The sequence below is a fragment of the Cytobacillus sp. GQ23 genome (genome assembly GCF_059758675.1).
In genome coordinates, this window is record NZ_JCAXER010000001.1 from 1 (window position 1) to 341327 (window position 341327).

General features: G+C 42.2%; 335 protein-coding genes, 2 other RNA genes, 5 pseudogenes and 1 other annotated feature. Of the genes and pseudogenes, 257 read left to right on the forward strand and 85 right to left on the reverse strand.

The window, feature by feature from the left end; all coding sequences use genetic code 11:
• Positions 1-178 precede the first annotated feature (178 nt).
• The 6 genes from AC6CHU_RS00005 to AC6CHU_RS00030 all read left to right on the forward strand — a co-directional run bounded on the left by AC6CHU_RS00005 (position 179) and on the right by AC6CHU_RS00030 (position 4466).
• Positions 179-808, forward strand: coding sequence for a TetR/AcrR family transcriptional regulator (locus tag AC6CHU_RS00005; protein WP_251284607.1), 630 nt, complete (start codon positions 179-181; stop codon positions 806-808).
• A 21-nt stretch (positions 809-829) separates the two neighbouring features.
• Positions 830-1003, forward strand: a complete 174-nt coding sequence (locus tag AC6CHU_RS00010) for a hypothetical protein (protein WP_019383338.1) — start codon at positions 830-832, stop codon at positions 1001-1003.
• A gap of 71 nt (positions 1004-1074) precedes the next feature.
• Positions 1075-1182 carry an HAD hydrolase family protein gene (locus AC6CHU_RS00015; protein WP_311315960.1) on the forward strand — a complete coding sequence of 36 codons (108 nt, stop codon included), beginning with the start codon at positions 1075-1077 and terminating at the stop codon, positions 1180-1182.
• 311 nt (positions 1183-1493) lie between these two features.
• Entirely contained in the window at positions 1494-2177 is a 684-nt protein-coding gene (locus tag AC6CHU_RS00020; RefSeq protein ID WP_251284608.1) for a hypothetical protein, read from the forward strand.
• 155 nt (positions 2178-2332) lie between these two features.
• Positions 2333-3232 carry a PhzF family phenazine biosynthesis protein gene (locus AC6CHU_RS00025; RefSeq protein WP_251284609.1) on the forward strand — a complete coding sequence of 300 codons (900 nt, stop codon included), beginning with the start codon at positions 2333-2335 and terminating at the stop codon, positions 3230-3232.
• Positions 3233-3434: 202 nt separating this feature from the next.
• Positions 3435-4466: a S66 family peptidase gene (locus AC6CHU_RS00030; RefSeq protein WP_251284610.1), complete on the forward strand. Its 1032-nt coding sequence runs from the start codon at positions 3435-3437 to the stop codon at positions 4464-4466.
• Positions 4467-4813: 347 nt separating this feature from the next.
• Here AC6CHU_RS00030 and catA read toward each other — a convergent pair.
• Positions 4814-5565 (reverse strand): annotated as a pseudogene (gene catA, locus AC6CHU_RS00035) (type A chloramphenicol O-acetyltransferase).
• A 232-nt stretch (positions 5566-5797) separates the two neighbouring features.
• On the opposite strand from catA, the gene AC6CHU_RS00040 reads away from it, so the two are divergent.
• The 9 genes and pseudogenes from AC6CHU_RS00040 (at position 5798) to AC6CHU_RS00080 (ending at position 11612) form a co-directional block, all read left to right on the forward strand.
• Positions 5798-6220 (forward strand): VOC family protein, encoded by a 423-nt coding sequence (locus AC6CHU_RS00040; protein WP_159865503.1) that lies wholly within the window; start codon positions 5798-5800, stop codon positions 6218-6220.
• Positions 6221-6352: 132 nt separating this feature from the next.
• Positions 6353-6535 (forward strand): annotated as a pseudogene (locus AC6CHU_RS00045) (SRPBCC family protein); the annotation flags it as partial.
• A 133-nt stretch (positions 6536-6668) separates the two neighbouring features.
• Complete coding sequence (locus AC6CHU_RS00050) at positions 6669-6914, forward strand: hypothetical protein (protein ID WP_159865506.1); 246 nt, start codon at positions 6669-6671, stop codon at positions 6912-6914.
• A gap of 76 nt (positions 6915-6990) precedes the next feature.
• Positions 6991-7293 (forward strand): hypothetical protein, encoded by a 303-nt coding sequence (locus tag AC6CHU_RS00055; RefSeq protein WP_159865509.1) that lies wholly within the window; start codon positions 6991-6993, stop codon positions 7291-7293.
• 388 nt (positions 7294-7681) lie between these two features.
• Positions 7682-8374 (forward strand): response regulator transcription factor, encoded by a 693-nt coding sequence (locus AC6CHU_RS00060; protein WP_498119504.1) that lies wholly within the window; start codon positions 7682-7684, stop codon positions 8372-8374.
• 80 nt (positions 8375-8454) lie between these two features.
• A complete protein-coding gene (locus AC6CHU_RS00065; RefSeq protein ID WP_498119505.1) occupies positions 8455-9378 on the forward strand; it encodes an ABC transporter ATP-binding protein in 924 nt (307 codons plus the stop codon).
• The gene (locus tag AC6CHU_RS00070; protein ID WP_159865518.1) at positions 9371-10123 is read left to right on the forward strand and encodes an ABC transporter permease; all 753 of its coding nucleotides are present in this window, start codon (positions 9371-9373) and stop codon (positions 10121-10123) included. Before AC6CHU_RS00065 ends, AC6CHU_RS00070 begins: the two co-directional genes overlap by 8 nt.
• Before the next feature lie 12 nt (positions 10124-10135).
• Positions 10136-11044, forward strand: coding sequence for a sensor histidine kinase (locus tag AC6CHU_RS00075; RefSeq protein ID WP_498119507.1), 909 nt, complete (start codon positions 10136-10138; stop codon positions 11042-11044).
• A gap of 28 nt (positions 11045-11072) precedes the next feature.
• Positions 11073-11612 carry a VanZ family protein gene (locus AC6CHU_RS00080; RefSeq protein WP_498119509.1) on the forward strand — a complete coding sequence of 180 codons (540 nt, stop codon included), beginning with the start codon at positions 11073-11075 and terminating at the stop codon, positions 11610-11612.
• Between the two features lie 311 nt (positions 11613-11923).
• Here the strand turns inward: AC6CHU_RS00080 and AC6CHU_RS00085 are convergent, their stop codons facing one another.
• Entirely contained in the window at positions 11924-13042 is a 1119-nt protein-coding gene (locus tag AC6CHU_RS00085) for a GerAB/ArcD/ProY family transporter (protein WP_498119832.1), read from the reverse strand.
• On the opposite strand from AC6CHU_RS00085, the gene AC6CHU_RS00090 reads away from it, so the two are divergent.
• The 12 genes from AC6CHU_RS00090 to AC6CHU_RS00145 all read left to right on the forward strand — a co-directional run bounded on the left by AC6CHU_RS00090 (position 13000) and on the right by AC6CHU_RS00145 (position 21040).
• The gene (locus AC6CHU_RS00090; RefSeq protein WP_251284658.1) at positions 13000-13152 is read left to right on the forward strand and encodes a hypothetical protein; all 153 of its coding nucleotides are present in this window, start codon (positions 13000-13002) and stop codon (positions 13150-13152) included. The two genes, AC6CHU_RS00085 and AC6CHU_RS00090, sit on opposite strands and share 43 nt — an antisense overlap.
• 601 nt (positions 13153-13753) lie before the next feature.
• Positions 13754-13990: a DUF896 domain-containing protein gene (locus AC6CHU_RS00095; protein ID WP_498119511.1), complete on the forward strand. Its 237-nt coding sequence runs from the start codon at positions 13754-13756 to the stop codon at positions 13988-13990.
• Positions 13991-14155: 165 nt separating this feature from the next.
• Positions 14156-14554 (forward strand): DoxX family protein, encoded by a 399-nt coding sequence (locus tag AC6CHU_RS00100; RefSeq protein WP_159865527.1) that lies wholly within the window; start codon positions 14156-14158, stop codon positions 14552-14554.
• A gap of 336 nt (positions 14555-14890) precedes the next feature.
• Complete coding sequence (locus AC6CHU_RS00105; RefSeq protein ID WP_498119513.1) at positions 14891-15829, forward strand: ring-cleaving dioxygenase; 939 nt, start codon at positions 14891-14893, stop codon at positions 15827-15829.
• Positions 15830-15844: 15 nt separating this feature from the next.
• On the forward strand, positions 15845-16453 hold the full coding sequence (locus AC6CHU_RS00110) for a flavin reductase family protein (protein WP_498119515.1): 609 nt from the start codon (positions 15845-15847) through the stop codon (positions 16451-16453).
• A 30-nt stretch (positions 16454-16483) separates the two neighbouring features.
• Complete coding sequence (locus AC6CHU_RS00115; protein ID WP_498119517.1) at positions 16484-17434, forward strand: ring-cleaving dioxygenase; 951 nt, start codon at positions 16484-16486, stop codon at positions 17432-17434.
• Positions 17435-17660: 226 nt separating this feature from the next.
• Complete coding sequence (locus AC6CHU_RS00120) at positions 17661-17810, forward strand: hypothetical protein (RefSeq protein WP_498119519.1); 150 nt, start codon at positions 17661-17663, stop codon at positions 17808-17810.
• A gap of 152 nt (positions 17811-17962) precedes the next feature.
• On the forward strand, positions 17963-18664 hold the full coding sequence (locus AC6CHU_RS00125) for a hypothetical protein (RefSeq protein ID WP_498119521.1): 702 nt from the start codon (positions 17963-17965) through the stop codon (positions 18662-18664).
• Between the two features lie 214 nt (positions 18665-18878).
• Positions 18879-19085: a DUF6366 family protein gene (locus tag AC6CHU_RS00130; RefSeq protein ID WP_498119523.1), complete on the forward strand. Its 207-nt coding sequence runs from the start codon at positions 18879-18881 to the stop codon at positions 19083-19085.
• Positions 19086-19367: 282 nt separating this feature from the next.
• Positions 19368-19865: a DinB family protein gene (locus AC6CHU_RS00135; RefSeq protein WP_498119525.1), complete on the forward strand. Its 498-nt coding sequence runs from the start codon at positions 19368-19370 to the stop codon at positions 19863-19865.
• 124 nt (positions 19866-19989) lie between these two features.
• A complete protein-coding gene (locus AC6CHU_RS00140; RefSeq protein ID WP_201306543.1) occupies positions 19990-20328 on the forward strand; it encodes a hypothetical protein in 339 nt (112 codons plus the stop codon).
• 187 nt (positions 20329-20515) lie between these two features.
• Entirely contained in the window at positions 20516-21040 is a 525-nt protein-coding gene (locus AC6CHU_RS00145) for a phosphoribosylanthranilate isomerase (protein WP_159865545.1), read from the forward strand.
• Positions 21041-21197: 157 nt separating this feature from the next.
• On the opposite strand, the gene AC6CHU_RS00150 is transcribed toward AC6CHU_RS00145, so the two are convergent.
• Both AC6CHU_RS00150 and AC6CHU_RS00155 read right to left on the reverse strand, forming a co-directional pair.
• The gene (locus AC6CHU_RS00150; protein WP_159865548.1) at positions 21198-21632 is read right to left on the reverse strand and encodes a DoxX family protein; all 435 of its coding nucleotides are present in this window, start codon (positions 21630-21632) and stop codon (positions 21198-21200) included.
• Positions 21633-21665: 33 nt separating this feature from the next.
• Positions 21666-22316: a Vat family streptogramin A O-acetyltransferase gene (locus AC6CHU_RS00155; RefSeq protein WP_159865551.1), complete on the reverse strand. Its 651-nt coding sequence runs from the start codon at positions 22314-22316 to the stop codon at positions 21666-21668.
• Positions 22317-22563: 247 nt separating this feature from the next.
• On the opposite strand from AC6CHU_RS00155, the gene AC6CHU_RS00160 reads away from it, so the two are divergent.
• The 3 genes from AC6CHU_RS00160 (at position 22564) to AC6CHU_RS00170 (ending at position 24700) form a co-directional block, all read left to right on the forward strand.
• Positions 22564-23238, forward strand: coding sequence for a MerR family DNA-binding transcriptional regulator (locus tag AC6CHU_RS00160; RefSeq protein WP_236566228.1), 675 nt, complete (start codon positions 22564-22566; stop codon positions 23236-23238).
• Positions 23239-23402: 164 nt separating this feature from the next.
• Positions 23403-23825 carry a DUF1801 domain-containing protein gene (locus tag AC6CHU_RS00165; protein ID WP_159865557.1) on the forward strand — a complete coding sequence of 141 codons (423 nt, stop codon included), beginning with the start codon at positions 23403-23405 and terminating at the stop codon, positions 23823-23825.
• Positions 23826-23947: 122 nt separating this feature from the next.
• A complete protein-coding gene (locus tag AC6CHU_RS00170; protein ID WP_498119528.1) occupies positions 23948-24700 on the forward strand; it encodes a zeta toxin family protein in 753 nt (250 codons plus the stop codon).
• Here the strand turns inward: AC6CHU_RS00170 and AC6CHU_RS00175 are convergent.
• Complete coding sequence (locus AC6CHU_RS00175) at positions 24687-25487, reverse strand: DUF3990 domain-containing protein (RefSeq protein WP_498119530.1); 801 nt, start codon at positions 25485-25487, stop codon at positions 24687-24689. The genes AC6CHU_RS00170 and AC6CHU_RS00175 overlap by 14 nt on opposite strands.
• A gap of 1125 nt (positions 25488-26612) precedes the next feature.
• On the opposite strand from AC6CHU_RS00175, the gene AC6CHU_RS00180 reads away from it, so the two are divergent.
• Positions 26613-27107: a CBO0543 family protein gene (locus AC6CHU_RS00180; RefSeq protein WP_159865566.1), complete on the forward strand. Its 495-nt coding sequence runs from the start codon at positions 26613-26615 to the stop codon at positions 27105-27107.
• A 73-nt stretch (positions 27108-27180) separates the two neighbouring features.
• Here AC6CHU_RS00180 and AC6CHU_RS00185 read toward each other — a convergent pair whose 3' ends face one another.
• Positions 27181-27765 carry a hypothetical protein gene (locus AC6CHU_RS00185; RefSeq protein WP_498119532.1) on the reverse strand — a complete coding sequence of 195 codons (585 nt, stop codon included), beginning with the start codon at positions 27763-27765 and terminating at the stop codon, positions 27181-27183.
• Positions 27766-27992: 227 nt separating this feature from the next.
• On the opposite strand from AC6CHU_RS00185, the gene AC6CHU_RS00190 reads away from it, so the two are divergent.
• Positions 27993-28700, forward strand: a complete 708-nt coding sequence (locus AC6CHU_RS00190) for a lysoplasmalogenase (protein ID WP_498119534.1) — start codon at positions 27993-27995, stop codon at positions 28698-28700.
• A 21-nt stretch (positions 28701-28721) separates the two neighbouring features.
• Here the strand turns inward: AC6CHU_RS00190 and AC6CHU_RS00195 are convergent, their stop codons facing one another.
• On the reverse strand, positions 28722-29279 hold the full coding sequence (locus tag AC6CHU_RS00195) for a CBO0543 family protein (protein WP_498119536.1): 558 nt from the start codon (positions 29277-29279) through the stop codon (positions 28722-28724).
• A gap of 117 nt (positions 29280-29396) precedes the next feature.
• Between AC6CHU_RS00195 and AC6CHU_RS00200 the strand changes: the two genes are divergently transcribed.
• The 4 genes from AC6CHU_RS00200 (at position 29397) to AC6CHU_RS00215 (ending at position 31694) form a co-directional block, all read left to right on the forward strand.
• On the forward strand, positions 29397-29951 hold the full coding sequence (locus AC6CHU_RS00200) for a DUF3231 family protein (RefSeq protein WP_159865578.1): 555 nt from the start codon (positions 29397-29399) through the stop codon (positions 29949-29951).
• A gap of 179 nt (positions 29952-30130) precedes the next feature.
• Positions 30131-30613 (forward strand): DUF2975 domain-containing protein, encoded by a 483-nt coding sequence (locus AC6CHU_RS00205; protein ID WP_159865581.1) that lies wholly within the window; start codon positions 30131-30133, stop codon positions 30611-30613.
• Positions 30614-30622: 9 nt separating this feature from the next.
• Positions 30623-30832 carry a helix-turn-helix domain-containing protein gene (locus AC6CHU_RS00210; RefSeq protein ID WP_159865584.1) on the forward strand — a complete coding sequence of 70 codons (210 nt, stop codon included), beginning with the start codon at positions 30623-30625 and terminating at the stop codon, positions 30830-30832.
• A 91-nt stretch (positions 30833-30923) separates the two neighbouring features.
• On the forward strand, positions 30924-31694 hold the full coding sequence (locus AC6CHU_RS00215; RefSeq protein WP_201306546.1) for a DUF817 domain-containing protein: 771 nt from the start codon (positions 30924-30926) through the stop codon (positions 31692-31694).
• A gap of 38 nt (positions 31695-31732) precedes the next feature.
• On the opposite strand, the gene AC6CHU_RS00220 is transcribed toward AC6CHU_RS00215, so the two are convergent.
• From AC6CHU_RS00220 to AC6CHU_RS00230, 3 genes are all read right to left on the reverse strand, one after another.
• Positions 31733-32224 (reverse strand): CBO0543 family protein, encoded by a 492-nt coding sequence (locus tag AC6CHU_RS00220; RefSeq protein WP_498119539.1) that lies wholly within the window; start codon positions 32222-32224, stop codon positions 31733-31735.
• 118 nt (positions 32225-32342) lie between these two features.
• Positions 32343-33110, reverse strand: coding sequence for a YibE/F family protein (locus AC6CHU_RS00225; RefSeq protein ID WP_159865593.1), 768 nt, complete (start codon positions 33108-33110; stop codon positions 32343-32345).
• Positions 33107-34219: a YibE/F family protein gene (locus AC6CHU_RS00230; protein ID WP_498119835.1), complete on the reverse strand. Its 1113-nt coding sequence runs from the start codon at positions 34217-34219 to the stop codon at positions 33107-33109. The genes AC6CHU_RS00225 and AC6CHU_RS00230 overlap by 4 nt, the downstream gene beginning before the upstream one ends.
• 155 nt (positions 34220-34374) lie before the next feature.
• On the opposite strand from AC6CHU_RS00230, the gene AC6CHU_RS00235 reads away from it, so the two are divergent.
• The 12 genes from AC6CHU_RS00235 to AC6CHU_RS00290 all read left to right on the forward strand — a co-directional run bounded on the left by AC6CHU_RS00235 (position 34375) and on the right by AC6CHU_RS00290 (position 48288).
• Positions 34375-35124, forward strand: a complete 750-nt coding sequence (locus AC6CHU_RS00235) for an aminoglycoside phosphotransferase family protein (RefSeq protein ID WP_498119541.1) — start codon at positions 34375-34377, stop codon at positions 35122-35124.
• A gap of 337 nt (positions 35125-35461) precedes the next feature.
• Positions 35462-36064, forward strand: coding sequence for a TetR/AcrR family transcriptional regulator (locus AC6CHU_RS00240; protein ID WP_498119543.1), 603 nt, complete (start codon positions 35462-35464; stop codon positions 36062-36064).
• 2 nt (positions 36065-36066) lie between these two features.
• Positions 36067-36969 (forward strand): ABC transporter ATP-binding protein, encoded by a 903-nt coding sequence (locus AC6CHU_RS00245; protein ID WP_159865602.1) that lies wholly within the window; start codon positions 36067-36069, stop codon positions 36967-36969.
• A complete protein-coding gene (locus AC6CHU_RS00250; RefSeq protein WP_251284635.1) occupies positions 36969-38567 on the forward strand; it encodes an ABC transporter permease in 1599 nt (532 codons plus the stop codon). The genes AC6CHU_RS00245 and AC6CHU_RS00250 overlap by 1 nt, the downstream gene beginning before the upstream one ends.
• A 477-nt stretch (positions 38568-39044) precedes the next feature.
• Positions 39045-40571 (forward strand): spore germination protein, encoded by a 1527-nt coding sequence (locus AC6CHU_RS00255; RefSeq protein ID WP_159865608.1) that lies wholly within the window; start codon positions 39045-39047, stop codon positions 40569-40571.
• 35 nt (positions 40572-40606) lie between these two features.
• Positions 40607-41695 (forward strand): GerAB/ArcD/ProY family transporter, encoded by a 1089-nt coding sequence (locus AC6CHU_RS00260; protein ID WP_498119545.1) that lies wholly within the window; start codon positions 40607-40609, stop codon positions 41693-41695.
• Positions 41692-42774, forward strand: coding sequence for a Ger(x)C family spore germination protein (locus tag AC6CHU_RS00265; RefSeq protein WP_498119547.1), 1083 nt, complete (start codon positions 41692-41694; stop codon positions 42772-42774). The genes AC6CHU_RS00260 and AC6CHU_RS00265 overlap by 4 nt, the downstream gene beginning before the upstream one ends.
• A gap of 175 nt (positions 42775-42949) precedes the next feature.
• Positions 42950-43813, forward strand: a complete 864-nt coding sequence (locus tag AC6CHU_RS00270; RefSeq protein ID WP_498119549.1) for a MurR/RpiR family transcriptional regulator — start codon at positions 42950-42952, stop codon at positions 43811-43813.
• Complete coding sequence (locus AC6CHU_RS00275) at positions 43810-44937, forward strand: M20 peptidase aminoacylase family protein (protein WP_498119551.1); 1128 nt, start codon at positions 43810-43812, stop codon at positions 44935-44937. Before AC6CHU_RS00270 ends, AC6CHU_RS00275 begins: the two co-directional genes overlap by 4 nt.
• Positions 44938-44939: 2 nt before the next feature.
• Positions 44940-45758, forward strand: coding sequence for a GNAT family N-acetyltransferase (locus tag AC6CHU_RS00280; protein ID WP_498119553.1), 819 nt, complete (start codon positions 44940-44942; stop codon positions 45756-45758).
• Between the two features lie 21 nt (positions 45759-45779).
• A complete protein-coding gene (gene menC / locus AC6CHU_RS00285) occupies positions 45780-46904 on the forward strand; it encodes an o-succinylbenzoate synthase (protein WP_498119555.1) in 1125 nt (374 codons plus the stop codon).
• A gap of 298 nt (positions 46905-47202) precedes the next feature.
• Positions 47203-48288 carry a YkvI family membrane protein gene (locus AC6CHU_RS00290; RefSeq protein ID WP_498119557.1) on the forward strand — a complete coding sequence of 362 codons (1086 nt, stop codon included), beginning with the start codon at positions 47203-47205 and terminating at the stop codon, positions 48286-48288.
• A gap of 56 nt (positions 48289-48344) precedes the next feature.
• Here the strand turns inward: AC6CHU_RS00290 and AC6CHU_RS00295 are convergent, their stop codons facing one another.
• A complete protein-coding gene (locus AC6CHU_RS00295) occupies positions 48345-49685 on the reverse strand; it encodes an aminotransferase-like domain-containing protein (RefSeq protein ID WP_498119559.1) in 1341 nt (446 codons plus the stop codon).
• A gap of 145 nt (positions 49686-49830) precedes the next feature.
• On the opposite strand from AC6CHU_RS00295, the gene blaOXA reads away from it, so the two are divergent.
• The gene (gene blaOXA, locus AC6CHU_RS00300) at positions 49831-50628 is read left to right on the forward strand and encodes a class D beta-lactamase (RefSeq protein ID WP_251284644.1); all 798 of its coding nucleotides are present in this window, start codon (positions 49831-49833) and stop codon (positions 50626-50628) included.
• 38 nt (positions 50629-50666) lie between these two features.
• Here blaOXA and AC6CHU_RS00305 read toward each other — a convergent pair whose 3' ends face one another.
• Positions 50667-51128, reverse strand: a complete 462-nt coding sequence (locus tag AC6CHU_RS00305) for a hypothetical protein (protein WP_498119561.1) — start codon at positions 51126-51128, stop codon at positions 50667-50669.
• A gap of 111 nt (positions 51129-51239) precedes the next feature.
• Between AC6CHU_RS00305 and AC6CHU_RS00310 the strand changes: the two genes are divergently transcribed.
• A complete protein-coding gene (locus AC6CHU_RS00310) occupies positions 51240-51644 on the forward strand; it encodes a RidA family protein (RefSeq protein ID WP_498119563.1) in 405 nt (134 codons plus the stop codon).
• An 80-nt stretch (positions 51645-51724) separates the two neighbouring features.
• Positions 51725-52549, forward strand: coding sequence for a hypothetical protein (locus tag AC6CHU_RS00315; protein WP_159865641.1), 825 nt, complete (start codon positions 51725-51727; stop codon positions 52547-52549).
• Positions 52550-53132: 583 nt separating this feature from the next.
• Here AC6CHU_RS00315 and AC6CHU_RS00320 read toward each other — a convergent pair.
• From AC6CHU_RS00320 to AC6CHU_RS00330, 3 genes are all read right to left on the reverse strand, one after another.
• On the reverse strand, positions 53133-54599 hold the full coding sequence (locus tag AC6CHU_RS00320; protein WP_498119565.1) for an Msr family ABC-F type ribosomal protection protein: 1467 nt from the start codon (positions 54597-54599) through the stop codon (positions 53133-53135).
• The gene (locus AC6CHU_RS00325; RefSeq protein WP_159865647.1) at positions 54599-55468 is read right to left on the reverse strand and encodes a putative RNA methyltransferase; all 870 of its coding nucleotides are present in this window, start codon (positions 55466-55468) and stop codon (positions 54599-54601) included. Before AC6CHU_RS00325 ends, AC6CHU_RS00320 begins: the two co-directional genes overlap by 1 nt.
• Positions 55469-55789: 321 nt before the next feature.
• Complete coding sequence (locus AC6CHU_RS00330; protein ID WP_142301762.1) at positions 55790-55834, reverse strand: erythromycin resistance leader peptide; 45 nt, start codon at positions 55832-55834, stop codon at positions 55790-55792.
• 112 nt (positions 55835-55946) lie between these two features.
• Between AC6CHU_RS00330 and AC6CHU_RS00335 the strand changes: the two genes are divergently transcribed.
• Positions 55947-56462, forward strand: coding sequence for a YoqH family protein (locus AC6CHU_RS00335; protein ID WP_498119567.1), 516 nt, complete (start codon positions 55947-55949; stop codon positions 56460-56462).
• Positions 56463-56881: 419 nt separating this feature from the next.
• Here AC6CHU_RS00335 and AC6CHU_RS00340 read toward each other — a convergent pair whose 3' ends face one another.
• Positions 56882-57751, reverse strand: a complete 870-nt coding sequence (locus tag AC6CHU_RS00340; RefSeq protein ID WP_251284651.1) for an EamA family transporter — start codon at positions 57749-57751, stop codon at positions 56882-56884.
• 118 nt (positions 57752-57869) lie between these two features.
• On the opposite strand from AC6CHU_RS00340, the gene AC6CHU_RS00345 reads away from it, so the two are divergent.
• Positions 57870-58103 (forward strand): hypothetical protein, encoded by a 234-nt coding sequence (locus AC6CHU_RS00345; RefSeq protein WP_159865656.1) that lies wholly within the window; start codon positions 57870-57872, stop codon positions 58101-58103.
• Positions 58104-58149: 46 nt separating this feature from the next.
• Here the strand turns inward: AC6CHU_RS00345 and AC6CHU_RS00350 are convergent, their stop codons facing one another.
• On the reverse strand, positions 58150-58521 hold the full coding sequence (locus tag AC6CHU_RS00350) for a VOC family protein (RefSeq protein WP_498119569.1): 372 nt from the start codon (positions 58519-58521) through the stop codon (positions 58150-58152).
• Positions 58522-58629: 108 nt separating this feature from the next.
• Complete coding sequence (locus tag AC6CHU_RS00355) at positions 58630-58923, reverse strand: phospholipase A2 family protein (RefSeq protein ID WP_159865662.1); 294 nt, start codon at positions 58921-58923, stop codon at positions 58630-58632.
• A 196-nt stretch (positions 58924-59119) separates the two neighbouring features.
• On the opposite strand from AC6CHU_RS00355, the gene ymaG reads away from it, so the two are divergent.
• Together ymaG and AC6CHU_RS00365 are read left to right on the forward strand one after the other, a co-directional pair.
• Complete coding sequence (ymaG, locus tag AC6CHU_RS00360; RefSeq protein WP_396399546.1) at positions 59120-59374, forward strand: inner spore coat protein YmaG; 255 nt, start codon at positions 59120-59122, stop codon at positions 59372-59374.
• 923 nt (positions 59375-60297) lie between these two features.
• Entirely contained in the window at positions 60298-61416 is a 1119-nt protein-coding gene (locus tag AC6CHU_RS00365) for a cysteine desulfurase family protein (RefSeq protein ID WP_498119571.1), read from the forward strand.
• A 1-nt stretch (position 61417) separates the two neighbouring features.
• On the opposite strand, the gene AC6CHU_RS00370 is transcribed toward AC6CHU_RS00365, so the two are convergent.
• Positions 61418-61960: a hypothetical protein gene (locus AC6CHU_RS00370; RefSeq protein WP_251284891.1), complete on the reverse strand. Its 543-nt coding sequence runs from the start codon at positions 61958-61960 to the stop codon at positions 61418-61420.
• A gap of 101 nt (positions 61961-62061) precedes the next feature.
• Here AC6CHU_RS00370 and AC6CHU_RS00375 point away from each other — a divergent pair, with 101 nt between their 5' ends.
• The 26 genes from AC6CHU_RS00375 (at position 62062) to AC6CHU_RS00500 (ending at position 89302) form a co-directional block, all read left to right on the forward strand.
• Positions 62062-63069 (forward strand): DUF3231 family protein, encoded by a 1008-nt coding sequence (locus AC6CHU_RS00375; protein ID WP_159865825.1) that lies wholly within the window; start codon positions 62062-62064, stop codon positions 63067-63069.
• Positions 63070-63607: 538 nt separating this feature from the next.
• The gene (locus tag AC6CHU_RS00380) at positions 63608-64261 is read left to right on the forward strand and encodes a DsbA family oxidoreductase (protein ID WP_498119837.1); all 654 of its coding nucleotides are present in this window, start codon (positions 63608-63610) and stop codon (positions 64259-64261) included.
• Between the two features lie 133 nt (positions 64262-64394).
• The gene (locus AC6CHU_RS00385) at positions 64395-65294 is read left to right on the forward strand and encodes a cupin domain-containing protein (protein ID WP_236566224.1); all 900 of its coding nucleotides are present in this window, start codon (positions 64395-64397) and stop codon (positions 65292-65294) included.
• A 117-nt stretch (positions 65295-65411) separates the two neighbouring features.
• The gene (locus AC6CHU_RS00390; RefSeq protein WP_159865677.1) at positions 65412-65855 is read left to right on the forward strand and encodes a DUF2243 domain-containing protein; all 444 of its coding nucleotides are present in this window, start codon (positions 65412-65414) and stop codon (positions 65853-65855) included.
• The gene (locus AC6CHU_RS00395; protein WP_498119574.1) at positions 65852-66316 is read left to right on the forward strand and encodes a hypothetical protein; all 465 of its coding nucleotides are present in this window, start codon (positions 65852-65854) and stop codon (positions 66314-66316) included. The genes AC6CHU_RS00390 and AC6CHU_RS00395 overlap by 4 nt, the downstream gene beginning before the upstream one ends.
• 118 nt (positions 66317-66434) lie before the next feature.
• Positions 66435-68348 (forward strand): PTS mannitol transporter subunit IICBA, encoded by a 1914-nt coding sequence (locus AC6CHU_RS00400; RefSeq protein WP_498119576.1) that lies wholly within the window; start codon positions 66435-66437, stop codon positions 68346-68348.
• Positions 68349-68428: 80 nt separating this feature from the next.
• Positions 68429-70522, forward strand: coding sequence for a BglG family transcription antiterminator (locus AC6CHU_RS00405; protein WP_498119578.1), 2094 nt, complete (start codon positions 68429-68431; stop codon positions 70520-70522).
• A 12-nt stretch (positions 70523-70534) separates the two neighbouring features.
• On the forward strand, positions 70535-71671 hold the full coding sequence (locus AC6CHU_RS00410; protein ID WP_251284885.1) for a mannitol-1-phosphate 5-dehydrogenase: 1137 nt from the start codon (positions 70535-70537) through the stop codon (positions 71669-71671).
• 216 nt (positions 71672-71887) lie between these two features.
• Complete coding sequence (locus AC6CHU_RS00415) at positions 71888-72679, forward strand: alpha/beta hydrolase (protein ID WP_498119580.1); 792 nt, start codon at positions 71888-71890, stop codon at positions 72677-72679.
• Between the two features lie 448 nt (positions 72680-73127).
• Positions 73128-73847, forward strand: coding sequence for a GntR family transcriptional regulator (locus AC6CHU_RS00420; RefSeq protein WP_498119582.1), 720 nt, complete (start codon positions 73128-73130; stop codon positions 73845-73847).
• 222 nt (positions 73848-74069) lie between these two features.
• Complete coding sequence (locus AC6CHU_RS00425; RefSeq protein WP_498119839.1) at positions 74070-75134, forward strand: ABC transporter substrate-binding protein; 1065 nt, start codon at positions 74070-74072, stop codon at positions 75132-75134.
• Positions 75135-75150: 16 nt separating this feature from the next.
• Positions 75151-76227, forward strand: a complete 1077-nt coding sequence (locus AC6CHU_RS00430) for an ABC transporter ATP-binding protein (protein WP_159865701.1) — start codon at positions 75151-75153, stop codon at positions 76225-76227.
• A gap of 5 nt (positions 76228-76232) precedes the next feature.
• Positions 76233-77150, forward strand: a complete 918-nt coding sequence (locus AC6CHU_RS00435; RefSeq protein ID WP_498119584.1) for an ABC transporter permease — start codon at positions 76233-76235, stop codon at positions 77148-77150.
• A complete protein-coding gene (locus AC6CHU_RS00440; RefSeq protein ID WP_159865707.1) occupies positions 77147-77947 on the forward strand; it encodes an ABC transporter permease in 801 nt (266 codons plus the stop codon). Before AC6CHU_RS00435 ends, AC6CHU_RS00440 begins: the two co-directional genes overlap by 4 nt.
• Positions 77948-77962: 15 nt before the next feature.
• Complete coding sequence (locus AC6CHU_RS00445; protein ID WP_251284881.1) at positions 77963-78286, forward strand: (2Fe-2S)-binding protein; 324 nt, start codon at positions 77963-77965, stop codon at positions 78284-78286.
• A complete protein-coding gene (locus tag AC6CHU_RS00450) occupies positions 78276-79355 on the forward strand; it encodes an NAD(P)/FAD-dependent oxidoreductase (protein WP_251284880.1) in 1080 nt (359 codons plus the stop codon). Before AC6CHU_RS00445 ends, AC6CHU_RS00450 begins: the two co-directional genes overlap by 11 nt.
• A gap of 20 nt (positions 79356-79375) precedes the next feature.
• Complete coding sequence (locus tag AC6CHU_RS00455; protein ID WP_251284879.1) at positions 79376-79714, forward strand: (2Fe-2S)-binding protein; 339 nt, start codon at positions 79376-79378, stop codon at positions 79712-79714.
• The gene (locus tag AC6CHU_RS00460) at positions 79715-80788 is read left to right on the forward strand and encodes an NAD(P)/FAD-dependent oxidoreductase (protein WP_251284878.1); all 1074 of its coding nucleotides are present in this window, start codon (positions 79715-79717) and stop codon (positions 80786-80788) included.
• Between the two features lie 81 nt (positions 80789-80869).
• Entirely contained in the window at positions 80870-81205 is a 336-nt protein-coding gene (locus tag AC6CHU_RS00465) for a DUF1904 family protein (RefSeq protein WP_498119587.1), read from the forward strand.
• 74 nt (positions 81206-81279) lie between these two features.
• Complete coding sequence (locus AC6CHU_RS00470; RefSeq protein WP_159865724.1) at positions 81280-82623, forward strand: M20 family metallopeptidase; 1344 nt, start codon at positions 81280-81282, stop codon at positions 82621-82623.
• Positions 82624-82665: 42 nt separating this feature from the next.
• Positions 82666-84222, forward strand: a complete 1557-nt coding sequence (locus AC6CHU_RS00475) for an ABC transporter substrate-binding protein (RefSeq protein WP_159865727.1) — start codon at positions 82666-82668, stop codon at positions 84220-84222.
• 63 nt (positions 84223-84285) lie between these two features.
• Positions 84286-85203, forward strand: a complete 918-nt coding sequence (locus tag AC6CHU_RS00480; RefSeq protein ID WP_159865730.1) for an ABC transporter permease — start codon at positions 84286-84288, stop codon at positions 85201-85203.
• Positions 85204-85215: 12 nt separating this feature from the next.
• The gene (locus tag AC6CHU_RS00485; RefSeq protein WP_159865733.1) at positions 85216-86133 is read left to right on the forward strand and encodes an ABC transporter permease; all 918 of its coding nucleotides are present in this window, start codon (positions 85216-85218) and stop codon (positions 86131-86133) included.
• 13 nt (positions 86134-86146) lie between these two features.
• Positions 86147-87139: an ABC transporter ATP-binding protein gene (locus AC6CHU_RS00490; RefSeq protein ID WP_159865736.1), complete on the forward strand. Its 993-nt coding sequence runs from the start codon at positions 86147-86149 to the stop codon at positions 87137-87139.
• Positions 87136-88146: an ABC transporter ATP-binding protein gene (locus AC6CHU_RS00495; RefSeq protein WP_159865739.1), complete on the forward strand. Its 1011-nt coding sequence runs from the start codon at positions 87136-87138 to the stop codon at positions 88144-88146. Before AC6CHU_RS00490 ends, AC6CHU_RS00495 begins: the two co-directional genes overlap by 4 nt.
• A gap of 28 nt (positions 88147-88174) precedes the next feature.
• The gene (locus AC6CHU_RS00500; RefSeq protein WP_498119590.1) at positions 88175-89302 is read left to right on the forward strand and encodes an NAD(P)/FAD-dependent oxidoreductase; all 1128 of its coding nucleotides are present in this window, start codon (positions 88175-88177) and stop codon (positions 89300-89302) included.
• 50 nt (positions 89303-89352) lie between these two features.
• Here the strand turns inward: AC6CHU_RS00500 and AC6CHU_RS00505 are convergent, their stop codons facing one another.
• The 5 genes from AC6CHU_RS00505 to AC6CHU_RS00525 form a co-directional block, all read right to left on the reverse strand.
• On the reverse strand, positions 89353-89490 hold the full coding sequence (locus AC6CHU_RS00505; RefSeq protein ID WP_019380521.1) for a YvrJ family protein: 138 nt from the start codon (positions 89488-89490) through the stop codon (positions 89353-89355).
• A gap of 67 nt (positions 89491-89557) precedes the next feature.
• Complete coding sequence (locus AC6CHU_RS00510) at positions 89558-89776, reverse strand: DUF2922 domain-containing protein (RefSeq protein ID WP_159865745.1); 219 nt, start codon at positions 89774-89776, stop codon at positions 89558-89560.
• A gap of 46 nt (positions 89777-89822) precedes the next feature.
• On the reverse strand, positions 89823-90041 hold the full coding sequence (locus tag AC6CHU_RS00515) for a DUF1659 domain-containing protein (RefSeq protein WP_159865748.1): 219 nt from the start codon (positions 90039-90041) through the stop codon (positions 89823-89825).
• A gap of 61 nt (positions 90042-90102) precedes the next feature.
• The gene (locus AC6CHU_RS00520; protein WP_498119593.1) at positions 90103-90591 is read right to left on the reverse strand and encodes a sigma-70 family RNA polymerase sigma factor; all 489 of its coding nucleotides are present in this window, start codon (positions 90589-90591) and stop codon (positions 90103-90105) included.
• A gap of 192 nt (positions 90592-90783) precedes the next feature.
• Positions 90784-91596, reverse strand: coding sequence for a hypothetical protein (locus tag AC6CHU_RS00525; RefSeq protein WP_498119595.1), 813 nt, complete (start codon positions 91594-91596; stop codon positions 90784-90786).
• Positions 91597-92861: 1265 nt separating this feature from the next.
• On the opposite strand from AC6CHU_RS00525, the gene AC6CHU_RS00530 reads away from it, so the two are divergent.
• The 16 genes from AC6CHU_RS00530 to AC6CHU_RS00605 all read left to right on the forward strand — a co-directional run bounded on the left by AC6CHU_RS00530 (position 92862) and on the right by AC6CHU_RS00605 (position 109120).
• Positions 92862-93257, forward strand: coding sequence for a hypothetical protein (locus AC6CHU_RS00530; protein ID WP_498119597.1), 396 nt, complete (start codon positions 92862-92864; stop codon positions 93255-93257).
• A gap of 179 nt (positions 93258-93436) precedes the next feature.
• Entirely contained in the window at positions 93437-93904 is a 468-nt protein-coding gene (locus AC6CHU_RS00535) for a flavodoxin (protein ID WP_498119599.1), read from the forward strand.
• The gene (locus AC6CHU_RS00540) at positions 93897-94784 is read left to right on the forward strand and encodes a hypothetical protein (protein ID WP_159865766.1); all 888 of its coding nucleotides are present in this window, start codon (positions 93897-93899) and stop codon (positions 94782-94784) included. Before AC6CHU_RS00535 ends, AC6CHU_RS00540 begins: the two co-directional genes overlap by 8 nt.
• A 15-nt stretch (positions 94785-94799) precedes the next feature.
• Complete coding sequence (locus AC6CHU_RS00545; protein WP_498119601.1) at positions 94800-95249, forward strand: flavodoxin; 450 nt, start codon at positions 94800-94802, stop codon at positions 95247-95249.
• Positions 95250-95282: 33 nt separating this feature from the next.
• Entirely contained in the window at positions 95283-95420 is a 138-nt protein-coding gene (locus AC6CHU_RS00550) for an FbpB family small basic protein (RefSeq protein WP_251284870.1), read from the forward strand.
• A 700-nt stretch (positions 95421-96120) separates the two neighbouring features.
• On the forward strand, positions 96121-98361 hold the full coding sequence (locus AC6CHU_RS00555; protein WP_159865774.1) for an ATP-binding cassette domain-containing protein: 2241 nt from the start codon (positions 96121-96123) through the stop codon (positions 98359-98361).
• Positions 98362-98732: 371 nt separating this feature from the next.
• Positions 98733-99908 (forward strand): LL-diaminopimelate aminotransferase, encoded by a 1176-nt coding sequence (locus AC6CHU_RS00560; RefSeq protein WP_159865777.1) that lies wholly within the window; start codon positions 98733-98735, stop codon positions 99906-99908.
• Between the two features lie 29 nt (positions 99909-99937).
• Positions 99938-101419, forward strand: a complete 1482-nt coding sequence (locus tag AC6CHU_RS00565; RefSeq protein WP_498119604.1) for an aldehyde dehydrogenase family protein — start codon at positions 99938-99940, stop codon at positions 101417-101419.
• 122 nt (positions 101420-101541) lie between these two features.
• On the forward strand, positions 101542-102390 hold the full coding sequence (locus AC6CHU_RS00570) for a 3-hydroxyacyl-CoA dehydrogenase (RefSeq protein WP_159865783.1): 849 nt from the start codon (positions 101542-101544) through the stop codon (positions 102388-102390).
• A 27-nt stretch (positions 102391-102417) separates the two neighbouring features.
• Positions 102418-103149: a CoA transferase subunit A gene (locus AC6CHU_RS00575; protein WP_498119606.1), complete on the forward strand. Its 732-nt coding sequence runs from the start codon at positions 102418-102420 to the stop codon at positions 103147-103149.
• Positions 103112-103792, forward strand: coding sequence for a 3-oxoacid CoA-transferase subunit B (locus tag AC6CHU_RS00580; RefSeq protein WP_498119608.1), 681 nt, complete (start codon positions 103112-103114; stop codon positions 103790-103792). Before AC6CHU_RS00575 ends, AC6CHU_RS00580 begins: the two co-directional genes overlap by 38 nt.
• 16 nt (positions 103793-103808) lie before the next feature.
• Complete coding sequence (locus AC6CHU_RS00585; protein ID WP_498119609.1) at positions 103809-104585, forward strand: enoyl-CoA hydratase/isomerase family protein; 777 nt, start codon at positions 103809-103811, stop codon at positions 104583-104585.
• A gap of 28 nt (positions 104586-104613) precedes the next feature.
• On the forward strand, positions 104614-105786 hold the full coding sequence (locus AC6CHU_RS00590; RefSeq protein WP_251284276.1) for an acyl-CoA dehydrogenase family protein: 1173 nt from the start codon (positions 104614-104616) through the stop codon (positions 105784-105786).
• Positions 105787-105820: 34 nt separating this feature from the next.
• Positions 105821-107014, forward strand: a complete 1194-nt coding sequence (locus AC6CHU_RS00595; RefSeq protein ID WP_498119612.1) for a thiolase family protein — start codon at positions 105821-105823, stop codon at positions 107012-107014.
• 20 nt (positions 107015-107034) lie between these two features.
• The gene (locus tag AC6CHU_RS00600) at positions 107035-108030 is read left to right on the forward strand and encodes a hydroxyacid dehydrogenase (protein ID WP_498119614.1); all 996 of its coding nucleotides are present in this window, start codon (positions 107035-107037) and stop codon (positions 108028-108030) included.
• 10 nt (positions 108031-108040) lie between these two features.
• On the forward strand, positions 108041-109120 hold the full coding sequence (locus tag AC6CHU_RS00605) for a tartrate dehydrogenase (RefSeq protein WP_498119616.1): 1080 nt from the start codon (positions 108041-108043) through the stop codon (positions 109118-109120).
• A gap of 82 nt (positions 109121-109202) precedes the next feature.
• On the opposite strand, the gene AC6CHU_RS00610 is transcribed toward AC6CHU_RS00605, so the two are convergent.
• Entirely contained in the window at positions 109203-110483 is a 1281-nt protein-coding gene (locus AC6CHU_RS00610; protein WP_498119618.1) for a CdaR family transcriptional regulator, read from the reverse strand.
• 185 nt (positions 110484-110668) lie between these two features.
• On the opposite strand from AC6CHU_RS00610, the gene AC6CHU_RS00615 reads away from it, so the two are divergent.
• The gene (locus AC6CHU_RS00615; protein ID WP_498119620.1) at positions 110669-111835 is read left to right on the forward strand and encodes an NAD(P)/FAD-dependent oxidoreductase; all 1167 of its coding nucleotides are present in this window, start codon (positions 110669-110671) and stop codon (positions 111833-111835) included.
• Between the two features lie 54 nt (positions 111836-111889).
• On the opposite strand, the gene AC6CHU_RS00620 is transcribed toward AC6CHU_RS00615, so the two are convergent.
• Entirely contained in the window at positions 111890-113089 is a 1200-nt protein-coding gene (locus AC6CHU_RS00620) for a CdaR family transcriptional regulator (RefSeq protein WP_498119622.1), read from the reverse strand.
• 478 nt (positions 113090-113567) lie between these two features.
• Here AC6CHU_RS00620 and AC6CHU_RS00625 point away from each other — a divergent pair, with 478 nt between their 5' ends.
• The 4 genes from AC6CHU_RS00625 to AC6CHU_RS00640 all read left to right on the forward strand — a co-directional run bounded on the left by AC6CHU_RS00625 (position 113568) and on the right by AC6CHU_RS00640 (position 117982).
• A complete protein-coding gene (locus AC6CHU_RS00625; protein WP_498119624.1) occupies positions 113568-113744 on the forward strand; it encodes a hypothetical protein in 177 nt (58 codons plus the stop codon).
• A 270-nt stretch (positions 113745-114014) separates the two neighbouring features.
• Entirely contained in the window at positions 114015-115106 is a 1092-nt protein-coding gene (locus AC6CHU_RS00630) for an aromatic ring-hydroxylating oxygenase subunit alpha (protein WP_159870978.1), read from the forward strand.
• A gap of 96 nt (positions 115107-115202) precedes the next feature.
• Complete coding sequence (locus tag AC6CHU_RS00635) at positions 115203-116591, forward strand: amino acid permease (protein WP_159871035.1); 1389 nt, start codon at positions 115203-115205, stop codon at positions 116589-116591.
• Between the two features lie 71 nt (positions 116592-116662).
• The gene (locus AC6CHU_RS00640) at positions 116663-117982 is read left to right on the forward strand and encodes a flavin monoamine oxidase family protein (RefSeq protein ID WP_251284235.1); all 1320 of its coding nucleotides are present in this window, start codon (positions 116663-116665) and stop codon (positions 117980-117982) included.
• A 207-nt stretch (positions 117983-118189) separates the two neighbouring features.
• Here AC6CHU_RS00640 and AC6CHU_RS00645 read toward each other — a convergent pair whose 3' ends face one another.
• Positions 118190-118297 (reverse strand): MetS family NSS transporter small subunit, encoded by a 108-nt coding sequence (locus tag AC6CHU_RS00645; protein ID WP_159870984.1) that lies wholly within the window; start codon positions 118295-118297, stop codon positions 118190-118192.
• Positions 118297-119814 (reverse strand): sodium-dependent transporter, encoded by a 1518-nt coding sequence (locus AC6CHU_RS00650; protein ID WP_498119626.1) that lies wholly within the window; start codon positions 119812-119814, stop codon positions 118297-118299. Before AC6CHU_RS00650 ends, AC6CHU_RS00645 begins: the two co-directional genes overlap by 1 nt.
• A 403-nt stretch (positions 119815-120217) precedes the next feature.
• Here AC6CHU_RS00650 and AC6CHU_RS00655 point away from each other — a divergent pair, with 403 nt between their 5' ends.
• On the forward strand, positions 120218-121501 hold the full coding sequence (locus AC6CHU_RS00655; RefSeq protein WP_159870990.1) for an NAD(P)/FAD-dependent oxidoreductase: 1284 nt from the start codon (positions 120218-120220) through the stop codon (positions 121499-121501).
• Positions 121502-121578: 77 nt separating this feature from the next.
• Positions 121579-122568 carry an ornithine cyclodeaminase family protein gene (locus tag AC6CHU_RS00660; RefSeq protein WP_159870993.1) on the forward strand — a complete coding sequence of 330 codons (990 nt, stop codon included), beginning with the start codon at positions 121579-121581 and terminating at the stop codon, positions 122566-122568.
• A gap of 139 nt (positions 122569-122707) precedes the next feature.
• On the opposite strand, the gene AC6CHU_RS00665 is transcribed toward AC6CHU_RS00660, so the two are convergent.
• Complete coding sequence (locus tag AC6CHU_RS00665; protein WP_159870996.1) at positions 122708-123877, reverse strand: ROK family transcriptional regulator; 1170 nt, start codon at positions 123875-123877, stop codon at positions 122708-122710.
• Between the two features lie 183 nt (positions 123878-124060).
• Between AC6CHU_RS00665 and xylA the strand changes: the two genes are divergently transcribed.
• The 4 genes from xylA to xylE all read left to right on the forward strand — a co-directional run bounded on the left by xylA (position 124061) and on the right by xylE (position 129545).
• Complete coding sequence (gene xylA / locus AC6CHU_RS00670; protein ID WP_159870999.1) at positions 124061-125392, forward strand: xylose isomerase; 1332 nt, start codon at positions 124061-124063, stop codon at positions 125390-125392.
• Positions 125393-125497: 105 nt separating this feature from the next.
• Positions 125498-127000 (forward strand): xylulokinase, encoded by a 1503-nt coding sequence (xylB, locus tag AC6CHU_RS00675; protein ID WP_159871002.1) that lies wholly within the window; start codon positions 125498-125500, stop codon positions 126998-127000.
• 21 nt (positions 127001-127021) lie between these two features.
• On the forward strand, positions 127022-128059 hold the full coding sequence (locus tag AC6CHU_RS00680; RefSeq protein ID WP_159871005.1) for an aldose epimerase family protein: 1038 nt from the start codon (positions 127022-127024) through the stop codon (positions 128057-128059).
• 85 nt (positions 128060-128144) lie between these two features.
• Positions 128145-129545: a D-xylose transporter XylE gene (gene xylE, locus AC6CHU_RS00685; RefSeq protein WP_159871008.1), complete on the forward strand. Its 1401-nt coding sequence runs from the start codon at positions 128145-128147 to the stop codon at positions 129543-129545.
• A gap of 36 nt (positions 129546-129581) precedes the next feature.
• Here the strand turns inward: xylE and AC6CHU_RS00690 are convergent, their stop codons facing one another.
• From AC6CHU_RS00690 to AC6CHU_RS00705, 4 genes are read right to left on the reverse strand one after another with little or no spacing between them, the layout of a single operon-like run.
• Positions 129582-129956 (reverse strand): metal-dependent transcriptional regulator, encoded by a 375-nt coding sequence (locus AC6CHU_RS00690; RefSeq protein ID WP_236566340.1) that lies wholly within the window; start codon positions 129954-129956, stop codon positions 129582-129584.
• A gap of 22 nt (positions 129957-129978) precedes the next feature.
• Positions 129979-130917: a metal ABC transporter substrate-binding protein gene (locus tag AC6CHU_RS00695; protein WP_498119629.1), complete on the reverse strand. Its 939-nt coding sequence runs from the start codon at positions 130915-130917 to the stop codon at positions 129979-129981.
• A gap of 25 nt (positions 130918-130942) precedes the next feature.
• Positions 130943-131800, reverse strand: coding sequence for a metal ABC transporter permease (locus tag AC6CHU_RS00700; protein ID WP_498119631.1), 858 nt, complete (start codon positions 131798-131800; stop codon positions 130943-130945).
• Positions 131800-132546: a metal ABC transporter ATP-binding protein gene (locus AC6CHU_RS00705; RefSeq protein ID WP_159871020.1), complete on the reverse strand. Its 747-nt coding sequence runs from the start codon at positions 132544-132546 to the stop codon at positions 131800-131802. The genes AC6CHU_RS00700 and AC6CHU_RS00705 overlap by 1 nt, the downstream gene beginning before the upstream one ends.
• Positions 132547-132882: 336 nt before the next feature.
• On the opposite strand from AC6CHU_RS00705, the gene AC6CHU_RS00710 reads away from it, so the two are divergent.
• The 5 genes from AC6CHU_RS00710 (at position 132883) to AC6CHU_RS00730 (ending at position 138808) form a co-directional block, all read left to right on the forward strand.
• Entirely contained in the window at positions 132883-133461 is a 579-nt protein-coding gene (locus AC6CHU_RS00710; protein ID WP_159871023.1) for a glycerol-3-phosphate acyltransferase, read from the forward strand.
• A gap of 3 nt (positions 133462-133464) precedes the next feature.
• Complete coding sequence (locus tag AC6CHU_RS00715) at positions 133465-135063, forward strand: aminotransferase class V-fold PLP-dependent enzyme (protein ID WP_159871026.1); 1599 nt, start codon at positions 133465-133467, stop codon at positions 135061-135063.
• Positions 135050-136882: an LTA synthase family protein gene (locus AC6CHU_RS00720; RefSeq protein ID WP_159871029.1), complete on the forward strand. Its 1833-nt coding sequence runs from the start codon at positions 135050-135052 to the stop codon at positions 136880-136882. The genes AC6CHU_RS00715 and AC6CHU_RS00720 overlap by 14 nt, the downstream gene beginning before the upstream one ends.
• 16 nt (positions 136883-136898) lie before the next feature.
• Complete coding sequence (locus tag AC6CHU_RS00725) at positions 136899-137204, forward strand: hypothetical protein (RefSeq protein WP_159871032.1); 306 nt, start codon at positions 136899-136901, stop codon at positions 137202-137204.
• 1016 nt (positions 137205-138220) lie between these two features.
• Positions 138221-138808, forward strand: a complete 588-nt coding sequence (locus AC6CHU_RS00730) for a hypothetical protein (protein WP_159867545.1) — start codon at positions 138221-138223, stop codon at positions 138806-138808.
• A gap of 2 nt (positions 138809-138810) precedes the next feature.
• Here AC6CHU_RS00730 and AC6CHU_RS00735 read toward each other — a convergent pair whose 3' ends face one another.
• The gene (locus AC6CHU_RS00735; protein WP_498119634.1) at positions 138811-139689 is read right to left on the reverse strand and encodes an AraC family transcriptional regulator; all 879 of its coding nucleotides are present in this window, start codon (positions 139687-139689) and stop codon (positions 138811-138813) included.
• Between the two features lie 105 nt (positions 139690-139794).
• Here AC6CHU_RS00735 and AC6CHU_RS00740 point away from each other — a divergent pair, with 105 nt between their 5' ends.
• The 5 genes from AC6CHU_RS00740 (at position 139795) to AC6CHU_RS00760 (ending at position 146077) form a co-directional block, all read left to right on the forward strand.
• The gene (locus AC6CHU_RS00740) at positions 139795-140748 is read left to right on the forward strand and encodes a DMT family transporter (protein WP_159867551.1); all 954 of its coding nucleotides are present in this window, start codon (positions 139795-139797) and stop codon (positions 140746-140748) included.
• A gap of 198 nt (positions 140749-140946) precedes the next feature.
• Positions 140947-141948, forward strand: a complete 1002-nt coding sequence (locus AC6CHU_RS00745; RefSeq protein ID WP_251284249.1) for an LLM class flavin-dependent oxidoreductase — start codon at positions 140947-140949, stop codon at positions 141946-141948.
• Between the two features lie 398 nt (positions 141949-142346).
• Positions 142347-143903 (forward strand): spore germination protein, encoded by a 1557-nt coding sequence (locus tag AC6CHU_RS00750; RefSeq protein ID WP_498119842.1) that lies wholly within the window; start codon positions 142347-142349, stop codon positions 143901-143903.
• Between the two features lie 24 nt (positions 143904-143927).
• Positions 143928-145019, forward strand: coding sequence for a spore germination protein (locus AC6CHU_RS00755; RefSeq protein WP_498119636.1), 1092 nt, complete (start codon positions 143928-143930; stop codon positions 145017-145019).
• The gene (locus AC6CHU_RS00760) at positions 145016-146077 is read left to right on the forward strand and encodes a Ger(x)C family spore germination protein (protein ID WP_498119638.1); all 1062 of its coding nucleotides are present in this window, start codon (positions 145016-145018) and stop codon (positions 146075-146077) included. Before AC6CHU_RS00755 ends, AC6CHU_RS00760 begins: the two co-directional genes overlap by 4 nt.
• Positions 146078-146208: 131 nt before the next feature.
• Here AC6CHU_RS00760 and AC6CHU_RS00765 read toward each other — a convergent pair whose 3' ends face one another.
• Positions 146209-146937: a hypothetical protein gene (locus AC6CHU_RS00765; protein ID WP_201306569.1), complete on the reverse strand. Its 729-nt coding sequence runs from the start codon at positions 146935-146937 to the stop codon at positions 146209-146211.
• Between the two features lie 254 nt (positions 146938-147191).
• Here AC6CHU_RS00765 and AC6CHU_RS00770 point away from each other — a divergent pair, with 254 nt between their 5' ends.
• Positions 147192-148073: a LysM peptidoglycan-binding domain-containing protein gene (locus AC6CHU_RS00770; RefSeq protein WP_498119844.1), complete on the forward strand. Its 882-nt coding sequence runs from the start codon at positions 147192-147194 to the stop codon at positions 148071-148073.
• A 32-nt stretch (positions 148074-148105) separates the two neighbouring features.
• Here the strand turns inward: AC6CHU_RS00770 and AC6CHU_RS00775 are convergent, their stop codons facing one another.
• Complete coding sequence (locus tag AC6CHU_RS00775) at positions 148106-148330, reverse strand: hypothetical protein (protein ID WP_159867563.1); 225 nt, start codon at positions 148328-148330, stop codon at positions 148106-148108.
• A 184-nt stretch (positions 148331-148514) separates the two neighbouring features.
• Between AC6CHU_RS00775 and AC6CHU_RS00780 the strand changes: the two genes are divergently transcribed.
• Positions 148515-148940 carry a VOC family protein gene (locus tag AC6CHU_RS00780; RefSeq protein ID WP_159867566.1) on the forward strand — a complete coding sequence of 142 codons (426 nt, stop codon included), beginning with the start codon at positions 148515-148517 and terminating at the stop codon, positions 148938-148940.
• 109 nt (positions 148941-149049) lie between these two features.
• Here the strand turns inward: AC6CHU_RS00780 and AC6CHU_RS00785 are convergent.
• Together AC6CHU_RS00785 and AC6CHU_RS00790 are read right to left on the reverse strand one after the other, a co-directional pair.
• Positions 149050-149852, reverse strand: a pseudogene (locus tag AC6CHU_RS00785) (alpha/beta fold hydrolase).
• A gap of 125 nt (positions 149853-149977) precedes the next feature.
• Positions 149978-150541 carry a TetR/AcrR family transcriptional regulator gene (locus tag AC6CHU_RS00790; RefSeq protein ID WP_498119640.1) on the reverse strand — a complete coding sequence of 188 codons (564 nt, stop codon included), beginning with the start codon at positions 150539-150541 and terminating at the stop codon, positions 149978-149980.
• A gap of 656 nt (positions 150542-151197) precedes the next feature.
• On the opposite strand from AC6CHU_RS00790, the pseudogene AC6CHU_RS00795 reads away from it, so the two are divergent.
• Together AC6CHU_RS00795 and AC6CHU_RS00800 are read left to right on the forward strand one after the other, a co-directional pair.
• A pseudogene (locus AC6CHU_RS00795) lies at positions 151198-151782 on the forward strand (DUF6944 family repetitive protein); the annotation flags it as partial.
• 105 nt (positions 151783-151887) lie between these two features.
• Positions 151888-152463 carry a DUF6944 family repetitive protein gene (locus AC6CHU_RS00800; RefSeq protein WP_251284251.1) on the forward strand — a complete coding sequence of 192 codons (576 nt, stop codon included), beginning with the start codon at positions 151888-151890 and terminating at the stop codon, positions 152461-152463.
• A 165-nt stretch (positions 152464-152628) separates the two neighbouring features.
• Here AC6CHU_RS00800 and AC6CHU_RS00805 read toward each other — a convergent pair whose 3' ends face one another.
• Genes AC6CHU_RS00805 through AC6CHU_RS00815 form a run of 3 tightly spaced genes read right to left on the reverse strand, consistent with a single transcriptional unit; the run spans position 152629 to position 155767 of the window.
• On the reverse strand, positions 152629-153723 hold the full coding sequence (locus AC6CHU_RS00805; RefSeq protein WP_251284278.1) for an acetyl-CoA C-acyltransferase: 1095 nt from the start codon (positions 153721-153723) through the stop codon (positions 152629-152631).
• A complete protein-coding gene (locus tag AC6CHU_RS00810) occupies positions 153719-155170 on the reverse strand; it encodes an AMP-binding protein (RefSeq protein ID WP_251284252.1) in 1452 nt (483 codons plus the stop codon). Before AC6CHU_RS00810 ends, AC6CHU_RS00805 begins: the two co-directional genes overlap by 5 nt.
• A gap of 33 nt (positions 155171-155203) precedes the next feature.
• Positions 155204-155767 carry a biotin transporter BioY gene (locus AC6CHU_RS00815; RefSeq protein ID WP_159867585.1) on the reverse strand — a complete coding sequence of 188 codons (564 nt, stop codon included), beginning with the start codon at positions 155765-155767 and terminating at the stop codon, positions 155204-155206.
• A 206-nt stretch (positions 155768-155973) separates the two neighbouring features.
• Here AC6CHU_RS00815 and AC6CHU_RS00820 point away from each other — a divergent pair, with 206 nt between their 5' ends.
• The 18 genes from AC6CHU_RS00820 (at position 155974) to AC6CHU_RS00905 (ending at position 174711) form a co-directional block, all read left to right on the forward strand.
• A complete protein-coding gene (locus AC6CHU_RS00820; protein ID WP_201306571.1) occupies positions 155974-156114 on the forward strand; it encodes a hypothetical protein in 141 nt (46 codons plus the stop codon).
• Positions 156115-156316: 202 nt separating this feature from the next.
• Positions 156317-157135, forward strand: a complete 819-nt coding sequence (locus tag AC6CHU_RS00825; protein WP_159867588.1) for an alpha/beta fold hydrolase — start codon at positions 156317-156319, stop codon at positions 157133-157135.
• Between the two features lie 65 nt (positions 157136-157200).
• Positions 157201-157983 carry an IclR family transcriptional regulator gene (locus tag AC6CHU_RS00830; protein WP_159867591.1) on the forward strand — a complete coding sequence of 261 codons (783 nt, stop codon included), beginning with the start codon at positions 157201-157203 and terminating at the stop codon, positions 157981-157983.
• A gap of 275 nt (positions 157984-158258) precedes the next feature.
• Positions 158259-159536: an MFS transporter gene (locus AC6CHU_RS00835; protein WP_498119643.1), complete on the forward strand. Its 1278-nt coding sequence runs from the start codon at positions 158259-158261 to the stop codon at positions 159534-159536.
• Between the two features lie 145 nt (positions 159537-159681).
• On the forward strand, positions 159682-160218 hold the full coding sequence (locus AC6CHU_RS00840) for a cupin domain-containing protein (RefSeq protein ID WP_159867597.1): 537 nt from the start codon (positions 159682-159684) through the stop codon (positions 160216-160218).
• Positions 160219-160345: 127 nt separating this feature from the next.
• Positions 160346-161260: a VOC family protein gene (locus AC6CHU_RS00845; RefSeq protein ID WP_498119645.1), complete on the forward strand. Its 915-nt coding sequence runs from the start codon at positions 160346-160348 to the stop codon at positions 161258-161260.
• Between the two features lie 23 nt (positions 161261-161283).
• Positions 161284-162075, forward strand: coding sequence for an SDR family oxidoreductase (locus AC6CHU_RS00850; protein ID WP_498119647.1), 792 nt, complete (start codon positions 161284-161286; stop codon positions 162073-162075).
• A gap of 27 nt (positions 162076-162102) precedes the next feature.
• On the forward strand, positions 162103-163824 hold the full coding sequence (locus AC6CHU_RS00855; protein WP_498119649.1) for a thiamine pyrophosphate-binding protein: 1722 nt from the start codon (positions 162103-162105) through the stop codon (positions 163822-163824).
• Positions 163825-163838: 14 nt separating this feature from the next.
• The gene (locus AC6CHU_RS00860) at positions 163839-165284 is read left to right on the forward strand and encodes an aldehyde dehydrogenase family protein (protein ID WP_498119651.1); all 1446 of its coding nucleotides are present in this window, start codon (positions 163839-163841) and stop codon (positions 165282-165284) included.
• 12 nt (positions 165285-165296) lie between these two features.
• The gene (gene nadX / locus AC6CHU_RS00865; RefSeq protein ID WP_251284257.1) at positions 165297-166079 is read left to right on the forward strand and encodes an aspartate dehydrogenase; all 783 of its coding nucleotides are present in this window, start codon (positions 165297-165299) and stop codon (positions 166077-166079) included.
• Positions 166080-166173: 94 nt separating this feature from the next.
• Complete coding sequence (locus AC6CHU_RS00870; protein WP_498119653.1) at positions 166174-167481, forward strand: aromatic ring-hydroxylating dioxygenase subunit alpha; 1308 nt, start codon at positions 166174-166176, stop codon at positions 167479-167481.
• A 37-nt stretch (positions 167482-167518) separates the two neighbouring features.
• Positions 167519-168028 carry an aromatic-ring-hydroxylating dioxygenase subunit beta gene (locus AC6CHU_RS00875; protein WP_498119655.1) on the forward strand — a complete coding sequence of 170 codons (510 nt, stop codon included), beginning with the start codon at positions 167519-167521 and terminating at the stop codon, positions 168026-168028.
• A 15-nt stretch (positions 168029-168043) separates the two neighbouring features.
• Positions 168044-168829, forward strand: a complete 786-nt coding sequence (locus AC6CHU_RS00880; RefSeq protein ID WP_498119657.1) for an SDR family NAD(P)-dependent oxidoreductase — start codon at positions 168044-168046, stop codon at positions 168827-168829.
• Between the two features lie 29 nt (positions 168830-168858).
• Positions 168859-169821 (forward strand): VOC family protein, encoded by a 963-nt coding sequence (locus tag AC6CHU_RS00885; RefSeq protein WP_159867620.1) that lies wholly within the window; start codon positions 168859-168861, stop codon positions 169819-169821.
• A gap of 327 nt (positions 169822-170148) precedes the next feature.
• Positions 170149-170913, forward strand: coding sequence for an alpha/beta hydrolase (locus tag AC6CHU_RS00890; protein WP_159867622.1), 765 nt, complete (start codon positions 170149-170151; stop codon positions 170911-170913).
• A gap of 116 nt (positions 170914-171029) precedes the next feature.
• Entirely contained in the window at positions 171030-172646 is a 1617-nt protein-coding gene (locus AC6CHU_RS00895) for an ABC1 kinase family protein (RefSeq protein WP_498119659.1), read from the forward strand.
• Positions 172647-172747: 101 nt separating this feature from the next.
• Positions 172748-173716 carry a bile acid:sodium symporter family protein gene (locus tag AC6CHU_RS00900; RefSeq protein ID WP_498119846.1) on the forward strand — a complete coding sequence of 323 codons (969 nt, stop codon included), beginning with the start codon at positions 172748-172750 and terminating at the stop codon, positions 173714-173716.
• Positions 173717-174258: 542 nt separating this feature from the next.
• Positions 174259-174711, forward strand: a complete 453-nt coding sequence (locus tag AC6CHU_RS00905; protein ID WP_159867626.1) for a S1 domain-containing RNA-binding protein — start codon at positions 174259-174261, stop codon at positions 174709-174711.
• Between the two features lie 95 nt (positions 174712-174806).
• Here the strand turns inward: AC6CHU_RS00905 and AC6CHU_RS00910 are convergent, their stop codons facing one another.
• Positions 174807-176480 carry a ribonuclease J gene (locus AC6CHU_RS00910; RefSeq protein WP_251284262.1) on the reverse strand — a complete coding sequence of 558 codons (1674 nt, stop codon included), beginning with the start codon at positions 176478-176480 and terminating at the stop codon, positions 174807-174809.
• 359 nt (positions 176481-176839) lie between these two features.
• On the opposite strand from AC6CHU_RS00910, the gene AC6CHU_RS00915 reads away from it, so the two are divergent.
• From AC6CHU_RS00915 to AC6CHU_RS00965, 11 genes are all read left to right on the forward strand, one after another.
• Positions 176840-178174, forward strand: coding sequence for an aspartate aminotransferase family protein (locus AC6CHU_RS00915; RefSeq protein ID WP_498119661.1), 1335 nt, complete (start codon positions 176840-176842; stop codon positions 178172-178174).
• Entirely contained in the window at positions 178171-179643 is a 1473-nt protein-coding gene (locus AC6CHU_RS00920; protein WP_498119663.1) for a pyridoxal phosphate-dependent decarboxylase family protein, read from the forward strand. Before AC6CHU_RS00915 ends, AC6CHU_RS00920 begins: the two co-directional genes overlap by 4 nt.
• Positions 179640-181418, forward strand: a complete 1779-nt coding sequence (locus tag AC6CHU_RS00925; protein ID WP_498119665.1) for an IucA/IucC family protein — start codon at positions 179640-179642, stop codon at positions 181416-181418. Before AC6CHU_RS00920 ends, AC6CHU_RS00925 begins: the two co-directional genes overlap by 4 nt.
• The gene (locus AC6CHU_RS00930; protein ID WP_498119667.1) at positions 181402-181986 is read left to right on the forward strand and encodes a GNAT family N-acetyltransferase; all 585 of its coding nucleotides are present in this window, start codon (positions 181402-181404) and stop codon (positions 181984-181986) included. The genes AC6CHU_RS00925 and AC6CHU_RS00930 overlap by 17 nt, the downstream gene beginning before the upstream one ends.
• Complete coding sequence (locus tag AC6CHU_RS00935; protein ID WP_251284266.1) at positions 181961-183286, forward strand: lysine N(6)-hydroxylase/L-ornithine N(5)-oxygenase family protein; 1326 nt, start codon at positions 181961-181963, stop codon at positions 183284-183286. Before AC6CHU_RS00930 ends, AC6CHU_RS00935 begins: the two co-directional genes overlap by 26 nt.
• A 12-nt stretch (positions 183287-183298) precedes the next feature.
• Positions 183299-185098 (forward strand): IucA/IucC family protein, encoded by a 1800-nt coding sequence (locus tag AC6CHU_RS00940; RefSeq protein ID WP_159867639.1) that lies wholly within the window; start codon positions 183299-183301, stop codon positions 185096-185098.
• A gap of 331 nt (positions 185099-185429) precedes the next feature.
• Positions 185430-185653: a binding site (T-box leader), on the forward strand.
• 78 nt (positions 185654-185731) lie between these two features.
• A complete protein-coding gene (proB, locus tag AC6CHU_RS00945) occupies positions 185732-186862 on the forward strand; it encodes a glutamate 5-kinase (RefSeq protein WP_159867642.1) in 1131 nt (376 codons plus the stop codon).
• A complete protein-coding gene (locus AC6CHU_RS00950) occupies positions 186853-188085 on the forward strand; it encodes a glutamate-5-semialdehyde dehydrogenase (RefSeq protein ID WP_159867645.1) in 1233 nt (410 codons plus the stop codon). The genes proB and AC6CHU_RS00950 overlap by 10 nt, the downstream gene beginning before the upstream one ends.
• A gap of 124 nt (positions 188086-188209) precedes the next feature.
• Positions 188210-189469: an ATP-binding protein gene (locus AC6CHU_RS00955; RefSeq protein ID WP_498119670.1), complete on the forward strand. Its 1260-nt coding sequence runs from the start codon at positions 188210-188212 to the stop codon at positions 189467-189469.
• Between the two features lie 99 nt (positions 189470-189568).
• The gene (locus AC6CHU_RS00960; protein WP_498119672.1) at positions 189569-190648 is read left to right on the forward strand and encodes a TDT family transporter; all 1080 of its coding nucleotides are present in this window, start codon (positions 189569-189571) and stop codon (positions 190646-190648) included.
• Positions 190649-190924: 276 nt separating this feature from the next.
• A complete protein-coding gene (locus AC6CHU_RS00965) occupies positions 190925-191017 on the forward strand; it encodes a putative holin-like toxin (RefSeq protein WP_396399097.1) in 93 nt (30 codons plus the stop codon).
• 22 nt (positions 191018-191039) lie between these two features.
• Here AC6CHU_RS00965 and AC6CHU_RS00970 read toward each other — a convergent pair whose 3' ends face one another.
• From AC6CHU_RS00970 to AC6CHU_RS00980, 3 genes are all read right to left on the reverse strand, one after another.
• On the reverse strand, positions 191040-191357 hold the full coding sequence (locus AC6CHU_RS00970) for a redoxin domain-containing protein (RefSeq protein ID WP_498119848.1): 318 nt from the start codon (positions 191355-191357) through the stop codon (positions 191040-191042).
• An 18-nt stretch (positions 191358-191375) separates the two neighbouring features.
• Positions 191376-191543: a hypothetical protein gene (locus AC6CHU_RS00975; protein ID WP_498119674.1), complete on the reverse strand. Its 168-nt coding sequence runs from the start codon at positions 191541-191543 to the stop codon at positions 191376-191378.
• A 147-nt stretch (positions 191544-191690) separates the two neighbouring features.
• A complete protein-coding gene (locus AC6CHU_RS00980; protein WP_159867654.1) occupies positions 191691-191864 on the reverse strand; it encodes an aspartyl-phosphate phosphatase Spo0E family protein in 174 nt (57 codons plus the stop codon).
• A gap of 445 nt (positions 191865-192309) precedes the next feature.
• Between AC6CHU_RS00980 and AC6CHU_RS00985 the strand changes: the two genes are divergently transcribed.
• The 3 genes from AC6CHU_RS00985 to AC6CHU_RS00995 all read left to right on the forward strand — a co-directional run bounded on the left by AC6CHU_RS00985 (position 192310) and on the right by AC6CHU_RS00995 (position 197502).
• Positions 192310-193572, forward strand: coding sequence for an L-lactate MFS transporter (locus AC6CHU_RS00985; protein WP_498119676.1), 1263 nt, complete (start codon positions 192310-192312; stop codon positions 193570-193572).
• A 267-nt stretch (positions 193573-193839) separates the two neighbouring features.
• Positions 193840-196200 (forward strand): FdhF/YdeP family oxidoreductase, encoded by a 2361-nt coding sequence (locus AC6CHU_RS00990; protein ID WP_498119678.1) that lies wholly within the window; start codon positions 193840-193842, stop codon positions 196198-196200.
• A gap of 429 nt (positions 196201-196629) precedes the next feature.
• Entirely contained in the window at positions 196630-197502 is an 873-nt protein-coding gene (locus AC6CHU_RS00995; RefSeq protein ID WP_498119680.1) for a LysM peptidoglycan-binding domain-containing protein, read from the forward strand.
• A 34-nt stretch (positions 197503-197536) separates the two neighbouring features.
• Here the strand turns inward: AC6CHU_RS00995 and AC6CHU_RS01000 are convergent, their stop codons facing one another.
• The 4 genes from AC6CHU_RS01000 to AC6CHU_RS01015 are packed head-to-tail and all read right to left on the reverse strand — an operon-like array spanning position 197537 to position 199803.
• Entirely contained in the window at positions 197537-198028 is a 492-nt protein-coding gene (locus AC6CHU_RS01000; protein ID WP_159867663.1) for a CBO0543 family protein, read from the reverse strand.
• A 32-nt stretch (positions 198029-198060) separates the two neighbouring features.
• On the reverse strand, positions 198061-199197 hold the full coding sequence (locus AC6CHU_RS01005; RefSeq protein WP_251284272.1) for a zinc-dependent alcohol dehydrogenase: 1137 nt from the start codon (positions 199195-199197) through the stop codon (positions 198061-198063).
• Between the two features lie 19 nt (positions 199198-199216).
• Positions 199217-199579, reverse strand: coding sequence for a spore coat protein (locus AC6CHU_RS01010; RefSeq protein WP_498119682.1), 363 nt, complete (start codon positions 199577-199579; stop codon positions 199217-199219).
• Positions 199580-199593: 14 nt separating this feature from the next.
• On the reverse strand, positions 199594-199803 hold the full coding sequence (locus AC6CHU_RS01015; protein WP_251284274.1) for a spore coat protein: 210 nt from the start codon (positions 199801-199803) through the stop codon (positions 199594-199596).
• Between the two features lie 145 nt (positions 199804-199948).
• On the opposite strand from AC6CHU_RS01015, the gene AC6CHU_RS01020 reads away from it, so the two are divergent.
• From AC6CHU_RS01020 to AC6CHU_RS01035, 4 genes are all read left to right on the forward strand, one after another.
• On the forward strand, positions 199949-200158 hold the full coding sequence (locus AC6CHU_RS01020; protein ID WP_159867672.1) for a hypothetical protein: 210 nt from the start codon (positions 199949-199951) through the stop codon (positions 200156-200158).
• Positions 200151-200453, forward strand: coding sequence for a spore coat protein (locus AC6CHU_RS01025; protein WP_159867674.1), 303 nt, complete (start codon positions 200151-200153; stop codon positions 200451-200453). The genes AC6CHU_RS01020 and AC6CHU_RS01025 overlap by 8 nt, the downstream gene beginning before the upstream one ends.
• Before the next feature lie 51 nt (positions 200454-200504).
• A non-coding RNA gene (gene ssrS / locus AC6CHU_RS01030) (6S RNA) lies at positions 200505-200700 on the forward strand.
• 91 nt (positions 200701-200791) lie between these two features.
• The gene (locus tag AC6CHU_RS01035; RefSeq protein WP_251284275.1) at positions 200792-201493 is read left to right on the forward strand and encodes a polysaccharide deacetylase family protein; all 702 of its coding nucleotides are present in this window, start codon (positions 200792-200794) and stop codon (positions 201491-201493) included.
• A gap of 16 nt (positions 201494-201509) precedes the next feature.
• Here AC6CHU_RS01035 and AC6CHU_RS01040 read toward each other — a convergent pair whose 3' ends face one another.
• A complete protein-coding gene (locus AC6CHU_RS01040; protein WP_159867678.1) occupies positions 201510-201785 on the reverse strand; it encodes a YqhV family protein in 276 nt (91 codons plus the stop codon).
• Between the two features lie 346 nt (positions 201786-202131).
• On the opposite strand from AC6CHU_RS01040, the gene AC6CHU_RS01045 reads away from it, so the two are divergent.
• On the forward strand, positions 202132-202830 hold the full coding sequence (locus AC6CHU_RS01045) for a class I SAM-dependent methyltransferase (protein WP_159867680.1): 699 nt from the start codon (positions 202132-202134) through the stop codon (positions 202828-202830).
• A gap of 15 nt (positions 202831-202845) precedes the next feature.
• Positions 202846-203382: a GrpB family protein gene (locus tag AC6CHU_RS01050; protein WP_159867682.1), complete on the forward strand. Its 537-nt coding sequence runs from the start codon at positions 202846-202848 to the stop codon at positions 203380-203382.
• 1127 nt (positions 203383-204509) lie between these two features.
• Here AC6CHU_RS01050 and AC6CHU_RS01055 read toward each other — a convergent pair.
• Positions 204510-205241, reverse strand: a complete 732-nt coding sequence (locus AC6CHU_RS01055) for a GntR family transcriptional regulator (protein WP_159867684.1) — start codon at positions 205239-205241, stop codon at positions 204510-204512.
• A 283-nt stretch (positions 205242-205524) separates the two neighbouring features.
• On the opposite strand from AC6CHU_RS01055, the gene AC6CHU_RS01060 reads away from it, so the two are divergent.
• The 5 genes from AC6CHU_RS01060 (at position 205525) to chbG (ending at position 209591) form a co-directional block, all read left to right on the forward strand.
• Positions 205525-205830, forward strand: a complete 306-nt coding sequence (locus tag AC6CHU_RS01060; RefSeq protein WP_159867687.1) for a PTS sugar transporter subunit IIB — start codon at positions 205525-205527, stop codon at positions 205828-205830.
• Positions 205831-205832: 2 nt separating this feature from the next.
• Positions 205833-207167, forward strand: coding sequence for a PTS sugar transporter subunit IIC (locus AC6CHU_RS01065; protein WP_159867690.1), 1335 nt, complete (start codon positions 205833-205835; stop codon positions 207165-207167).
• A gap of 12 nt (positions 207168-207179) precedes the next feature.
• Positions 207180-207494, forward strand: coding sequence for a PTS sugar transporter subunit IIA (locus tag AC6CHU_RS01070; protein ID WP_159867693.1), 315 nt, complete (start codon positions 207180-207182; stop codon positions 207492-207494).
• A 13-nt stretch (positions 207495-207507) separates the two neighbouring features.
• On the forward strand, positions 207508-208830 hold the full coding sequence (locus tag AC6CHU_RS01075) for a 6-phospho-beta-glucosidase (RefSeq protein WP_159867696.1): 1323 nt from the start codon (positions 207508-207510) through the stop codon (positions 208828-208830).
• Positions 208831-208892: 62 nt separating this feature from the next.
• The gene (gene chbG / locus AC6CHU_RS01080) at positions 208893-209591 is read left to right on the forward strand and encodes a chitin disaccharide deacetylase (RefSeq protein ID WP_159867699.1); all 699 of its coding nucleotides are present in this window, start codon (positions 208893-208895) and stop codon (positions 209589-209591) included.
• 36 nt (positions 209592-209627) lie between these two features.
• Here the strand turns inward: chbG and nagE are convergent, their stop codons facing one another.
• Positions 209628-211004 (reverse strand): N-acetylglucosamine-specific PTS transporter subunit IIBC, encoded by a 1377-nt coding sequence (gene nagE, locus AC6CHU_RS01085; protein WP_159867702.1) that lies wholly within the window; start codon positions 211002-211004, stop codon positions 209628-209630.
• A 275-nt stretch (positions 211005-211279) separates the two neighbouring features.
• Here nagE and nagB point away from each other — a divergent pair, with 275 nt between their 5' ends.
• From nagB to AC6CHU_RS01100, 3 genes are read left to right on the forward strand one after another with little or no spacing between them, the layout of a single operon-like run.
• On the forward strand, positions 211280-212017 hold the full coding sequence (gene nagB / locus AC6CHU_RS01090; protein ID WP_498119689.1) for a glucosamine-6-phosphate deaminase: 738 nt from the start codon (positions 211280-211282) through the stop codon (positions 212015-212017).
• Between the two features lie 14 nt (positions 212018-212031).
• The gene (locus AC6CHU_RS01095) at positions 212032-212769 is read left to right on the forward strand and encodes an SIS domain-containing protein (RefSeq protein ID WP_498119691.1); all 738 of its coding nucleotides are present in this window, start codon (positions 212032-212034) and stop codon (positions 212767-212769) included.
• A gap of 3 nt (positions 212770-212772) precedes the next feature.
• Positions 212773-212934, forward strand: coding sequence for an aspartyl-phosphate phosphatase Spo0E family protein (locus tag AC6CHU_RS01100; RefSeq protein ID WP_251282923.1), 162 nt, complete (start codon positions 212773-212775; stop codon positions 212932-212934).
• A gap of 82 nt (positions 212935-213016) precedes the next feature.
• Here the strand turns inward: AC6CHU_RS01100 and AC6CHU_RS01105 are convergent, their stop codons facing one another.
• From AC6CHU_RS01105 to AC6CHU_RS01125, 5 genes are all read right to left on the reverse strand, one after another.
• On the reverse strand, positions 213017-214957 hold the full coding sequence (locus AC6CHU_RS01105) for an ABC transporter permease (protein WP_498119693.1): 1941 nt from the start codon (positions 214955-214957) through the stop codon (positions 213017-213019).
• A complete protein-coding gene (locus AC6CHU_RS01110; protein WP_498119695.1) occupies positions 214947-215708 on the reverse strand; it encodes an ABC transporter ATP-binding protein in 762 nt (253 codons plus the stop codon). The genes AC6CHU_RS01105 and AC6CHU_RS01110 overlap by 11 nt, the downstream gene beginning before the upstream one ends.
• A gap of 99 nt (positions 215709-215807) precedes the next feature.
• Complete coding sequence (locus tag AC6CHU_RS01115) at positions 215808-216812, reverse strand: sensor histidine kinase (protein WP_498119697.1); 1005 nt, start codon at positions 216810-216812, stop codon at positions 215808-215810.
• Positions 216805-217500, reverse strand: a complete 696-nt coding sequence (locus AC6CHU_RS01120; protein ID WP_159867717.1) for a response regulator transcription factor — start codon at positions 217498-217500, stop codon at positions 216805-216807. Before AC6CHU_RS01120 ends, AC6CHU_RS01115 begins: the two co-directional genes overlap by 8 nt.
• Positions 217501-217698: 198 nt before the next feature.
• Positions 217699-218943, reverse strand: a complete 1245-nt coding sequence (locus AC6CHU_RS01125) for a helix-turn-helix domain-containing protein (protein WP_498119699.1) — start codon at positions 218941-218943, stop codon at positions 217699-217701.
• A 386-nt stretch (positions 218944-219329) separates the two neighbouring features.
• Here AC6CHU_RS01125 and AC6CHU_RS01130 point away from each other — a divergent pair, with 386 nt between their 5' ends.
• Together AC6CHU_RS01130 and AC6CHU_RS01135 are read left to right on the forward strand one after the other, a co-directional pair.
• Positions 219330-222842 (forward strand): S8 family serine peptidase, encoded by a 3513-nt coding sequence (locus tag AC6CHU_RS01130; RefSeq protein ID WP_498119701.1) that lies wholly within the window; start codon positions 219330-219332, stop codon positions 222840-222842.
• Between the two features lie 60 nt (positions 222843-222902).
• Complete coding sequence (locus AC6CHU_RS01135; protein WP_251282925.1) at positions 222903-223187, forward strand: hypothetical protein; 285 nt, start codon at positions 222903-222905, stop codon at positions 223185-223187.
• 414 nt (positions 223188-223601) lie between these two features.
• Here the strand turns inward: AC6CHU_RS01135 and AC6CHU_RS01140 are convergent, their stop codons facing one another.
• The 6 genes from AC6CHU_RS01140 to AC6CHU_RS01165 all read right to left on the reverse strand — a co-directional run bounded on the left by AC6CHU_RS01140 (position 223602) and on the right by AC6CHU_RS01165 (position 229354).
• Complete coding sequence (locus AC6CHU_RS01140) at positions 223602-224765, reverse strand: Ger(x)C family spore germination protein (RefSeq protein WP_159867726.1); 1164 nt, start codon at positions 224763-224765, stop codon at positions 223602-223604.
• A 2-nt stretch (positions 224766-224767) separates the two neighbouring features.
• On the reverse strand, positions 224768-226285 hold the full coding sequence (locus AC6CHU_RS01145; protein ID WP_159867729.1) for a spore germination protein: 1518 nt from the start codon (positions 226283-226285) through the stop codon (positions 224768-224770).
• 20 nt (positions 226286-226305) lie between these two features.
• Positions 226306-227364, reverse strand: coding sequence for a GerAB/ArcD/ProY family transporter (locus AC6CHU_RS01150; protein WP_159867732.1), 1059 nt, complete (start codon positions 227362-227364; stop codon positions 226306-226308).
• 72 nt (positions 227365-227436) lie between these two features.
• A complete protein-coding gene (locus AC6CHU_RS01155) occupies positions 227437-227610 on the reverse strand; it encodes a hypothetical protein (RefSeq protein WP_251282926.1) in 174 nt (57 codons plus the stop codon).
• A gap of 111 nt (positions 227611-227721) precedes the next feature.
• Positions 227722-228924 carry an MFS transporter gene (locus AC6CHU_RS01160; RefSeq protein ID WP_498119704.1) on the reverse strand — a complete coding sequence of 401 codons (1203 nt, stop codon included), beginning with the start codon at positions 228922-228924 and terminating at the stop codon, positions 227722-227724.
• 1 nt (position 228925) lies between these two features.
• Positions 228926-229354, reverse strand: coding sequence for a MarR family winged helix-turn-helix transcriptional regulator (locus AC6CHU_RS01165; protein ID WP_498119706.1), 429 nt, complete (start codon positions 229352-229354; stop codon positions 228926-228928).
• 650 nt (positions 229355-230004) lie between these two features.
• Here AC6CHU_RS01165 and AC6CHU_RS01170 point away from each other — a divergent pair.
• The 4 genes from AC6CHU_RS01170 (at position 230005) to AC6CHU_RS01185 (ending at position 233177) form a co-directional block, all read left to right on the forward strand.
• A complete protein-coding gene (locus tag AC6CHU_RS01170) occupies positions 230005-230727 on the forward strand; it encodes a GTP pyrophosphokinase (RefSeq protein ID WP_251282928.1) in 723 nt (240 codons plus the stop codon).
• A gap of 14 nt (positions 230728-230741) precedes the next feature.
• Positions 230742-231167 carry a DUF5392 family protein gene (locus AC6CHU_RS01175; RefSeq protein WP_159867743.1) on the forward strand — a complete coding sequence of 142 codons (426 nt, stop codon included), beginning with the start codon at positions 230742-230744 and terminating at the stop codon, positions 231165-231167.
• Positions 231168-231180: 13 nt separating this feature from the next.
• On the forward strand, positions 231181-231789 hold the full coding sequence (locus AC6CHU_RS01180) for a TetR/AcrR family transcriptional regulator (RefSeq protein ID WP_251282929.1): 609 nt from the start codon (positions 231181-231183) through the stop codon (positions 231787-231789).
• Between the two features lie 122 nt (positions 231790-231911).
• A complete protein-coding gene (locus AC6CHU_RS01185) occupies positions 231912-233177 on the forward strand; it encodes an L-lactate MFS transporter (RefSeq protein WP_159867749.1) in 1266 nt (421 codons plus the stop codon).
• A 37-nt stretch (positions 233178-233214) separates the two neighbouring features.
• Here the strand turns inward: AC6CHU_RS01185 and AC6CHU_RS01190 are convergent, their stop codons facing one another.
• The 5 genes from AC6CHU_RS01190 to AC6CHU_RS01210 form a co-directional block, all read right to left on the reverse strand.
• Positions 233215-233343: a hypothetical protein gene (locus AC6CHU_RS01190; protein WP_285868467.1), complete on the reverse strand. Its 129-nt coding sequence runs from the start codon at positions 233341-233343 to the stop codon at positions 233215-233217.
• Positions 233344-233358: 15 nt separating this feature from the next.
• Complete coding sequence (locus AC6CHU_RS01195) at positions 233359-233571, reverse strand: heavy-metal-associated domain-containing protein (protein WP_251282931.1); 213 nt, start codon at positions 233569-233571, stop codon at positions 233359-233361.
• A gap of 6 nt (positions 233572-233577) precedes the next feature.
• Entirely contained in the window at positions 233578-234084 is a 507-nt protein-coding gene (locus AC6CHU_RS01200) for a helical membrane plugin domain-containing protein (RefSeq protein WP_251282932.1), read from the reverse strand.
• A complete protein-coding gene (gene fdhF, locus AC6CHU_RS01205; protein ID WP_251283044.1) occupies positions 234059-237049 on the reverse strand; it encodes a formate dehydrogenase subunit alpha in 2991 nt (996 codons plus the stop codon). Before fdhF ends, AC6CHU_RS01200 begins: the two co-directional genes overlap by 26 nt.
• A 921-nt stretch (positions 237050-237970) precedes the next feature.
• Positions 237971-238387, reverse strand: a complete 417-nt coding sequence (locus AC6CHU_RS01210; protein ID WP_498119711.1) for a YhfM domain-containing protein — start codon at positions 238385-238387, stop codon at positions 237971-237973.
• 126 nt (positions 238388-238513) lie between these two features.
• Between AC6CHU_RS01210 and ssrS (AC6CHU_RS01215) the strand changes: the two genes are divergently transcribed.
• The 4 genes from ssrS (AC6CHU_RS01215) to AC6CHU_RS01230 all read left to right on the forward strand — a co-directional run bounded on the left by ssrS (AC6CHU_RS01215) (position 238514) and on the right by AC6CHU_RS01230 (position 241391).
• Positions 238514-238710: non-coding RNA, 6S RNA (gene ssrS, locus AC6CHU_RS01215), on the forward strand.
• Between the two features lie 104 nt (positions 238711-238814).
• The gene (locus AC6CHU_RS01220; protein WP_251282934.1) at positions 238815-238955 is read left to right on the forward strand and encodes a hypothetical protein; all 141 of its coding nucleotides are present in this window, start codon (positions 238815-238817) and stop codon (positions 238953-238955) included.
• A gap of 105 nt (positions 238956-239060) precedes the next feature.
• Complete coding sequence (locus AC6CHU_RS01225) at positions 239061-240038, forward strand: ring-cleaving dioxygenase (RefSeq protein WP_251282935.1); 978 nt, start codon at positions 239061-239063, stop codon at positions 240036-240038.
• A gap of 108 nt (positions 240039-240146) precedes the next feature.
• A complete protein-coding gene (locus tag AC6CHU_RS01230; protein WP_251282936.1) occupies positions 240147-241391 on the forward strand; it encodes an MFS transporter in 1245 nt (414 codons plus the stop codon).
• 79 nt (positions 241392-241470) lie between these two features.
• On the opposite strand, the gene AC6CHU_RS01235 is transcribed toward AC6CHU_RS01230, so the two are convergent.
• The 4 genes and pseudogenes from AC6CHU_RS01235 to AC6CHU_RS01250 form a co-directional block, all read right to left on the reverse strand.
• Positions 241471-242636, reverse strand: a protein-coding gene (locus tag AC6CHU_RS01235; protein WP_498119714.1) for an IS3 family transposase whose coding sequence is annotated in 2 segments (ribosomal slippage) — positions 241471-242360 and positions 242360-242636 — 1167 coding nt in all. Because the reading frame shifts where the segments join, the coding sequence is not laid out codon by codon here.
• A gap of 110 nt (positions 242637-242746) precedes the next feature.
• Positions 242747-243160, reverse strand: coding sequence for a GNAT family N-acetyltransferase (locus AC6CHU_RS01240; RefSeq protein WP_251283045.1), 414 nt, complete (start codon positions 243158-243160; stop codon positions 242747-242749).
• A gap of 301 nt (positions 243161-243461) precedes the next feature.
• Positions 243462-244341: pseudogene (locus AC6CHU_RS01245) on the reverse strand (AraC family transcriptional regulator).
• A 212-nt stretch (positions 244342-244553) separates the two neighbouring features.
• On the reverse strand, positions 244554-246203 hold the full coding sequence (locus AC6CHU_RS01250) for a M14 family metallopeptidase (protein ID WP_498119716.1): 1650 nt from the start codon (positions 246201-246203) through the stop codon (positions 244554-244556).
• Positions 246204-246546: 343 nt separating this feature from the next.
• Here AC6CHU_RS01250 and AC6CHU_RS01255 point away from each other — a divergent pair, with 343 nt between their 5' ends.
• The 11 genes from AC6CHU_RS01255 (at position 246547) to AC6CHU_RS01305 (ending at position 257746) form a co-directional block, all read left to right on the forward strand.
• A complete protein-coding gene (locus AC6CHU_RS01255) occupies positions 246547-247755 on the forward strand; it encodes an acyl-CoA dehydrogenase (protein WP_498119718.1) in 1209 nt (402 codons plus the stop codon).
• A 13-nt stretch (positions 247756-247768) separates the two neighbouring features.
• On the forward strand, positions 247769-248542 hold the full coding sequence (locus AC6CHU_RS01260) for an SDR family oxidoreductase (protein ID WP_498119720.1): 774 nt from the start codon (positions 247769-247771) through the stop codon (positions 248540-248542).
• 27 nt (positions 248543-248569) lie between these two features.
• Positions 248570-250183: a long-chain-fatty-acid--CoA ligase gene (locus AC6CHU_RS01265; protein ID WP_498119722.1), complete on the forward strand. Its 1614-nt coding sequence runs from the start codon at positions 248570-248572 to the stop codon at positions 250181-250183.
• Between the two features lie 52 nt (positions 250184-250235).
• Positions 250236-250799, forward strand: a complete 564-nt coding sequence (locus tag AC6CHU_RS01270) for a TetR/AcrR family transcriptional regulator (protein ID WP_159866265.1) — start codon at positions 250236-250238, stop codon at positions 250797-250799.
• A gap of 74 nt (positions 250800-250873) precedes the next feature.
• Positions 250874-251758 (forward strand): 3-hydroxyacyl-CoA dehydrogenase family protein, encoded by an 885-nt coding sequence (locus AC6CHU_RS01275; protein WP_159866268.1) that lies wholly within the window; start codon positions 250874-250876, stop codon positions 251756-251758.
• An 11-nt stretch (positions 251759-251769) separates the two neighbouring features.
• Positions 251770-252171 carry an acyl-CoA thioesterase gene (locus AC6CHU_RS01280; protein ID WP_159866271.1) on the forward strand — a complete coding sequence of 134 codons (402 nt, stop codon included), beginning with the start codon at positions 251770-251772 and terminating at the stop codon, positions 252169-252171.
• Between the two features lie 35 nt (positions 252172-252206).
• Positions 252207-253280 (forward strand): phosphotransferase family protein, encoded by a 1074-nt coding sequence (locus AC6CHU_RS01285; RefSeq protein WP_498119725.1) that lies wholly within the window; start codon positions 252207-252209, stop codon positions 253278-253280.
• A gap of 20 nt (positions 253281-253300) precedes the next feature.
• Positions 253301-255076, forward strand: coding sequence for an acyl-CoA dehydrogenase FadE (locus AC6CHU_RS01290; RefSeq protein ID WP_498119727.1), 1776 nt, complete (start codon positions 253301-253303; stop codon positions 255074-255076).
• Between the two features lie 18 nt (positions 255077-255094).
• Positions 255095-256072, forward strand: coding sequence for a quinone oxidoreductase family protein (locus AC6CHU_RS01295; protein ID WP_159866280.1), 978 nt, complete (start codon positions 255095-255097; stop codon positions 256070-256072).
• Positions 256073-256174: 102 nt separating this feature from the next.
• The gene (locus AC6CHU_RS01300) at positions 256175-256948 is read left to right on the forward strand and encodes a class I SAM-dependent methyltransferase (protein WP_498119729.1); all 774 of its coding nucleotides are present in this window, start codon (positions 256175-256177) and stop codon (positions 256946-256948) included.
• 12 nt (positions 256949-256960) lie between these two features.
• Positions 256961-257746 carry an SDR family oxidoreductase gene (locus AC6CHU_RS01305; RefSeq protein WP_251282946.1) on the forward strand — a complete coding sequence of 262 codons (786 nt, stop codon included), beginning with the start codon at positions 256961-256963 and terminating at the stop codon, positions 257744-257746.
• A gap of 1029 nt (positions 257747-258775) precedes the next feature.
• On the opposite strand, the gene AC6CHU_RS01310 is transcribed toward AC6CHU_RS01305, so the two are convergent.
• On the reverse strand, positions 258776-259960 hold the full coding sequence (locus AC6CHU_RS01310) for an MFS transporter (protein ID WP_251282947.1): 1185 nt from the start codon (positions 259958-259960) through the stop codon (positions 258776-258778).
• 100 nt (positions 259961-260060) lie between these two features.
• Here AC6CHU_RS01310 and AC6CHU_RS01315 point away from each other — a divergent pair, with 100 nt between their 5' ends.
• The 20 genes from AC6CHU_RS01315 to AC6CHU_RS01410 all read left to right on the forward strand — a co-directional run bounded on the left by AC6CHU_RS01315 (position 260061) and on the right by AC6CHU_RS01410 (position 277951).
• Complete coding sequence (locus tag AC6CHU_RS01315; protein WP_251282948.1) at positions 260061-261095, forward strand: DmpA family aminopeptidase; 1035 nt, start codon at positions 260061-260063, stop codon at positions 261093-261095.
• Between the two features lie 214 nt (positions 261096-261309).
• Positions 261310-262668 carry an ethanolamine ammonia-lyase subunit EutB gene (locus AC6CHU_RS01320; protein ID WP_251283046.1) on the forward strand — a complete coding sequence of 453 codons (1359 nt, stop codon included), beginning with the start codon at positions 261310-261312 and terminating at the stop codon, positions 262666-262668.
• A 17-nt stretch (positions 262669-262685) separates the two neighbouring features.
• Positions 262686-263555 (forward strand): ethanolamine ammonia-lyase subunit EutC, encoded by an 870-nt coding sequence (gene eutC / locus AC6CHU_RS01325; protein ID WP_159866295.1) that lies wholly within the window; start codon positions 262686-262688, stop codon positions 263553-263555.
• A 181-nt stretch (positions 263556-263736) separates the two neighbouring features.
• Positions 263737-265161: a GAF domain-containing sensor histidine kinase gene (locus tag AC6CHU_RS01330; protein ID WP_159866298.1), complete on the forward strand. Its 1425-nt coding sequence runs from the start codon at positions 263737-263739 to the stop codon at positions 265159-265161.
• Between the two features lie 2 nt (positions 265162-265163).
• A complete protein-coding gene (locus AC6CHU_RS01335) occupies positions 265164-265736 on the forward strand; it encodes an ANTAR domain-containing response regulator (protein ID WP_159866301.1) in 573 nt (190 codons plus the stop codon).
• Between the two features lie 181 nt (positions 265737-265917).
• On the forward strand, positions 265918-267177 hold the full coding sequence (gene eutH, locus AC6CHU_RS01340) for an ethanolamine utilization protein EutH (protein ID WP_159866645.1): 1260 nt from the start codon (positions 265918-265920) through the stop codon (positions 267175-267177).
• Positions 267178-267205: 28 nt separating this feature from the next.
• Positions 267206-267547: an ethanolamine utilization microcompartment protein EutS gene (gene eutS / locus AC6CHU_RS01345; RefSeq protein WP_048011266.1), complete on the forward strand. Its 342-nt coding sequence runs from the start codon at positions 267206-267208 to the stop codon at positions 267545-267547.
• Positions 267548-267560: 13 nt separating this feature from the next.
• Complete coding sequence (locus AC6CHU_RS01350) at positions 267561-268061, forward strand: EutP/PduV family microcompartment system protein (protein ID WP_498119734.1); 501 nt, start codon at positions 267561-267563, stop codon at positions 268059-268061.
• 150 nt (positions 268062-268211) lie between these two features.
• Positions 268212-269660: an ethanolamine ammonia-lyase reactivating factor EutA gene (locus AC6CHU_RS01355; RefSeq protein WP_159866307.1), complete on the forward strand. Its 1449-nt coding sequence runs from the start codon at positions 268212-268214 to the stop codon at positions 269658-269660.
• A 17-nt stretch (positions 269661-269677) separates the two neighbouring features.
• Entirely contained in the window at positions 269678-271042 is a 1365-nt protein-coding gene (locus tag AC6CHU_RS01360; RefSeq protein ID WP_498119736.1) for an ethanolamine ammonia-lyase subunit EutB, read from the forward strand.
• Positions 271043-271054: 12 nt separating this feature from the next.
• Positions 271055-272059: an ethanolamine ammonia-lyase subunit EutC gene (gene eutC / locus AC6CHU_RS01365; RefSeq protein ID WP_159866313.1), complete on the forward strand. Its 1005-nt coding sequence runs from the start codon at positions 271055-271057 to the stop codon at positions 272057-272059.
• 12 nt (positions 272060-272071) lie between these two features.
• The gene (eutL, locus tag AC6CHU_RS01370) at positions 272072-272725 is read left to right on the forward strand and encodes an ethanolamine utilization microcompartment protein EutL (protein ID WP_159866316.1); all 654 of its coding nucleotides are present in this window, start codon (positions 272072-272074) and stop codon (positions 272723-272725) included.
• A gap of 33 nt (positions 272726-272758) precedes the next feature.
• Positions 272759-274288 (forward strand): acetaldehyde dehydrogenase (acetylating), encoded by a 1530-nt coding sequence (locus AC6CHU_RS01375; RefSeq protein WP_498119739.1) that lies wholly within the window; start codon positions 272759-272761, stop codon positions 274286-274288.
• A gap of 16 nt (positions 274289-274304) precedes the next feature.
• Positions 274305-274598 (forward strand): BMC domain-containing protein, encoded by a 294-nt coding sequence (locus AC6CHU_RS01380; RefSeq protein ID WP_159866322.1) that lies wholly within the window; start codon positions 274305-274307, stop codon positions 274596-274598.
• Positions 274599-274628: 30 nt separating this feature from the next.
• On the forward strand, positions 274629-275282 hold the full coding sequence (locus AC6CHU_RS01385) for a phosphate propanoyltransferase (RefSeq protein ID WP_498119741.1): 654 nt from the start codon (positions 274629-274631) through the stop codon (positions 275280-275282).
• Positions 275279-275953 carry a hypothetical protein gene (locus tag AC6CHU_RS01390; RefSeq protein WP_498119743.1) on the forward strand — a complete coding sequence of 225 codons (675 nt, stop codon included), beginning with the start codon at positions 275279-275281 and terminating at the stop codon, positions 275951-275953. The genes AC6CHU_RS01385 and AC6CHU_RS01390 overlap by 4 nt, the downstream gene beginning before the upstream one ends.
• The gene (locus AC6CHU_RS01395; protein ID WP_159866331.1) at positions 275935-276207 is read left to right on the forward strand and encodes a EutN/CcmL family microcompartment protein; all 273 of its coding nucleotides are present in this window, start codon (positions 275935-275937) and stop codon (positions 276205-276207) included. Before AC6CHU_RS01390 ends, AC6CHU_RS01395 begins: the two co-directional genes overlap by 19 nt.
• A 1-nt stretch (position 276208) precedes the next feature.
• The gene (locus AC6CHU_RS01400) at positions 276209-276583 is read left to right on the forward strand and encodes a BMC domain-containing protein (RefSeq protein WP_159866334.1); all 375 of its coding nucleotides are present in this window, start codon (positions 276209-276211) and stop codon (positions 276581-276583) included.
• A 36-nt stretch (positions 276584-276619) separates the two neighbouring features.
• On the forward strand, positions 276620-277570 hold the full coding sequence (gene mdh, locus AC6CHU_RS01405) for a malate dehydrogenase (RefSeq protein ID WP_159866337.1): 951 nt from the start codon (positions 276620-276622) through the stop codon (positions 277568-277570).
• Positions 277571-277759: 189 nt separating this feature from the next.
• A complete protein-coding gene (locus AC6CHU_RS01410) occupies positions 277760-277951 on the forward strand; it encodes an IDEAL domain-containing protein (protein WP_159866340.1) in 192 nt (63 codons plus the stop codon).
• 298 nt (positions 277952-278249) lie between these two features.
• On the opposite strand, the gene AC6CHU_RS01415 is transcribed toward AC6CHU_RS01410, so the two are convergent.
• Entirely contained in the window at positions 278250-278498 is a 249-nt protein-coding gene (locus AC6CHU_RS01415) for a hypothetical protein (RefSeq protein WP_498119746.1), read from the reverse strand.
• Between the two features lie 100 nt (positions 278499-278598).
• A complete protein-coding gene (locus AC6CHU_RS01420; protein WP_498119748.1) occupies positions 278599-279018 on the reverse strand; it encodes a hypothetical protein in 420 nt (139 codons plus the stop codon).
• Positions 279019-279681: 663 nt separating this feature from the next.
• Here AC6CHU_RS01420 and AC6CHU_RS01425 point away from each other — a divergent pair.
• The 28 genes from AC6CHU_RS01425 (at position 279682) to AC6CHU_RS01560 (ending at position 310244) form a co-directional block, all read left to right on the forward strand.
• Positions 279682-280848, forward strand: a complete 1167-nt coding sequence (locus AC6CHU_RS01425) for a pyridoxal-phosphate-dependent aminotransferase family protein (protein ID WP_498119750.1) — start codon at positions 279682-279684, stop codon at positions 280846-280848.
• Between the two features lie 30 nt (positions 280849-280878).
• On the forward strand, positions 280879-281562 hold the full coding sequence (locus AC6CHU_RS01430) for a hypothetical protein (protein ID WP_498119752.1): 684 nt from the start codon (positions 280879-280881) through the stop codon (positions 281560-281562).
• Between the two features lie 112 nt (positions 281563-281674).
• Complete coding sequence (locus AC6CHU_RS01435) at positions 281675-283570, forward strand: sigma 54-interacting transcriptional regulator (protein WP_498119754.1); 1896 nt, start codon at positions 281675-281677, stop codon at positions 283568-283570.
• A gap of 15 nt (positions 283571-283585) precedes the next feature.
• Positions 283586-285022 (forward strand): FAD-binding oxidoreductase, encoded by a 1437-nt coding sequence (locus tag AC6CHU_RS01440; RefSeq protein WP_159866358.1) that lies wholly within the window; start codon positions 283586-283588, stop codon positions 285020-285022.
• An 18-nt stretch (positions 285023-285040) separates the two neighbouring features.
• Positions 285041-286396: a (Fe-S)-binding protein gene (locus AC6CHU_RS01445; RefSeq protein ID WP_498119756.1), complete on the forward strand. Its 1356-nt coding sequence runs from the start codon at positions 285041-285043 to the stop codon at positions 286394-286396.
• Positions 286397-286763: 367 nt separating this feature from the next.
• Positions 286764-287756, forward strand: a complete 993-nt coding sequence (locus AC6CHU_RS01450) for a tripartite tricarboxylate transporter substrate binding protein (protein WP_498119758.1) — start codon at positions 286764-286766, stop codon at positions 287754-287756.
• Between the two features lie 252 nt (positions 287757-288008).
• Positions 288009-288662, forward strand: a complete 654-nt coding sequence (locus AC6CHU_RS01455; RefSeq protein ID WP_159866367.1) for a GntR family transcriptional regulator — start codon at positions 288009-288011, stop codon at positions 288660-288662.
• Between the two features lie 165 nt (positions 288663-288827).
• Complete coding sequence (locus AC6CHU_RS01460) at positions 288828-290075, forward strand: CaiB/BaiF CoA transferase family protein (protein ID WP_498119760.1); 1248 nt, start codon at positions 288828-288830, stop codon at positions 290073-290075.
• A complete protein-coding gene (locus AC6CHU_RS01465) occupies positions 290068-290889 on the forward strand; it encodes an enoyl-CoA hydratase-related protein (protein WP_498119762.1) in 822 nt (273 codons plus the stop codon). The genes AC6CHU_RS01460 and AC6CHU_RS01465 overlap by 8 nt, the downstream gene beginning before the upstream one ends.
• Before the next feature lie 60 nt (positions 290890-290949).
• Positions 290950-291987: a tripartite tricarboxylate transporter substrate binding protein gene (locus AC6CHU_RS01470; protein ID WP_498119764.1), complete on the forward strand. Its 1038-nt coding sequence runs from the start codon at positions 290950-290952 to the stop codon at positions 291985-291987.
• 65 nt (positions 291988-292052) lie between these two features.
• Positions 292053-292553: a tripartite tricarboxylate transporter TctB family protein gene (locus AC6CHU_RS01475; RefSeq protein WP_498119766.1), complete on the forward strand. Its 501-nt coding sequence runs from the start codon at positions 292053-292055 to the stop codon at positions 292551-292553.
• A 30-nt stretch (positions 292554-292583) separates the two neighbouring features.
• Complete coding sequence (locus AC6CHU_RS01480; RefSeq protein WP_159866378.1) at positions 292584-294095, forward strand: tripartite tricarboxylate transporter permease; 1512 nt, start codon at positions 292584-292586, stop codon at positions 294093-294095.
• Positions 294096-294117: 22 nt separating this feature from the next.
• Positions 294118-294654, forward strand: coding sequence for a gamma carbonic anhydrase family protein (locus tag AC6CHU_RS01485; RefSeq protein WP_251282974.1), 537 nt, complete (start codon positions 294118-294120; stop codon positions 294652-294654).
• Between the two features lie 146 nt (positions 294655-294800).
• The gene (locus tag AC6CHU_RS01490) at positions 294801-295640 is read left to right on the forward strand and encodes an ABC transporter ATP-binding protein (RefSeq protein ID WP_251282975.1); all 840 of its coding nucleotides are present in this window, start codon (positions 294801-294803) and stop codon (positions 295638-295640) included.
• 14 nt (positions 295641-295654) lie between these two features.
• On the forward strand, positions 295655-296929 hold the full coding sequence (gene larA / locus AC6CHU_RS01495) for a nickel-dependent lactate racemase (protein ID WP_251282976.1): 1275 nt from the start codon (positions 295655-295657) through the stop codon (positions 296927-296929).
• A 156-nt stretch (positions 296930-297085) separates the two neighbouring features.
• Positions 297086-298072, forward strand: coding sequence for a Gfo/Idh/MocA family protein (locus AC6CHU_RS01500; RefSeq protein WP_159866387.1), 987 nt, complete (start codon positions 297086-297088; stop codon positions 298070-298072).
• A 263-nt stretch (positions 298073-298335) separates the two neighbouring features.
• On the forward strand, positions 298336-299400 hold the full coding sequence (locus AC6CHU_RS01505) for a M14 family zinc carboxypeptidase (RefSeq protein WP_498119770.1): 1065 nt from the start codon (positions 298336-298338) through the stop codon (positions 299398-299400).
• Positions 299401-299948: 548 nt separating this feature from the next.
• A complete protein-coding gene (locus AC6CHU_RS01510; protein WP_268891662.1) occupies positions 299949-300107 on the forward strand; it encodes a YezD family protein in 159 nt (52 codons plus the stop codon).
• Between the two features lie 105 nt (positions 300108-300212).
• Positions 300213-300929: a phosphoadenylyl-sulfate reductase gene (locus AC6CHU_RS01515; RefSeq protein WP_498119772.1), complete on the forward strand. Its 717-nt coding sequence runs from the start codon at positions 300213-300215 to the stop codon at positions 300927-300929.
• A 15-nt stretch (positions 300930-300944) separates the two neighbouring features.
• A complete protein-coding gene (cysP, locus tag AC6CHU_RS01520) occupies positions 300945-302009 on the forward strand; it encodes a sulfate permease (RefSeq protein WP_159866395.1) in 1065 nt (354 codons plus the stop codon).
• Positions 302010-302035: 26 nt separating this feature from the next.
• Complete coding sequence (gene sat, locus AC6CHU_RS01525) at positions 302036-303181, forward strand: sulfate adenylyltransferase (protein WP_159866398.1); 1146 nt, start codon at positions 302036-302038, stop codon at positions 303179-303181.
• Between the two features lie 12 nt (positions 303182-303193).
• Positions 303194-303793, forward strand: coding sequence for an adenylyl-sulfate kinase (gene cysC, locus AC6CHU_RS01530; protein ID WP_498119775.1), 600 nt, complete (start codon positions 303194-303196; stop codon positions 303791-303793).
• 306 nt (positions 303794-304099) lie between these two features.
• Positions 304100-304876, forward strand: a complete 777-nt coding sequence (cobA, locus tag AC6CHU_RS01535) for a uroporphyrinogen-III C-methyltransferase (RefSeq protein WP_159866404.1) — start codon at positions 304100-304102, stop codon at positions 304874-304876.
• A 31-nt stretch (positions 304877-304907) separates the two neighbouring features.
• Complete coding sequence (locus AC6CHU_RS01540) at positions 304908-305660, forward strand: sirohydrochlorin chelatase (RefSeq protein WP_498119777.1); 753 nt, start codon at positions 304908-304910, stop codon at positions 305658-305660.
• On the forward strand, positions 305641-306249 hold the full coding sequence (locus tag AC6CHU_RS01545) for a precorrin-2 dehydrogenase/sirohydrochlorin ferrochelatase family protein (RefSeq protein WP_498119779.1): 609 nt from the start codon (positions 305641-305643) through the stop codon (positions 306247-306249). The genes AC6CHU_RS01540 and AC6CHU_RS01545 overlap by 20 nt, the downstream gene beginning before the upstream one ends.
• 94 nt (positions 306250-306343) lie before the next feature.
• Positions 306344-307444, forward strand: a complete 1101-nt coding sequence (locus AC6CHU_RS01550) for a sugar diacid recognition domain-containing protein (RefSeq protein ID WP_498119781.1) — start codon at positions 306344-306346, stop codon at positions 307442-307444.
• A gap of 124 nt (positions 307445-307568) precedes the next feature.
• Positions 307569-308837, forward strand: coding sequence for a GntP family permease (locus AC6CHU_RS01555; RefSeq protein WP_159866413.1), 1269 nt, complete (start codon positions 307569-307571; stop codon positions 308835-308837).
• 264 nt (positions 308838-309101) lie between these two features.
• Positions 309102-310244, forward strand: coding sequence for a glycerate kinase (locus AC6CHU_RS01560; RefSeq protein ID WP_498119784.1), 1143 nt, complete (start codon positions 309102-309104; stop codon positions 310242-310244).
• Positions 310245-310334: 90 nt separating this feature from the next.
• On the opposite strand, the gene AC6CHU_RS01565 is transcribed toward AC6CHU_RS01560, so the two are convergent.
• Together AC6CHU_RS01565 and AC6CHU_RS01570 are read right to left on the reverse strand one after the other, a co-directional pair.
• Positions 310335-311360 (reverse strand): DUF1646 family protein, encoded by a 1026-nt coding sequence (locus AC6CHU_RS01565; protein ID WP_159866419.1) that lies wholly within the window; start codon positions 311358-311360, stop codon positions 310335-310337.
• A gap of 121 nt (positions 311361-311481) precedes the next feature.
• Positions 311482-311646, reverse strand: a complete 165-nt coding sequence (locus AC6CHU_RS01570) for a hypothetical protein (protein WP_201306555.1) — start codon at positions 311644-311646, stop codon at positions 311482-311484.
• 247 nt (positions 311647-311893) lie between these two features.
• Here AC6CHU_RS01570 and AC6CHU_RS01575 point away from each other — a divergent pair, with 247 nt between their 5' ends.
• Positions 311894-313054 (forward strand): MFS transporter, encoded by a 1161-nt coding sequence (locus AC6CHU_RS01575; protein ID WP_498119787.1) that lies wholly within the window; start codon positions 311894-311896, stop codon positions 313052-313054.
• A gap of 208 nt (positions 313055-313262) precedes the next feature.
• Positions 313263-314516 (forward strand): methyl-accepting chemotaxis protein, encoded by a 1254-nt coding sequence (locus AC6CHU_RS01580; protein WP_498119789.1) that lies wholly within the window; start codon positions 313263-313265, stop codon positions 314514-314516.
• A gap of 73 nt (positions 314517-314589) precedes the next feature.
• On the opposite strand, the gene AC6CHU_RS01585 is transcribed toward AC6CHU_RS01580, so the two are convergent.
• Together AC6CHU_RS01585 and AC6CHU_RS01590 are read right to left on the reverse strand one after the other, a co-directional pair.
• The gene (locus AC6CHU_RS01585) at positions 314590-315474 is read right to left on the reverse strand and encodes a hydroxymethylglutaryl-CoA lyase (RefSeq protein ID WP_498119791.1); all 885 of its coding nucleotides are present in this window, start codon (positions 315472-315474) and stop codon (positions 314590-314592) included.
• Positions 315471-316142, reverse strand: a complete 672-nt coding sequence (locus tag AC6CHU_RS01590) for a GntR family transcriptional regulator (RefSeq protein WP_498119793.1) — start codon at positions 316140-316142, stop codon at positions 315471-315473. Before AC6CHU_RS01590 ends, AC6CHU_RS01585 begins: the two co-directional genes overlap by 4 nt.
• A 218-nt stretch (positions 316143-316360) precedes the next feature.
• Between AC6CHU_RS01590 and AC6CHU_RS01595 the strand changes: the two genes are divergently transcribed.
• From AC6CHU_RS01595 to AC6CHU_RS01630, 8 genes are all read left to right on the forward strand, one after another.
• On the forward strand, positions 316361-317563 hold the full coding sequence (locus AC6CHU_RS01595; RefSeq protein ID WP_498119795.1) for a CaiB/BaiF CoA transferase family protein: 1203 nt from the start codon (positions 316361-316363) through the stop codon (positions 317561-317563).
• A 12-nt stretch (positions 317564-317575) separates the two neighbouring features.
• The gene (leuC, locus tag AC6CHU_RS01600; protein ID WP_498119797.1) at positions 317576-319003 is read left to right on the forward strand and encodes a 3-isopropylmalate dehydratase large subunit; all 1428 of its coding nucleotides are present in this window, start codon (positions 317576-317578) and stop codon (positions 319001-319003) included.
• Complete coding sequence (leuD, locus tag AC6CHU_RS01605) at positions 319000-319605, forward strand: 3-isopropylmalate dehydratase small subunit (RefSeq protein ID WP_251282984.1); 606 nt, start codon at positions 319000-319002, stop codon at positions 319603-319605. The genes leuC and leuD overlap by 4 nt, the downstream gene beginning before the upstream one ends.
• A gap of 25 nt (positions 319606-319630) precedes the next feature.
• Positions 319631-319891, forward strand: coding sequence for a hypothetical protein (locus AC6CHU_RS01610; protein WP_159866443.1), 261 nt, complete (start codon positions 319631-319633; stop codon positions 319889-319891).
• Positions 319888-321396, forward strand: coding sequence for a sodium:solute symporter family protein (locus AC6CHU_RS01615; protein WP_498119800.1), 1509 nt, complete (start codon positions 319888-319890; stop codon positions 321394-321396). Before AC6CHU_RS01610 ends, AC6CHU_RS01615 begins: the two co-directional genes overlap by 4 nt.
• A gap of 24 nt (positions 321397-321420) precedes the next feature.
• A complete protein-coding gene (locus tag AC6CHU_RS01620; protein WP_498119802.1) occupies positions 321421-322668 on the forward strand; it encodes an MFS transporter in 1248 nt (415 codons plus the stop codon).
• Positions 322669-322690: 22 nt separating this feature from the next.
• The gene (locus tag AC6CHU_RS01625; RefSeq protein WP_159866452.1) at positions 322691-323287 is read left to right on the forward strand and encodes a flavin reductase family protein; all 597 of its coding nucleotides are present in this window, start codon (positions 322691-322693) and stop codon (positions 323285-323287) included.
• 344 nt (positions 323288-323631) lie between these two features.
• On the forward strand, positions 323632-325002 hold the full coding sequence (locus AC6CHU_RS01630) for an aldehyde dehydrogenase (protein ID WP_159866455.1): 1371 nt from the start codon (positions 323632-323634) through the stop codon (positions 325000-325002).
• Positions 325003-325263: 261 nt separating this feature from the next.
• Here the strand turns inward: AC6CHU_RS01630 and AC6CHU_RS01635 are convergent, their stop codons facing one another.
• Together AC6CHU_RS01635 and AC6CHU_RS01640 are read right to left on the reverse strand one after the other, a co-directional pair.
• The gene (locus AC6CHU_RS01635) at positions 325264-325443 is read right to left on the reverse strand and encodes a type II toxin-antitoxin system SpoIISB family antitoxin (protein ID WP_159866458.1); all 180 of its coding nucleotides are present in this window, start codon (positions 325441-325443) and stop codon (positions 325264-325266) included.
• The gene (locus tag AC6CHU_RS01640; RefSeq protein WP_159866461.1) at positions 325424-326188 is read right to left on the reverse strand and encodes a type II toxin-antitoxin system SpoIISA family toxin; all 765 of its coding nucleotides are present in this window, start codon (positions 326186-326188) and stop codon (positions 325424-325426) included. Before AC6CHU_RS01640 ends, AC6CHU_RS01635 begins: the two co-directional genes overlap by 20 nt.
• A 419-nt stretch (positions 326189-326607) precedes the next feature.
• Between AC6CHU_RS01640 and AC6CHU_RS01645 the strand changes: the two genes are divergently transcribed.
• Positions 326608-328344: a phospho-sugar mutase gene (locus tag AC6CHU_RS01645; RefSeq protein WP_498119805.1), complete on the forward strand. Its 1737-nt coding sequence runs from the start codon at positions 326608-326610 to the stop codon at positions 328342-328344.
• Complete coding sequence (locus AC6CHU_RS01650) at positions 328341-329135, forward strand: PHP domain-containing protein (protein ID WP_498119807.1); 795 nt, start codon at positions 328341-328343, stop codon at positions 329133-329135. Before AC6CHU_RS01645 ends, AC6CHU_RS01650 begins: the two co-directional genes overlap by 4 nt.
• 31 nt (positions 329136-329166) lie before the next feature.
• Here AC6CHU_RS01650 and sat (AC6CHU_RS01655) read toward each other — a convergent pair whose 3' ends face one another.
• The 3 genes from sat (AC6CHU_RS01655) to AC6CHU_RS01665 are packed head-to-tail and all read right to left on the reverse strand — an operon-like array spanning position 329167 to position 332672.
• On the reverse strand, positions 329167-330306 hold the full coding sequence (gene sat / locus AC6CHU_RS01655) for a sulfate adenylyltransferase (RefSeq protein ID WP_498119809.1): 1140 nt from the start codon (positions 330304-330306) through the stop codon (positions 329167-329169).
• The gene (cysC, locus tag AC6CHU_RS01660; protein ID WP_498119811.1) at positions 330303-330926 is read right to left on the reverse strand and encodes an adenylyl-sulfate kinase; all 624 of its coding nucleotides are present in this window, start codon (positions 330924-330926) and stop codon (positions 330303-330305) included. Before cysC (AC6CHU_RS01660) ends, sat (AC6CHU_RS01655) begins: the two co-directional genes overlap by 4 nt.
• A gap of 21 nt (positions 330927-330947) precedes the next feature.
• The gene (locus tag AC6CHU_RS01665) at positions 330948-332672 is read right to left on the reverse strand and encodes an SLC13 family permease (protein WP_498119813.1); all 1725 of its coding nucleotides are present in this window, start codon (positions 332670-332672) and stop codon (positions 330948-330950) included.
• A gap of 240 nt (positions 332673-332912) precedes the next feature.
• Between AC6CHU_RS01665 and AC6CHU_RS01670 the strand changes: the two genes are divergently transcribed.
• The 8 genes from AC6CHU_RS01670 to AC6CHU_RS01705 all read left to right on the forward strand — a co-directional run bounded on the left by AC6CHU_RS01670 (position 332913) and on the right by AC6CHU_RS01705 (position 340362).
• Entirely contained in the window at positions 332913-333893 is a 981-nt protein-coding gene (locus AC6CHU_RS01670; RefSeq protein WP_498119815.1) for a sulfotransferase domain-containing protein, read from the forward strand.
• Positions 333894-334017: 124 nt separating this feature from the next.
• On the forward strand, positions 334018-334764 hold the full coding sequence (locus AC6CHU_RS01675) for a sugar phosphate nucleotidyltransferase (RefSeq protein ID WP_498119817.1): 747 nt from the start codon (positions 334018-334020) through the stop codon (positions 334762-334764).
• On the forward strand, positions 334761-335711 hold the full coding sequence (gene rfbB, locus AC6CHU_RS01680; RefSeq protein WP_498119819.1) for a dTDP-glucose 4,6-dehydratase: 951 nt from the start codon (positions 334761-334763) through the stop codon (positions 335709-335711). Before AC6CHU_RS01675 ends, rfbB begins: the two co-directional genes overlap by 4 nt.
• Positions 335712-335727: 16 nt before the next feature.
• On the forward strand, positions 335728-336570 hold the full coding sequence (gene rfbD, locus AC6CHU_RS01685) for a dTDP-4-dehydrorhamnose reductase (protein WP_498119821.1): 843 nt from the start codon (positions 335728-335730) through the stop codon (positions 336568-336570).
• Positions 336567-337025: a dTDP-4-dehydrorhamnose 3,5-epimerase family protein gene (locus AC6CHU_RS01690; protein WP_498119823.1), complete on the forward strand. Its 459-nt coding sequence runs from the start codon at positions 336567-336569 to the stop codon at positions 337023-337025. The genes rfbD and AC6CHU_RS01690 overlap by 4 nt, the downstream gene beginning before the upstream one ends.
• A 305-nt stretch (positions 337026-337330) precedes the next feature.
• Positions 337331-338290 carry a GDP-mannose 4,6-dehydratase gene (gene gmd, locus AC6CHU_RS01695; RefSeq protein ID WP_498119824.1) on the forward strand — a complete coding sequence of 320 codons (960 nt, stop codon included), beginning with the start codon at positions 337331-337333 and terminating at the stop codon, positions 338288-338290.
• A gap of 2 nt (positions 338291-338292) precedes the next feature.
• Positions 338293-339219 (forward strand): GDP-mannose 4,6-dehydratase, encoded by a 927-nt coding sequence (locus AC6CHU_RS01700; RefSeq protein ID WP_498119826.1) that lies wholly within the window; start codon positions 338293-338295, stop codon positions 339217-339219.
• A gap of 114 nt (positions 339220-339333) precedes the next feature.
• Positions 339334-340362 carry a mannose-1-phosphate guanylyltransferase gene (locus AC6CHU_RS01705; protein ID WP_498119828.1) on the forward strand — a complete coding sequence of 343 codons (1029 nt, stop codon included), beginning with the start codon at positions 339334-339336 and terminating at the stop codon, positions 340360-340362.
• A gap of 98 nt (positions 340363-340460) precedes the next feature.
• Here the strand turns inward: AC6CHU_RS01705 and AC6CHU_RS01710 are convergent, their stop codons facing one another.
• Positions 340461-341219, reverse strand: a complete 759-nt coding sequence (locus tag AC6CHU_RS01710) for a sulfotransferase family 2 domain-containing protein (protein ID WP_498119830.1) — start codon at positions 341217-341219, stop codon at positions 340461-340463.
• Positions 341220-341327: the final 108 nt, after the last annotated feature.

Sequence of the window (341327 nt, forward strand, 5' to 3'; positions counted from 1 at the left end):
CGGGGCAGTTTAGTTGAAGATCGATGTTCAACTTGTGTTCAACAATCGGGCCATATTATGGACTAAGGTATTATTGAACTAATGGTCCAGGATATTTGCATAAAACCATTTAGATAATCTTCAACTAAATGGTTTTTTTTTGTTTGAACTGTTTGTACGACTGTACTAAAATTAGTGCATGAGTAAAAAAAACAAACCAACTAACCAAAAAGAATTATCATTCATCGAAAAAGCCCGCAGAGCTCAAATTGTGGAATGTGCGATTGAAACAATCGCAGAAGTAGGTTACGCTCAAGCCTCTATAGGACAAATTGCAAAGCGTGCAAATATCAGTAAGGGGGTTATTTCTTATCACTTTGCAAATAAAGAGGACTTATTGGAGCAAATACCTATCGAATACTATTTGGCTTGGCAAGCCTATATTGCTCCAAGAATAGAAGCTCAAAAATCTCCTAAAGACATGCTTCGGGTGTATATTGAATCCAACCTTACATTTATAGATGAAAATCGCCAGCATGTTTTCGCTGTTATTGAAACGGTTTCTAATAAGAGAACTGCTGATGGTAAACTTCAGTTTGCAGCAGACCATGATGAAGCTATTCTACTTCCGATTGAAAATATTCTTACCCTAGGGATGCAAGAAGGAGTTTTCAGAGAATTTACCAAATCATCAGCAAGAGTGATGGCGTTAACAATAAGAAGTGCCATTGACGGGTTCACCCTTGAATTAACGAGAAAGCCTAATTTAGATGTTAAGGATTACACTAGAGAACTGGTTACAATCTTCGATAAATCAACTAAAAAGTAATGTGTCGCTTAGGAGGATCTAATGATTTACTATGAGGTACTTTGTTATAGTTGTAAAAGGATATTCAGAGTATACGAAGGTTCACTAAATTATAAACAATTTAAGGAAAATAAGGCTAAGATTTTTTGTTGCGAGGATTGTAGTCATAAGATACGTATGGATGCAATTAAAAATTTCTTTAGATACTTAAACTAACGGGGTGCGTTCGTATTATAGAGTTAACCAGTTTTTACTGGTTGCTCTTTTTTTATAGGACCTATTAAACTATTACAAGCCATGAAGATGGCAGCATTCCATACTCGGCTATTGAAGCTATTAAATCATTGAAAAACAAAGGAATAAATGTTGTTGCTGCAACAGGAAGAACATTATAAATGTGTAAGGACTTAAAAGAATTAGGCATCGAATCCTACAAAGGGGCTTAAGCAAGTGTAAGCTTCTTTAAGGGATCGAATAAAGTTTCTTCTTTAACTAAAGAGTGCAAGACTTGAATATCCAGTTAGGTCCAGCAGACCTTTTTCTTATTCGACTAACGGTGCAGGTTAGTTAAAGAAGGAATACTATCTGTTCTTGTGTAAATATAACTCTTAGAAGGTTTTAAGGAATAGAGGAAGCTGGAGAATTTGATTGTAACATTTGTAAGTATCAAAGAAAATCAGACTTTAATAAATACTGAGGAGTAAATATGGCGGAAATATGGATTGTAGAAGAACCAGTTTCAAACGAGTTTCTCGATAATTTAGGACATTATATAAGATTGGATGGAAAATTGGATTCTGCCTATTTTGTCGGTGCTGATGGGGAAAATTATGTGGATGAAAATAAAAACTTTTTACTGGATTTTTTATTTCAGCAAAATAGGTATCCATTATTTATTACCTTTATTGTTTATGAGGAACAAGCTGAAGAATATATCACTTTTTTAAAACAGAATAATATCGATTTTAGGTTAAACATCCTTAAAGAAAAGCGATTTTATTATGATTTCTCTGGGAAACACCAATATCACCCACCTTGCTTTACTACTAAGATTGATGATTCGGATTCTTTAGCTCAATTAATAAATGAAACATATTGGCTTCCAACTCAAAATGAGTTTTATTCAATTTCCTTTTCCGACAATTTAAAGTTCAAAGCTGAGGAAGTTATTGAGTGGTTTAGAAAAAGGAAACGGTCCATTCCGACCTTCAAAATAGAAGCAGAAACTAGTTTTATTACTGTTTTTCACGATGGAGCTGGTTTTTATTTATTTTCCAACGAGGAAAAATATTTTCCACTTGATCAATTTATTGCGAACTTACCAAAAGGAACTGTCATAACGCAAATAAATGATACGTTGGTTGATGGTGATGACATTGAAGAAGAATAATGCTTATTAAGCTAACTGTTGCATATATTTAGAACAGCTGCCAAACTAGGCGGCTTTTTCTTATTTAACAAAAGGGACAGGGTAGTTGAACAAGAAATTAAAAAGTAATGGTAAAATAATGAAAAAGACTTTATTTGAATTTAGGGGGATGGGTTATGAAATCTATAACAGTTTATCATTATGATGCGTTTAGTAAAGAACCTAATAAGGGAAATCCTGCTGGAGTAGTGTTAAATGGAGCTGAATTATCAGAAACAGAAATGCAAGAGATAGCTTTTAAAGTTGGCTTTAATGAGACTGCTTTTCCAATTAAATCGGATGTAGCTGACCATAGAATTCGGTTTTTCACACCAGGTCATGAAATGAATTTATGTGGTCATGCCACAATTGCGACTGTTTATGCATTAAAAAGTAAAGGGATATTGGGGGATAAAACAGAGTTAACAATCGAAACAAACGCTGGCATTCTACCAATTAAAATTAACGAATCTATTGATGGCGAAATACTTATAACGATGAAACAGGCTCCTCCACAATTCAAAGACTTTACAGGTTCAAAAGAAGATTTAGCAAAATCAATAGGAATAAATGAATCAGACCTTCATGATGATTTACCAATACTTTATGGAAGTACGGGTACCTGGACTCTACTAATACCGATAAAACAACTTGATGCTTTTCAAAAAATGGAACCAAATAATAAGCAGTTTCCTAAAATTTTAAAGGAAATGCCAAAATCATCTGTTCATCCTTTTTGTCTTGAAACGTATGATTCTAATGCTGATATGCACGCTCGACACTTCTCTTCACCATATTCAGGAACAATTGAAGATGCAGTAACTGGTACAGCTTCTGGGGTAATGGGAGCTTATTATGCAAAATACATAAAAACCAATTTAATAGAACCTTTAAATCTAATAGTTGAACAAGGTCATGAAATTGAAAAAGATGGTCGGATTGTAGTACAAGTTGCCAAAAATAAGGAATCATTTGATGTTCAAATTACTGGAAATGCAGTTTATGTTAAAGATTTTCAAGTTTTGTTAGAAAGTTAAGTGTTTGTGAGTTTTTACACTTAAACGAACGGATGCAAGAGTTAAAGAGGGAGGGGTGCTGCGGCAATCCATTTTCTTATTCGACTAACGGGGCAGTTAGTTCAAAAAGTTATTTCCACAATATGGATTCAGTGGTACCATCAGATTATATAAAATAATTCCATACGTAAATTATCCAGTTATTTAAAGGGTGGGAGTTAATGTGTTAATTAAGCCAAAAAAATTGCAACCGGGAGATTATGTTGCAACAGTAAGTCCTTCTTGGGGAGGAGCAGGTGAACCAACACTTAGATGGAGATATGAACAAGGTGTAAAGAGATTAGAAGATATGTTTGGACTAAAAGTTATTCCAATGCCAAATAGTTTGAAAGGGGGAGACTATCTTTACAAAAGTCCACAAGCGCGTGCTGAAGATTTGATGAACGCTTTTAAGGATGAGAGTATAAAAGGAATCATTGCAAATATTGGTGGAGAAGATAGTATTCGCTTACTTCCCTATATTGATTTTGATGTTATACGTGAAAACCCGAAAATATTTATGGGCTACTCTGATGTGACCATTTCACATTTATTTTGTCTTAAAGCCGGAATTTCTTCTTATTATGGTCCAGCAATTTTAACCGATTTTGCTGAAAATGTGGAGATGGATCCATATACGATTGAAATGGTGAATCGAACACTCTTTTCAAATGAGGTAATTGGTGAAATTCAACCAGCTATTGAATGGACCAGTGAGCGGTTAGAATGGATAGAAGAGCTTAAGAACCAGAGACGAACAATGCAGGCAAATTTAGGGTACGAGGTACTGCAAGGTTCAGGTGTAGCACAAGGAAATTTGATTGGTGGTTGTATCGAGGTACTAGAGTTTGCAAAAGGAACAGAACTTTGGCCTGAAATAAAATATTGGGAGAATAGCATACTATTCTTTGAAACATCGGAAGAAAAACCAGAACCAGATCATATTAAGTATTGGCTGAGAAATTACGCTGTACAAGGCATTCTACAAAAAGCAAATGGAATCATTTTCGGTAAACCACAAGATGAGAAGTATTATGAGGAATATAAAGAAATAATTCAAAAAGTAATGAATGAATTTGATTTGGAGGATTTGCCGATTCTTTATAACTTGAATTTTGGCCATACTGAACCTAAGTTCATACTGCCATATGGAGCATTGGCAGAAATTAATTGTGAAAAGAGGACTTTTAGGATTTTGGAAAGTGGAGTGGAATAAATTTCTTATAAAAAATTCACCCAGTTATGGTTTAGTATCCTTTTTCTTTTAGGAGTTTCTAATCCATTCAAATATTGGAGCAACAAATTAAAAGGAATGGAGTTATATTAAGAATGGATGACTTAAACAATAGGGGGCTTTTGTTCAAGATCAGCTGCTAAATCAGGCGGCTTTTTTTGTTCAACTAAAGGGGCGGTTAGTTAAGAAAGTAAAAATGTTAATTTCTTGTATGCTACCACTTAAAAGATTGTGAAGAATTCCACTTAAACTATCGGGGGCTTTAGTTTAAGAAGAATCGAAATTCATTACAAAGAAAACTCGCCCGGTTTTGGGGCGAGTTTTGCTTTTTATATGTCATTTAAGATGTCAAGAGAACTAATATTTCGATGCGGAATTTTAGAAAAGCACCTCAAAAAACGGAATCCTTTTTTAAAAAAGCCGGTCTTTTTTCTTCTATTTAATCCAGTCATCTGGGCAATCAGCTAATTCCTGAATCGCATTCATAAACATTGCTGCATGGTAACCATCACAAACGGAATGGTGGATCTGCAGAGACAGCGGTAAAAAAATGGAATCATCTTTGTTAATAAATTTCCCTGCTGTGATAATCGGGAGAAGGTAATTACTATTATTATTGATATTTAAGTTGAACCCGGTAAATGAGGTCCAAGGTACCATCGAAATACTAAACGTGTTTTCTGGAATAGGGGTTTTCGGAAACAGTTTTCCTGTACCATTAAATTGGTCTACATCAGCAAGGTACATATCATGAAATACTTCAAAGCTATTCGCTATTGGCGTCCAAATACCAGAGAATGATTCAGATTCACGATTAAAAATCGTATATAGGGGATCTATCTTTTCCCAATAACCTAAATCTCCATCACTATTGTAAGCCATTCTAAATGCTGCATTTGAATTTACGACAGTTGCTGCTAAGAAAATAAATGTTGGGTAGAAATCCCTTTTGTTTTATGTGGCGGAATAAATTGCTTATATCAATTTCTGTGGTCATGCTAAAAGTTGTTTGCTGGTTCAAGAAATGATTAAATATCTCTTTTCTTTTCCAGTTGTCTAAATCAATTTTATGAAAGTTCATTATACATGCCTCCTAAACTTTTTATATTAACGTAAATTTAGGAGGCTTGGTTGTCTGCTTTCTTCATTCGAATCATTCCTTTTATAGAATCTATTTGATTGTATCAAATTTGTATATAGATTTGAAATAGCTAAACATTTATAATTTTCAGAATCTTAGTGTCTTTTTTATGCGTGTTGGTTATAATATTACTTGGAGTGCTTACTTCTAATATGATAGAGGAGCTGACAGAATGAAATTTATTCCTTATTTACAGCTGAACGGAAATGCAAAAGAAGCAATTGGATTTTACGAAAAGGTATTTGGTGCCGAGAATTTAGGAGTGATTACGTTCGGTGAAATGCCTGCTGACCCGAATTTTCCTTTACCAGAGGATGCAAAGGACCTTGTAGCACACGGTACAATAAGGGTTGGAGAATCAGCGATTATGTTTTCAGATACATTCCCAGGACATCCAGCTCAAGAGGGAAACCTGGTGACTATTTGTATTACGTTTGACAATGCGGACAAAGCGCGACAAGTTTCTGAAGCCTTACAGGATGGCGGACAAGTTCTAATGCCGATATCAGAAACTAGTTTTAGTCCTGCTTACGGGGTCATTAAAGATAAATTCGATGTAACCTTCCAAATTTATACTGAAGGACATCACGGTTAATACATACAATAGGAGAAAAACGGCTTTGTGAAACTGTCAAAGCCGTTTTTTTTGGCTCGTTTATATATGAAAATATATATAAGAATAGGATAATCTTGTTATTATTTGAAAGGATATAAAGGAGTAAACATAATGACAAACCTAAACGAGGTATCATTTTCAAAAGTAGAAATGCTTATCAGAAAACCTGTTCATGAGGTCTTTGAAGCTTTTATCGATCCTTCGATTACTACTAAATTCTGGTTTACCAAAAGCAGCGGAAGATTAGAAGAGGGAAAACGGTTCCGCTGGGATTGGAAGATGTATGGAGTTTCTAAACGATTGAGATTGGCTATGAATTGCTTAATGAAATAACAAGATTAGAGAACTGACTGAATGAAGAAACGTTAAAGTTTAGCCATTATTTAAGATTTGCAGCAAAAGAATTTAAAGAGGCGGATAAGCTGGTATGATGGATGAAAAAAATATATCTCAATACCTAAATGACATTCAAAATCATAGTGTTGCTGAAAGTGAGCTTGATACTTTCGTAGGAAAACTTAGAGAGACTCAGCTTAATACAGGGATAGCATGGAACAGCTATATAGCTGGAAAGCAGGAGAAGCAAAAGAACGGGCAAGTCAATGGTCGGCAGATTTCTTCCTGGAGCTCTCTTAAAAGATTCATCGTTTGGAAGACAAACGGTATGATATAATCCAGACTAGAAAGAGGCTGGATTCGCTCATGCGGGCTGAGATTAATTCCGGTCCGAAGTGGTAGGGGGAATGGAGATGTTAAAGAGAATCCTGTTATTGATTATGGCAGCATTAATTTTGCAGGGGTGTAGTGATATGTCTAAGGAAGAAGAAGAAAGAATCATAGAGAAGTCTACTGAATCCGCAGTTCAGTATTTCAACGAGAAAAAGGGGATGAATGTCGTTATAAATGAGCATGAGTTTACTACTCGCACAAATGGCACCGAAATCTTTCTCTTTGGATACGAAAAGGGGAATGAGGACAACAGGATTCATGCTATGGTCAGTTTTGAGGATGATAAGTTCGAAGTGCAATTAATAGGCTTTGACGAAGAATAATAATGTTTTCGACATCTTTAACAGCTGCCGGTTTTGATCTATGAAAGTAAGGTTGGATTAAATATATACCTGAAGCATTTTTTTTCGAGATTTTTGAGCTTGAAGGAGTGGAACTATTTAGTCCTGGCAAGCCGTAAAGTACTTGAATGAATAAGATTATCTCCAGCAATTCCTCTTTATTGAGGCTTAAGCGTACTCATATTAAGCGATAGTCGCTATCACATATTCCACGACAATTCTTTTGGTTAGTTGCCTGATAATTTTTACTCATGTTTTAATTTGAGTACGGTCGTTCAAAAAAAAATCAATCTCATATTATTAAAATGGCGATTCACACGGTAGTGGTATAAAATAGGAGTCGCTAAATTAATTGTAAGGTGTCGATCATATGGAAAATGAAATAAACATCTTAGTTGTAGAAGATGATAATGATATCAATACATTGTTATGTAACATTATACGAAATAGCGGATATAGGCCACAGCCTGCATTCTCTGGAACCGAAGCAATGCTGTACTTGGAAAAACGCAGCTGGGATATGGTCCTGCTGGATTTAATGCTCCCTGGAATGTCAGGAGAAGAGCTGCTTGAAAAAATAAGTGAGCAGTTACCTGTTCCGGTAATGATCATATCGGCGAAAAGTGAGCAGCAAACCAAAATAGAGGCATTGCGAACAGGAGCAGATGACTATATAACGAAACCGTTTGATATAGAAGAAGTATCGGCGAGGATTGATTCCCATCTGCGCAGATATCGGCGCATGAATCAGACATTACATATTAAAGAGCTGACCTATAAAGATATTAGAATCAATACAGAATCACAAATAGTAGTTGTCAATGAAAAAGAGATTCTTTTCACAGCACGGGAATATGCCATTTTAACGTTACTCCTGTCGTCTCCAAAGAAAGTCTTCACGAAAGCCAATTTGTTCGAGAGTGTGTGGAATGAGAAATACTATGGAGATGACAACACCATCAGCGTTCATTTGAGTAATCTCAGGAGTAAACTATCGAAAGCGAATCCGCATGAAGAATATATTGAGACTGTCTGGGGAGTAGGATATAAATTAAAAACTTAAGACTTTCTTAAGACTTTTCTTAACTCTTTTTTATGATTTCCTTTCTAAACTAAAAGCATCACATAAAGGAGGGAAACGATTTGGAGGAATTCGTGCTTCGAACGAATAACTTAACCAAGCAATATAAAAACCAATTGGCCCTTAATAAAGTAAATCTTACAATAAACAAAGGGTCCATTTATGGCTTTATCGGGCAAAACGGTGCAGGTAAATCAACACTAATTCGATTAGTAACAGGACTCTCTTTTCCAACAACAGGGAAGATTGAGTTGTTCGGGCAAAGTAATAAAACAGAGCTGATTGAGGCCAGAAGAAGAATTGGGACGATAATAGAGGGTCCAGCATTGTACCCGCATTTGAGTGCAGCTGATAATCTGGAAGCGCACAGACTGTTAAAGGGGATTCCCGGGAAGGAATGTATTCAAAAAACACTTGAGATTGTTGGGCTCCAGGATACAGGAAAAAAGAAAGCAAAGAATTTTTCATTGGGTATGAAACAAAGGCTTGGGATCGGAATTGCTTTGTTAGGTGAACCGGAATTCCTGATTCTCGATGAACCCATTAATGGACTTGATCCAATGGGTGTTGTGGAAATAAGAGAATTATTGAAGAAGCTCAATCAGGAATATGGAATTACAATATTAATTTCGAGTCATATTTTAAGTGAACTTCATTTACTCGCCACCCACTACGGAATCATTCATAAAGGGGAATTGCTGGAGCAATTAACGGCAAGCGAGCTGAATGGAAAATGTCAGCAGTATATTCAAATAAAGGTGGATAATCCAGACAGAGCAGCCACTATCATTGAGACCGTTCTCGGGACCACTCATTATGAAGTTCTGCCTGATGGGACCATTAAGCTTTACAGCCACCTTGAAGCACCAAGTAATGTTTCAAAAGCACTTACAGACAATGCGTTGCTGATCGAGCAATTTATGCCGATGGGTGAGGACCTGGAAACCTATTTTACCAATCGGATCGGTGGTGTTCAGCATGGGTAATCTATTGAAATTTGAGTTGTTTAAGCTGAGGAAGGACCGGGCATTTTGGACATTGGTGTTTGGGCTTATCGCAGCTGCTGTATTTTATCCAATGCTAATCTTCTTTGATGAAGCATTTGGAACAGATCCGGTTTCGGTGAAAGATCTTTACACGTCTACAGCTCTTGGAGGAAATAATTATATTGTACGATTAGTTCCTTGTATTCTCGCAGGCTTCTTTATTTCCAGCGAATATTCAATTGGTACAATGAAAAGCATGGGTGCTTCCGGGAATAGCAGGTTTCGTCTCTTTTCTGCTAAATTATTTGTCTTTTCATTAGGAGCGGCCATTATTTCAGTGATATTCCCTGTTGTGATGACTGGTCTTACAGCGATATTATCTGGATTTCATGACATGCCGGATTTAGGTTTTTTTCTTCGAACATTGGGATTAACAATTCTATATGCAGCAGCATTCTCATCTATAATGGCATTGGCTGCAAGCATATTTACGGATGCAGGAAAGACAATTGGGTTTCTAATCTTGTTTTTTATTTTGATTGACAGTATTTTATACATGCTGGGCCAGGAGTTTTCGTTATTTGAAACCATCTATAATCATTCTGCGTTTAAGCTTTATCTGGATATTTCAGAACCTGAATTTGGGTCTGGAGAATTCCTTAAGATGTTGCTGGTCCCATTGATAACCTATGTTGCTGCTGGGCTAATCGGCAGTTTTATATTTTTAAAGAAGGAAATTAAGTAAGCAGGAAAGCGGGTGGGAATCATCGTTTATTTGGCTGTCACTTTAATCATCATAACTGTATTTATTCTCACTCGTCTTTATTTGCTGAAAAAAGAAATAAAAAGAGCTGGAAAGCAATTGCACGAGTTAAATAATGGTGTAACAGAGAAAAAACTCGATCTTGCTTTTTTTGACAAGGATATCGAAAACCTTGTGAAAGAAATCAACCAGCAAATTGATGTAACCAAACAGGCAAATGCAGAAAAACGCCGTAAAGAAAATGAATTGAAGCAGGCGATTGCGAATATATCACATGATATCCGCACGCCTATGACGTCTATTTTAGGGTATATTCAATTTTTGGAATCAGACGAATTATCCTCAGAGAAAAAAGCAGAGTATACTTCTGTTGTAAAAGGGGGGGCCTTACGTTTAAAGGCTTTGTTGGAAGATTTTTTCGAGCTGTCCATTATTGAATCTGCTGATTATCCTTTAAAGCCTGAAAAAATGGTGCTGAACCATCTTCTTTTAGAAGTCCTGGTAGGGTTTTATGAGCAATTCAATCAGCAGGGCGTTGAGCCTGCTCTTCAAATCCCGGAAAAAGAGATATCGATCATCGGGGACGTCTCTGCCGTGAAACGAGTGATCGAAAACTTAGTGGTCAATGCCATTAAACATTCAAAGGGGAACATTTCCATCCGCCTTAAAAAACTGCCTGCAGCTGTCCAACTGATCATAAGCAACCAGGTTGATCAGCTGAATGAACAAGATATCCATTATCTTTTTGACCGGTTTTACAAAGGGGACAAAACAAGAACGGAAAAAAGCACAGGATTGGGATTGGCGATCGCTAAAAGTCTCATGACCAAGATGCGAGGCAATCTTACTGCACATTTAAAAGAGAATGAGTTGTCAATGGTTTGTGAATGGAAAATACGTTAAGTACCGTATAGAGGAGATAAGGGGATCAATGGAAAGTATGAAACACAATCAAACTAAAATAACGGCTGTCCTGCTGGCCATCTATTTATTGGTGTTAATATGGATCATTCCCTTCAAAATGCAGTCTTCAATCCAAGATTTGCGTCATTTCACGGATTTTAGGGAAATCAACTTGATTCCTTTTGCAGGTTCGGCTAATGCTGAAGGGCGAATCGATAGTAATGAAATCATCTTAAATGTACTTGCGTTTATACCATTTGGCATTTATATCAGCATGCTGAAGCCAAATTGGTCGTTCTTGAAAAAGGTAGTGCCTGTAGCCGGTGCCAGCTTGTTATTTGAAGTACTGCAATTCATCTTTGCGATAGGAGGCAGTGACATAACTGACCTTCTGGGGAATACATTAGGCGGAATTATTGGAGTTGGGATTTATATTGTATTGCGCAGGCTATTTAGTACAAATGCCAATACAATCCTTAATGTTTTAGCTGCTATCGGCACGATAGTTATTTTTGCGTTAATGCTGTTAATGGTCTCTGGTGTTGTCCGGTATGGTAATTATAGCTGATAGACGACCAAGGGCAATATGACTGGCTGTATCTTGGAGAGGAGAAATCCTTTCTCTCTTTTTGCTGCTATAATTATTATGCTAAAGATGCAGCATCCTGTAATGCGGGGGATTAGAATAAAAAAATTGCCTCCTGAAAGAATGAGACGGTCCTGAAGCCATGCATAAGAACGCAAAATCACTCATATGTCAGGAGGCTTTAAAATGCTCTTTTCATATAAATAGTTGTTATAATTATTAACGCGGGCGGGCTTTGAGCCTCCTTGGCGCTTAGCCGCTGCGGATTCTACGTTCCACTGCTTACATCCCCATTATCCTTTTCCCTTCTTTTTCTTTTTCCCTTTCTTTTTTACCTTCTTGGCAATCATGATGGCGACAAAGAACAAGGGGATATAAATGAATGTAAATCCAAACCCTGCCCTTCCAAAATAGTCATTAAGCACACTAATCTTTTCACGTGAATCAACAAAGATAATCAGAATTAATAAAGCACCGACAATAAAAAACACACCGATTTTTTGCTTAATATTAAAAATCCTTTTAATTAGCCTGGAACAAATCCAAATGGCTATACACACATTCGGAAGCATAATTAAATTCCAGTTTGCAATTCCGATATATTCAAAACGTTCTACAAATGGCATTTCAACGATTTTCCACATGGTCAAAGTGGGCCAAACCTGTTTAGCAAGCTGTTCTTCCGAATAATAGGCAAAGGTAATGACTGCCAGCACTGTATAGATTAAGGTAGTGGTGAAAACAGCAAGGTGGGCCCACTTTTTGGATTTCTTAGGTTCCTTTATAAAAGGATAAGTGAACAGAACAATCTCAAATCCAATGAAGGTAAGTGACATTTTATAGGAACTGACGAGAAGGTCCTTCACTGAATGATCCCAAATTGGGAGAAGCTCATAGAAGTTTGAGAATTTAACAGCAAAGCCAAAGGTGAGGAGGAGATAAGCAGGCAATACCAGGCCGAAAAAGGCTATCCCTACTACCGTTCTGAACCCGCCAAAAATGATGTAAACACAAAGTATCATGAAGGCACAAGAGTACCAGAAAGTACTCAAATCCGGAAACATCCACACTTGAATGACATCGATAAAGGTTCGTAATATAGCTAATACATACAAAAAAAAGTACCCTATGAAAATGGAACTGATTGCTTTGCCGATGAAATTGCCAAAAAGGTAGGTATGGGCTGTCACAAAATCCCCTTCAACCGTTTCGGCAATTTTATATATCATCCAAACTAGAACATGTATGCATCCCCCGGCAAACAGAATGGAAATCCAGGCATCAAAGCCTGCATTCTCTGCGATATTTCTCTGATAGCCGAGAACTCCAATGCCAATTTGCATAGAAATAATTAAATAAAAAACCAAAAATGGAGATATTTTCAATCTGTCTGGTAGTGGCTGCTCCTGAATCTGGCTCACCTCCGTTTCGTGATTGGTCACTGGCTGCGGTAAAGCTATTTCTTGCTAAGCTGAAAAGGATCCCTGATCCGCAGCAAGAGCGGCATGCTTTTCAAATGTGAGCTAAATCGCTTCAGTCAAAACTGCAGCCTTTGGCAGATAATATCGCTTAAGTGCAGTTTTTTCATCAGAAAGATACAGCATTGGGGCGTACTAACCAGCATACCAGGTTCCAATTTAATGTCCCTGATTTCCCATTCGGAGAAATTCCTTTAAAGCGACTTTGAAAGAAAGCCCAAAGAGCACTATTGTTTATGTGTCGTATTTCGCTTATTGTTTCCGGTTTTGGAAAAAATTATGAACGGATGGCGATATAAAAGGAGGTGCGGTTTATGATGTTAACGATAACAGGAATCGTCCGCGATCATGCGGAAGGTTCATAGACTTATGGAGCCGTTTTGAGTGAATATCATTATCCTCGTCAAATAATCCAAGTGTCTGAACTCTGCTTTAAAAACATCAGATCATCACAAAGAATAACAAAACGTGTTGGTAAAGAACTGCAAACCTTTGGGCTATTATCATTCCAGAGGCGAAAAACAATGATAAATTGCATAATTAGGAGAGGAGTGTTGACAAATTTAATAAAATAAATTATCTTTAATTCAAGATATCTGATTTCGAGATATTTGATCGAATTATTGCTGGAAAGGAGTAATTCTTATGCATGAAATGTTAATACGAATAAACGAACTTTCAGGCAAAAGAAAAAAGGAAGGCTTAACACAAGTTGAAAATGATGAATTAGTCATTTTGCGCAGTCAATATATTCAAAAATTCCGAGGATCTATGGAAGAACTGCTATTAAACACAACCGTCATTGATCCTATAGGAGATGATGTAACTCCAGAAAAATTAAAGAGTGCTCAAAGAAAACAAAATGTTAAACCTATTTGGTAAATCATTTTATCCAGATAGCGGAAATCGGTTCCAAAAAGAAACAAAAAATTCACTTAGTTAATTTAATTGTGGCAATAGCCAGCTTACGGAAAAGAAAGTAGAAGGTCACTAAATTTTTGTCGTATATCTTGAATTCGAGATAAATAACATTAGGAGGAATTTAATATGATGGACTTAGGCTTATTCATTATTAGACTTGTAATTGGCGTATTATTCATTGGTCACGGAGCTCAAAAATTATTTGGCTGGTTTGGGGGCCATGGATTAAAGGGAACCGGAGGCTGGTTTGATTCCATTGGAATGAAGCCAGGAGTATTAATGGCCCTTTTTGCAGGGCTAGCAGAACTAATCGGGGGAATTTTGTTTACTTTAGGATTTTTAACACCATTGGCATCGCTAATGATTGCGGGAACTATGTTAATGGCAATCGTAAAGGTGCATGGTTCAAATGGGTTATGGGCAACATCTAATGGATATGAATATAACTTAACTTTAATCTCTGTAGCCATAGGTATCGCATTAATTGGCCCTGGCCGATATGCATTGGATTTCCTTTTATTCTAAAAGACCTCGAATTAAAATTATTAAGAGTATGCTTTTCGGTTGTTAATCTTTGTTCCTTTTCAGCTTGTATAAAACATTGTATTACTGAATTGATAGCAGGTTAGGCATCTGACTAATCGTTTGAGAATCGGGGATCCCTGCACGCAATAGGAGCCCTCTTATTCATCATGGAACATTCTGCTTACAGCCGACAAGATTATAAGTTAACCAACAAGAATTCTTGTGTTTGTTCGATTGTTCTAGAGTCTGAGGAAGATGATAAGTATATAGCTAAAATAAAGCGAACATGTCAGGGAGAACATTTACCGGGGTGATTGTAGGAGGAGTGTGAAAATTATGAGTAAAAAAACAATGGGGATTCATCATATAACGGCAATAGTTGGCCATCCTCAAGAGAATGCAGATTTCTATGCAGGAGTTTTAGGATTGCGTTTAGTCAAGCAAACGGTCAATTTTGATGATCCAGGCACCTATCACCTTTACTTTGGAAATGAGGGCGGCAAACCAGGAACAATCATTACATTCTTTCCTTGGGGAGGTGCGCGTCAAGGGATTATTGGCGACGGCCAGGCAGGAGTCACTTCGTATGTCATTCCACCAGGTGCCATGAAGTTCTGGGAAGAAAGGCTTGAAAAATTTAATGTTCCTTATACAAAAATGGAACGATTTGATGAGCAATATCTGGAATTTGATGATCCTCATGGACTTCATTTGGAGATGGTTGAAAGAGAAGAAGGGGAAGGAAATTCCTGGACTTTCGGAGAGGTTACACCTGAAACAGCAATAAAAGGATTTGGCGGTGCAGTTCTCTTTTCAACACAGCCAGCGAAGACCGCTGATCTGCTGGAAAACATTATGGGACTTGAAGTTGCAGGTCAGGAAGGGGATTTTCTCCGTTACCGGTCTTCTGCTGATATTGGAAACATCATCGATCTTAAATTAACTCCAGTTGGACGGGGGCGATTGGGTGTGGGAACGGTCCATCATATCGCCTGGAGGGCAGTGGATAATCAGGATCAATTGGATTGGCAAAAGTATGTTGCCGAAAATGGATATGAAGTTACACCAGTTCGAGACCGCAATTATTTTAATGCTATTTATTTTAGGGAATATGGGAATATTTTATTTGAAATTGCTACTGATCCTCTAGGGTTTGCCCTTGATGAAACCCAGGAAACAATGGGCAGGAAATTAATGCTTCCTGAACAATATGAGATGCAAAGGGAAAAGATTGAAAGTCTTTTGCTTCCGTTAACAGTCAGGGAATTGGATTGAGAGGTGATGCCTGTTTTGATTTCAATTGACCCATCAGACAATAGTGAAAGAGTAAATTACAAATTTTTAATAGGAAGCATCATACCAAGGCCTATTGCTTTTGTAACCACTGTATCCAATGAAGGTATATTCAATGGGGCACCATTCAGTTATTTCAACATCGTAACATCCAATCCCCCCATGATATCCTTGGCGATTCAACGGAATGAAGGAACCCAGAAGGATACGGCAAGAAATATTATCAGCACAAAGGAATTTGTTGTTCATATTGTCGATAAAGAGAATGTAGAAAAAATAAATAAAACAGCAGCAGCTTTGCCTCCAGAACAAAGTGAAATAGAATTAGCGCAATTGACTCCTGCAGAAAGTACGAAAATATCCGTACCTGGAGTGATGGAAGCGAAAATCCGTATGGAGTGTACCCTGGAACAATCGCTTCGAATAGGGGGTGTGGATACCCCTGGCTGTGATCTTATCATTGGAAAAGTTGTTCAATTTCATATTGATGAAAACATCTATGAAAAAGGAAGAATTGATCCAGGAGGGCTCGCTGCAGTAAGCCGTTTGGCTGGCAATCAATATGCAAAAATAGGAGATATATTTTCTATCGAAAGACCAAAGTAAATTTTAAATCACGCATAAAGCAGGGGAGGGATGAATGTGCAAATCACTTCAGGTATCCATCACATTACAGCCATGGTGAACGATGCCCAGCGAAATATCGACTTTTATGCAGGGGTACTCGGACTTAGGCTAGTAAAAAAAACAATTAATTTTGACCGTCCGGAAGTCTATCATCTTTATTTTGGAAATGAGAATGGTGATCCTGGAACGATAATGACCTTCTTCCCGTGGGAGAAGCAGCTAAAAGGACGGATTGGAACGGGCCAGGTCGGGGTGACCAGTTATGTGATCCCTGAACATTCAATTGAACACTGGAAAAAACGGCTGAATCAATTTGGCGTTAAGTTTATACAAACGGTCCGCTACGGTGAGACCTACCTGCAATTCCAGGATCCCGACGGCCTTGAGATCGAACTGGTAGAGCGGTCTGAGGGGCCTTTGAACACATGGTCTTTTAAAGACGTGCCTCCAGAGGCAGCCATTAAAGGATTTGGAGGAGCAACCCTGATTTCGGCAAAACCAAACAAAACGGCTGAAGTACTTGAGAATGTATTAGGGCTGGAATGCCTCGGTCAGGAAGAGGGATTCTTAAGATTTAAATCAGAAGCTGAACTTGGAAATACAATCGATATAAAACTTACCCCCTCTGTTCGAGGTTTGATGGGGGCAGGTACAGTTCATCATATTGCCTGGAGAGCTAAAGACGAAGAGGATCATGAAAAGTGGAGAAGCCTTCTTCAGGAGAAGGGCTATTATCCAACAGAGATTTTGGATCGCAATTACTTCAATGCCCTTTACTTTCATGAAGAAGGAGGCATTTTGTTCGAAATCGCTACAGACCCTCCAGGATTTACGGTTGACGAACCACTAAAGGAGCTTGGCAGCAGGCTTATGCTGCCATCTTGGCTGGAATCCAAAAGAGAAGAATTCGAAGAGTTCCTGCCTGCTTTAGAGGTCCCTATTTTAAGAGGGGATAAATAATAAAGCATAGATTTTATAGAGGGAAAAGCCAAATAAGCCGTTCAGACCAAATCCCATTGGCGATTTGGTCTTTTTGGCCATAAAAAATCACCCCCTATATTGCCCGACTGTTGGTTTTTCAATATCTGTTATAAGGGGTAAGTCTTTATCCAGGGGACTTTCTTTTTGTACAAAAGGGGAGCCATGTCAGGGTAAGAAGGATGACCCAGAAAGTTAACCAGATAGAATGAAAATTGGTGGATTTGATATTACATTGGAAGAAGAGTATGCAATACTTATTTTTCTTGAACAACGGGGCAGTCTATTGGAAAAAGAACACAGCATTAAATTGATACATATATTAGATCCCAATGAAGAAAAATATAACAAATTCTAAATGGAAGCTGGACTAATATGAGAAGCAGAAGACGAGTAAATAAGTATCCATATATTATTTTGGGAAGTATCCATTTAGTTATGCTTGTTATAACCCTGGTTAAAAGCAGAAACCGCAAGAGAGACATGGTCCTTTTCCTTAATTACGCCGGAATGGCCTATATTTTTGAATATATTGTTGTAGCCCTTTTTGATGGATATGTTTACAAGCCCAAATTTATAAAACAAAGAAATTTAGATAATATTTTCGGGGCCATTTGGTCACAGTTTTTTTATGTTCCTGTAACGGCCTTATTTATCACCGTTTTAAACCTGGGCTGGAGGGTGAAGGTATTATTTAGCTTGTATTTTGTTCTAATCGAAAAGCTATTTATATTTTTGGGTGTTTTCAAAAACAAGTGGTGGAAAACGAGATATACATTTTGTTTCATTTTAATTTCTTTTTACTGCAATGATTATTGGAATGAACAGCTCAAGAAAAAAAGACCTCTCATTATGTTTATCTCTTTATTTAACATTATCCAGGTAACATGGATGAACACGGTTTATTTATTTGCTTTACTCAGAAAGGTTCGGTATGGATTCCCTGAATTTTTATCGTGGAAAGAACATTTTATCGTCGGCCCTTTCTTTGGTTTTTTACTTTCCTTAGCAACTGCTTTCTGGACTAAAAAAGCAACCTTTACTTCACTCTTATTAAATTTTCTTACTATGTCGATGGTTGATCTATTTTTAATTAGAAAGCATTTAGAGAAAATAAAAAATCCATTGAATTTACCTCTTATTTACTCCATTATCATAATGGCTTCTCATTTTTATAGAAAATTGATATATAAACAATTAGAAAATGAATGAACTTCAGGTGAATCAGGATAATCCAACCGGGCGCATTTCTTTAAGAAGGCGTCTTTTTTGTATTCTCAAAAGTGGTGTGAGTGTCACACTTAGCTGCCTGCTCAAATCAGGCAGCCTTTGTTAATGAGAAAATCGGCAGGCTTGGAATAAAAGGTATAAGCGCTTAAATACAGAATATATTCACATTAGAAACAGCTCGCAGGGGGTGTTTGTTATGAATAATCGAGATGAAACACCGGAGGAAAAAAGAGAACGACTAAAACAAAGTGAATTAAAAACAACTTCTGCGCTAAACGATTCACTAAATAGAGGAAGCAATGGGAGTTTAACGGATTTAACTGGCGGTTTGGGGTGGAAGGGTACAGCGGTACTGATCGTTGTATTAATCGTTGGGTTTGTATTATATAAGCTGATTTTTTAGAAGTTAATAGAAGCCTAACTTGCAGCTTTTTCTTCTTAATCAGACACTGCAAAAATTTTAAGTTGTTCATGGTTCCTATTTGAAGCAAGCTATGCTTTTTAAGAAAACCATCTTCAACTATCTGTGGTGATAAAATCAAAAAAATTAATGTCCTTATGAAGGAATAAAAGCAAACTGAGCCGAATAAGTCATAGGGGTAAGCATGGAAAAAAGTGATTTCCAGAGGCTTACCCTATTTTTGGACCGACTTTGTGATTACACTTAACAGTGAGGAGTGGTTGTATGCAAGTTGTAACTAACATGTTTGAAGAACAACTCGACATTCATTGGCACGAGAATGAATGGTTTGCATCTATAGATCAGGCGCTGCATGAAGTCACTGCAGCTGAGGCAGCTTGGACAAGTTCAGGAAACAGCAATTCGATTTGGCAGATTGTTAATCACTTGATATTTTGGAATGAGGACGTAATCCATCGAATTAAGGGTACTGAGAATCCGCGTAAGGCAGAAGACAATGAAGTAACCTTTGGAAATCCGGGGGATCCAGAAGACGAATTTGGATGGACGCAGACAGTGCAGCGTCTTAATGAAGTTATGAGTAATTTAAAAGGAGTCATTGCAGAACTTAATGATGAAAAGTTAAAAGCTCCGTATGCAGCCAACAGTAACTCTATGGAGCGACTACTCAGCAATATCATGATGCACGATACCTATCATGTCGGCCAAATTGTTCTTTTGCGAAAGCTGCAATCCTCATGGGCTGGGGTGGATTGGTCTTAAAGCAGCACAGTTCTGCTGCTCCTTGTCTGGACAATGAAGCAGAATTGACAGTAGAGAGAGGGAAATAGCTATTATATTAAAGAGAAAAATATTAACTGCTATTCTTAGCAGTTTCTTATTTGCATTGTTTTTTTCAATCCTTGGCGGGTTTGAAGAGAACCGATTTGTAAATTTATTTTTAAATTTATATTATTTAAACGTAATGCTTGCCATTACGTACGGAGTTATAGCTTCCTTCTTCAGTGACTGGCTCAGCAGAGTGATAGCTAAAAAAACTCTTGCTCGTGAGATAGCCTCCTTCATCATTCATTGCTGCTGCGGAGCCGTATTACAAGTTTTTGGACTTGGTTCTGCTATCTTATTCTTTATCATTGATCGTTTGTTAAGCAGGATGAAGATTGGCTGGCTGTCAGTGATCATAGCAATATTAATGGTAGTACTAGTATTTTTTATTATAATTTAAAAGATTTTAGAGGGGCGCAATGGGGAAAGCGCCCTTTTTGATATTTAACCAGGATTCTGAATTAAGTGCGATGGATCGGGTGAAAGGGAACGGCGCCTTAGAAGGAAGGCTCTTGTCGTAAAGATTGAGGCTTTTGTATAAGACAATATATAGCCGTACAGCTAAACGCAGAAAAATGGAGGGTTAAATGGAAAATCACAAGTTTAATGAGTTTATTAAAGTCGCTAGGAAACTCAATGACATTGAAATTATACCATTGTTAATGGGATCAGTTGGGTTAGAGATTGTTACAGGAAAGAGTTGGAATGCACAAGATTTAGATATTCATATCCCTGGGGATAAAAGAGGATGGGAAGTGCCACCCGAATTAAATATACATAACTGGAATGATGTCGTGAGCATTATGAATTCACTGGGATATCGTTTGATAGATTTGCATGAACACGAGTTTTCGAAAGAGGGATTATCTGTTGAGTTTGGTATTATTGATACCTTACCAAGTTTCGCGGGAGTCCAGTTAGAGCATTTAGAGATGCATCACCATGTAGAGGCAGAGTATTATTTACTAAATCCAAAACAATATTTACGCGTTTACGAATCTTCATCCAAGGATAGTTATCGAGCTTATAACAACAATCATAAAGATGTTGCCAAAATAGATTATTTAAATAGAATGATATTTGACAACCTGAAATCTAACTCAGAAAGTTAACCGTAATGGTATTTGATTTTTTATAGCATTGCTGGAGAGGTTAAATCAATAGTGGTACACCATGAAACTTATAAAGCCAATCTTTTATAAATAGCAAAAATTTGTGCGAAAAGAGCCGAAAGAAAAATCCGCCAAAAGCTGGCGGATGTTTTTACTGCTATATAAGAAGAATAACAGCTGTAATAAATATAATTTGTATTATCGTTCGAGGGAAAAGCGAAGTAATTGGTTTTCCGCCCATGCTGCTCCCTTTTCGAGCAGCGTAAATGTTGGCCGGAAACATAGCAATAAGCAATAAAGCCAATCCTGCTGCAGCAAGGCTTGAAGTAATTGGAATCAACAGTCCTATTGCACCGATAATTTCGAGTATTCCAGTTATAGTAACGATGAGACCTGGTTTTGGAAAAGCAGGGGGCACCATTTTGATAAGATCGGGTCGCCGCTTTCCCCAATGCGCTGATGCCGCAAATAAGAACATAAGAACAACAGCGATTCGCAAGGAAGGTTCCCAGCCATCCAAATAAGCAAAACCCAATAATCCAATTAAGCGAAAAAACAGGAATGAACCAATCAATACAATAAATGGAGCCATTGATATTCCTCCCTATTAAAACTATTAACCTTCTTATTTAGTATTTTTTAAACTTCTTAGTTTTTCTAAATCACCATTTACAATCACATCAATATGAGCAGAAATTATCTCAATATCTAAATCCCACCATTTCAATTCCATCAATTCAGCAATCATTTCCTCTGAAAAACGCTTCCTAATTTTCTTTGCAGGATTTCCCCCAACAATCGTGTAAGGTTCCACATCTTGCGTTATCACCGATTTGGCGGCAATAATGGCTCCATCTCCGATCTTAATCCCCGGCATAATAACTGTATCCATTCCAATCCAAACATCATTCCCGATGATGGTATCCCCTTTAAATGGCAGCTGATCCAAAGTCGGTGTATACTTCTCCCAGCCGTTTTTGAAAATATTGAAAGGGTAGGTTGAGAAGCCATCCATTCGATGGTTGGCTCCATTCATAATAAATGTAACACCGGGTGCTATCGCACAAAATTTCCCTATAATAAGCTGGTCTCCGAAAAACTCATAATGATATAACACCTGATCTTCAAAGGTTTCGCCATTTCTGGTATCGTAATAGGAGTATTCACCTGCACGAATGTTAGGTTTTGTAATTGTATTTTTAATAAATTGCACCTTCTGATTTCCTTTAATTGGATATATATCGTCCAGATTTGGACCATGCAGATTATTTGCCATAAAAATCGCCATCCTTTCAAAGCTATTCTTTTCCAATAAATTTATGCATGCCCTCAGAGATTGTTTTTTGCGGCTGAGTATGTCATGGCCAAATAACTCCCTCTATTTTTGTCTTATACATCAATTTTACAACATTAAAGCCAATTCTAAAGTTTCTGAAAATATAACGCGGAATTTCAAGTATCTTTCTATTAAACTTTATAAAGGAGTACAGTTATCAAATATAGGGGTGTGCTCAGTGAAAAATATGAGACCGATAGATATCGCGAAAAAATTAAATATTAGCACCAGCACTCTAAGAAGCTATGAGAAGAGGGGATTGGTGCCAAAACCATCACGTTCACCTGCTGGGTATAGGATATATACTGAGAAACACTTGGCCTATTTTGAATGTATTGTAGCCATGTCACCTGGGTTTGGAATAGATACTACTGCAGCTGTACTAAAAGCCCTGCAGCGAAAAAAATTGGATGCGGCTCTTTGGATCATCAATAGTGCGCAAAAAGCTGCTAATGAGGACAAAGCTCTCATTGAACAAGTGAAGGAACACCTGCAGCATCTAGATTCTGAAAAACTCCTTCCGATTAAAGATGTTTCATTAAACACAAGTATACCAGCTTCAACTCTTAGGTACTGGGAAAAGGAAGGGTATATACAATCGAAGAGGGGAACTAATCATTATCGCTGCTTTAATTCGTACCAGGTTATGAAGGTTTTGTTAATGAAAGTGGCCCAAGGTGCTGTATATTCAAACAAAGTGGTTCAATTAAAGAGAAATATCAGAAATCTGGAGGATTACAATGTTGAAGGGGTAAAGGATATAATCGAGGAGTGCCAGGTGCTTTTAAATAAACGCAATCAAAAACAGTTAAGCGGTTTATATTATTTCTACCGCTTATGTTCCAAGTTAGGATTACTATAATATCTTTCCATGAATCAGCTGCCGAATGTAGCGGTTTTTTATTTGACAAAAAGGGAGGTATAGTGAAATAAGGTAGGAGAATGGAGTATATCTAACGAATATATTAGTGAAAAATGAAGAAGGATTAGAAAATACACTTACTCAGTGAATAGGAGAGCGAATAAATGTCAGAACCGAAGATGAAAGAAACCAATAAAAGTGTAATTGAATTTATTGAAAGTGTGGAAAATGAGAAGAAGAAGGCAGATGCCTATCAGCTGTTAGAAATTTTCGAGGAGGTAACTGGGTACGAAGCAAAAATGTGGGGACCCAGTATTATAGGCTTTGGCAAGTACCACTATAAGTATGCATCAGGGCGCGAAGGGGATGCACCTTTAGCGGGGTTTTCACCAAGAAAGGCGAAAATAAGTCTATATTTGTCCTATGAAAGTGAGGAGCGAGAAAAATTATTAGAGGGCTTCGGTAAGTACACGAAGAGCAAGGCCTGTATATATGTAAATAAATTAGCTGATATCAATACTGATGTACTTAAGGATTTAATAAAACTTACAGTAGAAACCTATCAGGAACTTTATCCGACCGAATGAATGCGAGGCGCTTTTTCTTTATGAGAAAGCGTCTTTTTTATTTAGTGCAGTTCTACTGCATATACATTCTTGGTGCATACATAAGCTTTTCTGAGGTGATTGATTTGCTATTTCGCAACTGGATGGGAAAAATCTTTTACAAGGATGCAAGGGGCGGGAAAAGCTCAAATATAAAAGATACGAAGACACTTTTTTCAAAAGCGGACGGAGCTTATCTTTCAGGTAGAAGGGCTTTGCATCAGAAAATTTTAGCCGAACTTCAAAAGAACACTTTTCAGGGCAGTGAGATTAATCCACAGGCATTCTTTTTTGGAGGCGGGAGCGGCACAGGAAAATCCGTTCTTAGAGAAACCATCGTAAAAGAAAACCAGCACCTCATGTCTCGTGCCGTGCAGGTGGATCCTGATGAGATAAAGCTATATATTCCTGAATATCAAATCTATAAAGAAACGTATCCTCAGAAGGCGGCTCTTTTGGTTCATAAAGAGTCTTGTGATATTCGTGATGAACTGGTCAATCAGCTGATTCAGAAAAGGAGGAGTTTTGTTTATGAAAGCACAATGGCGAAGCCGAAAAAATATAAAAGCCTGTTTACTAAACTGAAAAAGGCTGGGTATGGCATTCATTTATACATTGCAGATGCTTCACTTTCAATAGCCAGGAAACGCGCTGCTGAGCGGGCGCGGAAGGATGGAAGGGCTGTTCCCGATAAAGTCATCGCGAATACACATAAGCTGGTTCCAAAAACGTTTATCCAGGTCCGGGACCTCGCTGATAATTATTATATTTTTAATACTGAAAAAGGAAAGAAGCTTGTCACGTCCTGTACAGTGAAAGATTGTAAGCTGTTTGAGGAATTTCTTAAAAAGAAATAGAGGTATTTCTTTTTTGCAAAAGCCAGGATTCATACTGATCGTGCCATAAAGAGTTTGTTCCATTTAATAGGCTAAAAGCCCAATAATAAGGTGATTCGCTCCTGAGCATGCTGGGGTGGATGGAAGAAATCCAGGAATCTGATAGTGAGCGAATCATGAGTAATCCGTCTGGCTGTATTTCCAGGCAAGCCATTTGAATTCTTCTCCATAGTTCCGGTTCGTGCTTCCTGTAATCTTGTTCAACCAGGACGGGGATGATTTTCATGTTTGATAGACATTGTATGGCCTGTTCACAATGGAGGGATAATTGATCTTTCGTTTTTGATACTGTCAGCTTTTCTTCTTGCTCAAAATGTCCGCCTGCCACTGGGCCATAAACGAAATCATAACTATGAGAATGTCCTTTGCGGCATTTAAGGACTAGGGCCTCCCAGATCGCTTTTTCCTTTTTCCATGAGGGCTGATCAGGAAAGGGGAAAATCCTCCCGTTCAACTGAGTCAATTTTTCTAAATCAATTTCCCAGCTTATGATGGTAGGGATCCTTGCTGCAGGATGATGAAGGTATTCCTTTTTCTCGATGCCGAGCTTTTTCAATAACTCCGCAGATACCTGCAGGTTCCTTGCACGGACACTTGCCCATCTGCCTGCCTGCTTGAAGTTGAATGTAAGATACAGCCCTTTTCCGAAATCCGTCAGCAATCTTTGTGCTTCCAGACTGACACCATACTGTTGAACAAGTGCAGCGGCAAATAAATTGGTTCCGTGGAAAACTTTGTATACTGTCACAGATGTGCCCCTCCCATAGTTAGCTCTGGACTATTTTATGAAAAGTGGGGGAGGATGGGAACAGGGTTAGTTGTATTTATGGCATTGGCGCGGCTTTTCTGGCTGAGACCTGCCCTTAGAAGCCGAACAGCTTACGAGTGTCTGTTTTGACAGGGACAGGATTAGGTAGCTTCGGACATCAAAGGATGGGAATAGTGAGTTAGAGTCGCAACTTAGGTTAACTTCAGACACAAAAAGCGAGAAACCGTCAGCTTGAGTCGGTGTCTGATCTAGCTTCTTACACAAAAGGGGGAAAATCGCGGGTAAGAGTCAGAAGCAGAGCAACCTTCTGACACAACAAGCGAGAAATCGGCAGCTCGAGTCCGAACCTGGTTCAACTTCTGACACGAAAAGTGAGACACCACTAGCTAGAGTCGGAACCTGGTCCAACTTCTGACACAACAAGCGAGAAACCAGCAGTAAGAGTCGGAACCTGGTTCAACTTCTGACACAAAAAGCGAGAAACCAGCAGTTAGAGTCGGAACCTGGTCCAACTTCTGACACAACAAGCGAGAAACCAGCAGTTAGAGTCGGAACCAGGTCCAACTTCTGACATAAAAAGCGAGAAACCAGCAGTTAGAGTCGGAACCTGGTCTACCTTCTGACATAAAAAGCGAGAAACCAGTAGTTAGAGTCGGAACCTGGTCCAACTTCTGACATAAAAAGCGAGAAACCAGCAGTTAGAGTCGGAACCTTGCCTACCTTCTGACACAAAAGGGGGAAAATCGCGGGTAAGAGTCAGAAGCAGAGCAACCTTCTGACACAACAAGCGCGAAACCGGCAGCTCGAGTCCGAACTTGGTTCAACTTCTGACACGAAAAGTGAGACACCACTAGCTAGAGTCGGAACCTGGTCCAACTTCTGACATAAAAAGCGAGAAACCGGCAGTTAGAGTCGGAACCTGGTCTACCTTCTGACACAAAAGGCGGAATAACCCTAGTTAGAGTCCGAACCCTGACCACTCCCATGAAAAAATCAATCAGGAGCAATATTTGCTTACAAACAGACACAAATACCAGGTCCAGGAATAAATGAATTCATAATGGGTGAATTTATTAATATCTGCAATAGGAAAGGCTGATCTTAATGGAGAAAAAATTATTAAACCTGCTTCTTGGATTATGCATTGTGTCAGTTCCTTTTATGTTTAAAGGGAAGAAAATGAGAGAGACTTTACTTGTATTCTTCTCGAAAGGTGTTTTGGCCACTTTGGTTGATGCCTATGTTGTTGGAACGAAAAGGGTTGAATATCCGGTCCGTCCTTTTCCAAAGATTTTCAAGACTAACCTGGTTTATGATATTTTATTTTTCCCGCTTTTAAGTGTGATTTGGGTTAAGATCTCTTACCATGACAAGTTAAGAAATATCCTGCTCAAAAGCTTAATTTTCAGTGTTCCAATGAGCATTGCCCAATGGTACATGGAGAAAAACACCAGACTGTTCAAGTGGAAAAAATGGTCTATTTTCCACACCTTTGGCAGTGTGAATTTCACCTTGTTCACTATTAGAGGGTTTGTTGGATTTATAAAAATTGTGGATCGATTGAAAGGAAATCAAAACTTACCTGAGCTGGAAGGCTAATAAGCCGCCTGGTTATATACATAAAAAAATGCTGCCCATTTACGGCAGCTTTTTTTATGGTAATCCTTCATGGTTATTTTACATGACCATGGTGATTAAATTTACGCTCTGTCCATAAAAAAACGTTCATAATCACCTTAGCTAATATAATTACGACGAGGTAACATACAAAAAGATATAAATAATTCGTGCTCCCATATAGCTTGAAAAGACCGATACCCGTAAGAAGGGGCTTAAAAGCAAAGGCTAAAACAGCAGAGGTCAGCCCAGTATAAACATAGTAATTTTTTTTATGCTTCAATGTCCATTGGTAAACCAGCATAAAGGTGACAGGAACAAAACTTGAGTCAAGGGATAAACCTGGAACCATTGGAATCATAGGAAATGGATAATTCAGCAGCCCGTAATTTTTATTGAACAAGTCGATATAGCCAAATAGCATATGAATGCTATAACCATAGAATCCCATGAAAAACAGTTTACTTTTATCAATTTTGAAATATAACACTATGAGAGGGACTAAAAATAGCATAATCATAAACCAGTATTCAAAAGAAGTGTAAATGCTGTGTTCCACCCAGTAATCATTTAGAGCTTCTTGTCCCTTTTTACCCATTTGGACTATATGATCGAAATCTTTTATCCTGTTTTCCTCCATGGCAAATGAACCCCTTTTAACTGCATGTTATGTCTATATTTCCTAATTATTTACTTTAATATGAGTGTTTTTTATAAGTATTTCGAGAAAAGAAAGATTTTTTATCTTTGATCAATGTCAAACATAGAGAGAAGGACTCCTTAATTCTTTATCGAATAAAATAAGAGCATACCAATTGCGCTTTTCTAAAGCGCGGGTTCCATTCAAACACAGGGAGATGGATATCATTGAAAAAATTGCTTATTCCTTTCTTAATTGGACTGATGGCATTCTTATATATTTTCATCGTTCCTCATGAGCCATTGGCAGTCAAAATTACCTTTAAGCTGATTCCTATGGCACTCATCATTATTTATGCATTCCGTCATCTCCCGCACAGCCCAACGCCTGCCATGCGTTTAGTGATGACGGGCTTATTTTTCTGCATGCTCGGGGATGGGTTCATTGCCGTCTCATTTGCTGCCGGACTTGGGGCCTTTCTGGTTGGCCATCTTTTTTATTTATCTGGGTTTTTGAAATTGGCTCAGACGACAAAGCGGCGTCTTGCAGCCATTATACCGATCGGTTTGTATTCTTTGATCATTGGCAGCGGGCTTTTAGCTTCTTTAAATGAGAAAGGGGAACATGCATTAGTTGGTCCGGTGATTGCTTATATGCTCGTTATTTCCATAATGGCTTTATCAGCTATCCTAACTGGAAACAGGCAGGCTATTGCGGGAAGCTTATTGTTTGTAATTTCTGATTCCATCCTCTCTTGGAATATGTTTGTCACAGATATTGTTTATTCAGATGTGCTGATCATGACTACTTACTATGGTGCACAATTTCTGATTGCCTCAAGCCTTGCTTCATTCGGGAAATTGGCAGGGGGGCCTGCAGTCACAACGGATGCTGTACCGCGGAATATCAATAAAAAAAAAGACTTTCTGATCTGAAGGAAAGTCTTTTTCAGCTTCTTATTTCAGCTCTTGAAAATTCTCGATTCTCGTTATCCAGTACCCGCAGTAATATAATGTGAGAAAGATGAAAAAGTCATATAAAGTGGACCAGCTTTTGGGATTATAAAAATCAAGGGCATTAAATAAATTCATTCCTCCGAAAGCCCCCATGGCAGAGAAGATGATCCCTTTTAAGAATGTATTCATTTGCGGCTTTATCTGCAGGGCTGCCATTACACCTACCGGGGCCAATGAAAAGTGATACGGCAAAAATAGAAAAGGTGCCAGGGGAATAATGGTCATCGGGTAGGTCCATAACCCTAATGATAGTGCTGCCAGGTCTATGGTCAGGGATAGGATGATGATCAACAATCCAGCCAGGAGAAGACGTCCGGTGCTGTCTTTCTTTCGATATTTGAACCAAATCAGCCAGGGAACGATAAACAAGGCAAGTCCGAGCCACCATTGCCATGTAAAGAGAAATTCGTCCTTCACGATATTCGCGAAGTAGGAGCTTATTCTTGAGTATTGTTCATATGCCTGTTCAGATTGGTCCAGTCCTTTTTCAAACCCCATGACTAATCTCCCTCACTATAAGATTCTTCTTTTCCAAAGGCTTTGCTTGAATCTAACGGAAGTTATGAATTTTTTCTAATCCTATACACAACCTATACAGGATAGGAGGTAAAGAAAATGGCAAATCCTTTAGAAGCAATTTTTAATATGCTCAGAGTTGCCCTGGATAATACAAACGAACCTAAATCTCCCTTGCATGTATTAGAAGTTGGGGATATATGGTCGTATTTAACCTTAGTGGAAGAATTTTTACGGTACGAAGAAATTGGATTTAATACGACGACAGATGATGAAGTGATAGAAATGCTTAACGATGTAGTAAAAATATGTGAGTCCCAGGTCAAAAAAATAAGTGCCTTTATGAGAAAAGAAGGAATTCCATTGCCAGATACAGCATCGGCAAAACCGCATACTTCTCCAAATGAGGTTCCATTAGGAGTAAAGCTTACGGATGATGAAATTACTAATGGCGTCGCATTTAAATTGGTGACGTGTTCCACAGCGTGTGCCAAAGGACAATCAGACTCTGTCCGAAATGATGTAGGCAATATGTGGACTGAATTTTTTTTAGAATGGACGGTATTTGGCGGCACATTAAAAACACTGATGAAAAAGCGGGGATGGCTGAAGGTGCCGCCGTATTACTATGCTCCAGGTACTCCAAATAAGTAAAACCCAATTCAAACTTTTGAATTTGGTTTTTTATGTGTATAAATAATAAAAAATCATCCTAAAAGGGGTGATGTTTTTTATTTATCAACAAAATAATAATAAGAAACGTTAAAAATTTATTGAAAAACGATAAATTATAGTTTAAAATCAAATTGAAAATAAGAAATGAGGTGTTTTATATGGAAAAGGTTACAACGCTTTTTTTAAAAATAGCCGTTATTCTTTTAGGAGTTCCAATTCTCTTACTGTGTATTTTTCTTGTGCCAGAACTGGGAAAAGAGGCAGGGAAAATGCTGCCGGAGTTTGCATTTTTTCAATATTGGGTTTACATCGTGTTCTATGGGTCGACGATCCCTTTTTATTATGCGCTTTACCAGGCTTTCAAGCTTTTGCGCTACATTGATAAAAATAAAGCTTTCTCTGATTTATCTGTCGCCGCATTAAAGAAAATTAAATATTGTGCCATCCTGATTGCCTGTTTGCATGTGCTGGTGCTGCCGCTCTTCTATATTTTTGCAGAACTAGACGACGCCCCAGGGGTCATCTTCGTCGGATTGGTTGTTCCTTTTGCTTCAATGGTGATTGCCGTTTTTGCAGCTGTTCTGCAGAAACTCCTGAAAGAGGCAATAGATATCAAATCAGAAAATGATTTAACGGTCTGAGGTGAGAACATGACAATCATAATTAATTTAGATGTGATGCTGGCAAAAAGGAAAATGAGTGTAACGGAACTTTCAGAGAATGTAGGAATCACCATGGCCAATCTTTCTATCTTGAAAAATGGAAAGGCGAAGGCGATCAGATTTTCCACTTTGGAGGCCATTTGCAAAGCACTGGACTGCCAGCCTGGCGATATCCTGGAATACCGCAGTGACGATTAAATGGTATGGCGGATTGTCTTAAAAGGCGTGGGACTGGGTAAAAGGAGTGAGTAACATGCATTTAACTATTCGTAAAATGGAAGCTCAGCCGGTGAGACTCTTAAAGCAGCTCTTTCGTTTCGGCTGGGAGCAGGCATTGTCCTGCTGGTTTCCTGTTGTCATTTTTGCTTCTTTAGCTTTAACGAAATTTCTGCCGATGCCTATTTTACCGCGGTATGACTGGCTTTTGATCATCTGTCTGCTGATGCAGTGGGCGATGGTAAAATCGGGGCTTGAAACAAAGGATGAATTAAAGGTTATCACGCTGTTCCACATTATTGGCCTTGCACTGGAATTATTTAAGGTGCATATGGGCTCATGGGCTTATCCGGAGGAGGGGTATTCCAAAGTGTTTGGAGTTCCTTTGTACAGCGGATTCATGTATGCGAGTGTAGCGAGTTATCTGTGCCAGGCGTGGAGGAGGCTGAAGGTTGATCTGGTCAATTGGCCGCCATTTTTGGCAGTAGTGCCTCTTGCCGCTGCGATTTATTTGAATTTTTTCACCCATCATTATTGGATCGATATCCGCTGGTGGCTATCCGGAATGGTCCTGATTGTTTTTTGGAAATCCTGGGTCAGCTACGAGGTAGGCGGAAGTCAATACAGAATGCCGCTTGCTCTATCTTTTGTGCTAATCGGATTTTTCATATGGATAGCGGAAAATATAGCGACATTCTTTAGTGCCTGGGAATACCCCAATCAAGCGGATGCATGGAGTCTTGTTCATCTGGGAAAGGTGAGCTCCTGGCTTTTGCTCGTGATAGTCAGCTTCTTGATCGTGGCGACCCTTAAGCAGGTTAAGGGGAAAACGGCAGGTAAATAACTTCTAATTAAGCTAATCAAGCTCAAACCGCATGTACTCTATAGAAAATCAAACATGAACAAATAAAAGGCAGCAATCGGAACAGAAAGAATCAGTGCCCTTAATTTGTGGAGATAGTGTAATCGGATCATCGGAAACATAATGGCGACAAATTGGAAAGACCACCAGATATTCCACCCATTATGGTAGCTGATGAAGTGAAAGCGGGACGCCAGCCATTCAGCCGCCCAAAATAAAACCATCCACCGTGCATAATACCAGATTTTACTTTTCGGTTTATTAGGATAATTTGATAAAAACACAAAGCCGATTAGCGGATTAATCACGATATTATGCACCAGGTGGGTGCCCATCAGATCCAATATCCCTTCTTCAAGCTCCCATAAATGAAAATGGCTGTGGGAAATAAATTCGTATATGAAAGAGGCCACGGAAATATATAGCATGGTCGGATAATATCTCTCCCAATTTTTCCAGTCGCCTTTTATATAAGAAAGAATGACAACCAATAATACAAGGATGCAGTGCATAGGTTCACCTCATTTTACTCTTTCCTAGTATGGACGATATTCCTTATCAAATACCATTATCTGTAAGAAATAGGCAATTCATCCTTGTATTAATGGCCCCGCACCCCAACATTTCATGCTATTCAGCAGAATTTCCTCTTTTCACTAAATACATGGCGGTAATCCAGGAAGTAATTGGAATCACCATGGTAACACCAATCCCGGCACAGAAAATGGTGATCATCTCGCCGCTGAAAATCTTAGAATTGATAATTTCACCTGGTGTATAGGATAAGTCTTTAAACCAGATCAGCAGTGCCAAATATCCGCCGAAAAAGGCAAAAAATAACGTGTTGGTGCTTGTTCCGAGTATATCCTTGCCGATTCCGATGCCTGCTTGGAATAAGTCTTTTCTGCTAATATCCGGGTGGTGATAATGTATTTCCCTCATGGGGGAAGAAATGGCCATAGCTGCATCCGTAATGGCGCCAATTGTACTCATAATGATGACCGACGCAGCCACCTTCACAAAATCAACTCCGATATAAAGGGAAAAAATGCTTAACTCTTCGATTTCCTCTTCGCCAAATCCCTGAATCATCGCCTTTTCTGCCATGATGACAATGAATGCAATGAGAACGACCGTCGTGATGATGGAAGAGAGAAATGCGGTTATTGTCTTGATGTTTACTTCATTAATAAAAAATAAATTGACACAGCTAATGAAGGCACAGGCTATTAAAGTAACGGCGATCGGATTGATGTTTGGATCATTCATGAAGAAAAGGACGAAAATGATCACCCCGAAGTTAAGGAAAATCGCCAAAAAGGACCGGGCTCCTTTTTGGCCGCCGATAAGGGTCATCAGAATAAATAAGATCGCAGCCAGCACCAGTATTGTATTCATATTTGTGCCCTCTTTCTGTTAATAAAATAAATGGCCGTATACAAGCCAATCGGAATGGTCATTACAATGCCTATTCCTCCGGCCAGTGCCCGTGCTAATTCCAGTGAAAGATTCATCGATAGACTGAACCCGAGGGGCGAATCATTTTTAATATAAAGAATAAGCATAGGAAGGGAGCCGCTGATATAGGCGAAAAACAGAATGTTCGTCATGGTGCCCATAATATCTTTGCCCACTTCCATTCCAGAACGTTTAAGGGCCTGCACGGGAATGCTGTTGTTTTTTTCATATAAGCTGAACAGTGAAGATGACATCGTAATGGCCACATCCATAACCGCCCCCAGCGAGCCGATAAATAATCCGGCTAAGAAAACCATCTGATAAGGCCTGGTGATAAACTGGAGCTCTTCGTATCTTAGCCCCTTCCCGCCAGTTAGCCATATGACCAGATAGGTGATCAATATCGATAAGAATGTTGCTGCAAGTGTTGCGATAATGGCTGCATAGGTTTTTTCGTTAAATCCATTTGCAAGCAGAAGGGAGGTGACGGTAAATAGGATCACAGCCGCACTGCCTATCAGCAGCAGGCTTATTTCCGGATTCTTCAGATAGATATCCAGCGCATAGGAAAGCAGCACGGCATTAATGATTAGGCTGATGATCGAAAAAAGACCTTGCTTTTTCCCGACAAATAGCAGGATCAGAATAAAGATCCATCCTGTCAACAGTATGTAATGGTCTCGTTTCAGATCAAGCATATCTCCGCTTAAATGGTCAGCACCCTCATCTTTAATAGACACAAATAATTTTTGCCCTGACTGAATTTCATAGTCATAAGCTTTGGATTTTGAATACTGATTGGTTAAGAGAATCTCCTGTCCTTTTGCCTTTCCATTTGTAATTTCTGCCGTGATCCGCTGTTCATATAGACGGTCCTCGTTATCATAAATATCTGTTGTTTTTTCAGACTGAACAACCTGAACTTCCTTCACTTTCGCGATCGTGCGTTCATAAAAAGAATCATTATTTTGTACAAACAGCACCGAGGCTGCTATACATATGGCCAAAATGATATAAAAATAGATGTTTCCAGAAATGTTTTTCAAAATAACCCTCCAAAATACAGGACATTTACAACGGACTTAGGATATCAGGAAGTTTTTCGGGTAGTCAAGTTTCAGCGCATGCATCTCTTTGCAGGGAGGATTCAGATCAAGTCAGATCGAATCATCTTAACAGACTATTAAACAAGGGGAGAAAACAGGTGAACTTGGGCAAACCAATCGCTGTTGGAAATACAGCTGAAATCTATCAAGTTGAGGATAAGGTTATGAAAGTATTTAAAGAGCATTTACCTCCTTTAGAACATATACACGAAGCAAACAAGCAGGAATATGCGTTTTCATCCGGGCTTCCTGTTCCCAAGGTGTTTAACGTAACCAAAATTGAGGGCAGACAGGCCATAATAATGGAGTATGTAAGAGGGAAAACAGCAGGTGAACTCATACTGAATAATATGGAATCAGCAGACCTTTATTTAACTGAATGTGCACAAACGCAGCTAAAAATCCATGCTATGCCGGCTGATCCATCTGTAATAGGGTCTATGACTGACAAACTGCACAAACAGATTCAAATAGCAGAAACATTGAATCAGGCTCAGAAAAGAAATCTGCTGAAAAAACTGGATTCAATCATGTTTCAACCAGGATTATGCCATGGAGATTTTCATCCTTTTAATATCATTATAGGTGAAAGTACTGTCACTGTTATTGATTGGGTTGATTCGAGCTCTGGCGATGTCCGTGCGGATGTCATCCGTACTTATCTATTGATATCGGAAGCCTCCGTCAAGCTGGCAGAAAGGTATGTTCATATTTATTGCAGTCTTACCGGTATATCAAGAAACGAAATCTTTCAGTGGATGCCTATTATAGCGGCAGCAAGGTTATGGGAAAATGTATCAGATGCAGAACATAAGAGGCTTTTGGAAATCATTAGAGAAACCATTTAGTATATGGGCAAAAAAAATCATCCAAAAAGGATGAAGAGATGCAGGGGATCTTACTTCTTTTTAGCATTAAGAAGTTCTTGCTGCTGTTGTTCTTTTTTCTGATTTTCAGCATCCTTTTTGAAAGCCTCCATCGCTTTGTAATAAATGATTGTCACTTTTTTCACCTCCTATTATTAACTGTATCCCCGTGTAAATATGAATAAAACTAAAAATAATAAGTTGATAAAATTTGTTAATTTGAGATTGACCAAAGTGGTCATTTTTTATATCATGATATTGACCACTTTGGTCATCTTTCTGAAAGGGGTGCAATATAATTAATACTACTTTTTACAGCTTGAAACCCGAAAAACAGGAACGGATCATCAATGCGTCCATGAAGGAGTTTGTGAAAAGCGGGTTCGAGAAAGCATCTACAAATGAAATCGTAAAGGATGCCCAAATAAGCAAAGGCTCATTGTTTAACTATTTCACTAATAAAAAGGATTTGTATTTCTTTTTGATTCAGCAGTCAGTGAATACGATTGAACAAATTTATGAAGAAATAGACCTGAATGAACGAGACATTTTTGAGAGAATCAGCCAAATTGGATCCATTAAATTTAAGATCCAAAGGAAATATCCGATTGTATTTGATTTCTTAAAATCGCTGGTCGCTGAAGAGTCTCCGGAAGTAAGGTCCGAAATAAGCCAAATGATTTCCAGCATCCAAAAAGACGGCTGGCAAAGAATTTATGAAAATATCGACTGGTCAAAGCTTCAGGACGGGATCGAACCTGAAAAAGCGATGAACATCCTGAATTGGACCATGTCCGGCTTTGGGGAAATGCAAATCGCAAAGGTCAAGTCATTTGAGGGTGTCGGTGTCGAGCTTCTTAACGAATGGGACAGCTATAAGGAGATACTTAAGCGCTGTTTTTATAAAAACGGGGAGGAATGAGCATGAGCCTTTTAAAAGTAACCGGCCTGACAAAGAAATTCGGCAAATTTACGGCATTGAATGGGGTAAATCTAGAGTTAAATGCAGGTGAGGTACTGGGGTTTATCGGCCCAAATGGGGCAGGAAAGTCCACCACCATCCGCGTGTTATTAGGAATTTTAAAGGCAACAGATGGAGAAGTGAAGCTTTTTGATATGGATGCCTGGCAGGATGCCGTTGATATCCATAAAAGGGTTGCCTATGTGCCTGGGGACGTGAACTTATGGCCGAACTTAACAGGGGGAGAGGTCATTGATTTATTTATTAAGTTAAATGGCAGGGCGAATAAGGCGAAACGGGAGGAGTTAATTGCTAAATTTGATTTGGATCCATCCAAGAAGTGCAGAACCTATTCCAAGGGAAACAGGCAAAAGGTGGCTCTGATTGCAGCCTTCTCCTCTGATGCTGACCTGTTCATTCTGGATGAGCCGACATCAGGGCTGGATCCGCTGATGGAAAAGGTTTTTCAGGAATGTGTAATGGAAGTGAAAAGACAAGGAAAGAGCGTTCTTTTGTCCAGCCATATTTTATCAGAGGTAGAAAAGCTGTGCGACCGGGTCAGCATTATCCGTCAAGGGAGGATTATTGAGTCTGGGACATTAAGTGAACTTCGCCATTTAACCCGGACTCAAATGCTTGTTGATACGAAGCTGCCGATTACAGGTTTACATGAACTAAAAGGCATCCATGACATTGAAGAAAGCGAGCATGGGGTGACATTCCAGGTCGATACGACAGAAATGGATGATGTAATCAAGCATATCTCCCCATTTGGCATCATCAGGCTGGAAAGTGCTCCGCCAACCTTAGAGGACTTATTTATGCGCCATTATGAAGGGGAGAAGGATACGGGAGGTGTGCGCTGATGGCAGGCAACCACTTGGCCAAGACCGCTTTCCTTTCAAAATTTATTTTCCGTTTGGACCGGCTGCGGATTCCGATTTGGGTACTGGCACTTACTTTTTTTACTATAATGGTTCCAGCAGCTCTTGAAGGACTATATAGTTCCCAGCAGGAAAGGGATGGTATGGCACAGACGATGGCCAACCCGGCGATGACGGCCATGACTGGTCCCGCGGATTTAAGCAACTATACCATTGGGGTCATGACAGCCCATCAAATGCTTCTTATGACAGCTGTTGTGACAGGTTTAATGAGCATCATGCTGGTAACTCGGCATACCCGGGCAGATGAAGAGGAGGGGCGCCTGGAAATGCTGCGTTCTCTGCCAGTAGGGCGCCTATCCTATTTAAATGCTTCACTTCTTGTTGTTTCGGCAGCCTGCATCGGGCTGGCTCTGATTAATGGATTCGGCCTTTATGCCCTTGGAATTGAAAGCATGGATCTTGAAGGATCATTGCTTTATGGCGCAGCACTAGGGGCGACTGGTTTATTTTTCGCAGGTGTAACAGCCGTATTGGCTCAAGCATCAGATAGTTCACGGGGAACGATCGGATATTCGATCAGCATTCTTCTATTATCTTATCTTTTTAGAGCCATTACAGACATCAGCAATGAATCCTTGTCCTGGCTTTCTCCGCTCGCTTGGGTAACCAAAGCTGAAGTCTATGATTCTAATAATTGGTGGCCTATTATTCTAATGATTGCTGCAGCCATGATTCTATTTGCTGCTGCGAACTACTTGAACGCTATCAGGGATCTGGACCGCGGATTTTTGCCATCAAGGCCCGGAAAAAAATATGCATCACGCATTTTGCAGAGTCCAATCGGCCTTGCGCTGAGATTGCAGCGGACCGGAATTATATCATGGGCAATTGGCATGTTCGTGCTGGGGGCTTCCTACGGTTCTGTATTAGGGGATCTGGAATCATTTTTCGCAGATAATGATGCCATGAAACAGCTCCTAAAGCCAACAGAAGGGCTGACATTAGTGGAACAATTCATCCCCATGCTGATGATTGTTATTTCACTGCTGGCAACGGTTCCCCCAGTGATGGCCATGAATAAACTTCGAGGTGAAGAGAAGAAGGAACGAGTGGTTCATCTTTTGAGCAGAGCGGTCTCACGGAGCAGGCTGTTAGGCAGTTATTTCGTCATTTCTGTCTTAAATGGATTACTCATGATTTCGCTGGCTGCACTCGGGCTATGGTCTGCCGGGGATGCTGTGGTTGAAGGCGGGTTATCCTTCGGTATGATCTTTGAGGCAGCCTTGTCCTATTATCCAGCCATGCTGGTCATGATCAGTCTGGCCGTATTCTTAATTGGCTTCCTGCCAAGGTTCACAGGGTTCATTTGGCTTTATGTCTTATATTCTTTTGTTGTCCTGTATTTAGGCGGCTTATTCCAATTCTCTGACTGGGTGGGCAGTATTTCTCCTTTTGGCCATGTGCCGCAAACACCGATAGAGGAATTTTCAGTTATCCCGCTGCTTCTATTGTGTTTAATTGCCGGGGGATTGGCGATCGCGGGATTAATTGGATTTAATCGGCGGGATATAGAGTAAGGATCTGTTAGGTAGGAACGCAATCCATATAGGGATTGCGTTTTTTTTAATACTCGCGGCAACGTGCAAAACAATTTAGGAAGAGATATAACATTGAAGAGCAAGTGAGGATTCTCCCTTGGCAAGAGGCAAGATGAAAGATATGGATTCACATCTTAGGGAAATGATCAAAAGATAGATTGTAAAGTCACTGCTTCCTAAGCAAAAGCAGGTTTATGAATTGTAATTGGTCGGAGAGAGGAGCTAGCTCAACTGCTGAAGAATTTATGGCTTTACTCGTGAAGCATTCACCTCATAGGAGTGTGAGCACATAAACAATTCGCAGCAGAAAGTGAAAAGGTCAATGGTTTCTTAAATGGTAAAATGGATTACTTACACTCTAAAAATAAAACTTGAGCATCCAAATTGAAAAAGAATAATAAAAACCTGTCAGCACATACTAAAACGATGATTTGTTAAGTTTTGGAGGAGTGTCCGGTGGGTTTTTTTAAATCGAAATTAAAAAGGTTTAATAGGGACAATAATCAAAAGAAAACCGGAAATATTGAGCATGAATTAAGGATTGATGAACTCCTTCATCGCTGTAAAGAATCTGCTGATTTTGTTTCCTACAGATTTTCGGAATCCAGCCCATTTTATATCCATTATTACCAGACTATTGTAGACGTCAACATCTTGCATCAATATGTCTTGCCCTATATCAATGAAAGTGAGAGCAAAACCCTTTTTGATCTCCAGCAGGCTATTCCCATAGATAATACTGAAATTATCGATAATGTTCATGAAATAAGGGATAAGCTGCTGACAGGCTGTGTTGTCATAGAAGTCAAAGGGTCTCTGCAGGAGGCTCTGGTCATTTCTGCTGTAACGCGTGAGAAGAGGCCCGTCAGTATGCCGGAAGTCGAGTACAGTGTGGTGGGGCCCAAGGAGGCTTTTGTCGAATCGATTGATGCTAACATCAATCTGGTCAGGAAGAGGCTGCCTATTCCAGATCTTATCGTGGAAGAAGTAAAGATAGGCAGTCTGACGAAAACAAGGGTGGCTGTTCTTTATATTGAAGGAATTTCAGACAAAGAAAACGTGAATACCATTTTGCAGAGGCTGAATGAGATTCAATTTGATCAGATCGTGGACAGCTCTTTTATTAACCAGATCATTTCTGATAACCATAATTCGCCATTTCCCCATTTAATTGACACGGAAAGGCCTGATAGGGTGGCGAGTGTGCTCTCGGAAGGGAAAATTACGATCATTGTAGATGGCTCACCTCATGCCCTCACCGGCCCTACAACTCTCGTAGAGTTTTTTTCAGCTTTTGAAGATTACTTTTTATCATGGCATATAGCCTCCATTTTTCGGCTTGTCCGCTTGTTTGCCGTATTCTTTTCCGTATTGTCGACTTCTCTTTATGTCGCGGTGCTAACCTATCATTACGAAATGATTCCGGAAAACCTGCTTAATCCGCTTATTGCTTCAAGGAGCGGGATTCCGTTCCCGCCTATACTGGAAGCGATTATTCTGGAATTGACCATTGAACTATTGCGTGAGGCTGGAGCAAGGCTTCCGACCAAAATTGGCCAGACGATTGGTATCGTAGGCGGTATTGTAATCGGGACTGCGGCTGTACAGGCCGGGCTGACCAGTAATGTGCTGCTGATCATCGTGGCTCTTGCGGCCCTGGCATCATTTACTACACCTGTTTATCAAATGGGCAATACAATCCGCTTAATCCGCTTTCCTTTTTTAATCACTGCCCAGTTTTGGGGGCTTCTGGGAGTAACCTTTTGCTTTTCATACATTTTGAGCCATTTGCTTAAAATGACGTCCCTTGGTCGCCCCTATTTGGCACCTGTCTATCCTTTACGGCTGAATGACTTAAGAGATTCCCTCTTCCGCCTCCCGTTTTTCATGCAAACGAAGCGGCCAATGCAGGTGAGATCACCTGTAAGAACTCGCTTTCAGTCTAAAAAGCACGAGAAATCGAGAAGAGATATAGAAGATTAATGGGAGTATTTATTTTTCGATAAGGAGGCTAGCCGATGTTTCCATTGCCTAAAGAGGATAAAAAGGTATCTCCCTATTTTGTATTTTATTTAATCCATTCGATGCAGATAGGTGTAGGGATCCTGGGCTTCGAAAGGACAATTGTCCAGTCGGCCGGCTACAGTGCCTGGATTGCGATCTTAACATCCGGCGCCAGCATTATCGGATTGGTATGGGTTTCCTATCGAATCTTGAATAAGGGGAACAACGACATTGTAGCCATCCACGCTGAAATTATGGGGAAATGGATTGGCGGATTTTTCAGTTTACTATTCTCGTTATACTTGTTTGCTTTTGCATTGGTTGTACTTAGATCATATGTGGAAGTGCTCCAGGTTTGGGTATTTCCTGAAGTCTCTGAATGGATATTCATACTGATCATCACTTTTTTAGCCTATTCCTATGTCACGGGGGGTTTTCGGGTCATAACAGGGGTAAGCTATTTAGGTGTTTTATACGGCTTGCCGCTATTGCTGGTGAAGATTTATCCCTTACAATATGCCGATTATGGAAATCTATTGCCAATCCTGAATGCTACACCCGCGGAATTATTTAAAGCTTCAAAAGATATGACCCTTAATTTTCTCGGATTCGAGGCGCTTTTTATGTTTTATCCTTTTATAAAAGATGGGCCGAAATCGGAAAAGTGGGCTTATTTCGGGGTGCTGTTCAGCATATTTATGTACCTGCTCACTGCTTTAGTTACATTTGTCTACTTCAACCTGGAACAGTTAAAGGGCACCATTTGGGCTACACTTACACTATGGAAAATTGTGGACTTAATCATTGTGGAAAGGTTCGAATACATAGGAATCTCCGTATGGTTCTTTACCATTCTTCCGAATATTTGCATCGGCCTCTGGTGTGCAAGCAGGGGAATGAACCGTCTGTTTCCCGTCTCTCAGAGAAGTGCCTTGAGAGTTTTTTGCCTATTGCTTTTTTTCATCAGTATTCTTTTAACGGATAGACAGCAAATTGATTTGCTGCAGAAAGTTGTCTCCCAAATCGGGTTATATACCATCTATTTTTACTTGCCAGTCTTGCTGGTTTTACAATTTATCATCATGAAGGTGAAAAAAGTATGAATGTTAAATACTGTTTATGCTGCTGCAGCTTGATTCCAATCCTCCTGGCAGGCTGTACTCCAAGTCCAAAGATTTTGGAGGATATCCAATTAGTGCAGATATTTGGCTATGACTATGTCAATAGTGAGGAATTTGAGGGAACTGCAGGCTCCTCCAATATACCCCCAGGTGAACAGTCGATGCCTGTAAATGAGGTATTTTCAGCAACTGGGAAGACCAGTAAACGGATCAGGCAGAAGATTCAGGCTGAAGCTGCAAGGCCTATAGTTGTTGGCAGGGTTGGACTGGTCATTTTCAATCAGGAACTCGCAGAGCATGGAATTGAAAATCAAATAGATAATCTGCAGAGAAACCCCAGTATTGGCCGGAAATTGCTGCTGGTTGTATCGAAGGAGAAGGCGAAAGACATCATTGATTCAACTTACTCGCAAAGTGATTCTGTATCACAATATTTAATCGATGTGGTAGAACAGAATCTGGAACAGACTATTCCTAATGTGAATTTGCACCGATTTCTTGTTCACTTTTATAGCAAAGATGCAGATCCCTTTTTACCTTTAATCGAAAAAAAGGGTAAACATTTAAAAGTAAGCGGACTGGCAATTTTTAAAGATGATAAGCTTGTTGATACAATCAGCTTTGGTGACGCCTATATCTTTAAGATACTATATGAAAAATTCCGGCGGGGACAATTTGAAGTGGAACTTAGCGGCGGAGAAGATGTAAGTCTCGAAACCCTGTCATCAAAATCAAAAATAATGGTGGACAAGAAGAATGGGAAATATACAGCCACTTTTAAAGTGAAAGTAAACGGCAGAGCGATGGAAGGGGTTGATTTAGATCTTACAGACAAGAAAACGATTGAGAGAATTGAAAAAGCAGTCGAAAAGGAAATAACGGAGAGAGCCGAAAAAATGGTCAAGAGGTTTCAGGAATTGAACACAGATCCCCTTCGCATCGGCGAAAAGGCTAGGCAGCGCTCAGATTTTAATAGGCAACAATGGAAAGAGCAGTATAGTCAAATGGAAATTAAGATTGAAGCAGACGTGCATGCTGTTCAATCTGGGATTATAGAATAGTCCTGTAGATGATAGGAGTAAGTGGCATCCGAAAAGGGTGTCATTTTTATTTGTTAAATTTTCAGAATAATTATTGTTTTCTGGATGAATATATGATAATTTAGTTAAAACGAAGCCCAGACTTCATAAATTACGAGAATACAGCGCAAACTTCAAACTCATAAGGTGATCTTATATGATATTAAAAGAGACAATAGAAAAAGAGTTTCATAATCTCTCCAAAGGCCAGCAGAAAGCCGCTAAATATTTGCTGGATCACCCGAAGGATTTCGCCGTGAAGTCAGCGGGTGAGATTGGAAAAAGGATCGGGGTCAGTGAAACGACAGTCATCCGTTTTTGTTATTCCATCCAGCTCTCCGGCTATTCTGAGCTGCAGAAGATGGTAAGGGAACAGTTACTGAAGGCAAACAGCACACTGGACCAATATTTTACGAGCAAGGTGGAATTGGCTGAAAAGCCGGAGTTTCTGGCAAGTGTGATGGAGAAGGATTGTCTCCATATCAGGGAAACGATTCAGAATATAAGTCAGGAGGATTTCGATAGCCTGGTTGCACGGCTGATCGAATCGAAAAAAATATATGTGACAGGGCTGAGGTCATCATTCTCGGCAGCGAGCTGGCTTTCTTTTACCCTTGGTGTGGTCAGGGGAAATGCGAAGCTGATCCGGCCGGATACGGATGATCTGCTGCTCACGGTTACCGAAATGGATAGAACTTCTACATTCATTGCCATTTCATTCGACCGGTATATGAAGGATACGATCAAAATGGCGGAATTGGCGAAAAAGCAGGGAGCCTTTGTGATGGGCATCACCGATTCACCGATCGCGCCCATTAAGGAGCATGCTGATTTGCTCTTTCAAATCCATTCATCCGAAAAATCGACGATTGATGCAGCACCCGCACTTTTTTCCTTTCTGAATGCGGTGATTGCGGGCGTGTCCATACACGATCAGGAACGATTTCAAACAAGGAAAGAACAATATGAAAAGCTGGAAAGTGAACATTTTTTTATTCAGCCAGGAGGGAAATTGGATTGAAGAATTTAATAGACGAGCTGAAACCAACGTTAGAGAAGGTATTTGCGCATTTGCATGATAATCCGGAGGTAAGCTGGAAGGAATATAAGACTACCGAGTACCTCCAGAAATTCCTGGAATGCCGGGGGTTTTACGTTCAGCTGTTTGGGGATTGCCCCGGTTTAGTTGTTGAAATAGGGGATGGGAGTCCGTGTGTCGCGCTTAGAGCGGATATGGACGCACTTTGGCAGGAAGTGAACGGCAAGCTTCAGGCGAATCACTCATGCGGCCATGATGCCCATATGACAATGGGAGTCGGGGCGATGCTGCTGCTTCAAAAGGCTGGCTACCCTAGAAAAGGCAAATTGAAATTCATCTTTCAGCCGGCTGAAGAAAAGGGAACTGGTGCTCTGAAAATGATTGAGCAAGGCGTGCTGGATGATGTGGATTACCTCTACGGCGTCCATCTGAGGCCCATTCAGGAGATAAGGGATGGAGAAGCTTCAGCAGCCATTTTCCATGGTGCTGCCCGATTTCTGACCGGGGAAATTATCGGGGAAGACGCACATGGGGCGCGTCCTCATCTGGGCCAGAATGCCATTGAAATTGGCGCTTCTTTTATACATGAAATCAAAAACATTCATTTGGATCCGATGGTCCCTTATACCGCTAAGATGACCAAGTTCCATGCAGGCAGCGATTCAGGCAATATCATACCTGGAAAAGCTTCCTTCAGTTTAGACCTGAGAGCACAAACAAATGAAGTAATTAACGCACTGTCCGAAAAAATTGAAACGATCACAGAGTATTTATCCAAGCTCTACGGAGTCAGGATTACGGTGGAGACGAAAGCGAATGTGGCAGCTGCCCAAGTAGATGAAGAAGCGCAGTTTTTTATGGAAAAGGCCATCATCGATGTACTCGGAGCCGGCCAATTGCGGGAGCCAATCGTGACATCAGGCGGGGAAGACTTCCATTTTTATACCTTGAAGAAGCCGAATATTAAGGCCACAATGCTCGGATTGGGCTGTGATTTGCAGCCGGGGCTTCATCATCCTGACATGACGTTCAACCGCGAAGCCATCTATTCAGGAGTTGAAATACTGGCCAGGGCGGTCATGGTTACTTTAGAAAAGGAGGAGTAAGGATGGCTGCTGTGACAATGGATTTGCGGATATTAAAGTCAGCATCCGATATGAATCTTATACAGAAGCTCGAGGAAATCATCTGGAACATGGCTCCCCTGCCGGTTCATCAAACCATCACAGCTGCCCAGAACGGCGGCCTGCTTCTCGGGGCTTTTATAGAAGATGAACTTGTGGGATTCAGCTACGGATTTCCCGGCTTCCATCAGGGAAAAGGGTATTTATGCTCTCATATGCTCGGCATTCACCCCCATCACCAGGATAAGGGACTTGGAGCGTTATTAAAGCAGAAGCAAAAGGAACTGGCCGCTGAGATGGGTTATGACCTGATTACCTGGACGTTTGATCCGCTTGAGAGCCGCAATGCTTACTTGAATCTTAACAAGCTGAATGCAGTTTGCTCCACATATGTGGAAAATTGCTACGGAGATATGGATGATAATTTGAATCATGGACTGCCCACTGACCGTTTAAAGGTGGAATGGTGGATTACCAGTTCACATGTTAAGGAGCCATTGGTTATTGAGACTGCAGACGCATGCAATCCTTACGTTTGGGGAATATCGGAGGACGACTTTCCTGTTTTATTAAATCCGGAGTGGGAAGATGCTGAGAGAACTGTGATTGTTCCGATCCCGGCAAACTTTCAAGCTATTAAAAATCAAAATTTTGAACTCGCGATGGATTGGCGCTTCAAAACCAGAGCCATTTTTCAAAAGTTATTTTCAAAAGGGTACGCCATGGCAGATTTTCAAAAAGGTCAGGAAGGCCTTGTGCATTACTATGTTTTGGTTCAGAAGGATCAGCTTAAACTCAACTAACGTGAAAAGGCGGGAATATAGATGAAGGTGACAGAAGTTGTTTTGCGGCATATGAAAATGAGAATGAAGGCACCATTTACAACAAGCTTTGGGACATTTCAGGATAAAGAGTTTCTTCTATTGGAAGCGAAGGATGAGAACGGTGTGAGCGGCTGGGGGGAATCCGTTGCCTTTCATTCCCCATGGTATAACGAAGAGACGCTGAAAACGAACTGGCATATGCTCGAAGACTTTATTATTCCGAGTCTATTAAACAAAGAAATACAGCATCCGGATGAAGTGTCCGAAAGCTTGTCCTATATACGGAAAAACAATATGGCGAAATCGGCTTTTGAAGGGGCGGTTTGGGACCTGTATTCCAAGCAAAAAGGAATTCCGCTTGCAAAGGCGCTTGGCGGTAAAGTGAATGAAATTGAAGTTGGCATCAGCATCGGGATTCAGGATTCTGTGGAAGACCTGCTGAACCTCATTGGTGAATATGCAGAGGAAGGCTATAAGCGCATCAAAGTGAAAATTAAGCCGGGCTGGGACGTGGATGTCATAAGGGAAGTGAGAAAGCATTTCCCGGATATAGCGCTTATGGCAGATGCAAACTCGGCCTACACTCTTGACGATATTGAGCTGCTAAAACAGCTGGATGAATTCGATCTCATGATGATCGAGCAGCCGCTGGCATCTGATGATATTATTGACCATGCTGTCCTTCAGAAGGAACTGAAAACACCTGTCTGCCTTGATGAAAGCATCCATTCCTGTGAGGATGCGCGCAAGGCGCTTGATCTGGGAAGCTGCAAAATTATTAATATCAAAATCGGCCGGGTCGGCGGCTTGACAGAATCCAAGAAAATTCATGACCTCTGCCAGGAACGCGGCATCCCGGTATGGTGCGGCGGCATGCTGGAAGCCGGCATCGGGAGGGCACACAATATTGCGTTAACTACTCTATCAAACTTTATTATGCCAGGGGACACAGCCGCATCATCCCGCTATTGGGAAAAGGATCTGATTGAACCCGAAGTAACCGTTGAAGATGGAATGATTATGGTTCCGGAAAAATCGGGGCTTGGATATGAGCCGAATTATGAAACGATTAGGGAGTTTACTGTTTTTGAGAAGAGATTTGAGGTGGAGAAGGTTAGTAGATAAGCGCTAGTTGCCCTTAACGGCGGGGATAGTGCCGCTCGGGTGGCAAAAGTAAGACTGAGAGGAACTAATCGGTAGGAATAGAGCCTCTCAAGCGAAAAAATCAAACGCGAGCGGCCCATAACAGGTGGAATCATACCGCTCATACCGAATCACTGAGCACGAATTGGCACTCAACGCCAAGAATAGTGCCACTCAAATCAAACGATCAAGCTCCAATGGCCTTCAAAGAGAGAGGATTCTCTCTTTCTCTTTTAAATAAAGTTGTCAAAAAATTCAAATATCAGAAGGGGGATTCAGTATGAAAAAGAGCATTCAGATTGCCGGGGCCTTTATTGGAGTCATTGTCGGAGCGGGTTTTGCTTCCGGGCAGGAGATTTTGCAGTTTTTTACCGGCTTTGGCTGGATGGGGTTAGCCGGAGGCGTGCTGGCGACTATTTTCTTTGCTTTTCTTGGCATGAATTTAACGCAGCTTGGAAGCCGGCTGCAGACAGATTCGCATAAAGATGTGATTTACCATATTTGCGGCAAATATCTTGGGGTGGCTGTGGACTTTATCATTACATTTTTCCTTTTTGGAGTGGCTGTCGTTATGCTTGCCGGATCTGGATCTATCTTCGAAGAGCAGTTCGGCATCCCGAGCATGGCCGGGAACATCATTATGGCAGTGTTAACGATCCTGACCGTTTGTCTCAATATCCAAAAAGTCATTTCAATAATCAGCCTGGTCACTCCATTTCTCCTGCTTATGGTGGTCATCATTATCGGCTATGCTCTAAGCACGATGGGGCTGGATTTCTCGGAAATTCAGAACTTGGCGGAAAGCCAAACGCCAGCTGCGTCCAATTGGTTTATGGGCGGATTACTATATGTTTCTTACAATATTGCAGCAGGTGCAGCGATGCTTGCTGTCATGGGCGGCACTACAAAGGATGAAAATCAGGCAGGGATGGGCGGCATTCTGGGAGGAGTGGGACTGGGTATCCTGATTTTACTGATTAATCTAGCCATGCTCGTTAAAATGGATGTGGTGGAAGGATCTCCAATGCCGATACTCGCACTCGCCAATGAGATCTCGCCTGCATTTGGAATGTTAATGTTCGCAGTCCTGCTCGGCATGATCTACAATACTGCTGTTGGTATGCTGTATGCTTTTACGGCAAGGGTTGTGAAAAGAGAGAATCCTAAATTCAATGTCTTTGTTGTATTATTCGGTGCTGGCGCTTTTGGCGCCAGTTTCATGGGCTTCATTAATTTGGTTGGAACGGTTTATCCGCTAATGGGGTACTTAGGGTTTACACTTATTGCGGCAATTGTGTTTGCTTGGGTCAGAGGGAAGAGGAAGACTGCTGGAAGTTTTATTAATCGAGTTGCTGTAAAACAGTGAAAGCTTGGAAAGCTCAGTTCTGCTGAGCTTTCTTTTCTTTATGGCTATTCGCCATCTTAAGAATGGATTAGCTTTCGAATCCCTTCTCCAATCTTTCTCACCCCAACATCTATTTTCCTGTCATCCACCTGTGACACGCTTAACCGAATACGATTTTCCTCCCTATATTCAGGAAGGTACATTCCTGATGCATCCTGAACCAGTACATTTTTCTTTTCGAGATATTCCACAAGACGCTTAGCTTTCATTCTGCGAGGAAGCTCTACGGTCGAATAAAACCCGGAATCCCCTCCAGTAAAATCAGCATCGGAAGGCAAATACTCCAGGTATGCCTTTTTGAGGATGGTGCCTTTCTTTTTGTATTGCCGCCTTAATTTTTCAATATGAGCTTTAAACATACCGCTGCTTAAATAGATTTCAAGAGCCCCTTGCGTGAGGACTGGTGTATGGATGTCCGCTGCAAATTTAGCCTGTGTGAAACTTTTCATTAGCTCTTCCGGAAGAACAGCCAATCCCAATCGCAGCCTAGGCAGCAAAACCTTTGAAAAGCTTTTTGTGTAAATGACTCTTCCGGAATGGTCATAGGCAAACATGGGATCTGCCTTTTTCCTAGTATCAAGATCTCCCATATAGTCATCCTCCACAATATAGATATCATATTTCTGAGCGAGTTCGACCATGTGCTTTTTTTCCTTATTGGAATAGCTGCAGCCTGTCGGGTTCTGAAATCTGGAAACTGTGTAGAAAAACTTGATGCTTCGTTCTCTGAATACCTTTTCTAAGTAATTAAGATCTATTCCTTTCTGGTTTCTCTCAATGCCGATAGGCTTCAAGCCGCGAGAGGTAATAGAATCTATGAAACTGAAATGGGTAGGCTGTTCGACGCAAATCTCTTTTTTATGATTGGGAAAAGGCAGTGAGATTAAGAGATCCAAAGCCTGCTGGGAACCTGATACAACGGCAATTCTTTCAGTCGGGGCGAAAACCTGCAGGTCCTGAAGCTGAGTTGAAAGCTGATGCCGAAGACTCGCCAAGCCGAGGGGATGGGAATACTGAAACATATCTTCCTTATAAAGTTCAATTGCCTGATTCATGCAATGCTGATAATCACGGTAGGGCATCCTGCTTTTATCCGGTCCTGCTGAAACAAAGTCTATTTTCAGTTGAGTTTGTTTTTTGGGTTTATCTGTCCCTACTGCAAAATAGCCGCTTTTGGGCACAGAGTAAATCAGATGTGCCTTTTCCAATTCACTGTATGCTCTTAGTACAGTATTGATGCTGCAGCTGAATTCTTTGGCAACCCTGCGGACGGAAGGGAGCTTTTCTCCGGACTTCAACCGTTCATCATCCATTCTGGATTGGATTTCTCCTATGATTTCATCATATTTAGTGCTCATGAATTCACACCTTGCTGAAGATTTGTATGGGTACAGACGGCCCAAACGCTTCTTTTCTATATCCATCATGATGTTTATAGTATAAGGGACAAATAAAGGGCTGACATCATGACGGAAATCCTATTTTATAAAGGAGGAAGAAAAGATGAAAATGATGAGGAGAGCCGGAATAGCCGTACTTGCCTTATTATTGCTGCTGACAGGAACAGGTGCTGATGTATTAGGCGGAAAAGAAAATACGAAAGAGCTGCGCATTGAAGAGGCTTTTGCTGGTAAAGAGGGCACGATGGTCCTAAAAAACCTTAATAATGACAAGGTGTATGTTTATAACAAGGAGCGGAGCAAAGAGAGACTGACGCCAGAATCGACCTTTAAAGTCGCCAATGCTCTAGTTGGGCTGGGAACAGCTGCTGTCAGAGATGAATACGAAGTGAAACGGTGGGATGGAGTGGAAAGGGAATTCGAAAGCTGGAACCGGGATCACTCACTTGCTTCTGCCATGAGGGAATCGGCTATCTGGTTTTATCAGGACCTGGCAAGGACAATTGGTGAAAAGAAAATGAAGAATTACGTAGCCAAAATAAGGTATGGGAACCAAGACATATCTGGCGGAATTGATAGATTCTGGCTGAATAGCAGTCTGAGAATATCTGCAGCAGAACAAGCAGCTTTTATCGAAAAGTTAGTAGAAGAGGACTTGCCATTCTCAAAACAGAACCAAAAAACAGTCAAACGAATAATGATTCAGGATGAACAGGATCACTTCATTTTACATGGGAAAACAGGGACAAGACTCTCTGATATGGGACTTGGCTGGTATGTTGGTTTTGTTGAAACGGAGAAGGGCACATGGGTGTTTGCTGTGAATATTGATGGAACAGGCACTGAGGCCAGGAATATTGCTTTAGAAGTATTGAAGGAGAGAAAAATTATTAAGCAGTAAGCTGGATCAAGGGAAACCATGTCCTGGTTTCCCTGTTATTACTGAACTTCCGCCACAAATGTAAAAGAGATTTCACCGTTTTGCCATTCTGCTAAAACTTCATAAATATATATTCCTTTATCTGCAGGCATGTTAATTTGATTATCCTCCAGCTTGATTTCACTTTCTATTCCCGTTTCATTCCATAAATACACCTTCATAACTGGATTATCTTCAATTTTCACTTTGACTTTCTGGTCCGGTTTTACAAGAATAGGTTTAAGCTGTACTGCCATCTGATTCGGGGATGCATGATCAGTTTGGATTGATTCCGTTTCAAGGCCTTTTTTTCTGACCCACTGAAAGTTTCCTTTTTCCATTCGATATTCTGTTCCATTCACTACAGCAGTTGCCTTCTTCTCTGGCGGGAATTCCCCTTGATCCACCGATTTATCTGAACAGCCAAACAGTAAGCTGACAGAGGCAATTACGATTATACTTACTAATCTTAAACTCCGCATTATGCCACCCGCCTTTTATGATGGTTATTAAAAATAGTTTACCTGAAAAAGGAAATCTTATATATAGCTAGAATTACATTAGTAAAATGCTAAAGGAAAGGAATTTAAGAAATGAAGAAAATCTCACTCATACATTCTAAGGTTTTACCTGCTGTTGACTATGCTTACGCCTCCCATGTCCCTTCTGGAATGGACCTTTATTTTATGGCGGGTGCCTGTCCTCTTGATCAAGAGGGGAGAGTGCCTGAGGGAATCAGGATTGAAGAACAGGCTAAGCTTTGTGTTGAAAACCTGAAAGCAGCCTTACAGGAATGTGGTGCTGAATTAAAGGATGTGGCTTATACAAGAGTTCTTGTTGCATCCGCTGATCAGGCAGATTTGGTGGCTGCATGGCAGGCAGTCAGAGAAGAATTCGGCTCCCATGATGTTCCAAGCACATTGTCCGGTGTCACCGTTTTGGGGTATAGCGGCCAATTAGTAGAGATAGAAGCGGCTGCTGCAGTAGCTAAAGAATAATTCATTTTTATTTAACTAAATTAAATAAGCTGATGACTAATATGTTAAAATTTTCGAGGATAAAAAAAGGGGATTTTAACATGAATACTTTAAAAAATTCTATTTCTTATTTACTAATGATTCCTGCTATCTTAATAGGAACTTGTGCAATGGCTGCAAATGGTCTGAGTCCCGGAATATCGCTTCAAAACATCTTAATCTGGTTTGTGGGAGCTGTTTTGTGTTCTTATTGTTTAGTTCCTAATAAGGAAAAAAGATTAATTAAAGGCGATCTTCTTCTAACCTGCATTGCAGTAGCCTTATTAGTTCTTCCATTTCTGTTTGATGGTTCAGGCGGTGTTCATCGCTGGCTAACTTTAGGACCGGTTAACATATATGCAGCAAGCATTATTTTGCCAATTATTATTATTCAGCTATGGAAACTAAACAATCCTGCTAGCTACGGAATCGCACTGTATTTTATAACCTTATTAATCCTGCTATTCCATCCAGATGCAGGTCAATTAACTTCATTTGCTTGTGCAGCTTCTCTTATTTTGTGGAAGAAGATTGGTAATTGGAAGTTAAAGTTGATTAGCTCTATGCTTTGCGCTGTCACAGTTATCCTTTCATGGATTTTTATCGATGATTTAGCACCAGTTCCTTATGTAGAAGATATTATCTTTTTGGTTGCAGATCTTGGTATTGTCTGGCTGATTTTAGGTATTTTGTCGCTGCTGTTATTATTAAGTCCATTCTTTTATTACGGCAGAAGTAATATTATATCGTTATCTTTAGGGGTTTATTTCTTAATTACTATGATTGTAACTCTATTTGGTCATTTTCCAATGCCAATCATGGGGTATGGAATCTCACCCATGATTGGTTATTTTATTGCCGTCAGCTGGATTAGAATGAATAATTGAAAATGGAGAACGAAATGTCTATTATCCTTGCAATTATCGTCCTTTTTGGTTTAATTATTTTTAGGAATCAGGTTATGGAAGACGAGCAGAATAGTGTCACTGCTCTTTATACTGCCTGTATTAGCAATATTCCTTTTTGTTGGATAAGTGTTTTGTAACACTTGGTATCATACTGCACCTGATTCATTGAATTTTACTGTCCAATAGGAAAATCAATCATATACAGTGACAGGCGTTTGGAAGAAACCATTAGATGCTTATAGATTTCCACGGATGTTAAGCGAAATAGATCGAAGGATTATGAAAAAATGGATAGCCGTTACTTTGAAGATTCGGTTCAAGAATGAATAAAAAATAAGCATCCTTCAGAATTAGATCCTCAAATATTTGATATAGAGACATCCAGGGAGTTTAGTTTTTCGTTTGCACTCACGGAGAACATAAAACCAACCGAAGCAAAAATCTATTATGTTCATACGAGAGATGAACCAATGGAGGCCTTAAAATTTTGGTTTAAGGAGTTTGATTTGAAATAAAATCCACAAAAAATGGACCCTGCTGCAATAGCAGCCGGGTCCATTTTTTAGTTCTTTTTAAGAACCAGCATCTGATCTTCTATCACATACACGTAATCAGCTGCCCGTTGAATAAATACCGTATCATGTGAAACAAGCAGGACGGTTCCTTTATAGGCTTTTAAAAATCGTTCAAGCGCTTCGATGCAATAAATATCCAGAAAATTTGTGGGTTCATCTAATATCAGTACATTGTATCTGCCCAGGAAAAGCTGGCATAGCACGAGACGGATCGCTTCTCCGCCGCTCAAACTGCGCACATCCTTTTTCAGGTCATTTCCTGTAAAACTCATGGAGTGCAGCACCGAACGAATTTTACTATCATCATAATCGCTTTTATCTTTCATATAATCCAGCACCGTTTTGCTTTTATCGAATTGGTAATCCATCTGTTCATAGGCGCCAATTACCGCTTTAGGAGAGAGGGTTATTCTTTCGCCGCGGTTCAGGATATAGTTGAGCAGTGTTGTTTTTCCTGATCCGTTTTTTCCAGTAATGGCTATGGTTTTGCCAAGGGGGAATTGGAAGCTCGCTTCGTCCAGAAGTGTTCTTCCTCCGGCTTTTAATGTTACCCGGTCGCCCATGATGGGAAATTTATTGTGCATTTCCAGTGCAGGATGCTGGTGGAAACGAATCGTCATTTCTTCCTTTGGCGCATCCACATTCTCGAGCATCTGTACCCGCTGTTCAATGGCTTTGGCGGCGCGCTGGACCGCTTTTTGGCTTGTATCCTTGGATTTTGTCATAAACATTTTATTGGCTTTGGCCTTTGTTTCCTTTTTGGAGATATGGCCGTTGGCTTGAGTAATTTTCTCCGCCTTTTTCATTTTTTCATCTGCCGCTTTTAATAAGCGGGATTTCTCTTTCACATATTTTTCATGCTGTTGGAGCTGCTGTTTTCGCTTCAGCTCTTTTTGTTCCATGTAATCAGTATAGTTACCGGTATATTCTGTCACAGAGCCGTCTTCAATTTCCCAGATTTTTGTAACGAGCTGGTCAAGTACATACCGGTCATGGCTGACGAGCACAAGTGCACCATAATAATAGGTCAGCTCATCAATAAGGAATTGGATTCCTTCCTTATCGAGGTGGGTGGTTGGCTCATCAATTAACAACCCTTCATAATAGCTGGAAAACATGTGCGCCAATTTTCTCCTCGTTCTTTCCCCGCCGCTTAAGTTTTCAACTTCCGTGTCTGGAATCGCTAGCTTCTCCGCCAGTTTATAGTCTATTTCACCCGCTTCCGGCGCTGACAGCTGATCGAAGTAGGCAAAATCAGCAAAGCTGTTAACAAGTCCTTTTTCCGGCTTTATCTGTCCAGCCATTAGTTTCAGAAGAGTGCTTTTCCCAGCTCCGTTTTTGCCGACAATTCCAATCCGGTCAAACTGATGAACAGCCAGCCGGGGAATGTTTAATACCACTCTATCTAAATAGGAAACTTCTATATTCTTTAATTCAAAAAGGACATTTTCCATTACGATAACCTCGTTTCATTTTGGTTTAATCCAATTAATATATCCGCGTCGATTGTGATATGGCCGCTTTGGGTGACGAATGCCTGCAAAGCTGTCTCATTGGCATCCCAGGCAAGGGGAGACATCAGCACTAAATGTGTCCGTTCACTTTCATTCAACTCTCTTGCATCAGACACGGTAATAACGTCAGCGAGTGTAAAGTGCTTATTAAAAAGTGAGATGGTTTCATCATTCCTGTAAGTGCTATTTTCATTGGCTCCATGTATGGCATTCCGAAGCTCTTTTAAATGTGCAGCACGCGGAACCACCTTAATGATGAGCCCGCCTGGAACTAAAATCCGTTTAAACTCCTTGTAATTAGAAGGAGAAAAGATATTTAAAATCATATTCACAGAGTGATCAGCCAGAGGAGATTTTGCCAGATCCCCGACAAGCCAAATTGAATTTTTATACCTTTTTGCAGCCTGGGCGATACCTGCTTTAGAAATATCCAGGCCAATTCCTGTCACTGTTCCGTTCCTGGAATTGCCCAAAACCTTCTCCAGATGTGACCCTTCACCGCAGCCTGCGTCAAGCAATAAGGCATCAAAATTGGCGGAAAAGGAGTCAATGACGGCTGATATTTTCTCATGAAGGAGTGTAAACAGTTCACTCTCCATAATGATTTTCTTCCTGGCTTCAAATAAGACTTTATTGTACCGGCTCTTCGGTGAATGGCTGAGCATGTTCACATAGCCATGGTGTGAAATATCAAAGGTATGCCTGTTCGGGCAAAGCAGGCTTTTCGATTGGAAAACCTGCAGTGAATCCTCACATAGCGGGCATCTAAGGGCATTTACATAATTTTTATATTTAGCGTGACTATCCATTTTCTTCTTCCTTTCAATAAAAAAATCACAGGCATCTGCCTGTGATTCAGAGTAAAGGGAAGAGGACCCATCCTAATTCGGTTAGGGGCTGATCAGGAGCCGTCAGCAAATAAACCTTCCTTTTGCTGTCTATGGGAAGGCTCATAGACATAAAAAAAGAAAGGCAGAAAAATCCGCCTTTCCATTCATAATAAAATTGCCACGGCAATTTAGGAAATAGCACTAATAGGGGCTATTTCATATGAAATGAAGATTATTAAAAAAGGACAGACTAATCCCGTTTACTCTGTTCACACAAACAGAGCCTTTGAACGTATTAAATTACTGGTTCAAAGTTGGGAATCGAAGTCTCATCGCGTGTGTCATTTTTTAATAATCCTCCTAAAATAATTTGATACAGGGACCATTATATGTTCATCTATTCAAAATGTCAAAGGTTCCTCCGAATTTTACTGCGGAATGGAGGGCAAATTAGTCTTTGAAACGGAGGGAACCAGATGAAACGGATTCTAATGATTTTGATTGTGTTTTTTTAATTCCATTATTTGAAGCACATGCAGAATTTCTTTCCTATCCCTGCAGCATTTTGCTGGAGCCTGTAAAAGATATACCGAATATGCAGGGAACAGCTCTTATAACCAAAGTGAAGAAGCCCTATACAGATGAGCCGGACAGTCCTGTCAGGGAACGGACAGCGATTGGAATCTATGCTGACTGGGTGCCCCAGCCTTCCGAATTTGGCGATTATGACCAATACGAAGGGTACGCACAAATACCTGGTGTAATCAGCTGGAGATTCAAAATGTACCCAGTTAAAGAAGATCAGCCAAGTATCTTTGGCGGCATCCCATGGGTTGGCAAGTTTGACGAAATATCAGCTGAGTTTTCTCCTGATGCAATTGTGCAATTGCGCCTTTCCAATTCACGTTCCGGTACACTAGGGCCGGCTATTTTGCAAAATACAGTTAAGGGTTGTGTAAGGCAGGGGGGATAATGCTTTTAGCGCACATAAATAATTTTATCCGCACATAAAAAAGGGCTATCCGCACATAAAATATTTTATCCGCACATAAACTTGGCCTATCCGCACATAAATGCTATTTTGGCTTTAAAAAGCAGCTGTGCGTAGTCCAATCATATTGAAAATCAAAAATACGGCCCAAATTAGGCCTTTTTTTGTATTTATCGCCTAAATAATCAGCAAAGCGGTCCCCATCATCTGTTTTCTGGTGCCAATAGTCCAAATTTACTTTCGGATAAAATACTTTCACATAGCCCTTTTCGGCTATAACGATTTATTTGCGCATAGTGAAATTCTCAGCTTCTTTACTAAAAATGAGCGGGTACCATTTTGATACAAAGTCCGAATCAAGAAAACGGCCCCAATCAGGCCGTTATTAATGTGTTTGTCGTTTAAATAATCAGCAAAGCGGTCCCAATTGTAATCAAAATGGCACCCGCTATGATATTCATTGTTGGCTTTTCTTTTAAAATAATGAAGCTTAAAATCATTGTCAGCACGATGCTGAACTTGTCAATGGGGTTCACGACACTAACCTTGCCGATGGCGAGGGCACCGAAATAGCACAGCCAGGATAGCCCCGTTGCGGCACCGGAAAGGATAAGAAATAGATAAGATTTCCTGGAGACTTTTTTTAGATCCTTGTAGGTCCCCTGAAAGAACACAATTCCCCAGGCGAAAAGAATGATGACCACCGTCCGGATAAATGTAGCGACATTAGAGTCCACATCTTCGATTCCGATTTTGGCTAAAATATTGGTCGCCGCAGCAAAAACAGCTGAAAGGACTGCCAGAAAAATATATGACTTTGTATTAAATACTTTCTTCTTACGGTTCTTTTTCCTGTCTCGGCCGATCAGCACAAAGGTCCCAACAGAAATAATGATTCCGCCTGAAACAACCCAAAGGGTGGCGGGTTCCCTGAGAATAATAAATGACAAGACGATGGTTAAGACGACGCTGGACTTATCAATGGGAACAACCTTTGATACATCTCCAATTTGAATGGCTTTAAAAAAACAGATCCATGACAGGCCGGTTGTCAGGCCTGATAGAATGAGAAATATGTACGATTTTACCGAAATGGTCAAGATGCTTTCCGTTTCGCCAGTAATGACGACCATCAGGAAGGCCATGATTACTACTACAACAGTCCGTACTGCGGTAGCCAGATTGGAATCAACTTTTTCAATGCCGATCTTTGCAAGGATGGCGGTGAAGGACGCAAATAATGCGGCCAGCAGGGCTAAAATTATGCTCATAAACATGATCTCCGCTTCTTCAATGGAATATATACATTATAGAATATTCCTTTTATTGAAAAATACTCTTGTTGAATATTCTAAATTATAGTTTGATTTAAGCAGGGGAGGCGGAATTATGAATCAAATTGATAAAAGGAACCGCTTGGATGAAGAACCATTTAGTTATCGGGTAAATAAAAATAGTACAGTGTTTTTGGATTATCAAGGCAAGCAAGTGAAGATCCTTAAAGGAAAAGAGGCAGAGAAGTTTTTAAAAAGAATGAATGATGCTGAAGACGAGAAGAGCAGGCAATTAATAATGGCGAAGATAACAGGGAACTTTAAACGGGGCAATGAGCGGCTGAGTTAAAACAGCAGTGCCGGCTGCACTGCTGTCTTTTTTATGTATGCAGACCTTACCGGTGCTGGTCGATTAGAATGGCGTTGCCATCCGGATCCTCGAGGGTGAAACTAGCAGGGCCGGAGCCTGACTCATCTGCTTCCGTCATGAGTGGAAGTCCTTGTTCCTTCAGATACTTTTGTATGTCCCGAATATCCGTGAAATCCTCTAAATTTTCTGCGTTCTGGTTCCAGCCAGGGTTAAATGTCAGGATGTTGTTCTCAAACATGCCTTGGAACAGACCGATGACACAGTTTTCATTCTTCAGGATCAGCCAATTTTGCTCAATATTTCCGCCAAGGGTCTGAAAACCAAGTGTCTCGTAAAATTCTTTTGATTTGTTAATGTCTTTTACGCTTAAACTTACTGAAAATGCTCCTAGTTTCATAGTTCCTCCTTTTAGTATTCGTATTATTCCAATAACATCTTGAGTTTAATCCAAGCAATTTTATAAAGCAATAGGGCTTGGAATAAAAAAAGCGACTAGCGCCGCTTTTTAATAGTGATTTCTCCTCCGAAACCGGCTGCAGGTAAAATCAGTTTGAATCTTCATGTAAATATAGATGATTGTTGCAATGGTGCCTTCTTCGCCATGCAGGTTTGTTTTTGGCTTCAGACATCTCAGAAATTCCCGGTCACAGCTGCATTTTGATCTGCCGCTTGCCCAGCAATGATCGTGTGCCCTGCAGCAGGAGTCCACACCATTAATAGGGGCATCCGGCCCGCTGCATCCGGGGCCGCACCATCTGTATCCGGGGAAAAGGCAAGGAATTTGTTTTCTTCTAGTCAATAGAATCCCTCTTTTTTAATATCAATTTAACTATAGATATGACAGAACGCTGATAGAGGTGTGGTTACTTATCTATTAATTGAAGATTGTTTTCGGTTTAAGGGCAGGGGCCCAAACCCTATAGGCAACTGCCGCATATCCTTTACTGTAGACAAATACAGAGGAGGAGTTCTGTTTGAATTACCAATATCCGTACATGCCGGTGAATCAGGAGTATGTTCCGCACAATGGCATGTATGTTACTGACTATCGAGTGCGTCCCGGCTTTGGAATTGGAAGAAGGCCTGGATTTGGATTCGGCCGGCCAGGGTTTCCTGGTCTTGGACTCGGGCTTGGATTTTTAGGTGGCCTTGCGACAGGAGCGTTGCTTACACCTGGACCAGGCTTTGGATACCCTTACTATTATCCATACCCTCCATATCCACCATATCCGCCTTATTACTATTATTAAGGGAAAAGAGCTTTGTCCTTGGGCAGGGCTCTTTTTTTGGTAAAGCTGGGTCACCTTTTGACATAAAAAGCGGAGGGTTGAGTCGGAGCTTGAGGAAACTTCTGACACAAAAAGCGGAAAAGCAAAGGAACCCGGGGCACCTTCTGACACAAAAAGCAAAAAAACAGAGGTTAGAGTCAGAACCTGGTGCAACTTCGGACACAAAAAGGGAAAAAGGAGAGGTTGGAGTCAGAACCTGGTTCACCTTCTGACATAGAAAGCGAAAAGGCAGAGGTTAGAGTCAGAACCTGGTGCACCTTCTGACACAAAAAGCGAAAAGGCAGAGGTTAGAGTCAGAACCTGGTGCAACTTTGGACACAAAAAGGGAAAAAGGAGTGGATAGAGTCAGAACCTGGTGCACCTTCTGACACAAAAAGCGAAAAGGCAGAGGTTAGAGTCAGAACCTGGTGCACCTTCAGACACAAAAAGCGGAAAAGGAGAGGTTAGAGTCAGAACCTGGTGCACCTTCTGACACAAAAAGCGAAAAAACAGAGGTTAGAGTCAGAACCTGGTGCACCTTCTGACATAGAAAGCGAAAAGGCAGAGGTTAGAGTCAGAACCTGGTGCACCTTCAGACACAAAAAGGGAAAAAGCAGAGGTTAGAGTCAGAACCTGGCACCTTCGGACACAGAAAGCGAAAAAGAAGAGGGGTGAGTCTAAATCTCTAAGATTACGGGAAAAGCGTACAAAACACAGTCAGGACCACTAACCTAAACAGTTTTTCAAGCATGCTCCCGCCCCCTTTCGCTAACTAAGCATATTTTCATTCTAAACCTTCTTTATTAAAGCAGGATAAAAGGTCTGTAAATTAATTGTTAAATGTTTAAGAGAGTGGTGCGGGTGCATCCCTTTTTTTGATATTCTTTAAGAAGGGGGGAAGGGAAATGAATAAAGTAGTATATCTCGATTACAACGCAAGTACACCTTTGGCACCAGAGGTTGCAGATAATATGAATCCTTTTCTGACAGACTTTTACGGAAATCCTTCTGCGATGCACTGGGCCGGGCAGCCGGTAAAAGATAAATTGAATGGTGCGAGAAAACAGGTATCTGACCTTCTGTCATGCTCACCTGAAGAGATTATTTTTACCAGTGGCGGAAGCGAAGCCAATAACTTGGCCTTAAAGGGCTATTTTTTCAAGCATCTGAATAGGGGCAAGCACATTATTACATCAAAAATAGAGCATCCTGCCGTTATCGAGCCTTTACGATTCCTGGAGCGTTTAGGTGCTGAGATTACGATGGTAGATGTGAATGAGTACGGAATGGTTTCTCCCGGTGATATCGAAAAGGCCATACGGGAAGACACCATCCTGATCACTGTTATGCATTCAAACAATGAAGTAGGGACGCTTCAGCCAATAGAAGAAATAGGGGAAATCGCTAGGGAACATAAGATCACATTCCATACCGATGCCTCCCAATCCCTAGGGAAGGTGCCTGTTGATGTCAATCGGCTGAAGGTGGATCTGCTCACCATTGCCGGCCATAAATTGTATGCGCCGAAAGGGATTGGGGCTTTATTTATCAGAAAAGGCACAGAGCTTGAACCGCTGATCCATGGGGCAGGACATGAGTTCGGAATGCGTGCAGGAACAGAGAACACATTACTTGCAGCCGGGCTTGGCAAAGCATGTGAGTTAGCTGGTGAGCATGCTGCGGACGGCAGACTTGCAGACTTAACGAATTATTTTTGGGGAGAATTGAAAGAGGCTTTTGGAGATCAAGTTGTTCTGAATGGACATGAAGAAAAACGGCTCCCTAATACCTTGAATGTCAGTTTTGTTAACCGAATTGGCCAGGACATTTTATCCGCCATACCTCAGCTTGCAGCCTCTACAGGGTCTGCCTGTCATGCAGGAAAAGTGGAATTATCTCCTGTTCTGAGGGAAATGGGGATTCCGGGGCACATAGGAATGGGTGCTGTTAGATTCAGTTTGGGGAGAAATACGACAAAAGAAGAGCTTGATCAAGTGATTTTCTGGCTGAAGAAAGTGATTTAGACTACTCAAATGAAAAGACATCAGCAATTTGCATTATATCACCTGATAAAATGCAATACATATCCTCCGGGCCGGTTTCAATAGCCATCTCCCGAATGAGGATGCCATCGAAGCCCTGCTTCATAAGACTTTTGCGGAAACCAGCATTAGCTTCATCTTTATTCAAAAGGATCGCCTTATCTTTCCAGCTGAGGGGTCTTTTTTTTGCGCTTGCGTAGTCACAATAAGGATCCCTTTCATTCATGAAAAGTTCATAGGAATCATACTCCTTTAAGCTTGGTTCATCCATATACACTTTATAAATGAAACCGCGGATGGCCTTATCGTATTGGACCACTTTCGGTGTTCCATCTTCCCAGAACTCCGTATCTGATTTTTCGCAGACTGATTCTGTCCCAGTGGCAAATGGCCGGGCAGACTCCAAATCCGATGTACACCAGATCCCAAGTGTATCAAACTCCTGTATTGATGTTTGACCTGCAGGCTCTATTTGAAAGCGATCCAATTTCTTGATGGAACCGTAATAAACGATCAAAACAAACACCTCCCTTTGTTAGGATGTGCAATATTTAATCATTTCATAAATCTGATTGTTTTTCTTTCTCCTTTTGGAAATGCTATAAGAAAAAGGAGGGACGTGTAGTGATGAATGCTAATCAGAACTCTGCATTATCTTCGGCTGAGATAGCGCAGTTATGGTCGGGATATTTGAACAGCAGCATGAGTAAATGTATTTTCTTATATTTTTCATATACAGTTGAAGACCAGAAACTACAGTCCATGCTTCAGGAAGGTATTCAAATATCAGATGCACATTTACAGAAGCTGACTGGATTTTTTGAAAATGAGGGAATTTCCGTTCCATATGGATTCAAGGCTGAAGAGGATGTGAATACTGCTGCCCCAAAACTGTTCTCAGAGAATTTCTCTCTGCATTTCCTTTATAATTATGTCATGTTTGCAGTGAGTTTTTATGCATTGGCCAAAACATTCGCGGTTCGGCCAGATGTCGTTGAATATTTCAACAATTGCTTAAGACAAGTGAATGAGTATGAAACTAAACTCAAGAATATGCTGTTAGACAAACACCTGTATATAAGATCCCCTCATATCATCCCGGTGAAAGGCCCTAGCTTTGTCGAAAGCAAAAAATTCATGGGTGGTATGTTCGGTGATAAAAGGCCGCTAAATGTCATTGAAATTACAAATATACATTCCAATCTGAAGAGAAATGCATTGGGAAATTCGATCATGATCGGGTTTAGCCAGGTTGCCCGATCCAAGGAAGTTGGCCAGTTCATGGTAAGGGGAAGGGATATAGCCGCAAAGCATACAAAGGTATTTTCTCAAATGCTCGAGGAAAGCTATTTGCCTGCCAGCATGTCCTGGGATATGGAAGTAACAGATTCCACAACCCCTCCCTTTTCAGATAAGTTGATGATGTTTATGACAACCTCGCTCATTGCCTTAAGTGCAGGGATTTATGCAACAAGTGCTGCATCAAGTGCACGAAAAGATATATCGATTACCTTCATCCGCTTGTCAGCAGAAATCGCCAGCTATGCTGAGGACGGTGCAAAGATTCTGATTAAGAATGGCTGGTTCGAGGAGCCGCCGCATCCGGCAGACCATGATGAACTGGCGAATAAATGAGAGTCTTGCAGGAGAATGGCAGCCCGCCTGGCGTACAGATAAATGAGAGGAATAGGGACCAAATGGTGTGGGCTCGCGAAATGGTAGTTAATTGAGCGGAAAAATGCCCAAAACTACGGGTAGCCATACGAAATGGTAGTTAATCGAGGGGAATAATGCCGAAAACGACGGGTCGCTAAGCGAAATGGTAGTTAATCGATGGGAATAACGCCGAAAACGTCGGGTAGACAAGTGAAATGGTAGTTAATTGAGTGGAATAAAGCCCAAAACCACGGATCCCCGAGCGAAATGGGAATTAATCAAGCGGAATAACGCCGAAAAGGGCAGCCACCCAAAAGAATCGTTCATTTTCCGCGCTCATACCTGCCATCAGCCCGCACGGGGAACGCCAAAATCCATAGTCAGCAACCCCCTAACTCTGAGCTTTTTCCGTGTAAAAAAATATCCCCCCAACTATACTAAAGAAGAAATAACTATATGGGAGGAATCAGGTATGCATATTGAAATGTGGACTGACTTCGCTTGACCGTTTTGCTATATTGGCAAAAGGCATCTGGAGGATGCCATTAAACAGATTAACCATCCAATCGAAGTGACTTACAGGTGCTTTGAGCTGGATCCGACGGCAGAGCGGGATATTCAGGATAACATGTATGAAAAATTGGCGAAGAAATATGGGATGACGATTGAGCAGGCGAAGGCCAACTCGAAAAACGTGGTGCAGATGGCGAAAAACGCCGGGCTGGAATTCAACATGGATACCATCATCCTTACTAACACGTTTGACGCGCATCGTCTGACGATGTTTGCCAAAACAAAAGGATTAATGAAGGAAATGACAGAGCGGCTGCTGCGTGCTTATTTTACTGATTCCAGACATATTGGAGATCCTTCGACTTTAGCCAAGTTAGCAGAAGAAGCTGGCCTGAACCGGGAAGAAGCTGAACAAGTGCTTGCTGGCAGCGATTTTGCAGATGAAGTCCGCGCTGACGAGCAATTGGCTCAGCAGTACCGCATTACAGGGGTGCCGTTCTTTCTTATTAATAAGAAGTACGCACTGAGCGGAGCACAGCCACCTGATATGATCGTACAAGCGCTTCAGAAGATTATTGCTGAGGATGAGATAACGGTATTAAATGACAGCGGCGGGATGAGCTGTGATGATGACGGCTGTGAGATTCCGAAAAAATAATTGGATTATAGAGAACCAGTCTGGAATGAGGCTGGTTCTTTTGCGTACAGAAGCCCAACTTAATAAAACAACGTACCTTCTATTCTCATAGGCATATGATGTGGTGATAATTCTGTGAAGGGAATGACAAGTATTGTATCATCCTTATGCGTTTTCCTATCCTTATTACCCGCAGCCTCATTCACCTGTGTATACTGATGAAATGTTAAGAAGCAATCAGGATCATTTTCAGCAGCTTTGTGAAACGGTTCTAGAAGGAGTCAAAAGGGAAGCTTCTGCACTTGAGCTGTACACGCAGCTGGCAGAGCATGCCCCGAATGAAGAGCACAAACAGAATATTATTCAGGTTATAGAAGGAAAGAAAGTTCATCTGAACCATTTTTGCAATCTTTATTACAATTTAACAGGAAAAAAGCCCGAGTATCAGGTCGACTATGTAGCCATTGACCATTACCGCGACGGTTTGCAGAGAGCGTATCAAATCGAAATGAAAGGGTACGAGGAGAACCAGAGGGGTTCCGTGCTTACTCAGCTTCCCCAGGTTCAAAATGTATTCTTATGGGCTATGAGCGGAGAACAGGATAATGCCGCTCGATTGGTTTCACTGAATAATCGGGTGACAGATTTTGGTCCGCAGCCATTTGTTGTGGATATTGAGGAAGCAACCAAGAAAAATAACACCTTTCGGACAGCGCTTTGGACCGGGCAGCATTTGCAGCTGACCTTAATGAGCATCAATGTTGGCGAGGATATTGGCCTTGAAATCCACCCGGAGCTTGATCAGTTCCTTAGAGTAGAAGATGGGGAAGGAATGGTCCAGATGGGGGACAGTCCTGACCGATTGGATTTTCAGCGGAAAGTAGCGGATGATTTTGCCATTTTCGTTCCGGCAGGCAAATATCACAATGTCATCAATACAGGCAACAAGCCGCTCAAGTTATATTCCATCTATGCGCCTCCGCAGCATCCTTTTGGAACAGTGCATAAAACAAAGGCAGAGGCCATGGCTGCCGAAAAAGAGCATCATCAATAATAAAAAAAAGGAAAAGACGAGATTCGGCTTTTCCTTTTTTTTATGAAAAATAGAATAAATTGACCATGTTTTGGGCACTAATCGAGGTATGACGATTTTTTCAGGATGGTGCGTAAAGTGAAAAAAGAAAATAAAAACCTCTTTATAGCAGGCATAATACTCGGGCTGGGGTTTGTAGGGGCAATTGATGGCATCTTATTTCATCAGCTGCTGCAATGGCATCATATGATTCTCAGCCCGAATATCAAACTCGAAATTTTTACAGATGGCTTATTTACGGCTTTATTTTCGGCGAAGCTGATTTGGGGCGGGATGAAGATTTTTCAGGATGCCCGCAAAAATGAATTGGGTACCAGCTGGAAGATATTCGCTGGCGGTATATTCATAGGGGGAGGAGCCTTTAATCTTGTTGAAGGCATTGTGGATCATCATATCCTTCAGGTTCACCGTGTCAGGCCATTGGCGGAAAATCCTTTATTGTATGATATGGCCTTTTTAGCTATTGGATTATTGCTAGTTATAATCGGATTGATGATAAAGAGGATGGAGAAGGAAGCATGATGAAAAAGGCTGGAAGCTTGATCAGTTTTATCCTTCTATTCTTAGGCTTTTTCTATTTTTATACCAGTCAGAATCCTCATAATCAGACCGGTGCAGCAAATCACATGGCACATGGATTTGTGGAAATTCCAAAAGATATGGAGATTCCTGAGGTAAACTTAAGTGTAGCCCCGGATGGTCCTGATACATGGCTTTTAAAGCTGGATCTTCTTCATTTTGCCTTTGCTCCTGAAAAAGCGGGCGAGATGAAGCCAAGCTATAACGAGGGACATGCCCACTTATACATAAATGGCAAAAAAATCAGCCGCCTTTACGGAGAGTACTATCATTTAGGCAAACTGAAGGAAGGCAAAAATGAAATTACTGTAACTCTTAATTCTAATAATCACGGGGCCCTAATGGCCGGGGGACAACCGGTTGGGGCAACCTCGGTTATTGAAGTGAATAAGAAGGAAGATTAGGAGAAACCATAGTTTTGTCATGTGATGCGCGACAAAGTTGAGTTTCTCCTTTGTTGAGTTCGGCGGTTATGTACTTTACCATTAGTAATAAAGTACTTATTTGAAAGGATGAGTGTAAATGGCTCAATCTAATCTAAAAGTTGCTGTACAGAAGTTCGGTAATTTTCTGAGCTCGATGGTTATGCCGAATATCTCTGCTTTTATAGCATGGGGTCTGATTACAGCTTTATTTATACCTACTGGCTTCATTCCAAATGAAAGCCTTGCCAATATGGTAGGGCCAATGGTGACATACTTGCTTCCATTGTTAATCGGTTACACCGGAGGTAAGCTTGTTCATGATCAGCGGGGAGCCGTTGTTGGTGCCATCGCGACAATGGGGGTTATTGCCGGGGCGGAAATCCCGATGTTCCTGGGCGCCATGGTGATTGGTCCTCTGGGCGGCTATGTTATTAAGAAATTTGACCAAATGATTGAAGGCCGAGTGCGTGCAGGCTTTGAAATGCTCGTGAACAACTTCTCAGCAGGAATTCTTGGAGCCGTTCTGGCCATCCTTGCATTCCTCGGAATAGGGCCTGCAGTGGATGAATTCACAAGCTGGCTTGTAGCCGGTGTTGACTGGCTGATTGGCACAGGTCTTCTGCCGCTGACAAGCATTCTAATTGAACCGGCGAAAGTGTTATTTCTGAACAATGCCATTAACCATGGTGTTCTGTCGCCAATCGGTGTGGAACAGGTTAAATCAACAGGTCAGTCCATCCTGTTCCTGCTAGAAGCAAACCCTGGACCCGGTCTTGGAGTTTTACTTGCTTATATTTTCTTTGGAAAAGGCAATGCTAAAAAATCTGCTCCAGGTGCCGGAATTATTCACTTCTTCGGCGGGATCCATGAAATTTACTTCCCGTACATTTTAATGCGTCCTATGCTGATGATTGCGGTAATTCTTGGAGGAATGAGCGGTGTGTTCACACTGGTTCTATTAGGCGGCGGATTGTTCGCTCCTTCATCACCGGGAAGCATCATTGCCATTACTGCAGTTACACCTCATCATGCAAGTGCATATATTGCGAACTTCGCAGCTGTGCTTGTGGCTGCTGCTGTATCATTCTTCGTGTCTGCCTTTATTATGAAAACAGGCAAGCAGGGTGAAGATGACATTGAAGAAGCGTCGAAAAAGATGCAGGAAATGAAAGGCAAGAAAAGCTCTGTTTCAAATGTATTTGAAGGCGGAAATGCTGCAATGCCTGATAACGTATCAAAAATCTATTTTGCCTGTGATGCGGGCATGGGCTCAAGTGCCATGGGTGCATCCCTGCTGCGCAAAAAGGTGAAGGAAGCAGGCATGGACATAGCTGTTACAAATACAGCGATCTCTAATCTTCCTGGAGATGCCCAAATCGTCATTACACAGGATGAATTGACACCAAGGGCACGTCAGAAAGTGCCGAATGCATTTCATGTATCAGTTGATAACTTCCTATCAAGCCCGGAGTATGACAAACTGATCGATGCACTGCAGTTCCCGGCTAACTCGGAGCTGCACGAAATCGTTGAAGATGCAGAGGAAAATGTTCCTGATGCAACGGATGAGGAAATGGCGCATGAAGACGATTTATTGCGTCCGGAAAATATATTCCTGAACAAAGAGTTTGCGGATAAGGATGAAGCCATCCGATTTGCCGGAAGAGTGCTTGTGGATTCCGGATATGTGGAAGAAAGCTATATTGAAGCGATGATTGAACGTGATAATATCACTTCCACCTATATGGGGAATGATGTAGCGATCCCTCATGGAACGGAAGAGGCGAAAAAGGCAGTTATTAAATCAGGCTTTACGGTTATCCAGGTACCAAATGGCGTTGATTTTGATGGCCAAAAGGTTCGTCTGATCTTCGGAATTGCAGGAAAAGACGGCACACATCTTGAAATCTTATCAGGCATAGCGGTAACATGTTCGGATATGGATAATATCGAGAAGCTGGCTTCAGCCGAATCTGTTGAGACCATCATGGATATTATCGGCAAGAAATAAACCTTAGGAATAGAAAAGCGTCCTTATGCGCTTTTCTTTTCCTCGTTTATCGTCACTAATTTTAGAAATGAGCTGATCTCATGTATATTACATCGAGGGAAAAAGCCATTATTGAATTGATTATTAAAACATCGGGGAAACATACGGCATTGTCGATTGCTTCTTCCTTGAATTTCAGTGCAAGAACGATTCAGAGGGACTTAAAGGCAGTTGAGAAAATTGTCAATGAGTTCGGACTGACCTTAACCCGGAATATGAATCAGGGACTTGTCATTGAAGGGAAAAACGAGCAGATTTTCAGGCTGATCCAGCATTTGACCAATAGTGAACCAATCGATGAGCCTCCACAGGAAAAAAAGCTGCGCCTTCTTTTGGCCATTCTTGCAGAAGATGTCTACAAAACCCAGGTACTTGCCGGCTATCTTGGCATCAGCACGGCAACCTTGACAGCATATCTGGACGAACTGGCCGAATGGCTGTCCCTTTTCCGGGTGAAACTGACGAGAAAGCGGGGAGTAGGCGTAGAACTTCATGGAACGGAAGCAGATAAGCGCCGCGTGCTTGCCCAATTTCTCCTTCACTACTTTCATGAAGAATTAATCGAGAAATTGTTTTTGCTTGAAAAAGGGAAGCTTGGGGAAGAGAGGATTCTTCACTACTTTGACGCTGGAGGCCTTCGCCATGTGAACAGCATCCTTCAATCTGTATTTACTGGTGCACCTGCCCGGTTTGCGGATAGCGGCTACCTGGAGATTGTGCTGCATACCTGCATAACAGTGAAAAGGGCACTCAGCGGTTTTCCTGTTGAACGGACGGAGCTTCTGGACACAGAGGTTACGGTTGAATACGGATTGATTCAGGAAATCACAAACAGGCTCGGACAAACATTTGCCTGTGATTTTTCCGAAGGGGATATCCTTTACCTGTCGCGTATACTTAAAGGCACCAAATGGAGCGGTACGGAGGCTTTTCCGTATGACAGCATTGTACTCGCCCAAATGATCAGGAACGTGATTAAATCTGTGTCTGAGCAGCTGCATGTGGATTTGAACAAGGATTATTCCTTATTTCAGGGACTGCTCGCCCATATGGAGCCATCTTTATATCGGATTAAACAGAATATGGAGTCCTACAACCCGCTTAAAGAGGAAATCAAGCGTAAATATCCGGTTCTGTTCATGGCTGTGAAAAACAGTCTTGAAGAGGTGTTCACTGATATTGATCAATTTTCCGATGACGAAATTGCGTTTATCGTCCTTCATTTCGGTTCGGCACTTGTCATGCAGGAAGAGAACCTTTCAATAAAGGCGCTTCTCATTTGCCCGACAGGCATCGGCACATCCAAGATGCTGAAAAGCAGGCTGAAAAAAGAAGTGGCTGAGATTGATCTCATTGAAATCAAATCGATTAAGGAAATGTCGGAGGGTGCGAATATGAAGGAATATGATTTAATCCTTTCTACTGTCAGGCTTCCTTTTATACATGCCGAGTATATATTGGTGAACCCGCTTTTAAGTGAAGAAAATATTCTCACGATAAAAAACTACCTGAAGAACAATATTGAAAGGCTCACTAAAGGAAAACAGTATCAGGAAGTGGCGGAGGATAGGCACCACAAGACAGAGCAGAGCAACGTCTCTTTAGACTCTATGCTTGAGGAGATGAGAGATATTCACGAGAGCATTCAGTCTCTTATTCAGAACTTCCGGTTTTACCGAATGGATGGGAAAGCAAGCCAGGAGCAGATTCTCGCAAAAATGGTGAAGAATGCAGAAGGAGATCATCTGCTGATAAATCCGGAAGATGTTCTGCAATCCTTAAGGGGTCGGGAACAAAAAGGCGGTCTTGGAATTCCTGAAACGAATATGGCTCTCTTTCATGCGCGCAACCCAAACGTCCGAACACTTATTTTCCAAATCGCCCATCTGCCAGAGCCTTGTCTCGTAAAGGGAATGGACGGAAAAGAAGTGGTCATGAAAAACCTGCTGCTCATGCTCGCGCCAGACGAACTAAGCAGAAGAGAGCAGGAAATCTTAAGCTTAATCAGCACGAATATCATTGAGACAGAGGAAGCAATATTACTATTTTCTTCCGCAAACGAAGATATGATCTTCAGGAAGCTGGAAGCGATTTTCACAGAATACCTCCAGTCTCATTTTAAAATAAACCGGTAAAGGAATGATTCGATGAAACAGGCAGTACACTTTGGAGCAGGGAACATTGGAAGAGGATTTATCGGAGCACTATTTTCACAGTCAGGCTACCATGTGACATTTGTGGATATTGCTGATGAGATTATTAATCAGTTAAACGAAGAAAAACAATACAAAGTGATTCTGGCTGCAGATGAACAGGAAAGCTTGACCATTACGAATGTGTCAGGATTGAACAATCTGAAGCAGGAGGCTGAAGTGATTGAGGCCATTAAACAGGCTGAGTTCTTAACAACAGCTATAGGGCCAAATATCCTTCCCCGCATTGCGCCGTTAATGGCAAAAGGCTTGGCTGCCAGAGCAGAAGCTGGTATTACGGAAAAGCTTTATGTCATCGCATGTGAAAATCAGATCTCGGCAACTGACTTATTAAAGGGCTATATTCTGGAGAACTTGGAGAGCGGCATTAATCTTGAGAATGTCTCCTTCTTAAACTCCGCTGTAGACCGGATTGTTCCTATTCAAAATAACCAGGGATCACTTGATGTCCTGGTGGAACCGTACCATGAATGGGTTGTCGAAACGACCGAAGACATTCCTCATATTGAAGGAATGAAGATTGTTCCAGAGCTTGCGCCGTTTATCGAAAGAAAGCTGTTTACAGTTAACACAGGACATGCGGTAATTGCGTATTTCGGTTACCTGGCAGGCAAAGAAACCATCGACCAGACACTTGCTGATAAAGATATTTACCAGCAGGTGAAGGCAACACTTGGCGAAACAGGTGCCTATTTAATTCATCGCTATGGCCTGAATCCGGACGAGCATCAGAAATATATCGATAAAATCATTGGCCGTTTTGAGAATGCCCGCCTGAATGACGGTGTCACACGGGTTGGCCGTTCACCATTAAGGAAGCTCGGACCTGAAGACAGGCTCGTTCGCCCGGCACTGCAGGCCCAGAAGGCAGGCATATCTTACACGAACCTGGCAAAAGCCATCGCTGCAGCCCTATTGTTTGATAACAGGGAAGATGAAGAAGCAGTTAAGCTGCAGGCCATGATCCAGGAAAACGGAGTGGCCTATGTACTGAAAGAAGTATGCGGACTTGAAGAATCAGGTGAGCTCGCAGGAGAAATACTGAAGCAATATGAAGCTTTGAAAAAATAAAGTGAAACTTTAATCAGTGGGGTGGCCTCACTGATTGTTAGTTGAACCAATCGGGCCATTACTGCCCGTTAGACTGTGTTAAATGGAATGAAGACTGCTGAGAATGATCGGCAGTCTTTTTTTGAGCTTTTTTCGGAGGACCGATGTACAATATTTTACAAGTGCTAGAGTGCGGTTTTTGCAGAAAGAGGCTGAGCCAGAAACAAAACTGGTTAATTGAATAATGATTATGAGGTGCAAGCCATGCTTGAAGTGTTAACTGTGTCCATTTTTAATGGGGTAAGAAAAGTTCGGATTTACCTGCCGGAGGGGTATGGCACCAGCAATAAACGTTATCCGGTCCTATACATGCATGACGGGCAAAATGTCTTTGGCGCAGAGGAAGCAATTGGCGGAGTGTCCCTGGAGCTGCACAAATATCTGGATCAAACTAATTCAGAGTTGATTGTGGCAGCAATCGACCAAAATACACAAGGCGAAGAACGGCTCAATGAATATTGCCCATGGAAAAATGGGGATTTCAGCGAGCAGGTATTAGGGTACAAAAGCAGCTTAGGCGGTAAGGGCAGAGAGTATGCTGACTTTATTGTGAATGAGCTGAAGCCGTTAATAGATGACAAATATAGGACGATGGCTGCCAAAAACTATATGGCGGGCATCTCATTGGGCGGATTGAACTCTGTTTATGCCGGCTGCCAATATCCTGATACCTTTAGAAAAATCGCAGGAGTGTCATCCGCCTTCTACCCGAATCAGGAGGAAATAGAAAAACTGGCAGCTATCACACCTCCATCAGGGAAAATATATCTGGATTGCGGCACTGCAGAGGCAGGGGAAAATAGGAAAATGAGTGAACTATTTTTGGCGTCTAACAACGCGGTTTATGAAAGGCTAAAGAGCAGCGGTTGTGAGGTTGAGTTTCGCATCATTGAGGGGGCGGGGCATAATTATACTGGCTTTAAGGATCGGATTGGTGCTGTGATGGAGTTTTTTGGGGGTAAGGGCTAGGTGGGAAGATGGCGGTGGTATGTGTGGGCAGGTAATATGGGGAATAGTGACCAAAAGAGGCAGAGCGAGAGTGAAATGGTAGATAATCAGGGGAATTAGTGACCAAAAGGGGCGGAGTGAGAGAGAAATGTAGTTAATCAGGAGGAATAGTGCCCAAAAAGGGCGTAGCGAGAATAAAATGGTAGTTAATTAGGAGGAATAGCGACCAAAAAAACATCAGCGTCAATGAAGTAATCAAAAGGAATAAAAAGCACCCCCGAGCCAGCCATACTTAAAAGAGTTAAACAGCTGCAGCAGCGCAGAAACTAGGAAACTAATAAATAGAGATCCCAATTGGGTTGCTTTAAATATTTAATTTTCAAAAAATATTGACAACTACCCAAAAAACAGATAAATTATAAAATAATATAAAGTTATAACATTATATTCTTTCAAGGGAGATACATAAATGCAGATTGATAAGAGTTCACATATACCCCTATATAGACAAGTAGAGCAGATTCTCGAAGAAAAAATCATTTCCGGCCAATGGGAGGTAGGGAGCCAGCTGCCGACTGAGCAGGAGCTATCCGGTCGATTCGATGTCAGCACCATAACGGTTAAAAGGGCTGTAATTGAACTTGTGAATAAAGGCTATCTCTTCAGACAGCGAGGAAAAGGAACATTTGTATCCGGGGCTGCCAAAGAGCAGGATCTTAATTCAATCTTATCGCTTTCCACCGGTTCGGAACAGGAACACCCTCATGATCTACTAAACTTTCAATATGAGAAAGCAGGTTCTGAAATCGCCCAGAAGTTAAGGATTGATCCAGAGGATGGCGTGATCAGAATTGAGAGATTAAAAGTGGAAAATAATGACCCTCTCGCATTGGAATATACTTATCTTCCAGCGGAAAAGTGTCAGGGGCTTACACCTGAAATGATCAATAACGACTTAATTTTTAACATTTTAAAAAGCAGATTTCATATAGCGCTAAACAGGGCTAAGGTATTTATCCGGCCCTATATTCTTCCTGATCACCAGGCTAAGCTGCTTCAGGTGGAACCGGGAACCCCTGTATTTGAGTGGGAGCGTACGACTTACACAAAGCAAGAAGATATTATTGAGTTTTCTAAGTTCTATATCCGCAGTGATAAAGCGGTTTACTATACAGAAGTTCAATTGTAAAAAAATTGGTGAAATCCTATTGGAGCATTTATAAATTTAAAAGATATAAAGTTATAATATTATATCTTTATATTTTATATAAAAATCAATCTCTTTCAATAGATTGATCTAAAGCAAAAAGGAGGTATCTTTTTAGCATTTCTTCATCTTAGAACAGCTCCTTAAGTTCACAAAAGCAAAACAAAACGAGGGGGAAATGAGTTGAAAAAGAAAGCTTTTTTAATGGTATTGCTTTGTTTATTGCTTGTAACGGCAGCAGGATGCAGCGGCCAAACAGGAAGTTCTGCAGATGAAGGGTCAGGAAAAAGTGATGGAAAGACTCTAGTTTTAGCGGCATATGGAGGAAGCTATGAGCAAAAGATGAAGGAGGACTTGATTCCAAAGTTCGAAAAAGAGCATGGCGTAAAGGTGAAATATATTACGGGAAGCTCTGTTGATACTTTATCCAAGCTTCAGGCCCAAAAGGATAATCCGCAAATCGATGTGGCTTTCCTTGATGATGGTCCTCAGGCTCAGGCAAAGGCATTTGGATTGCTGGCACCATTGGATGAGAGTGTTGTTACAAACCTGGCGAATGTCTATGATATTGCAAAAGACAAGGATAATGTGGGCGTTGGTTTCGGGATCATTTCAACGGGCTTGGCTTATAACAAGGATGTCTTCGAACAGAATGGCTGGGAACCACCAGCATCCTGGAATGACTTGGCCGATCCAAAGTTTAAAGGAAAACTCGTACTGCCTTCCATTGCCAATACGTATGGAGTTCACTTTCTGCTCATGACTGCGATTGCCAATGGAGGAGATGCAGAAAACATTGAACCGGGCTTTGAAAAAATGAAGGAAATTGCCAAAAACGCAATCACTTTTGATAAAACAGCAGACGTATCCAACTACTTCCTGCAAGGGCAGACCGTTGCCAGTGCATGGGGAAGCAGCCGGGTATTTACACTGCAGGATAGCGGATTCCCGATTGAGTATGTCATTCCTGAAGAAGGGGCTCCAGCTTTGATGGCAACTGTCAGTGTGGTGAAGGATGCTCCAAATGAAGATCTTGCACAGAAATTTGTCAATTTTGTCCTGGATGAAGACGCACAGCTTCTATTTGCCAACTCCTTATTTGATGGACCGGTTAATAAGAATGTGAAGCTTGAAGGTGACATCGTCAATAAAGTGGCCTATGGGGAAGAAGAGATTGCCAAATTGATCAAAGTCGACTGGGAAACTGTCAATGCAAAACGGGCAGAGTGGACAGAACGGGCTAATAAAGAAATTGAAGTAGCCCATTAAAAGAGAGGGGAAGCGAATGAGTTACTTAAGCCTGGAAAACGTGGTCAAGACATTTAATAAAACAGAAGTGGTTAAAAAACTCAGCCTTGACATCCAAAAAGGGGAACTCGTCTCCTTTTTGGGGCCTTCGGGCTGCGGAAAAACGACGACACTTAATATGATTGCCGGATTTCTGGAAGTGGATGGCGGGAAGATTGAGGTGGATGGGAAGCCCGTTCACCTGCTTCCTCCCAATAAAAGAGAAATGGGCATGGTGTTCCAAAATTATGCTTTGTTTCCGCATATGACGGTTTTTGATAATGTTGCCTACGGACTTAAGCTTCGAAAGGTGCCAAAAAATGAAATCAGCAAAAGGGTGCTTGAAGCATTGGAAATGGTACGTCTGGCTGGCTATGAAAAACGCTATCCAAAGGAACTTTCCGGAGGACAGCAGCAGCGTGTCTCCCTGGCGAGGGCCCTGGTCATTAAACCAAAGGTGCTTCTTCTTGATGAACCGCTGAGCAATCTGGATGCCAAGCTGCGCCAGGAAATGCGTGAAGAGATCGTTGATATACAAAAGCAGGTAGGGATTACCACCATTTTTGTCACACATGACCAGGAAGAAGCATTGGCAATTTCGGACCGGATCGCAGTCATGTATGAGGGACGGATTGAACAGGTTGATGATCCGGCTTCCATATATAATCATCCAAAGACTGACTTCGTGTCCCAGTTTATAGGGGAAGTGAACCACATACAGGGAAAAGTCCTGGAAACCTATGAGAATAAGAAATGCAAAATGCACTTCTTTGGGAATGAACAGATCGTTTCAGTTCCATCTGTGAAGAATTCCGAGGTTCATTTTTTCATCCGGCCGGAAAAAGTCCAAATTGCCTTAGCCGGATCACCTGAAAGAAATGAGGCTTTTCAGACCAAGGTGGAAAGGAAAATGTTTCTTGGAGCAAAGACCAGATACATCCTGAAGGTGCATGATCGGCATCTGATTGCGGATATTTCCAATACTGTTCTGAATCCCACCGAAATTAAAGAAGGAAACAGTGTCTATACTTATTGGAACCCTGAAGACCTGCTCCCTTCGAGAATGGCGAGGTGACTCATATGCAAGCCGGAATCGGAACGGAACATGACCTATTGCTTCAGCAAAAGAAAAAGAATTTGAATAAAAAACGGCTTGATACATGGCTGCTTTTACTGCCGACGCTGGGTATCTTCCTTTTCTTCTTTTTGCTGCCATTGTTCTTCTTATTTATGACAAGCTTTAAAAATTTTGATGCAAGCACTGGAGTGGGAAATGAATGGACGCTCCAAAACTATATCAAGTTCATGTCAGATCCTTTTTATCTTGGAGTGGTCTGGCGCACAGTAAAAATCGCTCTATTAACCACTTTGATTACGATTCTTATATCTTACCCGGTAGCTTTTCAGATTTCCAGATCAAAAGGAAGAACCAGGAATTATTTAACCCTTCTGGTGCTTTCCCCGCTGCTGATCAGCATGGTTATCCGCTGCTATGGCTGGGTGATTCTTTTATCCAACAATGGTGTAGTTAACAATGCGCTCTTAAAAATGGGCTGGATAGATCAGCCTTTAACCCTCTTATACACTGAATTGAGTGTGGTCATCGGGATGGTGCATGTTCTTTTCCCTTACATGGTGCTGAGCATCATGGGCTCACTCGAAAAAATAGACCCTTCTGTCATCAGAGCCTCGCAGAATCTTGGGGCCAGCTCCTTCAGAACTTTTTTTTCCATTTTGCTTCCGTTAACCTTGCCAGGTATTTTCGCCGGATCGGTTATGGTGTTCAGCTTAAGCGTCAGCTCATTTGTTACCCCGGCCATTCTTGGCGGACCGCAGGTGAAGGTTATGTCCTATCTGACGTATGAACAGGTAGCTGTCATGCTGAACTGGCCGTATGGAGGCGCAATAGGCTTCCTGTTAATCCTGATTGCCACCATAACCATCATCGCCTACAGCAAAATCCTTGCCAAGTCTGAGAAAGGAGTGGCCATACAATGAGCAGGAAGCTGCCCAAGTATTTCTTTAACTTTGTTTGTTTACTCGTTTATATTTTCCTGCTGGCGCCAATCGTCGTTGTATTGCTTTCTTCCTTAACAACTACCGAATACATTGTTTTTCCGCCAAAAGGCCTGACTCTCAGATGGTACACAGAGTTAATTGAGCATCCGGAATTTATGCAGTCCTTTACACTGAGCATTATTGTGGCGTTCGGAACCGCCATTATTGCTACTGCCATTGGCACATTGGCTTCGCTTGCAGTCGTGCGCCGTCAATTTAAGGGGAAGGGTGCAATTGTTCAATTAGTCGGTTCGCCTCTTTTGATTCCATCTGTTGTGTTTGGTGTAGCACTATTGCAGTTTTACTCATGGATTGGCTTAGCTGCGAGCCCGCTTGCGTTAATTTTAGGCCATATCATTTTAACGGTTCCATTTGTAATGCGCCTGGTGGTTGCAAGCCTTGTCGGGTTCGACCGTTCTATCGAACAAGCGGCCCTGAACCTTGGAGCATCACAGATGAAGGTTTTCTTTCAAATCACTCTGCCGATCATTAAATCAGGTGTGATAGCCGGCGCCATTTTTGCCTTTATTACTTCATTTGATGATTTAACTGTGGCCTTATTTATTGTCAGCACAGACGTTGTGACACTGCCTGTACGTATCTACACCTACATGCAATATCAATATGATCCCATTATTACATCCGTATCAAGCATCATGATTCTCTTCACAATTGTATTAATGCTCGTTATTGAAAGAGTGCTTGGTGTAGGAAAAGTGTTTTCCTCGAAAAATTAGATAGGAGAGGTTTGTATGCATATTGAAAATCATCCCGTTCTTGGCAGGCAGCTTCACAGGCCTGTAACCATTTACTTCGATGATCAGCCCTATCAGGCTTACACGCAGCAATCAGTTGCTGCCGCCTTAATGGCAAATGGAATTAAGAAGTTGGGTGTCAGCCGAAAATTGGTCCAATCAAGAGGATTATTCTGCTCGCGCGGGAGATGCTGCAGCTGCTATATGACCATTGACGGTGAGGATCATGTTCGGAGCTGCATGACAGAGGTTGAAGATGGCATGCGAATATACCCGAACATGGATGACCCTGAGGTAAGGAGGGAGATTGATGGAGACTGATGTACTGATCATCGGAGGCGGTCCTGCAGGACTATCAGCTGCCATTGAGACGGCATCTAGGGGACTGGATGTAACCATTGTTGACGAAGCTTCCAAGCTTGGGGGGCAGCTTAACCAGCAGACTCAAGCGCTACGTTCGCTTCCTTCTGTATATGAACCGATGCGTGGGTTTGAATTGGCAAATAAACTAATCGGGCAGATAAAGGATTTGAATGTAAGGCCGCTCCTGAATCACCGAGTGGTTGGATTTTACGAGGATGGAAGCGCCGGAATTACCGATGAAGAAAATGTTTTCCCTATTAAAGCAAAAAAGGTGATTGTGGCTACCGGAGCAGCTGAGAAGGCAGTACCTTTTCCAAAATGGACATTGCCTGGAATCATGACAATCGGTGCTGCACAGACATTGATCAATCGTGATTTTGTGAAGCCTGGGAGAGAAGCTGTGATTGTGGGCTCCAGTGACTTTGCCATGGAAACAGCGTTGCAGCTGATGGATGTGGGCATTCAGTTAAAAGGAATTATAGAAAAACGATCCACCGCTGTAGCCAAAGAGCAGGAAAAAGTGAGCGAACTATCACGTAAGGGGGTTCCTTTCTATTTTAATAGTTTTATAAGGGAAGCAAGAGGTAATGGGCAGGTGGAACAGGTTGATATCGAGCTGGATGGTGAAATCATCACCCTGGATGTGGATCTCGTTTGCCTGGATGGAGGCAGGGCACCCATATTGGATGTTTTTTACCAGCTGGGCTGCTCCTTTGGGTTTCAAGAGATACTTGGCGGCTGGGTTCCGCAATATAGTCATACATTTCAAACTGACAGGAAAGAGGTATTCATAGCTGGGAATGCGGCTGGCATAACGACTCACGGTCCGCTTCTCCTGACAGGGATGATTGCCGGCATCAGTGTAAGTGAAGAACTGCAGGCAATCAGCGCTCCAGAGGCAAAAGAGATAAGAGAGACTCTTTGGAAAGAACTCGGAATACTGGAGTACAAAGAAGTATACAGCGAAAGAGTCAAGCATCTCGAGAACTTTACAAGCCCAATACTGAAGGATGTATTTGTCTCCTAGACAGGAAAAGAGAGAAGAAGGTGAATAAGTTGGATAAAACGACGATCATCTGCAGGTGTGAAGAAATCAGCTGTGAGGAAGTGGAAGAGGTTATCAGCAATGGAGGAAGGACATTTGATGATGTTAAGAGGATTACCCGCTGTGGAATGGGACCTTGCCAGGCTAAAATCTGCACCAGCATGGTGGCAGAAATTATTCAGCAGCAGACTGGGCTGTCACCTTCAGAGATTCCGCTGCCGAGAATGAGGATGCCGCTATCCCCTATTAAACTTGAAACACTGGCAACGAACAGTACATCCTTTAATGCTGTCAAGTCTGTCCTTGATGAGGTGGAATTGGAAGAAGGGAAGGTGAAGTAATTGGAAACAGATTATGAAACAATTGTGATCGGCGGAGGAGTAGTGGGCAGCGGTATTGCTTACCATCTTTCTGAGCGATACAAAGAAGGCGTGCTTGTGCTGGATAAAAAATATCCCATGTCAGGTACCTCAGGATCCACCCAGGCATGGGTATGGGTACATAATAAAACGCCTTCCTGGTATGCGGAATTTAATATGTACAGTGCCGAACTCTATCCATATCTGTCTAAAAAGATCGGGGACGTCGAATACAAGCGGACAGGGGGGCTTTCACCTTTTTTCCATGAAAGTGACCGTGAAAAGGCACAAAAGCTCGCAGAATCTTACCGGAAAATCGGCATCAAAATCAAGGTGTTATCCAGAGAAGAAGTTCTCGAAAAAGAGCCCTATATGAATCCGGAAGTTGCGGGGGCAACCTACAGCTCCATTGATGGCAATGTCAATCCATTCCGCCTGATTGATATGTATATGAGGGCAGCTAAAAGAAATGGCGTACGGTATTCTGCTTACAATAAAGTAACAGAGATTAAAAAGCATAATGGAAAATACTTGGTTGTGTCAGATAAGGGTGCTTTTGAATGTAAAAACCTTATCCTCGCTGGGGGAACCTGGTCGAGAGAAATCGGAGAAATGCTTGGAATTAAGATTCCCGTTAATCAATTGAGAGGGCAGATTCTGGTGTCAGAACCATTAAAGCCTTTCTTAAATTTTACAATCAGCGGGTTAAGGCAGGCAAATAATGGTGAAGTACTGATGGGCTATTCAATGGAGGAAGCAGGGTTTAATCGGGCAACAACGCTTGATGTCATTCAGGAAACAGCCAATATGGCAGTCCAATATGTACCTGGCTTAAGAAAGGCTAAAATTGTCCGCGCCTTTTCCGGAATCCGGGCCATGCCGGAGGATGGTTTTCCCATTCTTGGTGAGGTACCGGGGTTTGAAAACCTTTATGTGGCAGCCACCCATAGCGGAGTGACACTTTCTCCTTTAATTGGCACCTTAATAACAGAATTGATCATGGATGGGGAAACTTCGATTCCGATCGACAGGTATTCTTTAAGCAGGTTTGGTTAAATGAATCATATTTAGTTATAATATTATAACTTTTCTTGGTTGCCAGGAAAAATATTATGTAAACAGGATAGGAGAAATAGGATGCCACATTTGTTTATTAGGGGTATTACAGTCAACCAGACAAAGGAAATCAGCACGCAGCTGGTGAAAGACCTGGCTCTGCTCTGTGATAGCGGTGAAGATAACTTTACATTGGAAGTTTTGAATTCAACTTTTGTGTTTGATCAAAAAGAAGTTCCAGCTTATCCGTTTATAGAAGTAAAGTGGTTTGACAGAGGTAAAGAAGTTCAAAGCCAATTTGCCGGGATAGTTTCGAGTCATGTTCATTCGCTTGGAGTTCCGGAGGTTGAGGTGGCATTTACTGCATATAATGAGGCTGATTATTATTTGAATGGGAAGAGTTTTGCGGAAGAGTAAGCAATGAAGCAAAAATTATAATGTTATATTTTCATACTTTTTTGATTCCTTAAGTGCGGAAGGGGAACTTGAGAATGAATAAAGTCTATCAATTTATTGAGGAAAACTCTGATATGTATATTGAATGGCTGATTGAAGCATGTAATCAGCCTAGTGTTTCAGCCCAAAGTCGAGGAATGCTTGAAATGAAAGAGCTTGTAAAAGCTTTTTTGCAAAGAGTGGATGCAAGTGCAGAAGAGATTGTAACTGATGGTTTTCCAATTATATATGCACATCTTGATAGTAAAAAAGAAAAGACACTAACCTTCTACAATCACTATGATGTGCAGCCTGAGGACCCTGTTGACCAATGGCATAGTGAACCCTTCAAGGCAGATATCAGAAATGACCAAATCTTTGCACGTGGTGTTGCGGATAACAAGGGTAATCTTATAGCCAGAATTTGTGCAGTACATGCATACCAGCAGGTGTATGGAAATCTGCCAATAAATATCAAGTTTATATTTGAGGGAGAGGAAGAAGTAGGAAGCCCTCATTTGGAATACTTTGCAAACCAATTTCCTGATAAGTTGGAAACTGATGGCATTATCTGGGAGGGTGGAACCCGAGGAGTAAAGGATCGCAGACCACACGTCGGTTTAGGAGTTAAGGGAATTTGCTATGTTGAGTTAATATGCAAAGGAGCCAAATATGATCTTCATTCCTCAGAGGCCGCAATAATAGAAAACCCTGCATGGAGATTAGTATGGGCACTGAACTCACTGAAAGATGAACAGGAAAACATTTTAATTGAGGGTTTTTATGACGATGTGATTTCACTTAGTGAAAAAGACAGGACCTTCATTCAATCGATGGATTTCAATGAGGAAGAAATAAAGGAACTATATGGCATTAAAAGCTTTCTAAAAAATGTAACTGGAGATGAATTAAAAGAAACTCTAACTGCAGAACCAACCTGCACTATTTGCGGTATAAATTCGGGATATACAGGTGAAGGCTCTAAAACAGTCCTGCCATCGACTGCAATGGTTAAACTTGATTTTCGCCTGGTACCAAATCAGACACCTGAAAAAATAGCAGATTTATTAAGGAAGCATTTAGATAAGAACGGGTTTCAAGATATAGAAATAAGGCAATCTCACGGGATTCATCCGTTTAACACCGATCCATCTAACCGTTTTGTTGAAGTTGTGCTTGAAAGTGTGGAGCAAGTTTATGCTGAGCCTCCAGTTATTCTGCGTAACTTAGCAGGTTCAAGCCCTATGTTTAAAATGCTGAGTAATACAGGCATTCCTGCGGTGCAAATTGGTGTAGCTAATTTGCAATCTAACTATCACGCGCCTAATGAAAATATTTTTATCGATGATTTCATTCAAGGTATAAAAGTAACTGCAGCAGTTATGAAGAATTTTAGCTAGTAGTCTGGAATTTTAAATAATATTCAATAGGGGGAAGTGTAAATGAAAAAAACATTTAATTATCTATTTGTTTTTGTGCTAATTACAGCAATATTTATTTCAGGCTGCAGCAGTAATACGACATCCACCGGTGATAATGCGAATGGGAAAGAAGGCAGTAAGAAAACAAGTCTGGTAATTGCGCAAAGTGCTGATATTACTACTTTAGATCCCCAGAATTCATTAAGCACTAATGGAGATCGTGTTTTCAGAAATATGTTCAGCAGATTGTTTAATCGCGATAGTAACATGGAAATTCAACCGGAACTTGTTGAAAAATATGAAAATATCGATGATGTTACTTGGCACTTTCAATTAAAAGAAGGTGTTACTTTCCATAATGGAGACCCACTAACAGCCGAAGATGTTAAGTTTAGCCTTGAAAGAGTCATGAATGATGAGTCTCTAAAGGAGTATCCTTATTTCACTCAAATTAAGGAAGTAAATGCCATTGAGGAATTAACTGTTGAAATTGTAACAGATGGACCTATGCCAACGTTATTAAGGCTATTGGCAAAAAGTGGTGCGGATGTAATTCCAAAAAAATACTTCGAGGAAGTGGGACTTGAGGAATTTCAAAAGAATCCAATTGGTTCAGGACCATACAAATATGTGGATTGGAAACGGGATGATAGAGTCGTCCTCAAACCGTATGATAATTACTTTGGTGAAAAACCGAAATGGAAAGAAGTGGTTGTCAGGGCAATACCAGAAAGCTCTACCCGTGTAGGAGAATTACTGACTGGAGGAGTAGATGTTGCAACCGACATTCCTCCTAATGAATGGGATCGGGTAAATGGAGAAAGTGGAATTTCTCTTGTAAATGGGGATACAACTCGTGTCATGCTTTTAATGCTTCGTCATACAGAGGGTACTGTAACCGCAGACCCAAAAGTTCGGGAAGCCATTGATCTTGCAATTAATGAGCAGGCTATTGTTGATTCTGTTTTAAAGGGAACTGCTGTACCAGTTCGATCACGTGTGCCGGAAGGCGTATTAGGATCAAATCCAGATTTGTATAATTCTTATGTATATGATTTGGAAAAAGCGAAGAGCCTTTTAGCAGAGGCAGGGTATAAAGATGGGCTGGAACTGACATTTACAGCTCCGAAGGGCAGATATCCGCTGGATGGTGAAGTAGCCCAATTGGTTGCGAGCATGCTTGAAGAAGCAGGGATTAAAGTGAATTTACAGCTTCTTGAGTCCAGCGCCTTCCTGGATATATATAACTCCAACTCTAATAAAGAATTAATCATGATAGGATTGGCGGATGGCCTCCTTGATGCATCCTACTCGTTAGTTCATTACACAAAAGAACGTGCTGCCGGGCAAACGGATTATACTAACGAAGAAGTTGAGAAGCTTTTCCATGATGCAGGCCGTAATCTTAATGAAGATGAAAGAGTAAAACAATATCAAAAAATACAAGAGATTGTTGCTGAAGAAAGACCTCATATCTTTCTTTTCCAGCAGGGAGCCAATTATGGTGTTAGTGATAATGTACAATTTGAACCGAGGCTGGATGAAGTCATAAACTTCTCAGATATTACTTTAAAATAATACAATTTGCGGGGCTGGAAGGTTGAAAGGTCCAGTCCTGTTTCACAATAAGGAGGTCTGGCCTTGAAAAAGTATCTTTTAAGAAGATTTCTGCAAATTATACCAGTCCTGTTCATCATCACTTTTGTTGTATTTGTATTGGTATATTTGGCAGGCGACCCAGTCTCATTAATGCTGCCGGAAGATGCGTCTGATGCAGATAGAGAGGCTTTAAGAGAAGCATTAGGTTTAAATGAGCCTTTTGTATATCAGTATTTTCATTTTATTGGAGATTTGATCACTGGAAATTTTGGGACATCTTTCAGATATAATCAGGAGGCATTGCCCTTGGTATTAGAGAGGCTTCCAGCAACATTTGAATTAGCTGCAGCTTCGATGCTGGTAGCTATTATTATCGCAATACCCTTAGGAATATATTCAGCGAAAAAGAGAAATAGCTTCATTGACTTGTTTATTACCGGTGGATCCGTGCTGGGAAAAGCCATGCCGAATTTCTGGCTTGGAATCATGCTGATATTATTATTGGCCGTAAATTATCAGCTATTCCCCGTATCCGGAAGAGGATCAATTATGCATATGGTGTTACCTGCTATAACATTGGGAACTGGTATCGCTGCAGAAATGACAAGGTTAATAAGGTCAAGTATGTTAGAAATTTTAAACCAAGATTATATTCGTACAGCTAAAAGTAAAGGTGCAAGTGAAATGAGCGTAGTCTTAAAGCATGCCTTCCGAAATTCATTAATCCCCGTAGTAACCATAATGGGCTTGCAAGTATCACACCTTGTCAGTGGAGCCCTAATAACTGAAACTGTCTTTTCGTGGCCAGGGTTGGGTCTGCTTTTGGTTCAAGCAGTTAACGGAAGAGATATGGCTGTCGTCCAAGCTGCCGTTTTTGTGATTGCCATATTAGTTATTGTTGTCAACCTGCTTACAGATATCGTATATCGAGTTTTGGATCCAAGAATTAATTATTCCTAGGAGGTGTATCTCATGGAATCAGAAATCAAAATGAGTTCCGAAACTGCCATAAGCACCGTCCAGAGAAGAAAGCCATGGGTGAGATGGATAAAGCTGCTGCTTCAAAGCAAAACAGGAACAGTGGGGTTTTTAATTGTCTCTTCAGTAATTTTTGTTGCTATATTCGCTGACATTTTGGCTCCGCATAATCCTGCATCGAATAATTTGAATGATATGCTAAAGCCTCCTATGTGGCTGGATGGAGGATCACAAAATTATATTCTGGGTACAGATAATTTAGGGAGAGATATATTGAGCCGTATTATTTATGGCTCGCGTGTTTCTTTGCTTGTTGGAGTTTTTTCGGTTATTTTAGCCGGTTTAATAGGGATAATAGCCGGATTAATAGCAGGCTATTATGGCGGAGTTATAGATAATGTATTAATGAGATTAGTAGATTCATTCTTGGCGATTCCGAGCATTCTATTCATCCTTGTCGTGCTTGCCGTCTTTGATCCCAGTATTTTGGTACTGATTGTTGTAATTGGATTAACTAATTGGGTTACATATGCCAGAGTTGTCAGGGGAGAGGTTTTAAGTATTAAAGAAAGGGAGTTTGTAAAGGCATCAAAGTCAATAGGTACAAATAGTCTAACCATTATGCTGCAGCATATCCTGCCTAACATCCTTTCCTCATTTATTGTGATATCAACATTAAGCGTTGCTACGACTATAGTTTTAGAAGCATCGCTAAGTTTTCTTGGGTTAGGGATACAGCCTCCAGATGTGTCCTGGGGAGGAATGTTAACAGATGGAAGAAACTATCTGGCAACTAATTGGTGGCTTGCTACGTTTCCTGGCATTGCCATTACAGTTACAGTACTCGGAATTATCTTTTTGGGGGACTGGCTGAGAGATGTACTTGATCCACGAACACAGGTAAAAAAATAGGAGGGAAGGTCTCTTGGGTGTAACTGATACGTTATTAGAAGTGAAAGATTTGAAAACGCACTTTTTTACAGAGGACGGTGTAATTCCCTCGGTAAATGGAGTATCTTTTTCTGTAGAGAAAGGGGAAACGATTGGCATAGTTGGTGAATCAGGGTGCGGAAAAAGCGTTACTTCACTTTCAATTCTTCAATTGGTAAGTCAGCCAGGGAGAATTGTAGAAGGACAAATTTTATTGAATGGGACTGACTTAACCAAAAATTCAAATAAACAAATGAGGAAAATCAGAGGAAATCAAATATCGATGATTTTTCAAGAACCACTGACATCCCTAAACCCTGTCTTTACGATTGGCAGTCAAATATCGGAATCAATTAGACTTCACCAAAAGATTGATAGAAGAAAAGCGAAAGAACTGGCAATTGATATGCTATCAAAGGTGGGTATATCTAATGGAGAGAATATATACAACTCATATCCCCATCAATTAAGCGGGGGAATGAGACAAAGGGTCATGATTGCAATGGCTTTATCGTGCAGACCTCAATTATTGATTGCCGATGAACCTACTACTGCTTTAGATGTTACCATTCAGGCACAAATACTTAAACTCATGAAAAGGCTAAAGGATGAATATAATACCTCCATAATAATGATCACTCATGACTTAGGAGTAGTGGCAGAAATGGCAGATCGTGTGATTGTTATGTATGCTGGTCAAATTGTAGAACAAAACAATGTCTTTGAACTTTTCAAAAACCCAAAACACCCATATACTCAGGGTCTTTTAAACAGTACCCCAAAAATTCATCAGTTAAGGGACCAATTAGAATCAATCGAGGGGAACGTTCCCACTCCATCCAACTTGCCAAAGGGATGTAAATTTCATCCAAGATGTCCGTTTGCAATGGAGAAGTGCAGTCAGCAAGATCCACCTTTACTTCAAGTGAATTCAGAATCTTCAGTTAGATGCTGGCTTCATGAAGGCAAGGAGGTGATAGGGCTATGAATAGCATGCTAGATGAAAATATTGATAATCAGGAGTGCATATTAAAAATTGAAGGACTGAAAAAGTATTATGAAACTTCTTCTGATTTTTTTGGAAGAAAAAAGAATTTCGTTAAAGCGGTTGATGGTATTAGCCTGTATGTCAATAAAGGCGAGACATTAGGCATAGTTGGGGAATCAGGCTGCGGTAAATCTACAACTGGCACTACTATTTTAAGAATGCAGGAGCCCACTGAAGGGAAGATTTATTTTGAAGGAACAGAGTTAACATCTCTGAATCACAATGAGATGCAAAAAATTAGAAAAGACATACAAATGGTTTTTCAAGATCCATTTTCATCATTAAATCCAAGAATGAGAGTCTTTGATATTATCGCAGAGCCCCTGAGAACCCATAAAGTTGCTAAAGGGAAAGAGCTTGAAAACATAATCTATGAGCTCATGGAAACTGTTGGCCTGGATCGTTCCTTCTCCAAACGGTATCCACATGAATTTAGTGGAGGACAGCGACAACGTATCGGTATTGCTAGAGCCCTAGCTCTAAAACCAAAATTAATTGTTTGTGATGAGCCTGTATCGGCACTTGATGTTTCAATTCAGGCGCAGATATTAAATTTGCTTATAGATTTACAGAGGAAATTCAATCTAACGTACGTATTTATTGCGCATGGAATACCTGCTGTTAAATATATTAGCGACCGAATTGCGGTCATGTATATGGGTGAAGTTGTCGAAATGGCTTTAAAAGAAGATTTATTTAATGAGACCATGCATCCATATACAAAAGGATTAATTTCAGCAGTTCCGGTACCTGATCCAACGTTAAGGGACAAAAAGGACAAAGTATATATTCACGGCGACGATCTTCCAAAACAGGTGGGGGATGCAACTGGATGCAAATTTTACTCCAGATGCCCATTCAGGCAGCAAGAATGTAAAGACGAAAGACCAAAACTGAAACAAGTAAGTCAGGATCATTTTGTTTCGTGTCATTATCCATTACAATAAAATTTTTTTGAAAGGGATGTTAAATTATATGAAAATAGCAGTTATAGGCTCCGGAATCGTCGGTGCAAGTGCAGCCTATCACCTCGCAAAGGAAGGGGCAGAGGTAGTCATTGTTGATAAGGAACATCAGGGACAGGCAACTGCAGCAGGCGCAGGAATCATTTGCCCGTGGATTTCCAGAGTAGATCATAAAGACTGGTACGCCATTGCAAAACGAGGAGCGCTTTACTATCCATCTTTAATAGAAAATCTTAAACAGGATGGTGAAGGGGATTTTGGATATAGAATGGTAGGAGCTCTGTCAGTCAGCAGCAATTCTGATGAGCTGAATGCGATCGAGGAAAGTGTCCGTCAAAAAAAAGCTGAAACCCCTGAGGTTGGGGAGATTACGAGATTAACAGCAGCGGAAGCCAGGGAACTTTATCCGCCGCTCCGTGAGGATCTGGAGGCTGTCCATGTTACGGGTGCAGCCAGATTGGATGGCAGGCTGTTAAGAGACGCTATGCTAAATGGCGCAAAAAGACATGGTGTTGTCATTCTTAATGGTGAAGGTGACCTTGTATCCCAAAATAATAAGGTTACAGGAGTAGAAGTGGACGGGAATGTCATTGCTGCCGATGCTGTTATCGTTACAGCAGGTGCTTGGGCTAAGGACCTGCTTGCACCGTTGGGCATTGATCTTAAAATCGAGCCCCAGCGCGGGCAAATTGCCCATTTGGAAGTGAATGGTGAGGACACTTCCAATTGGCCGGTTGTTCTTCCGGAGAGCACTCATTACTTAGTTGCTTTCGACCATTCTAAAGTGGTGGTTGGAGCTACCAGGGAAACGGGATCCGGGTTTGATTATAGACTAACGGCGGCAGGTGTGAAAGAAGTGCTGGATGAAGCATTATCGGTTGCACCAGGATTAGCTGAAGGCACGCTAAAAGAAGTAAGAATTGGCTTCCGTCCGGCTGGACCTGATATTTTGCCGCTGCTTGGTACGGTTCCTGCTGCAGAGGGACTGGTTATCGCAACCGGATTAGGGGCATCGGGGCTTACAATGGGCCCATACGTGGGCAACCTGGCTGCAGATCTTGCTTTGAAAAGGGAATTGGAACTGGATCTGTCACCTTATGATCCATTAAGAAAAGGCCTGGAAGCAGGCATAAAGTGATTTATTCAGATAAAGCTGCCATACTGTTTAATGGCAGCTTATTGGTTTTCTTATTCCTTAAGGCGATCCGGCAATCCTTGAATGGACGACACAACAACATCGAGTTTGGCTTCAATTCGGTTCAGCAGAAAAAGGGTGACGACAATTGGAAAGCCGAGCTCGCTGATCAAAGTGACCATCTGTTCCATGGCAGCTGCTCCTTTCTGGCGTGTATTGTAAAAATGACCGGGTTCCAAGGAATCCGGCCACTCATGATTATACTAATTCGTAATCAGTTACATTTCGCTCTACTAACCTGGCACTTTCCGCTAAAACCAAATCACCGCCGTTGCCATCAAAGGCATTGGCAGCAATGATTTGCTCCATGGCAGCTTTTACCGCAGCAGGATCAATTGGTTCAATCGGGTTATCAACGGATAGTTTTGTTGTCTTGCCCAGTTCAGTGACGAAAGTCATTTCTAATGATTTAGCCATTTACTATTCCCTCCTTATGTTTTCCGGTTTTTTTAATAGATTGTGATTAACCTAAGATATTGTAGCTGTCATTTCTATTAATCTCAGTCAATGGGTATTTGCTTAGGCCTGCGATCGCTTGTCCAACTGTAAAAAGCTGGTCTGCTGTGGCAGAATGCTTGATGTTGCTGTAGGTTTTTGACTTAAGAACCGGCTTGCCCTGCCCGTTAAGGCCTGTTTCATATACCATTCGAAGTTTGGAATCAGTCTTATTTGCTTGTGCCATGTTTATCACCTCCTTTCACCCTTTATATATAGCTTTGAGGGCGAAAAAGACAGGGTGAATTTTAATTATTTTTCAATATGTTTTTCAGCTTTTCACGGGCACCCTGCCGCCAGTTTTTGACTGCAGACAAGGAGACTCGTTCTTTTTCTGCAATTTCCCTGACAGACAGCTGATCACATAAAGTATATTGGAGCCATTTCAATTGATTTTCAGATAACATGCTGCATTTTTTATAAAGCTCTTGTGTTATCTCTGAGCTGGGGCTTGAAGAGGTGTCTTCGATGAATTCCCAGAAGGCTGCTTCCGGATAGACATATCGATCCATCTGCTTAGTTTGTTTGGTTAATTCAATCATCATATGTCCTTTTACCATACTGTAAGCATATGATAGGAAGTTCCCTTTTTCTTCGTTATGATTTTTCCACGCCTGCCATAGTGCAATTAAACCAAGCTGATGGAATTCCTCATAGTTTTTATAGATGTTCAGCCTATGGATGATGTCATAAATCATAGGGTCATATTTTGCTGCAAGCTGTTCAAAACTCTCCATGAAAGTTCCTTTCAGGAAAGCGCGCTCTCTGTGAATTCCCGGGTAGCTCAACAATAGCCTGACCGCAAATTTTTTGCGAATTGAGTAAATGCAGGAAAACAGCCAGTTAACCCCCTTAATTCCGGAGTTAAGGGGTCTAATTCAGAAGTTAGGGGGTGTAACTCCCAAATTAGGGGCATTTAGCATGTTTTTTTATTTTTTGTAAAAAAAGTTTAGCGAGACGTCCTTTTCCTCAGCCGAAAACCCCATTTCATGCAATTCCTGAAAGTATTTTTCTTCAAATTTCTTATTCAGGATTCCATAGAAATATGCGATGGGCTTAGCAATGACGCGGGTTTTCATTTTCCGGATCAGCTGCTTAAAGGAAAGGATGGCTGTTTCTAGAATAGTGTTCAAGTTTTGTTCACAATTGTTTTTATATGCTGCAAGTGATGCCATTCTCCAAAACTCCTCAATCTGATTGGCTTCTGAAAAAAAGTACTTTACAGTGCTGATAAATGATTGTGGCACACGGTCACTTGTAAAAGAGTAATCGAGGCCGTTTTCGCTACGTTTAGTAATCTTTTGATTTTTATTAGTTTTAGAAAGATTGATAGTTTTATTAGGGTGGTCCAATATTTCCTGCTTAGGTGGTTCACTCTTGGGAAAACGATTGAAAACATACAGGTTGCTGGATTGGGAACCGTTTTTTCTCTCTGTTTCATGAACCGTAAAAATACCGATTTTTGCTGCCTTGGCAATCATTCTTTTAAAAGTAGAGCGGGAAATGCCATTTCCGTTATATTCTTCGTGAATTGCTTTCAAAACAGTGCCAATCTTGGCGTTGGATACCCCCGGAATTTTTGCAGCAAAACGAACCAGCCTCTTTAATCCGGCAAGTTCGCCCTTAGAAAACGAGTCCTTATGAGCCGCTAGCCACATTTCTAAATGGGTATTAAACTCCTGGAGATTCTTAAACTGAGAAAACTGCTTGAACTGATCTAGATTGCCTGATTTCAAATTCATGAAAATGCACCACCCTTTCTCCTTCTATATATTGAGCAAGGGAGGATTTGGTCATGGTAGTTATGGGGAGGGTGTGACGGATTTGTGAACTGGGGGTTTGGGCGGAAGAGGTGGGATTAGATGGAGTTTGGTTTACATAATACTATTATGGTAGAGGAGATACATCTCCCCATCCAGGTAGGTGGTTCAGGCTGCCCTATGAAAGTGAAAACTAAGGAGTTCATGGTCCCTAAAAGTTAAGAGCGGTGGAAAACTGTGCCAATAGAGGGATTATGACGACCTAAAAGAGGAGGCCTAGGTAAAACGGTCGCCATAGAAGGTTCATGACGCCGAAAAAGAGAAGGCACCATTAAAAATGGTCGCCATAGAAGGTTCGTGACGCCGAAAAAGAGAAGGCACCATTAAAAATGGTCGCCATAGAAGGTTCATGACGCCGAAAAAGAGAAGGCACCATTAAAAATGGTCGCCATAGAAAGCTCATGACGCCGAAAAAGAGGAGGCACCATTAAAAACGGTCGCCATAGAAGGTTCATGACGCCGAAAAAGAGAAGGCACCATTAAAAACGGTCGCCATAGAAGATTCATGACGCCGAAAAAGAGAAGGCACCATTAAAAACGGTCGCCATAGAAAGCTCAAGACGCCGAAAAAGAGAAGGGACCATTAAAAATGGTCGCCATAGAAGGTTCATGACGCCGAAAAGGAGGAGGCCGGAAAAAAAATGGTCGCCATAGAGAGTTCGTGACGCCAAAAAAGAGAAGGGATCAATAAAAACGGTCGCCATAGAAGGGCTATGACGCCGAAAAGGAGAAGGCACCATTAAAAACGGTCGCCATAGAAGGGCTATGACGCCGAAAAAAAGGAGGTACCAGTAAAAACGGTCGCTATAAAAGGTCTTGACGCTGAAAAAGAGAAGGCTCCAGTAAAGCGGTCGCTATAAGACTTCCATTGAAAATAGGAGCCGAGGAAAAGCAGCTGTTTCCATGCCTGAAACTTGGCGCGAATAATAACATCCACATTTACTTGACATTGATAATCATTTTCATCTAAAATAGGGTTTATCAATGATAATCATTATCAATAAAGTCGAAAATTACATAGGAAATCCACTAAAAAGGAGGGAGCTACGTCGATTGAACAATCTATTTGCGGCTGGTGTGGGTATTTAGCGGATATGGAAGCGGATGAATGTAATGAAGACAGCTGCCCTTGCTGTGGTTTGGATCTTATCGGAGCAGCTGAATTTGATGTATGGGAGAGTTGAATTATGAGTGAACTGTATATTGCAATCGAGCCATTTGAACATCAAGTAGATTGCTTTTGTCCCGATGCTGATCATGTGAATATACTCCATTTTAAAAAGGGAGATTTAATGGAGGTTACGCCTGACCGGAAATATACCTTTATGGGCTGGTATGCGCTTGTGGTAATCAATGGACAGCAGGCGTTTTACATGGCGCTGGAGGATATAGAGAGATATTTTTTGGAGGAACAGATATCATCACAGCTAGATATAGACCTGAAAATTAATTACCTGCATTATAAAATTGATCAGGATCTGGAAGCGGGGGACAAAGTCTCTTTTGCTGAGAATAGCCGAAAGCTTAGAGAAACCTGCAGCCTGAAAGAGGAATTAGACTATTACATAGCCAAGGCAATTTAAACTGAATAATCACGATAGGGCTAGCGTGAGCGCGTTAGCTTTATTTGGCTTGTTCACGGTTTATCCTTCAACTGGGAAAATTGTCTCAAAAGTAATTTAATAATTGACACTGATAATCATTTTCAATTATCATCAGTGTAACAATAATTGAAAATCGTTATCAATTAGGAGTCGATGATATGAAAGTGTTTATTGGGTATTTAAGTATGTCAGGAAATACCGAAGATATGGCTTCCATTCTGAAAAATGTTCTTGAATTTAAAGGGTGTGATATAGATATGGGATGCCTGGATGAGACAGAGGTAGACAATATCCTGGCTTATGACTGTATTTTCATTGGAGCTTATACATGGGGGGATGGTGATCTTCCTTATGAAGCTGAGGATTTTTTTGAGGACTTGGATGTTCATGATTTAAGTGGCATACAGGCTGCATGTTTTGGTTCTGGCGATCATGCTTATCCAAAATTTTGTGCAGCGGTGGATGAGCTTGCTGACAAATTGAGTGAAAGAGGAGCCAATGTATTTCAGCAGAGGTTAAAGATAGAACTTAACCCTGAAACAGAGGAGCAAATTCTGGAGTGTCAGCAATTTGCCGAATCAGCCTATGAATGGGCAGTCAGAAATAAGGAGATGGAACATGTTTGATAAGGGTTCTACGGCAGTGCTGTCAACTCCGGATCTGCCATTCATTGTTGCAGTTAAGCAGTCTGGCATTTATTCCTTTGAGGATGGAGACTGGTTCCTGGAGTACGGGCTGTCACAAAATATATATAAGCTTGTGAAGCTGGGCCATTTTATCTTCGGAATCGGAGACCATGGCACAATTATCCGATATGATCTGCATCTTAAAAAATGGAATCAAACCTCATTCCCGACTGCCCAGCGGCTGTGGGATATTACTGGAAACCGTCAGGGATTAATCGTGACACATGGCGGCAGCTGCCTATACATATCAACGAATTTCGGGTCAGATTGGTCTGTTATTAAACCGTTTCAAGATTTACAGCAAAGGCCCCTGATTCGGTCGCTGCTCTATCATCAGGGAAGCATCTATATTGGCACGCAAATCAATGAACAGTATGGAGGTTTATGGAGATATCATGTTGAAAGCGGGGAGTTAAAGCATATAAAAAAAGAAAAGCATTCGATGGTTTCCTCCATTTATCGGGACGAAAATGATCTTCTCTTCATTGCTAAAGGAAACGCCCGCTCTGGTGTGGGAACGATTGAAGTGCTGAATCCTTTTTCAAATTGCTGGGATATATGCCAGCAGCCTATTGCAGAGAGAGCGTTCCTGGATATCTTTGAAGCAAATGAAAAGATCTATGCGACAACAAGCCAGGATGAAAATGGCTTTTCAAGAATCTACGAAATTGATAAAAACAGCTTGTCCCTGATTCCGATTGAAACCGTAACTGGCCATGGATTCAGAGGTGCAGGCTTTGAAGACCAGCTTTTTATTTGTTCACATAGAGAAAGTAAATGGATCACTCACAGATTTAACACATCAGCATTCATTCATTGATAGGAGTGGAGAGGAATGAAAATAGGGGTATTTTATGCCAGTATGTCCGGTAACACGGAATCAATTGCAGATATTATCGCGGAGGAGCTGAAAGAACAGAATCATGAAGTGGTAGTGGAAGATTTCATGAGTGTTCAAACTGCTTCCGACCTGCTAAACTATGATCTTACTTTTATAGGCATGTATACATGGGGAGAGGGCGATTATCCGGATGAATGCCTCGACATCATTGAAGAAATCGAACAGCTGGAACTCGACAGTCAGCCCTTTGCCATCTTTGGATCCGGGGATACGTCCTATCCTGAATTTTGCGGCGCACTGGATCAGCTTCAGAGGCTGATTGAAGAACAGGGAGGAACAGTAATAGGGAATCCCTTAAGGATAGAGTTCAATCCGGAGCCGGAAGATGAAGAAGGGATCAAAAAGTTTGTTGCGGAAGCATTGTTGTTAAAGGCAACGTGCTGAGTGTACGATTAAGCTTAGAACGGAGGGCTATTTATGAAAAAGAAAACATTTCATAAACTCATAGAAGAAAACATGAAAAATATCCTAAAAGATAAAGAACAATTGGAAGAAATCTATCGGAGAATCGATGAAAATATTTTGCTGAAGACTAAAAAATCAAGAATAAATTAAAAGGAAAAGTTAATGCGTATCTGCAATTTGCAGGGACGCATTTTTTTGTGTGAGGCCCGGTTCTCAAAATACCAAAAAAAAATCCCCAATGGGGAGAGAAGAAATAACGCATTATTTTGTTTTTTTCTCATCCGGCTTTTCCTTTTGAAGCTTCTCTTGCTCCAGACGTTCCGCATCCCTCTTAAATGCCTCCATCGCTTTGTAAAAAATGATGGTCATCGCTAAATCTCACCTCCTTACTCTTCTATTTCGGTTATTTTTTACAGTTTCCTTTGAAATTTGAAAAATTGTTAACATTTGGCAGGTAATAACGTTTCTTAAGTGAATTCATTGTTAAGGAGATCAAAACAGAAGGTGATGAACTTGAGCCATCATTCACGGAGAGAATGCTTTGAATAATGAAGTGTGCAGAAATATAAGCCAGCTTGTCAGATTGTAAAATAGTCCATCCTCTCAACTGCTAATTGGCTGTCTGAAAGAAAGATCAGGGGGCATCGGGGGAGAATTGGAGGTGCAGGGCCCATCGAGTTTTATAAAAAAGCGTGTAGAGCACTTGTGATTCCATCAATATAGAGAGCTTTTCATAAAAATTTTAAAATAAATAAAGAATATTATTGCAATTTACTTTCAACTATTGGTATGATAATTCTCCGCGCAAATGACATACATACGAAAAATGAACGTAAAGGGAGCTGATTGTGTGAAGCAGGAATTCATTGAAATTGTTAATGCGAGAGTAAACAACCTGAAGAATATCAATCTTCAAATTCCAAAGGGAAAGATCACAATATTCACAGGAGTGTCCGGTTCCGGCAAATCATCCATCGTGTTTGATACGATTGCCCAGGAGGCTGGCCGGCAGTTAAATGAGACGTACAGCAGTTTTCAGCGGCTGTTTCTTCCGAGATATAGCCGTCCGGAAGCAGATGAAATCAACAATCTTTCTACAGCTGTTGTCGTCGATCAGAAACGGCTCGGCGGAAATGCCCGGTCCACACTTGGAACTGCTACAGATATTAATCCTCTTCTTCGCCTGTTATTCTCCCGGTTTGCAGAGCCTCAAATAGGGTACAGCAATGCTTATTCCTTTAATGATCCGAGCGGCATGTGCCCGAAATGTGAAGGGATTGGGAGAATTATCACCCTCAACTTGGATGCTGCTCTTGATAAAGAAAAAAGCTTAAATGAAGGTGCTATTCTGCTTCCGGGCTTTGGACCTGGAACATGGCAATGGAAAGCGTATGCGGAATCCGGATTCTTCGATCGTGATAAGAAAATTAAGGATTATACAGATGAAGAGTTTAATAAGCTTGTCTTTGCTGAACCGGAAAAAGTGACTGTCAGTTATATGAATAATGATATGAATGCCACCTATGAGGGTCTGGCCGTCAAATTTATGCGCCAGCATGTGAAAAGGGACAAGGAGACGTCTAAAACGGGCGAGAAGCTCCTGAAGACCTTCAGCACTATGACTGTTTGCCCTTCCTGCGGAGGTAAGCGGTACAACGAAAAGGTGCTTTCATCTCAGATCAAAGGCTACTCCATTTATGATCTGACATCCATGCAATTGGATCAGCTTATTCATACTCTTCCAAAAATCATTTCACCGGAAGCAAAGCCAATTGCTGACGGGGTCATGGAACGTCTGCAAAATCTGTGTGATATTGGTCTGGGCTATATGGATCTGACAAGGGAAACGCCAACCTTATCGGGCGGTGAATCCCAAAGGGTGAAAATGGTTAAATATTTATCCAGTAACTTAACAGGCCTTATGTACATATTTGATGAACCCAGCACCGGACTGCATCCGCGGGATGTCCACCGGTTAAATGAATTGCTGGTGCGCTTAAGGGACAGAGGCAATACCGTTTTAGTTGTGGAGCATGATCCGGATGTCATCCATATTGCTGACCATATCGTTGATGTGGGGCCGCATGCGGGGACAAACGGGGGAGAGATCATGTATACAGGCAGTTACGGGGAATTCTTATTTTCTGATACATTGACTGCCAATTATTTAAACCGCAGTGCAGAGCTGAACACAAATCCGCGCCCGGTCTCTGATTTTATGGAAAGCAGGAAAAGCATGCTGCACAATTTAAAGGATGTGAGTCTTTCTGTTCCAAAAGGGGTATTTACGGTGATTACCGGGGTAGCAGGTTCCGGAAAAAGCACACTGGTGAATGAAGTGTTTGCAAAAGATTTTCCGGAGGCTATCAGAATCGACCAAAGTCCGGTTCATGCCAACATACGGTCCAATCCGGCCACTTTTACCGGCATTATGAACTCGATCCGTAAGTCATTCTCTGATGCAAATGGAGTGGAAAGCGGATTATTCAGCTATAATTCAACCGGCGGATGTCCGACATGCGGAGGCACCGGGACTGTTGAAATCAACTTATCCTTTATGGATACAATGGAAGTCGAATGCAGTGAATGTCATGGAAGCCGTTTTAGGCAGGACGTGCTCCAATACTTATATAAAGGCAAGAATATTGTTGAAATCATGGAGATGTCTATTGCGGACGCTGCGGAATTTTTTGATGCAAAAGACATCCAGAGAAAACTCAAAGCTCTTAACACAGTCGGTCTTGGCTATTTGTCACTGGGACAGCCGCTGACCACTTTGTCAGGAGGCGAATGTCAAAGGCTTAAGCTGGCAAAGGAACTGAATACAAAAGGCAATATTTATATACTGGATGAACCGACAACAGGACTGCATATGTCCGATGTCGCCAATATCCTGGAAATCATTAATAAATTGGTGGAAAAGGGCAATACCGTTATTGTCATTGAACATAATCTCGATGTCATCCGGAAAAGTGATTGGATCGTCGATTTAGGTCCGGATGGAGGCGCAGGAGGCGGAGAAATCCTGTACGAGGGACCGCCGGCAGGAATATTGGAGTGTGAGCGCTCGGTTACGGCACAGCATTTGTAAAGGAATCACTATACGAAAGAAAACGGCCATGGAATGTTTTTCGATGGCCATTTTCTTTATAGGTTATTTAGGGGGATTACTAGTTACTTGGCTTTATAAGTCGAATCATTCGATTACTTATGGCTACAGGCCATTAGTGGGTTTTAACTAGTAACATATAAAGAAAGAATGTCCTTGCATGCAGGGACATTCTTTTTTCTATTCATTCTAAAGTCTATTCTTTGTAAAAAACGTACGGAATCTATTGGAAAATAAGATGAATTTTTGTACAAAACAACCATAGTGATTTAGTATTCAATCATTTAAATTAATAGTATGAACGATTAATTTTCAGAATTTACGAAAATTTATTTGGTCAGGATGGTGAGCCTTTGAACTTTACATCAGACAGAGTGGGGCAAATACCTCCCTATTTATTTGCAGAAATCAATAAAAAGAAAGAAGCTATGAAAAAAGCGGGTATCGATGTCATTGATTTAGGGATTGGAGATCCGGATTTGCCTACTCCAAGCCACATTATTGAGAAATTTGTACAAGAGTCTCAGAATCCCGCCAATTTGAAGTATCCCAGTTTTACAGGATGTATGGAGTTCAAGCAAGCGGTGGCTGATTTCTATTGGAGGGAGTATCAAGTAAGGCTGGATCCTGAAACAGAAGTTCTTGCCTTAATCGGTTCCAAAGAAGGGATAGCTCATTTGGTTCCAACTCTAGTGGATCCCGGTGAATATGTGCTTATTCCGGATCCAAGTTATCCGGTTTATCGTATGGCAACGCTGCTGGCAAATGGAAGGTATCATAACATGCCGATGTCCAGGGAGAATGATTTCAAGCCAGATCTGACTGCTATCCCTGATGATATTCTGAAGCAGGCAAGGCTTATGTTTTTAAATTATCCCGGAAACCCGACATCCGCCACAGTGGATATTGAATTCTTTGAGGAAGCGGTTGAATTTGCGCATAATTGCCAAATTCCGATAGCGCATGATTCAGCCTATAACATGGTTACTTTTGATTCTTACAAAGCACCGAGCATTCTTCAAGCGGAAGGAGCCAAAGACATTGCTGTAGAGTTTGGCTCCTTATCGAAAACTTATAATATGACAGGCTTTAGAATAGGCTATGCGGTTGGAAACAAAAAGATAATTAAAGCGCTTTCTGTATATAAGAGCAATACAGATACGGGTCAGCTGACTTCCATCCAGAAGGCAGCAGCCTTTGCATTAAACAGTGATCAAATATGTATTGCAAAGCATAACGCTATCTACAAAGAGCGGATGAATGCGATGCTTGACGGTCTGAGCCGTATTGGGATTGAAGTTAATCCCCCAAAAGGAAGTTTCTTCATATGGGCTCCAGTGCCTAATGGCTACACTTCTGCCGAATTTGTTTCGAGCGTTATGGAGCAGACTGGTGTTATTCTAACTCCGGGCAATGCTTTTGGGCCTTCTGGAGAAGGGTATTTCCGAGTTTCCCTGTCTGTGCCGAATGAGCGATTGTATGAAGCAGTTAATCGAATAAAAGAGAAATTAAAAATTGTAATAGGATAATCACTAACTTAACTATTGGAGGTTTTTTTATGAAAAAAGTATTAAATTTTATTAATGGTGAATGGTGTAATTCGTCAGCCGGCAAAACTGCTTCTGTTTTAAATCCTGCAACAGGTGAGGTTCTTGCTGAAGTAACACAGTCAGCAAAAGAAGATGTTGATAGAGCTGTAGAAGCTGCAAAAACTGCTCAGAAATCCTGGCGATTAGTACCGGCCCCAGAGCGTGCTGAAATTCTTTATCAAGTTGCTTTTTTACTAAAAGAAAGAAAAGAAGACTTGGCTCAAATTCTTACAAGTGAAATGGGAAAAGTGATTGATGAAGGCCGAGGAGAAGTACAGGAAGCGATTGATATGGCGTACTACATGGCAGGCGAAGGACGCAGAATGTTTGGAGATACCGTTCCGTCTGAGCTTCGCAATAAATTTGCCATGAGTGTCAGGGTGCCTGTTGGCGTGGCAGGGTTGATCACTCCATGGAATTTCCCAATTGCGATTGCTTCATGGAAGTCACTGCCTGCTCTTGTTACCGGTAATGCAATTGTATGGAAGCCGGCAACTGAAACGCCAATCCTTGCAGCTGAATTTGTGAAAATTTATGAGGAGGCTGGTCTGCCAAAAGGGTTAATTAACCTTGTTCATGGGTCGGGAAGTGTGGTTGGAAATGCAATGGTTGAACATCCGGATATCGATTTAATTTCTTTTACAGGATCGAACGAAGTCGGCAGAGAGATCAATGGCAAAGCAGGAGCTTTATTAAAGCGAACTTCTCTTGAAATGGGCGGCAAGAATGCCATTACTGTGCTGGAGGATGCAGATCTTGATCTTGCTGTAGAAGGAATCCTTTGGGGAGCTTTTGGAACAAGCGGTCAAAGATGCACCGCTACTAGCCGTGTTTTGGTGCACAAAAATGTAAAAGAAGAACTTGAAGGGAAGCTGCTGGATCGCATTGGAGAATTGAAGCTTGGCAATGGGCTGGACGAAACAGTTAAGGTTGGTCCAGTGATTAATCGCTCTTCCCTTGAAAGAATCGATGAGTATGTAAAAATAGGCCAGGAAGAAGGAGCAAAGCTGCTTGCAGGCGGTAGAATTGCCACTGGTGATGGTTTGGACAAAGGAAATTTCTACTTACCGACTATTTTCACAGATGTAAAACCAAATATGAGAATCGCAATGGAAGAAATCTTTGGGCCAGTCGTTTCAATAATACCAATTCAAAGTATGGAAGAAGCCATTGAAATTAATAATATGGTAGAATTCGGTCTTTCCAGCGCCATTTATACCCAGAATGTCAATCAGGCTTTCGAAGCTATGAGAGATTTGGATACTGGTATTGTTTATGTGAATGCAGGAACAACCGGAGCAGAAATTCACCTTCCATTCGGCGGAACGAAAGGAACTGGCAATGGCCATAGGGATTCCGGTGTAGCTTCACTGGATGTCTATACAGAATGGAAATCCATTTACGTGGATTACAGCGGGAAGCTGCAGAGAGCGCAGATTGATAACTATTAATTTTGTAATGAGATAGTGATGACACATGAGGAGTTTAAGAAGTTTTTAAACTCCTTTTTTTATATAAAACATAAAGATTAATGAGGGAAACCACCATCATTTCGCAAAAGGAGCAATTTAGTATGGAAACTTTAACAGTTGTCGGTTCTGGTGTGATGGGCAGAGGAATTGCTTATACAGCAGCACTCGGAGGCTTTCATGTTTTTTTACATGACGTGAACGAAGTGAATCTGGAAAAAGCAAAAAATTATATTGAAACAGAAATGAGAAAAAGTGCAGAAAAAGGCTACCTGAACCATGATCAAGTTACAGCTGCTCTCAGCAATTTAGAATATACAACAGATTTAAAATCGGCTGCTGAAAATGCAGATGCAGTTATAGAAGCTGTTTTCGAAATGATGGAGCTAAAAATTGATATTTTTAAACAGCTTGATCAATATTGTCCGGAACATACGATACTCGCAACCAACACTTCCACCATGAGCCCCACAGAAATTGCCGCACAAACATCCAGACCGGAAAAATGCATTGCCATGCACTTCTTTAATCCTGTTCACAAAATGAAGCTTATTGAAATTATTAGAGGTCTGCAGACATCAGATGAGACCGTTGAAAAAGCCAAAGAAATAGGCAGTTTGCTTAACAAGGAGACAGTCGAGGTAAACGAGTTCCCTGGATTTGTTACCAGCCGGATGAACTGTCTGATCGGCAATGAGGCGATGAATCTTCTTATGGAGGGTGTTGCCTCTGCAAAGGATATTGATAAAGCTATGAAGCTTGGCTTGAATCATCCAATGGGGCCATTGGCTCTCGCTGATTTGGTTGGGTTGGATACCAGACTGAGAAACATGGAGTATTTGCATAAGACCCTGGGTGAAAAATATCGTCCTTGTCCGCTCCTGATTAAATATGTTAAAGCCGGAAGACTCGGGCGCAAATCAGGACGCGGATTTTACGAATATGAAGTCTAGTATAGTCCATGATTGGAGGCCGGTAGTATGAACAACACTAACAACTGTGAAAAACTTGCCACAGCAGAAGAAGCCGTACAGTTTATTCAGCAGGGAGACAGTGTATTGGTAGGGGGGTTCGGTCTTTGCGGTACTCCGTTTACACTAATAGACACAATTACAGAAACAGATCATGCCCGCGAATTAACGATTATCAGCAATAATTTAGGGGAAGCAGGCAAAGGCTTAGGAAAACTACTAATCTCTAAACATGTAAGAAAAGCAGTTGGTTCGTATTTTACATCGAATCGTGATGCAGTAAAAGCATGGAAAAACGGCGAACTGGAGATTGAACTTATTCCTCAGGGTACTCTTGCAGAGGCGATTCGTGCAGGTGGTGCGGGGATAGCCGGATTTTATACAAAAACAGCTGTTGGAACTAAGCTGGCAGATGGAAAGGAAGAACGCACTTTTGATGGGGAAAGGTATATCTTCATAAGAGGCATAAAAACAAACGTGGCTCTTATAAAAGCTGAAAAAGCGGATACACTTGGGAATCTTATCTATTCAAAAACTGCCCGGAATTTCAACCCGATGATGGCAACGGCTGCCAAACTGGTTATTGCCGAAGTGGATGAGATAGTTGAAGCAGGTACGCTTGATCCTGAAAAGATAGTTACACCCCATTCCTTTGTTGATATGGTCGTTATGAATGATCGCTATGAAAAAATAGGTGGTGAGTATGTTGAGCGTTGCCGGCAAGAAATTGGATACAGATAAAGTAAGGGTTGCAAAAAGAATTGCCATGGAGCTCCCGCAAGGCTCTGTTGTCAATCTTGGTGTAGGTATACCTACCTTAATTCAGAACTATTTAAGGCCTGAAAGCAAAGTTTACCTGCAATCAGAAAACGGTCTGCTGGGAATGGGGCCTACTCCTCCAGAGGAGGAGATAGATATGGATTTGATCAGTGCCAGCAAACACCCGATTTCATTGGGATTAGGCGCCAGCATTTTTTCAAGTTCTGACTCATTTGTCATGATTCGCGGCGGGCATATTGATGTGGCCGTTTTAGGTGCACTTCAAGTAAGCGGATCAGGAGAAATAGCGAACTGGGCAGTTCCGGGTCAGGATATTTTGGGAGTTGGCGGTGCCATGGATTTAGTAGCGAGTGCAAAAAAAATTATAATTGCAATTACCCATGTAACTAAAGACAATCTCCCGAAAATTGTGAGTACCCTAACTTATCCTTCAAGTGGAATTCGTAAGGCGGAAATGATTGTGACAGAAAAAGCTGTATTTAAAGTGTACAATGGAGAGCTGTTTCTTGAGGAAATATCTAATAACACCACTATTGAGGAAATAAGAAGTATGACAGATGCAGCTTTTATCATATCAGAAAATCTTAAGAAAATGCCTGTTTAATAGAAAGGTGCTAAAAATGGATCTAAATAATATTCTGGTTCGTGAAGAAGAAAGTATTGGTTTTATCATTATTAACCGTCCTGAATTAAGAAATGCCTTAAATCTTGATACCCTGCTGGAAGTAGAAAAAGCACTGGATGTATTGAGGGAAAATGAAAACATCCGTGTCATCATTTTTACGGGTGCTGGCGAAAAATCTTTTGCCGCTGGTGCAGACATAAACCAGCTAAGCAAAAGGACCATGATTGATGCCCTTAAGCCAAATATGACAGCAACTTACCGGAAAATAGAAGACTATGAGAAGCCGACCATAGCTGCAATTAATGGATATGCTTTAGGAGGGGGATTGGAGCTTGCACTTGCCTGTGATATCCGTATAGCTTCTTTAAATGCAAAGGTGGGGCTTCCAGAAGTAGGCTTAGGGATTATGCCTGGAGCCGGCGGTACACAGCGCCTTTCCAGAATTATAGGAAAGGGCAAAGCAATGGAACTCATTCTAACTGGTGATGTAATTACCTCAGCAGAAGCGGAAAGATTGAATATAATCAGTAAAGCCGTTCCGCAGGAAGAACTGATTGATACGGCAAAAGAATATGCAAGAAAATTAAGCTTAAAAGGGCCCCTTGCATTAAGAATGGCGAAGGCTGCTGTAAATCGCGGAGCAGACATGGAAATGGAAACAGCGCTTTATTTGGAAAAGCTTGCTCAGACTATATTAATTGGCTCGGAAGATAAATTGGAAGGAACAGAAGCCTTTTTAGAGAAAAGAACACCACAATTTAAAGGTAAGTAACCAATTTCAACAATTAGGGGGAAAAATGATGGATTTTACATTTTCAGAGGACATTCAGCTTCTAAAAAAAGCAGTTGGAGACTATGTGCAAGGCGAAGTAGAGCGGGTGGCGATGGATATTGAGGAGAATGATGAAATTCCAAGCCATATCGTTGAGAGCTCGAAGGAAATGGGATTATTCGGGTTAAGTATACCAGAGGAATATGGCGGGTTGGGCCTAAATTGGGTTGGGAAATGTGCTATTTATGAAGAATTGGGAAAAACCCATAATGGATACACAACGTTAATCGGCGCCCATACTGGCATCGGTACGGCGGGAATTGTGGAGCTTGGAACAAAGGAACAGAAGGAAAAATATCTTCCTAGGATGGCAAGCGGTGAATGGATTGGCGCATTTGCGCTAACGGAGCCGAGTGCAGGTTCTAATGCCTCGAATCTGAAAACAAAGGCAGAAAAAAAGGGAGATAAATATATATTAAATGGTTCTAAACATTATATTACGAATGCGGTCTGCGGAAACGTCTTTACGGTAATGGCTGTCACCGATCCGAGTAAAGGGGCAAAAGGAATCACTTCATTTATAGTGGAAAAAGACTTTCCTGGATTTATTGTTGGTGCAGTAGAGCGGAAAATGGGACTTCGAGGTTCCCATTCAGCTGAACTTTTCTTTGAAAATTGTGAGGTGCCTGCAGAAAATGTTCTTGGAGAAGAAGGCAGAGGGTATGTGAACGCACTGAAAATTCTCGCAAATGGCAGAGCTGGGCTTGCAGCCAGAAATCTGGGCTCATGTGAAAAGCTTCTTGAACTCAGCATGAGCTATGCTATGCAGCGGGAACAGTTTGGCAAACCGATTTTTGAACAGCAAGCTGTTCAGCATATGCTTTCAGACATGGCATTGGAGATTGAAGTGCTCCGTTCCATGACTTATCGTGTAGCCTGGATGGCTGATCAGGGTAAGAGGGTTGTCAAAGAAGCAGCCATGGCAAAGTTATATGGATCTGAAGTATATAATCGCGTGGCGGATTTAGCTGTCCAAATACACGGTGGCATCGGGTATATGAAGGATTATCCAATTGAGCGCTTTTACCGGGACGCGAGAATTACGAAAATTTATGAAGGCACAAGCCAAATTCAAAAAAACATTATTGCCGGCGAACTAAACAGGGAATTTCATAAAAAAATGCCTGTAAACAGTCGCTAAGTAGCGAAACACCACATCTAACAAGGGGGAAATGATGAGAAACGCAGTTATAATTGAAGGTGTACGAACTGCCATTGGAAGGATGGGCGGTACACTTAAGGATATAGAGGTTGATTTTCTTTCAGAAAAAGTAATGAGGGGAGCACTTGAAAGAAGCCGGCTGGAAGGTTCAGAAGTTGGTGAAGTGGTTTGGGGACATGCGAAACAAAGTTCAGATGTCCCCAATTTAGCCAGGCTGGCAGCTTTAAGAGCCGGACTTCCTGTCGAGGTGCCGGGATATACCGTTCACCGCCAGTGCGGATCAGGATTGCAGGCGATCAATAATGCAGCACAGCAAATTCAGTGCGGATTATCTGATATTGTGCTAGCCGGCGGCGGGGAAAGCATGAGTACGGCTCCCTATTATTTGAGGAAGGCTAGATATGGGTATGGTGCAGGAAATGCAGAAATTGTGGATCCTAATACAGAAAGCCAGCCAAGGGCACAGCCGATTGAAGTATATGGGAACCTGACAATGGGACTGACAGCTGAGAATCTCGCTGAAAGATATCTCATCAGCAGAGAAGAACAGGACGAATTTGCCCTTGAAAGTCAGCAAAAGGCAGCTGCCGCTATTCAGCAGGGGAAGTTTAAAGAGGAAATTATTCCATATGAAGTGAAAGTGAAAAAAGAAAAGATTGTTTTTGATACAGATGAGCATCCACGCTTAACGAGTTTAGATAAACTTGCTTCTTTAAAAGCCGTGTTCAAGCAAAGAGGCACTGTTACAGCTGGAAATGCGAGCGGACGCAATGATGGAGCTGCAGCATTGGTGATGATGGCCGAGGAAGCAGCCTTAAGCAGAGGGCTTAGCCCTCGCCTCAGGGTTATTTCACAAGCAGCTGCCGGGGTATCGCCGGAAATTATGGGTATTGGTCCAGTGCCAGCTGTCATGAAGGCACTTAAGCTGGCGGGGCTGACTCTTGATGAAATAGACCTGATAGAGCTGAATGAAGCCTTTGCTGCTCAGGCACTGGCTGTTGTTAAAGAGTTGAATATCGACAGAAGTAAATTAAATGTTAATGGCGGTGCTATTGCGTTAGGCCATCCAATTGGGGGAACCGGAGCCATCTTGACTGTCAAAATCATGAATGAGCTTGAAAGAAGAGGCGGCCGCTATGGTTTAATCACGGCCTGTATTGGCGGCGGTCAGGGTATCGCAACGATCGTTGAAAATTTACGAGTATAAAGTGCTGGAGGGAATTTAACATGCGCCTACCCCGTGTTTTGCAAATACTTCCGATGTATCATCCAGAAGGAGAAAAGCTTCTTCGTGAAGGTGCAGAAGTAATTCAAACTGACAATTATAGCCCAGACCATTTATGTGAAATGGTGAAGGGTGCAGACGGAATTGTTTTGAGAGCACCTGCACGAATTACTAAGGAAGTGATTGATGCGAATCCTTACTTAAAAGTCATCTCCGGTGCCGGAGTAGGGCTTGATAATATTGAGGTGGAATATGCAACACAGAAGGGAATTCCCGTACTGCATGCACCTTCTGTCAATAAAGTATCAACAGCTGAGCATGCAGTCATGCTTCTGATGGCACTGGCTAAGTCGGTTATTCCGCTTCATGACAAGATGAGGAAGGGAGATTACAATTCGCGAAATTATCTTATTCCTCATGAGCTTAAGGGCAAAAAAGCTGGTTTGATTGGTTTTGGAAACATTGCACAAGAAGTGGCTAAACGTTTAAAGCTCGGTTTTGAAATGGATGTAACTGCATGGGTAAGGGAGTATCATCCAGAAAAGCACGGCTTATCTAAAGGACTCGGTATTAGAGTTAGTACAAACTTGGAAGAGGTATTCCGGGAATCGGATTTTATATCCCTGCATATTCCCTTAAATGATTCAACAAGATATTCTATTGATTATAAGCTGTTCTCCATCATGAAGCCAACCGCTTATGTAATCAATACTGCACGGGGAGCGGTTGTAAACCAAGAGGATTTATATGAGGCATTAAGAGATGGAAAAATTGCAGGAGCTGGATTGGATGTATTTGATCCGGAGCCGCCAGCCCGGGATCTTCCGCTGCTTTCTTTGCCTAATGTGGTTCTGACACCCCATGTAGGCGGTACAACGGCTGAATGCAATTTCCTCACGTCTACTACCGTTGCTAAAAATGTAATTAATGTACTTAATGGAAAAAAGGCTGAATTTCTTGCAAATCCTGAAGTGCTAAATAAAAAAATATTAGAATAGGAGCTCAAGTATGGATCATTATTCAATCGCCTTGATTCCTGGTGATGGTATTGGAGTGGATGTTGTTCGGGAAGGGAAGAAAGTATTAGATACCATAAGTGATCTTCATGGCGGATTCTCCTTAACTTACAAAGAGTTTGATTGGAGCTGTGAATATTACGCTAAGTATGGCAAGATGATGCCGGAAGATGGTCTGGAACAATTGAAAGACTTCGATTCTATTTTTCTGGGAGCAGTTGGTTATCCGGGAGTGCCAGACCATGTTTCGCTTTGGGGCTTATTGCTGCCAATCAGGCGTCAATTTGAACAATATATCAACCTTCGTCCTGTTAAGCTTTTAAAGGGACTGGATTCTCCATTAGCGGGAAAAACATCTGATCAGCTCGATTTCATTGTCATTAGAGAAAATAATGAAGGAGAGTATTCCAGTATCGGAGGGAGAATGTACGAAGGAACAGATCTTGATATGGCAATGCAAACCAGTGTGTTTACTCGTAAGGGAGTAGAAAGGGTTCTGAGATACGCGTTTGATCTTGCCGAAAAGCAAGGGAAAAGGAAGCATGTAACTGCAGCTACAAAGTCGAACGGCATTATCCATACGATGCCTTTTTGGGACCAATATGTTGAACGGATTAATCAGGAGTATCCCCTAGTGACAAGCAATACAGTTCATATTGATGCCTTAGCAGCCTTTTTTATCAGCAAGCCGGAGACGATGGATGTTGTTGTAGCTTCCAATTTATTTGGTGATATTCTAACAGATTTGGGTGCAGCCATTGTGGGGGGCTTAGGCATTGCACCTTCTGCCAATATCAATCCCGAGAAGAAATTTCCATCCATGTTTGAACCCGTTCATGGCTCGGCACCGGACATAGCTGGTAAAGGTATTGCTAACCCCATTGCATCTATCTGGTGTACAAGTATGTTGCTTGATCACTTGGGGCAGGCAGAGTCAGCAAAAGCTATAATTGATGCCATGGAAGATGTATTACAGGAAAAGGAAGTGCTGACTCCTGACCTAGGGGGTAAATCGACGACAGAGCAAGTTGGTGACTACATCTGCAAGAAATTGAAAGAGCGTCTCAGATAGTCGTGTGCAAAGTGTCTAAAAGTTAAGTATAGGAAAGAAAAAGCAGCAAATTATCTTTGCTGCTTTTTCTTTTATTCTATATCTATCTGGTTGAAGGGGAGGCATCTCTGGTATGTGCTGCTGTCAGCGTGTCCTTTGTTTCCTCACACCCTGGAGCCGATATGCCTGAATTCTTAATCGCGAAAAATAACATCATACAGTGATCAAACCTTGAAATATCCAAACAGGTAAGTTCATTAATTTTTTCCATGCGGTATACAAGTGAGTTTCGATGGAGAAACAGCATACGTGCAGTTTCGCTCATATTCATACTGCATTTGCAATAGGCCAAAAAGGTTTGCGCAAGGATTGGAAAATTTACATGATTAATAAAATCCTCCAATTTTTCATGTAATCTCTCATTAACATATTGATTTAAACCATTTCCTAACAGTTCAAAAATAATGTTCCAATCATTATAGTAGTAAATTTTTGGAGAGTTGTTTGACTGTTTTCCAGCCGTTAAGGCGTGTAAAGCTGTCTGGTAGGAAACTTTTATTCCAAGAGCTCCTTTTTCTGAGCTGCCAATGGAGATGCTTGCTGTACAATTATTTTCGTTTTCTAAATATCGCAGTAATCTTTGAATTTTATGTTCCAGTCTTTTGATAAAAAGTTCATGAGACTCTTCCTTGCTCACAACTTTAATCAGCAGAAATTGATCAAGTGTCAGTGGAGAAAGAATATCTTCTTTACTATCCATCAAATAATAGCCTAGTATCTCGGAAAAATTATTTTTGAGGAATGGCCAGGAATACTTTTCGGAATTCTGTCTATCTGTAACTAAATGGCTGTCATCCAGGTCTATTTCGAACTGGATTAATAAGCAAATTCGGTTATGATGCGACTCCAAATTGTATCCAAGCATTTTGGCATATCTTATACTGTACTCCAAATCCTCCGGCTTTTGAGAGTTTAAAAGATAACGGATTAAGTTATCCAAGGTTTTTGACTCAATCGCAGTCATTTCTTTTTTTAGATACTCATGGCACATTAATTCCACATGGCTTTTTACGAGCTGTGCATATTTTCGCACTTCTGCAGGCTCTCCTACAATCCCCAGAACTCCAATTGGTTCATGATTGATCATGATCGGCGCAGCTACACCCGGCAATACGTTATCGAGTTTTTTTGCTTCGTCTACTTCATAAGCAATGGTTGTTTTTCGCTCCACTATCTCAAGAGAAGCCTGATGAAAACTTCCTAATCGGCAAATGTCGCTGGAACCAATGATAATGCCTTTATTATCGCTGATGCTAATTGGGTATTCTATTATATTTGAGGTGTTATCTACAATTACTTGTGAGATTTCTTTTAAAAAACTCAAATGGATCACCCTTTTCTGCTAATTCTTAATAGATTCTTCTTCCATAATTAAAAACCCTTGTTAAAATACACAATTAAAAATTTTCAAAATATTCTTTTTCCGTGTATTTTGCACATAGCATCCCAGACTGCTAATCAGTAACATTATAACTAAATAAATGCTAGAAAGAAGGGTAGGGAAGCGAATTGTCAAGCCATGCAGATATTCTTATTATTGGCGGGGGAGTCATCGGATCAAGCATTGCTTATAATTTGTTAAATGACGGATTCACGGGTAAGATTGTGGTATTTGAGAAGGATGGGCTTTATGAGTTTGCTTCGACGCCAAGAAGCGCTGGAGGATTCAGACAGCTATATACTACCGTCATTAATATGCAGCTCAGCAAATACAGCCTTCAGATTTACAAAGATTTTTCAAAAAACATGTCCATTGACGGAGATGCAGCAGAAATTGATTTTAAGCAAAGGGGCTACTTATTTTTAGCGACTGATCAAATGATGTCCCGTTTTGAAAAACACTTAAAGCTCCAAAATCAAAACGGCATACATTCACAGCTTCTAGAAGGGCCAAGCCTGTTGAATATTATCCCGGAGCTAAATATAGACGATATTGCCGGTGGGCTGTACTGCAGTGAAAGCGGCTATTTAGATCCTTATTCTGTAATGCTGGGCTATGTCAAATATGCCAAAAAACTCGGTGCAGAATATGTTTACGATGAGGTAGATAGTTTGATTACTGAGACAGGGAAAGTGAAGGGCATCAAACTTGCTGATGGGCGGGAATATCATGCCCCTGTAGTTGTAAATTGTGCAGGGGCCTGGGCATCGATATTGGGAGATAAAGCCGGACTGCCGCTTCCTGTTGTCCCGCTTCCAAGACAAATTTTTCAATTTGATATTAAGGAGCCGCTCAAAAATTATCTCCCATTAACAATGGACCCAACAGGTGTTTATTTCCGGCATGAAGGGGAAAAATTTATATCCGGCTATGCGGAGGAAATTGAACCTGGCATCAGCTTTAAGTGGAGAAGATCTGCTTTTGAGGAACACATTTGGCCTGTGCTGGCAAACCGGATCAAGAACTTCGAGCATGCCAAGATCGAAAGAGGCTGGTCAGGACTGTATGATTTTAACACGGAAGACCATAATGCCATTCTTGGTGAGTACCCGTCAATGAAAGGCTACTATGTTGCCTTTGGCTTCACCGGACATGGTATGCAGCAGGCTCCTGCAGTCGGTAAATGCCTGTCTGAGCTGATTCGGACGGGAAAATACGGAACACTGGACTTATCTCCATTAAGAGTGGAACGTTTTGCAGAGAAAGACCTTATTATCGAGGATGCGATTTATTAAAAAAAACACCTTCGTAGGAGCCAAGCTCTTACTGAAGGTGTTTTTTGTAATTTCTTAACGGCATGATGTCTGCATCTCTTCATAGCATTTGATGGCTGTGAAGAGCAGCATGCAATGTTCGAAGCTGCTGGTATTGAGGGAAGTAATTTCGCTTATTTTTTCCAGTCTGTAAATGATGGTGTTCCGGTGGATAAACATATTCCTTGATGCTTCACTCAAATTCATATTGTACTTGCAGAATCCAATAAAGGTGGACGATAATACCTCATAATTATCTTGCTCTCTTAAAGAAGATATCAAGTTTAAGAGCTTTTGCTTATAGTCAGAAGAAAGCTCTCTTGGCAAAAGACTCAGCATGGCTTCCCTTTCTATATACAAATTAATATGAGGATGATCTTGAAATTTCAGTCCAATATTCATTGCTTTCATTGCATTTTGGTAAGATTCATAGCATCCTTTATGGCCATTTTGAACATCTCCCACACCAATCTTTGCTGAAAAATTGTATTTAGCATTAAGGAATGAATTGATTTTTTCCAGTCTTTCACCCAAAGTTTCCAGGAAAGAATCAAATGATAGAGGAAAGGGCATGGATTTAAAAATAATGAAACGTTTGAAATCGAGAAATGACAAGATATCATTGTCATTTTCATTAAAGATTAACTTTAAAAAGCTCAGCACTTCTTTTTGAAAGTATTGAAACGAAAGATCCTCAAAAAGGTTCCGGTCACCTGAAAGAGGGTTAGTTACATCAATAATAATACAGGTCCGATTGATGGCGAGATCAAAATCGAGCAGTTTAGCATACTGGAAAATATCCTTTTTTTCTTCATGCCCAGAATCTGTATAATGAATAAGTTGATGAACCAGCATTTCTGCCATCTTATCTTTCAATTCCAGCATTTCTTTTCGGAAAGCATCCTGGCACATCATTTCCACTTGATTTTTAACAAGCTGTACATATTTTTCGACCTCTGCGGGATTGCCCACAATTCCAAGCACACCAATTACTTTATTGTTAAATTTTAAAGGAGCAGATACACCAGGAAGAATTTTTTTCTCTATTTCATTCCTGCAGACCACCGTGGTATTTTTATTAATTACGTCAAGAGAAGGACGATGAAAGATCCCAATTCTGCTTTGGTCTGTTGATCCAATAATGTATCCCTCATTATCGGTGATGCTGATTGGATACTCCAATATCTCACTGGTTTTTTCCACTATGTCCTGTGCAATATTTTCAAGGATTTTCATTCTTTTTGCTTTCCTTTCTAAACTCTTACATTTTCAAGAGATCCTCATCTGTAACTAAGTTATTATGGTGCCTAAAAGATTTCATCAATCTCTTTAGAGCGTTAATAATGAGTTGCCAGACTGGTTATGGGACTTTGTATGGATTCTCTGCATCTTTATCTTCAATAAGAGAAAGGTTTTTGTTTTTGGTTTGAAAAAATCAACAAAAAGGAATAGATAGATACTCGCCTGCGTGATAAGCCTTAAAATAAATTCGTTCAACACTTATTGCCGCCTGATGGGAGCGCGGCTCACACCATGGAACTTCATAACGTATTCCTACGGAAAAAGAACTCAATAAAATTTATAATATTTATAAAATATCGACAATTACATAACCTAATTTTACATTAATCTAGTAGTTTGTTCTACAATTTAGAACAACAAAAAAAGTCCGTCTTGGGGAACGATGCCACGATTATCCTTCTTAGCTATCAAGGTGCCAGAGCAGCGTTTAGCAATAACACTAACACTTTTAATCAGCCCTATTGTAATGCTTTTCTATGAACCTTCGGCATTAGATTCTGACCTTATCAAGGAAGGATTTGGGTATGGAAGGGATGACCATGGCAGCTGTCCATATGAAGTGAAATTTGCAAAAGAGGAGTCCAACTGAGTCTTCTTCATGATGGCGGGTTATAGTAGAGGAAGTATTTTTAAAGAAATAATTGCTAACCTAATGCGCGTTAATGCTGAGTTTTAATTGAGAGGTGAACTGCAGAGCTAGCACCTGCAGTTTTTTTAGACCAAAAAACCAAAAATAGTTTTTTATCATTCTCTGTTTTTTGGTCAATTTAAACATATAATTCAGAATATTTTTAATTTAAAATAAGTTTAATACACTGTTATGCACTAGATGTGATTTGTAAAAGGGAGGGCGAAATTCGTGAAAGAAGTTAGAGTCAGTACTGACATAAGTGAAGCACATACACTGCCATCGTGGATCTATACAGATCCAGAAGTTTTGGAGGCAGAAAAAAGAGAAATCTTTAGGAAGACTTGGCAGTATGCAGGGCATATGAGTCAAGTCAGTAGTCCGGGAGACTTTTTTACGGCTGAAGTTGCTGACCGTCCTATAATTATTAGCCGCGGACAAGATGGAGAATTGCGTGCGTTTTATAATGTATGTTCTCATCGCGCTTCCAAGCTAGTGGAAGGGGAAGGAAATAAGGCCGTTTTTACTTGTCCTTATCATGCCTGGACATACCGGACAGATGGTTCGCTCCTCAGTGCTCCGAACATGAAAGGTTGCGGGCATTTCGATCACCAGGATTTTTGTTTAAAAACGATTAAGCTGGAAATTGTGCACTCGTTTATTTTTGTCAATCTTAATCCTGATGCTGTATCAATGAAAATTCAATACCCTGATCTTTTTAAGCATGTGTCAAAATATGATCTGGATCGTTTAAACCGTGTGTCTGTAAAAGAGACCATTTGCCGTTCAAATTGGAAAATAGGAATTGATAACTATCTTGAGTGCGATCATTGTTCTATTGTTCATAAGACACTCGTTTCAAAACTGGATATGAAACAATACGAAATGACCATGTCCGATTATTATTCTTACCAGGGAACACCGTTAAAGGGGAGAAATTTGGACTTTGAGATGGGGCAGGGCGGCAGATATTATTGGCTTTATCCAAATACATGGTTTTCTTTCGATCCTGGCCCGCCTAATCTCTCCATCCATCAATCTATACCAATTGATGCTAAAACTACAAAATATGTGTACACAACTTTTTTCATGGGTGATGAGGTCACAGAGGAAGAAAAAGAGCTAATGAACATGGATGAGCTTGTCAGAAAAGAAGATCTTGATATATGTGAGATGGTACAAAAAGGGATAGAGACAGGGGCTTATTCACAAGGAAGATTCTCGCTTACCGAAAATCTGGTTCACCATTTTCATTTAATGATTCAGAGAGATCTAGAAAAAGTATTGCCGCTTCCCAAAAATACTGCTTCTGCCATAGACTAAAATTTTTCACCATTTTGTAAGCGCTTACTATAAAAGCGATCTATTTTAATCTGAAAGCAGGGTGAAAATGTGAGTCAATCAAAATTAAAAAGGCAAATGAAAAGCCGCCATTTATTTATGATGTCATTAGGGGGAATTATCGGGACAGGATTGTTCCTGGGGTCTGGGTATGCAATAGGAGAGGCAGGGCCCGCAGGTGCAATAATGTCATACCTTGTTGGCGGCCTTCTCATGTATTTGGCTATGGTCTGTCTGGGAGAATTGTCAGTTGTTATGCCTGTTTCAGGCTCTTTTCAGGCGCATGCGACCAAGTTTATTGGTCCCGCAACAGGTTTTGTCGTCGGATGGATCTATTGGCTGAGCTGGGCCATGTATGTCGGACTTGAATTCGTGGCAGCGGGATTGCTGATGAAAAGATGGTTTCCAGATGTTCAAACATGGATTTGGTGTGCCATTTTTATAGTTCTATTATTTTCAATCAACTCTCTTACAACGAAGGCATTTGCAGAGACAGAGTATTGGTTCGCTGGTATTAAAGTCCTGACTGTCATCTTATTTATCATTGTTGGATTAGGTGCTATTTTTGGCATTATTTCTATGGACAGCTCCCCGGCCCCTTATTTAACCAATTTCATTGGGGACGGTATGTTTCCTGCAGGCTTGGTTGGGGTCTTCATTTCAATGATGTCTGTGATCTATGCATTTCAGGGTTCAGAAATTATGGGTGTGGCTGCAGGAGAGACAGAAGAACCGGAAAAAAATATTCCAAGAGCCATCCGTACGATCGTTTTTCGAATCCTGATATTCTATGTTCTTGCTATCTTTGTTTTATCAGCCATTGTTCCATGGCAAGAAGCAGGGGTAATGGAAAGTCCGTTTGTAACCGTTTTTGATATGGTAGGCATTCCATATGCAGCGGATATTATGAACTTTGTTATCCTTACGGCCATCTTATCAGTTGGAAACACTGGTCTCTACGCCTGCACAAGAATTATGTACTCGCTTTCAGAAACAGGAATGGCTCCAAAAGTCTTTGGAAAGCTGAATAAAAGGGGTGTTCCTTCATATGCCCTATTAGTAACTCTTGGTTTTGCATTGTTATCGCTATTAACAAGTTATGTAGCAGCAGATACTTTATTTGTTGTTCTGCTGGCTGTCAGCGGATTAGGCGGCACTCTCACATGGCTAGCCATTGCTGCAGCACAAATAGGGTTCCGCAGCCAATATACTAAAAATGGAGGAAAAGTGGAGGATTTAAAATACAGGGTGCCTTTATATCCTTTTGTTCCGATCCTATGCATTGTCATGTGCCTGTCCATTTTTGCAGTTATGGCTTTTGATCCTACACAGAGAACCTCTTTATACTGGGGTCTTGGCTTTATAGCCCTTTGTTATGTGTATTATTACTTCATGTACACACGCAAAAAGATCACATTACCTATTAATGCAGAAAATGTAACCCCAGCTGTGAGAGATGAAATATAAAAATATGTAACTGCAGTTCGCCTCTAAGGCCCTGCAGTTTATTTCATGAAACTGAGAGGAGAATAAAAATTATGAATATAAAAGAATATGATGTTATTATCATAGGCGCAGGTTTTTCCGGATTGACTGCTGCAAGGGAGTTAAGTATGCTTGGCAAAAGAGTTCTAGTCCTTGAGGCTCGGGATAGACTCGGAGGCAGAACATGGGTGGATCACCGTTTAGGAGCAGACCTCGAAATGGGAGGCACATATGTTCATTGGCATCAGCCTCATGTATGGGCTGAAATAACAAGATATGGGCTCGAACTGGCTTCTGGGCCGAAAGCCGAAAAAGTGTATTGGATTACAGGCGGAAAGACGTATTCATTACCAGCGGGTGAGTTCAAAGAAAGGCTTAGAGCAACTGTTGAAAGGGTAATGAAGGAAAGCAGCAAACACATGCCATTTCCATTTGACCCTCTTCATACTGACAGTTTTCGAAAATTGGATCATATATCTGGAGAGCAATTTTTAAAAGAAATCAATTTAACAGCAGAGGAATTTGATGTATTGCATGGCTGGATTGCATCAGATTATTGCGGTGACCCTGCAGAGGGTGCGGTTACCCAAATATTTCGCTGGTGGGCATTTTCCCAAGGAAACTGGGATACACACAGTGCGATGGTTTCAAGTTACCGCTTAAAACAAGGAACAAGAAGGTTAATCGAAGCAATAGCTGAGGACAGTGGTGCGGAAATCAAGTTATCTGCTGTTGCTGGACGAATAGAACATAAAGATGGAGCGGTTAAAGTCTTTACGGCAAATGGAGATTGTTATGAATCTAAGGCAGTAATCGTTACAGTCCCATTAACGACTTTGAATAACATAGAGTTTGAGCCAGCGCTTTCAGAAGCTAAACGGGAGTCTTCAAGAGAGGGACAAACCTCAAAAGGAGTCAAAGTATGGGCGAAAGTGAAAGGGGAGTTAGAGGCATTCGATGCACTGGCCCCTGGCAGCTACCCTTTAAATTCAGTTCATTTGGATCGATATGTTGATGGCAATAGCATCCTCGTCGGTTTCGGGCCAAGTGCAGCGAAGCTGAATCCTAATGACAGCGAAGCGGTAGAAGCCGCATTGAAATACTGGATTCCGAATATACAAGTACTTGAGAGTACTGGCCATGACTGGGTCAATGATGAGTTTTCAAAAGAAACTTGGCCTATGCTGAAACCTAAGCAGTTAACTGCTTATCTTGAAGAATGGAACACACCAGAAGGTTCTGTGTTTTTAGCAGGAACCACATATGCAAATGGCTGGGCAGGCTTCATTGACGGTGCAATAGAGAACGGAATAGCTGTAAGCAGAAAAGTGAATAAGTATTTAATCAGCAAACATTTTGTACATGCTGAGTAAATAACTTAAAAGGTGCCAGATAAACCATCAAATGATGGTATCCGGCACCTTTTTTTATTAAAAAATGTATTAAGTTAAGATCCTCGATAACTGTCTGAGCTCCGTGTGCCATCTGCTCGAGGTCTTAAGAAAATCATTTTGCAGGCAAAAAACTGTTTCCAGCACTTGTCTTAAGCATGTCCCAGGCAGGCGGATCATGTGCTTTTTTTACTTATCATCGTAGTCTGTTGTAAGGGTTCTAAAAACCATATATGAAAAGCCTCCCCAGAATAAGCTCAAGGTTAAGATCATCATAATTATTGCAGATGCTGTCATTATAATTCCTCCTTGATGTCTATATTTGCAGAAATCGGAGTATCTTGATCGTTCAGTCCTTCTTCTTTTACAGAGCTTCTTAATCTTTTATTAAATCGGAGCAGCACGAATGCAAGCAGGAAAGTAATCCCGAGCTGAAGGAATATTGTTCCGACATTGAATTCTTCAAACGGCTTCCACCAAGTGTCCGGATACCATGCCACACCTTGATATAGCCACCACCCAGTTACTATGACAAACAGAGCGGGTATAAAATATTTAATAGAATAAACCCACCATTTGTTTATCTTAATGAAGCTGACTTCATTTATTTCGTCACGCATTCTTTCGACCCCATATTTTATCGCAGCATATGCATACAGGAAGCATGAGAGCAGCAGTGCAACTCCCCAAACCCAATCCTGATTATTAAATATTTTCATATTAATGGCTGAAGGGATTCCGCCTAGAAAAATCAAAACAACAGTCAGCACGATTGCTTTGTTTCTGCGGATCCCATAGTCTGATAGGTTCCTGGTTATCAATTCCACCATTGCAACTAATGAAGTAAATGCGGCAAATGCCAATGCTCCAAAAAACGCAATGCCAAAGAAATAAGCCTGCGGCATGACACTGAGCAATTCCACCATATAAATAAAGGTTAACCCGGTATTGCCTGAACTTGTAGCCTGGGTAATATATTCCTGTGAAGGAGCTAAAGCAAAGATAGCAGGAATGATGGTTAAACCGGCAAGTAATTCGACTGAGTTGTTTCCTAGGCCTGCTGTTAACGAATTTTGGGCAATATCGTCTCGCTTTTTTGTATAAATGGCATAGGTAGCATATAATCCCCAGCCGGCCCCTACTGACCAGGCAGATTGTGATAAAGCCTGAAGCCATGTTGACGCTTTCCCAAGATATTCCCACTGTGGTGTGAACATATATGAAAGCCCTTCCATTGCACCCGGCAAGGTAATGGAACGGACAGCAGTAAAGATGAGCAAGAGGAATAAAAGTGGCAGGAAGATTTTAGACATTCTTTCAATTCCCTTTGTAATCCCTATAAAAACGACAAGTCCACAAAGGGAAGCGGCAATAAAATGGTAAATGACAGGTTCTGCTGGATGACTCGTGAAGTTTTCCCACTGAGCAGCTGAGTCAATTTTTTCTGCAAAAGTTCCCTGTAATGCTAAGATGAAATATTTAAAAGTCCAGCCAACTACTACAGAATAATAAAATGTGATTCCGGCTAAAACGATTGTGATTATAGGTCCAAACCAGGCAAATTGTTTGCCGATAAATTCTCCAAATGACCCCATTGTTCCCATTCTCGTTCTTCTTCCTATGAAGATTTCAACCATGATAAGCGGTAATGACCAGACAAATAAAAATATGGCCCAGCCAATTAGGAAAGAACCTCCGCCATGTTCAGCCACCATTCGCGGGAACCTCCAAATATTTCCCGTACCAACCGCCATTCCCATAGCAGCTAATATAAATCCGATTCTTGAACCCCAAACTACCTGGTTCTCCTTCAAATTTAACAACCCCTTTGTTATCAGGACTCAAAAGCATAGGATCTTTAATACATTAATAGGGCACGTTCTGTATAAATAGATCGACCTTTAAGAAAACCCTCCTTCATTAATTATTAATCTATTTATTTTAAAAATTCTGTAATTTAAATATATTATCTTTGGAATTCATTATCTATGTGCAACTTTCATAAAAAATAGAGCTCTTTCAAGCAGAAATTAGACTATAATTACCATATTTCCAGTTTAGCTTTAAAGTTTTTCACTAGAGAATGTAAAATACCACAAAAAATTCAGTTGAAAGTTATTTTTTATCATATATATTGTACATATTATTCGGAAAATTCTACCTATATAATTATGGTATAAATCTATCTAAATTTATTTATTAACTGGAGGGAAGGGAATGACGAAGGCTATCATTATAGGCGGAGGAATTATTGGCTTAGCATGCGCCTTTTACCTGAGGAAAGAGGGGAAGGAAGTAGTATTAATTGATAAAGGTGATCCCGGATCGGAATGTTCCAGTGGAAATATGGGATGGGTGTGCCCCAGTTTATCTGATCCCGTTCCTGCTCCCGGTCTGATTAAGTCAAGTTTGAAGTGGATGGTAAAGCGGGATAGTCCTCTATATATTAAGCCATCCATTGTCCCCTCTTTATATCCCTGGCTCAAGCAATTCTGGAGGTTTTGCAGTGAGGAATCCTACCAAAGAGGGTATACCGCATCCTTAGAATTGAGCAGAAAAACATTAAGTTTGTTCGATGACCTTGAGAAAGAGGGCAGTATCGAATTTGAAATGCATCGAAAAGGACTGCTTTTTGTCTTTTTAGATCAAAGTTATATTGATGAAAAGTTGGATTCCTATAGTATTGTTGAAAGCTACGGTTTGCCGGCTCCTGTAGCAAAAACAAAAAAAGAAGTAATGGAAATGGAACCTGCCCTTGCTGGTACAGTGGCTGGTGGCGTTTATCTTCCTTCTGAACGGCATGTTAGGCCTGAGTCTCTTACCAAAGCTCTAAAAAAATGGCTTATCTCAAATGGGGCTGAGATTCTTTCTCATACAGAAGTAATCGGATTTATCCAAGAAGGGGACAATATCTCTGGAGTTAAAACGCGGAAGAAAACCATTGAGGGAGATCACTTTCTTGTCACTGCAGGAGCCTGGGCGGGACTGGTTTTAAGACAAGTGGGCATACACATCCCCATGACAGCAGGGAAAGGCTACAGCATCACCATGTCTAATCCTTCTATTCAGTTTCAGCAGCCGCTTTACTTAGGTGATTCAAGGGTGACTATTAGCCCTTTTCATGATTCTGTAAGAATTGGAGGAACCATGGAACTATCTGGCCTTAATACTAATCTGGATCAGCGTCGAATTGATAGTTTAAAGAGTTCTGCTGCTCAATATTTGAGGGAGTCTATTCACGGAGAAGAACAGGCGTGGTGCGGAATGCGGCCTATGACTCCTGATGGATTGCCTATTATTGGAAAAACACCTTCGCTGAATAATTTATTTATCGCATCCGGCCATGCAATGAGTGGAATTTCCATGGCATTATCAACTGGGAGTGTTATATGTGACCTCATAACAAAGGGAATGTCAGATATTGATTTAACTCCGTTTAGACTGGACAGGTTTTCTGCTAAGAAGGCACTTAGCACTCAAACTAAAACTGTCAATATGTAGAAATGGAAGGAGCTGCGGCGAAAAGCAATCCATTTAATATACAAATATATGAAAATTTCATATTGGAGTGATTTCCTATGTTATTGATCAATAAAGAGACCATAAAAGAATTGTATTCAATGGAAGAGTGTATTCAGGATGTTGAGAAGGCCTTTTTTTATGGTTACAGAAATAAAACTTTAACACCTGTAAGGATGTCTGTCCCGCATTCAAAATACGAAGCAGAAACATTATACATGCCTTCCTATATTGAACCGGAAAATTATACAGCCGTTAAAGTTGTAAGTATTTTCCCGCATAATTCAGGCAGGGGCAAACCGGTTCTGCAGGGAGTGATTCTGCTGACTGATGCAAGGACTGGCGAGCATGTTGCCTTAATGGATGCCAGCTACTTGACGGTTTTAAGAACCGGTGCTTCAAGTGGAGCTGCAACGAAATATTTAGCTCGGAAGGATGCGAAAGTCTGTTCAGTTTTAGGGTGTGGAGCACAAGCATATGGCCAAATTGAAGCTGTAATGTCCGTAAGGGATATTGAACACATCATTTTATATAATCGCACTTTAGACCGAGCGAAAATGTTCAAAGACGAAATTTATTCGCTGTATCCAGATTGGAGGGGGACCATTTCCATTCAAGCGGATGCCAATGCGGCTGCAGCTCAATCAGATATTGTCATCTGCAGCTCAAAAAGCTCAACACCTCTTTTTGATGGATCGGTACTGAGGGATGGAACTCATATTAACGCTATTGGTTCTTATCAGGCACATATGCAAGAGGTCGATGCTCAAACACTAATCAGGAGTAATAAAGTAGTGGTCGATACATTGGAAGGAGCCATGCACGAAGCTGGTGATCTCCTTGTTCCTCATAAAAAAGGAGATTGGAATACGGATCTTATTTATGGTGAAATTGGTGAAATCGTTTGCGGGGAAAAAATTGGACGTGAAAACACAAGTGAAATAACCTTTTATAAATCTGTCGGGGTAGGATTTCTTGACACAATGGCAGCTTCTAAGGTATATAAAAAAGCTTTGAGTGAGGGGAAAGGTGACTCCTTTTCACTGTAAAAAAACATGTAACTTATTTAAGTATGACACCGGAATATTCAATTGTGAATAATCCGGTGTTTTTTTTTCGAAATTCCTAAGAAATGAGAAACTTACTTAAGTTCAGCAGGAGTTTGATCAACCGGATAAGCACCGCACCCTATTTATTCAAATGCTCCTCCAGATCCGAGTTCAAAAAGCTCTCAGTAGCATATGCTGAAGCCCCAAGTGCTGCTGAATAAATCGTTAATTCGGCAAATGTAATATTGACATTTTCCTGATTAAATCTTAAGGAACGATTCCTGACAACTTCCATAATCGACTCGGATAGTAATTCTCTGGCAATGGCTAAGCGATTGCCAATGATGATTTGCTCGGGGTTGAAGGTATTGATGATATTGTTTATGCCAATACCGAGGCCACGGCCGATATGACGGAACACATCCTTTACTTCCTCATCTACTTCCGCCATGTCAATTAATGACTCCAGGTTCAGATCCTCTTGTTTGGAGTTCTTTGCCTGGTTTAGCAATGCCTGTTCAGAAGCGTACAATTCCCAGCAGCCTTTGCTGCCGCAGCTGCATTCTTTTCCATCTATATCAATGACCATATGGCCCATTTCACCTGAGAATCCTTCAGCTCCCCGGTAAAGGCTGTTTTGTAAAATAAAGCCGACACCTATCCCAATTCCAGCACTTACATAGATAAGATTTTCATAGTTTTTTCCGGCACCAAATCGCTTTTCCCCGTATGCTCCAGCGTTCGCTTCGTTGTCAATGATGACGGGAAGGTGAAACTCTGACTCAATTTCTGCTTTTAGATTAATATCTGTCCAGCCCAAGTTAGGGGCCAGCAGGATATTGCTGCCTTCTTTATTTACGATTCCTGGCACTCCAATACCGATTCCAACCACACCGTAGGGGCTGTCAGGGGCAGAGTCCACAAGGGATTGGATGACTTCTTTTATCACAAGAATGGTTTCTTCGTACCTCATGCTATTCATATGCTTCAAGTTTTCGTTCACAATATTGCCTGACAAATCAGTTATGACACCTAAAATATAATTGACCCCTAGATCGATTCCAATCGCATATCCGGCTTTCTCATTAAAGAGAAGCATTACCGGACGCCGACCGCCGCTCGATTTGCCTGGCCCTGTTTCGGAACAGATTTTTTCATCGATCAGCTCGTTCACCAATGAGGAAACGGTTCCTTTCGTCAGTCCCAAATGCTGTGAGATATCAGCCCGGGAGAGAGGGGATTGGTCGATGATCGTCTGCAGGACGCGTGATTTGTTTTTCATTTTTACCAGCTGCTGATTCCAAGTCATTATTTTCTCCTCAAATCCTCAATATCTTTGTCTAGTACATATTCCATTTATACCATAATTAAAAATAAAAATAAAACTTAGTTCATTCAATAGACAAACTAAGTTTATGGTGTTAAAATCAATTTGTAATCAAATGAAAGCGATAACACACAGAAAAATCTGTAAAAACTGGAGGAATGAAAAATGAACTATTTCGAAAATGTAAGCGGAGTTAAATACGAAGGTCCAGATTCTACTAATCCATTGTCTTTTAAATATTATAATCCTGAAGAAATGATCAACGGCAAGAAAATGGAAGACCTAATGCGTTTTGCCGTTTCATACTGGCATACGTTTACGGCGGAAGGAAATGACCCTTTCGGAGAAGGTACGATGATTCGTTCATATGACAGATTTTCCGGAATGGATTTGGCGAAGGCACGTGTCGAAGCTTCCTTTGAATTCTATGAAAAACTGAATGTTCCTTTCTTCTGCTTCCATGATGCTGATATTGCACCTGAAGGCGATTCATTAAGAGAAACGTTTAAGAATTTAGATGTAATTACCGGTATGATTAAGGACTACATGAAATCCAGCAAAACAAAGCTACTATGGAATACCGCTAATATGTTCTCACATCCGCGCTGGCTGCACGGTGCTGCGACAGCTCCAAATGCTGATGTATTCGCTTATGCTGCAGCAAAGGTGAAAAAGGGACTTGAGATCGGCAAGGAGCTTGGCGCTGAAAACTATGTATTCTGGGGCGGCCGCGAAGGTTACGAAACATTGCTGAATACAAATATGAAGCTTGAACAGGATAATCTTGCGCGTTTCTTCCATATGGCCATCGATTATGCAAATGAAATTGGATTTGATGCACAATTCCTGATCGAGCCAAAGCCGAAGGAGCCAACTAAGCATCAATATGATTTTGATGTGGCTACCAGCTTAGCATTCTTGCAATCTTACGGTTTAAAAGACTACTTTAAATTTAATATTGAAGCTAACCATGCGACACTTGCCGGTCATACATTTGAGCATGAACTGCACACAGCACGCATCAATGGCATGCTTGGTTCAGTGGATGCCAACCAGGGAGATACTCTGCTCGGATGGGATACGGACGAATTCCCGACAGACATCTACTCAACCACACTGGCAATGGTTGAAATCCTTAAAAATGACGGTCTTGGAACAGGCGGCCTGAACTTTGATGCGAAGGTGCGAAGAGGTTCATTTGATCCTGAGGACCTGTTCTATGCTCATATCGCTGGAATGGATGCCTTTGCGGTTGGTGCAAAAGTGGCTCAGCGTTTAATTGATGATAAAGTATTAGACAACTTCATTACTGACAGATACAGCAGCTACACAGAAGGCATTGGCCTTGACATTGTTGAAGGAAAAACAGACTTCCATAAACTTGAGAAATATGCGCTTGGAATTGAAAAGATCGAAAACAAATCCGGAAGACAGGAACAGTTAAAAGCGATTTTAAATAAATACATTCTTGAAGCCTATGCGAGTGTAAAAGCATAAGAGATTGATAGAAAAAGGTAAATGTACTGGGATTCCGATATGGTCCCAGTACATTTTTAAAAACACAGCTTAGCATACATTTCATTATCTAAAGGATGATCAATCATGAAATATGTAATCGGGGTTGACCTTGGCACGAGCTCGGTAAAAGTACTACTAATGAATCAAAAGGGAGAAGTTTGCAGCGAAGTCTCCAAATCCTATCCGCTCATTCATGAAAAGTCAGGCTACAGTGAACAGGATCCGGCCGAATGGATTGATAAAACAGTCGAAGCTCTTAGAGAGCTTACTGGCCAGTTCGCTGGAAGAGCTGAAGATATAGAAGGAATTAGTTTTTCAGGCCAAATGCACGGCCTTGTCCTTCTGGATGAAGAGAATAGGGTGTTGCGCAATGCAATCCTCTGGAATGATACCCGCACGACAGAGCAGTGTAATCAGATTTATGAGATGGCCGGTGAGGAGCGTCTCCTGGAAATTACTAAAAATCCGGCGCTGGAAGGCTTCACATTGCCTAAATTGCTATGGGTGAAGCAGCATGAGGCGGAACTATTCGAAAAAGCAGCTGTCTTTATGCTCCCTAAAGATTATCTCCGTTTTAAACTGACCGGAAAGATTCATAGTGAATATAGCGATGCAGCGGGCACCTTGCTCCTTGATGTTGGCGAGAAAATGTGGAGTGAGGAGATGTGCAGGCTAACCGGAATAGATGTGGATATTTGTCCTCCACTTGTTGAATCCCATGAATTTGTAGGGTCGCTAAAGCCGGAAATTGCTGAGGAGACCGGGTTATCTCCTGAAACAAAGGTATTTGCAGGCGGAGCTGACAATGCCTGCGGTGCGATCGGTTCAGGAATTCTTTCTGAAGGCAAGACCTTGTGCAGCATTGGCACTTCCGGAGTTGTTTTATCTTATGAAGAACAGAATGACAAGGATTTTCAGGGGAAGGTCCATTATTTTAACCATGGTGAAGAAAATGCCTACTACACAATGGGTGTAACCCTTGCTGCTGGACATAGTTTGAGCTGGTTCAAAGATACATTTGCCGAAACGGAATCATTTGATTCCCTGCTGTCTGGTGTAAGCGACGTTCCCATTGGATCAAACGGTCTTTTGTTTACACCTTATCTGGCCGGTGAGCGAACGCCACATGCGGATTCACAAATTCGTGGCAGCTTTATCGGCATGGACTCTTCTCATAATCGGAACGACTTTGTCCGCTCGGTTATTGAAGGAATTACTTTTTCATTAAATGAATCGATTGAAATTTTCAGAGAAAGCGGAAAGCTGATCGATACCGTCATTTCTATCGGCGGAGGAGCCAAAAGTGATGCCTGGCTGCAAATACAGGCTGATATTTTCAACAGCACCATTGTTAAACTTTCAAGTGAGCAGGGCCCTGCTGTAGGTGCGGCTATGCTTGCGGCATACGGATGCCAATGGTACGAATCTCTTGAAGCTTGTGCAAATGAGTTCATCACATACGAAAAAACGTATTCGCCGATACCTGAAAATGTTAAGAATTATCAGGAGCTTTTCCAGTTATACAAACAAGTTTATGCAGAGACCAGGAAGCTGAATGAGAGTCTGGCCGGATTTAGGAAAAAGTAAGCGGACTTGAGGGAGACTTACATGAACATAACGGAGAGTATCTTTGGAAACTTGAATGGAAAGCGTATTAAATCTTATACCATCAGCAATGACCATGGAATGAGTGTAACGTGTATCGAATACGGGGGAATCATCACGGATATTTCGGTTCCTGATCGTGAAGGAAATATAGAAAATGTGGTCCTCGGGTTTGACACCATTGAAGAGTATATCAATCATTCACCATTTTTCGGTGCTATTATCGGAAGGGTGGCCGGAAGGATAGCGGGATCTGCTTTTACTCTTGATGGGGTTGATTACGAGCTGCCAAAGAATGATGGGGAACATCAGCTTCATGGAGGCAGCGGCGGCTTTTACAATGTCATTTGGGAATCGGCCGCCAAAAAGAGCCTGAATGAAGCGAGCGTCCAGTTCTTCTATATCAGCCCAGATGGGGAAGAAGGGTATCCCGGTACACTTGAGGTGATGGTAAACTATACTCTGAACAATGAGAATGAACTCATCATAAGCTATGAAGCGATATCTGATAAAAAAACGGTTATTGACCTGACTAACCATACTTATTTTAACCTGAGCGGAAATTTAAAAAGGGACATCCTTGACCACGAGGTGACCATAAAAAGTGATCACTTTCTCGAGCTTGATGAAACCTTAATTCCGACCGGGGAATTCATCCCTGTTGGAAATACTCCGTTTGATTTCAGAGCAGGGAAGAAAATTAAAGAGGGTGTAGAGTCTTGCCATCAGCAGAATCTGCTCGTGGGCGGTGGGTATGATCATCCCTTTCAATTAAACTCAGGTGAATTGACGCTAGTGGATTTTGAAAGCGGGCGAAAACTGGCAGTGACAACGGACAGGCCGAGTGTTGTTTTGTATACATCGAACATGCTTGGAAACGATTTTCAAATTAGAGGCGTGCAGTCCAAAAAGCATTTGGGACTGTGCGTCGAAACGCAATGTCTGCCTGATGCTGTTCACCATGAACATTTTCCTTCTATTGTATTGGAGAAAAATGAAGTCTTCAAAACAACGACCAGTTATAAGTTTCTCGTTGTTTAATAACCAGCAGAAAGGAGTATAGACAGATTTGAGTAACAGGTAAAAATGTAAGCGTTCTATTTTATTCAAATCTGTCTTACACACTATGAAACAGAATCGGAACTCACTATATATTGGTTCACTTACATTGGTTGCTGCGATTGGCGGTTTGCTCTTTGGATATGATACGGCTGTTATTTCTGGGGCTGAAAAGTCACTGGAAATTTATTTGATTGAAAGCATGGGATTAGGATCGCTGGCACATGGGGCGACAACCTCCAGTGCATTAATTGGCTGCATTATTGGCGGTTTGATATCCGGTTATTTTGCGTCAAAGTTTGGGCGTAAAAAGTCACTGATTGCTGCCGCTGTCCTATTCTTCTTATCTGCTTTAGGTTCTGCTTTTCCTGAATTTTTATTTTTCACTAAAGGGGAGCCGACTATTTCTTTATTGCTGACCTTTAATCTTTACCGCATTATTGGCGGAATAGGGGTTGGCCTGGCGTCAGCCGTTGTTCCTATGTATATCGGTGAAATTGCCCCTGCCGATATCCGCGGACGCCTGGTTTCATTTAATCAGTTTATGATCATTTTCGGAATGCTTGTCGTGTACTTTGTCAACTGGGGCATTGCCAGTGGCCGGCCATTGGAGTGGATCAATGATATTGGCTGGAGGTATATGTTTGCTTCAGAAGCGATTCCGGCACTTGCCTTTGGTCTTCTCCTGCTTTTGGTTCCGGAAACCCCCCGGTACCTGGCCATTAAAAACCAGGATAATAAAGCGCTGGATGTACTGACGAAAATTAACGGGGCAGCTGAGGCTAAAACGATCCTGGGAGAAATCAAAAAATCAGTCAGAGCCTCTGCCAATCTTCCGGCAGAAAAGCTGTTTGCTTATGGAAAATTAGTGATTGTTATTGGAATAATGCTGTCTGTATTCCAGCAATTTGTCGGAATTAATGTGGCCCTCTATTATGCACCTCGTATTTTTGAAAGCATGGGAGCGGCAAAGGATGCGTCCATGCTGCAGACGATTGTTATGGGTGTCATCAATGTCGTCTTTACAGTCGTGGCTATTTTAACGGTAGATAAATGGGGGCGCAAGCCATTATTAATCACAGGATCCATTGGCATGGCGATCGGGATGTTCGGCGTTGCAGGGATGGCCTTCTCCAATATCATTGGAATAGGCACGCTTATTTTCATTATTATTTACACAGCATCCTTCATGATGTCATGGGGTCCAATCTGCTGGGTATTGATCTCGGAAATATTCCCGAACAAAATCCGCGGACAGGCTGTTGCAGTCGCTGTAGCAGCACAATGGGCTGCCAACTATTTCATTTCATCCACTTATCCGATGATGATGGAATTCAGCGGCGGCTTAACGTACGGCTTCTATGGATTGATGAGTGTTCTGTCAGCAATCTTTGTATGGAAGTTTGTACCGGAAACAAAAGGGAAGACCCTTGAGAACATGGAAAACATGTGGAAAAAGACGGCCTGATAGACAAAAAACGCTTGAAAGTGTTCACTGAATACTTCAAGCGTTTTTCTTATGTTCTTCTATAAATTTCTTAATTTTTTCAATAACTTCTGTTTCCATATGCATTTCAACTTCACTGACCTTATTTCGGATCAGTTTGTCTTCAACGCCAATTAATTGGTAAAACTCCATTAAAACCAGATGATCCTCAAACAGCTTTTTGCCCATTTCTTTTCCCAGTTTTGTCAGAGTAACGGTTCCATAGGGCTGAAAGTATATGTAACCGTCCTCTCTAAGCTTTCCGGCCATTTTGGATGCTGCTGAGGCGGTGACCTTTAATACCTTGGCAAGGCCGGAAATGGTTGCATGCCCATGGGCTTCCTGTAAGATATAAATTTCAAGAATATATCTTTTAATACGAATGGGGATCACATGTTTCACCTGCTTGCTGGAATTACTTCGTCAAGCCTTCTTTAATGGTTTTAATATTCCATTCCATCATCGAGATGTACGTATCTCCGTCTTCACCCGGTTTTGCCAGAGAGTCGGTAAACACTTTTCCCATGATCGGTACATTGGTTTCATCGGATACAGCTTCCATGCTTCTGGCGTCAATGCTGGTTTCCAGGAACAATCCTGTAATGCCTTTTTCATTGATGATATCTACAATTCTTGTAATTTGTTCTGGTGTTCCCTGGTTTTCCTGGTTGATTTCCCAGATGTATTCTGCCTGGAAACCGTAGGCTTCGCTGAAATATTTAAATGCACCTTCACTTGTGACGAGAACCCGTTCGTTTTCAGGAATTTTATTAAATTGTTCGACTGCTTCATCATGCAGCTTCTGAAGCTTTGCGATATATTCTTCCGCGTTCTTTTCGTAAACTTCTTTATTGTCTGGATCTACTTTTATAAGTCCATCTCTGGCATTTTCCGCATATTTGATCCCATTACGGATGTCGAGCCATGCATGAGGGTCTTCTTCACTTTCTTTTCCCTTTGTTGTTAAGTGTCTGGCATCAACACCTTTGCTCATCAGGAAGACCGGCGCATCTTCACCGTCTTTTCCGGCGGTTTCCATAAGCTTGTTAAACCATGAGTTCCCGGCTTCGAGATTCAGGCCGTTATAAAATACAGCATCAGCATCCGTTGTTTTTTGCACATCCTCAGGAAGCGGGTCATATTCATGGGGATTGGAGCCGATAGGAGCCAGGCTATGAATCTCAACCAAATCCCCGCCTACATTTTTTACAATGTCATACACAATCGAATAGGTAGTGACAACCTGTATTTTTCCATCTGAATTGGCTGTGGTGCTCTTTTCGCTGCTGCAGGCTGACAAAAATGACAGGAATAGAAGGGATGCAGCCAGCAGTATGAAGCTTTTTTTAAACATTGGGATAACCTCCTAAATTTTTTTATCACACTAATGAAGCTCTCTTTTTCTTTACCTTCAGCGTTTTCCAGATTAGCCCATGCTTAGGGGAGAATAAGAAAACGAGAATGAAAATAACGGTGGAAGATATGACAATCGTTGCCCCAGAAGCTAAGTTATAGGTGAAGCTAAAGTAAAGCCCTGTGATGGATGAAATCACCCCAATGCCGGACGCCAGGAAGATCATTACCCACAGCCGCTCGGTTAACAGATAAGCTGCCGCAGCCGGGGTAATCAGCATTGCAACCACGAGCACTATTCCTACTGTTTGGAGGGATGCGACAGTTACCATTGTTAAAAGAGTCATCAGGAAATAATGAATAAAACGGACAGGCAGACCGTAAGCTGCGCCCATTGTCGGGTCAAATGATGTGACCAATAACTCCTTTAAAAAAAGGTAAACAGCCCCCAATACAATCAGACTGATGGCAAGTGTAATCCACATATCGGATGATCTTACGGCCAGTACATTCCCGAATAAAATATGATACAAATCTGTACTGCTTTTCAGCATCGTAATAATGATGATTCCTGAAGCAAAGGCAGCAGTGAACATAATGCCAATGGACGTATCATGCTTTATCCGGCTGTTTTGCGAGACGAACCCGATAGCGATCGCCGTGATGACACCGCTGATTACAGCCCCGAAGAAGAAGTTAACACCGAGCATATACGATATTGCGACACCTGGAAGGACGGCATGTGAAATGGCATCCCCCATGAGGGCCATTCCTCTCAGGATAATAAAACAGCCAATCACTCCGCAGATAATTCCGACCATAATCGAGGTTAATAGCGCCTTTTGCAGAAAACCATATTGCATTACCGCTTCGATAAAAGCCATTATAATGACACCCCAATCTCTTTCATAAATGCAAATTGCCCCTGATAGGCTTTTGCAATTACTTCCGGTTTAAAGACCTCTTCAACCGTCCCGAAGCTGATCAATTCCTTATTCAGCAGGATTAACTGATTGAAATAATCGTTCGCCTTGCTTAAATCATGGTGGACGACTATCACCGTTTTTCCCTGACTGCACAGCTCCTTCAAAATGTTCACAATCGTTTCCTCGCTCGATACGTCGACCCCGACAAACGGCTCATCGAGGAAAAACAGTTCCGCTTTCTGGGCAAGGGCTCTCGCAAGAAAAACTCTCTGCTGCTGGCCGCCTGACAGTTCGCCGATTTGTCTTTTGCTGAAGTCCTGCATGCCGACCCGCTGAAGGCATTCCATGGCCCATTCTTTATCCTTCTTCTTCGGCCGGCGGAACAGTTTTAGATGGGGGTAGGTCCCAATCAGAACGGCATCCAGAACCGTGATGGGGAAATCCCAGTCTATGTCATTCCGCTGCGGGACATAGGCGATGCTTTTGCGTACTTCCGTGATGGGTCTTCCCAGCACTTTAACTGCGCCTTTATCCTTTGGTATGAGATTAAGCATGGCTTTTAGAAAAGTTGATTTACCTGCGCCATTCGGACCGATGATGCCCACCAGATTGCCGGTATCTACCGATAAGCTGACTCCTGTGACCGCTTCATTTCCAAAATAGGAGACATGCAAATCCTGTATGCTGATCGCTGGATCCTTCATTTTTTATCCTCCTGTATTTTCTAAATTTAAACATATTCAAATTAATTGTCATAACGCAATTTAACGTCATATGGACAAGATTTATGGATATATTAAAAAGTTTTGCCTTAATGCAAATTATATGCGAATGCTAAACAATGTCAACACAAAAATTTATTATTACTGAAAATTTAGAGATGCCATAAAATAGCGATTTATGATTTATGACTCTGGTATATTGGTTGTTTAATGGTAAAATTAGGTGAGATTCAAGAAAAAACTGATTGTAAATTTGTAAGTATATGAAACTTTTTACCCTTTTTGATCGTTTAATTAGTAGAGGCGGGGTAGGTGTATATGATCGATGATGTTTGGTCCGCTCTGATCGTTATGATCCTTTCATACGCATTGGGGTGTATAACAGGAGCTTATTATGTGGTTAAATATTTAGCGAAAGAGGATATAAGGTATATAGGGAGCGGGAATGCAGGAGCTACGAATGCCGGAAGAGCGCTCGGGAAGAGCGGGTTTTTGCTGACCATTGCAGTGGATGCGGGAAAGACCTGGGGAGCATTATATGCAGCTGGACTCTTTTTTGAGGGTGATGCTGTATTCATTCTTAGCGCTGTTTGCGTTTTGCTGGGCCATCTTTTTCCTATTCAGATCGGTTTTCGCGGCGGAAAAGGAGTGGTTGTCTATCTGGCTTCTGCCTTGTTTATGGAGCCGCTAACGATTGCCATCATGGCTGCCGTAATGGGAATCATGTACGCAGTTATTCGGAAATATACATTATCCGGTTTAATCTCCATATCTTCTATTCCCATTGCAGCATGGATGATTGGGGATTCATTCATTATTGCGGCAGGCCTGTCTGTGATGCTAATTATCGTTCTGCTTTCCCATACAAATTTCATCATGCCTAAACATAGGAGGTAAACTATGAATATTATCTGCAAAATCGCAGCTGAACCTGATGAATTTAAACAAATCCATCAGCTGAACTATCAGACATTTGTGGAAGAAATTCCGCAGCATAAGCAAAATGAAAATCAGGAATTAATAGATAAATTCCATGAAGAAAATACATATGTGATTGCCAAGGCTGGCAATGAAGTGGCAGGAATGATCGCCATCCGTGCGAAAAGGCCGTTTTCGCTAGACTATAAACTTCCCAATCTCGAAGAATACTTGCCTGTTAAAGGGGAATTTTGCGAGGTACGCCTGCTGTCAGTCAAGAAAGAATACCGCAGCAGCCGAGTCTTTTATCAGCTTTGTGAAAAGCTTGTTGAGCTTTGTCTTGAACAAAATTATACGATGGCACTGATATCTGGGACTGTGAGGCAGCTGAAATTATATAAGCGGATCGGCTTTTTGCCGTTTGGCCCTCTGACAGGAGAAGAAGGAGCCCAGTTTCAGCCCATGTACTTAACAAAAGAGAATTTCGAACGTTCCACAAAGGTCTTTAAACGCTTAATGGCCAGAAACTCTGAGCACTCTTTTTTACCTGGACCGGTTCCTATTCATGAGAATGTGAAAAGAGCTTTTGCCAAGGAAGCCGTCTCTCATCGCAATCATGATTTTATCCAGGGCTTGAAGGAGCTGCGTGCACAATTATGCAGTATGACCGGTGCCTCCTGCGCGCAGGTAATTGTTGGGACCGGAACACTATCCAACGATCTTGTCGCTGCCCAGCTGAAAAACTTGGAGGGGAATGGGCTGATCCTGGCCAATGGTGAATTTGGCTATCGTCTCATTGATCACGCCAGAAGATTTCAGTTATCTTTTCAGACGATTGAAAAGGACTGGAATGAGCCGATTCAGCATGAAGAAATTGCCTTCATGCTGAAAGAAAATCTTTCTATAAAATGGGTCTGGACTGTCCACTGTGAAACCTCGACCGGATATTTATTTGATATCAGCGGAATTCAAGAAATATGTGAGAAGCATGGTGCCGAGCTTTGCGTGGACGCATGCAGTACAGCAGGGATCGTTCCGCTTAATCTTGAGAAAATTTATATGGCATCCACTGTAAGCGGAAAAGGATTTGGCTCATATCCTGGCCTTGCGATCGTGTTCCATAGAGACAGATTTAAGGGGAATAGAAGTGTTCCCAGATACCTGGATTTAAAGATGTATGAGGACCATGAAAGCATCCCATACACCCATTCTTCCAATCTGGTTAACGCATTAAAAGAGAGTGTAAAGCTGATAGATTATGAGAAAATAGCACGAATATCTGTAAAAGTTAGAGAAGTACTGGAGGAGAAGGGCTTCACCGTTCTGGGCGGGGACGATTATTCACCGGGCATCCTTACTGTCCATTTGCCGGAGGGCATATCCAGCAGGGAATTTGGCGACTTATGCAGACAGAAAGGCATCCTTTTAAGCTATGAAAGCGGGTACCTGCTTGAAAGGAATTGGGTTCAGGTGGCACTTATGGGGGCACAGGAAGAAGAGAAGGTCATGACAGCTATCGAAATGATGGCAGACATAATTAAAAAACAGTCTGAAAAGCGGTATGATTATGAAGCTATTTAACAAGCTTTCACCGATTACGGCTGCCGTCATCCTGATCTGGATCAAGACAGTTGCTGTCTCCTTTATTGGATTCAATATGCACCCTGAGAACTGGACCGATGTTTTATTTATGACTTTAAGCCCGATTGGTGCCATCATGGTCATTCTCGGAATCCCTTTCTATTTTAAGCGGAAGGTCAAACCGGGAGCAATTTTTGCAGTGATGGCCGTTCTGACCGGCATTCTTTTTGGCGATCTTCTATATTATCGTTTCTATACAGATTTTGTAACCGTTCCGATCCTTTTTCAGTTCAAAAATGTTGGAGGGATTGGACCGAGTACTTTTGAATTGATTAGTCCATGGGATCTTCTGTTATTGGTGGATCTGGCTATTTTTTGGCTGTTTTATGTAAAAAGGAAATCAGGAGGCGTGAAGGCTGAAAATAAATCAAAAAGGCTTTACGGTGCAGTCAGTCTAATGTTTGTTCTGATCACCATTACTCTCGGGATGGTGAAGGTGCCTCATTTATTCTCGGAATCCTATAATCGCCAGCAGCTTGTGAAGCATATTGGCTTGTATCAGTATCATCTTTATGATATCGGCATTGCTGCTGCAACCCCGCTTAACCGCGTTTTTGCGAGCGCGACCGACGCTAAGGCTTCGGCTGATTATGTTCAATCCCACGAAGAAAAGCAATCGGATTACTTTGGTGCCGCAAAAGGGATGAATGTCGTTCTGATCAGCATGGAGTCCACGCAGAATTTTGTGATCAACCAGAAGGTGAACGGCCAGGAAATAACCCCTTTCCTTAATTCCCTGATAGAAGACAGCTTCTATTTCAGCCGGATCTATGATCAGACAGCACAGGGCAAGACGTCCGATTCGGAATTCATGGTAGATACAGGCTTATATCCGTTGTCGAGCGGCTCGGCATTTGTCCGAAAACCTGGCAATACCTATCGGAGCCTGCCCCATATTTTAGCCGAGAAGGACTACTACTCAGCCGTTTTCCACGGGAATGACGCTTCATTCTGGAACCGGGAGACCATGTATGATTCTTTAGGCTATAATCGTTATTTCTCAAAAGCAGATTATATGGTCAGTGCTGAGAACTCTGTGAATTACGGGATTAAGGATATCCCATTTTTCCAGCAATCCATTCAGCATCTGGAGGAACTGCAAAAGCCTTTCTATGCAAGGTTTATTACATTAACAAACCATTTTCCGTTTTTGCTGGAGGAGGAAGATCAGTTTATCTCTGAGGCCAATACCAGTGAAACAGTGGTCAACCGCTATGTCACAACCGTCAGATACCAGGATGAAGCCATTAAAACGTTCTTCCAGGATTTAAAAAAGAGCGGACTCTATGAAAATACAATGTTCGTCCTGTACGGCGACCATTATGGCATCTCAGACAAATATGAGCATGGCGTGATTGAGCTGCTGGGCCAGGAAGATACGATGGTTAACCGCATGAAGCTGCAGAGTGTGCCGCTGATTATTCATGTGCCGGGTCTTGAGGGCGGTAAAACGTTCTCCAATGTTGGCGGAGAAATCGATATCAGGGCAACCATTCTTCACCTGCTCGGCATAAGTGCTGAAGATAATTTCAGCTTCGGACAGAACCTGTTTACCAGGGATCCCCAGCATCCTGTTACCTTCCGGGATGGAAGTTTCATAGCTGAAGAGTATTTATACAAATCCGGAAAATGCTATAAAACCGAATCGGAAGAAGAAACAGATATTACGGGCTGTGAACCCTTAATGGATATCTCCAGAAAAGAACTTGGATTCTCCGATGATATTGTACATGGGGACTTAATGAGATTTATGGAGTAATCTTTGGAGGAGACGCATGAAACTTTTTGGCTATTTACTAGTAGGGGGACTTCCCTTGCTATTGCTTTGGAGCTTTATCTTAACCATGATTCATGTGAAAAAAGCAGGCGAGAAAAAAGAGTTCCTTGGGAGAACCTTCACCTTCCTGGGCTGGATGTATGAGTACACGCTCTCTTCATTCGCAGCATGGTTTGGCATCATCATCCTTTTATTCAGCATTGGCCTGCTGTTTACTGGCGGCTTTTTGCTGGCTATTTTTACAGTGCCATTTGGGATATTTTTAGTGAAAGAGTTTTTCCCTCGGCTGAATATGCCGGAGTGAGTGAGGGGCATGTCCTTTGTGGGCATGCTCTTTTTTTATGGGGCTGGGTGAGTGCAGCTTCTGATAGAGATGGCGGGTTTGGGGGTGGCAGAGTCATAGACCGGGCCACCTTTTGACACAGGAAGGAGAAAAGAGGCAGGTAGAGTGCTCGCCGGAAGCACCTTCTGACACAGGAAGGGGAAAAGAGGCAGGTAGAGTCAGAACCAGGTCCAACTTCTGACACAAAAAAGAGAAAAGAGGCAGGTAGAGTCAGAACCTGAGCCAACTTTGAACACAAGAAGGGGAAAAGAGGCAACTAGAGTCAGAACCGGAAGCACCTTCTGACACAGGAAGGAGAAAAGAGTCAACTAGAGTCGGAACCTGGTCCAACTTCTGACACAAAAAAGAGAAAAGAGTCAACTAGAGTCAGAACCTGAGCCAACTTTGGACACAAAAAAGAGAAAAGAGTCATCTAGAGTCAGAACCTGGTCCAACTTCTGACACAAAAAAGAGAAAAGAGGCAGGTAGAGTCAGAACCTGAAGCACCTTCTGACACAAGAAAGGGAAAAGAGGCAGGTAGAGTCAGAACCTGGTCCACCTTCTGACACAGGAAGGAGAAAAGAGACAGGTAGAGTCAGAACCTAGGCCAACTTCTGACACAGGAAGGAGAAAAGAGACAGGTAGAGTCGGAACCTGGTCCAACTTCTGACACAAAAAAGAGAAAAGAGTCAACTAGAGTCAGAACCTGAGCCAACTTTGGACACAAAAAAGAGAAAAGAGGCAACTAGAGTCAGAACCTGGTCCAACTTCTGACCAAAAAAGAGAAAAGAGTCAACTAGAGTCAGAACCTGAGCCAACTTTGAACACAAGAAGGGGAAAAGAGGCAATCAGAGTCCTAACTTAACATAGTGTCCCAACCACCCCCATTACCCCTAAGCCTCAAGACCTATCTCCAAATACAGCGCAGGCTTCTTAATCTAAAATACGCATCTCTATATCATAAAAGTATATTCATATTTTTGATAAGGAGATGCGTTATGTCTAACCAAAAAATCTATATACTCCTTACGGATACCGGAACGTTATTCACGCGGCTTATTAAGCTGTACACCAAAAAGTCTTATAATCATGCTTCTATCTCACTTGATCCAGAATTGAAAGAAGTGTACAGTTTTGGCAGGAAAACGGCGAAAAATCCATTCATAGGCGGTTTTGTTCAAGAAAATACCAGAGGTGAACTTTTTAGCAACTCCAGATGTACCGTTATTAGCTGTTCTGTTACAGATGAACAGCACAGCAGGCTTAAAGCACTCATAAATAAGATAGAATCTAAAAAACAAGACTACAATTATAACCTCCTTGGCCTTTTTGCCATTATGTTTAATAAACAGCTTTCAAGAAAAAAGGCTTTTTTTTGCTCTCAGTTTGTAGCAACAGTCCTGCAGGGATGTGAAATTGTCCAATTATCTAAACCGCCCTCGCTTGTTATGCCGCATGAGTTTATGGAACTGGAAAATGTAGATGTTGTTTTTCAGGGAAGCATGGCCGAGTATCTTATCAGTTTAGATTGCCGGATTTCACCCCATGTCCAGGAAAGGTTCGGGCCATCTTTGGCGATTTCCTGACCTCAGTTCCGCTTCTTTTTATACGCTAAAGGTGTCATATTCATCGTCATGCGGAATTTTTCAATAAAGTAGCTGCTGCTGTTGAAGCCTACTTTATAGGCAACTTCTGTAACATTCGAGTCTGGCTCCTGAAGCAGGGGAAGGCTTTTTTGCAGGCGGTGCTGAGTCAGGTAATGAATGGGTGTGGTCTTTAGTATCTTTTTAAAATATCTGCAGCATTCCGATTTGCTCAGTCTGCCGGCTTTGGCAATATCGCTGAGGGTGACTTTTTCAGCATAATGCTCATGGATCCAATTCAGCATTTCCTTCATCCGCTTGTGTTTTTCACCCTCAGTCCGGGTGTGTTCCAGCTGGAATCCGTTCCTGATTAACTGCTGCCAAATATGTGCAAGCAGACAGGCAATGTCCATCTCATAAAATGGCGGACTCTCATGAATTAAGTCCCTGATTTCAAGTATGCTGTCTACTATATTTTTCCCCCATTCCTTGCACCCGTCCAGAACGAGGTATGATAGATTGGCGGCTGAAATATATGGAGTAACATAGCTGCTGAATAGTTCCTGGGGAAGCAGGAAATGAGGGGATACATTTAAACAAAGGTAAACGCAATCACCGCTAATATCCTGGGCCGAATGAAGACATCCGCTATTAATGAAAAGGCAGTCTCCTTCTTTAACCGAAAATTTTTCCTCATTGACCTGAACCAGGGCGTCGCCTTTGAGTGTCAGGAGAAATTGAATTTCCTCATGCCAGTGCAAGGGGATTTTTCCATGGATATTATCTGCAATTTTCGTTTCGTAGCAGGCAACAGGGATGACCACCGTCCTGTGTTTCGTCATTTCCTTCAGGCTTTCATCCACTTCAAAATCTGTAATCTGCATAAAAGCCACCTCAATATTGTTATATTTTTTTATGATATCTAGCTATTTTTATCAATTAATTTGGTTTATTATAACACTATTATTATATTTAAGGTGGCTTCGCACATGAAAGGACGTTCAAGGACTACGGGCTTACTGCTCGTTATATTTGGAGCTTCATTCTGGGGAGTTGGCGGGACAGTTGCCCAAAAGCTCTTTCAGGAATTTGGAATATCTGTTGATTGGCTTGTCACAGCCCGGCTTCTGATTGCTGGTGTTCTTCTTTTGGCCGTCCAATTTTCACTCAAAGATCGCTCACAGGTGTTTGGTGTGTGGAAGAATAAAAAAGCAGCTGGTATGCTGCTGATTTTTGGATTGGCGGGAATGCTGGGTGTACAGTATACCTATATGGCATCCATTCATCATGGCAATGCGGCTGTGGCCACGCTGCTTCAATATTTGGCACCGGCTATGATTATCATTTATCTGGTCCTGCGAAAGCAGACCGTGTTTACCAGACAGGACATGGTGACCGTTTCCCTTGCTTTAGCGGGATGCTTTCTGTTATTGACCAATGGTTCTGTTTCCCAGCTGTCCGTACCGTCACCTGCGATTGTATGGGGAATTCTATCCGGCGTGGCACTGGCATTTTATACGTTATATGCCATCCCGCTGCTTAAGGAGTATGATTCCCTAGTGGTGGTTGGCTGGGCGATGGTGATTGGCGGAACAGCATTGAGCTTCATCCATCCCCCTTGGAAAATGGAGTTCGGCAGCTTAACGGCTGAAGCATACCTGTACTTGGTTTTCGTTATTATTTTTGGGACGATGCTGGCGTTTTGGTTTTATATTGAAAGTCTCCAAACGCTGTCTCCATCAGAAACCAGCCTATTAAGCAGCCTGGAGCCGCTGGCCGCAGTGTTTACTACGGTACTCTGGCTGAACGAACCATTCGGTATGTTTCAATGGGCGGGTACTGCCTGTATCTTTGGCATGATTCTGCTGCTGGCATTGAATAAGAAAAAACCGGCAAAAACCAGTGATTCTGTTGAAAGTGAAGAACCATTAAGAGTAAGCTGATAGCCAGTCCCTTACAGCAGGGGGCTGGATTTTTTGTATTAAGCACTGGCGGTTAAATTGATATCTTCCCACTCCATTGCAGAAACTCCTCATAAAACCACAGCTTTTCATGAATTCTGCTCACACTAAGCATTAAAGTTTCCTTAATTTATTTCGGTTGTTAAAATAAAATCAATTCTTCACAAAGGAGATCATAAAATGACGAATATACAAATACCTGTTTCTGTTTTGAACCTGGCACCTATCAGGGAAGGGAAGGACAGCAGGCAGGCAATCGAGGATCTTGTTGATCTGGCTCAGGCAACAGAGGAGATGGGCTACGAGCGCTATTGGATTGCGGAGCATCATAATACCCCTACACTGGTCAGCTCTGCTACTGCCATTTTAATAAAGCATGCCTTGGAGCATACAAAGAAGATCCGCGTTGGCTCCGGTGGAATTATGCTGCCGAATCATGCACCATTAGTGGTTGCTGAGCAATTCGGAACGATGGCAACTATTTATCCGGATCGGGTCGATTTGGGACTTGGAAGGGCACCTGGCACGGATATGATGACAGCTAATGCGCTTCGCCGTTCAAAGAATGACTCTGTTTATACATTCCCTGAGGATGTGAAGCAGCTGCTGACATACTTTGGCCCTTTAGAGGAGCAGAGCTATGTGAAAGCACACCCGGGGGTTGAAACAAACATTCCCATTTATATTCTTGGTTCTTCGACAGATTCAGCGTATTTGGCTGCTGAGCTGGGGCTTCCTTATGTATTTGCTTCACACTTTGCTCCAAGATGGATGGAGGACGCCATCCGGATTTACCGTGCCAACTTTAAGCCTTCACAATTTCTGGATAAACCATATATGATGGTCTGCTTAAATGTCATTGCGGCAGAAACGGATGAGGAAGCTGAATACCTGTCAACGACGATGAAACAGTTCTTCCTGAACGTGGTCAGAGGAACTTCCATGAAATTGAGCCCTCCGGTGGAGGACCTGGATTCTATCTGGAACCCAATGGAGAAGGAAGCGGCAGAGGGAATGTCAAGCGTGACCCTGATGGGCAGCAAAGAAACAGTTAAAGGGCAGCTGGAGCAGTTCCAGAGTATGTATAATGTGGATGAAATCATGGCGGTATCTTATATCTATGATGAAGAAAAACAAAAGCGTTCCTATGAAATATTAAAACAAATAACGGACGGCAAATGAGCGGGGAAATGATTTCCCTGCTTTTTTTGTTTTCAACTCTCCCAAATCTATGCTTTTCAGCATTGTAAGCGCTTTATCAACATTGTATATTTCTCGGGAAAGCGCAGGATTAGACTTTTCCTGCGCCGGAAGGTCGGAAAATGGCTCTTTGTGGCGAAACAGGGTGCCTGCCTGAAAAAAAGATATTTGAATGGATGTTTATAGGCAAGAAGTGGAAGCCTAACTACATAATGCAGTATATTTTAGGTAATTTAAAGGGTGAGTAAAATGTGGAAAACCGTCATTTCCCATCTGCCTGAATGGGAGATATATTTGCAGAGTTTTGCCGTCCTGATTGTACCACTAGGAATTTCAGCATTCTTCAGGAAAATTGGGCCTTCAAAGGATGGTTCGCCAAAATGAAGATCTTCCGGGTAAGAAAGAAACCATTAAAAACCAGAACCATTCATGACATGATGAATGAAAATGAAGTTCCGGACAGACTATCTGGTGATTTACAAAGGGATCTGGAGGCATTTAAAAAAGAAATCGGCCATAATTCAGACGTCCATTTTCGCGGGTTCAATCTTGGGCTTACAAATGTTCAAGGCGTACTGATTTTTGTTGAAGGCCTTTCTGATAAAGATCTGATTGATAAATATATCATAAAGTCGCTAATGCATGGGTTTACAGATATACAGCATGATGGCCGGCTTGATGAAAAAAAGAGATATACCATTGATAATATAAAAAAACATATTCTTTTCCTTAGCGATGTTCAAACAGCCGCCAGGATAAATGAAACGATACCGCATATATTTAAGGGCTTTGCTGTTCTTCTCCTGGATGGTTCCTCAGAGATGCTTGTGTTAGGAACAGCAAAGGGGAAAACACGAAGTATTGAAGAGCCTGTTTCCGAGCAGGCTGTCAGAGGGCCTCGTGAAGGCTTTAATGAAAACCTTTGTGATAACACAGCTCTTTTGCGGAAGAATGGCGGACCTAAGCTTACGTTCTCCAAGTTCATTGTAGGAAAGCGCACCAAAAAGGATCTTATTGTTGCTTATATTGAAGATATTGCAAATCCATCCATTGTTGAGGAAGTAAAAACAAGAATCAGGGAAATTGACATCGACCATGTGATGGAATCAGGGTATGTCGAACAGCTTATAGAGGACAATTACATTAGTCCATTTCCCCAGGTGCAGAATACGGAACGGCCTGATAGGGTAATGGCTGCTCTAATGGAAGGAAGAGTGGCCATTCTCCTTGATGGCACCCCATTTGCACTCCTGGTTCCTGTCACATTCAGCATGATGCTTCAAGCTTCTGAGGATTATTATGAACGGTGGGTTTCCGGCTCACTCATTCGATTATTGCGTTTTGTTGCGATCTTTGTTTCGCTTTTTGGGCCGGCACTTTACATCGCTTTCGTATCGTTCCATCAGGGTCTGATTCCGACTAAATTAGCTATGTCCCTAATCGGCACCAGAGATGGAGTGCCATTTCCTTCCATAATAGAAGCTCTGATCATGGAGGTGGCCATTGAAATTCTTCGTGAGGCCGGGCTTAGATTGCCGAAGCCGATTGGTCCTGCAATCGGCATTGTCGGTGCTTTAATTATTGGAGAGGCAGCAGTTTCAGCCGGCATTGTCAGCCCGATTATGGTTATTGTCGTTGCGGTTACTGCTATTTCATCCTTTGCTATTCCGGAATACAGCCTGGGGATTTCCCTGCGCTACCTTCGATTTGGATGTATGTTTTTTGCTGCTGTGTTTGGGTTGTATGGAGTGATTTTGTTTTTCCTTTTGCTCAGCAGCCATTTAGTCAAGCTCAAAAGCTTTGGTGTTCCCTATATCAGCCTGGCGGTCCCATATCGTCTAAGCGACTGGAAGGACTTTATCATACGTTTTCCGTTAAAAGTATTGAAACAAAGGCCAAGTATGCTTAGTCCAAAAGATCCCGGCAGGAAAGGCTAATCTGATTCACAGGAGGTCATTTGCTTGAAAATCGGTTCCAAGGAAAAGCTATCAAGTGTACAAGCAGCAGTCATACTGGTTAATTATATTCTTGCTGCAGGCATACTTACGCTTCCGCGAACTGCTGCAGAAAAAATAAACTCGCCTGATGTTTGGATAACCGTTATTCTGGGGGGCCTTTTGGCTATGTGTGCAGGCGTTATCATCGTAAAGCTCAGTCAAAGATATCCTGGCAGAACCTTTTATAAATACAGTCAGGAAATTGCAGGCAAATGGGCAGGCATTTTTCTCAGTTTGCTCATGGTCATTTATTTTTTTAGCCTGGCTGCGTATGAGGTAAGGGTACTTTCAGAGGTAACCAGTTTATTTTTGCTTGAAGGCACTCCGATTTGGGCCATCATTATGCCTTTTATGTGGATAGGGCTTTACCTGATCTCTGGCGGCATTGATCCCATTGCCCGGTTATTTGAGCTGATTCTTCCGATTACGGTCATCATCTTTTTGATTGTCATCAGCATGAGTTTTGGGATCTTTGAACTGGATAACCTCCGTCCCGTTTTAGGTTCAGGTATAATGCCTCTGGTAAAAGGTGTGGGTACAACCGTTTTCGCATTTTTGGGAATTGAAATTATGCTTATTATTGTTGCATTTATGGATAAGCCATCACAGGCAGTAAAGGTTGTCTTAATTGGGACGGGAACTTCGATGTGCTTTTATTTGATGACAGTGGTGATGGTTATAGGAGCGCTGTCTGTAGATGGAGTAGTAACAAAAACCTGGCCAACGATCGATCTGATTAGAAGTTTTGAAATTCAAGGCCTCATTTTCGAACGATTTGAGTCTTTATTGCTGATTATTTGGATCATGCAGATCTTTACCACCTTCACCATCACTTTTTATGCCGCTTCCCTGGGCCTTGCACAAATCTCAAAAAAGAAGATCGGACCCATTCAATTTGCCCTTCTGCCTGTTATCTACCTGATGGGCATGATTCCGCGCAACATGAATGAAGTTTTTGCGATGGGCGACATGATTGGAATCACCGCCTTTTTATTATTTGTTTTATTGCCCTTCGTTCTGCTTATCATTTCAAAAATAAAGGGTGTTAAAGCATGAGGCGAAAACAGGCTGTACAACTTTTTTTAACTTTGACCCTAGTCTTCATTACATTAACTGGCTGCTGGAGCAGCAAAGAAATTGAGGACCTTGGCCTGATCATAGCTACGGCAGTTGATTTGGAAACCAATGAACAGGATACTGGCAATGTTTTCAAGCTGACGAATCAGCTGGTTACGGCAGAGACAGCCAATAATGCCACAAATGGCGGGCAAGCACAAGTGAGACCCTATAAAAATATAACCGAAACAGGCGATGCGGTTATACCAGCTTTAAGAAATATGGTTCTGCAATCTGACAAACGTGCTTTTGGTGAACATGCAAAAATCGTCGTTCTTGGTGAAGAACTTGCCCGCAGCTACAATCTTGAACAGGTGCTTGATTTTTTTCGCCGGGAACAGGAATTACGTCCAAGTACCCTTTTTGTTATTGCTGAAGGAAATGCGAGTAAAACCCTGGAATCAGCCGAACCCACTGTAATACCTGCAATCCAGCTTGTTGAAATGATACAGGGTGCGGATCGAACCACGAAAATCCTTACACATATGCCAATGGCTAAAATAGAAGGGCTGCTGAATTCAGGAAATAGCTTTCTTTTACAGTCCGTTGCGGCAGAAAAGAACGGCAGAAAGCTTTCAGGCGCTGCTATGATTGATGGAAAAACGAAAACCCTCCGTGCATTTCTGGACGATAAAGAGGTTGAAGGCGTGACCTGGATAAAAGGGAAAGGAAAAGGCGGGCTTGTAAATAGCTACGATGAAGAGACCCGCCAGCCCATTGTGTATGAAAGTATGTCAATGAAAAGTAAAATTAAGCCTTCAGTAAATAAAGGGTCGATTTCGTTCACGGTTAAAATTGAAACGGAGGGGCGTATAGCGGAGCAATGGGATATTAACAGAAAGTCATTTGACGAAAAGAACATGAAAAAAGCAGAGAAAGCTACGGAAAAAGAGATTAGGCGTCTGGCGGAAAAGGTATTAGAGAAAACGCAGAAAGAGTATAAAATGGATGTGCTCGGATTTGGAAAAAGCCTTCAAATCAGCTACCCTCAAGAGTAGAATAAGGTTAAAAATAATTGGGATGCCACGTTTAGCGAGGTACCGGTAAAATTCATCATTGATGTTTCAATAAAAGAAATGGGGACATCCGGTTAAAATGGAGGGGCCCGCTGGGATTAGGAGGAGCGGCCCTATTGTGCTTCTATTTCTTCCATTTTATAGAGGGCAGAATTGGCTGAAGTATTCAAGGTCTGTGCAGAAGCCCATAAATTGGCCAGGAAACGCGGCATCATCTGCTGTGAAGGAAGTCTGCCATATCTGGAAAAGTAAACAAAAAGCTTCAAATAGGTTCGTGCATTTTTCGGCAGGTGAATTTCTCGTGCATAATATTCATTCTCTGTAAGCGTTGCAAAAGAACGTGTTTCAAAGCCGGAAATAAACCGGGTGCTTTCTTCTTTGTATTCGTTTTGGATATAATGAATTCTTTTTATAATGGTGGGGTCATCAGAGCCATCATAATTTGCCAGTCTTGCCTGCCGGAAAGCGGGAACAGATGAGAGATTATCAGTAAGAGCCAGTGCATGGCCGTAGGCTTTGTCATGGCCTTCATAAAGAGGATGAATATCAGCTCCCTCCATTAAATCCACTAGAGGCAAATTCTCGTTATGTAAATAGGGCGGTCTGAAAATCTGCCTGGAAAGCTTAAGTTCATCAAGAGAATCACATCCAAATGACTTGAATAAATACCACTGGCCATTGTCATCCTGGCTGATGTCATATACCTGCCCATCCTTTTCGATCTGGCAGTCGATAAAGACGTCTTTCCGGTCGAACGTAAAATCAAATGGTTCTTGTTCAGCCGGTTTAAATCCAAATGGAGTCTGAATGGGCACACAGATCTCTGAGAAGAAATTATTCATGCTGATACACACCTTTCGTTTTTACCTGCTATAGAAAATACCCTGCGGTTTTCATTATCATGCCAAAAAGAGAGGATAATTTTCATTCGTTATACAAAAATATTAAAAACCGGATGGAAAGGACATTCAGTATGAAAAAATGCATGATTTTTTTCCTCAGTCTCGCAGTATTCTGTCAAATAATTGGGAGCACTGCACATGCCGAAAACAGCCCGAGCCATATCTATGAAGTAAAGAAGGGGGATACCCTGAAAATCATCGCTAAAAAATATGGATCAGCAGAAGGGGACATAAAACGATATAACGGCCTGCAGTCAGACAGACTAATTGCTGGGCAAAAACTGCGTGTCCCAATCTTTCATAACGTGGCTCCAGGAGATACACTCTGGGGGCTGGCGGATAAATATGATTCAAGTATACAGATTATCAGGGAAACAAATGGACTGTCCTCCGATGCGTTACATGCGGGGCAAAAGATAAAAATTGCACCTGAGAAAATGGCTATGGATGGCAAGTTTGTCCTTATGACAAGAGAGGAATTCCAGGAATGGATTTTCAATCACAAATTCAAACGAAAAGTGGCCCAGGTTCAGCAGCATCACACCTACAGGCCATCCTACAAGCAGTTCAATGGCAAGAATCATTTTGCGATTATGAAGGGGATGGAGGAGTATCATGTCAGCGGAATGAAGTGGAAGATGATCAGCCAGCAGCTGACCACATTCCCGGATGGAACGGTGGCTGTCGGACGGCCATTTGATTTAGCACCAGAGGGCTCCTTCGGCCTGAAGAATAAAGAGATAATGCACAGGATAGAAGCGGTTGTCATAGCAATCGAAAATATTGGCGATTTTGACTCTGATCAAATGACGGCTGAACAGAAAGAAACGATTGTGACCGTCACAGCTCTACTCATGCTGAAATATGGCCTGACGCCATCCATTGACAGCATCACCTATCACCATTGGTGGGATATAAACACGGGGGAAAGAGTCCTGGATAACTCCCGGGGCCATGCAGTTAAAACCTGTCCCGGCACTATGTTCTTCGGCGGGAATTCCACTGACAGCGCTAAAAATAACTTTTATCCCCTGGTCAGAAAAAAAATGCAGGAGATTAGAGCAGACCTGCATTAACATGGAAACCCGCAGATTTCTGCGGGTTTCTATTATCTTTTCTTTTTCTTCTTTTTATCATCTGCTGCCGCAAGCTTCGCTTTGTTTACACTTTCAAGTTCTACCTGTACATGAATTTTGCTTTCCTCCACTGCCATTACACTGGTTACTTTTCCTTTGCGCCCCTTGATTCTGACCTCTTCACCCTCATGTGGAACACTTTTGCGAAGCTGATTTAATAAAACATTTTTCCCATCAAGATAATAGACCGCAAACATTCTCATCTCACCTTTGCCTATAGAATGTGGTACAAGTTCCAGCACCATTTCTATAAAATATAAACTTAGGGAGAAAAGTAGACCGTTTTTTTAAAAATAATTATTGCGAACATGTGTTCTTTTTTGTAAAATCAATCTGTAGTAAGTTTTAAGAAAAATAAAACTATTTTAGGGGCTGATGAGAATGACAGTGAAAGTGATACCTTATTTAGTGATGGACGGAAATGCGAATGAAGCAATTGAATTTTACAGAGAAGCGCTGGAGGCAGAAGTATTGTATAAGCAGACGTTTGAGGAAGGTCCTGAAAACCCTGAATATCCTCTTCCGGAAGAAGCCAAGGACCGCATTATGCATGCCACAATAAAGGTTGGGGAGAACGAACTCATGTTTAGCGACACATTCCCTGGCCAGAATCATCAAACAGGGAACCAGGTGACAATCTGCCTTTCTACATCAGACCCTGAAAAATCGAAGAAATTTTTTGATGCACTTCAGCAGGGCGGGCAAGTAACCATGCCTCTTCAGGAAACATTCTTCAGCCCTTCATATGGCAGTGTAATTGATAAATTTGGAGTGAACTTTCAAATTTATACAGAGGGCGAGCATTAATTTTTGAAAAGGCAGCCAAAGCTCGTAAATAGATATGCAATGATTTGTTATTAAATCATCCAGATCAGCGCTCAGATTATGCTGTTGCTGAGTGTTGATCTTTTGATATTCAATTCTCGCCTCGATTACGGCAAATAACATCATGCAGCTTCTCAGCAAACTCATGATGAACCTCTGAATTGTAACCCCCATGATGACCAGGGAACTCAATGAAGTTTGTTTCCAGCTGTTGAGGTAATAAAATCGAGCATCCATAAGTGAAAGATTCCCGTGAAGCCCTGCCGGCTGCAGGAAGTACCTGAAACAGCGAAGAGGTTAGTGCAATCTTAAGTGCATGGCTATCTAATGTATAGTTGAGTATTCCTAGAATTTCCTTTTCAGCAAAGTAAGTTGAATTACTTAAAAGACGGTTTGTAAGTTCGGAATCTTTATTATCGAGTTCAGATGATGCCAGTAATTTTAATATTTCTTTTTGCTGATTTTTTTGCAGAGATTTTAAAAAACACTTTGCCTGTTCGAGTTCATCTCCTGATAATAGCTGAACTAAAACTGGTTCGTGAGGTATTAAGGCGGATGATGGATGCATAAATCGAGGGCAATGACAGCACCGGAGCTGCTGCCAAATACGAATGCCGGTTCAGTTGCCAGTTCGCTAATCAGCAGGTGAGCATCATCGCTGTGCCGGCGTATACTGTAGTCCTCGTCTGGATATTCAAGAATACTCCGGGAGTGCCCGCGGCGGTCATACGTAACAACAGAGTATCTATCAGCAAGATTGTCGGCAACCCTTTGAAATTTCTCAGCTTCTCCGCCTCCACCATGAATCATTAGCAGCAGGGGGCCTGAACCCCTTACTTCTTAATAAATGTTAGCTCCAGGCGCATGCAAAGTCCCTGTTTTACCTTCTAACATAGTAAAACACTAGTAATGATTTAGTATTATTAATTTTATGATTTGGAACTAGCTAAATAAATGGCGAAATTGATTTAGATTCATTTTTTACATAAATAAGCTGATTTCCTTATTAATGCTGATGTTCATTTTTCTTCGATAAAACCATAGAAAAACATTTCTATAATTCCTTTATATATTTTTTCCTTATCTTGCTCCTCTGGTAAATTTCGAAATAGATGCTCGATTGATTTCGTCATCAACTGGTAGTAAATCATTACCATATCATTTGTAATGTTTTCTTTTATATATCCCTGTTTGCGTCCTTTTTCAATCCACCGGATAAAAAGGGGGAGAATTAATGCCTGATATTCTTTTACCACATTATTTAATTCACTATTTTCATTTAAAGTTTCTTTAATGATATCTTCCCTGAACAAATTGGTGTTTTTAGGCTTTTGAAGGAAATAGTTATGCAGCTGATTTATAAACACATCATCACTTTCGACCAGCTGTTTTAGTTTTTGATATTCTTTCTCATAAAATGATTTCAGACTTTCTACAATTAAGTTCTCTTTACTCCCATAATAATTATAGATTGATGCTGGAGAAGTCCCAGCGCACTTTGCGATGTCCCTTACTTTTAAATCCTTTACTCCACCTTCATTAAGGAGTTGAAAGGCGGCATTTTCAATCGCCTTTTTCTTCAAATTTATTTAGTATAAGCTCAGGGTGGCGTGCTGCTAAATAATAGCGCAGCACAAACTCTAAACAAATTAGACATAATAGAAGCCGACTTTTCCAAAGCTATGGAATTCGGCTTTTTTTATTGCATAGGTGTAGGCACTTAGAAATATAGCTTAGCTCGGCCGAGCGCACAGAAATCAAGCTAAGCGCACAGAAATTTCATTATTCGCACATAAATTAGGGCTATGCGCACATAAAACATGGTTATCCGCACAGAAATCAAGTTTAAGCGCATATAGTTGGGGCAACAGGCACACATAAATAAGCTAAACATACGGAATTCAGTCAAATCGCACAGAAAAATCATTGAATTAACTTAAATTCGCACTATGTTCACAATAATCTATCTAAATCGGAATCCTCAACTCTATTTAAAATGCATGGACAGAGCTTATTAAGAAAATACATCTAAATTTGTACTTAGTGTACAGGCACTGCGGAATCCGATTTGCATAAATGCTCTTTTTAATCTCGAAATTTGCTTAGCTATATATTTAGTTAAGCCTCATTAATTAAATAATTCCCTATTCAAACTCTCAAACCACTTCACCATCTTCACTCCGCACCCATTATGAATTGAATGAATACAATTAATCATACGTCAGCTAAGGAGTATGTTATGGACAATCAACTAAAAGAGGTCGTCGGAGCCACTTTAGCTGCCATCGGTACGATCATTTCTGCTGTCTCAACCATACCCGCAACGTCAGAAAAAATGGATAAATTATTTGAGGGCCTTGATATCGTAGGAAACACCCTGCAGGGAACAGGCAACGCGCTTCAGGCGGACGGGCAAATAGGACCTTCACTTGATAAGCTCGGCAATGAGATACAGGCAATTGGCAACAGTATTGTTATTGCCGGCTTAACTTTAGATCTGGAGGATGAAAATGAGGAGAAATTAGTAATCACAGGGAACTGGCTTCAGGCTCTTGGAGGAGCGGCTGCACTTGGAGAAGAATTGGAAGATCCCACTGCACCCGGCCAGGCTTTTAATATAAATGGCAACCTGCTTCAATCTATAGGAAATTCACTTCAGTCAATTGGAGGTACGGCCAATCTCAGGGAAAAAGAGAGTGGTGGACCAGGAGATAGCTCTAATAATATTATTGCCATTGGAAGCTGGATTCAGGCGGTCGGTTCCGTCTTATCCCTAATCGGTGTGCTTGAGGGCGAAAATCAGGATTCTGATACTGAGAGCAGCGAGGTAAACCATGACCCTGATACTGAGGGCAGTGAGGAAAACAATGAACCAGACTCAAAATCTTCTGTGTGGCTAAATGAAGAACTTTTGTAGAGAGGGGTAAGCATGTATCTAGACGGAGATGAGCTACTAACAATTGGAGCGTATTTGCTAGTTGTGGGCACATTTATTTCTGCCGTTGGTGAAACCATAGACCCGGATCAAAACAATCTCAACAAAAAATTGATACGGGACGGAAATGGAGTCCAGGCGGTTGGCAACAGCTTCCAGGGGTTTGGAAGAATTCATTTAGCCGAAGGAAATGAAGATACAGATTTATATGGCATTATCGGGAGCTTTACACAGGCAGGCGGAAACTCCATCAACACCGCTGCAAACAATATCGAAATTCAAAATCCTTCAGTTTCTGTGTCAGGCTTCAATGCACTGGGAAGTACGATTCAATCCGTGGGTGCAGCTTTGGAAGCGGAAGCTGTTGAATACGGGGAAAATCAATTTCTCAGCAGTCTGGAAGCACTTGGCTACTCATTAATTTCAGTAGCGGCAGTTCTCGATGCTATCGGAATTCTTATAGAAGATGAAGAAAGTATTCAAAAAAGAGTCCTGCTGGCTGCAGGGGGATGGCTGGAATTCATCGGTGCGGTTATTGGCGCATATGCGCTGATTAAGGCAGCTGATTAAACACATTTGCTGTAACAAAAAGAGTTATCCACGTGATATCAGTTGATATTTGTCGACTATCAATGTGCTAGCAGTTGATAAAATTGTGCTATTACGTCGGTTTCTGATGAATATCCTGCCAAAAAATAACCTGGAATAACACGTCTCCAGGCTATCTTCAAGCTTTTATTCCACCACTTCAAACAAAATAGCAACACCGACGCCGCCTCCGCTTCCAATGGCAGCCAGTACATAATTGCAGTCAGATCTTCTCTGCACTTCATAAAATAATTTTGTCACCATTACAGCGCCGGAAGCTCCATAGGGGTGGCCTATTGTTAAAGCCCCTCCATTAACGTTCAGTTTTTCATATGGAATAGATACCTCATTGGAGCAGGCCGCTATTTTGGAGGCGAAGGCTTCATTAATTTCGATCAAATCGATATCGTCGATGGTTAAGTAATTTCGTACCAGAATATCCTGGATTGCCGGAACAGGGGCAATACCCGGATAGTTGGGATTTACCCCGGATACTTCACTATCCGCAAAACGCAGGATCGGCCTGTATCCATTTTTTATGGCGGTTTCTTCCTCCATCACCAGCACAGCAGATGCACCGTCATGTATGCCGCAGCTATTGGCTGCTGTTACAGTGCCATACTTTTTAAATATTGGCTTAGCACGGTTTAAAAGACTATCCATTTTTCTTTTTTTAAGAAACTCTTCATCGTATGTATGGCTTCCAAAAGGAATCAGCTCATCTGCCAGGATTCCATTTTCAAAAGCTTTCCAGCTCCGTTCATAGCTTAATAGGGCATAGGTATCCTGATCTTCTCTTGATATGCTGTATTTATCTGCAACATTTTCCGCAGCGGCGCCCATATCCGGATCTCCAATATCGTCAGGTGAGAAACGCGCTCTTTTAGAAAATGGGGAGGTGCTGGCACTTTCCGTACCTCCAGCTATATAACAAGTACCCGCACCGCCCTGGATAAGATGGCATGCGAGCCGAATGGCTTCGAGGCCGGCACTGCACTGTCTGTCCAGAGTTAACCCCGGAACGGACAGTGGGAGTCCAGCTTCCAGTACAGACAAGCGGGCGATATTGCCGCCAGGTCCCACGACATTCCCTAAAATGACATCATCAATTTTTTCCTTCAGGCCTTCAGCCAGATATTTTAACAGCGTGACAGCCAGTTCATGTGGCCCGAAGTCCTTCAGCATGCCATTTGCTTTTCCAATTGGTGTTCTTTTTGCTTGTACAATCACGGCTCTCTTAATGGCTGATCACCTTTCTTTCGATAGAATCCTTCAGCTGGGCCCGGGCGATTTTTCCTCCTGCTGTGTATGGCATTTCTTCAGTGAAAATCCATCTTCTCGGGACCTTATATGAAGCTAAATGTTCTTTGCACAGGCGTTTCATTTCAAGGGCAGTTGTGCTGCCTTTTATGACGGCAGCTGCAATTTGCCCCCAATATGGATCCTCCAGACCTATTACAGCAACCTCCACAACATCCGGGTGCAAGCTGATCACTTTCTCAATTTCTTCAGGAAAGATATTAATAGCTCCATATAAGATCATGTTCTTTTCCCGTCCGCTGATATATAAATAACCCTTATCATCAACATACCCCATATCGTCAACGGTGGCCCAGCCATACTCATCCTGAATGCTCTGTACTGTGTTATTTATTAAGTATCCATCAAAAATGAGTTCGCTCCTGACAAATATTTTTCCAGTTTCATATGGAGCCAGCTTCCTGCCGTCTGCATCTCTAATTTCAATTTCCACTCCATGGCAGGGCTTTCCGACTGATCCATCGATATCTTCATCCGCAAGGAACGTTACATAACTCAATTCACTGGCACCATAAAATTCGATCATGGAGAGGCGGGGGAATATTTTGCAGATTTCCAGCTTTGATGCTTCATCCCATTTCGCACCTGAAGAAAAGATCTTAATCGGTTTCTCTATGATTCTTTTTTCTCTTAAAATAGCAGAAACCATGGTTGGAACTGTATAAAGGGTACTGATAGGGTGCTCCGTGATGGATGATAGAACCTGGGCTGCACTGAATTTTTCAAGCAAATGAACCGTTCCGCCCGTACAAAGGGTACTTACTGCTCCATATAAAAAATGAGAGTGGATGAGAGCTCCAGGAATGAGGACATTTTCCTCTTCATTCATGTTAAAATCATGAGTATTTACCTCAAAGCTTGCCTTCCAGGAATGATGGGAACGGATAAATGCTTTAGGGCTTCCCGTGGTGCCGGAAGTAAACCCCATATAAAACGGAGGGTTGCTCTCCGAGTCTATCGAAAATGAAGTGCTTTGACCGCTGATATCCTCCAGGGCATCATCCCAGATAATAACGGAAGTGTGCAGGCGGTCAATCTGTTCATAGGATTCTCTATCTGTGATGACGATGGAAGGACTGGAAATTTCGATCCGCTCCCTAAGTTCTTCGGCCTTCCATTTTAAGTCGAAAGGCACAGCTGTCCATCCAGCCATGGAGGCACCTGTGAATAATTGCAGAAAAGGAATTCCATTGGGCAGCATAATTGCGGCAGTTTTATTGGGAGCAGAAAAGGAATGAAGCCAGTTGGCCGTTTTGCTGATAAGAGAGCTCCACTCTTGATAGCTTACAGTTTGGCTTTTTGTAATGATTGCCGATTTGTTTGGAGATTTTTCGGCGTATTTATTAATATTGGATGTAATATTCGTCAATGGTACTTCTCTCCTTATCGAAAAGGAGACACTTTATAGTGTCTCCAGAGATTTAGAAAATTGTTTATTGATAATGGGATGCTTCATTAGCCGGTAGACCAGTAACGAGGCGAGAGTTGCTTTCAATACATCTCCAGGAATATAGACCAGGCTAAGTTTGATTGCCTCTGCGAGAGGTATATCCATCATAAAAGCCTGAACAGGGATTCCAAATAGATAGATGAGGAATATGCCGGCAGTCAGGTTGATTAGCATGATATTCATTAATTTTAACGTTTTGAAGCGTGAGAGTAAATATCCAATAACAAATGCGGTAAGCGGATAGGAAAACAAATATCCTGCACTGGGCCCGAAGAATACACCGATGCCGCCGCGGCCTCCTGATAATAGTGGTGCACCTGCAGCAACCAGAAGCAAAAATACGGCCATGCTGATTCCGCCAAGCCGGGCACCTAAAATACCGCCGGCCAAAAGGACACCGAGTGTCTGAAGGGTAATCGGTACGGGGGTAAAGGACAGCATGATTGGAGGAACAAGACCGAGTGCTCCCATTACCGCTGCAAATAAGGCCACGTATGTCATCTCTTTAACTTTCATAATACCTCTCCAATTCAGATTAATAGGTTAACTGTTTTTATTTTATGGTTAACATACTAGTTTGTCAACTTAAGAAAGGTTATAGTTTACAAAAGGATTTCTGACCGGCAATTTCTTCAGTATGCAAAAAATATAGATGTTTATTTTTACTAAAACAAACCAAAATAAGCGGGTAACAAAATATTATTTTTGGGGGTAATGTAATCATGTCAAAGAAAAACAATAGTCCATCTGGCCAGGTTGACCAAAAGGAATTATTGGAGGACAAAGTAGAGGCAGCCAGAAAAAACAGCTTCGAGGAAGATCACGTGCGAAAAGTCACGACAAGTGGAGCACAAGGTCAATAATTGTCACTTTAAGCTGTTATCAAAGTTACTAACCCGATCACAGATGATCGGGTTTTCTGTTGTGTTAGTGTCTTAGAACATGCCTATAGCTAACAACTAAAATTTTTCGATTATTCTGTTGACTATTCCAGAATTTGTTTTATGATAAGGGTAACCGAAACGATGTTTTACTTACAAAACAAACATATGTGGAGGTAATAAAATGCCCTATATTAATGTTAATGATTTAACTATCCATTATCAAGCAGAAGGAAATGGTGAACCGCTGGTTATTCTTCATGGGCTGGGAAACAATTCACAATCCTGGAAGAATCAGCTGGAAGGGCTTAGTAAGGAATTTACTGTTATTGCCTGGGATGCGCCCGGCTATGGAAAAAGTTCAGATCCCAAGGTGGAATTTACACAGTTCAGCCAATTTGCTGAGGTGTTGAAGGGTTTTATTGACGGTTTGCAGTATAAAACGGTTAATCTTTTAGGCCATTCAATGGGTTCAGCCATTGCTCTGGATTTCTGCAGCCGATATCCTGCCAGGGTGAACAGGCTAATAATAGCCGATCCCACACGCGGTGCAGCGGGGCAGAGCCATGAGGAAAACGAAAGAAAGCTGAGGAATCGATTACATAATATTGATACTTTGCATCCGAAGGAATTGGCCCAATTAAGAGTAAAAGAACTTCTTGCTCCTAACCCGAATCCGGAAGTAAAGCGGGAGGCAGAACGGATCATGTCCCAGGTCAGGCCGATGGGTTATCGCTCTGTTGCCTTTTCTCTTTCAAATTTAAATCAAATGGATATTTTACCTTCCATTTCTGTTCCTGCCCTTGTTATTTGCGGGGCATTGGATAAAGTGACTCCTGTAAGCGAATCAGAAATATTCCATCAGTATATCCCTAATTCCATTCTGAAAACCATTCCCAAAACAGGGCATTTATGCTATCAGGAGGATCCGGACTATTTTAATGCTCTTATTTTGAATTTCCTTAAAGGGGCATACAAAAAAGAAGAACTGGCAGAAAGGTAACCATAGAGAAATATTACTTGTTTCTAACGTGGTTTTTGTAAAAAAGTAAATAGGGGGTGACCTGTATGGCTAAAGAGGAGAAAGAGCGATATAACGCCAATGCCCTGGTACGGGGGCTGGAAATCCTAAAGCTCTTTAATGAAGACCGTCCAACACTGTCATTGGTTGAAATTGCAAAAGAATTGAATGTAAGCCGAACAGTTCCGTATCGATTATTATATACTCTCCAATCACTTGGTTATCTTGACCAGGACGAAAATTCAAAAAGATATAGTTTAACGCCCCAGGTATTAGAATTGGGCTTTTCCTATTTAAGTACGCTAAAACTTCCTGAAATTGCCCAGCCATATTTGGAAACATTAAGAGATGAAACAGGGGCTTCCTGCCATTTATCTATTTTGGATGGGCATGAAGTGGTGTATGTTGGCAGTGCTCCTGTCAGAGGAGTATCCGCTATAAATGTCAATATCGGATTGAGGCTTCCCGCTCATGCAACAGCAAATGGAAAATTGCTGCTTGCCTATCAGTCACAGGAAAAGCTGAAGCAGCTTTTTTATGGATCTGAATTGAAGCCTTATACTGATCGGACCAAAACATCCCTGGCAGATTTTCAAAATGAAGTTGAAATCATCAGAAGAAATGGATACTCGATTACAAAAGGAGAGCTTCACCATGGGATTCAGTCAGTAGCGGCACCTATATTTGATAAAACTGGCAATATCATGGCGGCGATTAATGTTGTAGCAACAGAGACAACATTCCATGATGAGTTTATTGAACAAGTAGCACTCCCTAAAGTGCTTGAGATTTCGAAAAAGTTATCAGGATATATGGGATATCATCTATAAATAAAAGAATGATTAAAAGCTTGCACCTGCTGCAAGCTTTTTTGTTTTGTATATAAAACACTATTTAGCAAACAAAACAAATTTAAAAATATCATTGACTCAATTTTCGAAAAACTTTACACTATTACTAAGTGGTAAACGTTGTTTTGTATATAAAACATAGAATGACTGAAGGGAGGGCAAAATCTACCACTCAAAAGAGATATTTTTATAAAGTATAATGTTTGAATAATGCATTTGAAAGCGATTTCATTAATCTTGAAAGGGGATCACAAATGCTGAAAGGGAACAAAAGATGGCTGTATATTGCAGTGCCTATATTCTTTTTCTGGTTTTTTGGACAAATTGATAAACTGGGAATCTCGGTTATTCAAACGGATCCCGGCTTCCTTAGTGATCTGGGGCTTACTGGGGCAGACAGAAATGCCAAAATTGGCTTAATAACTTTTATCTTTACAATCTCCTATGCGGTTTCAAACATTTTTTGGGGCTTTATTATTGATAAGGCAGGTCCTCGGAAAACAGCTGTATTCGGGCTGCTCATTTGGACTGCGACTATGATTGCAGGCGGTTTGGCAACATCTTATGAGATGTTTTTAATCAGCAGGGTCATTCTTGGATTCGGTGAAGGAATGATGATTCCGGTTTGCGGAAAATTCATTTCCAATTGGTTTAACCAGCGGGAGCTTGGCCGGGCACAGTCTACCTGGCTTGCGGGCAATTATTTCGGACCTGCCTGCGGGGCTGTTATTTTGACTTTAGTTCTTGCCACTTTCCATTGGGAAGCTGCGTTTTTCTTCCTGGCTGCTTTTAATCTATTTATTGTTATTCCTATGTTTTGGTTTCTTACGCGGGATACTCCTGAAGAGCATTATGCCATTGATCAAGAAGAGCTTGCGTATATCCGCAAGTCTGATGGCACTAAAAAACCAAAGAAAAGCTTTGCGCAGGACTACCGCTATTGGATCGTTTGGTTTGGGATGTTAATGTCATCGTTTTTGTTTTTCGGAATCAGCATTTGGCTGCCTACTTATCTCGTTGAGGCGAAGGGATTCTCAAGAGAGGCAATGACAGGGATTACTTCATTATCCTGGCTTTTTGCTCTGGGCTTTGTATTATCCTGCGGATTTTTGGCAGACAAAACGAGACGACCAAGCCTGCTGGCCACGATTCTCTTCAGTTTAACGGCAGTCTTCTTAACGGCAGCTATCCTTGCACCACATCCGGTGCTGGCTGGCATTTGTATGGGACTCGCGATGGGAACTCAGGGCGGGGTCTTCCATTTAAGCAATTTGTTTATCGTTAAATTTTCGACTCCTGAAACAGCGGGGCGTGCTGCCGGTCTTATGGGATTCACCAACATATTGGGCGGTTTCTCAAGCTATATCATGGGCTGGATGAGAGACCTTGCAGGCGGGGATTTTGGCCCGTCTATCGTTATGCTTATTATCGCAGCAAGCTTTGGTTTCATCGCTTATATATTCACAATCAAAAAAGAAGCGGCAGAGCTTCGGATTGAGCACATTCCTCCAAAGAGTAAAGTAATCGTTTAATAGTTTTATATTTGAAACGAAGTTTTAATAATTTAATTTTTCTCAATATTTATAATTGACATATTAAATATTGGGATTTATTATTAACCTGTAAGTAAAACATTGTTTTGTATATAAAACATAAAAAGTTTAGGAGTGATAGGATATGTCAGCAGAAAAATTTGATGTGCAGGCTTTCGAAAAGAAATATGTAGCAAGGCTGCAAGATCGTACACTGGATTGGAATGTTCTTAAATTTCAGGAGGAAGTTGATCCAAAGTACAAAAGGGCGCAAATGAGGTATATCGGACGCGGAGCTACTGCGAATAATGATTCAAATGTGATTGCAGCGGAGCATTTCACACTGAGCACAATGGTGCTTCCAGCCGGATGTGTTGGGCCCCTTCATCTTCACGATGATGTGGAGGAAGTGTTCTTTATCCTTAAAGGGAGTGTAAAGGCTCTTATTCAGGAAGAAGGGAAGGACGAAGTACATGAAATTCGCCTGAATGAGCGTGATTGCATCAGCTCACCTCCGGGAGTGTACCGCGGCATTCATAACGATGGCGATGAAGAAGCGTTAATGCTGGTTATGCTTGGAGCAGTAAAGCCAAATCTTCCTACATATCCGAAAGGAAGTGCTCTTGAAGAGCTGCGCATTCAGCGTGCGAAAGAGAGAGAAGCTATCATCAACGGAAAATAATCGTTTCTCGCAAACTGGCATTCTGACCGGGATGATCCGCTGCATATAAGCCGGGTCATCCCGGTTCCTTTAACAAAAAACGTTCATCGCGGAGAATTGAAAATCTATTAATTTGGAGGTGCATGGGATGTTAGGTATAACGCACTTGAGGCACATCAGTCTCATTACTCCAGTTCTTGAGGAGCAGGCTGAATTTTACGAGAAGATTTGGGGACTTGATAAGGTATCCGAAAATAAGGATTCTGTCTATTTCAGAGGTGCAGGTTCAGAGAATCATATTTTACATTTGAAGCGGGGAGAAAAAGCGGGGCTTCACCATATTGCATTTGGTATGGTAGATAAGAACGCTGTTGACAGGGCTGCGGAGATTTTGGCTTCCAAGGGTATCCCGATTATTTCACCGCCGGGCTATTTAGATGAAGAAGGCAAAGGGTACGGACTGCGCTTTGCTGATCCGGAAAACCGCTGCATTGAACTTTCGGCATGGGTGGAAATGCACACGACAATCTGGAATAAGAAAAATGTGGATCCGGTAAAGCTCAATCATGTTGTCATGAATACGGCAGACCTTGATATGATCACAGACTTCTATACTAATATTCTAGGATTTAAGGTAACGGACTGGAGTGAACATCAAATGTCGTTCCTCCGCTGCAACAGGATGCATCATTCAATAGCTTTCAATCAGGACCAGCATGCATCAGTCAATCATATCGCTTATGAGGTAGATACAGTGGACGAAGTGATGCGTGGGATTTCAAATGTCAGGAAAGCAGGTTATCAGGAGCTTTGGGGGCCTGGGCGCCATGGACCGGGGAATAACATCTTCTGTTACTTTCAGGATCCTGCCAAATTTGTCATGGAATACACGTGTTATCTGGAAACCATTGAAGATGAAGAGGAATGGGTGGCCCGAGTATGGAAAAGGGTTCCGCACCTGATGGATCAATGGGGAATAGCCGGACCTCCAAAACCGGAAGCACGTGCAGCGATGGGCGGAAAGCCTGATCCAGGATGGGTTAACGTGAATGCATTAACCTAAAGTGATTTGAAAGGGGTATTGTGATGGACTTTGGTTTAAAAGGAAAAACAGCAGTCATAATGGGCGGGACCTCTGGTGTAGGCCTCAAAACAGCAGAAATGTTCCTTCAAGAAGGTGCAAACGTTGCGGTATGCGGCAGAAATGAAGAGAGGAAGGATAAAGCATTTGACCATTTATTGCAATTCGGATCCCGGGAATCTATCTTTGCCGCCACCTGTGATGTAACAAATAAAGGGGATGTGAATCGTTTTGTCGATTCGGCAGCATCCCGGCTTGAAGGTATTGATATTTTAATTAACGCAGCCGGACAAAGTGTTATGGGCCATTTCTTCGATATTACAGATGAACAATGGCAGGAGCAGATTCAGTTAAAATATTTTGCCATTATCCATGCGGTACGTGCTGTCCATCCATATTTAGTGAAGCGCGGAGGCGGAAGGATCATCAATATTAATGCGACGCTCGCAAAGGAACCTGAAAGACATATGGTTGCTACGGCTGCAACAAGGGCAGGTCTATTAAACTTAAGTAAAACGCTTTCCCAAGAGCTTGCATCAGATAATATCCTGGTCAATTCCGTAAGTCTTGGACTAATCCGCACTGACCAGTGGGAACGCAGACGGATGAAAAACGCACCTGATATGGATGCCGAGGAATATTACAAAGATCTTGCAGCAAAACGGAAGATCCCGCTGGGCAGGGTTGGAGAAGCAGAAGAAGTAGCAGGTGTCATTCTCTTTTTAGCCTCAAAGCAGGCAAGTTATGTTTCAGGATCTACCATTGAAACAGCTGGAGCGCTGGGGAAAGCGCTTTAATTTAAAGTAAAGGCAGGAATGATCAGGATGAGCCAACAGGAACAAATGGTAATGGCACCGATAAAAGCAAGTGAACAAATGGACTTTACTGCAGCAGATGCAGTTGTGAAGGAACTTGTCCGTGCTGGGGTTGAGGTGGCATTTGGGATTGTCAGCATCCATAATATGCCGATTTATGATGCCATCCTCCGTGATGGAAGTATTCATCTCGTATGCTCCCGCGGGGAGAGCGGTGCGGCAAATATGGCAGATGGTTATGCCCGTGCAACAGGGAAATTGGGAGTGGTCATCACGAGTACAGGGACAGGTGCAGGAAACGCAGCTGGTTCCTTGATTGAGTCCTGGGCAGCGGGAGTTCCGGTTCTTCATATAACAGGCGAGGTTGCAGCTCCCTATTTGGGAACAGGACGTGGCTATATTCATGAGTGTAAAGACCAGCTGTCTATCATGGAGGGCTCTTGCAAAAAAGCCATGCGGCTAAGAATGCCTGAACAGGCATCAGCCGTTATCAGGCAAGCGATTAAAGAAGCATCCGCTGCACCGTCGGGCCCTGTTTCAGTAGAAATCCCAATCGATTTCCAATCAGCGATCATACCGGATTATTCGTTGGAAGAGGTGCATGCATCAGTACAGGAAAACAGCTCCATAGCGTATCTTCCTAAAGAGGCTATTGCGAGGATCAGCGAGGCCCGCCGCCCGGTCATTTGGGCGGGAGGGGGCGTCATTAGCTCAGGGGCTTCCAAAGAAGTGCAGGAGCTGGCCGAAAGAATCGGGGCAGCGGTTATTACGAGCCAATCAGGCAAGGGCAGCATTCCGGAGGATCACCCTCAATGCATTGGCCACTTTGCCTCATTTGAATTAACAAAAGAGTTAGTGAAGCAATCGGATCTCCTGATCAGCATTGGGGTCAGATTTAGAGGAAATGAAACGTCCAACTGGAAAATAGAAGTTCCTGAGAATCATATCAGCATTGATGCCGATCTGCAGGCAATGAACAGAAATTATGCTGCCGCCATCGGTCTGGCAGGTGATGCTAAGCTTATTTTAAGAAAAATTAATGAAGAATTGGCAAAGGATGCAGTATCGCCTTCTGAAGAATATTTGGAAGAAGTCCTTTCAGTAAGGAAAGAACTGCGTCTGCAGCTGCGGGCAACGCTTGGTCCATATGAGAAAATAGCTGATGCTATGCGGAACATGCTCCCTAGGGATACTGTATTGGTGCGTGATGTTACGGTACAGGCAAACGTCTGGGGCAGCCGGTTATTTGAAATTTATCAGCCGCGTACATCCATTCATGCTTCAGGCGGTGGAATTGGGCAAGGATTGCCGACTGCAATCGGAGCACAAATGGGATGTAAGGATAAACAAGTAGTTTTATTAGCTGGAGATGGCGGCTTTATGGTCAATGTAGGGGAAATGGCAACGGCCGTACAGGAAAGCCTTCCAATAATCGTCATCCTGTTTGATGATGCAGGATATGGTGTCCTCCGAAATATTCAGGAAGCCGCCTATGGACGGCAGGTTGCGGTCGATTTACATAGCCCCGATTTTGTTTTGCTGGCTCAGTCCATGGGATTTGATTCTGCAAAAATCGGTTCTCCGGAAGAATTTGAATCGGAGCTTGTGAAGGCAATAGACAGGAGAAAACCATCCATGATCGTAGTGGATATGGAAGCAGTCGGGCCAATGGCGAAACCATTTGGAGGGCCTCCTGGCGCGGCGGAAGCGTTCAAACCGAAAAAGTTGTAAGGGAGTGATTTATAGTGATTTCGACGTATCCATTTGTTTCAGGAAAATATTTAGTGGCTGGTGAGTGGATCCAGTCAGAAAATACTGCCCATGTCCTTAATCCCGCTGATCACCAGGAAATTGTGGGAGAAGTGGCTTTGTGTTCTGAAGATCAGGTTGAAACCGCCATTTCTGCTGCAGCAAAGGCCTTCAATACCTGGTCGGGAAGTGAGATTGAGGACCGGGCAAACCGGATGAAGCAGGCTGCCGACGAAATTAGAGCAAGTATCGAAGAGAACGTTACTTTGCTGATCCGGGAGAATGGAAAGGTGCTGGTTGAAGCGAAAAAGGACCTTCTTCGCTGTGTCGATATTATGAAGGAAGCAGCCGATGAGCTGCTGGAATGGTGGAAGCCTGAATCCATTCCCGGTTCACAGAAGGTCCAGATCCGCAAGCGTCCCCGCGGGGTAACAGCGGTGATTTCTCCATGGAACTCGCCAATAATTCTTACCTTTAAGCGGGTGATCCCGGCTGTTCTTGCCGGAAACACAGTCGTCGTAAAGCCGGCGACGAGCTGTCCGCTGACGATTATGTCCTTCCTCAAAATAGCAGCTTCCTATTTTCCTGACGGAGTCATTAATATTGTGACCGGTTCAGGAGGGGTGATTGGCAATAAGCTTTGCTCAGATCCGCGAATCCGGACGGTTGCATTTGTCGGCAGTACGAAGACCGGGAAAGAAATCATGCGGGCTGCTTCAGGCACAGTGAAAAAGGTGTATATGGAGCTTGGCGGGAATGATGCGGCTATTATCCTCAAGGATGCCAATCTGGATGAAGGTGCAATAAAACGTCTGCGTTTTGGTGTTCTTCGGGCAGCAGGCCAGGTGTGCTCAGCCATTAAAAGGATCTATGTCCATGAATCACGATACGGAGAGCTGGTAGAAAAGCTAAGAAAAGAATTTCAGCATATTAAGGTTGGAAACGGCATTCAGCCGGATGCCGAGATGGGACCTTTGAACAATAAATCTCAGTACGACTATGTGAATGGCCTGATCGAGCGTGCCAGAAAATCCGGAGCTACTGTCATCACAGGTGGGATTCAGCTCGATCCGGAGTCCTGGGATAAAGGCTATTTCATACTTCCTGCCATTATTACCGGTGTGGATCAGCAAAGTGAAATTGTCCGCGTTGAACAGTTCGGACCTGTCATTCCGATCCTTCCATTTAAAGAGGATGAGGAAGCCATCACCCTTGCAAATGACAGCGAATTTGGATTAAGGGCTTCTGTATGGACAGAAGATGAAACGAAAGCAATTGAATTGGCAGACCGATTAGAAGCAGGTGCTGTTTTTCATAATAATCATACTGTCTTTCAGGATCTCCATCTGGACTTCCCAGGCTTAAAGGAAAGCGGACTTTCACGTGAAACGCGGCATTGCGGCCTGGAGTTTTTTGCAGATTCCTATGGCTTTGCCAATTAGGAGGATACCGAAATGAAAATAGCCTTAATAGGAGGCGGGAATATAGGCAGGTTCCTGCTGCAAAGCATTAATAAAGACTGCTTAATCCCTAATGCGAAAATTATAGGCCTTCATACCCGCTGCCTGGAAAAAGCAAAGGATCTATCACGGGAGTTTAAAACAGAAATCTTTTCAGACGTGGAATCCCTATTAAAATCAGATGCCGACCTGGTAATTGAAGCAGCAACTGTTGAAGCTGTGGAAGAGTATGCTGCTTCCATTTTGCTTTCCGGCAAAGATCTGGTCCTCAGCAGTGTCGGGGCACTGGCAGACCGGGAATTTTATCATTGCCTTGAAGAGATCTGCCTTTTAAATCATACGAAAATCCATTTGCCATCAGGGGCAATTGGCGGCCTGGATGTACTAAAAGCAGCTAAATCGATTGGGGAACTGAAGTCTGTCTCCATTATCACCAGGAAGCCTCCACACGCACTTCCTGGTGCCCCTCTTGATGAGGAAAAGGTGCTTTTTGAGGGATCTGCGGCCGAAGCTATTCGATTGTTCCCAAGGAATATCAATGTTTCCATCATCTTGTCTCTTGCGGGATTAGGTGCCGAAAATACCGGAGTAAAAATCATATCCGACCCGGCAGTCATGAAAAATAGCCATACGATTGAGGCAGCAGGTTCTTTTGGAAAGCTATCGCTTCAAGTCGAAAATGACCCGATGCCTGACAATCCAAAGACAAGCTACCTGGCAGCCCTAAGCATTCTGGCTTCACTGAAAAATAGGGAAGAAATAATCCGGGTTGGATGAGATGTGAGCCTGGTGAAAAAGCAGGAAGAGAATCGTTTATTCTTTTCCTCTCTCCTTGGAGAAGCTTATTTTAAGACGAAGGGGGAATTTACATATGATCAAAACGACAACCAGAAATGTAGAAGAAATGACCCAAAATGAAACCATCGACTACTTAAATGAAACAGTACAGCCTGAGGCCGGCTCCATTCCTGCCTTTATCCTGGCAGATCCTAAAATCTATGATATTGAGCATAAAAAGGTGTTTATGAAAACCTGGCTTTTTATTGGCCATGAATCGGAAATCCCCAATAAAAATGATTATATGTTAAGAGATTTGGCAGGGTACTCGATTATTATTACAAGAGATTCAGAGAATGAAATCCGCGGCTTTTACAATATGTGCACACACCGGGGGATGAAATTATGCCGTGCTGATAAAGGAAATAAATCCTCATTTGTATGCCCCTATCATGGCTTTAATTTTAAAAACAATGGTGATCTTATTGGGGTCCCTCTGCAAAAGGATATCTACGGAACTGACCTGGATAAGTCCAAATTGGGACTTCACAAAATAAGAATTGAATCGTATAAAGGCCTTATTTTTGGAACCTGGAATGAAGAAGCCGAGTCACTTTCAGATTTCCTCGGGGATTTCAAATGGTATCTGGACATTTTAGCCGGGCGTGCTGAAATGGAAGTCGTCGGCCCTCCGCAACGATTTATCATCCATTCAAACTGGAAGGTGGGAGCGGATAACTTTGTCGGCGATTCCTACCACACAATGGTCACACATGGATCCATTGCAAAATTGGGCATGGTGCCAAGTGCGACCTATTCGAAAAAGGGGTACCAAATCCACACAATAAACGGGCATGGTTTAAATTTGGGCACTCCTAACCCTGACTTCGCATTCCCGGAAGAACTAAAAGCTGAATATAAATCCAATTTAACAGATGAACAATATGATGTGCTGGCCAATTTGAAAAATATGATCGGAAACATCTTTCCAAACCTGAGCTTCCTCATTTCGCATACAAAAGTGAAAGGGCAGCTGATTTCGAATACAACTGTTCGGATGTGGAGTCCGATTGGTCCTGACAAAATGGAGGTAATTGCCTGGTTCCTGGTAGAGAAAAATGCGGCAGAGGACTGGAAGAAGCGTTCAAGGGATTCTTTCATTTTAACGTTCAGCCCATCAGGCATTTTTGAACAGGATGATACAGAAGTTTTTACTGATATAACTGCTGCCGCATCAGGCCACATGCCTGTTATGAAAGAGCTTGTCTACAATTATACGATGGGCTTGCACCGTGAACCGGTCACTGATTTCAGCGGTCCTGGTGTTGTCTATGATGATAAGTTTTCCGAAGCAAATCAGCGGAACTTCTATCGCTGCTGGCTCGATCTCATGAATGCTTAAGTAAACAGGAATGATGCCTGAAATGGGGGAATACAGAATGAGTTTAGAGAAAATGCTCGCAACCTATGAATTTGAACAATGGCTCTACAGGGAAGCTGAACTTCTTGATGATATAGATTTTGACGGCTGGTTTAGCCTAATGCATTCATCCCTGATTTATCAAATGCCTGTACGTGTCAATAAAGAAGGCACTGAAAGGCCGGATTATGAGGCAGATATGTTTTCTTTTAATGATGATATAGAGCTGCTGAGTCTGAGAGTCGAACGGTTAAAAACGGATTATGCCTGGGCGGAAATTCCTCCTTCCCGTACCCGCCGCTATGTAAGCAATGTCAGATTGATAGACTATATCCCGAATGAAAAAGCATCTGTAAAGAGTTATCTGCTAATCTATCGCAGCCGCAGTACAGACATCCATCATGACCTGATTTCAGGAGAACGGCGTGATGAATTTATATATGAAGATGGGGTCTGGAAATTATCCAAGAGGGTTTTCATTGTCGATCAGACGACACTTAATACGAGAAATCTAGCTATTTTTGTATAAGGAGGAGCATCCAGTATGGCACGGCTTAGCGGAAAATCAGTCTATTTAACCGGTGGCACCTCCGGCATCGGCAAGGCGGTTACTGAGAGTTTTATACGAGAAGGAGCCTTTGTAACGGTGCTGGATAAGTCAGCAGCCGGCCTTGAGCAATTGAAAAAGGAATTCGGGGATCATGTTCTATGCATGGAAGGGGACGTCACTGTATATGAGGATCACCTTCACGCTGTGGAAGCTGCTGTGGAGGCGGCGGGGAAACTGGATGTGTTCGTTGCCAATGCCGGCGTATTCGACGGGTTTGCCAAATTTAGTGAAGTAACACCAGAGGCCATGTCAGCTGCCTATGACCTGTTATTCAATATTAATGTCAAAGGCTATTTTAATGGGGCAAAAGCTTCAATGGCTGAATTAAAAAAAACAAATGGAAATATAATCTTTACGGTTTCCGGAGCCGGCTTTTACCCGGACGGGGGCGGAGTCTGGTATACAGCCAGCAAGCATGCGCAAATTGGCTTAATGCGCCAGCTTGCCTTTGAATTAGCCCCGGATATCCGGGTGAACGCAGTTGCCCCTGGCGGCACATTGACCGCCCTTAATGTCATCCATCCGCTTAAGCCGTTTGTGAAAGCAGTCGATCAGGATACGAAAGCGAAAAGCATTAAATCCCGGAATCCCCTTCGCATTGCCATGACAAGTGAAGACCATGTGGGAGCATATGTATTGCTGGCTTCAGATCAATCCCGGGCCATAACTGGCGAAGTGATTTCCAGTGATGGAGGACTTGCTGTACGGGGACTATCATGAAGGAGAAGCGTTATTTAGGAGGTGTACTTATGGCAAATAGTAAAACCGCTAAAGAGCCGTTAGCAGGAAATCAGGCGATTAACCAGCTGGCATTTGTTGTTCGGGACATTGAAGAGGCATGTGAGGCTTTTTCGGGATTACTGGGAGTTCCCAAGCCAGAATGGTTTTTAACAGGTGATCAGGAAGTATCAAAGGTAATTTACCGCGGAAAGCCTACTGCATCAAGAAGCAAATTAGCATTTCTAAATACACCAACTGTTCAATTTGAATTGATTGAACCAAATGAGGAACCAGGCACGATGCGGGAGTTTTTGGATAGAGCTGGAGAAGGCATACACCATATTGCCTTTGATGTGGAATCCATCAGCGAGCGGATGCCATTTTTTGAGGAAAGCGGGTACCCATTACTGCAAAGCGGAGAATTTACTTCGAGTGAAGGCAGATATATTTATGCAGATACCTTGAATGACTGCAAGCTATTGGTTGAGCTTCTGGAAAGCTCTGAGGGAAGAAATACTGCAGCTGCCCCTGAATTACTCAGTCCATTGCTTGGAACAAATAAAGTCGAGCAGCTGGCAATCGTCGTAAAAGATCTGGAGGCAGCTGCAGAAGCTTACTGTAAGCTTCTCGGTGCCGATATGCCGCCCATAATACAATCAGGCCCAAGTGAAACGGCACAGGTTATGTTCAGGGGCCAGCCAACAGAAGGTTCATCAAGATATATGTTCATCAATACACCGCTTATTCAAATTGAATTAATCGAACCGGGGGATTCACCAAGTACTTGGCAGGAGCATCTGGAAACATACGGGGAGGGTGTCCATCATATTTCTTTTGTAGTTGATAATCTGGATGAGAAAATCAGATTGATGGAAGGAATGGGATATCCAGTCATTCAAACTGGCAACTTTTATAATGGGAACGGCAAATATGCCTATATGGATACAGCATCAACTTTCAAGGTGATTATTGAATTGCTTGAAAGATATTAAGCTATGAATGAACGGGTGCACGTGAAAGTGCAGCCGTTTTTTGGGGGTGGCTCAAAATATGGATGATTGTTGGAGTTATTGGGATTAACTATTATACTTTTCATTTTTTTGGCTGTTTTTGCGAAGTTTGTTGCTATTTTTATTATTTTTACTGAGCGGATAGCAGGGAGTATTTGAATTCTGTTTGTCTGCAGCATTCTGTTTAAGACTGCTTAGTTCTAACCGCTGCATATAGTTATAAAACAGTTCTTTGAATAAATACAAGTTGACAGGTCGGAATAGTAGGTAATATAATGTGAATAATTAATTCTGAGGGAGGAACAGATTATGACTGAACATTATCCTGTTTTGGACGGTGCAGAATCATTCTACTATGAAGGCAATGAAATCGGGATTCTGATCACACATGGTTTTCTGGGAACTCCCCAGAGTGTACGGTTTTTGGGGGAGTCATTTGCCAAGCTTGGCTATACGGTCTATGCTCCAAGGCTTAAAGGCCACGGCACGCATTATAAGGATATAGAAAATACCACTCATGAGGATTGGTTTGCGGAAGCAGAAAAGGGTTATCTATTCCTAAAAGAAAGATGCACATCTGTTTTTGCTGCAGGCCAATCCATGGGCGGTGCCCTGACTCTTTGGCTGGCAAATAAATATCCTGAAATTGCAGGTATTGCACTAATGAATGCCGCACTAAGGGTTCCATGCTATGAATATTTAAAAGGAAAAACAAATCCAAGATACCTGGATGAAGGGGCACCGGATATAAAAAAAGAGGGAGTAGAGGAAATTACGTACGGGAAAGTTCCTATCCGCTCCATCTTTGAATTGCAGAATGTCATGGAAAATACACCAGACTTACTGCCGTCCATTAAAACACCTGTAATAGGCTTTAAATCATTAGAGGATCATGTTGTGCCTGCAGAGTGTACGGATTTTATTCTGGATAATATTGGCTCCATGGAAAAGAAAGCTGTATCCCTCTATAACTCCTATCATGTGGCATCTATGGACCATGATAAGGAAGAGATTGTGAACATCATCCATCAGTATATCCGGCAAAATATCGCAAGCAGCTTGTCCTTTGTGTAGGGCGGGCTGTTTTCTTATGTCATGAAACTTATTAATCATGATATCGTATAAAAGGAGATTCAGCCTATTATGCAGAATAAGACAGTACATTTAACATGGGGAAGAAGATGATCGAAATGAATACGAGAAGTAAATGGCTCCGCATGTACAAAGTTTTTTCGCTGGCACTTCTCATTATCTTTCAAATTTACTGGTTTAAATGGACACGGAAATCAGAAGCAGAGTGGGAAAAATTATGGTCTGGCATCGGCAGAAAATGCCGGGCAACACTTTTTGAATTGGAAGGGCTGCTGATTAAGATTGGCCAGTTCATCAGCATTCGTTCTGATTTGCTTCCAAATGCGTTCATTCAGGAGCTTCAAGACCTGACGGATAAAGTACCTTCATCGGAATGGAGCGAAATCCAGAGTATTTTAAACGAAGAATGGGAAAGCGGCCTTTCTAAAAGGGTGGTAGCGATTGAAAAAGAAGCCATAGCTTCCGCTTCAATTGGAGAGGTATATAAAGGCGCTCTGCAGGATGGCACAATTATCGCCATTAAAGTGCAGCGTCCCAATATACAGTCCATTGTTCATATCGACTTCAGAATTTTAAGTATTCTTGTTTGGTTCGCGGATCGATTTGCCCCTATTCCTAAGGGATTCATTAATTTAAAAGTCCTTTTTCAGGAGCTTAAGCAGGTAATTGAACGGGAGCTGGATTTTACAAAGGAAAAGGATACCCTGCTGTATTTTAAGGAGCGATTTAAAGACAGTGAGATGGTGAAAATTCCGGACGTGCATCAGGAGCTTTGCACCCCAAAAGTGCTTGTCATGGAATGGGTGGAGGGGAAAAGACTCAATGATTTGGCAGCGATTGAAAACCTGGAGATATCCCGCGAGGATCTGGCACGCCGTTTGATGAAGCTCTTCCTGCCGCAATGGCTGGAGCCTGGTATGTTTCATGCCGATCCCCATCCAGGGAATGTGCAGTTCACAAGGGATGGGAGGATCATTCTTCTTGATTTCGGCATGGCTGGTGAAATTTCAAAAAAAGATGCCGTATCTTTTCAAAAATTAATAGAATCCATTCTCGCAAAAAATTACAGTAAAGCAGTTGAAAGTTTTTCAGAGCTGGGATTTCTTCTGCCGGAAGCGAATGCGGGAACAATGGAGAATCTGCTTTCAGACTGGATGGCATTTGATCTCTCTCAAGTAAAAGAGCTGGATATAGTGGCACTTAAGCTTGAACTTAACGATCTGATTGCTGCTCTTCCGATCCAGGTGCCAACCCGCTTTGTTTTTCTGGGCAGGTCATTTATGACTATAGAAGGGATTGTTCGCCAACTGGCAGGGGAAGATGATCTTCTTGAGCTTGGAAAACCTGTTTTTATGGAATGGCTGAGTTCACAGGGGAATAGGTGGTCCTTTATTTGGAACATTATTCAGTCCCAGCCTTTCTTTAAAATTTTCCATTCAGCAGCGGAGTTCCTGGAAACACCGCGTAAATTGGAAAAACTGCATGAGGCCGGGCAAAGAAGGGAGTTTCAGTTTATAATCTATGAAAATCGGAAAAGACAGCTTTTTCAGCTATTCTTGCTAGGTTTAGCAGGGGCAGGATTTGGTGTTTATACAGAAGAAATGCTAATCACACAGTTTTCTGCAGGTATAGCTGCCATTGCGCTTTTTGGGTATGGAGTGAACAGCTGGAGACTGGGAAAATGGCTGAAATATATGCCGGAAAAACGGAGATAAGAGGAAAGAGCCGATTTTGGCTCTTTTTCACTTTTGATATCCGGATTATGTTAAAATGTATAGTTATCTTAGTAATTAATCAGAAAAGGAGAGTACTCAGTGTGCTGATTCAAATCAATAAACAGCTGGAGAAAATGATGCCATTGATTACTCCAATAAGCGTCGTTCTTGGTGTTATGCTGGCAGGTTATATAAAGGATTATGCCTTTATCATTCCATGGGTTTTTGCATTTATGACGTTTTCGGGCAGTCTGAACTCGAGTTTTGGCAGTTTAAAGGAAATCATTCATCATCCAAAGCCGCTTTTTCTCATTTTGATCTTGCTTCATATTCTGATGCCTCTATTTGCCTGGAGTACTGGTACACTTGCGTTCGGTGATGATTCGTTCACCATTACCGGTCTGGTATTGGCTATGACCATCCCGACTGGCATATCAAGCTTTATTTGGGTATCCATATATCGCGGCAATATTCCGCTGACATTGTCCATTATTCTGGTAGATACCTTTCTGTCACCATTTATTGTACCGCTTACTTTATCGGTATTTTTTCAGAAATCTGTTCAGATTGATACTGTGCCAATGATGGCTGGTTTATTCGGGATGATTGTTCTGCCTTCTTTTCTTGGCATGCTCTTCAATCAATTTGCAGGAAGAACCGCTCAAGCACTAAGCAGCCGTCTTTCACCTTTTTCAAAGCTTGGCATGGCCATTGTGGTTATGCTCAATAGTGCTATAGTTGCCCCGTATCTTAAGGAGGTAAACCTTAAATTAATCTTCATCGCGATTATTGTATTATGTGTGGCATTTATGGGCTATCTGATATCATTTATTATCGCAAATTTACTGAAGTACGATCAAGGCACAACTGTGTCTGTTACGTTTAATGGCGGGATGAGGAATATAAGTGTTGGCTCTGTTCTGGCAGTCACTTATTTTCCGGCACCTGTTGCCGTGCCTGTAGTCATCGGCATACTATTTCAGCAGGTATTAGCGTCACTGTATGGGGTAATTATGAAGCGGCATTTCAGCAGGAAGGTTCTGCAGGAAGGGCATACTAGTAAGATTTAAGAGGTATTTTTGCAGATTAGCAGCAGAACGCACGCAAGATGCAGCTATCTGCACAAAAAAAGCGTTATGTGCACATATCTCTTTTTTCTGCACACAAAAAAGGGCTATGCGCACACAAATATTGTTATCTGCACACAAAAAAGGGCTATGCGCACACAAATATTGTTATCCGCACACAAAAAGGGCTATGCGCACATAAATATTGTTATCCGCACACAAAAAAGAGCTATGCGCACATAAATATTGTTATCCGCACACAAAAAAGAGCTATGCGCACATAAATATTGTTATCCGCACACAAAAAAGGGCTATACGCACATAAAAACACGTTATCCGCACACAAAAAATTTTTTTGATATAAAAGAGGGGATTTCGTTAGCACAATGGCCCAAAATGCAGTAAATTACATCAAAATCACTTAAAAACAGGGTTGAAACCCGCTTATTCCGGGTAGAATATCGGTGGTATATTGCCGGCATTGAAATTATCTTAAAAAAAAGTTATAATAAGACGTTGTTAACACTACCGAGGGGGAAGTTTTTTTGTCAATCGAAATTGGAAGCAAGGTACAAGGAAAAGTAACAGGTATTACAAATTTCGGAGCTTTTGTTGAGCTGCCAGGCGGCACAACAGGTCTTGTTCACATTAGTGAGGTAGCGGACAGCTATGTTAAAGATGTGAATGACCATTTAAAAGTTGGCGATGAAGTAACTGTTAAAGTGCTTAGTGAGAAGGAAGGCAAAATTGCCCTGTCCATCAAAAAAGCAGTGGACAGACCGGAAGGCCAATCTTCATATTCTCAGCGCCCACCGCGCCAGGGAAGAGATGATCGCCGTGGCGGTTCCAGAGATTTCCGTTCAAAAGGAAACTTTAAGCCGAAGGAAAGCTTTGAAGACAAAATGGCAAAATTCTTAAAATCAAGCGAAGAAAATATTTCTTCATTGAAGCGCAATACTGAAGGAAAGCGGGGCGGCCGAGGCGGACGCCGCGGCTAAGCAGCCCTTTAGATAATGGGAAACTCCAATCTGAAGGAACTGATTCGAGTTATCCTGTGATAAAGGCAAGCCGATCAAGGCTTGCCTCTTTTCGTTTAAATTTCAATTATGATTGGCAGGATCATTGGTTTGCGCTTTGTTTTTTCAAATAAGAACTGTCCAAGTGATTTTTTGATGCTCTGCTTGATGACATTCCACTGGCTTTTATCCTGTTCTGGTAGATCGTTGACGGTCTTTTCCGCAATCCTGTTGATATCTCTCAGCAGGTCTTCTGATTCCCGTGCGTATATGAAGCCTCTGGAGATCGTATCCGGCTTTGATATCATTTTGCGTTCACTCTTGCTCATGGTCAGCACGATCACAAGCATGCCATCCTCGGAAAGCTGCTTCCTGTCGCGGAGCACGATGCTGCCAATGTCTCCGACACCCACACCATCCACATACGTATCGCCTGCAGGCACCCGCCTTGTCTGGCGCGCTTCGCCGTCGGCAATATCAACGACATCCCCATTTTTTATGATAAAAGTGTTCCCTTCCTCAACACCGATCGATTCAGCAAGCAATTTATGATGATGAAGCATTCTGTATTCACCGTGAATGGGAATAAAGTATTTCGGCTTCATCAATGTAAGCATTAGCTTCAAATCCTCCTGGTAGCCGTGGCCGGACACATGCATTCCGGTAGAACTGCCTGAACCGTAAATCACTCTCGCGCCCAGTTTAAACAGGTTGTCAATGATTTTAGAGACATCGCGTTCGTTCCCTGGGATCGGGGAGGCAGCCAGAATGACGGTATCCTCAGGATGAATTTCAGCGTCACGGTAATTTCCGGAAGAAAGGCGCGAGAGGGCAGCCATTGGCTCACCCTGGCTGCCTGTACAAAGGATGCATATCTTGTCAGGAGCCAGATGCATGGCTTCTTTCGGATTAATAATCATTCCCTCGGGCACGGTCAGATATCCGCGTTCGATCGCCACTTCCACCACATTCACCATGCTCCGGCCGAGCAGGACAAGCTTTCGGTTCGCTTTGATGGCTGCAGCCACCACCTGCTGGACACGGCTCACATTGGAAGCGAATGTTGAGATGATGATTTTGCGTGGGGCTTTCATAAATGCTTCCTCAATGTTCTCTCCGACAATATGCTCCGTTGGCGAAAATCCGGACCGCTCAGCATTCGTGCTTTCTGAAAGAAGGGCAAGAACTCCTTCCCGGCCGATTTCAGCCATCCTGTGGATATCAGCATGCTCCTGATTAACTGGGGTCAAATCAAATTTAAAATCACCCGTATGAACAACCTTTCCCTCTGGTGTATTAAACACAATTCCCAGACAATCCGGGATGCTGTGATTCACCTTGAAAAAGCTGGCGCCTATTTCACCAAAATCAAGGCGGGTATCAGCGTCAATGGTGATCAGCTCTGACTCACGCAACAGGCGATGCTCCGTTAATTTTAATTCAATCAGCCCGAGTGTAAATCTCGTTGCATAGACCGGCATATTGATTTTTTTGAGAAGATAGGCAACTCCTCCGATATGATCCTCATGTCCATGCGTCACAATCAGACCTCGTATTTTCTCTCTGTTTTCCTCTAGGTATGTAATATCCGGAATGATTAAATCTATCCCCAACAGGGTCTCATCAGGAAATTTTCCTCCGGCATCTATTACAATCAAATCGTTATCGTATTGAATCACATACATGTTTTTCCCAATTTCATTAATGCCGCCAAGAGAAAATATGGATAACTGCTTACCGTTTGACTCCATATGCAGATCCTCCCACATTTAGATTTCTCCTCTTAGCATTCCCATTTGAATGTGTGAAATGTAGAAGAGCAAGAAAAAAAATAGCGCAAAAGCGGTGACAAAAGACTTAACCAATCCCATAAAAAAGCTTTAGTCCTTTAAAGTAGCTCTATTACTGGAATTGGCCCCATTTGCTATTGCATCTTTATCCAACGGAATACCCGTAGATACATAGGAAAAATTCAGACAAGAATATAAATTAGGGATGAACTCCTATTGACGATGATAATCATTATCATTTAAAGTGTCCATGTAAACAGTAATGAGAATCATTTTCAACAAGAATGAAGGGAGAAATACTATATATGAGCACTTTACAAATGGAGAAAACCAACGAATTTTACCTTAAACAGCAGGAAAGACGGGAATCAAACGCGCGCAGCTATCCAAGGAGAATTCCAATTGCGATTGAGGAAGCAGAAGGGATTAATGTGAAAGATGCGGACGGAAAAAGCTATATTGACTGCCTTGCTGGTGCAGGAACCCTGGCACTGGGGCATAATCATCCGGTCGTTACCGAGGCTATTGAGAAGGTTCTTCATGATAAGCGGCCGCTGCATACACTTGATCTGACAACACCTGTAAAAGAAGAGTTTGTAAGTGAAGTATATAAAAGCCTGCCCAAGGAATTTGCTGAGAGGGCCAAGATTCAATTCTGCGGCCCAACCGGCGGAGATGCGATCGAAGCAGCCATCAAACTGGTTAAAACATCTACAGGCAGAAGAAGCATACTATCGTTCCAGGGTGGTTATCACGGGGCCACACATGGAACGATGGCGCTATCAGGAAACCTTTCACCAAAGGAGAAAGTACAGGGATTAATGCCTGATGTCCACTTTATGCCGTATCCCTATGAGTATCGCTGTCCTTTCGGGGTTGGCGGGGAAGAGACACATAAGCTCAGCAGCCGCTATATTGAAAACCTTCTCGATGATCCGGAAAGCGGAATATTGCCGCCTGCAGCCATCATACTGGAAGTCGTTCAGGGTGAGGGAGGTTCGATTCCTGCTCCAGTGGAATGGCTGAAGGAAATTCGCCGAATGACAAAAGAACGGGATATTCCGCTCATCATTGATGAAGTTCAGACTGGGATTGGCAGAACCGGAAAGCTATTCGCCTTCGAACATGCAGGAATTGTTCCGGATGTAGTCGTTCTTTCAAAGGCAATTGGCGGAAGCCTGCCATTATCCGTTGTAGTATATGACCAGTCGCTTGATCAGTGGTCTCCGGGTGCACATATTGGAACATTCAGAGGGAATCAGATGGCAATGGCAGCCGGAACAGCAACTCTTCGATATATCAAAGACAATAAATTAGCAGAAAAAGCTGGGTTTTTAGGTGAGAAATTACTGGCGTCGCTTAAAGATCTGCAGGAGAAATATCCTGAAATTGGCGATGTTCGCGGCCGGGGGCTAATGGTCGGAGCGGAAATAGTTGATCCTTCCGAGCCCAGCGGGCGAAAAGGTGCATTCAAAGCAGATCCAGGCCTTTCGAGCCGAATTCAAAGAGAGTGCTTCAATCGCGGGCTGATCCTTGAAGTTGGCGGCAGACATGGCAGTGTCGTCCGTTTCCTTCCGCCGCTTATTATTACAGAAGCACAGTTGGATGAAGTCGTGAATATTTTTGCTGAAGCGGTTGAGGCAGCAGTCAAATGAATCAATTCAAGGAATTTTTCTTATCTCAGGACGCTGAAAGCCAGAACAGCTTTCAGCACATCCTTTCAGAAGTCCAGATTCTGCTGAGTGAATTTTACCGGATGCAGCCAAAGGTATTCAATGGCAAACAGGCTGAGACGATTGAAAAGGAAATTGCTCTATTAGCAAACAGTTCACAGAACGGAGAATCTTCTTCAAACGTGATGGAAGAGGTTTTTGAAAAAGTGGTCAGCAACAGCATCCATGTCAGCCACCCTGGCAGTATGGCCCATCTGCATTGTCCCCCTATGATTCCTGCCATTGCGGCTGAATTAATTATCGCTGTGCTGAACCAGTCGATGGATTCGTGGGATCAGAGCAGTGCGGCGACGTATCTCGAAGAAAAAGTGGTGAAATGGCTGGCTGAAAAGCTATCATTAGCCAGCAGTGCGGATGGCACTTTTACAAGCGGGGGCACCCAATCCAATTACATGGGATTGCTGCTTGCGCGGGATTACTTTTGCCAGAAAAAGTGGAATTGGGATGTAAAAAAGCTGGGTTTGCCTTCTGAAGGGCATAAGCTTCGGATACTTTGTTCCGAAAAAGCCCATTTTACAGTTAGCAAATCAGCCTCCCAGCTGGGGCTTGGTGAACAGGCAGTGGTGAAAATCAAGAGTGATGCAAACATGAGAATGTGCGTGTCTTCATTAAGAAAAGAAATACAGCACTTAAAGGACAGCGGCTATTACCCTATGTGCATTGCTGCCACATGTGGGACGACTGACTTTGGAAGCCTTGATCCGCTCGGGGAATTGGCAGAAGCAGCCGATGAAAATGGATTGTGGCTGCATGTTGATGCTGCATATGGCGGAGCACTTATCTTGAGTGAAACACATTGCAGCAAATTGGCAGGGATTGAGAAGGCTGACTCGGTGAGCATCGATTTTCACAAAATGTTTTATCAGCCGATCAGCTGTGGAGCATTCTTTGTAAAAAGTAAATCCAGCTTCCAGTTTTTGTCTTACCACGCAGATTATTTAAATCCTGAAGATGAGGACCTTGATCATCTGGTCAATAAATCGGTCCAGACAACCAGGCGGTTTGATGCGCTGAAACTCTATCTATCACTGCGGGTAGTCGGGGAAAGAAACTTCTCGCGGATGATTGACCATACAATCGAGCTGGCCAAACAGTGTGCGCGATGGCTTCAGGAAATACCGGGAATTCAAGTGGCACAGTCTGATCCCGAATTGAATGCCATTGTGTTCAGGTTTTTGGATGAAAATGATCCAGATGGACTCAATCTGCACATTTATAAAAAACTCCTGCACAGCGGAGAGGCGCTAATCGCTAAAACAAAAGTAAATGGTTCTCAATATTTGAAATTCACGCTATTAAACCCGCAGACAACCATGGCGGAAGTGAAATTGGCTGTTGAATCCCTCAGTCTATTTGCAAAAGAGTACAAACAGAAGGAGGAAGTCCTTTGACAAATCATATTAAAACGGCACAGCAGGCAAGCATGCAAAGCTTTTTGAACTGTTACTTAAGAGAAACACAGCATTTTCGGTTAATTGAAAATGAGAAGCCTGACAGTAAAAGTGAGGATACATACAAATGTCTGGAAATTCAACTGGCCCATTTGGATATTGTTATTAAAGCGTCAGTCAGGCACTGGTCTGTTACTGGCCGCCATACCTTCCATTTTCCGCTCTTCCTAAACGTAAATGGCAAGGATGTACCGCTTGATTATGTCACACTTATCGCAGTCATCAGCAAGGAGCTGCTTGTCTCGACTGGCAGAGAGGGAGTGGAAGACGAGATGATGCTTCGGGCGATTCTCAGCTGCAGGAATATCCAGCGGTACCTGACGGAGCGCGAAAGGGATGCAGACCGTCTCCAGAGCACAGACTTTACGTTTATTGAAGCAGAACAGTCGCTTTTATTCGGCCACCTGCTTCACCCAACGCCAAAGAGCAAGCAGGGAATGTCCATGGAAGAGGAGTCCTTTTACTCTCCTGAGTTAAAGGGGACTTTCCAGCTCCATTTTTTTGAAGCAGACCGGGAGATTGTTTCACAAGACTCTACTGATCAGACGAGTGGGGAAGAAATCATTCGCGAGCTGCTGCAGAGAGATGAACATTTCACAGAGAAATTCGGAAGAGATCAGCAATCTGTCTTCATTCCTGTGCACCCTCTCCAGGTGCCCCTTTTATTAAAGGACATGGAAGTGCAGGCATTGATTCATTCGGGGAAGCTGCGCTATTTAGGTCCATATGGCTTGCCATTTGCAGCGACATCTTCCATGCGAACGGTATATAGTCCAGATTTCCGCTATATGCTGAAGTTCTCAGTTCCCGTGAAAATCACCAATTCGCTCCGAGTGAATCTGAAAAAGGAATTGTACAGGGGAGTCGAAGTAACACGGCTGATGAATTCCCAGATAGGGATAACACTGCAGGAACAATATCCGGAATTCCATATCATTCAGGATCCTGCCTTCCTGGATATTCCATTGAATAAAGAAACCTCCGGATTTGAAGTGGTCATTCGTGAAAACCCGTTTTATAAGAATGATAGAAATATAACTTTAATTGCCGGTCTTGTTCAGGATCATGGCTACGGCGGCCGTACCCGGCTGGAGGCGGTAATCCGGGACCTCTCAGAAAAAGAAAATCGGACGATGAAGGAAGTCAGCCGCGATTGGTTTAAAAAATACCTGTCTATTACACTCAATCCTATGATTTGGCTGTATGAAACTTACGGGATAGCGCTGGAAGCACATCAGCAAAATTCCATTGTGGAGCTGGAGAACGGCTATCCGGCCAGATTCTATTATCGGGATAATCAAGGATATTATTTTAGTGAGTCAAAAGCCGGGCTGCTTTCAGAAATCATTCCGGATGTAAGCAGAAAAAGTTCTACCCTCTGCAGTGATGAGGTCGCAATCGAGCGCTTCCGCTATTACTTCTTTATGAACCATCTGTTTGGGCTCATTAATGGGTTTGGGACTGCAGGCCTTGCAGATGAGGAAGGTCTCCTGGCCATTTTGAAGCAGGAGCTCTTAAAGCTTGATCAGACGGGCGGGGGATCCGCCTTGCTTAGAAGCTTGCTTGATTTAAAGGAGCTTCCTTGCAAAGCCAACCTGCTTACACGGTTTTATGATATGGATGAACTGGTCGGCTCTATGGAAACCCAATCGGTCTATACGAAAATACCAAATCCGCTGCAAAAGGTGCTGATTGCTGATGAAGCCGGAGTTTAGATTTTATGACCGGGAAGTGGATCAGGAGATAGCCTTTGTTAAAGTCGCCCTTGAAAGGGATGTTAAGACTCTGCATAAATGGCACCAGGAGCCTCATGTCATTCCATTTTGGAACCTGAACATCCCTATTGAGAAGTACCGGTCCCATTTAAAGGGTTTTTTAGCTGATCCCCATCAGACACTATTTTTAGGCATGATGGATGGGGATCCCATGAGCTATTGGGAAGCGTATTGGGTTCAAGGGGATGTAGTGGAGAGCTGTTATGATCCCCATCCCGGTGATCAGGGAATCCATCTGCTAATTGGCGAACCGGACTATTTGGGAAAAGGATACGGGCTTCCGCTGCTGCGGGCAATGGTTCATTTTCAATTTTTACAGCAGAAAACAGAAAAAGTGATGGCAGAGCCGGACATCCGCAATAAAAAAATGATCCATATTTTTGAGAGATGCGGATTTGAAAAGATAAAGCCCATTGAACTGCCGGATAAGACAGGCATGCTGATGTTCTGTGAAAGAGAACCGTTTGAAAGGAGATGGAAGGATGTCTTTGCAGCAGAAGGTGTATGATCTTATCGGTGTCGGCATCGGCCCATTCAATCTTGGCCTTGCCGCCATGATGGAAGAAACAGGAGGGAAGGATGTTCTGTTTTTTGAGCAAAGTACGGAATTCAATTGGCATAAAGGGATGCTGATTGAGGGAACAACCCTACAGGTGCCCTTTTTTGCTGACTTAATCAGCATGGCCGATGTACAGAGCCGATTTACCTTTTTAAATTATCTGCAAACCCATAACAGGCTTTACCATTTTTATTTTCTGGAGAAATTTCATATTACGCGAAAAGAATATAATGACTATTGCCGTTGGGTAGCGAATCAGCTCTCGTCCTGCCGATTTGGCTTCCGGGTGGAGAAAGTCACTCCATTAAATGAACTGTATGAAGTTACTGTCCGAAATGTGCAGACAGGGGAAACCGGGCATTACTTAACAAAACATGCGGCCCTCGGGATTGGAACCAGCCCGTCCGTCCCTTCACATCTGGAAGAGTATCTTGGTCCAAATATCCTGCATTCTTCTCAGTATATGGAGCAGAGAAGCGAGATTGAGCAGGCAGCCTCGATCACCGTGATCGGTTCTGGCCAGAGTGCAGCCGAGATTTTCTATGATCTCCTGCAAAATCAGGAAGAACGTGATTATGAGTTAAACTGGTTCACCCGGTCAAAAGGATTCTTTCCGATGGAATACAGTAAATTGGGCCTTGAGTATTTTTCGCCTGATTATATCGATTTCTTTTTCAAGCTTCCAGAGGAAAAGAAGGAGGATCTGCTTTCTAAGCAGGACTTGCTTTACAAGGGAATCAGCATGACAACGATCGCTGATATTTATGATCTTTTATATGATAAAACGGCTGGCGGGGAAAAGCCGCCGATTCATTTGCTCGCCATGACAGAGCTGGCCGGAATCGAACGAAGGAATGGCACTCATTTGCTGACATTAAAGCATTGTGTGTCTGAAGAATTATTTCAGCTGGAGTCAGATGTCGTCATTCTTGGGACGGGCTATGCACCATCAATGCCGCATTTCCTTTTGGATATGCAGGATGAGATCGAGTGGGATAAACATAATCGCTTCAAGATAAATCGCGATTATACACTGGAGACTAGGACCAAAAAAGAAAATAAAATTTTCATCCAAAATGGGGAGCTTCATACACATGGCATCGGTGCACCAGACCTCGGGCTTGGGGCGTACCGGAATGCTGTCATCATGAACCAGGTCTACGGAAGGGAAATCTATCAGGTGAACAAAAAGAATGTATTTCAATCATTTGAAGCGGATGAATCCTGGAAAAAAGCCGCAGTAAGATAAAGGAGGAATAGTATGTTATATATCAATGAAATGGAAGAAATTCTGCAGAAGGAAGTATGGGAAAAGGTTAATCAAAATTTGGTGGCTAAAATGCTCTCAGAATTTATGTATGAGGATATGATTAAGCCTGAGTTAGAAGACGGTATGTACTTCTTGCTGACAGCCGCAGGCCGCAAGTATCGCTATCGGGCAGAAAAGCGATTATTTGACAGTTTTGATGTAAAATCAGGTTCTGTTGAAGCCTGCGAAAACGACACATGGCATCCGGCTGTCAATGCCATTCAATTTCTCACTGATATTAAGGAGAATATTGGCATGTCATCCGAAACTGCGGGGCATCTGATCAGGGAACTGAATCAAACCCTGATTGCTGATGCAAATTTGATGGTGCATCACAGAAAAACTGCTGATGCACTAACGGAGCTTGATTATGAAGAGCTGGAAGGCGAAATGACAGGACACCCCTGGATTACGTACAACAAAGGACGCATCGGTTTTGGCTTGGATGATTACGTAAATTTCGCACCGGAAAATCAGAATGAGACGAAGCTGTTCTGGGTAGCGGTCCGCCGGGAGCGCAGCCAATTCCAGAGCGTCACTGACCTGAACTATGAGAAACTGATCGAGAATGAACTCGGTGCTGAAATGATCATGCATTTTTCAGGCATCATCAGGAAATATGGATTAAATCCAGAAGATTACTATTTTATGCCGGTGCATGAGTGGCAATGGAAAAATGTTCTGATCCAAAACTTCCCGGAGGATTTGGCGTATAAAAACATGATTCCTCTTGAAGAAGGAACGGATCATTATCTGCCCCAGCAGTCCATACGGACATTTGTGAATGTGAGTGATAAGAGGAAACACCATGTGAAGCTTCCGATGAGCATTTTGAATACGCTGGTCTACCGCGGGCTTCCTTCTGAACGGACGGTGATTGCCCCGCAGGTTACGGCCTTTATTAAAGGCATTTTTGAGAATGACAGCTTCTTAAAGGAAGATTGCGAGGTTGTTCTGCCGGGAGAAATTGCAAGCTTAAATGTCGACCATCCTCACTACAGCTCATTAAATGGCGCACCCTACCAGTACAATGAAATGCTGGGTGCGATTTGGCGCGAAAGCATTTATGGGTATTTGAAGACGGGGGAAAAGCCAATCACGCTGGCCGCACTTCATCATGTCGATGCCTACGGAAAACCGTATGTTCAGAGTCTGATCGAGCAGTCCGGATTAAGCGCGAATGAATGGATGAAGCAGTTTTTCCATGTCATCATGCCGCCGCTCCTGCATTTCCTTTATCAGTACGGAACCGTATTTTCACCTCATGGGCAAAATACCATACTCATATTAAAAGATTCAAAACCAGTGAGATTGGCAGTTAAGGATTATGTAGATGACGTTAATATTTCAGACCAGCCTTTCCCGGAGCTCGCCGGTTTGGATGAGGATCTGAAAGCCGTGCTGCGCAGTGAACCGCCTGAGGGTCTTACACAATTTATTTTTACTGGCCTGTTCATCTGCCACCTCCGCTATTTATCAAACGTGCTGATCAATCATTACTTAATGGATGAAAAAACGTTCTGGTCATATCTGGCAGAAGCCATTCAGGATTATCAGGCAAAGTTCCCGCAGCTTGAGGAACGGTTCAAGTTATTTGATTTCTTTAAGCCGGAGCTGACCAAGCTCTGCCTGAACCGAAACCGGATGGTGGACTATGGATACGGTGACGGGGAAGACCGTCCGCATGCCTCTGAATTCGGGAAAGTGCGCAATGCCTTGCATGATATTAAGGAAGAGAGGATTATGGTGTAATTAGCAGCTGTCCGGCTGCAGGCTTTTGTCTTTTTGCTGTTTTCGTAAAGTTTGTTGCTTTTTCATAACCTAGTTTTATTTGTTGAGTTGATTGGAGCGGAGGGCACTTGACTCCAGCGGGAGGAGAGGGAAGTGTGAGACCCCGCAGGCGAAGCCGAGGAGGCTCGCATTCCTCCCCGCGGAAAGCAAGTGACTGTAGCGGAAATCAACGGTCAGAATTTTTAAACCAAAACAATAATCTTTTAGAATACATCCTATACTTTAGACCAGCAAATTAATCATTGACATAGAATACAGAAGCATGCATAATAATTCTAATCTTATGAAAATATCAACAGCATTGACAGGGAATCAGTAAATAGAACTCAGGCAATAAGAGAGCGGGATTCACCGGCTGAAAGATCCTGCAGTCTGCAAAGCTATTGAACCTAGCCCTTGAGCTGCCAGGCAAACCTGGCCGAATTCCTGCGTTAAAGGATATTCAAAGCGGGCACTTGCAGTGTAAAGTGCCAATGAAGGTGGTACCGCGAAAGACAAAGCTCTTCCGTCCTTTTTATAGGGATGGGAGGGCTTTTTTTTACATCCTGCTCCATGAAGCGGGAGAAATGATGATTAAGGGAAGGGTGGTGCCCTGTGAAGAAGGAACGGATTGTGGTGAAAATCGGAAGCAGTTCACTGACGAATAACAATGGCGGATTGTGCATGGAAAAATTGGAGGAGCATGCAGCTGCCCTTTCGCGGCTAAAAGAGAAGGGGCATGAAGTTATATTAATATCATCTGGAGCGGTTGCGGCAGGATTTGCAGATCTTGGCTATCCTTCGCGCCCGGTGACAATTGCCGGAAAACAGGCCGCAGCCGCAGTGGGTCAGGGGTTATTAATGCAGGGTTATACGGAAGCATTCAAAATGCATGGCATCGTTGCAGCGCAAATGCTGCTGACAAGGCAAAACTTCCTGCATAAGGAGCAGTATCAAAATGCATATGCCACATTGTCCGAACTATTGAAGCGGAATGTACTGCCAATAATAAATGAAAATGATTCTGTATCGATCGAGGAGCTGGCCTTCGGTGATAATGATATGCTGTCGGCCCTTGTGTGCGGGCTTGTACAGGCAGAGCGCCTGATCATCCTGACAGATATAAATGGAATATATGACTCCAATCCGCGTACAAATACAGAAGCCAAAAAATTCAATTTTATAACAGAAATATCGGATGACCTGATGAATGCTGCCGCAGGGTCAGGCTCAAGGGTCGGAACCGGCGGAATGGTGACAAAGCTTTCGGCGGCAAAGACTGCCCTGGCACTCGGTGTGCAGGTTTTCATTGGCGTCGGACAAGGGGAAGAAAAGCTGATAGAGATCCTCGAAGGCAAAGGGGATGGGACTTATATCGGCACCCGAACTCAGCCAAGGGTCAAGACCTCCAAGCAGTGGCTTGCGCTGCATTCAGTTCCGAATGGGAAAATTGAAGTGGACCACGGAGCTGCGCGGGCCATATTAACACAGGGAAAAAGTCTTCTGCCTGCAGGTGTCACTGGGATTTCGGGCCATTTTCATATACAGGATGTCGTGGAAGTGATTGGACCAAAAGGAGATTTGATCGGCAAAGGGCAGGTTAATTTCTCATCGGATGAACTGCGGGCCATTAAAGGGCTATCCAGTTCGGAAGCCATGCAGAAAGCAGGGAGTGACCGCCGGGTTGTCATACACCGGGATCACTGGGTAAGCCAAAAAAGAAAGGAGAAAAGTTCATGGAATTAGCACTGAAAGGAAAAAGAGCGAAGAATGCCGCAGCAGAGCTGGCGAAAAAAACAACACAGCAAAAAAATCATGCATTAGAACTCATCTCACAGCAGCTGATGCGGGAGAAGGATTTTATTTTAGCCCAAAACGAAAAGGACCTGGAGGCAGGAACGGAAAATGGAATGAGCGAAGCTTTGCTGGACCGTCTGCGGTTAACTGAAGCCCGGCTTCAGGATATGGCGGACGCACTTATTCAGCTTGCGCGGCTGGATGATCCAATTGGAGAGGTCTTATCCGCATGGGAACGCCCGAATGGGCTCAGCATTACACAGGTCCGGGTTCCGCTTGGCGTCGTCGGCATGATCTATGAAGCCCGTCCCAATGTAACGGTCGATGCATCAAGCTTATGTCTGAAAACAGGCAATGCTGTCATGCTGCGCGGAAGTTCGACAGCCATTCACTCCAATAAAGCCATTGTGAAGGTTATTCATCATGCCCTTGAAAAAAGCGACTTGCCCCCTGAGGCCGTCCAGCTTATTGAGGATACGAGCCGGGAAACTGCTTCAGGGTTGTTCAAACTGAACGAATACCTGGATGTCCTGATTCCGCGTGGAGGAGCGAAGCTGATTCGAACAGTTGTTGAGAACTCAACTGTCCCGGTACTTGAGACAGGTGCCGGCAATTGCCATATCTATATTGATGAAATTGCTGATAAGGAAATGGCGGTTAGCATAGCAGTTAATGCCAAAACACAGCGCCCGTCCGTCTGCAATGCATGCGAGACCATTCTTGTTCACAGGGAGTGGAAGGGTCTTTATGATCTTGTAAATGCTCTTAAGGAAAAAGGAGTGGTGATTCATGCTGGTGAAGGTGTTAGCGGGGAAGGGATCATCCCGGCCGCTGAGAAGGACTGGGCTCTTGAATATTTAGGAATGGAAGTCGCCTTGAAAGTGACGGACAGCGTGGATGATGCCATTTCGCATATCAACCGCTACGGCACAAAACATTCTGAAGCGATTATTTCTTCAAACCCGGAAAATGTGGAAAAATTCCTGAATGAAGTCGATGCAGCGGCAGTTTACCATAATGCATCTACACGCTTTACAGATGGCTTTGAGTTTGGGTTTGGTGCTGAAATCGGCATCAGCACCCAAAAGCTCCATGCCCGGGGTCCGATGGGACTGCCTGCTCTGACTTCGACGAAATATATAGTGAAAGGGAATGGGCAGGTAAAGAAATAAGTGGAAAATTCAGGGGCAGTTTCTGAACATGACAACAGCAGAAATGCCCTTGCTGGTAAAATAATGATATCGTTTTCTTCATAATTGATGCTAAAATAAAAGAAAAACACGTAAAGAGGACTATATGAAAAAACATACTGGTCAAATTTCACTTGTGCTTATTTCCATTTTATTTACATCATACCAATCTATTTTACATCAGGAAAAATTTCTTTCCTTTGATTTTTTTCTATTTACATGTATTGCCTGGTTTGTAGGCTGGCAGTTTGATAAGACCAGGTATTATGCAGAAAAAGTGCGGGCCAGCAAGGAAAGCTATAAATTGCTTTTGGAATCACTTCCGGTTTCCGTGCTAATACATAAGGACTATAAAATTTTATATGCAAACTCCACTGCAGTCAGTGCTTTGTCCAGATCGGGTACCGATTCATTAACAGGATTATCCCTGCATGATATTATTGAGCCTGACTACAAGGACCGCTTTCATGAACGATATCGGCACATAACAGCAGAGAAGGAGCTTTTCAATAATACGGAATATATGATCAGACGCAATGACGGAACAAAGAGCTATTTTGAAGTCTGCTCACGCATTGTGGACTTTGAAGGAACAGAGGCCATCCTTTCGCTCGCATCAGATATTTCCGATAAAAAAGAGGAACAGGAAAACCTTCTGCAAAAATCGGAAAAGCTTGCACTTCTTGGGCAGATGGCAGCCGGTATCGCCCATGAAATCCGAAACCCGCTTACATCGATCAAAGGCTTTGTTCAGCTTTTCAAGTCAAGCAGCAAAAAAGAAGAGTATTTTGATATAGTGCTTTCAGAACTGGACCGCATAAATGGGATCGTCGGGGAGTTTTTAGTGCTGGCCAAGCCTGCGGCAAACATATTTGAAAAAGAGGATCTGACAAAATTAATCAACGAAGTTATTCTCCTGAGCAATACCCAGTCCATTTTAAACAATGTGGAAATCAACGTGGAAAATAATCTTCACGCCCCCATGGTTCACTGTGAAAAAAACCAATTGAAGCAAGTTTTCCTGAATATCATTAAGAACGCAATGGAAGCCATGCCAGGCGGCGGCAAATTAACCATTAAAGTCTTGAAAAAAAACTGCAATACGATTTCCGTTCAATTCATTGATCAAGGGGTAGGCATTCCGGAAGAACGGATTTCAAGCCTGGGAGAACCGTTCTATACAACGAAGGAAAAAGGAACCGGATTGGGTCTGATGATTTGCTATAAGATTATCGAAAACCATAATGGCCGATTAACCATCGAAAGCAAAGTCGGGGAAGGCACGAGGATGGAAATTGAACTTCCATATGAGAATGACATGATGAATGCAGAAGAAATAGAACACAGAAACACAGTTCTCAATTAGAAAACTGGCAGTGCATCCAAAATGCGCTGTCTTTTTTTGTCCGCAGCAAAAGGGCAGGTTGCATAGAATGTTATAATTATAGTAAATACATTTAATACGGTGATTATAGTGTTATATTTCCTTTTGCTCGGTTTTCTTTTTGTGGGGACCGTTTTATTTATCATTCTAAAAAAAATAAATATCCATACGGCTGCCATGGCCGCGGTAATGGCGTTCGGCATTGTGACACAGGGGGTTTTGCTCAATTTCTTCGGGATGCCTTTCTTTTTGGGAAGCTTCGGCAAGATTCTTAGTATAGCAGATTTAGCGTTATGGCTGGCTTTCCTTGTATCCATTGGGATGACTATCTTCAAGGGTGAGTTCAAAATGCTGCATTATGCTAATCCCATTAATCGGTTTGGCATCGGCACCTGGGTGGCCGGCACTTCGATTTGCGGGATCATATTCTACAGGCAATTTGGAGCAGGTGCGGAAGCACAGGCATTGGCCATTCTAAATGCGGGTTTATGGGCTTTTTATATCTGGATTAGCCTGCTGGGCTTCAAGGAGCTCAGAACTTCACCTATTGGCCGGCAGGCGCATGGTGTTCTGCTGCTGACCGCCGTCAGCACACAGTCACTTGTACTCCTGTTTAATACGGTCTTTCATGAGGTGTCTGCCGTTTTGAATGCGGCTCTTATTTTTACTGGATTTCTTTTTTATTTTATCAGTGCCTGGTTTATCCTGAAGCGTTATGCCGTTCGCGGCTGGAATGCTGCGAAGGACTGGAATAACACCAATTGCATTTTGCACGGTGCGCTATCAATCAGCGGGCTTGCCATGTATAAATCAGGGTTCGCTGATGGAACGAATGTTATGTGGTTTTGGCTGGCCGTTTTCCTGGTCTTTTTGATCGTTGAGGCTGTTGAAATCATAAGGTTCGTCTTGCGAATTCGGCTTTATGGCTTTAAAGAAGGCATCTTCACTTATGATGTGACACAGTGGAGCCGGATCTTTACGTTTGCGATGTTCTTTACTTTCACCTTTTTCATCGAAAGCCCTTTGCGGGCAGTCATCCTGAATACAGGCATCTGGATCATTTTATTGTTATTGGCCGTTGAAATATATTTATGTGCGGAATCATTAAGAAGAAAACAGGTCCGAATTCCTGCTTCATTCAGAAAGGAAACTTCGGCCTAAGTGCTGAACGCACATAAATATTTTTATCCGCACATAAAAAATGCTTATCCGCACATAAATCTGGCTATGCGCACAGAATTTCACGCTATCCGCACAGAAATTGATTTCAGCAGCGATAATTCCATAAGAAAATGAAAAAAAGAGCCAGCCGCATGCGATTTTGCAATGTGACTGGCTCTTTTTAGGCCTTTTGAACGGATTTTCAAATAGGCACTTAACTTGAGTATAGGACAAGTTTGCTTCCGGGAAGGCTGAAGGTAAGGAGGCGATGTATAAATGGATACCTTTGAAGTGTTGTCATTGATGATCAGTTTCGGTATGTTTGTTATCGCCATGCTCCAATTCACAGACAGAGACAGAAATTCATGAACACGCTAACCAGCGTGTTTTTTTATTTAGAGAGCTCCTTCTTTATGTCTTCTGCTGTTGTATCGATTTCTTCTCCCCAATGATCATTGACCTTATGGAACACTATATTGCCTTTAGTGTCCATTAATGCATAGCCTCTGTAGGCAGTGTCGCCATTCTTCATGTCAGCCCGTTCAATAAGCTTCATTTCCGGATCAGAAATAAAAGGGAGGCTGTGCCCCATTTTTTCTTCCAGTGCCTGATAAAGCTGGAGCTGCTGCTCAGGCTGATCATTGCTGACGATGTACATATTGGCATCCAAATCTTCCAGTTTATCCATATTCTGATGCAGCTCGACCAGCTGCTGCTGACAGAGTCCTCAGGTGTATGTGGTGATAAAGAAGAAGATAGATGGCTTGTCCTGCGGAAAGGCAACTTCTTTGCCATTGTGGTCCTTTAAAGCAATCGTATCCTGGGCCTGATCTTTGCCGCAGCCAGTCAGAACAAGAAGAACGATTGCGAATAGAAAGATGAACTTTTTCTTCATAAGATCTCCATTTCCTTGTAGTGATTATCTTATCATTATGGCGTTCTTTTTCATTTTTCTCAACAAAAATGCACGATTAGAGTAATCATAAAACAAACACACTCCATAATACGAGAGTGTGCGTTTTATGAAGTATTGGGGGTTGTTCTAATGGATGAGTTTGCTTCGCTGCACTTTATTGATGAGCTTATCGAGCTCCACAGAGTACATGAGCGTTTCAGGATGTGACAATCCCTTGTTTTTTCCAACAGAAATCATCTTTTTGCGCAGGACATCGATGTCATAATGAAGTTTTTGTATAGTAGTCGAAGGTGCAGTCATTGATTCGGCTCCTATCCGGGATGAAAATATATATTCTATTATCGACAAATTAACCAGTAAATAAACAGATTCGACAAAACTTATAAAAAGATTACAAGATTCAACAACGTCTTGATGTTAATCTATTAAACAATATGTTTATGATGAAAAATTGCTAAATAGGTCTTGAACAAGCTTTTTCAAAGTGATATGATTTTTAATAGTTCAAAAATCTGTCACATTTTGATTTGAGATAGCGATCCTGTCGTCGGTTAAAATGTCATCAGATTCCTTTATGATTTACAGTTGGTCCTTTAAGCAGCGCATCCTGCTTGATACTAACCGTCAATCCTTCTTTAGCATACCCCAATACAGGGGTGCGGGAGAGATTGGCGGTTTTTTTGTTTCAGGAAACCTTTCCTGAAACAGCTTTACAAAGGTGTGAGGATGATGAGGGGGAAAAAGAGTGAAAAAGACAAAAAATAGGTGGCTGATTGCCGCCTCGGCCGTAGGAATACATATTTCCATCGGTTCAGTTTACGCCTGGAGCAACTTTACCAATCCATTGATTGACCAGTTTGGCTGGACTTCAAAGGAGGTACAGCTTACCTTCAGTTTAGCTATTCTGTTTCTGGGATTGTCAGCAGCATTTCTTGGCCACTTTGTTGAAAAGCATGGACCAAAAAAAGCAGGTCTTCTGGCAGCAGGATTTTTCGGAGCCGGCATGCTTGGAGCCGGATTGGCAGTCAATATGGGATCATTGACGTTTTTGTACATAACCTACGGTGTTCTTGGCGGAATTGGTTTAGGGGTAGGCTATATTGCGCCTGTATCCACACTGGTAAAATGGTTCCCGGACCGCCGCGGATTTGCAACAGGTCTTGCGATTATGGGATTTGGCTTTGCTGCAGCGGTAGCGAGCCCTGTCATGGATGCCCTGATTAAATCTGCTGGTACAGCAAACACGTTCTTTATTTTAGGAGCAGCCTACCTAATCATTATGACATTATCATCTTTATATTTAGAAAAACCGCCTGAAGGCTGGGCACCTGAAGGAATGAAGGAAAAAGCTGCAGCCGGAAAAATCAAAATCAAACAGGATTTGGCACAGTTAACGGCGAATGAAGCAGTAAAGACATCCCGATTCTATTATTTATGGTTCATGCTGTTCATTAATGTGACGTGCGGAATTGCGATTCTGTCTGCTGCAAAGCCGCTGGCACAGGAAAGCATCGGCATGACAACGGCGGAAGCAGCCACGCTTGTAGGAGTCCTTGGCATCTTTAATGGGCTTGGACGTCTGGCATGGGCTTCCATCTCCGATTATATCGGCCGCCCGAATACGTATACGATTTTCTTCGTATCACAGATCGCCTTATTCCTATTACTTCCAATCACAAAAGAGGCGATTCTTTTCCAGGTCATGCTGGCGATTGTCTACACGATGTACGGCGGAGGGTTCTCATCCATCCCGGCATTTATCGGCGACGTTTTTGGAACAAAACAGCTTGGCGCCATACATGGCTACATCCTTACAGCATGGGCAGCAGCTGGTCTTGCAGGCCCAATGTTTGCGGCATGGATGAAGGATTCAACAGGAAGCTATGCATCAAGTCTGACAAGCTTTGCCGCACTGTTTGTGGTGGCATTCATCGTGTCAATCTTAATCCGCTTTGATATGAAAAAATTGCGCAGGCAAAATGAAGCAAATAATCGGATGGCAAGTTAATTTTTATAAAAGCAGCATGGAAAAGCATATAGTCCCGCTTTCGCTTTTCTAATGGTATGGCACTTGGCAGCGAACCTGCTAAAGACTAACCGCCGCAGAATCAGCATCTAGAAGTAGAGGCTTTTTGCGGTGGTTTTTTATCGAGTCTAACGGGCCATAAGAAAAAGGGCAAATTTTTTACATTCGCCCATATACAATAATAAATGCTATTTGAACATTGGAAATTAAGAGATTCAGGATCTCTATTAAATAGAAGGAGTGTTTCAGATGGGAAAAACAAAACATCCAGGACCTCAGAAGAAAAAGGCTATGCCGGATCCAAAGCATTGGGTGAGTCCGGTTCCATTCGGACTTGGCAAAATTAAGCCAAAGCATATGAGGGATACAGCAAAAATCCTGTGGGAAAACAAAGATAATATCGGCTATGCCACCAATATTTTAACGAAAGGTGTCTGTGACGGATGTGCGCTTGGTGTATCCGGACTATATGACCAGACGCTTAAGGGGCCGCATGTATGTACAACACGTTTAAATGTTCTCCGTTTAAATACGGCCGGTGCGATCAAGCCGGACATTCTGCATGCCGATATCGATGAGCTCCGCAAATATGACAGCACGGAACTTCGCAAGCTGGGCCGCATCCCGTATCCGATGATACGCAGAAAAGGCGAGCGCAAATTCTCCCGTATTACTTGGGATGATGCGATGAACATGATTGCTGAAAAAATGAAGGTGCTCGATCCGAAGCAGTATGCGTTCTACCTGACAAGCCGCGGAATTACGAATGAATCCTATTATGTGGCCGGCAAGGTTGCACGTTTCCTTGGCACGAACCACATTGATAATGCAAGCCGCATTTGTCATTCACCTTCGAAAACGGCGTTAAAGCGTTCCATCGGAGTAGGGGCATCTACAGCCAGCTACCTGGACTGGATTGGAACAGATGTCCTTCTGTTCTGGGGAAGCGTGGCATCCAACAGCTCGCCTGTATCATCCAAATACATGCTTGAAGCGAAAAAGAACGGAACAAAGATTATTGTCGTCAACCCATATAAAGAACCGGCAATGGACAAATACTGGATTCCGTCCAATCCTGAATCTGCTTTGTTCGGAACAAAAATTGCAGATGACTTTTATCAGGTTAACATTGGCGGAGACATTGCCTTTATGCATGGTATCATGAAGCACTGGTTTGATATGGAGAAAGCGGAGCGCGGTTCGGCCATCAACCATAAATTTGTGAATGAACACGTAAATGGCTATGAAGATTTGAAAAAGAAAGTGAGAGAGCAGTCATGGGAAGACATTATTAAATCTTCCGGTGTAACGAAAGAGCGGACTATTGAGCTTGCCGAACTGCTCGCTAACAGCAAAAATGCTGTCTATGCCTGGGCTCTTGGTTTGACCATGCATTCATTCGCGACAGATAATATCTCACAGGTAGCGAACCTTGCGCTGCTTCGCGGTCATCTCGGCCGCAAGCATAATGGACTGATGCCATTCCGCGGCCACTCATCTGTGCAGGGAAGCGGAGAAATGGGTGCCGATCCGTTCGTATTGCCTGGCGGAGACTTTTACGGCGACAACTTTAACCGTATTGAAAACCTTTGGGGCTTCGAGCTTCAGAAATGGCAGGGCGATATTGTCGGCGTAACACTGGAAAATATTCTGCTTCCTGAAGAACATGAACGGAAAATTAAGCTCTACTATCTATCAGGCGGCAACTTCCTTGAGACCATGCCGGACCCTGATTTTATTGAAAAAGCACTATCTGAACTGGATATTCGTGTTCACCAGGATATTATTTTAAATACGTCCACATTGGTGGATGCCAAGGAAGCAGTCATCGTGCTGCCTGCTAAAACCAGATACGAGCAGGAGGGCGGGGGTACCTCCACTTCAACCGAGCGAATGGTGTATTTCAGCCCGGAAATTGAAGGGAATAAGAACAAAATTGCCGAGGCGCGCGAAGAATGGAAAATTTACATTGATCTGGCGAAACGCGTAAAGCCTGAAACAGCCCATCTGGTTGATTTCAAAAATGCACAGGAAATCCGGGATGAAATTGCCCTGGCAAATCCTAATTACGATGGCATCCAGCACCTAAAAAAAGCAGGGGATGTCTTCCAGTGGGGCGGGGCATGGCTTTGTGAGGACGGCATCTGCCCGACTCCGGATGGCAAAGGCACACTTATTACCGTCGATATTCCGGACCTCGGCAAAAAAGAAGGCCAATTCATCGTTACATCCCGCCGCGGCAAGCAGTTCAATTCCATGGTCTACAAAGAAGTGGACCCGCTGAATGGTGCCGGGCGATACGACGTATTAATGAATGCTGAAGACGGAAAAGACTTAAGCATTGCAGAAGGTGAAGGCATCGTCCTGTACAACGGATTCGGTGTCTTCCAGGGAAGAGCCAAATTCGTCGACATCGCCCGCGGCAACGTCGAAGTCCACTTCCCGGAAGGAAACTTCCTGCTGCCAAGAGGCCGCTACGAAAAATTCGCCGGTATCCCTGACTACAACATCACGGTTACCCTCGAAAAAGCGGACCGCTACAATGCACGCAAAGACGTGGAATATAACGAAAAACACATTGCTGAAGATGAAATTGATGCACCAGCGTAAAAGGAGGGAGATGGCTTTTGGGCCATCTCTTTTTTTGATTGGGAGTGGGGGTGAGGTAAATGAGATTGGCGGCTGTGGATAATGCTGAAAATGAGCAGGAAGTTGTTTTGAAATCAAGGGTAGACGCCACTTGTTCAGCATAAATCTAAAGAAGGTGCTTCAAAACCCATGATGATACCTCTTTTTCAACAAAGCAAATCGCCAATGTTAGTAATCTGGAAAAATAACGCCAAAATGAGCCAGCCGGAAGGAAAATGGTAGTTAATCAGAAGGAATAACGAGCAAAACGAGCAAGCCCCCCAAAAAATGAGCGACCCACGCCAAAAGAGGCAGTTAATCCCCTCATACCACCCGCCTATTTTCCAAAATAGGCTCGCCCCACTGCGACATCCAATTTTTTCCTCCGTCAAATATAATGAGGTGAAAATGATGAAGAAAATCAAACAGGCATTGGCAGCAGGGGTCATTTCCCTGGCAGTTATTTTTTCAGGGGGAACAGTTTTAGCCGACCATAGCGGAGATAAAGAAATAGCTGTGGTTAAGAAAGGGGATACCCTATATTCCTTGGCTAAGAAGCATCATCTGAGTGTGACGCAGATGATGGAGCTGAATGATTTAACAGGTACGACGATCTATCCAGGTCAGCGTTTCATTCTATCCGGGGAGGAAGCTGGATTTCACAAGATTATTGCCGGTTCGTTCAGCAAAAAAGAAAATGCGGAGAAGCAGGCAGCATTGCTGAAGAAAAAAGAAATCCCGGCGGCAATTAGCACGGCCGTCATTGATGGCAAAACCTATTATCGTGTGCAGACCGGCGCATTTAAAAACAAAAAGAATGCCGTGCAGCAGCTGGAGGCAGTCAAAAAGGCAGGAATTAACGATGCCTTCATTTTGACCAGTCCATCGCTTCATATTTTTGGTTTAGAGCCTGGTGATGCCTATGATGACATCATCAACAGAATGGGCAAGCCGAAAAAGACTGAAACCCAGCTTAATATTAAAAGCCTTTACTACCAGGGAGATGGTGCTGGTGTGAGGGTAACATTAAATATGAAGGACGGTACTATTGGCAGTCTTGCTGTTTATCCGGAATATTTAAGCCCGCGTCTGTTTCCTGCTCTTCCTTTTACTAAGGCCGAAGCTGTTAAATTGTATGGCGATGCCAACAAGACAAAATCAGAGACTTGCTACGAATCAGCCAAGTGTGAAGAGTTAACCTACGTGCTGGATCATTTAGAACTCAAAGTCCGGATTGACAGGGATCAAACCACTGTTCAGTTTCTGGAAATATTATATCGTTAATGTCCGTGAATATAAAACCGGCCCCAATTAGTATTCAGGAGCCGGTGTTTTTTTGCTTTACTGCAGATTTACTAATCACACCCATTATTCCGCGAGTCAGAAGGAAGGTTGAGAATATAGAAATGAAGCTGTAAAAAGAATTCCAAGATTTCTTGTATTTGATTAACTGTGTGTGTTTTTCCAGAAAATGCTCGGCAATTGCTGATGGGACACTAAAAATCAGGGACTTCATAAGGATTCCCTTTAGTCCGCTATTCCGGGTCTGCTGGTTATAATAAACACAGGAAACCGGAAAGATAATATAGCTGAAAAGCACACTGACATCAAAAGTTTTAAACAGTTTAACCGGGTACTTGAGATATCCTTTTCGCACTAAGAGATTATCCAGGAAGGTGGCAATATAGCTTTTCAAAAAGAACACGATTAGCCAATCTTTTATCAGGGGCTTTCTGACCAGATGGAAGAAAGTCCCGATCCCGAAGATAAACAGGCTCCGCAGCAGATTCGTTTCAAACCTTCGACCCATTTGGTCATTCTCCTTTGTCATCTGGCATGCTATTATGGCTTTAGGATAACTTTTATGCAGTCCTCTGTTTTTGTATCAAATGCTTCATAGCCATGTTTGGCATCATCCAGCGGCAAGACATGGGTGACGATATCGCTTGGATCGAATTTTCCTTCAGCGATCATTTTATACAAATATGGCATATAAGGAATGACCGGAGCCTGGCCCGAGCGTATATTGACATTTCGCTCAAAAATGTCGCCTAATGGGAACGCATTGTATCTCATTCCATAAACACCCGTTATTTGTATCGTCCCGCCTTTTCGGACTGCCTGAGTCGCCATAACGACAGCCCCCATTGATCCGCCTTGCAGCTTTAATCCGGTTGCCAGGAATTCCATCGGAGTCATTTTCCCATCCATTCCGACACAATCGATTACAACATCGGCGCCGCCTTTGGTGATTTCCTTAATATATTCCCCGGCATTTTTGGTCTGCTCAAAATTGATGATTTCTACTTTATTGGTTCGTTTTGCATGCTGAAGCCGGTAATCAATATAGTCAACAGCAATGACTCGTTTAGCACCCTTCATCCAGGCAAACTTTTGCACCATAAGTCCAACCGGACCGCAGCCAAGAACCACGACAGTGTCGCCATCCTTAACCCCTGCATTGTCTACAGACCAATAGGCTGTAGGAACAACGTCCGCAATCAGCACTAATTTTTCATCTTCCACTTCCGAGTTTTCAGGGATTTTAAAAGGAGTGAAGTTGCCATAAGGCACACGCATATATTCCGCCTGACCGCCAGGATATCCGCCTGTCGTTTCTGAATAACCAAAGAAGCCGCCCATTTCTCCATGCGGATTAGAGTTATCACACTGGCTTGTTAAGTCTGTTTTACAATAAATGCATTCTCCGCAGCTCACATTAAAAGGGATGATGACACGGTCGCCTTTTTTCAGATTTTTCACTTCCGGTCCTGCTTCTTCGACGATTCCCATTGGTTCATGGCCGATAATATAGTTTTCATACGTGTTCGGTATCATGCCGTGGATTAAATGCAGATCAGATCCGCAAATCGCCGTAGTCGTAACCTTGATGATGATATCATCAGCTTTTTCAATCTTAGGGGCCTCAACTTCTTTAACAGCCACATCTTTAATGCCCTGATATGTAACAGCCTTCATGCCGGATTTCCTCCTATCATTATTTTTCAGGTGTGGCAAAGGTGCCAAGCCGGTCTGTATCCGCAGGGAACAGCTCCATATTTCCAATGGCAATGGCCATATCGGCGGATTTTATATCAAGCTCTATTTGTTTACCGATATCACGCGGATAAATCCAGCCCTTTTCTAACATCAGTTCTGTAACTTCGCCATGCAAATCGATGGCTTGTTCCATTTGTCTGTAAAAAGCCTGCCGTAACTCTGGGCTTGCTGTTTCGGTCAATGAAACGGCATAGTAGCGAATCCCTGTTTTTATTCGCAGAAGAAATTCCAATGCAAAGGTGTTATCAGCCATTTTTGGCATTCCTTCAGCATATTTTGGGTCGAGATAATCCTGATTCATCTATTTTCACCGCCTTATGAGAGAGTTTTTGCAGTCTTGTATAATTCCTTTAATTCCTGGATCGCCTGAATTGACTGTTCCACATCTTTTTCAAGCAATTTCTTTAAATCGTTATCAAAGCAGATGCCCATTACCATTTTGGATTTCAGCAGGCAGTCTGTTTTAAAGTTGAGCATTTCATGTGTTTCCATTGTTTCATGATAGCCAAGACCTAAATCGTCCATTTTTTCGTCCTCCTTTTGATGTTAATGTTTCTTGTTTTACCGGCTTTATGCGGAATTTGCTATGACCGGCAATTGAAATAAATACCATAGGTTACGGAAGAGGGAAATGCGCAAAATGAGAGTATAACTGAATGGGGGGATTTTTATGATGAATGAAATGGGACTCCACGAGACATTGGAGCTTCATGAGCTTCTCGTGTTTAAAAACCTGTGTCTCACTAAATCGGTGGCCATGGGCGGGCTTGTCCAGGATCCAACTTTAAAAACCATATTGCAGGACAGTGAGGCAGGGGATGTGAAATTCATACAGGAGATTCAAAGCATTTTGAAGAGGAGGCACGGAATAGATGAATAGTTTCCTGAAAAATTTAATGGGAATGGGCGGAATGTCAGATCAGGTCATTGCAACGGATTTTTTAATTTCTGCTAAAGCGGGTGTCCGGAATATTGCATTTGCCCTTACGGAGAGCGGTTCTCCGGAAGTCAGAGAAATGTTAAGGGAACAGTTAAGAATTGCGGTGGAAACTCATGAGAAGATAACGAATTATATGATCAGCAGGGGAACCTACTATCCGCATAATTTACAAAAGCAGCTGGAAACGGATATGAAAATTACAGATACAGCCTTGAAGCTTAGTGAAAAGAGTTAATCAGGAAATCATTTCTATTGAAACACGTAGTAAATTATATTATTATAATAAAACAAGCTGCATTGTACGTAATCATACTAAAGTTTTAACCTTTAAGCTGAAATAGGGAGTTTAACATCGGAACAGGAATGACAGGCCTCCGTCTATACGACAAGGAGGACAGGCAGGAATGTTTCTGCGAACACCCACTTTGAGGAGTGGTGGTTTAAAACTTTCTTATAACCGTTACGGCAAAAGCGGCTACATACTAATGTTATCAAACCAGTTTCCAATCGGGGGCTGGTTTTTTTACATATATACATTATAATTATCACGTAACTTTAGCTTCAGGAGGCACTATGAAAAAAATTATTTTATGCATCATTTTACTGGTTGGAATAGCCTTTCTGCTTTTTGAAGTATCCAAGTCCAGGGACTTTCAGTTCTTCGGCGGTATTATTAATCAAGCAGAAACGGATGAAAAAATCGTCGCACTAACTTTTGATGATGGGCCAAGCGTTAATACAGACGAAATCTTATCGATTTTACGGGAAGAGGATATTAAAGCCACTTTCTATTTAACCGGTAAAGAGATGGAAGAGAATATGGAAGATGCGAAAAAAATTGCGGATGAAGGGCATGAAATTGGCAATCATACCTATTCCCATACACGGATGGTATTAAAGTCTCCTTCATTCATCAAAGAGGAAATTGAGAAAACAGATGAATTAATCAGGCAAGCGGGTTTTGAGGGAGACATTCATTTTCGTCCACCATACGGGAAAAAATTATTGTTCCTGCCTTACTATTTATCCAAACATGATCGGAAGACTATTTTATGGAATATCGAGCCTGAAACTTTTCCGGAAATAGATGGAAATGCAGATAAAATCACGGAGCATGTGGTGGAGAATATAGAACCGGGCTCCATCATCCTTCTTCATGTCATGTATGAGAGCCGGGAAGAGTCTCTAAAATCCGTTAAAAAAATTATTTCTTCTTTAAAAGAGCAAGGATACCAAATGACCACTGTTTCGGATTTGCTGAAACATGAGAAATAGAGCTGTCTATACAGCTCTATTTTCCTTTTATTCCATAAATAATGCAGCCGACACCGCACAAAACCCACAAGAGCTTACTCAGTGATACCTTATCAGACATACCAGTCAATCCAATGACTGTCGTCAAAAGAAGCACAGGGGGGCCAACCAGGGCAAGTGAACTATTCATAATCAGCGCTTTTTCAATATCATTCATTCTTAAGATTAAGAGTGCAACGAAAATTTCAATGCTACCCGAAATAATCCGTAAAATCGCCATACCGAGAATCGCTTTATCCAGAAAAAGAAACATCACGTACCTCCTAAACCTTCTTGTCGTCATTATATGAGAGCTGACCGTAATCAAGGACAAGTTTTCAAAAGTAAATGTTACATAGGTAAGACAAATATTACAGGATACAGTGATAGGGTCTTTTCCCTAAAGTCCATAGGAAGCGCAGGCAAGTGTTCTTCTATTGGTAAACATATAAGTATTTCTAAGTCTATCAAACTTTAAATTACCCCCTTACAGGATTTTTGTATGGAAGAATTATGCAGAATTAACGGCACGCCTATGTTAAAATTATCTATTTTTTAATGCAGCTGTAATCCTTTCCCATAAGGTGTTAAGTAAAATATAAGAAAGGGGGAGAATTGCGATGGAGAAAGCTATTTTACATTACCATGACTTATTGGAAATGCTGGATGGATTGTTAAGAGACCCAAAATTATTCTGGGAAAATTTTTATGAAGATCGAGAAAAAGAGATTCCATTTTTCAAAGCGAAAGGACCGGATGAAAACCTGGCTGAGTATATTCAAAATGGACTGCAGCCGGGGAAGGTACTGGAAGTTGGATGCGGCCCAGGGAGGAATTCCATTTTTCTGGAGAAGAATGGGGCGCAAGTGGATGCCATTGATATTTCCGAAAAGGCGATCAACTGGGCTGCAGAAAGAGCAAATGAAGAACAGGCAACTATTCATTTTGAATGCGTATCTCTATTTGACTTTCATTTTAAACCTCACAGCTATGATTTTATCTATGACAGCGGCATGTTTCACCATCTTCCGCCTCACAGAAGGCTGACATACCTGGAAATAATCAAAGCTGCACTCAAGCCTGGAGGAAAGTTTGGATTGGTATGCTTTAATCCGGATGGCGCGCTGCCAACGCCCGACTGGGAGGTATATCGCATCGGCAGCTTAAAGGGTGGCATCGGGTATACAGAAGGTAGATTGAAAGCAATCTTTCAAGATGACTTTCATTTATTGGAGTTTAGAAAGATGAAAAAAATACAGCAGCCCAGTAATCTATTTGGAGAAGACTTTTTATGGGCATGTTTGATGAGCTTAAAATAAATTCAGGAGGAAAATATGACAAGAAAAGTGGCTGTTACCGCCTATAATCCTGAATGGCCATCCAGGTTTCAAAGGGAGGCAGAACTCATCAGGGCCATCTTTAATGATGAGATTGTGGAGATTCACCATATAGGGAGCACCTCGATTCCAGGTATGGCAGCAAAGCCAGTCATTGATATAATGCCTATCGTTAGAGATATTGAGATGGTTGATCACTTTAATACGGATATGATTTCACTGGGGTATGAGCCCCGTAGGGAAAATGGCTTGCCCGGCAGGAGATATTTTCAAAAAGGGGGCAATCAGCGGACACATCATGTCCATATCTATGAAAAAGGGAGTGTGGAAATCACGCGCCACCTGGCTTTTCGTGATTACCTTAGGATATATGTGGAGGATGCTATAAAGTATGGAGCCTTAAAAACTAAGCTGGCAGAACAGTTTCCCTTTGATATTGATTCTTATATTAAAGGAAAGGAAGCGCTGGTGAAGGAAATTGAAATGAAGGCAATGGAGTGGTACAGTAAGAGGCATTCATTCTTGGCAGATTAGTTGCTTTGGATTGAAGTGGCTTTAATAGAGTGCGGCCACGGGCTGCTTCAGACACAGAAAAGAGAAATCACCATCGTAGTGTCAGAACCCGGGCTAACTTCTGACACAAAAAAAGGGAAATCACCCCGCAGAGTCAGAACCCGGGCCAACTTCTGACACAAAATAGGGGAATCGGTCCCGTAGAGTCCGAACCCGGGTCATCTTCTGACACAAAAAAGGGAAATCACCCCCGCAGAGTCGGAACCCGGTCCAATTTCTGACACAAAAAGGGGAAATCACCCCCGCAGAGTCAGAACCCGGTCCAACTTCTGACACAAAAAAGGGGAATCGGTCCCGTAGAGTCCGAACCCGGGTCATCTTCTGACACAATAGAGAGAAAACAGCCCCGCAGAGTCGAAACCCGGTCCAATTTCTGACACAAAAAAGGGGAAACTCCCCGCAGAGTCGGAAGCCAGGCCAACTTTAGACACAGAAAGGGGAAATCACCCCGTAGAGTCCGAACCCGGTCCAACTTCTGACACAAAACAGGGGAAACTGGCCCCGCAGAGTCGGAACCCAGGCCACCTTCTGACACAAAAAAGGGAAATCACCCCGCAGAGTCAGAACCCGGTCCAACTTTTGACACAAAATAGGGGAATCGGTCCCGTAGAGTCCGAACCTGGGTCATCTTCTGACACAAAAACGAGAAATCTGCCCCGTAGAGTCAGAACTCGGGCCAACTTCTGACACAAAAAAGGGAAACTGGCCCCGCAGAGTCGGAACCCAGGCCACCTTCTGACACAAAAAAGGGAAATCACCCCCGCAGAGTCAGAACCCGGTCCAACTTCTGACACAAAAAGGGGAAAACGGCCCCGTAGAGTCAGAACCCGGTCCAACTTTAGACACAGAAAGGGGAAATCACCCCGTAGAGTCAGAACCCGGTCCAACTTCTGACACAAAATAAGGGAAATCACCCCGCAGAGTCAGAACCCGGTCCAACTTCTGACACAAAAAAGGGGAATCGGTCCCGTAGAGTCAGAACCCGGTCCAACTTCTGACACAAAAAGGGGAAATCACCCCCGCAGAGTCAGAACCCGGACCAACTCCACCAACTTACCCCAATCTCAACTGCTGCCATTCCCAATCCCTTACTCATAATTCCGCTCAATAATAAAATGAGCATAATCCCCGCGGAACATCGTTCGGGAATGCTCGATTAAACTGCCATCTTCAATATGGGCATAGGTCTCAAGTGAGAAACACGGTGTTTCAGGTTTGATTTTCAGCAGATCACTGATTTCTTCCTCGGGGAGCCTGATTTCTAAATGCTCCACGGTCTTTTTGATTTTTAAATCGTAATCTGTCTGCAGCAAATGGTATAAGGAATCTTCACAGGCCTGCCGGTTTAAGCTGGGGGTCTTTTTCCATGGCAGGAAGGATTTTTCGTATTGTAGAGGCTCGTTATCCGCATATCTGATTCGTTCGAGAACATTCACAGGGTCGCCTTCTGACAAGTCAAAGATATTTGCCAGGAAGGAATCGGCAGGGATGACTTCGAGGTTTATCACTTTTGTCAGCGGTTTTTTTCCCTGCATTACCATCTGCTTTGAAAAGTTTTCGACTGTAGAAGTAAGCCGCTGCTTCACTTTATGGCTTGATACAAATGTGCCTCTGCCTTGCTGGCGGTAGATATGGCCTTCTGTGCTCAGCTGCTGGAGTGCTGTTCGAATAGTGGTCCGGCTGACTCCATATTTTTCACAAAACTCCGCTTCTGTCGGCAATTTGGTATCCGGTTTGTATTCTCCGTTTCTGATCAGTTCCAGAATGCTTTCTTTAACCTTCAAGTGCAGGGCACTTTCATCGGCAATACCGTCTTTCATAACCGTTCCTCCTACTCTGTTCTTCTATCTATTATTCCATAGATTATATTGTCATATCAAATAATAAATAATTTGTAATAACAAATTTAAAAAATGTATTGAAAAATATAATATTTGTCATTACAATTATTTTCAAGCATAAGGTATTGAAAGGGGGTGATCACTTCAAAAAGGGATTAAGTTTGCTTAAAATTGACTGAATTATCTGTTTTCATCATGGTACTATTAGGATTAGCAATTATTTTATTTTTTGAAATCGCTTACAGAAAAAAGGGGGTTAACCATGAATATTTTGTTGTGCTGTTCAGCTGGAATGTCCACAAGTCTCCTGGTGACAAAAATGAAGGCAAGCGCTGAAAGCCAGGGGATTGACTGTAAAATCTGGGCTGTTGGCAACGGAGAGGTTCGAGACCATATTGATTCGGCCGATGTGCTGCTGCTGGGACCGCAGATCCGGTTTATGACCGAGCAATTAAAGAAGGAAGCAGGAGGCAGGATTCCTGTAGCACCCATAAACCCGATGCATTATGGATTATGCAATGGCGAGGAAGTATTAAAGCAAGCTATTTCATTAATAAAGGGTGAATAGTGATGATGACGTTTATTGAGAAATATATCATGCCTTATGCTACGAAATTCGGCAACAATAGGCATTTGCTTGCTATCCGGGATGCTTTGATCGGGATGATTGCGATCACAATGGTGGGATCGTTTGCGGTTCTGTTCAATAATCTGGGGGAAATTATTAAGCCATACGGCAGGCTTATGGAAAGCATATTCGGTGAATCCTGGAAAACGCTTGGCGGTGATATTTGGTGGGGAACCTTTGCCTTTTTAACCATTTTCGCCGTGTTTGGCATCTCACACAGGCTTGCCAAATCCTATGGGGATGATGGGTTTGAGGCGATGCTGGTTGCCGCAGCCTGTTTCTTCCTCCTAATTCCTCAGGTTGGCCAAGTGCCGGATACGGAAGGTGCCTGGGGATTCATCGGCTATGGATACTTTAATGCTACCGCCTTATTTACAGGAATTGTGGTGGCACTGCTGGCAACAGAAGTATTTATCCGCCTGGCCAGGGTGAAAGCCTTTATTATCAAACTGCCGGATGGCGTTCCTCCAGCTGTTGCAGGGGCTTTCGCCAAACTGGTGCCGGGCATGCTGACGATTTTCCTGTTTGGAGTGGCAGGTCTTCTGTTCAGAAAAATGACCAATGGGGAATTTTTGAATGACTGGCTGAATACAACTCTTGTCGCACCTCTGACAAATGCGGCCGATTCACTGCCATTTGCGATCCTTATTGTCTTTCTTGTCCATGGTTTTTGGTCGGTTGGCCTTCATGGTCCCAATATTCTTGGTGGGGTTACAACGCCTTTATTTACCTCTCTCGGAACCAAAAATACGGATTTATATGCACAGGGAGTAAAGGATCTGGATCAGTATGCCGTTCTGGCAGGCCCATTTCTGGATGCCTTCGTCTATCTTGGAGGCTCAGGAGCCACTCTTGGACTGATCATTTCGATGTTTATTGCAGGGCGAAAAAGGCACAAGCAATTGCTGGCATTGGGAACGCCGCCAGGAGTTTTCCAAATCAATGAACCAATCCTTTTCGGGCTGCCAATCGTGTTAAATCCTATCTGGCTGATACCGTTTATTTCGGCACCGGTCATTATGACAGTAGTCGCGTACCTGGCTATCAAATGGGGTCTTGTTTATCCGGTCGTTGTGGCAAGCATTCCATGGGTGACGCCTGCTGGAATTGGCGGCTATCTTGCTACGGGAGGACATATCTCCGGGGCAGTGCTGGCTATTGTGAATTTAGCCATTTCCATTGTGATTTACCTTCCATTTGTCTATATTACAGGGAAAATGGATGAAAAGAAGCTGAAGCAGGCGCAGCCTGAACAAACACCGACAATTCAAGGTTAGGCGGGTTTAAGAATGGATAAAGAAAAGCTTTATCAAATATCATTTCAGCTTATTTTGCACAGCGGGAATGCCAGAAGTCTCGCCATGGAATCCATCCGGGAAGCGAAGACGGGGAAGTTTGAAGCTGCTGAAGCAAAAATCCGGGAAGCAGAGGAGGAGTTTGTGCTGGCACACAGACATCAAACCGAGCTGATTCAGGGCGAGGCTTCCGGGGCTCAATTCGATTTGCCCATCATTCTTGTTCATGCACAGGATCATTTGATGAATGCACTGACTGTTAAAGATTTGGCTCAGGAATTAATCGACTTATACAAGAAAATGAATTAAGAGAGGTAAAAGAATGGCACAGCAACCAGAAGGTATAAAAATTGCCGTGATCGGCGGAGGTTCAAGCTATACGCCTGAATTAATTGAAGGCTTTATCAAAAGACATCAGGAATTGCCTGTCAAAGAAATTTGGCTTGTGGATGTGGAGGAAGGGCGGCATAAGCTCGGGATTGTCGGCCAGTTAGCACAGCGGATGGTTGAAAAAGCCGGGGTTCCTATAGAGATTCAGCTTACTATGGATAGGAAAACAGCGCTTAAGAATGCTGACTTTGTTACAACCCAATTCCGCGTCGGGCTTTTGGATGCCAGAGCGAAAGATGAGAAAATCCCGCTTAAATATGGAGTGCTGGGCCAGGAAACCAATGGCCCGGGTGGATTTTTCAAGGCTCTCCGAACCATTCCCGTCATTATGGAGATTTGCCGTGAAATGGAGGAGCTGTGTCCCGATGCATGGCTCATCAATTTTACCAATCCCGCAGGAATCATTACAGAAGCAGTATTGCGGTACAGCAATATCAAAAAAGTGGTTGGTTTATGCAATGTTCCGATTGGGATGGAGATGGGGGCAGCCCAGTTATTGAATGTGAATCACAGCAGAGTAAGGATCGATTTTGCAGGACTCAATCACCTGGTCTACGGCCTTGATGTCTATGTGGATGGAGTAAGCGTTAAGGATGAACTGCTGAAGAAGCTTACAGACAAAGAAAAATCAATCACCATGAAAAATATCCATGCAATGGGATGGGAGCCGGAATTTCTGCAGGCATTAAATGTGCTGCCATGTCCTTACCATAATTATTATTATAAAACACGTGAAATGGTGGAAGAAGAAGTTAAGGCAGCATCAGAAGGCGGGACCCGGGCAGAGGTGGTTAAAAAGCTGGAGGAAGAGCTTTTTCAGTTATACCAGAATCCGGATCTTGCCGAAAAGCCGCCCCAGCTCGAAAAAAGGGGAGGTGCATACTACAGTGATGCGGCATGCAGGCTCATTCATTCCATTTATACAGATAAAAGGGATATACAGCCGGTTAACACCAGAAATAATGGTGCAATTGCAGGGCTGGCGGCGGATTCTGCCGTGGAAGTCAGCTGCTTAATCACGAAGGACGGACCAAAGCCAATAGCGGTCGGGGAACTTCCAATAGCAGTTAGAGGACTGGTTCAATCTATTAAGTCCTTTGAAAGGGTGACAATAGAAGCGGCCCTGACAGGTGATTACGATACCGCTCTTCTAGCACTGACAATTAATCCACTGATGGGTTCAGACGTTATCGCGAAAAAAATATTGGATGAAATGCTCGAAGCTCATCGTTCCTATTTGCCGCAATTTCAATAAAATGTGCAGGGCAGCATTACTTCCAGGCTGCCTTGTATCTATTTAACCGGAGGCCACAATTTATGATAAACCTCATCGTCAATGCAGATGATTTTGGATATAGTCCCGGCGTCAATTATGGGATATTGCATAGCTTTTTAAATGGAATTGTCAATTCCGCCACCATGATGATGAACATGGACGGAACCGCCCAGGCCCTGATTATGGCTAAACAATACCCCGGCTTGCGAACTGGCGTGCATTTAGTCCTCACATGCGGGAACCCTTTATTATCTGATTGCAAGACCTTAACTAAAAAAGATGGAACCTTCAAATCTCAGGGGGATTTAGAGGGAATCTCACTAGATGAACTGGAACGGGAGTGGTCTGCACAAATTGAGCGGTTTATCGCAGCAGGTCTCACTCCGTCCCATTTGGACAGCCATCATCACGTCCATACACGGGAGGAGTTTCTCCCAGTAGTTCAATCCCTGTCGCAAAAATACGGTCTCCCTTTCAGAGTAAATGGCGATATGCCGATTAAAGGGGTCAAAAGCTATACTGACAGATGCTTATTGGATTTTTACGGAGACGGCATTCAGGAAGACTATTTCAGCAGACTTGCAGAAAGAGCTGAAGACGGGGAAACAGTAGAAGTCATGGTCCATCCGGCATTTGCAGATCATTTGCTTATAGAAGGGTCTTCTTACAATTTGCAGCGCATAAAAGAGCTGGAAATACTCTGCTCTGCCAAACTTCCCTCTGATATTAAGCTCCTATAAAAAAACAGTGTCCCAAAGTGGACACTGTTTTTTACTTTACTTCTTTATTTTCTTCATTTCATCTGCAACAAACTCAACATCTGTTCCGACAATGATCTGCAGATTCGTTTTGCTTAATTTCATGATTCCTTTAGCGCCATGTGCCTTCAGTGCGCTTTCTTTCACTTTTTCCATATCAGCAATGTTTAAGCGAAGGCGTGTCGCACAGTTATCAATGCTGGTGATGTTGTCAGCACCGCCAATATCTTTAATAAAATGGCTGGCCATGACTTCGTACTTGCTGCTGCCGGTAGAGACAGGCTCACCCTCATCTTCAACGATATCTTCATCGTCTTCACGGCCAGGTGTTTTCAGGTTTAGTGCTTTAATTAATGCATAGAAGATAACAAAGTACAGAATTGCGTAGATGACGCCAATTCCCAAAAGCAGCAGAGGCTTTTCTGCGATATTATAGTTCAGTGCAAAGTCAAGTGCGCCTGCTGAGAATGTGAAGCCATCGCGGATGCCCAGTAAGGATGTTACCCACATGGAAACACCGGTTAAAACTGCATGCACTCCATATAAAAGAGGTGCAATAAACATAAAGGAGAACTCGATTGGTTCTGTAATACCAGTCAGGAATGAAGTCAGTGCCAGACCGATGAACATTCCTGATACGGCTTTTCGCTTTTCAGGCTTTGCCGTTGCAATAATCGCAAATGCGGCAGCCGGAAGACCGAACATCATAACAGGGAAGAAACCAGTCATGTATGCTCCTGCAGATGGATCTCCTGCGAAGAAGCGGGCAATATCCCCGGTGACTCCTTCAAATTCACCGAACTGGAACCAGAATAAGCTGTTCAATACATGATGCAGACCCAATGGAATTAACAGGCGGTTCATGAAACCGAATAAACCTGAACCCAAAGCGCCAAGACCAATAATCCAGTTGCCCAGTGCATCAATTGCACCCTGGATTGGCGGCCAGGCAAACCCGGCGATGGCAGCCAGAAGAATCATGGTAACGGACGTAATAATCGGCACGAAGCGGCGTCCGCTGAAGAATCCAAGCCAATCCGGAAGCTTTATATCATGGAAGCGGTTATATAATAATCCGGCAATAATCCCGGCAATAATACCGCCCAGTACTCCCATATTTATATTTTCATCGATGGCAATTGCTCCCTCAGTAAGTACTAGAAAGCCGATGGCTCCTGAGAGGGCTGCAGCCCCATTATTATCCTTCGCAAATCCCATGGCAACCCCAATGGCAAAAATAAGTGCAAGGTTCGCGAAAATGGCATCGCCGGCATTAGCGATAAACGGTATGCCCAGCAGATCATCCTGTCCAAAGCGGAGCAGAAGACCAGCGGCAGGCAGAACGGCAATCGGAAGCATTAATGCCTTACCAATTCTCTGTAGGAATCCTAACATAATGATCTCTCCTTAATAAAAATAATGAAGTAAGAAAGCGTTTTACTAAACTGTCGTAATCATACCAAAATATAAATATAGTTGTCTATACCATTTTAAAAAGAAAAATTTCTGCTCATTTTCAAAAATAGGTTTTGATTGTGTCTAAATTGGTATAGACAACTATACGTTGTGATGATACGATAAGAATATAAATGGGTTTATTTTATTCCAATATTTTGCCTTCATTAGTGCAAATATATACTTATTAAGCTTTAGGCAGGGAGGAACTCATAATGGAGATCATTAAAGTTAACAACTATGAAGAAATGAGTAAAACTGCAGCAGATTACATCAGCAGGAAGGTACGCCAATTTCCTGAAGTGACATTAGGGCTGGCAACCGGAAGCACACCTGTGGGTACTTATAAACGATTGATTGAAGATCATCGGGAAAACGGAACATCATATAAAAAGGTAACAACCTTTAATTTAGACGAGTATATCGGCCTTTCAGGGGAAAACCCGCAAAGCTACCGAAATTTTATGAATACCCAATTGTTTGACCATGTTGATATTCGCAAGGAAAATACCTTTGTCCCAAGTGGTACTGCCGAGGATTTAGACGCAGAATGCCGAAACTATGAGAGTAAGCTTAAAAACCATGGCGGCATTGATCTGCAAATTTTGGGCATTGGCAATAATGGGCATATTGGCTTTAATGAGCCTGGCACTTCTTTTTCGTCTAAAACTCATATCGTGGACTTGGCTCAATCTACTATCGAAGCCAACGCCAGATTTTTTAACGATATCAAAGAGGTGCCGACCAGAGCCATTACAATGGGAATCTCTACAATTATGCAGAGCCGGGAGATTCTTCTGCTTGCATCAGGTGAAGCAAAAGCGGATGCGATTCAGCAGCTTCTTGGAAATGGTGTGACTGAACATTTCCCTGCATCTATCTTAAGAAATCATCCAAATGTAAAAATTATTGCCGATGAAGCGGCTTTAAGCGCATCCGAAATCAGGGTATAAATGGGGTAGTATAGATGCTGGAAAAATATCTGAACGATATTAAAGAATTACTGTCACTTGTGGAAAAAGAAGAAAGTCAAAAAATCAAAGAAGCAGCGCGGGTATTGGCTGAATGCATTCAAAACGATGGGATTATTCATGTTTTTGGCTGCGGGCACTCTCATATGTTAGGGGAAGAGCTGTTTTACCGTGCAGGGGGACTTGCCCCCATTAAACCGATTTTTGTGGAGGATTTAATGCTGCACAAGGGAGCAGTCCGTTCTTCTTCCTTGGAGAAGAAAAATGATTTAGCAGCAGAATTCATGGAAAATACGGATATCCGGCCGAATGATGTGGTAATTGTGGCATCCACCTCGGGCCGTAATCCAGTTCCGATTGATGCAGCAGAAATCGCTAAAGCAAACGGGGCATTCGTGATTGGGATTACTTCCCCTCGCTATGCTGAAACGCAATCGTCCCGCCATACTCAAGGAAAGTATTTGTTTTCATCAGTGGACCTGTCGATTGATAACCATATCGAGCCGGGAGATGCTTTGATGCAGCACCCATCATTTGATAATAGGTTTGGCTCTGCTTCTTCTATTATCGGCTTTTCGATTGTCAACTGTCTGATGGTCGAAGCGATCGGGATTATGCTGGAAAATGGTTTTGAACCGCCCGTTTTTAAAAGCGGAAATGTAGATGGAGCAGATCAGCATAACCTTGAGCTTGTGAAAAAGTATAAAACCAGAATTCCGCTGCTGGAAGGTTAAACATTGGAACTTTCAAAGGCAATCGAACAAACCCGAGAAGCAATGATCCAATGCATTCATTCAAGGGGCCTGACTGACAAAGAGACATTAAGATTGAGCCAGGAATTGGATAAGCTGATTGTGGAATCACAGCGAAAGAAAATGGCTAAGAAGAAGTCCCATTAGAGGCTCTTGAAAAAATGCAAACCTATTTCAATAAATAAATGAGATAATAAAAACCCGCTCAGGCTTGAGCGGGTTTTCCTAATCACAAAGCGTCTTTAATCACTTTTTTCGAATACATCACAGACAGTATTCCGAAAATCGAATAGAGCACCGTGTAGAGCCCCATAACCAGGAACATTGGCATCCACAGTTCGCTGCCAAAGAAGAACCAGCCTGATTTTACGGCAAAGCAGCTGTGAAGCAGACCGACCACCAGCGGAATTCCAAAGTTAAAAGCCATTTTGGATTGAATCCCGTGCAGCAGGTCTCCCTGTGTAAAGCCAAGTTTCCGCAGGATCGTATAATTTGGTTTTTCATCCTCACTCTGATCCATTTGTTTGAAATATAGAATGCAGCCAGAAGTGACCAGGAAGGTCAAGCCAAGAAAGCCGACAATAAACATAATTAACCCCATATTCATTTTTTGCTGTGTGCTCATCTCCAACTGAGAATCGGCTCTGCCGCTGATCTCCATCTTTTTAAAGAGTGTATTCGCTTTTACCATATCGCTTTCATTCTTCAAATCAACCCCGATGAAAATAGAATCCTCCAGCTGAATTTCAGGATCAAGGTCAGCTTTCAGCTCTTCAAATACCTTTTCATCCACAATGGCCACGGGCAGGCCGCCTGCTGTAAAATGAAAGGGAATGACAAAGTCTTTATTCAGCCCTATATAATTTTGATTAATGGCAGTTGTTTTTCCTTTGAACACGAGCTTACCTGAATCCTTCAGAGTCATGAACTTCTTTAGTGCATCATTATATCCGGTCAGCACGGTTTCTTTAGGGGAAAGAGCTACGCCGGATATGGATTTTTCGCTTACAACAGGAAGAATCGTGTTCGGTGAATCAAAACCCATTTCTTCCATATTCATATCCATAATGTCCTTCATATTAGTATCCACCTGCAATACCTCAATGCTTTGCTCCTTATACTCTAATCCTTCTTTGTGAAGGCTATCTGCAAACTTCCCTGCATCTTCGTTGTCAGTGAATGAAAAGTGGGAAGGCAGACTGTCCTTAGCTGATTTTTCAGCTGAGTAGTAAGAGATATAGCTTAAAGACAGAAGTCCGATCGCAAGCGCGGATACTGTTGTAATAATGGTTAAAAGCAGTGCACTCGACTTCATGCGGAACATGATGGAGGACAGTGAAAGCACTTCGTTTACATTAAGGTATCCATCTTTCTTTTTGCGGATCAGGCTGGCGATAAAGGTGACAGATCCTTTGTAGAAAAGGTAGGTTCCAATGATAACGGAAGCAAGAATGACTACCATTGCGAGGAACAGCTCGTTCATGGAAGTGAAGTCCCCGCCAAATAAAAGGGAAGAGATGTAATAGCCGGCAATAATCAAGGCCAGACCAAGCACGCCCAATATCATTTCCCAGATGGACAGCTTTTTTACTTTTCCTTCAGCAGACGAAACAACTCTGAATAAAGATAAAATGGTCTGCCTTTTAATATAAACATAGTTCATCAGCATGATAAAAACATAAATAACCGTAAAGACAATAATCGTCTGCAAGAGCGCCTCACTTGAAAAATGCAGGGAAGCAATCCCTTCAACACCGGTTAATTTAAATAAAATCATGAGTATTAATTTCGAAACCGAAAAGCCGATAAAGATCCCAATGATTATGGAGCCAAAATAAAGGATCAGATTTTCCATGCTGAGCAGCCTGAAGATCTCATTTTTGGTCATTCCGATCAGCTGAAACAGCCCGATTTCCTTACTTCGCCTTTTGATAAAAATAGTGTTGGCGTACAAAAGAAAGATAGAAACAATCGCAACAAGAAGAATGGAGGCCGTTTTGATGGCAGCTGCCCCTTTAATAGAACCCTTTGCTTCAGACATAGATGGATCATATTGGAGGGTAACAAAGGCGAAATAGAGCGCGACACTGAATACAAGCGCGAACACATAGAGATAATAATGTTTCAGATTCTTTTTCAGATTGCGGAGGATGATGGTATTAATGTTCATGCTGCACACCGCCCAGAACGCCTTGTGTTTTCATAATGTCCTTGAAAAAAGCCTGTCTTGTTTGATCTCCTTTATTAAGCTGCGTATAAATGAGGCCATCCTTGATGAAAATAACCCGGCTGCAGAAGCTTGCGGCTACAGGATCATGGGTGACCATAATGATCGTTGCTTTCCTTTTCAGATTTAAATCGCTTAATTTATTTAACAGGTCTGAGGCTGACTTCGAATCCAGCGCACCGGTCGGCTCATCCGCGAAAATGATGCTTGGCTCATGAATAAACGCACGCGCCGCTGAAGTCCGCTGTTTTTGCCCGCCTGAAATTTCGTTTGGATATTTGTCCTTTAACTCTAAAATGCCAAGCTCCGAAGCAACCGCTGCAAACCTTTCATCTGCCTCTTCTTTTGGCGTTTTGCTGATGGAGAGGGGAAGAAGGATATTTTCCTTCACTGTCAAAGTATCCAGGAGATTATATTCCTGAAAGATAAATCCGAGATGCTTCTTGCGGAACTGGGCCAGCTGTTTTTCCCTCAGTCTTGTCATTTCCTTGCCTTCAATGCTGATTTGTCCTCCGCTAACACTGTCAATAGATGAAAGCACATTGAGTAGAGTGGTCTTCCCTGAACCTGAAGCACCCATGATGCTTACAAATTCACCCGTTTTAATCTCCAGATCAATTCCTTTTAAAACTTCCTGACTATTAAATTTATTGCCGTAGCTTTTATGAATTTTTTTGGCTTCCAGTACATTCATGTGTAACCATCCTTTCTTTGATAGCTTTAGTATAGTAGGTTACCATTATGTAATTCCTTCGATTGAACGAACAAACAGCAAAAGCATGTGACATTTTTGTCACATGCCTGTTATGCTGACGAAATCATTGCGAGTAGGGAACACAAGAGTCATAATAGTGCCTTTGCCTAAAACAGACTCCGCGAGGATTTGTATTTTCAGCTGTTCTGCGGCTTTCTTGGCTAAATAAAGTCCCATCCCTGTTGCTGCGTTTTCATGATGATTGGCGGTAGATGTGAACCCTTTTTCAAAAATCCTCGGCAAATCCCTTTGATCGATGCCTCTGCCAGTATCCTGTATCTTCAGGGTTATTCTGCCGTCTTGATGAAAACTCGAAATAAGAATGTCTGATTCCGCACTATACTTCACTGCATTGGTTAATAGCTGGCGAATGATAAAGCTGAGCCATTTTCCGTCACTCAAAGCTTCTGTTTCTTCCAGGTCCATGTCAAAGCCAATACCTTTTTGCATGCACCAGGACTGCAGGGATTTAATTTCACTGAATAGGATATCCTCAAGCTGAACTATTTCAATATACACGTCATTTTCCATAGAAGGAATCCGCTTTTGATGCAGCTGCTGATCCAGAAGAAGGTGAATGCGCAGCCATTCATATGTCATCGCTGATTTAAGGTTCTGATCCTCAATCCGGTCAATCATAAGGTGCATGGCAGTCAATGGTGTTTTAACTTCATGAATCCAGGAGAGCAATTCATCTTTCTCCTGCTCAAGCAGGGTCCAATTGCGATTGTACTCCAGTTTAAACCGCTCGGTTTGGCTAACAAGACCTGACTCTATTATTTTTTCGAAAGGACTGCGCGCCTCCGGTATGCTTGAAAGGTCTAAATTATCTTCCCGTTCGGCTGCTTCTCTGTAAAATCGTATTTCTTTTTGATAACGGAGAAAGAGGAAGCCGGTAAAAATGATAGCGGATAAAAAGGTGTAATAAAGGAAGGGCCAAAGAGATATCGCAGAATCGATATAAACAACAAAAGCAGCAAGCACCTGAAGGAAACCAAACATCAGGATCCAGCTTAACCGCTCCCTGATAAAGATCCTAAACATGCCGGGCTTCCTCTTCAATAGCCATATACCCTTGTCCGACCTTGGTTTCGATTCTGGCGCCGAGTCCGATTTCCCCAAGCTTTTTCCTAAGCCGGTTCACATTGACGGTCAGCGTGTTATCACTGATGAATCGCTTGTCATCCCAAAGGCTGCTAATAATTTCATCCCTGCTGACAATTTGATTTTTCTTTTCGATCAATAACTTTAATATGTAAATTTCATTTTTTGTTAATTCTATGCTGCCACTCTTATTTGTAACGGTATTTTTTTCAAAATCGACTGCCGCATCGCACCAGGTTTTAAGATTATTCTGAACAGTACTGTAGTTATAGACACGTCTGAGGATTGCCTGTACTTTGGCAATCAGAACCTCAAAGTGAAAGGGCTTTTGGACAAAATCGTCAGCGCCAAGCTGCATGGACATGACCATGTCAGTAGGGTGATCACGGGATGACAGGAAAATAATCGGCACATTCGAATGTGAGCGGATCATCCGGCACCAGTGAAACCCGTCAAACTTCGGAAGCTGGATATCAATAATAACCAAATCAGGCTGAATGCCGGCAAACTCCTTCATAACCTCACTGAAGTCCTGAATTCCATGGACTTCGTAAGACCATTGGGAAAGACGGTCTTTAATTTCAGTGAAAAGGGATGCATCATCCTCAATTAAAAGAACTTTAAACAATTTGCTCACCACACTTTTGCATATTCCTTCCATTATTCTATAGGAAAAATTCAAGGTGCGCCAGAATTACTAGGCGTCCTATCAGCAAAGAGGAGGACAAAGCTAAATTAAACACTCGCTACAGTATAAATATGGCGAGTTTAGAAAGCCGGACAAAACGAAAAATCTCCTATGAAGGATAAGGAGATTTTCTGCGGTTTAATGGATGATCGGCTCGAAGTGCTTGGCTGCAAGCCTGCTTGCTTTTTCATGCTGAGAGGACTTCCTGAAATAATGGAATAATTCTGTTTCATAGAGGTTGATTAATGTGCTATTCCCCAATTCATGAAGGTGGGGAAGGAATGTGTCTTCTAAAAATAGATAATAATCATTTATGTCTTTATCTTCTAAAAGGATATCAAGCATATAGTAAACATATTGATAGGTTTTATTTTCAAATTGTTCAGCTAGCCTGCGTCCTTCAACCAGCAAGATTCTGAGATTTTGTATCTTATAATGATCCAAATTAAGACAGCTATGAACATAGCCTCTTATAGCGCTTAATTTTAAAGGCGGGTTTGGGTTAATCTCGCATTGGTCCAATAGTCTTTTGTAGACTTCACTTGCTTCTGAATAAAAGCCTTTTGCAAAGTATTCTACGGCAAGATTATGCCAAAGATTCATTTCCCTGGCTTCTTCTTTATGAGAACGGCAGGATTTGATTAATGTATGATACTGCTTAACGGTTTCTTCAAATTGGCAAAGGTCGTTTGTGCCCATTTGTATCAGTAAAACGGTTTCTGTATCAAGAATTCTTTTAAAATTATTGGTTTCCCGAAAATAGGATAAAGCAAGAGTACCATAGTAATAGGCTTTTACTTTATCATTCATCAAATGGGAAGAGGTTGCGAGGTGAAAATAAAATTCATGGTTATTATAATCTTTAGGATTAATATTCTTTAAATGGAGGATGGCTTCTTTGCAATTCTGTATGTGTAGAAAATACATGCCCCATGTATGTTCGAGCAGATTCTGTTCAAAACGATCAAGAGTGTTCCAAGCTTTTTGGCAGCTGTCTAAAAGCGATTTGCCTTTTTCGTGCTCGCCTTGCATCAGGTGGTAGCGAGCCAAAAGGATTGAATGAAAATATTTTGTTTCCGAAAAATGCAGGTAAGGATTTTGGGCTAATTCCTCGTTAATCAATTCTATATCTTCTTTTTGCTGTTTAACCATGGCATCAAGCCACTCATGAAGTTTATCCTCCAGCATATCAAACTTTTCAAGCTCTTTTATAAGATCTATGTTCAGCCGTTTACAGATCAGATCTGTGATTTCAGAGGAATATTGTGTAAGCCCCCGCTCAATTTTACTGAGATGAGTCACAGAACATATTGCTTCGCCCAGCTGTGTTTGCGTCAATCCAGCCCGTTCCCGGTAATATTTAATAATTAAGCCTTCCTTCAAAACAGCATCCCCCCTGTGTTTCTGAATATTATCGTAGCATACCTTATCAGCCGGTAATAGACAGGGAGGGAATGTCAGATGTCTGTTTTTTCCAGAAGGTATTGGGATATTATTCCTAATAGGTTTTTAAAGATTTCAATTTGGGGGAATTCTAAAAAGTCTTTTTTCCCAGAAAGCGAAAAAACTAATAGAAAACAGAGAAGGAAATGTGCCTTTTATATTATGTACATGGGAAGAAATCCTGCAATATGGTTATAAAGTTCTAAAATTAAACAGATGCCTCACTTTACATTCCCCCAATTTACTTCTCTCAGACCCGCCCCTACAATTAATTGTATGAAAAGTTAAAAAATATTGTTTTGTCAATACGAAAGGGCGGGAGAAACATGAAAGTGAGGAAAGGGGTACCCTATAAGGTGCTGGCTTCTGCATTAGCAGCAGCCTTATTATTTGGGGGAACCGTATCGGCAGAAGGTACTCAGGATGATCAGATTCAGGCTCCAAGCGTAGAAGAGATTGTTAAGCAGGGGCAGAAAATATTTTTGGATCATCAATATCAGGCTGGATCCAAGGCAGTGGACAAGCTTGGGTATGGAGAATTGAAAGAAAAAGGGTTAGCGGCACCGTATAAGCCAAATGATGTTCTGCGCGTCATTGTAGAGGTTGAACAGCCGGCAGATACAGATAAAACGAAAAATAGCAAAAAAACCAAAATGAAGGCAAAACAGGATGAAGTTATTTCAAAGCTTTCCAGAAAGAAATCTTTCAAGAAGGTGAAGCATCGCTTTTATGAAGGGTTTAATGGTTTCAGTATGGATACCGAGTTTCGAAATTTAAAAGACATACAGGCAATTCCAGGGGTCACAAACGTGCATATCGCGAGAACATTCCAGCCATCCATGGGTGCCAGTAAGGAATTAGTGCAGGCTCAAAAAGTCTGGGAGCGGCATGGGTATGAAGGGGAAGGGCTCGTGGTTGCTGTAGTTGATTCCGGATTGGACTATACACACCAGGATATGACCTTGACGGATGAAGGGAAAGACAAACAGAAATGGTCGGAGGAAGGAATACAGTCAAAACTCACTGAAACGGCGATAAATGACGTCTGGTATAGTGACAAGGTGCCGACTGGTTATGACTGGGCAGATGAGGATACAGATGTCATTCCCCGCGGGGAGTATGGAAGCCCGCATGGCATGCATGTCGCCGGTACTGTAGGTGCCAATGGCGATGAAGAAAATGATGGAGTTAAGGGTATTGCTCCCGGTGTTCAGCTTCTCGCTGAAAAAGTATTTTCTGATAACGGCGGGGGTGCTTATGAAGATGATATTATTGCCGGAATTGAACATGCTGTCACCATGGGGGCTGATGTCATCAACATGAGTCTGGGATCAGATGCCGGCTTTGTTGGGGAAGAAAATGATCCCATCCAGAAGTCAATCAGGGAAGCAACTGAGCAGGGTACCCTTGTAGTAGTGGCTGGAGGAAATTCCTCTTACAGTACTAAAAATAATATTTTGGAGTCTTCTGCCAAGCCATATGCAGAGAATCCGGATATTGGGACAGTCGGGGAACCTTCTGTCAGCCCGTTTGCGCTTTCTGTTGCTTCCTATGAAAATAGTAAAATGCATAGGAATACACTTATGGATGAAAATGGTGTCAAGCTTCCATATCAGGATCAGACCAATGTGAATTTAAAGCTTTCAAGGGTATTAACTCCTGGTGAGAGCTATGAAATGGTGTATGTAGGGGAAGGCAAAAGAGAAGATTTTACAGGCAAAGATGTAGCAGGAAAAATTGTTATAGCAAAGCCGGAACTTAGCTATTTTACTTATTCATATGTCCAATCTGAAGCCGGAAAAAATGGAGCCAAGGCAGTTATCCTTGTTCCGCCGCCTGATAAAGAGGATTATTCTTTCTTGTATTTCAGTCCTTACTTAACCCCGGCAGCTACAACCGGCAAAAAGGAAGGGGAAGCCATAATTTCCAGGCTTGCAGAGGGACAAACAGTGAAAATGCATATGGGCAAAGGTCTTTGGGTGGAAAATGCTGAAAAGGATAATATGTCAGACTTTTCATCGTTTGGAACACCGCACACGCTGGACTTCAAACCCGAGCTGTCCGCACCTGGCGGCGGAATTTATTCGACTGTTCCCGGCAATGAATATGAAATCATGAGCGGAACATCCATGGCAGCGCCGCATGCTGCAGGCGGATCAGCTTTGCTGCTTCAGGCATTATATGAAAAAGGTTTAACACAATCAAAAGAAACAGCGCTAAAAGCGAAAATTGCTTTAATGAATACATCAAAAGTCGTGCAGGATCCGCGCGCAAATAACCAGGTTCCATACTCACCGCGCGTGCAGGGATCCGGCCTGATGCAAATCCAAAATGCGATCAAAACACCTGTCCTTGTGACAAATAAGAACGCATCTTTGGAACAGGCAGGAGCGGTTGCCCTTAAAGAGATTAAGGAGAAAGCACACTTCAAACTGAATGTTGAAGCATTGCGTGATGCAGATGTTAAAGATTTGGAATATACCGTGTACGTAGATGTATTGACAGACGAAAGCGAAATGAAAGAATTTGACCTGGATAATGACGGCAAATTAGATTCTAAAGAGTATTTAACAATGACAAGCAAGAGAATATCCGGGGCTGCTGCCGTTGTTAACGGTGAAAAAGTAACGGAATCCAAAGGGAAAAAGCTGAAAATTAAGCCCGGACAAAATAAGAGTCTGGATGTACAGATCCAATTGCCGAAAAATATAAAGAAGGGCACCTTTGTAGAAGGCTTTGTCCGCCTTGTGCCATCCGGTAAAAATAGCGATGCTGCGGTTCCGCTGACTGTGCCATATATGGGCTATTATGGAGACTGGGACAAGCCGCAAAACCTGGACCCCGCTGCCTGGGAAAAGGATGCATTCCTTGGGTACACCGTTCTTTGGAACGATGAAGGGGCAAGATTCCCAATGGGATATGACCCGTATACCGGAACCTTTAATATGGACCGTATTGTCATATCTCCTAATGCCATTTTACCGGGTGTTTTCCCATCTTTTACAACTCTCCGCAATTTAGAAAAGACAGAGATGTTCATTGAGAATGATAAAGGGGAAATGATCAATTATTTAGGCGACTTCAGTGAATTTACCGGCAAGCCATGGAAGTTCCGCAAAAACATAATGGCATTAGGGGATTATTTGATTAACGGATATTTATGGGATGTCAGGAATCAAGATGGGCAATTCGTTAAGGACGGAACCTATCAGTATGTAATCAAAACAACATTAGATTACAAGGATGCCAAACCGCAGGAAGTAAGGCTTCCGGTTCACGTAGATTCAGTTGCACCAACTGTCTCTGATATTAAGGTACAGCCAAAAGGCGGCCAATATGAGATATCCTTCAAGTCTGAAGACAACCAAGGCGGAAGCGGCTATAATGGGGCCATTATCTGGTATAACGGCAAATATATGCCGCTCGAGCCAGGAAAAACGTCAGCCCTTGTAAAGGAAGAACCGCTGAGTGTTGTTGTACTGGGTATCGACCATGCCTTAAACCACAGCTATTCTGTATGGGGGGATCCTTCCTATATTCATGAAAGCATGCTGGTGAGCTACTTCAGTGTTTATCCTAATAAAAATGTGAATGCAAACACACCTGCCGGGATCAATGCATTTGCAAACAACCGCTTAAACTGGAAGGTGTACGTTAAAGATGAAGCAGGAAACATTGTTGACACCTTTAATGTAGAAAATGAACTTGAAATTCACTTAAAGTGGACTCCTGATGCTGATCTTCCGGATGGGACTTACACGATTAGTGCGGATGTATCAAATAAACAGGGCTTTAAAGTAAGCACTAGCCCTCAGACTGTTACAGTTGTTCAGAAATAAATGAATAAAAGCCATGGACAGCGGGTTAAAGGGTTTCGTTTTCGGGTGCTTTATTGATAAATGGCAAAAAGAATGACGTGTGAAATTGGCACACGTCATTTTCCTTATTTTTTAGGGTTTTTAGCCTCTTTCATCATTTTTGAAATAGCAATTGACATTATATTTTATATGGACAATAAGTATTGTACCCTTAAAATGCAGGCCAAAATAGCTGTCGGTTTCAATGCCGCTTTGGCTGCCGGCAATATCCTTATCCCAGTGTCCATTCATCACCATGTGTACAAATATATCCTTTTTAGTGGTGACTATCCTCCAACTGTAATCCATTTACAAGCAGGTAAATAGCTATGAAAATCTAACAAATCAGGAGTAATCGGGTGTGTACGCTTCTGTAGAGAGAGGTTAGTTGAAAAAACATGTGTTAAAATATGGTAAAGAGAAATAAGTATTGATTAGGTTAGTAAAAGGGGATGTTTTTGAAATAGTTACACCTAAGGTATAGGATTATTTCAGTATGTTCATAAGGATGAAACAATGGGTCAATTAATCCGTATCATTCCCAGCCTAAATGAAAAAGGGTATATCTAATGTCGGAGTCAACAAAGGGAGTTAAGTTACTCCCCGTGCAAACTAATTTGAATGATAGGTCAATTTTTTATAATCTACTGAGATCAATAACCTTTCAATAATATGGCATACTTCTTTAATTAGAATATATAAAACTGAGTCCAAAAGACCATACCAAGCCTTATACCTGAATCACTTTTTGGATTTACTATTTTCATGCAATTTATACCTTCCAGAGTAAACAATGTTCACATCAACATCTACGTTGCGAAGAGAATCTTGGTTTAAAACGAGTTGGTTCTTTCCTGTGGCAATGTGCTTCCATTGATGTGGATGTTGGCGATATAATGTTTCACCCAAGTTGTAAATATCTATCCCCTTATTAAACGCGGTTTGATACGTATTACGGATTTGCTCTTCTATTGTTTTTTGAGCAATTTGTTTGAGCTTATGTTCTGTAAGGTCAGTGTGTAATTCATTGATTCCGGCTTTCACACTCACAGATATATCGAAAAACACTTTGTCCAATTTAACAATGGGGGTCACTTCAAACTTGGGTTTTTCGGCGACAAGAATAGCAGCAAGCTTTTCTTCGGCAAAAAGATTAAGAGGAACTCGGATGGTGTGAGTACTTAGCCAAGGCAATCCAGACAAATCCTCGAGATCCATTCGACCATAATAATTGTCCTGATCATATATATGTATACCTGAATATTTAAGCAACTCTTTGGGTTTATTACTTTCCTGCCACTGACCTCTGCGAATCGATAATTCAGGTATATAACTAGTCCTGGGCTTTTCGTTTGAGTCTAATACAAATTGTTTCAGGCGGATCGGAGTAAGGATGGATCGCTGTCTATAATTTTGTTCGGGATTGTGAAGAATCGATGCTTTCGGAGACAATCTAAAAAAGGGTGTAGCCAGAAGAATTTCTTCTATAGGCTCTCTTGTACTGAAAAGCCAAGATATGTACCTTATTTCACGATAACGATTGATTAATTCCAGCACTTCCCCTACTTTGTTTTCTTTTATCATTCTCTCGCTAAACAAGATAGCAGAGACTTGTCCAAAGTTTAGGCGCTGTTGTGATGTACTATACAAATCATTTACGGCATCAGTAAATGAAGCACCCTGACCTTTGCCCACCCAAACCGGGGGCTGTTCCTCTTTTTGCTGTCCCTCCAGCTTTGCCACTGTCGTGAAATCTAGTAATTGCACAAAAACTGTATATTTGTCATTGATATAGTCAATACCAACAGCAGTTGCATAGTTCATGTTCTGTACTTCATATCTGCTCCAACATCCGGTAAGGTTGAGGAGAAGAAGAAAAACAAAAATACTTTTATATCCCCGCATTTTTACCTATCCCCTTGATTTGTAGAATCTTTAGTATTTAACATATCTGGGCGAGATTTTCTCCATTGCCAAGGTAATCTAAGTAATGCATTGGCTAAGTCTTTATAAGGCGGTGAAATCGGAGCCAAGTAAGGCAAACCGCATGAACGTAAAGATGCTAAATGGCTGATCAAAATAAATAATCCAAGGAAGAACCCGTAGATCCCCAGGATGGAAGACAGCGCGAAAATGAAGAAGCGTAAAAGGCTAATCGTTCCAGCCAATGACTGGTTTGATAAAGTTGAACCAAACACTTGCGTAATGGCTCCGATGACAACAATACCAGGGGATAGGAATCCTGCACGAATAGCCGCATCACCCAGAATAAGTCCGCCTACAACGGTTACGGTGCTGCCGACTGCAGAAGGCAATCGGATACCAGCTTCTCGCAGGATTTCTAAGAAGACAAGTCCAATAAACATTTCCACTACTACATCAAACGGAATTCCCAATCGGTTAACGCCTAATATCGCAAGTAGATAATAGGGTAGTTGATCTTGATGATAGGCAAGAATACCAACCCAAAATCCAGGAAGTAGAAGTGAAACGGACAATCCTAATAAACGAAGAAATTGACCAAAAGTTGCCGATAATGCAGTATGATGGATATCTTCTGGAGTTTTCACGATTAGGAACAAATTGGCAGGTGCGATTAAAGCAGCGGGTGTACCATCCACAATCAACGCCACACGACCATTTAGCATACAGTTAACGGTAAAGTCTGGTCTTCCTGTATACCCCATTAAAGGAAACAAGGTTTTTGTCGGTTCCATTAATTCTTCTAGATGAGTGGCACTGAAAGCCCCGTCAACTTGAATTTTATCTAATTTATTCCTTATAGTTTGAACAATTTTTGGTTCAACAATGTCACGCATATATAGAATCGCAATGGTTGTTTTTGTGCGAACGCCTACTTTTTTAGTTTCATAAACCATGCTGTTTGATTTGATACGTTTCCGAATTAATGCCACATTGACTCCCAATTCTTCTACAAATCCATCTTTTGGTCCCCTTACTGAAACCTCAATGCTGGATTCTTCCGGATTTCGTGACGGTTTTTTAGAGATATCGAGGGAGAACAAGATTTGTAAGCTAGGAATAAACAATAGTAGTTTACCTTCATAGATATCTGTTTCGGCCGTTTGCTCCCACTCTTCAGGATTGACTAATTCTAATTGTAATTGACTCGATTCGGCAATTTCCTTATGATGTTGAAATCCATAGTTTTCGTAAAATCGGGTCAAATGAGGGAGCGCTGTCTCATGAATGAACGTTTGGTTGTCACTTAAGCCCTCACAATAAATCAATAGGACTCTCGAATGTTCATCATTAGGTATTAATTTGTAAAAATGATGCTTTACATCTTGACTCATTTTAAAGTGTTGGATCAATGATTGTTCATTAAGAGGTAACCCTGTTGCCTCTGGATTAGTTGATGACCTTTTGCCATTTACTCTCTTATTTCTTAATATTTTCATCATCTGCTGTTACCCCTTTTACTCTATTTAGAGAATATGATTCGAACTACATACAAGATCAAGGTCGCTATTGTAAAAATGCAAAATGAAGGTAAATAAAATTTGCCCAACAGGTCTAGAAAAGCCATGTCACTAATCGGCAACAAAATAGCAACAAGCATAGCGATTGTGCCTAATAACATTGGAAACCATCTGCGCTTTTTTAAATTCCATAATTCTCCCAAGAGAAAGATAGAGAGACACACACGAATGAATGTACCTGATAGCCATTGGTAAATCGAAAAAAAATCGACATGCTCCACATATTCTCCCATCCTAACTATTCTCCATTGAGCGTAAGGGGGGTAACGCTGGTTAGCTGCTTCATCAGGGCCAAATATCGTAATCGAGCCAATCAATGGTCCTAATGTAAGTCCTGTAAGGATGAGGCACAGCAGCATCAAGCTTCCGAATCCTGGTTTCTTTGATAAATTGTGCTGAAGCAGCAACATCAATAAAAACAACTCCATCAATCCTCCGGCAACATAAGGAACACCTTTCCATAATGGAGCAACTCCGTTTTCCAACAAAGGAAAAAGTAAGGTATATTCTTTAAACTGAATATTTACAAACGACACAAGGAAACCAAAAATAACCACAAAAGGCAACAATATCCCGCTCACAATCGCAATCGTGCTGAGCCCTTGACAAGTGACAAAGAAGCAAGCAACAAGTGTGGTTCCCGCGAGAAAAAGCATTGGAGTTTGAGGCAAGTATGCTGCAGTAGTCCATGTTAGAGTATCTTTTAAGGTAATAAAGCCAATGACCCATACAAACAAACTATAGATAATAACTAAAAGTGCAGATACAAACTTTCCAAAGTGGTGCTCTAGCCACTTCTTAAAGTGTTGATTCTTCATATATTTTAATATGTAGTTCAAACAACCGATCCATATAGGGGAAGCGACAAAAACAAGAAGCACTACTAGCCAAGAATCTCGCCCTGATGCTCCTAGCAGTAATGGGATAATAATAACGTGGTTCATCAATCCAACTGAAAGAATAATCATCATGTATGCCTGAATAGGAGATATCTTAGTCAAAAATTCACCTCATTTCCAAACAATGGGAACGTATTATCATGTGCTATAGTTCCCTCAACAACTTCGTTCTATTCATTGCCCCCAAACACTTCTCAATATACTGGAAACACCTGATTCAAAACGGCTTGAAATTGCAGTTTTGTTTACACATAAATCCCTTAATGGTTTTACTTTAAAAAGAACCGGAATTAATAACAAAGAAAACTCGCCCAGTTTTGGGGCGAGTTTTGCTTTTTTATTTGCCATTTAGATGTCAAAAGAACTGTCTCTTAGTCCATATTTTTAGAAAAGCACCTCAAAACGGAACCCATTAACAGTGGGTCCATGACTCTTTTTCAATTTTGCAATGCTTTATTTTCAGGCTGAAACCGATGTGTTCACTTTCTTCAAAGTGTCAGATTCTTTCTTCCCATGAAGGAAATAATATAAAATCGCTGATAATAAAACAAAGATTGCCATCATTCCATAGAGCTTGCCATAGCCTGTAACCGGAATAATGAATCCAAGCAAATAGGGGCCAAATCCCAGTCCTGCGTCAAGGAAGATAAAGAATGTAGACGTCGCCAACCCCATCCGATGAGCGGGTGTCAGCTTGACGGCCACTGCCTGGGTGCACGACTGCATATTTCCAAAGCCTAGCCCAATCAGCGCTCCAGCTAAAAGCAGGGTGAAGCTGCTGCTTGCTGTGCTGAGGACAAACATGCCTGCCGCAAATAAGATAAAAGCGGGGTACATGACATAATTGGCTCCTTTAAGATCCATCAGCCGCCCGGTAAATGGGCGTGAAACCAGGACAGCGGCAGAGTAGATGAGAAAGAAAAAGCTCGCAGCCTCCACTAAGTCGACTTCTTTCGCACAAAAATTGATAAAAGAAAGGACGCCTGAATAACCGAATGCGATTGCCAATGTGATGAATGCAATCGGGACTGCTTTTGGCTCAATAAAGCTGGAAATTTGGAAGCCCTGCTTTTTCACACCAGAGGTTTCTATTGCAGGAACATACAAGAAGAAGGATGTAATCAGAGCAATGATGCCGATGATCAGACAGAAGGCAAAAATCAGCTGGAAAGATACCTTTTGCATCATCAACAAGCCGATAAATGGGCCAACAGCTGTCGCCAGCGTTGTGCTCATGCTGAAATAGCCAATTCCTTCACCTTTACGGGTCGCCGGTATAATCTGTGCTGCAATGGTTCCAGTCGCCGTACTTGCGACACCTAAAGCAATGCCGTGTATAAACCTGGTGCCAAGCAGGAAAGCAATCCCGATGTTCACGAAATATAAAAGGGTCGTCAGTGTAAATAAGATCAAACCGATAGAAAGTGTTTTCTTACGGCCGATGGTATCAATGGCCCGCCCGATATAAAGCCTGCCAATGAGCGTTCCTATAATAAAGATGCCTGTCACAAGCCCGGCCTGGCTGGTTGTGGCACTATAGTAATCCACTGCAAAGACTGCAATGGTCACCATCAGCAAATAGAAAATTAATGTTAATAAAAAATTTATGGATGAAACGATTATAAAATCCTTTGTCCATAGCTTTGGTCTAGGCTGATTCAATTTAAAACTCTCCTTGTATTAAATTTTTGCGTATTTCACTCATCATACGAATCCCTTCGAGTTGTTCCTCCTCAGAAATTCCTTTCAGAATTTCTTTTTCAAATTCATCAATAGCTGCGCGGACCTCCTGGTAAACCCTTCTGCCAGTAGCGGTCAGCTGCATCCTTTTTTCCCGTTTATCTTTTGTCGGCACAGGCTCCAAATAACCCATTTCCTCCAATTTAGCAATCGTTCTTGTCACCGTTGGCTTTTCAACGCCAAGATAATGTGACAGTTCCACCAAAGTAATAGAACCATCATTAAACAAGTAATACATGATGGACCATTGCGCCCGGTATAATTGATGCTTGCTTAACTCATTGTTCAGCCTGTTTTCAAAAGGCCGGTACAATAGGACAAGCTGATGAAAAAATCGCTGAAATGTCTCCATTTTTTGAAAAACCTCCTTTTTTGGTTACTTTGGGTAATAGTTATCTAGAGTAACTAATTAATTATTTATCCATTATACTGCTCACATTGGTGTTATGTAAATAGGCCAAAGCAATGTATCAATACAATGATCCATATCTAAAGGCTGTTTTCGCAAAGTTTGTTGCTATTTGTTTTATATTACTGAGCTGATTGGAGCGGAAGGTGCGGGATCCTCGATAATGCATGCGTATTTTCTTCGTGCGATGATACTCAAGGAAGCATATTTTACGTCCAGCGGGAGTAGCGGGACAGGTGAGACCCCGCAGCCGCGTAGAGCCGAGAACGTCCAGCGCCCGTCCCGCGGAAAGCGAGCATCGCTGCAATCAACGGTCAACATTGATAAGCGAAAAACAATATTCTCTACTAAAAGAGCCTGTCCCAAACAAGGCGAATTTGTGACAACGTGTCATAATCAATTGACATATGACACGTTGTCATATACAATTCAAATGTAAGAATGACACAGTGTCATATCGAGGTGAAAAGCATTGTCCAGTATTCAATTGCTTATTTCCAAGCTGCAGAATCAGGGGGTAAATGCCTCAATCTGCAAAAAGCCATCCGATTTAAAGCCATCCAAAAATAAGGCGGAAATTCAAAGGAGTCCCTATGGTCACAAATATGCCTGAGCAGATAACCTTAAAAGAACTTAGGACAGATTTAGTTCGTTTCATGATGTCCTATAAGTTTGCATTAGAAGAAATAAACACGAAATTAAATATCCTGAAAGAAGAATTTCAGTACGTGCATGACTATAATCCGATTGAGCATGTCAAATCACGCATTAAATCTCCAGATAGTATATTTAAAAAGCTGCACAGAAAAGAGCTGGAGCTTTCCCTGGAATCCATTAAGCAAAATATTAGGGATATCGCCGGCGTTCGCATTACATGTTCCTTTGTATCTGATATTTATAAAATCAAAGCTATGCTTGAAAGCCAGAAAGATATAACCGTGCTTGAATGCAAGGATTATATTCAGGACCCAAAGCCGAATGGCTACCAGAGTCTCCATTTGATTGTCCAGGTTCCGATTTTTATGTCAGACAGGGAAGAGCTGGTACCGGTGGAGATTCAAATCCGCACCATTGCCATGGACTTCTGGGCAAGCCTTGAGCACAAGATTTACTACAAGTACAACAAAGAAATTCCGCAAAGAATAAAGAGTGAACTGAAAGAGGCAGCTGACACGGCTTCACGCCTCGATCGGAAAATGGAGAACATCCATGAAGAAATGATGGCTTTAAAACAGCTGAATAATGAAGAAGAAGCCATCAAGATTTCACCTGAAAGCCTGCAATTTCTGCTGGCCAAAAAAGGGATTAAAACTTAAAGGAGACGAAATAGATGCAAGTTTGGACAGATATGCCGAATTTCATAAAAAGAGAATTGGAACAGCTTGAAGAAATCGTATCTCCCATTATGAAAAAAGCATCCAGATATATCTTTTGGTCAACACCCCTGATTATTCTGTCATTAATCAATCTCATGACCTTATTTTTCACCGTTCAGGATGAGAAAACATCACCGTTAACCATTTTGATTTATGCTATTATTGGTGCGCTCGGTTTCGCGCTTTCGAAAGAAGGGAAGCATCAGCAAAAGGAAATTCAAAAGCGGAGTTCACAGTATATAAAAGACCGGATTTCTAAAAGCCAATGGACTGCAGAACCGATTAAAGCGAGATATCAAACCATGATCAATGAGAACCCGAGAAAGGCTATTCCTTACTTTATCCAATTCTTAAAGGAGGAAAAAAGGGACTGGCAATAAGGAGGAAAAGAATTTGCCGAAAATTACTTTTTTCAATTTACCAGAAGACAAACGGGAAAACTTAGTCCATGCGGCCAAAAAGGAATTTGCCCGCGTTCCGCTTAATCAGGCATCCGTATCCAATATCATAAAGGATGCCAAAATCCCCCGAGGGAGTTTTTATCAGTATTTTGATGACAAAGAAGATGCGTTTTTCTTTTTATTAAATAGCCATGTGTCTGCTTATAAGATGCACTTTCTGGAAACACTCTACAAAAATAATGGTGATATTTTTGAGGCGATGATCGATTTTTATACAGCCATCATAACGGAGGAAAAAGAAAATCTGCAGTTTTTGAGGAATTTGTTTCTTAATATGACGCACCGGATTGAAACTGTTATGGCAAGAAGCTTCGGCGAAAATGATTTGAATGAAAACTTCAGGAAAATCGGCAGCCTTATTAATAAGGAAAAGCTGAATATCATGGATGAGCGGGAGCTTTTTCACATGATGCAGATCATTTCCTCTGTCACATTCCACAATATTGTGAAAAAATTTGCACGAGAACTGCCATTCGATGAAGCTGTAACTAATTACAGAACAGAAATCTATTTATTAAAAAAGGGTTTTGTATCAGTCTGAATTTCAAAAAGCCTGTCTCTAGAAGGATTAGAGACAGGCTTTTTTGGGAAGGTAAAAAATAGCATGGAGCATATTCCTTATTAGGGGAATAAATAAGACAATATTCTGGAAAGGGGTTAGATATGGCGAAGAAGAACAGATGGCTGATTGCCCTTTCAGCTGTCGCTATTCATTTATCGATTGGTTCGGTGTATGCTTACAGCGTTTATCAAAATCCATTGAAGGAATCGCTTGGCTGGGAAAAAACCGACGTCTCACTGGCATTTACGATCGCGATTTTTATTTTAGGAATTGCGGCAGCCTTTTTTGGCCGATTTGTAGAAAAACGGGGGCCAAAAGTGTCTGCCATGATTGCCGCAGTCTTCTTTGGAATTGGGATTATTGGGTCGGGTTTCGCCATTCAAATGGAGAACTATATCCTCTTTCTGATTTTCTTCGGTGTCATTGGGGGACTGGGTCTTGGCTTCGGCTATATTGCACCTGTCTCCACACTGGTAAAATGGTTTCCAGATAGAAGGGGACTTGCCACCGGGATGGCGGTAATGGGATTTGGCGCAGGGGCCTTAATTACAAGTCCCATTGCGAGCAGATTAATGATTGCGACATCGATTCCAACCACCTTCTACATCCTCGGAATCAGTTATTTTATACTGATGATTTTGGGAGCGCTTTATATCGCAAAACCACCAGAAGGATGGGCCCCTGAAGGAATGGAAGTGAATAAGGAAGAGCGGCCGGTTAAAGCGGATCTGGCACAGCTGACTGCCAATGAAGCGATTAAGACGAAGCGTTTCTGGCTGCTTTGGATTATGATGTTTATCAATATTTCTGCAGGTATCATGATTCTCTCAGTTGCCGCGCCAATGGCTCAGGAAATCACGGGAGCGAGCGCCATTACGGCAGCAAGTATTGTCGGCATAATGGGCCTCTTTAATGGAGGCGGAAGAATAGGGTGGGCATCCGCATCGGATTATCTTGGAAGAGGAAATACATTTATGACCTTCTTCCTGATTCAGGTGGCTGCATTCTTCATTCTTCCGTTCATCACAAACTCGTTTATCTTTTCTGTTTTCCTCTATATCATTGTTTCATGCTATGGAGGAGGGTTTGCATCGCTTCCAGCCTTTATTGGAGACCTGTTTGGAACGAAACAGCTTGGAGCGATACATGGTTATCTGCTAACATCCTGGTCGATCGCCGGAGTGGCCGGGCCAATGCTGGTTTCCAGCATATATGAAAATACAAAAAGCTATACAATTACCTTCTATGTATTTGGCACCATGCTTGCCATTGGCTTCATCGTTTCATTGCTGATGAAGCGCGACATTAAGAAAATCAGGAGTACAAAGAAGGAAAAAAGAACACAGCGTCAGCTTGTTACGGAATAGAGAAACTCCTGCCGGATTACCCGGCAGGAGTTCTTTTCTATTTTTCAAATGAAAATGGATGTACTCGATCTTTGGAGCAATCCGGGCAAATGACCAGCATATCAAAACTGTTTTCATCGTCATCTGTTTCTTCCCTAAGTCCGCAGATTTCACAAACCTTTGCCAAAGAAATACCCCCTTACTATTGACTGGATAGAATGTTATATCCGCAGTCCTTGATGGCCTGCTCAAAATCCTTGAAGGAGGCTGCATCTTCATCAAAGGCAATGACTGCTTCACCACTCATGGAATTAATTTTAATCTTCCGGACACCCCACACATCATAGAGAGCTTTGCTCAGTTTTTCTTCATCTGCCTGATCCATGTTTTCGATTGATACTGTTCGAGTAATCAATACTAATCACTCTCCTGTTTTATAGTGAGTGTGCTCTTTGCCCATTTCACTGCCCATTCCTTTAAGAAAACCAAGCATAGAATGGATGGCCAGATTAATATCAGGATCACGCATCGCCTTCATAAGGCCGAGCACACTGGTCTTTTCATTGCTTTTCATCACTTCTGCCGATTCATCAAGGCCTTTAGTGACAGCATTCATCATGATATTCATCTGCTGGGGATCAAGGGAGCCCAGAAAATCGACGGTATTAAAACCATTGCGGATAATATTGTGCATGTTTGGCTGGTTCACCTGGTCAATCGCAATGGCAGCTACTTTTTCTTTTGAATGCAGAAATCCTTGAACAATATCAAGTATGCCAGATCTTTGAAGCTGTCCGATGATATCAATGGCACTTGAGATCGCTTCCCGATTCTGGCCAAGCTGCGTTAAAAGATCAGCTAGATCCTTTGCTTGTTCTTCCTGTGCTGAAGGCTGAATCAGCTCAATTTGCTTGATCGCTTTCGCCATCGTAGATGCCCTCCTTTTTCAGCATTTCCGGAATGGAGATAAAGTCGTCCCGGCTCCATTTTTTCTCAGTTTCTACACCAATATGGGGCTGCGGGTTGCCAAACCTGAAGTTGTGGTGAGGAAGCGGTGAATCGCCGTCACGTTCCAGCACTTCCATTTTCACCTGCATTTCCTTGTAGTTCGGCGTATGGGTGATTTTGTCATGATAGCTGCTGGTCAGCTTATTGACTGCTCCCATTCCTTCAGTTGTGTGCATCGGCAAATACAATTCTCTTCCTTTAACTTGATCGGTCACCCACACTTTTACTTTCACATGGCCGTAAGGGGAGGTCAGGCGCACAAGACTGCCTGTTTGGATAGTCCTTTCCTTTGCCAGTTCTGGAGAAACCTCCAGCCAAAGCTCCGGCACTTTATAGGAAATGCCTTCAGATCGATAGGTCATATTGCCTTCGTGAAAATGCTCCAGGATTCTTCCGTTATTCAAGTGAAGGTCGTATTCCTCTCCGGCATCAAATGGAGGAGTCCAATCCACTGTGATTAAACGGGCTTTTCCATCCGGAAAATGGAACAGATCTTGATAAAGCAAAGGTGTGTCCGTTCCATCTGGTGCAACAGGCCAAACAAGGCTTTCCCAGTTTTCAAGGCGCTTGTAGCTGACACCGGCAAAAACAGGCGAAAGCTTGGCCGCTTCATCCATGATTTCACCAGGATCATTATAATGCCAGTTTGCGCCAAGCCTGTTGGCCAGCTCCTGAAAGATGAGCCAATCCGGTTTGCTGTCCCCGAGCGGCTCGAAAACTTTTTTGAATCTCTGAATTCGCCGCTCTGTATTAGTGAAGGTGCCGTCTTTTTCAAGGCTTGGCGCTGCCGGCAGAATCACATCCGCAAATTGGGCCGTTTTGGAAAAGAAAATATCCTGCACGACAAAGAAATCCAGTTTTTCAAATGCTTCGTGAACATAATTGATATTTGAATCCACTAGACCCATTTCTTCACCAAAAAGATACATGCCTTTTACTTTGCCAGCCTGGATGGCCTCTACGATTTGGTGGTTATTGAGGCCGGGATTTTTAGGGAGTTCAGTACCCCACGCCTGTTCGAAGCGGGTGCGTATTTCATCATTTTCGATTGGCTGATATCCCGGAAGCCAGGTAGGCATGGTGCCAAAATCACTCGCACCCTGGACGTTATTATGGCCGCGAAGAGGGTAGGCGCCTGCACCAGGCTTGCCAAAATTGCCTGTAACTAATAAAAGGTTAGCAATGGCTGTGCTAGTATCCGTGCCGCCTAAATGCTGCGTGACACCCATGGCCCATAAAATGCACGTACCTTTGGCTTCATGAATCATTTCAGCAATTTTAATTAAAGTTTCCTTTGAAATCCCTGTAACTTCCTCCGCATACTCAAGTGTGAATTTTTCAAGGGACTTTATATATTCATCCACATGATTTACACGCGTATTTAGAAAATCACGAGCTTCCCAGCCCTGGTCAATAAAGTATTTTGTAACAGCTGAAAGCCAGACAAGATCGGTTCCCGGCTTCGGATGAATATGCAGATCAGCACGGTCCGCCAGATCATTTTTCCGGAGATCAGCTACTATCAGCTTCTGTTCCGCTAATTTGTGCGCCCGTTTGATTCGGGTTGCCAGGACAGGGTGGGATTCTGCCGGGTTCGCACCGACCACAATGATTAAATCGGAGCTGGCAATATCCTTCATTGTACCGGAGTCCCCGCCGATGCCCACAGTACGGATAAGACCCATGGAGGCAGGTGTCTGACAATATCTTGAACAATTATCAATATTGTTCGTTTTAAAAATGGCTCTTGCCAGCTTTTGGAACAGATAGTTTTCCTCGTTGGAACATTTGGAAGATGCAATGAAGCCGAGGGCATCCGGCCCGCTTTCTTCTTTAATGGAAGTGAATTTCTCTGCAATTACTGTGAGAGCCTCATCCCATGTTGCTTCATAAAACTTATCTCCTTTTCTGATTAAGGGCTTCGTAAGGCGTTCTTTGCTGTTCACAAAGCTCCAGCCGAATTTTCCCTTCACACAAGTGGAAATCCCATTTACAGGAGCTTCAGGCGACGGCTGGATTTTGAGAATTTCCCGGTCTTTCGTCCAAACCTCAAAGCTGCATCCCACACCGCAATAGGTGCAGACCGTTTTAGTCCGCTTAATACGGGCTTCCCGCATCGCTGCTTCCACATTGGATATAGCAAATATCTCTTTGTATCCGGGTTCAACTTCTTTCGTTAAATCAATCATCGGCTCAAGAAGAGGCTTTGGAATATTTGTGAGATAGCCTGCTTTGCCGAGCATCGATTTTTCCATTAGAGCATTGCAGGGGCACACTGTCACACAATGACCGCAGGATACGCAGGAGGATTCATTAATCGGCACATCATTATCCCAAATCACGCGCGGCTGCTCCCGATCCCAGGCAATGCTCAGCACCTCGCTCACCTGAAGGTCCTGGCATGCCTCCACACAAAGACCGCAAAGGATGCACTGATCCGGCTCATACCGGTAAAAAGGATTAGAATTATCCTGCGGGTAAGGCTTTGGCTTAAATTCATACTTCTGATGTTCAATCTTAAAATGCTCCGCCGTATTATGCACCACACAATTTCCATTATTGTTATCGCATACCGTGCAATAGAGCTCATGATTTTTTAAAATACGGGACATGCCTTCAAGCTGAGCTTCCTTTGCCAGCTCTGACACCGAACTTACTTTCAGATTCGGCTCTGCTTTCGTCGCACAGGACCTTTTCAATTCGCCATCAATTTCTACATAACAGGTATCACACGACTGAATGACACCAACCCCTAAATCGGGCTGGGAGGAACAAATTCCGGGAAGAAAGTGATTCTGATCCCGCGCCGCTTCAAAAATCGATTGACCGGGTTTTGCTTCGATCTCTTTATCATCCAGGTAAAAAGTAAATTTTCCACCGTCCATCATGCACACCGCCTATTCATTTGTTCTATTTGAAAAGTATTTGTTAAAAGTGGGAAATGTATTACAAAATGGGGTGAATTGGCAGGAGAGGGAGTGAGGAGAGAGCGGTGGCCACAGGGGAGTCATGAACCGAAAAACAGGAGTGGCGTTGAAAAATGGTCACCATAGAAGAGTGATGATGCCCAAAATAGAAGAGGCGCCGAGAAAACGGTCACTATAGAGGAGTGATAGCGCCCAAAACAGAAGTGGCGTTGAGAAAACGGTCATTATAGAGGAGTGATAGCGCCCAAAACAGAAGTGGCGTTGAGAAAACGGTCATTATAGAGGAGTGATGATGCCAAAACAAGAGAGGCGCCGAGAAAACGGTCACTTTAGAGGAGTGATGGTGCCCAAAACATAAGAGGCCTAGAGAAAACGGTCACCATAGAAGAGTGATGATGCCCAAAATCGAAGAGGCGTTGAGAAAACGGTCACTATAGAGGAATGATGGTGCCCAAAACAGAAGAGGCGCCGAGAAAACGGTCACTATAGAGGAGTGATGATGCCCAAAATAGGAGAGGCGATGAGAAAACGGTCATTATAGAGGAGTGATAACGCCCAAAACAGAAGAGGCGCCGAGAAAACCGTCACTTTAGTGGAGTGATAGCGCCTAAAACAGAAGAGGCCAAGAGAAAACGGTCACTATAGAGGAGTGATAGCGCCCAAAACAGAAGAGGCGCCGAGAAAACGGTCACTATAGAGGAGTGATAGCGCCCAAAATAGAAGAGGCGCCGAGAAAATGGTCACTATAGAGGAGTGATAATGCCCAAAACAGAAGAGGCGTTGAGAAAACGGTCACTTTAGTGGAGTGATACCGCCCAAAATAGAAAGCCCCAAGAAAATGGTCTCTAAAGAAAACATCAAAAATTGCAAATCTGCCTTTCAGCTATTGTCTAGAAGTTTTCGAAGAGCTCGGGTATTTTCTTCATCCAACGTTCCCAATGCATTTTTTTCTTTGTGATAAATCACAACAGTCCCATCTTTCTTGCCGAACCAGAGGGAATACTCAGTCAATCTCTCCGGCATATTTTTATCATGAGTAAAGAATAAAGTAGCTGTCATATCTTCTTTTTCAGCCATCTGAGGCTTTATGTCTAACTCCCATTCAACTTTTGAGATTAGGTTTCTGAATGATTTAATCTTTTCTTCTTCAGTTATGATGAACTCTTGCCCACTTTTTTCTTCTATGATGTCAACTCTGGTCAGCTGATCAAGGTCAAATTCATTTGAGGCATCTTTAGAACATGCGCATAAAAGTAAGATAATTATAATGGATAAAATAATAGGATTTTTTTTCATTTAACATCCTCCGATTGATTCTGCCGTGTAAAATATATTCAACAATAATTCTTTAACCCCTTTTTAATACAAAAAAAGGCTGAGCATGCCCATTGAAAAATCCGCAGACATCCGTTAATATATAAATACAAGCTGCATTGTTCGTAATCATAATAAAGTTTTAACCTTTAAGCTGTAATAGGGAGTTTTACATTGAAACGGGAATGACAGGCCTCCGTCTATATGACAAGGAGGACAGGCAGGAAGGTTTCTGCGAACACCCACTTTGAGGAGTGGTGGTTTAAAACTTTCTTATCATTATTTACGGCAATGGCGGCTGTACATACTGTAATTAAACCAGTTCCCAATTGGAGCTGGTTTTTTTGCGTTTAGAAATTCGAATTCTGGTTAAACCAAGATAAACGACACATAAACAGGAGATGTAAAAATGAATGAAATTACAGTACAGAGATATTGCGAAGTCTGCGGTAAAGAGACTGCCCATATCGCAAGGGAAGATGCATTGGAAATTGAATACATCTGCAAGGAATGCAATCATGAGGAAGACGTAATTAAATCGTTTTTCTAAGGCCCCGGGATTTATTGACATCAGCCAAAAGCCGTGATAAAGTAAAAATATCTCGAATTAAAGATATTTCATTTTAAGATAGATCACAAAGGGGAGGAAGTCCACTTGAATTCATTAAAAGGCATACATCATGTAACTGCCATCACAAGCAGTGCGGAAAAAAATTATGAGTTTTTCACATATACATTAGGAATGCGTTTAGTAAAGAAGACCGTCAATCAGGATGATATTCAAACATATCACTTATTTTTTGCAGATGATACAGGAAGTCCGGGAACGGATATGACATTTTTTGATTTTCCCGGAATTCCAAAGGGCTCTCACGGAACAGATGAAATCTCGAAAACATCATTCCGGGTTCCGACAGATGAAGCACTTGAATATTGGGTAAAGAGATTTGACCGCTTAGAGGTCCCTCATTCCGGCATTCAGGAGCAGTTCGGCAAGAAAACTCTTTCATTCACTGATTTCGATGATCAAAAATACCAATTGATCTCGGATGAAGGCAATAAAGGAGTCCCATCAGGAACACCATGGCAGAAGGGGCCTATCCCGCTTGAATATGCGATCACCGGCCTGGGGCCGCTTTTTGTAAGGGTGGCTCAATTTGATTACTTTAAGGAAATGATGGAGAAAGTGCTGCACTTTAAGGAAATAGCCCAAGAAGGAGATTTCCATTTATTCGAAGTAGGTGAAGGCGGAAACGGGGCACAGGTGATTGTGGAACATAATTCATCTTTTCCCCAGGCGCGCCAGGGCTACGGAACCGTTCATCATGCCGCTTTCCGCGTGGAAGATAAAACTGTTCTCGAGAAATGGGATCAGCATTTGAGAGGCTTTGGTTTCCAGACTTCCGGGTTTGTCGACCGCTTCTTCTTCGGTTCCTTATATTCCCGGGTTGCTCCGCAGATTTTATTTGAATTTGCAACAGATGGACCTGGCTTCATGGGTGACGAGCCTTATGAAACACTTGGAGAAAAGCTGTCATTGCCGCCTTTCCTTGAACCGAAAAGAGACAAGATTGAAAGCTATGTCCGCCCGATCGATACAGTAAGAAGCACGAAGGATTTTGTAAAAGAATAACCTGGCCAAAGGCAACTGTCATTCCACTGCTTGAACGCATTGGAGGACAGAGGCCTTTTTTTGCGTTATAATGGAGGTTATTCTTTTTAGAAATAGGAGCAGAGAGCAGTGGAGAAACATAACAGCAAATACAGGTGGCTCGTCTTTGGCGCGGTTTTATTTGCTTATTTTTTGATCGTCAGCCAAAGGACAGCTCCTGGTTTAATTACAGATCAATTAATGAAGGAATTCGGAGTGACAGCTGCGGCGATTGGGCTTCTGACAAGCATCCAATTTTTTGCCTATGCCAGCCTTCAGGTGCCGATTGGAATATTATCCGACCGTTTTGGCCCTAATGTATTCTTAATCGCCGGAACTCTTCTGAACGGAATAGGGACGTTATTATTCAGTTTTGCAGCGAATGAATACATACTTTTCGCGGCAAGGATGCTGGTTGGAATAGGAGATGCGACGATTTGGATAAATGTTGTCATCATTTTGGGCACATGGTTTAAGGTAAATGAATTTGTAAAGCTGCTTGGCTTTGCGGGCATGTCTGGAAGCTTTGGATTTTTGCTCGCGACTGTACCATTCTCCATTTGGATTTCCATATGGGGCTGGCGCATTCCATTTTTGGCAGTCGGCATTATTTTGACCATCCTTTCCGGATTGCTATATATCATCTTAATCTGGCAGCCAGCGCGTATGGGCATAGAGCCTAAAAAAAAGAAAGATAGGAAAGAGATAAAAGAAAAAACAGCAAGCATATTAAAGAGAATATTTACTGACCGGCAGGCTTGGGCCACATTCTTCTGTCATTTTGGCCTGGTGGGCACATATGTTGGGTTCATCGGTTCATGGGCTGTACCGTATGGCATGGACATGTACGGCCTGAGCCGTTCCGATTCCAGCCAGCTTGTAATGATCGGATTGTTTGGTGCCATCATTGGTGCTCCATTAATGAGCTTTATATCTGGCCGTATGGGCAGCATCAAACGCCCATATCTCTTTGCCCACACAATCGCCGTACTTGGATGGGCAGCTTTTCTTGTATTTCAGGGCAAACCGCCATATCCGCTCCTGATTGTGCTTTTCCTGATCATGGGGTATGGAAATGGAGCAAGTACGTTGACATTTGCGATGGTCAGAAAATCCTTTGACATTCGGGACGTTGGTGTCGTTTCTGGTTTTGCCAATACCGGCGGTTTTCTGAGCGCCGTACTGCTGCCATTTATTTTCGGAAAAGTATTGGATACCTTTGAAGCAGGCTACCAATATGGATTTATTATTCCGGTTATCTTTTCACTGATGGGCCTGATGGGTGCAGGGTTAATTAAAGAAAAGGAACGCAAATTGGTTAAAGGGGCATCTTAAGTAAAGCCGGACAAAAGGTGCACAAAAAAACGCTTGGATAATTGGACTGACCCGCGGTTTTGAGACTTAGAAAAAACACCTATGCTGCCTGTCCTCTATATTCAATAGGGGACAGGTAGTTTAATTTTGCCTGAATGCGTATTTCGTTATAATAACTCATATATTGATTTACGATATTTACTAACTTACAATGAGAAAGAGAAGATCTTTTTTGATCTTTGAATCCTTCCGACTTTAGCGAGGAGTGAAAGGATTCGATGACGGCATTATCATGGCAGTTTCCCTTTCGGGACATGCTTGTGATCATGCCGTTTTCTTTTGCCATATTCTGAAACGCATAGGAGGTATACACAGCCCCCTGATCCGTATGAATCATGATTCCTTCAGCTGGTTTTCTTTTTTCTAGAGCTTCCTGAAGGGTGCTTAAAACCAATTTAGTTTCCTGGCTTGTGCTCACCTTAAACGCTACAATTTCATTGTTGTACAAATCCATAATTGTCGACAGATAGACCATTGATGGACCATAAGGCAGATATGTAATATCTGTGACCCACTTCTCATTCGGCTTATCTGCTCTAAATTGCCGATTTAATAAGTTTTCAACAATAATATTGGTTTCTCCATTTAAGTATTTAGGTCGCTTCACCTTTATCTGGCATTGCACTTTGTATTTTTGCATAATTCTTTGGACTGTCTTCCGATTAACATCAACCCGATGATTTCGTTTGAGAAGAGCTTTAATTTTCCGGTGACCATAACGAAAATGATTTTCCTCGCAAAGATGTACTATAAGCTCTTCTAATGGACTCATTATGGTGTGAATATACTTTTTCTTCCACCGATAATAAGTAGCTTTTGGTACTTCCAAGGTACCTAAAATACTGATTATAGAATACACAGAAGACAGCTCCTCTACGACTTTTAACACGACTTGCGGCTCCAGCTCCTTTCTATCTCTTGGTACTTTTTTAAAATATCCAGCTGCATCTCCAATTGTTTATTCTTCCTTCTTAATTCATCTACTTCACTTAATTCGTCTGGCCCCTTACCATACGTGTATTGTTTGCCTACGGGCTGAGAAAACCGGTGAACCTGACCTTCTCTATGCCATTTCATCCAAGTTTTGATTTGTGAAACATTTCTAATTCCGAGCTGTTCCATAATTGCCTGATTGCTTAATCCCTTTTGCTTTAACTTAATCGCTTCCCACTTTATTTCTTCTGGATAATGAACTCTTGTCCCCATAAGAAAAACACCTCCAAAAATCGTATAGATATTAAATACGATTCAGGGGGTGTTTTTTCCTTGTCTCATTTTACTGGGTCACTCTAAATCTCCAAGCGTTTTTTTTATTTTTATTTGTCTGAAATACCCGCCTGCATTTTGTAATTTCTAACGAGCATGCCGTTGGATTTAAGCATTCCAAACTTCTCATAATAAGGAACTAAGTCATCATCACAACACAAGTCAACCATATAAATATCATCAAGCTCTTCTAACATTAGCTTTACTAACTCTTTGCCAATGCCTTTATTTTTATACTCCGGCAAAACTTCAAGGAACGGAATGTAAGCAGATAGAACTCCATCACTGATGGCCGTAATAAATCCAACTACTTGATTAGTATTTTCATCTAAAGCTATGACAACTTTACTGCTGTTTTTTAACAGTTTTAAGTGAGTTTGTGGATTTGGAGGATTGGGCCAATCCACAAAAAAACCTTTTAACATATCAGACGTAATCTCATTAAGACAATTTTTGTATATCATCATTTATCAACTCCTAATTTACTTTTTTATTATTAGGCAGATGATATATCAAAAGTAAAGTAACAAAGAAATGACCTCCAAACAATTCTTGGAATACTATAAGATATTCGACTTTAAAACCAGAAGTCCTTTATTTTGCAACTTTTTGTAACGAAACTATTTATCTAAGGCAGATTATATCCTTCTAATCAAATACCCTATCAGCAGTTCCTAAACATGTGTGCAGGGGTTAGTTCCTTACAATCGGCAGTTTTTTAATAGCTTTCACGAAAGTTATAAAGGGATGTCTAATACAGAACCATTAACCAAGTGTAACGTTCCCTTTCTTCTTGACAGCCATCCACCACCTCACTATATACATTCTCCGATGTACCGTTGTACTTTGTAAAAGATATTCCAGGCAGATCGGCTGGTTCATACTCTGATGAAGGCAGCCATTCAGAATAAATTTTTGCGGTTGTTTCTTGAAGTGTAGAAGGAAATGGTCCCTGGTTTGGGAAAATGGCCCATAAACTCTCTTCTATTGTAATTTGCTCCAGATCATCGAATGGATTTTCCTGTGTAGTTGCAAAGCCGATCATATGTGTTAAATGCCCTTTTTCTTCCAAGAAGCCATCATCAAAATCATACGATACATTCAGCACTTGATGGAGGTATAAATCGGCTAATTGATGCATTTCTTTTCTTTGCTGTTCCGAAATCGTTTTGGCCAGTTCGACGATAGCATTATTTTCACCTTCGAATTGAATTGGGACCCTTTTTGATACTCCAACGATATTAAATTTCTCTTTCTTTTCAATCTTAAATTCCATCGATATTCCTCCTTTTATATCCATAAAGAATGTGAATTTGGGAAATGACTTTTGAATTTTATTTTTAATAACCTCTGAAGGCAAAAAACCATTCCATTCCCGAAAGGCTCTTGAAAATCCTTCAATGGATTGATAGCCATATTTGTAGGCAATATCGGTCACTTTTGCTCCGTTTATCAGTTCAGCATTCGCAGCCGATAATCTCCTATTTTTGATGTATTCATTCAAAGACATTCCGGCCATATATGAAAACATTCTTTTGAAATGATAGTCGGATAGCCCGACAATTTTTGATATTTGCTTCCCGGAGATTTCTTCGGTCAAATGCGCTTCAATATAATCCATTAACTGATTGAATTGGTGTAACATTCATTTCCCTCCTTACAAATACATCATATCGATAATATTCATCATTCACTCGATATTTTATATACGGAATGCATCGGACCCAATTCTATTATACAATTCAGCTTTGTTAGTATAAGGGAGCTTTCAGCTTACTATGCTATTTTGACAAGAAAAAAAGCACACCAATTAATATGTTAATTGGTATGCTCAGTCCTATTCTTTTTAGAATCGCGTTATTTTAAGAAAGGTTTCATGTTAGATTTCTTTGGATCAATTGTAAATCGGTAAACCGGCAATTCCTGCCCGACTTCAGAAGGGATGTAGCCGAATGTCGTGTAACTGTCTACGGACTCAGGCTCGAGCGAGAGGGAAAGCAGATTGGTTTGAGGCTGAGCTGTTAAAAATACATAGCTGCCTTTTGGGAACGTAATGTCCTTCTTCGTCAGCTCGGTTTCAACTTCTACAAGCTCTCTGCCTTCATATTTCCCTGCACCTTCCTTAGAAGTTACTGTAAAGCCTTCAGCAGGAAGCTTGACATTTTTCGGAAGCTTAAAGCCCTGTATTCCTTGTGCCTTTAATTTTTCCGCGATGTCCTCATGACCCGGCTTTATTAAATAAGCAGTAGGTCTATCCCTTACCAAAGTAGGCTCTGCATCGGTAGCACTTAAGTAGTTAACAGGGATATCCTGAACCGTGCCGGTTGCGATGTCTACCATTTCCAGTGTTTCATTCTCTAATTCTTTGTTTTCACTATCAATGATGATCGGATCATTGTCATTTGGCAGCAAGCCCTTTTTGATCAGATTCAATCTTTCAAATGCGACCAGATTTTTGATTTGTCTTGCATGGCTGGCTGTCTGCTTCAAAATGCTCTCATGAGTAGCAATTTGGGCGTTCACTCTGCGCTCGAAATCTTCACGGCCGATGCCAATGCCTCTGCTTTCTACGAGGAAGGAGAATGCTGGCTGCAGCCCGAATGAATTGCGGCCAATCCTTGGTTCAGTGGAGCCTTCAATAATCTCAATTTCACCCTGGTCATCCAGGCCGGCTGTATAGTAGATTTCCGCGGAGATGCCTTTACTTTCAAGCTCTTCCATGGCAGGTTCGACGAATAAACTATCAGATGTTTGTCGGATTTTTTCAGGGATATTGAGGTTTCGGCCAGACTGGATCAAAATATCGTGATACTTCAATGCACCCTGTTCGCCTACCTGGTCGAAAGCGCTGCTGTACACAGAATATTCATGAGCATCAATAACGACTTCAGGTGAATATTTATTGAATTCATCATGTATGGCCTGAACCTCAGGTGATTCAAGCTTGATATGATCACGGTTACCGTCAAGTCCGTTGGCAAGCTGTCTTTTAAAATCAAAAGAACCATCAGGATTCACCCTTGGAATGACGATCACATTGATATCATCCAGAATCTCTTTGCCTAAATCCCCTGTAAGTCTATTTGCCAAAGCAAGGATGGATTCACCGCTGGCTGGCTCGTTGCCATGGATCTGGCTCTGAACCCATACAATCGGCTTTTTGGATAAATAGCCCGGTTTGATCTTCTTGTCCTTTGTGAAATAAAGGGCTGGTATGTCACGGCCTTCCTGAGATGTTCCGATCGTTTTCACAGTGAGGAATGGGCTTTTCGCTTCAAGCTGTTTTATGTATGACATCATTTCTTCCTGAGAAGTGAATGCTTCGCCCTCTCTGGCAAAAGCAGGAGTATTATCCTTTACTTCAATGGCAGTGAATAGGTGTCTGACCTGTTCAGGCTGGCTGTATGTTTTCCCGTAGTAGGGAGTTTCAGCCTGGACGGCAGGTGCAGCCAGTAAGGCAGCTGACAGAATGACCGGGATCGTGCGTTTTTTTACTAGTTTTTTCATTGGTTAACTTTCCTCCTCTTCTCATTTAAAACCTATAATAGATTAATAGAGTTTTTAGTGTCAAAAGATTTAGAATAGTATAAAATGCGGAGTTTAAAATTAAATTTCTATTAATAAAAGTTAGTGTAGGTGATTAGTTCTAAAATATTTCGAAGAACGAAATAGAAGAACGTGTAACTAGCAAATATTCCCTACCTTCTTTCTCCCTAAAAACAGTGCTTTCGGTGGGGGAGTAAAAGAAGAAATTTATAAATTTTCTGAAAATAAGTTGATTAATTTTCGAGATTGTTTATACTAAACTTGTAACATACCGACCGGTCAGTTAGTGAAGGAGGACAGGTATTTGGATTTCACATACTCACCAAAGGTACAGGAGCTCATCGAAAAATTAAATGTATTTATGGAAGAAAACGTTTATCCAAATGAAGCATTTTATGAACAGCAATTGAATGCCCAGGAATCCCGCTGGAGTGCCATTCCGCCGATTATGGAAAGCTTGAAAAACAAAGCGAAGGAAGCTGGATTGTGGAATCTTTTTTTACCGGAAAGCGACTATGGCGCAGGCCTCACTAATGTGGAGTATGCGCCGCTTTGCGAGATTATGGGGCGTTCCATGATCGCGCCGGAAATCTTCAATTGCAATGCACCTGATACCGGCAACATGGAAGTGCTTGCAAGATACGGCACCGAACAGCAGAAAAATGCGTGGTTAAAGCCGCTTCTAGAAGGAGAAATCCGATCCTGCTTTTCGATGACAGAGCCGGATGCAGCCTCTTCTGATGCCACAAATATCGAAGCGCGGATTGAAAAGCAGGGTGCTGAGTATGTCATTAATGGACGGAAATGGTGGTCCTCCGGCGCAGGCGATCCTCGATGCCGAATTGCGATTGTTATGGGAAAAACCGATCCAGCCGCCAGCCGCCATGAGCAGCAATCGATGATCCTCGTTCCGCTGGATACTCCGGGAGTGAAAATAGAGAGGATGCTTCCGGTGTTCGGCTATGATCACGCTCCCCATGGCCATGCGGAAATTACATACGATAATGTCAGAGTTCCCGCTGATAACATCATTTGGGGTGAAGGAAAAGGGTTTGCCATTGCACAGGGGAGGCTCGGGCCGGGACGGATCCATCATTGCATGAGGCTGATCGGGGCAGCAGAGCGTGCGCTTGAAGAGTTATGTAAGCGTGTTCAAAATCGGGTTGCCTTTGGAAAACCGCTTTCCGCTCAGGGAGTCATACAGGAATGGATTGCAGATTCGCGAATTGAGATTGAGCAGGCCAGGCTTTTAACGCTTAAAGCGGCCCATATGATGGATACAGCCGGAAATAAAGCGGCGAAAACCGAGATTGCTATGATCAAAGTTGTAGCCCCATCCATGGCACTTAAGGTGATTGACCGGGCAATCCAGGCTTTTGGAGCAGCAGGAGTCTCGGAGGATGTACCGCTTGCGGCATTGTGGGCAAATGCCAGAACGCTGAGATTGGCAGACGGGCCAGATGAAGTCCACCGGGCACAGATTGCAAAGCTGGAATTGAAAAAATACCAATAGGAGCTGAAAAATCATGAAGGTGTTGGAACTCTTTGACCTTACCGGAAAAACGGCACTGATTACTGGAGGAGGGCGGGGGCTGGGTGCCCAGATTGCCGAAGGCTTTGCAGAAGCAGGGGCAAATATTGTGCTCTGTTCCAGAAAAGTGGAGGCCTGCCAGGAAACGGCTGACCGCCTTGCAGCCCTTGGTGTGAAAACATTAGCTCTTCCTTGTGATATCAGCAAACAGGAAGATGTCCTGAAAGCGGTCGAAGAAACAGTTAGGGAATTCGGAAGTATTGATATTTTGGTTAACAACAGCGGGGCCACATGGGGAGCTCCCGCCGAGGAGATGCCGCTTGAAGCCTGGCAAAAGGTAGTCAATGTAAACGTGACAGGAACATTTCTAATGAGCCAGGCTGCCGGCAAAGTCATGATCGGGCAAGGCTCAGGAAAAATCATCAATATTGCTTCTGTTGCCGGACTTGGAGGCACTGACCCCCGTGTGATGGATACAATCGGCTATAACACCAGCAAAGGGGCTGTCATCACGATGACAAAGGACCTGGCTGTCAAATGGGGGAGATATGGCATCAATGTGAACGCCATTGCGCCTGGCTTTTTTCCTACTAAAATGTCATCGGCGATTATGGAGCAGGGTAGGGACCCGATCCTTGCGTCAACACCGCTCAGACGCTTCGGTTCTGAGGATGATCTGAAAGGGGCTGCATTGTTCCTGGCTTCCAATGCTTCCAACTATGTAACGGGAGATGTATTAATTGTGGATGGCGGAACACATGCCATGTAAAATGAGCAAATTTTGGAGGGGATTATGATGAGCGAGAAGAAAACCTGGCATTCCCGATATCCTGATTTAATTGCAGCCGAAGTAACCATTCCGGTTAAATCGATGCCTGAAATGCTTCAGGAAGTGACAGCGATGTATCCGCAAAATAATGCTCTATCTTTTTATGGCCAAAAGATGAATTACGCAGAGCTGCATAAAGCCGTATATGGATTTGCTGCATCCCTGCAGAAAAATGGTGTTCAAAAAGGCGACCGTGTGGCCATTATGCTGCCCAATTGTCCTCAATATGTGATTGCATATTATGGAATCCTTGCGGCAGGGGCGATTGTTACTCAAGTGAACCCGATGCTGGTTGAACGGGAGCTTGAGCATATTATGAATGACTCAGGTGCCGAAACCCTTGTCGTGTTTGATGCCCTATATCCGCGAGTTAAGACGGTTCAAGGCAGAACAACGATCAGAAAAATCGTTGTAGTCAGTCTGCAGCCGACAGAAGCCGATTTTTCACAGGACAAATCATTCGAAGACTTCTTACAGGAAGGCAATGGACAATTCACTCCAGTCAGCATTGATCCCCAGCAGGATATTGCAGTCCTTCAATACACCGGCGGCACAACCGGCCGATCGAAAGGAGCCATGCTGACACATTTCAATATTCTTGCTAATGTAATCCAATCTTATGAATTTTTTAAAGAAAGGACGGAAATAGGCGGTGAGAAGTTTTTAACCGTCATTCCGCTGTTCCACGTATTCGGCATGACAGCCTGCATGAACTTTGCGATCTATACAGCGAATGAATCGATACTTTTGCCCCGCTTTGATTTGGAGGAAGTGCTGGATACCATCAAAAATGAGCAGCCTTCTGTCTTTCCGGGTGTCCCGACCATGTATGTGGCCATAACGAATCATCCCCGTGCAGAGGAATTTGGCATTGACAGCATTGAAACCTGCAATAGCGGCAGCGCGCCCATGCCTGTTGAACTTCTGCGTGATTTTGAAAAAAAGACGGGTGCCAAAATTCTCGAAGGCTATGGTTTATCGGAGGCTTCACCAGTTACACACTGCAATCCGCCTTTTTCAGAAAGAAAGCCTGGGAGCGTCGGAATCGGCTTTCCTTCAACCGATTATAAAGTAGTCGATCTGGCCACAGGAACTGAAGAGGTTCCGAATGGAGAACTGGGTGAGGTTATCATCAAGGGTCCGCAAATTATGAAAGGGTATTGGAATATGCCTGAAGAGACAGCCGTCACCTTACGGGAAGGATGGCTCTACACCGGTGATATTGCCAAAATGGATGAAGACGGTTTTTTATATATCGTCGACCGCAAAAAGGATCTGATCATTGCAGGAGGCTATAATATTTATCCGCGTGATATTGAGGAAGTGCTCTATGAGCATCCGGCTGTCCAGGAGGCTGTAGTTATTGGCGTCCCGGATGCCTACCGGGGTGAAACGGTAAAAGCTTTCGTCGTGCTGAAAGCCGGCCAAACAGCTTCGGCAGATGAAATCATTTCCTACTGCAGGCAGAACCTGGCAGCCTATAAAATCCCGTCAGCAGTGGAATTCCGTTCTGAGCTTCCAAAGACCAATGTAGGAAAAATCCTGCGGAGAGCATTGCGGGATGAAGTCCTGAATCAATAGTTATATGGTATAATGCTGTCGATATTTTCTAACAGAGAAGCGGGGACTGACATTGAAAGAAAAAATTACAGAAAAAAGCATCCAGCTATTTGATCAAAAGGGATTCAGCGAGACATCGATTCAGGATATTGTCGACAGCCTCGGTGTGACGAAAGGAACCTTTTATTACTATTTTTCCAGTAAAGAAGAACTTCTCATGGACATCCATATTCGCTATATAGATGACATGCTCGCCAATCAGCACAAAATCCTCAGTGATGAGTCAAAATCCAGCAAAGACAAACTCCTGGCGATTGTTCAAATGCTGCTGGGCAATATTAAAACCCAGGGCGCCAGCGCAAAAGTCTTCTTTCGGGAGATGCGCAACCTTAGTCAAGAAAGCCTATCGGAAATCATCCCAAAAAGAGACCAATTCAGACTGAACATTGAAAAATTAATAGAAGAAGGCAAGCAAAACGGAGAGTTTCGTGCAAACCTCAACTCTCCGATTATCGCCTTTGGGATCTTAGGCATCACCAATTGGAGCTACCAATGGTTCAATCCGGAGGGTAGCATATCTGATAAGGAAGTGGCCGAGATCTTTACGGAAATGATTTTAAAGGGGATAGAAATTTAGATATCCAGAGAGAAGGTCAAGAGGCCTCTTCTTACCTTTATCATACCAACTGGTCAGTATAAGGAGGAGATAACATGAATGCAAATGATATTAAGCAAATTACCGTTATCGGTGCAGGGCAGATGGGCCACCAGATCGGGATGCTCTGTGCACTGGGAGGCTATGAAACTATTATTCAGGATTTAAGCGAAGGCGCATTGCACGATGCAGAAGCAAAGCTCCAGACGATTATGTCTAAATGGGTTATAAAGGGAAAACTTGCGGAAGATGCGAAAGCCGCTGCTTTTAATAGGCTGCGCTTTTCCAGGAGCCTTAAGGAAAGTGCAGCCAAAGCCGATTTGATCATTGAAGCCGTAACGGAAAAGCTTGATATAAAGAAAGAGGTTTTCAGGAAATTAGAGCAGCATGCTCCTCCACATGCCATTTTTGCAACCAATAGTTCAACCATCGTCAATAGTTTAATAGCTGGTGAGACGGAGCGGCCTGATAAGGTCGTGAATATGCATTTCTTCTTCCCGCCTCTGGTGATGGATTGTGTGGAAGTCGTGATGAGTGAACAGACGTCAGAGGAAACGGCACAAATGGCGATGGAAGTCTGTGAAAAGATTAATAGAACTGCCGTCCTGCTCAAAAAAGAAATTTCCGGCTTTGTCGCAAACCGCATACTTGGTGCGCTACAAAAAGAGGCAGTGGCTCTGTATGAACAGGGCATCGCAGACTATAAAGATATCGATATCATTTGCCGGAAAGCCTTGAACCACCCGATCGGCCCATTTGAGCTCATGGATTTATCCGGACTGGATGTAGCCTATTATGTAATGGATCAGCGCTATCGCGAGACAGGAGATCCTGGTGATAAGCCATTCGACTGTGTGGCCGAAAAAGTAAAAAAGGGAGAATTAGGAAGAAAAACAGGCAAGGGATGGTACGAATATCCTTCCAATAAGGTGAGGAGATAAGGGGTGACATCATGCATGAAATGCAGGTAACAGTCAGGTTTTGCGAGACGGATGCACTTGGCCATATCAATAATACCAGTTATTTTATCTATCTCGAAGAAGCAAGGGTGAAATATTTCAACACACTCGGCTACAGCATGGATGTGAAAAACTGGAGCTTTATCCTGGCCTCCACAAAGTGCGACTTTTTAAGCCAGGGATATTTTAACCAAATCCTTACGGTGAAAACCTGGGTATCAAGGATTGGCAGCAAAAGCTTTCAGCTCGATCATGAAATTGTCTGCACCCAGACGGGAAATCTCCTTGCCAAAGGGAACGCCATTATTGTCTATTTTGATTTCGTGGAACAGGAAAGTGCTGTAATACCTGATCTTCTTCGTGAAAGTCTAAAGCAAAACCTAATAGAAACATAAAAAATCGGAATTTTCCAATAAAAAAGGAGGGCCACATGCCGAAGCAAATGTTCAAGGATACCATTCCCGTCAGAATAGGAGAACAATTGAACACAGCAGAATTGGATAAATTCCTGCGGAGCGAAATCGGGAATCTTCCAAATGAGCCGCTCGAGATCCTGCAGTTCCATGCCGGTCACTCCAATTTGACGTATCAGTTGAGAATAGGAGATTGGGAGGCTGTGCTCCGCAGGCCGCCGCTTGGTCCGGTCGCACCGAAAGCTCATGACATGGAGAGGGAGTTCAAAGTGATTTCAGAGATTCATCCCTTTTTCAGGGAAGCTCCAAAGCCTCTACTATTCACAAATAGAAGAGAAATCATCGGGGCGCCATTTTTCATAATGGAAAGGCGGCATGGGGTTGTTATTGATACTTCCTTCCCTGAAGATATGGAACCTGATGAGGATGTTTGCAGGAGACTCTCTCAGCTTATGACAGATAAGCTGGCTGAACTTCATTCTATTGACTATAAAAAGACCGGTTTAGCAGCTATCAGCAATCCCAATGGATTTATGGAAAGACAGGTGAACGGCTGGATTGGCCGTTTCGAGCGTGCAAGGACGGATCTTATTAATGATGCGGATCAGCTGAAAAACTGGCTGATTCGCTATATCCCGGTAAGCCCTGAGCCAGCCGTCATCCATTATGATTACAAATTGAACAATGCGATGTTTAATAAGGATTTAACAGAAATGACGGGCCTGTTCGATTGGGAGATGGCTACAGTGGGCGATCCGCTGGCTGACCTTGGCGCTGCGATGAGCTATTGGATTCAGGAAGACGATCCCGAAATGCTCAAGTTTGGTTTAGGAAAACCGCCGGTAACTATTTTAAAGGGATTTTACTCCCGCAGAGAATTTATGGAGGCCTATGCTAATAAGACCGGACGTGATCTTTGCAGCATGAATTTTTATTTAACATTTGCTTACTTCAAGCTTGCTGTCATTTGCCAGCAAATTTATTACCGCTTTCGAAAAGGACAGACATCTGATCCGCGCTTTTCACAGTTCAATCAATTTGTGAATGTCCTCCTGCAGCATGCTGTCCAGGCTGCAGATGAGAAAATTTAAGAAAGAGAGTGAATCCGAAAATGGAAAAAGTAAATACAGCCAATACTGGTGCAGGCTTTTTGTTCACAAAGCTGAATCCTGACAGACTTTTCACCCCGGAGGACTTCACAGATGAGCATATCTTAATCGGAAGAACGGCTAAACAATTTACGGAAAAAATGGTTCACCCTGTAAAGGACGAGATTGAAAGCCAGAATTTTGAACTGGTTACAGATTTACTGAAGAAAGCAGGCAATCTTGGCCTGCTTGCTCATAGCATTCCCGAGAAATATGGCGGTCTGGGCCTCGATAAAATCAGCAAAGGAATTGTTGGTGAAAATATTGCCTCGTCAGGAGGATATGGAGTAGCCCATTCGAACCATACCTGCATAGCAACCCTGCCGGTCACTTACTTTGGAACGCCTGAGCAAAAAGATAAATATTTGCCAAAACTTGCAGCAGGGGAATACATTGGCGCATACTGCCTGACAGAACCGAACGCAGGATCTGATGCCCTATCCTCTCAGACTGCGGCTGTTTTAAATGAAGAAGGAACCCATTATATTTTGAATGGCACCAAAGTTTATATTACGAACGCGGTATTTTCTGATACATTCATTGTTTATGCGAAGGTGGACGGCCAGCATTTTACAGCCTTTATCGTCGAACGGGACACACCAGGTCTATCCCTTGGCCCGGAAGAAAATAAGATGGGAATCAAAGGGTCTTCAACGCGATCGGTCATTCTTGAAGATTGTCCTGTACCTGCGGAAAATTTGCTTGGGGAAGTGGGTAAAGGCCATATCATTGCATTGAGTGTCTTAAATTTGGGCCTCTTCAATTTAGGGTCAGCGTGCATGGGTGCAGCAAAATCCGGATTGAAGAAAGCCGTCCAGTTTACAGGGGAAAGAAAGCAATTTGGAAAATCAATCGCATATTTCCCTGCAACAAAGGAAAAAACAGCGAAGATGGCAGCCAGAATTTATGCGGCTGAATCCTTGCAGTACCGGACTGCCAGCCTGCTGGAAGAATCACTGGGAGACTTATACGACTCATCTGATTTAAAGCTTATTGGAAAAAGAATGAGTGAATATGCCACTGAATGTGCGATTTGTAAGGTGTTTGGCTCTGAGACGCTGGATTATACGGCAGATGAAGCCTTGCAGCTTCATGGCGGAGCGGGATATATCAAGGAATACGGTGTGGAACAAATGTATCGCGATTCCCGCATTAACCGTATTTTTGAGGGAACCAATGAGATTAATAGACTGCTCATTCCTACACATCTTTTCCGAAAAGCGCTGAAGGGTGAACTCAATTTAGCCGCGCGAGTGGAGGAAGCGATTGTTCAGCTCAGCAATCCGGAACCAATCGGCCCGGCGATTTTCGAGAAAGAGAGAGCAGCGGTTGATACAATCAGAAACCTATTCCTTCTGAATGCCGGACTTGCTTATGAAGAATTTGGCAGCACCCTTGTTCATGAACAGGAAGCCTTAATGAAGCTTGCTGATCTCGCCATTAGCCTGTATGCAGCTGAATCTGCTGTATATCGGACATACAAAGGCATTCTGAAAAATGGAGAAGAAAAGGAAGAATTGAAAATTGGGCTGACAAGGACTTTTCTCGAAGGAGCCATTTGGAAAGCTGAAAGGCTATCCCGAAAGCTGGTGACAGAATTGGCTGCAGATGAGAAGAGGGAAGTGCTGACCGAATTAGTGATCCGGGAATGCAGCAGGTTCAGCAGCTTTGGGAAAGAAAGTGCGAGGAACCGGAGAATCGCAGATCTCATTAATAAAAAAGGCGAATATTGCTGCTAGAAAAAGGAGTGTTTGAAAATGAAAGCCATTCAATTCAAAGAATATGGGGGACCTGAAGTCCTTGACTTGATCGAACTGGATCGTCCGCAGCCGACTGGGCGGGAAGTATTAATCGAGGTGCATGCCATCGGTGTGAACTATGCCGATACCGCAAGAAGAGAAGGGCAATATGTGGTGCCGACACCCCTGCCGTTCATTCCTGGTGCAGAGGTGGCGGGTGTTGTTGCGGCAGCAGGGGAAGAAGCGAGTATCCCGGTTGGCACCAGAGTGGTGACCTTAATAGAATCAGGCGGCTATTCGGAGTATGTCACGGCTGATGAAAGAGGTCTGATTCCCCTGCCGGAAGGACTTGATTTCCAGCTTGCTGCGGCACTCCCCCTTCAAGGACTGAGCGCCTATCATATTTTAAAAACGATGGGCCGGATTGAAGCAGGAGAAAGCGTTCTTGTCCATGCAGCCGCAGGAGGAGTAGGAACACTTGCCGTTCAGCTCGCCAAATTATTCGGCTCCGGAACAGTTATTGCTACAGCGAGCACAGATGAAAAACTCCAGCTTGCAAAAGAAATGGGGGCAGATGTCCTTGTCAACTACACAAATGAAGGCTGGGAAAAGGAAGTGCTAGATGCTACAGGCGGAAAAGGAGTAAATGTGGCGCTCGAAATGGCAGGCGGTGAAATTTTTAATAAAACCCTGAAATGCCTTGCCACCTTTGGCCGCCTAGTTATCTATGGGGTTGCAAGCGGAGAGCAGAGCCGATTTTACCCTTCTTCCTTAATGGGGCGGAACCAATCAGTCATCGGATTCTTCCTGCCTCAAATTATGAGAAAGCCTGAGCTGCTGCAGCCGAGCTTGAAGGAATTATTATCTTACACAGCCCAAGGGAAGCTGAAGCTGACCATTGGTGAGGTTCATCCTCTTGAGGACGCTGCCAAGGTTCATGAACGAATGCAGTCGAGGCAAACAATAGGAAAGTTGATTCTTGTGCCTTCAAGATAATAGGGAAGCCTGCCATCATCAAGTGGCAGGCTTTTTTTCTATTAAACTGACAGGATTAAAGGGATATGTATCGAACATTAATAATATTGGTGGTGATTTCAATTGGAAAAAGAAGAGATAAAGAAAAAGGTGCAAAATACATTCGGCAAAAATGCAGAAAAATATGTAACAAGCAAAATTCATGGAGATACCACTGAATTAGACCAGCTTGTGCAAACCCTGAATCCGCAAAAGGACTGGGTGGTACTGGATATTGCCACCGGCGGCGGACATGTCGCTAAAAGTCTGGCACCCTATGTTTCCCAGGTCTTCGCAGCGGATTTGACAAAAGAAATGCTTGAGAATACTGCTCGCCATCTGAAAAACTATAAAAATATTACGTTTATCGTTGCCGATGCGGAAGACCTGCCCTTTCTGGATGAATCCTTTGATGCTGTCACCTGCCGGATTGCGCCCCACCATTTTCCCCATCCGCAAAAATTCATTGCCGAAGCAGGCAGAGTTTTAAAACCGAGAGGACGCTTTCTGTTAGTTGACAATGTATCACCCGAAGAAAAAGAGCTGGCAGATTATATGAACACAGTAGAGAAACTGCGGGACGATAGTCATTGCCGGTGCCTGTCTGTGTCAGAGTGGAGAGGGCTGTTTACGGAATCCGGAATGAATGAAGCCGTAACAAAGAACAGGAAGAAAACCTTCGAGTTTCCCTCCTGGGTGAGACGGACAGCTGAAAGTGATAAACAGATCAGGGCAGTTGAAGAATTTATTCTGAAGGCTGATCAGGCTGCTGTGGAATATTTTCAAATTGAACTACAAGAAGGCAAGGTCCAATCCTTTAGAGTGGATGAATGGATGGCCCTTTGCGTAAAACAATAGGAGGAATTGATAATGGATTTAAACCTGAAAAATAAAAAAGCGCTTGTCGTGGCTTCAAGCCAGGGCCTAGGAAAAGCAGTAGCTGCACAGCTGGCAAAAGAAGGCGCCAAGGTCATGATTACAAGCAGGGACGAAGCAAAACTGAAGAGCGTTCAACAGGAATTCCGAGAACAATTTAATGCTGATGTTGAGTATTGCCGTGCAGATGTTACGGATTCTGCGGATATAAAAAAACTGATTCAGCATACGGCCGAAACTCTTGGGGGAATTGATATATTAATCAATAATGCCGGAGGGCCTCCAGGGGGAACATTTGAAACCTTAACAGATGAAGATTGGGAAAAAGCGTTTCAGCTGAATCTATTAAGCCATGTCAGGCTGATCCGTGAAGCCCTTCCTGAATTAAAGAAAAATGGCGGCAGGATCATCAATATAGCATCTTCAAGCATAAAACAGCCGATCCCGGGACTGCTCCTGTCCAATACCTTCCGGCTGGGAATTGTCGGGATGACCAAAACACTATCAGCGGAATTGGCAGATTACAATATTTTAATCAACACAGTCGCACCGGGAAGAATCGCGACTGACCGGGTTGATTACCTGGATCAGCATACGGCAGACAGGGAAAAAATCTCGAAGGAGGAAGTGTCAGAAAGAGCCAAAAGCAAAATTCCGCTTCGCCGATACGGTACTCCGGAAGAATTTGCGAATGTTGTCACCTTCCTTGCTTCCGATGCCAGCAGCTACGTGACTGGCAGCTCGATTTTAGTGGATGGGGGGATGGTGCAAGCTTTATAGGACGGGGAGTTGGGATAGGGCCATATGGATTAACTTCGGACATAGAAAGCAGGAAACTGCGGTTTAGAGTCGGAACTCGGATCCACTTCGGACACAAAGAGCAGGAAACCGCGGTTTAGAGTCGGAACTTAGGTCAACTTCGGACACAAAGAGCAGGAAACCGCGGTTTAGAGTCGGAACTTGGATCCACTTCGGACACAAAAAGCAGGAAACTGCGGTTTTGTGTCGGAACTTGGATCCACTTCGGCACAAAAAGCAGGAAACTGCGGTTTAGAGTCGGAACTTGGATCAACTTCGGACACAAAGAGCAGGAAACCGCGGTTTAGAGTCGGAACTTAGGTCAACTTCGGACACAAAGAGCAGGAAACTGCGGTTTAGAGTCGGAACTCGGATCCACTTCGGACACAAAAAGCAGGAAACTGCGGTTTAGAGTCGGAACTTAGGTCAACTTCGGACACAAAAAGCAGGAAACCGCGGTTTAGAGTCGGAACTCGGATCTACTTCGGCACAAAAAGCAGGAAACCGCGGTTTAGAGTCGGAACTCGGATCCACTTCGGACACAAAGAGCAGGAAACCGCGGTTTAGAGTCGGAACTTGGATCCACTTCGGACACAAAAAGCAGGAAACTGCGGTTTAGAGTCGGAACTTAGGTCAACTTCGGACACAAAGAGCAGGAAACCGCGGTTTAGAGTCGGAACTTGAATCCACTTCGGACACAAAAAGCAGGAAACCGCGGTTTAGAGTCGGAACTTGGATCCACTTCGGCACAAAAAGCAGGAAACTGCGGTTTAGAGTCGGAACTTGGATCCACTTCGGACACAAAAAGCAGGAAACCGCAGAACAGAGTCAGAACCCGGGCCAAATTCAGACACAAAGTGCAAGAAACCGCAGATCAGAGTCAGAACCCTGACTAACTTCGGGTATATACCGAAAAAATCCCGGAAACAAAGTCAAACCAATTGCACCTGCTGAAAAACTCAATTCAAAAAAGACGATTTTCCACATCTCCCTGGAAAATCGTCTTTCTGATTAACCGCGTTTTGTCATCACAATCCAGATATACAGAAGAATGGAAATCACAACGGATCCGGCCGCAGTCAAATAAATCGTGCTATACCCAAATAAATGAGCGATTTGCCCGAACACGATGGCCCCAATTCCAACCCCCAGGTCAAAGAAGGAGAAGAACGTGGCGTTGGCCATCCCGCGACGATTGACAGGCGCTTCTCTTACAGACCAGGCCTGAAGGGCGGGCTGAACGGATCCGAATCCGAGTCCATAGAATATGGCAGCTATGTACATAATCATGCTGCTTGGAAGCCACGCCAGCAGGAACATCGCAGCCAAAATCAGCACTGCTCCTGGTAAAAAGACAGCCTGATGGCCTCTTTGATCATATAACCTGCCTGCGAAAGTCCGCGAAATCATTAGAGCTATGGCAAACAGCAGGAAGTACCAGTGGATGCCGCCTATCCCTTTTTGGGCAGAATATATAGGTAGAAATGATGCGATGCCACCGAAGGTTACGGTGATGAAAAACAAAAGAAAAGAAGGTCTTAAAGCACTTTTTTCATAGATATCCCACCGCTTTAAGGGAACCGCTTGTTTTTCAGCCTGCTTGTAGTTGATCCTCGAAGAAAGTACCAGTGCGGCTAAACCCATCAGGGCACAAATTAAAAATAAAAGTTTGAACGAGATAACTCCGGCGAGCGCAAGTCCGAGGGTAGGGCCGAATGCCAGGGCAATGTTCCCGGAAAGCCCAAAGTATCCCATTCCTTCACCGCGACGCTTAGCAGGGATTAAATCAGTGGCAATGGTTCCCGAGGCTGTAGTTGAGAAGCCCCAGCCAAAACCCTGGATAATCCTTAACACAAATAAAAAGATTAAACTATTAATAAAACCGAATGAACCAACTGAGAGCACGAAAATAGCAAGGCCTGTTAAATAGACAAACCGCCTGCCCCTCGTCTCCAGTGTATGACCTGCATAGGGGCGCAATAACAGAGCAGAAAATGTAAAGATCCCAACTACTATCCCGATCAGCTGGTCATTTCCGCCCAACTCTTCCACAAAAAGAGGAATCGTGGGCAAGGTCATTTGAAATCCGAGAAAAATAAAAAAGTTGGACATCAAGATCAGGACAAAATCCCTGGACCAAATCTTTTCAGAAACTGCAGTCTGTGTTTTTGCTTTTCCTGTTAAAGCATCAGCCATAATATACCTCCCAACAGTGCTGTAAAATGATTAGGCAATCTAAATATTTTATTATTATAAAGGATAACAAATGGAAATTCTATTTTAAAGGAGCAGCCACATGAAGATTAGAGAAAGAGGAATCACAATTGGAACACTGAGACCTGGAAAAAAGAATTGTATTACAGATATTGATGGAGTTATGGTCGGGCAAGTCACGTTGGACTATCCGCTGGATGACCAATATGTCTGTACTGGCGTAACCGCTGTTTTGCCGCATGGAGGTAATCTATTTCGTGAAAAGGTCCCGGCAGCCTGCTATGTCATAAATGGCTTTGGAAAAACGACAGGTCTGGTGCAGATGGAAGAACTGGGTGTGATTGAATCGCCGATTATGCTGACTAATACATTTGGAGTGCCGGCAGTTACACAGGGGACTCTGGAATACTTGCTCAATATCACTCCTGAAATTGGCGACACAACTGGAACCGTAAATATCGTGACAGGAGAATGCAATGACGGGTATTTGAATTCCATTCGCACACTCCCTGTAAAACCGGAACATGCCATATCAGCCATCCAAAATGCTAAGCCGGATATAGTGGAAGAAGGTGCAGTTGGAGCTGGCAGAGGCATGGTGTGTTTTGGTTATAAAGGCGGTGTTGGTGCTTCTTCACGGGTATTCACGGAGGACCAAAGCACAACCGAATATCATATCGGATGTTTAGTTGTCTCTAATTTTGGCAATCAAGACGAATTTCCTTTCAATAAATATGGACTGTCAGATATTCCTTCGAACACAAAGGACACACCTGATGGTTCGATCATGATCATCCTCGCTACAAATGCGCCAGTAAGTGACAGGCAGCTGAAAAGGCTCGCGAAGAGATGCGGCATAGGCCTCGGAAGGACAGGGAGCCATTTCAGCAACGGCAGCGGTGACATTGTAATAGCATTCTCCACCGCTAACAAAATCCTTCATGAAAGCAGCAAAATCGTGGAAACTGCCCATTTTATCAGAGATGATCATCCAATTTTGAATCAGCTTTTTCAAGGTGCCGCCGAGGCGGCGGAGGAAGCGATTCTGAATTCGCTTTCACAGGCAAAGACCACAAAAGGGAGAAAGGGGCGAGTAGTGGAGGGGATGTTTTCATAAGACATTTATTTTCAGTTTAAAAAGTCTATCTTTTCAGTCAATTTGTTGATATAATTTGGACAAGTGAAAATAACAGGTGAAGGCGCCTTAATAGATAAGCTGATTTATGGCTTATACTGTTAAGGCGCCTTTTTGCATGGAGCGTGATGTAATCGCTTACCAGGAACGAAATTTGCTGCTGGCCGGCTCCATAGACTTAAAAGGGAGGCTATTTATGTATACGATCACTATAAAAAATGAAACATATCAATTCCGTTCTATTGCGGATGTTTTAGCAAAAGCCAGTGAGGAAAAATCAGGGGATAAAATGGCGGGTATTGCTGCAGAATCTTCACTTGAACGAATGGCTGCTAAAGTGGTGTTGAGTGAACTGTCACTAAAGGAAATTTATGAGAATCCGGTAATTGCATATGATACGGATGAAGTTACCCGTGTAATCTATGACGATCTCAATCTATTTATTTACAAAGAAATATCAAACTGGTCTGTTGGTGAATTAAGGGAATATATTTTGTCCCACCAAACAAGCACCTCGGATTTATTCAGAATCAGCAAAGGGCTGACGAGCGAAATGATTTCAGCTGCAGCAAAGCTGATGTCGAGCATGGATTTGGTGATGGCTTCACAGAAAATCCGGCCGACAGCTCATTGCAATACAACGATAGGCGAGGCTGGACGCCTGGCATTCAGGTGCCAGCCCAATCATCCCATTGACAATCCCGATGGTATACTTGCATCAATGAAAGAGGGACTTTCCTATGGATCTGGTGATGCTGTTATTGGGGTGAACCCTAACAATGATTCTGTTGAATCTGTCTCGAGAATTCTTCACATGACTCATGATTTTATACAAAAATGGGAAATACCAACACAAAACTGTGTGCTTGCCCATATTACAACACAGATGCAAGCACTCAAAAAAGGCGCTCCTATTGCACTAATGTTCCAAAGTCTTGCAGGTACACAGGCAGCAAATGATGATTTTGGGGTTTCAAAAGAAATCCTGGATGAAGCCTTTTATCTGATGGCTAAGCAAGGGACATCCACTGGGCCTAATCAGCTTTATTTCGAAACTGGGCAGGGATCTGAAGTCTCACTGGATGCCCATCTTGGCATTGATATGCAGACACTCGAAGCACGTACATATGGCTATGCCCGTCATTGGAAGCCCTTTATGGTTAATAATGTTTCCGGCTTCATCGGGCCTGAGACGATCTACGACGGGAAACAAGTGATCCGCGCAGATTTAGAAGACCTTTTTATGGGGAAAATGCATGGACTCCCAATGGGGATTGCACCTACTTATACCAACCATATGCAGGCAGATCAAAATGACCAGGAAATCGCCGGGATGTTAACTGCGTTAGCCGGAGCAAACTTTTATATGGGCGTCCCTGGAGGCGATGATGTCATGTTAAGTTATCAAGATACCAGCTATCATGATGATGCAAGTTTAAGAGAGATGCTTGGGCTCCGCCCGCTGCGTGAATTTGAGATTTGGCTGGAAAAGATGGGCATCATGGAAAATGGAAAATTGACCGAACGAGCGGGAGATCTATCCATTTTTGAATAAAGAAGGGGGGCTATATTATGGATATTCAAGCAATAGTCAAACAGGTAATAGAGGAGCTGAAGACAGAAGGACAATTAAAAATTGGAACTAGTCCAGAAAATCTTGAAATAAAAACGGAGAATGCAAAAGGACGACATATTGTTTATGAAATGGTCAAACAAATAGGTGTAGATCAGCCTGTCAGTCGAGAAGAGATCGAGAAGGTTCAATCCATCACTCCAGCAAGAATTGGGATTGGAAGGACAGGAACCCGAATGAAAACAAGGAATTACCTTGATTTCAGAATAGATCATGCGGCAGCGCAGGATGCTGTTTTCAAAGACGTTCCCGAGGATTTGCTGAAGGAATTAAAGCTGCCAGTGCTTCAATCAAAAGCTGAAACGATGGATCAATACTTAATGGATTTGGACAGCGGAAGGCGACTGAATGAAACCTCCAGAAAATGGGCTGACGAAAATCTTCCGAAGAATAGACAGGTTCAAATCATTGTATCGGATGGCCTGAGTTCAACCGGCATTGAGGCAAATATAGGAGATCTGCTGCCTGCGCTTGTACAGGGCTTACAATCGAAGAATATTACCATTGGTGATCCTGTTTTTATAAAGCGGAGCAGAGTTTGGATTCAGGACGATGTAGCTTCCATTGTCAATTGTGATTGTGTTATTTCACTAATTGGTGAAAGGCCAGGATTGGCAACCGCAAAAAGCATTAGTGCCTACCTGATATACAAGCCCGGTGAAAATACTGTCGAAGCAGATCGCACGGTTATCAGCAATATTCATGAGGGAGGGGTCCCTCCTGTGGAGGCGGGTGCGCATCTGGCTGATTTAATAGAGACCATATTAAAACAAAAGGCAAGCGGCGTAAAATTAGCAAAGCTTCATTAATTCAGGAAGGCAGCAGGATATCCATTTTTTCCAGCTGCCTTTTCCATTATCCAGTTGAATTCCATATATGTGCCAAACTTCCTATTGAACTATTGAAAACAATATTGACATTCTTCTGCATTCCCTTTAATATTTTTATATATTCTGACACTTTTAATAAATGATTGGGAGATCTCAGCACATGCCAAACTTCTCAGTAGAAGAGTTATGCACTCTCCATACCAGTCTTTCAAAAATGGATGTTGAAAGGATTAAAGAGGTCTCTGCCAATCTTTCATTGATCGCGGACCTGAACCAGGCAAATGTTTTTGTAGACTGCCTTACGAAAGAAGGAAAACATGCGATTGTGCTGGCTGAAGCTGCACCAAGCACAGCTAAATCTGTTTATCAGAAGCCAGTTGCAGGCAAGTTCGCATACGAAGCGTTTGAACCCGCCGTTATGTATACCCTGAGGACCGGGAAAAATATGTTTCTCAACCGTGCACTGACACAGGAAGGCAAGACCGTTGAACAAAGTGTTGTGCCGATTATGGGATCACAGGACCGGGTCATAGGAGCACTGATTATGGAAAAGGACATCAGTGAGAAGCTCCAGCGTCAGCGGGAATTGGAAGCGTTATCAGAAGCGACAAAAACGTTAAGCGGGATACTCATTGGGATGGCAGAGGATCGGCCGATTATTCCAGAGGTGATTGAGGAAGCATTGTTCTTTATTGATCATGAAAATAAGGTAGTTTATAACAATCCATCGGCTACGAATCTCATTCACGAAATTGGGAAGGCAGGCATCAGGCCCGGTACTCCTCTTATTGATTGCTTACCATGTATACAACAGATACTAAACGATCCGGAAGAGCTTCTTGTTAAAGAATTGAAAATGATGAAGAAGGTTTTCCGTGTGAAAAAAATTAGTCTCCAGGTAGAAGGAAAGTCGAATGGAACCTTCATCATCCTTAAAGATCTGACAGAGCTCAGGGAAAAGGAAAGAGAGATTGCTGTTAAATCCGTGGCCATAAGGGAAATCCATCACCGTGTTAAAAATAACCTGCAGACTGTTGCCAGCCTTTTAAGGCTTCAGATGAGAAGGGGTGTTCCGGAAGAGAGCAAGGTGCATTTCGTGGAAAGTCTGAACCGCATCTCAAGCATTGCTTCAGTATATGAGATCATTCTCTCAAGCTCTGGTGTGGATGAAGTGGATATTTACAGTTTAATAGAGAAAATTGGAAATATGCTGGTGTATGAAGCAAAGCATGAGCAGAAAAAAATACATATACAGTACAGGGGCCCAAGGCTTTTAATCGACTCGGAAAAAGCTGTCTCCCTGTCTCTGGTCATCAATGAGCTTATCCAAAATTGTGTAAAGCACGCATTTAAACAAATGCATGAAGGGAAAATCGAGGTTTGTTTCGATTATTCCAATGATGAAGTTAAGGTTGAGGTCATTGATAATGGTGAAGGGTATTCCCCGGAGGCAAAACCTTCTCTAGGCTTAGATATTGTGAAAATGATGATCGAGCATGATCTATCCGGTCATTTTTTTATCGAACGGGCTGAAACAGGGACCATTGCTGCTGTGCAATTTCCCTTTGAAAGGAAGGTGGAATAGCTGTGAAAAAAAGAATTATGGTTGTGGAGGATGAATCCATTGTCCGCATGGACTTAAGCCTGATGCTAAAGGATGCTGGCTATGAAGTGGTTGCTGAGGCTGGTGATGGTGAAAGAGCGGTCGAGCTTGCCTTTAAATTAAAGCCTGATTTAATCCTTATGGATATTAAGATGCCAAATTTGAATGGGTTAAAAGCAAGTGAAATCATATCCAATAAAATCAATACACCAATCCTGATCCTTACAGCATACAGCCAGCGGGAATATATTGATAAAGCCAAACAGGCTAATATACTCGGCTATCTTGTTAAGCCTGTTAATGAAGCCAGTCTGATTCCTGCGGTAGAGATTGCGCTCAGGCAGGCAGAGAACGCAAATGCCATTCGGGAACAAGTGGAAACCATGAACCAGAAATTAAATGAAAGAAAGATAGTTGAAAAAGCAAAAGGCATTTTAATGCAAAAGTTTAACTTGCCTGAAGAAGATGCTTTTCGAAGAATGCGAAAGATCAGCATGAATAAACAGGTTACACTGGAAAATGTGGCAAAGCGTATCATTGTAAAATATAACGCATAACATCTTTAACAAGTGGATAGGACAGGCAAGGGTGCCATGCGTCAGACAAAAGCTGACGTACGGCACCTTTTTGTCTTTTTACTTAATCTTTTACTATCAAGCTGCTATCTTATCCTATTTTTCTTGTAAAGAGGCTGCATGATTCCGTTAACATATAAAACTTTTTAGGGAGGGATTTATGATGGAAATGGTGGGTAAGATTGTGATTTACATTATCATGGCTTGTGCGGTAGCAGGTGCCTTTGCTGCCATCCGCAACAGTGATGAGGGATTAGGAAAGCAATTTATGGAGGGGCTTCATGCTGTTGGCCATATTTTTGTTCCGGCTGCCGGCATAATGGCTTCCATTCCGTTTTTATCATGGTTTATCGATAGGGTCTGCGGTCCTTTTTTTGCTGCCATCGGGGCAGATCCAGCCATAGCTGCCACTGCCATATTGGCAACCGATATGGGTGGCTACCAGTTAGCTGAAGTGTTAAAGCAGACACAGGAAGGCTGGATAATGGCGATGATAGTCGGTTTTATGGCGGGAGCAACGATTGTTTTCTCCATCCCGATGGGCCTGGCTATGCTTGATAAGAGAGACCATAAATATATGGCTCTTGGTGTAATGTCAGGCGTTCTGACGATTCCAATTGGCGCTTTCATTTCAAGTGTGATTATTGCGGTTTCAAGCTCAAGTTTCAGGGATTTCATTTCCACATCCGGAGAGGCTAAATATCAGTTCGCACTCGGTTTGGGACAAATATTGCTGAATTTAAGTCCGCTCTTAATCTTTGTTGTACTGATTGCACTGGGGTTATATTTCCTTCCGGATTTAATGATCAACGGGTTCATGTGGTTTGGACGCATTTTGGATGCGGGCATTAAGCTGGTTTTAGTCTTTTCAATCGTGGAAATTTTCACCGGATTATTCACAACTGTCTTTGGAAGCTGGGGCTTCCATCCAATCATGGCAGATGCAGAAGATCAGTTCCGGGCACTTGAGACTGCAGGATATATTGGCATTATGCTGGCAGGGGCATTTCCAATGGTTTATCTTCTTCAAAAGTATGCCGGAGGCCCGCTCGAGTCTCTTGGCCGAAAAGTGGGATTAAGCAAGGAAGGCAGCGCGGGAATAGTTGCCACGATCGCCAACATCCTGGCCATGTTTAAATTGGTCAGAACCATGCCGCCTAAAGATAAAGTCATTAATATTTCTTTTGCTGTCTGTGCGGCCTTCCTGCTTGGTGACCATTTATCGTTTACAGCAAATTTTCAGCCAACACTCATCCTTCCAATTATAGCCGGTAAAATTTCTGCAGGGATCATTGGAATTGGTTTAGCATACTGGCTTTCAGTGCCTAAGGCTCTGGAATTGGAGAAAAAGGACCGTGAAGCCGGCATTATCGGAAAAGATGAATATTTACCGAAAGAAGATAAAGTAAAAAAAGCAATATAAGCAGCAGTCACCTGGGGAGGCCAAAGCAATGAATGAAGAAAAACAACGATTTATTCAAGAATTTGTACCGGGAAAACAAGTAACACTCAGCCATTTAATCGCAAATCCTGATCCCGATATGTTTGAAAAACTGGGAATCCAGCAGGCAGGAGCGTTAGGGATCTTAACACTGACACCAAGTGAAACGGTTATCATTGCAGGAGACCTCGCAACAAAAGCTGCAGACGTGCAGATCGGTTTCCTGGACCGGTTCACAGGCAGCCTTGTCATTGTAGGTACCGTTTCAGCTGTGCAAATGGCCATGGAGGAAATCAACCGTTTTCTATCTGAAACACTGAGGTACACTCCTTCGGAAATAACTAAATCATAAGGAGCTGTATTTAATGTCCAATATGAACAGAGCGATGCTGATCGGTTCCATCGGGGCTGGAAAGTCGACTTTAACAAATGCTCTTCTGGGCCGCAAAGCGGAGGCGGTTAAAACTCAGGCACTGAACTATTATGATTGGATTGTGGATACGCCGGGGGAATACACGGAAAATCCATTTTTCTATAAAAATATCATGGCTACGGCACTGGAAGTGACACATGTCTTATATGTGCAGGATTGTACAAAACGGAAAACCACTTTTCCGCCGGGTTTCAGCACCGGGTTTAATAAGCTCCCAATAGGGGTCGTGACAAAAAGCGATTCTGCCCAGGGGGATGTAAATACGGCAATCAGGCAGCTTAGAAATGCTGTTCCAAAAGGACCCATTGTCATTTCCTCTTCTATTTCCGGAAAAGGAATAGAAGAAATACGCGGCCTGGTAAAATGCCATTCTTTTCAGGAAATGAAGGATTATGCAGATTCTTTGCCGGATGATGTCGTAATTTTCAAATGAAACCCTTTACAAAATGAAGAAAATAGAATATATTCTAATTATACAAAATAATAGATCAGGCAAAGGCGCCTCATGTGAACAATCAATTATTGGTTGCTCATATGGGGTGCCTTTTTTATTTTCCTTAATTCATGCAGTAAGGCGGGGATCATGTTGAAGCGTTACGATGCACAAAAAGAATATATAATCAGCGCTGGAATCGACATCGGAACGAGCACGACCAAACTCGTCATCAGCAGATTTTCACTTATGAATATGGCTGGCGGAACCCACATGCCGAGAATTGAAATTATAGAAAAAGAAGTGCTCTACCGAAGCCCGATTTACCGCACTCCTCTCTTGTCAGCATCAGCAATAGATATTGAAGGTGTTGAGAGACTTGTCAGTGAGGAATATATCTCTGCGGGAATCGAGCCTGGTGATATCAAAACAGGTGCTGTCATTATAACAGGAGAAACGGCAACTAAACAAAATGCCGAAGAAATGGTCCATTATTTATCTGATCATGCAGGTGATTTTCTCGTCGCAACTGCCGGTCCTGATTTAGAAGGAATCATTGCGGCAAAAGGTTCAGGTGCTTATGAATTATCCAGGAGGACTGGCAAAACTGTCGCTAATATCGACATTGGCGGAGGCACTGCCAATACTGCAGTTTATCGTTCAGGAAGGCTCTGCGGAACATGCACGCTCCACATCGGCGGAAGACTGATTGAATTTACAGATGGCAAAATAAAAAGCATTTCACCTCCTGTCCAGGAAATCCTTCGGCAATGGGGGGCTGATTTAAAAATAGGGGACAGCAGAAATCATCCCATCATCGGAAAGCTGACAGACCACATGGCAGAAGTAATTGGCCGAATGCTTAGGAAGGATCTTCTTAAGGAAGATTCCCCTCTTCTTTTGGGACATGACCCCAATTGGATAGAGGAGATAGATTACATCATGTTTTCAGGCGGAATCAGTGAATGTTTGTACCGCTTTGAGAGTGCTGAATCCTCGCCTGCTCAGTATGACGATATTGGAAAAATGCTGGCACAGTCCTTAAGAAATTGCCGTGAACTGGCCGCCTTTAAATGGGTGGAACCGGATGAAACGGTCAGGGCAACCGTTCTTGGAGCAGGAACTCAAACCACCGAAATCAGCGGGGCAACCATCCATGCGGAAGCACATGAATTGCCAATTCGAAATTTGCCAGTCTATCAGATCGGGTTTGATGACAATCTGGAAAAAGGACTAAGCCGTATTCAAGAGGCAGTAAAGAAATCAGTGGAAATTTATGATCCACAGCAGGAGGGTCAAAATTTTGCACTGTATTTAACGGATATGCCTTATTTAGGCTTTCGGGATATCCAGCAGTTATCTGCAGTCCTGTTAAAATCTCTGCAGGCAAAGCCGAAACCGGAACAGCCGCTTGTTGTTGTTTTAGAAAGCGACCACGCCAAAGTTCTGGGACAGACACTAAAAACTCAGCAAGAAAAGCAAAGTATCATATGCATCGATCAGATTAAGGCAGAGCACGGCGATTACATAGATATTGGCCATCTGCTGCAAAGCAATGTAGTCCCAGTTGTCATTAAAACTTTGACCTTCCATCAGTAAGAAAGGAGGAATCTTTTATGAAGCTGAAAACCAATCATTTGGGAAATGTATATCAGTTTACTAATCTGAAAGATTTATTCGCTAAAGCAAATGAAGAAAAGTCAGGGGACCGCCTCGCGGGCATTGCAGCAGAAACCGTCCAGGAAAGAATCGCAGCCAAATTGGTTCTAAGTCATTTAACACTGTCTGATATCCGTGAAAACCCTATGCTTTCACCTGAAGAGGATGAGGTTTCGAAAATTATAGAAAGCGGAATAAATGAACCTGTCTATCAAAGCATAAAAAATTGGTCAGTTGCTGAACTCCGTGAGTATATCCTGGACGATGACACGACAGGAGAAGATCTAAAAAGAATCAGCAGGGGATTAAACAGCGAGATGATCGCCGCCGCCGCTAAAATTATGTCAAATTTAGATTTGGTTCACGCGGCAAACAAAATCGAAATACTGACCAAATGCAATATTACGATTGGATATAAAGGGACCCTGGCTTCGCGGCTGCAGCCGAACCATCCAACTGATAATGTGGATGGGATGATCGCATCCCTGAAAGAAGGATTATCCTACGGCATAGGGGATGCAGTAGTTGGCATTAATCCTGTGGATGATTCGGTTGAGAGTGTAAAGAGATTGCTCCATGCCACACATTCTTTTATAAAGGACTGGGAAATCCCGGCACAAAACTGTGTTCTTGCGCACGTGACAGCTCAAATGAAGGCAATCGAACAGGGAGCACCTGCCGATATGATCTTCCAGAGCATAGCAGGAACAGAGGCTGCCAACAGGTCATTTGGAATTACAGCGTCACTTCTTGAGGAAGCAAATGACATGGCAAAAACTCTTGGCACTGGCACCGGGCCACAGCGTTTTTATTTTGAAACGGGCCAGGGTTCAGAGCTTTCGGCAGAAGCACATTTTGGAATAGATCAGATGACACTGGAATCAAGAAATTATGGATTTGCCCGGCATTATGATCCTTTTATCGTAAATACAGTGGTTGGTTTCATCGGACCAGAATACTTGTACAACAATAAACAGGTCATCAGAGCCGGGCTTGAAGACCATTTCATGGGAAAAATGCATGGCATTCCAATGGGTGTTGATATTTGCTACACGAACCATATCAAGGCTGATCAAAATGATATCGAGGACCTTGGTGTGCTGCTGACAGCAGCTGGAGTGAATTTTATTATCGCTGCCCCAATGGGGGATGATTGCATGCTCAATTACCAATCCATGAGTTATCACGACGTTGCCACTCTTAGGCAGACAATGAATAAGCAGCCATCTCCCATATTCAGAGATTGGCTTGAGAAAATGGGGATATTCGAAAATGGAAAGCTAAGCAAAATCGCAGGCGACCCTACCATTTTTTCACGATAGGAGTTGAAATGAATGAATCCTGAATTGATTGAAAAAGTAACACGCCTTGTAGTGGAAAAACTTCAATCGCAGCAAACCTCTGATGTCAAAGGTCGGGAAGATAGTGTTGGAGTAAAATTTTGGAACCATACATCAAGTCCCGTCAAGAAAACAGCCAAGGTGGCAGTTGAGGTTATAGAGACAGGAAAACAGGATAAAAACGAGTTAATTAAAATAAATAGCTATCAACATGCAAACAATCAATCAGATAAAACCAATCATGAAGAGGCCAAAAGCTATTCAGAAATGACAGGTATTGATCATCCGGCAGATCCGGTTGAGCTCGAGGCGCTTAAGAGCAAAACACCTGCAAGAATCGGGGTGGGAAGAGCAGGTACGAGACCAAAGACAGACACATGGCTGAAATTCCGTTTTGACCATGCAGCTGCAGTTGATGCCGTCTATGGAGATGTAAATGACGACCTGATAAACCGTCTTGGGCTTTTCAAAGTCACAACGATGGTGAATGAAAAAGAAGTGTACATCCGCAGGCCCGATTATGGCAGGAAGCTTTCAGAAGAAGCCAAAAATACCATTCTTGCTAAATGCCAAAAGGAACCTGTTGTTCAAATCATTCTGTCTGACGGGCTGAGCTCAAGTGCCATTGAAGAAAATGCTGAGGATGTATACCTATCCCTTCAGCAATCCTTGAAAAGTTTAGGACTCGAAATGGGGACCCCTTTTTATATCGAAAAAGGCAGGGTGGCTGTAATGGATGAAGTGGGAGAACTGCTGAAGCCTAAAGTAGTTGTGTTATTGATTGGCGAACGTCCTGGTCTGGTCAGTGCTGAATCACTAAGTGCCTACCTTTGCTATGAACCCCGTAAAGGAACGATCGAAGCTGATCGGATGGTTATTTCCAATATACATAAAGGCGGTATTCCTCCTGCAGAGGCCGGAGCTTATCTCGGGACCGTCATCCAAAAGGTTATAAAGTATGAAGCAAGTGGAGTATCGCTCGTGAAAAAGGAAGGGTAGGTGGCAGAATCAATGGGATTAGAACGCATTCACGCCGATATACTGGCTGTTCGGGTGATACCTAATGTGGACCAGGAGCTTGCAAAGCAGTTTCAGCTTAAGCCTTATCACCGAAGCCTGGCCATTTTCACCTCTACAGTCGATGACGTAGGCTATACTGCACTCGATGAAGCCACAAAAAGAGCAGATGTCGAAGTGGTTTACGCCAGGTCCTTTTATGCGGGCGCTGCTCATGCTTCCGGGCCATTATCAGGTGAAATGATTGGAATTATCGCAGGGCCATCCCCCGATGAAGTTAAAAGCGGTATGGAGGCTGTCCTTCAGACAGCCGAATCTGATGCCTATTTTGAAGCGCTTGATCAGGAAACAACACATGCCATTTATGCACATGTTGTTTCCAGAACAGGGTCCTATCTGTCAAAAGAAGCAGGCATCAATATCGGAGAGCCCCTTGCATATCTGATTGCTCCGCCATTGGAAGCCGTTTATGGGCTCGATGCTGCTTTAAAGGCAGCAGATGTAGAAATGGTGAAATTTTTCGGGCCGCCTTCTGAAACGAATTTTGGCGGCGGGCTTTTGACTGGCTCCCAATCAGCCTGCCAGGCTGCAGCTGATGCATTCCGGGATGCTATTATCGAAATTTCTCAGAATCCTATTAAGTACTAAACCTTTAAAAATCCTGAAAGGAGTGTGAAAAGCTTGCATTTCGATCATGATCTTCAATCCATGCAGGAAATGCGGAATGCTGTAAAGCGTGCAAAGGAAGCGCAGCTGCAATATATGTCCTTTACGCAGGATCAGGTTGACGCGATCGTCAAACAAGCCGCAGATGTTGCCTATGCCAAGTCACTTTCCCTTGCCCGTATGGCTGTAGAGGAAACCGGAATGGGCATAGTCGAGCATAAAAAAATAAAAAATGAAGTTGGCTCAAAGGCAGTCTATGAGTCTATCAAAGATGAAAAGACAGTAGGCATCATTCGTGTAGACCAGGTAAATAAAGTAACGGAAATTGCTTATCCTTACGGTGTTATTGCAGGCATCATTCCAACAACTAACCCTACTTCTACAGCCATATTTAAAGCGCTTATTGCGCTGAAAACAAGAAATGCAATAGTCGTAAGCCCTCATCCAAGGGCAGTGAAATGTACTATTGAAGCATTAAAAATTGTGAATGAAGCAGCTGTACAGGCAGGTGCACCTGAAGGATTGATTGGCTGGATCTCTAAGCCTTCCATGAGTGCAACAAACGAATTAATGAAGCATCGCGACATCAATCTTATTTTGGCAACAGGAGGCGGGGGATTGGTCAGGGCGGCGTACAGCTCAGGCAAACCTGCCTATGGAGTAGGGCCCGGTAATGTGCCATGCTATATTGAAAAAACCGCCAAGGTCGCCCAGTCCGTTAGGATGATTATTGACAGTAAATCATTTGATAATGGAACCATATGCGCTACTGAACAATCAATTGTAGTCGATCGCAACATAAAAGAGATGACCATGAGAGAACTCAAAAACAATGGAGCTTATCTCTTAAACAACCGGGAAAAGGCGGCACTGGAAAAAGTTATTTCACCTTCGCCGGGAAAGCTGAATCCGGATATCGTCGGCCAGAGTGCTGTTAAAATCGCAAGCATGGCTGGAATTCAAGTCCCTGATGACACAAGAGTTTTAATTGCTGAAGAAACTGGAATAGGCAAAGACATCCCATTTTCAATTGAAAAATTATCTCCGGTTTTTGCTCTTTATACAGCTGAAAGCTTCCAGGAGGCAAAAGAAATGTGCCTGCAGCTCCTCAACTTAGGAGGCAGGGGACACAGTCTTTCTCTTCATACAAATAATCATGAAGTGGCAAAGGAATTTGCCCTGGAAATGCCTGTTTCAAGAATGATGGTCAATACGCTCTCTTCGATTGGGGCTGTTGGAGCAACTACAGGATTGATGCCATCCCTGACTTTGGGATGCGGTTCATTCGGCGGCAACATTACTTCTGATAATGTGACTGCACGCCACCTGATCAACATTAAAAGAATGGCTTACGGAACGAAAGAAGTCACCATCCCAAAACCGGCATCAACTTCTTCGATAGCTGAAAAAGAACAAGCCGGCAGCCGGGATGTTGATCATATTGTCAGTCAAGTGCTGCAGCAAGTATCGCCGGATGGCGAAGTAGATGCAAAGATGATTGCCGACATGGTTAATCAAGTAATGAAAAAATATCAAACTATCTAATTAGGAGGAAATAAAAATGGCTAGAGAATTAACTGCATTAGGAATGATTGAAACAAAAGGGCTGGTTGCTTCAGTGGAAGCTGCTGACGCGATGGTTAAGGCAGCGAACGTTCATTTGGTTGGAAAGGTGCATGTTGGGGGCGGAATTGTAACGGTCCTTGTGCGCGGTGATGTAGGTGCTGTTAAAGCGGCAACAGATGCGGGTGCTGCAGCAGCACAGCGTGTTGGGGAATTGAAATCTGTTCATGTTATTCCTCGTCCTCATAACGAATTGGAGAGCATTCTTCCAAAAATCGATATTGAGCTTTAATACAGTATTACTAGGTTAGGAGTTTAAACCATGAACGAGCAAGCCCTTCAATCGATTGTAGAGGAAATCGTTTCAAAGCTAAAAGATTCCTCAATCCAAGACCATTCCATTCCAATGGCTGTCTCAGCCCGGCACTGTCATATAAGTCAAAAAGATTTGGAGATTCTATTTGGTACAGGCTATCAGCTTACAAAAAAAGCGGATTTATCTCAGCCCGGCCAATTCGCTGCTAATGAAACCATAACCATTGCAGGACCAAGAGGAAGCCTTGAAAAAGTGCGCATTCTCGGACCTGCCCGTAATATGACTCAGGTAGAAGTCAGCCGTACAGATTCGTTCAAGCTGGGGTTGAAGCCCCCGCTTCGCGAATCCGGGAATATTGAAGGTTCTTCTCCAGTAACTTTGATTGGACCTAAAGGCAGTCTATACAAAAAAGAGGGTCTGATTATAGCGCAGGCACACATTCATATGAATCCGGAAGATGCTGAAGGTTTCGGAGTGAAAAATGGGGAATACGTCAAAGTTGAGATAGAGGGAGAACGTCCCATTTCCTTTGAAAAGGTGTTAATCAGGATTTCACCACGGTATAGACTTGAAATGCATATTGATACGGATGAAGCCAATGCAGGACTGATAGCCGGAAAAACAGCCGGCAGGTTAGTCAGGCAAGAGGAAAGCTTATGATAGACCGGCAACTAATAGAGCAAATAGTTGAAGAAGTAGTAAAAAGTTTAGCAGGTGCCAAATCTGCTCCAAATACAGCAATGAAACATAATATTCTTGCAGTCGGGGATCTGGATAGAACCGATCCTGCTATATTACAAGCTTTAGAGAAAGACTGGAATGTACTTCCTTATGACTTTACTGAAGAAGCACAGCTTCATACCGTTATGAAGGCCGTATTTCTTGATGCTTCACAGGATCTGCTGGTCAAAGGGGCACTTGGCATTTGCGACACACCGGAAACCGAGCTTCTCTCAGCCTGTATTATTGATTATGTTCCAGTAACCTTAATTCCCAAACCAAATCTTTATAAAATCCTCAGTGGAGAGAAGAAAACCAATGGGGAGTATTTTTCAAGTTTAATGGAATATAAGGAAAAGCTCCTAAAGTTCGGGGTGGAAATCAGCAGTCTGGAGGATCTTGCATCGCCTAAGCCAATTAATACAGCACAGCCAGAAATAAAGAAGCTGATTACACAAAGAGATGTCCAAGAATGCAAGAAGAATGAAATTTTCGCAGATAAACAGACCATCATTACACCTTTAGCACGTGATACAGCACGGGAATTAGGAAAAAGCATCATTGTAATGGATACAAAAGGGGCTGAAAGCGCATGGAAATGGGAATGGTAGTCGGCAATGTATGGGCCACAAGAAAAGAGGATGATTTAACAGGTCTGAAATTTTTGGTTGTTGAGCCTCATGGACCTGCAGCAGAAAAATCATTCGTTGCGGTTGACCGCATTGGAGCAGGTGTCGGTGATCAAGTTCTCGTTACGCGTGGAAGCTCGGCATCAAATATGTCCGGGGATATAAGACTGCCCATTGATGCATTGATAATTGGCATTATCGATTCTGTTGATGTTGAAAAGAAAGAGGTGAAATAGTATGGCGAGAGCACTTGGCATGATTGAAACAAGAGGGCTGATTGGGTCCATTGAAGCAGCAGATGCCATGCTGAAAGCAGCCGATGTTACTTTGGTGAAGCAGGAAAAAGTGGACGCCGCCTTAGTAACGGTTTTGGTTCAGGGGGATGTCAGCGCTGTTCAGGCTGCAGTAGATGCAGGAAAGGAAGCAGCAGCCAGAGTGGGTGAACTCGTGTCAGCGCATGTTATTCCTCATCCGGATGAAGATATCAAGAAAGCTTTATTGGATGACAGAAAACCTAAGGAACTGAAACAAGAACCTCCTCCTGTAAAAAAGGGAGGAAGCAAAAATAAACAGATGCCTGCTGAGGAACAAGGCAGTGCTGAAGATAAATAGAGTACTCCACTGGCAGGATGAAATGGAGGTACAGCCATGACTTTTAAAAGAAGAAAGCTTGCCGTTATCGGGTCAGGCTTTACGGGTGCGACAGCGGCATTGATGCTCGCCCAAAAGGAATTGGGAGACATCATCTTAGTAGACGTCCCTTCACAGGCAAACCCGACAAAAGGGAAGGCTCTTGATATGCTTGAAGCTGGACCGGTCCAGCGCTTTAATAGCAATATAACCGGCACTTCAAGCTATGAAGACATTCAAGATGCAGATTTAGTATTGATTACGGCCGGAATGCCAAGAAAACCGGGGATGAGCCGGGACGATCTTGTCGCTGTAAATGAGAAGATTATGATCGAAGTATCTCAAAATATAAAAACATACGCACCGGATAGCTATATCATTGTATTAAGCAATCCTGTCGATGCTATGACCTATGTTTGCTATAATACCACTGGTTTCCCGAAGAATCGGGTAATCGGCCAATCGGGAGTATTGGACACAGCCCGATTTAATACATTTGTGGCGCAAGAGCTGGGTGTTTCCATAGAAGATATTTCAGGTTTTGTCCTGGGCGGTCATGGAGATGATATGGTTCCGCTCGTCAGGTATTCGTATGCTGGCGGCATTCCGCTGGAGAAAATTCTGCCTGCCGACCGAATCGAAGCGATTGTGGAAAGAACCAGAAAAGGCGGAGGAGAAATAGTCAATCTGCTTGGCCAGGGAAGCGCCTATTATGCTCCTGCAGCTTCAATGGTTGAAATGGCAGAAGCGATACTGAAAGATAAAAAAAGAATACTGCCTTCAATCGCCTATTTGGAAGGTGAGTATGGATACAGTAACATCTATTTGGGAGTACCTGCAATTCTCGGTGGAAATGGGATAGAAAGTGTCATTGAAATTCCACTGACTGCCGAAGAGAAAAATGGACTGGATCAATCTGTTAAATCTGTACAAAATGTTATGAGCATACTTGAAACTGCAAAAAAGTAAGAGGGCTGGCTTATGAGGACTGATCTCCTCATTGGTCAGCTTTTTTGCATGTTGTTTAAATTGTACAAATCCCGGGTACATTATAATTAACAAGCTTAGCAGCTGCTAACAAAATTTCCAGTAAATAATGATTTGAATAATCTGAAAACTTCTGTTACAATAGAAAAAAGGTCAAGGGGTTGATTACAAATGGAAAAACGTCTACTTAACTCGCCGCAACAGTCTGAGGAAAACGTGTCATTGTTAGCAGAACAAGTCCTGAATCAAGCTCTTAAGGAATACCGAATAGAAAAACTGCGCAAAAAAATTGATGATTCTCTCACTAGCCGAAACAAAAAAGAATTCATGCGCCTTACTGAAGAATTAAAGCAAATTTCGTAGCAATCTCATAATTAAATGTAAAAAAGGCAGCCTGTTCGAAAGAATGGGGCTGTCTTTTGTTGTTATTGGTCTTTATCAGTCGGATTAGTGCCTAAAACCAGGTGAGAGCAGGGGAGAAAGGTACTTAAGCGGGTAGTTTCACTACGGAAATCTGGGTAGATCAGATTTTTAATTAGAAGGATTAGTGACCAAAATTGGAAGAGAGCCGAAGAAATGGTAGTTAATCAGAGGGATTAGTGACCAAAACCGGAAGAGTGCAGAGGAAATGGTAGTTAATAAGAAGGATTGCTTACCAGAATCAGAGCAAGCAGCAAAAAATGGTCGCCATAAACGCTTCATGAAGACCAAAATCCAAAGCAGCCGCAGAAAATGTTCGCCATAAACGCTTCATGAAGACCAAAATCCAGAGCAACCCCAGAAAAAGGTCGCCATTACAGCTCCATGAAGCCCAAAATCCAGAGCAACCCCAGAAAAAGGTCGCCATTACAGCTCCATGAAGCCCAAAATCCAAAGCAACAGCAGAAGAAAGTCGCGATAAACGCTTCATGAAGACCAAAATCCAAAGCAGCCACAGAAAAAGGTCGCCATAAACGCTTCATGAAGACCAAAATACAAAGCAGCCACAGAAAAAGGTCGCCATAAACGCTTCATGAAGCCCAAAATACAAAGCAGCCGCAGAAAAAGGTCGCCATAACAGCTCCTTGAAGCCCAAAATCCAGTGCAACAGCAGAAGAAAGTCGCCATAAACGCTTCATGAAGACCAAAATACAAAACAGCCGCAGAAAAAGGTCGCCATAACAGCTCCTTGAAGCCCAAAATCCATAGCAACAGCAGAAAAAGGTCGCCATAAACGCTTTATGAAGACCAAAATCCAGAGCAACCCCAGAAAATGGTCGCCATAAACGCTTCATGAAGCCCAAAATCCAAAGCAGCCACAGAAAAAGGTCGCCATAACAGCTCCTTGAAGCCCAAAATCCAGAGCAACCACAGAAATTGTTCGCCATAAACGCTTCATGAAGACCAAAATACAAAACAGCCGCAGAAAAAGGTCGCCATAAACGCTTCATGAAGCCCAAAATCCAAAGCAGCCACAGAAAAAGGTCGCCATAAACGCTTCATGAAGCCCAAAATCCAAAGCAGCCACAGAAAAAGGTCGCCATAACAGCTCCATGAAGCCCAAAATCCAGAGCAACAGCAGAAAAAGGTCGCCATAAACGCTTCATGAAGACCAAAATACCAAGCAGCCACAGAAAAAGGTCGCCATAACAGCTCCTTGAAGCCCAAAATCCAGAGCAACCACAGAAATTGGTCGCCATAAACGATTCATGAAGCCCAAAATCCAGAGCAGCTACAGAAAAAGGTCATCATAACAGCTCCATGAAGCCCAAAATCCAGAGCAACCCCAGAAATTGGTCGCCATAAACGCTTCATGAAGCCCAAAATCCAAAGCAGCCACAGAAAAAGGTCGCCATAACAACTCCCCAAAATCCAAGAAACCAAAAATACCCCTCTCTTAACTCAACCACCCCCCGCACAAAATCTTACAAACATAAACATCTCACATCCCCAACCGTTTCACTAAATCGTTCCACATCGTTTCAAAACGAAACACTGAAACAATCCCCAAATACATCAAGCCTTAGTACAAAGGGTAATACCACATTGGCACAATATTTGCATCTAAGCTTTATAAGCAAAAATGAAATAAGAAGCGCAAAGGGGAGAAAGCGATGTTTGAAGAAAAATTGGATTTAAGATTGCCTGGTCCTGTGCAGGTTCCAAAAGAAATACAGCGTGCCATGCTGAGGAGTTTCGATCATCCCATGATGGATTACCGGAATCCAGCCTTCCAGGATGTACTTCAGGAAACGACGGAAAAAGCCAAAATGATTTTCCAGACTGAAAACCTGGTCATCCCGCTTACCTCAAGCGGAGCGTCCGCTCTTGAAACAGCCATTATTAATACCGTTGGCCCTAATGATACAATCATCCTTTGCGTAGTCGGTTATTTTGGGGAGTACCTGCAGGGGATTACGAATCATATCGGCTGTAAAACCGTCAGGGTAGATGCGGAATGGGGAAATATTGTCGATCCTGAAGATGTAAGAAAAGCATTGAAGGAAAATCCGGAGGCAAAAGCGGTTTTTGCCACACACTGTGAAACATCCACTTCTGCAATCAACAATATTAAAGACATTGCGGCCGTTGTAAAAGAAACAGACGCCCTATTTCTTGTTGATGCGGTGAGCTCGATAGTCGGGACTCCTCTTTATATGGACGAATGGGGCATTGATATAGTGGCAACAGGAGGGCAGAAAGCGTTAATGCTGCCTCCGGGACTTGCATTGATTACATTGAGTGAAAAAGCCTGGAATACAGTGAATCATCATCAGTGCCCTTCCTTTTATTTTGACCTTAAAATGTACAAAAAAGGCCTTGAATCTGGAACGGGAACCCCTTATACGCCGAATATATCACTTGTGTGCGGACTGCTTGAGGCCTGCAATATGATAGAAAAAAGCGGCGGGATTGAATCAGAATATAAAAGGCATGGGGCACTTCGCGATATGACCAGAGCGGGAGTCCGGGCATTGGGGCTTGAATTGCTGGTGGATGATTCAGCTGCCAGTCCTACGCTTACCGCAGTAAAATTGAAAAATGCTGATGACTTCAGAAAGATGATGCGGGATGAATTCCATATCGCTTTAGGAGGCGGACTTGGGAAGGTGAAAAATCAGATCTTGCGTCTCGGCCATATGGGGTATACAGATGCGGCAGATATGCTGAAGATGTTCGCAGCAATGGAGCTTGCTTTAAAGAAAAGCGGATATGAAGTGGAATTAGGGGCGGGAGTTTCCGCGGCACAGCGGCATTGGCTTGAACACCCCGACTGTTGACTAACTTGTTCCAAGGAGACGTGAGCCAGAGTGAATCTTATCGAAAAACGACTCGCAGAACTGGCAAGCCTGCCTGCAGTTACCCCTGGAGATCGGATTGAATTAACTCCAGATTGGAAACTTATCAGCGGCAAGAATTCACATTCTGTCTTTAAAGCGTTTTGGGAGCAAGGCTATAAAAAAGTGACCAATCCAGAGACAGTCTTGTTTTCGGCTGCAGGAGAAAAAGAGGATTACCTCCTTACATTCTGTAAAGACAGCGGGATTAGTTTAATAGATTGTGAGCCTGAAGATTATTTTTGTAAAGCAGGTATTAAGCAGGATAGTGCCGTCCTTGCCGGGATTAACCAGCAGATTAAGCAAATGGGTGGCAGCGGATCTATTCCCATTGTAATTTCTCCAGCTGCAATGGCAGATTGCCTGGCAACTTCGTCCTTCGGCATGGTTATACCCGACACCATTTATATCGAATTAATCGGAGCAGCAAATCAGCAATATAGCGGAGAAGCACTCTGCAGCTATTTGCTCGAAACATTTCATGACAGCTTAATAGGCAATGCCGTCATTTTAGGAGGAGCGCTCCTGGAGCAGTTAACCAAACAGGAACGAAGAAATTTGTCACACTTTATTCCTCTTTCCGGCGCTGCGTTTGGGGTATTATCTGCTGATGGACCATTAGGGCAGGTTGAGAGCGTCATTAAAATAAAATTATAACTCTATGAAGACTGATTATTTAGAAAATTCACCGACATTTCTCTTGGCATTTGGTAAGATTAATTTAAAATCATTTTAAAGGTGACAAGAGAAGGAAAAATGAGGTGAAGTGATGTCTGAAATGGCCATTCTGACTCCTATTGACGGACTGATACAGGTTTCAAGGGAAGCCGCAAAGAAAACGGGTGAAGAAGTTGCAATTAAGAAAGTCAGTTTCAGGAATGCAGTAGAATCTGCAAAGGAACTTGAAAAAAACGGGACTGAAGTAATCATTAGCAGAGGGACCATGGCATTAAAGCTAATAGAATCTGACATCGATTTGCCGGTTGTCCAGATCCCGATAACTGGCTATGATTTGCTTCGAACCATTAAGGAAGCACAAAAGCTGGGAGAAAAAATTGGGATCGCAGACACAGAGGAAGTTTTGCAGGGAATCGAAACAATTGAATCTGTGCTGGGCTTATCGATTGAAAAGCACTGTGTATCACTCCCTGAGGAAGCTGAAGCAGCAGTTGAGTCACTCTGCCAAAAACAGATTGATGTTCTAATAGGCAAAAGCATTTTTACTAACAAAGTAAAGGAAGAAACGATAAAAACAGTGATTTTAACGTCCGGTGTAGAATCGGTTATTCAGGCAATAAACGAGGCAAGGAGCCTAATCAATGTCAGACGTTCAGAAATAAAAAGGACCAAAGAACTTCAGGCCATTCTTGATTTTATTGCAGATGGTGTTATAGCAGTGGATGAAAAAGGGGTAATTACCGTTTGCAACCCTTCCGTCTACAGCATACTAAATCTGCCTTATGATTCAGTAATCGGCAAGTCCATAGATGATATTCTCGTTCATTCGCGTATGAGCAAAGTTCTGTCGACTGGAAAAGAGGAGCTCAACCGAATACAGGATGAAAACGGAGTGAAAGTAGTTGCAAACCGAATACCCATTCGGCACGAGAACAAAGTGCTTGGAGCCGTCTGTACCTTCCAGGAGATTAATAGAATTCAGCAGCAGGAACAGGAGATCCGCAAAAAACTGCTTCACAGGGGGCACGTAACGAAATACGGTTTACACAATATTGTCGGTGAAAGCGAAATGTATCAAAAAGCGATTCAAAAGGTGAAGAAGTACTCACAAGTGGATTCCACCATTCTTCTAACAGGGGAAACAGGTGTGGGGAAAGAGGTCTTTGCCCATTTGATCCATAGCTTCAGCAAGCGGTCGGAAGGACCATTTGTTGCAGTGAATTGCGCAGCTATTCCTGAAAACTTATTGGAGAGCGAATTATTTGGGTATGTTGAAGGAGCTTTCACCGGTGCGAAAAAGGGTGGTAAAACCGGTTTGTTCGAATTAGCGCACCAGGGAACAATTTTTCTGGATGAGATTGGCGAATTGGCTGAATCACTGCAGGCACAGCTTCTGAGGGTCCTTCAGGAGGGAGAGGTGATGCGGCTTGGAGATGAAAGGGTCATCCCTATCAATATCCGGGTAATTGCTGCCTCAAACCGTGAACTCGAAGAGATGGTAGAAGAAGGTAAATTCCGGGCCGACCTGTATTATCGCCTTAATATCCTTGATATACCAATCCCGTCATTGCGTGAACGAATTGCGGATATACCGCTGTTATGCGATTTTTTTATAAAAGAACTGAAACCTGGAATCCGAAGAAATATTAAAGGATTTACTGCTGAAGCGACAAAAGTCCTGCAAAGCTATCATTGGCCAGGAAATATACGCCAGCTTAGAAACATTGTCGAAAGAGCTATGATTCTTTCTCCCGAAGAAGCGATTGATTCTGAAACGGTGCTGGCAGCTGGGGGAAAAGACTTTTTAGAACTGAGGGACATAAAGCCGCCTCAGGATAGCGCAGAGGAAGAGGATGAAACGAAGCTTCAGCACCTTGAGAAAGAATATATCCTTGATGTCCTCAGACAGGTTAACGGCAATAAAACAAAAGCTGCCAAGATCCTCGGGATTGGCAGGACGACTCTGTGGAGAAAAATGAACAGTTAGTCAGGAGGAGATTGAATGAATGAAACAAAAACGCCGCCTCCGTTGAATGAAAACATTCTATCTCAATTAAGAGATATCTTCGGAGAAGACAGAATTTTAACCAATTACACTGATATGATGACATATTCTTATGATGCTTCCTTTGAAACGCAGCTTAACCCGAAACAGCCTCAAGTCGCAGTCATTGCCTTAACGACGGAAGAGGTAAGTTCTTGTGTTAAGCTTGCCAATAAATACAGCATTCCTTTATATCCAAGAGGGGCTGCAACTGGCCAGACAGGGGGCGCTGTTCCGGTAAAAGGCGGCATCATGCTGGATTTATCAAAAATGAACCGGATCCTCGAAATAGATCATCGGAATATGCAGGCTATTATTGAGCCAGGAGTAATCCAAAATGATTTAAATGAGGCTTTAAAGCCTTATGGACTGAGGTTTCCTCCAGATCCAGGCAGCGCCAATATGTGTACCATCGGCGGGATGGTATCCAACAATTCAAGCGGTCTGAGAGCAGTCAAATATGGAGTCACCCGCCATTACGTACTCGGAATGGAAGTTGTGCTTCCAACAGGTGATGTGATTGTTACAGGCGGAGCTAATTCGAAAGCGCTGAAGTCGGTTTCAGGCTATGACCTTGCTCACTTAATGATTGGTTCTGAGGGGACCCTTGGAATTATCACCCGTCTTCGCCTGAAATTATTGCCTCTGCCAGTCACCAGAGGAATCGTCCTATGTTCATTTGCACGGCTTGAAGAAGCAGGGGAGGCTGTTAATGCGGTTTTTTCTTCCGGGCTGCAGCCATCTGCGATCGAAATTATGGACTATAATTGTACAAAAGCAGTCAATATGATGAAGCCGGAGCTTAATCTTCCGCTTGAAAATGAAGCCATTCTCGTATTTGAAGTGGATGGAGCCAAGGAAGAGGTTACTTCACAGGTTAACCGCTTAAAAGCTGTGGTTGAAAAGTATACAGATTATATAAAGTTTAGCGATGAACCGGAGGAATGTGAAAAGCTTTGGCAGGCCAGAAAGCTTGTTGGCGCTGCTGTTGGCCTATTGAAACCAGGCGGGTTCAGGGTATATGGCGGAGAAGATATATGCGTGCCAATATCAAGACTTCCTGAAACGCTGCGGGAAATTCACAATATTGCTGACCGGTATAACATCATCTGCGGCATTTATGGCCATGTTGGCGATGGGAATATGCATACAGGGCCTGTCGTTAACATGAATAATCAGCTGGAAATGGAAAATGTGCAAAAAATGATTGACGATATCCATGAACTGGCAATCAAAATGGAAGGAACCACCACAGCAGAGCATGGAGTAGGCATCGTCAGGGCCAAGTATATGGATGTTGAACATGGACCTGCTATGGAAGTAATGAGGGCGATTAAACGGACTCTGGATCCTAACAATATTTTGAACCCGGGGAAAATGGCACTGCCTAACTAGGATGGAGGTGATGAGAAGGTGAAGCTTCTTACCGCGGAAGAATCTATGCGTACATGCGTGCGCTGCGGGGCCTGCCGCAATGTATGTCCCACATTAAATATCACAGGAAGAGAAGCGGACGGGCCAAGAGGAAGAGTATTAATGGCAAGGAGTCTGCTTGAAGGAGATATCCCTGTAAACGAGGAGATAAAAGATCAGCTGGATCGGTGCCTGCTTTGTTCGGCATGTGTGGATGCATGCCCTATTGATGTGCAGGTGCCTGATATTGTCATGCTCGCCAAAGAGAGAATAGCAGCAGCTGTTGAAGCACCCGTGCAGAATTCGTTGCCTGTTCAAACGGATATTAAAAAACCGGCCAAAACTGCGCGCACTTTCAAAGACTTCTTTTTTGACCATATTCTTGCTGATCAGAATAGGCTTAATACGGTTGGAAACTTGCTGTGGTTTTATCAAAAAAGCGGCATGCAGTCTCTAACAAGAAAACTGGGTTTATTGAAATTATTCCCGGATCAGATGAGGCAGATGGAACGAATAACACCAGAATTTCTCCCGCCTTCAAAGAGAAAAGAGCACCAGGAGTTTACATCCAGGGCACAGGAAGAAAAGAATGGAAATGGCCGGGTGGCATTTTTCCATGGATGCATTATGGATGTTATGTTCAGAGAAACCAATGATAATTCAATTAATCTGCTGTCAAAGGCAGGGTTTGATGTGGTCACTCCGAGGTCTCAGGTTTGCTGTGGAGCTCTGCACCACCATAGCGGGAGAAAAGATAAAACAATCGAATTGGCAAAAGCGAACATACAGGCTTTTGAAGAAGCAGATGTTGACTATATCATCACAAATGCGGGAGGATGCGGAGCTGCACTTGCTGAATATGCCGATTTCTTTCGTGATGATCCAGTATGGCTGGAACGGGCAAAAGCTTTCTCCGCTAAGATAAAAGATATTAGTGAAATTATTTATGAAAAAGGCGGGCTGCCTGCCGCATCAGGAAGTGGAGAAAGAGTCACATATCAGCCTTCCTGTCACCTTCAGTACGTGATGAAAGTAAAGGATGCTCCTGCAAAATTGGTAAAACAGATTTCGAACGCTGAGTATGTAGAGCTCCCTGAGAAAAAGTACTGCTGCGGCTCTGCCGGTATTTATAATTTACTGCAGCCAAAACTTGCTAATGATATATTGGACAAAAAAATGACGAATGTGAAAAAAACGAAACCGGCTGTATTAATTACTGCCAATCCAGGATGCTATCTTCAAATGAAGCTTGGTGTTTACCGGGAAGGCATGGAAGGCGTAATTGAATCGAAACATGTGGTTGATTATCTGATGGAATCAATTGAAAAGGCAGAAGCTGAAGAGGCCAAAAAATAGTTTCATAATGATACGGATTAGAAAGACAGATTGTTTCAAAAGAGAACGATAACCAGGCAATTGTCCAATAAAAAGGAATGAGTGCTGCAGACAAACTAAAACAGAGAATGTCCGAATTTTATTGAAAAGGCTTACATTTAATTATCCTAATCTGAAAATTTAGCATTTTTTAATCCCCCCTTTTGGCAACTCGGCACGAAAATTGCATCTTGCTATATGAGTAATGACACATATTGGGGAGGTGACATGACGGCTGCGGCAAGGTAAGAGAATGGAAATGGTTCTGCATCCTATTTGATAAGTGAATACTTACAAGCAAGAAAAATTTCAGAAATTTAAAAATTTTTCTTAATACGGGGGAATGTGTATGAAATTAAAGAAGTTTTCGTTTTTGTCTCTTGTCATTGCATTACTATTCATGTTGCAGGCATGCAGTTCGTCACCTAAAGAAGCAAGTTCGGAAGAAAAGGGAAGCAGCAATTATCCTGAAAGGCAAATTGAAATTGTGGTTGGCTTTGGTGCAGGCGGCGGCAGCGATAATTTTGCAAGGGCTATAGCCAAAGAGCTTAAAGACATACTAGGTGTCAATATCAATGTTGTGAACATGCCTGGAGCATCTGGAATCAACTCTGCTGACCATGTGGCAAGGCAGCCGGCTGATGGTTATACAATCTGGTCTGCTACATCCAATCACCCGGTGAATATTGCGGCAGGTGCAGAAAAAAATGACTTAAGCAAATTAACAGCTGTTGGCAGGGTTCAAAATGACACGATGACGCTTCAAGTAAAGAACGGCGGGAAGTTTAAAGACATCGATGACTTAATTGCACAGGCGAAAGAAAAGCCAGGAGAAATCACGATTGGCGGCACAGGTTCCGCAGGGTTTGACGAACTGGTGGTTAAGCAATTTGAAAAAGCCACTGGAACCAAATTTAACTATATCTCTTTTGAAGGTTCAGGCGAAATGACAGCGGCCCTTCTTGGAGGACATATTGATGTCATTGCAGAGGAGCCCGGACCTTCCATCGCACAGCTGGAAAGCGGTGATATCAAGATGCTAATTGCCTTTACCGAAGAAAAGATGGAAGGATTTGAAGATGTGCCAACCTCTACTGAGATGGGCATCGATGTAACAGATGGACAGGGCAGAGGATTTATGGTTCATGCGGATACACCTCCTGAAATAATAGAGGTGCTGGAAAATGCACTTAAAGAAGCAAAAGACCGGGCAGGATACAAAGAATATGAAAAAGCAAGTTACTTGCATTTGCGTGATGGCTGGTTAGGTGCGGATGATTACAATGCTGAACTGGAGAACTTAATTGATACTTACGGCAGCCTTCTAAATGATATGAACTAACCAAACACAGCAGAAAGGCAGAAACTCAGCCTTTCTGCTGTTTCATGAGAAAAATCGGCTGCAGAGGGTGACAGGCCCAAAGGCAGTGTCGAAATTTGACTAGTTTTATATAACTGTGAAAAATTTATTTATAATATTGACACTTTTCAGAATATTAATTATCATCAACATAGACACTGTATCCTGGATACAGCATTCAGCAATAAAACCCGTTCTGAATTTAGGGGAACTGGAAAGGAGGAGAATATTTAAGTGGTGCAAAGCCTGCAATTTTCACAGCCGCTTTATCAGCAAATCTATGACATTATTAAAAGATCGATCCTGGCAGGTGAATTGAAACCAGGTGAGAAAGTCAATGTTTCACAGTTAGCAGAGAAATATAACATTAGCCGAACCCCGTTAAGAGAAGCTCTGCGCCAGCTGCAAATTGAGGGGTTATTGGTCCAGGACCATCTGGGGCTTAGTGTCGTCAAGCTGGAAGAAAGTGATTTTAATGATTTATATGAATGCCGGCTGATGCTCGAGCCCACCATCACGGGCTTAATTTTGAAAACGATTACAGACAAGGAACTGGAAGAGATTAAGATTATTCTTGTGGATGCAGAAAGGGCATTTGAAGAGGGGAATCACCTTCAATTATTAGAGCTAAATGCACAATTCCATGATCGTCTTTTAGAAGCCAGTCCGAATAAACGGGCATTACACCTGCTTCAGCAGGTTCGTTCATTTCTATTGCTCTACCGTGCCAATATCCTCAAAAATAATGAGCACAACAGAGAAATCCTTAAGGAACATCGCCAAATCCTTAATGCTCTAATAGCTCGTGATGAGGAATCGGTTATACGAAACGTAAAAATTCATCTTCGGAATGATTTAGAACGCGGAACCAATATGATCCGCGAGTAATAAAAAAGGGGAACATCTCCACTCGCCAAAATAGAAATGTTCCACCCATAATAAATAAATCGACCTTAATTATACCATACAAAGATAAAAATTGTATAGAAATGAACAACTGCCGGTTCAATCGGGCTCGCTTCAGACACACAAATTATAGATGGGGTGTTTGAAATGGGACCTTTACAAGGAATGAAAGTCCTTGATGCTTCTCAAATAATGGCTGGGCCATACTGTACGATGGTTTTAGCTGATTTAGGAGCAGATGTCATGAAAGTAGAAAAAGTCAACGGCGGTGATGATTCCCGGCAAATGGGGCCATATGTGAATGGGGAATCCACTTGTTTTTTTCAGATCAACCGCAACAAACAAAGCATTGCACTTAATCTTAAAAGTGAAGAAGGCAAGGAGATTTTCTATAAGCTCGCAAAAGAAGCGGACGTTGTTGTAGAAAATTACCGTCCCGGCGTTACGAAGTCGCTCGGCATTGATTATGAAAGCTTGAAGAAAATTAACCCAGCTCTTGTCTATTGTTCCATTTCAGGTTATGGACAGACTGGTCCCTATTCCCATAAAGGCGGATTCGATCTTGTTGCCCAAGGGATGACAGGTTTAATGAGCATGACAGGGGAAAAAGGGATGAGGCCCATGAAGTCTGGAATAGCTGTTTATGATATAGGCGCAGGGATTACAGCTGCCTACTCCATTCTTGCAGCCTATATTCATAAAATGAAAACAGGCAAAGGGCAGCATCTGGATATAGCTCTTGCCGAAATAGGACTGCCTTGGTTTACATGGGAAGCAGGTGCTTATTTTGCTGAAGGCACGATTCCGCAAGCGACTGGGTGGCGGCACAGAGTCTCAGCTCCATATCAGGCTGTTAAAACAAAATCAGGCTATATGATGCTTGGATGTGCAAATCAAAGAACATGGGAAAGGTTTTGCATAGAGGTTGCTGAAAAGCCCGAATGGATTACCGACCCGCGATATAAAACGAATTTATTAAGAAATAAGCATGTCCTAGAACTTGAAGAAGATATTGAAGAAGTATTAATGCGTCACGAAACGGAGTATTGGATTGATCGCTGTGAAAAAGCAGGAGTTCCAGCAGGGCCAATCAATAATTTTGCAGAAGCTGTGCAGGATCCCCACTACGATGCAAGAGGGATGATTGAAGAAGTTGAGCATCCGGTTATCGGAAAAATGAAGATGATCGGCATTCCAACGAAATTCTCAGAAACACCGGGCAAAGTACGAACGGCGTCCCCTCTTTTCGGACAGGATACCGTGGCCGTGCTGGAAAAACTGGGCTACGACCAAGATGATATTACAAAGCTTACAGAGTCAGGTGCGGTGAAAACTATGGAAGATACGAATTTAATGAAAAAAAATGAAGAGAAAGGTTGTAGAAACCATGTCTAAAAACCTTGAAGCCATAAATGAAGAAAAAACATGCCGCGACCCTGTTTTTTTGGAAAAAGAAGGTGAAATCGCATACATTTGTTTCAACCGTCCGGAAAAACGGAATGCGTTAAGCTTTGATATATGGACAAAAATTCCTGAGCTCATGGAAGAATGTGAACAGGATTCCAACATAAAAGTGATTATCTTTAAAGGAAAAGGATCAGTCGCCTTTTCTGCAGGGGCAGATATCAAAGAATTTAAAACGCTGAGATATACGGCTGAGGGAGCAGAAAAATATAACGAAGCTACCATGATAGCTGAAAAAGCTATTATGAATGCCTCTAAGCCAACGATTGCCATGATTCGGGGTTTTTGTGTAGGGGGAGGCTGTGAAATTGCGGTGGCCTGTGATTTCAGGTTTTCAGATGAAAACGGGAAGTTTGGCATAACCCCTGCAAAGCTTGGATTGGTATACAATACGCCGGGAACCAAAAACGTTGTAGACTTAGTTGGCCCATCCAAAGCGAAAGATATTCTCTACACCGGACGATTACTGGATGCTGAAGAAGCTTTACAGATTGGCCTGATTGACCGGATCATCCCTTCCGTGTCCATTAAGGAGGAAACTCTCTCTTATGCGGAGTTAATTTGCAGAAATGCTCAAGCCTCCGTCAGAGGGTCGAAGAAAATAATCAATGAAGTACTGTCTGGTGCCCAGGAGGATTCACCTGAAGCATCAAAGCTGATCATTGAATCCTTTCTCTCTGAGGATTATAAAGAAGGAGTCCGATCTTTCCTGGAAAAACGGAAACCAAATTTCAAATATTCATAGAAATCAACCGGTTAACCTTCAGTCAGCAGAGGTAAGTCTTAAGGGCAGAGCAGGAAATTTATGGAGGAACTGCAATGGTTCCAACTAATAAAAAAGGATGGAGAATACATGAAAATGAGCAAGTTCTCACTATTATCGCTGCTTACCATACTGCTTTTGGTCCTGCAAGGCTGCAGTTCAGGGACAAGTGCCAATTCAGATGGAAAAAACAGTACAGGCAAATATCCTGAAAGAGATATCGAAATTGTTGTCGGATGGGGTGCCGGCGGAGGAACCGATACCTTTGCGCGCTCAATCGCCAAAGAAATGAGCGATACACTTGATGTTAATATAAATGTGGTCAATTTACCTGGTGCCTCAGGTGCTAACGCCGGCGACCATACAGCGAGACAGCCTGCGGATGGCTATACTATCTGGGCGATTTCTTCCAACTATCCGATCAATGTTGCCCGAAAAACCACTCCGCATGATTTGAGCCAATATAAAGCGATAGGACGTGTTCAGCAGGATACCATGTCCCTCCAGGTACTTAAAGGAAAAAAGTTCACTGACTATGAAGATTTTATTAAACAGGCTAAGGGGAGCCCAGGCAAAATTTCTGTAGGAGGAACAGGAGCTGTAGGGTTTGATGAATTGGTTCTGCGGCAGTTTGAAGAAAAGGCCGGGATCAAACTTAATTATATTTCCTATGAAGATGCAGGGGAGATGCATGCAGCCTTGTTAGGCGGACATATTGATGGGATGCTTGAAGAAATCGGTCCCAGCATTGCCCAAATTGAAGATAGGTCTGTTGAAATGCTGCTGGCATTTACAGACAAGAAATTAGAAGGCTTTGAAGAGACACCTATTTCGACGGAAAAAGGAATTGACCTCACAGAAGGACAAGAACGCGGATTGCTGGTGCACGCCGATACTCCAGATGAGATTGTTGACGCACTTCAGCAGGCATTAGAGAAAGCAAAAGACAGTGAAGAATATATGAAGTATGAGAAAGACAGTTATCTGCATTTACGTGACGGCTGGCTGAATGGGGAGGACTTTAAAAAGAATCTTGAGAACAAAATAAAAACATACGAATCGATTGTAGAGGGCCATTAAGCAGAAACAAGTCATCGGGAGAACGCATTTTCCCGATGACTTTTAAAAAGTCAGGGGGGTAAAATATGACTTTAGAACGCAACCTTTCAATAATAATGATTGTTTTTTCATCTTTTTTTCTGGTGATGTCCTTCCAAATTGAAAATAGGACAGGAAACTTTATTGCACCTGGAGCCTGGCCTGCAGCCCTAATGCTTTTAATGCTCATCTTGTCTGTTTTCTTATTGATTAGGACGTTTAAGGCTAAAAATAATCAGAATATACAGAAAAGTGATTCGGAAAATGAAGCTGATGATGAAAAACTTGTTTATCCAAAAAGGTTCTTCCTTATGCTGGTGATTCTTGCCGTCTATACATTCGTTTTGGGTTATGTTGGTTTTATTGTCTCCACTATCTTTGGGGTTTTTGCTTTAGCTATTCTCTTCGGCATGAAAGGCAGGGTGCGTCCGTTTTTAACCGGTGTCCTTTCAACCGCAGGGTCCATTGTACTGTTTCCAATTCTGCTGAACTTGCCTTTCCCAAGGGGAATAGGGATTTTCCAGGTGTTCAGTTTGATGTTTTATTAACGGCCATTCTAATAAAAGAGGTGATTCACATTGGTTGAAGGACTTTTAGGCGGTTTTGGGAATCTTTTCGAACCATTCAATCTGTTCATACTATTGATCGGTGTCCTGCTTGGATTTATAGGAGGCGGCATACCTGGAATCAGCGGAACCATGCTCGTTATTATCCTCCTGCCGGTCAGCTATGCAATGGACCCGACTGCGGCCTTTTTGCTGCTGACTTCCATCTATGCTACTTCGGTATTTTCCGGTTCTATCAGCGCTATTTTATTCCGGACTCCCGGGACACCCGAAGCTGTGGCTACCATATTTGACGGATACCCTATGGCTAAAAAAGGCGAAGGGGGGAAAGCACTCGGCATCTCCATATTCAGCTCTGCCACTGGAGGTGTATTTGGTACGATTGTCTTGATTTTTCTAACACCTCTTCTTGCATCATTTGCTCTTAAGTTTTCTTCTCCTGAATACTTTGCTCTGGCACTGATGGGGCTTACCGTAGTAGCTTCCCTAAGTGCCGGAAATCTTGTGAAAGGATTCATTGGCGTTTCATTTGGTTTGTTCATTGCAACGATTGGAATCGATACGATGACTGGGGTCCCCCGATTTACTTTCGGTTCTGGCCAATTAATGTCAGGAATTGATTTCATTCCTGTCCTGATTGGATTATTCGCCATTTCTGAAGTGCTGCGGCGAGTGCAGCAGGTCCATAAAGTCAATTCAAAGCAAAAGGTCAGATCTGAACTCCCTAACTGGAATATTATGAAACGGATATCCGGTGTCATTGGGCGTTCATCAATATTAGGTGTTTTTATCGGCATTTTGCCGGGAATTGGGGCAACGACTGCTGCCATGCTGAGCTATAGTGAAGCAGCCCGCTGGTCTAAAAATTCCAAAGATTTCGGAACTGGCATACCAGAGGGGATTGCTGCCCCTGAATCAGCCAATAATGCAGCAGCTATGGGAGCTATGGTTCCATTGCTGTCTCTTGGAATTCCCGGGAGTGCTACAACCGCCATCTTACTGGGGGCCTTTATTCTTCACGGAATACAGCCAGGTCCACTAATGTTTTCAACACAGGGATCTTTGATTTATACCATTTTAATGGGTCTTCTTGTTGCTAATCTATTAATCATTGTCATTGCAAAACCGTTTATTTCTGTGTTCTCCAAGATTCTTCAGGTTCCGTATACAGTGATAGGGCCATTAATCGTGCTGTTTTGTATAGTGGGAACCTTTGCTGTTCGAAACTCCATCTTTGATGTTGGCATGATGCTTCTGTTCGGCATTATTGGCTACTACCTGGAAAATGCTAAATTCCCTTTGGCTCCGATTGTTTTAGGAGTGGTACTTGGCCCAATTGCCGAAGATCAATTTAGAAGAGCGATGCAAATGTCCAATAATGATATATCCATCTTCTTTACCAGGCCTATCGCGTTAACATTTATCATCCTATCAATCATCAGTATATTGTATCCGCTTCTAAATAAATGGGTTAAGAACAGGAAAAACCGTTTAAATGATTCAGGCAATACAATCGCCTCATAAAAAAGAATAGGAGCTGTTTTGAATGATCTATGAATTTGAAGGCATGAAACCTGCTGTCCATGAATCTGTATACTTGGCCCCAAATACGTATGTGATCGGGAATGTTAAGCTGGAAGCTGATGTATCCATATGGTTTAATACTGTGCTAAGAGGGGACAATGACTCTATTAAAATCGGAAGGGGTACAAATGTTCAGGAAGGAACCATGATTCATGTGGATGAAGGGTATCCCGTCAGCATAGGAAAAAACGTAACCATTGGACATAACTGTGTTATTCATGGCTGCACAATCGAAGATGGAGCTCTTATAGGCATGGGAGCGATTGTCTTAAACGGAGCACATATCAAAGAAGGGGCCGTTGTCGCCGCTGGTGCCGTTGTAGGAGAACATAAAGTAATCGAAAATCATACCCTTGCTGCAGGTGTTCCTGCAAAGCCTCTAAAACCAGTGAATGAGGAATTAAAAGGACGTATCCTGGAAGGGGCAAAATTCTATCAGAAAAACGGGGTAAAATTTCGCCGCAATGGAATCGTTTCCGAGCTAACCAGTTCCTTTTAGACGGAAGATTAGCCTAAATCTGAAAATGATGAGCTGAGACACAGGATTTCCTGTATCCTTTATGGAAATCAATTTATAGTGTCTTTCAGCTCTCTTTTTATTTTATTCTATAAAGTTCGCATTATTTTTAAGATAGGAGGATCATGATGAGCCATACACAATGCAGCAGTGTCATTTCTCTCGAGCAAATCAGCTGGAAAAGAAACGGAAAAAACATTCTTGATCATGTATCCTGGGAGGTGCAGAAAGGAGAGCATTGGGCACTCCTTGGATTAAACGGATCTGGAAAAACCACCATCCTGAATATGATTACCGGCTATAAATGGCCTAACGGCGGAAGTGTTTCAGTACTGGGCAATGTTTTCGGAAAAACCAACATCCCGGAACTAAGAAGATCCATTGGTTGGGTCAGCACATCGCTGGATGACAAATTTCAGTTCCGTCCGGCTGATACGGCACTTGAGATTGTATTAAGCGGTAAATTTGCGTCTATTGGGCTGTATGAGGAGATTACGCAGCAAGATTTAGAACAGGCAAAAGAATTAATGAAGCAATTTGGCATCAGCCATGTTGAAAACCAGACGCTTACCTCACTTTCTCAAGGAGAGAAACGAAAGGCAATGATTGCGAGAGCGATGATGTCTTCCCCCCGTTTATTAATATTGGATGAACCATGTAATGGCCTTGACATCTATTCCAAAGAAGAATTGCTGTCCTCTATAGAGAAGATGATGTCCATTCCAGATGGTCCCACCGTCATTTATGTGACTCATCATATTGAAGAAATCGTTCCATCCATTTCCCATGTAATGCTCCTGAAATCAGGCAAAGTTGTGGCGCAGGGTGAGAAACATACTGTCGTGACAGAGCGGAAACTGGAGGAAACATTCCGTGTTCCTTTATCAGTAGAGTGGGAAAACGGCCGTGCCTGGATTCGTGTTAAATCTTCACAGCCCGTTATAAGCGGAGGCAAGCAGCTAATGTAAGGAGGAATGGTACCTTGGAAATTAAATTGGCATATGGGAAAGAAGGACTTCTGGTCAATCTTCCCGATCATACAGAAGTAATTGAACCTGTCCATATTCCCGGCTTGGATGACGAAAAACAAAAAGCAGTTAAAGCCATGAGAAATCCCATTGGGACAAAGCCATTAAAAGAAATGGTAAAAAGCACGGATACGGTTTCAATTGTCATTAGCGATATGACAAGACCCACACCAAATTATAAGCTGGTTCCGTGGATAATGGAAGAATTAAGCCATGTCCCGGCAGACCAATTTATCATCATTAATGGCACAGGCAGTCACCGTGACAATACAAGAGAAGAGCTTATTCAAATGCTTGGGGAGGACATTGTGAAACGGGTGCGGGTCATTAATAATAATGCATTCGATCGGACCACACAGACCTACCTGGGCACAACCTCATACGGGGGTGAGGTTTACTTTAATAGTGAATATTGCCAAAGTGATTTTAAAATTGTTACAGGCTTTATTGAACCGCACTTTTTTGCTGGGTTCAGCGGGGGGCCAAAGGGTATAATGCCTGGCATTGCCGGGATTGATACCATTATGCATTTTCATAATGCCAGAATGATCGGAGATAAAGACAGTACCTGGGGTAAAATTGAAGGCAACCCGGTTCAAGGGGAAGCAACAGAAGCAGCCCTTATGGCCAAACCGGATTTTATGCTGAATGTAACGCTGAACGGAGATAAAGAGATTACCAACTTTTTTGCAGGCGATGTTATTTTGGCTCATAGAACGGGATGTGAATATGTCAAAGAACATTCAATGGTGGCATGCGAAGAGCCATTCGATATTGTGATTACAAGCAATAGCGGGTATCCTTTGGACCAGAATTTATATCAGGCTGTTAAAGGGATGAGCGCTGCACAAAAAATTGTAAAAAAGGGCGGCGCCATTATCTGCGCTTCCGAATGCAGCGACGGCCTGCCAAACCACGGAAATTACGCGGAAATTCTAAAAATGAAAGCAACTCCGCAAGAAATATTAGACATGATCGAGGATCCGGCCTTTTCAATTTTTGACCAATGGCAAGTTCAAAAACAGGCCATTATTCAAGTGTGGGCTGATGTGTATGTATATTCAAGCCTATCAAATGAAGATATTAAGAATGCTATGTTCCTCCCGTCTTCCTCTATTGAAAAAACAGTGAAAGAACTGCAGCAAAAGCATGGAAAAGATTTAAGGATTGCGGTTATGCCGCTTGGGCCCTTAACCATTCCATACATTAAGGAATCTGTTAAAAGCTGAATATGAGAAACCAATCACAAAAAATTTTGGATTCGTTCAATTTATCCTATGATGAAAAGGAATGATAGTTAAGGCTGGGAAAATCCTTGCAATTTCTTTCATTTTCATTAAGAATGAGAGAATAATGATCCCATAGGAGATATTGGAGGAATAGAATTGGTTCGTTTCGGTATAGTAGGCACAAATTGGATTACAGAAAGATTTTTAAAAGCGGCATTGCAGGCTGAAGATTTCCAACTCTCAGCTGTATATTCCCGCACGGATGAAAAAGCAAAAGAATTTGCAGGCAAATATGGAGTAGAGAAGACTTTTACTGATCTGCAGACTATGGCTGCAAGCGGAGAAATTGATGCTGTTTATATTGCAAGTCCGAATTCCCTGCATGCAGAGCAGGCAACTATTTTTATGAATAACCATGTTCATGTTCTATGCGAAAAGCCAATCGCTTCAAATGCAAAGGAACTGCAGAAGATGATCAACGCTGCAAAAGAAAATAATGTTCTGCTCATGGAAGCACTTAAATCTACCTTAATGCCTAATTTCTTGGCGGTAAAAGAAAACCTATCTAAAATCGGACAGGTTCGCAGGTATTTTGCAAACTATTGCCAGTACTCTTCCAGGTATGATGCCTACAGGGAGGGAACAGTGCTGAATGCATTCAAACCCGAATTTTCGAATGGTTCATTAATGGACATCGGTATTTACTGCATTTATCCCCTTGTGGCTTTATTCGGTAAACCGGAGGAAATTAAAGCTGCCGGCTTTAAATTGGAGTCCGGGGTCGATGGGGAAGGAAGCATGGTTCTTAAATACCCTGATATGGATGCAGTGATCATGTTCAGTAAAATAACCGACTCAAGTCTCCCTTCCGAAATACAAGGAGAAGACGGAAATCTCGTTATAGACAGAATAAGCAATCCTGAAAAAGTGGAACTGCATTATCGGAACGGAGAGAGGGAGGACCTCACCCGGGATCAATTAAGCGATACCATGTATTACGAAGCAGTAGAATTCATAAATCTGATTCAGTCCGGCAAAACCGAATCAGAAGTGAACTCGTTTGCAAACTCCATAGCAACGATGGAAATTCTGGATGAAGCACGCAGGCAAATCGGTGTGATTTATCCAGCTGACCAGAAATAATCGAAAGGACCGAACAATTGCTGTTCGGTCCTTTTTAGTTCTATTGACACTTTATAGTATAGATATTTTTTGTCATTATCACTCAATTGGTAAAATTGGAGTAATTTTACAAGAGTTAAAGCTTTTAAACTACTCTATTAGTACTTATTTCGCTACACGAAATTTGTCTAAAGAATAGGTAGCATACTCTATTAACTCACTATAGCTTCTCTACTAGAATTAATAGTGTAAGTTAATCTATCAATTCTGGGGGAATGAATTTCATGACATTAAAGAAAAAAGTTCTATCAGTATCACTGACAGGTTTAATGGCGCTGGGTGCTGTTACAGCAGTGGGCATGCCTGCAGGTGCAGTAGGAAATGGGCCGGGCACAGGAAACGGGTCCATCCAGACTTCTATACTGCATACATATGCCAGTTTAACAGATTATTTGAAAACACAGGATGCCAAACAGGAAGCCATGCAGCTTGAAGTTATCGGCCAGACGGTTAAAGGCCGTGATATTCATATGGCAAAATACATATCCAACCCTGAAAATCCAACTATTCTCTTTCTGACTCAGCAGCACGGAAATGAGCAGCTGACAACGGAAGGAGCCTTGGAGTTTATCAAACACCTTGGCACCGGGAAATCAAGCGGAGTCCTAAAAGATGTCAATATTCTCGTTATCCCAATGCTTAACGCAGATGGAGCCATGGGGGATGTGGACTTCTCACTTGACGATTACCTTGCCGATGACGACCGCCATTTAACTCGCTATAATGCCAATCGTGTGGATTTGAATCGGGAACATGATAAAGAACCAAGCGAAATGGAGCCTGAAGCGCGTGCTCTACATGAAAATGTGTTCCAGAAATATAATATCGATTACATGATCGATCTTCACCATCAGGGCACTTTAAGTGAAACGGAAGGAAAGCTTGTATCCGGAAGCATTCTTTATCCGACCAACAGCAATGTAAAGCCGGAGGTTCTTGAAAAATCTAAAAAGCTTGGATCTGTTGTGTTTAACACGCTTCACAATACAGGCTGGGGCCACATTGGCAAATATGTCGGCGGCACAGGTGAAAACATTGGCCGAAACGGCGCTGCAGTCCGCTACGACATTTCCACCCTTCTTTTTGAAATGCGCGGAATGTCCGACCACAACTACGAGCCATACGCCCTTGGACAAAAGAGCAACGGCTACCTCATCAAGCAGACAATTAACACACTGGATGCGACAGTAAGAGCAATTGCAGACGGATCAATCAATTCTGCTGACATCAGCTTCTGGGATACCCTGCCTGAGCAGACAACAAGGCAAAACGGAGAAAGTGACGAATAGAATTTCTGCATCCCCGGTTATCATGCCGGGGGTGTTTTTTGTTGGGAAAACAGCTATGTGTTGAAGACCTGGTTGTCCTCTTCTGGGCAAGGTAATGGCAACCAGAGATGACCTTAAGCATTTTACACCATATATTTTGAAAAAGAGAAATAAGATGCCTCAAAGAGCAGGATAGATGTGTCTATTTCAGCAAAAGGGAATATAAGCAGCTTCCACCCGTCAGATTAACTTGACGTTACCGCCAAAAATCAAAACAAGCTGCACCACTCCCAACCAAACCTCACATTAAAAGCAAAAACCTTGGATCCAGCATAATCTTCAATAACAAAACCCAAACCCATAGGCTAATTTAACGTAAATTAAGACAAACAAGATCTGGTACTTTTCTAACGGTTTTCAGTGAGGAAAAGCCCATTTATAAGATTTTTATAATTTTCTTTTAATAAGTTGTTGACAATTCCTATGGGTATGGTAGGATTAATCTCAACATAACAAAAAAAATAAAAAAACGTATCCTTTCCTTAACAAAAAAAAGGAGGCGAGCCTCACTGAAACAGGCAGACTGGGAAGAGTTATCTGCTCATTTAAAGCAGATGCTTCAGAACATTAAATTCGGATCGATTACGCTGGTCGTCCAGGATGGCAAGGTTATACAACTTGAGAAGAACGAAAAGGTTCGTCTTCAATCAAATAAGCGCGCTGACTAGAAAAACTAGAGGCGGTCTTTTCAACTGAAGGATTTTCTTCAGTCGGGAAGACGGCCTTTTTTGATTGAAAAAGAACACACAGGAACATGAAAGGAGTACTGCAAGATGAGCACTGCAGTAACATATGAAAATTGGACTCAATTATCTGATGCATTCCCAATTGACAATAAATTAAAAGGCGCATCCACTGTATTGAAATGGGCTTATGAACATTATCCTGAAGATAAAATTGTTTATGCGTCGAGCTTTGGGGCAGAAGCCATTGTCCTAATTGACCTTATTCAGCAAATTAAGCCTGATGCCCATATTGTCTTTTTAGACACAGGGCTTCATTTTCCGGAAACCTATGAAGTGATTGATAAAATAGAAGCCCGTTTTCCGACTCTAAGGATTGAACGGAAGGAACCGAAGCTGACACTCGATCAGCAGGCTGCAGAGTTCGGTACTGCCCTTTGGAAAAGGGAGCCGAATTCATGCTGCCAGATCCGCAAAGTGATTCCTTTAAGAGAAGCGCTGACACCAAAGCAGGCCTGGATTTCCGGCCTTCGCCGCGAGCAGTCACCGACAAGAGCGAACACGCAGTTCCTGAACAGGGATGAAAAATTCAAAAATATTAAAATCTGCCCGCTGATTCACTGGACATGGGATGAAGTTTGGGCCTATATCAAGGAAAAAGACCTGCCGTACAACTCTTTGCATGACCATGGCTATCCAAGCATCGGCTGCTTTCCTTGTACACAGGCAGTCGGTGAAAATGGCGATTCCCGTGCGGGCCGGTGGTCAGGCACAGGCAAAACTGAATGCGGCCTCCATACGAGCTAAAAGGGGGATGATACCATGCTTACGATTATAGCGGTCACAGTCGGTTTATTTTTCGCCATGAATATCGGGGCAAGCGGAGCAGCAGCATCCATGGGAATTGCGTATGGCTCCGGTGTCCTGAAAAACCGCATGATAGCTCTCATGCTTTGCGGGATGGCCGTTTTCTTCGGGGCATGGCTTGGCGGAGGAGAAGTGGTAAAAACAATGGGCAGCGGTATTGTCCCTAAAGAGACTTTCACAGTTGCCATCGCGCTGATTGTGATTGCATCTGCGGCCCTTTCACTGTTTCTGGCAAATGTATTCGGCATCCCGCTGTCCACCAGTGAGGTGACGGTCGGCTCTGTTGTTGGTGCCGGCATCGTCTACCAATCCGTATTTGCCGGAAAGCTTGTCTGGATCGTCATGTTCTGGCTGATAACACCGTTTGCCGCTTTTTTAATTGCCATAGCGGCGGCCGCATTATTAAAGAGAAATTTTGTACAGAAACTGATTAAAAAGCCCAAGGCTGCTCCAATTTTAGCCTTACTAGTCGTTTTTATGGGCGTGTTTGAAGCTTTCTCTGCTGGCATGAACAATGTCGCAAATGCAGTTGGGCCACTTGTTGGTGCCGGCATTATGAGCACAGGCAGCGGGATTTTCTGGGGCGGCTTGTTTGTCGCTTTAGGAGCAGTTCTCTTGGGAAAAAAAGTCCTCGAGACAAATGGCAAAAAGATTACCAAAATCCGTCTTGAAGAAGGCTGCGTCATCTCAGGGACTGGAGCAGGTATTGTTACAATCGCTTCCGTCTTTGGAATCCCTGTCCCTTTAACGCAAATTACCACATCGTCCATTATCGGCATCGGATTTGTAAAGCAGGGACGTTCAGTCTTCAAGAAGGATATTGTCGTACAGCTATTGGTCGTATGGGTAGTTTCACCAGTTTTATCGATGGTCCTATCCTATACGCTCATCCAGCTGCTCATTGAACATAATGTATATCCGGTGATTGCAATGGCCGGTGTCCTTATCTCCGTTTTTGGAGTGAAATTCTTAATGAATCAGGCACCAGCCAATGTGAGCCCGATAACTGAAAAAAAGTAAAAATGAAAAAGAAAGGTTGATGTAAAATGGCTCTGCCGAAACCTCATGGAGGAAAATTAATTCAAAACTATAATCCCAATTATGACCTGACAGGAATTGAAAAAGAAATTTTAATAGACGCCATCGCATTGAGTGATCTGGAACTTATCGGTGTTGGCTTATTCAGCCCTCTTACAGGTTTCATCGGAAAAGCAGACTATGAATCTGTTGTTGAAAAAATGAGACTCGCAGACGGAACGGTTTGGTCCATTCCGGTTACACTTCCGGTATCAGCGGAAAAAGCAAAAGAGCTTGCAGCCGGTGAAAAATTTAAGCTGGTTCACGAAGGCGAAGTATATGGAGTCATCGCTGTATCAGAATGGTATGAGCCGGACCTTAGCAAAGAAGCGCGTGAAGTTTATAAAACGGAGGAGCTGGCGCACCCAGGCGTAAAAAGACTTTTTGAACGCGGTCCAGTTTATGTTGCCGGCGAGGTTACACTGATTAAAAAACCTGGTAAAGGTGTTGCAGAAGATGTTTGGTTTGAGCCAAAAGATACACGGGCGCTGTTTGAAGAAAAAGGCTGGAAAACAGTTGTTGGCTTCCAGACAAGGAATCCTGTGCACCGGGCACACGAGTACATCCAGAAAGCAGCTTTGGAAACGGTGGATGGATTGTTCTTGAACCCGCTTGTGGGTGAAACAAAGTCAGATGATATCCCTGCAGACGTCCGACTTAGAAGCTACCGGGTTCTGCTTGAAAATTACTACCCAAAAGAGCGCACACAGCTTGCTGTTTATCCAGCAGCCATGAGATATGCGGGACCGCGTGAGGCGATCTTCCATGCCATAGCAAGGAAAAACTTCGGCTGCACACACTTCATCGTTGGAAGAGATCATGCCGGTGTCGGCAATTATTATGGCACATACGATGCACAGCATATTTTCAGCAACTTTACAGAAGAAGAGCTTGGCATCAAGCCGCTGTTCTTTGAGCACAGCTTTTACTGCAATAAGTGCGAAGGCATGGCATCTGATAAAACCTGCCCGCACAGCAAGGAAGACCGCGTCATTCTATCCGGCACCAAAGTAAGAGAAATGCTCCGCAACGGGGAGCTGCCGCCTTCCACCTTTAGCCGCAAAGAGGTAGTCGAAGTGTTAATTGAAGGCATGAGAGAAAAAGAAACGGTATAAGGGGCGGTTAAAATGACTAAAGCGACAAACATCACCTGGCATGAAGCTGCAATTACAAAAGAAGACAGACGGGCACAGAACGGCCATGGAAGTGTGGCCCTCTGGTTTACCGGGCTTTCAGGCTCAGGTAAATCAACGATTGCGAATGCTGTATCCCACGAACTGTTTCGCCAGGGCATCAATGAATATGTTCTGGATGGGGACAATGTCAGACACGGCTTAAATAAAGATCTAGGTTTTTCAGAAGCCGACAGAAATGAAAATATCAGACGCATTGGGGAAGTGGCAAAGCTGTTTGTGGACAGCGGCAAGATTGTTACAACTGCTTTTATCTCTCCATTCCGGTCAGACAGGGAAACAGTCAGGGCGCTGTTTGAAGAGGGAGAATTTATTGAAGTTTTCATCGACTGTCCGCTCGAAGAATGCGAACGGCGGGATCCAAAGCAGTTATATGCCAAGGCCAGGCGCGGAGAAATTAAGGACTTTACAGGAATTGATTCCCCATATGAAGCACCGGAACAGCCTGAAATTACGGTACGATCTGATCAGTACACAGTAGAAGAAGCAGTCGGGCAAATATTAACACATTTGCGTGAAAAGAATATCTTATAAAGTGAAACTTCAATCAGTGGGTGTTTTTCCCGCTGATTGGTAGATGAACCAATCTGGCCTTTACGGGCAGTTAGACCCCACTTATTCTTAATTGATTCCTCTGAGTCTTGAAGTGGGGATCTTACTGCCCGTTAAACTGCGATAAAAACGGGAGTCTCTTTCTATAGGAGACTCCTTTTCTGAAAAAAATAATTCCTACTATTTCACCCCGAAAAATGGTATTATAGAAAACAATTAGATTATTTGCTTAGGAAAAGCATTAATGTGCATATATTATAAGACATTACAGAAAGGGCGGGCATGAGAATGACGGGAAAAGTTTATTTGGTAGGTGCCGGACCGGGAGACCCGGACCTGATGACTGTTAAGGGAATGCGATGCCTGCAGGAGGCGGATGTTGTTCTGTATGATCGCCTTGTAAACCGTGAACTATTAAACTATGCGAAAAAAGAAGCCCAGCTTGTGTATTGCGGCAAGCTCCCCAATCACCACGTCATGAAGCAGGAAACGATTAATCATCTTCTTGTAAAATATGCAAAAAAAGGGCTGCTGGTTTGCCGGCTAAAAGGCGGAGATCCGTTTGTCTTCGGCAGGGGCGGGGAAGAGGCAGAAGAATGTGCCAATCATGATGTGCCATTTGAAATTGTGCCTGGAGTCACTGCAGGAATTGCGGCTTCTGCCTACGCGGGAATACCGGTCACACACCGAACATTGAGTAAAAGTTTCGCCTTTGTCACAGGTCATCAGGCCGGAAACGAAGAGGCCGAGCACCAGTGGGCGCATTTGGCTCATGCTGTAGATACGATTTGCGTATATATGGGTGTATCTCATTTGCCTAATATTATAAATAACCTCATTCAAAACGGGAAATCACCTCAAACACCGATTGCCCTCGTGCACTGGGGAACACTTTCAGATCAGCGGACCGTTACAGGCACGCTTGCTACGATTGAAAACAAAGTGAAAGAATCAAACATCACGAATCCAAGCATGATCGTTATTGGAGATGTTGTCGCCATGCACCATAAGATTAATTGGTTCGAAGAGGAAATTGTCCCGCATCTGCCTGCTGTCCAAGGGTAGGCTTCGGTTTGATAGAAAAGGAGGGGGCCATATGAAAGCGGTCCTATACATCGGTCATGGCACACGCTCAAAAAAAGGGGCTGCTGAAGCAAACCTTTTTATCGAGAGTGTCATGAAAAAAGTCAACTCACCTATACAAAAGCTCTGCTTCCTTGAATTAACAGAACCGGACATAAAGGCAGGCTTTGAATATTGTGTCCGGGAAGGAGCCTCTGAAATTACCGTTGTGCCATTATTTTTACTTGCCGCCGGGCATATCAAGGAGGATATTCCTGAAGCACTTGGCCCGTTAATAAAAAACAATCCTGGCATCACTGTAAAAATGGCAGATCCGTTTGGAGTACAGGAAAGTATTCTTGTTGCCATTTCAGAGCTGGTTACAGCAGAAGCGCAGCCAATCAGCGTGGATGATTCTATTTTAATCGTGGGAAGAGGCAGCAGCGACTCTTCCATCCTCCAAGCCTTTAAATCTATTAAAAACGGAATCAGCCAGCGCCTTGGCGTGAAAAATGTGCAGGTCTGCTATTTGGCTGCAGCTGCTCCGTCCTTTCAGAATGGTCTTGATTCCATATGCCAGCAGGCAAGCGGCAAAGTCATTGTTATTCCTTATTTATTATTCTCAGGGCTTCTGCTAAGTGAGGTAATTAGAGAGGTAAATAAGAAAGGTAAGGCCGGCTGCTCCATGATTCTGACTGATACACTGGGAAAACATGAGGTGATCCATAATCTGGTCGCTGAAAAAGCAAATGGAGAGGTGAATGTAAATGCAGCCGTTATTCATTGATTTAACAGGCAAAAAAGTCGTCATTGCCGGCGGCGGCAGAATTGCGTTTCGAAAAGCGAGAACACTTGAAGGTGAACGAGCCCATATCACATTTGTTTCTCTTGATTTTTCAGATGACCTCATTCATTTCGCTCAAGAAAAAGGATATGACCTCATTCATCGAGAAGCGCAGCCTGCTGATTTTAAGGATGCTTTTTTATCCATACTGGCCACCAATGACCGTGAAGCAAACCATGCATTGGCTCAATCGCTGGATTCAGGGCAGCTTGTCTGTGTTGTCGATGAAGCTGATGAAGGAAATGTGGTTTTTCCGGCAGCTGTAAGGCGAGGTCCGCTGCAGATTGCCATCACCTCCAATGGCGCGAGCCCGAAGCTGACCCGGATGCTAAAAAAACAGCTTGACGAACAATTTGATGAAAGCTGGACCGCATATTCAGAATTTCTGGGAAAATGCCGCGATCAAATAAAAAAGCTTTCTATCCCTCCTTCAGAAAAAAACGGGCTGCTTGCAGAACTTCTGGATGACCGCTTCCGCCTTTCAAAGGATGAGAGAGCGCGCAAATGGTCATATCTGCAATCCTTATCATAAACAACCGTGTAATTCACACACGGTTGTTTTATTTAGTTTATTGTGCAAATTCACTATGGTACATTGTAAGTAATGAATCAGGAAGGCGGCGTGAATGGTGCATTTTTTATCCTATGAACTCGCTCAGGAAATAGTGGAGCGCACGATGAAAATTCTTAATAAAAACATTAATGTTATGAATGAAGAAGGCATTATTATCGGATCTGGTGAAAAGGAAAGGATCAATCAGGTTCATGACGGCGCTCTGCTGGTCCTGAAGAAAGGCGAAAGCGTGGAAATTGATGAAAAAAATGCTTCCGGACTAAAAGGAGCTAAACCCGGGATCAATCTGCCCATCCAGTTTAACAATCAAATTATCGGTGTAGTCGGCATCACGGGGGAACCGGAGCAAATCCGGAATTATGCGGAACTGGTTAAAATGGCAGCTGAACTCGTTTTGGAACAGTCCTTTTTAATGGAAAGAGTACAGTGGAAGCAGCGTCTTCAGGGCGAAATTGTAAACCTGCTTATTTCTGAAGAGTCCATAAATGAATCCTGGTTAGAGGAAAGGGCCGGTTTTTTGGGATATGAACTTAAAATCCCGCGTACAGCCATTGTGCTGAAGCTGCCGGAAGAACTGGGGAACGACTATCAAAAGCTAATCAATACGATCCATTTTGAGTTGGGAAACCAGGATTTAACAGGGGTAACGTTCAACAATGAAATCGTAATTTTAAAAGCAGGGGGGCGCTCTGAACTGATCTCCTCTATAAAGAGGATTGTCAGCCTTTCAAAAAGGAAAGCGGTTATTGGAATTGGGAGCACTTCTGAAAAATCAAACGGATTGAAAACATCTTTTCGGCACGCACGGCAGCTTACCCTAATTGGACCGGATATTCAGCCTGGCGCAGACTATTACAGTTATGATCAGTACTGGCTCGAAGCTGAAATATCCATGCTATCTTTAAAGGAAACGGACACCCTGTCCTTCTATGACCGGCTCAGGAAACAGGACAAAAAGGGTGAAATGGCTCAAACACTGGATGTCTTCATGAAAGAAGGCGGGGATCTTGGCAAAACCGCAGACCGATTATACATCCACCGCAACACCTTAAGATACCGCCTGGATAAGATAACTGAATTAACTGGAAAGGATCCGCGGAATGTAAAGATGATGTTTGAATTATATGTTGCCAAATTAATTAAAAGGCATTAATGATTGTGCAGTTGCACAATCATTATAATATTTTAACCGTTTATTTTCATCAGCATTCCCAATGATTCAGACCGCGCAAACGCTTACAATAGATACATAAGCAAACATCACGGGAGGACTCATAATGGATGTAACTGTAAGCGCTTTAGGAGCTGTAACAGCCTTAGTCATTGCCATACTATTAATCTTGAAAAAAGTTCCGCCCGCGTACGGAATGGTCGCAGGTGCTTTAATAGGCGGCTTAGTCGGCGGAGCAGATATCACGAACACGGTGAATTTAATGATGGAAGGAGCCAAGGATATCATACCGGCGGTGCTCAGAATCCTTGCTGCCGGCATATTAGCCGGTGTCCTGATTGAATCTGGCGCCGCTTCCTCCATTGCCGAAACCATTGTAAAAAAATTCGGAGAGACCCGGGCGCTTCTAGCCTTAGCGGTGGCAACAATGATCCTGACAACTGTCGGTGTATTTGTTGATGTAGCCGTCATCACTGTATCACCGATTGCCCTGGCGATTGCCAAAAGAGCGAAACTGTCCAAAACAGCCATTTTGCTGGCGATGATTGGCGGAGGGAAAGCAGGAAACATCATGTCCCCTAATCCAAATGCCATTGCTGCTTCAGATGCTTTTGGTGTTCCCCTTACATCGGTCATGGCCGCTGGAATCATCCCGGCTATCTTTGGACTGGCAGTCACCTATATCATTGCTAAAAAATTGGTCAATAAAGGTTCTGCAATTTCTGATGGGGAAGTAGAAGTGGACAGCCAGACAAAGCTGCCATTATTTATCACTTCCATGGTCGCGCCACTTGTAACAATCATTTTATTGGCCCTGCGTCCTTTATTGGATATCAGCATTGATCCGATGATCGCACTGCCGGCCGGAGGAATCATCGGGGCTATTGCGATGAAAAAGACGAGGAAAATCAATGAATATGCTATTTCCGGCTTAAATAAAATGTCAGGCGTCGCCATTATGCTTCTTGGGACAGGGACATTGGCTGGAATCATCGCAAACTCAAGCTTAAAAGATGTAATCATTAATGCGTTAACATCTTCAGGTCTGCCAGCATATCTGCTGGCGCCGGTTTCAGGTATTTTCATGTCTGCTGCAACAGCATCCACAACAGCCGGGACCGCCGTCGCAAGCGGTGTCTTCGGCAGCACGATCTTAGGATTGGGCATTTCAGCATTGGCAGGTGCCGCCATGATTCACGCAGGGGCAACCGTACTCGACCATCTGCCGCACGGAAGCTTTTTCCATGCGACCGCAGGAAGTGTGAATATGGACATGAAAGAACGCTTAAAGCTAATGCCATATGAGTCGCTAATTGGTCTCATACTTGCCGTCATTTCAACTTTGATATTTGGGGTTTTTCAGATATTTGGGTAATGCACGAGTGATGTCCGGTAAATGTGGATTTACTGGACATCGCCCGAATACACCTAATCAGGCTAATTGTAATTAAGCTGCGGAACTAAAAGATAGACACCTACCATTAATTGGGCGAAAGAAAACAACCTCCGTCTAAATACAAGATAGATACCTTTTATTGGAAAAAAGCCAAAACAAGCGGCGTCAAAGCTAAAAAAAATACCACTCATCAAAAAAAAGCAAATCAAAATACCGAAATAACAAAAAGGGGAGAGGTCAAGCATGAAAGTCGTCATCGCACCAGATTCATTTAAGGAAAGTTTGTCTGCACTTGAGGCAGCGAATGCCATTGAGCGAGGATTTAAAGCGATTTTTCCAGATGCGCAATACAAAAAACTGCCCATGGCGGATGGCGGAGAGGGAACGGTTCAATCGCTGGCAGATGCAACTGGAGGAAAAATTATAGAGTGTACGGTCACTGGTCCGCTTGGAGAGCCGGCAAAAGCTTTCTTCGGCCTGATGGGGGATGGAAAGACAGCTGTCATTGAGATGGCTGCTGCTTCTGGCTTGCATTTAGTTCCCACAGAAAAACGGAACCCCTTGCTGACTTCAACGAGGGGAACAGGTGAATTAATCGCTGCAGCAATAGATACAGGAGTTCAGCACATCATTATTGGAATTGGGGGCAGTGCAACAAATGATGCTGGAGCTGGGATGATTCAGGCATTAGGGGGAAAGCTTCTTGACAAAACTGGCACCGAAATCGGCCCGGGCGGAGGGTCGCTTGCTGAGCTGTCATCCATTGACATGTCAAACCTCGACTCAAGGCTTCAGGATGTCCATATTGAAGTGGCCTGTGACGTTGATAACCCATTAACTGGTCCAAGAGGTGCTTCCGCTATCTTTGGTCCGCAAAAAGGGGCCACTCCTGAAATGGTTGGGCTGCTGGATCAGAATCTGGGCCACTTTGCAGATGTGGTTGAACACGAACTTGGCAAACCGTTCCGGGATATTGAGGGGGCAGGCGCTGCTGGAGGGGTTGGCGGAACTTTGCTAGCATTCTTGAATGCTGATTTAAAAAGAGGAATTGATATCGTCCTTGAAGCGGTTAACTTTGAGGAAGAAGTAAAAGATGCCGACCTTGTCATCACTGGCGAAGGAAGAATTGACAGCCAGACGATTTTTGGGAAAACGCCGATTGGGGTAGCGAAAGCAGCCAAGAAACATGGAATACCTGTCATTGGTCTTGCAGGTTCATTAACTGACGACAGTCATATCGTCCATGAGCATGGAATCGAAGCACTATTCAGTATTGTTCCAGGAGTTATTTCGCTGCCAGATGCCTTTAAGGATGCAGGGGTATATATGGAAAGATCAGCGAGGAACATAGCTGCCATTATAAAAATGAATAGGAGTATTAAATGAGAAGCTGGAAAATGCAGCTTCTTTTTAAGTGAATTATAATAATGTTATGTAAACTAAGTAACCAAAACAAAAAAGGACTGCAAGCAGCCCTTATCCAATCCCAGAAAATAAAATAAACACAAAATAACCAATCATAGTGACCAGCCCAAAAGGAACTCCGAATACGGCCCATTCTTTACTCGTAATCTGCAATTTTCCCGCAGCAATGATATTGGGAATATTCCCTGGGATCAGCATTCCGCCGCTGATCAGGAGTCCAAGCAGAATTGATTCCACTGTAAAATGATCCATCGATGGACTGATTTCAGCAGCGGCAAGCGTTGCGTTGTCCAGTACAGCTGAAATCATATTGATCCAATAGAGCAGAAGCGGATTCATACCGATTAAAAAGTGGTTGATCAGCGGTTCGAAACCGGCACCAAGCATTGTAAGGCCCATGACAAAGAAATAAATCTTCAAAGCTCTGACAAAAATTTCTTCAAAGCTTTCACTGGCAGGCTTCTTGCTAAACGATGCTCTTCCCGAAACAGGCGGCTTAACAGCGATTGCTGCCATTACTCCAAAAAATACGAGGGCAATCAGGATTTGCGGTCCAACTAGTTCAATTAGAAAGAAAAAGTTTTCTTTCATTTTACTGATTGCAATGGTGGAAAGTGGTTCGCCAATAGGCGTCAATGCAGCGCCAAGGCCAATCGAAAAGCAGGCGAGTATCGTCAATCTGACTTCAGAAGCCCTGTCCAGCCTTAGGGCACTGATAATTAGCACAAGTACCAGCGCAGCGATTATCGCGGTAATGACACTTGAAACTAATCCAAGGAAAATGACAATCAAAGCTGCAAACATTCGAAACGGCATGCGCCTGCTCACTGAAAGGATGCTTTTTTCCAGATTTGTCTGAAACCATTTAAACAAAAGGCCCGCAATAAACACCGCAAGCGTAATTTTAACTGGCTCCTGTGCCGCTTGTACAAAAAGACCGGCATTCAGGACTCCGCTTGCCAGAGCTGCTGAAAGTCCCATTACAAATAAGAACATCTCCAGGTTTTTTTCCACAAACTCAGAAAGAAAAGGCATGACAAGTACAATAATGAAAATAACCATTAATAAATAAATCATGAATCCTTCTCCATTAGGTTATTTTCCAAGCTGATAAACAAGGAATATTACATGCATATGCGTCCCCTAGGACAAACTTGCCATAAAAAATCCCTGCTAAGAGACCCGCAGGGATTATCTATTAATTATAGTCGTTTAATACAGTTCCAGTCAGATCGAATTCAGGTTCCATATTTTTGATGGCATTTGTGTCATTAGGAGTTGTACCGGCAGTCTGTATTTCTTCAATTACAGGCGGATTAAGCGGGGATAAATTATGCCCTTTTTTTGCTTGATTGTCCAACAAATGAATCAACTCCTTTACAGTATTTGTTATTTACATTCCTATTTTACTGTTATATTCAAACATGTAATTTCTGGAAGTTGTCTTAGGGAGGTATTCTTATTTTTCCCCAAAAAATAAATATTATTTACAAAATAACATTTATTGTTCTTAGACTATTCAATCCTTTGAGCGTACACGGTCAGGTATGTTAAGATGTTATTTTATTGAAATTAACATATTCGCTAGGTTACTGGAGAGGAAGTTCAGCTTGGATAAACGCATCTATTTATTGGCAATCATCTCATTTGTTGTTGGAATGGTGGAATTGATTATAGGCGGGCTGCTTGATCTTGTTGCTTTAGATCTTGATGTCGGTCTGGGGCAGGCAGGGCTATTAATTACCGTATTCTCGCTCGCTTTTGCTATCGCGGCACCTGTTTTGCTTACACTCACAGTGAAAATGGAACGCAGCCGTTTAATGATGATTTCATTAGCTGTATTTTTGGCAGGTAATATTGTGGCTGTATTCAGCCCGTTTTATGGTGTTTTATTAGTCGGCCGGATTTTGTCGGCAGCAAGCGGCTCATTGCTCATTGCGTTATGCATGACAATGGCTTCTTACATCGTTTCAGAAGAATATCGTGCACGTGCGATCGGTATCGTTTTTATGGGAATCAGTGCATCACTTGTACTTGGAGTTCCCATTGGATTAATGCTTGGAAATGCTTTTGGCTGGCGAGCCCCATTCGTGCTGATTTCAGCACTGACACTCTTGTCAATGGCCGGGGTTTACTTCTTTCTGGGAAAGGTTGCTCCAAAGCCAGCTGTGCCGATTGGCGTTCAGCTTAAAACGCTGAAAAGCAGGAAAATAGCGCTGATACAGATAACATCCTTTTTATTAATGACCGGCCACTTGGCTTTTTACGGATACCTGACACCTTTCTTGAAGATGAAGATGGATCTTGATGGTAACTGGGTCAGTATCGTGTACCTGATTTTCGGGATCGCAGCGGTGATCGGAGGGGGCCTGGGTGGTCACCTGGCAGATCGATTTGGTGCAAAATCAGTCATTCTAACGCTGGTTGCCATGTTTGGAATAACTCTTTTCGCATTGCCTTTTGCCGCTTTTTCCCTTCCGGTTTTCCTTGTCACAGTAGTTATTTGGAGCATGCTCAGCTGGGCGGTCACACCCGCTATACACAGCTACTTAATTGAAGTAACACCTGAAACGTCTGATATTCAGCAGACATTGAACAACTCAGCAGTTCACATGGGAATGGCATTTGGCAGCATGATCGGTGGAATCATGATTGAGACAACCTCCGTTGAATACAATGCAGCTGCAGGAAGTATTTTTATTATCTTGGCTCTTGGTACAGCAGCCCTTTCCATGGCAAAAAAAGTGACAAGGACTGCTGCAGCAGAATAAATTTTGTATATGCCGGCTTCTATGGAGGCGGGCATTTTTTTAGCATTAAATGCCTGACTATTTAAATTATTTTAAAAATAAATCCTCAAAATATATTGATATATCTTCCATTTTTCTACTATAATCAATTTGTCTCTTGATATTACATGATTATAGAGGGGGAAAAAGGAATTAATTATTATGAAATAATAATAAAGGAGTCTATTTCATGAGTCAGCTTAGCTATATTCTTCGTACTTTAATCATTATTATTCCTGCCGTATTGGTCATCAGCATTGCCGTATGTGTTGGCAATGGGCTTGATGGCCGAGCTTTTTGGACCACTTCTGGATTTATTTTCATTCTTGGTTCGCTGGCGGGAATATTATCCGCATTCATGAATTACCGTAAATTTATAGCACCCATCAGCAAAATTAATAGGTTTATCGAAGAACTTGCAGATGGAAATATGTCTGCGAGACTGGATGAAAAATCAGTGGGGCAGCTTGGCTCTATAGCTTCAGCACTGAATCATACCGCCTCTGCTTGGCAGGAGGTGCTGAATAAAGTGGTTCTGGCTTCAGACGAAGTCACACAATACGCACAGCAGCTTTCATCAGGCGCCCAGCAGACAAATATGGCCACAAACCATATTGCTGAAGTGATTGAGGAGGTTGCAGCTGGTGCCGACAATCAGGTCAAAGGAGTCGGAACAGCTTCCAATGTCATTATGCAGATGTCTGAAACCCTGACACAGGTGGCGGCAAACTCAGAACATGTGACAGACCAAATCAATGATTCTTTGGAAAAAGCCATTCATGGCGATGCATCCATTTCAACAGCAGGCTGCCAAATGAATTCGATTCATGTAAATGTACAGGATTTATCAAGGGTGGTAAAAGGACTTGGCCAGCGTTCACAAGAGATTGGGAAGATTATCGAAGTGATCTCAGGAATTGCCGCTCAAACCAACCTGCTTGCATTAAATGCTGCCATTGAAGCTGCCCGTGCAGGGGAACAGGGCAAAGGCTTTGCTGTGGTAGCGAACGAGGTTAGAAATCTCGCCGAAAAATCGGCGGAATCCACCCTGCAGATCAGCCAGCTGATCTCCAAAATTCAGGAAGAAACCCATCAGGTTGTCCAAACCATGGATACGGTAAACCATGAAGTAACAGAAGGCATGGAAGTCATGAAGGGGGCAGGGGATTCTTTCAAGCAAATCCGTCAGTCTGTCAGCATGGTGACCAATCAAATGCACGAAGTCGCTTCAGCCATTCAGCAAATGTCTGCCGGTTCCCAGCAAATGGTCCAGTCCATGGATGAGATAACCCATGTGGCTAATGAATCTGCCATGGCCACACAAAGTGTACTGGCATCGACTGAAGAACAGGCTGCATCAATGGAGGAAATATCACTATCTGCTGACCGCCTTACGGGCATGGCCGAGGATTTAAAAGGGCTGATCAGCAGGTTTAAAGTATAGAGCTTAGGTTTTAAAAACCTAATCTTTTATTCATCAAACAAAAAAGCCATCCCACAGATGGCTTTCCCCGTAATTAAGCTATTCCCGCTTTCATTAACATCCCATCGAGCGGCCGTTCCATCACTGTTTCCATCCACCTGGCTGTTTCGAGGACGGAAGGAAGATCAGTCCCAGTTTTCACACCCATTTCATGGAACATATTGATCATATCTTCTGTACAAACATTTCCGACTGCTTTAGGTGCGAATGGACATCCGCCAAGTCCGGCAATGGAGGAATCAAAGCGGCGTACACCTGCCTGATATCCAGCCAATACATTTGCCAATCCCAATCCCCGGGTATTATGGAAGTGAAGACCAAGTGAAAGATCTCCTCCAAACGCAGAAAAAAATGAATCTGCAAGCTTCTTAACCTGTATTGGATTCGCCATGCCCGTAGTATCTGCCAGGGTGATCTCTGTACAGCCGGCTTCCATAAATCTCTCTGCTGTTTTCAATACGTTTTCTAATGGAACTTCTCCTTCAAACGGACATCCAAATGAGGTCCCTAATACTCCCGCCACACCTTTGCCGGCAGCGGCGCCTTCTTTTATGACCACACAAAGCTCTTCTACAGCCTGCTCGACAGTCCTTTTTGCATTTCGTAAATTGAATGAATCACTTGTAGTGGTTACAACATGAAGAAAATTCACATCTGTCTTTAGGGCACGTTCCAGCCCGGATCGGCTTAAAACGAGGCCCCCATATCTGACCCCACTTCTTTTAGGCAGTGAGTGCAGGACTTCTTCTGCATCTGCCATCTGGGGAACAACCTTCTGATTGACAAAAGAAACAGCTTCAATATTGCGAATGCCGGAATCAAGTAATTTTGTAATCAATTCAACTTTTGAACTGGTTGAGACCCTTTTGCATTCATTCTGCAACCCATCCCGGGGGCCGACTTCACAAATTTCAATCATTTTCCTTCCTCCTTCAGCAGATGAATATTTTTAATTTGCTCCAAATGCTTTAATACATGATCACGACCCTGGTAGATATGTTCGTGCATTCCAATGCGGGCACGTTCAGGTTCCCGATTTTTAATCGCTTCCAGGATGATTTTATGTACCTCAAGAGATTGTTTAAGCTGAAAGCTGTTATACCAATAGAAGGACCGGAACACGATCGGAACAACCACAACCTTGGAAATATGGAAATGAATATGCTCATTTTTGGAAGCCGTGACTATGGCTTCATGAAATTTCTGGTTTACTCTAACAATATCTTTCAGACTATCCATATCGGATTCCACATGCTGGCTAATAGCTTCTTCATATAAAATATTGGCTTTTTCCATTTCCACTAGATCACTATCTGTCCGGTGTATGGCAGCCTGACTGGCAGCGTACCCTTCAAGCAGAGTGCGCAGGTCATAGATTTGCCTTATATCATCTTTCGTAAAATGTCTTACGCTGACCCCGCGTTTAAGAGGAATGACCAGACCTTCCGCTTCAAGCTGTCTTATGGCCTCTCTAATGGGAGTGCGGCTAAGTTTCATTTCCTTGGCCAATGACTCTTCAGCAAGACGCATGCCTGGGACAAATTTCCCTTCGATAATGGCATCCTTAATAAATTCGTATGCATCCATATCAACACCTCGGCTTTATTGTATACAAACGGATAAAATATTACAACAAATATTCTGAAAACTTTTGACTTAATGTATTAAATAAAGGCTTTTCTACTAAATTCAGAAAAATTTTAAAATTCTCATTGACTTATTGTATACAAACGATTAGATTTGTATACAAGATTACGAAAATTCAAGTATTAAAGTGCATTCAAGAAATAACAGGAGGGAATCACATGTCAGAAAAACAGCTTCCATTGGAGGATATTAGAGTTCTTGAGCTTGGTACACTATTAGCCGGACCATTTTCTGGACGTCTCCTTGGTGATTTTGGTGCTGAAATCATCAAGGTCGAGCCTCCAGGAAAATCAGATCCCATGAGAAACTGGGGGAAGTCAAAGGATGGCGTTGGGCTTTGGTGGCCTATTCAATCACGAAATAAAAAATCTATCACATTAAACCTGCGGGAAGAAGAAGGACAGCAGGTTTTAAGAGAACTTGTAAAAGAAGCTGATGTAATCATTGAGAATTTCCGCCCGGGCACAATGGAAAAATGGAATCTTTCCTATGCAACATTGTCGGAAATAAACCCCAAATTGATTATGGTCCGTACTTCGGGTTATGGACAGACAGGGCCTTATAAGCATCGTGCCGGCTTTGGCAGTGTGGGCGAAGCAATGGGCGGACTAAGAAATGTAACCGGTTTCCCAGACAGGCCGCCATCACGAATTGGTGTATCAATTGGTGATACATTGGCAGCACTCTTTGCTACAATTGGGTGCCTGGTTGCTTTACATGAGAGGGAGCGTTCAGGAAAGGGACAGGTAGTCGATACAGCCCTCTATGAATCTGTATTCTCCGTGATGGAAAGCATAATTCCGGATTATCTCTTAGCAGGATATATAAGGGAAAGGATGGGCAACATCCTTCCAGGTGTGGCTCCATCCAATATTTATTTTACACAGGATAAAACCTATATTGTGATCGGCGCCAATGCGGATGGAGTTTTTAGAAGATTATGCGAGGCAATGGAGCAGCCGGAATTGGCGGATGACCCGAGATTTTCAACACACCATGCCAGAGGGGAGAATATGAAGCTTCTGGACTCGATGATTGAAGAATGGACAAAGACTCTACCTGCTAAAGAAGCTCTTAAAATCCTCGAAGATAAAGGAGTGCCATCTGGCCTGATCTATTCAGCCAAAGACATCCTGGAAGATCCGCATTATAAAGAACGCGACATGATCATTAATGTTGATCATCCTCAGCTGGGGGAATTTCCGATGCCCGGAATTGTTCCAAAATTAAGCAGAACACCAGGAGAAGTGAAGCATGCCGGTCCTGAAGTAATGGGTAAGCATAATGATGATATATACGCAGGCCTTCTTGGTTTCGATGAAGATAGATTAGAAGAATTGAAGAAAAAAAATATCATTTAGGAGGGCTTCATTATGGGGCGGACTCTTTATGAAAAAATATGGGATAAGCACACAGTCGTAGAGGAACAGAATAAGCCTTCTATTTTATACATTGATCTGCATTTAGTACATGAAGTCACATCACCTCAGGCATTTGAAGGCTTAAGAATTAAGAATCGAAAGGTGAGAAGGCCGGATCTGACGGTAGCTACTATGGATCACAGCATTCCAACAACCGATCGATCTCTTCCTTTTAATGACCCAATCGCCAAAAAACAAGTCGACGCTCTCGCAAAAAACTGCAGCGAGTTCGGCATACAGCTTTTTGACCTGGAAAGCCGCTATCAGGGAATTGTACATGTTATTGCACCGGAGCTTGGCTTAACTCAGCCCGGGATGACCATTGTTTGCGGAGACAGCCATACATCTACACATGGAGCTTTTGGCGCACTGGCCTTTGGCATTGGCACAAGTGAAGTAGAACATGTTCTGGCTACCCAGACATTAAAGCAATTTAAACCCAAAACATTAGCCATAAATATACAGGGCAATTTGCCGCAAGGATCGACAGCTAAAGATTTGATCCTATCAATCATTGACAAATATGGCCATGATTTTGCAACAGGCTATGTTGTGGAGTACCGCGGTGAAGCGATTCGAAATTTAACAATGGAAGAGCGAATGACCATATGCAATATGAGCATTGAAATGGGAGCAAGAGCGGGATTGATTCAGCCTGACGAAAAAACCTTCCATTATTTGAAAGGGAAACAAGCTGTACCTGATGGAGTGGAGTGGGAAGAGACACTCGCAGAATGGAAACAATATTTTTCAGATGAAGATGCCGAGTTTGATCTGACTGCTGACTTTAATGCAGCTGAAGTAATCCCGCAGGTTACCTGGGGTACAAATCCAGGCCAGTCAGCAGGGATTACAGAAGATATTCCGCTGTTGGAAGATTTGCCGGCAGATCAAATAGGACCAGCTAAAAAAGCATTGAAGTACATGGACCTTCAGCCAGGAACACCCATCACAGAAATAAAAATCAATAAAGTGTTCATCGGCTCCTGCACGAACAGCCGAATAGAAGATCTCCGAAAAGCGGCCAAAATCGTAAACGGTTACAAAGTTGCTGAAAAGGTAGAAGCACTAGTTGTTCCTGGTTCACAGCTTGTAAAAATGCAGGCAGAAGCTGAGGGACTCAACCAGATTTTTATCAATGCCGGTTTTCAATGGAGAGAAGCGGGCTGCAGCATGTGCCTCGGTATGAATGAGGACTTGGTTCTTCCGGAAGAACGCTGTGCATCGACCTCTAACCGAAACTTTGAAGGCAGGCAGGGAAGAAATGCGAGGACCCATTTGGTCAGTCCTGAAATGGCTGCTGCTGCAGCGATTGCCGGCCGGTTCATAGATGTAAGGGAGTGGCCTGTTAAGAATAGCAAGGAGGTCAGTGTACAATGAAGTCTTTTAACAGATTTACTGGCATAGTTGCTCCGCTTGATGCTGCAAATGTTGACACAGATGCTATTATTCCAAAACAGTTTTTAAAAAGAATTGAAAGGACTGGGTTTGGAGAATTCCTCTTCTACGAATGGCGATACGAAAATGGCAGGGAAAGACAGGATTTCATTCTAAATCAGGAACCTTACAGTAAAGCGCCCATTCTGCTGGCCAGGAAAAACTTTGGCTGTGGTTCATCCAGAGAGCATGCACCATGGGCCATTGCAGAATATGGGATTAGAGTGATCCTCGCACCATCATTCGCAGATATTTTCTATAATAATTGCTTTAAAAATGGCATCCTGCCAATAGTTCTGCCTGAAAGGGATATTGAAATTCTGTTTCAAAAAAGCAGGGAATCACCTGGTTATCAGCTGAGGGTGGATTTAGAGAATCAAAGAATCGAAGACTCTTTCGGCTATATGGTCGAATTTGAAATCGTTTCTTATCGGAAAGATCAGCTGCTGAAAGGGCTGGATGAAATCGGAGCAACTCTGGAATCAGCTGAATTAATAGACTCCTTTGAATCGGCACATAAGATTTTCTATAAGCTGGAAGTTTAAATTCCAATAAAAGGGAGGAAGCCATATGGAAAACAGATCGATAAAAGAACCTATTCGAAAAAAATGGATTTGGATAGTCCTCGTCATCATAACACTTGGCGTAGTACCCTGGTATTTTCCTGATGCGGCAGCAGAACCCTATATTCTCGGGTTTCCGTTATGGGCATTTATCTCGACAGCTTTTTCAATCATCATGTGCGGTTATTTAAGCTGGCTTTGTGTAAATGAATGGAATATCGTAGAGGACCAGGAAGAAGCCGAAAAAGCAAGGGGGGATAAAGCATGAATGATTTAGCATTTGCAGGCACAGATGGAATCATTATATTATCAGCCTTTGCCATAATCATGCTTCTAATTGGTTACCTTTCCGGCAGAGGCGAGAAAAACCTTCATCACAGTCTTTCAGGGTACTACCTTGCCGGAAGGAACCTCGGTTTCATTGCACTCTTTTTCACCCTGTATGCGACGCAATATAGCGGAAATACCATTGTCGGCTATGCACCGACAGCTTATCGGACAGGTTTTTCATGGATTCAGTCCATATCGTTCATGACAATTATTATAGGAATCTACTTACTGTTTGCTCCAAGATTATATGTGATTGCAAAAAAAAGAAACTTTGTTACACCTACTGACTGGATAGATCACCGCTTTAAATCTAAGGCAGTCACACTGCTTAGTATTTTTCTCATGCTTTGGGGGCTTGGAAACTATCTTTTAGAACAGCTTGTTGCAATTGGCCAGGCTGTGTCAGGAATGACAGGCGGCACGATCCCTTACCAAATCGCTGTTATCGTTTTTGTAGCTGTTATGCTTGCCTATGAGTGGATGGGCGGAATGAAGGCAGTTGCTTTTACAGACGTTATGCAAGGCATTGTTCTTATGATTGGAATCATTGTCTTCCTTATCGGCGGATTATACCTGGTAGGCGGAAGTTTCTCAGAGGTTACCAGCTATGTTGCGCAAATGGAGCCTGCAAAAACGGCGGTTCCTCCAATGGAAGTGAATATCAATTGGCTGAGTATGCTCCTGCTTGTTGGACTTGGTGCAAGTATTTATCCGCATGCTGTTCAAAGAATATATTCAGCACAAAGCGAGAAAACACTGAAAAAATCCTTTGCCCGCATGGCATGGATGCCGCCCATTACAACGGGTCTTGTATTTATGGTAGGGATTATTGGAATCATGCTTTTTCCGGGGCTGGATAAGACAGGATCTGAACAGCTAGTAGGTCTGATGGCCAATGAGATTGCCGCCATTAATCCATTTTACTATTGGGTTATGATCATCTTCTTTGGAGGAATTGTTGCTGCTATTATTTCTACAGCCGACTCTGTTCTGCTCAGCTTTTCATCCATGCTTTCTAATGACGTATACGGGAAATTTATCAATCCAAAGGCATCTGAACATAAGAAGGTTATGGTCGGGAAAGTATGCGGAATCATTGCCATCATCTTTCTTCTGTGGATTGCCTGGAATCCTCCGGGAACACTTTATGAAATTTTCGTCTTAAAATTCGAATTGCTTGTTCAGGTATTCCCGGCTTTTGTACTGGGTTTATATTGGAAGCGCTTATCTGGAAAAGCTGTCTTCTGGGGAATGCTTGCAGGAGCCATATTAGCAGGATTGCTTACTCTTACAGGCTATAAAACCATCTATGGAATTCACGGCGGAGTTATTGGGTTAGGACTGAACTTCTTTATCTGTATTGCAGGTTCTCTATTAGCTCCAGCTGTTTCAAAGAGCACAGTTCTGGAGGAAGATACAACAGCAATCAATTTAAAGGCTTAATAGCCAAAAAAGAGATGATTAATTATGAGTAATTCACTGGCAGAAAAGCAATTTGCCATAAAAGAAAATCCATGGAAAATGCTATTATTTCTTCTGCTCGCACAGCTGATGGTAGCCTTTGTCGGCAGAAGCATTGGACCGCTGGGTGTTTTAATCGGGGAGGACCTTTCCTTGACCAAATCGCAAATCGGTATGCTCCCCGCGGCACTCTTTTTGGGCCAGGCCATTATCTCTGTGCCTGCAGGCTTTCTGACTGACGTGGCAGGATCCCGAAGATTGCTGGTTCTGGCATCAGCTTTAATGGGGCTAGGTTATCTTTTCATGAGTATGCTCCATGAATTTTGGCTTGTCCTGTTACTGATTGTTATCGGAGGTATAGGATATGGATCCATGCATCCGGTAACAAACAGGGGCATTATTTATTGGTTTCCGCTTAAACAGCGGGGGACCGCAATGGGAATTAAGCAAACTGGCATCACGGCAGGTTCGGCTCTGGCAAGCTTGATCCTGCTTCCCCTTAGTGTCTCTTTCGGATGGAGATTTGTCTTGCTGATTGCTTGCCTTCTTTTATTGGCAGGAGGGTTTGTCTCCTATCACTTTTACCGTGATCCGCCAGAACTGGAACAGGCAAAAACCAGGGACACGAATTTACTTCAATTTTACAAATCAATGTTCAAGATGGTACAAAATAAAGCATTAATGCTTATCAGCTTCAGTGCTATGGGCTTGAATGGTACACAAATGTGCTTAAATACGTATATCGTCTTATTTGCGTATGAACAGCTGAAGATTCCAATCATTTTATCCGGATTGCTTTTAGTTATATCAGAAGTATTCGGAACGATCGGAAGGCTTGCATGGGGTATAATCAGTGACCGGCTGTTTGATGGCAGGCGCGTTATCATTCTAATGATCATCACTATTATTACAGCATTTGCCAGCGCGTCAGCGGCTATCATCAACTCAGCCCCATTTTGGGTAATCGCGCCTATTACGGCTCTGTTTGGATTTGCTGCTTCGGGCTTCAATGGCATCTGGATGAACCTTGCAAGTGAATTGGTGCCAAAAGAACAAGCAGGCATCTCAAGCGGAATTAGTATAACACTGGGGTCGGCCGGGGCCATAATCATACCCCCGCTATTTGGTTTTATAGTGGATCAGACCGGTCAATTCTCGTCAGGCTGGCTGCTAATTACGGGCATGATGGCTATTGTGTTTACCCTGCTGACCACTTTAACTATTATGAATAAAAAGAATAACATTATCATTTAACGGAAGAAAGGAGTGATCTCAAGTGGAATTTACACCGTCAGAACTTGGAGAAAAAGATGTCTATAAGTTATTAACCGGATCGGTTGTGCCGAGACCAATTGCCTGGGTATCCACTGTGTCGGAGGAAGGAGACCTGAATCTCGCGCCTTTTAGTTTCTTTACAGTAGCCTCCAGGAATCCTCCCATGCTCTGTATTTCAATTGGTCCTGGTGTCGGTGACCGCGAAGGTACAGAAAAAGATACACTGGTCAACATCCGGAAGACAAAAGAGTTTGTCATCAATGTGGTTCCTGCCCCATTGGGCAACCAAATGCATAAAAGTGCAGAGAACCTCCCAAGTGATGCAAATGAGTTTACTTTAGCAGAACTTACGCCTGCAGAAAGCCATTCAGTGGTGCCTAAAAGAGTCAAGCAAGCACCGATTCATATGGAGTGTAAACTTGAACAAATTATACAGCTTGGAAGTGATCACCTGGTTATAGGCCGAATGGTTCATTATCACATAGAAGACGATTACTACCTTGGGAATTATAAGGTGGATCTGGAAAAGCTGCAGCCGCTTGGCAGATTGGCAGGCAACTATACTGAAAGCAGGGAATTTTTTAAATTGCCCAGATAATCATCCAGTGCCGGACCCAGCGTTCGGCACTCTTTTTATTGATCAGCTTCATTTAAATGCTATTCCACCATCATAGAAAGGATTAAGAAATGAAAAGACGAATCAAACCGATAGCAGGCAATAGAAAGAAAACTGGATGTGGTCCGTGAGATTGAAAAGGAATTAATCTTTGGCATCCTCATCGCATCTTCCGGATTCTGCTGATCATCTCGGAGGGAACAGCGGGACCAATCTATTTGTAAAGCTTGCACCCTAATGTTTTTATAATCAATACATACCTATTAATGTATTTACCTCCGCCAAAATGATAATATATCCATAAATAACCCCATTTGGAGGTATCCATGGAAAATTACGGCGATCTCATACAGAAACAAAGAAGATTTTTCACCGAAGGTAAAACAAAGGATGTCTCATTCAGAATGGAAGCACTCAGCAAGCTGCGCTCAGTCATAAAGCAGCATGAACAGGAATTAATGGATGCTTTAAAGGCGGATCTTAATAAAAGTGAGTTTGACGCATACCTGACAGAGATTGGAATCCTGCTAGAGGAAATCCGCTTTACAATGAAACACTTAAAAAAGTGGGCAAAGCCTAGGAAAGTAAAATCCACCATTGCACAGATCGGTTCCAAAAGCTATATCTACCCCGAGCCTTATGGAGTTTCACTAATAATAGCGCCATGGAATTATCCTTTCCAGCTCGCCATTGCACCGCTGATTGGAGCGATAGCCGCAGGAAATTGCGCCATTTTGAAGCCTTCAGAATTAACGCCGCAAACATCAGCATTGCTGTCAAAATTAATCAGCAATCATTTTCCAGAAGAGTATATTGCAGCAGTTGAAGGTGATGCAGAAACAAGTACGGCGCTTTTAAATGAAAAGCTTGACTATATTTTCTTCACAGGCAGTGTCCCTGTTGGAAAGATCATTATGGAAGCCGCAGCGAAAAACCTTACACCTGTAACCCTTGAACTGGGCGGGAAGAGTCCGTGCATCATCCATGAAGATGCCAATCTGAAGCTTGCTGCCAAAAGAATTGCCTGGGGAAAATACATTAACGCCGGCCAAACATGTGTGGCTCCCGATTATCTTTATGTCCACAGCAGAGTAAAAGAAGAATTCCTCAAAGAATTAAAACAGGCCATACTTGAGCTTTATGGAGAAGATCCGATTGCATCCGGCAGTTTTACGCGAATCGTCAGTGAAAAACACTTCAGCCGCCTAAGCAAGTTTTTGGCCGATGGAACGGTTATTCACGGGGGAAGGTATGATTCAACCGCACTAAGCATCGAACCGACTGTTCTAAGTGATATTACCTGGAATGATAAGGTCATGGAGGATGAAATATTCGGACCGATTCTGCCGGTGCTTGAATACGAGGACTTGTCCATGATGATCGGTGAGGTGACCGCACGTCCGAAGCCTTTGGCGCTTTATATTTTCACAGAAAGCGAAGGAGTACAAAAACAGATTCTATCCAGCATATCCTTTGGTGGGGGATGTATTAACGATACCGTTTATCATTTGAGTTCACCGTATCTGCCTTTCGGCGGAGTGGGGGAGAGCGGAATTGGCGCTTATCACGGAAAGGGAAGCTTTGATGTGTTTTCACATGAAAAAAGCATACTGAAACAAACCACCAGATTTGATCTGCCTTTCCGTTATCCGACGACAAAGAATGCATTAAAAAAGGTGAAGTTTTTTATAAAATAACCGTCTTCCTGCAAGGCGGTTTTTTCAAGCATTATTTTTTGGAGGTTTGAACTCTTTATTTGAATCCTGTATAGCGGCCTCTGTTTTTTTGGACAGGTTTTTGGTGTAGGGTGAAACAGAGAAGGAAGGGAAGTTAATATTTTTCACTTTCTTGGTCATTTTTTTCATTGGAATCAGCCCTTTTTATCTTTATTATATGTCCCCATCATTTGAACATGAATAGGGCGCGGAAGAAATTTCCTCCCACGCCACATAATATGCTTAAGCCTTCGTTTTGGTATAAACGCTTATCAGCCTTTTGTTCTTATTTAATATCCTTTCAGTGTGGGGACTTACCTCAAAACCGGGCAGGCTGACCCGTGATTTCTTTTTGAGCGTTTTCATCGTGTTTTTAGCATGTATTTCCTGTTTCTCTGTTTTTTTATCCGCTGGTTCCTTCATGGTCTTCGTCCTCCTGTTCGGCAGGGAGCATTAGATCGTATATTGATATGAGTGAAGTGAATAGCAAATAGTCGAATTCGGTTACGAATTGGTCGGAGGTAAGTTTAATAACATAGTCATCTTCCAATATGGAAAACGGGATCAGCGCCAGCTTTTCTTCCGCGTCATAATATACTTCCCGGCGGTCCAGGCGGCTATAAATCAGCGCTTTATCGGTGTAGTGCTCAAGAAGATATTCCTTTTCCTCTTCGGTAGAGTATTTGCATAAGGATATCTTCATATCCACTTTCTCAGCAAAGTCTGCCAGCAGCTTTTCGATGCCGGCAAGATACGCTTCCTTGTTTCCATAATAAATGTCTATGGGATCATTTTTCAATAAATATTGAAATGATTTAAGCTTGTTCATGTGCGAGTTCAGCAAATCACTATTTTCTTCAAGCAGCTCCCTTGTATCTGTTTCCAGTTCATTATTTCCAACTCTCTTCAGATAGGATCCAAGGAAAATAAAGGCATCAACAAGGGCAAATATAACCCCGACAATCAGATAGTTCTGCCAGTCAGTAAAAATGGACTCCGGTTTGCCGGTCCAATAAATAACGGCACCAAGCACATAAAGAATATACCAGGTTTTCCTTATGACAGACATTCTTTCTTTTACTTTCTTTTCCCATAACCAGACTGAAAAAACATAAAAACCGAGACAAGCAACAATAATCCAAACTGCAACCTTGAAGAATATCAGCAATAATATCGCCTCGTCCATCCATGGAATTAAATTCAGAAAATTTGTTGAATTTATTTGTAATTTCATTATAACAGAGATTATGTCAGAAATTTGAAAATAAATGAAGCTCGGGGAAAAATATGAGTAAATACCTATATTATTGCTGGATCATATTTTCATTTGTAAGCTGCTATAGTAACAGCAAAGTCAGGAGCTCATTTGGACAAATGATCACTGGCGGCTGAGTATCATCTACGGCAATGAATATAGAAGCTTTCGAGAAGATACTCTTTTGATAAAACATTAGGAAGCCCGATAATCATTGACAGTTTAATAAACATTAAAAAACAGCGAAAACTCTTATAGGCCATGGGACAGCCATTCCACGATCTCCTGCATATAATAAATGGAATATTTTGAAGAAGGGAGAATACCAAACCGTGACTTGGAATTCAAAGGCTGAAAAATGGCTTTCCCAAAAAAATTTAGATCCGGAATTAAAGAACTTACTGTTGAATATGGACCAGCATAAATTAGAGGATTGCTTCTATAAGGATTTAGAATTTGGTACCGGAGGCATCAGGGGAGAATTGGGACCGGGTACAAACAGAATGAATATATACACTGTCAGAAAGGCAGCAAAAGGCCTTGCCGATTATATTGAGAAAAAAGGAGAAACTGCCAAAAAACGCGGCATTGTGATCGCATATGATTGCCGCCGCCAATCAGCAGAGTTTGCAATGGAAGCTGCAAAGACAGCAGGCATGCAGGGGATAAAGGTATATCTTTTCCAGGAGCTGAGACCCACACCTGAATTATCGTTTGCCGTCCGTCACTTAAATGCATCCGCAGGCATCATGATTACTGCGAGCCATAATCCGCCTGAATATAACGGCTTTAAAGTATACGGGGAGGATGGGGGACAGATCATTCCTTCTGATGCTGAAAAGATTACGAGTTACATCAACAGGGTGGAAGATGAATTAACTGTTCAGGTGATGAATGAAGAAGACCTGATTAGGAAGGGGCTTCTAACATTCATAGGGGAAGAAATCGATCATGCATACCTGGAAAGATTAAAAACGATACAAGTAGATCAAAACATTGCCAGAAAAGAAGGCACGAACTTAAAAATCGTCTTTTCACCTCTTCATGGAACAGCCGAAAAACTTGTTTGTGAAGGATTGAAAGCCTTTGGCTTTCATAACATCACACTCGTAACAGAGCAGGCTGAACCTGATCCTGATTTCAGTACAGTAGAATCGCCAAATCCTGAAGAGCATGCAGCCTTTAAAATGGCCATTCAATACGGAAAGAGAATGGATGCAGATATCTTAATGGCCACAGACCCGGATGCAGACAGACTGGGAGTGGCTGCAAAAAATGAAAACGGAGATTACGAGATATTATCAGGGAATCAGCTCGGGGCTATAATGCTTCATTACTTATTATCCCAAAAGGAGAAGCAGGGGAAACTTCCTAAAAATGGTGCGGTTATCAAAACAATCGTAACGTCAGATATTGGGAGAGCCATTGCAGAGGATTTTGGCCTAACTGTAATCGACACACTGACGGGGTTTAAATATATTGGCGAAAAAATCAAAGAGTTTGAAGGAAATAGAGAGTATCTATTTCAATTCGGGTACGAAGAAAGCTACGGGTATTTAATTGGCGATTTTGTGAGGGATAAAGATGCTGTACAAGCTGCGGTGTTTGCTGCAGAAGTGGCGGCTTATTATAAATCAAAAGGCAAGACACTTTTTGATGCTTTGTATGACCTATATGCTCGTTACGGGTATTACCAGGAGTCCCTTAAATCTCTAACTTTAAAAGGAAAAGAGGGCACAGAAAAAATCTCGCGCATTCTTAATGAGTTCAGAAAAAACCCGCCTGAAGAAATAGCTGGTGTTAAGATTGCCACATTTGAAGATTTTCAAATAAGTAAGAGACTTCAATTCCTGACAGGGCAGGAAGAAGATATTAATCTGCCAAAATCCAATGTCATTAAATTTAGTCTGAAAGATAACTCCTGGTTTTCCATTCGGCCTTCTGGCACTGAACCTAAAGTGAAATTTTACTTCTCTGTAAACAGCTATACTAAAGATATGAGTGAAAAAGTATTAAAGCAACTTGAATATGGTTTAATGCAAAAAGTAGAGGAGCTGTTAATCAATTGAATTTAAGAGAAATAATTAAGAGAGGGAATTTTGATCTTCACATGCATACTACTGCATCAGATGGGGTACTTTCACCAGCTGAAATTGTGAAAATGGCGGTGTCCAAAGGGATTGAATCAATTGCTATCACTGATCATGATACGCTGCAGGGCATTAACGAGGCAGTAGAAGCAGGAAAAAAATATGGATTGAATGTTATTTCAGGAATAGAATTAAGTACGAAATACAAAGGGAAAAATATAGATATTCTTGGATATGGAATAAAGGAATCCAACCAATTGCAGGAAACGCTGCAGGAAATACGTGATCATCGTGAAAACCGGGCCCAGCTAATCCTGAAGAAATTTGCTGAATTAGGAATAAATATCTCTGAAAAAGATATTAAACAGCATAGCGGCGGTGACGTAATTGCACGGCCTCATATAGCTAAAGCTGTTGTAGATAGAGGATATGCACAAAATGTCCAGGAGGTATTTGATCTTTATTTGGCTGATGGAAAACCATGTGCTGTGGACAAAATGGTATTATCACCAGAGGAGGGAATTTCGTTAATTCACGAATCAGGTGGTTTGGCAGTCCTTGCACATCCGCTCCTAGTTAGAGACGATACAATTGTTGAAGAACTATTAAATCTTTCGCTGGATGGAATTGAAGTGTGGCACCGGAAGCATTCATTAGAAGATTCTAACCGTTATAAAACATTGGCCGAAAAATATAATAAAATAATGACCGGCGGTTCTGACTATCACTTTGAAGAGCATGCTTTAGGAGAGTTTGGATATAAACCATAAAAGGAGCTGTTCAGATTTTGAACAGCTCCTTTTATGATTGTTTTAAACCCTTAATTAATATATCAGCTACTTCAGGTCGAGTAAATTGCGGAGGAGGGGTGACCCCATTTCTCAACATTTCCCTTACCTTTGTACCCGAGAGATGCAGATGGTCTTCCTTGCCATGCGGACAAGTTTTACTTGAAGCCATATTCTCGCATTTTCTGCAAAAAAAGCTGTGTTCAAATGGCAGGATAGTAATGCCCAGTTCATCTGCTTTGAATTGCGTAAAGATTCTTTGTGCGTCATATGTGCCATAATAATCTCCAACACCTGCATGGTCCCGGCCAACAATAAAATGGGTACAGCCATAGTTTTTTCGGACGAGCGCATGGAATATCGCTTCCTTTGGTCCTGCATATCTCATAGCAGCGGGAAAAACGGCTAAATACACTCTATCACTTGGGTAATAACTCTTTAATAATGCTTCATAGCTTTGCATCCGAATTTCGGCAGGTATATCATCTGATTTTGTTTCGCCTACTAAGGGGTTTAGGAACAATCCGTCCACGGTTTCAAGTGCTGTTTTTTGTATATACTCATGTGCACGGTGAACAGGATTTCTTGTTTGGAACCCTACAACCGTTTCCCAGTTATTTTCATTAAATTGCTTTCGGGTTTCAAGAGGTGTTTTATGATATTGGGCAAAATGCGGGCTTTTTGGTGGTATCTTTGTTAATAAAATCGGGCCTGCCAGATATACATTTGGACGTTCTAATAGTTTTTTTACTCCAGGATGGGCTGTTTCAACCGTTTGGTAAACCTGGTGTGATTCAAGCATTTTATCTGGAATATACTTCTGATTAAGCTCCAATATTCCATAACATACGCCATTAAAGTTCAGTTTTACTTTTTCCCCAATAATGAGACGGTCCGCTGACTCTTCAGTGACAGGAAGAGTAATAGGAATACTCCAAACGATACCATTTGTTAACCTCATATGATGGAGCACAGACTCATAATCTTTTTGCTCAAGAAATCCGGTTAGAGGACTATAAGCTCCATTCGCAATCAATTCAAGATCAGAGAGGGAAGTTGCATCTATATCTACTTCTGACTTAATACTTGTCATATCGAAATTTAAATCTATCCGGTTAACTAATTTTCCGCCATGGGGAATACTTAATGTCATTTTTCTTCACTCCTTTTTAAAGGAAGTTTTTTTTCAAGATATTTAAGAAGAGCAGTCACCGCTTCATCCACAGAAAGCTCGCTTGTATCAATCGTGATTTCCGGATTGATTGGCTCTTCATAGGGCTGATCGATCCCGGTAAATTGCTTAATCTCCCCCTTCCTTGCCTTTTTATAAAGCCCTTTTGGATCACGGTATTCACACTCTTGTATTGGACATTTTACATAAACTTCAATAAATTCATCAGCCCCAACTATATTTCTTGCGCTCTGTCTATCTTGTTCAAAAGGAGAAATTAGAGCAGCAAACACAACAATGCCTGCATCGACAAAAAGCTTTCCTACTTCGGCAGTTCTTCTGATATTTTCCTTTCGGTCATTTTCAGTAAAAGACAGGTTTTTATTAATGCCATGGCGAAGATTGTCTCCATCTAACAAATAAACGCTTATTCCTCTTTTGAATAATTCATACTGGAGAGCATTGGCGATAGTTGATTTCCCAGATCCTGAAAGCCCAGTAAACCAAACCATGAAGCTTCTATGTCCTTGAAGCTTTTGTCTATCTTCTTTTGTAATAACAGAATCATGCCAGACAATGTTTTTGTTTTCCTGGTTATCCAATTTGTGATTCTCCTTTCCAATTTAAAGCCATTTAAGAATTATTAAAGAAATGGTGATGATCATGCAAATTAAGCTTAAAGGCAGCCCAACTTTTAAATAATCGGTAAACTTGTAGCCTCCTGGTCCATACACCAATAAGTTTGTTTGGTAGCCGATAGGTGTCAAAAAGCTGCAGGATGCAGCAATAGCTGTAACCATAGCGAACATCATTGGATCTAAATCAAGCTGAGTGGAAATAGAGTAGCCAATGGGAAACATAAAGGCTGCAGTTGCGAGGTTATTTAAGATTTCTGTTAATACTAAAGTAATGATGTAAAATAGAATCAAAATTCCAATGACACCCAAACTGGACTGGAATAGGGTTAATAACTGAGCTGCTATTTTTGCCAGTCCAGTTGATTCAATTGCATTCCCAATCCCAATCGAGCTTCCCATTAGTATGAGCACATTCCAATTAATTGACTTAATAGCAGCAGATGCCGTTATAGTTTTAGAGATTATTAAAAATACAGATGCAATTAATGTTAGTTTATAGATTGACAGTAATTGCAGTGATGAACATATTAGAATGCCTGTAATGATGAACATCATGATGAATTTGTCTAGTGTTGATGGCTTCTTTTTATGAATGGAATTAGTAAGAAAATAAAAATCTTCGGAATCTGACCAGGACTCTGAAAAGTCATTCTTAGCAAGCAGCAATAAAGTGTCCCCAGGTTTAACTACTAAGTTGCCTATTCCTGTTGTAATCTTCGTTCCTCTTCTTTTTACCGCAACTATTACGGCATTATATTTGGATCGGAAGTAACTTTCCTTAATTTTTTTATTTATGAGAGGAGAATTTCCCAATATTCCAACCTCGAACAGAGTTGTATTTTTACTATTTTCTGATGATGTATCTATAGGTGTATACCTGTCTAACCCAAGAAGATCATTGATTTTCATAAATTCACTTGGATTTCCTGAGAAAACTAGAATGTCACAGGCTTGAATGACATCCTCATTTGGATCGGGGATGATGGTTTTTCCTTTCCTGATAATCTCTATCAGAAACAAATTATTTAAGTTCCTGAGCATGGCTTCCTTAATAGTTTTTCCCACCAAGGAAGAATCGTCCCTCACTTTAAATTTAAATATAAACTCCTTCTTCCCATCTTCAAACATTTTTATGGAGTGGGCCCTCTCAGGCAATAGTCTGTGTCCTGCCAGAACAAAATAAAGGATGCCTGCCAGAACTAAGGGGATTCCAATAAAGGAAAAATCGAATAAATGAAAACCCTCCAGCCCTTTGTCCAATAAAAGACCCTGTACGACAAGGTTTGTTGATGTTCCTATTAATGTAATTGTTCCTCCCAAAATAGCTGCATATGAGAGAGGGATGAGCAATTTTGATGGTTTTATATTGTGAGTGATAGCCCAATTCTGCACGGTTGGAATGAGCATTGTAACAATTGGTGTGTTGTTCATAAATGCAGAAAGGGAAGATACCGGTAACATCAATCGGATAATATTCTGGGGGATATTTTTATTTTTTGTTAAAATTCTTCTTACAAAATCATCGAGTATTCCGGTATTGGACACGGCTGCACCTAAAATAAATAAAAATGCTACGGTGTGTACACCCGGGTTTGAAAAACCGGCTAAAGCCTCATTTGGCGTCAAAATTCCTGCTAAAATAAGAGACCCCAAAGCTAAAAACACTGTAAGTTCAGGCAATAGCCATTCCTTTATTAGAACGATAAACATGCATGTCAAGATGAAGCAAAGAAAAATTGCCTCATGGTTCATAGGTGATCTCTCCAGACTGTTAGTAACGTTTTGTCTTTATCATGTTTATGTTCGTTTCGATGACTTGTACATAATATTTGCCTGTATTTTCATCTATTTGAAAGAAATAGACTGCTGCCTTGCTAGATACACAGTCGCCCTAAAACTCTAATAAGACTAAAGGCAAATATAATAATTTGTCTATATCTTGTAACATATTTGATCGGTGGGAATATTTTTTTAATAAGGGATTCTAACCAAAAAGAGAGCAACAATGGGACAAGAATCATTATGGCATATGATTCCAAATATAGGAGAGGGGTTTCAGGAAAGATAATAAAAGTAGGGAGTGAAAAATTTTTGAAAAAAGCTGGCCAAAATATTCTAGTGGTTGGTAGGCCTAAAACCGGAACAACTGTTGTGTCAAAAACCATTCAAAACTCATTGCCAAATGCATCATATTTTTTAGAACCGCCAAAAGAAAAGTTTTTTTTGTCTCCTTTAGATACTACTGATAATAAATATAATGTTGTGAAAATTTTATATGGCCAATACAGCAGGAATACATTAAAAAAAATTGTTAATAATGAGTTTCCATTAAAATTTGACAAAATAATCTTTATTATCAGAGACCCGCGGGATGAATTTATCTCATATTTAATGTACTGGCCGTTTAGTTTTATAAAAAATGTTCCAAATCTAAATATGTCTAAACTCAAAGAATGGCAGAATCTTATCATGCAAAAAGAAAAAGACCCAAAGTCAATTTCTGCAATAGAATTAAATAACAAAGTACAGGAAATCCGCGGCAGTAATTTTTTGCAAAATCAAGTACCAGCAATAAAAGAATACTACCAATTTTTGAAACAGCTGCCTCAAAATAGTTTCATATTAAAATATGAAGAATTTATTATGTTTAATACAAAAGAATTGGAAAAATATCTTGGTTTCCGACTGATTGGCAAAAGAGATGTTGGCAATTTAAAAAGAACTCATCGTACAGGAAGTTTCAACAATTGGAAATCTTTCTTTACACAGCAAGATTTAAATTACTTTAGGGATACTCTTAAAGGTGAGATGCTGCAGGCAGGTTATACAGATGTTGAACTTGTACCTCAGGAACAATTGAATCCTCAGGTCTATTCGAAATATCTTGAAAATTTGTTAAAAGAGGCACTGGGTGCCAGGAGACATCAATAATTAGAATAGAAGGTTAGGCTAGATTAAGTTATGTCAAAAGGATTCAAGCAGCATATACTGCTTATATTTAATTAAAAGGGTTAAATACAATTTCTTAATTTAACAGATGAAAGGTGGAGAATGGATGAAAGGGGTTATCCTTGCTGGTGGTACTGGATCGCGGTTGAGACCCTTTACCCTCATCATCAATAAACACCTCTTACCAGTTGGATTTTATCCAATGATATATTGGCCAATTATTAGATTGAGGGAGGCAGGTTTAAACGAGATCCTAATAATTACAAATGAAAATGACCTTTGTGCATTTAAGGCAATTTTAGGAAATGGAGAGAAGTTAAATGTTAAACTCCATTTCAAAGCTCAGAAAAATGAGGGTGGAGGAATTGCTGATGCACTTATGAGTGCCAAAAAATTTACTAATGGAGAAAATTTTGTTGCGGTTCTAGGTGATAATATATTTGAAGATTCATTATTACCTTATATTCAAAACTTTGAGAAACAAGATAAAGGAGCGAGGGTCCTGCTTAAAGAAGTTAAAGATCCTGAAAGGTATGGCGTCCCTTGTTTAGATCCCGTTAAACAGCGAATTCTATCTATTATAGAAAAACCAAGCAGCCCTCCTTCTTCGTATTGTGTAACAGGCATATATATGTATGACCCAAAAGTCTTTGAATTTATAAAAGCGATTGAGCCTTCAAAAAGAAATGAACTTGAGATAACGGATGTAAATAATTTATATATTAAAAATAACCAGCTTCAGTATGACATTTTAAAAGGCTGGTGGACGGATGCAGGAACACTTGATTCTCTATATAAAGCTGCTCAGCTTACTCATGATAACCAAGTTACATCTAAGGGGGAAGTAAATTGAAAAAAACACATCTCCTGGTAACCGGCGGTGCAGGGTTTATAGGATCTAACTTTATTTCATATATGTTAAATAACTCCCCTTGCCAAATAACAAATATTGATTCTCTCACCTATGCTGGAATTCGTGAGAACATGAAACAGTTCGACCAAAATGACAGGTATCGTTTCTTCAAATGTGACATCAGTGATAAAAAAGAATTGGATAAAGTTTTTGATCAAACATATGATGCCATTATCAATTTTGCTGCGGAGTCACATGTAGATCGTAGCATAGAAGATGCTGCACCGTTCATTAAAACCAATATTATTGGTACATTCAATCTCCTCCAATTTGTTCTAGAGGGGAAAGCAAATAAAATGATTCAAATTTCAACAGACGAAGTATATGGTTCCCTATTGCCGGAAGAACCGCCATTTACAGAAGAAACTCCTCTTCGACCGAACAATCCTTATTCCGCAAGTAAAGCAAGCGCAGACCTGCTGGTCAGATCTTACTTTAATACACACCAACTCCCTCTAATTATTACAAGATGCAGCAATAACTTTGGACCTGCGCAGCACTTGGAAAAATTCATCCCAAAAACGATAGAACATGCAAAGATGGATAAAGAGATACCGTTATATGGTGATGGTTTAAATATCCGGGACTGGATTTTTGTTACTGATCATTGCCGTGCCATTCGATTGGTTCTTGAAAAAGGTGAACCAGGAGAAATTTATAATATAGGTGGCTCAGAAGAGAAAACCAATCGGGAAGTGATAGAGATTATTCTGAATAAGCTTGGTAAAAACCCGGATTTGATTAAACATGTCACAGACCGTCCGGGTCATGACCGCAGGTATGCAATGGATTCTTCGAAAATATCTAAGCAGTTGGGGTGGAATCCGCTTGTCTCTTTCGAAGACGGCCTACAAAAAACAATAGATTGGTATGATCGGGCAAAATGAAGAGCAGGTGATAAGGATGACTATATTAATTACTGGAGCACAAGGTCAATTAGGAAAGCAACTAGTAAAAAAGTTATCTCCCAGCCATAAGATAGTTGGTTTGAGAAGAAATGAATTAGACATCACCCAAAAAGATGAAGTAGAAAGAATAATATACAGAGTAAAACCAGACTTAATTATCCATGCAGCAGCATATACTGCAGTGGATCAATGCGAAAATGAACAGAAAAAAGCCTTTGAAGTTAATGGGCTTGGTGCGGGGTATGTAGCACAGGCAGCAGCCAGCATTGAAGCGCGGATGTTTTATATTAGCTCAGATTATGTGTTCGACGGTAAAAATATGAAGCCATACAATGAGGATGACGGACCAAACCCGCTATCTGTCTATGGAATGAGTAAATGGCTTGGTGAAGAATTAGTAAAGCAGCTGAATAATGGTACGATTATTCGGACCTCATGGCTGTATGGGCATGATGGAAAAAACTTTGTTAAAACTATGTTGGATTTAGGAAAGAGAAAAAAAGAAATAAAAGTAGTTAACGATCAGATTGGCTCTCCAACTTATGTAAATGATCTGGTCGATACAATAATACCTTTACTAAATAAAAAGAATGGCATTTATCATGTAAGCAATACTGGTTCATGCAGCTGGTATGACTTTGCAAAGGCTATTTTTCAGGAAGCTGGATTTAATCAGGAACTTATACAACCAATAACAACCAAAGAATATGGAGCAGCTGCACTAAGGCCAAGCTATTCAGTACTAGGACAAAATTCGTTAGCAGAAGAAAATATTAAGTCCCCGAGACACTGGCGAGAAGCTTTAAATGAATTTATACGAAAGGAGATTCATGAATGATAGAAGGTGTACGGGTTAAAAAGCTGATTAAACATTGTGATGACAGGGGCTTTTTTGCAGAACTTGTTCGTGATGATGAAAAGCAATTCTTATCTAATTTTGGTCAGGCTTCATGGTCCATGAGCTATCCAGGAGTAATCAAAGCATTTCACTATCATGAAAACCAGGATGATCTCTGGTTCTTTCCATCCGGCAATGCACAGGTTGTATTATTTGATCTTAGGACCGATTCTCCCACAAAAGGTAAAACTGATGTATATTACATGGGTGAAGAGAACCCAATTATGCTTTTGATTCCTAAAGGAGTTGCTCATGGATATAGAGTGCTTGGCCAAGAACCTGCAGTGATTATTTATTTTACAACCAAGTCATATAATAAAGAAGAACCAGACGAGAAACGCATTGCATGGAATGATCCAAGAATAAACTTTAATTGGGAAACAAAATTCAGATAAAATCTTATAAAAAATGAAAAAGCACAATTAAAACCTGATTAAGTGTTTTATTGTGTTTTTTTGTATAGTGAACTCTTATTTTAGAGGATACTCCAATGTCAGTAACATTTGACTAAATATCTGCTGATTTCCCCAAAGCACATATCAATTTTCTCCAGCAATAGTTTTAAAAGTAAGACTTATCAAAATATTTCGCTTAGCATAGAGACAAAATTTAAAAACTAGTTTATTAGACTACTCAATAGATCTCTGGATTTCATATAAATATAATGATTCAAATAAATACAATCCTTGGAGCTGATAAGATGAAAAAGGCCTTGATTACGGGAATTACTGGACAGGATGGTTCGTACCTGGCAGAGCTTTTACTAAGTAAGGGATATCAAGTGTATGGATTAAAAAGAAGATCCTCCACCCCAAACTTTGAAAATATAAACCACATAAAAGGTGATATCCACTTTATATCAGGTGACCTTCTAGATGCAGCATCATTAATTGAAGCTATAAAAGTTTCACAGCCTGATGAAGTATATAATTTAGCCGCTCAGTCATTTGTAGCTGATTCATGGCCACAGCCGATATTTACAGGGCAGGTAACAGCACTTGGGGTTACAAACTTACTGGAAGCAGTAAGGCTGATTAAGCCAAATGCCCGCTTTTATCAGGCATCCAGCAGTGAAATGTTTGGTAAAGTGGTTGAAACTCCCCAAAGTGAAAACACACCTTTTTACCCTAGAAGTCCATATGGTGCAGCAAAAGTGTATGGACATTGGATTACAGTGAATTACCGTGAAAGTTTTGATATGTATACGTGTTCGGGGATTTTGTTTAATCATGAATCGCCTCGTAGAGGGATTGAATTTGTAACACGTAAAATAACAGATGCTGTGGCAAAAATAAAATTAGGTATGCAAAATGAATTGCGTTTAGGAAATTTGGATGCAAAGCGTGATTGGGGTTTTGCTGGAGATTATGTAAAAGCAATGTGGTCAATGCTTCAGCAGGATAATCCGGATGATTACGTCATCGCAACTGGAGAAACCCATACAGTAAAGGAGTTTGTAGAAATTGCTTTTGCCCATGTTGGACTAAACTGGAAAGATTATGTAGTACAGGACCCGAGATTTATGCGGCCTGCAGAGGTTGATTTATTATTAGGTGATCCTACAAAGGCTAAGAAAAAACTAGGCTGGAAGCCCGATGTATCTTTTGGCGACTTAGTTGCCATGATGGTTGATAATGATCTTAAGAGGTTAATGAGTTAGATATGAAAGCCTTAATTACTGGTGTCTCAGGTTTTGTTGGCCAACATCTGCAACAGTATCTTAGCCTGCAGTCCATTCCTGTATATGGTACATCAAGAATAAGAAGAAAAGAAAAAAATTGGATAGTCCTGGATTTATTGTCCCAAGAAGAAATTGTCTCTCTATTAAAAGATATTCAGCCCAGCCATATTTTTCATTTAGCAGGGATAAGTAATGTGAAATATTCATGGGCTGAAAGAAGAGAGGTGATGGAAGCAAACATCATCACAACTATAAATCTTCTGGAAGCGGTTAAAAAAGTAAATAAAGGAATAAGAGTAATTACTATTGGGTCTTCAGAAGAATATGGACGAACAGTCAAAATAAAGGTATCTGAAAACGACCTTCTAAACCCCATAAGTCCGTATGGGATTAGTAAAACAGCAGTTAGCATGCTTGCAAGACAATATTACACTGCTGATAACATGAATGTTATTCATGTTAGGCCGTTTAATCACATTGGTCCCGGCCAGCGGCTGGGATTTGTAACTTCAGACTTCGCTCATCAAATTGCATTAATTAATAAAAGTAAAACAAAGCAAAGAATAATGAAAATAGGTAACTTAGATACTATAAGAGATTTTACCGATGTTCGGGATATTGTAGCTGCTTATTATGAAATTGCCGTTAATGGAAACGCGGGTCAAATTTATAATGTTTGTTCCGGAAAAGGAACAGAAATAAAAGAAATATTAAATATACTCCTGGATTTCTCTAAAACTCCAATAGAAATAGTAGTTGATGACTCAAAAATGAGACCCTCAGAAATCGTAACCCTTATTGGCTGTAATGAGAAACTTTTAAAGGAAACCAAGTGGAAACCCTTAATATCTATAGAAAAGTCTCTGCATGATATCTATCAGTTTTGGCGCGCTGAGGTACTAAAGTAGCCTTTAATGTTAAACTGCCCCCAAAATCAGCAAAAACTAGTTTTCTGCCCTTTCGCAGCGCTGTTTGTCCACATATAAATATATATGACTAAAATAAGGGGGTGGCTTAAAAAGGTGAAGGTAGTAATAATGGCGGGCGGACAAGGAACAAGATTTTGGCCATGGAGTATTGAAAAAAAACCCAAACAGTTTTTGTCATTAATCTCAAAAAAAACTATGATTCAAGAAACCTTTGACCGATATAAAGAATGGCTTTCTATTGATAAAATCTTTGTAGTCACAACAGAAGAGTACAAACAATTGGTAATCGACCAATTACCAAATTTGCCTCAAGAACAAATCATTTTGGAACCTGAACGAAGAGATACAGCCCCGTGTGTTGCACTTACAGCTATGTTTTTTCAGGAAAAGCTAGACGATGAAGTTTTAGTAATGTGTCCAGCTGACCAGTATATCTCTGATGCTGCAGAACTTAAAGAGTCACTGCATTTAGCAGAAAAGATTGCTGAAAAAGATAATAATATTGTTACGCTTGGTATAAATCCAACCAGGCCGGAAACAGGTTACGGTTATATAAAAGCGGCTAGTGAAAAAGCAGATAAAATACTGAAAGTAGAGAGGTTTATCGAAAAACCCACTGAAAAGTATGCGGAAAAACTTTTAAACAGTGATAATGTGTTTTGGAATAGCGGAATTTTCATATGGAAACCGTCAACTATTGCCCACTATATGGAAAAATATCAATATTATCTATGGAACACATTAAAAAACAATCAAAGCCAAATTAAAGAAGTTTACTCTAAACTCCCTAAAATTTCTGTTGATTACGCAATACTAGAAAAAGTAAATTGCATATATACTATTCCCGCCAAATTCGAGTGGGATGATCTGGGAACATGGAGGTCGTTAGAGAGAATATATAATCAGGACAGCGGTGAAAATATTTTAATTGGAAATGTCAATGTCTTGTCCTCCAGCAATTGCACAATAATATCTGATAACCAGGATCTAGTCGTGTTGGGTGTAAGTGATTTAATTATTGTGTCAACTGCCGATGGTTTGCTCATATGTCATAAATCCCAGGAACAAGAAATTAAAAAGGCTCTTAATTTACTTTCTAATACAAAAGCTGTTGGTGAATAAAACCAACAGCTTCCTTATTTATAAGATACCTTTTTACTTTTTATATCAGTTAGTATTTAGTATGCCTTAGAATTAACAATTATTTATACTCAGTCTCTTTAATTATTGGCCTGGGATAAAAAGGATTTTAGCTTTGACTTGTCTTCACTATCTAATTGATGAATTTGGTCATTTAGTCTTTTTTTTGCAAAATTATACAATTCAATGTCCAAACGATTATTTTTTTCAATAAGTTTAATGAGATTACTTGATAAGTCGTTGAGGCGAGGTCTCTTTTTTGTAACGTTAGTACGCTGATAGTGGACATTTTTCCAGTCAAGTTTCTCTTTCATCAAAAATAAAGATTCATCGAATTTTTCAGTAATTCCGGCTACAACAAAAAAGTTATTTATATTATGAATGGCCGTATCCAAATCAGTTTTATTTAATTGGATTTTTTGATTGCCGGATATAAATCGAACTTGTTTGTTTTTATTACCAGGCTGCCGGATGTGCTCTTCGAAACTAAAATTTACTATTTTTTGATGAGCAGGATTTTTCTTATCGAGCCAAGGTGGCCAAGAGAAGCTTTGGATGAAATAGTATTCAGAAATTATACGATCAATTGGATTTCTAATTAAAGTAACATACTCAGATTTGTTCTTAAAATATTTATGGACACCAAAAGGGAAATGACCTTGAACACATACAGGATTTTTTAGTGATATCTCGTTGAACATTTTGGTTTTTTCTTTTTGATCAGCAGTGTAAATATGGTAGGTTGCTTCCTTTTCGTAGTTATTATTAATAATATGATTTAAAGTTGTCCCGCCTGTTTTTGCCAAGTGAAGATGTATTAATAATTTGTTATCTTTCAATAAATATCACCTCTTAAAAGGATTTCTCCATTAAAATATGAAACTTTTCTAAAATACGTTCTAAATATATAGTAAAAAATATAAAAAATTGATTACTTAGCATAGTAG

Excerpts from the sequence above, each read along its gene's own strand:
- AC6CHU_RS01410 (WP_159866340.1), top strand. The coding sequence starts at position 277,760 with ATGGAAAAACGTCTACTTAACTCGCCGCAACAGTCTGAGGAAAACGTG.
- AC6CHU_RS01450 (WP_498119758.1), top strand. The coding sequence starts at position 286,764 with ATGAAATTAAAGAAGTTTTCGTTTTTGTCTCTTGTCATTGCATTACTA.
- AC6CHU_RS00710 (WP_159871023.1), top strand. The coding sequence starts at position 132,883 with ATGATCGATGATGTTTGGTCCGCTCTGATCGTTATGATCCTTTCATAC.
- AC6CHU_RS00575 (WP_498119606.1), top strand. The coding sequence starts at position 102,418 with ATGAACAACACTAACAACTGTGAAAAACTTGCCACAGCAGAAGAAGCC.
- AC6CHU_RS00130 (WP_498119523.1), top strand. The coding sequence starts at position 18,879 with ATGAATAATCGAGATGAAACACCGGAGGAAAAAAGAGAACGACTAAAA.
- AC6CHU_RS01400 (WP_159866334.1), top strand. The coding sequence starts at position 276,209 with ATGGCGAGAGCACTTGGCATGATTGAAACAAGAGGGCTGATTGGGTCC.
- AC6CHU_RS01465 (WP_498119762.1), top strand. The coding sequence starts at position 290,068 with ATGTCTAAAAACCTTGAAGCCATAAATGAAGAAAAAACATGCCGCGAC.
- AC6CHU_RS01380 (WP_159866322.1), top strand. The coding sequence starts at position 274,305 with ATGGCTAGAGAATTAACTGCATTAGGAATGATTGAAACAAAAGGGCTG.
- AC6CHU_RS00530 (WP_498119597.1), top strand. The coding sequence starts at position 92,862 with ATGAGTGAACTGTATATTGCAATCGAGCCATTTGAACATCAAGTAGAT.
- AC6CHU_RS00935 (WP_251284266.1), top strand. The coding sequence starts at position 181,961 with ATGTCTTTGCAGCAGAAGGTGTATGATCTTATCGGTGTCGGCATCGGC.
- AC6CHU_RS00195 (WP_498119536.1), bottom strand. The coding sequence starts at position 29,279 with ATGGGGTTTGAAAAAGGACTGGACCAATCTGAACAGGCATATGAACAA.
- AC6CHU_RS00540 (WP_159865766.1), top strand. The coding sequence starts at position 93,897 with ATGTTTGATAAGGGTTCTACGGCAGTGCTGTCAACTCCGGATCTGCCA.
- AC6CHU_RS00410 (WP_251284885.1), top strand. The coding sequence starts at position 70,535 with ATGAAACAGGCAGTACACTTTGGAGCAGGGAACATTGGAAGAGGATTT.
- AC6CHU_RS00205 (WP_159865581.1), top strand. The coding sequence starts at position 30,131 with ATGGAAAAGGTTACAACGCTTTTTTTAAAAATAGCCGTTATTCTTTTA.
- AC6CHU_RS01140 (WP_159867726.1), bottom strand. The coding sequence starts at position 224,765 with ATGCGGGGATATAAAAGTATTTTTGTTTTTCTTCTTCTCCTCAACCTT.
- AC6CHU_RS00680 (WP_159871005.1), top strand. The coding sequence starts at position 127,022 with ATGAACATAACGGAGAGTATCTTTGGAAACTTGAATGGAAAGCGTATT.
- AC6CHU_RS01290 (WP_498119727.1), top strand. The coding sequence starts at position 253,301 with ATGGAAAAAGTAAATACAGCCAATACTGGTGCAGGCTTTTTGTTCACA.
- AC6CHU_RS01490 (WP_251282975.1), top strand. The coding sequence starts at position 294,801 with ATGAGCCATACACAATGCAGCAGTGTCATTTCTCTCGAGCAAATCAGC.
- AC6CHU_RS00315 (WP_159865641.1), top strand. The coding sequence starts at position 51,725 with ATGAATACTTTAAAAAATTCTATTTCTTATTTACTAATGATTCCTGCT.
- AC6CHU_RS00340 (WP_251284651.1), bottom strand. The coding sequence starts at position 57,751 with ATGAGCATAATTTTAGCCCTGCTGGCCGCATTATTTGCGTCCTTCACC.
- AC6CHU_RS00465 (WP_498119587.1), top strand. The coding sequence starts at position 80,870 with ATGCCACATTTGTTTATTAGGGGTATTACAGTCAACCAGACAAAGGAA.
- AC6CHU_RS00400 (WP_498119576.1), top strand. The coding sequence starts at position 66,435 with ATGGCTCAATCTAATCTAAAAGTTGCTGTACAGAAGTTCGGTAATTTT.
- AC6CHU_RS00565 (WP_498119604.1), top strand. The coding sequence starts at position 99,938 with ATGAAAAAAGTATTAAATTTTATTAATGGTGAATGGTGTAATTCGTCA.
- cysP (WP_159866395.1), top strand. The coding sequence starts at position 300,945 with ATGCTTACGATTATAGCGGTCACAGTCGGTTTATTTTTCGCCATGAAT.
- AC6CHU_RS00520 (WP_498119593.1), bottom strand. The coding sequence starts at position 90,591 with ATGGAGAGTTTTGAACAGCTTGCAGCAAAATATGACCCTATGATTTAT.
- AC6CHU_RS00740 (WP_159867551.1), top strand. The coding sequence starts at position 139,795 with ATGAAAGGACGTTCAAGGACTACGGGCTTACTGCTCGTTATATTTGGA.
- AC6CHU_RS00745 (WP_251284249.1), top strand. The coding sequence starts at position 140,947 with ATGACGAATATACAAATACCTGTTTCTGTTTTGAACCTGGCACCTATC.
- AC6CHU_RS00620 (WP_498119622.1), bottom strand. The coding sequence starts at position 113,089 with ATGAAAATCCTTGAAAATATTGCACAGGACATAGTGGAAAAAACCAGT.
- AC6CHU_RS00735 (WP_498119634.1), bottom strand. The coding sequence starts at position 139,689 with ATGCAGATTACAGATTTTGAAGTGGATGAAAGCCTGAAGGAAATGACG.
- AC6CHU_RS00420 (WP_498119582.1), top strand. The coding sequence starts at position 73,128 with ATGCAGATTGATAAGAGTTCACATATACCCCTATATAGACAAGTAGAG.
- eutC (WP_159866295.1), top strand. The coding sequence starts at position 262,686 with ATGGATATTCAAGCAATAGTCAAACAGGTAATAGAGGAGCTGAAGACA.
- AC6CHU_RS00545 (WP_498119601.1), top strand. The coding sequence starts at position 94,800 with ATGAAAATAGGGGTATTTTATGCCAGTATGTCCGGTAACACGGAATCA.
- AC6CHU_RS00280 (WP_498119553.1), top strand. The coding sequence starts at position 44,940 with ATGGCTGCTGTGACAATGGATTTGCGGATATTAAAGTCAGCATCCGAT.
- eutL (WP_159866316.1), top strand. The coding sequence starts at position 272,072 with ATGGGATTAGAACGCATTCACGCCGATATACTGGCTGTTCGGGTGATA.
- AC6CHU_RS01320 (WP_251283046.1), top strand. The coding sequence starts at position 261,310 with ATGTATACGATCACTATAAAAAATGAAACATATCAATTCCGTTCTATT.
- AC6CHU_RS01045 (WP_159867680.1), top strand. The coding sequence starts at position 202,132 with ATGGAGAAAGCTATTTTACATTACCATGACTTATTGGAAATGCTGGAT.
- AC6CHU_RS00060 (WP_498119504.1), top strand. The coding sequence starts at position 7,682 with ATGGAAAATGAAATAAACATCTTAGTTGTAGAAGATGATAATGATATC.
- AC6CHU_RS00325 (WP_159865647.1), bottom strand. The coding sequence starts at position 55,468 with ATGGATAGTCACGCTAAATATAAAAATTATGTAAATGCCCTTAGATGC.
- AC6CHU_RS01485 (WP_251282974.1), top strand. The coding sequence starts at position 294,118 with ATGATCTATGAATTTGAAGGCATGAAACCTGCTGTCCATGAATCTGTA.
- AC6CHU_RS00515 (WP_159865748.1), bottom strand. The coding sequence starts at position 90,041 with ATGGCACAAGCAAATAAGACTGATTCCAAACTTCGAATGGTATATGAA.
- AC6CHU_RS01505 (WP_498119770.1), top strand. The coding sequence starts at position 298,336 with ATGACATTAAAGAAAAAAGTTCTATCAGTATCACTGACAGGTTTAATG.
- AC6CHU_RS01040 (WP_159867678.1), bottom strand. The coding sequence starts at position 201,785 with ATGTTTCTTTTTCTGGATAAAGCGATTCTCGGTATGGCGATTTTACGG.
- eutH (WP_159866645.1), top strand. The coding sequence starts at position 265,918 with ATGGAAATGGTGGGTAAGATTGTGATTTACATTATCATGGCTTGTGCG.
- AC6CHU_RS00270 (WP_498119549.1), top strand. The coding sequence starts at position 42,950 with ATGATATTAAAAGAGACAATAGAAAAAGAGTTTCATAATCTCTCCAAA.
- AC6CHU_RS00760 (WP_498119638.1), top strand. The coding sequence starts at position 145,016 with ATGAGGCGAAAACAGGCTGTACAACTTTTTTTAACTTTGACCCTAGTC.
- AC6CHU_RS00105 (WP_498119513.1), top strand. The coding sequence starts at position 14,891 with ATGAGTAAAAAAACAATGGGGATTCATCATATAACGGCAATAGTTGGC.
- AC6CHU_RS00445 (WP_251284881.1), top strand. The coding sequence starts at position 77,963 with ATGCATATTGAAAATCATCCCGTTCTTGGCAGGCAGCTTCACAGGCCT.
- cobA (WP_159866404.1), top strand. The coding sequence starts at position 304,100 with ATGACGGGAAAAGTTTATTTGGTAGGTGCCGGACCGGGAGACCCGGAC.
- AC6CHU_RS00080 (WP_498119509.1), top strand. The coding sequence starts at position 11,073 with ATGGAAAGTATGAAACACAATCAAACTAAAATAACGGCTGTCCTGCTG.
- AC6CHU_RS00245 (WP_159865602.1), top strand. The coding sequence starts at position 36,067 with ATGAGCCTTTTAAAAGTAACCGGCCTGACAAAGAAATTCGGCAAATTT.
- AC6CHU_RS01295 (WP_159866280.1), top strand. The coding sequence starts at position 255,095 with ATGAAAGCCATTCAATTCAAAGAATATGGGGGACCTGAAGTCCTTGAC.
- AC6CHU_RS01610 (WP_159866443.1), top strand. The coding sequence starts at position 319,631 with ATGGAAAACAGATCGATAAAAGAACCTATTCGAAAAAAATGGATTTGG.
- AC6CHU_RS01385 (WP_498119741.1), top strand. The coding sequence starts at position 274,629 with ATGAACGAGCAAGCCCTTCAATCGATTGTAGAGGAAATCGTTTCAAAG.
- AC6CHU_RS01185 (WP_159867749.1), top strand. The coding sequence starts at position 231,912 with ATGGCGAAGAAGAACAGATGGCTGATTGCCCTTTCAGCTGTCGCTATT.
- AC6CHU_RS01475 (WP_498119766.1), top strand. The coding sequence starts at position 292,053 with ATGACTTTAGAACGCAACCTTTCAATAATAATGATTGTTTTTTCATCT.
- AC6CHU_RS01170 (WP_251282928.1), top strand. The coding sequence starts at position 230,005 with ATGGTCACAAATATGCCTGAGCAGATAACCTTAAAAGAACTTAGGACA.
- AC6CHU_RS01630 (WP_159866455.1), top strand. The coding sequence starts at position 323,632 with ATGGAAAATTACGGCGATCTCATACAGAAACAAAGAAGATTTTTCACC.
- mdh (WP_159866337.1), top strand. The coding sequence starts at position 276,620 with ATGACTTTTAAAAGAAGAAAGCTTGCCGTTATCGGGTCAGGCTTTACG.
- AC6CHU_RS00395 (WP_498119574.1), top strand. The coding sequence starts at position 65,852 with ATGATGAAAAAGGCTGGAAGCTTGATCAGTTTTATCCTTCTATTCTTA.
- AC6CHU_RS00475 (WP_159865727.1), top strand. The coding sequence starts at position 82,666 with ATGAAAAAAACATTTAATTATCTATTTGTTTTTGTGCTAATTACAGCA.
- eutC (WP_159866313.1), top strand. The coding sequence starts at position 271,055 with ATGAATCCTGAATTGATTGAAAAAGTAACACGCCTTGTAGTGGAAAAA.
- AC6CHU_RS01390 (WP_498119743.1), top strand. The coding sequence starts at position 275,279 with ATGATAGACCGGCAACTAATAGAGCAAATAGTTGAAGAAGTAGTAAAA.
- gmd (WP_498119824.1), top strand. The coding sequence starts at position 337,331 with ATGAAAAAGGCCTTGATTACGGGAATTACTGGACAGGATGGTTCGTAC.
- AC6CHU_RS00715 (WP_159871026.1), top strand. The coding sequence starts at position 133,465 with ATGAATATTATCTGCAAAATCGCAGCTGAACCTGATGAATTTAAACAA.
- AC6CHU_RS01565 (WP_159866419.1), bottom strand. The coding sequence starts at position 311,360 with ATGATTTATTTATTAATGGTTATTTTCATTATTGTACTTGTCATGCCT.
- nagB (WP_498119689.1), top strand. The coding sequence starts at position 211,280 with ATGGAGATCATTAAAGTTAACAACTATGAAGAAATGAGTAAAACTGCA.
- AC6CHU_RS00585 (WP_498119609.1), top strand. The coding sequence starts at position 103,809 with ATGGATCTAAATAATATTCTGGTTCGTGAAGAAGAAAGTATTGGTTTT.
- AC6CHU_RS00825 (WP_159867588.1), top strand. The coding sequence starts at position 156,317 with ATGCCCTATATTAATGTTAATGATTTAACTATCCATTATCAAGCAGAA.
- rfbD (WP_498119821.1), top strand. The coding sequence starts at position 335,728 with ATGACTATATTAATTACTGGAGCACAAGGTCAATTAGGAAAGCAACTA.
- AC6CHU_RS01275 (WP_159866268.1), top strand. The coding sequence starts at position 250,874 with ATGAATGCAAATGATATTAAGCAAATTACCGTTATCGGTGCAGGGCAG.
- AC6CHU_RS00950 (WP_159867645.1), top strand. The coding sequence starts at position 186,853 with ATGGAATTAGCACTGAAAGGAAAAAGAGCGAAGAATGCCGCAGCAGAG.
- AC6CHU_RS01515 (WP_498119772.1), top strand. The coding sequence starts at position 300,213 with ATGAGCACTGCAGTAACATATGAAAATTGGACTCAATTATCTGATGCA.
- AC6CHU_RS00750 (WP_498119842.1), top strand. The coding sequence starts at position 142,347 with ATGAAGATCTTCCGGGTAAGAAAGAAACCATTAAAAACCAGAACCATT.
- AC6CHU_RS01310 (WP_251282947.1), bottom strand. The coding sequence starts at position 259,960 with ATGGCTGATGCTTTAACAGGAAAAGCAAAAACACAGACTGCAGTTTCT.
- AC6CHU_RS00055 (WP_159865509.1), top strand. The coding sequence starts at position 6,991 with ATGTTAAAGAGAATCCTGTTATTGATTATGGCAGCATTAATTTTGCAG.
- AC6CHU_RS01540 (WP_498119777.1), top strand. The coding sequence starts at position 304,908 with ATGAAAGCGGTCCTATACATCGGTCATGGCACACGCTCAAAAAAAGGG.
- AC6CHU_RS00160 (WP_236566228.1), top strand. The coding sequence starts at position 22,564 with ATGAGACCGATAGATATCGCGAAAAAATTAAATATTAGCACCAGCACT.
- AC6CHU_RS00920 (WP_498119663.1), top strand. The coding sequence starts at position 178,171 with ATGAATCAATTCAAGGAATTTTTCTTATCTCAGGACGCTGAAAGCCAG.
- AC6CHU_RS00180 (WP_159865566.1), top strand. The coding sequence starts at position 26,613 with ATGGAGAAAAAATTATTAAACCTGCTTCTTGGATTATGCATTGTGTCA.
- AC6CHU_RS00090 (WP_251284658.1), top strand. The coding sequence starts at position 13,000 with ATGGAGATATTTTCAATCTGTCTGGTAGTGGCTGCTCCTGAATCTGGC.
- AC6CHU_RS00510 (WP_159865745.1), bottom strand. The coding sequence starts at position 89,776 with ATGGCTAAATCATTAGAAATGACTTTCGTCACTGAACTGGGCAAGACA.
- AC6CHU_RS00765 (WP_201306569.1), bottom strand. The coding sequence starts at position 146,937 with ATGAATAATTTCTTCTCAGAGATCTGTGTGCCCATTCAGACTCCATTT.
- AC6CHU_RS00320 (WP_498119565.1), bottom strand. The coding sequence starts at position 54,599 with ATGGAAAATGTCCTTTTTGAATTAAAGAATATAGAAGTTTCCTATTTA.
- AC6CHU_RS01005 (WP_251284272.1), bottom strand. The coding sequence starts at position 199,197 with ATGAAGGCTGTTACATATCAGGGCATTAAAGATGTGGCTGTTAAAGAA.
- AC6CHU_RS00150 (WP_159865548.1), bottom strand. The coding sequence starts at position 21,632 with ATGGCTCCATTTATTGTATTGATTGGTTCATTCCTGTTTTTTCGCTTA.
- AC6CHU_RS01000 (WP_159867663.1), bottom strand. The coding sequence starts at position 198,028 with ATGGGTCGAAGGTTTGAAACGAATCTGCTGCGGAGCCTGTTTATCTTC.
- xylB (WP_159871002.1), top strand. The coding sequence starts at position 125,498 with ATGAAATATGTAATCGGGGTTGACCTTGGCACGAGCTCGGTAAAAGTA.
- AC6CHU_RS00375 (WP_159865825.1), top strand. The coding sequence starts at position 62,062 with ATGAATGCTAATCAGAACTCTGCATTATCTTCGGCTGAGATAGCGCAG.
- AC6CHU_RS00875 (WP_498119655.1), top strand. The coding sequence starts at position 167,519 with ATGAGTTTAGAGAAAATGCTCGCAACCTATGAATTTGAACAATGGCTC.
- AC6CHU_RS00185 (WP_498119532.1), bottom strand. The coding sequence starts at position 27,765 with ATGGAGGAAAACAGGATAAAAGATTTCGATCATATAGTCCAAATGGGT.
- AC6CHU_RS00440 (WP_159865707.1), top strand. The coding sequence starts at position 77,147 with ATGAGCAGGAAGCTGCCCAAGTATTTCTTTAACTTTGTTTGTTTACTC.
- xylE (WP_159871008.1), top strand. The coding sequence starts at position 128,145 with ATGAAACAGAATCGGAACTCACTATATATTGGTTCACTTACATTGGTT.
- AC6CHU_RS00310 (WP_498119563.1), top strand. The coding sequence starts at position 51,240 with ATGAAGAAAATCTCACTCATACATTCTAAGGTTTTACCTGCTGTTGAC.
- AC6CHU_RS01020 (WP_159867672.1), top strand. The coding sequence starts at position 199,949 with ATGATGAATGAAATGGGACTCCACGAGACATTGGAGCTTCATGAGCTT.
- AC6CHU_RS00365 (WP_498119571.1), top strand. The coding sequence starts at position 60,298 with ATGAATAAAGTAGTATATCTCGATTACAACGCAAGTACACCTTTGGCA.
- AC6CHU_RS00600 (WP_498119614.1), top strand. The coding sequence starts at position 107,035 with ATGCGCCTACCCCGTGTTTTGCAAATACTTCCGATGTATCATCCAGAA.
- AC6CHU_RS00495 (WP_159865739.1), top strand. The coding sequence starts at position 87,136 with ATGAATAGCATGCTAGATGAAAATATTGATAATCAGGAGTGCATATTA.
- AC6CHU_RS00965 (WP_396399097.1), top strand. The coding sequence starts at position 190,925 with ATGGATACCTTTGAAGTGTTGTCATTGATGATCAGTTTCGGTATGTTT.
- AC6CHU_RS00730 (WP_159867545.1), top strand. The coding sequence starts at position 138,221 with ATGTCTAACCAAAAAATCTATATACTCCTTACGGATACCGGAACGTTA.
- AC6CHU_RS00660 (WP_159870993.1), top strand. The coding sequence starts at position 121,579 with ATGTTATTGATCAATAAAGAGACCATAAAAGAATTGTATTCAATGGAA.
- AC6CHU_RS00640 (WP_251284235.1), top strand. The coding sequence starts at position 116,663 with ATGAATATAAAAGAATATGATGTTATTATCATAGGCGCAGGTTTTTCC.
- AC6CHU_RS00910 (WP_251284262.1), bottom strand. The coding sequence starts at position 176,480 with ATGGAGTCAAACGGTAAGCAGTTATCCATATTTTCTCTTGGCGGCATT.
- AC6CHU_RS00120 (WP_498119519.1), top strand. The coding sequence starts at position 17,661 with ATGAAAATTGGTGGATTTGATATTACATTGGAAGAAGAGTATGCAATA.
- nagE (WP_159867702.1), bottom strand. The coding sequence starts at position 211,004 with ATGTTAGGATTCCTACAGAGAATTGGTAAGGCATTAATGCTTCCGATT.
- AC6CHU_RS00645 (WP_159870984.1), bottom strand. The coding sequence starts at position 118,297 with ATGACAGCATCTGCAATAATTATGATGATCTTAACCTTGAGCTTATTC.
- sat (WP_159866398.1), top strand. The coding sequence starts at position 302,036 with ATGGCTCTGCCGAAACCTCATGGAGGAAAATTAATTCAAAACTATAAT.
- AC6CHU_RS01165 (WP_498119706.1), bottom strand. The coding sequence starts at position 229,354 with ATGGAGACATTTCAGCGATTTTTTCATCAGCTTGTCCTATTGTACCGG.
- AC6CHU_RS00940 (WP_159867639.1), top strand. The coding sequence starts at position 183,299 with ATGTTATATATCAATGAAATGGAAGAAATTCTGCAGAAGGAAGTATGG.
- AC6CHU_RS00835 (WP_498119643.1), top strand. The coding sequence starts at position 158,259 with ATGCTGAAAGGGAACAAAAGATGGCTGTATATTGCAGTGCCTATATTC.
- AC6CHU_RS01055 (WP_159867684.1), bottom strand. The coding sequence starts at position 205,241 with ATGAAAGACGGTATTGCCGATGAAAGTGCCCTGCACTTGAAGGTTAAA.
- AC6CHU_RS01470 (WP_498119764.1), top strand. The coding sequence starts at position 290,950 with ATGGAGGAACTGCAATGGTTCCAACTAATAAAAAAGGATGGAGAATAC.
- AC6CHU_RS00890 (WP_159867622.1), top strand. The coding sequence starts at position 170,149 with ATGACTGAACATTATCCTGTTTTGGACGGTGCAGAATCATTCTACTAT.
- menC (WP_498119555.1), top strand. The coding sequence starts at position 45,780 with ATGAAGGTGACAGAAGTTGTTTTGCGGCATATGAAAATGAGAATGAAG.
- AC6CHU_RS00165 (WP_159865557.1), top strand. The coding sequence starts at position 23,403 with ATGTCAGAACCGAAGATGAAAGAAACCAATAAAAGTGTAATTGAATTT.
- AC6CHU_RS01330 (WP_159866298.1), top strand. The coding sequence starts at position 263,737 with ATGCCAAACTTCTCAGTAGAAGAGTTATGCACTCTCCATACCAGTCTT.
- AC6CHU_RS00590 (WP_251284276.1), top strand. The coding sequence starts at position 104,614 with ATGGATTTTACATTTTCAGAGGACATTCAGCTTCTAAAAAAAGCAGTT.
- AC6CHU_RS01265 (WP_498119722.1), top strand. The coding sequence starts at position 248,570 with ATGAGCGAGAAGAAAACCTGGCATTCCCGATATCCTGATTTAATTGCA.
- AC6CHU_RS00535 (WP_498119599.1), top strand. The coding sequence starts at position 93,437 with ATGAAAGTGTTTATTGGGTATTTAAGTATGTCAGGAAATACCGAAGAT.
- AC6CHU_RS01585 (WP_498119791.1), bottom strand. The coding sequence starts at position 315,474 with ATGATTGAAATTTGTGAAGTCGGCCCCCGGGATGGGTTGCAGAATGAA.
- fdhF (WP_251283044.1), bottom strand. The coding sequence starts at position 237,049 with ATGGACGGTGGAAAATTTACTTTTTACCTGGATGATAAAGAGATCGAA.
- AC6CHU_RS00095 (WP_498119511.1), top strand. The coding sequence starts at position 13,754 with ATGCATGAAATGTTAATACGAATAAACGAACTTTCAGGCAAAAGAAAA.
- AC6CHU_RS01700 (WP_498119826.1), top strand. The coding sequence starts at position 338,293 with ATGAAAGCCTTAATTACTGGTGTCTCAGGTTTTGTTGGCCAACATCTG.
- AC6CHU_RS00830 (WP_159867591.1), top strand. The coding sequence starts at position 157,201 with ATGGCTAAAGAGGAGAAAGAGCGATATAACGCCAATGCCCTGGTACGG.
- AC6CHU_RS00695 (WP_498119629.1), bottom strand. The coding sequence starts at position 130,917 with ATGTTTAAAAAAAGCTTCATACTGCTGGCTGCATCCCTTCTATTCCTG.
- AC6CHU_RS00425 (WP_498119839.1), top strand. The coding sequence starts at position 74,070 with ATGGTATTGCTTTGTTTATTGCTTGTAACGGCAGCAGGATGCAGCGGC.
- AC6CHU_RS01240 (WP_251283045.1), bottom strand. The coding sequence starts at position 243,160 with ATGATATACAAAAATTGTCTTAATGAGATTACGTCTGATATGTTAAAA.
- AC6CHU_RS00125 (WP_498119521.1), top strand. The coding sequence starts at position 17,963 with ATGGCCTATATTTTTGAATATATTGTTGTAGCCCTTTTTGATGGATAT.
- AC6CHU_RS00665 (WP_159870996.1), bottom strand. The coding sequence starts at position 123,877 with ATGACTTGGAATCAGCAGCTGGTAAAAATGAAAAACAAATCACGCGTC.
- AC6CHU_RS01675 (WP_498119817.1), top strand. The coding sequence starts at position 334,018 with ATGAAAGGGGTTATCCTTGCTGGTGGTACTGGATCGCGGTTGAGACCC.
- AC6CHU_RS01305 (WP_251282946.1), top strand. The coding sequence starts at position 256,961 with ATGGATTTAAACCTGAAAAATAAAAAAGCGCTTGTCGTGGCTTCAAGC.
- AC6CHU_RS01595 (WP_498119795.1), top strand. The coding sequence starts at position 316,361 with ATGTCAGAAAAACAGCTTCCATTGGAGGATATTAGAGTTCTTGAGCTT.
- AC6CHU_RS00990 (WP_498119678.1), top strand. The coding sequence starts at position 193,840 with ATGGGAAAAACAAAACATCCAGGACCTCAGAAGAAAAAGGCTATGCCG.
- AC6CHU_RS01590 (WP_498119793.1), bottom strand. The coding sequence starts at position 316,142 with ATGGATGCATACGAATTTATTAAGGATGCCATTATCGAAGGGAAATTT.
- AC6CHU_RS01560 (WP_498119784.1), top strand. The coding sequence starts at position 309,102 with ATGAAAGTCGTCATCGCACCAGATTCATTTAAGGAAAGTTTGTCTGCA.
- AC6CHU_RS01115 (WP_498119697.1), bottom strand. The coding sequence starts at position 216,812 with ATGTTTAGGATCTTTATCAGGGAGCGGTTAAGCTGGATCCTGATGTTT.
- AC6CHU_RS00570 (WP_159865783.1), top strand. The coding sequence starts at position 101,542 with ATGGAAACTTTAACAGTTGTCGGTTCTGGTGTGATGGGCAGAGGAATT.
- AC6CHU_RS01035 (WP_251284275.1), top strand. The coding sequence starts at position 200,792 with ATGAAAAAAATTATTTTATGCATCATTTTACTGGTTGGAATAGCCTTT.
- AC6CHU_RS00580 (WP_498119608.1), top strand. The coding sequence starts at position 103,112 with ATGTTGAGCGTTGCCGGCAAGAAATTGGATACAGATAAAGTAAGGGTT.
- AC6CHU_RS00470 (WP_159865724.1), top strand. The coding sequence starts at position 81,280 with ATGAATAAAGTCTATCAATTTATTGAGGAAAACTCTGATATGTATATT.
- AC6CHU_RS01070 (WP_159867693.1), top strand. The coding sequence starts at position 207,180 with ATGGATAAAGAAAAGCTTTATCAAATATCATTTCAGCTTATTTTGCAC.
- AC6CHU_RS00020 (WP_251284608.1), top strand. The coding sequence starts at position 1,494 with ATGGCGGAAATATGGATTGTAGAAGAACCAGTTTCAAACGAGTTTCTC.
- AC6CHU_RS01175 (WP_159867743.1), top strand. The coding sequence starts at position 230,742 with ATGCAAGTTTGGACAGATATGCCGAATTTCATAAAAAGAGAATTGGAA.
- AC6CHU_RS01635 (WP_159866458.1), bottom strand. The coding sequence starts at position 325,443 with ATGAAGGAACCAGCGGATAAAAAAACAGAGAAACAGGAAATACATGCT.
- AC6CHU_RS01075 (WP_159867696.1), top strand. The coding sequence starts at position 207,508 with ATGGCACAGCAACCAGAAGGTATAAAAATTGCCGTGATCGGCGGAGGT.
- AC6CHU_RS01545 (WP_498119779.1), top strand. The coding sequence starts at position 305,641 with ATGCAGCCGTTATTCATTGATTTAACAGGCAAAAAAGTCGTCATTGCC.
- AC6CHU_RS01110 (WP_498119695.1), bottom strand. The coding sequence starts at position 215,708 with ATGAATGTACTGGAAGCCAAAAAAATTCATAAAAGCTACGGCAATAAA.
- AC6CHU_RS01615 (WP_498119800.1), top strand. The coding sequence starts at position 319,888 with ATGAATGATTTAGCATTTGCAGGCACAGATGGAATCATTATATTATCA.
- AC6CHU_RS01460 (WP_498119760.1), top strand. The coding sequence starts at position 288,828 with ATGGGACCTTTACAAGGAATGAAAGTCCTTGATGCTTCTCAAATAATG.
- AC6CHU_RS00350 (WP_498119569.1), bottom strand. The coding sequence starts at position 58,521 with ATGAAACTAGGAGCATTTTCAGTAAGTTTAAGCGTAAAAGACATTAAC.
- AC6CHU_RS00145 (WP_159865545.1), top strand. The coding sequence starts at position 20,516 with ATGGAAAATCACAAGTTTAATGAGTTTATTAAAGTCGCTAGGAAACTC.
- eutS (WP_048011266.1), top strand. The coding sequence starts at position 267,206 with ATGAATGAAGAAAAACAACGATTTATTCAAGAATTTGTACCGGGAAAA.
- AC6CHU_RS00500 (WP_498119590.1), top strand. The coding sequence starts at position 88,175 with ATGAAAATAGCAGTTATAGGCTCCGGAATCGTCGGTGCAAGTGCAGCC.
- AC6CHU_RS00295 (WP_498119559.1), bottom strand. The coding sequence starts at position 49,685 with ATGAGCACTAAATATGATGAAATCATAGGAGAAATCCAATCCAGAATG.
- AC6CHU_RS00435 (WP_498119584.1), top strand. The coding sequence starts at position 76,233 with ATGCAAGCCGGAATCGGAACGGAACATGACCTATTGCTTCAGCAAAAG.
- AC6CHU_RS01200 (WP_251282932.1), bottom strand. The coding sequence starts at position 234,084 with ATGGCGAAAGCGATCAAGCAAATTGAGCTGATTCAGCCTTCAGCACAG.
- AC6CHU_RS00605 (WP_498119616.1), top strand. The coding sequence starts at position 108,041 with ATGGATCATTATTCAATCGCCTTGATTCCTGGTGATGGTATTGGAGTG.
- AC6CHU_RS00895 (WP_498119659.1), top strand. The coding sequence starts at position 171,030 with ATGAATACGAGAAGTAAATGGCTCCGCATGTACAAAGTTTTTTCGCTG.
- AC6CHU_RS01015 (WP_251284274.1), bottom strand. The coding sequence starts at position 199,803 with ATGGACGATTTAGGTCTTGGCTATCATGAAACAATGGAAACACATGAA.
- AC6CHU_RS01280 (WP_159866271.1), top strand. The coding sequence starts at position 251,770 with ATGCATGAAATGCAGGTAACAGTCAGGTTTTGCGAGACGGATGCACTT.
- AC6CHU_RS01350 (WP_498119734.1), top strand. The coding sequence starts at position 267,561 with ATGTCCAATATGAACAGAGCGATGCTGATCGGTTCCATCGGGGCTGGA.
- AC6CHU_RS00775 (WP_159867563.1), bottom strand. The coding sequence starts at position 148,330 with ATGTTTGCGGTCTATTATCTTGATGGGAAAAATGTTTTATTAAATCAG.
- AC6CHU_RS00505 (WP_019380521.1), bottom strand. The coding sequence starts at position 89,490 with ATGGAACAGATGGTCACTTTGATCAGCGAGCTCGGCTTTCCAATTGTC.
- AC6CHU_RS01065 (WP_159867690.1), top strand. The coding sequence starts at position 205,833 with ATGATGACGTTTATTGAGAAATATATCATGCCTTATGCTACGAAATTC.
- AC6CHU_RS01025 (WP_159867674.1), top strand. The coding sequence starts at position 200,151 with ATGAATAGTTTCCTGAAAAATTTAATGGGAATGGGCGGAATGTCAGAT.
- AC6CHU_RS00845 (WP_498119645.1), top strand. The coding sequence starts at position 160,346 with ATGTTAGGTATAACGCACTTGAGGCACATCAGTCTCATTACTCCAGTT.
- AC6CHU_RS01395 (WP_159866331.1), top strand. The coding sequence starts at position 275,935 with ATGGAAATGGGAATGGTAGTCGGCAATGTATGGGCCACAAGAAAAGAG.
- AC6CHU_RS00100 (WP_159865527.1), top strand. The coding sequence starts at position 14,156 with ATGATGGACTTAGGCTTATTCATTATTAGACTTGTAATTGGCGTATTA.
- sat (WP_498119809.1), bottom strand. The coding sequence starts at position 330,306 with ATGACATTAAGTATTCCCCATGGCGGAAAATTAGTTAACCGGATAGAT.
- AC6CHU_RS01550 (WP_498119781.1), top strand. The coding sequence starts at position 306,344 with ATGGTGCATTTTTTATCCTATGAACTCGCTCAGGAAATAGTGGAGCGC.
- AC6CHU_RS00870 (WP_498119653.1), top strand. The coding sequence starts at position 166,174 with ATGATCAAAACGACAACCAGAAATGTAGAAGAAATGACCCAAAATGAA.
- AC6CHU_RS01050 (WP_159867682.1), top strand. The coding sequence starts at position 202,846 with ATGACAAGAAAAGTGGCTGTTACCGCCTATAATCCTGAATGGCCATCC.
- AC6CHU_RS00595 (WP_498119612.1), top strand. The coding sequence starts at position 105,821 with ATGAGAAACGCAGTTATAATTGAAGGTGTACGAACTGCCATTGGAAGG.
- AC6CHU_RS00220 (WP_498119539.1), bottom strand. The coding sequence starts at position 32,224 with ATGCACTGCATCCTTGTATTATTGGTTGTCATTCTTTCTTATATAAAA.
- AC6CHU_RS00210 (WP_159865584.1), top strand. The coding sequence starts at position 30,623 with ATGACAATCATAATTAATTTAGATGTGATGCTGGCAAAAAGGAAAATG.
- AC6CHU_RS01360 (WP_498119736.1), top strand. The coding sequence starts at position 269,678 with ATGAAGCTGAAAACCAATCATTTGGGAAATGTATATCAGTTTACTAAT.
- AC6CHU_RS00010 (WP_019383338.1), top strand. The coding sequence starts at position 830 with ATGATTTACTATGAGGTACTTTGTTATAGTTGTAAAAGGATATTCAGA.
- AC6CHU_RS00955 (WP_498119670.1), top strand. The coding sequence starts at position 188,210 with ATGAAAAAACATACTGGTCAAATTTCACTTGTGCTTATTTCCATTTTA.
- AC6CHU_RS01415 (WP_498119746.1), bottom strand. The coding sequence starts at position 278,498 with ATGAAGCGTTTATCGCGACTTTCTTCTGCTGTTGCTTTGGATTTTGGG.
- AC6CHU_RS00225 (WP_159865593.1), bottom strand. The coding sequence starts at position 33,110 with ATGAATACAATACTGGTGCTGGCTGCGATCTTATTTATTCTGATGACC.
- leuD (WP_251282984.1), top strand. The coding sequence starts at position 319,000 with ATGAAGTCTTTTAACAGATTTACTGGCATAGTTGCTCCGCTTGATGCT.
- AC6CHU_RS01220 (WP_251282934.1), top strand. The coding sequence starts at position 238,815 with ATGAATGAAATTACAGTACAGAGATATTGCGAAGTCTGCGGTAAAGAG.
- AC6CHU_RS01555 (WP_159866413.1), top strand. The coding sequence starts at position 307,569 with ATGGATGTAACTGTAAGCGCTTTAGGAGCTGTAACAGCCTTAGTCATT.
- AC6CHU_RS00450 (WP_251284880.1), top strand. The coding sequence starts at position 78,276 with ATGGAGACTGATGTACTGATCATCGGAGGCGGTCCTGCAGGACTATCA.
- AC6CHU_RS01285 (WP_498119725.1), top strand. The coding sequence starts at position 252,207 with ATGCCGAAGCAAATGTTCAAGGATACCATTCCCGTCAGAATAGGAGAA.
- AC6CHU_RS00705 (WP_159871020.1), bottom strand. The coding sequence starts at position 132,546 with ATGAAGGATCCAGCGATCAGCATACAGGATTTGCATGTCTCCTATTTT.
- AC6CHU_RS01105 (WP_498119693.1), bottom strand. The coding sequence starts at position 214,957 with ATGAACATTAATACCATCATCCTCCGCAATCTGAAAAAGAATCTGAAA.
- AC6CHU_RS01250 (WP_498119716.1), bottom strand. The coding sequence starts at position 246,203 with ATGAAAAAACTAGTAAAAAAACGCACGATCCCGGTCATTCTGTCAGCT.
- AC6CHU_RS01355 (WP_159866307.1), top strand. The coding sequence starts at position 268,212 with ATGTTGAAGCGTTACGATGCACAAAAAGAATATATAATCAGCGCTGGA.
- AC6CHU_RS00170 (WP_498119528.1), top strand. The coding sequence starts at position 23,948 with ATGGGAAAAATCTTTTACAAGGATGCAAGGGGCGGGAAAAGCTCAAAT.
- AC6CHU_RS00070 (WP_159865518.1), top strand. The coding sequence starts at position 9,371 with ATGGGTAATCTATTGAAATTTGAGTTGTTTAAGCTGAGGAAGGACCGG.
- blaOXA (WP_251284644.1), top strand. The coding sequence starts at position 49,831 with ATGAAAATGATGAGGAGAGCCGGAATAGCCGTACTTGCCTTATTATTG.
- AC6CHU_RS00725 (WP_159871032.1), top strand. The coding sequence starts at position 136,899 with ATGAAACTTTTTGGCTATTTACTAGTAGGGGGACTTCCCTTGCTATTG.
- AC6CHU_RS01095 (WP_498119691.1), top strand. The coding sequence starts at position 212,032 with ATGCTGGAAAAATATCTGAACGATATTAAAGAATTACTGTCACTTGTG.
- AC6CHU_RS00040 (WP_159865503.1), top strand. The coding sequence starts at position 5,798 with ATGAAATTTATTCCTTATTTACAGCTGAACGGAAATGCAAAAGAAGCA.
- AC6CHU_RS00840 (WP_159867597.1), top strand. The coding sequence starts at position 159,682 with ATGTCAGCAGAAAAATTTGATGTGCAGGCTTTCGAAAAGAAATATGTA.
- AC6CHU_RS00820 (WP_201306571.1), top strand. The coding sequence starts at position 155,974 with ATGTCAAAGAAAAACAATAGTCCATCTGGCCAGGTTGACCAAAAGGAA.
- nadX (WP_251284257.1), top strand. The coding sequence starts at position 165,297 with ATGAAAATAGCCTTAATAGGAGGCGGGAATATAGGCAGGTTCCTGCTG.
- AC6CHU_RS01315 (WP_251282948.1), top strand. The coding sequence starts at position 260,061 with ATGAAGATTAGAGAAAGAGGAATCACAATTGGAACACTGAGACCTGGA.
- AC6CHU_RS00815 (WP_159867585.1), bottom strand. The coding sequence starts at position 155,767 with ATGAAAGTTAAAGAGATGACATACGTGGCCTTATTTGCAGCGGTAATG.
- AC6CHU_RS01130 (WP_498119701.1), top strand. The coding sequence starts at position 219,330 with ATGAAAGTGAGGAAAGGGGTACCCTATAAGGTGCTGGCTTCTGCATTA.
- AC6CHU_RS00430 (WP_159865701.1), top strand. The coding sequence starts at position 75,151 with ATGAGTTACTTAAGCCTGGAAAACGTGGTCAAGACATTTAATAAAACA.
- AC6CHU_RS00550 (WP_251284870.1), top strand. The coding sequence starts at position 95,283 with ATGAAAAAGAAAACATTTCATAAACTCATAGAAGAAAACATGAAAAAT.
- AC6CHU_RS01440 (WP_159866358.1), top strand. The coding sequence starts at position 283,586 with ATGAATGAAACAAAAACGCCGCCTCCGTTGAATGAAAACATTCTATCT.
- AC6CHU_RS00115 (WP_498119517.1), top strand. The coding sequence starts at position 16,484 with ATGAATGTGCAAATCACTTCAGGTATCCATCACATTACAGCCATGGTG.
- AC6CHU_RS00305 (WP_498119561.1), bottom strand. The coding sequence starts at position 51,128 with ATGCGGAGTTTAAGATTAGTAAGTATAATCGTAATTGCCTCTGTCAGC.
- AC6CHU_RS01690 (WP_498119823.1), top strand. The coding sequence starts at position 336,567 with ATGATAGAAGGTGTACGGGTTAAAAAGCTGATTAAACATTGTGATGAC.
- AC6CHU_RS01580 (WP_498119789.1), top strand. The coding sequence starts at position 313,263 with ATGAGTCAGCTTAGCTATATTCTTCGTACTTTAATCATTATTATTCCT.
- AC6CHU_RS00250 (WP_251284635.1), top strand. The coding sequence starts at position 36,969 with ATGGCAGGCAACCACTTGGCCAAGACCGCTTTCCTTTCAAAATTTATT.
- AC6CHU_RS00200 (WP_159865578.1), top strand. The coding sequence starts at position 29,397 with ATGGCAAATCCTTTAGAAGCAATTTTTAATATGCTCAGAGTTGCCCTG.
- AC6CHU_RS00345 (WP_159865656.1), top strand. The coding sequence starts at position 57,870 with ATGAATCAAATTGATAAAAGGAACCGCTTGGATGAAGAACCATTTAGT.
- AC6CHU_RS01260 (WP_498119720.1), top strand. The coding sequence starts at position 247,769 with ATGAAGGTGTTGGAACTCTTTGACCTTACCGGAAAAACGGCACTGATT.
- leuC (WP_498119797.1), top strand. The coding sequence starts at position 317,576 with ATGGGGCGGACTCTTTATGAAAAAATATGGGATAAGCACACAGTCGTA.
- AC6CHU_RS00635 (WP_159871035.1), top strand. The coding sequence starts at position 115,203 with ATGAAAAGCCGCCATTTATTTATGATGTCATTAGGGGGAATTATCGGG.
- AC6CHU_RS01665 (WP_498119813.1), bottom strand. The coding sequence starts at position 332,672 with ATGTTTATCGTTCTAATAAAGGAATGGCTATTGCCTGAACTTACAGTG.
- AC6CHU_RS01420 (WP_498119748.1), bottom strand. The coding sequence starts at position 279,018 with ATGAAGCGTTTATGGCGACCTTTTTCTGCGGCTGTTTTGTATTTTGGT.
- AC6CHU_RS00880 (WP_498119657.1), top strand. The coding sequence starts at position 168,044 with ATGGCACGGCTTAGCGGAAAATCAGTCTATTTAACCGGTGGCACCTCC.
- AC6CHU_RS00800 (WP_251284251.1), top strand. The coding sequence starts at position 151,888 with ATGTATCTAGACGGAGATGAGCTACTAACAATTGGAGCGTATTTGCTA.
- AC6CHU_RS01060 (WP_159867687.1), top strand. The coding sequence starts at position 205,525 with ATGAATATTTTGTTGTGCTGTTCAGCTGGAATGTCCACAAGTCTCCTG.
- AC6CHU_RS00720 (WP_159871029.1), top strand. The coding sequence starts at position 135,050 with ATGAAGCTATTTAACAAGCTTTCACCGATTACGGCTGCCGTCATCCTG.
- AC6CHU_RS00655 (WP_159870990.1), top strand. The coding sequence starts at position 120,218 with ATGACGAAGGCTATCATTATAGGCGGAGGAATTATTGGCTTAGCATGC.
- AC6CHU_RS00290 (WP_498119557.1), top strand. The coding sequence starts at position 47,203 with ATGAAAAAGAGCATTCAGATTGCCGGGGCCTTTATTGGAGTCATTGTC.
- AC6CHU_RS00885 (WP_159867620.1), top strand. The coding sequence starts at position 168,859 with ATGGCAAATAGTAAAACCGCTAAAGAGCCGTTAGCAGGAAATCAGGCG.
- AC6CHU_RS01425 (WP_498119750.1), top strand. The coding sequence starts at position 279,682 with ATGTTTGAAGAAAAATTGGATTTAAGATTGCCTGGTCCTGTGCAGGTT.
- AC6CHU_RS01155 (WP_251282926.1), bottom strand. The coding sequence starts at position 227,610 with ATGGCAAATAAAAAAGCAAAACTCGCCCCAAAACTGGGCGAGTTTTCT.
- AC6CHU_RS00405 (WP_498119578.1), top strand. The coding sequence starts at position 68,429 with ATGTATATTACATCGAGGGAAAAAGCCATTATTGAATTGATTATTAAA.
- chbG (WP_159867699.1), top strand. The coding sequence starts at position 208,893 with ATGATAAACCTCATCGTCAATGCAGATGATTTTGGATATAGTCCCGGC.
- AC6CHU_RS01435 (WP_498119754.1), top strand. The coding sequence starts at position 281,675 with ATGTCTGAAATGGCCATTCTGACTCCTATTGACGGACTGATACAGGTT.
- AC6CHU_RS01145 (WP_159867729.1), bottom strand. The coding sequence starts at position 226,285 with ATGATGAAAATATTAAGAAATAAGAGAGTAAATGGCAAAAGGTCATCA.
- AC6CHU_RS00050 (WP_159865506.1), top strand. The coding sequence starts at position 6,669 with ATGATGGATGAAAAAAATATATCTCAATACCTAAATGACATTCAAAAT.
- AC6CHU_RS00915 (WP_498119661.1), top strand. The coding sequence starts at position 176,840 with ATGGAGAAAACCAACGAATTTTACCTTAAACAGCAGGAAAGACGGGAA.
- AC6CHU_RS00855 (WP_498119649.1), top strand. The coding sequence starts at position 162,103 with ATGAGCCAACAGGAACAAATGGTAATGGCACCGATAAAAGCAAGTGAA.
- cysC (WP_498119775.1), top strand. The coding sequence starts at position 303,194 with ATGACTAAAGCGACAAACATCACCTGGCATGAAGCTGCAATTACAAAA.
- AC6CHU_RS01620 (WP_498119802.1), top strand. The coding sequence starts at position 321,421 with ATGAGTAATTCACTGGCAGAAAAGCAATTTGCCATAAAAGAAAATCCA.
- AC6CHU_RS00995 (WP_498119680.1), top strand. The coding sequence starts at position 196,630 with ATGAAGAAAATCAAACAGGCATTGGCAGCAGGGGTCATTTCCCTGGCA.
- AC6CHU_RS00780 (WP_159867566.1), top strand. The coding sequence starts at position 148,515 with ATGACAGTGAAAGTGATACCTTATTTAGTGATGGACGGAAATGCGAAT.
- AC6CHU_RS00135 (WP_498119525.1), top strand. The coding sequence starts at position 19,368 with ATGCAAGTTGTAACTAACATGTTTGAAGAACAACTCGACATTCATTGG.
- xylA (WP_159870999.1), top strand. The coding sequence starts at position 124,061 with ATGAACTATTTCGAAAATGTAAGCGGAGTTAAATACGAAGGTCCAGAT.
- AC6CHU_RS01210 (WP_498119711.1), bottom strand. The coding sequence starts at position 238,387 with ATGAAAAAAAATCCTATTATTTTATCCATTATAATTATCTTACTTTTA.
- AC6CHU_RS00850 (WP_498119647.1), top strand. The coding sequence starts at position 161,284 with ATGGACTTTGGTTTAAAAGGAAAAACAGCAGTCATAATGGGCGGGACC.
- AC6CHU_RS00260 (WP_498119545.1), top strand. The coding sequence starts at position 40,607 with ATGTTTCCATTGCCTAAAGAGGATAAAAAGGTATCTCCCTATTTTGTA.
- AC6CHU_RS00980 (WP_159867654.1), bottom strand. The coding sequence starts at position 191,864 with ATGACTGCACCTTCGACTACTATACAAAAACTTCATTATGACATCGAT.
- AC6CHU_RS00975 (WP_498119674.1), bottom strand. The coding sequence starts at position 191,543 with ATGAAGAAAAAGTTCATCTTTCTATTCGCAATCGTTCTTCTTGTTCTG.
- AC6CHU_RS00265 (WP_498119547.1), top strand. The coding sequence starts at position 41,692 with ATGAATGTTAAATACTGTTTATGCTGCTGCAGCTTGATTCCAATCCTC.
- AC6CHU_RS01010 (WP_498119682.1), bottom strand. The coding sequence starts at position 199,579 with ATGAATCAGGATTATCTCGACCCAAAATATGCTGAAGGAATGCCAAAA.
- AC6CHU_RS00525 (WP_498119595.1), bottom strand. The coding sequence starts at position 91,596 with ATGAATTTGAAATCAGGCAATCTAGATCAGTTCAAGCAGTTTTCTCAG.
- AC6CHU_RS00005 (WP_251284607.1), top strand. The coding sequence starts at position 179 with ATGAGTAAAAAAAACAAACCAACTAACCAAAAAGAATTATCATTCATC.
- ymaG (WP_396399546.1), top strand. The coding sequence starts at position 59,120 with ATGCCGGTGAATCAGGAGTATGTTCCGCACAATGGCATGTATGTTACT.
- AC6CHU_RS00155 (WP_159865551.1), bottom strand. The coding sequence starts at position 22,316 with ATGGCAAATAATCTGCATGGTCCAAATCTGGACGATATATATCCAATT.
- AC6CHU_RS00485 (WP_159865733.1), top strand. The coding sequence starts at position 85,216 with ATGGAATCAGAAATCAAAATGAGTTCCGAAACTGCCATAAGCACCGTC.
- AC6CHU_RS01135 (WP_251282925.1), top strand. The coding sequence starts at position 222,903 with ATGGCAAAAAGAATGACGTGTGAAATTGGCACACGTCATTTTCCTTAT.
- AC6CHU_RS00025 (WP_251284609.1), top strand. The coding sequence starts at position 2,333 with ATGAAATCTATAACAGTTTATCATTATGATGCGTTTAGTAAAGAACCT.
- AC6CHU_RS00930 (WP_498119667.1), top strand. The coding sequence starts at position 181,402 with ATGAAGCCGGAGTTTAGATTTTATGACCGGGAAGTGGATCAGGAGATA.
- AC6CHU_RS00700 (WP_498119631.1), bottom strand. The coding sequence starts at position 131,800 with ATGGCTTTTATCGAAGCGGTAATGCAATATGGTTTTCTGCAAAAGGCG.